This is a genomic window from Bradyrhizobium sp. CCGB01, assembly GCF_024199795.1.
Classification (GTDB): domain Bacteria; phylum Pseudomonadota; class Alphaproteobacteria; order Rhizobiales; family Xanthobacteraceae; genus Bradyrhizobium.
This window is the reverse complement of sequence record NZ_JANADK010000001.1, coordinates 2,843,056-3,304,428: the sequence shown is the minus strand read 5'-3', so window position 1 is coordinate 3,304,428 and position 461,373 is coordinate 2,843,056. Positions and strand designations below refer to the sequence as shown.

The following is a 461,373-nucleotide window of genomic DNA, read 5'->3' as shown; positions in this document are numbered from 1 at the left end:
GAGCTGCCGGCGAACGAGGCCGCGCTCTACGTGGTCGCGCAGATCGCCGGCGGCATCGCGGGAACGATGGCGGCGCATCTGATGTTCGGACTGCCCCTGCTCGAGCCCTCGACGAAGGTTCGAACCGGAGGGCCGCAATGGTTCGCCGAAGCCGTCGCCGCGTTCGGGCTGGTCGCCACGATCCTGGCCGGCATCCGGTTTCAGCGGCCCGCCGTGCCCTGGCTGGTCGGCCTTTACATCACGGCGGCCTACTGGTCCACGGCCTCGACCTCGTTTGCCAATCCGGCGGTGGCGATCGCAAGATCCCTGACGAACACGTTCGCGGGCATTCGCCCCGTTGACCTGCCCGGATTCATCCTTGCGGAGCTCTGCGGCGCGTTTGCCGGCATGCTGTTGATGAACTGGCTGCTCGGTCGCCCCGAAATGCGGGGTCCCATCCCAATCGCGGAGACAATACGATGACCGTCACGATCTATCACAACCCCGCTTGCGGCACCTCGCGCAACACGCTCGCGATGATCCGGCAGAGCGGCACCGAGCCTGTCGTCATCGAGTACCTGAAGACGCCGCCGTCGCGAGAAAGACTGGTCGAGCTCGTCAAGGCGATGGGCATCTCCGTTCGCGCGCTGCTGCGTGAGAAAGGCACGCCCTACCGCGACCTCGGCCTCGATGACCCGAAATGGTCCGACGAGGAGCTGATCGATCAGATGCTCGGCCACCCCATCCTGATCAACCGTCCGATCGTCGTGACGCCGAAGGGCACGCGATTGTGCCGGCCCTCCGAAGCCGTCATCGATCTGCTGGATGATCCCGTCGGCCGGTTCGTGAAGGAGGACGGCGAGGTGGTTGAAGCGCGATAGGGCTCATTGGGGATCAGATCTTCGGGATTTTGGCGCGCTCAACGACGCCCGTCCATTTGGTGATCTCCGTCTCGATCAGCTTCTTCATCTCCTCTGGCGAGCTGCCGCGGACCTCGCCGCCGACGGCGGTCTCCAGGCGTTGCTTGAGGTCGGGGTCCCTGAGCACGTCGAGCGTCGCGGCATTGAGTGCGGCCATGATGGCGGGCGGCGTTCCCTTCGGGGCCAACAGGCCGGCCCAGGTGCGCACGTCATATCCCTTGATGCCGGCTTCCTGAACCGTCGGGACGTCGGGCAGCAATGCGGTGCGCGTCGGCGAGGTCACTGCCAGGCCGCGGATCGCGCCACTCTGGATCTGCGGGGCGAGCAGCACCGGAGTGCCGACGATGACCGGAACCTCGCCGCCGAGCAGTGCAGTGACGGACTGGGAATCGCCGCGATACGGCACGTGCACGATCTCGACGCCGGCGGTTGCGTTGAGCAGCTCGCCGGCAAGGTGATGCGTGCTGCCGAAACCGACCGATCCGAAGCTGAGCGCACCGGGCTTCTCTTTGGCCATGGCAATGAGCTCGGCCAGCGACTTCGCCGGATAATCGCTACGCACTGCAATGACGAGCGCGTAATAGACCAGTGTCGAGATCATCTCGAAGCTCTCGGCCGGCTGGTAGGCGAGGCTCTTGTAGGTGGCCGCGGAAATCGCGTGAGCACCGGTGACGAGCCCGATCGTGTAGCCGTCAGGCGCCGCTTTCGCGACCGCATCCGCCGCGATGTTGCCGCCGGCGCCCGGCTTGGCCTCGACGATGATCGGCTGCCCGAGCTTCTTCGAGAGCCCGTCGGCGATGATGCGGGACAGCGTATCGGCGGCGCCGCCGGCGGCAAATCCGTGCAGCAGCCGGATCGGGCGCGACGGGTAAGTGTCCGCCGACGCCGAGCCGTTTCCGAGAAAAACGCCAAGAAAACCGCCAAGCAGAAAAATGGCCGCAGCAATCCGCTTCATCCAGAGCATGGATGATCCTCCCTTTGATTGTCATGTCGTTGGCCGCAACGGGTGCGGCGGTCTTCAAGTCGTGACGCGCTGGCTAGCGGGCGAACTCCGTGCATTCCGGTGACGGCGCCATGCCCCAGACGTCGCGCGGCAGGCCGACCCAGACTTTTGGCCGCTGCGGTCGATCGCGATGCCAGGGACGCGGCTCGAAATAGCCGAGCTCTTCATCCGTCATGCGGTCGAGATCGTGGAACAGCTCGACCAGATGCCCGTCGGGATTGCGATGATAGATCGCGGTGTTGTGCCCGGGGCCGTGACGCACCGGTCCCCAGAGAACGGGGAGCTTGTGCCGCGCGAGATGGTCGCAGGCCTGGTGCATGTGGGCGGGGCCACGCAGCTCGAAAGCAAAGTGATGCAGGCCGCGATCGGGGGCGCGGGCGAAGTTCAGCGTGTGATGCTCGAAGCCGCTGCGCATGAAGACGAAGCGATCCTCGATCCAGTCGGAGACGCGCAGGCCCATGACATTGGCGTAGAACTCCGAGGCCGCACGCGGATCGGGCGTGCGAAGGGCGACATGGCCGAGCTTGACGACGGCGAGCGCGCCGATCCGCTCCTGCGCGGGCGTCGGCGTCCAGCCCTGGACCAGCTCGAAGCGTGTGCCTTCGGGATCGCTGAACGACAGCAGGCGGGGCACGCCAGGCAGGGCATCGCTCCGAAGCTCCGGCCGCAGATCCGCCTGCTTCAGCGCAGCGCCCAGCGCCTCGAGCTGGACGTCGGGGGATATTTCGAAGCCGATGCTCGTCAGCGCCGCCGCGCCGGGCTCGATCACGAGCGAAAGCTGCTCGCAATCGCTGGCGAGAAAGATGCGGTCTCCGTCGCGGCCGACGAGGCCGAGACCGATCACGCCGCGGTAATAGTCGAGCAGCCGCTCGGGATCGGGCGAGGCGAAGGTCGCGTGCCGCAGCCGGGTGAACCTTGCAATGGGTGCCTGTGTCGTCATCGTGCAGTCCATCCCCTCATGGCGTCATGATGATCTTGCCGAGCGCCGAGCCCTGCTCGAGCAGCGTGTGGGCCTGCCGGACCTCGTCGAGCTTCAGAACCGCCGAAATGGCCGGCTTGATCGCATTACGGCTCAACGCATCGATCACGCTCCGCATCAGGGCCCGGCGGCCGTCGCGGTCATGGTCGTAAATGTGGAAGGAGAAGCAGCGCACGGCCGGACAGATGTCGAGATGGTCGCGCATCGCCGCCATCAGATTTTCTTCTGGCAATCCGGCGAAAGCGTTGTACGACAGCAGCGTTCCCCATTTGCCGAGCGCGCCGAGATAGCCCGTGAACTCCGGCCCGCAGACATGATCGAGCACGAGGCCGAGGCCCTCGCCATCCGTCAGCTCGCGGGTCCGCGCCACGACGTCCTCGCGGCGGTAGAAGATGACGTGATCGGCGCCGTTCGCCTTCGCGAACTCCGCCTTCTCGTCGGTGGAGACCGTACCAATGACCTTCATCTGCGCGAGCTTTGCCAGCTGCACCAGCGCGGTGCCGACGCCGCCGGCAGCTCCAATCACCAGCACGCTCGCAGGCGCGCGCGGATGGCGGCACTCGTGCAGCAGAGCGTAAGCGACCTGATAGTTCGAGAGGCACACGGCGGCTTGCAGATCGACATTATCCGGCAGCGCGTGCACGGCATCCGCGGGCGCGACCACATAGTCGGCGTAACAGCCGCCGCGCTGCGACAGGTCGCGCGCGCTCAGCAGCACCTTCTGGCCAGCGGCAAAGCCCTCGACGCCGGGCCCGAGCGCGGTAATGCGTCCGGCGACGTCATTGCCGGGATTGGCCGGCAGCGGCGGCATCCATTTGTAGACGCCGCGCCGGATCAGCACGTCGGGCTGCCCCACCCCGAATGCCTCGGCCCGGATTTGCACCTGGCCGGGTCCGGGCACAGGCATCGGAAGCTCGACCAGTTCGAGCGCCTCCGGCCCACCCGGCTGACGCACCAACACCGCCCTCATGATTTCACTTGCCTCCCAACCCATATTTTCGAAAATCATATCCATTACGAAAATTATTGCAAGATGGTCGTTGGCGCGGCATCTTGAGGCATCGATTCAATGGCAGAAACCATGACCGACGGCGCCATTCGCCCCCGCAAGGAATTCGGCAAGACCATTGCCGCCGACATCACGCATCGGCTGCGCGAGGAGATCATTGCCTGCGGTCTGGTACCCGGCGAGCCCCTGCGGTTCGACGTGTTGCGCGAACGGTTCGGCGCAAGCTTCACGACGCTCCGCGAGGCACTGACGGCACTCGCCGCCGAAGGGCTGGTCGATGCGCAGGAGCAGCGCGGATTTCGTGTGGCGCCGGTCAGCCGCCAGGATCTGGCGGAAGTCACCGATGCCCGCGTCCTCATCGAAGTGGAATTGATCCGGCGCGCGATCGAGCGGGGCGACGACGACTGGGAAATCGCGGTCATCTCGACGCTGCACAGATTGAAGCGGATCGAGCAGCGCGATCCCGAACATCCGCTGCGCGATCCCGAGTGGAAGATCGCCCACCGCCAATTCCACCAGGCGCTGGTGTCCGCCTGTGGCTCGGCGACGCTTCTCGCCATTCGCGCCGAGCTGTTCGATCGCGCCGAGCGCTATCGGCACCTGTCGGCCAATTTCCGGCCGCGCCCGCGCGACAAGGCCGGCGAGCATCAGGCGATCATGCAGGCCGCCATCTCGCGCAATGCTGATCTCGCGGTGCAACTGATCGAGACGCATATCCGCTCGACCGCCGACAACGTGGCGAATTACGCCGGGCATTTGCTCGACGCCGAATAGGCCGATCCGGCTTTTTCGCGCGGCGGGCTTGCGTTCGCCGCTATTTTCGAAAATAATATACAAGATCGAAAATACGAACCCTTGGGGCGAAACCATGAAGCTGCTGTCGTTCTTGGACGGAAATCGGGAAAGCTGGGGCGCCGTTGTCGAAAACGGGGTTGTCGACCTGAGCCGCGCCCTGCCCCGGTATCCGACGCTCGCGGACTTCCTCGGCAGCGATGACTACGCCCGCCGCGAGTCCATCGTCGCCGGGCACAAGCCCGCTCTGGCGCTCAGCGACGTCAAATATCTGCCGGTGATCCCGCGCCCGGAAAAGATCGTCTGCGCCGTGCGCAATTATCTCGACCACCACAACGAGGCGGTGGCGTTCGGCATGAAGCGCGAGATCACGGAGTTTCCGCCGATCTTCCTCCGGGTCTGGCGCTCCCAGGTCGCGCACAACGCGCCGGTGGTCCGGCCGAAGGTCTCGGACAATTTCGATTGGGAGGGCGAGCTCGCCGTCGTCATCGGCAAGGGCGGCCGTCACATCAGCCAGGCCGACGCCTGGGATCACGTGGCGGGTTACTCGATCTACAACGACGTCAGCGTGCGCGACTGGCAGCGCCACGCCCAGCAGATCGCTTCCGGCAAGAACTTCGTCGGCACCGGCCCGTTCGGGCCCTGGCTGGTGACGCCGGACGAGATCGGCGATCCCACCAGGCTCAAGCTCGAGACGCGCGTCAACGGGGTGGTGGAGCAGTCCTCGGACACATCGATGCTGATCTTCTCGATCCCGCGGCTGATCGAATATTGCTCGACCATTTTCGACCTCGTCCCCGGCGATGTCATCGCCACCGGCACCCCGGCCGGCGTCGGCTTCACCCGCAAGCCGCCGGTCTTCCTCAAGCCCGGCGACGTGGTCGAGGTCGAGATCGAGAACATCGGCGTGCTGCGCAATCCCGTCATCGACGAAGCATAGAGCCGCGGATGTCATACGAGATCCGGAAGACTGCGCTCGGCGTCGAGACCATCTGGCACGAGCGCGGCCCCCGCCTGGAGAAGCCGCTTCTCGTTGGAACGGCTGTTGCGGTGGTCCGCAATCCCTTCGCGGGCCGCTTTGAACCCGACCTGATGCCGTTTCAGGCGTCCTTGCGTGAGCTTGGACGCGAGCTCGCAACGCGGCTGATCGCGCAGCTTGGGGGCGCATCGCACGTCGAAGCCTACGGCAAGGGCATCATCGTCGGCGAAGACGGCGAGCTCGAGCACGGCGCCGCCTGGCATGAAGCCGGCGGTCAGGGCATGCGCGAAGTCCTCGGTCAACCAAAGGCGATCGTCCCGGCGGCGAAGACCATCGGCGGGCCCGGCACGCGCCTGATGGTACCGCTCGGCCATATCCACGCCGCCTATGTCCGCAGCCATTTCGGCACCGCGGAGATGACGCTGTGGGATTCGCCACGGCGTGACGAGATCGCCTTCGGCCTCGTGATGGCGACCGGCGGCCGGCCGCACGCGCGCATCGGGGGCCTCAAGGCGTCCGAGATCTCCGTGCATGACGGGCAGCGTTGACGGACTGACAGGGGTGGCGCGTCAATGCGCGCCACACCGGCAGTTCTCGTAATCAACGGGATCGTGGCTGTTGACGATCGTCACGCGGTCGCCGTGGTTCAGCTTCAGCGCGCGCAGCCGCGCCTGGTTGGCGATGCGCTGGCTTCGGTCCATGTCGCCCTTGCGCTGAAAATAGCCGAGCATCAGCGGCATGCGCGGCGATGCTTCGAGCTGCGCATGATGGAAATAGCTGTCGCCGGCATGCAGCAGCCATTTGCCGCCTGACCGCACCGCGATGCCGCAATGGCCAAGCGTGTGACCGGCGAGCGGAATCATCAGGATGTCCCCTTCCCTGTCGCCGAGGGCGCGCACGCCCTTGAAGCCGAACCAGTCCTCGCCGGCTTCGCCATAAAACGTCCAGCTCGGGCCATGGCTCCACTGCCCGCCGACATAGCGCCCCGCGGGCGGCGCCGGCTTGCGCAGCACCGCCATGTCGTATTCGGCGCGATGGACGTGGATCGCGGCATGCGGGAAATCAGGCACGCCGCCGGCGTGATCGCGGTCGAGATGGGTCAGTAGCACGTGACGGACGTCGGCGGGTGAATAGCCGAGCGCCTTCACCTGCTCGACCGCCGTCTCCGCCGGATCGAGCCTTGGCGCGGTCTGCCGCAGCCATCGCCGGCCGAGCCGGCCAGGCGTGGCGATATCGCCAAGGCCGATGCCGGTGTCGACAAGAGCGAGCCCGTCATTCGTCTCCACCAGCAGGCAATGGCAGACCAGGCGTGCGCGCTGGAACAGGCTGCCGGTGCCGTTCACCAGCCGGCGCCCCATGGGGCACATCGTGCCGGTGTTGAGATGGTGGATCTTCATCGCGCGTCCCTGTCTGTTGTGAGCAGGGCGTTCTTGTCATCCCGCGATCCATAGGTAAAATATTAGATACCAATAGTATCTCTAGGTACATCCTATGGACATCCGCGAGCTTCGCTATTTCGCCGCCGTCTACCGCGCGCGCAATCTGACCGCCGCGGCGCGCGCCTGCTTCGTGTCGCAGCCGTCGATCTCGACCGCGATCACCAATCTGGAGGCCGAGCTCGGCACCACGCTGTTCATCAGGCACAAGAAGGGCGTCGCGCCCACCGCCTCGGCCGAGCAGTTTCACACCCTCGCCCGCCGCATCATCGACGAAGCCGATGCCGCGCGCAGCCTGTTCAGGAAGCCGAATACCAAGACCAATGTGACGCTCGGCCTGATGCGCACGCTCGACGTGCCCCGGACCATCGCGCTCTTGAAGCCGCTGACGGCACGCGCCGACATCGCGCTTCGCCTCGTCGGCAGCGACGAGCGCGCCGATGCGCGGATCATCTCGAAGACGATGGTGCGCAATGACGAGCATTTCGTCGCGCTGTGGAGCGAGCGTTATGTCGCCGCGCTGCCACCGTCGCATCCGCTGACGCTGAAGGAGAAGCTCCGCACCACCGACCTCGCCGGCGTGCCCCTGATCGACCGCTGCCATTGCGAGCAAAGCGAATTCTTCGGCCGCGCCGCGCAGCGACGCCAGACCGCGGCGATCGCGCAATCGGAGGACTGGGCGATGGCGCTGGTCGCCGCCGGCGTCGGCATCGCCATCGTCCCGGAAGGCGTGGCGCGCGGCAATCCTGATGTCGCGGTGCGCGAGATCGAGGTCAAGGTGAAGCGCGAGGTCGGCCTCGCCTATCGCGCATCAGTGCCGCTGGCGGATGCGCTGAAGGATTTTGTCGGGAAGCTGCAGAAGCAGCGGCGCAAGCCCGGGCCGACCAAGCGATCGCCCCGCGCGAAAACCTAGCCCTTCGAGATCACCGCGCGGCCGTAGGGCGGCTGCGCCTGGACCGGCGGATTGGCGGTCTGGGCGGCGAGCTCGCCGATCAGGCGGTCGGCATCGGCGGCCATGCCGTCGGGCGCCTGGATCACCAGACGTTCAAGCGCCCAGCGATAGGACGAGATGCGCTGCTCGAGGCATTGCTGCACCCACTGGATGATCAGCGAGTTCTCCTGCATGCGCGCGACCGCATCGTCCCTCTCCCTCGGCGAGAGCTCGGAGACGCGCGCCATGGTGGCATTGCGCTTCCTGTCGAGATCGATGACGCGGATTGCGGAGGCGAAGAATGGCTCGAAGCGCGTGGTGTCGTTGCGCACGTCCTCGATCAGCTGCGCATAGCGCGAGGAATGCGAGCGATGCGGCTCGTCGATCAGCGTGCGTCCATACATGGTGCGGTCGAACACGACCTTCTGCTGCCAGGGTGACGGCAGCGCCTTGTAGTCGCCGAACACGCTCTTCCATGCCGGCCGCGACAGCGGCGGCTCGATCATGGGATAGGCGAGGTCGCGAAGCTGGCGCTCCGCGTCGGTGAGCTGGAATTGGGATGCCCTCAGGCCGACACTGCCGGTGGCCTCGGCCCCGAGCCAGCGATGCATGTCGTCGCTGCGCATGCTCTCGCGGGTGCGGCCGAAATCGCCGCCGCTGCAGCCGGCGAGCATCGCGCCAGTGAGTGCAAGCACGACGGCCGTCACGACGGTGCGGATCTGGCGGATGGCTTCCGGCATTGCAAAAGCCGGATGCTAGCGGCGGCGACGACGGCGCCCCGGCGCTGTGCCCTGCTCCGGCCCGCGATCGCCGCTGGTTTCGTCCGTCTCGCGCTCGATGCGAATCACGGGGAGGATCAGAATCGTTCCCGTTTCCGTGCGCGGCGTGGCATCCCCCGGCGAGCCTGCCCGGCGACCGGCCGGAAATTCGATGATGGTCCCCATATCAGCTCTCTATCAATTGCCGCGCGACCCGGCGCGCTCGTGCAACATGCATTCATTAAGATCAGTTCATGGTTAACGGGATGTAAACGCACTTTCCGGACCGTAGCCGCACGGGCCCTGGCCATGTCCTGGCGCGGCGTCCCGTTGCGGCACGATCACCCTCAAATCGAGGGATCGGCTTCACGGCTCGTTTTCCTTAACGAGCCTTTAAAGGAACCTGAGATAGGCTCGGGCTGAGTATCTTTTCCAGGTCGCGTATCCCTCCATGACCAAGTCGCTGTTTCCCGGATTCGACGGCCTGATGAGCCTCTCCCGTCGCGAAGGCGTCGATGTTCGACCGACGCTGCTGCGCGTGCTGACGGACCTCTATGTCCAGGCGCCCACCCACAGCGACGACGAGCAACGCCAGTTCATCGAGCTCGCAACGCGGCTGATCGACCAGGTCGATGATGCGACGCGCGCCTCCGTCAAGGCGAAGCTTGCGATCTATCCGCAGACACCCGTCCCGGTCCTGCAGAAGCTCGGGCTGGTCGCCGCGCAGGAGGGCCGCAGGGTTCCGCTCGCGCGCGAAATTCCCGCTCCCGCGCACGCCCCGTCGCCTGCCCGCACGCCGACCGACGCCGAGCAGCGCATGGCCGCGAACATGGCGATGCAGCCGAAGGAAGCGGCCGAGATCCACGACATGTTCTTCAACGCCGGTGCGCCCCAGCGCGCGCTGATCTTGCACAATCTGGCGCAGACGCCGCTGAAGGCCGCGCCGCGGATTCCGACCGTGCGCGCCAGGCGCGCGATCCAGATCCTGGAGATGGCGGCGATCGCCAATGACGTCGAGAATTTCACCTATGAACTCGGCGACAGCCTGATCCTGCCCTCGCGCGTCGCAGCGCAGATCGTCGACGATGCCGGTGGCGAAGCGCTCGCGGTCGCCGCGCGCGCGCTCGACATGCCGAGCCCGAACTTCCAGCGCATCCTGTTGTTCTTCAAGCCGGAGATCGGCAATTCGGTCGATGCGGTGTACCGCCTGTCGCGGCTCTACGACCGGCTCGGCGACCGCTCCGCGCTGGTGATGCTGGCAGCCTGGCGCGGCTCGACGCTCGCGGTCACGCGTGCAAAATACCAGTCCTCGCTGCATGACAGCGAACGCCAGCGCGCGCGTGCGGGCGCAAGCCAGTCGCGGCCGGGCGTGCAGCCCGGCTCGAGCCAGGCTGTGCGGACGGGTACTGGCGGATCGTCGGATCGCTGATTTGCTCGGGCGCTGCCGCTGAGACGCGCGACGCGCCCCAGGCTCGTCATTGCGAGGAGCCCTTGCGACGAAGCAATCCAGAACCCCTCCGCGGAAAGATTCTGGATTGCTTCGCTGCGCTCGCAATGACGGTGAGGCAGCCGTTACATCTTCGCCAGCTCCAGAAAATGCCGCCCGGTGCGGTCCTCAGTCTCGACGATCCAGGCATCCGGATCGAAGCGGATTTCCTTGCTCAGCCGTTCCTCGATGGTGTGTTCCGGCAAGGGCTGCGCCGCGACCGGCACGAAAAAGCGATCGACGGGGCGGCCATCATCATAGACGGTCTGCGGCGCGGGCGCATACAGCATCGCGTTGCCGTCGAGCAGTGACACCTTCACGAACACCGCCCCTGCTTCCTCCGCGCCGCGACGACGCACGGCCCCGAACACGCCCTCGGTCTGGCACCGGCGCAAATAGGCTGAGACCCAGATATTTGATTTCAAACGCATGACGCGCACGATAGGCCAGTGATGCAATCAGCACCAGCCTCCGCATGCCGATGACGACTATTCGACGGGATGGCCGATCGCGGCGCCGAGTTCGCGGAGCAGGCGGTCGGACACCTGGCCGGTGACCTGCATCTTGTGTTCGCGCTCGAATTTCTGGATCGCCGACTGCGTCTCCGCACCCATCGTGCCCGTGATCTTCAAATTGCCGTAGCCATATTCGGACAGCGCGCGCTGCACACCGGCGATACGCCGCGCGGCCGGGCTCTGCTGTACGGGAATCGGCGCCGGCGGACGCGCGACGGCGACGGAAGGAGGTGCCGACGTGGTTTGCTTGACCAGATTGGTCATGGGATCGCCCGAGCGCGGCGTCGATGCGGTCGCCTCGACCGGCTTCTCCGGGGCCTTCTCGGCGGCGCGCTCGGCAGGTCTGGGCTCGGCGCGGAACTCCGTCGCTCTCGGCTCGAGCGGCGAGGTGTCGGCGCCGACGGGGCGCGGACGCGGCAAGGGGTTCGACAACGGCACGGACGACGGCGCGGGAAGATTGATCACGGTGCCGAACATCGGCGCCGGATGCCGTCCGATCTGAAGGAACAGCGCGTTGGCAACGATCGCGCCGACGGCGGCGACGGCGACGAAACCTGCCAGCGTATCCTTGGGGCTGTGCAGCAGCACGCGCATCACGAGGTTGCGCTCGGTCTCGACATCGATGACCGCGGCCTTGGCGCCGCGGCGGCGCGGTGCGGCTTCGTCCTTGGCAGACTTCTTAGGCACTTTTCTTCACCAGAGCGGGTTGGTCGTGAAGTTGGTCGTGAATTTGGTCGTGAATTTCCTGGCGCAGCACCGGCGTCAGCGTCGCGATCTTGCTCTCGGCCGGCATTCTATCGGAAGGCCTGGCCTGCGGCGGTGTGTAGACGAGCGGCAGCTTGACGGTGACGGCGGTGCCCTCGCCCAGCCTGCTTTGTACCGTCAATTCGCCGAGATGCAACGCCACGAGACTCTTCACGATCGAAAGGCCGAGGCCCGTGCCTTCGTGGCGGCGCTGATAGGTCTTGCCGGCCTGGAAGAACGGCGCGCCGATGCGCTTGAGATCGTCCGCCGCAATGCCGACACCGGTGTCGCTGATGCGCAGCGTGAGCTGCGAGCCCGTCACCGCGGCTGATACGGAGACCTGACCGCCGCGCTCGGTGAACTTGATGGCGTTGGCGACGAGATTGAGCACGATCTGCTTGAAGGCGCGCGGATCGCCGGTCATGACCGGCAGGTCCTGCGGCGCATCGGTGATGAGATCGATGCCGTTCTCCCGCGCCTTCAGCGCCAGCAGATTGCAGCAATGCAGCAGCGAGGCGCGCGGCGCGAACGGCTCCGACGCGATCTCGAAATTGCCCGATTCCATCTTCGACATGTCGAGGATGCCGTTGACGACCGACAGCAGATGCTGGCCGGAATCGTTGATGAGCTGGGCGTATTCCTTGCGCTGGGCCGCGCCCAGCATCAGGGTCTGCTCCTGCGCGATCATCTCGGAGAAGCCGATGATGGCGTTGAGCGGCGTGCGCAGCTCGTGGCTCATGGTGGCGAGGAAGCGCGTCTTGGCGGCATCGGCCGCCTCAGCGGCGCTGCAGGCCTGATCGAGCGCCTGCTCGGAAAGCTTGCGATCGGTGACGTCGCGCATCACGCCAACGACTTCCGCGTCGCGCATGGCATCGAGGTCGAGATTCTGGCGGCCCGTATCCTGGTCGAGCGGCCGGCAGCGCATCTCGACCCAGATGAAATCCTGACCGCGTTCCGATCCGGTCGGCTCCCGCCGCAGCCGGAACTCGACGCTGCGCACGTCGCCGCGGGCGGCATCCGACAAAGCGGTGAGATAGGCCGGACGATCGGCGACATGGACGCGGTCGAACAGGCCGTGGCCGAGCAGCTGCGCCACGGGCATGCCGAGCATGACTTCCGCCGCCGGCGAGATGAACTGTACCGCGCCGTTGCGCTGATGCCGCGAGATGACGTCACTCATGTTGCGCGCGAGCAGGCGATAGCGCTCTTCCTCGCGCGACAGCAGCGTCACGCTGGCGCGCGCGAGCGACTCCGCACCGAAGGCGAGGCCCGCGGCATAGAGTGTCGCCGAGACGACGCCGAACGCCATCAGCACACCGCGTTCCGCGGCACTGGTGTCACCAGCCGGCAGCCAGCCGAGCTGGCTGACAAGGATCAGGACGCCGGCGCAGGACAGCGCAAGCAGGGAGGCGAAGGCCGCGACGCGGCGCGAGGCCGACAGTGCGGCTTCCAAGGGAACCACGACCAGCCAGATCGCGGCGAATGATTCGATGCCGCCGGTGGTGCCGGCGATCGCCATGACCAGGCCGGCGAGCGCCAGCGACGACAGCACATGGGCGCCCTCATAGCGGCCGGTGCGCGACAGGAACCATGACAGCAGAATGGGCGCTATCAGCCAGGCGAAGGCGGCGACCTCGATCGCGCTCGGCGCGCCGCGCATGGCGAGATAGATCGGGAATGCGGCAAATGCCGCCAGGCTGCCGAGCAGCCGCGGCGCCATGAAGGCACGATGGCGCGCTCGCGTCAGCGCGTCGTAACGCGCGGAGGGATGCAGCAGCGCATCGAGACAATCGCGGATGATACTCAAAACTGTCACGGGTCTCGCGCTTCGGCTCACTCGTCTTAGAAGACGCGCCGGAACGCCTCCTTATCGTTGAGCCACCGTGTCAGAGCGACCTTAAACGAGTGCTAAGGCAATGCGGCCTGCCGCCGGACACCGTGTCATCGCAGAGATTTTTAGGCGATTTGACGATGTCATCATCGCGGATGGTGAACACAGGGTTTCACCGTGCCCCGCATGGTTTCGAATTGGTGGATATGCAAAGGCGGCCGAATTGCGGCTCCGCCGTCAATCGAAAATTTACGACACCGGGCCTTGCAAAGATTCCGGCGTAAATTTTCCGCGAATTAAGCGGAAGGCAATCACTTGCGATTTATCGAGAGTTGCTAGGTCCGACGCCTCGCGGAGATCGCCGCGGCGGGATCTAACATACAGGTCGATAAGATGCGCTTTCTGCTCCGCATCACATTCTGGCTCGGGCTGGTGCTGGTGCTCCTGCCGCGGGACAAGACTCCCGAATCGGAGAAGCTGCCGCAGATCGGCGCTGCCGATGCGGTTCAGGCTGCGACCGCGGCCGTCTCCGACGTGACCCAGTTCTGCAAGCGCCAGCCGGCGGCCTGCGAGGTCGGCGGACAGGCCGCGACCATCATCGGCCAGCGCGCTCAGGACGGCGCGCGCAAGATCTACCAGATCATCAACGACAAGAAAGAGCAGCTCGAGAAGACCGACAAGAACGACAAGAAGGCGCCCGATCACACCGGCTCGATCGCGCTGGCCGGCGAAGGCGACGCTGTTGCGAGCGAGGCGCCGCGCGACACCCTGAGCCAGGACGACCTCGCGCTGGAATGGCGCGGCCCCCAGGCGGCGAATTAGCCCCCAAACCCTATCGATTTCACGTCCTCGCGTCCCTATATTGGCCTGAACGGGAACACGGGCCAGCATGACGACGATCGACGAAATCAGGGACAATTTCGAGCTTCTGGACGAGTGGGACGACCGCTACCGGTACGTCATCGAGCTCGGCCGCACCCTGGAACCGATGCCCGAGGCCGAGCATTCGGCCGCGAACAAGGTGAACGGCTGTGTCAGCCAGGTCTGGCTCCAGAAGCTGGTCGACCGCAGCAATGGTGCGCCGATCCTGAAGTATCGCGGCGACAGCGACGCCCACATCGTGCGCGGGCTGGTCGCGATCGTGCTCTCGCTTTACTCCGGCCGCACGCCGCAGGAGATCCTCGCCACCGATGCGATCGCGGTGTTCAACGAATTCGGCTTTCGCGATCATTTGACGCCGCAGCGCTCCAACGGCCTGCGCTCGATGGTCGAGCGGATCAAGACCGACGCGAAAGAGGCGCTCGCGGACGCGTCGTGATGCCGTAGGGTGGGCAAAGCGGAGCGTGCCCACCATTCTTATCGCGATTGAAGAATGCTGGTGGACACAGCGCAAGGGTGCCTTTGCCTACCCTAAGACATCTCGCCCGCGGCCATCCTTCGAGACGCCCGCTTTGCGGGCTCCTCAGGATGAGGGCGGAGTGTGTTGCAAGCTACAGCAGCTCTACTTCCGCTTCCGCTGCTGCTGTCCGAGGCCCATCTGCTTTGCCAGTTGCGAGCGCGCGACGGCGTAATTCGGCGCGACCATGGGATAGTCGGCCGGCAGGCCCCATTTCTCGCGATATTGCTCCGGGGTCATGTTGTACTGGGTGCGCAGATGGCGCTTCAGCGACTTGAAGCGCTTGCCGTCTTCCAGACAGACCAGATAGTCCGGCGCGATCGATTTCTTCAGCGACACTGCAGGCTTTGCCGGCTCGAGCGGCGCGCTCTCGGCGCGGCCCGACGAGACCCGCACCAAGGCGCCATGCACCTGGCTGATCAGGTTCGGGATCTCGGCCGCCGGCGTCGGATTATTACCGACATAGGCGGACACGATGCTCGCCGTCAGCTCAATGAAATTCTTAGCCCCGGCATCCGACATGGGCTCGACCTTTCTCTCGCCTTGCGTCTCGCGGGATTGACGACGTCAGAGTATTCCGTGTCAACAATACGTTCGGCTGAAATAAGACGACTGACGAATATTGAGCCGGTTACTGACGAAGTGACAGCAACGATGCCGCTCTACTTGGACGCAGCCGGTCTCAGCCGCGCTGATCGAGATGGGCGCGCAGTTCGTCGATCGAGGCGAAGCGCATCATGCCTTCGGGCATCTGCGCTTCGATCGAGCCGTCGGAATAGAGCGAATAGGCCATGCCGTCGACGATCCCCGATTTGAGCACGGTCACGGGCGCCTGGTCAGCCGCCGGCGCGGGTTCGGGTGCAGGCGGCGGCGGGGGCTCATCAAAGGCGGACGGCGAGCGCGGCGGCGGGCGGCGCGCGGCCGGCGGTTCCGGCGGCCGCATACGGTCCGGCCTCGGCCAGGCATCGTCGAAGCTCGCAGGCGGACCATCCGGCGCGGCGGGCTCCGCGGGCTCGTCACGAGGCTGCGGCGGCAAACCCTCGGTCGCCTTCGCCTCCGCACGCTCGCGCTCCTTGCGGGAGGTCGAGGCGAACAGCAGGTTGCGACGGCGCGGCGTTTCCTGAACCGCAGGCGGCGTTGGGGCTTCCGGTTCCGGCGGCGGCTCGACGCGCGGACGCTCGCGCGCGGCGGCTTCACCCTGCCATGGCGGCGGACCTGCGGCCGGTGGCGGCGGTGGCTCGATTTTCATCGCCGGTGCCGGGAACGGTTCGGATACCGGCGCACTGGGCATCGCGAGGCCCGGCAGCACGGGCCTGACCCGAACCTCCGGCGCGGCGGATGCGGCCAGCCGACGGGCGATGCCCTTCAGTTCCAGGACCACGACGTGGAGGCCGGCCAGTAACATTCCGGAGCAGACGCCAATGGTTCCGGCGATTATCAGGGTGCTGCCGAGGCTGAACTCCCTGACGGTGAAGCCGAACACGATCGCAAGGAGGCCCGCCAGGACGGCGAAAATCCCCGCAATCAACAATGCCAACGTCATCGCACTCACCCCCGGCCGCGTACCGACACGCGGCACCCGTCACGCCACGATACCGTCATACGGTGTTCCACGCCAACGGCGAATTAAAGCCCGCGTTCCTAAAGGGAAGGAAATCAGGGACTTATTCACATTCCCTTCAGCTACGGCCCGCTACTTCTACCTGCTCTCAAGTTTCTGGATTTGCTGCGTCGCATCAGGAATTTAGCCATAATGCCCAATTACTTGGTAATGGAACTGCGCTATAGGGATTCCGGGGAAGTGGCCCGCGGGCACCAGCAGGGCCAAGAGGGGATTCCGGGTCACCAATAGCCATGACATCCATCACGACTTCGGCGATCGACACGCCTCTGCGGCGCTCGGTTGAACGGACTTGCGACGATCTCGCCATGCTGGTGCTGGCTGCGGTCGCCGTCACTGCAGGCTTGACCTTCCGCGATTACGGGCTCGGCTGGGACGATTACACCCACGCTGAATATGCCGACCTCCTGCTGCGCATGTTCGGTTCCGGCTTCAGGGACACCGCGGCGCTCTCCTTCGCGAATCTCTACATGTATGGCGGCGGCTTCGACATGGTCGCGGCCCTCCTGCACAAGGTCATTCCGCTCGAGCTGTTCGAGACGCGGCGTCTGCTCGGCGCCATCGTCGGCGTGATCGGGCTTGCGGTGACGTGGCGGGTCGGCCGCCGCATCGGCGGGCCGCTTGCCGGCCTTGCCTCGCTCCTGCTGCTCGCGCTCTGCCCGATCTTCTACGGCCACATGTTCATGAACCCGAAGGACGCGCCCTTCGCGGTGGCCATGATCATCCTGATGCTCGGCCTCGTCCGGCTTGCCGAGGAATATCCGCAGCCCTCGCCGCGCACGATCCTGATCGTCGGCCTGGGTGCGGGCCTCTCGCTGGGCTGTCGCGTCCTCGGCGGCCTTGCGCTCGTCTATGCCTTGATCGGCTTCCTGCCGCTCTTGCTGGAGGAACTGCGCAACGAGGGCCTGCGCGAGGCTATCAGGCGTTTCGCCCATGTCGTCTACGTGCTGCTGCCCGGCCTCGTGTTCGGCTACCTCGTGATGGGCCTGATCTGGCCGTGGTCGATCATGGAGCCCGGCAATCCGTTCGAGGCGCTGACCTACTTCTCGCATTTCTTCGAGAAGCCCTGGAAGGAGATGTTCGACGGCGCGATCGTGTCCGTGCCCGACATGCCCTGGTCCTATCTGCCGACGCTGTTCGCGCTGCAACTGCCCGAAGTGATGCTCGTGCTGATGGGCGGAGCCGTGGTCAGCACCTTCGCCATGCTGCCGCGGCGCGAGGTTCCGGCGCGCCGCAAGACCATCCTGTTGATGCTGACGCTGGCGGCGACCCTGCCGCTCGCGATCGCGATGGTGAAGCGGCCGGCGCTGTACAACGGCATCCGCCACTTCGTCTTCGTGATCCCGCCGATGGCGGTGCTCGGCGGCGTCGCCTTTGCCTGGGCGATGGAGCGCCTGCGCACCAACCACCGCACCTGGCAGCCGGTCGTGCTCGCGACCTTCTGCTTCGGCCTCGCGCTCTCGCTGGCCGAGATGATCCGGCTGCATCCCTACCAGTACACGCATTTCAACCACATCGCCGGCACCGTGCGCGCCGCCGACGACCGCTTCATGCTGGACTATTGGGGCCTCGCGCTGAAGCAGGCCTCGGACGAGCTGCGCGAGCAGATCGTCGAGCGGCAGGAAGTGCCGCCGGGCAACCGCAAATGGAAGGTCGCGGTGTGCGGTCCGCAGCGCCCGGCCCAGGTGGCGCTCGGGCCCGACTTCACCATCGGCTGGGATTCCAACGCGGCCGATTTCGCGATGACGCTCGGCGAGTTCTACTGCAAGGGCCTCACCGCGCCCGTGATGGTCGAGATCAAGCGCGACGACGTCGTGTTCGCCCGCGTCTACGACATCCGCGGCCGCAGCATTTCCAGCCTGCTGTCGATCCCGGCGCCGTAAGGATTTTCTCCGCGTAGCCCGGATGAGCGAAAGCGACATCCGGGGCTACCTTCGCTTCCGCCTTCGCTCTCCGAGCTACGGCGGACAAGCATGCGGGCGACGCTTGACTGCCGCGCTCTTGACGCGCCTTGCTGCCAGACCCGACCGAGACTAGGCTCCCTCCCCGCAACAACGATGTTCGGAGAGATAGCCATGTCGCCAGCGGAAGCGCGCCTGAAGGAAGTGCCGTCGAACATGACGGAGGCGGAGTGGCAGCAACGGGTCAATCTCGCCGCCTGCTACCGCCTCGTCTCGCTCTACGGCTGGGACGATCTGGTCGACACCCACATCTCCGCGCGCGTGCCCGGCCCCGACCATCACTTCCTCATCAACCCCTACGGACTGATGTTCGACGAGATCACGGCCTCGAGCCTCGTCAAGGTCGACCTGCACGGCAACCAGCTCTCCGAGAGCGAGTACAGCATCAACCCGGCCGGCTTCACCATCCATTCGGCGATCCACGAGGTGCGCGAGGACGCAATCTGCGTGCTGCATCTCCACACGCTCGACGGCACCGCGGTGTCGAGCAGCGCGGAAGGGCTGTTGCCGCTCAACCAGACCGCCCAGCTCGTCACCCACGACCTCGCCTATCACGACTATGAAGGCATCGCGCTCGATCACGACGAGCGGCCGCGGCTTCAGAAGGACCTCGGCGACCACAATCACATGCTGCTGCGCAATCACGGCACGCTGACGGTCGGCCGCTCGGTGGCCTCCGCTTTCGAGCGCATGTACCATCTCGAGCGCGCCTGCTCGATGCAGGTGCGCACGCGCGCGCTGGGCACGCCGGTCTATCCGGTCGACGACGTCGCGATCGACAAGAACACCGAGCTGCTCGCCAACCGCGACCGCGCCGAGCTGCGCGCCACCAACCTGGTATGGCCGCCGCTGCTGCGCAAGCTCGACCGCGAGTTGCCGGGTTACCGGTCTTGAGATTTTCGCAAATCTGAGGTAGTGTCTCTGTCGAACTACCTCTGCACGTTCTGGAATGAAACGCCGTCCAATCCCGGGCGGCGTTTTTATTTGGGGGCGTAGGGTGGATTAGCGAAGCGTAATCCACCATGCTTCAGCGAATGCGGGACGAAGTTGGTGGATTACGCCTCCGGCTAATCCACCCTACGGCACCGTGCCTATTTCACTTCGGCGAGCGCCGCGAGAATCCGCGCCCAGGAGCGGATACCCTTCTGGAAGCTACGGAGGTCGTACTTCTCGTTCGGCGAGTGGATGTTGTCGTCATCCAATCCAAACCCGACCAGCAGCGAGTCCAGCCCAAGTGTCCGCTTGAAGTCGGCGACGATCGGGATCGAGGCGCCGGAGCCCATCAGCACGGTCTCCTTGCCCCACTCCTCTGTCAGCGCCTTGCTGGCGGCGGCGAGCGGTTTCATGTTCCAGTCGAGCGCGACCGCGGGCGCTGCCGAGTGGTCGCCGAACTCGACCTTGCAGTCGCCGGGAATGCGCGCCGTCACGTAGTCGCGAAACGCCTTGCGGATCTTTTGCGGGTCCTGCCCCTCGACCAGGCGGAACGAGACCTTGGCTGAAGCGTGCGACGGGATCACCGTCTTGGAGCCTTCGCCGATATAGCCGCCCCAGATGCCGTTGACGTCGCAGGTCGGACGCGAGGAGGCCTGCTCGATCAACAGCCGGCCCTTCTCACCGGCGGGGATCGACAGGCCGATCGGCCTCAGGAACATCTCGGGCGTGAGGTTGAGCTTCTTCCACTGCTCCAGGATGTCGGGCGGCAGGTCCTTCACGCCGTCATAGAAGCCGGGGATGGTGATGCGGTTGTCGTCGTCGAACAGGCTGCCGAGAATTTTCGTCAGCACCCGGATCGGGTTCATCGCGCTGCCGCCGAACACGCCGGAATGCAGATCGCGGTTGGCCGCGGTGATCTTCAGCTCTTCATAGAGCAAGCCGCGCAGCGACGTCGTGATCGCCGGCGTGTTGCGGTCCCACATGCCGGTGTCGCAGACCAGCACGTAGTCCGCCTCGAACTCGTCCTTGTTGGCCTCGATGAAGGGCACGAAGTTCTTCGAGCCGACCTCCTCCTCGCCTTCGATCAGGAAGGTGATGTCGATCGGCAGCGATCCCGTCACCTTCTTCCAGGCGCGGCAGGCCTCCACGAAGGTCATCACCTGGCCCTTGTCGTCCTCGGCGCCGCGCGCGACGATGATCTTGCGGCCGTCGGCATGGTCGGTGACCACGGGCTCGAACGGCGGACGATGCCAGAGATCGAGCGGATCGACCGGCTGCACGTCGTAATGACCGTAGAAGATCACATGCGGCCGTCCGCCTGCACTGGTCTTGCCGACGATGGCGGGATGGCCGGCGGTCGGTCTCACTTCAGTGGCGACGCCGAGGCTTGCGATGTCCTTGGCGAGATGCTCGGCCGCCGCGTTGCAATCCGCGGCAAAGGCCGGATCGGCGGAGATCGACTTGATCCGCAACAGCGAGAACAGACGCTCCAGGCTGTTGTCAAACTCCTTGTCGATGTGGTCGAGCACGGATTGAAGCTGCGCATTGGCCATTGTCGTATTCCCTGCTTTGGGTCTCGAGAAATCGGGGGCTCAAGATGTCCTCTCAAGATGTCTTGGCTTTTAGCCCTGTCGTGGCCTCGGGGCCAGCCACAACCGGTGGATGCCGGATGTGCCATGCGAGGCTACCAGCGAGAATGGCCGTGGCGACCAGGTTGTTGCCCCAGGCCTGGATGACATTGGGAAACCAAGGCAACGACAGCAGCATGAGGATGCCGGCGGCGCCTAACGCGAGCCAGGTTCCCAGCCGCACATTCGCCCGCGCGTCGAAGGCGGCACGATGCATCAGCACCGTCATCGGGAAGAACAACCACATGAAGTAGTATTGCCGCGCCAAGGGCGATGCCACCGTCATCAGACAGAACAGGATGGCGAGCTCCTCGGCATCCGAGCGCGCCGTTCGCCGCGCTTGCCGTGGCATCACCGCGAGGAAGCCGAGCCCGAGCAGCGCCGACAGCGCCAGCACGATCCAGTTCGCCGTCTTGTAGTCGACGTCGATGATATTCATCGTGCGCGGCGGCTTGTTGGCATCCTCCTGATTGTAGTTGATCGGCCGGACCAGACGATGCGTCACGGCAATGAGGGACTGGTTGACCCACGACCAATTCTGCTCGTCGCGCTGGCCAAAGCCCTTTTCCGAGCTCGAGCCGACCATGCCCTGATACCAAGTCTTGAGTTCGGCCGCGTTGCGTTCGAAACCGCGGATCGGCGCCGGCACGACGTAAAGCAGGATGCCGGTGAAGGCGACCGTAGCGACGACGGCCGCCCATTTCCGCCGCCACACCAGATAGGGCAGCACCGCGATCGGAAACACCTTGATGGCGGTGGCGAGCGCGAACATGAAGCCCGCGAGCCAGGACCGCTGATGCTGCAAGGACCAGAAGCCGTAGAGCATCATCGCCAGCAGCACGAGGTTCGGCTGGCCGAGATCGAACATGTCGAATACGAAAGTCACGGTGACGAAGGCCGGCAGCGCTTCCAGCCAGGGGCCGGGCGTGCGGCCCGATCCCGTCATGACATTGGAGAATGTTCCCGTGTACCACCACGCCACCACGTTCAGGACCGACAGCATGGTGTAAAGCGCGAGCTTGCCGAACCAGCTCGGGATCGCAAGCAGGATCGCCGGCAGCGGCGGGTAGATGAACTCGAAATATGCGTGAATGTCGCTGGGATAGAGTGCTCCACCGTGCAGCACCTGCTGCCCGGCCCAGTACCAAAGCGCGTAGTCCTTGGTCTTGCCGTTGCCGAAGATCTCGGGACCGAGGACGTCGGCCGTCAGAATGAAGCAGCAGAGCAGGAAGAGCAGGTCGAGCGGCGCGCGTAGCGACGGCCACCTCGGCGCATCAGGTTTTGGTAACGGGTCGGTTGATGTCACATTATGTCCAGTCGGCAACAAACAGCACGTAGCAGACCGGCGCGGGCTTGGAGAGCCCCCTTCACCTGAATTTGTGGTGGGTGTGATGGGCAGTTTCCAGCGGCCATCCTTCGAGACGCCCGCCTTTGGCGGGCTCTCAGGATGAGGCCGAGTTTCGCGGCGAGGTCTTTGACCCTCATGGTGAGGAGCCCGCAAAGCGGGCGTCTCGAACCACGCAGACTGAGGTCGCGAATGGCCCCGAACAGGGCTTTCCTGCCTATCTCCGCAGCAGCCCGCCGAGCGCGCCGCGGACCAGCGTGCGGCCGATCGAGCCACCGACCTGACCGGCGACCGACTTGCCGATATTGGCTGCCATCCCCCCGATCACCTGGTTGGTGACCGATCGCGTCACGTCGCGCGCGATGACCTGGCCCGTCGACAGGCGGCCGCGCTTGACGTTGGTGCCGAAGATGGTGCCGACGATCGAGCCGATCTGGCCGAGGATACCGCCGCCACCTCCTGCCGCGCCGGCATCGGCCGTCGCAGCCGTGCCGGCAATGCGCTTCTGGATCATCTCGTAGGCAGACTCTGCATCGACGGCGGTGTCGTATTTGCCCTTTACAGGGCTCGCATCCATGATGGCCTTGCGTTCTTCCGGCGTGATCGGTCCGATGCGGGCCGACGGCGGCCGGATCATGACACGCTCGACCATCGCAGGCGTGCCGTTGCCTTCGAGGAAGGACACCAGCGCCTCGCCCTTGCCGAGCTCCATGATCACCTTGGCAGTGTCGAGCTTCGGGTTGGGCCGGAAGGTCTGGGCTGCGGCCGCGACCGCCTTCTGGTCGCGCGGGGTGAAGGCACGCAGCGCATGCTGGACACGGTTGCCCAATTGCCCGAGCACGCGGTCAGGCACGTCGATCGGGTTTTGCGTCACGAAATAGACGCCGACGCCCTTGGATCGGATCAAACGCACCACCTGCTCGATCTTGTCCATCAACGCCTTCGGCGCGTCGTTGAACAACAGATGCGCCTCGTCGAAGAAGAACACCAGTTTCGGCTTCGGCAGATCGCCGGCCTCGGGCAGCTCCTCGAACAATTCTGACAGCATCCACAGCAGGAATGTCGCGTAAAGCCGTGGACTCTGCAGCAGCTTGTCGGCAACAAGGATGTTGACCATGCCGCGGCCGTCGCGGTCGGTCTTCATGAAGTCCTTCAGCGTCAGCGCCGGCTCGCCGAAGAATTTGGTGGCGCCCTGGTTCTCCAGCACCAGAAGCTGGCGCTGGATGGTACCGACCGTCGCCTTGGTGACGTTGCCGAAGCCTTGCGCCTCCTTCTTGATGTCGGCGAGCGGACTTTCCCCTGCATCCGCGGCCTTCTTGCCGGCATCCGGCACGATGGCATCGAGCAGCGCGCGCAGATCCTTCATGTCGATGAGGGTCAGACCGTTGTCGTCGGCGACGCGAAAGGCGACGTTGAGGACGCCTTCCTGCACATCGTTCAGATCAAGCATGCGCGCGAGCAGAAGCGGCCCCATCTCCGTGACGGTCGCCCGCACCGGATGGCCCTGTTCGCCGAACACGTCCCAGAACACCGTCGAGAACTGGTCGGGCTGGAATTTCAGCCCCATCTCGGTGGCGCGCTTGACGATGAAATCCTTGGCCTCGCCGACCTCGGAGATGCCGGAGAGGTCGCCCTTGATGTCTGCCGCGAAGACCGGAACACCGGCGCGCGCAAATCCTTCCGCCATGACCTGCAGCGTCACCGTCTTGCCGGTTCCGGTCGCGCCCGTGACGAGGCCGTGGCGATTGGCGAGCGCCAGCGTCAGCCATGCCTGCTCGTCTCCCTTGCCGACGAAGATCTTGTCGTCGGTGTCGCCGAGCTTGCTGTCCTGTGCCGTCATTATTCTCTCTGATCTCTCTGCCGTGTTTCGCGTATTGAAACTCAAAAGCACCTGTTCCGCAGTTTAACGCATGTCGCGTGCCGATTAAAACCGTTCAAGGCGTCCGAAGCATGCGACAATGTCGGAAACATACCGGCGGCATCAGCCGAAAGTAGGAACGACGCGTTCGCACCGCGGCAATTTCTCGCCAAATCCGTCTCCGCTCTTGCATCGCTGCAACACTTTTCGCGCCTTCGGGACTGAATCGGAACGTTGCGTGCGTTCATCGCTTGTATTTCAGATCACACCGGCTCAAGATCATTTCGAAAGAAATACTCCGGCGTGCAAACCGGCTGAGGGGCGGGCATTATGGACGAGCTGATCGGGCGGCTGGCGACAAACGCCAGCATAGATAGCGCTGTGGCTGAAAAGACCGTCGGCATTATCCTGGGCTTCCTCCGCAGCGAAGGTCCTTCCGAAAACGTCGAAGCCTTGATCAATCAGATTCCCGGTGCGGAAGCGGCGATCGAGGCGTCCAGGAGCGGCGGCGGACTGTCGCGGCTGATGGGCGGCGGCCTGATGGCCGTCGGCACGCGCCTGATGGGCCTGGGCCTTGGCATGTCCGAGATTCAGAACGTTGCCCGTGAACTTTTCCGCTACGGCCGAGACAAAATCGGAGCTGATCAGATGGGCAAGATCATCGCGGGGACGCCGGGCCTCAGCCAGTTCGCCTGAGCGACGCTTTTCATATCGAGCATCATGACATATCCGATCTCAGAGATTGAGGGCCTGCCAGCCTTTGCCGCCAACAAGTTGAAGGCGCAAGGTATCCGCACGACCGACGCGCTGCTCGAGGCCGCCTCGACCGTGAAGGGCCGCAAGGCGCTCGCCGCCAGGACCGGCATCAGCGAGCAGCAGTTGCTGGAGTGGGCCAACGTCTCCGACTACATGCGCATCCCCGGCATGGGCCGCGCCAAGGTCGGCCTCGTCCGTGCCGCCGGCGTCACCACCGTGCGCGAGCTCGCCTATCGGAATCCGGCAAGGCTCGCCCAGAGCATGCGGGAAGCCAACGAGAAGAAAAAGCTCGTCCGCATCCTGCCTTCCGAGAAGTCCGTCGGCGACATCATCGCCAAGGCCAAGAAGCTGCCGCCGAAGATTACGTATTAGGCGGGCGTCTCTGCGGCATACGACCTGCAGCATCAGCCCTAGGTGTCATACCCCGCGAAGGCGGGGTATCCAGTACGCCGCGGCGTCTCTGTATCACCGCGCGGCCTGGGAGCACTGGATTGCCCGCTTTCGCGGGCAATGACAGCGAGGGGAGTTGGCCTTGAACTCCCCCTCCCCGACCGCTAAAGCCACCCGCATGAATGCCTCGCCCTCCCCTTCCGTCCCGCCGGCCGGCTCGGCCGGGCCTGACGTGCTGCGGACGCTGCTGGAACGGCCTCTCCCGGCAGTGATGGGCGTGCTCAACATCACCCCGGATTCCTTCTCCGACGGCGGCGAGTTCATCACGCCCGAGCAGGCGCTTGCGCGGGCGCGGGCGATGATCGCCGATGGTGTCGACATCATCGATATCGGCGCCGAGTCGACCCGGCCCTACACCGGCGCCAAGGCGGTCACGGCGGCGGACGAGCTGGCCCGGCTGAAGCCGGTGCTGTCAGGCGTGGCGGCGCTGGGCGTCCCCGTATCGATCGACAGCATGAAGGCGGAAGTGGTCGCCTATGCGCTCGACCAGGGCGCGGTCATCGCCAACGACGTCTGGGGCCTGCAGCGCGACGCCGCCATGGCGCCGCTGGTGGCAGCGAGAGGCGTCCCCGTCATCGTCATGCACAACCGCGACAGCGTCGATTCCGCCATCGACATCGTCGCCGACATGAAGGCGTTCTTCCTGCGCTCGCTCGATATCGCAGCCAAGGCCGGCATCGCGCGCGACAGGATCGTGCTCGATCCCGGGATCGGCTTCGGCAAGACAGCCGAGCAAAGCATGATCGCGCTGGCGCGGCTGCGCGAGCTCGACATGTTCGGCCTGCCGGTCCTGGTCGGCGCCTCGCGCAAGCGCTTCATTGCCTCGGTGTCGCCGTCGGAGCCGAAGGAGCGTCTCGCCGGCTCGATCGCCGCGCATCTGATCGCCACGCAGAAGGGCGCGAAAATCATCCGGACCCATGACGTCGCCGAGACCTTGCAGGCCCTGCGGGTCGCCAACGCAATCGAGAGCAAGCAATGACCGATACGATCTTCGTCACCGGCCTGTCGATCCACGCCCGCCACGGCGTGATGGATCACGAGACCGAAGTCGGCCAGCGTTTCGTCATCGATCTCGAACTCTACACCGACCTGTCGGAGCCCTCGCGCAGCGACCGGCTCTCCGACACCGTTTCCTACGCCGAGGTCGTGGCGACCACGACCGCGGCGTTCAAGAATACCAACTACAAGCTGCTGGAGCGCGCGGCCGGCGCGGTCGCCGATGCCATCCTGTCGCACTTCCCGCGCATCCGCGCCGTGAAGATCACCGTGCACAAGCCGCATGCGCCGATCGCCGCGATCTTCGACGACGTCGGCATCATGCTGACGCGCTCGCGGCACCCCTGAGATGGCAAGCGTGCTGATCGCACTCGGCGGCAATGTCGGCGATGTCCGCACGACATTCCGCAAGGCGATCGCCCATATTTGCGGCATGGCGCAGGCCGCGATGATCGCGCGCTCGTCGGACTATGCGACGCCGCCGTGGGGCGACGAGGACCAGGATCCCTTCATCAATGCCTGCGTCGAGATCGAGACCGACCTCGATCCGCACGCGCTGCTGTTCGTGATGCAAAAGGTCGAGCAGAAATTCGGCCGCACGCGGGAGAAGGACCGTCGTTGGGGCCCCCGCACGCTCGATCTCGACATGATCGCCTATGACGATGTCTCCTTGCAGAAGCCCGACCTGACTTTGCCGCATCCGCGCCTGTTCGAGCGCGCCTTCGTGCTGGTGCCGCTGGCCGAGATCGCGCCCGACCGCGTCATCGCAGGCATTCGTGTGCGTGACGGGCTTGCCAGCGTCTCGACGCAAGGCATTGAGCGGCTTCCGGATACCGGTTAACCAAAAACAACCGTTTGCAGGGACGGTCCGCCGTGGCAATTTCGCCTGCGAATAACAAGCCGTTTGGGAGCCTCTCGCCGCATGACCTCCGTGACTGACGACCTGCCGCTGGCGGCGGATTTCCCCAAGGCGACCGTCGACGACTGGCGCAAACTGGTCGACGGCGTGCTCAAGGGCGCGCCGTTGGAGAAGCTGGTCGGCAAGACCTATGACGGCATCAAGATCGATCCGCTCTACCCGCGCGCCAGGGGCGTTGCGCCCGTGGTGGGACGGCCGGCGGCCGCGCCCTGGCAGATCATGCAGCGGATCGACCATCCCGATGCGGCGCTCGCGAACGCGCAGGCCCTGACCGATCTCGAAAATGGCGCGACGGGGCTCACGCTGGTGTTCGCCGGCGCCAATGGCGCTCGCGGGTTCGGGCTGGAACCTTCGGCCGATGCGGTCGCAAAAGTGCTGAAGGACATTCATCTCGATGCCGGCATCGGCATCGAGCTCGAGATCGGACCGCAATCGCGGATGGCCGCGATCCATGTCGCGGAATATGTGAAGAGCAGCGGCCTCGATCCGGCCGCCTGCAATATCCGCTTCGGCCTCGATCCGCTCGCGGCGGGCGCGGTGTGGGGCCATAGCCCCTATACCTGGGACGAGATCGTTCCGGCCGTCACCGGCGCGATCAAGGGCCTCGCCGCGCTCGGTTTCAAGGGACCGTTTGCCTCCGCCGACGGACGCGTGATCCACGATGCCGGTGGCTCCGAGGTGCAGGAGCTCGCCTTCGTGCTCGCCTGCGGCGTCGCTTATCTACGCGCGATCGAAGGCGCCGGCGTTCCGCTGGAGCAGGCGCAGGGCATGGTCTATGCGCGTCTCGCCGCCGACGCCGACCAGTTTCTGACCATGGCAAAATTCCGCGCGCTGCGGCTCTTGTGGGCGCGCATCGAGACTGCGTGTGGGTTGACGCCGAAGCCGCTGTTCATCGCGGCCGATACGGCCTGGCGCATGCTGACGCAGCGCGACCCCTACGTGAACATGCTGCGCGCGACCATCGCGACATTCGCGGCGGGGCTTGCCGGCGCCAATGCGATCACCGTGCTGCCGCATACGCTGGCGCTCGGCCTGCCCGATCCGTTCGCGCGGCGCGTGGCGCGTAACACGCAACTCCTGTTGCTGGAGGAGAGCAACCTTGCGAAGGTCAGCGATCCCGCGGCCGGTGCAGGCGGCATCGAGACGTTGAGCGCGCAGCTTTGCGAGGCAGCCTGGGCGCTGTTCCAGGAGAGCGAGAAAGCCGGCGGCGCGTTTGCCGCGCTTCAGCAGGGCGTGTTCCAGAGCAAGGTCGCGGCCGCGCGAAAGGCGCGCGACGCCAACATCGCGAAACGCCGCGACGTGCTGACGGGCGCCAGCGAGTTTCCAAACCTGCATGAGAGCGAAACGGCGGTGCTGACAGCGACGCCCGTCGCGCTCGCGCCTTACGGCGAGCAGACATACAAATTCGACGCACTGACGCCGATCCGGCTCGCGGAACCGTTCGAGGCGCTGCGCGACAAATCCGATACGGCGCTGAAGGCGCGCGGCGCGCGGCCAAAGGTGTTTCTGGCCAATCTCGGCACGCCCGCCGATTTCACGGCGCGGGCGACCTTTGCCAAGAGCTTCTTCGAGGCCGGCGGCATCCAGGCCGTCGACAGCGAGGGCTTTGCCGACCCGGCCAAATTGGCTGCCGCCTTCACGGCCTCCGGCGCCGAGCTTGCGTGTCTTTGTTCCAGCGACAAGGTCTATGCGGAACACGCCGCAGCCGCGGCGAAGGCCCTGCAAACCGCCGGCAGAAAGCATATCTATCTGGCAGGCCGCCCGGCTGAGGCCGAGGCGGCACTCCGTGCGGCCGGTGTCACGGGTTTTGTCTTCGCCGGCGGCGATGCGCTTGCGACATTGCAAGACGCCTATCGACGGATGGAGCAGCCATGACCGACGCCAGCAAACCCGTCCTCACCGGCGGCTGCCAATGCGGCGCGGTGCGCTTTGCCGTGACGACGGCGCCGAACCGGATCTCGATCTGCCATTGCCGGATGTGCCAGAAGGCCAGCGGCGCGCCGTTCGCTTCCTTCGCCGACATCAACCGTACGGACTTCGCCTGGACCAAGGGGCAACCGTCGTTCTTCCGCTCCTCCTCGATCGCCGATCGCGGCTATTGCGCGGCCTGCGGCACGCCGCTGAGCTTCGGCCGCATCGACGGCGACCGGATCGAGATCATGACCGGCGCCTTCGACCGCCCGGACCACGTGGTGCCAACGCGGCAGTACGGAACGGAATCCCGCCTCGGCTGGGTGGTCGGCATCGCCAACCTGCCGAGCCAGACCACGCAGCAGAATTACGGGCCGGAGAAGATGGCGACGATCGTCAGCCATCAGCATCCGGATCACGATTGAGCGCCCAATGCGCGACCCTATGATATGGTTGAAACCATGAGCCGCATTCCGAACTTCGCAGACGTCGCCTTCCAGAGGGCCGCCAACGCAGTGCCTGCCGGCAGCGCCGAGCCGTGGCTGACGCCCGAGGGCATTCTGGTGAAGCCCACCTATGGCGAGGCTGATCTGGCCGGGCTCGATTTCCTCGAGACCTATCCCGGCATCGCGCCCTTCCTGCGCGGGCCCTACCCGACCATGTATGTCAACCAGCCCTGGACCGTCCGGCAATATGCCGGCTTCTCCACGGCGGAGGATTCCAACGCGTTCTACCGCCGCAACCTCGCAGCGGGCCAAAAGGGCCTCTCGGTCGCCTTCGACCTCGCCACCCACCGCGGCTATGACAGCGACCATCCGCGCGTCGGCGGCGACGTCGGCATGGCCGGTGTCGCGATCGATTCCATCTACGACATGCGCACGCTGTTCGCAGGGATTCCGCTCGACCAGATGAGCGTATCCATGACCATGAACGGCGCGGTGCTGCCGATCCTCGCGCTCTACGTCGCGGCCGCCGGCGAACAGGGCGTGGCGCCGGAGAAGCTCTCAGGGACGATTCAGAATGACATTCTGAAAGAGTTCATGGTGCGCAACACCTACATCTATCCGCCCGCGCCCTCGATGCGGATCATCTCGGACATCTTCGCCTACACCTCGCAGAAGATGCCGAAATACAATTCGATCTCGATCTCCGGCTATCACATGCAGGAGGCCGGCGCGACGCAGGACCTCGAGCTTGCCTACACGCTCGCCGACGGCGTCGAATATCTGCGCGCCGGCCTTGCCGCAGGCCTGGATGTCGACCGCTTCGCGCCGCGCCTGTCGTTCTTCTGGGCGATCGGCATGAACTTCTTCATGGAAGTCGCCAAGCTGCGTGCCGCGCGCCTGCTCTGGGCCAAGCTCCTGAAGCCCTTCAACCCGAAGGACCCGCGCTCGCTGTCGCTGCGCACGCATTCCCAGACATCGGGCTGGTCGCTCACCGCGCAGGACGTCTTCAACAATGTGATGCGCACGACGGTCGAGGCGATGGCGGCGACGCAAGGCCACACCCAATCGCTGCACACCAATGCGCTCGACGAGGCCTTGGCGTTGCCGACCGATTTCTCGGCGCGCATCGCCCGCAACACCCAGCTCTTCCTGCAGCAGGAGAGCGGCACCACCCGCATCATCGATCCCTGGGGCGGCTCGTATTACGTCGAGCGGCTCACGCGCGATCTCGCGGCCAAGGCCTGGGGCCACATCCAGGAGGTTGAGGAGCTTGGCGGCATGGCGAAGGCCATCGAGGCCGGCGTGCCGAAGCTGCGCATCGAGGAGGCCTCGGCCAAGACGCAAGCCCGCATCGATGCCGGCAAGCAGGCGGTGATCGGCGTCAACAAGTACAAGCCGAGCGACGAGGCCCCGATCGACATTCTCAAGGTCGACAACACCAATGTCCGCCGGCTCCAGATCGACAAGCTGACGCGGCTCAAATCCGAGCGCAATCAGAAGGACGTCGACGCGGCGCTTGCCGCGCTGACACGCTCGGCCGGCGAAGGCAACGGTAATCTGCTCGCGCTCGCGATCGACGCGGCGCGCGCCAAGGCAACCGTCGGCGAAATCTCTGACGCAATGGAGAAAGTGTTCGGCCGCCACCGCGCCGAAATCAAATCCATCACCGGCGTCTACAAGCGGGAGGCGTCCACGATGGGCAACCAGGTCGAGAAGGTTCAGGCGCTGATCGACGCCTTCGAGGAGGCCGAAGGCCGCCGCCCGCGCATCCTGGTCGCCAAGATCGGACAGGACGGCCACGACCGCGGCCAGAAGGTGATTGCCTCGGCCTTCGCCGATATCGGCTTCGACGTCGACATCGGGCCGCTGTTCGCCACGGCGGACGAAGCCGCGCGCCAGGCGGTCGAGAACGACGTCCACATCCTCGGCGTCTCCTCGCTCGCCGCCGCCCATCTCACCGCCGTGCCCGAGCTCAAGGCCGCGCTGAAGAAACAAGGCCGCGACGACATCATGATCATCATCGGCGGCGTCGTGCCGCCGCAGGATTACGACGCGCTCTATGCGGCCGGCGCCGAAGCGATCTTCCCGCCCGGCACCGTGATCGCGGAGGCCGCCGAGGAGCTGATCCGCAAGCTGAACGCCCGGCTCGGGCATAGCGAGGCGGCGGAGTAGCGGTCACCGCCGATCTTCCAACAAGAAGGATTTTCGCGTGATGTTTCTCGCGCCTACGATCTTGCGCGCGCTGGCTGCGGCCGCCGTTTGCAGCGCGCTGTTCGGCCCCGCGCATGCCGCCGACCCAAAGCCCTACGCCGTCATCAAGACCAAGAGCATCGACGCGCGCGTCTTCCTCGACGACAGGATCAAGGCCGATGCACCGCTGGCGGCGGACTGCCTCGCCGAAGGCAAAAAGTGGCTCGACAAGAATGCGGCCGAGGCTGCCGCCTCGCGCAAGGAGGACCCGCAGTTCTTCAAGGACGGTGGCTGGGATTTCGAGCGCAAATATTCGATCCGTTCGGTGGTGGCCGACCGCTATGTCAGTATCCTCCGCAACGACTACATGGACACCCATGGCGCGCATCCCAATTCGGACGTGAACACGATCCTGTGGGACAAGAGCCAGAACAAGCGCATCTCGATCCGTCCGTTCTTCACCGAGACCGCCGACAAGGGCCCGACCATGAAGGCGATGGCGAAAGCCGTGATCGCCTCGCTCAGAGCCGAGAAGAAAAAGCGCGATGCCAGCGAGACCGCGACCGACGAGTGGTTCAAGAGCGTGGAGCCGAGCCTGCTCAAGATCGGCGCGGTGACGCTCGCGCCCTCAACCGAAGCGGGCAAGAGCTCAGGGCTCACTTTCCATTACCCGCCTTATGCTGTCGGCCCCTACGCCGAGGGCGAATATGTCGCTTTCGTGCCGTGGGAAACGCTGAAGCCGTATCTCACGGCGGAAGGTACCGGCATCTTCGGTGGCGCGCGGCCAAAGGGCGACGCGGACGAGCCGCAGTGATGATGTTTTGAGCAGCGACACGTTGCTCACAGCACCGTGGTAGCGCTACCTTGCGGCGGCGCCGCAAAGCCGACTAGAATGCCTTCATTGACAAGAGCGCCCGATGTCACGGGCGCCGCTGGGAGGCATTGATGTCCAAGATTACGCGCCGCACCTTTGCGGCCTCTTCCGCTGCTGTGGCAGCATCCGCCGCATTCGGCCTCACACCTGCACGCGCGCAAGCCTATCCGGCGCGGCCCGTCACCGTGATCGTGCCCTGGGGCGCGGGCGGCGGCACCGATGCGACCGCGCGCATTGTCGCGGCGCTGCTGGAAAAGGATCTCGGCCAGCCCTTCAACGTGGTCAACCGCACCGGCGGCTCGGGCGTCGTCGGCCATACCGCGATCGCGACCGCGCAGCCGGACGGCTACACCATCGGCATGCTCACCGTCGAAATCTCGATGATGCACTGGCAGGGCCTCACCGAGCTGACGCCGAAGAGCTACACCCCGCTGGCGCTGATGAACGAGGATCCGCCGGGCATCCAGGTCTCCTCCTCCTCGCCCTACAAGACGGTGAAGGACCTCGCCGAAGCCATCAAGGCGGCGCCTCCCGGCAAGTTCAAGGCGTCGGGTACCGGCCAGGGCGGCATCTGGCATCTCGCTCTGGTCGGCTGGATGCAGGCGATGGGCCTGCCCGCCAACCAGGTCGCCTGGGTGCCGTCGAACGGAGCTGCACCCGCGATGCAGGACCTCGCCGCCGGCGGCCTCGACCTCACCACCTGCTCGGTGCCGGAAGCACGCGCCATCATCGAGGCGGGCAAGGCGAAGAGCCTCGCCATCATGGCGCCGGCGCGCAACCCGATCTTCCCCGACGTGCCGACGCTGAAGGAGGCGATGGGCATCGACTACGCGACCGGCGCCTGGCGCGGCATCGGCGCGCCGAAGAACCTGCCGCCGGAGCTCGCCGCAAAGCTCACCGCGGCCCTGAAGAAGGTCTACGACTCCGCCGAGTTCAAGGACTTCATGAGCAACCGCGGCTTCGGCACCGTGTGGGGCGATGCCGGCCAGTTCGCCAGCTTCATGGACAAGGGCGACGCCCAGATGGGTACCGCAATGAAGGCGGCTGGTTTGTCGAAGGCGTGATCTGCTGCTGCTCTCGCGTGAGATGAACGTGGTTGGAGTGATTGGATCGCGGACCTCCTCGCCTCTCCCCGCTTGCGGGGAGAGGTCGGATCGCATCGCAGATGCGATCCGGGTGAGGGGGAGTCTCCGCAAACCCAACTCTCACCTCGCCCGCGGAGAGCCCCCCTCACCCCGCCCCTCTCCCCGCAAGCGGGGCGAGGGAGAAAGACTCTCATAGGACTCCTCCCATGCGTCTTCCCGACTCCGTCACGGGATCGTTTCTCGTCGTTCTCGGCGTTGCCGCGGCCTATGGCGGCTGGATCCTGCCGCCGGTGCCGGGGCAACCGGTCGGCCCCAACGTATTTCCGCTCGTGATCGGCACCGGGCTCGCGCTGTGCGGGCTCGCGATCGTGTTCGGCATCGGCCATTCCTTCGAGGAGGAGGAAGAGCTGGTCCCGCTCGAGGACGGCCAGGTGGCGGCGGCGCCGCCGCCGCAGAGCAAGTTCTACGGCCTGCGCGCTTTGCTGCCGCCGGCGCTGTTGCTGTTCTACGTGGCCGCTGCCGACCGGCTCGGCTTCATCATCACCGCGGCGATCATGGTCTACGTCACCTCGACCGCGTTAGGGGCGAAGTGGAAGCTGGCGCTGCCGCTCGCGGCGCTGTCGCCTTTCGCCATCCACCTCATTTTCGGCAAGCTGCTGCGCGTGCCGCTTCCCGTCGGCCTGTTGCCGACGCCCTGGTGATCCCATGCTCAAGACCCTGATTGAAGCGTTCGCCCTGATCTCCACCTGGGAGGTCATCATCGCGATGTTCGCAGCCTCCGTGTACGGGCTCGTCATCGGTTCGCTGCCGGGTTTGTCGGCGACGATGGCGACCGCCCTGCTCGTCCCCGTCACCTTCTACCTCTCGCCGATCGCGGCGATCGCGACCATCGTCGCGGCCTCCTCGATGGCGATCTTCTCCGGCGACATCCCCGGCGCGCTGCTGCGCATTCCCGGCACGCCCGCTTCCGCCGCCTATGCCGACGAAGCCTATGCCATGACGCGCAAGGGCCAGGCGGAGCTTGCGCTGGGCGCCGGCGTCTGGTTCTCGGCCGTCGGCGGCATCGCCGGCGTGCTGTCGCTGATGATCCTGGCGCCGCCGCTCGCCGAGATCGCGCTGTCGTTCTCGACCTTCGAATATTTCTGGCTGGCGCTGCTCGGCTTGATGTGCGCCACCTTGGTCGCGCGCTCCTCGCCGGTGAAGGCGATCGCCGGCATGTTCCTCGGCCTGCTGGTGTCCTGCATCGGCATCGAGAATCCCGGCGGCGTGCCGCGCTTCACTTTCGGGATCACCGATCTGTTCGGCGGCATCGAGCCGATCCCGGCGCTGGTCGGCGTGTTCGCGGTGGCGCAGGTGATGCGCGCGATGCTGACGCCCGAGCCGCCGCCGCTGCCGCGGCGAAAATTCGGAAGCATCATGGCCGGCCAGTGGAGGCTCACCAAGAAGTATCACTGGCAGATGACGCGCGGGAACATCATCGGCATCATCATCGGCGTGCTGCCCGGGGCCGGCGCCGACATGGCCGCCTGGGTCTCCTACGCGATGTCGAAGCGCTTCTCCAAGGAGCCGGAGAAATTCGGCACCGGCCATGTCGAGGGCCTGGTCGAGGCCGGCGCCAGCAACAACGCCAGCATCGCCTCGGGCTGGGTGCCCTCGCTGCTGTTCGGCATCCCCGGCGACACCATCGCCGCGATCGCGATCGGCGTGCTCTACATGAAGGGGCTCAATCCGGGCCCGACGCTGTTCACCGAGAAGGCGTCGAGCATGTATGCGATCTATTTGATGTTCATCATCGCGAACATCCTGATGATCCCGCTCGGCATCGCCATGATCCGCGTCGCCGCCTACATCCTGCTGGCGCCGCGCTCGACCGTGATGCCGATCATCATGCTCTGCTGCGCGGTCGGCTCGTTCGCGATCGGCAACAACATGTTCGGCGTCGTCACCGTCGCCGCCTTCGGCGTGATCGGCTATGTGATGGAGGCCAACGGCTATCCGGTGGCCGCGATGGTGCTCGGCATCGTCATGGGCACCATGGTCGAGCAGGCGTTTGTGACGTCGCTGATCAAGTCCGACGGCAGCATCCTGCCGTTCTTCGAGCGGCCGGTCGCCGCCATCCTCGCCGCGATGGCGATCGGCGCGCTGCTCTGGCCGGTGATGGTGTGGGTGTGGCGCAAGGTGAAACCGGCGCAGACGGCCGCGGCAACGGGCAGGTGATATCGGGCGGGCGGCCCTCGCCTGCCTCCCCTCGGCGTTGTAAAGCAGGGCATGACTGAGAAGAAAGCGTCGCTCGACATCAAGACCCTTGCCCGTGACTTGCGCGCCGGCAGCCGCGCGGCGCTGGCGCGGGCCATTACGCTGGTGGAAAGCCGGCGCGGCGACCATCAGGCGCTGGCGCGCGAGTTGGTGCAGACGCTGCTGCCCGACACCGGCAAGGCGTTTCGGGTCGGCATCACGGGATCGCCAGGCGTCGGCAAATCCACCACAATCGATGTGCTCGGCAGCTATCTGATCGAGCAAGGCAACAAGGTCGCGGTGCTCGCGGTCGATCCGTCCTCGGCGCGCAGCGGCGGCTCGATCCTCGGCGACAAGACGCGGATGGCGCGGCTGTCGGCCTCGGACGATGCCTTCATCCGTCCCTCGCCGTCCTCGGGCACGCTCGGCGGCGTCGCGGCCAAGACACGCGAAGCGATGCTGCTGTGCGAGGCGGCCGGCTTCGACGTCGTGCTGGTCGAGACCGTCGGCATCGGCCAGTCCGAAACCGCGGTCTGCGACATGACCGACTTCTTCCTCGCCCTGATGCTGCCGGGCGGCGGCGACGAGCTGCAGGGCATCAAGAAGGGCCTGGTCGAGCTCGCCGACATGATCGCGATCAACAAGGCCGACGGCGACAATCTCAAGCGCGCCAACATCACCGCAGCCGACTATCGCGGCGCGCTGCACATTTTGGCGCCGCGGTCCGAGCATTGGCATCCGCCGGTCGAGACCTATTCGGCGCTGACGGGCGACGGCATTGCAAAGATCTGGCAGAAGATTGTCGATCACCGCAAGGCGATGAATGCATCCGGCGATTTTGCCGCGCGGCGCCGCGAGCAGCAGGTGAAATGGATGTGGTCGATGCTGGAGCAGCGCATGCTGGCGCGGCTGCGCAGCGAGGCATCGGTGCGCACGAAGGTCAGGAAGATCGAGGCTGAAGTCGCCGACGGCCATCTCACGCCGGCACTCGCCGCGGAGAAAATTCTGGAGTTGCTGGAATGAGCGAAAGGCTCCGCATTCTCCTCACCGGCTTCGGGTCGTTCCCCGGCGCGCCCTATAACCCGACCCAGCCCCTGGTCGCGCGGCTGGCGCAGCTGCGCCGACCGGCGCTCGACGATGTCGCGATCTCCAGCCACATCTTTCCGGTGACCTATGCTGCGGTCGACCGGCAATTACCTGAGGTGCTTGCGAAAGAGAAGCCGGATGCGCTGCTGATGTTCGGTCTCGCCTCCCGCACGCCTTACCTGCGCATCGAGACCCGCGCGCGCAATGCCGTCACCATGCTCTGGCCCGATGCCGCCAACACGCGTTCGAGCAAGCGCGGCATCGCAGGCCATGCGGACGCGATGATGTTCGGTCCGCACACGGCAAGGCTGCTGCGCGCCGCACGCCTCACCGGCATCGACGCGCGCGCCTCGCGCGATGCCGGCGCCTATCTCTGCAACTATCTGAGCTGGCGTGCGATCGAGAACGTGAGGGCCGGCGGACCGCAGCTTGCGGCGTTCATCCACATTCCACTGCTTGCACGCAGCGGCGCGGTACGGCGGAAGGGTGCGCCGCGGATCACGCTGGAGGAACTGGTGGATGCGGGGGAAGCGATGCTGATGGAGATCGTGGGTTTGGCAAGGAAGCGGCAGAATACGCCGGCTTCGTAGGGTGAGCAAAGGCGCACTTGCGCCGTGCCCACCATCTTGTTCCAATCTGCGATTACAATGGTGGGCACGCTTCGCTTTGCCCACCCTACGGCACCGTCTCTGCGGTAAACATTTAACCCTACCGCGAACAATCCCCGCGAGGCCTGCCGCCCTGCGCTACCTAGTCCCGGCGGACCCCCGCGTCCGCCGGAGGACGCGTCATGGACCTCAATCGCCGACACCTCATCGGAGCTTCGACCGCCGGTATCGCGGGTGCGCTCGCCATGCCCGCCGACGCCGCGCGCGCGGCGCCGCTCACGTCCCTGCTCGGCCGTGATGCCACCCAATATGGCGTGCGGCCCGGCGCCAGTGAGGATCAGACGCGCGTGCTCCAGCGCGCCATCGATGAGGCTGCGCGGGCCCAGGTGCCGCTGGCACTGCCGCCGGGCGTGTATCGCAGCGGATTGCTGCGGTTGCCGAATGGTGCACAGCTGATCGGCGTGCGCGGCGCGACGAAGTTCGTCTTCACCGGCGGCGCCGCGGCGATCCAGAGCGACGGCTCTGATACGATCGGCCTCACTGGCCTCACCTTCGACGGCGGCGGCATTCCGTTGCCGACGCGGCGCGGACTGATCCATGTCCTCGGCGGGCGTGACGTCCGCATCACCGATTGCGAGATCACCGGCTCCGGCGGCAGCGGCATCTGGCTCGAGCAGGTGTCCGGCGACATCTCCGGCAACATCTTCACGAATATCGCAGTGACGGCGGTCGTCTCGTTCGACGCCAGAGGCCTCAGCGTTTCCCGCAACACCATCATCGGCACCAACGACAACGGCATCGAGATCCTGCGCACCGCGATCGGTGACGACGGCACGCTGGTCACCGACAACCGCATCGAGGACATCAAGGCCGGTCCCGGCGGCTCCGGCCAGTACGGCAACGCCATCAACGCCTTCCGCGCCGGCAACGTGATCGTGCACGGCAACCGCATCAGGAACTGCGACTACTCCGCGGTGCGCGGCAATTCGGCCTCGAACATCCACATATCAGGCAACAGCGTCAGCGATGTGCGCGAGGTCGCGCTCTATTCCGAGTTTGCGTTCGAGGCTGCGGTGATCGCCAACAACACGGTGGACGGCGCCGCCGTCGGCGTCTCCGTCTGCAATTTCAACGAGGGCGGCCGCATCGCGGTGGTCCAGGGCAACATCATCCGCAATTTGATCCCGAAGCGCCCCATAGGCACCGCCCCCGACGACGATGCCGGCGTCGGCATCTACATCGAAGCTGACACATCGGTGACCGGTAACGTGATCGAGAACGCGCCGTCCTACGGCATCGTCGCCGGCTGGGGCAAATATCTGCGCGACGTCGCGATCACCGGCAACGTGATCCGCAAGGCACTCGCCGGCGTCGGCGTCTCCGTGGTTTCCGGCGCGGGCACCGCGCTCGTCAACAACAACATGATCTCGGAAACCCCGCGCGGCGCCGTGGTCGGGCTCGATCACGCCCGGGCGGTGACGTCGGATCTGTCGGCGGAGGGGGCCCAGCGCTTTGCGCAAGTGGTGATCGGCGGGAACGCGGTGCGGCGGTAGGTGGGCCATCTGCGCGGGACCAGCCGCGTCGCCTGACCGAGAGATTCCGCGCTCCTGGCGTTCGCCAGGACGACAGCGAATGTTGGGCGCGAGCCCTGCCCCGGAGAGCTAGAACGCGTTCCGCAGCAACGGGTACTTCGCTTCCAGGCCGTCGAGGCTGAAGGTGAATTCGACGACGCGTTCGGGGGCCGCGACGATTTCGGCGGCCGGCGGGACGAACTGCGGCAGGAGCGTAGCGATTGCAGGCGCGCTGAGCGGAGGCCTCACAGCAGGCGCGGTGCGCGGTGCCATTGCCGCAGGTACGGCGAGCGGAGGCCTGACGACCGGCGCGGCGGCCGGCGGTCTCACAGCGGGAGCCTTGAGCGGCGCGACGTCGGCGGGCGCCGTGAACAATGCCACCGCAGCAGGCGTCGGGATCGGTGCGACCGGGGCCAGCGGCACGAGCGGGGCTTCGGTGATTTCGGCAAGGATGCCCGGCTTGGGCTCGAGCCTGACCGGCACGGCGGTCTCGGGGGAGATATGGACAGCCTTCGGCTGCACGGTCTGCGCCTCCCGCGGAAAGACGCGGGGCATGGTCGCGGGCGACCAGCCGAAGGCGGGCGAGACGCTCGCGGCCGCCGCGGCAACGTCCCCGCCGGTTGCGAGCGCGCGCCAGGTCTGGACGGCGCGCTTGGCTTCCTGGATGTTCTCGAGAAATGCGATCTCGGAGTGATAGCGGCGCCAGCGTCCGGTCTCGAACATTTCGGAGAGATGTTCCAGCCTCTGCTCGGCGAGAGCGCACCATCGTGCAGCAATCGCGCGGCCCCCGGCCGCGGCGCGAACGGCCTCTTGGCGATGTGTCATAAATCAGCCCGTCAGGAGAAAATACGGACGCGACGCAACGCACACGAATCAATTTAGACGCGACATGAATATTTTGTGGAAAAGTTTTGACTTGTCCAGCAACGACACGGCGGTCGTCATCAAAGTCCGTAGTCGTGCGGATATTTGCTGTGTTTTCGAGTCAAGCTTCGCACAAGCATAACCGGCTTGCGGGGCGTCCCGCCGGCGCTGCCCATGGGCGCAGCCACGATCGCTCAACCGGAAGCTGATCGTGCGCAGCGGTTCGAGAAATCAGAGCCCCAAAAGAAAAGACCCGTCCGGGGGGACAACCGGACGGGTCGAGCCATATGGGCGCTTGGGGTGGATGGGCGCTCGCGCCTGATATGACTTATGGGGAGGGATGACCGCTCCCACATATTTTGGTCGTGGCAGCGCGCTGAACGTTCAATTGCGGCGTTTGATTTTTTGAGCTTCGGCCTGCGTGCATCTTTGTCGCAGCCGCTATCGGTTCGCTGGCCTATCCGCCTGAGAAACCGTGGATTTATCGTCGGCGCTCGACAGCGAAGGTTGCTCGATTGCGCGAATGGCGGGCTCTTCGCGACGCTTCTCGGCATCTTCACGTTTTGTTGTACCGGACGCCGCGGCAACCGGCGTCGCGCCGTCGGCGGGAACGGCCGTGACTGCGGCAAACGCATCGGCCTGGCCGTCACCGAAGAGATCATCACGACCGGGTGAACCGAGGTCGCGCGCGGTCTTCGCCAGCGTCATGCGCAGCGCTTCCGGCTTCAGCGCGTAGTTGCGCTCGAGCAGCAGCGCGGCGACGCCGGAGACATAGGCGGCCGAGAACGAGGTTCCCGAGGTCATCTGGTATTTGCCGTCAGGCGCCGGCAGGAAGATGTCGACCCCCGGCGCTGCCAGCGCGACATAATTGCCGCGGTTGGACGCGGCGAACAGCCTGTCCTGCTGGTCGGTCGCGCTGACCGCGATCACGTTGGGATTGGCGGCCGGATAGAGCGGCGGCGATTTCGCGCCGGCGTTGCCGGCGGCCGCGATCAGCACCAGCCCGCGCGCGGCGGTCGCCGCGATGGCGCGCTCGATCACGGCGTCCTTTGGACCGGCAAAGCTCATATTGACGATCTGCGCGCCGTGCTCGGCGGCGTAATTCAGCGAGCGCAGGATGATGTAGGACGAGCTCTGGGCTCCGCCCGTCGTGCCGCCAAAGGCGCGGATGGCGATGATGCGCGCCTCGGGCGCGCTGCCCATCAGCTTGGCATGCGCCACGATGACGCCGGCAATGCCGGTGCCATGAACATGCGGGCCCTCGGTGCTGCCGAGCGCATCAAAATTGTCGGCGATGGAATGGGCGAGCTCGGGATGATGGGCGTCGATGCCGGAGTCGATCACGGCAACCGTCACGTTGGCGCCGTGCGCCAGCGTATGCGCCTGCGGCAGGCGAAGTTTCGTCAGTGCGTATTGAGCAGGATCGCCCTCGGTTGGCACGGACGATTTCTGGTCCTGAAGCACGTAGCGGTAGTTCGGCTGGAGCGAGCGCACGCTGCCATCGGCGGCGAACTCGCGCCGCACCGTCTCGGAGGGCCGGCCGTCGGTGATGCGGAACAGGCCGAACGTCGCCCCGATCAAGGGGAAATTCTCGGAGGCCACGCGCGTGAGGCCGTGGCGACGCGCAAGTTCGTCGGCTTCAGCCACCGACAGCGCGCCGTCGATCTCGGCCACGAATTCATTGGCGAAGCTCCGCAAGGCGACGGCGGCAGGCGTGCTGTTGCCCTTCCCCTTCCCTGCGCTCTTCCGGCCAGATTTGCCCGCGCCGTCGCCGCCGGCGTTCGGCTGCGCCAGGCATTCGCCGTCCGCGTCGCGATACGCCGCGGTGCAGGCCGGGTAGAGGTTCGGCGAATAGCGTGCGTAGGGCAGGACCGGCATCGGTGCCCTCCGCGCCGTGATCGTGTGCGGGATCGCAGGAATGGCTCGCGGGCCAGGGGCGACAGCGGCCGCCCGCGCTCCGACGCCAGGGCTGACGCGCGCGGCGATGCTGGGGGAGATGGTGGGCGTGCGCGTGGGGACACTGATGGTCGGCGTGCGCATGATCGCCTGGGCCTGCGCAACCTCGACGCCGAGGCCGGCGGCGAGCAGGAGCGCAACGCCAAGCGACGAAGCGTAGATCCTCCCGCTTAGCGCACTCTCGGACTTGCGCGTCATCGGTGCAGCGGCGCGTTTAAGGCGCCGCGACGGCGAGGTTCACGAACTTCTCGCGCTGCATCCTGCCGAGCAGCGAGGCGAGCTCGTCCTGGCTCATCGCCTTGTCGAACTGGAGACGGAACATGCCGCCCTTGGCATCGCCGATGATCGACGCCTGGTAGCTGTCGAGCAGCGCGGTGATGTCGGCGACGCGTGCTTCGGGCGTGAAGCGCACCAGCGCGCGCGCAGGTGCAGCGGTGGCTCCAAGCTCGCGCGTGATCGGCGCGCCGACGGACAGCGAAGCGGTCTCGTAGGTCGCGGTCTGGGTCTTCATCAGCACGGCGCCGATGATGCCGGCCTGCAGCAGCAGCGCGATGGCGCCCAGGCTCGCCGACCAGGCCAGCGTGCGCGGTGACAGGCTCGAGAAGAACGTCGCGATGCGCGCCGACAGCGGCAGCGACGTGGCCGCCCGCGCCGGCTCGGCGTCGATCGCGGCGAACAGCTTCTGCATCGCGCGCGCCGACGGAGCACCCAGGGTCTCGTTCAGATGGATGGTCTCTTCGTACTCGCCGCGGATTGCGGCATACTGCTTTGCGAGCTCCGGATCACGCGCCAGCGCCTCCTCGACACGGCGTGCATCGCGCGCGCTCAGCGTGCCGGCGGCGTGCCAGGGCAGCAGGAGTTCAATTTCACTGGGCTCTTGCTCCAGCATCTTCTTGCTCAATGCCATCATGGCCAGCCTCGCTCAACGCCGGCTGCCTTCAGCAGTTCGGCCAGTTTCTTGCGCGCATAGAACAGGCGCGTCTTCACAGTGTTCTCTGGAATGCCGACGATCTCAGCCACCTCTTCCACAGACTTCTCGTGGTAGTAGACGAGATCGACGATTTCCCGGTGTTCCGGCGAGAGGCCCGTCAGACACTCCCGCAACGCTTCACTGGTATCCTTCTTCTGCACCACCGTTTCCGGATTGTCGGACGTATCCTCAATCGCGTTCGCGGCGTCTTCGTCCAACTCAAAATCCTTCCTGCGCCGGAGCGCAGACAGGGCCTTGAATCGGGTGATTGCCAGCAGCCAGGTGGAAACGGCGGATCGGCCCTCGAACTTGCCGGCTTGACGCCAGACGTCGAGAAACACCTCGCTGATGAGGTCTTCCGCCGCCTGCTCGTCCCGCACGAGCCTCAGACCGAACCTGTAAACCCTGACGTGGTGCCGCCCGTACAGCACCTGCATGGCGAGTCGGTCACCTTGGGCGATCCTGGCGATCAGGACCTCGTCCGAAGCCGCCTGTGTCACGCTCAATGCCCGTCTCGCAAAGTTGGTCGGGTCGACGCGGCAGAGGGTTCGACGGGAGGGACGAAATTCTTCAACTTACCGCAGTCCCACGGGGGCCTCTGTGATCTACCCCACATACGTGAATTTTCCTTTTGCCACCCGCGGCGGTTGGCCGCCTCGCTCAAGAACGGTAACATAGTAATGGTGCACTTTCCTGCGCAACGCCGTCCGGCGCCGACGGCCCGACCTGGTGGAACCTTAGCAGCCCTGCACGACGTATGTCTCACCAAGCCGTGCTTTGGCTCGACGGCGTCGCCAACAATGCCTAATCGCCGGCAAATTCTCCCCCCGGCCGCTATCCACCCTGTTTCGCGCTGCACCGTTTGGATTCGGTTTCGAAGGATACCAAACCTAAAGGCTTGCCACGTAGATTTTTGGGCTGACATCCACCATTGGCGGGACAATGAGCACGGCCGCGACGACCTTACCGGAAAGGAATGCCGCTGAGGTCGCGGATGTCGTTCTCATGCCCGACGCGGCTGCGCCCGAAGTGCGGGCGCGCCGGGCCCGGCAACGCCGGCAGATGTATATCGGCCAGGTCGCAAGCTACTCGCTCGGCGCCTTCGTGCTGCTGCTCTATGCCCATGACGGCGCCGTCGGGATGAACGTTCCGTCGCTGTTCTGGATCGGCGGCCTGACGATCATCGGCATCTTCGTCGTGATGTCGGAAGCCGGCGTCGGCGACGGCCACAGCGACCACTATCTCACCGTCTTCCAGATCTCGGCGCACATGGCGCTGCAGTTCATCTTCCTGGTGTCGGTGCCGACCATCGGCGTCGCCTTCATCAGCGTGCTGTTCCTGATCTTCGCCTTCGGCTCGCTGCGCATGACCTCGGCGCAGGCGATGTTCACCTGGGCGATCGCGACGACCTGCCTTGCTGCCGTCTTCCTCGCCTCCGACCTGCCGATCGGCATGCCGGTCGCCACGAAGCTGCAGCGGACCGCCTCGATGCTTTGCTTCGTGCTGGTGATCGGCCAGTGCGCCTTCCTCGGCCTGTTCGGTGCAACACTGCGCAAGGTGCTGTATCGGCGCAGCATCGAATTGCAGGATGCCTATCGGCGCATCGAGGAGCTCGCCGAGCTCGACGAGCTCACCGGCTCCTACAACCGCCGCTGCATCATGCGGCTGCTCGACGCAGAAATCGAAAAGTCGCGGCAGGCGTCCGCACCTTGCGCCATCGCGCTGATCGACCTCGACTGGTTCAAGCGCATCAATGACGCCCACGGCCACCCCGTCGGCGACGAGGTGCTGCGCACCTTCGCCATCACCGTTTTTGCGAATATCCGCCCGGCCGACTGTTTCGGCCGCTATGGCGGCGAGGAATTTTTACTGCTGCTGCCGGGCACCGACGGCGGCGCGGCGGCACGCATGCTCGATCGGCTGCGCGGCATCGTCGCCGATCTCGACTGGAGCGCATTTTCCCCCGGCATGCGGGTAACGATTTCCGCGGGCGTCGTGACGCTCCATGACGCTGATACTGCCGACACATTTCTCGCACGCGCCGACAGCGCGCTTTATTCCGCCAAGGCGCAAGGGCGCAACCGAATTGCATCGAACTGACCAATCCATTTCCTCCGGCGCGTGAGAATTCACCGCCGGGCCAAACGCTCCAGGACAGGGCAATGAGATCCAGATCCGAAAAACCATCCGAGAATCTGCTGGAGGAATTGCAGGCCGCGCTCTCGCACGGCACCGTCGCGCGCCGGGTCGAGACCCTGCGCCGCGTCACCGATCTCTTCATCAACAACGCGGTGGATTATTCCGACGAGCACACCAGGGTGTTCGACGACGTGTTCCAGTGCCTGATCGAGCAGATCGAGACCTCGGCCCGGGCGCTGCTTGCCGACCGGCTCGCCCCGATCGCCGCTGCGCCGCCCAAAATCATCCGCACGCTCGCGCTCGACGAGGTGATCGAGGTCTCCGGCCCCGTGCTCTCGAAATCGGAGCGGCTGGACGAGGCGACCCTGATCGAGATCGCGCGCACCAGGAGCCAGGCGCATCTCAAGGCGATCTCGCTGCGGCGGGTGCTGTCGGAAGCGCTGACCGACGTGCTGGTGACGCGCGGCAACGAGGACGTGGTGCAATCGACCGTCAGCAATCCGGGCGCGCAGCTCTCCGAGGGAAGTCTCGCCGATCTCGTCACGCGCGCCGAACGCGACGATGACCTCGCCACCTGCATCGGCCTGCGGCCCAACCTGCCGCGCCATCACTACCTGAAGCTGGTCGCAAAGGCGTCCCTGAGCGTCCGCAGGAAGCTCGAGGCCGCCCATCCCGGGCTCGCGGACGAAGTGTCCAGCGTGGTCCAGGAAGCGGCCCAGCGGGTCCGCGCCGCCGCCATGACCAGGCAGACCGAAATGGCGCGCGCGCTGGTGCGGTCGCTGCACGAGGACGGCCGGCTCAACGAGTCCCAGGTCACCGCTTTCGCCGAGCAGGGCAAGTTCGACGAGACCAATGCGGGACTTGCGGCGCTCGCGGGCGTCGCGGTCGAGACCGCCGAGAACATGATGATCGAGAGCCGCACCGAGGGCGTGATGATCCTCGCCAAGGTCGCGGGCATGCAATGGCCGACCGTGCGCGCGATCATCGCCATGCGCGAGAAGCTCGCAGGCGGCTCGCAGACCGACATGCTGACGCTGCGCGATACCTATGAGGCCCTGCGCAGCTCGACCGCCCAGCAGGTGCTGCGCTTCCACAGAATGCAGAGCGCGACGCCGGCGGCGTGATCTCAGGCGTCAGGCATGTGCTCCAGCAGCTTGTCGAGCGTGATCGGATAGTCGCGCACCCGTATGCCGGTCGCGTTGTAGATGGCGTTGGCCAACGCCGCAGCGACGCCGCATATCCCGAGCTCGGCGATACCCTTGGCCTTCATTGGCGAGGACATCGGATCCGTCTCATCCAGGAAGATCGTGTCCTGATGCGGAATGTCGGCATGAACCGGGACTTCGTAGCCGGCCAGATCGTGATTGACGAAAAAGCCGGCGCGCTTGTCCACGACGAGCTCTTCCATGAGCGCGGCACCGACCCCCATGGTCATGGCGCCGATGACTTGGCTGCGCGCCGTCTTGGGATTGAGAATGCGACCTGCGGCACAGACGGCAAGCATGCGACGAACTCTGATCTCCGCCGTTGCGACGTCGACGCCGAGCTCGACGAAATGTGCGCCGAACGTCGATTGCTGATGGGTCTTGGCGAGATCGCCGTACTCGATTGAATCCTCGGCCTTCAGCTCACCGTCGGATGCGGCCTGCCCCAAGGGAACGCTGCGGTTGCCCGACGACACCTGGCCATCCGCGAATGCGACGTCCGCGGAATTGAAGCCGAGCTTCTGCGCCACGGCCTCGCGCAGCTTGACGCAGGCGGCATAGACGCCCGAGGTCGAATTGTTCGCGCCGAACTGTCCGCCGGAGCCGGCAGATACCGGGAAGCTGGAGTCGCCGAGACGCACGACGACCTTCTCCAGCGGCACCCCCATCATCTCCGCAGCGGTCTGGGCGATGATGGTATAGCTGCCGGTTCCGATATCGGTCATGTCGGTCTCGACGGTCACCAATCCCTGACCGTCGAGGCGAACGCGTGCGCCTGATTTCATCAGAAGGTTGTTGCGGAACGCGGCGGCCATGCCCATCCCCACCAGCCAGCGACCGTCGCGCTGTTTGCGGGGCTCGGCATGTCGCTTGTTCCAGCCGAACCGCTCCGCGCCGATCCGCATGCATTCGACGAGCTGCCGCTGCGAGAAGGGACGCTTCGGATGCTCGGGATCGACCTGGGTGTCGTTGCGCGCGCGGAATTCAATGGGATCGAGCCCCAGCCGTTCCGCCATCTCGTCCATGGCGATCTCCAGCGCCATCATGCCCGGTGCCTCGCCGGGCGCGCGCATGGCGTTGCCCTCGGGCAGATCCAGCATGGCGAGACGCATCGCCGTCATCCGGTTCTCGCCGGCATAGAGCAGACGGGTTTGCTGAACCGCCGTTTCCGGCCTGCCCTCCGGCAAATTGCCCGACCAGCTCTCATGTCCGATCGCTGTGATCTTGCCGTCCCTGCCAGCACCGATGCGAATGCGCTGGATCGTCGCCGGACGATGCGTCGTGTTGTTGAACATCAACGGACGCTGCAATGCCACCTTGACCGGTCGGTTGGCCGCACGCGCGCCGAGCGCCGCGAGCACTGCATCCGATCGGAGGAACAGCTTTCCGCCAAAACCTCCACCTATGAACGGCGAGATCAGCCGAACGTTTTCCTTGGGCAGGCCGAGTGTCTTGGCGACGTCGCCGGTGGTCCAGGCAATCATCTGGTTGGAGGTCCAGAGCGTGAGCTTGTCGCCATCCCACGCCGCCATCGAGGCATGCGGCTCCATCATCGCATGGGCCTGGTCCGGCGTGGTGTAGCTCGCATCGATTTGCACCGGCGCCGCGGCGAAGGCGCCGGCAAAATCGCCAACCGCCGTGTCGGGCGGCGCTTCACCGCGACTGGAAGGCTTGGCAGCGCCATCCCGTCCAGCTGACAGATCGAAGGCGCCCTTCGCCGCGCTGTAATTGACCTGGACCAATTGGGCCGCGGCGCGGGCCTGTTCGAAGGTTTCGGCAACGACGACCGCGACGGCCTGGTGATAATGGTCGATCTCGGGCCCGCCGAGCAGCTTGGCCGTGTTGTAATTACCCTTGCCGAGCTTGCCGACATTTTCGGCCGTGACGATCGCGAGGACGCCGGGCGCGGCCTTGGCGCGCGACAGATCCATCGACGCGATCCGCCCCTTCGCAATGGCCGCCCCGACGATGTAGCCGTAGGCGGGCTTCGCGACACTATCGTGCCACTCATAGGCATAGGTCGCCCGTCCCGTGGTCTTCAGCGGGCCGTCGATCCGGCTGGTGGCATGACCGATGATCTTGAGCTGATCGATCGGGTTGGTGGTCGCAGGCGTGTCGAACTTCATGGCTCAGCCTTTCACTTCGGTCAGGACCGCGCCGAGGGTTCGCTCCACCAGCGAAAGCTTGAATGCGTTCTCCTTCGTCGGCCTCGCGCCTTCGAGCAGGCGCGAGGCGACGGCCTTGGCGCCATGCGGCATTTCGGCTTCGGCCGCCTCGACCCGCCACGGCTTGTGCGCGACACCGCCGACGGCAACGCGGCCAGTCCCGTCGCGCTGGACGATGGCTCCCACCGAAACCAGCGCGAACGCGTAAGAGGCGCGATCGCGGACCTTGCGGTAGATGTGCGTTCCGCCGACCGGCTTCGGCAGCGTCACGGATGTGATCAACTCACCTGAGGTCAGATTGGTCTCGATGTGCGGGGTATCGCCCGGCAGCCGGTGGAGATCGGCGATCGGGATATCCCTGACCGAACCGTCCGGACGCACCGTCTGAACGGTCGCATCGAGCGCGCGCATGGCGATCGCCATGTCGCTCGGATGCGTCGCGATGCAGGCCTCGCTCGCGCCGATGACCGCATGCTGGCGGGTCACGCTGCCGATGGCGGCGCAGCCGCTACCGGGGCTGCGCTTGTTGCAGGGCTGGTTGGTGTCATAGAAATAGGGACAACGCGTCCGTTGCAGCAGATTGCCGGCGGTGGTCGCCTTGTTGCGCAATTGCCCGGAGGCGCCGGCCAGCAGCGCGCGCGACAGCACGCCGTAGTCGCGCCGGACATGCGCATCGGCGGCCAGCGCCGTGTTGCGCACGAGCGCGCCGATGCGAAGTCCGCCGTCGGGCGTCGGCTCGATCTTGTCGAATCCCAGACCATTGACGTCGATCAGATGGGACGGCGTCTCGATTTCGAGCTTCATCAGATCGAGCAGATTGGTGCCGCCGGCAATGAATTTGGCATTGCCGTTGCCCGCCGCCGCAGATGCGGCAGCCGCGGGCGAATTCGCCTTCTCATAGGTAAACGACTTCATGCGGGCCTCCCGGCAACCTCGGTGACCGCCTCGGCAATGTTGGAATAGGCGCCACAGCGGCAGATGTTGCCGCTCATGCGCTCGCGCAGCTCGGCGTTGGTCAATTCCGGAGCCACATTGAGATCGCCGGTGACGTGGCTGGGAATTCCGGCCTTGATCTCCTGGATCACGGATACCGCCGAGCAGATCTGCCCCGGCGTGCAATAGCCGCACTGAAAGCCGTCGTGCTTGACAAAGGCCGCCTGCATCGGATGCATCTGCTCCGGCGTGCCAAGCCCCTCGATCGTCGTGACAGTGTCGCCCTCATGCATCACGGCCAATGTCAGGCATGAATTGATGCGCTGCCCGCCGACGATCACGGTACAGGCGCCGCACTGGCCGTGATCGCAGCCCTTCTTCGTGCCGGTGAGATGGAGATGTTCGCGCAGGGCATCGAGCAGCGTGGTTCTGGTATCCAGCTTCAACGCCCGGGCCTCGCCGTTGACGTTGAAGGAAACCGTCGCCATCGCGGGGGCTTCGTTGGTCGGCAACGGAAGTCCGGCAGCGGAATTCTGAGCGCCGGCCGCTCGCGCGCCTGCTCCGATCGCGACCGTCGTAGCGGTTCCAATCAGGAGGTTCCGCCGCGACATTTCGAATGCGCTGGGTTTTCGCATGGTTGGGCACATCCCTCGCTACAGCAGCGTCCATCGACGCTCTGGATAGAAGTCGTCCAACCAAAGTTAGTTTCTCAACGCGACCGGGATTAGCCGTTCACGAGCGCATGAACCTATTAGCGTCGTTCATGAATGCAGACGCGATGGACCGAGCCCGGCTCGTCGCGGATATTTGACGTCAATTTACGCGGAGCGTCTTCAATACCGGAGGACTCTTGACCCCACAGCAGCGCCGATCGCGGTCACGAGCGCCGTCGCAAGCGTGTACCAGGTCGCGACGAACAGCGGCGAATCGTCGGTGCAGTGCGAGGCGTAGAGCGTCGCGGCGATGCCGGCCGACAGCAGGCCGGCGAGCGCACCGGCGAGCGCGGGATGCGACGGCGCGCCGTGGCGCAGGCCGAACAGCGCGCCCGCAAGCAGCGGCAGCGACATCGCGGGGATCGCGAGCAGGCACACCCTGGAGTTCTTGCCGACCATCCGCATCGTCATCGGCATCGCCGGGGCCATCATCGCCTCGCCGCCGATCGCAACAGCGAGCAGGCCGACGGGAAGCAGCAGCAGCCAGCCCCAGCCGCGCATCAGGGCTTCGGGCCGCGACAGATGCAGGCTGACGATGATCGCCGGGATCGCGAGCGAGAGCGTGACAGCGAACTTCATGTCGAAGAACGGATTGTGCATCGCGCTCATCACGTCGGCGCGCACGCCGAGGAACGTCGCGAAGATCAAAATCGACAGGGGCGCGGCCACCAGCAGCGCCATCGTCAGCACGGCGCCGACGCGCGGCGCGCGATGGGCGTTGTCGGCCGCGAGCGAGCGAATGAGTTGATCGGTATCCATGACTAGCGGTCCCGCAGTTTGGCAGTCAGCGCCGCAAGTCCGCGATGCAGCGCGACCCGCACCGCGCCTTCGCTCATCGCGTATTTTGACGCCGTGTCCTTGATCGAAGCGCTGTCGACGGCGATCGACTGCAACACGTCGCGCTGGCGCTGCGGCAGCGTGCCGAGTTGCGTTGCGACCTCGGCCGCCGAGGCCGTCTCCTCCGGCGCCTCGCCCGGCAGCGTCTCGGCGAAATCGTCGATGTTGACGAAGATCCGCCTGCCCCGCCGACGCAGCGTGTCGATCAGCTTGTTGCGGGCGATCGCAAACAGCCACGGGGCGAAGGGGGCTTCGCTGTCCCAGGTGTGCCGCTTCAGATGCACCGCCAACAGAATCTCCTGCACGATATCCTCGGCCTGGTCGGGAGGCTGCCCGGCCCGCGCCAGGCCCCGCCTCGCGGCGGCGCGCAGCACAGGCGTGACCGCCTTCAACAGGCGATGATACGCCGCATCATCGCCCGCCATGGCCGACCGCATCAGGCCGGTCCACTCGTCCTCACGTCCGCGCACGCGCGCCCTCACCATGCAATTCGGCCGCTCTTTCAATTTGTTACGCCGGCGCCAGAAAAATCACGAATTCGTGATCACCCCCTCGCCACGCCACGCGATGCGGCCGCAAAACCCGCGACGGCTCATAACACCGATCGGCCCCGTCCGCACCCGGCGGCCGATCGCGGGGGCGCGGTTTGCCCCGCTTTTGCCCGGTGTAACCCGAAGATTCCCACTTTTTGCCCCGCTGTCGTCACGGCCCGGGGTCTCTGTTCGGTCCGGGACGGGCCGAATTGGGGAGATCGTCAACATGATGAAAGCCAGCGGACACGCGGCATTGATCCTTCTTGCCGGACTTTTCTTGCTGTCCGGAGGCGCTGCACAGGCGGCGCCGAGTTCAGCCAGCGATGCGGACAGCGCGACCAAGCAAGCCGACACGGTCAAGCCGGGCAAGCAGCGGCGCCATGCGCCGCGCCACCGCGACAGCGGCAAGGCGGCGCAGAAATCCCAAGAACAATCCCAGGACAAGGCCGACAAGAAGGACGGCGCGGCAAAGGCCGACGTGGCGAAAGCCGAAAACGACGTGCCGGCCTCGAGCCAGATGCCGCCGCAAGTCGCCAACGCCAACGCGCAGATCGCCGCAGCCGATACGCCGACGGCTGCCGCCGCCTCCGCGATGACCGGCCGCGCCAACAGCAACGTTCAGGCAGCAGCCGATAATACCGCCGCCCCGAATGAGGAAACTCAGGTGGTGGCGCCCGATCAGCTCAACGACCTCGACCGCGCCCTGCAGCCGGACAATCCGCCGGCACAGAAGGCGGTGATCGCCGCAACCGACGCGCAGCCGCGGCCGGCACCGGTGATGGCGAGCAGCCAGAGCTCGGCCTGGGACCAGAGCTCCCTGATCGGCAAGATCTTCATCGGTTTCGGCGCCCTGCTGACGCTGGCCTCTGCCGCACGCATGTTCATGGCCTGATTCCTGGTCTGATTCCCGGCCCGATTCTTGGCCCGATTCTTGGCCTGAGCGACCTCCTCCGGAACGCGCGTTTCGCCGCGCGTTCCGGACGGCCTCGTTCCGACGGCTTCTAGGCCCCCTTGAAGCCCACCGCGCCAGCGGGCACATTGCCCGCCCAATCAAACGCGTGGGTGGAGCATGAGCACGTTCGAACACATCATCGTCGAGAGCAAAGGCGCGGTCGGCATCGTCAAGCTGAACCGGCCGAAGATGCTCAACGCGCTCTCCTTCGGCGTCTTCCGCGAGATCGCCGCGGCCGTCGACGACCTCGAGGCCGATGACGCCATCGGCTGCATCGTCGTGACCGGCAGCGAGAAGGCCTTTGCCGCCGGCGCCGACATCAAGGAGATGCAGCCGAAGGGCTTCATCGACATGTTCTCCGAGGACTTTGCCGCGATCGGCGGCGACCGCATCGCGCGCTGCCGCAAGCCGACCATCGCCGCGGTCGCGGGCTATGCGCTCGGCGGCGGCTGCGAGCTCGCCATGATGTGCGACTTCATCATTGCTGCCGATACCGCGAAATTCGGCCAGCCCGAAATCACGCTCGGCACCATTCCCGGCATCGGCGGCACCCAGCGCCTGACCCGCGCGATCGGCAAGTCGAAGGCGATGGACCTCTGCCTCACCGGCCGCATGATGGATGCAGCGGAAGCCGAGCGCAGCGGCCTCGTCAGCCGCATCGTGCCGGCTGACAAGCTCATGGACGAGGTGATGGCGGCAGCCGAGAAGATCGCTTCGATGTCGCGCCCCGCCGTCGCCATGGCCAAGGAAGCGGTCAACCGCGCCTTCGAGACCACGCTTGCCGAAGGCATGAGCGTCGAGCGCAACCTGTTCCACGCGACCTTCGCGCTGGAAGACCGCTCCGAGGGCATGGCGGCGTTCATCGAGAAGCGCAAGCCGGTGAACAAAAACCGCTAACGCCAGCGGATGGTCAGGCTGGTGTAAGGCTCCGCCGCCCTCCTGCGGAAACGCTGTGACGGACCTGCAACAAGCACGGAATAGATGGGGGTTTTCCCCGCGGCAGTTTGCCTGCGGGACCTCGGCTGGTTAAACAGTTAAGAGGGCCACCGTCGGCGGGGGCGGACAGCCGGGATTTAGCGGGATTACATGATTGGGCGTGGCGCCAGAGCTGGTCGCGTGACGACGCGGCATCGATCGGGCGTAGGTTCTGTGCTTGCGACATGGACCACGCTGGCGCTCTGTTGCGCCCTGCCCTCCGCTGCACGGGCGGAAGCCCTGCCGGAGGCGCTTGCAAAAGCCTACCAGACCAATCCGCAGCTCAATGCCGAACGTGCGCGGCAACGTGCCACGGACGAGAATGTGCCGCAGGCGCTCGCAGGCTACCGCCCCCAGATCGTGGCGAGCCTCAGCGCCGGCCTGCAATCGGTGCGCAATCTGCTGCCCGACAACACCATCCAGACCGCCAATCTGAAACCGTGGGTCATCGGCGTCACCGTGACGCAGACCCTGTTCAACGGGTTCCGCACAGCCAACAGCGTACGCGCCGCGGAACTTCAGGTGCAGTCCGGCCGCGAGGCGCTGCGCAATGTCGGCCAGGGCGTGCTGCTCGACGCGGTCACCGCCTACACCAATGTGCTGGCCAACCAGTCGCTGGTCGAGGCGCAACGTTCCAACGTCGCCTTCCTGCGCGAGACGCTCGCCGTCACCCAGCGCCGCCTCAACGTAGGCGACGTCACGCCGACCGACAGTGCCCAGGCCGAGGCGCGACTCAATCGCGGCCTTGCCGATCTCAACGCCGCAGAGGTCGCGCTGGCGGTGAGTCAGGCAGTCTACGCGCAGGTGATCGGCAATGCGCCGTCGCAGCTGCGGGCCGCCGAAGTCGTCGACCGCTATCTGCCGAAGAGCCGCGAGGATGCGCTGACGATGGCGATCCGCCAGCATCCGGCGGTGATGGCGGCGGGCTACGACGTCGATGTCGCCTCCACCAATATCCGGATCGCCGAAGGCGCGCTGCTGCCGAGCGCCAGCCTCCAGGGCAGCGCCAGCAAGAGCCGCAGCAACGACCCGACGCTGAGCACCCTCGCCGAAGACCAGGCCTCGATCGTCGCCAACGTCACCGCGCCGATCTACGACGGCGGACAGGCCGCCGCGCAGACCCGGCAGGCCAAGGAGATCACGGCGCAGAGCCGGCTCGTGCTCGACCAGGTGCGCAACCAGGCGCGCACGGCGGCGACCAGCGCCTGGGTTGCCAATGAAGGCGCCAAGATCACGGTCTCCGCTTCCGAGTCGGAGGTGAAGGCGGCAACCGTTGCGCTCCAGGGCGTGCAGCGCGAGGCCGCCGGCGGGCAGCGCACGACGGTGGATGTGCTGAACTCGCAGGCCGATCTGATCCAGGCCAAGGCCCGCCTGATCGGCGCGCTGCGCGACCGCGTGATCGCCTCCTACACGCTGCTCAGCGCGGTCGGCCATCTCGACGTCAAGACGCTGAGCCTCAACACGCCGGACTATCTGCCCGAGGTACACTACCAGCAGGTCCGCGACGCCTGGCACGGCCTGCGCACCCCGTCGGGGCAGTAGAGGTCCGCGCCCCATATCCGCATCCGGGCTTTCGCAACCGCCTACCTTGGTGCGATCGAGCCCGGCGCCATCGGCGCGCCGACAACCGCCCCGTCAGGAGAGGAATTCGCGAAGCACGCCAGCAGCCTCCGTCGGCGGGAGGCTCGTGATCTCGCGATACAACGCTATTGCGACGTCGCAGTAGCGCACGTAGTCCGCGGCACCGACCGATTTACCATTCAGCAATTCGAGGTCTTTGTCCGTATATCCCCTTAGATTAAGGCCTGCCCGGATCTTCTCCCAAGATCGATCGTTGGTGACAGGATCAGGGCGCTTTTGCGCCGACATGATAATTCGTGCGTTCAACTCCACTTCGCGCTCGGCCAAGCGCGCCGGAATCAGTTTGATGAGATTTTGATCCGGTTGGCCCGACGCATATCTATAGCAGGCTGCGCCGTCCTGCGCCTGAACTGCGCTGTACTGGTCGATGACAAGCTTTCCAAAATCGATCAAAACGGAATCGTCCGCCAAGGGTAGCAGCTTCCCTATGATCTCGGTCACCTTGGCGCGAGCTTGCCCGGTCAGCTCGGCTCGTGCAATTCCTTTCGACGTGCCCTGCGTGACGATATCCAGTATCTCGTCGTACGTCTGCGGATAAGCCTGCTTCAACGCCCTGTACATTGACGCAGAGTTCTGAAGCACCTTGTCCCAATCGTCTCGCGTGAACCTTCCGCCCGTTCCGCCAAACGCATATTCGTCACCACTTGATATTCTGGTCACGACGCGGGCCGACAGCAACTCCGCTTCTGACGGGCTCCACATGTCCGCATTCCGCGTCACCAAAGCGGGCTCTATGAAGGAACTGCTTATTCCGGCTGCCTTGTAGATCGAACGCTCGGCGCTATCGTCCAACCCGTCATCTCCGGCAAAGGCTGCCCGATGAAAACCCAGTTGGGCGCCCTTCTTCAGGACTCTTTGACGGCCGGCAACGAATGCCAGGGTGCAGGCGGACATACAATTGGCCTCGACATAAGTGTCCAAGCCCCTGCTCTTGATGATGGCGCTCAGCCTCTCGCCCTCGCCAATTCGGCCGCCGATGCTGTCCAGGTGAACTGCCCCCACGCCGGGTGACGCGTTCAGAATCTTCTCAAAATCGGTCGAGAGGCCAAACTTGATACCGCCGGAAATTTCAATTTCTGATCCGTTGTTCAGGAGCCTGATCGAGTAGGACGGTATCCGCGGGTCATCCATAAACGCGATACTCGTCGCTTCTGCGATCTGCGGAATCGCCGTTCTGACAAACACAACGACGGCATTCAAGACTCCGAGGCAGATCATGAATTGCGCGGTCCAGGCCCACACCGCGCGCTTTCCCATCGCTGCACGTTCACCCTTGCGACGTTGAGCGGATCGCCAAGTACCAACGAATTGCCAGATGCAGAGACAGGCGATGGACGACCAAAGCAAGACATAGAACACGAAGATGCGGGTTGGATTGTGTGACCCTCGCGTGAAGGCACCCAACAGACCGATGACGACCCCGGCAAGAATGTTGCTGCCTAAGCCGACGACCCAGTACGAAATGCCAAGCGGAAATTCGCCTTTCCAGTGTTTCGCCACGATATTTCGACTTACTGGTGACTGCGGGGCTTCGTCGGCGCGTTCCAATTTGGCCGCCCCGAGCGAGCCGGTGCCGACTACGGCCAAGGCCTCTGCAATCGTCTTCCAACCAACCAAGCCATCCCGCCAAACCCTGATCAGGTCTGGATTGGAATGGCGCTGAATGCGATCGCCGACCTCGCTCCAGTCCATTGGGCCATTGTTTTCGCTCCCATCCCAAAGATACCAATCGCCCATCTTCGCCCCCAGGACTGGAGTATATTTGACGCGGCCACTAAATTGCAACTTGTCCGAGCAGTCCCTATCTCGATCGCGAGGTAGCGCAGTTTCGGGCGACTGACATGGGGTGACTTCGCGATCGATATGTTGTTGTCTCCGATCTCAAATGAACCAAACAGGGGGAGAAACCATCTCAACCGACGTAGCGTCCTGCTTGCCTCCCTACCGCCGGAGTCCCCATGACCAGCAAAGCCCTCGCGCGGGCGTCGCAGCCCGCGACGCCGGTTAATTTCGACGTTCCGCTGCACGCCTGCGACTGCCACACCCACATCCATGGCGACGTCGAAAAGTTTCCGTTCTTCGCGGGGCGCGTCTATACGCCGGGACCGGCGAGCCCTGAAGAGATGGCGGCGCTGCACAAGGCGCTGCATATCGAACGCGTGGTGATCGTGACGCCGAGCGTCTATGGCGCCGACAATTCCTCCAGCCTGTTCGGCATCAGGGCGCGCGGCGCCACCGCGCGCGGGGTGGCCGTGATCGACGACAAGACCACGGAAGCCGCGCTTGATGCGATGCAGGCTGACGGCTTCCGCGGCATCCGCATCAATCTCGCCACCGACGGCGTCAACGATCCCGATGTCGGCCGGACCCGCTTCACCGCGGCGATCGAACGCATGAAGGCGCGCGGCTGGCATGTGCAGCTCTATACGACGCTGCCGATGATCTCGGCGATCAAGGACCTCGTGCTGGCCGCACCGGTGCCCGCCGTGTTCGACCACTTTGGCGGGCTCGAGGCTTCGCTCGGACTGGAGCAGCCGGGATTTTCCGACCTGGTCGCGCTCGTCAAATCCGGCAAGGCCTATGTGAAGATTTCGGGAGCCTATCGCTCGTCAAGGCTCGCGCCCGACTATCAGGACATGGTTCCCTATGCCCGCGCGCTGATCGCGGCCAATGCCGACCGCATCGTCTGGGGCACCGACTGGCCGCATCCGGATTCAAGCCATGTCGAGGGACGCAAAGCCACCGACATCGCGCCGTTCTACCAGATCGATGACGGCCGCCTGCTCAACCAGCTTCCGGTGTGGGCGCCGGATGCGGATGTGCGCAAGAAGATCCTGGTCGACAATCCGGCACGGCTCTACGGTTTTTGAATCGCAGCGGCGCCCGCGCTCAGCGCGCGCGCCGCGAGAAGAACGAGATCAGGACCGGCAGGGTCACCAGGATCACGACCGGCGCGAGCATCATGCCGGTGACGACGACGACGGCGAGCGGCTTCTGCACCTGCGAGCCGATGCCTTCCGACAGCGCCGCCGGCAGCAGGCCGACGCCGGCGACGACGCACGTCATCAGCACCGGCCGGAGCTGCAATTCGCCGGTGCGTATCACCGCGCTCACGCGGTCCATGCCTTCTTCGATGAGCTGGTTGAACTGCGACAGGATGATGATGCCGTCCATCACGGCGATGCCGAACAGCGCGATGAAGCCGATCGCGGCGGAGACGCTGAAGGCGGTGCCGGTAATCAGGAGACCGAGCACGCCGCCGAAGATCGCCATCGGAATCACGCTCATGGCGAGCAGCGTGTCGGTCATCGAGCCGAAATTGAACCAGAGCAGCACGCCGATCAGCGCGAGCGAGATCGGCACCACGATCGACAGCCGCCGGATCGCGTCCTGGAGGTTGCCGAACTCGCCGACCCATTCCATGTGCGAGCCGGGCGGCAGCTGCACCTGATCGGCGATCTTCTGCTGCGCTTCGCGGATCGCGCTGCCGAGGTCGCGCTCGCGCACCGAGAACTTGATCGGCAGATAGCGCTCCTGCTGCTCGCGGTAGATATAGGCGGCGCCGGAGACGAGGCTGATCGTGGCGACCTCGCTCAAGGGAATCTGCGTGACGGTACCATTCGGCCCGGGCGCACCGATACGCAAATTCTGGATCGCTTCCGCGCTCCGGCGATATTCCGGCGCGAGGCGGACGATGATCGGGAAGTGACGGTCGGAGCCCGGCTCGTAGAGATCGCCCGCGGTATCGCCGCCGATCGCGACCTTGATGGTGGCGTTGATATCGCCGGGCGCGAGCCCGTAGCGCGCGGCCTTGGCGCGGTCGATGTCGATCTGGACGGTCGGCTGTCCCAGCGAGGTGAAGACCGCAAGGTCGGTCACGCCCTGCACGGTCGCCAGCACCGACTTGATCTTGTTGGCGGTGTCGGTGAGCGCCTGCAGATCGCTGCCGAACAGCTTGATCGAGTTCTCGCCCTTCACGCCGGAGACGGCCTCGGAGACGTTGTCCTGGAGATATTGCGAGAAGTTGAACTCGACTCCGGGGAAACGGTCGTCGAGCTGCTTGAGCAGTTGCGCGGTCAGCTCTTCCTTGTCACGCGTGCCGGGCCATTGGCTGGCGGGCTTCAGCGGCGCGAAGAATTCGGCGTTGAAGAAACCGGCGGCGTCGGTGCCGTCGTCGGGGCGGCCGTGCTGCGACACCACGGATTCGACCTCGGGCCGGGCACGGATCACCTTGCGCATCTCGTTGACGTAGGAATTGCCTTCCTGGAGCGAGATGGTCGGCGGCAGCGTGGCGCGGATCCAGAGATTGCCCTCTTCGAGTTTGGGCAGGAATTCCAGGCCGAGCAGCCGGCTGAGCGCCACCGTCATCAGCACGAGACCGACGGCGCCGCCGAGCATGATGCCGCGATTGGCGACGGCCCAATTCAGCACCGGCATGTAGATCCGGTGCAGGATCAGCATGACCTTGGTCTCGGTCTCCTCGACATGCGCGGGCAGGATGATCGCCGATAGCGCGGGCGTCACCGTGAAGGTGGCGAGCAAACCGCCGGCAAGCGCGTAGGCATAGGTGCGCGCCATCGGCCCGAAGATGTTGCCCTCGACGCCTGACAGCGTGAACAGCGGCAGGAAGGCCGCAATGATGATCGCGGCGGCAAAGAAGATCGAGCGCGAGACGTCCGCCGCGGCGCTGAGGATGGCATGGCTCTTCATGCCGAACAGCGTCTCCGGCGACATCTGCTCGGATTCCGACGTCGGCGTCGTCTGCGTCAGGCGCCGGAAGATCGCCTCCACCATGATGACGGTGGCGTCGACGATCAGGCCGAAGTCGATCGCGCCAACCGACAGCAAATTCGCCGATTCCCCGCGCAGCACCAGGATGATCACGGCGAAGAACAGCGCGAACGGAATGGTGGCGCCGACGATCAGCGCACTGCGCAGATCGCCGAGGAACATCCACTGCAACAGCACGATCAGCAGAATGCCGACCACCATGTTGTGCAGCACGGTGTGGGTAGTGAGCTCGATCAGGTCGCCGCGGTCGTAGATGCGCTCGATGCGCACGCCGGGCGGCAGGATGCTGGAGTTGTTGATGGTTTGAACGAGCTGGTGGACGCGCTTGATGGTCGGCGAGCTCTGCTCGCCGCGGCGCATCAGGACGATGCCCTGCACGATGTCGTCGGAATCGTCGAGGCCGGCGATGCCGAGACGCGGCTTCTGGCCGACGGTGACGGTGGCGACGTCCTTGACCAGCACCGGATTGCCGTTGGTCTGCGAGACCATGGTGTTGGCGAGGTCGTCGATCGAGCGGATCAGGCCGACGCCGCGCACCACGGCCGATTGCTGGCCGATATTGACGGTGTTGCCGCCGACATTGACGTTCGCATTGCCGACCGCCTGGAGCAGTTGCGGCAGCGTCAGGCCGTTGGCGACGAGCTTGTTGAAATCGACCTGGAGCTCGTAGGTTTTGCTCTTGCCGCCCCAGCCGGTGACGTCGATCACGCCGGGCACGGCTCGGAAGCGGCGCTGGAGGATCCAGTCCTGGATGGTCTTGAGGTCGAGCACGCTGTAGTTCGGCGGGCCGACGAGGCGATAGCGGAAGATTTCGCCGATCGGGCTCAGAGGCGAGATCTGCGGCTGCACATTGCCCGGCAGCGGGGCAAGCTGTGCCAGGCGGTTCAGCACCTGCTGCAACGCCTCGTCATAGGTATAGGCGAAGGAGAACTGGAGTTTGACGTCGGACAGGCCGTACAGCGAGATGGTGCGGATGGTCGTGAGGTTCTTCAAACCTGCGACCTGGGTCTCGATCGGAATCGTGATGTAGCGCTCGATCTCTTCCGCCGACAGGCCGGGGCTCTGCGTCACGATGTCGACCATCGGCGGGGTCGGGTCGGGATAGGCCTCGATGTTGAGCTGGTTGAACGCGATCAGGCCGCCGATGATCACGGCGACGAACATGCCCACCATCAGGAAGCGCCGGTTGACGGCAAGGGCGACGAGACGATCCATTCAGGTCTTCAATTTTCTTGGGTCGTCGATCAGCTACCGGACGCCGCGCGGTCGATGAAGAGGCTGCCCTTCACGACGATCTGCTCGCCGGGCTTCAAATTGCTGGTGACCTCGACGAGGTTGCCGTTGATGAGGCCGATCTTGATCTGGCGCAGCTCGACCGACTTGTCCTCGCGCGCAACCCAGATGCGGACCTGGTCGCCTTCGTAGATCAGCGACTGCTTCGGCACCGCGGGCGCGGCACGGTCGCCGGCCGAATAGATCGTGACGTTGGCGAACATCTCGGGCTTGAGCAGCCCGTCCTTGTTGTCGATGGTGGCGCGGACCAGCAGGCGGCGCGTGGTCGGATCAATCGCGGCGGCGACATAGTTGATCTTCGCGGTGAGCGGACGGCCCGGGAGCGCCATGACGTTGACGGTGATGTCCTGCCCGATGCACACCGCGGCCGCATCACTCTCGCGCACGAAGGCGGTGAGCCAGACCGTGGAGAGATCGCCGACCACGAACACCGGATCGCTGGCGCCGGAATTGACGTACTGGCCCGGGCCGATCTTGCGCTGCACGACGGTGCCGGAGATCGGCGAATAGATCGTGAGCTCCGGATTGATCGTGCCCTTCTCCAGGAATGCCTTGATGGTCTCGTCGGTGAAGCCGAGGATGCGCAGCTTGTTGCGCGCGGCCTCCAGCGCCGTCCCCGAGGAGCGCATGTCGTTCTGCGCCTGGACCTGGGTCGCTTCCGCCTGCTGATAGTCCTTCAGCGGAATGGCGCGGCCCTCGTAGAGATCCTTGGCGCGCTTGAACTGGAGGTCGGAAAGCTCGAGCGCCGACTTCGCCTTGTTCTGCGCGGTCATCGCCGCGATGAAATCGTTCTGGGCCTGCACGGTGTCGGCGGCCTCGATTGTGAACAGCGGTTGACCTTGCTTCAGCATCTCGCCCGGCTTGGCGAGCAGCTTGGTCACTCGGCCCGCATAGGGCGAGAACACCGGCGTCGAGCGGTCCTCGTCGACCGCGACCTTGCCCTCGGTGACATATTCGGCCCGGAAGGTCTTGGCCTTGACCGGCTCGATCGTCAGCGTCGCCCACTCGGACGGCGTCGGCGTGAAGTTCTGCGCATTCCTGCGCGACTGACTGGAAAGCTCGGAGTGCTTCTTTTCCTTGGCCCCCGCATAGACGAAGCCATAGGCACCGGCGCCGGCGAGTGCCAGTAAAACTACGGATGAAATCACCCGTCGTTTTGTAAACACCTGCAATCGCTTGGTATTTTCAACTACCATGGGGCCCGGTCGTGTCTGCGACGATCTCGGCAGACGACTGCCTTATCGGTCGCGCTAATAGTGCCGAATTGGGATTTCAAACAACCTAAAAAACGAGGAACGCCTTTCCGTTTGCGTTAAAATATTGCGATGCGTCAGCTTCACGTCAGCTTTGCTCCGGCCATCGTGCCGGATGACTGCCGAGCGGCGTCGCCGGACGGCTCCACCCTGCCGGCGTTGTCGACAGCAGCGCCGCATGGCGCACCGCCTTCAACGTGCCGAAGCCAGATGGCATGGTCTCGATGAACGCAGCATGTACGGCCTCGCCCGTAAGATCCGGGGTGTTCAGACCGCCGTCGAGCCGGCCCAGATTCCACAGCCAGCGCCCGGTCTGCGCCAGCGACACGCGCACGTGCCAGCTGCCGCCTTCGCGGGCCTGGCGCGCCCTGGCCATCATCGCGCCGAACGCCATCAGATAGCCGGTAGCATGGTCGAGCATCTGCGCCGGCAACTCCTTCGGACCGTCGATGCCGGCGGCCTGGCCCTCGGCGTGATTGAAGCCGGTCGCGGTCTGCACCAGTGAATCGAAACCGCGCCGCTCGGCCCATGGACCGGAGTGACCATAGGCCGACAGCGTGACATAGACGATGCCGGGATTGATCTCCGCCGCATCCTCCGGTGAAAGGCCGAGGGCTGCAAGCGCGCGCGGACGATAGCCTTGCGAGAAGATGTCGGCGCCCTTCAGCAGCTCGCGCATCTGCGCCCTGCCCGCCTCGCTCTTCAGTTCGATGAAAGTCGTGAGCTTGCCGCGGCCGGTGTCGATGGTGAGCCAGGGAATGGCCGGCAGCTCGGGCCCCGAGACCAGCAGCACGTCGGCGCCATGCGCGGCGAGCGTGCGGCCGGCAACGGGGCCCGCGATGACGCGGGAGAGATCGAGCACACGCAGGCCCGCGAGCGGACGATCGCCTTTTGGCCACGACTTGGGCGAGGCTTCGCCGATTTTCTCGATCGAGATCAGCGGCAGTTCGGCGAGCGCGCGCGCCTGTGGCAGCGCAGACCATTCGTCGTGAGATCGCATCAACGCAACGACGCCGCCCGCAGCATAAGCCGCAGTTTCAAAATCTTCGCCCTTCCACTGCATCAGTGCGGCCTGCACTTTTTCGCGCTCGGGCTCGCAGCCCAGCACCTTGCAGACGGCATCGCGATGATGCGGAAAATTGGTGTGGCAGCGGACGAAGCGGTTGTCGCCGGTCCTGTACACGCCGGCGATCGCGTCCCAGGCCGGCGGCGGCGGCTTGTCGTCGAGGCGCAGATAACGCTCGGAACGGCATTCGGCGACGGCATGGCGCATGTCGACGGAGACATTTTGCGCCTCTCCGCTGCGCAGCCGCCAGATTTCGGCTGCAGCGAGCCCCGCAGCAGCGATCGTCGTCTGTCCGGCGACGGCGACGCGAAACGAAGACGGAATTTGCGGTTCTTCACCGGTCAGCCGCACACGTTCGAGCGCGGCGCCGTCGCCACCGACGGAGGTCCAAATGTCGCTGAGAATGCCGGCGGGGCTTTGCATGACCGCTTCTCTCCCTTACTTTTTTACGACCCTCCATTAGCACATAAAGGAATGCAATGGCCGCCATCGATCCCCTCACCGCGGGCGCCGTGTTCATCGCAACGGCGGCCACCGACGCGGTCTATGTCATGTTCACCTCGGCCGTGATCGCGCGCAAGCGCATGTCGGCCGCGAACTGGAGCGCGGTCTGGTACATGCTCTCCTCCTACGCCGTGATCAGCTACACCGAAAACGCGGTCTATGTCGCTTTCGCGGCGATCGGCTCCTGGGCCGGCGCCTACGCCTCGCTGACCTTCCTGCACCGCCCGCCCGGCGGCCCGCCGGTGGGGGCCGCGCCGGAATGAGGGGGCGTGCTCTTGGCCATCTCGTACGGTGTCATCATCCGCGAAAGCGGATGATCCAGTATTCCAGAGACGCTGGAGATAGAGCCAAGACGTCACAGCGTACTGGATACCCCGCCTGCGCGGGGTATGACACCGCGAACGAATTCGACATCCTCGCCTAAATAACTAAGCTCCGCACGACCAACAACAAGGAAAACCAAACAATGGATCTCGGTCTCAAAGGAAAAAACGCCATCGTGCTCGGTGGAACGCGCGGCATCGGGCGGGCGATTGCGGCGACGCTGGCCGGTGAAGGCGCCAATGTCGCGGTGTGCGCGCGCAACGCGGATCAGGTGGCGGCGACCGTCGCCGAGTTGAAAGCGAGCGGCATCCGCGCCACTGGCGGTCCGGTCGATGTCACTGACGGCGCGGCGCTGAAATCCTGGATCGAGAGCGCTGCAAAGGAGCTTGGCGGCGTCGACCTGCTGTTCGCCAATGCCGGCGCGATGGCGCAGGGCCACGACGCGGCGTCGTGGGAGCAGAACTTCCGGCTCGACGTGCTCGGCGCCGTGCATGCGTTCGACGGCGCGCGGCCGTTCCTCGAAGCCAGCGGCGAGAAAAGCGGCGATGCCGCCTTCGTCATCATCTCCTCGATCTCGGCGGCGCAGGCCGATCTCGCCAGCTCCTACGGCCCGATCAAGGCCGCGCTGATCCACATGGCCAAAGGATTGGCGCGGCAATACGCCAAGAAGAAAATCCGCGTCAACGTGGTCTCGCCCGGCACCGTCTACTTCAAGGGCGGCGTCTGGAACATGATCGAGCAGAACATGCCCGAGCGTTACAACGACGCGATGAAGCGCAATCCGACCGGCCGCATGGCAACGCCGCAGGAGATCGCAAGCGCGGCGGTGTTTCTGGCAAGCCCGGTGTCGGGGTTCACCACGGGCTCCAATCTCGTCGTGGACGGCGCGATCTCGAACCGGGTGAATTTTTAGGGAAACGCGGCCTCATCGCAGACTTCGTAGGGTGGGCAAAGCGAAGCGTGCCCACCACTTTCCCGACAAACCTCAGGAAGGTAGGCACGGCGCTTACGCGCCTTTGCCCACCCTACGGCAGTTTTGCCGGAGGCGCATAACCCTCAATGAAAATCCCGCGACGGCGGCAGGATGCGGACGTTGCGGGGGTGGCGGATTTTTTGTGCCGGCATATCCGCATGGGCGCGGGGGTCATCGTTGAGGGGCTCGACCACCGTGGCTCCTGGCGGCACCGGATGCTTGCGGCTCAGGGCATCGTTGGCAAGACCGACCAGATCGTGCGAACGGTCGATCATGCGCTGCGCGATCAGATGCGTCACCTTCTCCGGGCTGCTCTGAATGTAGCCCTGCACCTCGATCAGGCGCGCGCCCATCACCTCTTTCCGATACTGCTCCATGATTTTGGGCCACACCACGACATTGGCGATGCCGGTTTCGTCCTCCAGCGTCATGAACACGACGCCGCTGGCGCTGCCCGGCCGCTGCCGCACCAGCACCACGCCAGCACAGCGGACGCGGCGCCGCTCGTTTTCGTGACTGATCTCCTTGCAGGCGACGACACGCTCGCGCGAAAACATCTCACGCAAAAATTCCATCGGATGGCCCTTCAGCGATAGGCGGATAGTCTGGTAGTCCGCGACCACCTGCTCGGCGCGCGGCATCACCGGCAGCGGCTTTGCGTGCTCGTCCGGTTGCTCGCGTGCGGTCGCCGCTTCGAATAGCGGCAGCGGCACGTCGTCAGGCAACCGCCGCACCTGCCACAGCGCCTCGCGGCGATCGAGCCCGAGCGAGCGGAACGCATCGGCATCCGCGAGCAGGATCAGCGCGCGCTTGGGCAGGCCGGTGTCGCGGGCAAAGTCTTCGAGCGAAGTAAAGGGGTGGCGGGTGCGCGCCTTGATGATGCGGTCGGCCCAGTCTTCCTGGGTGACATAGACCTTGCCTTGCCGCTCCGCCTGCTGCCTCTTGAGTTCCTCCTCATCCGGATCGAGCCAATGAAAACCGTCGACCTGGCGGAAGCCGAGGCGCACGGCGCAATATTTTTTATCGGTATTCTCCGGCGTGCTCTGCGCAAAGCTGTAGGAGACATCAATGTCGCGCACCTCGACGCCGTTCTTGCGGGCGTCGCCGACGATCTGCGCCGGCGCGTAAAATCCCATCGGCTGCGAGTTCAGCAGGCCGCAGCAGAACGCATCGGGGTGATGGTACTTCAGCCATGACGAGATGTAGACGAGCTGCGCAAAGCTTGCCGCGTGGCTCTCGGGAAAACCGTAGGAGCCAAAGCCCTTGATCTGGTCGAAACAGCTTCTGGCGAAGTTGGCATCGTAGCCGCGCGCGACCATGTTGCCGATCAGCTTCTCCTCGTATTGGCCGATGGTGCCGACATTGCGGAAGGTCGCCATCGAGCGGCGCAGGCCGTTGGCCTCCTCGGAGGTGAATCTTGCCGCCTCGATCGCGATGCGCATCGCCTGTTCCTGGAACAAAGGCACGCCCTTCGTCTTGTGCAGCACCTTGTAGAGCTCGTCTGCAGGACCATGCTCGGGCGATGGCGAGGGGTAGGTCACTTTCTCCTGACCGTTCCGCCGCCGCAAATACGGATGCACCATATCGCCCTGGATCGGCCCGGGCCGCACGATCGCAACCTCGATGACGAGATCGTAGAACGTCCGCGGCTTCAGGCGCGGAAGCATGTTCATCTGCGCGCGGCTCTCGACCTGGAACACGCCGAGCGACTCGCCCCGCTGCAGCATCTGATAGACTTCGTCGTCATCCTCCCCCTTGATATCCGCAAGCTCGTAACGCGTCCCCTTGTGGTCCGCGATCAGATCAAAACATTTCCGGATACAGGTCAGCATGCCCAGCGCGAGCACGTCGACCTTCATCATGTTGAGCGCGTCGACGTCGTCCTTGTCCCATTCAATGAAGGTGCGGTCGTCCATCGCGGCGTTGCCGATCGGAACATAGGTGTCGAGCCGGTCCTGGGTCAGCACGTAGCCGCCGACATGCTGGGAAAGGTGACGCGGGAATTCGATCAGCTCGGTCGCAAGCTCGACCGCGAGGTTGATCATGGGATTGTTGGGATCGAGCCCGGCCTGCCTGACCTGCATGTCGTTGAGGCCCTTGCCCCAGCTGCCCCAGACGGTGTCGGCGAGTGCGGCGGTGACGTCCTCGGTCAGGCCCAGCGCCTTGCCGACATCGCGGATGGCGCTGCGCGGACGGTAATGGATGATTGTGGCGATGATCGCAGCGCGGTGGCGGCCGTAGCGGCGATAGACATATTGCATCACCTCCTCGCGCCGCGAATGCTCGAAATCGACATCGATGTCGGGCGGCTCGAGGCGCTCCTTGGAGATGAAACGCTCGAACAGCAGATCCACCTTGGTCGGGTCGACCGAGGTGATACCGAGCACGTAGCAGACGGCCGAGTTCGCCGCCGATCCCCGCCCCTGGCACAGGATGTTCTGGCTGCGCGCATAGTGCACGATGTCATGCACGGTGAGGAAATAATGCGCGTATTTCAGCTCGGCGATCAGCGCGAGCTCTTTCTTGAGGGTGGCGCGCAGCTTTGCGTCAATGTTGTCGATACCGCCGAAGTATTTGTCGACACCCGCCCAGGTCAGATCCTCCAGATGCCCCTGCGCGGTCTTGCCCGGCGGCACCGGCTCGTCCGGATATTGGTATTTGAGCTGGTCGAGCGTGAAGTCGATCCTGTCCGCAAAGCGCATGGTCTCCGCGATCGCCTCGGGAAAATCGCGGAACAGCCGCACCATTTCGCGGGGCGTCTTCAGGAAGCGCTCGGCATTGGCTTCGAGCTTTCGTCCGACAGCTTCAATGGTGGTCTTTTCCCGGATGCAGGTCAGCACGTCCTGAAGCGGACGGCGGCCGGGATCGTGATAGAGCACCTCGTTGGTCGCGAGCAGCGGCACGTTTGCCTTGGCGGCGAGATCGTCGAGCCGCGCCAGGCGGCGGCGGTCGTCGCCGCGATAGATCAGGCTCGCCGCCAACCACACGCCTTCGGCGCGGCTCGCCCTGAGTTTGGCGAGAACATCCAGCGCCCGCTCGGCCTCGAAGCGATGCGGCAGCGTCAGGACCAGGAGCTGGCCTTCCGAAAATTCCAGGAGATCGGCGAAGGTGAGACGGCATTCCCCCTTCTCGATCCGCGTGATGTCGTCGCCGCGCTTGCCTCGGGTGAGGAGCTGGCACAGCCGGCCATAGGCGGCGCGGTCGCGCGGGTAGACGAAAATGTCGGGCGTGCCGTCGATGAAGACGATGCGCGCACCGATCAAGAGCTTGGGCTTGTGCAGCACCTTGTCATTGTCGAGCTCACTCCAGGCGCGCACCACGCCGGCCAGCGTGTTGTGATCGGCAATGCCGATCACGGGAATGCCGAGCTTGCTGGCCTGATGTACGTAAGCGCGCGGATCCGAGCCGCCGCGCAGGAAGGAGAAATTGGTGGTGATGCCGATCTCGGCATAAGCGGGCGTGGTCATGCGAAGAGACCGTGCACATACCAGCCGGGAGACGCGGGCTCGCCGTCGCCGTCGAACACCTCCCCCTCATAAAGACCGTCGCGAAAGATCCAGAAACGCAGGCCTTCGGCATCCTCGATGCGGAAATAATCCCGCGTCAGCTGCTTGCCGTCCTGCCGCCACCATTCCATCGCGATGCGCTCGGGCCCTTCCACCCGCACCACGGCATGCAGCGCGCGGCGCCAGGTGAATTGATGCGGCGGACCGTCGGGCACGGTCGCGAACGGCACCTTGATCGGCTCCGGCTTGTCGAACAGCCTGAGCGGGCGCAGCGGCGGCTCGCTCTCGGCCCGCGCCGGCCATTCGGCCTGCATGGCGGCGGCGAGATGGTGCTGGGCAGGCGCCGCCAGCACCGCACATTCGGGGATATGGGTGTCCTGCGGCAGGTGGACGACGACGCGCCTTCCGCCGATGCGCGCGGCGATGCGGTCGATCAACGCGGCGAGCTCGTCATTGTCGTGAACATGGGCGTCGAGATCGCGCTGCTCCTGCACCACGATCTCGGTGCGGCTTGCCGACAGCCGCACCATGTCGAAGCCGAAACCGGGATCGAGGGGATCGGCGAGCGCATCGAGGCGTTCGCGAAACAGCCGGTCGATCACGGCGCTTCGCGTCACCGGGCGCCCGGTCTCGACCATGATCGCGCGCACCACGCCGTCGGTGCGGAAGAACGCGGCTTCCAGGCGCCGCGCGCCCTTGCCCTGCTTCTCCATGGAGGCGATCAGCGTGTCCGCGAGCCGGGACAGCGTCATCGCGATCATGGCGTCGGTCGCGATCGGCTCGGCGAAACGTTTCTCGACGATGTAATCGGGCAGCGGCTTTCGCGGGTTGATCGGCGCATCGCCCTGCCCCAGCGCATGCGCGAGCAGTGTGGAGAACCGTGCGCCGAACCGCGCCGTGATCTCGGAGGCGCTGCGCGATGCGACATCGCCGATGGTCTTCAGCCCGGCGCGGCGCAGGCCGGTGGTGATGGCCTCGCCCGCGCCGAGTGCTGATACCGGAAACCGGTCGATCGCCGCCGCCTCCCCGCCATCGGCGACGATGGTGCCGGAGGCCTGCCGCGTCAGCGTACGCGCGCAGACCGAGGTGCCGGCGATCGCCGCGCTGACGGCAAAGCCCTGGCGAGCGAGGGCACGGACCAGCGTCTGCAACAGCGCGGCCTCGCCGCCGAACAGATGCGCGCAGCCGGTGATGTCGAGAAACAGCCCGTGCGGCGCATCGAGCGCCACCAGCGGCGTGAAGCGGTCGCACCAATCGGCGATGTCGCTGAGCGTCTTCGCATCGGCCACGACATCGGCATCGAACACTTTCAAGTCCGGGCACATCGCCCGCGCATTCGCCAGCGGCTGACCGATGTGCAGGCCGAGGCGCTCGGCGGCCTCGTCGAGCGCATGGATCACCAGCGCATTGTTGTCCTTGATAACGACAATGCTGGGATCATTCGTCTTACCCAGCCCGGCGCTGTTGAAGAAACGCTGGATCCGGTCGATTGGCAGGCGCGGCAGCCACAGGCTGAGGATACGCCGACGGTTCACTGAACTGGCACTCATCACATTTCCATTCCATGATCCAACGGCCGCACGGGCCATGACGATTGCGCAACAGCTCGGCATCGAAGCGCGGCGCGCCCCAGGCGCTCCATGCTGCGCCTGGCGGCGAATGTGCCGCGCGCAGCATCCATCTGGTTTCCGCAGTCGACGGCAAAGGCTGCGCGGCCATGCGCAGCAGCAGCCCGGTGACACCGGAGCCTTGCGCGGCCAGCGTCAGCTTGCGGCTCGCCACCAGATCGAACTGCCTGGTCTCGCCCCAGAGCTCGAGCACGACGGCACCGAGCGCATCGCAGGCGAGCGCGTCGGCCGAGGTGCGCAGCGCGCTCTCGACATCGGCCGCGCGCACCATCACCACGCGGCGCGGATCGAGGCCGAGCTCGGCGAGCCCGCTCATCGACAGCGCGCCGGTCTCGAGTTCCGAAAAATCCTGCCGCACCCACAATAGCGGCCGCTGTGCCGAGACGCGCCCCGCGAGGCCCATAACAAAACCCGTCGCGGCCGTCCCCTGTCGGCCCTCGCAAAACACTTCGTGGATCACCGCGCGCGCGAGCCCGCCCTTCAGCGCGCTGTCGGCCTCGCTGTGGCCGAGTGCGACGCGATCCTGCTGATGCACGACCTCCGCCGTCTCGATGCGCTCGATCTGGCCGCGCAAGGTCGCAAGCGCGCTCATACGTGCGCCGCTCATATACGCCGCTCCTTCAGAGGTGATTGCCGATGGCTCTCGAAAAGAGAACCAACGGCTGGCTCATTTGTTCATGATATGTTCTAATATAAAGCTAACGGGACGCCCTGAGTCAATCGAATTGGTGCCCTGTCGGATTCATGAGCGGAATCAAAGGGATTCAAGAATGGACGTGCAACGCAAGCTGGAGATTTTGGCAGACGCCGCCAAGTACGACGCGTCCTGTGCCTCCAGCGGCACCGAGAAGCGGGATTCCAGCGACGGCAAGGGCATGGGCTCGACCGCGCCGGGCATGGGCATCTGCCATTCCTACGCGCCGGACGGCCGCTGCATCTCGCTGCTCAAGGTGCTGCTGACCAACGCCTGCAATTACGACTGCCTCTATTGCGTCAACCGCGCTTCCTCGAACGTGCCGCGCGCCCGCTTCACTATCGACGAAGTAGTCAAGCTCACGCTCGACTTCTACCGGCGCAACTACATCGAAGGGCTATTCCTCTCCTCCGGCATCATCCGCAGCCCCGACTACACCATGGAGCAGGTGGTCAGCGTCGCGCGCAAACTGCGCGAGGAGCATCACTTCCGCGGCTACATCCATCTCAAGACCATTCCGGAGGCCGACGACGCGCTGATCGCGGAAGCCGGCAAATATGCCGATCGTCTCTCCATCAACATCGAGATGCCTGAGGAGACGAGCCTGCAGCAATTCGCGCCGGAGAAGGACGTGCGTGCGATCCGCCGCACCATGGGCCGGCTGCGGCTGAAGCTCGACGAGGCCGAGGAAGGCCGCAGCGCGAAGACGAAGGCCAGGCCGCAGCGCTTCGCGCCGGCCGGACAAAGCACGCAGATGATCGTCGGCGCCGACAGTGCAAATGATCACACCATTCTGCACACCAGCGCCAATCTCTACGGCTCCTACCGGCTGAGGCGCGTCTACTACTCCGCCTTCAGCCCGATCCCCGATGCCAGCCGCGCGCTGCCTCTGCGCGCCCCGCCGCTGCTGCGCGAGCATCGGCTCTACCAGGCCGACTGGCTGATGCGGTTTTATGGATTCGACGTTGCGGAGATCGTCGACGACAGCGCGATGCTGCCGCTCGACATCGATCCAAAACTCGCCTGGGCGCTGCGCCATCGCGACCGCTTTCCGCTCGACGTCAATCGCGCCAGCCGCGAGGAGCTGCTGCGTGTGCCCGGCTTCGGCACCAAGGCGGTCGAACGCATCATCGCGACGCGGCGCACCACCACCATTCGCGTGGCCGATCTGGCGCGGCTGCACGTCCCCCGCAACAAGGCACTGCCGTTCATCGTGCTCAGCGATCACCGGCCCGCCCCGCATCGCCTCGATGCTGCCGGGCTCATCGAACGGTTCAAACCAAAGGCAACACAACTGGGGTTTGGCTTCTGATGCAGTACATCACCCTCGACAATCAAACCGATTTCGATGGCTGGCGCAAAGCCGCACGCAGCCTCGTGCTTCATCATGTGCAGCCCACCGATGTCACCTGGACCGTGCAAGGCGGTGAAGCGGATTTGTTCGCGCCGCCCTCGCCATCTCCGATACTCGAGGTGAACGACGGCACCTTCAACGTCTCGGCAAAATTCGTCGATCTCGCCAAGGCTGCGATCCTGCATCGTGATCCCGAGCGATTTGCGATCCTCTATCGCCTGCTCTGGCGATTGAAAGACAATCACGATCTCATCGAGGTCGCGACCGATGCCGACGTCGCGCAGGTCATTGCGATGGCAAGAGCGGTTCATCGCGACGAGCACAAGATGCATGCCTTCGTGCGCTTCCGCGAGATCGGCCGGGAACGCGCAGCGCATTACGTCGCATGGTTCGAGCCGGAGCATCACATCGTCGAGCTCGCTGCGCCGTTCTTCGCAAAACGCTTTGCCGACATGCCCTGGTCGATCCTGACGCCTGATCTCTGCGCGCATTGGGACGGCCATGCGCTCTCGTTCACGCCGGGCGTGAGCAAGAACGAAGCACCGGGCGAAGACCGGCTGGAGGAAACCTGGCGGCGCTACTACGCCAGCATCTTCAATCCGGCCCGGCTCAAGGTGAAAGCGATGCAGACCGAGATGCCGAAGAAATACTGGAGGAACCTGCCCGAGGCTTCGATCATTAAACCCCTGATCGAGGACGCCGAACGCATGACCGGCGCCATGATCGCCAATGCCGCAACCGATCCGCATAAGCCTCAGAAGCGGCCGGAGGCTCCGATGACACGCAAGCTTGCTGCCGACGATCTCGAAGCGCTCCGCGAGGAGGCCGCGCATTGTCGCGCCTGCCCGCTCTACAAGGACGCGACGCAGACCGTGTTCGGCGAAGGCCCGAAAGACGCGACCATCATGCTGGTCGGCGAGCAGCCCGGCGACAAGGAAGACCTCGCCGGCCATCCCTTCGTCGGCCCGGCCGGCCAGATGCTCGACCGCGCGCTTGCGGAAGCCGGCGTCGACCGCAAGAAGGTCTATGTCACCAACGCGGTGAAGCACTTCAAATTCGTGCCGCGCGGAAAGATCCGCCTGCACCAGAAGCCGGCAACGCCGGAGATCAAAGCGTGTCGACAATGGTACGAGCGGGAAGTTTCGGCAATCGGGCCGGAGCTCATCGTGGCGATGGGCGCCACCGCCGCGCAAAGCGTGTTCGGCAAGATCACCCCTGTCGGCAAGACCCGCGGCCGGCTCATCGATCTGCCCGACGGGCGCAAGGCGCTCGTGACGGTGCACCCGTCCTATCTGCTGCGGCTGCCTGATCCCGAGGCCAAAGTGCTGGAATATCAGCGTTTTGTCGAAGACCTGAAGATCGCCGCCGGCTTGCAGAAGAAGGCTCCGCGCGCGGCCTAAATACAGGTGGGAAAGCGACTTTTGGACGCAGTTGTCATCCAGCCTTCAAATCCATCGCGGACAATAGCCCTTCAAATTAGTTAAGGGGCGTCCAAAAATGACAGATGTTGCATTCGACCGTGCGGTAGGCGATCCGACGCCTGTCCAGCCGGCTTCCAGGCCAAATCTCGACAAAGGCTTCAATCCTCTGACGATGATCCTGTTCTTCGGCATCCTCGCCGCGGGCCTGCTGTTCGTTGCTTACAGCATCTATGCCGACATCGACGCGACCGGCACCAAGGTCACGACCTTCCTGCCCTACATCCTCCTGTTCGTCGCGCTGCTGATTGCGCTCGGGTTCGAATTCGTCAACGGCTTCCACGACACCGCCAACGCGGTGGCGACCGTGATCTACACCCACTCGCTGCCCGCCGAATTCGCGGTGATGTGGTCGGGCTTCTTCAACTTCCTCGGCGTGCTGCTGTCTTCCGGCGCCGTCGCTTTCGGCATCGTCTCGCTGCTGCCGGTCGAGCTGATCCTCCAGGTCGGCTCGAGCGCCGGCTTCGCGATGGTGTTCGCGCTGCTGATCGCCGCGATCCTGTGGAATCTCGGCACCTGGTATTTCGGCCTGCCCGCCTCCTCGTCGCACACCCTGATCGGCTCGATCATCGGCGTCGGCATCGCCAACGCCGTCATGCGCGGCCGCGACGGCACCTCGGGCGTGGACTGGAGCAAGGCCACCGAGATCGGCTACGCGCTGCTGCTCTCGCCGCTGTTCGGCTTCATCTGCGCCGCCGTACTGCTGCTGCTGCTCAAGTTCATCGTGCGTAACCCTGCCCTGTACGCGGCACCCGAAGGCAACAAGGCCCCGCCGCTCTGGATCCGCGGTCTCCTGATCGCGACCTGTACCGGCGTCAGCTTCGCCCACGGCTCCAACGACGGCCAGAAGGGCATGGGCCTGATCATGCTGATCCTGATCGGCACCGTGCCGACCGCTTACGCGCTCAACCGCGCGCTGCCGGAATCGCAGGTCGCCCAGTTCCAGAAGACCTCGGAGGCCGCCTCCAAGGTGATTGCGGCGAAGGGCGCCGGCCACAACATCATCGGCGATCCTCGCCCGGCGGTGACGCAGTACATCGCGCTGCATAAGCTCAACGAGGGCACCTATCCCTCGCTGGCCGTGCTGGTGAAGGACGTTGGCGACCAGGTCGCCAAATACGGCTCGCTGAACAAGGTGCCGGCGGAAGCCGTCGGCAACACCCGCAACGACATGTACCTGACCTCGGAGGCGATCCGCTTCCTGATGAAGGACAAGGAGAACGATCTCAGCAAGGACGAGGTCGCGGTGCTCAACACCTACAAGGGCTCGCTCGACGCCGCCACCAAGTTCATCCCGAACTGGGTGAAGATCGCGGTCGCCATCGCGCTCGGGCTCGGCACCATGATCGGCTGGAAGCGCATCGTCATCACGGTCGGCGAGAAGATAGGCAAGACCCATCTCACCTATGCGCAAGGAGCGTCCGCCGAGCTCGTCGCCGCCGCCACGATTGGTGCTGCCGACGTGTTCGGCCTGCCGGTCTCGACCACCCACGTGCTGTCGTCAGGCGTCGCCGGCACCATGGCCGCGAACGGTTCGGGCCTGCAAATGGCGACCATCCGCAACCTGTTGATGGCCTGGGTGCTGACGCTGCCCTGCGCGATCGCGCTGTCGGCCACGCTCTACGTGATCTTCTCGCGGATTTTCTGAGCGATCGCATCACTCAAACACAAAGGGCCCGTGCGATGCACGGGCCCTTTTCATTTCTGCTTCGAGCTCAGCCTCACGACGCCGCGAGCGATTCCTCGACCAGCTTGACCCAGTAGGACGTACCGTAAACGATCGCCTCGTCGTTGAAATTGTAGGCGGGGTGATGCAGGCCGGCGCTGTCGCCGTTGCCGCAGAAGATGAAGGCGCCGGGGCGGGCTTCGAGCATGTAGGCGAAATCCTCGCCGCCCATCAGCGGCGGCATCTCGTGCACATTGGCTTCGCCGGCAACGCTTTTGGCGATGCGCCGCGCCACCTCGGTTTCCGCGGCGTGGTTGTTCACGACCGGGTAGTTGCGCTTGTAGCGCAGATCAATCTTGGCGCCGGTGATCTGCGCCACGCCCGCCACCACCTCGTGCACGCGCTTCTCGACCAGCTTGCGCACCTCAGGCGACAACGTGCGGATGGTGCCCCTCAACGTCGCGGTCTGCGGAATGACGTTGCGGGCATTGCCGGCGTGGAATTCGCAGATCGAGATCACGGCCGATTCCAGGGGATCGACGCTGCGGGCGACGATCGACTGCAACGCGGTGATGACCTGGGCGCCGACCAGCACGGAATCGACGCATTTGTGCGGACGCGCGGCGTGGCCGCCGAGGCCCTCGATGTTGATGTCGACCTCGTCGGTCGCCGCCATGATCGGACCCGGCCGGATCGCGAACGAGCCGATCGGAATGCCCGGGCCGTTGTGCATGCCGTAGACCTGCTCGATGCCGAAGCGCTCCATCAGGCCGTCCTTGACCATGGCCGCGCCGCCGGCGCCGCCCTCCTCGGCGGGCTGGAAGATCACCACCGCATCGCCGGCGAAGTTGCGGGTCTCGGCGAGATAGCGGGCCGCGCCGAGCAGCATCGCGGTGTGGCCGTCATGGCCGCAGGCGTGCATCTTGCCGGGGTTCTTGGAGGCGTAAGGCAGATTGGTCTGCTCCTCGACAGGCAGCGCGTCCATGTCCGCGCGCAGGCCGATGGTCTTGAGCCCCTCGCCGGCCGGCTTGCTGCCCTTGATCACGCCGACCACGCCGGTCTGGCCGAGGCCGGTCACGACCTCGTCGCAGCCGAACTCGCGCAGCCGGTCCGCAACGAATGCTGCGGTGCGGTGGACGTCGTACAGCAGCTCCGGATGCTGGTGGATGTCCCGGCGCCAGGCCTGAATATCGGGTTGAAGGTCGGCGACGCGGTTGACGATGGGCATGGAGGGACTCAAGCTTTGTTGAAAATACAGGACTGTCTACCATGCAAGCGCCAGTCCACCCAACTGCCGCGGATCGGGCCTAGCCCTGACGAACAGGCATGGCCGGGCTTGTCCCGATCCGCGGCGTCTGCCTATTAGGACGGAACGCTAGGTGACCATCCGGGTGGAAGCAGAATGCCAAGACGGCTCGAAGGTGAGTTTGACTATATCGTTGTCGGAGCCGGCACGGCCGGCTGCATCCTCGCCAACCGGCTCTCGGCCGTACCGGGTAACCGTGTCCTCATCCTCGAAGCCGGCGGCGATGACAACTGGATCTGGTTCCACATTCCGGTCGGCTATCTCTTCGCGATCGGCAATCCGCGTTCGGACTGGATGTTCAAGACCGAGGTCGAGCCAGGCCTGAACGGCCGCGCGCTCGCCTATCCCCGCGGCAAGGTGATCGGCGGCTCTTCGGCGATCAACGCCATGATCTCGATGCGCGGACAGGCGGCCGATTACGATCATTGGCGCCAGCTCGGCATGACTGGCTGGGGTTATGACGACGTGCTGCCGCTGTTCAAGCGGCTGGAAGATCACTTCCTCGGCGCGAGCGAGCATCACGGCACCGGCGGCGGCTGGCGCATCGAGGCGCCGCGGCTGTCCTGGGACGTTCTCGATGCCGTCGGCGACGCCGCCGAGGAGATGGGCATCAAGCGCATCCCGGATTTCAACACCGGCGACAACGAAGGCACCAGCTATTTCCACGTCAACCAGAAGCGCGGCCGGCGCTGGTCGTCAGCACGCGGCTTCCTCAAGCCGGCGCTGAACCGGGCGAACCTGCGGCTCGAAAAGAACGTGCTGGTCGATCGTCTCGTAATCGAGCAGGGCCGTGCCGTCGGCGTACGCTTCATCCAGAACGGCGAAATCATCGAGGCGCGCGCCAAACGCGAGGTGGTCCTCTCGGCCGGCTCGATCGGCTCGGTGCAGGTGCTGCATCGCTCCGGCATCGGTCCCGCCGACTGGCTGTCGCCGCTCGGCATCGACATCGTGATGGACAAGCCCGGCGTCGGCCGCAACCTGCAGGACCATCTTCAGCAGCGTGCGATCTACAAGGTCGAGGGCGTGCGCACGCTGAACGAGACCTACTACAATCTGTTCCGCCGCGGCCTGATGGGGCTCGACTACGCCTTCCGCCGCCGCGGGCCGCTGACCATGGCGCCGTCGCAGCTCGGCATCTTCACCCGCTCCGATGCGACGCGCGCGCGGGCGAACATCCAGTTCCACGTGCAGCCCCTGTCGCTCGACAAGTTCGGCGATCCCCTGCACCGCTTCCCCGCGATCACGGTGAGCGCCTGCAATCTCCAGCCGACCTCGCGCGGCACGGTGCGGCTGCGCTCGGCCACGCCTGACGAGAAGCCGATCATCGCGCCGAACTATCTGTCGACCGACGACGACCGCCAGGTCGGCGCCGACGCCATCCGCACCACCCGCCGCCTGATGCAGCAGAAGGCGCTGGCAAAGTATCGCCCGAGCGAATATCTGCCCGGCCCCTCCGTCGGCGACGACGATGCCTCGCTCGCCAAAGCCGCCGGCGACATCGGCACCACGATCTTCCACCCCGTCGGCACCGCGAAGATGGGCGCAGCGAACGACCCGATGGCCGTGGTCGACGAGCGCCTGCGTTTCTACGGCCTCACAGGCCTGCGCATCGTCGACGCCTCGATCATGCCGACCATCACCTCGGGCAACACCAACACGCCGACAGCGATGATCGCCGAGAAAGGTGCGACGATGATCTTGGAGGATGCGAAGTAGCATCCGGTCTCCATGATCAACCCGCACCGCTTTTCAATCGGTTCCGCCGACGCACAGATCGCCATGCTGCGATGGGGCGAGAGCGGCAAGCCGCCTGCCCTGCTCGTGCACGGCACCGGTTTCGTCGCCGACGTCTGGGATGAGGTCGCACGCGAACTTGCATCGACCTACACAGTCTATGCGCTCGACCGCCGCGGCCATGGCGCGAGCCACAAACCCGGCGCCTATCATTTCCTCGATTATGCCGACGACATCTGCCGGGTGATCGATGCGCTCAGGCTGCGCGACGTCTATGGGATCGGCCACAGCGCAGGCGCGACCGACCTGCTGCTCGCGGCAAAACTCTTGCCCGGTCGTTTCACGCGCCTGTTCGTGATGGAGCCGACCGTGATGGACCCTCGCGCGGCGCGCACCGGAGGACTAAACGACGAATCCATCGCCCGCGTGCAGAGCACGCTGCGCCGGCGCGCCGAGTTCGATAGTGCCGACGCCGTATTCGAACGCTACCGCGCAGCGCCCGCGTTTACGGATTGGACCGAGACGTCGCTCCGGGCGTATGTCCGTCACGGCTTTGTGCCGCTCGACGATGGCCGCGTCCGGCTCTGCTGCACGCCCGAGATCGAGTCGGCGATCCTGCGTCCGATCTACGAGGCGATGGAACAGGTTTACGTTGGCGATGCCCGCGGCAATCCGTTTACCGGGCTCACCGAGATCAATTGTCCGGTGCGCGTCACGACCGCCGCGAAGTCGGAACCGATCTACAAGGAGATGGCGCGACGTGCCGTGTCGCTGATCCCGCGCGTCAGTACGATGGTCTTTAATGGCGCCGGGCACTGCGTGGCGCAGGAAGTGCCGGAGCAAGTGGTGGAAGCCGTGCGGGAGTTCGCGAAATCCTGCCCGTAGCCCGGATGGAGCGAAGCGGAAACCGGGGATAGCCCCGCGCACTGGCCCCGCATTCCGCTTCGCTCGATGCGAACTACTGTCACCTCACGAAATCGTCATCACCTCCCGCGAATAAACCCCCCGCTCCTCCAATCACCTCCCCGAAGCCCAATTTCGGGCGAGAGGAGATCTGCGATGAGCGGACACGATCACGGGGACGACGGCGTCAGCCGCCGCAAGGTGCTGGAATGCATGACCTGGGCCGGCACCGGGGTGCTCTGGACCATCACGGGCGGCGTGCCGCGCTCGCTCGGCATCATCGATTCCGCGCAGGCCGCAACCGCGGCCACGCCGGGAATGACCTTTCTCCAGATCAGCGACAGCCATGTCGGCTTCGACAAGCCGGCCAATCCCAATGCGCTCGGCACGCTGGAGGAAGCGGTGGGCAAGATCAACGCGATGCCGGCCAAGCCGTCGTTCATGATCCACACCGGCGACATCACCCATCTGTCGAAGGCCGCCGAGTTCGACAATGCCGACCGCATCATCTCGCAAAGCAAGCTCGACGTGCACTATGTGCCCGGCGAGCATGACTTCCTCGACGAGGAGGTGAAGTTCTATCGCGAGCGCTACGGCCGCGGCACGAAGGGCGCGGGCTGGTATTCGTTCGATGCCGGCGGCGTGCACTTCGTCGGCCTCGTCAACGTCGTCGACCTTAAGGCCGGCGGCCTCGGCAATCTCGGCGCCGAGCAGCTCGCCTGGCTCGAGGACGATCTGCGCGGCAAGTCGAAATCGACACCGATCGTGCTGTTCGCCCACATCCCGCTCTGGACCGTCTATCCAGAATGGGGCTGGGGCACCGAGGATGGCGGCCGCGCGCTCGAATACGTCAAGGGCTTCGGCTCGGTCACGGTGCTGAACGGCCACATCCACCAGGTGATGCAGAAGGTCGAGGGCAACGTCACGTTCCACACCGCGCGCTCCACCGCCTTTCCGCAGCCGGCGCCGGGGGCCGCTCCTTCGCCAGGACCGATGAAAGTCGAGGATGCAAGGCTCCGCTCCATGCTCGGCGTCGCCAGCATCAACTTCAAGCAGAACGAGCATCGGCTCGCGATCATCGACACGCCGCTTCAGGGTTGAACGGAATCTGACAATGAAAACACTCAATCGCCGCGACTTCGGCGTCGACCTTGGTCTCGCTTTGGCCGCGGCCATCCTGTTGCCCGCAACAACCGCCCGCGCCGACGACATGGACGTTCACATCGACAATTTCGTTTTCCAGCCGGCCGAGCTCAAGATCAAGGTCGGCACCACCGTGACCTGGACCAACCGGGACGACATCCCACACACGATCGTTTCGGCAGGCAAATTCAGGTCAAAGACCCTGGACACCGACGACAAGTTCTCGTTCACCTTCACCAATGCGGGCGACTACAAGTATTTTTGTTCGCTGCACCCGCACATGACGGGGATGATCAAGGTTGAGTAACAGCTCGAACCAAGGCATCAACGTCTTGCCCGGCCGGTGGTCCCACGCAGGCCGGGCTCGTGTGCCTTCGGTCACACACGCCGACGAAACGAACAGGGACGAAACAACGCGCCGCGCAGAACAAGAGGCAAAGCGAGGAGCGATGCCCGCCAACGACGATATGCAGAAGGCGCAGCGCTTCCGCGAGGCGACGCTGCCCTATCTCGACGACGTCTACACGCTCGCGCGCTATCTGCTGCGCGACGCTTCCGACGCCGAGGATGCGGTGCAGGAGTGCTATCTGCGCGCGCTGAAGCATTTCGACAGCTATCGCGGGCCGGCGATGAAGCCCTGGCTGTTCGCGATCCTGCGCAACGTCTGCAATGCCGAATATGCGCGGCGCGCGCACAGGCCCGGCGCGATCGAGGATACACCCGGCGCCGCCGAGCAGACGCCGATCTGGCAGGAGAGCGAGGCGACCCCGGAGACCGAAGTGCTGCGCAGCCGCGATGCCGGCGCCATCCGCAAGCTGATCGACGCACTCGCCGAACCATTCAAGGAAACATTCGTGCTGCGGGAGATCAACAACCTGTCCTACCGTGAGATCGCCGAGACCGTCGGCGCCCCCGTCGGCACCGTGATGTCCCGCCTCGCCCGCGCCCGCGCCATGCTGCGCGCGGCCTGGACGGCGGAAGAGGAGCACTCAAGATGACCTGCGACGAAGCAAGGGTCCTGCTTCACGCGCTGCTCGACAACGAGCTCGATGCCGGCCACGCGCGCGAGGTCGAGGCCCATATCGCCAGCTGCCCGGCCTGCGCCGCCGAATTTGCCGCCCAGCGCGAGATGCAGCGTGTGCTCACTGATACCAATCTGCGCTACACCGCGCCCGCAAACCTGCGCGCCCGGATCGAAGCCTCGCTGCCGCAGCCGCAAGCGCAACGCCAACAACCGAGCCGCCGCTCCGTGCTGCGTGGCTTTGCCATGGGCTCGGCGGTCTCCGCGCTCGCGGCCTCCGGCGTGGTCGCCGTGGTGCTGCGCCAGGACGACCAGCAGCGCATCCTGTCGGAGGTCGTCTCCGCGCATCTGCGCTCACTGCAGGCCGGCCACCTCATCGACGTGGTCTCGAGCGACCAGCACACGGTGAAGCCGTGGTTCAACGGCAAGCTCGACGTCGCCCCGCCCGTGATCGATCTCACCGCGCAAGGTTTTACGCTGGTCGGCGGCCGGCTCGACTATATCGACGCACGCGCCATCGGCGCGGTCGTCTACAAGCGTCGGCAGCACGTGGTCAATCTGTTCGTGTCGCAGACCTCGAACACGGAATATCGCGCGCCGAAGACCGAGACCATGCAGGGCTTCAACTGCCGCCGCTGGGGCAATCGCGGCCTGAACTTCTGGGCGGTCAGCGATCTCGGCGCCGACGAGCTCGCCGAGTTCGTCGACAAGTTCGAGGCGGCGATGAAGGCGAATGTGGAGGGGTGAAAAGCCTCGCCGTCATTGCGAGGAGCGAAGCGACGAAGCAATCCAGGCTACCTCCGCGGAGACAGTCTGGATTGCTTCGCTTCGCTCGCAATGACGACTGCCGAGATGCCTCGGCAGGAAATCAGGCCGACCGCCGCACCGCGTTGTCCACCAGCGTCTTGCCGAGCGACCAGATCGCGCCGGGGACCTTGTGGCTGCCGGCGATGACGTCGTCGAAGGCGCGCTCGATCCAGGTGCAGTCTTCTTCCGTGATGGTCAGCGGCGGCAGCAGCTTGATGGTGTGGCTGCCGTGGCCGGCGACCTGGGTCAGGATCTTGTGATCCTTGAACAGCGGCACGGTGATGAGCTGGCAGAACAGGCCCTTGTTGGCGGTCTCGAGCACGTTCCACGACGCGCGCAGCCGCAGTGACTTCGGCGGACCGAACTCCACGCCGATCATCAGGCCCTTGCCGCGCACTTCCTTCATCAGCTCGTAGCCGGGCACCATGCGCGTCAGCGCGAGGCGCAGCTCGGCGCCGCGTTTGGCGGCGGACTCGATCAGCTTCTCCGATTCCATGACGTCGAGCGTCGCGATGCCCGCTGCCATGGCGAGGTCGTTCTTGGAGAAGGTCGAGCCGTGCACCACCGCACGATCCATCTGGTTGAAGATCTTGTCGAAGATGGCCTTGCGCGTCAGCACCGCGCCGACCGGCACGTGGCCGCCGGACAGCGACTTCGACAGCAGCACCATGTCGGGCTCGACGTTCCAGTGCTCGACCGCGAGGAAGCGGCCGGTGCGGCCCATGCCGGTCTGGATCTCGTCGGCAACGAACAGCGTGCCGTATTTCTTGCAGAGCGCGGCCGCACCCGGCAGGAACTCGTCGGTGGGCATGTTGACGCCCTTGCCCTGGATCGGCTCAACGACGAACGCTGCCACTTCGCGCGAGGCCAGCGCCTTTTCGAGCGCGGCAAGGTCGTTGAACGGGATCGAGGTGCAGCCCGGCAGCAGCGGCTCGAAGCCGGTGCGGAAGTTCGAATCACCGGTCAGCGACAGCGCGCCATAGGTCAGGCCGTGATAGCCGTGGGCGCAATAGACGATACCGGGGCGCCCGGTGGCGCCGCGCGCGAACTTGATCGCGGCCTCGACGCATTCGGCGCCGGAATTGGCGAAGAACGCCTTGTCCAGATAGGGGACATATTTCAGCAGCCGCTCGGCGAGCACGCCGGCGAGCACCGAGACGTCGAACTGGACGAGATTGGGCAGGTCGGCATCGAGCACGCTCTTGAGCGCCTCGCGCATCACCGGGTGATTGCGCCCAATCGCAAACACGCCAAAGCCGGACAACAGGTCAAGGTAGCGCGCGCCCTCGCGATCGTAGAGGTACTGCCCCTGCCCCTTCTGGAAGCCGACATCGTAGCCGATGGTCTTGAGAACCCGAACGAACTGCTCGTTCAGATGCCGATTATGCAGGGTGCTGCGCTGGGCCTGACGGTCCGCGAATAGCTGAGACATGTCTGGATTTGGGCTGTGCATCCGCTACATACTTCGGTTGAGGGCCGTCTCGTCAACTGAAAACGGACCGTTACTGAAAACGGTCTGTGCGGCCTTTTGCCCTTTTTCGGACCATCTTCGCAAGCACAGCTTTAGACCATGTTGCACTGCCAAGGAACTATCATGCGTTTAGCCCTTTACACCGGACTAATACTGGCTGGCGGTTACAGCTGCCTGACACCCGCGCTTGCCGCCGATCCCACCGGCGACTGGCGAGTCGCCGACGGCGTCGCCAACATTCGTGTTGCCCAATGCAATGGCAGCATGTGGGGCGCGGTTTCCTGGGAAAAACAGCCCGGCGGCCGCGATGAATACAATCCGGATGCCTCGAAGAAGACCAGGCCCACACTCGGCATGGCAACCCTGATCGACATGAAGAAAAAGCCCGGCGTCGAGCAGTGGGAAGGACAGGTCTACAACGCCAAGGACGGCCAGCTCTACAGCGCGACCATCACTCCGGCAGGGACCGACCAGCTCGAAATCAAGGGCTGCGTGATGGGCTTCCTCTGCGGCGGCGAGACCTGGACGCGGGTCGGCCCGACGATCCCGTTGAGCACCGCCAACGCCATGGCCAAGGGCGCGCCGAAGTCCGGCGCGGCGCCGAAAGCCCAAGGTACGGCGCCTCAAGGCACAGCGCCACAAGGCACGACCGGTGCCACCGCGCCTGCGCCTGCAGCCCCGAAGGCCGCCGGCGCAGCCAAGCCCGGTCAGAAGAGTGCCGCCGACCCCGTCGGCGACATCTGCCTACTCCCTGAGATTGCGGGGTTTGCCCATTAGGGCCGGCTGGAACAGCAGCACTGCGGCAAGCGTCGTTACCAGCGAGAGTGCGAGCAGCTTGCCCATGCTGGACGTTCCGGGGTGGCTCGACAGCCACAGGCTGCCGAACGCGGTCGCCGTCGTCAGCGCGCTGAAAAAGATTGCGCGCGTCAGGCTGGTCTGGAGAAGGTTTGTCCTGCCCGAGCGCCAGGCCACGACATAATAGATCTTGAACGCGACGCCGACGCCGAGCAGCAGCGGGAACGCGACGATGTTCGCGAAGTTGAGCGGCAGGCCGATCAACACGCAGATCTCGAGCGTGACCGCGCCGGCCACCAGCAGCGGCACCAGCGTCATCAGCACGTCGACGAACCGCCGCAGCGTGATCCACAGCAGCAGGCCGATCACCAGCAGCGCGTAGATGCCGGCGTGGATGAACGCCTTCACCACGGTGTCGCCGGATTTCAGGATCGAGACCGGCCCGCCGATCGCGGTCGGCTCCGCAGCGAGCACGGCTGCTGCGAATTTGCGCAGCGTGTCGTTGTCGTTGGGATCGCCCTTGGGCAACGCCTCGACGCGAATGATGCCGTCCTTGCTCTTCCAGGCACTGACGAGATCGGGAGGCAATGACTTCAGGGTGACAGTCTCGGCCTGCATCGCGTTCCGGAGCTGGTCGAACACGATCTTCATCGGCGTGATGAACACGTCCTGCGCCTTGTTCCGCGTAGCCTCGTCGCCATTGGCGAGCTTGTCGAGCGCATCGGCAAGCCGGCGCGAGGCGACCGCACCCGGGCCCTTCGCGTCACCCGCCGTCCGGCGCAGATTGTCGACCGAGGATTTCAGCGAAACGACGTTCTCCTTGTCGGTCGGCGCCGCGTCGACCTGGTCCGGATTGAGTGCGGGATTCAGCACCTTGGCGCCCTGCGCGAGCAGCTTCAGCTTCGGCGGCTGGTCCTGCGGAACGAAGCTGTCGAGCGACATCACCCGCAGCACCTCCGGCACCTTCTCCAGCTTCGCCTCGACCTGCCTCGCCTGCTCCTCCGACGTGGTCATCACGTTGATGGCGTTGGCGCCGGTGTTGGGATCCTTGCGCAGGTCGAGGAAGGTTGCGATCGACTCGGCATGCGGGTTGCGCAGGTTCATCGGGTTGAAGTCGAACTTCATGAAGTAGAGCAGCGGCAGGCCGGCGACCGCCAGCAGCAGCGTGCCGCCGACGACCAGCACACGATGCTTCTCCAGGAAGTGATCGAGCGGGGCCAGGAAGGCGTAGCCGACCGGCTCCATCTCGCCGGGCGGGTTCAGAAGCTTGAGCAGCGCCGGCAGCACGGTGATCGAGGAGAGGAACGCAACCAGCATGCCGACACCCGCGATCTGGCCGAGTTCGGCGATGCCCTTGTAGTCGGTCGGCATGAAGCAGAGGAAGCCGGCCGCAGTCGCCATCGCCGCGAGCGACAGCGGCACCGCCGAGCGTTTCGCAGCCCGCACCAGCGCGGCCGAGAGATCATTGTGCTTGAAGCGCTCGGAGCGGTAGCGGACGCTGTACTGGATGCCGAAATCGACGCCGAGGCCTACGAACAGCACCGCGAACGCGATCGAAAGCAGATTGAACGAGCCGACCATCATCAGACCGGCCGCGGTCGTCAGCGCAAGGCCCACGAAGAGATTGACGAACACCGCGAAGATGATCTTGGCCGAATGCAGCGCCAGCCACAGGATGAGCAGCACGACGAGAACCGTGCCGACGCCGTTGACGACGGCGCCTTCCTGAACGGTAGCGTATTCCTCGTTGGCGATCGGCACCGGACCGGTCAGCCGCACCCGAGCCTGGTACTTGTTGGGAAAATCGAGATCGGCCGCGGCCTTGCGGATCGCGTCGGTGGCATCCTTGCCAGGCTCCAACGCGTTGTAGTCGAGGATTGGCTTGAACTCGATGAAAGCGCGCTTGTCCGAATCCTTCAGCGGCTCGTCGCTGACGAGCTCGCGCCACGAGAAGCTGGCATTGCCCTTGTTGAGCACGGTCTCGACCGTCTGCGCGATCAGGTTGAAGGGCCGCTCGGTGCTGTCGAGCTTGACCTGGCCGCGCTTGACGCCGGCAAGTCCCGTCTCCAGCGCGCCGGTCAGGCCACGGATCGAGGGATCGCCCGCCATGATCTCGATCAGGGGCGCTGCGGATTCGAACTGGCTGGTGATCTTGCCGACTTCTTCTGTCGGCAGGAACAACAGTCCGTTCCTCTCGAAGAACTCGCCGCTTCCGAGTTGCTGCAGCGACTGGAAGTTGGTCTTGTCGTCCTTCAGCCTGGCATAGAGCGCATCTGCCGCCGCGCTCGCCATCTCCGGCGTCCGGGCCTCGACCACAGCAAGAATCGTTTCGTTTTGATCGAACGCCTTGTCGAATTGCTGGTCACGCTTGCGCCAGTCGAGATTTTGAGAAATCAGCGAATTGATGTCGGTGTTGATGGCGAAATGGCGCGCAGCGTAATAGCTCGCCCCCACGGACAGCAGGAGCCCGAGAACGACGACAAGGGGGGCAAACCGGGTGCAGGCCTTGACGATGGCAACGACTACGCTTTGCAGCACATCTTTTCTTTCTAGTGTTAACAGCTTGCCGGAAACGCCCGCTCTTTATCGGAGTTCCCGGGCGAAACCTATTGCTGTTTTGAGTGGCTCTCGCCGCACGAAGGTTCGAGGTAAACGGCGAAAGACCGTGGCAAAATCATGCGGGGCGGTCGGTATAGCCGGGGAGTTGAGGCGGGAAAGTGACGAAGAGGTGAGCACAAATGTCGCCATTTTGCTCACAGCAATTACTGTATTATAATACCATGAAATCGGACCGGCGCGGAACCCGGGTTTCACCCGGCCTTTCCTTTTTGCCGATTTTTTGACACAAAGTGCTGTGCCTCCATGCGCCGTGGCCCAGTTTGGGTGGTCAGTTACCGCGTGTGCGAAACCAATGGTGCGGTTATTGCAACTCATTGGGCAGTATCGAGGTGCCGCCGGGGACTTGAGAAGCGGATTGATGCAACTTGCGTGATGGGCGTCCTATGGAAGTTTATCTAGCGCAGCCGCGCGGCTTTTGCGCGGGCGTGGTGCGTGCGATCGAAATCGTGGAACGGGCGCTGGAGAAGTACGGCCCGCCCGTCTACGTGCGCCATGAGATCGTGCACAACAAATACGTGGTCGAGAGCCTGAAGAACAAAGGCGCGATCTTCGTCGAGGAACTGTCCGAGGTGCCGCCGAAGGCGGTGACCGTTTTCAGCGCCCATGGCGTCGCCCGCAGCGTCGAGGAAGAGGCCGCCGCGCGCGACCTTCCGGTGCTCAATGCCACCTGTCCGCTGGTCACGAAAGTTCACAATCAGGGGAAGCGCTACATCACCAAGGGGCGCACTTTGATCCTGATCGGCCATGCCGGCCACCCCGAGGTCGAGGGCACGATGGGCCAGGTTCCCGCCCCGGTGCATCTTGTCCAGAGCGTTCAAGAGGTTAAGGCCCTGACGCTGCCCGCAGATACGCCAGTGGCCTACATCACCCAGACCACCCTGTCGGTCGACGACACCAAGGACATCATTGCGGCCCTCCAGGCCCGCTTTACAGATATTCAAGGTCCGGATATCCGGGATATCTGCTATGCGACACAGAACCGCCAATCTGCGGTAAGGGACTTGAGCAAGCTGGTCGACGTGATCTTGGTGGTGGGCGCCGCCAATAGCTCGAACTCGAACCGGCTCCGCGAAATCGGCACTGAGGCCGGCGTCGCGAGTTATTTGATTGCCGACGGCAGCGCACTCAATCCGGAGTGGTTGAAAGATGCCAGGACCGTTGGCGTCACGGCTGGCGCCTCGGCGCCCGAGGTACTCGTGGATGACGTGATCGAAGCGATGCGGCGGATCGGACCGGTCAAGGTCTCGGTGCTGCCGGGCCGCGAGGAAAACATCGAATTCCGGCTTCCGGCCGAACTGGCTGCGAGCTGACCCACCCGAAATATCAAGCCCAGAAAGAAACTCGTAATGGCTATCCCCTTCTTCAAGGAAATGCGTATCGGCGGCTATTTGCTCAAGCAAAAGATGCTTGGCCGCAAACGCTATCCGCTCGTCCTGATGCTGGAGCCGCTGTTTCGCTGCAACCTCGCCTGCGTCGGCTGCGGCAAGATCGACTATCCGGATGCGATCCTCAACCGCCGCATGACCGCACAGGAGTGCTGGGACGCGGCCGACGAGTGCGGCGCGCCGATGGTCGCGATTCCCGGCGGCGAACCGCTGATCCACAAGGAGATCGGCGAGATCGTGCGCGGCCTCGTCGAGCGCAAGAAGTTTGTCTCGCTCTGCACCAACGCGCTGCTGCTGGAGAAGAAGCTCGACCTGTTCACGCCCTCCCCGTACCTGTTCTTCTCGGTGCATCTCGACGGCCTGAAGGACCATCACGACAAGGCCGTGTCGCAGAAGGGCGTGTTCGACCGCGCCGTCTCCGCGATCAAGGCAGCCAAGGCGCGCGGCTTCACCGTCAACGTCAACGCCACCATCTTCGACGGCCATCCGGCCGAGGAGATCGCGAAGTTCCTCGACCTCACCGTCGAGCTCGGTGTCGGCGTCTCGATGTCGCCGGGCTACGCCTATGAGCGCGCGCCGGACCAGGAGCACTTCCTCAACCGCACCAAGACCAAGAAGCTGTTCCGCGACGTCTTCGCGATGGGCAAGGGCAAGAAGTGGAATTTCATGCACTCCGGCCTGTTCCTCGACTTCCTCGCCGGCAACCAGGAATACGAGTGCACGCCGTGGGGCATGCCCGCGCGCAACATCTTCGGCTGGCAGAAGCCCTGCTACCTGCTCGGTGAAGGCTACGCAAAGACCTTCAAGGAGCTGATGGACACCACCGACTGGGAAACCTACGGCACCGGCAAGTACGAGAAGTGCGCCGACTGTATGGCCCATTGCGGCTACGAGCCGACGGCGGCGACCGCAGCGCTCAACAACCCGCTGAAGGCGATGTGGGTGTCGCTGCGCGGCATCAAGACCTCGGGCCCGATGGCGCCGGAGATCGACATGTCGAAGCAGCGCCCGGCGCAGTACATCTTCTCGGAGCAGGTCCAGAAGAAGCTTTCCGAGATCCGCAAGGACGAGGCTGCGGCTGCGCAGGAGAAGGCTGCTCGCAAGGCTTCGACCGCCGCGTAAAGCGGGACGGCCTGTCGCCCGGATGGAGCGCAAGCGAAATCCGGGACAGTCTCTCCGTGTTGCCAAGCCCCGGATTGCGCTTCGCTCCATCCGGGCTACGGACCCCAAAAAAGAAAAGGCCAGGTCGCCCCGCGACCGGGCCTTTTTGTTTATTCAACTCGAGCCGCAGCGGAAAGAGCAGAGCAATGCTGGCCCCATTCGAAAGTGGCGCCGGCTCATCGCCTTATTCGAAACGCGAAGTCCCTGTTGTCCCGAAATCCAATGGACGAGCGATGCTAACATCATGCTGAGCCAGATACTTCGCGACTACGAAGCAGGCAGGCTTCGGTAACACAGTCGGCGCGCCCATCACTGCAATTATCGCGTCTCACTTCAGGGTGCAGTCCACCCTCATTTTCAGGCATTCGTTGCCTTGAGCCGCACCCCGGTTCATCAGGCGGACATCCCCGGCTTCTCCAGCGATTCAGCGAAGCAAACTGACGGATGCGAACGAAAAAAGCCCGACCGCTTGTCGCGGCCGGGCCCAGTTTCGACTGGAACAGGTACGTCAGAAGATCAGTAGCGCGCGACGACCGGGCCGCCGAACTTGTAGTTCACGCCGATCTTGGCGATCGACAGCTTGTTCTTGATGTCGACGTTCGCAATCGTCGTGGCACCCGCCAGCGGTGACAAATCCCAGACGGCGGTCTTCTTGTCGAACTCGATGTAGTTGTATTCGATGAAGGCGCTCCAATTGTGGTCGAAGGCATATTCGGCGCCGAGGCCGAGCACCCAGCCGAGCGGCGTCGAACTCGAGCGCGACTCGAACACGCCCGGGACGCCGATCGAATCGTTGGTGTGCATCCAGGCTGCGCCGCCCTTCGCGTAAACCAGCGTGCGATCAGCCACCACACCACCGATGCGGCCCGTGACGGTCGCCAGCCAATCGCTCTTCGTGGTGCAGGTCACAAAGCCGACGCACGTCGTCGAGCCCTTCACGTCCAATCCGGAGATGTCACCCTGGACGCCGAACACGACCCAGCCGCTCTGCCAGTTGTAACCGAGCTGACCGCCGCCCAGGAAACCGCTGCGGCTGTTCTGTGAGAGAGCAGTGCCGACGGGGACCGCGCCGAGGGCGCCATTGACCGAAGCCAGAGTGGATTCCGTGGTGCCCCAGCCGGCGCCGACATTGCCGCCGAGATAGAATCCGGTCCACGACCACACGGCGGCGGGGGCGTACGGGGCCTTGGTGGCCAGATCGGCCGCGAAGCTCAGGCTCGTTGATGCAAGAAGAAGAGCGGCGGCTGCAAGTTTCGTTTTCATGACTTCCTCGGACTTCCAAAATTCCGGCCAATGGCCATTCACCCAGTGGTAGTACGGGTCATGGAACCCCCGCGCCTAGTGCACTCGCGCAACACTGCTGTCGTTTCGAAACAGGCGAACAGAAATTCGCGCGCAACGCTTCTCAACGCGCGCACGCGACTTCACTGACGGCAGCCGTGCAGTGAACAGGCTGACGATAACGAACGAATCGACACGGCCTCAGCTGCAGCGTTTCTGAGTGAAGGCGCTCGTATTCGTGCGCGTGTTGAGACACTCGCGCATGCGCGAAGCATGCGTTGCCTTCGCGCCTTGCTTGGACGAATGGGCGGACGAGCATTGCCTGCAGCGACGACGCGCTGCTTGAGCCGACGCCGATCAAGCGGAGGACATCATAGCGATATCCAGTGCGCTGCGCCTTCTGCCTAGCTGCCGTCTTGCATGTCCCTGGTCGCGAAATGGCATCCGAACGCAATCATGGCCAGCGTGAACGTCGCGCCAAACAGAATGCGCAGAGCCAGTCCCATGTCCTCGCTCGAATTACGGTGACAGCACGTAGGATGGGTTGAGCTCTTGCGAAACCCATCGTGCTTGTTCGGTGGTAACATCCCGTCATGACCGCGTACCGTCGCAACTTCGTTCCGGGCGGATGCTTCTTCTTCACGTCAATCTGGCGGAGCGGAAGCTATCGTTTGCTGACAGATCACGTCGAGCTGTTGCGCGCGGCGTTTCGCGAGACGCACCAGCGTCACCCGTTCACGATCGATGCCATCGTGGTGTTACCTGATCACCTTCACACCGTATGGACGTTACCCGAAGGTGACGCCGATTTTGCAATGCGCTGGCAGTTGATCAAGTCTACCTTTTCTCGCCGTCTGGCGCGAAACGAAAGGATATCCCAAAGCCGTTCAGCCAGAGGTGAACGGGGCATCTGGCAACGCAGATATTGGGAGCATACGATTCGCGACGAAGTCGATTTCGCCCGGCATGTCGACTATGTTCATATCAATCCGGTCAAGCACAGGCTCGTAGACCGGGTACGCGACTGGGCGCCGTCCTCGTTTCATCGTCACGTGGAGCTTGGCAACTATCCAGCCGATTGGGCGGGCGATCAGTCAGATGATGGCCGCGATTACGGAGAGCGATGATCGGGAAGAGATGGGTTTCGCAAGGGCTCAACCCATCCTACGAAGTGACGCTTCAGAGCCAAAAGGCCCGGTCGCTATCGGCGACCGGGCCTTTTCTTTGTCAGCTCGACGAACCCGCTCAGGCCGCCTTGGAGACCAGGGCCTCGCTCTCGACGAGCTCGGTGCCGATCAGATAGTCGCGGCAGCCGCGCAAGCTACGCAGCGCGCGGTTGAAGTCGATGCCGGTCGAGACCAGTGCATGCAGCGTCGTTGGATTGCGCACGATGCCGCGCAGCACGGCGGCGAGATCGATCTGGCCGTTCGGCTTGATCGCGGCGCGGGCGAGCGCCGGCAGCGCGCGATGGGCCGGATCGCTGATGACGCGGACCGCGGCAAAGGGCAGCCCCGCCTCGGCGGCGTAGGCAGCCGCGATGTGGCTTTCCATGTCGACGGCAGCCGCTCCCGTCTCCGAATGCAGCGCCGCCTTGCAGGAGCGCCCCGTGACCACTTCCTCGGCACCGGCCAGGCTGCCGCGCACCACGCGGCGGCGGCCCGAGGTCAGGCGGTCGATCAGGTCGTCGCCGAGCGACAGGCCGGCGGCCCAGCGGGTATCGCCGGAGAGCACCTCGGTCGCCAGCACGACGTCGCCGGAGCGCAGCGTCGGGTCGAGCCCGCCGGCCACGCCGAACGAGATCACGCCGCGAATCGTATTGGGATCCACCACCGTCAGCAGCGCCCGTAACTGGGTCGGGCTGCTCGACGAACAAATGACCGCCATCCCCGGCCCGGCCGCGATGCGGGCCTCCTGGACCAGTCCGGTCACGATCAGTATCGGCCGCGGGTCGATGGCATTACCCACGGTAATATAGTCCCCCGTCCCCAAAGTCACATTCCGACCCCTACCACCCTGCTGTTGGTGCTCCGCAAGTTCCGATACCGAGCCAGTGCCCACAGCGGAAAGAACTTCGGGTAACCATGATATCGTAGATAGAATACACGGGGAAAGCCCGTGGCGGTGTACCGCTGCTCGTCCCAGAGTCCTTTTTTGTTCTGTGTTGCAATCAGGTACTCCACCCCGCGGGCGACGGCCGGGTGATCAACCTCGCCAGCTGCCATCAGGGCAAGCAAGGCCCATGCCGTTTGCGAGGCGGTCGAGGGGGCGGCCTCCCAGCCCTTGTAATCCAGCCGGTAGCTGACGGCGTCCTCGCCCCAGCCGCCGTCGTCGTTCTGGATGGACGACAGCCAGTCGGCGGCTTTGCGAATCATGGGGTCGCTGTGGCTGACCCCGGCCATGTTCAGGGAACACAGCACCGACCAGGTTCCATAGATGAAGTTCATGCCCCAGCGGCCGTACCAGGACCCTTCCGGGTGCTGGGTCTTCCTGAGGTAGGCGACCCCGTCGGCGACATGCTTGCTGGTCTTCTCGGTCTCGCCGAGCTGGGCCAGCATGGAGATGCAGCGCGCGGTGACGTCCTCGGTCGGCGGATCGAGCAGCGCGCCATGGTCAGAGAACGGAATGTTGTTCAGGTAATATTCGAGGTTGTTCACGTCGAAGGCAGCCCAGCCGCCGTCGTCGCTCTGCATGCCCTCGATCCACTCCCGGCCGCGGTCGATCGCGGCATCATAGCCGGTCGCTCCGTGCTCCCGTCGCATGCGGTCCATCGACATCACCACCACCGCGGTGTCGTCGAGATCGGGATAATGGGCATTGTTGTACTGGAAGGCCCAGCCGCCCGGGCGCACGTCGGGCCGCTTCACCGCCCAGTCGCCCTTCACCTCGAGCTCCTGCTTCGGGATCAGCCAGTCGAGGCCCTGCTTGGCCGCCGGCACCGCCGTGTCGCCGCCGGCCTCCAGCAGCGCGTGGGCCGTCAGCGTCGTATCCCACACCGGAGAGACGCAGGGCTGGCAGTAGGCTTCGTCGTCGCCAATCACGAGCAGCTTGTCGATGCCCCGGCGCGTGATCGCGCGCGGCGGGAAGTTCTCGTCCTTGCCGAGCGCGTCGTACATCATGACGATGTTGGCCATGGGCGGATAGATCGCGCCCATGCCGTCCTCGCCGTTGAGCCGCTCCTCGGTGAAGGCGAGCGCCGCATCGATCGCGCGCTTGCGCAGGCTCTTCGGAAACATCGGCTCGATCACGCGCAAGATGCCGTCGAGCGCGCGGAACAGCACGAACCACGCCATGCTCTGGTGCGGCGCTTTCGCGGTCATGCCGATCGAGCGCGGATCCTGGAGAAACAGCTCGTCGATCCCGACGCCCTTCGGATTCTTCGCGCGCGGCTTCAGCGCGGCCAGCACCATCAGCGGCACCATGGTGGTGCGCGCCCAGTAGGAGATCTTGTTGAGGTGGAACGGCGACCAGAACGGCAGCAGCACAATCTCGATCGGCAGCACCGGCACCGCGCGCCAGGTCACCACGCCGAACATCGCCAGAAGGAAGCGCGTGAAGACGTTGCTGTTGATCGCGCCGCCACGGGCATGGATCGCCTCGCGCGCACGCACCATGTGCGGCGCGTCGACGGAGTCGCCGATCATCTTCAGCGCGAAGTAAGCCTTCACGCTGGCGCTCATGTCGAACTCGCCGTCATGCACCAGCGGCCAGCCGCCGTGGGCGCCCTGGACGCGGCGCAGATAGTTGCCGATCTTGGCCTCGAGCACGGTGTCGACCGGCTCGGCGAGATAATGGCGCAGCAGGATGTATTCGGCCGGAATCGTGCAGTCGGCTTCGAGCTCGAACACCCAATGGCCGTCGGATTGCTGGAAGCCGAGGACGCCTTGTGTGGCCGACGCAATGCTCGATTCCAGGGCCTCGCGGCTGGTCGCGTTCACGGAATCCATGTCGCTCGATTGCTCCGATAGTCGATTGAAATTTGACCGGGACGATGCCCGTCAGGGCCGCTTTGCGGCCAAAACCAGATCAGCGGCACGATCACCCGACCGGACCGATCCCTCGATGGTTGCAGGCAATCCCGTAGCAGTCCAATCGCCGGCAAGGAACAGGTTTTTCAGCGCGGTGACCGGCCCCGGACGCAGGGCATTTTGCGCTGGCGTTGCCGCAAATGTGGCACGGCGCTCGCGCACGATCTGCCAGGGGGGCAACTCGCCGGATACGCCGCCCGCCTCGCAGACGTCGTTCCAGATCGCCTGCGCGAGTTCCTCGCGCGGCATGTCGACCAGACGGTCGCCGTTGCTGATGGTGACGGAGAGCCGGTTCGGGAACGCGAACAGCCACTCCACGACGCCGCCGATCACGCCGAGGATCGGCGCCGAGCCCGGCGGCGGCTCAAACCGGAAATGCGCGTTCACGATGGCACGGAACTCGGTCGGCGTCTTCAAGCCGGGCAGCAGGCTAGCTGCGGCGCGCGGCGGCACCGCCATCACGACGACATCGCCCTCACCGAGCTGGATCACATCCTCGCCGCCGAAATTCAGTGCGCCGACCTTGCCGTCGCTGCTCGCAAACGAACGCAGCTCATGGCCGAGCTGAACGGTGTGACCGCGCTCAGTCAAGAATTTCACGGCGGGCTCGATCAGCACGGCGCTGAGACCGTCGCGTGCGATCAGCGGACGGCAGGCCTGTCCGCCGGCCAGCAGCGTCTCGCGCACGATGGCGCCGGCAAGTCCGGCCGAGCCCTCGGGCGGATCGACGTTGAGCGCCGCAAGCAGCAGCGGCTGCACCAGGCGCTGATAGAGAACGCCTTCGGTAGGAATGGACTTGCCGACCAGCGTCTCCTCCGACGCCCAGATCAGCGGCGCCAGCTTGAGATAATCGGTGAGGCCGGTGTCGGGAACGCGGCGGCCCTCGTCGAGCACCCAGGTCGGCAGCCGGCCATCGCCGAGATCGATCTGCCAGCGCTGCCCGGTCTTGATATCGACGAACGGAAACTGCGCGCGTTCGGGGCCGACGAGGCCCGCCTCGGTGCCGATCGAGCGGGCATAGGCACGCGCATGGCTGTTGCCCGACAGCAGCAGATGATTGCCGTTGTCGATGGTGAGGTTGGTGGCGCCGTCGAAATAGGAACGGCAGCGGCCGCCGGCCTGGTGCGTCGCCTCGTGCACGGCGACCTTGTAGCCGGCATTGGCGAGCCGCACGGCGGCGGAGAGGCCGGAAATTCCGGCGCCGATGATATGAGCTGTCTTTTGCATCAGATGAAAGCGTAACGGAGCAGGATCAGGATGCGCGTGACCTTCGACACGCGCACCGGTTCACGCGGCGCGTTGAAGCCGCGCGCGATCAGAAGGTCCAGAATGGAATGATAGTATTTCGACATGATCCGCGGCGCGCGTACGGCGCGGCGCCTGTTGCGGTTCATGATCTCGTCCGACTTCTCGAAATGCGCCTTCGCACGCTGCGTCAGCGGCAGACAGACCTTCGGCAGCGCCCGCTCGGCGATCACCCGGTTCGGATCGTTGGAGGTGATGCCGGCATGCAGCAGCGCCTCGCGCGGCAGATAGAGCCGGCCGAGGCCGGCGTCCTCGTCGATGTCGCGCAGGATGTTGGTGAGCTGAAGCGCGCGGCCGAGATGGTAGGCGAGCTGGATGCCGTCTTCCTCCGGCAAGCCGAACACCCGCACGGACAGCCGTCCCACGGCGCTGGCGACACGATCGCAGTAGAGATCCAGCGTCGCCATGTCCGGCGCACGGATGTCCTGCGGCACGTCCATTTCCATGCCGTCGACGATCGCAAGGAAATCTTCCCGCTTGAGGCCGAAGGTCTTCACCGAGGCGACGTAGTCCTTCAGCCGCGGCGGCGGATTGCCCTGATAGAGCGCGTCGATGTCGTTGCGCCACTCTTGGAGCGCGGCGAGCCGCTCGTCGCGCGGGCCGTCGGAATCGGCGATGTCGTCGACCTGGCGGCAGAAGCTGTAGATCTGGAACATCGCTTCGCGCTGGTCATGCGGCAGGATCCGCATCGCAGCGTAGAAGGAGCTGTTCGATGCGGTCGAGCCGTAATTGGCGCCGGGCGAGGCCGCCTCAAGCGTCATGTGCAGTCCCCGGTCTGGAAATGGCCTTGCGTCCGATCGCGCGGCGGCCGACTTCGCCGATCATTCCGGCGAGGCTGAAGGTGAGAAGCTCGAACTTGTTCAGATGCACGCGCTCGCGCAGGGGATCGCGCACCTTCAACAGGCGCACGATGCGGTCGGCATAGGCCTGGATCACCGAGACGTCGACGCCCAGGCGAAAGTCCCGGATCTCCGCGCTCAGCGACCTGCCCTCGTTGAGCAGGGCTTCGTTGCGAACGGCGAGCGCCTGAAGGCAGGCCAGCATCGCCGGCGGCGACTGCGTCAGCCCGAGCTGCTCGACCGAGGCGCCGCTTGCAGCCAGCGCGTCGCGCGGCAGATAGACGCGATTGAGCTCGCGAAAATCCTTGCCGCAATCCTGGAGATGGTTGTTGATCTGGAGCGCCGCGCAGAGCGCGTCCGAGGCCGCCCAGGTCGAGGTGCTCTCGCCGTGGACGTCGAGCATGAAGCGGCCGACCGGCATCGCCGAGTAGCGGCAATAGTGGATGACCTCGTCCCAGTTCTCGTAGCGCAGCTTGGTCACGTCCATGCGGAACGCGATGAGCACGTCGAGCGCGTGGCGCGGCGCCATGCCGCGCTCGGCCAGCGCGCGGCGCAAGATCACGGCTTCGGCCTGGGTGTCGCCCTTGCCGAGCAGTTCCGCCTCGAGCAGGTCGAGATAGCCAAGCTTCTCGTCGGGCGGCAGGGTCGCGTGATCGGCGATGTCGTCGGCGGTGCGGACGAAATTGTAGTACGCGAGGATCAGCGCGCGATGACGGGGATGAATGATCCAGGACGCGACGGGAAAATTCTCGTCGCGGTCACCTTTGCCGGATCGCAATTCGCTCGCAGAGGTCATCGAGGGCTGGTTTACAATCGTTTGGACAGGAAGGGCTTTTCGCTCGCGCGGGCTCGTGCCGGCGATGCCGCCGCGGCCCCCATATAGGGGAATACGGCCGCAAAACCAATCCTGTCTCTCGATGGCTGCCCTTCCGGATCCGGCCCGAAAAGGCGGCCGCCAGGGCCGCCCTTGTGGGCCAGTGGCCGAGCTTACTGGTTGTGGTTCTTCAGGACCTGGTCGCAGGCCTGCGAGATCTTGGCCCGGTTTTCCTTGAGGCAGGCCAGGATGGTGAAATCGCCCTGGTCGATGACCGGACGGCAGAACTTCTGCACATCGCGCGTGCAGGCCTTCTGTTCGGCGTCCGTGCCGCGTCCTGCCTGGGCGAATGCCGCCGTCGAAAGGGATGCCGACAGCAGGGTGAGAGCGACGAGAAGCTTACGCATTGTATTCCTTCATTCTGACGGCAGAACCGCACCGATCCCGGACAGCACAGGGCGGACGACCGGAACGGATTGTTCTGATGGCAAGTCGCCGCGGAAAGTGCGGCCTCGGAGAAGCCACAAGCACTGGCAAATGCGGCCAAATTGGCGCCACACCCACCAAATCAGGTCTTCCCACGCTCTTCATTGGCAGATGTAAGGGTTTGATACTACGTCATAATTCTGGCACACCGCGTTTTGATGCACACCTGTTGCAGAGCTGCATCTCTCCGCCCTGCCTTTCCCGCCAGAAACACAGCGAAACAGAGGGAATCGCGAGGTCCGAGCCCGGCGCGAGGGCGTCGTGAACCGCTATCCCTGGCTGCCAGGCTTTGAACCTGACACAGCCTCGGAACACTAAACCTTCGATGTGGCGAGACGTTCTTGATTGTAAGCGAACGTCATTCGAAAACGGGATATTCAAAATGCAATTCTTTGGACGATCTGGACAGGCAATCAAGGCGGCCGGCATCGCGGCTGCGCTGCTCTTATCAGTTTCGGCAAGCCATGCTCAGTCGTCCGGACCGTTCGCCGGTTTCGACGGTGCGTGGGCCGGCACCGGCACGGTGTCGCTGTCCGACGGCACCACCGAGCGCATCCGCTGCAAGGCCGACTACAAGGTCGCCGGCACCGGCCTCAGCCTCAAGCAGGCTCTGCACTGCGCGTCCGACAGCTACAAGTTCGACCTCACCAGCGACGTGACGAGCCAGGGCGAGCGAATCTCCGGCAACTGGAGCGAGACCAACCGCAACATCTTCGGCAACCTCCAGGGCACTGCCGGCGGCGGCCAGATCGAGGTGTTCGTCGAGGCCAACGGCTTCGCCGCCAATTTGTCGCTGCGCACCAACGGCACCAAGCAGACGGTGCAGATCTCCTCCAAGGGTGAGATCCGCGGCGTCAACATCACGATGACAAAGGGCTGAGACCTCCCTCGGCTGAGAGAAACACGGCCCCCGGTTCTCGCGAACCGGGGGCTTTTTGCTGACATGAGTGTGCACGGACGGATTCACCGAGATGGACCCAATTCGCAGACATCTGCTCAAGGCCGCCGGGCTCTTCGTGGCCACGCGCGCCTTCGCCAATGATCAGCAGGCAACCAACATGCAGCCTTCATCCGTGAAGCCCCGTCACGTGCTCTGCTTTCTCGGCAAGAACGAAAGCCTGCTGCAACCGCCGAAGGCGGTGGCCAAGACGATTGCCGATTTCGGCTTCGAGATCGACCGCACCTATTCACAAGCCAAACCCGATCCGCGCATGGAGCGGTCATTCGGCGTGTGCTGGGACCGGGCCTTCCCGAAAGCATGGTCCGCGTCCGACGAGGCCGCTGTGGTCAACCACAAATCGGTGCTCTACGTGCGGAGCCCGCCGATAGATCAGCAGAAGAAGGCGCCTGCCTGTTCGGCGGCGGCCTTGGTGATCGTGGACGAGATGTTCGACGCGGGTGCCGTTGCTGCGAAAGGCGAAAGCGCCGGCGTCGCCCACGGCGTCGCGCGATGGCGCAGTCTCGCCGACCAGGCACGCAAAGGTTCGATGACCAGCCAGGGCCTCGCCATGACCGCCGCCGTCACCAAGGCATGTCGTCTTGCGTTCGCCAAGCGTCCGCTCGCCGGCGATCGCTATTTCGAAACCGTCGGTCATCACCTCGTCGGCTTGCCGGAAGTCTATGTCGCGAAATCGCGCGGCAGCGACCGGGACGCGGTGAAGCTGATGGACGAAATTGCCGACGCGATGGCCGAGCGCGGCATCGAGGCGACGCTGCAGGACCGCAAGCTCACGCTGTCGCGGGAGCAGGACTACGCCGAGACCGATTTCAAGTTCAATCCGTACGGCGTCATCCGCATCGAGGCGTGAGCGCGCGGGACGGCTCTCGCCGCCCAGGCGCTTTAGATCGCCGGCTTGTCGGGGCCCTGCAGCCTGGCGTGCAAATTGATCAGCCACATCGCCGTCGGCCGCAGGATGAAGAGGTCGGCGACGAGGGCCATGACCATCGAGAAGGCGCTGAGCCAGCCGAACAGCCGCAGCGACGGCAGGTCGGAGAACACGGTGACGACGAGGCCGCAGGCCAGCACCACCGTGGTCAGGATCAGCGCTGGTCCGACCAGCACGGTCGCCCGCTCCACCGCAAGCGCCGAGCCGACGCCCGGCTTGCTTTCGAGCCTGAGGCGGTTGAGGAAGTGGATGGTGGCGCTGAGCCCCAAGCCGAACGAGACGGTGAGCGCGACGACGCTGGCGAACTGCAGCCCCTCGCCCATCGCCCACAGCACCGTTCCCGACATCACCACCGGGAAGATGCCCGGCAGGATGCAGGCGAACATCACGACCCAGGAGCGGAACGCAAGGCCGATGAAGATCGCGACCAGCGCAAACTCGACGGTGAGGCCGCGGTTCAGCTTCTCGATCATGCTCGCCGAATTGCGCGCTGCGATCGCGGCAAGGCCCGTCACCGCGATCTCGTAGCCGGGATGCTTCTTGCGAACAGCGTCGAGCTCGGAATCGAGCTTGTCGACGATCGGCAGCAGCTGGCTGGAATCCTTGTCCGGCACGCGGCCCGCGACCACGACGGCATCCTGCTCGGCGTCGATGAACCGCCGCACCAGATGCTCGGGAATGACGCTCACATATTCCTTCAGCGTCGCGACGTCTGCGTTGCCGGCCTTTTCCGCAAGCCAGCGGCGCAGGGTCTCGAGCGACCAGACGTTGCCTACACCGGCCGCCTTCTCGACGGTCGCATGCACGTCCGCGATGGTCTGGAGCGTCTCCGGCGAATAGAGCGTCTCACCCTTCGGAAACTGGACCAGCACGTTGACCGGATTGGCGCCGGTGAGCTTGGCGTCGAGCCGGTCGCTGGCGGCGACGGCCTGGCGCTTGTCCGGCACCTGGTCGGCGAGGCGGTAGCGCGGCTCAAGGTTGGCGTAGATGACGCCGAGACCGCCGACGAACAGCACGGCGATCAGGCTGAACAGGCCGGGACGGCCGACCATGCGCACCGCGATCCAGTAGCAGAAATTGCGCAGCGCCTGGACGCCGGCATCCGCGCTCTGGAACTTGACCGCGAACGTCTTCTCGTTGCGCACCAGCAGCACGCCGAACACCGGCACCAGCGACAGCACCGCGACCAGCGCGATGATGGTGGCGGCGAGGCCCGCCTCGCCGAACTTGCGGATCAGGTCGGAGTCCGAGAATTGCAACGCAATGAAGGAAATGCCGGCAGTGCCGTGCGTCAGCACGCACGCCGGTCCCACCACCAGCACGGCGTTCTTGAACGCGGTGAACTTGTCCTGGCCCGCGATCAGCCGGTCGCGCGCGGCAAAGGTCAGCTGCATCGAGTCCGAGAAGCTGATGACCATGATGAGCGGCGTCATCACGTTCAGGAACATGTTGAGATTGAAATTGGCCCAGCCGAGCGCACCGAGCGCCAGCAGGATCGCGATCATCGGCGGGAACGCCGCCGCCACCATGAACGAGATCTTGCGGAAGAAGATGATGGCGATGATGCAGCCGGCGAGAATGCCGAGGATGTTGTAGGTGAGCCCGTCGCGCTCGACCGCGTTGCGGATCTCGAGTTGCATCACCGGCACGCCGGAGAGCTGCACGTTGAGCCCGGTGTCGCCGAGGTCTTCCTTCATCAGCGCACGGATGTCGGCGACGGTCTTGGTCAGCTTGCTGGAGGCGACCACCTGGGGATCGAGCGACAGCACGATCAGCGCCAGCGTGCCGTCCTCCGACAACAGCTTGCCGCGGATGATCTCGTTGTTCTTGACGGTCTCGATGAACTTGTCATAGGCCGCGCCCTCGGGCAGTTCGGGCGGGAACAGCGCCGCCGGCAGCTTGCCCGGTGCGGGCGCCTGCCGCGCGGAGAACAGCGAGACCAGGCCGCGCGTGCCTTCGACCAGCTGCATGTCGGTGACGAAGTCGCGCAGCTTCTCGAGGTTGTTGCGCGCCAGCAGGTTCTTGCCTTCGACCACGACGAGAACGTCGAATTCCTCGGCCGGGAACTTCTTGGTCACCTCTTCGTACTGCTTGAATTCGCGGGTGTCGGAGCGGAACAGCTGCGACAGCGAATCGTCGATCTTGATCCGGTGGATGCCGAATACCGCACCGACGATCAGCGCCAGCAGGACGATGCAGGAGAGGATCGGCGCCCGGACGGCGATCAGTCCGATGCGCTCCAGCCCGAAGGCGATCGAGGACGTCGGTCCCTGCTCGACCTTGTCGACATGAACCTCATTCTCGCGGTGCTTTTCGAGCATGCCTTGTCCAGTTCCTAAATCGGCTCGGTCTATGAGCTTGTTGCGCCCCGCGAACGGCTTGAAAATGCCATACCAATGGGAGGCTTGCCCGTTGAAAATGCGCGGAAAATCGCCGCGGGGGGTTTAGCAGGTCAAGAGGCCATCTCGCAAGCAGGCGAAGTGTGGCCAAATCGATCAAGATGTGGGGATTTTGCCGGAATGCCCGTCATTCGGGCAGGGTCGTGCCGATTCGACGCGGTGCGCGGTCCGCGCTCTCATCCTTGAGCGCCACGCCGGTGACCTCCCGGGCCAGCCCCTCGCGGATCAGCCAGGCGATCTTGAAGGCGGCCTCGTCATAGCTCAACCCGGCCTTGTGGATGTTCGAGACGCAATTGCGCTCGGCGTCGGTGCGGCCGGGCTTCGGCGCGAAGGTCAGATAGGCGCCGAGGCTGTCGGGCGCCGACAGGCCGGGCCGCTCGCCGATCAGCGTCACCACCATGCGCGCGCCGAGAATCGCGCCGATCTCGTCGCCGAGCGCGACGCGCGCGCCTGAAGCGACAACGACGCGTCCGATCGCGACATCGTCCCCCTGCGCGAGCTGGGGCAGCAGGTGAGACACCAGCGCCACCGCATGGGCGTGGACCGCCGCCGCCGACAGGCCGTCGCCGATCACGACCGCGAGCTGGCACGGCTCCGAGGCCCCTCGTCCGAGAAGCTCCGCCGATTCGGCAGCGAGCTGTCGTCCCAGATCCGGCCGCCGCAAATAATCGCTGCGGTCGACCGCCCGGCTCCGCGCCTCGGTGACGACGAGACCGAGCGCGCCGAGATCGGCGGCCAGTTGCGGCGCGTCGAAGACGGCATGCACGGCATCGCGGGCGCGGGCATGGTCCAGCGTGAAATCGAGCAAGGCCCTCGTCGGCACGCTCGCGCCGCTGCGGCCGAGCGCGACCCGCGCGGGCGTGAGCGAGCGCAGATCGAGGGTCGGGCGGCGCGGAACGGCCGGATCAGACATGCGGCGTCATTCGGCGGGAACGGAGGCCTCGCGCAGCCGCAGCGAATAGTTCGAGGCGTTCTGCTTGCCGCTGGAGGCCGCGCGCGCAAAGGTGATGAGATGGTGCGCGATCAGGGTGCAGCCGATCAGCCCTTCGAGATCGCCGCGCTTGATGCGCCCGAACGCGAACTTCCAGAACACGCGCCTGTAGTCGCCGAGCACGCCGACCTTCCAGAAGATGTTGCGCAGCATGACGAGGCCGCGCCTGATGTTGGGCCAGGTCTTCATCTCGTCCGGCGTCGGCATCTTGAGGCGATGCACGTAGACATGGTCGCATTGATACTGGAAGCGCGCGTAGACCTTCTCGGGCTCGTAGGCGACGCCCATGGCGTGCTTCCAGGATGCGACGACGTCGTCATAGGGAAGCAGGAAGTCGACGTTGGAATCGCGGCCGTCGTCCTCGATCAGGCGCCCCTCGCGCTCCAGACGGTCCCACAGCGGCGTCTTCGGCAGCGCCTGAAGCAGGTTGATAGTGAGCAGCGGAATCCGGGATTCCTCAACAAAGGAAAGCAGCGCTTCGGAGGTGTTCGGCTTGTCGGTGTCGAGCCCCATGATGATGCCGGACACGACCTCCATGCCGTAGGAGTTGATGGTGCGCACGCCCTCGAGGATCGGGACCATCATGTTATGGTCCTTGTGCATCGCCTTCAGCGCGTCGGGATCGGGCGTCTCGATGCCGCAGAAGATGGTGATGAAATAGGCCTCGCGCATCTTCTCGAGAATCTCGGGCCGCTTGGCGATATTGAGCGTCGCCTCGCAGGCGAGCCGCACCACGTAGCCGGTCTTCTTCTGCCATTCGATCAGATGCGGCAGCAGATCCATCGCCGCCTTGCGATTGCCGATGAAATTGTCGTCGACGAAATAGACCGTGTCGGTCATGCCGCATTCGCGCAGCCGGTCGAGCTCGGCGATGATCTGCTCCGGCGTCTTGATGCGAGGGTTGCGCCCGTAGAGGCCGGGGATGTCGCAGAACTCGCACTGATAGGGACAGCCGCTGGAATACTGGATGCTGCCGAGGAAGTATTTCTTCACGTCGGCGAGTTCATAGGCCGGGATCGGAAACTCCGTCATCGGCACGCGGTCCTTGGTGGTCAGCACCACCTGCGCCTCGGGGCGCGCCGTGTCGCGCGCCAAAATCTCGATCAGTTGATTGGTGGCGTCGCCGAGTTCGCCGACATGGAGATAGTCGAACGACGGATAATAGTCCGGGCAGGCGCTGACCGAGGGACCGCCGAGCGCGACCGGCAGATCGAATTCATGGGCGCGGCGGCAGATGTCGTTCATCTGCTGGCGCTGGATGTGCATGCCGCTGACGAAGACCGCCTCCGCCCACGCGAATTCCTCCTTCGTGGTGCGGCGGAGGTTCTCGTCGACGAACTTGACCTGCCACTGCTCGGGCAAATAGGCCGCGAGCAGCAAAAGCCCCTGCGGCGGCATGAAGGCGCAGACGCCGTCAGTCAGCGGATAGGAATGCTCGAACGTCCCGAACGACGAGGTGTATCGCGGAAACACGCAGAGAATCCGCCGGGCCGTACCGTTACTTTCAGCTCGCATCAAAACTCCCCCAGCCACGTCGACAGGTGCGGAAATTGCCAGCCAGACACATAACGTAACGCTGTCGCCGGAATTTCTCAATATTGTGGCATGAGCATAATTCCGCAGGGCACCATTGGTTTCGTCAGGAGCCCCCTCCCGTCACGCGATCAGCCGCGAGGCAAAATCGGGCAGCAGGCTTGCGTCGCCGGCAATACGGAAATCGGCGCCCGCGATGCCCGCCTGCACCAGCCAGTCGTCGAATTCCGGCGCGCGGCGCAGGCCGAAGACGTCGCGGACATAGAGCGCGTCGTGAAAAGACGTCGACTGGTAGTTCAGCATGACGTCGTCGGCGCCGGGGACCCCCATGATGAAGGTGACGCCGGCAGCGGCGAGCAGGGTCAGGAGATTGTCCATGTCGTCCTGGTCCGCCTCGGCGTGGTTGGTGTAGCAGATGTCGATCCCGAGCGGCAGGCCGAGCAGCTTGCCGCAAAAATGATCCTCCAGCCCGGCGCGGATGATTTCCTTGCCGTCGTAGAGATATTCGGGGCCGATGAAGCCGACCACGCTGTTGACCAGCAAGGGCGCAAAGGCACGGGCGACCGCATAGGCGCGCGCCTCGCAGGTCTGCTGGTCGACGCCGTGATGGGCGCCCGCCGACAGCGCCGAACCCTGCCCGGTCTCGAAATACATCACGTTCTCGCCAACCGTGCCGCGCTGCTGCGACAGCCCCGCCTCCTGCCCTTCCTTCAGCAGCGAAAGGTCGATGCCAAAACTGCGGTTGGCGGCCTCGGTGCCGGCGACCGACTGGAAGACGAGATCGACCGGCACGCCCTGCCCGATCAGCGACAGCGTCGTCGTGACATGGGTCAGCACGCAGGCTTGCGTCGGGATCTGCAGCCGCCCGATGATCTCGTCGAGCAGCCGCAACAATTGCGCGATGACCGCCGGATCGTCGCTCGCCGGGTTGATGCCGATGCAGGCATCGCCGGCGCCAAGCAGGATGCCGTCGAGGATCGAGGCGGTGATGCCCCTGGCATCGTCGAACGGATGGTTGGGCTGGAGCCGCGTGCTCATCCGCCCCTTCAGGCCGATGGTGTTGCGGAAGGCGGTGGTGACCTCGCATTTCCGCGCCGCCAGGATCAGATCCTGGTTGCGCATCAGCTTCGAGACCGCGGCCGCCATCTCGGGGGTGATGCCGGGTGCCAGCTTGCGCAGGATCTCTGGCGTCGCGGCCTCCGACAGCAGCCAGTCGCGGAAGCCGCCGACGGTCAGCGAAGCCACCGGCGCGAACGCCCTGGCATCGTGGCTGTCGATGACGAGGCGGGTGACCTCGTCGGCTTCATAGGGGATGACCGCTTCCTGCAGGAACTGCCCGAGCGGGACGTCGGCCAGCGCCATCCGCGCCGCGATCATCTGCTCGGCGCTGGCAGCGGCAATGCCGGCCAGCCGGTCGCCGGAGCGCGGCGGCGTCGCCTTGGCGAGCAGGTCGCGCAAATCGGGGAATGTGTAGGTCGTGGCGTCGATGGTGTGGCGGTAGACCAAGGGCCTCTCCGGGGTTCGTCGGCCAATGACCGACTCCAGCGCGATCTCAAGACTATACCTTCAGATCAAGACGCTGAAATATCTTACCTTTCCTTCGACTAAGGACGAAGGGGCGAGGCTGCGGCGTTAACGCCGCATCCATCTTCGTTCTGCATAGTTTTGCATCAATTTTGCACGACCGTTCTCACCGGCCGCTTCAGGCCATCCGGGCCCCTGAATCCATGACAACCGACCGATCCGGGAATGCCGCCGTCACGGCAGGCCGTTTCACGCTTGCGACCAGGCTCTACGCGATCTTCGCGCTGTTCGCGCTGCTCACGGCGGCGATCGCGCTGCTGTCCGACTACAACAGCCGCCGCAGCGCCGAACTGACCAGCGCGATCGAGACGGCGAACGCCGCCGCGCTCAACGTCGAGCGGGTCAACTCGCTGGTCTACGCGGTCGTGATGGAATCGCGCGGCGTCTACATGTCGACCGAACCCGCCGTCGTGAAGAAATACGGCGAAGGCCTGCTCAAGTTCAACGCGCAGATCCTCGACGTCGTGAAGCGTTGGGAGACCATCGTCAGGGCAGACGATGCCGAGCAGTTCGCCACCTTCAAGAAGCGCATCGAGCAATTCGTCGAGTTCCGCAAGGAGCTGGTGCGCCGCGGCGTCGAGATCAATGCGGCCGCGGGCCGCGAATGGGGCGACAACGACGCCAACCGCGCCGTGCGCTCGGCGCTGAACAAGGATCTCGAGGCGCTGTCCAAGGTCTATGCCGAACGCGCCAGGCAGATCGCGCGCGAGACCGAGACCAACCGCACCCTCTCCTTCGTGCTGACCTGCCTCGGCGGCGTGGCGCTGGCCCTCGTCGTGATCGGCATCGTCATCATCGCCCGCTCGATCGCCCGCCCCCTCTCCGCCATCACCGCGACGATCAAGCAGGTCGCGGACGGCGCCGAGAATGTCGTGGTGCCGCACTCTGGCCGTGCCGACGAGATCGGCGCGCTGGCACGCGCCATCCAGATCTTCCAGGACGCGATGGGCCGCAACCGCAACCTCGCCTCGCAGGTCTCGCAGGACTCCGCCGCGCGCGAACAGCGCGCCCGCCATATCGAACAATCCGTCGAGGCGTTTCGCGAGGCGATCGGCGCGATCATGCGCGGCCTCAGCGACAACGCCTCCGTCATGCGCGAGACCGCGCAGACCATCACCCGCGTCACTGCCGACGCAAGCAGCCGCGCCGGCACGGCCGCCAACGCCACCGAGCAGGCCTCGCACAACGTCACGGCAGTGGCAGGCGCAGCCGAGGAACTGTCCGCATCGGTGGTGGAGATCGGCCGACAGGTGCGGCAATCCGCGGGCGCGGTCGAGCAGACCGGCCAGCGCACCGAGAAATCGATCGCCGAGATCGAAAGCCTCGCGGCCGCCACGCAGCGCATCGACGGCGTGCTCAATCTGATCCAGGCGATCGCCGAGCAGACCAATCTGCTCGCGCTCAACGCCACCATCGAGGCCGCGCGCGCCGGCGATGCCGGCCGCGGCTTTGCCGTCGTCGCGCACGAAGTGAAGGCGCTGGCGGGCCAGACCGCGAAGGCGACCGCCGAGATCGGCGAGAACGTCTCGATGATCCAGGCGTCCACCCGCAACGCGGTCGATGCCGTGCGCGAGATCGGCGGCGCGGTGCGCGAGATCAACGATGTCACCTCGGCGATCGCCGGCGCCATCGGCCAGCAGGACGCCGCCACGCGCGAGATCTCGTCCAACGCGCAAAGCGCCGCGCAGGGCAACGAGACCCTGGTCGCCAACATCACCTCGCTGCGCGATGCCATCGGCGAGACCGATACGGCGGCATCCTCGGTGCTGACGGCGGCGAGCAGCCTGACGGAGACGGCGGACACGCTGTCGCGCGAGGTCGAAAAGTTCTTCCAGAACCTGCGGTCCGGGGGCGGCGGAGAGCCGCATCGCCAAGACCGGATGATCAAGGCTGGATGATTGCCGCATCGCCGCCGCGGAGCCGGCGGGGGACCTGCCAAAACAAAAACTGAAAAAACAACCCCATGCACAGTAGCCGGGGCCAACGATATCAACGGCTTAAATGCGCGGCACAAGGACTGCTGATTTTACGAAATCGCTTTGACTCGTCGGGCAAAACACTGGCATGATGTCATCATGGCCGCGGTCGCCGTCTTGAGGCCTGTCGACGAAAACGCCTTCGCTCGACCGACCGGCCACGAAGCCGATCAGCCGGCGAAACCACCTCCTGTCAGGCCCGCCTGACGGAGTTCCTAAACGCCCGCTTCCACTAGCTTGTGCGCATCATCGCGTAGAACGCGCCGATCGCGGTTCGAGGCACGGTTCGCGCACCACTCTCTCACCGCAGCGTTTGCCGCGCTCCGGAAATTGGAACCCCCTATGGTGTTACCCATACGCATTTTGCAATTGTGCCGCGTAGCGCTTGAACCTAAGTCCTCAATGATGGCGCGAGACAAAACTTCGCCTCGCGGTCGCGTGTGTTCGGAGTTTTGTTTTTGAGATTGAGAGCTTCCGCAGCTGAATTGGATTTCAGAGCGCGAAGCGTAGGCGGATTCAAACAAAGTTCGAGTTTGCCGTCCTATGCCGCTCGAAATGCGATGCGGCGGATGGTTCGCGGTGGGCTACGGTGACGCTTCCCAGCGGAATTGGTAACCGACTGCTCGCAGCACTACCGGTGGCGGATCTCGGTCTGCTGGCACCCGAGTTGGAGATGGTCGCGCTCGATCGGGACGCGGTCGTCTCGCGGGCGGGTGACCAGACCGAGCACGTCCTCTTCCCTCATAGTGGCGCCATTTCGGTGATGATCGACATGGCGAACGGGGAGACGGTCGCCAGCGCCGTGATAGGGCGCGAGGGAGCAGTAGGCACTCTTTCCGTGCTGGGGCCGTCCCCTGCGGCCGTTACCGCCATCGTTCGTGCCGCCGGCACCGCCTCGCGGATCCCTGCATCGCGATTCCACGCCGCTTTTAGCCGGAGCCCCGCGATCCGCCACGCTATCCAGCTTCACTTCAAGGCGATGCTGATACAGCTACAAATCGGCGGAGCCTGCAATGCTCTGCATCCGGTCCAAGCCCGCATGGCACGCTGGCTGCTCCATCTTCGCGACCGCGTCGACCACGACGTCCTCCCGCTCACCCAGGAGACGCTTTCGCAAATACTGGGTGTGCGACGACCGACGGTGACGCTCCTGATGCGCAATCTGCGCGCTTCCGGAGCGATCAGATCTGAACGGCGAGGCGAAATCGAGATCGACCCATCGCGGCTCGCAGCGGTGGCGTGCGAATGCCGCGACACCATGCGTCTCGAAGTCGAGGGGATCTTTATGAATACAGCTCAATCTCGCGTTTTGGTTCTGCCGACGCGTTAAATGAAGCGGGCGATGCGACCCATTTCGGCGTGGCGCGGTTCGACGTATGCTCGGCGGTCTACGGAACGGCCTTTCGATCGGCGAAACGACGAGGACTAGGCTCCGTGTGGGCGTTCACATCACGCTCCGCACAGGTCCGCTTCGGGCCCAACTGCGGACGAATTACTGGGCTCCGGCGCGGAGACGGGTTGGCCAGCCGACACGGACCAACGTTTCATCCGGATCAGACATGGCAAATTCGTACATCCCCCACGGCTTGTCTTCGGGTGATTGCTGAAATTCGCGCGCCGCAGCGTCGACACTCTCAAGGTAAAGATAAAGCCCGAAAGGGTTTCTGCCGGGTGTCAGCCATCCCTCGACCGCGTCCGTCAAATGCAGATATCCGCCTTTTGAGTTCGACAGCATGCGATAGGTGTCGGGTTCTCCCGGAGCAGGCCTTTGGCCGTCCGGGCGCGCGAAGCCCAATCGATTGTAGAAGCGCTCCGACGCATCAAGGTCATTGCACGGCAGGATCGCGATCAAAGATCCGGAAGGGCTCATTCATGCACTCCGATTTAATGCAACAATTCTCGTCCAATCTTTTCAAGGTCCGAAATTTGTCACCTTCAAGGTTGGATGTTGGCGACCCGCATCTTCGCTGATGGGCCACAAGCGGACGCATGCGCAAGACCCTATGCTCTGGCGGTTCGCAGAAGGGTGCCGCCGCGCCAACGCTCACCGAGCCAAGTGACTAGCAGGAGCAGGGCAGCATTGAGGATCTGCAGCCACACAACCAACGTATCGCTGATCACCCCTCTGACGGAAAGCATGAGCGGCCCCGCCAGTGTGGCGTGCAAAACGACGCCCCAGACGATGAGGAAGGCCATGGCCCTGTAGCTCAGGCCGTGGCGACCGAAGCATGTGTAAGCGACCCATGCCGATAGGGGCAAGAATAGCACGACCGCCGTCAACAAACCGGGGTTGTAAGGCTGGCCGGTCAGAAGAACAGCGAGAACGTGAACGAGTCCGTTCGTGAAAATGATGCTGTACAACGCAAGGCCGACGAGCGGGTGACGGCGACTAAGCAGGGCCGCTATCGGTCCGACCACCCAGAACAGCGGGATATTGACCGCGAGAAAGAACGACGGAAGAACCGGGCAGTCGGAGAGCGTAGGAAACCCCAAGTTACCACATAGCGCGGCAGGAAATGCGTGCGACTGACCTAGGAGGTCGATGCCGTACTCTTCCACATTGTGCACGAGATAGACAGCCACGGCCATCCACGAAAGCCACACGAGGTCCCGCCAGCGGGACGAGGTCGGGTCGCCGCGAAGCAACTCAGAACCGAACAACAAGGCCAGGATGACCAGTGCCCCTGCAAGCCCGATCCAGGGAAACGCAAGGTCAAACCAAGTAAATCTCATCAAGACACTCCTGTTAGATGTCGGTTCGAACATGCACCGTCGCGGCAGGTCCCGTCCATGTCCGCCGCGGTCAGCCCATCAGTCGGGCGACGTCCGGCCTGCCCCAGACAGCAGACATGGCAATGGCTCTCGTGATGTTCTGCTCAGGGCCACGAGCAGACTCAAGCGCCGCAGCGAACGGAGGCGGTCTATGAAAGTCGAAAGCGGCCCCGAGGTTGCAGCGTCGTAGAGGCAGGATAGCTTCACAATCCATGTTGCGGTGCTTCTAACCCTTATTCATTCTGGCAGACGAGGCGACCCGGCATTAACATCAGGGCCGTGCAGTCGAGCTGGATGTCGCCAATGAATGAAGCGAGCGCGACATTTGCATGGGAGAACGTGTCTGAGGACTTCGCTCTGTTCAGAACGCTCAGTTCGGAACAGCGGACGACGGCTCTGAACGCGATGGTTCGCCTCGATCTGGTGCGGGGAGAAAGGCTCGTTGCCCAAGGGGGCCCCTCGGACTCATTGTTTTTGGTGCTGCACGGTGCGCTAGCTGTGTGCCGAAATAGCGAGCTCGAACCTGTCGCCGAGCTCCGTGCCGGCGAATTGGTCGGCGAAATCGGCTTCTTTGCAAATGTCCCGCGCACTGCCAATGTCATTGCCATCCGCGACACCAGCGTGCTCGTGCTGACACGTGCAGCCTACCAGAAGCTTGCCAGGGACGCCCCCGCCATCGTTGAGGCAGTACTTGCGGCGCTCGCGCTCCGTTTTGGCAAGGAGACGGCGCGCCTCGCGCCGCTTCGCTCGTCGCCAAGGGCCAGGACGGTGGCCCTCATCGAAGGTGGACGCGAGCTGTTGCCTGGCGCCTTTGATCGTCGAATGCGCGATGCGCTCGCTGCCACCGATGCGGAGATCGTCGATGTCGCCCGCGTCACTTCCAAGTTTCCCGGGCGAGCCCCGGATGCGCCCGATGTCGCTGAATGGCTCAACAGACTAGAACACGCCGCGCCGCTGGTCGTTTACCTCGGAGATCACGATGCCAATGCCTGGACACGCAAGGCTATCCGCCAGGCCGACATGGTTGTGTTCGGGTGCCGCGGCGATGCGCCGGCGGGACCCTTGACGGATGTCGAGGCTTTTGCCTGTGAGGTTCACCCAAGGTCGGCGCGACGCCTCGTTCGCGTACATGATCGACGGAGCAGTCACGTCAGTGGAACCGCGGCCTGGCTTGCTCGGCTGCCCTCCTTCATGCATCACCATGTCGCGCTGGGGGATCAAGTTGATTTCGACAGTCTAGCCCGATTCCTGTCGGGTCGCGCGATTGGATACGTCGCCGGCGGCGGCGGAAGCTTTGGATCGGCGCATGTGGGGGTCTACAAGGCCTTCTGCGAGCTTGGCGTGACATTCGATATCTTTGTCGGCACCAGTGTCGGCTCTGCCATGGCGGCCGGATTCGCAAAGAACCTCGAAGCAGAGGATCTTGAGCGCGGCACGCACGATATTTTCGTCAAGAATCGCAGCTTCCGGCGGCCAACCTGGCCGCGTTACGCCTTGCTGGATCATAAGGCGTTCGATCGGGCGCTCGCCCGTCAATTCGGCCACGACTGCCGGATCGAGGATTGCTGGCGACCTTTCGCGGCAGTCGCAACCAATCTTTCAACCCATAATCTGGAATTGATCCGCTCGGGATCGCTGTGGCAGGCGGTGCGTGCCTCAAGCGCAATTCCTGGATTATTGCCGCCGTTCTACACGCCAGAAGGTGCGATGCTTGTCGATGGATGCCTGATCGATAATGTGCCGCTGGCACCGATGCATCAACTAAAGAGTGGCCCCAATCTGGTCGTGCATTTCGGCGAGCCGGCGGTTGAGCTGTTTGATGTCGCGTATGATGCGTTGCCCGGACGGCTCGAGCTGGTCGCGGCAATGCTGATGCCGTTTCGCAAGAAGCTGCTTCCCGCCGCACCGAGTGCCGTCAACGTGCTGTGGCGAAGCCTCGTGGCGCATCAGCGCTACGATACGTTGCCGGCGGGACCACTCGATCTGGTAATACGCCCGCCCTTTCCGCCAGGGATCGATGTGACGGACTTCGACCGCCATACGGAGATTTTTCAGGCGTCTTACCTTTGGGCCCGACAAGCTGTCGTGGCGCTGGAAGCAGAGGGTAACCCGGCAATGGCCGCCATCCTCGCTGCCGGAAAGCCAGCAACAATGCGAGGTGCCGTCGTCGAGCTCGCCAGTAATGCTCTATCCAGCTGAGCTGCGGGTGCGTCTCGCCGTCCGCAGCGGTCGTGGTTAAGCGGTTCGAAGCGTCTGGGAAGGCTGCTTCCCACCCTAAACTCCCCTGCGATCCTGGCTACCAATCACGCAGCGCCATGCCGCCAGGCGCTCTGCAGGATGCTGGTTCATCCACTCGGCGAGCTGTGGCGCGCCCATCAGGCAGGACTGCATCGAGATGTCGGCGAAGTCCGAGGTGGTGACGATCTGTTCGCGGCAATCTGTCGGAGAAGAGAGACTGCAGAGCACGGCGATGACCTTGATCACGACAGGGGCCCCCCGTCGCTGCGATGGGCTTTGGTGCCGCTGACCGTATGACTTATCGATGCCTTGTCATGCTGCTCCCTGACCGGATCAGCAGCCGGGAAGATGCTGTCATATATCGCGAGGGCTTCCCGAACCAAGCGGGCATGCTCGCGCTCGGACTTTGAGACAAATCGAATAACCTCGCCCATATTGAATGCTCCTGCTGCTATCAAGAGGGACCATTCCCTTAGGCGAAGAATAGGCGCGGCCTTGCTATTCAATCTGTGATGCGTCTCACCATCCGCAGCGTGCGGGCGGTTTCTCAATCTGTGACAGAAATCACGTGCGCCCCAGCAGTGCGCAGCTGGACCCAGTCCCTATCGCCCGTTTCCCTGCTCCATAAAGTGGCCCCACTCCTCCCTAATGACCGAGCGATATATGCCGGGAGGTAGCGCTTCCTCTAGGACTTCCCCATTCGAAAACGCGTTTGGGTCTAAGAAAACTCCGAACAAGGGCACACACGCCTTCATCGCGTAGTTCGCGGCGGCGCCGGGTGTCCGAACCCCTGCGGCTTTCGCATCGGGAATGTGCGACCGAATACATGCTCGGAAGCGAGAAACCGATGGCTGTTCTCCCGGATGCATCTGAGCAGACACCTGAGGCGACCATGTCAGAGCCAAGATCAAAACTGCTACCCTCAACGAACGCCTCCAAAATTGGAAGGAGCATCATCGCAGACCAGTTGATCCAGCTTCGCTTCGACGATCTGAACGCGCTTCAGGTCCATGCTGGTTATCACCTCGAAGACGTTGGCAGTGCAATCAAAGTGAAGCTCGACCAACGCGTCTCCATCGATGATGTAAGCAGCTGCGTAATGTGCAGGCATTTTGCTTAAATCAATCGCGAATTTGATGCCATCGTCGGCGCTCATCACCTGCCAATTGTTTGCGCCGCATCCTTTAGTGGTATCGTGCTTTCGCTGCAACACTCGACGACAAACAGAATGCGCGAGCCGCTACCGGGCAAAGCACCAATTGTTGGAACCCCTTTGCGAACGTATCGTCACAAATAGGATTTCGCAGAGTTCGGCTGGGGGCCGGTGATGCGGAGACGCGGGTTTGCTACATCAATGCCAAGCTCGTGTTGCCGCGCGACTCCGGGGCGGCGCCCGCACTGACTCGTCAGGCCGCTGGGTCCGCGGCGTCGTGGCAGCCGTCACAGTGGCGCTGGGAATGTTCGCGTTTGCAGGTCCGGCATTTTCTCAGGCCGCAATTCCCGTCATCACGAAAGCGTTCGGGACCTCGTCGATTCCCTTGAACGGGACGACGACCATGACTTTTACCGTCACAAACACTGATCCAGCGGATTTCGCCCAGAACGTAACATTCACCGACACCATGCCGGCCGGCCTCGTCATTGCGACACCGAACGGCCTGTCGCAGTCCTGCACCAACGCAGGGCCCACAACGGTAACCGCGACGGCCGGCAGCGGTAACATTATTTTCTTGAATCCTCTCCTGAGCGTAGGCGGATCCTGCACCCTTACGGTCAACGTGACCGGAACGACCAACGGCTTGAAGACCAACTCGGTTGTCGTGAGTTCCTTTGGCGGCGCCGGCAACATGGCGACCGCAAACATCTTCGTCGGTTCGCTCACGGCGCCGACGGTGACGCAGGCGTTCGGTGCGTCCACTCTGGCGATTGGCGGGACGACGTCCCTCACCGTCAACATCACCAATCCCAACTCGATTGCGCTGAGCGGTCTCGCCTTCACCGACGGTCTCCCGGCCGGTCTCGTGGTAGCAACGCCGAACGCATTGACCAACACCTGCAACGGTGCCGCGAGCGCTGCGGCCGGCGGCAGCAGCCTGTCGCTGTCCGGCGGGACGCTGGCTGCGAACGGGAGCTGCTCGATCACCATCAACGTCACCGCGACAACCGCCGGCACCAAGACCAACACCATCGCGAACGTGACTTCGAATGAGGCTCCGCCCGGCACAGCCGCCAGCGCCAGCCTTTCGGTCAACACGCCCGGAACCAGCACGACGCTGACCTCTTCCCTCAATCCGAGCAGTTTCGGTCAAGCGGTGACCTTCACCGCAACGGTCACCGGCGGCGGCACACCGACCGGCACCGTCACGTTCCTCGATGCCGGTAGCGCGATCGGCACCGGAGCCCTGACAGGTGGGGTCGCGACCTTCACGACCACCACGCTCTCGGTCGGATCGCATTCGATCACGGCGAGCTTCCCCGGAGGCGGCGGCTTCACGGGCAGCGTTTCGGCGGCGCTCACCCAGGTGGTCGGCATCCCCACGGACAGCACGCGGCTGCGCGCGCTGCAACTCGCCGTCACCAGGCTCGAGGCGCATGCCTCGTCAGCGGCGTTCCAGAGCGCCGTCGATGGTGCGATTTCGGATGGCTTTTCCGACAGCGGCGGTTCCCTGCTCTCATCGACCGGCAGTGGCATGCGCATCAACTTCGGGGCGGAGCCGCAAGCCGAACTGCGCGGCCCTGCGAACAACACGGATGCGACCGCGGTCGCGCGCGCGAGCGGGCTTTTGACCGGTCCGAGCTATCCCGGGCAGCCCTCTGCCAACACCGTGACTGGCAATTATCGCGTCAACGACGCTTTCGGGGCGCTTGCCTATGCCGACAACCCGATGGTCACCAAGGCATCAACTCTGCCAGTGCGTGCGCCCCGGGAATGGCAGCTCTGGGCCGACGTCCGCGGCACCGGCTGGAATACGGACATCGCTGCGGGAGACATCGTGGGCGGCCAAGTGAACGCGCTGCTCGGCCTGACGCGACGATTGACGCCGGACTTCCTGATCGGCGTTACCGGCGGCTACGAGGCGTTCAGCTACTCGTCGACGTTGCTGAATGGCCGGCTGAAGGGTGACGGCTGGACCGTGGGTGGGTACCTCGGCTGGAGGATCTGGCCCGGTATCCGATTCGACGCGGCACTGGCACGCTCGGGCGTGAGCTATGACGGCGTCTCCGGGACCGCTTCGGCAACCTTCCCCGGCAGCCGATGGATCGGCTCAGCGGGACTGACCGGGACATACAGGATGGCGTCCCTGGAGATCGAGCCCTCGGTCAAGGTCTATGCCCTGTGGGAGCATGACGATCAGTATCTCGACAGCCTCGGCACATTGCAGACCGCTTACGACTTCTCGAGTGGTCGGGCGAGCGGGGGTGCCAAGTTCACTTCTCCGTTGAGTATCGGCACGGCCGTCGCGGTCGCACCCTATGTCGGAGCGTATGCAGACTATTATTTCGATAACGGCGGCACGGTGCCGCTGCTCCCGACGCAATTCGTGCAGGGCTGGTCGGCGCGCATGATCGGAGGTCTCAACTTCGACGGGGCAAACGGCGTTCGGGGCAGCGTTGGGGGCGAGCTTGGCGGGATCGGCAACAACTTCCTCACATGGTCCGCGCGTGGGCGCGTCAGCTTTCCGCTCTCGTTCTGATCACACTCCCAATTCGACCCTCACCTTGCGTCGCCGACGAAGCTGGTGTCCGCCTCGGGTCACAAGCTGAAGGTCGGCAGGCTGAGCGCCAAGGTCAGCGATGGGCCACAGGGACATTGAGCCGTTTCCTACAATCTTAGCTGCTGCTATAATTCCCGCCGGCCAGGAAGTCCCCGGCAAGCGTGGGGTCGTCAATGCAGCCAGACACCCGGTACGCCAAGAGCGGCGACGTTCATATCGCTTATCAAGTGTTCGGCGAGGGTCCAATCAATGTTGTCTTCGCTCCGCCGGCCTTTACGAATGTCGAGCACTGGTGGGACCAACCGGAGGTGAGTCGTTGGCTAATGCACCTGGCGCGCTACGCCCGGGTGGTGATGTTCGACAAGCGCGGCACGGGCCTGTCGGATCGGGTCTCTGACTTGCCGGGCCTTGACCAGCGCATGGATGACCTGCGTGCGGTCATGGATGCTGCCGGCATGGAACAGGCAGCGCTTCTCGGCATTTCAGAAGGTGGCACGATGTCGGCGCTGTTCGCGGCGACGTATCCCAGTCGTTGCTGCGCGCTGGTGCTCTGCAACGCCTATCCGGCCTCGAAATTTACTCTGAGGACGCTGGAGCAAGTTCTCGATTATATCGAACGTGACTGGGGCAGCGGCGACAGCGTGGCAAGGTTTGCACCCTCCCGCGTGAACGACTCGGCGTTCAAACGCTGGTGGGGCAAGAACGAGCGCGTGTCCAATAGCCCAGCTGGAGCCGCAGCGTACGCGCGCATGAACCGTTTGAATGATATCAGCGGCATTGTCTCAACGATTCGGGTCCCGACCCTCGTCATCCACCGGACGGGCGACAGGAACGTCAGCATCGAGGGCGGCCGGTTTCTCGCAAAGCATATTCCAGGCTCTCGTTATCTCGAGCTCCCGGGGATCGACCACCTCCCCTTCGTCGGCGACAATGCCGATGATATCGCCGACGCTATCGAGGAATTTCTGACCGGCTCGCGTGCGCCCGTCGCGGTCGACCGCGTACTTGCCACGGTGCTCTTCACCGACATCGTCAGCTCGACCGAGAAGGCCGCCGCGCTCGGTGACCATCGCTGGCGCGACCTCCTTGACATTCATCATACGGCGATACGGCGCACCCTCTCACGCTTCCGTGGCCATGAAATCAAGAGCACCGGCGACGGCGTTCTTGCTACTTTCGACGGTCCTGCGCGTGGCGTGCGCTGCGCCTGTGCCATTGCAGACGAAATCAGGTCGCTGGGCATTGAAGTCCGCGCCGGGCTTCATACCGGCGAGTGCGAATTGATCGGCGATGATATCGGTGGCATTGCCGTTCACATCGGAGCGCGTGTTGCCGCGCTCGCCGGCGCGAACGAGGTGTTAGTGTCGAGCACGGTCAAGGACCTGGTGGCGGGATCCGGCTTGCGTTTTGGTGACCGCGGCAACCATGCGCTTAAAGGTGTCCCCGGAGATTGGCGCATCTTTGCAGTCGAACGGTGAATGCGCCGCTTTAACCAATTCGAGTTGACGCTCTTCCGATCGCTTCGCTCGCATTTCGAGGTCAAGCAAAGCCAAATGCCATTGCTACGGTTTACTGTGCCTTGTTCCTGGTCTCCTGGACCTTTTGCTGGAGCTGCCTTTCTTCCGCAGCCTTCAGGGGGACAAGCTTGACCGTCAACTTGTCGATCTTGCCGGTGAAGCGGAATGGCGGCTGGTAATCGTTGTCGTCGACGCCCGTGCGAGTATCTACGCCAACATCAAAGGTCTCGTAGATCGTCTCGACAAACGGAATGGTGTGCGGGATCGTCCGCCTGACGACTTCCTTTCCGTCCACCGAGAGGACGCCCGTGCCACCCTTGCCGAAGCCGCGGCCATCGTATTTGAAATCAAACACGATGGTGTGCTTGCCGACAGCGAGCGCCTCCGGACCTTCCCAACGGAATCGTTGCACGTCGAAGAAGTTATAGACAAAGACCGGCTTGCCTTTGAGCAAGTAGAGTCCGTGGCCGCCGCCACGACCGCCGAGCGTGTTGATCATGCCTTCGGCACCCGACGGAATATTGACCTCGGCCCTGATCGAATAGGACTTGCCAGCGATGTCGGGGGCGCTGCTGTAGGGAAGACCGGACGATTCACCCGAATAGGTAAACTCGGTCCGGCCCGCGGTCGAGCTTGGCCGTGGCGTGGCTGCGCGCGCCGTGAAGCTGTTGTCCAGCGGGAACACGTTGTATTTCGTCGCCTCGACCATGAAGAGCTCTTTCATGTCGCGCAGCTTGTCCGGCATCTTGGCGGCAAGGTCGTTGCTCTCCGAATAGTCCTCGGCGAGATTGTAGAGTTCCCAAGTGTAGCCGTTGACGACATCCGGAAACTTGCCGAAGCCGAGGTCCCAGGGCGGCGAAGGCGGCGTGGTCGCCGCGAGCCAGCCGTCGTGATAGATCGCACGGTTGCCGACCATCTCGAAATATTGCGTCCGTCGGGCCGACGGGGCGTTCGCGTTGGCCTTGTCGAAGGTGTACGCCATGCTGACGCCTTCGATCGGCTTCTGAGCAACGCCGTTGACCATCACCGGCGCTTGAATGCCGGTGGCTTCGAGGATCGTCGGCACCACATCAATCATGTGATGAAATTGCGTGCGGATACCGCCCACGTCGTTGATTTGGCCGGGCCACGAAATGGCCATGCCTTGCCGGGTGCCGCCGAAATGCGACGCGACCTGCTTGGTCCATTTGAAGGGTGTGTCAAAGGCCCAGGTCCAGGCCACGGCCATGTGCGGCGTGGTCTTGTCGGAACCCCAAACGTCGTAAAACTTCAACTGCTCCGCGACCGGAATGTTGACGCCCTGGATCGCGGCCATTTCGTTCGGAGTGCCGAGGATCGAGCCTTCAGCGCTGTTGCCGTTGTCGCCGCTGATATAGATGATGAGTGTGTTGTCGAGCTTGCCCGCGTCTTCGACGGCCTGAATGACCCTGCCGATTTCGTGGTCGGTGTAGGCGGTATAGGCCGCAAAAACGTCCGCCTGACGAATGAAAAGCTTCTTCTCGTCGGGGCTGAGCGTGTCCCATTTCTGAAGCTTCGCTCCACCGTATTCGGGCTGGCCATCCGGCCACGGCGTGAGCTGGGTATTCGCCGGAATGACACCAAGCCGCTTCTGATTGGCGAAGATTGTCTCGCGCAGCTTTTCCCAGCCCTGATCGAACAGGTGCATGTCGCTGATCTTCTTGATCCACTCTGGCGTAGGCTGGTGCGGCGCGTGCGAGCCGCCGGGCACGTAATAGATGAAGAACGGCTTGTCGGGCGCGGCGTCGTTCAGCCCCTTCAAGTAGTTGATGGCATCGTCCGCCATGTCAGTGGTGAGGTTGTAGCCGGGGCGTCCGACCCATGGGAAGACTTGTGTCTGGTCACGGAAGAGAAATGGCGTCCACTGGTCGGTTTCGCCGCCCATGAAGCCATAGAAGTGATCGAACCCCATTCCGTTTGGCCATTGATCAAAGGGCCCGGCCGAACTCAGCTGATAGCTCGGCGTGTTGTGGTTCTTGCCGATCCACGCCGTCGCAAAACCATTCGCTCTCAGGATCGTGCCGACGGTGGCACTCTCCGGTCCGATGACGGAGTCATATCCCGGGTATCCCGTGGACATTTCGGTGATGACGCCGAAGCCCACCGAGTGATGGTTGCGGCCCGTGATCAGCGCTGCCCGTGTCGGAGAGCAGAGAGCGGTAGAGTGAAACTGCGTGTAACGCAGTCCGGCGTTTGCGATGCGATCCATAGCGGGCGTCGGGATGACGCCCCCGAAGGTCCCGGATACTCCATAGCCCTGATCGTCGGTCATGATCAGCAGCACATTGGGCGCCCCCTTGGGCGGCACCACTTGGGCAGGCCAATACGGCTTCGACTGACTGGCCTGAAGATTGATTTCGCCGCCGAATTTCGGCGGCGGAGGCGGAAGATATTTTCCGTCGATCGTCGTCGTGGCGCCGGGCGAGCCCGGCGCGCCGGTGGTCTGCTGTGCCGACGTCGGCGCCATGGTGAATATCGTCAGTGTCGCGGCAGAGAGCAACAGCGCGGAAGTTTTCACGATCCCTCTCCTCCGGTGCAGCACCTGTATGGCTTGCGGCAGACAAGGCATTGAACGCAGGTTTTGGGCCGCGAGCACTTGTGCGGGCCTGCATGTGAGACAGGACGACTTGCCAAGGATTGATCTAGATCAAGCCGTCCGCTTCGGGGCTCACAGCAACAGCCGCCCAACGACGTTGATTTATGTCAAGGGGCCTGCCGCCTCGTTCAAGCGAGGATGGAAACCGTGCGAACCAAGGGTAGCGCGGGCCCCGATATCTGCCGCGGTCGTTACCAAAAACAAACGGGTGGCCGCGCCCGACAGTGCAGCTTCCCTCAGTGCGCATCGGTAAGGGAGACTTGAAATGCATCGTGTCTTGCTGAAACAGACTTTGCCTTTTTGCATCGCCACCCTGATTGCATCGGGGGCGCTCGCGCAAAGTGCCGCGCCTGCACTCACCGAGCAGGAGGCTCACGCGATCGCGGTGGATGCCTATGTCTATTTCTACCCGATCCTGTCAATGGACGTCACGCGCAAGCAATCGACCAACGCCGCGAACGAGTTCAAGGGCCCGGCGAATACTTTCGTCAATATTCCCGAATATCCTCCGGCGAATTTCAAGGGCGTCGTCCGCCCCAACTTCGACACCCTCTACTCCGTCTCCTGGCTGGATCTGACCAAGGAGCCGGTGGTCGTTTCGGTGCCGGATACCGATGGACGCTACTACCTGATGCCGATGCTCGACATGTGGACCGACGTGTTCGCGTCTCCGGGCTGGCGCACGACCGGCACGCGGGCCGGAACGTTCCTGGTCGCACCTCAGGGCTGGCGGCCCGACCTGCGCGACAGGTTCGCCGAGGAATTCAAGCTGCCCAAGGACACCCAGCGCATCGACGCACCGACGCCTTATGTCTGGGTCGTCGGCCGCACCAAGACGGACGGTCCGGACGACTACGCCGCGGTCCACAAGATCCAGTCCGGCTACAAGGTCGTTGCGCTGTCCGAGTATGGCAAGACGCCGAAGCCGGTGGAATTCAAGCCGGATCCGAGCATCGACATGAAGACGCCGCCCAAGGTGCAGGTCGACACCATGGCGGCCGGTGCGTATTTCGCCTATGCGGCCGAATTGCTCAAGCTGCACCCGCCGCACGTCACCGACGAGCCGATCATCGCGCAAATGAAGCGGATCGGCATCGAGCCCGGCAAGAGCTTCGACATCGCCAAGCTCGATCCGGCCGTGCAACGGGGCTTGCAAACCGCACCCGAAGTTGCGCAGAAACTCATGGCATGGAAGATCCCGACGCTGGCGCGTGTCGCCAACGGCTGGTCGATGAATACCGACACCATGGGCGTGTACGGCAACTACTATTTGAAGCGCGCCATCGTCGCGCAAGTCGGGCTCGGCGCCAACCTGCCGGAAGACGCGATCTATCCGCTCAACGTCGGCGACGAATCCGGCAGGCCGCTCGATGGTGCGAACAAATACACGATCACGTTCGAGAAGGGCGCAGCTCCGCCGGTCAACGCCTTCTGGTCGATCACGCTCTACGATCCGGACGGGTTCCAGGTCGGCAACGCGCTGAACCGGTTTGCGGTCAGCAGCTGGATGCCGTTCAAATACAATGCCGACGGCTCGCTGGACCTCTATTTCCAGAATGAGAGCCCGGGCAAGGACAAGGAGGCCAACTGGCTGCCCGCGCCGAAGGGACCGTTCAATTTGACCATGCGGCTCTACGGCCCGAAGTCGGAGGCGCTGACCGGAAAATGGAATCCGCCGCCCGTCGCAAAGGCATCGACAACCGTCGGTCTGTCCCCCCAGTAGGATCGCGATCAGCGCCGGCGCTCAGCCGGCGCTGCCGACCCCATCACCCCGTCGCGCCTGATCGGCTCCTTACCCCGTACTGAGGGTTGGGAGCCGACTTGCCTTATCTGCATCTCATGCCTCCTTGCTGCGGTTGTTCCAATGTGGGGGCACGCTCGCTTCCGACAGACGTTCCCCGACCACGCTGCGTCACCGAGCCGGGCTCGCCGAGACACACGCCGTGCATTGCGGGTCGGCTTTCGCCTTGCGGCGAAACGCACCAACCAGAATGACGGTCGATGACAGAGCGAGGATGACGGCGCTGAACAGGAAGGTGGCGCGATAGCCGCTGCTGTCGAACAGCACGCCGCCGCCCGCGGCACCCGCGGTGATCGCGAGTTGAACGACCGCCACCATCAGGCCGCCGCCTGCTTCCGCATCGTCGGGCAACGCCTCGCTGAGCCACGTCCACCACCCTACGGGCGCCGCCGTGCCGATGAAACCCCAGAGCAGCATCAGGGTCGCCGTGGCGCCAAGCGAGGCGCCATACACCGTCAGCGCGACCGCCATCAGCGCCATGGCGAACGGCATTAAGACGAGAGACGCATAAAGGCTCTGGCGGATCACAAATCCGATCAGCGACGTGCCGATGAGGCCGGCAACGCCCATGACGAGCAGGAGCGCCGAAATGGTCGTGACGTCGACACGCGTCACGGTCTCGAAGAAGGGCCGCAAATAGGTGAAGAGCGAGAACTGTCCGAGGAAGAACAGCGCCGCTGCGAGCATGCCGTAGGGCACGTTGGGACGGCGCAGGACTTTGAAGGCCGCTGCCGCGCTCGCGCGCTCCCGGCTCGGCATCCTCGGCAGCGTAAAAAACTGCCAAAGCAGGGTCAGCGCTGCAATCGGCACGACGCAGAAGAACGCGCCACGCCAGCCGATGTACTGGCCGAGGAAGCTGCCGAGTGGCGCGGCAATCGTCGTTGCGAGAGCGTTGCCGCCATTGAGAAGCGCAAGTGCGCGCGGCACGTCCTTGGTCGGCACGATGCGGATCATCGTCGCGGCCGACATCGACCAGAAACCGCCGACAGCCATGCCGACGAGGGCGCGCCCGATCATGAAGACCGGGTAATTGGGCGCGAAGGCCACGACGACACCGGAGACCAGCGTGACGCCGGTCAGCCACAACAAGACGGATCGCCGGTCGATGCCGCGCGTTGCAGCCGAGATGAAGAGAGAGGTGAGGATGGCGAAGAGGCCCGACACGGAGATCGCTTGCCCGGCCTGCCCTTCCGTCAGGCGGAGGCTGTCCGCGATCGGCGTGAGCAGGCTCACGGGCATCCACTCGGATGCAACGAGCATCGAGGCGCAAAGAGCCACCGCGAAAACCGCACTCCATGCGGCCACTGCCGGCCTCGTTTCTTGATCGGCTGTGACGTCCATCGGCAATCCCATGTCGCAAAGCGCCCAGGCTGGCGCTGTTCACGGCGACACATAGAGCCCGGGGCGGCGTTCGATTAGCCGCTATAATTTGCTTGCATTAATCGACGCTGGCCATGAATAGTGACGGCCATGGCAGCTCAGGACTTCAACGATCTGCTGGCCTTCGTGGCCGTCGCCCGCGAGCGCAGCTTCACCAAGGCCGCTGCGAAACTGGGCGTCGTGCAGTCGACGCTCAGCCATACGATCAAGCGCCTCGAATCGCAGATGGGCCTGCGGCTCCTCACGCGCACGACGCGAAGCGTCGGCCTGACCGAGGCTGGCGAACGGCTTCAGCAATCGGTTGCGCCCCGCATCGAGGAGATCGAGCGCGATATCGCGGCATTGATGTCCCTGCGCGACAAGCCGTCGGGCACCATCCGGATGACGCTCTCGGATCATGCGCTCGAAAAAGCGGTCTGGCCGAAGCTGGCGCCAGTCCTGAAGAAATATCCCGACATCAAGGTCGAGTTCAGCCTCGACACGGCATTTCGCAACATCGTCGAAGACGGTTTCGATGCCGGCATCCGCCTCGGCGAGAGCGTCGAGAAGGACATGATCGCGGTGCGCATCGGCCCGGACTGGCGGCTGGTCGCGGTCGCCTCGCCTGCCTACCTGAAAGAGCATCCGAGACCGAAGCACCCCCAGGATCTCCTGAAGCACGTCTGCATCAAGCGGCGCGCGGCGGCCGGCGGACATTATGTCTGGGAGTTCGCCAGGAACGGTCCCGACCTCAGGGTGCGCGTCGAGGGGCAGCTGACCTTCAACGACTCCCGTGCGATGATCGACGCCGCCGTGAAAGGCTTCGGCATTGCCTATCTCCCTGAAGACATGGTGGCACGGCAGGTCCGGTCCGGCGAGCTCGTCATCGTGCTCGACGACTGGTCGCCGGAGTTCGACGGCTACTACATCTATTATCCGACCTCGCGGCAGAACTCCGCGGCGTTCAAGGTGATCGTCGATGCGCTCCGCCATCACGAAACGCGAAGAAGACGCAGCTAGGATCCCGATTGATCGACGAAGATGCGAACACGCCCGACGTCTTCGACTTCGCGATAACGGCTTAGTTCCTTCTGAAGCTCGGGATCGGAATTGGCCCAGGCCAGCCAGTCGAACGGGAACGAGCTCAGCAGACTGGTATCGACGAGAATGACATTCGGGCGGCCACCTTGCAGGTCCGCCAGCAATTGCCGCCGCTCGAAATTGATGATGCCGTCCAGTCTTGCCCGCTCGGCTTCAGTCGGTTGCGAGTTGTTCAGGCGCAGGATTGCGCCTGCCGAGAGGAGTTGCGCACAGGAGCTGCCCACCCAGATGCCGTCGATTTGACGGACGAGCGGATGCCCGAGGCCGATGTGGTCGGTGATCGTGAGCAGCCGCGGGTGCTTCACGTGGGCATCGACGCGCGCCTGCAGCGGCGGAAATCCCGGGGCGGGCGACGACAGATAGAGCCCGATGGCAACGACGGTTACAAGGCCGCCGATGACGATGGGCGCCCGCAACGTCTTTGTGCAACACTGCAGCAGCGGCCCCGCAATCGCAAACAGACACAGCGCGAGAGCCGTATACGGCCACCCCTTGCCTTGAAGCAGGAAGCTCGCGGCGCCGCCCACCGATGCGGCCAGCCAGGGAATGGCGTTGCTCCCCATTCTGAGATTTTGCGGACCGAGCAGGCGCAGGAATCCAAGCGAAGCGCCGATCACGGCGATCGGGACGGGAAGCAGGCTGCCGAGCTCCCTCCTGATCGGCAGATAGGCCTCGGCGACCATCGGAGCATAGGTGGAGAAATAAGCGGGAAAGAAGGCCGCGACCGCTGCCCCGTAACCGATGACGACAGCCGCGGCCGTCCATGCCTCAGGGGGGAACAGAGGCCTGAAAGAGCGCTGGCGGACGGCCCCGAGAATGATCGGGAGAGCTGCCACCAGGGCAAAGAAGGGCTTGATGCTCATGGCCAACCCGGCGCCCACCCCGGCGAGGATCGCGAGCCGGCCGGGATCGAGCCCGCGCCAGCGCAGTGCGGTGACGGCGATAAAGGGGGTCAGCGCGATGACGGCGATGTGCTCACGTTGTCCGAAGATCGCGCCCGGAAGGATTGCGAGCAGGAACGCAAAGGACCAGGTCGAAAAACTCCTCTCCCGAGCGCCCAGCCTTGCCACCGCGGCGGTGCGATCGATCACGAAAAGCGCGCCGGCGATCTCGACGATCACCAGGACGATCACGATGAATTCGGGTGCAATGCCGGTCATTCGTGCGAGCAGCGCCCCGGGCATGTACATGTAGACCGACAGCGGCGGATTGGACTCGAAGAGGTCGATCCCGAGCTTGCGGCCGTCCAGGATCTTCTCGTTGACGGTGAGAAGCCAGCCCAGATCCGCATTGAGAATGACGGGTATCTGGACGAGCAAGGCCGTCAGGAGGATCGCGGCCACGACCAGCCAGCGTTGACGCGTGCTGAAGTCGTCTCCCGGCAGGGCAAGGGCGCCTTGCTTGAGCGCAGGCGATCTATTCTCATTCACCTGCGTGAACCTGACAAAGCGTGATCGGCGCCACTCTCAATCAGGAGTAGTTACTATTGTGCTACAATGATCCGAAACAATCCCGCAACGGCCTGAAACGATGCTGTTCAGGGCCAATCGGGCAAGAATTGCTGTCGCGGGCGCGGAACTCCTACCCCGCCATCACCCCGCCGCGCTTGATCAGCTCCTTGCCGACGGCGGCGAGATGCACCTGGTCCGGCCCGTCGCCGATACGGATGAAGCGGGCGTAGACATAGGCGCGGGCGAGGAACGTGTCCTGCGAGACGCCGGCGGCGCCGTGGATCTGGATGGCGCGGTCGATGACACGGGCGGCCATGCTGGGCACCACGATCTTGGCCGCGGCGATCAGGTCGCGCGCGGCCTTGTTGCCCTCGCGGTCCATCCTGTCGGCGGCCTGCAGCGTCAGCAGCCGCGCCTGCGCGATCTCGCAGAAGGAGTGCGCGATGTCCTCCTTCACCGAGCCCTGCTCGGCGAGCGGCTTGCCGAAGGCGACGCGGGAGACCGCGCGCTGGCACATCAGCTCCAGCGCGCGCTGGGCGCAGCCGATCAGCCGCATGCAATGATGGATGCGGCCGGGGCCGAGCCTGCCTTGCGCGATCTCGAAGCCGCGGCCCTCGCCGAGCAAAATGTTCTCCGCGGGCACGCGGACATTCTCATAGACGATTTCGGGATGGCCGACCGGCGCATCGTCGTAGCCGTAGGTCAGCATGTCGCGGACGATGCGCACGCCCGGCGTCGCCTTCGGCACCAGGATCATGGACTGCTGGCGATGGCGGTCGGGATCGTCCGGCGCGGTCTTGCCCATCACGATCAGGATCTCGCAATCCTCGTTCATCGCGCCTGAGGTGAACCATTTCCGGCCGTTGATGACGTAGTCGGCGCCGTCGCGCCTGATCTCGCACTGGATGTTGGTGGCGTCGCTGGAGGCGACCTGCGGCTCCGTCATCGAGAAGCCGGAGCGGATGCGTCCGTCGAGCAGCGGCTTCAGCCAGCGCTCCTGCTGCGCCTTCGTGCCGTAGTTCGCCAGCACCTCCATGTTGCCGACGTCGGGCGCCGAGCAGTTGAAGATCTCGGGCGCCCAGAGGATGCGGCCCATGATCTCCTTCACGGGCGCGTATTCGAGATTGGTCAGGCCCGGTCCATGCTCGCCGGAGAGAAACAGGTTCCAGAGCCCCTGCTCCCGCGCCAGCCGCTTCAGGTCCTGGAGCACAGGCGGCGTCTTGTAGCGCGTGGCCTCAGGCTTGACCTGCTCGTAATAGAGCTCCTCGACGGGCTCGACATGCACCCGCATGAACTGGCGGACGCGCTCCTGGAGCTCCAGCGAACGGGCGGAGTGTTGAAAGTCCATCGTGGTCTCCTGTTCGCTTCGCCGCGCGTCAGTATCGTAGGGTGGGCAAAGCGAAGCGTGCCCACGCATTTTTTGCGACCGAGAGAGGTGGTGGGCACGGCGCATGGGCGCCTTTGCCCACCCTACGATTGCGAACTCGCGGAGAGAGCCTGTCGGTCGCCCCTCACGTCCCGCGCAGCAGCTCGCTCGCCACGATCCAGTCATTGCCGTCGAACTGCAGCATATAACCGTCCTTGATGGGGCGGAAATCCTGCGGGGTGGTGTTGAGCGTGATGCCGGGCATCAGCAGCGACAGCGGCACGTTCTTCAGGTTGGACGCCTGCGCCATGATGTTCTCGCGCGTCAGATTGTCCTTGCACTGCTTGAGCAGGACGACGAGCGCCTCGGCGACGGTGTAACCATAGAGGCCGGCGACGTTGTTGATGTCGGCATTGGGCAGGCGCTTCTTCATGAACTCGATATAGGCCGTCATCGCCGGATCGTCCTTCGGCGCCTCGACGAACGGCTTGAGCGAGCCGAGCGAGAGCACGCCCTTGCCGGCATCGAGACCGGCGGGGACCATCACGGTTGCCTTGTTGGCGCAGCCGGAGGCGAGGAATCGCGTCGGCTGCCAGCCGACCTCGTGCGCCTTGCGGATCGCCTGCGCGCAGGCGCGCGGCGTCACCGAATAAATCATGAAGACGTCGGCCTTGGTGCTCGCGAGCGTCAGCACCTGGGAATCGACGGTGGGATCGGCGACCTCGAAGCTCGAGGCCATCGCGATCGCCTTGTCTGCGTCGGCACCGAGCGCTTCCTTGACGCCGCGCAGATACTCCTTGCCGGCGTCGTCGTTCTGGTAGAGCACCGCAAAGCGCGCATTCGGGTTCTTGGCGCGGGCATAGGCGACGTCGATCGCGGCCTCGCTGGTGTAGTTCGGCGCCCACGGCAGCGCCATCGACCACGGCATGTTGGCGGGATCGTTCCACTTCGAGGCCGAACTGATCAGGAACAGCTGCGGCACCTTGTTGCTGTTGAGATATTTCGCGATCGCCGAGCTCGGTGCCGTGCCCATGGTCGCGAAGATGAAGGCGACACCATCGCCCTCGACGAGGCGCCGCGCGGCTTCCATGGTCTTCGGCGGCGAGAAGGCGTCGTCGAGCGACAACAGGTTGAGCTTGCGACCGTTGACGCCGCCCTTCTCGTTGACCTCGTCGAAATAGGCCGAAATGACCCTGCCGGTGATGCCGAGCGGCGATGCGGGGCCGCTATAGGGCATGGTGTTGCCGATCTTAATCTCGGTGTCGCTGACGCCGGGACCGTAGGACTTTTGCGCGGAGACTGGTGTGGACAGGCAGGCGGCAGCCAGCGCTGCGGCCAGGGCCAAAGCAGCTTTCATGGTTTCTCCCCAGTGATGATCGTCCGCGCGACCCGAGCGCGCAGCGTGCTGCTTTTCTGTCAGCGCATCAGCTCAGCGGAGTTCCGCAAGACGGTCTTGCGTCGAGTTGCTGGTAGCTAGCGGCGCCGCCGCAGGCTGAAGCCCAGGCTGACCCAGCCGGCGCCCGCCATGATCAGGTCGATGCCGAGGAACAGGCCGAGGATATAGACGCTGTTCACCGGCCAGCGCGCCACGATGAGCAGTCCGAGCAGCAGCGTGATGGCGCCCGACAGCGCCACCCACACCCACGGGCTTTCGCGCTTCATGCTGAAGGCGAGAAACAGCCGGACCGCGCCCGAGGCGATCAGCGACGCGCCCAGGAACAGCGTCAGCAGCACTGCCGCGAACAGCGGGTTCTCGAAGGTCAGGAAGCCCGCGATGACATAGAGCACGCCGAGCAAGGCCCAGATCAAGAACTTGCCCCAGCTTTTCATCTGGAACGCGCCGATGATCTCCGCCGCGCCGGCGACGATCATCATGGCACCGACCACGATCACGCTCGCCACCGTCGCCATCACCACGCTGCCGAGCGCGACGAAGCCGGCGATGAGGTAGACGACACCGAGCGCGACGATCCAGCCCCATTTGGCATGTAACGCCGCGATGCCCGAGCCAAGACCAAGATGTTGGGAAGTATCCGAAGCAGTTGTCATGACGCCACTCCTGCAAGCGAAGCCCGGAGGCACACGCCAGGATAGCACGAGCCGCTCCGGGTCGACAGCCAGCAGAGCAGCCGCCGGCGGCAGCAACATTGACCTAAATCAAGATCGAATGCGGCGTTTTCAGCCGCGGGAGCGCTCCATCTCGAGCTCGGCCTTGAGGTTGTCGAGATCGCGATAGATTGAAGCGACCGCCAGCACGCGCCCGCCCTTGCGGTACTTCAGCAGGCAGTCCTTCCCGTCGATGCTGCCGTCGATCGCAATGTCGTCAAAGCTCTCGGCATGTCCGACATAGTTGATCGGAACGTCGTAGTGCTGCGACCAGAAGAACGGCACGGCATCGAAACGTTCGCGCCTGCCGAGCATGTTGCGCGCCGCGGCCTGGCCCTGCCGCTCCGCCACCACCCAGTGCTCGACGCGGATGGTTTGCCGCGAATGCGGATCGGGCCAGCGGGCGATGTCGCCAGCCGCGAAGATGCCGGCGATGCTGGTCTCGAGATATTCGCTCACGCTGACGCCGCGGTCGGCCGCAAGGCCCGCCTGTTCGGCCAGCGCGAGGCGCGGCCTGACGCCGATCCCGACCACGACGAGATCGGCCTCGATCACGCCGCCGCTCTTCAGCGTCGCGCGTCTGCCGTCGAGCTTTTCGACGGTGTCCCCGAGGTGGAAGTTCACGCCGTTCTCTTCATGCAGCGCGCGAACGAAATCGCCCATCTCGGGACCGAGCACCTTCTGCATCGGCCGCTCCTCGGGCGCGACCACATGCACCTCGAGCTTGCGCGCCCGCAAGGAGGCCGCGACTTCGAGGCCGATGAAGCTGGCGCCGATCACCAGCGCGCGCCTGGCACCGCCGGCCGCCTTGATGATGGCGCGGCTGTCGGCAACGGAGCGCAAGGTGTGCACATGCGGCTGGTCCGCGCCCGGAATCTGCAATCTGACCGGCTCGGCGCCGGTCGCGAGCAGCAGCCGGTCGAACGGCAGCTTGTCGCCATTGCCCAGCGTCACGCTGCGCGCCTTCGGCTCGATCGCTGCAACGCTCGTCTTGAGCCTGAGATCGATGCCCGCGTCCTGATAATAATCCTCGCCCCGCAGCGGCAGCCAGTCCTCCGGTGCGTTGCCGGCGAGATAGTCCTTGGAGAGGTTGGGACGGTCGACCGGCATCGCGCCGTCGTCGCTGAGCATGGTGATGGCGCCGGCAAAGCCCTCGCGCCGGAGCGTCTCGGCTGCCGCAAAACCGGCCGCGCCGCCGCCGACAATGACGAATTTTTCCGGCGTCGGCGCGCTGCGATGAGCTGCCGACGGCTTCGCTGCCTCGCGCTTGCGCTGAACGATGATCCTGTCGCGATCGCGCGAGACCTCCCACACCGCCAGCGCGTTCAGCGCCGGCGGACGGGTGGCCTCGCCGGTGCGCAGGGAAAAGCAGGCGTGATGCCAGGGACAGCGAATGGTGTCGCCGACCACCAATCCCTCGGCGAGCGGGCCGTGGTAGTGGCTGCAAGCCGGCTCGATCGCAAAGATCTCGCTGCCGGCCTGCACCAGAAGAACATCCTCCTCGCCGACATGGCCGAGCAGCTTGCCGTCCTTGAACTCCGTCAGCGACACGCCCTTGGTCAGGTCGGGTCCACTCGGCTTGTTGTCCTCGGTCATGGCGTCGTCTCCTTGCGGATCAGTCGTCCGAATTGGCCAGCCCCAACAGCTCCTGTCGCGTCAGCGCATTGTCGCGGAACACGCCCAGCATGCGGCTGGTGACGAGATCGGTCCCGGGTTTGTGCGCGCCGCGCGTTGTCATACAGTGATGCGTCGCCTTGATGATGACGCCGACGCCTTCAGGCCTCAGCACGTCGTTGATCGTGTTGGCGATCTGCGCCGTCATCTTCTCCTGGATCTGGAGGCGTTTTGCATAGACGTCGACCACGCGCGCAAGCTTGCTGATGCCGACCACGCGCCCCTGCGGAATATAGGCGACCCAGGCGCGGCCCACGATCGGCGCCATGTGGTGCTCGCAATGGCTCTCGAACCGAACCCCGCGCAGCACGATCATCTCGTCATAGCCTTCGATCTCCTCGAAGGTCTTTTGCAGGATTTCCGTGGGATCCTGCGCATAGCCGGAAAAATACTCCTCGAAGGCGCGTGCGACCCGATCCGGCGTGTCGCGCAGACCGTCGCGCGCGGGATCGTCGCCGGCCCAGCGGATCATGGTCCGGACCGCCTGCTCGACCTCCGCCCTGTCAGGCCGATCGCTCGGCGCCTGCGCGACCGCGACACGTTCCAGCTTGCGCACTTGCGACGTCATCCAAAACCTCCCCTGCAACGAGCCGCAACCGGACGCGGCCCCACAGCTTGGACGGCTGCGATTGGAAAAGGTTCCCGAGATCAGGAAAAATCGGAAGGTTGGCGGGTGGCCGATCGGTGGGACGCGCCTTGAGACCCTCATGGTGAGGAGCGCCGAAGGCGTGTCTCGAACCATGCAGGCCCGGCTGCGGCAGCCGGGCCTTCATCCTTCGAACCCGCTCCGCGGGCTCCTCAGGATGAGGATTTTGCTGCTTGCCTGACGTCGAGCACGGCCTGCGCCCATTCGGCGGGCCGCTCCTGCGGGAGGTTGTGGCCGGCTCCGGCGAACACGCGCCGCTCGAGATAACCCTCGAACTTGCGCGCATGATGGGCGGTGCCGGGATTGACGCCGTCGCTGTCGCCGTCGATCGCGATGGTGGGGACGCGGACCTGGGGCTGCGCGGCGAGCTTTGCCTCGATCGCGGCATAGGCTGGATCGCCTTCGACCAGCGCGTAGCGATGGCGGTAGGAGTGGATCACGACATCGACGAAATCAGGATTGTCGAACGACGCCGCGCTCGTCTTGAACGTCGCGTCGTCGAAGGCCCATTGCGGCGACCACATCGACCAGAGCTGGCGGGCGAAGCCGGCCCGGTTGCGCTCCAGCGCACGGCGGCCGCGTTCGTTGTGGAAGAGATATTGATACCAGAGCGCCGCCTCCTCCGGCGGTGACGCCGGCTCCATGGACTTCGCGATGTTCTGGATGTTGTAGGAATTGCCGGAGACCAGCGCGATCACGCGCTCGGGATGCAGCACCGAGACGACGCAGGCCGCGCGGCCGCCCCAATCGTAACCGCCAACGACCGCGCGTTCGATGCGCAGCGCATCCATGAAGGCCAGGAGATCGGCGCCGAGCGCGGCCTGCTCGCCGGAGCGCAGCGTCTCGGCGGAGCGGAAACGGGTCGGCCCGTAGCCGCGCAACCAGGGCACAAGCACCCGCGCGCCCGCTTCCGCGATCAGAGGCGCGGTCTCGGCATAGGCGTTCACATCATAGGGAAAGCCGTGGCCCATGATGCAGGGCCAGCCATTCGGCGCGCCGTATTCGAGATAGGCGATGTCGAGGACGTCCGTGGAGATGGTTTTTTGTTGCATGATTTGCTCACGGATTGCGAGAGACCGTCGCCCGGATGAGCGCAGCGACATCCGGGATGCAGCGCCACCGGCTCCGGATATCGCTTCGCTCATCCGGGCTACGGCACCGCGACGGCCGCCTATTTCTGCGGCCCCGACAGCGAGATGTCGCGCTCGGCGCGGAACACGTTGCTGTAGAGGTTGGCGATCCACTGCCGGCCGATCTCGGTCTTGTTGAGATAGCCGATCTCGGTCTGGATGTGCGGTGCGACGCTATTCCAATAGAACTGTGGATAGCGGTTCACGATGTCGGCGGGCGAGTCGTAGCCGAGCTGGCGGTTCATGCCGACCTCTTCGAACTCGTAATAGAGCGCGTTGGCCTTGCGCAGATAATTGGGATCGCCGAGCTGGCCGATGAAGTCGGCGGCCCGCAGGATCGAGGCTTCGTCGTCATACTCCTGGCCTTCACGGGCCGGGAAGCGGGTGCCCTCGATGGCGCGGGCGACGCGTTCACTGTCGATACCGCGGATCGGTGGCAGCCGCCGTCGCACGAAAAGCTTCGAACGATCAACGTGATACATCATCAGACTGGCATCCGACGCGCCGCGCGGCAGCGACACCTTGGTGCCGGCCTCGTCGACCACGAAACCGTCTTCGTCGTCCTCCGGAAACAGGCCGCGGACATAGCCGATGTCGTGCGCAAGGCAGGCGATCAGAATATGGATGTAGTCCTCGGCATCGAGGTGCGTGTGCAGATTGCGGCCAAGCATGATCGCCTGGGCTGCCAGCGTCACCAGCATCGTATGCTCGATGTTGTGATAGAGCGCGTCGCTATTGCCGATGCATTCCATCGCGGTGCGCGTCGAGGCCTCCACCACCCTGGCATAGGAATCGTCGTACCTGCGACGCATGAACGAGCCCAGCAACTTCTCCAGGGATTCAGCCGCCAGCCTCGGTAACGTCATCATGGATGCAGCCCCGCTTGTCGGTGGTGTCCCACGTCAGCTCCCGACGTCTCATTCGTGTCCTCGACGCGACAGCCAGCATAGCCCATCTTGGGCCAAGTGACCAAACCCCGGGACGAAATTACGGAAATATGTTGCTGTTGTGCTCTGCGCCATCACGGTTGTGGTTGGCACATGACACACCCTGGAGCAGAAGACGCCAGGCCGGCAAAACCCGCCGTCATTCCACCAGCAGCACGTCCACGGCGACGCCGAGCTTCTGCTTCGGCGAGCCGACGATGATGCCGTCGACCGGCGAGACGTCGGAGAAGTCGCGACCGACCGCGAGCACGATGTGGTCGTTCGCCACGAGCAAATCATTGGTCGGATCGAAATCGACCCAGCCAAGCTCGGCCCCGCACCACAGCGACACCCAGGCATGGGTGGCATCGGCGCCCTGCAAGCGCGGCTGACCCGGCGGTGGAACGGTGCGGAGATAGCCGCTGACATAGGCCGCCGGCAGACCGAGCCCGCGCAGCCCTGCGATCATCACATGGGCAAAGTCCTGGCAAACGCCGTGCCGCTTGTCGAAGACCTCGCCGAGCGGCGTCGAGATCACCGTCGCCTTCGGATCGTAGCGGAATTCGGTGCGGATGCGATGCATGAGATCGGCCGCGGCGGCAAGGATGCCCGCGCCGGGCGCAAAGCTCGTCGCCGCATAGGCGCTGACGGGGCGCAGCACCGGCACCAGCGGGCTTGCGAAGACATAGCCCACCGGCGAGCACGGCCCGAGGCTGGTCGCTTCAAACGCGATGTCGCGGATGCTCTCCCAGGACGGACTGGCGGCATCGCGCGCGGGCGGCCGTCGCGAGACGGAGACGCGCGAGCGCGAGTCGATCCGCAGATTGCGATGCGCGGTTTCGATCACGACGCTCTCGGTCAGGGTGCCGAAAAAGTCGCGCCGCACGTTGCGCTCGGAGGGGCGCGGACGGATCTCGACGTGGTGCGAGATCAACTCCTGACCATTGCCGCTCCTCGGCTCAAGCCGCAGCGTGCAGCGGGCGAAGCTGACCGGACTTTCGTATTCATATGTCGTGACGTGCCTGATGTCGTAGATCACGCAAGCCCCGTCAGCTTTTCGGGCCGGCTGGCATTGGGGCCGTGCGGGAAGTAGTGCAGCCCGATCGCCTCGGCGAGGCTGAGCAGGTCCTGCTCCAGCGCGAACAGGGCCTTGACCTCGAGCTTCTCGGCCTCGGCGGTCGCGAGCATCGCCTGCACCGCGACCGCGAGCCGCTGCGGCTGCTCGATCAGGCCGTGCTCCTTCAGGCTCGGGAGCGAAGCGATGTGCTCGTTCAGCATCGTCACCTGGAACGCGACCGAACGCGGATTGTAACTGTCGAGCACCGCGAGATCGCGCACCGGCGCCAGGATCGGCGCCAGCAGATAGCGCGAGCGGTAGGTGATCTGGGAATCCACCAGCGTCAGCAGGATATCGAGATCCTCGTCGCCGGCCTCGTCATAGGCGAACTGGCGCGCAAAGCGCGTGGTGTTGATGGCGCGCTCGGTGCGGCGGCCGATATCCAGGAAGCGCCAGCCGGCGGCGCGGTTCATGTTCTCCTGCGCCAGCCCTGCAAAGCTCGCAAGCTCCTGCAAGGTCAGCTCGGCCGCGCTCACCACGCTGTCGTCATCCTCGACCTCCCAGGCCAGCCGGTCGGTCATCTCGGTGATGACCTGCCAGGCATCGGGCGACAGCCGCTCGCGCAGCGAGGTTGCCGTGCGCTGCGCCGCGCGTACCAGTGACAGCGCCGAGCCGAAACGCTCCTCGCTCTGCAGCGCTTCGGCGACGATGCGCCCCGGTGCCGTGCGCGAGGCCTGCGAGATCGCGCCCCAGGCCACCAGCAGGCGCTGGATGCGCTCGGCCGATTGCAGCGAGGCCGCGGTTCCCTTGTTGGGCCCGCTCGGCGAGCCCAGCGCGCGCACCAGACGCAGCGTTGCTTCGGCACGTTCGAGATAGCGGCCGAGCCAGAACAGATTGTCGGCGGCACGGCTCGGCAGCACGCCGGCGATGCGGCGGATGCGGACCTTGTCGGTCGCCGGCAGCAGCGTCGCGGTCGAGACCTTCTTCTCAGAGACCACCCAGACGTCGGCGGCGCGGGCGCCGTCGCCCATCGACACCGCGCGCGCATCAGCCTGCTCGGCGATCCGGCAGAAGCCGCCGGGCATGATGGCCCAGCCGTCGGGCGTCGCGGCCGCGAACACGCGCAGCACGAAGGGACGCGGCGTGAGCTGTCCCTGCTCCCACACCGGCATGGTCGAGAGCCGCACCACCTCCTGGCCGACATAGTCCATGCCGCGCGCGGTGATGGCGTCGATCAGGCGCTGGCGCCCGGCGGCATCGAGCTCACTCGCCAGCACCGGACCGTTGCTCTCGAAGCCGGGAACGCCGCGCCGGTAGGCGCCCTCGATCGCGACCTCGTCGAGCCGCGACAGCACCTCGTCGCGCGCGATGCGCTGGCCGCACCACCAGGTCGCGATGTGCGGCATCTTCAGCTCTTCGCCGAGCAGGCGGCGGCTGAGCGCCGGCAGGAAGCCGAGCATCGCACGCGCCTCCAGCACGCCCGAGCCCGGCATGTTGGCGACGACTACGCCATCCTTGCGCAGCACGTCGATCAGGCCGGGGACACCGAGCCGCGAGGAGGCATCGAGCTCGAGCGGATCGAGCGAGTTGGAATCGACCCGGCGCAGCAGCACGTCGAGCCGCTTCAGCCCGGCGACGGTGCGGATGTGGATACGGTTGTCGGCGACGGCGAGATCGTCGCCCTCGACCAGCAGGAAGCCGAGATAGCGCGCCAGCGTCGCGTGCTCGAAATAGGTTTCGCTGAAGCTACCGGGGGAGAGCACGCCGATGCGTGGCTCGTCGCGGTCCGCCCGCGCGCGAAGACTGTCGCGGAACGCCTCGAAGAACGGCGCGACGCGCGGGACGTTCATCGACTTGTAGAGATCGGAGAAGGCGCGCGAGAGCACCAGGCGGTTTTCCAGCGCATAGCCCGCCCCCGACGGCGCCTGCGTGCGGTCGCCGAGCACCCACCAGCGCCCGTCGGGCCCGCGGCCGACATCGGCCGCATAGAGCGAGAGGTAGCGCCCGCCCGGCGGCGGCACGCCGCAGACGGCGCGGAGATATTCGGGGCTGCCGGCGATCGCCGCGGCCGGAAGTGCGCCTTCGGCGACCAGCTTCCCTTCGCCATAGACGTCGCGCAGCACGAGCTCGAGCAGCTCGGCGCGCTGGGTGATGCCGGCGGACAGCTGCTTCCAGTCGGCCTCGTCGATCAGCAGCGGCAGATGACTGATCGACCACGGCCGGTCGGCGCTGTCTCCGGGCGCGCGGTAGGTGACGCCGGCCTCGCGCAAATGGCGGTCGGCCATGCCGAACCGCCGCTCGATCTCATCCGGCGCGAGCGCGCCGAAGGCATCGAAGAAGCGGCTCCAGACCGCGCGGGGGGCGCCGTCCGGCCCCAGAAACTCGTCGGGAATGCCGGGCAGACGGCGATAGTCGCGGACCCATTGCGCAAGGCGGCGCTGGGCTTGTGCCCTGCCTGTCTGGTCGTTTTCCTCGGCTGCGCCCTCGCCCATGCGCCTCTCCCTGCCCCACCATCATACTCATTGCAGGAGCGGGGTCCGCAAGTCGAGGGTCAGGGGAAACTCATTTGTGCGTTCCTCGGGCGGCGGCTGCATCGGACCCGGCGTGTGGCCGTGGTCCTGGAAGCGCGCCAGCCGCCGCGCCTCGGCCTCGTAGGTGTTGACCGGCTTGGTGTCGTAGCTGCGCCCCCCGGGATGGGCGACGTGGTAGACACAGCCGCCGAGCGAGCGGCCGTTCCAGCTGTCGATCAGGTCGAAGGTCAGGGGCGCGTGGACGGGGATGGTCGGGTGCAGGCCGGAGGCCGGCTGCCAGGCCTTGAAGCGGACGCCGGCCACGGCTTCCCCCGAACGGCCGGTCGAGGTCATCGGCAGGCGGCGGCCGTTGCAGGTCACGATGTGACGGCCTTCGACAAAACCCTCGGCTTTTACTTGAAGTCGTTCGACCGAACTGTCGACATAGCGCACCGTGCCGCCAGCCGAGCCCTCCTCGCCCAGCACATGCCAGGGCTCCAGCGCCTGCCGCAATTCCAGCGTCACGCCGCCATGATGGACGCGGCCAAAGGCGGGGAAGCGGAATTCGAGCTGGGCCAGATACCATTCCGGCTCAAAGGGATAGCCGGACTGCTTCAACTCAGAAAGCACTTCAAGAAAATCCTGCCAGATGAAGTGAGGCAGCATGAAGCGATCATGCAGCGACGTGCCCCAGCGCACGAACTTGCCTTGTTGTGGCTCGCGCCAGAACTTTGCGATCAGCGCGCGGATCAGGAGCTGCTGTGCCAGCGACATGCGCGGATCGGGCGGCATTTCGAGCGCGCGGAATTCGACGAGGCCGAGCCGCCCCGTGGGGCCGTCAGGCGAATAGAGCTTGTCGATGCAGATCTCGGCGCGGTGGGTGTTGCCGGTGATGTCGACGAGCAGATGCCGGAACAGGCGATCGACCAGCCATAGCGGGGTCTGGTAGCCCGGCGGCGGCACGTGCGAGAGCGCGATCTCGAGTTCGTAGATGCTGTCGTGGCGCGCTTCGTCGATGCGCGGCGCCTGGCTGGTCGGGCCGATGAAGAGCCCTGAGAAGAAATAGGACAGCGAGGGATGCCGCTGCCAGTGCAGCACCAGGCTCTTGAGCAGATCGGGCCGGCGCAGGAACGGCGAGTCCTGCGGAGAGGAGCCGCCGACCACGACGTGATTGCCGCCGCCGGTGCCGGTGTGGCGGCCGTCGACCAGAAAGCGGTTGGCGCCGAGGCGCACCTTGCCCGCATCCTCATAGAGGCCGGAGGTGATGTCGACCGCGTCGCGCCAGCTCTTCGCCGGCTGGATGTTGATCTCGATCACACCGGGATCGGGCGTCACCTTGATCACCTCGACGCGCGGATCGAACGGCGGCGGATAGCCCTCGACATGGACCTGGAGCTGCATCTCCTCGGCAGTGGCTTCGAGGGCCGCGACCAGTTCGAGATAATCCTCGATACGCTCGACCGGCGGCATGAAGGCGCAGAGCACGCCGTCGCGGACTTCGACCGACATCGCGGTGCGGACCGGGACCGACGTGTTGAGCTGCTCGGGCGCGCCCCGCGGCGGCGCTTCCGGACGCGCGGCGAGCGTGAACACCGGCAGCTTGTCCCGTGGGTCCAACGGATCCTGCTCGACGATGTAGGGATATTGGTTGGGCGGGACGTAGCCGAGCGAGCCGATCGGCAAGCGCAAGCCGAGAGGTGAATCGCCCGGTGTCAGGAACAGATGATTGCGCCGGAGTTGCCAGCGCTCGCTGCGCCAGCGCGGCGGCGCGTTCCAGCGCTGCACCGGCAGCACGAAACCGCGCGGCGTGTTGAGGCCATGCTCGAAGACGCGCGCCATGCGCGCGCGGGCTTCCGGATCGGACAATTTGGCATCGGAGGGATCGACGTTGACGGGAAGCTCGGCTTCCTTCTGGAGCCAATAGGCCGTGTCCTCATAGGCCGGCATGATGTAACCGGGGTCGAGCCCGAGCCGCGCCGCCGTGCCTTCCATGAAGGTCTCGGCGTCCTTCACCTGCGCCGGCCGCGGATTTTCGATGCTGGCGATGAGGTCGGCGTTCTTCCAGATCGGCACGCCGTCCTTGCGCCAGTACAGGCCGAAGGCCCAGCGCGGCAGGCTCTCGCCGGGATACCATTTGCCCTGGCCGTAATGCAGCAGCCCGCCCGCCCCGAAGCGCGTGCGCAGGCGGCGGATCAGATCGTCGGCGAGTGCGCGCTTGGTCGGGCCCACGGCCTCGGTGTTCCATTCCGCCGCCTCGAGATCGTCGACCGAGACGAAAGTCGGCTCGCCGCCCATGGTGAGGCGCACGTCCTGTGCGGCGAGATCGCCATCGACCTGCTCGCCGAGATCGTTGAGCCGCGCCCAGGATTCGTCGGAGAACGGTTTTGTGATGCGCGGCGCCTCGCGGATGCGCTTCACGCTCATGTCGAATTCGAATTCGACCTCGGCGAAGCCGGCACCGCCGGAGATCGGCGCAGCGGAGCGATAGTGCGGCGTGGCGGCAACCGGGATGTGCCCCTCGCCCGCGAGCATGCCGGAGGTCGCATCGAACCCGATCCAGCCCGCGCCCGGCAGATAGACCTCGGCCCAGGCGTGCAGGTCCGTAAAATCGTTCTCGACTTCCGGCGGGCCCTCGATCGGATCGATGTCGGGACGGATCTGGACGAGATAGCCGGAGACGAAGCGGGCGGCGAGACCGAGATGGCGGAAGGTCTGGATCAGAAGCCAGGCGGAGTCGCGGCATGATCCGGCGCAGGACGACAGCGTCTCCTCCGGCGTCTGCACGCCCGGCTTCATCCGGATGATGTAGCGGATCTTCTTCTGGAGCTCCCTGTTGAGATCGACCAGGAAGTTGACGGTGTTCGGGGCCTCGTGCGGGATCGTGTCGAGATATTTCGCGAACAGCCGATCGGGCTTGATGGTCTCGAGATAAGGCGCGAGCTCCGTCTTCAGGTCCTTCGGATAGTCGAACGGGAAGCTGTCGGCATAAGGCTCGACGAAGAAATCGAACGGGTTGACCACGGTCATCTGCGCCGTGAAATCGACCTCGAATTTCAGCTCGGTCGTCTTTTCAGGAAAGACGTAGCGCGCGAGCCAGTTGCCCTGCGGATCCTGCTGCCAGTTCACGAAATGATTTGATGGCGTGACCTTGAGCGAATAGCTCAGGATCGGCGTGCGCGTATGCGGCGCCGGCCGCAGCCGGATGGTCTGCGGGCCGAGATCGATCGGACGGTCGTATTTGTAGTGCGTGACGTGGTGTAATGCGACGTAGATCGACACGGGGTGCGGTGCTCCAGCAGCATTTTTGAGCAGAACACCGCCGGTGACCTCGATCAAGCACTAACAACGGGCAATCCGTGCCTACGGCACGGGCGAATAGTGAGTGGCGAATGGCGAATGGGTGTTCGAGCAGGCAATTCGCCGCTCCCTATTCACCATTCACCCCCTCTCACATCGTCGCGCCGAGCACCCAGGGCGCGAACTCGGCGCCGCCGAAATCGAAGCTCTCGCTCTTGGTCGGCTGGCCCGAGGCAGTCTTCAGGATGAGCTCGAAGATGCGCTGGCCGCACTCCTGGACGCTCTCCTCGCCTTCCAGGATGGTGCCGCAATTGACGTCCATGTCCTCTTCCATGCGCTTGTACATGGGCGTGTTGGTGGCGAGCTTGATCGAGGGCGCGGGCTTGCAGCCGAACACGCTGCCACGGCCGGTGGTGAAGCAGACCAGATTGGCACCGCCGGCGACCTGGCCGGTGGCCGCGACCGGATCGTAGCCGGGCGTGTCCATGAACACGAAGCCGCGCTTGGTCACCGGCTCGGCGTAGCGCAGCACGTCGACGAGATTGGTAGTGCCGGCCTTGGCCATCGCGCCGAGCGATTTTTCCAGGATGGTGGTGAGGCCGCCGGCCTTGTTGCCGGGGCTCGGATTGGCGTTCATCTCGGCGCCTTCGCGCTCGGTGTATTCGTCCCACCAGCGCATCAGATCGACGAGCTTCTCGCCGACCTCGCGGCTGACCGCACGGCGCGTCAAGAGATGCTCGGCGCCGTAGGTCTCCGGCGTCTCCGACAGGATCACGGTGCCGCCGTGACGGACGATGAGATCGCTGGCAGCGCCCAGCGCCGGATTGGCGGATACGCCGGAATAGCCGTCCGAGCCGCCGCATTGCAGGGCCACGGTGAGTTCGCTCACCGGTACGGACTCACGCGTGACCTTGTTGGAGTCAGCGAGCGCCTCGCGCACGAAGGCAATGCCCGCCTCCACCGTCTTGCGGGTGCCGCCGACCTCCTGGATGTCCATCGCGCGCAGGCGGCCGGCGAGCTTCTGCTCTTCCATGAGGCCGCCGATCTGGTTCACCTCGCAGCCGAGGCCGAGCACGATGACGTGGGAGAAATTGACGTGCCGCGCATAGCCGCCGAGCGTGCGGCGGAGCAGCGCCAGCGGCTCGTTCTGCGTCATGCCGCAGCCGGTCTTGTGGGTCAGCGCGACCACGCCGTCGACATTCGGAAAGTCGGCGAGCGGATTGTCGCCGGTGAACGGATTCTTCTTGAAGACGTCGGCGACGAGGCTCGCGACATGCGCGCTGCAATTCACCGAGGTGAGGATGCCGATATAGTTGCGCGTGGCGACGCGGCCGTCCGGACGGCGGATGCCCTCGAAGGTCGCCGGCAGGTCGAAGTTCGGCGTCGGCTTGACGTCGGCGCAGTAGGCATAGTCCTTGGAGAAATCGCCCATGCCGCAGTTCTGCACGTGCACGTGCTGGCCCGGCGCGATCGGAATGGTCGCAAAGCCGATGATCTGGCCGTAGCGGATCACAGGCTCGCCCACGGCGATCGGCTTGATCGCGACCTTGTGGCCGGAGGGAATGCGCTCGACCGTGGTCACGCCGTCGGCGACCACCGTCCCCGGCGGCAGGCTCGCGCGCGCGATCAGCACGCCGTCAGCGGGATGCAGGCGGATGACGGGGCTGATGGTCATGGCGAATCTCCTTCGGACGCGAATAGCGGGTAGTAAGTAGCGAATGGAAAAAGGGGAGCAGCACTATTCGCCACCCCCCATTCGCCATTCCCGAGTTTCTCAGGCCTTGCCGGCCGAATCCTTGCGGGTCGCGTTGACCTGCATCTTGGCGTAGGTCGTCATCAGGCCGACCTCGTTCGAGAGCGTCACCAGCTTGAAGCCCATGTTGATCGCGCGCGCCGCGCCTTCGGCGCCGCTGCAATGGATGCCCGGGTTGAGGCCGCGCTTGCCGCATTCCTTGATGATCTTCTCGTAGATCGCGAGGATCTCGGGCTCGCTGCGGTCGAGCTTCGGCTCGAGGCCGTAGGAGAAGCCGAGATCGGACGGGCCGATATAGACGCCGTCGATGCCCTCGACGTCGAGGATCGCTTCCATGTTCTCGACCGCGGTCTTGGTCTCCATCATCGGCAGGAGGATGGTGTCGGCGTTCGCGGTCTTCTGGTAGGAGCCCGCGGTGCCGTACATGCCGGCGCGGATCGGGCCGTTGGAGCGGACGCCCTGCGGCGGATATTTGGAATAGGAGACGAGGTTTTTGGCTTCCTGCGCCGTGTTGACCATCGGGCAGATCACGCCATAGGCGCCGCCGTCGAGCACCTTGCCGATGATGCCGGGCTCGTTCCAGGGCACGCGAACCATCGGGGTCACCGGATGCTTGTCCATGGCCTGGAAGCACTGCACCATCGACAGATAGTCCTGCACGCCATGCTGCATGTCGACGGTGACGCTGTCGAAGCCGCATTGCGCGATCATCTCGGCCGAGAAGCCTGAGGGGATCGCGAGCCACGCGTTGACCACGGCCTTGCCCGACTTCCAGATTTCCTTGACCTTGTTCGCCACGTTGCCTTCCTTCTTTGTTGTTTGGACCGTGTTGTCTGGACCATCGTCACCACGCCGAGCGCCGCGACCGCACGACCCCGCTGTTACCGCGAACCGGGGCGCCGCGCTACGCTCGCAATGACGCAAGACCTATGCGGTCGCGCTCTGGATGCTGACTTCGCTGACGCCGACCTCGCGGGCGGTGTTCACTATTGCCGCCCAGGTGTCATCCGGCAAGGGGATGCCGTTTTGGTTGCGCTCAGCCCTCGTTTTCCGCTCGGGATCGCCGGGAATCAGCACCTGATCGACCCCCGCCACCGGCTTGGTGGCACGGATGAAGTCCGCATAGCGCGACACCTCTGCGTCGAACACATGGGAGGTATCGACCACCTTCGGATCGATATAGAACGCCAGCATGCCGTTGGCAAAGCGCCGTCCGCCCGAGGTGGCCCCGGTTCCGGTCAGCGCGCCGCCGAGCAGCTCGCACATGAAGGCGAGGCCCGATCCCTTGTGCTCGCCGAAGGCGCGGATGGCGCCGGTGCCCTTGGTGTGATCGCGCGGCCCGTCCGGCGTGAAGGGCCCGTAAAGGACAACCGGATCTTCGCTCAAGGTGCCGTCGGCATCGACCAGCGCGCCCTTCGGCAGCTTCTTGCCGCCGCGGCTTGCGACCAGCACCTTGCCCTCGGCCACGACCGAGGTTGCAAAATCCAGCACGATCGGATCCTGGCCCTCGCGCGGGATACCGACGCAATAAGGCGCAGTGGAGAGCCGCTTCTCGACGCCGCCGAACGGCGCCACCAGCAGCGAGCCCGCGGCATTGACGAAATGCACCGAGACCAGCCCTTCGGCGGCGGCCATCTCGGCCCAGTCGCCGACCCGGCCGATATGGCCGGCGTTGCGCAATGCGATGGCGGCGAGCCCCGCCTTCCTGCATTTCTCGATACCGATCCGGACCGCCTGCGGCGTCACGGTCTGGCCATAGCCGAACTTGCCGTCGACCACCGCGAGCGACGGCGTATCGAGCACGATCTCGGCGTTCTGGTTCGGGACGACGAAGCCGGTCTTCTGCCAGCGGATATAGACCGGCACGCGGATCACGCCGTGGCTGTCGTGGCCGGTCAGGTTCGCCGTGGTCAGGTAGGTGGCGATGCGCCTGGCTTCTTCGGGGGACGATTGCGCGTGCGCAAAGACTTCAGTGACGAAGTCGATCAGCCTCTGGACCTGTATGGTGACCATGACGGCCTGCTTGCCTCTACCCCGCGCCGATTTTGAAGCGATCGGCTTGAGAAGCATTTTGAGCGAAAAAATGCCGCCATGTCCATGGCCGTTGCCGCACGCTCGCGCATATCTGCTTTCACTCCTCGGCACTTGCCTCCTCGCCGGTGCCGAGCCCTGCAAGACTCTGTTCGAGCTCGCCGAGCATCTCCTGCAACTCGGCGAGCTTGCGCGCGCCGAAGCGCTGGGTGATCTCCGCATAGATCGCTTCCGAGGACGGCGCGACGGAGGCCATCAGCTTCACGCCCTCTTTCGAGATCGAGACCATGCTGCGGCGCTGGTCGGTCTTCGCCGTCTTGCGCTCGATCAGATTGCGCGCCTCGAGATCGCGCAGGATGCGCGACAGGCTCGGACCGAGGAGAAACGCGGTGCGCGCGAGTTCCGTGACCTCCGCGGCCTCGATCGCCGCGAGTGCGCGGAGGATGCGCCATTGCTGCTCAGTCAAGCCGTGCTCGCGCAGCTTGGGGCGAAATTGCCGCATCACGGCCTCGCGCGCCCTGAGCAGCGACATCGGAAGCGAGCGCGAGAAGTCGCGCATCGGCACCTGCCGTGCGGCAGGCTCACTTCCGTTCGCGGGATCAGCCGGTCTTTTCGCCATGATGCCCTTTCAAGCCGCAAAATGTTTGCAGTGCAGCAAGCCCGAATTGTGTTTGACGCATTCACTTAACATGTTAAGTATCTCCGGGCACCAGGATTTCGAAGATCACAGATGGCGCTTTCCAACGACGATATCCAAGCTTGCGCGAGGCGTCTGCACCAGGCGGAGAAGACCCGCACGCAGATCCGGCAGCTTTCACAGGATTTCCCCGGCATCAGCATCGCTGATGCCTACGCGATTCAGAAGGCCTGGGTCGACGTCAAGATTGCCGAGGGGCGCATCGTCAAAGGCCACAAAATCGGCCTGACCTCGAAGGCGATGCAGAGTTCGCTCAACATCGACGAGCCGGATTCCGGCGTGCTGCTCGACGACATGTTCTTCGCCGATGGCGGCCTTGTCCCGACCGAGCGCTTCATCGCCACCCGCGTCGAGGCCGAACTCGCCTTCGTCATGAGCAAGCGGCTCGCAGGCCCCGACTGCACGCTGTTCGACGTGCTCAACGCCACCGATTTCGTCGTGCCGGCGCTGGAAATTCTGGACACCCGCATCGAGCGCGTCGATCCCAAGACGAAAGCGACGCGCAAGATCTTTGATACCATCGCCGACAATGCGGCGAATGCCGGCATCGTGCTCGGCGGTCGCCCGATCCGTCCGTTGGACGCCGATCTGCGCTGGATCGGCGCGCTGTGCTTCAAGAACGGACAGCTCGAGGAAACGGGTCTCGCCGCCGGTGTGCTCAATCATCCCGCCACCGCGGTGGCCTGGCTCGCCAACAAGATCGCGCCGCTCGGCCTTGCGCTGGAGCCCGGTCAGGTCGTGCTCGCGGGCTCCTTCATCCGTCCGATCGAGACCCGCAAGGGCGACACAATTCAGGCCGATTATGGCACCTACGGCTCGGTGAGCTGCTACTTCGCGTAAAGCAACAAGACGACACCAGGGAGTGAAACCGCGATGCCGCATTTCACGATCGAATATTCTGCCAATCTCGACAGCCGCCTCGACATGGCGCAGGTGTGCGAGGTCGTGCGCAAGGCGGCGGTCGAGACCGGCATCTTCCCGCTCGGCGGCATCCGCGTCCGCGCCATCAGGTGCGAGCATTATGCGATCGCCGATGCGCGGAACGACTACGGCTTTCTCGACATGGTGCTGCGTATCGGCGAGGGCCGCGATCTCCCCACGCGCCAGAAGGCCGGCGAGCATGTCTTCCAGGCGCTCTCGAAACATCTCGATCCCGTCTTCGCCGCCAGCAAGTTCGCTCTGTCGTTCGACATGCAGATCAACGACAAGGACACGAGCTGGAAGCGCAACAACATCCACGACGCCCTGAAAGTGGAGGCTGCCCATGGATAAGTCCACGCCGAAAGCCGATGTGTTCCAGGCCAATCGCGACCGCGCCGCGCCGCTGCTGAAAACGCTGCGCGCCGACGGCGTCGGCCACATGATCGACGGCAAGATCGTGCCCGCGATCTCCGGCGAAACCTTTGAGACGAAATCGCCGATCGATGGCGCAACGCTCGCGAGCGTTGCGCGCGGCAACGCCGAGGACATCGACGCCGCGGCCACTGCCGCCGCCCTCGCCTTCAAGTCCTGGCGCGACATGGGGCCTGCGATGCGGCGCAAGCTGCTGCATCGCGTCGCCGATGCGATCGAGGACAATGCCGACGACATCGCGGTGCTCGAATGCATCGACACCGGGCAGGCCTATCGCTTCATGGCCAAGGCCGCGATCCGCGCCGCCGAGAATTTCCGCTTCTTCGCCGACAAATGCGCCGAGGCGCGCGATGGCCAGAACACGCCGAGCGACGAGCACTGGAACGTCTCGACCCGCGTGCCGATCGGCCCCGTCGGCGTGATCACGCCGTGGAATACGCCGTTCATGCTCTCGACCTGGAAGATTGCCCCTGCGCTGGCCGCCGGCTGCACCGTCGTGCACAAGCCGGCCGAGTGGTCGCCGGTGACGGCGAGCATTCTGGCAAGGCTGGTCAAGGAAGCCGGCGTACCCGACGGCGTGCTCAACACCGTCCACGGTTTTGGTGAGGAAGCCGGCAAGGCCCTGACCGAGCATCCCGCGATCAAGGCGATCGGCTTCGTCGGCGAGAGCGCGACGGGCTCGGCGATCATGGTTCAGGGCGCCCCGACCCTGAAGCGCGTGCATTTCGAGCTCGGCGGCAAGAACCCGGTCATCGTGTTCGACGATGCCGATCTCGACCGCGCCCTCGATGCCGTCGTGTTCATGATCTACTCGCTCAACGGCGAGCGCTGCACGTCGTCGAGCCGGCTGCTGATCCAGCAAAGCATCGCGGAGAAATTCGTGGAGAAGCTGACCGCGCGCGTGAAGGCGCTGAAGGTCGGCCATCCCCTCGATCCCGCCACCGAGATCGGGCCGCTGATCCATGAACGGCACCTTGCGAAAGTCTGCTCCTATTTCGACGTCGCGCGCCAGGACGGCGCGACCATCGCGGTCGGCGGCAAGGCCTATGACGGCCCCGGCGGCGGACATTACGTCGAGCCGACGCTGGTGACCGGCGCACACGGCAAGATGCGCGTGGCGCAGGAAGAGGTGTTCGGCCCGTTCCTCACCGTGCTGCCGTTCAGGGACGAGGCGGACGCGATCGAAATCGCCAACGACATCCGCTATGGCTTAACCGGCTATGTCTGGACCAACGACGTCGGCCGCGCGCTGCGTGTCGCCGACGCGCTGGAGGCCGGCATGATCTGGCTGAACTCGGAGAACGTCCGCCATCTGCCGACGCCGTTCGGCGGCATGAAGGCGAGCGGCATCGGCCGCGACGGCGGCGATTACTCGTTCGACTTCTACATGGAAACCAAGCACGTCTCGCTGGCGCGGGGCACGCACAAGATTCAGAAATTGGGACTCTGACGCTCGTCGTTCCGAGGGGAAACGCCAATGCCCGTACCGCAACATATCTTCGAGCCGCCGTTCAACATCATCCGCTCCAGCCACGTCGTGCTCGACGTGACCGACCTGAAGCTGAGCCGCGAATTCTACGAGACCACCGTCGGCATGCATGTCGAGGATGCCGACGACAAATTCGTTTACCTGCGCGCCGCCGAGGAGCATCAGCATCATTCGCTGGTGCTGCGCAAGGCGGCGGTGCCTGCCTGCAATCGATTGGGCTTCAAGGTCGGCAACGACGGGGATCTCGACAAGGCTGCCGCCTTTCTCTCCGAGAACGGCCTTTCTTACGCCTTCGTCGACCAGCCGTTCCAAGGCCGCACGCTGCAATTCACCGATCCCTTCGGCTTCCAGATCGAACTCTACGCATCGATGGACCGCCGGCCGCACCTGCTTCGCCGCTACGATCTCTACAGGGGATGCCACCCGCAGCGGCTCGACCATTTCAACGTGTTCGCCGCCGAGGTGCAGGACACCGTCGAGTTCTACGCACGGCTCGGCTTCCGTCTCACCGAATACGCCGAGGAGGACGGACCGAACGGCCGCATCGCCGCGGCCTGGATGCATCGCAAGGGCAATGTCCATGACTTCGCCATCACCAATGGCAAGGGCCCTCGCCTGCACCATTTCGCGTACTGGACGCCGACGGCGATGAACATCATCCATCTCTGCGACGTCATGGCCTCGCAAGGCTTTGTGAAGAACATCGAGCGCGGTCCGGGACGCCACGGCATCTCGAATGCGTTCTTCCTCTATGTGCGCGACCCCGATGGACACCGCCTCGAGCTCTACACCAGCGATTACTTTACCGGCGATCACGACCACGAGCCGCTGCGCTGGTCGCTGCGCGATCCGCGCCGCCAGACGCTGTGGGGCGCGCCGGCGCCACGCTCCTGGTTCGAGCAGGGCTCGCCTTTCTCAGGGCAAGCCGTGCGCGAGCCGAAGTTCGTGGCCGACGTGCTGGTGGCGGATTGATGCCGGTGACAAGCAAAACAACTCTTCCCGTCGTCCCTGCGAAAGCAGGGACCCATAACCACAGGGAGGAGTTTGGCGAAGGTTGGTCGTTCGGGATTGTCGTCGCACTCCATCGATAGATCACGCGGCATGGGTCCCTGCTTTCGCAGGGACGACAAGAGAGATTGATTACCTATGAAGCTCCCTCGCCTCGCCACCTATTCCGTCAAGGGTGATATCAGCTACGGCGCCGTCCTGGAGGGCGGCATCGTCGATCTCTCTTCGCGCCACGCAAAGGACTATCCGACGCTGCGCGAGGTGATCGCGGCCGGAAAGCTCGTGAGCTTCGCCGAAGAAGCCGCCGGCCGCACGCCGGATCACGCGCTCGCCGACATCACCTGGCTGCCGCCGGTGCCCGCACCGGAAAAGATCATCTGCATCGGCGTCAACTATCCCGACCGCAACGCCGAGTACAAGGACGGCCAGGACGCGCCGAAATATCCGAGCATGTTCATGCGCTCACCCCGCTCCTTCGTCGGTCACGACACGCCGCTGGTGCGCCCGCGCGCGTCAGCGCAGCTCGATTACGAGGGCGAGATCGTGCTGGTGATCGGCAAGCAAGGCCGGCACATTGCCGAAAGTGCCGCGCTCGATCACATCGCCGCGCTCACGCTGTGCAACGAAGGCTCGGTGCGCGACTGGCTGCGCCACGCCAAGTTCAACGTCACGCAGGGCAAGAATTTCGATTCCAGCGGTAGCTTCGGCCCGTGGCTCGTGCCCTACACGAAGGAATCCCAGATCGCGGACATCAGGCTCACCACGCATGTCAACGGCGAGCTGCGGCAGGACGATCGCACCAGCCGGCTGATGTTCCCGTTCCGCTATCTCATCAGCTATATCTCGACCTTCGCAACGCTGGTCCCCGGCGACATCATCGTCACGGGCACGCCGACCGGCGCCGGTGCGCGGTTCGATCGCCGCGTTACCTGAAGCCGGGCGATGTCATCGAGGTCGAGGCGGAAGGCATCGGCCAATTGCGCAACGGTGTCGTCGACGAAGCCTGAACAACAATCGAAGTGGAATAGTGCAATGACGACCCTCACTGGCGGCGAAGCGATCGTAAGCGGCCTTGTTGCCCACGGCGTCGACACTGTGTTCGGCCTGCCCGGCGCGCAGGTCTACGGCCTGTTCGATGCCTTCCACCAGGCCCAGCTCAAGGTGATCGGGGCGCGGCACGAGCAGGCCTGCGGCTACATGGCGTTCGGCTATGCGCGCTCCAGCGGCAGGCCCGGCGTGTTCAGCGTGGTGCCCGGCCCCGGCGTGCTCAACGCCAGCGCGGCACTGCTGACCGCCTTCGGCTGCAACGAGCCGGTGCTGTGCGTGACAGGCCAGGTACCGACACAGTTTCTGGGCAAGGGCCGCGGCCATCTGCACGAAATGCCGGACCAGCTGGCGACCCTGCGGACCTATGTGAAGTGGGCCGACCGCATCGAATATCCCGGCAACGCGCCGACGGTCGTCGCGCGTGCCTTCCAGGAGATGACGTCCGGGCGCCGTGGCCCTGCCTCGGTCGAAATGCCCTGGGATATTTTCACCCAGCGCGCCGGCACGGCGGCAGCACAGGTGCTGGAGCCGCTGCCCGCACCGCTGCCTGACCCCGATATGATCAAGCAGGCCGCCGCGCTGATCAGGAACAGCAAGGCGCCGATGATCTTCGTCGGCAGTGGCGCGATCGAGGCCAGCGAGGAAATCCTCGAGCTCGCCGAGATGATCGATGCCCCCGTCGTCGCGTTTCGCAGCGGCCGCGGCATCGTCTCCAACGCGCACGAGCTCGGGCTCACCATGGCCGCTGCTTACAAGCTTTGGCCGACGACCGATCTGATGATCGCGATCGGCACCCGCGCGGAACTGCCCGCGTCGGGCTTCCGCTGGCCGTTTCAGCCGAAGGGACTGAAGTCCATTCGGATCGACATCGATCCGGCCGAAATGCGCCGCCTCGCCTCCGATACCGCTATTGTCGCCGACGCGAAGGCCGGGACGGCCGATCTCGTCGCGGCCGTGAAGAAGGCCGGCTATGCGAGGACGAGCGGCCGGCGCGGTGAAATCCGCGAGGCCACCGCATCAGCCCAAGCCGAGATCCAGCGCATCCAGCCCCAGATGGCGTACCTCAACATCCTGCGCGAGGTGCTGCCGGCGAACGCGATCGTCACAGATGAGTTGTCGCAGTTCGGCTTCGCTTCCTGGTACGGCTTTCCGGTCTACGAGCCGCGCACCTTCATCACCTCGGGCTATCAGGGCACGCTCGGCTCGGGCTTTCCGACCGCGCTCGGGGCCAAGGTCGCCAATCCCGACAAGCCGGTGGTGGCGATCACCGGCGACGGCGGTTTCATGTTCGGCGTGCAGGAGCTTGCCACTGCCGTGCAGTTCAACATCGGCGTGGTGACGCTGGTGTTCAACAACAACGCCTATGGCAATGTCCGCCGCGACCAGCGCGAACGCTTCGACGGCCGCGTGGTGGCGTCGGATCTCGTCAATCCGGATTTCGTCAAGCTCGCGGAGTCCTTTGGTGTGGCCGCCGCGCGCGTGACGGCGCCGGATCAGTTCAAGGCGGCGATGGAGAAGGCGCTCGCGCATGGCGGGCCGTATCTGATTTCGGTCGAGGTGACGCGGGACTCGGAAGTCAGCCCCTGGGCGTTCATTCACCCGCCGAAGCCGTAGTGATCCTCATGGTGAGGAGGCGCGAAGCGCCGTCTCGAACCATCGAGGCCCGGCTGCGACATCTCGGCCTTCATCCTTCGAGACGCGCGCCGAGTGGCGCGCTCCTCAGGATGAGGGGATAGATCACCGCGTCCGTCGAAACGTCAGATTGATCCGCTTCCGGCCGAGCAGCGCATGCTCGCCATCGGCGAGCGGCGCGACGCCGTGATAGGCGAGCCGTGACGGTCCGCCCCAGACGACCACGTCGCCATGGACGAGCCGGAAGCGGCGTGGCTTGTCGCTGCGCGCCAGGCCGCCGAACAGGAAGGTCGCGGGCAGCCCGAGCGAGACCGAGACGATCGGCGCCGAATAGTCCAGCTCGTCCTTGTCCTGGTGCAGCGAGAGCCGCGTGCCGGGCTCATAGCGATTAACGAGGCAGGCATCGGGCGCAAAGCCGGTGAAACCTCCCTGCTCTGCCGCGCGGCGGGCGAGGTCGCGGAGCACGGGCGGCATGGCGGGCCAGGGCGCGCCGGTTCGCGGATCAATGGGATCATAGCGATAACCGGTGTGATCGGTGATCCAGCCGCGCTCGCCGCAATTGGTCATCGCCACCGACATCAGGTGGCCGCCGGGCGTGGTCATGCGGCGGAACGGCGACTGCTCCACGATGGCGCGCGCGGCATCGATCAGCTCGCTCTCGATCGGCCTGACGAAGCCGCGCAACAGCACGGCGCCATCGGCGATGTCTTCGCGCGATGGCTGCGCTTCAGCGACAGTATCGAACAGGTCACCCGTCAATCGCAGCGCTCATTTGGCATCGTGGAAGATCACACCCACCGTGTGGCGCTGGCCGGTGCGAAGCCGGCTGACGCCGTGGCGCAGATTAACGCGGTAGGTGCCGCGTGTCCCCTGCACCGGGCGATGATGCACGGCAAAGGCGACGGCGTCGCCCTGCGCCAGCGGCACGACCTCGGCGCGCGACTGCATGCGCGGGCGCTGCTCGGTCAGCACGAACTCGCCGCCGGTAAAGTCGCGGCCCGGCTCGGACAAGAGGATCGCGACCTGGAGCGGGAACACGTGCTCGCCATAGAGGTCCTGGTGCAGGCAATTGTAGTCGCCGGCCTCGTATTGCAGCAACAGCGGCGTCGGACGGCTCTGGCCGGCTTCGTGGCAGCGCTTGAGGAACGCCGGATGTGCAGCCGGATAGCGGATGTCGATTCCCATCGCCTCGTTCCAGCGATTGGCGACGCCTTGCAGATGCGCATAGAGCGCCGGGCGCAGCTGCGCGATGAGGTCCGGCAGCGGATAGGAGAAATATTTGTACTCGCCGCGGCCAAAACCGTGGCGGCCCATGACGATGCGGCTGCGGAAGTTAGTGTCATGGGGATAGAGCGCAGCGACGGTGCGACACTGGTCCGGCGTCAGCAGGCCCTTCAGGACGGCGCAGCCCTGGGTGTCGAGCTCGGCGGTGATTTGCGGCCAATCGAGGGCATCGACGTGGGTGGTGAGGTCGGCGGACGAAGGCGGGGATTTGCGTGCTGTTGCTGTCATGGCCATGACTTTCGCAATGCGCCCCCCTCTGGCGCCACCCGATTTCCGACGACTTCCCCGTCATTGCGAGCGAAGCGAAGCAATCCAGAATCCCTCCGCGGAACCAGCCTGGATTGCTTCGTCGCAAGCGCTCCTCGCAATGACAGAGGAGAGATCTCGTAGGGTGGGCAAAGGCGCGAAGCGACGTGCCCACCATCACGAAATGGTGGGCACGCTTCGCTTTGCCCACCCTACAGGACTGTTGCTTGTGGAGCTAGCCCAGCACCGGCAGCGTCACCACGTCGTAGCCGTGCTTGATCGTCCGCTTCAGCACGGGATCCTCGAGCTCGAACTCGAAGCGATCCGCCGGCCGGATGCCACCCTTGGCCGCAAAAGTGCCGCCGAACATGGCACAGCTGTCGGGCAGCTTCCCGCCCGGAAAACCCCGCGCGATGAGATCGGCGACCGGCAGCATCGCGTCCAGCGTGCCCTCCTGGTAGAGCACGCGCTCGCCCTTGATCGTGGCCCAGGAGCGCAGGATCATCTTGTCCCAATGACCGATGACATCCTCCAGCTCCCACAGCGTGGACGCGATCGGCTTGTCGCACATCTGCTTCGACACCGTGACGTTGTAGGCCTCGACCTTGCGGTCGGTGTGGTCGGAGCCACAGCCGACGAAGATGCGGCCTTGCCAGCCGATCAGCACGAACTCGACCTCGCCCGAGGAATCGCCGCCGGTGCATTCGATGCTGTCTTCCTGGGTCAGCCGCCGTGCCGCGCCGCGATAGTAGATCGGCGTCGAGGCCGGCGGGGCGATGCCCATCTCTTGCAGCTCGGCGATATGCTTGTCGCGTGCGACCGGGTCGCGGCCGGTCCAGCCGGCGATGACCATCTGGTCGATCGCTAGCGTCAGCGGCGTTGTGGTGTCCTGGGCGTCGACGGTGAAAGTCAGGTCAAACACGAATTACGGCCTCCATGCCGGCAGCAAGCTCGAAAATACGGCGGTCCGATCCGCCCGCGCCCGCCAGCATCAGGCCGACGGGAACGTCGCCCTCGCGATGTGCGGGCAGCGAGATGGCGCAGCCGTCGATCATGTTGATGAGGGTGCAATTGCGCAGCGCCCGCAGGTTTTCCCTGGTGAACGCCTTGTCGTCGGCGAGATCGGAAATCTTCGGCGGCGTGTTGGCGGTGGTGGGCAGCACCAGCGCGTCATAGGGCGCGAGGCGCGCATTGACGCGGGCGATCAGCGAGCGGCGCTCGTTGAGGAGATCGATGTAATCGGCCGCGCTCTGCGCCTCGCCGCGCATGATGCGCACGAAGACCCTGGGGTCGTAGACGTCGCCCTTGGCGGTGATGAGATAGCGGTGCCAGGCGAAGCTCTCGGCCGCGGCAAAGCCGCCCTTGGCGTTCATCGGGCCGATGTCGTGGAATTCCGCCATCTCGATGCGTTCGATGATCGCACCGTGATCGGCAAGGGTCTTCAGCGTCCGCTCGAAGGTCTCGGAGACCTCAGCATCGAGGTCGTCCAGCGCGACGGTGGTCGGCACGGCGAGCCGCATGCCCTTCACGGGGCGCGGCTTCAGCGGGACGACCGGCTCGTTCGCCAGCACGGCATCGAGAATGGCACAGCAGCTGACCGATCGCGCCAACGGCCCGATGCTGTCGAGCGAGAACGACAGCGGCACTGCGCCGTCGAGCGGCACGCGCCGCTGCGTCGGCTTGTAGCCGACGATGCCGTTGAAGGCCGCCGGAATCCGGCAGGAGCCGCCGGTGTCGGTGCCGAGCGCGCCATGCGCCATGCCGTCGAGCACGGAGACCGCGGCGCCCGAGGACGAGCCGCCGGGCACATGGCCCACGGCCCGGTTCCAGCCCCCTTCGGCGTGCCGTAATGCGGATTGATGCCGATGCCGGAATAGGCGAACTCGGTCATGTTGGTGCGGCCGATCAGCACGAAGCCGGCCTTGCGCAGGCGCGCCACCGTTGCCGCATCGTGCTCCGCCGGATCGGAATCGTCGAGCGCACGGGAGCCGGCGCGCGTCGTCTGTCCCTTGATATCGAAGAGATCCTTGATCGAGATCGGGATACCGGCATAGCGCGACGGCGCAGCCTCGACCTTGCGCAGGGTATCCATCGCGTCAGCCGTTGCGAGCGCGGCGTCCTTGTCGACGTGGATGAAGGTGCGCTGGCCCTCGCCAGCCGGGTCGGCGATCCTGGCGATGCACGCCTCGACCAGCTTGCGGGAGGTCGTGCGGCCGCTTTCGAGGTCTTCGGCGAGCTTCGCCAGAGTCGGAAAATCGGGCATGTCTGTCTCACGGAATATTGCGCGCGCAATCTATAGCGCCGGCTCAGCTCGACACAAGCATTGTGCGCATGATGGCATGCATGCGCATTGCTGGACCGTTGACGCGCCATGGTCGATTGTCGCATCAAGATCGAAACAGGCGGGCGTGAAGCCTGTGCCTTGGGAGGACCATCTGAATGGCCGAACCGCAGCGCGCGCGACCGAAACCGACGCCGGAAACCCAGCATTTCTGGGACGGCACGAAAGCGGGCGAACTGCGCCTGCAGCGCTGCGACGCCTGCGCGCATGTCTATTTCCCACCACGCCCGTTCTGCCCGTCCTGCGCCTCGCGCAAGGTCAGCATCTTCAAGGCGAGCGGCAAGGGTTTCCTCTACAGCTACGTGATCAACCACCGCCCCGCCGCGCCAGGCTTTACCCCGCCTTACGCCATCGCCGTGGTCGAGCTGGCCGAAGGGCCGCGGATGATGAGCAACATCATCGACTGTCCGCAGACGCCGGAAGCGCTGGAGCTCGACATGAAGCTCGAGGTCGCCTTCCAGGAGCTCGACGACAAGATCACCCTTCCCGTCTTCCGTCCGGCGAAGGGGTAGACGATGCGCAGGAACCAGGTTGCCGTCGTCGGCGCGGCCGAGACCACCGAGCTCGGCGTCGTCCCCACCATGTCGCAGCTCCAGCTCCACGCGGATGCGGCACTCAATGCCATCGCGGATGCCGGGCTGAAGCTGTCCGACATCGACGGGTTTGCCACCGCGGTCGAGACGCCGCAGCAGGTCTGCCACTATCTCGGCATCAAGCCGACCTGGGTGGACGGCACCTCGGTCGGCGGCTGCTCCTTCATGCTGCACGTCCGCCATGCGGCGGCGGCGATCGAGGCCGGCCTGTGCAAGACGGTGCTGATCACCCATGCCGAGAGCGGCAAGTCGATGATCGGCAAGCTGCCGCGCTCGACGCCGGCCGACAGCCTCAACGGCCAGTTCGAGGCGCCCTACGGCGTGTACGGTCCGCCCAGCATGTTCCCGATCCCCGTGCTGCGCTTCATGAAGACCTATGGCATCACCCATGAGCAACTCGCCGCGGTGGCGGTCGTGCAGCGGGAATGGGCGGCGAAGAATCCGCGGGCGATGATGAAGGACCCGATCACGGTTGCCGACGTCCTCAACTCGCGCATGATCGCTTATCCGTTCCGTCTGCTGCAGTGCTGCCTCGTCACCGACGGCGGCGGCGCGCTGATCCTGACCTCGGCCGACCGCGCCAGGGATTTTCCGCGCAAGCCCGTCTACATCATGGGCACCGGCGAGAGCGTGGAAACGCCGATGGTCAGCCAGATGGAGACCTTTAATTCCTCGCGCGCGTTCAAGACCGCGGGCCCCCTCGCCTTCAAGGAAGCCGGCATCGCACACAAGGACGTCGATCATCTCATGATTTACGACGCCTTTGCGCATCTGCCGCTGTTCGGCCTCGGCGACCTCGGCTTCATGCCGCACGAAGAGACCGGCAAATTCATCGCCGACGGCAACACGAGGCCGGGCGGCAAACTTCCGCTCAACACCAATGGCGGCGGATTGAGCTACATGCATTCGGGCATGTACGGCATGTACGCGCTCCAGGAGAGCGTACGCCAGATGCGCGGCATCGCACCGGCGCAGGTCGCGGGCGCGAAGATTTCGGTGTGCCACGGCGTCGGCGGCATGTTCGCGGCATCAGGCACGATCGTGTTTACGAACGAAAGGTAATCCACATGAGCAAATCACTGCAAGACAAGGTCATCATCGTCACCGGCGCGGGCCGCGGCATCGGGCGCGAAATCGCGCTGCTCTGCGCGGCCGAAGGCGCCAAGGTCGTGGTCAACGATCCCGGTGGCGCCTCCGACGGCGCCGGCACGAGCGCCACGCCTGCGGAAGAAGTGGTCGAGGAAATCAAGAAGCGCGGCGGCACCGCCGTTGCCAATTTCGAAAGCGTCGCGGAAGCAATCCCCGCCAGCAAGATCGTGAAGACCGCGACCGATCATTTCGGCCGGCTCGACGGCGTCGTCAACAATGCCGGCATCTTGCGCGACATGATCTTCCACAAGATGAGCGTGGAAGCGTTCGAGGCCGTCATCAAGGTGCATCTGATGGGCTCGTTCTACGTCTCGCACGCCGCCGCGCGGATCTTCCGCGAGCAGGAGAGCGGCTCCTTCGTGCACTTCACCTCGACCTCGGGCCTGATCGGCAATTTCGGCCAGGCCAACTACGCCGCGGCCAAGCTCGGCATCATCGGGCTATCCAAGTCCATTGCGCTCGACATGGGCCGGTTCAACGTCCGCTCGAACTGCGTCTCGCCGTTCGCCTGGACCCGCATGATCGGCACCATCCCGACCGAGACCGAGGCCGAAAAGGCGCGCGTCGAGAAGATCAAGCAGATGGGCCCGGAGAAGATCGCGCCGATCTGCGCCTATTTGCTCTCCGATGCCGCCAAGGAGGTCTCCGGGCAGATCTTTGGCGCGCGCATGAACGAGTTGTTCCTGTTCAGCCAGAACCGTCCGCTGCGCTCGGTGCACCGGAGCGAAGGCTGGACGCCGCAATCGATCGCGGAACATGGCATGCCGGCGCTGAAGGGCTCGTTCTACAAGCTCGACCGTTCCGCCGACATCTTCCCCTGGGATCCCGTCTAGCGCTTTCCCAGCTATTGTTGCGCTGCGATCTCCGGTTGTCCGGCCGGAGATCGCCCGCATTACGCCCGATTGCGGGCGAATGGTTTCCTTCCAACAAAAAATGGGAGGCGACTATGACAAAACCACTGACCATTTCTGTCGGTACCAATGACCATTGCCTCGGGCGCCGCGCTCTCCTGAAAGGCGCGGCGGCTGCAGTAGCCGCGACGGGCGTCACCATGAACGCAGCCATGGCGGCTTCCGTCACGCCGTTCGGCCAGACCGCCACTCCGACGAGGTCGACGGCGCCATTGCCCTTGGGACCTCTCCCCGGCAGCCGCTATCCGGACTCCCGTCTGGAATCCGCCAAGAAGGGGCCACCAACGTTCGGGCCTGCGGACTTCCCGGCCTTCGCCGGCACCATGGCGGTCGAGCGGGTTGCAACCGGCTTCAGATGGGCCGAGGGTCCCGTGTATTTCGCAGCCGGGCGATACCTGTTGTTCAGCGACATTCCCAACAACCGCATCATGCGTTTCTCGGAGGATGACGGTCACGTCAGCGTCTACCGTCAGCCCTCGATGAACTCGAACGGCAACACCATCGATCGCGAAGGACGCCTGATCACATGCGAGCATAGCGGCCGGCGCGTGACGCGAACCGAACTCGACGGCTCGATCACCATCATTGCCGACAAATTCAATGGCAAGCGACTGAACTCGCCGAACGATGCGGTCGTTACCGCCGATGGCGCGATCTGGTTCACCGACCCCGCCTACGGCATCGGCGGCTTCTATGAAGGGATCAAGGCCGAGCCCGAGCAGGAGAAGAAGAACGTCTACCGGGTCGATCCGAAGTCCGGAGACGTCAAGGTCGTCATCGACGATTTCGTGGAGCCCAACGGGATCACCATCTCGCCCGACGAGAAGAAGCTCTACATCTGCGAGACCGGATTCACGGACGGACCGGACAATCCATCGCATATCCGCGTGTTCGACCTCGACGTGGCTGCGGGGAAGGTGTCGAACAGCAAGGTCTTCGCCGAGATGCCAAAGCCAAGCATCACCGACGGCGTCCGCTGTGACACCGAAGGACGAGTCTGGTGTTCGGTGGGCTGGGGCGATCCCAACGAAGACGGCGTGCGCTGTTATACGCCATCGGGCAATCTGCTCGGCAAGATTCATATTCCGGAAACAGTGGCGAATCTGAGCTTCGGCGGTCAGCAGAGAAACAGGCTGTATATCTGTGGCTCGACATCGCTTTATGCCGTCTACACCAGCGTGCAGGGCGCACTAAAGCCGTGAGCATCAACGAATAGCGAGTGGGGAGTAGCGAATAGTTGGCGGCGCCCCGCCCATCTGTTCGCTATTCGCCTCTCAACCCGTATTCCGCAAGCCCGCCGAGATCCCGTTGATCGTCAGCTGAATCCCGCGCAGCACCTGCTCGTCCGGATTTTGCGCGCGATGCTCCTTGAGCAGCTCGACTTGAACGTGGTTGAGCGGATCGAGATAGGGAAAGCGATGGCGCACCGAGCGCTCCAGCAGCGGATTGCCTTGCAGCAGCCGGTCCTGGCCCATGATGTCCAAGAGCGTCTCGATGCAGGAGTGCCATTCGCGGCGGATGCGGCCGAAGATTTTTTCGCGCAAGTCTTCGTCCGGCACGAGCTCGGCATAGCGCGAGGCGATCGCGATCGAGCTTTTCGCGAGCACCATGTCCATGTTCGACAGCAGCATGCGGAAGAACGGCCATTCCTTGTAGAGTTCTTTGAGGAACGGCATGCCCTTGTCGGGATGCTCGGCGATCCACTGCTCCACCGCGCTGCCAAAACCGTACCAGCCGGGCAGCATCAGGCGGCACTGCGCCCATGAGAACACCCAGGGGATCGCGCGAAGATCCTCGATCGCGCGGGTCTTCTTGCGCGAGGCCGGACGGCTGCCGATGTTCAGCGTCGCGATCTCGTTGATGACGGTGGACGCCCAGAAATAATCGACGAAGCCCTCGGTCTCGTAGACGAGGCCGCGATAGGCCTTGAAGGCGAGGTTCGACAGCTCGTCCATGGCGGTCAGATATTCGCGGCGCGGCGCGCTCTGGCGCGGATGCAGCAGGCTCGCCTCCAGCGTGGCCGCGGCCAGGATCTCCAGATTGTTGCGGCCGACTTCGGCGTTGGAATATTTCGACGAGATGATCTCGCCCTGCTCGGTGATGCGGATCTGGCCGTTCACCGCGCCGCCGGGCTGCGCGATGATGGCGTCATAGCTCGGCCCGCCGCCGCGGCCGACCGAGCCGCCGCGGCCGTGGAACAGGCGCAGCCGGACGCCGTGGCGCTCGAACACGTCCACGAGGCCGATCTCGGCCTTGTAGAGCTCCCAGCCCGAGGTGACGAAGCCGCCATCCTTGTTGCTGTCGGAATAGCCGAGCATGACCTCCTGCACGCTGCCGCGGCTGTCGACGAGGCGGCGGTAGTCGTGCAGCGAGAGCATGCGATCCATGATGCCGCTGGAGGCCTGCAAGTCCTCGATGGTCTCGAACAGCGGCACGATGTTGATGGCGCTACGCCCGGAGGGATGGACGAGGCCGACCTCCTTGAGCAGCACCGCGACCTCGAGCATGTCGGACATGCCCTTGCACATCGAGATGATGCATTGGGGAATGGCGTCCGAGCCGAACTTCGCATGCGCCTCCGCGGCGGCATGGAAGACGTTGAGCTCGCCCATCGTCTCGTCGCTGTATTTGACGAATGGCGACACCAGCGAGCGCGTGCTGCGCAATTCGTTGGTGAGCAGCGAAATGCGCGCCTCCTCGCCGAGCGCGAGATAGGACATGCCGGGGTTCGCGGCATCCATCAGCTCGGCGATGGTACGTTCGTGCACGGCCGAATTCTGGCGGATGTCGAGCCGCGCCAGATGGAAGCCGAAGCAATCCACCGCGCGCCGCAGCAGCCGCAGCCGGCCGCGGGCGATGACGCGAGCGTTGTTCGAGATCAGCGAGCGGTGCAGCACGTCGAGATCGGCCTGCAGCTCCCGGACGGTCTCGTAGGGCCTGCCCTTGCCGACCGGACGGCGCGTGATCTCGACCTCGAGCTTTTCGGCCGTCGCCGTCAGGCGCGCATAGATGCCGGAGACCGCGAGACGATAAGGCTCGCCGCTCCGGTGCGGCGAGGTGTCGGGCGAGCGTTCCGCCAGTGTCCGCAGCTCTTCGGAAACGTCGGCGAGATGCGCCGCGATCGACAGCTCCGAGCCGAGCACATGCAGCTCGTTCAGATAGAACTGCATCACCCGGCTCGACTGCAGCCGCAGCGTGCCGCGCATCACGTCTGCGGTGACGAAGGGATTGCCGTCGCGGTCGCCGCCGATCCAGCTGCCCATGCGCAGGAACGAGGCGAGCTCGCTTGCCGCCGCCTCGCCGCCTGCCTCCAGCCGGTCTTCCAGCACGTTGACCAGCCGCGGCACCTCGCGCAGGAAGGTATAGTCGTAGAAGGACAGGCCGTTGGCGACCTCGTCGAGCACGGTCAGCTTGGTGCGGCGGAGCAGATTGGTCTGCCACAGCGTCAGCACCTCGCGGCGGAGCTGCTCATCGCTGGCGGCGGCCTCGTCCGCGGTCAGCGCAACGCGCTCGCGGCGGTCGAGCAGGCTTGCGACCTCCATCTCGCGGTCCATGGTGCTCTTGCGGCGGACCTCGGTCGGGTGCGCGGTGAGGACCGGGCTGACCAGCGCGGTCTTGAAGAAGTTGCGGAGCACGTCGGGGCCGATCCCGGCGTCCCTGGCATGGGCCAGCGTCTCCGCCAGCACCCCGGCCTCGCCGCCCTTGGCAGCGCTGCGCGCCCGCATCTGGCGGATATTGTTGTGGTCCTCGGCGATATTGGCGAGATGGGAGAAATAGCTGAAGGCGCGGACGATCCGCACGGTCTCGGAGGTCGACATGCTGTCGAGGATCTGTTCGAGCTCGCGGCGGGCGAGCCGGTCCTCGTCGCGATGGAACCGGATCGAGGTCTGCCGGATGCGCTCGACCAGGTCGAACAATTCGGCACCCTCCTGGTCGCGCACGGTGTCGCCCAGGATGCGTCCGAGCAGGCGGATGTCGTCACGCAGCCGTGCATCTGCCTCCAGCGCCTGAACGTCCTCAGGGCGGTTGGGGCGCTGATCGGTGGCGTCGGATGGTACGGTCTGGAGGGACATGGCTCGCTCCCCTTGTAGAGCTCCCTGCGGCTCCCCGGTCCGGGGGAGTGTGCGATATTTTTCTGCCGCAGTGCAAGATGAACTTGGGGGCGGCGCGGCAACATCGCCGATCAAGGTTGGACAAGGTTGGGATTGCGCCTCGCAGCGCGCACACATGCCTTCGGTCTCGCGGTGGCGGGCCGCTCCACCACCACAAGCCTTGCCGCGCGTGACTCAGAGTTGAGTGCAAGCTGGAAGCCCCCAATTGGTCGATGCCCGCGAGGAGCTTTTCAGCTACCCAACCAGCCACCTGGCCGCTCCGCTGAAGCGAGCACTACAATCCGGGTGATCTCGCCGCCCAAGCCTTGGTGGCCTGGCAGCTTTCCATCGCTCGGGCATAGGCAGGGCGTGCGGTCGTGCGGGCGAGATAGTCCCGCTCGGTCGAACCGGGGACGTAGTTGCCAGTTCGCAGGCCGAGCAGGAGGGCGTAGCTCACCGAGATATCGGCTGCAGTGAATCGGTCGCCGGCGAGATAGGGGCATTCCGCGAGGCGGCGGATAACCAAACCAAGCCGGCTCTCGAAGGTCTCGAGTGCCCAACGTGTAACCCGAGCATTTCGCTCGGCTTCGGGCGCCAGTCCACGACCGACCAAGACGGCGTTCATCGGCCCGGCGAGCCCGGCCTCGCCCAAGTGCAGAAATTGCAGATAGGACGCGAAGGCGGGATCGTCGGGGGCGACGGCGAGCGAAGCTGAGCCGTGGCGGGCGAGCAGGTACTCAAGAATCGCGATCGATTCGACCATGATCATCTCGCCGTCCTGCAGTGCGGGAATGAAGCCGGCAGGGTTGATAGCGAGGAAATCGTGATCCTTCTCGGCTGCGAGCAGATCGACCGGACGCAGCCGATAAGCCAATCCTAATTCTTCGAGCAGCCAAACAACGCGAAAGCCACGACCTTCGCCATAGACGGTGAGCATAGTTAAGCGTTCCTGGATTGGGCCAGATGTACAAATTCGCAGAGGTGATCCAGTCGCGCAATGGATTATCGATAGCGCATCGTGCGCTCAAGGGTTGGCGCATACTCGCCTACAATGCGGACCCTTCCCACTTTACAGGTTCACGACCACGGCCGGAGACAAGCGACGCGACGGGCCACAGCCGGACTCTCAAACCGCTACCGCGAGCCAATCAATCACCTCGTCAACGAGCCCCAACAAGCAAGGTGTCGTATTTTCGCTGTCTCAGGGCTGCAGGAGTGATAGGAGCCTCTGACGGTCTTGATCGCGTAGGCGCTGGCATTCACGCAGCCATTCTAGCTCCTTTTCAGCGCTTGCAGTATTTTGACCTTCCCGTTTCAAGTCGAGAACCAGCCGCTCCTGTTCTGCAAGCTGGCGCTCTCCTGCGACCACTTCACGCTCAACGCGGCCCAACTCGTCATAGATCGAGGTTCTGTCCATCGAAGCGCTCCACGCGCTCGATCAACCCGATCCACGTTTCACCGTTCCCTCTCTTTTTGCTGTTTTTTCCCAACCGCTTTTGCGATGCCGGGAGGTGTGGAGTCATCCGTGAGCTCTCGGTGTCCCAGGCGAAAGTCAGGAACGGACCCAAAGCCGACTTCAGCGACTTCCTTCGGCAGATCAAAGGTAACAGAGCTCGCTTACAATTTCCTCACTGGCAGCTTATTCTCGGGGTTTCAGAGGGTGGCCCGCGCGAGGAATGCAGCTTGCGTTTTCTTTTTGAGGATTACGCATTGGATACCGACAGGCGCGAACTGCAGCGCGCAACGGACGTGATTGTTGTCACCCCCCAAGTGTTCGATCTGCTTGAATACCTGATCCGAAACAGAGAGCGCGTCGTCAGCAAGGACGACCTCATCAACGCCGTTTGGAAGGGACGCATCGTCTCGGATGCTGCGCTGACGACTCGCCTGAATGCCGCCCGGAGCGCAATCGGCGACACGGGCGAGAAACAGCATTTAATCAAAACATTGCCGCGCAAAGGTTTCCGCTTCGTGGGGGCAGTGCAGGAAGCCCGGGGACCCGCAAATGAGACGGTGGGCCCCGTCGAGCGAACCGACGACACGGCGCCACGCCTGTCCATCGTCGTGCTTCCCTTCGCGAACCTGAGCGATGATCGCGAACGGGACTATTTCGTGGATGGTATAACCGAGAGTTTGACCACGGACTTGTCGCGCATCAATGGTTCATTTGTAATCGCACGGAACAGCGCTGCCTCATACAAGGGCAAAGCAGTCGATGTACGGCAAGTCGGCCGCGAATTAAACGTTCGCTACGTGCTCGAAGGCTCAGTGCAGCGCAGCGGCAAGCGGCTTCGGATGAACGTGCAGTTGATCGATGCCAAGAGCGGCCAGCATCTTTGGGCCGATCGCTTCGAGAAGCCTGTCGTCGATTTGTTCGACATGCAGGACGAAATCGTATCGAGGCTCGCCAATACGTTAGGTGCCCAGCTCATCGAGGCTGAGGCGCGACGCGCCGAGCGTACGCTGCATCCCGATGCGATGGATTTGTACTTCCAGGGCCGGGCCTGGTTGATGAAGGGGTTTAGCCTTGAATGCGTGACGCAAGCGCGGAGCTTCTTCGAACGCTCTCTGGAGTTCGACCCCGGCAACGTCGAAGCAATGATCGGCCTGGCAAGTGTTGATACGACAATTGCAGCCAGCTTTACGACGGATGATGGGCCTGCGCGGCTTGCAGCGGCCGAGGCGATGGTGAATCAGGCATTGTCGATCAGGCCGAACTATACTTCAGCCCACTCGGCTCGGGGTTGGGTTCAGATCTTTACGAACCGGGCCGCCCAAGGCATCCGTGAATTCGAGCATGCGTTGGCGCTGGATTCGAATAGGGCCAACGCTCATGCTGCCCTTGGTTTTGCCAAATTCTATATGGGGCGCGGTGCCGAGACCGAAGGCCATGTACTCGAGGCTCTACGTCTTTCCCCTCGCGACGTTGAAGCCTACCAGTGGACGTGTTATGTGGGCGTGGCCAAGTTGCAGCTTGGTTCGGACGTCGAAGCCGTCAGTTGGCTACGACGAAGCACTGAGGCGAACCGCAACTTTCCTCTCGCTCATGTGTTGCTCGCTGCTGCGTTGGGCTTGACCGGCACGCTCGATGAGGCGCGAGCTGCTGCAAGAACGGGACTTGCGCTCAACTCAGGTTTCACCATCCGTCGCTTGTTCGTTGCTCAACGAAGCGACAACCCGATTTTCCTTGCTGGGCTCGAGCGCGTCTGTGAAGGCCTGCGCCTCGCTGGCGTGCCGGAAGGGTGATGGGCGCTTCGGGTCAGAAGCCGGTTTCAGCGCGTTCCCGCCCTACGTCGTCTTTGGGTCACAAGCCGCCAATGAGGATCAGGCACGGCAAACGTCCGCTTCATCTCCAAAAGCTGAAGCCTGCGAGCCGAGAGCTCTAGACCGGCACGATCACTTTGCCGATCGGCCAGAGCGCGATCCCGGCGAGCTTCAGATGGGCCCAGGCGAACGGGATGCCGATGATGGTGACCGCGAGGACCAGAGCGGTCAGGAGATGGCCGAGTGCCAGCCACCAGCCGGCGAGCACGAACCAGATGATGTTGCCGATCACCCCGAGCGGACCGGTGCCGATATCGCTCTCGCCGGTGACCTCGTAGCGGCTGACCGCCCTCGAGCCGAACGGCAGCAGCGTGTAGACCGCGATGTTGAACGCCGCCCGCGCCCACGGCAGGCCAATGATGGTGACGGCCATGATGACCGCGGCGACCAGCCAGCCGAACGCCATCCAGGCGCCGCCGATGAGGATCCAGAGCAGGTTGAGCAGGATGGAAACGGGAGCCATGGGATGATCCGCGAGACAGTGACGCCACCTATATAGGGACGAAATCTGTCCCTGCTAGGACGGCGTAGCCCGGACCGCACGACGACGCCTACCGCCCTTCGAACTTCGGCTCGCGCTTCTCCATGAAGGCCTTCATGCCCTCGGCCATGTCCTGAGTCTTGAACAGCGGCAGGAGCTGGAGATAGACGTGGTGGACATGATCGGAGAAGTTCTCGTTCATCCCCATCCGCATCATGCGCTTGGAGGCCTGCACCGCGAGCGGCGCGTTGGCGGCGATCTCGCGGGCAATGGCGTGGACGCGGTTCATCAGGTCGGCGTCCGGCACGACCTCGTTGGCGAGGCCCCACTCCAGGCACTCGCGCGCGCTGAGCGTGCGGCCGGTAAAGATCAGCTCGGAGGCCTTGGCCCAGCCGAGCATCCGCGGCAGCAGCCAGGTGCCGCCGGATTCCGGCACGACGCCGCGCTTGACGAAGGCGGCGGCAAGCTTTGAGGACTCCGCCATGATGCGGATATCGCAACCGAGCGCGGTGTCCATGCCGTAGCCGGCGGCGCCGCCATTGACGGCGCAGATGGTCGGCTTGTCCATCGCCTGCAAGACCGTCGGCGGCGTGTTGCGGAGGTTGATCGTGGTCGGCGACGAGGCGGCGCTGAGGCCGTTGCCGTCGCGCTCCTTGCGGAGGTCGAGGCCCGCGCAGAACGCCCTGCCCTTGCCGGTGAGGATCACGACACGGACGTTCTTGTCCTCGTTGGCCTCGGTCAGCAGCCGCGCCAGATCGTTCAGCATCGGGCCGGAGATCGTGTTCATGCGCTCCGGCGCGTTCAGCGTGATGGTCGCGATGTGATCGGCGACCTCATAGAGGACTTCCTTGGTCGTATCCGCACCTGCGTCGCTCATGGGAGTCCCCCTCTTTTGTAGCCCGGATGAGCGTAGCGACATCCGGGATTTTAGCTCTCACCGTCCCGGGTATCGCTTCGCTCACCCGGGCTACGGGCTACGAACTGTCAAATCTTCCGTCCCGCGCGCTCCCAATAGGGGTCGCGGAGGCGGCGCTTGAAGATCTTTCCGGAGTCTTCGCGCGGCAAGCCGCTGCGGATCTCGATGTGCTTGGGCACCTTGTAGTCCGCGAGGGAGGTCTTCAGGCGCGCACGGACATCGGCGGCATCGAGCGTGATGCCGGACTGCGGCTCGACCACGGCCATCAGCGCCTCGCCGAACTCGGTATCGGGGATGCCGAACACCGCGCAATCATGCACGCCGGGCACCGCGTGCAGCACGGATTCGATCTCCGCTGGATAGATATTGACGCCGCCCGAGATCACCATGTCGCGCTTGCGGTCGCAGATGAAGACATAGCCGTCCTCATCGAGGTAACCGACGTCGCCGGAGGTGATGAAACCGTCGCGGTCGATCTCGGCGCGCTTTTCCGCCTTGTTGTGGTAGGTGAAATCGGCCATCTCCGCCATGCGGGAATAGATCTCACCGATCTCGCCCACCGGCAGCTCCCTTCCGTCGTCACCGATGAAGCGCAGTTCGGCGCCTGGCGAGATCCTGCCGACCGTTCCAGGCTTCTTCAGCGCATCCTCGGAGGTCGCGAAGGTGACGGCGCCGGATTCGGTCGAGCCGTAGAATTCGTAGATCACCGGCCCCCACCATTCGATCATCGCGCGCTTGACTTCGGCCGGACAGGGAGCTGCGGCATGAATGATGTGGCGCAGCGAGGAGACGTCGTATTTCCTGCGAACTTTCTCCGGCAATTTCATCAGGCGGATGAACATGGTCGGCACCATGAAGATGGTGTCGATCTTGTACCGCTCGATCAACTGGAGGAATTCTTCCGCCTCGAAGCGCGGCATCAGCACCAGCGCGCCGCCGAGCTTGCCGGCGCGGATGCCGAACGAGTTCGGCGCGGAATGATAGAGCGGGCCCGGCAGGATCGTGCGGGCGCCGGGCTTGAGGCCATAGATCATCGCACGCATGCGCTCCGCGGCCGCCGCCTGTTCCGGCGTGGGCGCATTGCGCCGGACGCCCTTGGGATGGCCTGTCGTCCCCGAGGTGTAGATCATGTTCATGGGCTGCGGCACGACCGGCCCGTCGTAGGGCGGGTGTTGCGCGAGCCAGGATTCGAAATCGATCGCGAAGGCCGGCGTCTTCAGGTGATCGGGATCGATCTTGTAGCTGAACAAAATCTCCGGCGGCGTCGGCACGCTGAGCACGGTGACGCCCTTCGGAATCGCATCGCGCAAGGCGTGCAGCATGTCGGCATGTCCGATCAGGACTGACGTTCCGGTATCCCCGAGGATGTAGTTGATCTCCTCCGGCTTGAAGTGCCAGTTGATCGGCACGCCATAGGCACCGAGCCGCATTGCGGCGTAGGCGGCTTCGAGGAAGGCAATGTCGTTGCGCATCAGCATGCAGACGCAATCGCCCTGCTTGACGCCGATTTTGGCAAGGCCGGAGGCGATGCGATCGGCGCGGCTGGCTACCTCCGCATGATTGCGGCGGCGGTCGCCGGAGACGATGCCGAGGAACTTTGACGCTTCGCTCATTTTTGTTTTTCTTTGTTGTTGTGTTCGTCATTCCGGGGCGATGCGCAGCATCGAACCCGAAATCTCGAGGTTCCGGGTCTGGTCCTTCGGACCATCCCGGAACGACGGAAAGCTAGTCCGCATACTTCGCCGCGCGCTTCTCCAGATTGGAGCGCACCGCCTCGGTCTGGTTGGCGCTGCCGATCAGCTTCTGCTGCTCGACGGACTCCGCGAGCAGCGCGGGACCCGGATCGACCGAGAGATTGTTCAGCAGACGCTTCGCCGCACGGATCGCATCCGGGCTCTTGCCGGCGATCTCGCGCGCGACTTCGAGTGCCGTGGCGCGCGGGTCGTCGCAGATGCGCGTCGCGAGACCGTAGGTCATCGCCTCCTGCGCGGAGAAGATGCGGCCAGTATAGGTGAGATCGCGCAAAATGTCGTCGCGCACGAGACTTGCGAGGATCGGCGTTCCCGCCATGTCCGGAACGAGGCCCCATTTGATCTCCATCACCGACATCCGCGCATCGGGCGAGAGGAAGCGCATGTCGGCGCCGAGCGAGAGCTGGAAGCCGCCGCCGAAAGCGACGCCGTGCACGGCTGCGATGACGGGAACCGGAAGCTGGCGCCATCCCCATACCGCCTGCTGCGGAAAGTTTGCTTGCCCATGCGTCCGCTTGGTGAGATCGCGATTTTCGCCACCCGGAATTCCGTTGCCGCCCTTCTCCTTCATGGCGGCAAAACGCCCCATGTCGAGACCGGCGCAGAAGGCGCGGCCTTCGCCCGAGAGCACGACGACACGCACGCCCTTTTCCTTCGAAAGCCGCTCGGTTGCCGCGACAAGGGCCTCGAACATGGCCTGATCGAGCGCATTCATCTTGTCCGCACGCACCAGACGCACGTCGGCGACGCCTTCCGAGATCGAGATCGAGACGCGCTCTTCCATGGATGAATTCTCCCCTGTTCTTGTTCGGTGCCGCTTTACAGGAAGACGGCGGCCGGATTTAGTCAATCGACCAATTAACTGACAATCCGTACGGGAGAAACAGCCATGTTCAAGGAAAATCTTCTGGCTGGACGCCGCATTCTCGTGACCGGCGGCGGGACCGGGCTCGGCAAGTCGATGGCGGCGCGCTTCCTTCAGCTCGGCGCCGAGGTGCATATCTGCGGCCGGCGCAAGATCGTCTGCGACGAGACCGCGACCGAGCTGATGGATCAGTATGGCGGCCGCGTCACCAGCCACGGCGTCGACATCCGCAACGCGCTCGCGGTCGAGGAGATGGTCGAGACCATCTTTCGCGAGGCGCCCCTCACCGACCTCATCAACAACGCCGCCGGCAATTTCATCTCGCGCAGCGAAGAGCTCTCGCCGCGCGGCTTCGATGCCGTCGCCAACATCGTCATGCACGGCACGTTCTATGTCACGCATGCGGTCGGCAAGCGCTGGATCGCGCTGAAACAGCCCGGCAATGTCGTGTCAATCACCGTGACCTGGGTGCGCAACGGCTCGCCTTACGTCGTGCCGTCGGCGATGAGCAAGTCGGCGATCCACGCCATGACGATGTCGCTCGCGACCGAATGGGGCCGGTACGGCATCCGCCTCAACACGATCGCGCCGGGCGAGATCCCGACCGAGGGCATGAGCAAGCGCATCAAGCCGGGCGACGAAGCCGGCGCGCGCACCAGGGCGATGAATCCGATGGGCCGCGTCGGCACCATGGAGGAGTTGCAGAACCTCGCGGTGTTCCTGATCTCCGGTGGCTGCGACTGGATCACCGGCGAGACCATCGCCATGGACGGCGCACAGGCGCTCGCCATGGGCGGCAATTTCTACCAGCTCCGCGACTGGAGCGACGACGACTGGAAGACCGCGCGCGAGAGCATCATGGCGCAGAACGAGAAGGACCGGGCGAAACGAGGGTGATCTTCCTCTCCCGTATTGTCTTTGCCCCCGGATGACGCCACACTCCGCGGTATAAAAACAAAACGCCACGGGAGAGACATGTCCACCACACAGCCATTGGCGAACCTCGCCGACATGGTGCGCGAGCGCGCGAAGAGCCGCGGCGATGCGATCGCCTATGAGTTCGAGGGCCGCCTCACCAGCTTTGCCGAATTCGACGTCAGGACCAACAAGGTCGCCAACGCGCTGATCGCGATGGGCGTGAAGAAGGGCGACCGGATCGCCTATCTCGGCAAGAACAGCGACCTCTATTTCGAACTACTGATGGGCGCGATGAAGGCCGGTGTGGTGATGGCGCCGGTGAACTGGCGGCTCGCCGGGCCCGAGGTTGCCTTCATCGTCGCCGACTGCAAGGCCCCGGTGCTGTTCGTCGGGCCGGAATTCATCGCGCAAGTCCATCAGATCAGGGACAAGCTGCCCGGCGTCCGTACCATCATCACGACCGAGGGCGGCGCGCCGGAATGGCAGGATTTTGCGGGCTGGCGGGATGCACAGAGCAGCGATGATCCGAGGGTCCCGATCACCCCACAGGATATCGCGATGCAGCTCTACACCTCCGGCACCACGGGCAAGCCGAAGGGCGCGATGCTGACGCATTCGAACTTCAACAGCCTGCTGCAGGCCGGGAGCGGCGCGGACACGCCGGAATGGAACAGGTGGTCGACCGACGACGTCTCGCTGGTCGCGATGCCGATCTTTCATATCGGCGGCTCCGGCTGGGGCGTTGTGGGACTCGGCCACGGTGCGCGCAGCGTGATCGCACGCGAGTTCGATCCGACCAAGGTGCTCGACTTCTTCGAGCAATTCGGCATCACGAAGCTGTTCATGGTGCCGGCGGCGATGCAATTCGTGGTGCGGCAACCGCGCGCGAAGACCATGGATTTCTCGCGGCTGAAATACATGCTCTATGGCGCCTCGCCTATTCCGGCGGCACTGCTGAAGGAATGCATCGAAATCTTCAAATGCGGGTTCGTGCAACTCTACGGCATGACGGAGACGACCGGGACCATCGTCGCATTGCCGCCGGAGGATCACGTCGAGGGCCTCGAGCGGATGCGCTCGGCTGGAAAGGCGCTGGCGGGCGTGGAGCTCGCGATCCTAGATCCCGACGGCAAGCCGCTGCCGCCGCGGCAGGTCGGTGAAATCGCAACGCGCTCGGACCACAACATGGCCGGCTACTGGAATTTGCCTGAGGCGACCGCCGCGACGCTGCGCGCCGACGGCTGGCTGCGCACCGGCGATGCCGGCTACATGGACGAGGACGGCTATCTCTACATCCACGACCGCATCAAGGACATGATCATCTCGGGCGGCGAGAACATCTATCCGGCCGAGGTCGAGAGCGCGCTGTGCGATCATCCCGACGTCGCCGAAGCCGCCGTGATCGGTGTGCCCGATGACAAATGGGGCGAAGCCGTGAAGGCGGTCGTGGTGATGAAGCCGGGCAAGCAGGCGACCGCCACCGACATCATCAACTTCACCCGCGAGCGCATCGCCGGCTTCAAGACGCCGAAGAGCGTAGAGTTTCTGCCGGCCCTGCCGCGCAATCCCTCGGGCAAGATCCTGCGGCGGCAATTGCGCGAGCCGTATTGGACGGGGAAGGACCGGCGGGTGAATTAGCCCCGCCGTCGTCCCGGGGCGCGCGCAGCGCGAGCCCGGGACCCATAACCACAGGATCGAGTTTTGCGAGGGCTCGGAGTGACCGGCTCGCCCCGAACTTCTCCCTGTGGTTATGGGTCCCCGCGTTCGCGGGGACGACGTCGGGGAGAAATAAGCAGCAACGCCGGCAGTACCGTAGGGTGGGAAAAAGGCGCAAAGCGCCGTGCCCACCATTCTTCGATTACGAGAGAGCTGGTGGGCACGCTCGCGCTTTGCCCACCCTACGATGCCGGTGCAAGCCTCAATGCTTCCCCGGCCCCATATACCCGAACAAAAATCCCGCCACCTTGCGCATCTGGATCTCCTCGCTGCCCTCGGTGATGCGGTAGCGGCGATGGTGGCGGTAGATGTGCTCGAACGGCTTGTGGCGTGAGTAGCCCATGCCGCCGTGGACCTGCATGGCGCGGTCGGCGGATTCGCAGCAGAGGCGGTTTGCCCAGTAGTTGCACATCGAGACGCGGTCGGAGAGCGTGCGCTCGATCTGCTCCTCGGTGAGCTGGTCCATCTCCCAGGCGGTCTTGCGGATCAACAGGCGCAGCATCTCGGCTTGCGTGGCAAGCTCGACCAGCGGGAACTGGATCGCCTGGTTCTCCGCGAGCGCCCGGCCGAACGGCTTTCGCTCACGCGCGTATTTGACGCTCTCGTTGATGCAGTAGACCGCCGCGCCGAGCGAGCTCGCCGCCTGGCGGATCCGGTTCTGGTGGACGAAACACTGCGCCAGCGACAGGCCGCGGCCGACCTCGCCGAACAACGCATCCTCCGGAACGAACACGTCCGTAAAACTGACGCGGGGATGGTCGGTCGGCATGTTGAAGGTCCACATGTACTCCTCGATCCTGACGCCATGGCTCTTGGCCGGCACCAGGAAACAGGTGATGCCGCGGGCATCGCCGTCATTGCCGGACGTGCGCGCGAACAGCGCACAATGCGTGGCGACGTGCATGCCGGTCGTCCACATCTTCTCGCCGTTGATGATCCAGCCCTTGACGTTGTCGCGGGTCGCCGGCACCGCGCGCGTCTCCATGTGGGTCGCATCCGAGCCGTGATGCGGCTCGGTCAATCCAAAGGTGATGCGGTACTTGCCCTTGATCGAGCCGTCGATCATCGCCTTCTGGTCGTCGCGGCCGTAGCGGTCGAGCATGGTGACGACGGGAAAATTGCCGACGATCGAGTGCTCGTTCTGGAGGTCGTTGTGCAGGCCAAGGCCCTTCGCCGCAAAATGCTCGCGGATCACGGCCATCCAGAGGTTGGAGCCGTCCTTGCCGCCATACTGCTTCGACACCGGAAAGCGCAGATGGCCGGCGGCGTCTGCGAGATCCTTTGCCTTGCGCAGCAGCGCCTCCCACTCATGGCGCGGCAGGCCGCCATTCTCGAAATCGGTGCGCGCCCATTCGCGGCGATGATCGAAGAAGCGGATGTTGTCGTCGGCTTGCTCGAGCGGCTTGATCTCGCGTTCGATGAAACGGTCGAGCTCTCCGAGATAGGCGACGAGATCGGCAGGCAATGAGAAATCCACAGGTTCTCTCCCGGATTGATTTTATCGTTTTGCGTTAAGGCGCTAGGCGCGTTTTGCTTCGCACGATTAAGGTGAGAAGAGCGCGCGCAAGTCAAGCAAAGCGAGGCGTGTGACAGGCGCAAGGCGCGCCCGCGCATTTCGATGGTGCTCTCGTGCTGGCGCGCGGTAGTATGACGCCAATATTCCTTCACGAGAAAATGCGGGAGCGCGCGATGGAGCTGAAATTCTCAAAGGTGGAACGCAAGGGGCCGGTCACGATCGTCACGCTGTCGCGGCCCGAGGTTTACAACGCGCTCCACACCGATGCACATTTCGAGCTTCAGAAGGTGTTCGACGATTTCGCTGCCGACCCCGAGCAATGGGTCGCGATCGTCACCGGCGCCGGCGAGAAGGCGTTCTGCGCCGGCAACGATCTGAAGTGGCAGGCCGCCGGCGGCAAGCGCGGCTGGGACAAGGGCGGCTTTGCCGGCCTCACTGCGCGTTTCGACTGCGACAAGCCGATCATCGCCGCGGTCAACGGCGTTGCCATGGGTGGCGGCTTCGAGATCGCGCTCGCCTGCGACCTGATCATCGCTTCCGAGAACGCGACCTTCGCCCTGCCCGAGCCGCGCGTCGGTCTTGCAGCGCTTGCCGGCGGCCTGCACCGGTTGCCGCGCCAGATCGGGCTGAAGCGCGCCATGGGCATGATCCTCACCGCGCGCCATGTCAGCGCCAAGGAAGGGCATGAGCTCGGCTTCGTCAACGAGGTCGTGCCACAGGGCGAGGCGCTGTCGGGCGCGCTGCGCTGGGCGGAGATGATCACCAAGAACTCGCCGATGTCGATCCGCGCCTCGAAGCAGGCGATCCAGAAGGGTCTCGCGGTCTCGCTGGAGCAGGCGATCGAGGAGCAGCGCGAATATCCGGCGGTGAAGGCAATGGTGGCCTCGCAGGATTACGTCGAAGGCCCCAAGGCGTTCTCGGAGAAGCGTCCGCCGAAATGGGTGGGGAAGTAGGAGGCCTTTCGCCGCCACAACGAGACGCCCCCACATCAGCGGTGTCATGCCCCGGCTTGACCGGGGCATCCAGTACGCCGCAGCCCATCGATCAAATCACAACTGTCTCGGAGTACTGGATCACCCGCCCCGGTGCGCAAGTGCGCACAAGGCGGGCGATGACAGCGAGTATGGCGCGCGACTTCCTACTCGCCCCGCCCCAGCTCCCGCTTGTACGACGCATAATTCGGTTGATCGACCGCCAGCTTGTCCATCGTGGTCGCCCACAGATGCTCGACAAGGCCCGGCGTTGCGAGGCCCGCTTCGCCCTTGGCGATGCGCTCGGCGAGCGCGCGGTTGAGGTCGGTGACCGAGCCGTCCATGCCGAGCAGCGCGCGCAGGCGCTCCACCTCCGCGGCGTCGCTCCCCTCCTCCCGCGTCAATTGCCGCGTGACGAGGTCGAGGATGTTGACGGCGACGCGCAGCTTGAAGGCCTGGTGGCCGGAGATCAGCGGCGTGATGTCGTTACGGAGGAAATCGGCAACCGCCTTGGTCAGCTCGATCGGTGTCGGTTCGTCTTGCATGCTTAGCTCCCGCGCGGCGCGAGCAGCCGCAACAGATCGATCTCGGTCTCGCTGGCGCGGCGGCCGATCATGGCGCGCTCCATCGAATGGTCCGGTCCCTCGCGGAACCGCTGCATCATGCCGCCGCACATGATGCCCCAGCGCAGCGTGCCCATCACTTCCCAGAATTTGACGCGCTCGGGATCGCATTTGCGGCCGGCTGCCTCATAGCCGGCGAACAGCTCCTCGCGCGAGCCGAAGCCGCCGACCGGCTTGTCGATCTCGCCGAAGCGCCAGGAGTTGACGCAAACCCAGCCGAGATCCTCCATGGGATCGCCGAGATGGGCAAGCTCCCAGTCGAGCACGGCCCGGACGCCGTCGGCACCGATGATGAGATTGCCGTTGCGGAAATCGCCATGCACCAGCGTGGTCTCGACCGACGGGCCGGGATCGTGGTCGCGCAGCCAGCGCAGTGCCAGCTCGAACACGGGCTTTGGCCAGTTCAGGCTGCGATAGTCGCGCTCGAACTCGGAGATCTCCTGGGTCGCGTTGCGGCTGCGAAGCTCGGGCAGCTTGTCCTGCGGCAGCCTGTGCAGGCCCGCAAGCACGCCGCCGATCTGCCGCGCGAGCCGCGGCCGTGCCGCAGCAAATTCCTCATCGCGCAGAATCTTGCGGGCGATGGTCTCGCCCTCGACCCGCTGCATGATGAAGCCGGTGCCGAGATCTTCATCCGGCGTCAGTACATGCATCACACGCGGCGACGGCACGCCCGCCTCGAAGGCGAGCTGCATCAGCTGCGCTTCGGCGGCGAGGCCCGCCGCGCGCGTTGGGGCTGCGCCATAGCCCTTCGGCGAGCGGCGCAGGATTGCGCCGATCGCCCCGTCGGGATGCACGATGTCGAAGCGCCAGGTTTCCTGACTGGCGCCGCCCGACAGCTTTGCTGCGCCGGTGACGCCGGTTGCGCCCTTGCACCAGCGCTGGACGCTGCGAAAAAGCTCCGCCTCGATCATTTGCCTTTGAACTGCGCCGGGCGCTTCTCCAGGAAGGCGCCGACGCCTTCGCGGAAATCATCGGTATCGCCGGCGCGGAGCTGGCACTGGAATTCGAGGTTGAGCTGGTCCTCGAAGGAATTTTCCGGGCTGTCCCAATAGAGCTTGCGGATCAACGACAGCGCGACCGTCGGCCCGCTCGCGAGGTCGCGCGCAAGCTTCATCGCCTCCTCCATCAGCACGCCGTCGTCGTAGACGCGGTTGACGAGGCCCCATTCCAGCGCCTTCTCGGCCGGCAGGCGCTCGCCCATCAGCGACAATTCGATCGAGCGCGCCCGGCCGACGAGGCGCGGCAGCAGCCAGGTCGAGCCGCAATCCGGCACCAGGCCGATGCGGCGGAACGCCTGCAGGAAGTAGGATGAGCGCGCGCACAGGATCATGTCGCCGAGCAGTGCGAAGCTCATGCCGGCGCCGGCGGCCGGGCCGTTGACCGCGGTCACGATTGGGCAATGCAGATTGCGGATGCGGCGCAGGAAGGGATGAAAACCGGTCTCGAGCGTCAGGCCGGCCTTGGTCTTCTTCGACTGGTTGTTGCGGCCCTGAAGATTGGCGCCCGTGCAGAACGCCCGCCCCGCGCCGGTCAGCACGACGCAGCGCACCTCCTCCTTCTTCTCCTCGATCGCGTCGAGCGCGTCGGCGAGGCCGCCCAGCATGTCCATGGAGACCGCGTTCATCACCTCCTGATGGTCGAGCCTGAGGATCGCGACCGAACCATCGAAATCGAGCGTGACGTGTTTGAACTGCATGGTTTCCTCGTGCGTTGCGGCCTGTGTCAGTTTCGCAGACCGGAATTACTTTTGCCGGGGCGCATATTTGATTTTTGTCGCGGCCTTGTCCATGGTGGTCAGAGCATAGCAAGCAATCTTGCGCGCAGCGGCTGATGCGCCTCATGCCAAAAACAGGAAACGCGCCATGAACCTTTTCGACCTCACCGGCCGCGTCGCCGTGATCACCGGCGGCAATGGCGGTATCGGGCTCGGCATCGCGCAGGCGCTTGCCGGCCAGGGCTGCAACGTCTCGATCTGGGGGCGTAATCCTGACAAGAACAAGGCCGCTGCCGCGAGCATGGCGGGGCTATCAGGCAAGGTCGACAGCCGCGTCTGCGACGTCACCGATCCGGCCTCGGTCGATGCCGCGATGAAGGCGACGCTCGACATTTTCGGCCGGGTCGACGGCTGCTTCGCCAATGCCGGCATCGGCGGCGGCGGCCGGCGTTCCTTCATCGAGCGCACCGAGGAGGAATGGCGCACGATGTTCGCGACCAACCTCGACGGCGTGTTCCACGCGTTCCAGGCCGCCGCCAGGCATATGACCGATCGCGCCAATGCCGGAGACCCCTTCGGCCGGCTGGTCGCGACCTCGAGCCTCGCTTCGATCTTCGGCACCGCGCGCAACGAGCATTATGCGGCGACCAAGGCCGCCATCAACGCGCTGGTGCGTGCGCTCGGCGTCGAGCTGGCGCGGCACGGCGTCACCGCGAACGCGATCCTGCCCGGCTGGATCAAGAGCGACATGACCGCGGGCATCATGGCCAACGACAAGTTCGTCGCCAACGTGATGCCGCGCATTCCGGTGCGGCGCTTCGGCGAGGCCAGCGATTTCGGCGGCATCGCGGTGTATCTGATGAGCAAAGCGTCGTCGTATCACACCGCGGATACGTTCGTGATCGACGGCGGCTATACCGCATTTTGAGATCTCGCAGGGTGGGCAAAGGCGCTCTTGCGCCGTGCCCACCAATATCATTTTCGAATGTTGTGGTGGGCACGCTGCGCTTTGCCCACCCTACGGTTTCTGAGTTTGTAAGCGCAGAGGGGAACGGGCAAAATGTTTTCACACATCATGATCGGCACCAACGACCTCGACAAGGCCAAGACGTTCTACGACCAACTGCTGAACACGCTCGAGGTGCGGCCGGCCAGGGTCGACGGCCACCGCATCTTCTACATCACCAAGACCGGCGTGTTCTCGGTGTCGAAGCCGATCAACGGCGAGCCGGCCACGTGCGCGAACGGCGGCACCATCGGCTTTGCCTGCAATTCGCCGGAGCAGGTCGATGCGTGGCACGCAGCCGGCCTCGCAGCCGGCGGCGCCCCGATCGAGGATCCGCCCGGCGTGCGCCAGGGTCCGGGCGGCAAGCTCTATCTCGCCTATTTGCGCGACCTCGACGGCAACAAGATCTGCGCGATGCATCGGCTGCCGAACTGAGCCGGCCACCTCCATCGCTGTCATGCCCCGGCTTGACCGGGGCATCCAGTACGCCGCGGCCTTTCGGTTCAATCATTGCAGTCTCTGGAATACTGGATCGCCCGATTAAATCGGGCGATGACAGCGGAGATTGGCGCACAGGCTCACCGAAACTCCGACTCCATTCAAACAACATTTCAAACGCCCTGCGAAAATTCCATCGCATGGCATGGCTCGCGTGAGAAAATACGCGCTCGCGCTTTGGCGGCGCTGCGACTATTGTCCCGGCCAACACGGTCTCAGCGAAACGGGAGGAACAATGACAAAGCACACCTACATACCCCGCACCACCAACTACACCCTCAATCCCGGCGACGAGCTGAATGACCTCCGCATGTCGGACCAGGTCCGGCCGCTCTACGATCACGTCAGGAAATTCATCCGCGACACCGTCGAGCCGATGTCGATCGAATTCGCCAAGGCCGGCGAAGGCAAGCAAGACCGCTGGAGCTTTACGCCGAAGCAGCTCGAGGTGCTCGAGGTCGCCAAGAACAAGGCCAAGAAGGAAGGCCTCTGGAACTTCTTCCTGCCCGACGACGAGACCGGCCAGGGCCTGAAGAATCTCGACTACGCCTATATCGCCTCCGAACTCGGCAAGAGCCCGCTGGCCTCCGAGACCATGAACTGCTCGGCCCCCGACACCGGCAACATGGAGGTGCTGGAGCGTGTCGGTACCAAGGAGCAGAAGGAGAAGTGGCTGAAGCCGCTGATGAACGGCGAGATCCGCTCGGCCTATGTCATGACCGAGCCGAACGTCGCCTCCTCCGACGCCAAGAACATCTCGACGACCGCCAAGCTCGTCGGCGACGAATGGGTCATCAACGGCGAGAAGTACTACATCTCCGGCGTCGGCGATCCCCGCTGCAAGATCCTGATCGTGATGGTGAAGACCAATCCGGATGCGGCGCCGAGCAAGCAGCAGTCGCAGATCCTGGTGCCGCGCGACACGCCCGGCGTCGAAGTGCTGGGTCCCATGTACGTGTTCGGACAGGACCACGCACCGCGCGGCCACATGCACATGCGCTTCAACAACGTCCGGGTCCCTAAGGAGAACATGCTGCTCGGCGAAGGCCGCGGCTTCGAGATATCGCAGCTCCGCCTCGGACCCGGCCGCATCCATCACTGCATGCGCACCATCGGCAAGGCCGAGAAGGCGCTCGACTTGATGGTGCAGCGTGGCCTCACCCGCGAAGCCTTCGGCAAGAAGATCGCCCATCTCGGCGGCAACATGCAGATCATCGCGCAGGCACGCTGCGAGATCGAGGCGATGCGGCTGATGGTGCTGAAGGCCGCCAAGGCCATGGACGTACTCGGCAACAAGGAAGCCCGCGTCTGGGTCTCCATGGTCAAGGCCATGGTGCCGGAGCGCGCCTGCAAGATCATCGACCAGTCGATCCAGATGCACGGCGCCACCGGCATCTCGCACTGGACCCCGCTCGCCGAGATGTACCAGGACGTCCGCCATCTGCGCTTTGCCGATGGTCCGGACGAGGTGCACTGGATGGTGGTCGGCCGGCACGAGCTGAGCATGGCGTGATCCACACTCTCTCTTTCCCCTCTCCCCGCTTGCGGGGAGAGGGTCAGGATGAGGGGGAGCCTCCGCGAGGACGGTGACAATCGGACTCGCGGAGACTCCCCCTCACCCGAATTCGATCTGCAATCGAATTCGACCTCTCCCCGCAAGCGGGGCGAGGTGAAGAAAGCAAGCTCTCTCCCTCCAGGAGCCACCATGGACTACGCCGCCAGCGAGCTGACGCCACGCGAGCGCTACAAGGTGCTGACGTCCTTCATCCTGCCGCGGCCGATCGCATGGGTGACCTCGGTCGGGCCGACCGGAATCGTCAACGCCGCCCCCTTCAGCTTCTTCAACGCCTTCTGCGAGGATCCGCCGCTGTGTATGTTCGCGGCGAACCGCAAGCCGAACGGACAGGACAAGGACACGTTCCTCAACATCCAGCGCACCGGCGAGTTCGTGGTCAACCTCGCCGACGAGCCGCTGGCGAAGGCCATGCACGAGAGCAGCGGCGATTTCCCGCCTGACATCGGCGAACCCGACTATCTCGGGCTGAAGCTCGCGCCATCAACCAGGATTGCCGTGCCGCGACTGGCCGACACGCCCTGGGCAATGGAGTGCAAACTCTGGAAGATGATCGACGTCAACGACGACCGCCGCCTGATCATGGGCGAAGGCATCCACTTCCATATCCGCGACGAGCTGTGGGATGGCGACAAGATGCGGGTGCACATGGACCGCTATCATCCGATCGGCCGCATGTTCGCCGATCGCTACTGCCGCACGGATGACCGCGTGGTGTTTCCGGCGGCGGAGGGTGCGAAGAAGCCGTAGGGCGGATTAGCGAAGCGTAATCCGCCGAATTTTGACCGCGAAATGGCGGATTACGCCTTCGGCTAATCCGCCCTACACACCTACGACGCGGGTGCGAGCTTGTCCTGCGTCTTGGTCTCGAAGTCAGACGCATCATGCCGCTCGTGGAGCTGGCTGGCGGGATCGCCGGAGACGCGGTTGACCATGCGGCCGCGCTTCACGGCGGGACGCTTCGCGATCTGGTCGGTCCAGCGCTGCACGTTCTTGTAGTCCTGCACCGACAAGAATTCGCCGGCGCCGTAGACCAGCCCCTTGGCAAGTGCGCCGTACCACGGCCACACCGCCATATCGGCGATCGTGTACTCCTTGCCCGCGAGGTACTCGTTGTCGGCGAGGCGCCGGTCGAGCACGTCGAGCTGGCGCTTGACCTCCATCGCGAAGCGATCGATGGCGTATTCGATCTTGAACGGCGCGTAGGCGTAGAAATGGCCGAAGCCGCCGCCGAGATACGGCGCGCTGCCCATCTGCCAGAACAGCCAGGACATGGCGTCGGTGCGGGCCTTGATCTCCTTCGGCAGGAAGGCACCGCCGAACTTCTCGGCAAGGTAGAACAGGATCGAGCCGGATTCGAACACCCGGATCGGCTCCGGACCGGCGCGATCCATCAGCGCCGGGATTTTTGAGTTCGGGTTGATGTCGACAAAGCCGCTGCCGAACTGGTCGCCGTTGCCGATCTTGATCAGCCAGGCGTCATACTCGGCACCCTTGTGGCCGAGCGCCAGCAGTTCCTCCAGCATCACGGTGACCTTGACCCCGTTCGGCGTCGCCAGCGAATAGAGCTGGAGAGGATGCTTGCCGACCGGCAGCTCCTTGTCGTGGGTCGCGCCGGCAATCGGCCGGTTGATGCTGGCGAACTGGCCGCCGTTCTCCTTGTTCCAGGTCCAGACTTTTGGCGGCACGTAGGCGGGGGCGTCGGTCATGCGGGGGGCTCCGGCGGAAAGATGCGCCTGCATTAATTAGCCCGCGAATGGCCGATGACAAGCCCTGCCGGCTCTGCGTCCGGCGCGGGCCTCAGGCCGGCGTCATGCAACCTCGCCTGCTTCCAGCCTGCGCGGCCGGGCTGCGGCCTCCATCACGAAGCCCTCGTACCCCTTCGCCGCAACCTCGTCGCAGATCCGGCGGTAAACGCCGACGCCGCCGATATAGGGCATGAAGATGCGCGGCTTGCCCGGGACATTGGCGCCCATGTACCAGGAATTGGCCTGCGGATAGAGCGTGCCGTGGGCGACCTCGTTGACATGCGCCACCCATTTCTCCTCGGCCTCCCCGCCCGCCTCAATGGTGGCAACGCCCCGCCGGCGCATGTGGACGAGGCAATCGGCGATCCAGTCGACATGCTGCTCGATCGACACGATCATGTTCGACAGCACCGATGGGCTGCCTGGGCCGGTGATGATGAAAAGGTTCGGAAAGCCCGCGCTCATCAGGCCGAGATAGGTCTTCGGGCCTTCCGCCCATTTCTGGTTCAGCGTCTGCCCGCCCGGGCCGCGAATGTCGATCTTCGCGACCGAGCCCGTCATGGCGTCGAAGCCGGTCGCCATCACCAGCGCGTCGACCGCGTGGTCTACGCCCGCAACGCGCACGGCATTCGCCGTGATCTCTTCGATCGGATTGGTCTTGATGTCGACCAGCGACACATTCGGCCGGTTGAAGGTCGCGAAATAATCGGTGTCGATGCAGATGCGCTTGGTGCCGATCGGATGGCTGTTGGGCTGAAGCAATTTTGCCGTTGCGGGATCCTTGACGATCTCGGTGATCTTGCCGCGCACGAAATCCGCCGCGGTGTCGTTCGCGGACCGATCGAGGCCGAGATTGTTGTAGACATACATGAAGGTGAGTCCGCCGCGCTCCCATCGCGCCGCGTACTTGCCGTTCCTGGTCTCGTCGCTATCGTCAAGCGCACCGCGATCGGGCTGCTCGGCATAGATCCCGTTGCGCGCGACCTCGCGCGCGAACTGGCGGACCTCGGGATATTTCCTGCGGAACGTGTCACGCTCCGCATCGGTCAGGGCGGCATTGCGGGCGGGAATCGAGAAGTTTGCGGTGCGCTGAAATACCGTGAGATGCCTTGCCTGCTCGGCGATGACGGGCGCCGACTGGATGCCCGATGAACCAGTCCCGATGAGACCGACGCGCAGGCCCGTGAAGTCGACGTCTTCGTGCGGCCAGTTGCCGGTGTGGTAGACGGGACCTTTGAAGTTTTCGAGGCCCTTGATGTCGGGCTTGCGCGCGTTCGAGAGGCAACCGGTGGCCAGGACAATAAAGCTCGCCTGAACCGTCTTGTCGCCGGAGATCGTCACCGACCAGCGCTTGGTGCGCGCGTCCAACGCGGCGCGCTCGACGCGGGTGTCGAACTGGATGTCGCGGCGAAGATCAAAACGATCGGCAACGTGATTGGCGTATTTCAGGATCTCCGGCTGCGGCGCATAGCGCTCGCTCCAGTCCCATTCCTGCTGAAGCTCCTCGGAGAAGGAATATGAGTACTGCATGCTTTCGACGTCGCAGCGTGCACCGGGATAGCGATTCCAGTACCAGGTGCCGCCGACGCCACCGCCCTGCTCGTAGACCCGTGCCGAGAAACCAAGCTCGCGCAGGCGATGCAGCATGTACATGCCGGCGAAGCCCGCGCCGACGACCACTACGTCGTAGGCTTCCACGGTTTGGGCCGGACTCGCTTGCGCTGGCGACATCGGTTGGCGCTCCCTAGTTGTTTTCTCTTTGTTTGAGCCAGCATTCTCTCGCCCTCACGAAAGCGCAAGAGGCAAATCGGCGGACACTGGCCTGCTTATTTTGTGCAGCGGAATGGCTCATCGCTGCGTGGCGCCTGCACGCAAGATGTGTGGCCAAATCCGGCTTGGCATCGCAGGTAACGATGGGTTAGCGTCGAAACGCCTTCGCTCAAGCAAAGCAACAACAGCAACGAAGGCGACCGCCGGGAGAGAGCCATGAAATCGCCGATCTGCGACATGCTGGGCATCGAGTTCCCGCTGCTCGCCTTCAGCCATTGCCGCGACGTCGTTGCTGCCGTCAGCCGCGCCGGCGGCTTCGGCGTGCTGGGTGCCACCGTGCACACGCCTGATACGCTCGAGCGCGAGCTGAAATGGATCGACGAGCATGTCGACGGCAAGCCCTACGGCATCGACGTGCTGATCCCGGAAAACATCTCGACTGCGGGCGAGAAGGACGTCACCTGGAAGAGCCTGGAAGCGCGCGTGCCGCAGGAGCACCGCGATTACACACGCGCTCTCCTGAAGAAGTACGACATCGAGTTGACCACAACCAGCGTTGCCGACAACCAGCCGCAGCCGTTCGATGCGAAGACGGCGCTGGCGCTGCTTGACGTCTCCTTCAATCATCCGATCCGCCTGATCGCCAACGCGCTCGGCGTGCCGCCGAAGGCCATGATCGAGATGGGCAAGAAGCATGGCGTGCCTGTTGCCGCCCTCGTTGGCGCCAAGGAGCATGCGCTGCGTCAGGTTGCGGCCGGCGTCGACATCCTCGTTGTGCAGGGCACCGAGGCCGGCGGCCATTGCGGCGAAGTCTCGACCATGGTGCTGGTGCCGGAGGTGATCAAGGCCATCAAGCCGATCCGCGACGTGCCCGTGCTGGCGGCCGGCGGCATCATGACGGGACGGCAGATGGCGGCCTGCATGGCCATGGGCGCAGCCGGTGCCTGGACCGGCTCGGTGTGGCTTGCCACCGTCGAGGCCGAGACCACGGAGATCTTCCGCGAGAAGATGATCGCGGCTTCTTCCCGTGACGCGATCCGCTCGAAGGGCCGCACGGGAAAGCCGGCGCGACAACTCCGCTCGGTCTGGACCGATGCCTGGGACCGCGCGCCGGAAAGCCCGGGTGCACTGCCGATGCCGCTGCAAAGCATCGTCAGCCGCGACGCCTTCAACTCGATCGACCGCGCGGCGGCGAGCGGCAACGCGAAGGCGCGCGATCTCGTCAGCTATTTCGTCGGCCAGGGCGTCGGCCTGATCGACAGCGTGAAGTCGGCTGGCGCCGTGGTGCAGGAGTTCAAGGAAGATTTTGCCGAAACCGTCGAGCATATGAATGCGCTGGTGGCGGAGTAGCATGGTGTAGCCCCTCATGGTGAGGACGCGCGCAAGCGCCGTCTCGAACCATGAGGGCCCGCGGCCCATCCTTCGAGACGCCTGCCTTGCGGGCTCCTCAGGATGAGGTCGGTGATTTCTGAGAGAGCGAAGAAGCAAGAACAATGACAACCGTTTCCCCTGACCGCATCCCTGTCATCGTCGGCATCGGCGAGATCGTCGACCGCCCCAAGGAGATCACCGCAGGCCTCGAGCCGCTCGATCTGCTCGAACAGGCGCTGCGGCGCGCCGAGGCGGATGCCGGCGCAAAACTGCTTGGCGAGGTGCAGTCGCTCGATGTCGTCAACTTCCTGAGCTGGCGCTATCGCGATCCGGAAAAGCTTCTGGCGCAGCGGCTCGGGATCGCGCCCGCGCATTGCTATTACGGCCCGGTCGGTGGCGAGAGCCCGATCCGCTACATTCACGAGGCGGCAAAGCGCATCGCGCGCGGTGAATGCACGGTAGCGGCAATCTGCGGCGCGGAGGCGCAGTCGACCGCGACAAAGGCGGAGCGCGCCGGCGCAAAACTGCCGTGGACGCCGTTCGCCCATGATGTCGAGGAGCCCAAGCGCGGTGCGGCGTTCCAGAAGCCGCTTGCCGTGAAGCTCGGCGTGTTCCGCCCTGTGACCGTTTATCCCTTCTACGAGGCCGCCTCCTCCGCGCATTGGGGCCAGACGCCACGCGAAGCGATGGCGGAGTCAGGCACGCTGTGGTCGCGCTATTCGCAAGCCGCCGCCCAAAATCCCAACGCCTGGCTGAGCCGGCGCTATGCGCCGGACGAGATCACGACGCCGACCGCGGACAACCGGCTGATCGCGTGGCCCTACAACAAGCTCATGGTCGCCAATCCCAGCGTCAACATGGGCGGCGCGCTGCTGCTGACCAGCCTCGCCAAGGCGCGCGCGCTCGGCATCGCGGAGGACAAGCTGGTTTATCTGCTCGGCGGCGCCTCGGCGGAGGAGCCGCGCGACTATCTCCTGCGCGACCAGTTTTACGAGAGCCACCCGCAGAACGCGGTGCTGAAAGCGGTGATGGACCTCGCCGGCGGCGACGGCAGGAAGTTCGACGCGATCGAGCTCTACAGCTGCTTCCCCTGCGTGCCCAAGATGGCACGGCGCACGCTGGGCCTTTCCGCCGACGTGCAGCCGACCGTCACCGGCGGCCTCACCTTCTTCGGCGCGCCGCTCAACACCTACATGACGCATGCGGCCTGCGCGATGGTGCGGCGCCTGCGTGAGGGCGCGAAGCTCGGCCTGCTTTACGGCCAGGGCGGCTTCGTCACCAAGCACCACGCGCTGGTGGTGTCGACGACGCCGCCGCGCGAGGCCCTGACGCAGGAGACGAGCGTGCAGGCGGAAGCCGACCGCAACAAGCGCGCGGTGCCGGAGTTCGTCACGGAGCCGAGCGGCAAGGCCAAGGTCGAGAGCTTTACCGTGCTCTATGGCCGTGGCGGCGATGTCGAGCACGGCGTGGTGATGCTGCGCACGGAAGATGACCGGCGCACGCTGGCGCGGATTGCCGCGAGCGACACGGCGACGCTGGCGCATCTGCTGAATATGGACAAGACGCCGGTGGGCTCGCTCGGCGAGGTCAAGATGGCCGCGGATGGCGTGCCGGAGTGGCGGGTAGCGTAAGTATCGTAGGGTGGGCAAAGCGAAGCGTGCCCACCATCCAACCACGATCACGAAAGTGATGGTGGGCACGGCGCAAGAGCGCCTTTGCCCACCCTACAAGACCGCCTAGCTCTTCGGCGCCTGCTTCTCCGACGCCGTCGCTGGCTTGCCCTTGGCGCCGACGACGCGGACGGCATCGCCGTCGGAGAGGCCGTCCGGTGGGGCGGTGATGACGCGGTCGTCCGCGGCAATCCCCGAGGCGAGCTCGATCTCGCGGCCGAGGTCGCGGGCGATGGTCACCGGCTTGAACAGCACCTTGTCGTCCACGCCGACCGTTGCGACGCGCAGGCCGCTGCCGTTGAAAATGAGAGCGCTGGCGGGAATGCTGAGCGGCGCGGAGTCGCGCTGCAGGCTGAGCTTAACGCTGGCATAGCCGCCGGGCATCAGCTCGCCCGAGGTGTTGTCCAGCCCGAGCTGCATGCGCGTGGTTCCCGAGGCGACGTCAACGGCCTGCGACGAGGCCTCCACCGTCGCCTGGAACGTCCGGTTCGGATATTCCGGCAGCGCGATGATGGCCTTGGCGCCCATCTTGATCGCCGGAACGTAGTTCTGGGGAACGTTGATGTAGACGCGGAGCTTGGTGATATCCGAGACCACGAACATCGCCGGGCCCGAGCCACCGCCGGAATTGATCAGCGCACCGACGTCGGTGTCGCGCGCCGTGACCACGCCGTCGAATGGCGCGGTGATCTTCTTGTAGCCGGCCAGCGCTTCCAGGCGCTCGACATTGGCCTGGCCCGAGCGAACCGCCGCGTTCTTGTTGGAGAGATCGGCGGTGCGCTCGTCGATTTCCTGCGCCGAGACGAAGTTGGAGGCGACCAGCGTCTTGCGGCGGTTGAGGGTCGCTTCCGACAGCCTTGCGCTGGCCTGCTGGCTGGCGAGATCAGCGCGGGCCTGCAAGAGCTGCTGATCGAGGTCGGGCGCCTCGATCTCGGCGATCACCTGCCCGGCCTTGACGCGCGCGCCGATGTCGGCGCTCCAGCTCTTCAGGTAACCGGGGACGCGGGCGAAGATCGGCGCGCGGTAATAGGCTTCGAGGCGGCCCGGCAGGTCGATGGTCGAATTGAGAGCCTTGGCGTTGGGCAAGGTCACCGCGACACTCGGAACGGCCTGATCGTCGGTCCATTCCTTCAGCTTGGAGCCCTGCTCCTCACGGGCGCGAATGCCGGTGCCCACGACAAGGCCTGCCGCAATCAGCGCCACCACGCCGAAGATGCCCAGTTTCCGGTGCGACACCGGGGAGCGGGGTTCAGTGGGCGACATGCGTGGTCTCCAATGGGGCGGCGGCTTTGGCGCCTTGTTTCTTGTGTACCATACTGAACACCACGGGAACAAACATCAGCGTGGCGAAAGTTGCGAAAATCAGGCCGCCGATCACGGCGCGGCCAAGTGGCGCATTCTGCTCGCCGCCCTCGCCCAATCCCAGGGCCATCGGCGCCATGCCGATGATCATGGCGAGCGCGGTCATCAGGACGGGGCGGAACCGGACGAAGCCGGCTTCGAGCGCGGCTGCGATGGGATCGCCGAGCTCCTCGTAGCGCTCGCGGGCGAAGGAGATCACGAGCACGCTGTTGGCGGTGGCAACGCCCATGCACATGATGGCGCCGGTCAGCGCCGGCACCGACAGCGTCGTCTCGGTCATGAACAGCATCCAGACGATGCCGGCGAGCGCGGCCGGCAGCGCCGTGATGATCACGAACGGATCGGACCAGGACTGGAAGTTCACGACGATCAGGAAGTAGATCAGCACGACCGCCCCGAGCAGGCCGAACAGCAGGCCGGTGAAGGCGCTGTTCATGGTCTGCACCTGGCCGAGCAGCACCACGGAGGAGCCCTTCGGCACCTCCTTGGCGGTGTCGGCGATCACCTGGCGGATGTCGGCGGCGACCGCGCCGAGGTCGCGGCCCGAGGTCGTGGCAAAGATCTGCACCATCGACTGGATGTCGTATTGCGACACCACCGCGCTCGAGGTCGAGCGCTTGATGTCGGCGATGCCGCCGAGGATCGGCGACTGCGCATTGCCGGCGGCCGTGATCGGCAGCGTCTGGAGCGCGCTGAGCGAGTCGATCTGGTATTGCGGCGTCTGCATCACGATCGAGTAGGACACGCCGTTGTCAGGATTGAGATAGTAGGTCGGCGCCACCTGCGAGGAGCCGGCGAGATTGACCACAAGGCTGTTGGTGACATCGCGCTCGGTCAGGCCGACATATTGCGCGCGGGTGCGGTCGACGTCGATGTTGAAGGTCGGGTTGTTCGGCGACTGCTGGATGCGCGCATCGGCAACGCCCGGAATCTTGCGGACCTTTGCCAGCAGGTTGTTGGCGTAAGCGAAGTTGGCGCTGAGATTGGCGCCGCGGATCTGCAGGTCGATCGGGGCCGGCGCGCCGAAGTTCAGGATCTGGCTGACGATGTCGGCCGGCAGGAACGCGAAGCTGACGCCGGGGAACAGCCGCGGCAGCTGCTCACGCAGCACGCGCACGTGCTCTTCCGTAGGCTTGTGGCCTTCCTTCAGCTTGATCTGGATGTCGCCGTCCTGCGGGCCGATCACGCCGGTGTTGTTGTAGGTCATGTTGATGCCAGAGATCGGCATGCCGATGTTGTCGGTCATGGTCTCGATCTCGCCCGGGATCAGCTTGCGGACCGCCTTCTGCACATCCGCGAGCTGGTTGGCGGTCTCCTCGACCCGCGTGCCGACCTGGGTGCGGACATGCATCAGGATGTTGCCGGCATCGACGGCCGGAAAGAAGTTGCGCCCCAGGAACGGCACCAGCGCGAAGGACGCGCCGACCACGCAGAGGAAGCCGATCACGAACACCGCCCGGTGCGCGAGCGCGAGCCCCAGCAAATTGTGGTAGCCGCCGCGGATGCGCTCGAACCGCTTCTCGAAGCCGCGTTGGAACCAGACCAGCGGATTGCGCGATTTCGGCGGCGGGCCCTCGTGATGGACATGCGGTTTCAGCAGGTAATTCGCCATGGTCGGCACCAGCGTGCGCGACAGGATGAACGACCAGATCATCGCGAACATCACCGCTTCGGCCATCGGCACGAACAGGAAGCGCGCGACGCCGGTGAGGAAGAACATCGGCACAAACACGATGCAGATGCAGAGCAGCGAGACGAAGGCCGGCGTCACGATCTGGTTGGCGCCGTCGAGGATCGACTGCTCGACCGGCTTGCCCTGCTCCAGATGGTAGTTGATGTTCTCGATGGTGACGGTGGCGTCGTCGACGAGGATGCCGACTGCGAGCGCGAGGCCGCCGAGCGTCATGATGTTCAGCGTCTCGCCGATCGCCGACAGCATGATGATGGCGCCGAGCACCGACAGCGGAATCGAGACGGCGATGATGATGGTCGAGCGCCAGCTGCCGAGGAACAGCAGGATCATGACGCTGGTGAGCAGCGCCGCGATCACGCCTTCGAAGGCGACGCCCTCGATGGCGCCGCGGACGAATACCGACTGGTCGCCGATGAAGCCGATCTTCAGCGCGTCCGGCAGCTGGTCCTTGACGTCGATCACCTTCTGCTTGATGCCGGCGATGATGTCGAGCGTCGAGGTCGCGCCCGCCTTCAGCACCATCATCAGCACCGAGCGGTTGCCGTCGACATGCACGATGTTGGTCTGCGGCGGATTGCCGTCGCGCACGGTCGCGACGTCGCGCACATAGACCATCGCGCCGTTGACGGTCCTGATCGGCAGATTGCCGAGCTCGTCGATCCGAAGCGGCGAGTTGTTGAGCTGGATGTTGTACTCGAAGGTGCCGATCTTCTGGGTGCCGACCGGCGTGATCAGGTTCTGCGCGGCGAGCGCATTGGCGACGTCCTGGCCGGACAGGCCGCGGGCCTGGAGCGCCGTCGGATCGAGGTCGATCTGGACCTGGCGCTGCTTGCCGCCGAACGGATAGGGGATCGCCGCGCCGGGCACGGTGACCAGCGGCGTACGGAGCTGGTTGATGCCGATGTCGGCGAGGTTCTGCTCGGTCAGGCCGTCGCCCGACAGCGCGACCTGGATGATCGGCACGGTCGAGGCGGAGTAGTTCAGGATCAGAGGCGGCGTTGCGCCCGGCGGCATCTGCTTGAGCAGCGTCTGCGAGATCGCGGTGACCTGGGCATTGGCGGTGCGGATGTCGACGTTCGGCTGGAAGAAGATCTTGATGATGCCAAAGCCGTTATAGGAGTTGGCGGTGATGTGCTCGATGTCGTTGACCGTCGTCGTCAGCGCGCGCTGGAACGGCGTGGTGATGCGGCCGGACATCTGGTCCGGCGGCAGCCCGGTGTACTGCCAGACCACCCCGATCACGGGGATGCGGATGTCCGGGAAGATGTCGGTCGGCGTCCGCAGCGCGGCCAGCGGTCCGATGATCAGGAGCAGCAGCGCGAGCACGACAAACGTGTAGGGCCGGCTCAGGGCAATACGGACCAGAGCAATCATTCGTCAGGCAATTCCAAAATCGGGGGACAGGGAACACGCCCCACGGGTTCCTGAGGCTGATTTACCCGAACCCTGCTGAAATGGCCAACGGCGGCGCCGTCACACCCGGTCACTTCCCTGCTATCGCACCGCGAAAATCGCATTCCAGATATGCAGCCTCTGCCCGGAGATTACAGCAATGGCTTACACCCACGTAAAAAAGCGGCGCCCGGAGGCGCCGCTTTCCAAACTGCGATCCGTTTTCCAGTTTACGCCGCGCGGACGTTGGTCAGGAACTTGCTGACCTCGGTCTTGAGCCGGCTCGAGTCGTTGGACAGCATCTGCGCTGCCGAGAGCACCTGCGAGGAGGCCGTGCCCGTCTCGGTCGCACCGCGTTGCACATCGGTGATGTTGGACGAGACCTGCTGGGTGCCCTGCGCGGCCTGCTGCACGTTGCGGGCGATCTCCTGGGTCGCTGCGCCCTGCTCTTCCACCGCGGCGGCAATCGCCGACGAGATCTCGGAGAGACGCTCGATGGTCGAGGAGATCTCCTTGATGGCGCCGACCGAGTCGTTGGTCGCCGCCTGGATGCCGGAGATCTGCTGGCCGATCTCGCCGGTCGCCTTGGCGGTCTGCTCGGCGAGCGCCTTCACCTCGGAGGCGACCACCGCGAAGCCGCGGCCGGCTTCACCGGCACGCGCCGCCTCGATGGTGGCGTTCAGCGCCAGCAGGTTGGTCTGGCCGGCGATGGTGTTGATCAGCTCGACGACGTCGCCGATGCGGGAAGCCGCCTTGGACAGCTCGCTGACGCGCTCGGTGGTGGCACGAGCCTGGCCGACGGCATCGCCTGCCATACGGGCCGATTCCTGCACCTGGCGGCTGATCTCGCCCACCGACGAAGCCATCTCCTCGGTGGCCGAGGCCACCGACTGCACGTTGGTCGAGGCCTCCTCCGAAGCACCGGCAACCGTGGTCGCCAGCCGCTGGGAACGGTCGGCGGTCGACGTCAGCGTCGAGGCGGAGGCCTCTAACTGGGTCGAGGCCGAGGACACGGTCTGGACGATCTCGCCGATCATCGTTTCGAAATCGCGGGTGATGCTGTCGACGCGGCGGCCGCGCTCGATCTTGGCCTCGGCATCGGCCGCGGCAGCCTCGTCGGCGGCCTTCTTGGCGATCAGCGCCTCCTTGAAGATCTGGAGCACGTCCGCCATGGCGCCGATCTCGGTCTTCTCGCCGCGATGCGGGACTTCGGCGGAGAGGTCGCCCTTGCCGAGCGCCTGCATCGGCTCGATGATCGAGTTGATGCCGCTGGACACGTCGTGGACGAGGTAGAAGCCGACGCCGATCCCGATGATGACCGCGGCGCCGAGAATGAGCGAGACCAGCATGAAGGCATAGTAGTAGCTGTCCGCAGCGTCCTGCGCCGCCTGATCGCCACCCCTGGTGTTGAGCTCGATGTCCTTCATCAGGACCTCATCCGACGCAAGGCCGATCTTGTTGACCGTCTTGGTGTTCAGCTCCTGGGCGTCATGCGGGACCTTGCCGGCCTCCTTGCGAGACAGCGCAAAGACCTCTTCGGTCCCCTTCTTGTAGTCGTCCCAGAGCTTGGCCCATTCGCCATAAAGCCTCCGCTCCTCGGGCGAGGTGATCATCGGCTCGTAAGCCTTGCGGGCCTTGGCGAGAGCCTCCAGCACGGTGCCGGCGGTCTTTTCGTTGGTGAGCTTCTCCTCGAGGGTCTCGGCCAGCATGTGCTGGCGCACCACGTTGCGATAGGTGATCACACTGGCGCGGAGCTCGCCGAGCACGCGGACGCTGGGCATCCAGCTCGTGGTGATGTCTGTCGTATTGGCATTCATCGACCGCATTTTCATGACGGCGAACAGGCCCATGCCGGCCATCGCGACCAGCAGGAACGCCACAACACTGATGATCTTGGCGCGAATGGAGATGGTGGCGAGCATAAGTTGTCTCTTTGCGTTGGCGCGATGGCGCGTCCGGAAATGGTGGATCAACCAAAAGGAGCGGCGCCGACATCCAACAACAAAGCAACTGAGCAGTTGTTAACTACGACTCCGTACGAGTACGGAACCTTAAAGAAGTGAATGAGGGACTAAAAACGCCCTGCGCTCAGCGCATGAGCCCAAGCGCGTCCGAGAAAAACTCCGGCCCGCCGAAATTTCCGGACTTCAGCGCGAGCAACATGTCGCCTGCTTGAGCGCCGACGGCACGCAGCACCGGAACGCCGGCCGCGATCTCCGCGCCGACCAGGAAGCCGGGAATCCCGAGGCGATCGACGACGGCGCCGGAGGTCTCGCCGCCAGCCACGACCAGCCGCCGAACACCTGATTTCACTAGGTTTTCCGCAATGTCGGCCATCGCCTGCTCGATGGCGTGACCGGCCGCATCGCGGCCGTGGCGCGCCTGCAAGGCGGCGACCTGATCCGGTGTGGCGCTCGACGCGATCAGGACCGGACCGTCAGCCATTCGCGGCCCGGCCCAGGCGATCGCACGCTGCACTTCGTCCCCTCCCGTAAGAATACGGTCCTGATCGAGATGGAGCACCGCCATGGCGCGCTCGGCATTGGCGATCTGCTGAAGCGTCGCCTGTGAGCAACTTCCGGCGAGACAGGCCGCCGGTCCGCCGACGGCTGCGTCCGACCCGGCGCTGCCAGCGGCCGACTTGACCTTGCCCGTCGAGACCAGCGCGCGCGCCAGCCCGAGACCGATGCCGGAGGCGCCGACCGACAGCCGATGTTCGGCCGCAACGAGACCGATGGTCTCGAGGTCGCGGTCGAACACGGCATCGATGATGGCGGCACCGACGCCCTTGCCCGATAGTTCGGCAAGCTTGGCGCGCACGGCCTCCGCGCCGCGAGCGACGGTCGCAAGATCGACCAGGCCCACTTGCGTCCTGCTCTGGCGTGCCAGCACGCGCACCAGGTCGGAATCGCGCATCGGATTGAGCGGATGGTCCTTGAGCGGGCTCTCGTTCAGCGGCACGGCGCCGACGAACAAATTGCCCTGGTAGACGGTGCGGCCGGTCTCCGGGAAGGCCGGCGTCACCAGCACGGTGCCCTCGCCGCCATCGGCGCGCAGCGCGTCCATCACCGGGCCGATATTGCCGGCGTCGGTGGAATCGAAGGTCGAGCAGATCTTGAACAGCACGTGGCCCGCGCCGCGGCCGCGCAGCCAAGTCTCCGCCGCGCGCGAGCGCGACACGGCAAGGCCGGCCTCGATCGAGCGGCTCTTCAGCGACACCACGACGGCGTCCACCTCGGGCAGCGCGAGATTGTCCGCGGGCACGCCGATGGTCTGCACGGTGCGCAGGCCCGCGCGTGTCAGCGTGTTGGCGAGATCAGAGGCGCCGGTATAGTCGTCGGCGATGCAACCCAGCGCAAGCGTCACGGCTTCACTCCCGCATAAGGCTTGAACCAGGCGAGCCCATCGGTGGTCTTGCCGCGCGGATTGTATTCGCAGCCGACGAAGCCGGTATAGCCGAGCCGGTCGAGTTCGGCGAACAGGAACGGATAGTTCAGCTCTTCGCCGTCCGGCTCGTTGCGCGAGGGGATGCTGGCAATCTGGATGTGGCCGATGATCGGCATCATCTCGCGCAGGCGCATGGTGACGTCGCCGTGGATGATCCCGCAGTGATAGATGTCGAACTGGAGCTTCAGGTTCGCCAGCCTCAGTTCCTGGATCAGGTCGCGCGCGAAGCCGAAATCGTTGAGGAAATAGCCGGGCACGTTGCGCGCATTGATCGGCTCGAGCACGATGTCGATGCCGTGGGGTGCGAAGAATTCCGCGGCCCATGCCACCGACTTGTAGAACGCCTCGATCGCAACGCGCTCGCCGCGGTTGGCGATGCCCGCCATCAAGTGCAGGCGTTTGACGCCGGTCGCCTTGGCGTAAGGCAACGCCGTCTCAAGGCTCGCCTTGAGGTCGGAGAACCGCGAGGGGAGCGCCGCAAAGCCCTTCTCGCCGGCATTCCAATCGCCCGGCGGCAGATTGAACAGCGCCTGCGTCAGCCCGTTGCGCTTGAGGCGCTCGCCGACCACCTCGGCCGGGTGCTCATAGGGAAAGAGAAACTCGACCGCAGTGAAGCCTGCTTGCGCGGCGGCATCGAAGCGGTCGAGGAACGGCACCTCGGTGAACATCATCGAGAGGTTGGCGGCAAAACGGGGCATCGGATTCCTCTTGTCTACTTGTCGCCAGGCAGCTTCACGCCGGTGACCTGCGCATACATCCGCGCCACCGAAGCGTCGTCGTCACGGCCCATGCCGGCGGCGGCCGTCATCAGAAACATCTGGAGCGCTGCGGCGGAGACCGGCACCGGGAATCTGGCGCTGCGCGCCATGTCCTGGATGATGCCGAGATCCTTGACGAAGATCTCGACCGCGCTGCGCGGCGTGTAATCGCCGTCGAGCACGTGCGGCATGCGGTTCTCGAACATCCAGGAATTGCCGGCGGAGGCCGTGATCACCTCATAGACCTTGCGGATGTCGAGGCCCTGCTTGGCGGCAAACGCCATCGCTTCGCTGGCGGCGGCGATATGCACGCCGGCGAGCAACTGGTTGATCATCTTGAAGGCTGCGCCCTGCCCTGCGGCATCACCGAGCTCGTAGAGTTTTGCCGCCATGGCATCGAGCGCCGGGCGCGCCTTTGCGAAGGCCGCCGCGCTGCCGGAAGCAAGAATTGTCAGCTCACCCTGCGCGGCACGCTGCGCGCCGCCGGAGATCGGCGCATCCAGATAATGACGGCCGGTCGCCTCCAACTGTTTTGCGAGGCGACGGGCCACGTCCGGGTCCATGGTGGCGGAGGACAGGAAGACGCTGTCCTTCGGCAGGGTCTCGGCGACGCCGTCCTTGCCGAACAGGATGGTCTCGGTCTGCGCGGCATTGACGACGACGCTGACGACGATGTCGGCGCCCTTGGCCGCTTCCGCCGGCGTCCTGGCGCCAACGCCGCCGTCCTTCACGAAGCGCGCCACCGCGTCAGCCGAGACGTCGCAGCCGGTCACGGCATGGCCGGCGCGCTTCAGCGAGGTCGCCATGCCGTACCCCATCGAGCCAAGCCCGATGACGGCGATGCGCTGATTTTGTGACGTGGAGGCGGACATGCAACTAACCCTTGCGAACGTTTCCCGGACGGCCGCCCTTTTGCGGCGGTTCGTCATCTCGAATAACACGGCTTGGCCGCGCTGCCAAAGCGTGAGACAAGCGGGCATGACGGCCATGACAACTGAAATGAGCAACGAGACGCGGCTGCGCGAGGATATTTGCCGGTTCGGACGGTCCCTGTTCGAGCGCGGGCTGACGCCGGGTTCTTCAGGCAACATCAGCGTCCGCCTGGATGGTGGCGGCTGGCTGGTGACGCCGACCAACGCCTCGCTCGGCTTTCTCGATCCGGCAAAGCTGTCGCGGCTGGACGAACAGGGCCGGCTGGTTTCGGGCGACGCACCGACCAAGGAAGTTCCGCTGCACACCGCGCTCTACGACACGCGCGGAAGTGCGCGCGCGATCGTGCATCTTCACTCCACCCATTCGGTCGCGCTCTCGATGCTGCCCGAGATCGACCCGCGCGCCGCGCTGCCGCCGATGACGGCGTATTATTTGATGAAATGCGGCGCCACAGCGCTCGTGCCCTACTACCGCCCCGGCGATCCCGCGGTCGCGGACGCGATCAAGGGGCTCGCGGGCAAATATTCGTCCGTGCTGCTCGCCAATCACGGTCCTGTTGTCGCCGGCGACACGCTGGAAGCGGCGGTGTTTGCGACCGAGGAGCTGGAGGAGACGGCGAAGCTCTACCTGCTGCTGCGCGGGATGAACCCGCGGTATTTGTCACCGGAGCAGGTGAAGGATCTGGTGAAGGTGTTCGGGGTGACGCTGCCGGAGCATGGGCATGAGCACACACATGCGCCAGCAGGACGCCCCACCGACGCGGAGGTCGAAGCCGCGGCCCGGGTTCTCGATAGGGCCGGACACCATCATCATTGGTGGGACAAGTCGATGAAAACGTACGAGGAGTTCGTCAAGACCGATCCAATCGCCAAGAGCGAGTTCGAGGGGATCGTAGAGCAGATGCTGATCGCTGCGGCGAAAGAGCGAACGCGATAGTGCCGTAGGGTGGGTAAAGCGAAGCGTGCCCACCACCTTTAGCGATCGGGAGGGATCGTGGGCACGGCGCAAGTGCGCCTTTGCCCACCCTACGAAATCCCCCTGAGACTAGAGCCCCAGATACGCCTTGCGCACGTCGGGATTGCCCTTGATCTCCGCCGCCGGGCCGTGCATCAGCACGCGGCCGGTCTGCAGGATGTAGGCGCGGTCGGCGATCTCCAGGCACTCGGCCATGCGCTGCTCGACGATCAGCACGGTCATGCCGGAATCGCGGATGAGCTTCACCGCCTGAAAGATCTCGTCGACCAGCTTCGGCATGATGCCCTGCGACGGCTCGTCCAGCATCAGCAGCCGCGGGCGCGTCATCAGCGCGCGGCCGATGGCGAGCATCTGCTGCTCGCCGCCGGAGAGCGTTTCGGCGCGCTGGTCGAGGCGTTCGGACAGGCGCGGAAACAGCTTGAAGACGAGATCGAGCGGCTCTTCGCGGTTCGCTTCGCCGCGGTAGAGGTAGCTGCCGAGACGAAGATTGTCGCGCACCGACAGGCGCGGGAAAAGACGGCGGTTCTCCGGCACATAGGCGATACCGGCCGCGGTGATGTGGTGCTGCGCCATGCCGTTGAGCCGCTTGCCGTCGAAGGTCACGGTGCCCGAGCGCGGACGCTCGGCGCCGGCGATCGATTTGAGCAGCGTCGACTTGCCCGCGCCGTTGGCGCCGGCGACGCAGACGATCTCGCCCTTGGTGACTTCGATGCTGACCGCGGAGATCGCGACCAGGCCCTGATAGGCTGTCGTGACTTCATGCACCGACAGCATGACGATCTCCCAGATATGCCTTGATCACCTTCGGATCGCGGACGACGTCGGCGGGTTTGCCCTCGACCAGAACCTTGCCGAGGTCGAGCACGATCGCACGGTCGACCAGCGGCATCACGATCTCCATGACATGCTCGACCATCAAGACGGTGATGCCGGCATCGCGCACCTTGCGCACCAGCGCCACGCCGGTCTGTGCCTCGGTCGGCGTCAGGCCGGTGAGGACTTCATCGAGCAGCAACAACTTCGGCTCGGTCGCGAGCGCACGCGCGACTTCGAGACGGCGCTTTTCGGCCGGCACCAGGTCGCTTGCGAGCACGTCGGCGCGCGCGGCCAAACCAGTGAACTCCAGCACCTCATGCGCCTTGCGGCGCGCCTCACGCATCACGGTGTTGCGCACGAGTGCGCCGACGATGACGTTGTCGATGACAGTCATCGTCTCGAAACTCTTCACCACCTGAAAGGTGCGGCCGACGCCACGCTGGCAGCGCTCTGCCGCCCGCATGCGGGTGACATCCTCGCCGTCGAACCAGATCGAGCCCTGGGTCGGCGGCAATACGCCGGCGATGAGATTGAACAGCGTCGACTTGCCGGCGCCGTTGGGACCGATCAGACCGACGATCTCGCCGCGACCGACCGAGATCGAGACGTCGCTGTTGGCGACGAGGCCGCCGAACCGCTGCCAGACGCCGCGGGTCTCAAGGAGTGCGGTCATTGCGTGGCTCCCGTCTTCTTCGGGCGTGAAAACAGGCTCAACAGCCCTCGCGGCAACGCCAGCGAGATCAGGACGATCAGCGTGCCGTAGACAATGAGGTCGACACCGCGCCCCGAGCCGCCGAACTTGAAGCGCGTCAGCTCAGTCAGCGGGATCAGAATCGCGGCACCAAGCACCGGCCCCCACAGGGTGCCTATACCGCCGAGCACGGCGGGCAGCGCCATCAGCAACGAAAACTGAAAGCCCATGACGCTTTCGGGATCGATGTAGGAGACGAACTGGGCGTAAAAGCTGCCGCCGACGGCAACCAGGAAGGCGGAGACCGCGGCCGCGCCCATCTTGGAATTGAACACGTCGACGCCGAGGCTCTCGGCTGCGTCCGGATTGTCCTTGACCGCACGCCACCAGAAGCCCCATTTGGAATCTTCCAGCCACCAGGTGACGAACCAGGCAATGCAGCACAGCGCCAGCGCGAAATAGAAGTATGGCAGCTTGGTGCGCAGGAACTGGAATTTCAGCCAGCTGTCGCCGCGGATTGGAATGGTGATGCCCATCGCGGCGCCGGCCCATTCCCAGTTATGGAACAGAAGCAACCCAATCTCGGCGATGACGATGGTCGCGATCACGAAGTAATGGCCACGCAGGCGGAAGAAGGGATAGCCGAGCCCCATCGCGATCAGCGCCGACACCACGCCGCCCGCCAACATGCCGAACCAGGGCAGCACGCCGAACTTCGTGAAGAGCAGCTCGGTGGTGTAGGCCCCGAGACCGAAATAGAGCGCGTGCCCGAGCGAGATCTGCCCGCAATAGCCGGACAGGATGTTCCAGCTCTGTGACAACCCCGCATACATCAGCGTCAGGATCAGGATGTTCTGCACGACCACGTCCTTCACGAACAATGGCGTCAGCGCGGCAATCGCGGCGAGCATCGCGGCGATGATGAGGTCGCGGCGGCGCCGCGCGGCAAATTCCTTGTCCATCACATCGATCCGAACAGGCCGCGTGGCCGAATGAAGACGACGAGGAGATAGACGGCGTAGATGCCGACCGACTTCAGCGACGGCGGCAGCACCAGGGCCGTCGTGGCCTCGACGAGACCGACGATGATGCCGCCGGCGAAGGCGCCGAACACGCTGCCGAAGCCGCCGAGCGCCACCGTGACATAGGCGATCAAGGCGAAGGACGCGCCGACGTCGGGATAGATGTAGAAGAACACCGCCATGATCGCGCCGGCGAGACCGACCAGCGCGGCGCCGAGGCCCCAGCCGAACGCGAACACGCGGTTCTTGTCGATGCCGACGAGCGCGACCGCGCCGGGATCTTCACGGGTGGCTTCCAGCGCGCGGCCGAAATCGGTGCGGTGGATGAAGAAATAGAGACCGGCGAAGGCGAGAATCGAAACCAGTGCGCCGATCAGCTGCGGCTCCGGCAGGAAGATGCCGCCGATCGAAATGGTTTTGCCGCCGAGCCATGACTGCGGAATGCTGCGGTAGTCCGGCGTGAAGAAGAACTGCGCGAGGCCCCGCATCACGATGGCCAAGCCAAAGGTGGTGAAGATCTGCACCATGCCGGCATTGGCCTTGGCCCGCATGGCGAAGCGTACAAGCAGCAGATAGACCACCGCTCCGAAGATGAAGAGCGCCGCAGCGACCAGCGGCGCGGACAGCAAGGGGTCGATGGCGAAGAACGCGAACAGGAAGAAGGACAGGTACATCGCGATCATCAGGAACTCGCCATGAGCGAAGTTCGTGACGTCCATCAGGCCGAAGATCAGCGCGAGGCCGACGGCGATCAGTCCGTAGAGCAGGCCCATGAGCAGGCCGCTCGCGAGACTCTGGATAATGGCTTGGGCTGTCAACTCTGGTCCCCCGTGCGAAACGTCATCGTTTGCTCCGTCATTGCGAGCGAAGCGAAGCAATCCAGAATCTCACCGCGGAGACGTTCTGGATTGCTTCGTCGCTTCGCTCCTCGCAATGACGAGGCTCGTGCGACGATCTCGATTTGCTCTGCTGCCCCCGCAGCGCTTACTTCATCGGCCAGGTCGCTTCGGCGATCGCGGCCTGCGGCGGGAAGATGGTGACGAACTTGCCGCCGATATATTGCAGCAGCACTGGGTCGGCATCGTTGTTCTGGCCGGCCTCGTCGAACTTGACGCGCTTCCAGGGCATGATGGTCTGCTCGCCCGGAATGTCGGTCGCAGCCAGTGCATCGCGGATCTTCTCGCCGTCGGCCGACTTGGCGCGGTTGATGGCGTCGGCCAGGATGATCAGGCCCATGAACTGGCGCGAGGTGAGGTCGTTGAAGTCCTTGCCCGACCGCGCCTTGAACATCTCGTTGATCTTGCCGACCATGGGGCGCTTCTGCGCGAGATCGAGCGAGAAGGTGCCGCGCGAGATCACGCCTTCGAGCTTGTCGCCGACGGCATCGTAGAGCGCCTTCTCCGAGAAGCCGGCATCCTGCGCCACGATCGCGTTCGGCTTGTAGCCGAGCTCGGCCATGGTCTTGACCAGGAGGATGCCGTCCGTGGTGTAGCTCGAGGGCATCAGCACGTCGGCATTCGCGGTCTTGAGCTGCTGCACTTCGGCCGAGAGCGAGGGCGAGTTGGCGCGGTACTTGATGTCGGTGACGATCTTGTAGCCGCGCTCGCCGGCGATCTTGGCCTGGGCGTTGCCGGAATCGGTGCCGAAGATGGTGTCCTCGTGAAACAGCGACAGCGTCTCGATCTTGGTGCCCTTCTTCTTCATGGCGTCGAAGAAGTCGAACATCGCGGCCGAGTACATTTCGTCATGTGGAGAAGCGCGGAAGTAATATTTGAGGCCGCGGCGATGCAGGCTCGGCGAGGAGTTGTCCGCCGAGACGAACGGGATCTGGTAGCGTTCGCAGATCTGGCTGACGGTGACGGCGACCGCGCTCTGGTAGGTGCCGATGATGGCGGAGACCTTCTCCTGCGTGATCAGGCGCTCGGCTTCGGCGCGGCCCTTCTGCGGATCGGCCTGGTGGTCGGCGAACACGAGACGCACCTTGGCGCCGCCGAGGCCGGGCAGGCCCTCGCCCTTCGCCAGCGGCAGGTCGAAATCGGTGTCCTTGTTGATGACCTCGAGCGCGGTCTCATAGGCCTTCTGCGCGTCGACGCCCTGCTGCGCGCTGCCGCCGGAGAACGGATAGATGACGCCGATCACGACTTCCGAGGTCTGGGCGCGTGCAGCGAGCGGCACCAGCGCGGCAGCGGCGGTGGCTCCAAGCAGCACATCGCGGCGAGAGATCGTCATGGCAAAGTCCCCTGTTACTGAATTTCGGCTGATCGAATGAAGCGATTGATGGATGCGGTAAAGCCCGAAGAAGCAGCAAACGCTGCCTACTAAATCACGGCCATGGTTCTGTTCTTCAGATCCGTCACCAGCATCAGGCCGGGCGAATGCGTGATCGCGAACGGCAGCCTGGCGGCGTTGATCACCGATTGCGGCGTCACGCCGCAGGCCCAGAACACGGGGATCTCGTCATCGGCGACGGGCACGGGATCGCCGTAGTCCGGCTTGGCGAGATCCTTGATGCCGATCAGGTGCGGATGGCCGAGATGCACGGGTGCACCGTGCACGGCGGGATAACGCGAGGTGATCTGCACCGCGCGAATTGCATCCGCCGGCTTGAACGGGCGCATCGACACCACCATGGGACCGGCGAACGGACCGGCCTCGCCGCAGGCGATGTTGGTGCGGTACATCGGCACGCGTACGTTCTGCTCGATGTGACGGATCGGCATGCCCTCGTCGAGCAACGCCTCCTCGAACGAGAACGAGCAGCCGAGCACGAAGGTGACGAGATCGTCGCGCCAATGCCCGGTCACGTCGGTCGGCTCGTCGACCACCTCGCCGTCGCGCCAGACGCGGTAGCGCGGCACGTCGGTGCGGATGTCGAGATCAGCGCCGAGTGCAGGGATGTACGGGCTGCCGACATCGGACATGCCGATGATCGGGCACGGCTTCGGATTGAGCTGGCAGAAGCGGTGAAAGGCACTGGCATATTCGGCCGGCAGGATAGCCAGATTGCCCTGGACGAAGCCGGGAGCGACGCCGGCGGTGGATCCGACCTGACCGGCGCGATAGGCGAGCCGTGCCTGACGGCTCGGGAGGGTGTCGGACGTCTCGGTTTGCTGCGCTGCCACCAAAATAGTCATTTGATCGACCTGCCTATGAACTCGACAAGCACAGCCAACATCAAGCATACTATAAAGTCTAATCGTCCTTTCTAATCGATATCGATAAACCTGTTTTATCGATCGGGAAAGTCCCTTCCAATGCTGGACTTCAGGTCGATCGAAACCTTCCTTTGGGTTGTGAAGCTTGGCAGCTTTCGCGGCGCCGCAGCACGGCTCAACACCACCCAGCCGGCGATCTCCCAGCGCATCGCCCAGCTCGAGCGCGAGATGGGCGTGAAGCTCCTGAACCGGGATCATCGCGTCGCTTCGCCGACGCCGAGCGGCCGGCAGATGATGGTCTATGCCGAGAAGCTGATCGGCCTGCGCGCTGCGATGATGGCGGAGATCGGCGACCGCTCCGCCATGCGCGGCGTGATGCGTCTCGGCGTCGCAGAAACCATCGTGCACACCTGGCTGCCACGGCTGGTGAAGAGCATGAACGAGGTCTATCCGAACCTGTCGCTGGAGATCGAGGTCGACATCACACCGAACCTCACCGCGCGCCTGCTCGCGCAGGAGATCGAGCTTGCCTTCGTGGTGGGACCGCTGTCGGCCTCGGGCGTGCACAATCGCGTCCTCGCGGATTATCCGATCGGCTTTCTCGCAAGCCCCTCGCTCGGGCTCGGCAAGGGCCCGGTGACGCCGGCGGAGCTCGCGCGGTTTCCGATCATCACCTTCCCGCGCAAGACCAAGCCTTACGAGGTCGTGCGCGAGGTGTTTGACCGGCCGGAGCTGCCGCCGATCCGGCTGCATGCGTCCGCATCGCTTGCGACCGTCATCCACATGGCGGTCGAGGGGCTCGGCATCGCCGTGATCCCCGACGCCATCGTCGAGAACGAACTTGCCGACGGGCGACTGCAATTGCTCGACACCGACCTCGCGATCGCCCCCCTCACCTTCACTGCAAGCTGGCTCGCCTCGCCAGATGTCGTGGCGATCGAGCGCGTCGCCGAGCTTGCAAGGCAGATTGCGCAGAGCAGCCTCGCGGTTGACGAGGCCGCGCCGGCGCGTCATTGAAAAAGGCGCCGGACAAAAGAGAGAACGACCGCATGAGCCGAGCCGCCACGAACCTGCAAATCGATTCCGCCCGCCTCTGGGGCTCCATCCACGAGACCGCGCAGTTCGGCGGGACAGCCAAGGGCGGCGTGCGGCGGCTGACGCTCAGCAGCGAAGACAAGCAGGTGCGCGACTGGTTCCGCAAGGCGTGCGAGGATGCCGGCCTCGAGGTGCACACCGATGCGCTCGGCTCACAGTTCGGCCTGCGCAAGGGCCGCGACATGTCGAAGCTCCCCGTCGGCATCGGCTCGCATCTCGACACCCAGCCGACCGGCGGCAAGTATGACGGCATTCTGGGCACGCTCGGCGCGCTCGAAGTGATCCGCACGCTGAACGACGCCGGCATCGAGACGGACGCGCCGATCTGCGTCGTCAACTGGACCAACGAGGAAGGTTCGCGTTTCGCGCCGGCGATGATGGCCTCCGCCGCCTACGTCGGCGATTTCACCACCGACGACATCCTTTCGCGCAAGGACGTCGAGGGCACGTCCGTCGGCCAGGCATTGGACAGCATCGGCTATCGCGGCGACAAGCCGGTCGGCTTTCAGAAGCTTGGCTGCTTCGTCGAGCTGCACATCGAGCAGGGCCCAATTCTCGAAGCCGAAGGTAAGACCATCGGCGTGGTCGATTCCGGCCAGGGCGTGCTCTGGTACGACGGCAAGATTTCCGGCTTCGAGAGCCATGCGGGATCGACGCCGATGCCGCTGCGGCGCGATGCCCTCGCGACGCTCTCGGAAATCGTGCTGGCGATGGAGGCCATTGCGAAGAAGCACGGGCCGAAGGCGGTCGGCACCATCGGCGAGGCCGTGATCGCCAATCCCTCCCGCAACGTCATTCCCGGCGAGATCGCCTTCACTATGGATTGCCGTAGCGCGGACGGCGCCATCATGGACGCGCTCGATCGCGATCTGCGCGCCGCCATTGCCGAGATCGCCACGCGCCGCAAGGTCGACGTGAAGATCGACCTCGTCTGGCGCAAGCCGCCGACGCATTTCGATCCCAAGCTCATTGCAGCCGTTGAGAACGCGGCCAAGACGCTTGGCTATTCCTCTCGCCGCATCACCTCCGGCGCCGGACACGACGCCTGCAACCTCAACACAATCATGCCGGCGGCGATGGTGTTCGTGCCGTGCAAGGACGGCATCAGCCACAACGAGCTGGAGGATGCCACGCAGCCCGACTGCGCGGCGGGCACCAACGTGCTGATGCATACCGTGCTGGCGATCGCCGGCGTCGCATCCTGACCGGAGAGAACCATGCGCGGAGTTTTCGTCGACGCCAACGAAGCCCTCGCCGTGATCATGGAGCGGCTGGAAAAGCCTGATGATCCCAAGGTGCGGATCCACCGGGATCCCGATATCAAGCCCGAGCAATATCCTGAGATCCTCGACGGCGCCGAGATCGCGATCGTCGACCACACGGCACTGCCGACCGAGGTCGCGAAGAAGTGCACCGGCCTCAAGCATGTGGTGTTCCTCGGCACGGGCGCGCGCAGCTACATGAATCCGGAAGAGCTGGCCGAGCTCGGCATCTCCGTGCATCTGATCAAGGGTTATGGCGACACCGCCGTCGCTGAATCCGCGATCGCGTTGATGTGGGCCTCGGCCCGCGTCATCGCCATGATGGACCGCGAGATGCGCGCCGGCAGCTGGCTGCGCGAGGACGGCATGCAGCTCACGGGCAAGACGCTCGGCCTGATCGGCTTCGGCGGCATCGCCGCGGAAGTCGCTCGCATTGCAATTGGCTCAGGCATGAAGGTGATTGCCTGGAACCGCTCGCCGAAGACTCACCCCGGCGTCGAGTTCACCGATCTCGACACGTTGCTGGCGAGAAGCGACGTCGTGTCGCTGCACCTGCTGCTCAATGACGAGACGCGGGGCATGATCACGCGCGAGAAGATTTTTGCGATGAAACCGGGTGTCATCCTGATCAACACCGCGCGCGCCGCGGTTGTCGACGAGCAGGCGATGATCGATGCGCTGAAGTCGGGCCACATCCGCCATGCCGGCCTCGACGTCTTCAACATCGAGCCGCTGCCGGCGGATCATCCGCTGACGAAGATTCCGAACGTGACGCTGTCGGCGCATTCGGCATTCCGTACGCCGGAGGCCAGCGAGAACCTGATTGAAGCGGCGTGGGTCCACTGCCGCCGGATCGTGAAAGGATAAGAGCAACACCAATGGCCGACTATCGTACCATCAAGGCAGAGCCGCTCACCAACGCCATCCGCGCCATCGTCAAGGCGGGCGGCTCCTCGGACCGCGAAGCCGAACTCGTCTCCACCAATCTCGTCGAGGCCAATCTCAAGGGGCATGACTCCCACGGCGTCGGCATGATCCCGCGCTATGTCCAGAGCGTCACCAATGGCGGCCTCGCCGTGAACGCGCACGTCAAGATCGTGCTCGACACCGGCCCGCTTCTCACCCTCGACGGCGTCACCGGCTACGGCCAGGTGATCGGCCATGAAGCGATGGAACTGGCGGCAGAGCGCGCCAAGCGCAACGGCGTGTGCCTCGTCGGCCTTTCCAACTCGCACCATATCGGCCGCATCGGCCACTGGGCCGAGCAGTGCATCGACCACGGGCTGGTCTCGATCCACTTCGTCAACGTGATCTCGCGCCCGATCGTTGCGCCCTGGGGCGGCAGCGATGCGCGCCACGGCACCAACCCGTTCTGCGTCGGCATCCCGCGCAGGGGCAAGGATCCCATCGTGCTCGACTTCGCCACCAGCAGGATCGCGCAGGGCAAGACCCGCGTCGCCCACAACAAGGGCGTCGAACTCGAGCCCGGCACCATCATCGACAACGAAGGCAAGCCCACCGTCAATCCGCGCTACACCGTGATCCCGCCGCACGGCGCCATCCTGCCGTTCGGCGAGCACAAGGGTTCGGGGCTCGCGCTGGTGTGCGAAATCCTCGGCGGCGCGCTCTCGGGCGGGCAGGTGGTCAAGGGGCCGTCCGACGGCAAGTACAACGTGCTCAACGGCATGCTCTCGATCGTCATCGATCCGAACAAGCTCGGCACCGGCGAGAACCTCGCGAGCGAAGTCGAGAGCTTCGTCGCCTGGCACACCGGCTCGCCTCCCGGCCCCGGCGTGGAGAAGGTGAAGATCGCCGGCGAGCCCGAGCGCGAGACCAAGAAGAAGCGCCTCGCCGAAGGCATTCCTGTCGATCCGACCACCTGGCAGGAGATTCTCGAGGCCGGGAAGAAGTTCGGGCTGGATCAGGCCGCGATCGAGAAGATCGTCGGCTGATCGGGCGCGAAGCCCATCGGTCGGGTTAGTCCCCGGCCGAATGAACAATTGCGCACTGGCGTCTGGACCAAGGCGAAGCATCGCCGCACTCGTCGAGCGGATTTGAACCGGCCCGCGTTGTCTTACGACAACGCGGAGATCCCGGCTCACATCTGCCCCCGAGGTTTACATGCTCTCCCGTTTTACAAAATTCATGACCGGCTCAAACAGTCCGTCACCTGATCTCTACCGGCAACGGCTCGCCATCTATGAAAACGAGCTGGACGAGCCCGAATACAGCTTCACGGACAGCGCCGAGCGGCGCATCGACATCCACGCCTTCGGCCGCGATTTCGTGCCGGTGTGCCAGGAGGGCTCTGACGAAGGCTATGTGCTTCTGACCAACGGCATGAGCGAACAGCGGATGCCGGGAGTGCGTGGTGACGCGAAGCCGCGCGCCGAACTGATGTGGTACGTCCGCGAGCCGACGCCGGAGATCTGCGACAATCTGCGCTGGCTCGCCAATCTGCCGTTCATCGACTCCACCTGGTTCGGCTTCGGCCACCGGGTGGCGTTGCCGAGACCGCCGGTTGCAGGAACGGAGTTCCAGACATTCCTGTTTCTCACGCCGATCATCGGCCCGGACAAGCAGATCGCCGAGGCGCTCGAGATTGCCGGTGATCCAGTGGAGGTCCTAACCGTGAACCTGATCTCACGCCAGGAACTTGGGCTGATCAAAACCAGAGGACTCGATCCGTTCCTCGATCTGCTTGACGAGAACGATTATCCGCCGATCTTCGATCCGGCGCGGAAGTCATACGTGTAAAGCCCGCCAAAACGCGGCTGTCGTCCCGGACAAGCGAAGCGCCGATCCGGGACCCATAACCACAGGGAGCAGTTTGGCGAAGACTCGGAGTTGCCAGCTCGCTCCATAACTCCTCGACGGGGTTATGGGTCCCTGCTTTCGCAGGGACGACGGGAGAGTTTGTTGCAACGCCGGAGTTAGCCTCGCTAACGCCCCGCCTCAGTCCACCATATCCGCGACCGCCTTGCCGCACGCTGTGGTATCGGCGTTGCCACCGAGGTCCTTGGTGCGCAGCGTGCGCTCTGCCAGCGTGCGCTCGATCGCGTCGACGATCGATTTGCCGGCGACCTTCTCGCCGAGATGCTCGAGCATCATCGCGCCCGACCAGATCGCGCCGATCGGATTCGCAATGCCCTGCCCCGCGATGTCGGGCGCCGAGCCGTGCACGGGCTCGAACACCGAGGGGAAATCGCCCTCGGGATTGATGTTGCCTGACGGCGCGATGCCGATGGTGCCGGTGCAGGCCGGGCCGAGATCGGACAGGATGTCGCCGAACAGATTGGAGCCGACCACGACGTCGAACCAGTCCGGATGCAGCACGAAGTTCGCCGTGAGAATGTCGATGTGGTACTTGTCCCACTTCACGCCGGGAAATTTCTTGGCCATCGCCTCCACCCGCTCGTCCCAATAGGGCATGGTGATGGAGATGCCGTTGGATTTCGTCGCCGAGGTCAGGTGCTTCTTCGGCCGCGACTGCGCGAGCTCGAAGGCGAACTTCAGGATGCGGTCGACGCCGGTGCGGGTCATCACCGTCTGCTGGGTGACGAACTCGCGGTCGGTGTCCGGAAACATGCGGCCGCCGACGGAGGAATATTCGCCTTCCGTATTCTCGCGCACCACCCAGAAATCGATATCGCCGGGCTTGCGGTTCGCCAGTGGCGACGGCACGCCGGGCATCAGCCGCACCGGACGCAGGTTCACATATTGGTCGAACTCGCGGCGGAATTTGATGAGCGAGCCCCACAGCGAGACGTGGTCCGGAATCTTGGCCGGCCAGCCGACCGCGCCGAAATAGATCGCGTCGTGCTTGCCGATCTTTTCCTTCCAGTCATCCGGCATCATCTGGCCGTGCTTCTCGTAATAGTCCCAGGACGAGAAGTCGAAATGGTCGAAATGCAGGGACACGCCATGCTTCTTCGCCGCCGCCTCCAAAACGCGCAGGCCTTCCGGCATCACTTCCTTGCCGATGCCATCGCCGGGAATGACCGCGATCCGGTATTGCTTCTTGCTCATCGATAACGTCCTTGGTTGGTCCGGCAGCCGCCGCCTTTTTGACCGCACTGCAATGAACCAAACTCGGCGGCAGTGCAACGCTGCACTGCAATGTTGACCATGGCGCGGCCATGCGCCTACTGGTTTGATCCTTCCTTGTTCCTCTCCTGCGAGTACCCCTCATGGATCTGCATCTGCGTGGCAAGCGCGTCCTGATCACGGGCGCGTCCAAGGGCATTGGCGCAGCCGCCGCCGAAGCGTTCGCCGAAGAAGGCGCAAACCTCCTGCTCGCCGCCCGCAGCGGCGACCAGCTCAAGGCGCTGGCCGATCGCTTGCGCTCGGCGCACCAGATCGATGCCGCGACGACCATCGTGGATCTGCGGAAGGCAGAGGACGTGGCGCGGCTTGCGAGGGAAGCCGCCGATATCGACGTGCTCGTCAACAACGCCGGCGACATCCCCGGCGGCTCCATCGACAAGATCGACGAGGCGACCTGGCGGCACGCCTGGGAATTGAAAGTGTTCGGCTACATCAACCTGACGCGGCAGATCTACGCGCAGATGAAGGCGAAGGGCGGCGGCGTCATCATCAACGACATCGGTGCGGCCGGCGAGAAATTCGACGCCAACTACATCTGCGGCAGCGCCGGCAATGCCGCCTTGATGGCATTCACCCGCGCGCTCGGCGGCAAGAGCCTCGCCGACAACATCCGCGTGGTCGGCATCAACCCCGGCCCTGTCGGCACCGATCGCCACGTCACCCTGCTCAAGACGCGGGCCAAGCACCAGTTCGGCGACGAGAGCCGCTACAAGGAATTCCAGAAGAGCCTGCCGCTCGGCCGGCCTGCGCATGCGCGCGAGATCGGCGATCTCATGGCGTTCCTGGCATCGGATCGCGCCGGCTATACGTCGGGCGTCATCTATACCGTGGATGGCGGCATCAGCGCGGGATGGGGTTAGTTCTTCCGTCATTGCGAGCGAAGCGAAGCAATCCAGGAATGTCTCCGCGGTGACGGACTGGATTGCTTCGCTTCGCTCGCAATGACGACACAGCATAGGAGTAAAATAGTTGTCTCAAGACCTGATCAGCGAAACCGCGTGCGCCGTCGTCGACAAGCTGCGCTCCGGCGACGTCTCGCCGCTCGAACTTCTGGATGCGGTGGAGAAGCGCATCAGCGAGGTCGACGGCAAGGTCAACGCGCTGCCGACACTGTGCTTCGATCGTGCGCGGACCAATGCAAAGGCGCTGATGCAGAAGCCCGCCGGCGCGCGCGGTCTGCTTGCCGGCCTGCCGGTGCCGATCAAGGATCTGACCGATGTCGCCGGCGTGCTGAACACCCAGGGCTCGCCGATCTTCAGGGACAACATCCCCTCGACGTCCGACCTCATGGTCGAGAACCTCGAAGGCAATGGCGCCGTCGTCTACGCCAAGTCGAACACGCCGGAATTCGGCGCCGGCGCCAACACCTTCAACGAAGTGTTCGGCGCGACCCTCAACCCCTGGGATACTTCGAAATCGGCCGCCGGCTCCTCCGGCGGCGCGGCGGTAGCGCTTGCCACCGGCATGGCCTGGCTTGCGCAGGGATCGGACATGGGCGGCAGCTTGCGCAGCCCCGCAGCCTTCTGCGGCGTCGTCGGCATGCGGCCGAGCATCGGCCGCGTCGCGCATACCCCCAAATCCGCCATCGATCGCAATCTCGGCGTCGTCGGCCCGATGGCGCGCAACGTCGAGGATCTCGCGCTGCTGCTGGATGCCATGAGCGGCGACTATGCCGCCGATCCGCTGTCGCTGCCTGCACCTGCGACCTCGTTCCTGTCGGCGGCACAGTCGGGCAAGAAGCCGAAGCGCATCGCCTATTCGCCTGATCTCGGCATCACGCCTGTTGATCCCGAAGTGAAGGCGATCACGCGCAAGGCGGCGGAACGCTTCGCGGAAGCCGGCGCCATCGTGGAAGAGGCGCATCCGGACTGGCGCGAGGCGCATGAGTGCTTCCACGTCCTGCGCGCGTTCGATTTCGCGATCACCAAGGCCAATCTGCTCCGCACCAAGCGCGATTTGCTCAAGCCCGAGGTGATCTGGAACATCGAGGAGGGCCTCAAGCTCACCGTCGAGCAGCTTGCGCGCGCCGAAGCCCAGCGCGTCGGCATGACCGCACGCGCCGTCGCGTTCTTCGAGACATACGATCTGCTGCTGACGCCGACGACGATCGTGCCGCCCTTCCCGATCGAGCATCGCTATGTCGCCGAATGCGCCGGCAAGACGTTCGAGAACTACGTCGAATGGCTCGGCATCGTCTACGCGATCACGCTCGCCTGCTGCCCGTCGCTGTCGCTGCCCTGCGGCTTCACGGCCTCGGGCCTGCCGGTCGGCGTGCAGGTCGTCGGCGCGCCGCGCGGGGACGCGCAGGTGCTCGCGGGCGCGAAGGTGCTGGAGGATATTCTGGGCCTGCGCGGAACGACGCCGATCGATCCGAAGGTAAAGGCTTAATGCGGGCCGCGCCGGGGGACCTGGATTGTCCCCCAGTGCCAGCAACCTCGCGCCCTAGTCGTTCACCTTCGGGCCACCGTGATACTGGTGCGCGTCGTAGCCCGAATCCTCCGTCATCGCGGCGTGGGCCATGAAGCCCGGATGGGGCTGTGACATCCGGACGGTGGCTTCCGAAGCCATGGCTGGATGATGCACGACGCCGCGGGCGTCGGCAGCAGAGCAAAGCGCGACCAGAACGGCCGCCGCGGCGAGAACAGATTTCATCATGATTTGACGTGCCTCGTGTTGAAGCCCACCAGCAAATAAGAGGTGGGCTTCGCAACGTAGGATTCCCAGTCTGAATCCGGGCTCCTGCTATAGGCGCGGAATAAACTTTCCGTAGGCCCGGATTACCTCACGGCGGAGTGAGCCTCGAGGCTCCGGCTGTAGCGCGACATCGCGAAGCAGAACATGAAATAGATCGCGGCGACGAAGATGTAGACTTCGACGGAGAACTGCTGCCAGGCGGGATCGATGATCGCCGTCTTCGCCGTTGTCAGCAGGTCGAAGATGCCGATGATCAGGACGAGGCTGGTGTCCTTGAAGAAGGCGATGAACGTGTTGACCAGCGGCGGGATCACGTGGCGGATCGCCTGCGGCAGGACGATCAGGCGGTGCTTGCGCCAGTAGGACAGTCCCAGCGCATCGGCGGCCTCATATTGCCCGCGCGGCACGGCCTGGAGGCCGCCGCGAATGACTTCGGCAAGATAGGCGCCGGCGAACAGGATGATGGCGATCTGCGCGCGCAGCAGCTTGTCGATGTTGAATCCGCTTGGCATGAACAGCGGAAACATCACGCTCGCCATGAACAGCAGGCTGACCAGCGGCACGCCGCGGATCAGCTCGACATAGAGCACGCTGAGCGAGCGGATCGCCGGCAGTTTTGACCGCCGGCCGAGCGCGACGAGAATGCCGAGCGGGAAGCCGAAGGCCAGGCCGAACGTCGCCAGGATCAACGTCACCGGCAGGCCGCCCCAGCGGTCCTGCGAGACGAAGGAGAGCCCGAACACACCGCCCCACATCAGCACGCTGATCAGCGCCAGCGCGCCGATCCAGAGATAGGCCAGTTCGCGCCGCCACAGGGCGCGGCGGGTGGAGAAATAGAACAGCGCAATGAACAGCACCACCGACAGCGCCGGCCGCCACTGCTCGTCGAACGGATAGGTGCCGAACAGGATGAAGCGGTATTTTTCCGGGATGATCGCCCAGCAGGCGCCGATGCCGCGCACCGCACGGCAAGCGCTGGAATCGCTTGCCGGCGTGAGCCAGACCGCGTTCGCAATGCCCCACTGCACGAAACTGAGGATGCCCTTGGCGAGCACCGCAAGGAGCACGACCGAGAGAATGCCGTTCGGGATCGACGAGAACAGGTTGGTGCGCAGCCAGCGCAGCACCGGATTGCCGACTTGCGGTCGGCGGGCGGCGCGCGGTGCGTCCGGGATGTCGGTGATCGCGGTCATGCTCAGCGCTCCACCAGCGCGATGCGCGCATTGTACCAGTTCATGAAGAAGCTGATGCCGAGGCTGATGGTCAGGAACACCGCCATGATCAGCGCGATGGCCTCGATCGCCTGCCCGGTCTGGTTCAGCGTGGTGTTGGCGATCGAGACCACGTCCTGGTAGCCGATCGCGACCGCGAGCGAGGAGTTCTTGGTCAGATTGAGATACTGGCTCGTCATCGGCGGCACGATGACGCGCAACGCCTGCGGCAGGATGATCTGCCGCAGCAGGAAGCTGCGGCGAAGGCCGAGCGCGTTGGCGGCATCCCACTGCCCCCGCGGCACGGACTGGATGCCGCTGCGCACGATCTCGGCGATGAAGGCGGAGGTATAGGTCACGAGCGCGATCAGCAGCGCGAAATATTCCGGGGCGAGCGTCAGCCCGCCGACGAAATTGAAGCCGCGCAGCTGCGGCCATTCGATGGTCCAGGACACCCCGAGCACCACGGATACCGTCGCGGGCAGCGCGAGGATGAGCCCGACCGCAAAGGGCCAAGCGGCCCGCGGTCTGCCGTCGCGCATCTGCTGCGCGATCAGCCATCGCCTGATCAGATAGAACACGGCAAGGCCGAGTACCGCCGTGCCGATCACCCAGAGCTGCGGCGAGCCGACCGGAATCGCCGGCAGGATCAGGCCGCGATTGGACAGGAAGACGCCCTCGACCGGCCGCCATGCCGCGCGCGCGGCCGGCAGCGCCTGCATCAGGACGTACCAGAACAGGAGCTGGAGCAGCAGCGGGATGTCGCGGAGCGTTTCGACATAGACGGCCGCGAGTCGCGACAGCAGCCAGTTGGCGGACAATCGCGAGATTCCGATCAGCGTACCCAGGATGGTCGCGAGCACGATGCCGATCACGGCGACACGCAAGGTGTTGGCGATGCCGACGACGAAGGCCCACAGGTACGTGTCTCTCGGATTATAGGCGAGCAGGCTGTCGGCGATCGGCATGCCCGCTTCACGGCCGAGAAAGGCAAAGCCGGTCGTGATGCGCCGCGCCGTGAGATTGGTGACGGTGTTTGACCAGAGGAAAACGACAACCCCAAGCACGATCCCGACGACGAGCACCTGCCAGAACAGGCCTTGCAGCTCTCTGCGACCCCATGCGCCGAAGAAGCGACGGCGGGGCGGCGGTCTCGGACTGTCTGAAGTCACAGCACAAAAATCCTTTTCACGAGCAACGATTTCCGGCAGCGCACGTCAACTGTTGCACCAATCTCAAAAGCGTGCAACAAATGTTTCATGGCCGAGCCCGCGAAATCCTCGCCCTTGAGCGAACTGCGCATTGCGTTGCCATCGCTCCCCCTGCGCCTGCAGGAGGTCGGCCGCTTCGTCGCCGCCAATGACTACGACGCCACCACCCGATCGATGCGCGATCTCGCCGCCGAGGCCGGCGCCGACCCCGCCGCATTCACCCGGCTTGCCAAGGCGATCGGCTATTCGGGCTGGGACGAACTCCGCGCAGCTCTGACCGAGGCGCGGCGGCCGTCGCAGACCTCGCCCTTCTCCGGCCGCGCCCGGAGCCGCCGTCACGGCCCCAACGCGGATGCCGCGTTCGTCACCGACAAGCTCGAGGCCGAGGCCGCCGGCCTTCCGCGTATTCCGGCACAGCCAATCGCGGACGCGGCCCGCGCGCTGCACGAGGCCAAGCGGATCTGGATTGCCGGCTATCGCAGCTGCCGCAGCGTCGCGGAGCTGCTGAACTACGAACTGCGGCTGTTTCGCCCCGAGCAGGTGCAACTCGTCGGCGTGTCCGGCCCCGACGATCTCGATCTCGGCGCGTTCCGGCCCGGCGAGGCCGTCATCGTCATCGGGTTCCTGCCCTATACGCATGCGAGCGTCCGCGTCGCGCAAGCCGGCCATCGCGGCGGCGCAACGCTGATCGCGATCGCGGACAGCCTGTCGGCGCCGATGGCCGAAGGCGCCGACCACGTGCTGCTGTTCGAGGCGGCCTCTTCCCCCGGCTTCTTCCCCAGCCTGACCGGCGCCATCGCGATCGCACAATCGCTCGCCGCGGTGACGTTCTCGCTCGGCGGCGTGGCCGCGAAGAAGCGCCTGGAAACTACCGAGGCGCGGCTCGCCGCCGCCTCCACCTACGTCTCAGAGAAAGGTTGACCCATGGCCGCTCGCACCAGCCGCGTGCTGCACCGCTCATTGCGCGAAACGCCGCCCAAGGCGATCGGCGGCGAAGGCGTCTATCTCTTCGCCGAGGACGGCCGGCGTGTGATCGACGCCTCCGGCGGCGCTGCCGTCTCCTGCCTCGGCCATCAGCATCCGCGCGTGATCGCGGCGATGGCGAAGCAGGCCTCGACGCTGGCCTATGCGCACACCGCCTTCTTCTCCTCCGAGCCGGCCGAGGCGCTGGCCGAGACGCTGGTCGGCCACGAACCCGGCGGTCTCGCCTATGCCTATTTCGTCAGCGGCGGGTCGGAGGCGATCGAGGCCAGCATCAAGCTGGCGCGGCAATATTTCATCGAGCGCGGCGAGCCCCAGCGGCAGCACTTCATCGCGCGGCGGCAGAGCTATCACGGCAACACGCTCGGCGCGCTCGCCGCCGGCGGCAATGCCTGGCGGCGCGCCCCCTATGCGCCGCTGCTCTCCGGCGCTTTCAGCCATGTGACGCCGGCCTTCGCCTATCACGAGAAGCACGACAGCGAGTCTGACGCGCAATTCGTGGCGCGGCTCGCCGCCGAGCTCGAAGCCGAGTTCCAGCGGCTTGGCCCGGATACCGTCGCGGCGTTCCTGGCCGAACCCGTGGTCGGCGCCACCGCTGGCGCCGTGACGGCACCGGACGGCTACTTCAAGGCCGTGCGCGAAATCTGCGACCGGCACGGCGCGCTGCTCATCCTCGATGAGGTGATGTCCGGCATGGGCCGCACCGGCACAACGCATGCCTGGGAGCAGGAAGGCGTGGCCCCGGACATCCAGGCGATCGCAAAGGGGCTCGGCGGCGGCTACCAGCCGATCGGCGCGATGCTCGCAAGCGGCAAGATCGTCGACACCATCCGCGCCGGATCGGGCGCGTTCCAGCACGGCCACACTTATCTCGCACATCCCCTCGCCTGCGCGGCGGCGCTCGCGGTGCAGGACGTGATCCGCGAGGACGGCCTGCTCGGCCGCGTGAAGGAGCGCGGCAAGCAGCTCGAGCAACGGCTGATCGAGCGCTTCGGCAATCATCGGCATGTCGGCGACATCAGGGGCCGCGGCCTGTTCTGGGCGATCGAGCTCGTCGCCGATCGTGCCAGCCGCACCTCGTTCGATCCCGCGCTCAAGCTGAACCAGAAGATCAAGGCGGAAGCGTTCGCCAACGGGCTCGGCTGCTATCCCGGCGGCGGCACCGCGGACGGCGTCCGCGGCGACCATGTGCTGCTGGCGCCGCCCTACATCACCTCTGCGGAGGAAATCGACCAGATCGTCGACAAGCTCGGCACGACCGTCGACAACGTGTTGCGTAGTGTCAATCACTGAGGGGAGAGTAAAATGAGGAAAGTGGTTATCGCAGCGGGCTTGCTCGCGGCATCGACGGTCGTCGCGTCGGCGGCGACGCTCGACACGGTGAAGAGCCGCGGCACGCTGGTGTGCGGCGTCAGCGCCGGCTTTGCCGGCTTCTCCGCACCGGACTCGCAAGGCAATTACAAGGGCCTCGACGTCGATTATTGCCGCGCGCTCGCCGCTGGCGTGCTCGGCGATGCCAACAAGGTGCGTTACGTCTCGCTGACCGCGCAGAACCGTTTCACTGCGCTGCAATCGGGCGAGATCGACGTGCTCTACCGCAACTCGACCCAGACGTACTTGCGGGGTGTCACGCTGGGCCTGCGGCAAGGGCCGATCAATTTCTACGACGGCCAGGGTTTTGTGGTGAAGAAGGACCTCGGCGTGAAGGAGCTGAAGGACCTCAAGGGCGCCACCGTCTGCGTCGCGCAAGGCACCACTCATGAGGTCACGCTCGGCGATTACGGCCGCGCCAACGGCATCGACTGGAAGCCGCTGGTGTTCGACCGCGTCGATACGATGTACCAGACCTTCTTCGGCGGCCGCTGCGATGCCATGACCCAGGACGCTTCCGCGCTCGCCGGCGCCGTCACGACTGCGGCGCCGAACCCGGCCGACTACGTCGTGCTGCCGCAGACCATCAGCAAGGAGCCGCTCGGCCCCTTCACCCGCAACGGCGACGAGGTCTGGAGCGACATCGTCACCTGGCTGCACTACGGCCTGATCGAGGCCGAGGAGCTCGGCGTCACGCAGGCCAATGTCGATGAGATGACGAAGTCGCAGACACCCGCGATCCAGCGGCTGTTGGGGGCCTCTGGCGATCTCGGCTCCCGGCTGGGACTCGACAACAAATGGCTGGTGACAGTGATCAAGGCCGGCGGCAATTACGGCGAGATCTATGAACGCAATGTCGGCAAGGCGAGCCCGCTCAAGCTCGACCGCGGCCTCAACGGCCTCTGGAGCAAGGGCGGCCTGATGTACGCGGTGCCGTTCAAGTAAGGAGTTCACCTCTCCCCGCCTGCGAGGAGAGGTCGGATTGCCCCGGCGATGCGAGGCATCGTCCGGCGCAATCCGGGTGAGGAGGACTCTCCGCGAGTCCAACCTTCACTTTTTGCGCCGCTAGAGCCCCTCACCCCACCCCTCTCCCCGCAAGAACGGGCAGAGGGAGAAGAAGCACCGAGCCCATGCGCATCGCCCTGATCCACGCACTCAAGCATTCCATCGCCCCGATCGAGGCGGCGTTCGCAAACGCGTGGCCCGAAGCGCGGCTGATGAACCTGCTCGACGACAGCCTGTCGGCGGATCTGGCGCGCGACGGCGCGCTCAACGATGCCATGACCGAGCGCTTCCTCGCGCTCGGGGACTATGCGGCAGCGACCGGAGCCGATGGAATCCTGTTCACCTGCTCGGCCTTCGGTCCCTGCATCGAGGCCGTCGCGCGCACACATGCGCCGATGCCGGTGCTCAAGCCGAACGAGGCCATGATCGAGCGCGCGGTGACGATGGGCAAGAGGATCGGCCTGCTCTCGACCTTCCCGCCGACGCTGGTCTCGATGCCGCCGGAGTTTCCCGCCTCCGTCCAGATCGTACCGAAGCTTGCCGAAGGCGCGCTGGCCGCGCTCGACCGCGGCGATCGCGCCACGCACGACCGGCTGATTGTCGAAGCTTCGCGCGATCTGCGTGATTGCGACGTCATCGCGCTCGCCCAGTTCAGCATCGCGGCAACGGCGCCGCTGGTCGCGGAGGCCACCGGCCGTCCCGTCGTGACCACACCTGACAGTGCTGTCGACAAGCTGATCAGGCTGCTGAAGGCGAAGCCTTAAGCGCCGGCCTTCTTTCGACGCCGTGCGTCCTTGATCGCGACCGCAAGCGCAGCCTTCGTTTCGTTCACAAAATCCTCGACCAGCTCTTCGCGCGTGGCATGCGCCGCCTCGCCGGTGAACAGCCCCTGCTCCGCCAGCATCACGACGCCATGCAGCGCCGCCCAGATCTTGAGTGCTTGCCGTTCGCGCAAATAGCCAACTGCCGGCGCCTCCAGCGCCTCGATCACGAGCCCAAAGGTCTCGCGCGTCGCCTCATGCAGCTCGCTGCCCTTGGTCGCGCACGATACGGTGCGCGACGCGAACATCAGGCGATAGATGCCGTTACGGCGCAGACCGAAATCCAGCGTTGCCTGCGCCAGCCGCGACAGTTTCGATTGCTTCGACGGCTTCGCCATCGCCTCGCGCAGAAGTGCACTGAGCTGCCGGAACGCCTCCGCCGTCACTGCCGTTAGCAGCGCATCACGGTCGGCAAAATGCCGATACGGCGCCGGCTGCGAGACGCCGAGCTGTTTTGCCAGCGCCTTGATGCTGATCGCCTCGGCGCCGCCCTGCTCGGCCTCGCGCAACGCGGCCTTGATCAGGGCGTCGCGGAGGTCGCCGTGGTGGTAGGTGTTCCCGGGCTTGCGAGCGAGTTGTGAACGCATGTCGCGGCGAAGCCTATAAGTTTGCGCTTGACAGGGGAAGCCTGTCGCGAATGTAATAGCATATAACTTAGAACGAGCGGCAAGTGCCGCGAATAAATTGACACGAGGAACGCGCGCCGCCCTTCGGGCCCCCCGCGCATACACGACCGAGGAAGCCGCCATGACAGAGCGTCTGAGGGTTCACGTCGATCCCGACAAGTGCCAGGGCCACGCGCGCTGCAAGGCGCTGGCGCCTGAACTGTTCGAACTCGACGAATACGGCAACGCCCATGAAGCGGGGGACGGCACTGTGCCGCCCGGCCTCGAAGACAAGGCCTGGCTTGCCAAATCCAACTGCCCGGAAATTGCGATCGATGTGATCGAGGAGTAGCGCGGGCTCAACGCGCCCCGCGTGCTTTTCAGCGAACACGAGCCCGAGGAATCCGAGATGTCCGACGTCAGCCAGCCCGCCGCCCATCCGCCCGTGACCGACTGGGTGCATGATTTCGACCACACCGATCCGCAATGGACGGACGATCCCTTCCCGATCTGGGAGGAGCTGCGCGCCGCGAGCCCGGTCGTGCATACCGAGCGTTTTCTCGGCTGCTACATGCCGACCACCTACGAGGCCGTGCGCGAGATCGCCAACGACACCGAGCATTTCTCCTCGCGCCGTATCATCGTCCGTGACGTCCGGCCCGAGGTCGCCAGGAACGCGGCGCCGCCGATCACCTCGGATCCGCCCGTGCACAAGCCGGCCAAGCAATTGCTGCTGCCGCCGTTCACGCCAGACGCGATGAAGAAGCTCGAGCCGCGGGTCCGCGCCATCTGCAACGAGCTGATCGACGACTTCATCGCCGAAGGCCGGGTCGACGCAGCCGCGCGTTATACCAAGCACATTCCGGTGCGCGCGATCGCCCATATGCTCGGCATCCCCGAGAGCGACAGCGACCTGTTCATCAACTGGATCCACATGATCCTGGAGCTCGGCATCAAGGACGAGAATATGCTGCTCCAGGCCGTCCACGAGATGAGCGACTATTTCAGGACGCATATCGAGGCGCGCAGGTCGAAGCCGACCGACGATCTCATCTCCTACCTGATGAATGCCAAGGACCGGGAAGGCCAGCCGCTGGAAGAGTCCCACGTGCTGGGTTCGCTGCGGCTGCTCCTGATCGCGGGCATCGACACCACATGGAGCGCGATTGGCTCCTCGCTCTGGCATCTCGCCAGGACGCCGGCCGACCGCGAGCGCCTGATCGCCGAGCCCGGGCTGATCCCGACCGCGGTGGAAGAGCTGCTGCGGGCCTACTCGCCGGTGACGATGGCCCGCGAGGTGGTCAAGGAGACCACGATCTCGGGCTGCCCGGTCAAGGCCGGGAACATGGTGCTCTTGTCCTTCCCGGCCGCCAACCGTGATCCAAAAATGTTTCCGGACGCTGACAAAGTCGTGATCGATCGCCGCGAGAACCGCCACGCCGCCTTCGGCCTTGGCATCCACCGCTGCGTCGGTTCCAACCTTGCGCGCATGGAGATGCAGGTTGCGCTGGAGGAATGGCTGAAGCGAATTCCGGACTTCGCCCTCGATCCAGCAGGCACGGTGACCTGGTCACAGGGCACCGTGAGAGGTCCCCGACAGTTGCCATTTCTGCTCGGAAAGGCGATGTAGGCCTTTCCAAACAGCGGAGAGGCCGGACGTGACAGTGCAAGCAACCCAACCGGCCTCCGACCACATTGACATCGCCGACGCCGAACGGCGGATCAAGGCGATCTTGATCGGCTCGATCGGCAATCTCGTCGAATGGTACGATTTCTACGCCTATACGGCGTTCGCGCTTTATTTCGCTCCCGCCTTCTTTCCCGGCAACGACCCTGTCGTGCAGCAATTGAACGTCGCGGTCGTGTTCGCGGCGACCTTTCTGATGCGGCCCCTGGGCGGTTGGTTTTTCGGCTATCTCGCCGATCATTTCGGCCGCCGCATCTCGCTCACGCTGTCGGTGGTCTTCATGTGCTTCGGCTCGCTGATCATCGCCCTGACGCCGACCTATGCAACCATCGGCTTTGCGGCCCCCGTGATCCTCGCGCTGGCCCGCGTGATCGAGGGCCTGAGCCTCGGCGGCGAATACGGCGCCAGCGCCACCTATCTGAGCGAGGTCGCCGATCCCAAGCATCGTGGCTTCTATTCGAGCTTCCAGTACGTCACGCTGATCGGCGGCCAGCTCACCGCCATCATCGTGCTCCTGCTGCTGCAAAAGGTCTTCCTCACGCCGGAGGAGCTGAAAGCCTGGGGCTGGCGCATCCCGTTCGCGATCGGCGCGGCACTCGCGATCTTTGCCGCAGTCATGCGGCGCAATCTGCACGAAACCGAGGCTTTCGAGGAAGCCAAGAAGGTGGTGAAGCCGACCGGCTCGATCACCAACCTCTTGCGCTATCCCCGCGAGCTGCTCCTCGTGGTCGGCCTCACTGCCGGCGGCACCGCGGCTTTCTACACCTTCACCACCTACATGCAGACCTTCGTCAAGCTCTCGGTCGGGCTGACCGAGGACCAGACCACCTTCGTGATCTTCGGCACGCTGATCTTCGCAACCATCCTGCAGCCGATCTACGGCGCCATCTCCGACAGGATCGGTCGCAAGCCGCTCTTGATCTTCTTCGGCGTCGCCGGCACGCTCGCAACCGTGCCGCTGCTGATGACGCTGAAGGAGACCAAGTCGCCCTTCATCGCGTTCATCCTGATCTGCGCCGCCTGGCTCTTCGTGGCCGGCTACACCTCGATCAACGCGGTGGTGAAGGCCGAGCTGTTCCCGACCAATGTCCGCGCCCTCGGCGTCGGCCTGCCCTATGCCATCACCGTCTCGATCTTCGGCGGCACGGCACCCGCGATTGCGCTCTATTTCAAGAGCATTGGGCATGAGGAGTGGTTCTACTACTATCTCGCCGGCGTCATTTTCCTGTCGCTGATCATCTATTCCACCATGCGCGACACCAAGCACGCCTCCGCGATGCATCGCCACGAGTAGCTCATGGCCGACGACAACGAGCCGCCCGACAGCAAGCTGACGCGCACCAAGGAGAAATGGGCGCGCGAGGGCCGCTTCCTCACCGGCAAGATCACGCGTCCGGAAGACCAACGCCTGCCGCCCGGCCAGCATCTGACAAAAGACTGGCCGGTGCTCGATCTCGGCGTCGTGCCCCCGGTGTCGCGCGAGCGCTGGCGGCTCGACGTCTATGGTGCGATCGAGAATCCCGTGTTCTGGACCTTCGCGGAGTTCACTGCACGGAAGCAGGACCGATTCACCTCCGACATCCACTGCGTGACGACCTGGTCGCGCTACGACAATGAGTGGGAAGGGCTTGCGACGCGCGAGTTGCTCGCAGCTTGCCAGCCGCGAGCCGATGCGCGCTTCGTCGTCCTGCACTCCTATGACGGCTACACCACCAACCTCGCGCTCGAGGACTTTGCCGCCGAGGACGCGCTGCTCGCCCACAGTTGGTCGGGTCAGCCGTTGTCGGACGAACACGGCGGCCCGGTTCGGCTGGTCGTGCCGCATCTGTATTTCTGGAAGAGCGCAAAGTGGCTCCAGGCGATCGAATTCCTGACCGAGGATGCGCCGGGTTTCTGGGAAGTCCGCGGCTATCATAATCGCGGCGATCCCTGGGCCGAGCAGCGCTATTCGGGCGATTAGAGTTTAGAAACGGGGGAAAGCCCATGCCGACGCAACGCTTTCAATTCACCGGCGAAGGCGGTCATCAACTTTCGGCCGCGCTGGAGCTGCCGGATGGCGAGCCCGCAGCCTTCGCGCTGTTCGCCCACTGCTTCACCTGCGGCAAGGACACTCTGGCAGCCAAGCGTATCTCGGTCGCGCTCGCGGCCAAGGGCATCGCGGTGCTGCGCTTCGACTTCACCGGGCTCGGCTCCAGTGAGGGGGACTTTGCCAATTCGACGTTTTCCTCCAACGTCGCCGATCTCGTGCACGCTGCCGATCATCTGCGCAAGGTCCGCAAGGCGCCGTCGATCCTGATTGGCCACAGCCTCGGCGGCGCCGCAATCCTCGCCGCTGCCGGAAAGATTGCGGAAGCCAGGGCTGTCGTGACCATCGCAGCGCCATCCGATCCCGCTCACGTCACCGGCCTGTTCAGGGAGCATCTCGACAACATCCGCGCACAGGGCGAAGTCGAGGTTTCGCTGGCGGGGCGCCCATTCCGGATCAAGCGCGAATTCCTCGACGACATCGCCGAGCACGAGCTGATGAAGGACGTCACCGGCCTGCACAAGGCCCTGCTGGTGATGCAGTCACCCGTCGACGACACCGTGGGCATCGACAATGCGACGAAGATCTTCGTTGCGGCCAGGCACCCGAAGAGCTTCGTCTCGCTCGACCATGCCGATCATCTCCTCACCAAGCCGGCCGACGCCCTCTACGCGGCCGACGTGATCGCGGCCTGGGCCAGCCGGTACATCGAGGCTGCAAAGCCCGCGACAACGATGGATCTCGCCGAGGAGCCGCGCAAGGTCGTGGTGCAGGAAACTCGCAAGAGCAAGTTCAACCAGATCGTCACCGTCGGGCCGCATCATCTGGTGGCCGACGAGCCGGTCGCCGCTGGTGGCGAGGATGCCGGTCCCGGCCCTTACGACTTCCTGCTGGCCGGCCTTGGTGCTTGCACCTCCATGACCATGCGCCTTTATGCCGATCGCAAGTCGCTGCCGCTCGATCGCGTCACGGTCACGCTGAAGCATTCGAAAATCTATGCCAAGGACTGCGCGGAGTGCGAGACGCGCGAAGGCATGCTCGACCAGATCGAGCGCGACATCGCGATCGACGGCGCACTCGATGCCGAGCAGCGCAAGAAGCTGATGGAAATCGCCGACAAGTGTCCGGTGCACCGGACGCTCACCTCGGAGATCCGCATCGTGACGAAGGCCGTGGACTAGCGCGCCTGCATCAGAAGCACGACGCCATCGTCCGCAACGCCGCGCTGATCTCGTTCTCGCGCCAGGCCGCGAAGCCGAGCAGCAGGCCGTGATCGCGCGGACGGCCGAGCGCCAGACTGGACAAGGCCCGTGTTTCAACGCCCGCCTCGACCAGCCGCTTGACCGCGGCCTGATCGGCCCGGCCGCGCTTGAGCCGCGCCACGAGCTGGATGCCGCCCGAGGGGATCTCGACCGAGAGCACGTCGCCGAGATGGCGCTCCAGTCCCTCCACGAGGTGATCGCGGCGGGCGTGGTAGAGCCGGCGCATCCGGCGCAGATGCGCAAGGAAATGCCCATCGGCAACGAATTCGGCCAGCGCTTCCTGGACGTGGCTGGCAGCGATCAGCCCAATATGCCGCTGTGCGATCTCCAGGGTGCCGACCAGCGCCGGCGGCACGACGAGATAACCAAGCCGGATATCCGACGTCATCGCCTTCGAGAACGTACCGACATAGAACACGCGGCCGTGGGCGTCCACCCCCTGCAGGGCCGGCACCGGCCGGCTGTCGTAGTGAAACTCGCCGTCGTAATCGTCCTCGACGATCCAGGTCTTGCCGGGCCTGCTTGACCTGAGAAACTCGGTGCGGCGCGCCAGTGACATCAGCCGCCCGGTCGGATGCTGGTGCGATGGCGTCATGAAGATAAGCTTCGGCGGAGCCATTCCGGGCGTCCGCTGCATGCCCTGCTCGTCCAGCCGCATGCCCGTCACGCGCGCACCAGACGCGCGGAAGGCAGCTGCGGCGCCGGGATAGCCGGGGTCCTCGACCCAGACATCGTCACGGGGCGAGATGAGCACCGCCGCGATCAGGGTCAGCGCGGCTTGCGCGCTCGGCAGGATCAAGATCTGCTCGGCTGTCGCGCGCACTCCCCTGCTGGTCGCGAGATAGTGCGCCAACGCCTCACGCAGGCGCATCCGGTTCACCGGTCCGAGCTCGCGCCTGGCCGCACGCATAGCACTACGGCGCAGGCAACGTGCCCAGATCTCGTTCGGAAACTCCCGGAAATCACCGTGCCCGGGCCGCAAGGGTTTGAGTGGCGCCTGATAGGACATCGGCCAGTCGGTCTGCTTGAGCTTCGAGGCCCAAGGCGAGAGCTGCGGCCTGGCAGAGCGGGCGCTCGACGCGACGGCGCCCGTCCCGTCGCCGCGCTCACCACCGTCGACCGTCACCACGGGACGGCGGCCGTGCGAGGCCTCGAGATATCCCTCCGCCGCAAGCTGCTCGAACGCATAGGTGACGGTGTTGCGCGAGACGCCGAGATCGCTCGCAAGCCGACGGCTCGATGGCAGCGCGAGGCCTTTGCCGAGGCGGCCGGTTGCGATCAAGGCTCTGAGCTGGCCCGTCAGCTGGGCCACCAGCCCCTCCTCATCGACCCTCCTCAGGGCGATCAGCGCGGAGATCATGGCTTCCGAGACTGGCACCTTATTCCTTTCCTATCTGGCACTTTTTCGGGTGCCAGCCAGGATGCTATCTCGCGTACCGCACTGCTTCAAGGATTCTGCAATGAACTCCCTCTCCCCGCGCGCGGCCATCGGCCTGTTCCTGATCGTCGTGCTGGCCTGGGGCGTGAACTGGTCGGTGACGAAGCAGCTTGTCCAGTTCCTCCCCCCGCTGTGGACGTCAGCGATCCGGAGCTGGATCGCGCTGGCTGCATTGTTCGTGATCCTCGGATCGAGCAAAAATCTGGTGATCCCGGAGCGGCGCGACATTCCGGTCATCCTCAGCGTCGCGCTGCTGCACATGACGATTTTCTCGGTCCTGGTCGCTGCCGGTGTGCGCTTCCTGCCCGCGAGCAAGGCCATCGTGCTCGGCTACACCACGCCGCTCTGGGTCGCGCTTGCCGCCCCCCTCCTTGGCAAGGACACACTGACCGCGCCAAAACTCGCCGGCGCGCTGCTCGGGCTGATCGGCCTTGCCGTGATCCTGAACCCCACCTCGATCGACTGGACCAACAACAACGTCATGCTCGGCGCCGGCATGGTCATCCTGGCCGCGATCTCCTGGGCCGCGAACATCATCTATATCCGCGCGCACCGCTGGATCGCCTCGCCGCTCCAGCTTCTGATCTGGCAGGTACTCGCGGCGACGATCGTGCTGTCGGTCAGCGCGCTCGTGGTCGAGGGCCTGCCGCACGCAGAGTGGTCGTGGCGGCTCGTGCTGCTGTTCCTGTATTCGGGCCTGATCGGAACAGCACTGGCCTATTGGGCGATGTCGATGGTCAACAAGAGTATCTCGGCCTTGACGACGGCACTCGGCACCACCGGAACGCCGCTGGTTGGCATCGCCAGCGCGGCGATCCTGCTGGGCGAGCCGATCGACATGAGTCTTGCGATCGCTGCCGCACTGATCGTCACCGGCATTGGCCTTGCGACACTGGGCGACCGGCTGCTGCGCAGTCAGGCTACTGCGAGCGGCTGAACCCGCAGTGCGCCGCGCAAGCCCGCCGCCGTGCCGAGCAGGATGCCGGCGACCGCGACGAACGAGCCCAGAGCGAGCGTCGACACGCCGGTGAGCCCCTGCCCGATCGAGCAGCCAAATGCCATCACGCCGCCGATCCCCATCAGCGCGGCGCCACCGGCCGAGCGCAGCATGTGGCGCGGCGACGAATAAGCTTCGAGGTGGAAGCGGCCTGTGGCGAGCGCCGTCGCCAGACTGCCCGCAAAGACGCCGGCGACCGTCGCGATGCCGAAATTGAGCGTCAGCCCGGTCGAGAGCATGGCGTATTGCAGCGCGTCCGCGATCGGCGCGACGAAGGTGAGCGACGTCACCGGCACAGGGTTGAAATCATCCGCACCGACATAGCCGGTGACGAACCACCCGCTGGCCACCAGCAGGCCGACAACGATACCGGCTGCAATCTGGCCGGGCGAACGCCGGAACGTCGGGTGCGCGAAAGCAAACAGGATCAGCGCAACGACAATTATGGCAGCGGCCAATATGCGCGCGACCGCTTCACCGGGACCGAGCGTCGCCAACAGTGACGGCAGCGAATTCGCGTTGACGGTCGTCTGAGAGGCCTGAACCAGCGCAATGCGCGCCGGCGCGATCAGGCCCTTGAGCGTCATCTGCGCGGCGATCGCGAGCACGATCACCACCACGAAGGAACGGAGATTGCCGCGGCCGAGCAGCACCAACGCACGCGAGCCACAGCCGTTCGACAGCACCATGCCGTAGCCGAACAGCAGGCCGCCGAGGAACAGCACCGGCACCGAGAAGGTCTGTTGCAGGTAGATCGACTTGCCGAGATCGATCATGCCGTTGCCAGTGAGGAACTGGCTCGCGGCGATCGCGACGGCGATCGCCAGCGCATAGGTCCGCACCAGCCGCCCGTCTCCCTCGGCCAGCCAGCCGCGCATGCTGCTCATCAGGCAGAACCCGCTGAGCAGGCCGACGGTGCCATAGACGAGGCCAATGACCAGGCCGGCCAGGATGACGAGTTGGGTGGACTCCATGGTCACGGTTTCAGGATCACCCGATCGCGCGACGAACCGGCGACGGCGACGTAAGCCTCCTTGGCGCGCTCCAGCGGATAGACGGCATTGGCATTGATCGGGAATGGCTTCAGGTGCCCGCTCGCGAAGCCGGGACCGAGGTCGCGCAGCACCGCGCCGGTTGCAGCCGAGGACAGCCCAAGCGTGTCGATGCCGACATAGGTGTGCTGCCCCCGGTAGAATTCGAGGATGTTGAACTGCACGATGCGATCGATCGCGGCGATCAGGATCTGGCGGCCGCGCAGTGCGAGCGACTTGTGCGCGGCCTGGAAATAGGGATCCCCGACCGTGTTGAACACGATGTCGGCGCCCTTGCCGCCGGTCAATTCGCGCACGCGGGTGGCCACATCGGTTGCGGAGGCGTCGATGACCTCGATGGCCGCGTTGGCATGGCCCTCATAGGCTTCCGCCTTGCGCACCACGCCGATGACGCGCGCGCCCTGCCAGGTCGCGATCTGCACCGCGGCCTGACCGACCTTGCCATTGACGCCGAACACCAGCACGGTTTCACCGGGCTTTGGAATGCCGGCGCGGCGAAAGCCTTCCATCGCGGTGACGAAGGGCACGCCGATGCCGGCGGCCTCCTCCCAGGACACCGTCTTCGGCTTCTCCACCACGGCGTCGGCCTCGACGACGAGATGACTGGCGTGGGTGCCGTCGCGGCGGATTCCGAGATCGCCGGAGGAGCCGAACACTTCGCGCCCCATTGTGCCGGCCGGCCCGTCAATCACCACGCCGGCGTAGTCGCGGCCCGGCGTGCGCGGGAACACGGCATAGGGCATCAGTCCGGTCGCGGCCTTCACGTCGGACGGATTGACAGCCGCCGCCTTCACCTCGATCAACAGATCGTTCGGACCGCGCGCGAGCGCATGGCGTTCGATCACCGGCGCAACCGCGGCAGCGTTCTCGGCCTTGGCATTGAGGCGCACGCATCGCGCTTCGGCGGTTTTGCTATCGGCTGACGACATCGAAAGACCCACGATTTCTCGCGGGCCTTGTCGCCTTTGGGGGCGGCCAAGTCAATCCTTCGGCCGCTTGTCGTAGAGGCGCTTGGCCTTGCCGAGCGAGCGCTCCAGCGTGGCCGGCGCGACCACTTGCACCCTGGAGCTGATGCCGATGGTGTTCTTGATGTGGGTCGAAATCCGATCGGCGTGGTCGACCAGCCCCCGACCGTCCCAGCTTTCGGGCCGCGCCTCGGCGATGATGGTGAGCTCGTCCATGCGGCCTTCGCGGGTCAGCTCCAGGACGAAGTGGCCGCCGCACCAGTCGGTCGCGAGCAGCACCTCCTCGATCTGGGTCGGGAACAGGTTGACCCCGCGCAGGATGATCATGTCGTCCGAACGGCCCGTCACCTTCTCCATCCGCCGCATGCCCGGCCGCGCCGTGCCCGGCAGCAGCCGCGTCAGGTCGCGGGTGCGATAGCGGATCACCGGAAACGCTTCCTTGGTGAGCGAGGTGAAGACCAGTTCGCCCTTCTCCCCATCGGGCAACACCGCGCCGGTCTCGGGGGCGATCACCTCTGGATAAAAATGGTCCTCCCAGATGTGCAGGCCGTCCTTGGTCTCGATGCACTCCTGCGCGACGCCGGGGCCGATCACTTCGGAGAGGCCATAGATGTCGGTCGCGTCCATGTCGAAGGCGTCCTCGATCTCGCCCCGCATCGCATTGGTCCAGGGCTCGGCGCCGAAGATGCCGATCTTGAGCGAGCACTGGCGTGGGTCGAGCTTCTGGCGCTTGAACTCGTCGAGGATCGCCAGCATGTAGCTCGGCGTCACCGTGATGATGTCGGGCCTGAAGTCGTTGATGAGCTGCACCTGACGCTCGGTCATGCCGCCGGAGATCGGCACCACCGTGCAGCCGAGCTTTTCGGCGCCGTAGTGCACCCCAAGCCCGCCGGTGAACAGACCATATCCATAGGCGTTGTGGATGATCATGCCGGTGCGGCCGCCGGCGGCGCGGATCGAGCGCGCCATCACGTCCGACCAGGTGTCGATGTCGCGTTGCGTATAGCCGACCACGATCGGCTTGCCCGTCGTGCCGGAGGACGCATGCACGCGCACAAGTTTTTCGCGCGGCACGGCGAACATGTTGAACGGATAATTGTCGCGGAGGTCCGTCTTCACCGTGAACGGGAATTTCGCGAGATCGGAGAGTTCGCGAAAATCCGACGGATGCACGCCGGCCTTGTCGAAGGCCTTGCGATAATGCGCGACGTTGTCGTAGGCGTGCTTCAGCGACCAGGCCAGCCGCTGGGTCTGCAACGCCATGATCTCGTCGCGCGACGCGCGCTCATGCGCGTCCATCTCGGCGCTATAGGTGCTGCCACCTTCCTTGAGCCTCGTCAGAGCCATCCTCGTTTCCCCACATCATTGGTTTGTTCTTCTTGCTGGTTTTATTGCTGTTCTTCCGCCGGCAGCCACGTGCCGGGAATGACACGTGAATGCCCGCGGAATTCGGCGATGACCGTGTCGCCCACTGTCACGCGCACGTCGTAGATGCCGGAGCGTCCGCCACGGCTGACCTCGCGCGCTTTTGCAACGAGGCGGTCACCGAGCTTGCCCGGCTTGATGAAGGTGATCTGGCCCTGCGCCGCCACGACACGTTCATTGTGCGAATTGCAGGCAAAGGCGAAGGCGGAATCGGCGAGCGTGAAGATGAAGCCGCCATGGGCGATGCGCTGGCCGTTGACCATGTCGGGCCGCACATTCATCGCCAGCGTCGCAAAGCCCGGGCCGATCTCGACGATCTCCATGCCGAGCCCTTTGGAAGCATCGTCCTCCGCCCACATGGCGTCGGCACAGGCGCGGGCAACATCTTCGGGCGACAGGCTGGCTTTGACGTTCACGCGCTTCTCCCGGCCACATGCTTACCCATCATCGTCTGCTGCCTGGCCATGACTGTCAAACGTGATCGTAATCGACCACGACCCGCTCCGACGATGGCTTTGCCTGGCAGGTCAGGACGAAGCCGGCCTTCAACTCCCACGGCTCCAGCGAATAGTTGAGGTCCATCGGCGCCTCCCCCTCGACCAGCTTGGCGCGGCAGGTCGAGCACATGCCGCCCTTGCAGGCGAAGGGCAGATCGACGCCGGCGCGTAGCGCAGCGTCGAGGATCGCCTCGTCCTCGGCAACCGGCACGTCGCGGCGCTTGCCGTCGATGATCAGCGAGGCCATCGCCTTCGGCGGCGCGTCGGGCGCAACGATCTTCTTCGGTCGCGGCTTGCCGCCGAATTCGGAGACAAAGCGCTCCACATGGATGCGCTCCTCCACGATACCGAGATCGCGGCAGGTCGCCTCGATGTCCTCGCTCATTCCTGATGGACCGCAGATGAAGACATGATCGACGCTTCCCGCCGGCACCAGCGAGCGCAGCAGCACCCTCACCTTGTCGCCGTCGAGCCGGCCATGCAGAATCGGGATGTCCTGTTCCTCACCGGAGATGACATGGAAGATCGAAAGGCGGTCGATGAAGCGATCCTTGAGCTCCTCGAGAGCCTCCAGGAACATGATGTTGTCGGTCGCGCGGTTGCCGTAGAACAGGAAGAAGCGGCTGTCCGGCTCGCGCGCGAGGATGCCCTTCACGATCGACAGGATCGGCGTGATGCCGGAGCCTGCGGCAAAGCCGACATGGATGCGTCCGCTGTCCGCCGGCGGGACCGCGCCGAAACGTCCGGTCGGCGTCATGACGTCGAGTTCGTCGCCGCATTTGAGTTCATCCGCGGCCCAGTTCGAAAATGCGCCGCCGTCGATCTTCTTCACGGCAATGCGGATCTCGCCATCGTCGGGGCCGGAGCAGATCGAGTAGGAGCGGCGGACCTCCTCGCCATCCAGCATGGTGCGGAGCGTGAGATACTGGCCGGGCGTGAAACTGTAGTCGCCAGCGAGTTCGCCGGGGACCGCAAAGGTCATCGAGACGGCGTCCGACGCCTCGCGGCGGAGGTCGTTGACGGTCAGGCGGTGGAAGCGCGGTGCGGCTGCTGACATGATCAATGACACTTGAAATAATCGAAGGGTTCGCGGCAGGCCTTGCAGCGCCAGAGCGCCTTGCAGGAGGTCGAGCCGAATTCAGACAGGAGCTCGGTATTGCCGGAGCCGCATTGCGGGCACGCGACGGCCTGGTCGCCGAACAGCGCGCGGCGCGAGTTCGAGGCTTGCGGCGGTGCGATGCCGTAGGCGCTCAGCTTGCGGCGGCCCTCCTCGCTCATCCACTCCGTCGTCCAGGCCGGCGACAGCACGGTTCGGACCTTGGGACGGCGGAAGCCGGCGCGTTCCAACGCAACCTCGATTTCGAACGCGATCATGTTCATGGCCGGGCAGCCCGAATAGGTCGGCGTGATCGCGACCTCGACCTGATCGCCGTCGACAACGACATCGCGGAGCACGCCGAGATCGGCAATGGTCAGCACCGGGATTTCCGGATCGACCACGCTCGCCGCGGCATCCCACGCGCGCCGGCGCAGCTCGTTGTCGCGTTCGAGCACCGTCACCATGTCAGCCCCGGGAAGGTGCGTTGCATCGATTGCAGCTCGGACAGGAGGTGGCCGAGATGCTCGCTGTGGCGGCCTGCACGGCCGCCCTGCTGCATCCAGTCGTTCTGTGGCAGCGTGAGTGTTGCTTCACCGGCCACATCGGAGAGCGTCGTCAGCCAGCGGCCACGCAAGGTGCCGGGATCGATGGCGATACCTGCGTGGATCAGGGCGCGCTCGCCGTCGTCGACGGCAAACATCTCGCCGGTGAAGGCCCAGAGGTGATCGATCGCGACTTGCGCACGGGCGTGACTCTCGTCCGTGCCGTCGCCGAGCCGGATGATCCATTCCGAGGCATGACGCAGATGATAGGCGCTCTCCTTCTCCGACTTGGCGGCAATCGCCGCAAGCGTCGGATCATGCGAGGCCGTCATCGGCCGCCAATACAGGTCGGCGAAGGCGGAATAGAAGAACTGCCGCACCAGGGTCCGGGCGAAGTCGCCGTTGGGCTGCTCGACCAGCAGCAGATTGCGGTACTGCCGGACGTCCCGCAGGTAAGCGAGCTTGTCCTCGTCGTTATCCTTGCCTTCAGCCTTGGCGGCATAGCTGTAGAGCTCGCGGGCCTGGCCGATGAGGTCGAGCGCGATGTTGGACAGCGCCATGTCCTCTTCCATCATCGGCGCATGTCCGCACCATTCCGACAGCCGATGGCCGAGGATCAGCGCATCGTCGGCGCGGCGCAGCGCGTAGAGCACCAGCGGCGTTTCGGCGACCTCAATGTTGGCGACGGGCATCTGTCCTATCCATCTTGCCACTTGTTCCGACCTCATCCTGAGGAGGCGCGAAGCGCCGTCTCGAAGGATGGCCGCAGGTTTACCGCCCTTCATGGTTCGAGACGCCGCTTCGCGGCTCCTCACCATGAGGGGAGAGAGCGTTACATATGCCCCACTTCCTCGGGCACCTCATAGAAGGTCGGATGCCGGTAGATCTTCGATTCCGCCGGCTCGAACATCATGCCCTTCTCAGCGGGATCGCTCGCGGTGATCGCGGTGGACGGCACGACCCAGATCGAGAGGCCCTCACCGCGGCGAGTGTAGATGTCGCGGGCGGCCTGCAGGGCCATGGTGGCGTCGCTCGCATGCAGCGAGCCGACATGCTTGTGCGCGAGCCCGTTGCGGCTGCGAATGAAGACTTCCCACAGCGGCGTGTTCGGCGTGGCCATCATGATCTCCCTATTCCGCGGCCTGTGCGGTCTGGCGCTGCGCGCGCTTCGCGGCATAGCTGGCTGCCGCCTCGCGCACCCAGGCGCCCTCGTCATGCGCCTTGCGGCGCGCGGCGAGCCGATCGCGGTTACACGGACCGTTGCCGGCGAGCACTTGCTTGAACTCGGTCCAGTCGATCTCGCTGTAGCGCCAGTGTCCGTCCGCATCCTGGGTCATGCCAGGATCGGGAATGGTGAGGCCGAGATATTGCGCCTGCGGCACGGTCGCATCGACGAATTTCTGGCGCAGCTCGTCGTTGGAGAAGCGCTTGATCTTCCACTTCGTCGAGGTGTCGCTGTGCTGGCTCGTCGCATCCGGCGGGCCGAACATCATCAGCACCGGCCACCACCAGCGGTTCAGCGCGTCCTGCGCCATCGCCTTCTGCTCATCGGAGCCGCGACACAGCGTCAGCATGATCTCGTAGCCCTGGCGCTGATGGAAGGACTCCTCCTTGCAGACGCGGATCATCGCGCGCGCATACGGGCCGTAGGAACAACGGCACAGCGGAATCTGGTTCATGATCGCGGCGCCGTCGACCAGCCAGCCGATGGTGCCGATGTCCGCCCAGGTCAGCGTCGGGTAGTTGAAGATCGAGGAATATTTGGCTTTGCCGGCGAGCATGGCGTCGACCAGCTCTTCACGCGAGGTACCGAGCGTCTCGGCGGCGGCATAGAGATAGAGCCCGTGGCCGCACTCGTCCTGCACCTTGGCGAGCAGCGCGGCCTTGCGGCGCAGCGTCGGCGCGCGCGTGATCCAGTTGCCTTCGGGCAGCATGCCGACGATTTCGGAATGGGCGTGCTGGGAGATCTGGCGGGTGAGCGTCTTGCGATAGGCCGCCGGCATCCAGTCGTTCGGCTCGATGCGCTCCTCGGCATCGATGCGCGCCTGGAACTGCGCGGCCCTGGTCGCGTCCTCAAGGCCGCGGTCATCGGTCTCGGCCGTGTTCAGCGCCTGGGTGTACATGCGCGTCCTCCCGTTTTATTGGGAGGCAATATATAACAAAAATTACGTCATGCAAGATATTTCTGTAACATATAGATCAGGCCTCAAATCTCCTTTCCAGAAGCTTCCGGGCCGGCGGCAGCGCGCCTTTCTCATTGGTTCCATGGCTATCAAGCCATTGTTCGGATGGGGCAAGCAGCGCGCGATAGATCTCGCCGCAGAGCTCGCGAGCCGCCCTGCCCGGCCAGTCCGCGGGCAGCAGGCCTTCGGGCAGCAGTGGATCGCGCAGGACGACGCGACGATAATGGTGGATCAGGAGAATGCGCGCGGTGAAGGCGTCGGCGTCGGACAGATCCGTACCGCGGTCGATTGCGGCGCGAAGCGGCTCGAAGGTCTTCATGAATTTCAGATAGGCATCCGCAGTGCGCTTCAGCGGCCAGCTCGCGCTGAGCAGGCGGCGACCACTGTCATCCTCGGCCGAGACTTCGAGACGGATGGCAGCTGCGGCCTCGTCCGGCACCGGCACGCCTGATGGCGCGACCCAGACGCCCGGCAGCGGACTGCCGAAGCCAGCATTGCGGAGCGCCTCGCGCGCGGCGTCGCGATCTTCACCATTGCCGATCAGGAGCAGTTCGAAGCGCCCGGTCCAATCGGATGGCGGCGGATCGTAGATGTGCCGCGTGGCAGCTTCAAATGTCTGGCTACCCTTGTCGGCCAGCCGATAGAAACTGTTGCGGCCGACCTTTTCGCGTGTCAGCCAGCCATCGGCGGCGAGCCGCGACATCGCGGTACGCACCACGCCGCTGTCGATGTCCAGGCTATCGAAGAATTCCAGCAGCGTGCCGAGCCACACCGAGCCGCCACGCGGCACGATGGCATCGCCGAACACGGTGATGACGATGGAGCCGGTGCGGGACGGCTCGCGCTTGAGCTGATCGATGATGCGGGAGAGCGGGTGCGCCATGCCCGAGGCATAGCGCGTTTGGTGCGGGCGCGACAATGGACGGGAGCGACAATGCCTTTCCTCCTTCTCCCCGCTTGCGGGGAGAAGGTCGGGATGAGGGGGGAGTCTCCGCAAGGTCGGTGAGAATTGGACTCGCGGAGAGTCCCCCTCACCCGAATTTGCTATCGCAGATTTCGGCCTCTCCCCGCACGCGGGGAGAGGCGAAGAAACTACCTGTGCGGATCGGGATAGACCATGCTGCGCCAGCCGCTGCGGTCGAACGGCCGCCACTGGCCTTCCTTCTGCGCGAGGCGGTCGGCGACCGCATAGACCGCTGCGGGATGATGACCCATGCCGCAATGGCTGCTCTCGATTTCGATGCTCTCGGTCTCGGCGCCCGACTTCTCCATACAGCCCTGCCAGGCGCAAACGCCATCCGTGCGGCTGAAGATGGCGGTGGTCGGCACCGGCGGCGCGACCGCAAGTTCGCCTCCGAACTCGGGATCGACCTCGTCGGACTTCCGCCCGCTCGCCCACTCATACACGCGCCAGGCATTGGTCGAACGGGGATCGCCCGCGAAGGGGCTGCCGAGCGTGATCACCTGGCGCACGCGCTCGGGCATCATCTTGGCGAGCTGGCGCGCATAAAGGCCGCCGAGGCTCCAGCCGACCAGGCTGATCTTGCGGCCATGCGTGTCGCTGAGCTCATGGACCAGGTCGACCATCGCATGCTGGACGCCGTCGCGCAGGCCGTAGTTGCGGCCCTGGCGCCAGCCGCTCACCGCGTAGCCCTTGCTGGTCAGAAACGTGCGCAGCGCGCGGGTGGACGCGTCGGAGGCCACGAGGCCCGGCAACACCAGCACCGGATGCCCGTCGCCACGCGGCGCGAGGCTCAGCAGCGGCAGCGCGCCGAGGAATGCGCCGAACTCGTGGATCGCGCGCCCTTCCAGGAACATCAGAGTACGGGACGGCGGACGCAGCGTCTGGGCAGTAGCGGTCATCAATGGGTCCCCTGGAGAAGGCGCCGGCAGCGATGCCGGCAGATGGGCATGAATTCCAATACGCCGGCTTCTTGAATGTTCCGCAGCGCAACATGAATCAGCGAGGCGGCCGGTTCCCGACATTCAAGCGGGCGAAACGCGAGGCGACAATAGGCCCGCGGGTGAATGCCAGCGTCCGTGACGCAAAAGTCACAACAATCGAAGCAGGAATTCTACGGAGTAGAGCGCGAGACCTGCGAGCCCGCCGATCAGCGAACCGTTGAAGCGGATGTATTGCAAGTCACGGCCGATGTTGATTTCGATCAGCGAAATCAGCTGCGCCATGTCCCACGCCTTGACCTGGTCGGAGATGAAAGTAGAGACGCCGCTCTTCTGGTCCGCGACGAAGCTGCGCAGCACCGCCACCAGGCCCTTGTTGATCTCGCCGCGCAATTCGGCATCGCCGGCGAGCGCTTCTCCCGCGGCGACGAACATGCCGGCGAGATGATGCTGAAGCACCTGCGTCTCGCCGCTCGCGCTACGCTCGATGAAGGAGCGCGTGTTGGCCCAGACCGTGCGGGCGAGATCGGCGAGCTCGGGCCGGGCGAGCAGATCGCGCTTCAATCCGTCGATACGGTCGATATAGGCCTGGTCGGTACCGAGCCGGTCGACGAAACTCAGCACCATGCGGTCGAACTCGCCGCGGAACGGATGTTTGGGATCGCTGCGCACTTCATTGAAGAAGGCGGTGGCGGACGACACGATCTTGTTCACCAGAAACTTGTCGGCGCGATAGAGCCTGAGCAGGGTCGGCAACTCCGCGCGCACCTTCTCGCGGATCATCGCCATCGTCTCCTTCTGGTTCAGCGTCTCGTGCATCACGCGCAGGAGATCGTCGAACAGGATCTGGTGCCGCCCCTCCGCCACGAAGCCGCGCAGCGTGCCGGCGGCGAGCGGAGCAAGGTCGATCGCCTGAAGCTGCGAGGACATGCGGCGAATGATGAAGGTCATCAGACCCGAGCTTTCCGTCGCGGAGACGGCCTCCGGCAGAAGGCGCAGCGCAAAGCGCGCCAGATCATCGCTGCGCTTGCGGTCGCGCAGCCAGTCGGCGACGAAAGAGCCGAAATCGATCTCCTTCAGCTTGGCCTCCACCGGGCCGGCCTCGAGGAAATGCACCTGGATGAACTCGCCGAGCTTGTCGGCGATGCGGGCCTGATTGCTCTGGATGATCGCGGTGTGCGGGATCGGCAGGCCGAGCGGCCGCTTGAACAGCGCGACCACCGCGTACCAGTCGGCCAGCCCTCCGATGGTCGCAGCTTCCGCGAAGGCCGCGACGAAGCCGAACACGGGATGCACGGGCACAAGCCATTTCGCCACGACGAACAGGACAAGCGTCGCGACCAGCACCAGCGTCGCCAGCGCCTTGACGCGGCGCAGCTCAGCCGCGCGTTCGGTATCGCCGGGAGTGTCGACGGAGAAGGTGGCGGGGGGAGTCATCACTCGATCACAGTACCCGTCATTGCGAGCGAAGCGAAGCAATCCAGTCTGTCTCCGCGGAAAGACTCTGGATTGTTTCGCGGAGCCTGTCATCGGGCCGCGCTTCGCGCGGACCCGGTGGCTCGCAATGACGGCAGTGCAAAAACAAAGGCCCGCCGAAGCGGGCCTCAAATTTCAGTTTGTCGTCGCAGGACGCCAGATCAGGCGGTCTTGTTGTAGACCTTGGCGAAGTTGTCCTGAGCGGACTTCGCGCCGTTGGCGGCGAGCTTGCCGAAATAGTCGGCGGTCGCCTTGGCGCGCGAGACGAACACTTCACCGCGGGCGCGGAGCAGGCTCGACTGGATCTCGACGGCTTCGCTGACCGACTTGGCGGAGGCAAGCTTGTCGATGCCCGAGAAGAACGCCTCGGCGTCCTCGTAGATCGCCTGCTGGATGTTGCGGCTGATCTTGCCGGCCTCGGTGACGGACTCGGTCACCGCGTTCTCGACGGCGGCGGTCACGCGCTCGGAGCCAGCGAACACCTCGGCAGCACGGTCCTTGGCGGTGTTGGCAGACTTCTTGACGAACTCGCGGGCGGCCTCGGGAACTTCCAGGTTCTGGATGTTCTTGAAAGCGTCCTTGAAGCCCTCGAAAGCGGTGTTGGTTTCAGTGGTCATGGGGTTCTCTCCATCCTCATTGGTTTGAGCTATGGGCTCACCCCGTCCTCATTGGCCCGGGGCACGGCTTATATGGCATAGTTAATTGTGCGATGCAATATTCGTATTGCACTGCGATATCACGAAATCGTGAACAGCCTTAACCGAAGGCAACATGGTGCCTCCCTGGTCAGGAAGGGTCCTGGCCGCAGCTCGGGGCGGCGGCTCTAGTGCTGGGTGGCGCTTTCTAGTGCTGGACGGCGCCTGGCAAGCCGTAAGCCTCCATCTGCGCCTGGACCTGCGCGACGTTGTGGCCGAGCACGACGATGTCGTGGGTCTTGCCGTCGACATCCCGGACATGGTCCCGCAGCAGCGCCTCGGCCTTGAAGCCGAGGCTCTCGAACAGGGCAATCGCCGCCTGCTGATCCACCGTCATCTGGACCGAGAGCTTTTCCAGGCCGGCACCAAGCGCGAGCGCGAAGGTCTCCTGAGACAGCGCCCGCCCTACCCCCTTTCCGCGCACGTCGACCGAGACCACCATGCGGATCTCGCCGACATGGGGCGACCAGGAATGCGGATCGCGCACCAGCGTGCCGCAGCCGACGACCGTGCCGCCTCTGACCGCGAGCAGGCTCGTGATCGCGCCACGCTCGATCTCCTTGACCCAGGCCGACAGCACCTTCGGCTCGCTGATATTGCGCGGCAGGAACAACAGATCGTGGGTCGGCAGGCCCTTGCCGAAGGCAAGCACCGCGGCTTCGTCCGCGGGCGACATCAGGCGGATCTCAATATCGCCGGCATCGGTCTTGACGTGACGCGGATAGGAACGCTGCTCGCTCATGTCGATCTCTTCCCCAGCCAGGAGTCCAGTTTCGGCCACAGCCGTTTCACAGCGTTGGCACCGGCGACGAGCGAGACGTGACCGCCCTTCAGCATCACCTCTTCCTTGTCGTCGGATCCGATCTTCGCGATCAGATATTTCGCGGCGTCATACGGCACGATGTGATCGTGCTCGGCGACCGCATGCAGGATAGGCACCTTGATGTTTTCGAGCTTCGCCGCGCGGCCACCCACCGACATGTTGTCGTTGAACAGCTTGTTGTCCCACATCAGGTCCTTGGTGATGGCGCGGAAATACTCGCCCGCAAGGGGCAGCGTGTCAGTCGCCCAGCGGTCAAACATGCGGTACGACTTCACGAACTCGTCGTTCCAGATGTTTTCCCAAAGCTGGATCTGGCTCACCGTGCGCGAAGCCGGGCGAAGCATCTCGAACGACGACAAGATCATCTCCGGCGGCACGTTGCCGACGCTGTCGACGAGACGGTCGACGTCGAAATAGCGGCGGTCGGAGAAATTCGAGAACAGCTTCATCTCGCGGAAGTCGATCGGCGTGGTGAAGCAGATCAAATTCTTCATCGGCCCGTCCTTGAAGATCGAGCCGTAGAGCAACGACAGGACGCCCCCGAAGCAATAGCCGATCACGGAGACGTCCTGCTCGCCGGAATCCTGCTGTACGCGTCGGACGCAGTCCGGGATGAAGTCGAGGACATAGTCCTCCATGCGCAGGCTCTTCTCCTCCGGCCGCGGCGCGCTCCAGTCCAGCATGTAGACGTCGTAACCGCGCTTGAGCAGGAATTCGATGAAGCTCTGGCCAGGCACGAGATCGAGGATGTAGCCGCGATTGGTGGTCGCCATCACGATCAAGACCGGCACGCGGTAGATCTCGTCCGACATCGGCCGGTAGTGATAAAGGCTCATGGTGCCGCGCGAATGCAGCACATCCTTCGGCGTCGAGCCGAGCGAAGGGCCCGACGTCGAGAAATATTCGACGCCCTTGATGCTGCGCTGGATGGCGCGCTGCACCTCGGACTGGATGCGATCCGGGATCGATGCGAAATCTAGTGCGGGGGCAGCATTCATGTCTGCTCTCCCTCGGACGGCGGGCGCTTGGTGCGCGGCGGTCGCAATGCCGTATCGAAGCCCTGAGATACGCCGGAACCTGCCGCCATCTGGCTCAGCATCCACTTGATCTCACCGATCTGGCCTTCGATGGCTTGCAACCGCTCGGCAAGGCCGGTGACCTGCTCGCGGCTCGGCAGGTTCATGGAGACCAGATATTTTTCCATGAGCTCACCGAGCTGCTTCTGAGCACCTGCAGCAACGCCGCCGGCCCGATTCATGGCCTGTGAAAACTCGGGTGACGACATGGCCTGATTGGCGAAGGAGTTGAACCCCTTTTCCATCTCGCCAACCATCTTCTGCCACATGGCGACGGGGTCGTTGATCTTGTCGGTCATCGGCTTCCTCCTGGTATCGAGAGCTGCGATGCCCTTCTTTTTTTGCCATACCACACCGTTGCAAGGTGCCGGTCAACCGGCAAGCGGCGGCTCGATGTCGCGCACACGACTTTCATTGCGGCGGGAAACCGTGCGATACAGCATTGACCAGCAGAGAGGGAACGCATCCGTGACCGCCCATCAGCCGCCCCAGACCATCCGCGCCAATGGCATCGACATCTGCTACGAGATCTTCGGCAACGACAATGCAGAGCCGCTGCTGCTGATCATGGGGCTCGGGGCGCAGATGATCCATTGGGACGATGCGTTCTGCGAGCAGCTCGCCGTGCACGGTTTTCGCGTGATCCGCTTCGACAATCGCGACATCGGCAAGTCGAGCCATCTGACGGGCGGCAAGCGGCTGACGCCGCTCGAGCTCTTGAAGCTGCGCTTCCTCAAAATTCCCGTGGCCGCAACCTACAAGCTGATCGACATGGCAAAGGACACGGTCGGCCTGATGGATGCGCTTGGCATCAAGTCGGCGCATCTGGTGGGGGCTTCCATGGGCGGCATGATCGCGCAGGAGGTGACGCTGTCGTTTCCCGAGCGCGTGCGCTCGCTCACCTCGATCATGTCGACGACAGGCAATCCGCGCGTGCCGCCGCCGACACGCGAGGCCTCTGCCATGCTGATGGCGCCGCCGCCGCAGAGCAAGGAGGAGTTCATGGTCCGCTTCGGCCAGACCTGGAAGGTGCTGCGCGCCGGCTCCTTTCCGGAAGAGGAAGCGCTCGATCCTGATCGTGCCGAGCGCGTGTTCGCGCGCGGGCTCAATCCGGCCGGCGTCGGCCGACAGCTCCGCGCCGTGCTCGCCTCCGGCAGCCGCAAGGAACGGCTGCGCGGCGTGAGGACGCCGACGCTGGTGATCCACGGCACCGTCGATCCCCTGGTCCGTCCCGAGGGCGGCAAGGACACGGCAGACTCAATTCCGGGCGCGAAGCTGTTGATGATCGACGGCATGGGCCATGCCCTGCCGATGCGCTTCTGGCCGGAGATCATCGGCGCCATCGACAAGCACGCGCATGGCGCGGCGGCGCAGGCGGCGTAAGCCGGCGCGTCCGGTCTCCCGACGGTAACCATGTGAGCTGCCGGTTACTCTCTTAACGCAAGCCGGCACGAAAGCTATACAGGCCTCCCTCAATCGCAAGACAGGGGCTACGGCCTCTCGGAGCTCACATGCATCTCATCGTCCGCTCGGCCGCAATGGTCGTCGCTTCAGCTCTCATGCTGTCCCTCGCAAGCGCCGCCGCGATTGCCGCCAGCGCGCAAGAAGAAGCCAATCGCAAAACCGTGCTTGCCTTCTACGAGAAGGGGCTCAATCAGAAGGACGCCGATGCGGCCCTCGCCTATGTCGGCGACCGCTACGTCCAGCACAATCCCAATGCGGCCGACGGTCCGGAAGGCTTCCGGAAGTTCATCGGCTTCCTGCGCGAGAAGTTTCCGAACTCGCACAGCGACATCAAGCGCAGCTTCGTGGATGGCGACTACGTCATCCTGCACGTTCACGCGGTTCGCGAGCCCGGCACGAGAGGCAACGCGATCGTCGACATCTTCAAGCTGGAGAACGGCAAGATCGTCGAGCACTGGGACGCCGTTCAGCCCATCCCCGAAAATCCCGCGAACAACAACACGATGTTCTGACGGATAGAACCGGCGGTGCAAGCGGCCTAGTTCTTCCTCGCCATCCAGATCACATGGCGCGCGCCACCGCCTCTTCCGGTGGCGCGAACGTTGACTTCGTTGACATCGAAGCCGGCGCTGCCGAGGCGCTTGGTGAAGGCGGGGTTGGGTCCGGACGACCAGACCGCGAGCACGCCGCCCGGACGCAGCGCCACCTTCGCGGACTTCAATCCGCTCGCATTGTAGAGTGCGTCATTGCCCTTCCGGGTCAGCCCCTCCGGCCCGTTGTCGACGTCGAGGAGAATGGCGTCGAAGGCCGACCGTTGCGTCCGGATGATTTCGCCAACATCGGTCTCCCGGATGCTCACCCTGGGATCGTCGAGGCTGTCGCCGAAGACCTCCGCCATCGGGCCGCGCGCCCAGCTGACCACCGCCGGCACGAGCTCGGAGACCACGATCTTCGCCTTGCTCCCGAGCACCGCGAGCGCCGCACGCAACGTAAAGCCCATGCCGAGGCCGCCGATGAGAACGACGGGCTTTGCGACCTTCTCGATCTGCTTGGCCGCGAGCGTCGCGAGTGCGGCCTCGGAGCCCGACAGGCGGTTGTTCATCAGCTCGTTGGTGCCGAGCTTGATGGAGAACTCCTTGCCTCGCCGCATCAGGCGGAGTTCCTCGTCGGAGCCGGGGATCTTGGCGGTATCGATCTTTTCCCAGGGAATCATGCGTGACGTTTAGCACGATCGCAATTCGTAGGGTGGGTTAGCCGAAGGCCTAACCCACCTCTTTACTTTCCGCGTGGACACAAGTGGTGGGTTACGCTTCGCTAGCTAACCCACCCTACCATCTCGCTTTATCCACCCGCCCAGACGTCCAGCACATAGCGGTTGTTCGTGCCCATCTCCTCGATCCAGCGCGCAGCTGTGGCTGCATCGCTGCCGCTCTTCTCGCGATGGATCGCGACGAGCGCGGCCTTCACGTCGGGCTCCATCTTGCCGCCGTCGCCGCAGACATAGATGATCGCGCCCTGCTCGATCAGCTGCCAGACCCTGTCCTTCTGCGCGGCAAGCAGGTGCTGCACATAGGTTTTCGGTCCGTCCGCACGCGAGAACGCGGTGAAAAGCTCGGTGATGCCGCTCGCCGCCAGCCCCTTCAGCTCGTCGGCGTAGAGAAAATCCTGGTCGGGATGGCGGCAGCCGAAGAACAACATGGCCGGACCGAGAGCGGCGCCCTTCGCCTTGCGCGCGGCGCGCTCCTGGAGGAAGCCGCGGAATGGTGCAAGTCCGGTGCCCGGGCCGATCATGATGATCGGCACGGAGGACTCATCCGGGAGCCGGAAGCCGGCCTTGGTCTCGCGCACGGTGGCGTAGATCGCATCGCCCGCGCGCCGGTTGGCGAGATAGTTAGAGCAGATGCCCTTGTAGGTGCCGCGGCCGGAAGCGGCCGGCCCCTCGACCACGCCGACGGTGACGCTGCAACGCGCCGGATCGACCGACGGCGAGGATGAGATCGAATAATAACGCGGCGCCAGCAGCGAGAGCATCTCCAGATAGACGTGGAACGGCAATTCGCAGGCCGGGTGTTCGAGCAGCATGTCGAACACCGATTTTCGCCTGGCCAGGATCTCGGTGCGGTAACGCTCGAGCGGCTCGGCCTCCTCGCCGACGAAAGCGAGCAGCTTCGGTTTGGTGACGGGGCAGCGGGTGTGCTCGGCCATGATCTGGATCTGCTTGCGCGTCGCCACTTGCTGCAGCTCGACGAATTCGCTCAGCAGGCGGCCGACCGACACGGCGGCGCCGACCGGCAATTGCGCGCGGCGGCCCTCGGTGACCTGAAGCTTGATCTGGTCGGCCGGCAGGAAGCCGAAACGGCGGGCAACCGAATCCACCAGCGTCGGGTCGTTGCGCGGGACCACACTCAGATGATCGCCAACGCGGTACGTGATGTTGGACGGCAGCTGCACCTCGATGTGACGCGTCGAACGCTCCGACGGATTGGAACCGGTCTTGTTCTGGAGTTCGTCGTTCACCAGAACCTTCATCGCGACAGCGCCGCCCTGGGCGACGATGGTGTTGACGGCGGTTACCGCCACCGGCTCGATCGCGTAGAGCGGGTCGTCCTCAGCCGTGCGGGTGAAATTCCAGTCGATGCCGAATTCCTTGGTCGCGACCTGGGCGGCCGCCGGGAACCACTTCTGGAACTGGCCGTCGAGATCGCTGCGCGCATCGCCCTCCCCGCGCGGAAAAACCGCGCGTGCACCATGCGCCGACAATTGCTCGTCGATGAAGCGCGGCACCGATTGATAGGTCGCGGCCCAGTCGCTGTTGCCGCAGCCGAACACGGCGTAGCGCACATTGGCAAAGGCATTCTTCGGCAAGTCGTCGCCGAGCCATTTGACGAACTGCGTCGCATTGTCGGGCGGCGCCCCGTTATAGGAGGCGCAGATGATCAGCACGCCACCCTCCTGCGGCAGCTTGCCGACGTAATCGTCGAGCGGCCCGAGATGCACGGCAAAGCCGTTGATCTCGGCGAGATCGGCCATGCGCGTCGCGAGCTCCTCGGCGGTGCCGAGATTGGAGCCGTAGAGCACCAGCATCGGCGTGTTGTGGCCGGGCCGCGCCGTCGGCTGGCGCGGTGCCCTTGGTGCCGAAACCGCGGCCGCGATGGGTCCGCCATAGGCCCCGCGCTCGCGATCGGCGCGCGGACGCACCTTGATCTTGAAGCCTTCCGGCTTCATCGTCAGCGTTTCCTTCAGATGCATCTGGTAGCGCTGGTGGTCGATCAGCTTGAACCGCTGCAGGATCATGCCGAGCGCGAGCGCAGCCTCGTGCATGGCGAAACCGCGGCCGATGCAGGCGCGCTGGCCGTTGCCGAACGGCTTCCAGGCATTGATCGGCCGTTTTGCCTCAGCCTCGCGGCTGAAATTCTCGGGATCGAAGGCATCCGGATTCGGCCCCCAGACCGAGGGATCGCGATGCAGCGCGGTCACGAGGATGGTGGTGAAGGTGCCCCTCCGGAGCCTGTACTTGCCGCCGCCGATGGTCTCGTCGTTCAGCGGCGAGATGCCGTAGGCGGGTGCCGGCGGCCACAGCCGCAGCGCCTCTTTCAGGATCTGCGTGATGTAGGTGAGCTGCGTGACCTGCTGGTAGGTCGGCTTTGCGTTGACGTCAGGGCCGAAGACGCGGTCGACCTCGTCATAGGCCTTCTTGAGAATGTCCGGGTGCTTGAGCAACGCATAGAGCGTGTAGGACAGCAGGCCGCTGGTGGTCTCGTGGCCCGCGATCAGGAAGGTGTTGATCTGGTAGCGGATGTTGACATCGTCGAGCTGCTCGCCGGTCGAGCGGTCGACGCCGGTCATCATCGCGGCGAGCATGTCCTTCTTGTCGTCGATCCCTTCCGCGCTCTTGCGGCGCTCGGCGATGATCTCGTCGACCATCTTGTTCATGAAGGCGACGTCTTCGGCCAGCGTCTTGCGCCGCTTCTGCATCCAAAACTGCTCGAGCGGCAGACCGCGCGTCATCATGATGGTTTCGAGCGAGCGCACCAGCGACTCGACGAAGGGATGGTAGTCGCGCCGGTAGAAGGAATTGAAGCGGTACTCGAAGCCGCACAGGCCGATCGTGTCCAGCGTCAAGGCCGTCATGTCGTGGACGACGTCGATCTCGTCGTCGGCGTTGAGCCGCTCCCATTTGTTGACGAGCTGCTCGGCGATATCGACCATGCTCGGGTGATAGGACTGCATGGCGCGGTTGCCGAACGGCTGGAGCAGGATGTTGTGCGCCTTGCTCCAGTTCGGCTCCCTGGTGTCCGCCGTGAACAGCCCGTCGCCGCCGACCGCGCGCACGCGCCGCAACGCGCCGCGCACCGTCTTGTCGAAACGCTTCTCGTCGGAGAGCTCGTCGACCAGATCGTGGCCGGAGACGACGACGATCGGCGAGCCCATCATGTCGAGCCAGAAGATCGGGCCCAGCTCCTTGGCAAGCCGCGTCAGGTGCTGCACCGGCGCGGCCGAGTCCAGCGACAGCATGTTGCCGACCACCGGCTTGGTCGGCGGATGCGGGATCGGGTCCAGTCGGTTCTTGGATGACATTGACGTGCGTTTCCCCCTGACCGCGTCATTCCGGGGCAATGCGCAGCATTGAACCCGGAATCTCGAGATTCCGGGCTCGCCCTTCGGGCGCCCCGGAATGACGTCTCATTTACATCGACGACTGCGTCGTCACCCAAACCGCTTTCTACGCCATTCGATCAGCTTGGCGCTGACCTCTTCCGGCTTCTCCTGCTGCGTCCAATGGCCGCTGTCGCGGACCAGATATTTTTCGAGATCTGGAATCAGCTTGTCCATGCCATCGGCGGAAGAAGGCGGCAACACCGCGTCGTTCTCGGCCATGATCATCAGCGACGGCACGCGTACCGTATGATCGAGTCCTTCGGCGCGCGTCCAGTTGCGCGACATGTTGCGATACCAGTTGATGCCGCCGGTAAAGCCGGTCCGGGTGAAGTTGTCGACGAACACCTTCTTCTCTTCCGGCGACAGGATCGGCGTGCGCGGATCGTGCTTCGCGTCATAGGCCGCGATCATTTGCGGAAACGCCAGATTGACCCGCGGCGACGCGCCGACGCCGGCAACCACTTCCTCTGCCGGCGCGTCGGGCGGGCGCGGCGCCGGCTTGCGCATGAAGGCATCGAAGGTTTGCTCGACACGATCGCCAAATATCCTGTCGGGCTCGCGCGCGGGATCCTGGAATTGCACGATGTACATCTTGTCCCCGAAACGCGTGCGCAGGAGCTCGATCGGATCGGCCCAGGCCCGGTTGGTATGAGGCGTGTTGATGCCGACCACCCCCGCGACCCGCTCGAGGTGCCGCAACGGCATCTGCCAGACGATGAAACCGCCCCAGTCGTGACCGACGAAGATCGCCTTGTCGATATTCAGATGATCGAGGAGCCCGACGAGGTCGCCGGTCAGGTGCTCGATGTCGTAGGCCTCGACCGGCTCGGGCCGGTCGGTTGCACCGTAGCCACGCTGGTCCGGCGCGATCACCCGGATGCCGGCCTCGCTCAGCGCCTTGATCTGGTGACGCCAGGAGAAGGCGAGCTCGGGCCAGCCGTGGCACAGCACCACCGGCGGCTTGTCGCTGACCGGGCCCGCCTCGTAGTAGCCCATGCGGATTCCGTTCGTCTGCACGAACTTGAGCGGTGGCATTTCAATCATCGCAATATTCCTACTCTGCGGCGCCCTTGATGTCGGCCGCCGGCGGCGCGTAGGCCGCTTCGAGCGCGGCAAACTCCTCCGGCAGCATGTCGCACATCACCTGCACGTGCGGAATGATGTTGGCGCCGACGATGAAGCCGAAATCGAGCTGGTCGCGATAGCTCTGCACGGTGATGTTGAGCGCCTGCCCGTGCGTCGAGATCGATACCGGGAAGATGTGCAGCAGCTCGGCACCGGCGGCATAGAGCGTCTGCCGCGGCCCCGGCACGTTGGACACCGTGATGTTGGCCGCCGGCGGCAACACATCCGACAGGTTCGAGCGACTGTAGAGCAACGCCAGAACCTGCACCATCATCGGCGCGCCCAGCATCGAGATGTTGGAAATCTGCGGCATCAGGGCCCGCAACGGATGCGACATCTCCTTGGACTTGGTCGACTGCGCGATGATCGCCTCCAGCCGCGCCTTGGGATCGTCGACATTGGTCGCGATCGAGCAGATCATGCCGAACACCTGGTTGTTGGCCTCGGTGTTGCCTTCCTCGCGCAACGAGATCGGCACGGCGGCGGTCAGCGATTTCGCCGGCAGCGTGCCATATTGCTGGAGGTAACGCCGGACCACGCCGGAGGCGAGCGCCAGCACCACGTCGTTGAGCTTGCCGCCGGCCTGCTTGGCGAGCGCCTTCGAACGCGACAGCGAGATCGAGACGCCGGCAAAGCTGCGTTCCGAGGAGATCGTCTTGTTCAGCATGGTCGGCGGCGACACCATGCTGGCGAGGCTTTCCCGGGATTTCGGATCGGAAATCTTGCCGAGCACGTCGGAGACGCTCTTGACCATGGTCGGAATGTTGCCGGCGAAACGCACGGCGCTTTCGATCTGGTACATCGCATTGTCGAACAGGATCGAGCCGATGTCGCTCTTGCCGGTGCGCGGCAGTTGTAGGTTCTTCGCGGCCGCCGAGGCGTCGAGCGGCTGGGTGAAGAGCTGCTGATAGGAATCGACCAGGTTCGCGGCGATGTCGCGCGGCTCCTGTCCGGGCTTGGCTCCCCTCGTCGGCGGATCGACCTTCCGGGGGATCGGCGAGATGTCGTAGATCATGTTGGTCAGGGCTGCGCCCGCGCCGCCGTCGATGGCGGCGTGGTGCATCTTGGAATAGAGCCCGACCTCGTTGTCCTTCATGCCCTCGAAGACGTAGAACTCCCAGAGCGGCCGGGCGCGGTTCAGGAGCTTGGCGTGCATCCAGCCGACGATGCGCTCGAGCGTGGCGCGGTCGCGCGGCTGCGGCAGGCTGGCGCGGAAGATGTGGCGATCGATGTCGAACTGGTCGTCCTCGACCCAGGACGGATGATCGATATCGAGCGGCGCCTTCTCGAGCCGCGCCTTCAGGATCGGCGCGATGTGCAGGCGCGAGACGATCATCGCCTTGAAGTCTTCGAAGAAGTCGCCCTTGTAGTCCTCAGGCAGGCGAAAGATCGCCATGCTGCCGACATGCATCGGCATTTCCGGCGTTTCCAGATAAAGAAATGATGCGTCCAGCGACGACAGTTTCTTACCGTCAGCCATAGTTCCCTCCGCTAATTTTGACGGGCGCCTTTGCCGGCGCTTCTCGTCAGGCCGATACTGCCTGTTCCGGCGGGGCATATGCAATGGCAAACGGCCCTGTCCGGTCAAAAGGCCAGAATTCGCCCTCCGGCTGCGCCAGACGGTCCGCCACGGCCCACAGGGCCGCGGGGTTCACCCCGAGCCCGATATGGCTCGCCAGGTGCACCTCGATATTCTCGGAGCGATCGGAGGGACGGAGCAGACAGGTTCGCCAGTTCACGACACCGTCGGCACGCGAATAGATCGACGTCGCCGGCACCGGCAGGTCGCCGGCGATCGCCTCGCGCGCTTCCGCAAAATCCTCGACACGCTCGCCGGACAACGCTTCGTAGAGCCGCGTGGCATTGGTCGCCCGCACATCGTTGGCAAACGGGCTGCCGAGCGTAACGACGTAGCGGACCATCTCGGGCGCCTGGAGCGCAAGATCGCGGGCATAGACGCCGCCGAGACTCCATCCGACCAGGCTGACCTTGCGTCCGCTCGTGGCGTGAATTTCGGCAAGGCGTGCGCGCAAGGCTTCCCTCATCCGCCCCAGCCCACCGAGATTGCGGCCCATCCGCCAGGCATGCGCCTCATAGCCGAGCTCGCTGAGATAGCGCCGCATCGGCATCATGGAGAGATCGCTGGCGAGAAAGCCCGGCAGAGCCAGCACCGGATGGCCGTCGCCCCTGGGCGCGCGCATCAGGAGCGGCGACAGCATCACGCTGGCATTGAATTCGAACAGGCCGCGAGCCTCGGCAAGCAACAGACCGAGGCTCGGCGGACGAAGCCGGCTTGACGCCTTCGGCCCGTCCGGCCCGGGCGACATTACTTCTTCTTGTCGCCGCTGCGCGGGCTGCCGAGACCGGCCATGGTGACGAACATGTCCTGAAACCGCTCCGCGATCTTCGGATCGAAGGTGAACCAGCTCTGGATCAGCGATTCCGGCGAGACCTTCTCGATGTTGGACATCATCTGCTGCTGCAACTTGTCCATCACGGCGGTCTGCATCGGCATCACGTCGGGCAGGCCGAAGAACTGGCGGGCTTCAAGGGGGGTGCAGTCGATTTCGATGTTAACTTTCATGTCCCCTCCAGATGAGATTTGAGCGGCCTGCCGCAGTATCGCCGCGAGACGGTGTGCAACGCAAGCGACCTGAGGCGGGCGGCCAGGCACCGGCTTCCGCGATCGGCAGATATGGTCAATCAAAATCCGCCCCGCGCCCCCGGATTGTCGGTCAGCATTGCTGCACAGCGGCGCAACTTGGCGCGTTCCTTGCTGGAATGCCGCTTGCACGGGTCGAGAACTCTGGGCAACATGGATTGGATCGCCCGCCGAACAATCAAAAATCACGGCGCGGCAGAGTGGAGAGGGGTCAAGAATGTCAGTCGGTCGTCGTCTGTTTGCGGCAACGTTTGCCAGTGTCCTTGCGTTGACGGTGTCACCGGCATGGAGCCAGACGCTGCGCTATGCCAACCAGGGTGACCTGAAGTCGCTCGATCCCTATACCCTCAACGAGAGCACCACTCACGCCCATCTCGGTCACGTCTATCAAGGCCTCACCGCGCGCGACAAGGACCTCAAGATCATCCCGGCGCTGGCGGAGAGCTGGGAAACTCCGGAGCCGACCCGCTGGCGCTTCCACTTGCGCAAGGGCGTGAAGTTCCACAACGGCGACCCCTTCACCGCCGACGACGTGGTGTTCTCCGCCGATCGCGTCCGCAAGAAGGGGTCCAATATGCAGACCCGCCTTGCGCCCGACGTCAAGGTCGTCAAGGTCGACGACTACACCGTCGATTTCGTCCTGCCCTCGCCCAATCCCATCCTGCATAATGCGTGGGACGTCTGGTACATCATGGACAAGAAATGGGCCGAGGAGAACAACGTCGTCGATCCGACGCCGGTGGCGGCGACCACGCCGAGCTATGCCTCGCTCCACGAGAACGGCACCGGTCCCTTCACCATCGAAAGCCATCAGCCCGGCGTGAAGACGGTGTTCAAGGCCAATCCCAATTACTGGGGCAAGGTCGAAGGTAACCTGAAGGAGATCATCTTCACCCCGATCGCCTCCGATGCCACCCGCGTCGCCGCGCTGCTGTCGGGCGAAGTCGATGTCATCGAGCCGGTGCCGATCCAGGACATCTCCCGCGTCGATTCCAGCCCGAATGCCCAGGTGCTGAAGGGGCCGGAGCTGCGCACCATCTTCATCGGTTTCGATCAGATGCGCGATGAGTTGCTCTACTCCAACATCAAGGGCAAGAACCCGTTCAAGGACGTTCGTGTCCGCGAGGCCTTCTACAAGGCGATTGACATCGAGCTGATCAAGACGCGCGTCATGCGCGGGCTGTCGACGCCGTCGGCGCTGATGATCGCTCCGGAACTTTTCCTGCTGTCCAAGGAATTTAAGCGGCCGAAATTCGACCCTGATGGCGCCAAGAAGCTGCTGACCGAGGCCGGCTACCCCGATGGCTTCGAGGTCACCATGGATTGCCCGAACGATCGTTACGTCAACGACGCCGCGATCTGCCAGGCCGTCGTCGGAATGCTCGCCCGCATCGGCGTCAAGATCAATCTGCTGGCGCAACCGAAGGCGCAATACTTCGCCAAGGTGTTGAAGCAAGGCGGCTACCAGACCTCGTTCTATCTACTGGGCTGGACGCCGAGCACGATGGACTCCCATAACGTGCTCTATGACATCATGGGCTGCCGCGACGATGCAAAATCCTCGCGGGGCGAGGCCAATCTCGGCGGCTACTGCAACAAGGAGTTCGACGCCATCACCGACAAGGTGCTGGTCGAAACCGACACCGGCAAGCGCAACCAGCTGATCAAGCAGGCCTACGAAATCGGCAACAAGGACTGGTCCTACATCCCGCTGCACCAGCAGGCGCTGGCCTGGGGCGTATCGAAAAAGGTCAACCTGCCGCAGCGCGCCGACAATCTGGTCATGTTCCACTGGGCGACCAAGAAGGAATAGCGTCGATTGAACACGAGGTCCCGGCAGCGCAGGCTTCCGGGACCTCTCCTTTTCCGGCTGACAAAGACGTCAACCAAACGCATACCCAAGGATAGTGGAAGGCATGCTCGCTTTCACTCTTCGCCGCGCCGTCCAGGCCATCGGCGTCATGTTCGCCGTCGGCATCATCGCGTTCTCGATGTTCCGCTTCGCCGGCGACCCCGTCAACCAGATCGTCTCGATCGATACGTCCGCGGCCGAACGCGAAGTCGTGCGCAAATCGCTCGGCCTCGATGATCCCGTGCCGCTGCAATTCGTGCGCTATTTCGGCAATGCCGCGCAGTTCAAATTCGGCGTCTCATATCAATTCCGCCAGCCGGTCTCGACGCTCTTGATGGAGCGCATGCCCGCGACACTGGAACTTGCGATCTGCGCGACCGTATTTGCAATGGTGTTCGGCATCCTGATGGGCGTCTATTCGGCGCTCAAGCGCGACACCGTGCTCGCCAAATTATTCCAGGCGGTTTCGCTGATCGGCATCTCGTTGCCGACTTTCCTGATCGGCATTCTCCTGATCTACCTGTTCGCGGTGACATTGGGCTGGTTGCCCTCGTTCGGCCGCGGCGAGGTGGTCAAGCTCGGCTGGTGGACGACGGGGCTGCTGACGCTGTCGGGCCTGAAGGCGCTGATCATGCCCTCAATCACACTCGGCCTGTTCCAGATGACCCTGATCATGCGGCTGGTGCGCGCGGAGATGCTGGAAGTGCTGCGGACCGACTATATTCGCTTCGCTCGCGCCCGCGGCCTGACCACCCGCGCCATCCATTTCGGCCACGCGCTGAAGAACACGCTCATTCCCGTGATCACGGTGGCCGGGCTGCAATTTGGCTCGGTTATTGCATTTTCGATCATCACCGAAACCGTGTTCCAATGGCCGGGCATGGGACTTCTGTTCGTGCAGGCCGTGCAAAACGTCGATATCCCGATCATGGCCGCCTACCTGCTGATGGTCTCCCTGATTTTCGTCACCATCAATCTGGTGGTGGACATCCTCTACACCGTGGTCGATCCGCGCCTGCGCTCGACCATCGGTCGCGCCGCATAAGGCAGCCTCCATGTCCGACGCAGTCGCCTCCAATTCCGACAAGCAGAGCGCGTTGCAGAAGCATGCTGCCCGCAGCTGGCTCAGCCGCGCGTTCGACAGCGACGTCTTCTATTCGTTCCGCCGCTCCAAGCTGACCATGGTGGCGGCGGCCATTACCGTGCTGTTCTTCCTGCTCGCGATCTTTGCATCCGTGCTCGCGGTGCAGAACCCGTTCGATCCGGCGCAGCTGCAATTGATGAACTCGCGGATCTCACCGTTGTGGACCGCTGACGGCCAGAGCCCGTTCCTGCTCGGCACCGACGAGCAGGGCCGCGACGTGTTCTCCGCCATCCTGTATGGCTTGCGCATCTCGCTCGCCGTCGGCGTGGCCGGCGTGATCTTCGCCGGCGCCCTCGGAATCGCGCTCGGCCTGATCGCCGGCTATTTCGGGGGCGCGGTCGACGGCGTGATCATGCGGATCGCCGACGTGCAGCTCACCTTCCCCGCCATCCTGATCGCCCTGCTGGTCAATGGCATCGCGAAATCGATCCTCGGTAACCGGCTGGATGCCAACAGCATGCTGGTGGTTCTCGTGATCTCGATCGGCCTGAGTTTCTGGGTGGGATATGCCCGGACGGTGCGCGGTTCCGTGATGGTCGAGAAGAACAAGGATTACGTGGCCGCAGCGCAGCTGATCGGCCTGCCCGCACCCAAGATCATGATGCGGCACGTGCTGCCGAACACGATGGGACCGATCCTGGTCATCGCCACCATCAACCTCGCGCTCGCCATCATCACCGAGGCGACGCTGTCCTTCCTCGGCGTCGGCCTGCCCGACACGATGCCGTCGCTCGGTACGCTGATCCGCATCGGTAACAATTATCTGTTCGCGGGCGAATGGTGGATCGTCGCCTTCCCCGGCCTCGCGCTCGCCGCACTGATCCTGTCGATCAACCTGCTCGGCGACTGGCTGCGCGACGCGCTCAACCCGAAACTCCGATGAGCAAGACTTCGATGAGTATGCGTCACCCATGACCGAACCCGTCCTCTCCGTGCGCAATCTTCGGGTCGAGTTCGCCTCCCGCCGCGGCACGCTGCGCGCGATCGACGACGTCTCTTTCGACATCGCCAAGGGCGAGGTGCTCGGCGTGGTCGGCGAATCCGGCGCCGGCAAATCCGTCACCGGCCTCGCGGTGATCGGCCTGATCGATCCCCCCGGCCGCATCGCCGGTGGCGAGATTCGTCTCGCAGGAATGCGGATCGACAACCTGCCGCCCGAGGAGATGCGCCGTGTCCGCGGCAAGCGGATCGGCATGATCTTCCAGGATCCCCTCACCTCGCTCAATCCGTTGTACAAGGTCGGCGACCAGATCGTGGAGACGATCCGGACCCACCTCAATCTCTCCGAGACGGCCGCTCGCCGCCGCGCCATCGACCTGCTCGCCGAAGTCGGCATTCCCGCTCCGGAAAAGCGCATCGACGGCTATCCCCACGAATTCTCCGGCGGCATGCGCCAGCGCGTGGTGATTGCACTGGCGATCTGCGCCGAGCCCGAGCTGATCATCGCGGACGAGCCGACCACCGCGCTCGACGTCTCCGTGCAGGCGCAGATCATCTCGCTGATCAAGCGGCTCGGGCGCGACCACGGCACCGCCGTGATGCTGGTGACCCACGACATGGGCGTGATCGCGGAAACCTCCGACCGGGTCGCGGTGATGTATGCCGGCCGCGTCGCCGAGATCGGCCCGGTGCAGGACATCGTCAGGAATCCGCTGCATCCTTACGCCAAGGGCCTGATGGGCGCGATCCCGACGCTTGCCGGGGACGACAAGCGCCTGGTGCAGATCCCCGGCTCCATGCCGCGCCTGTCGGCGATCCCGCGCGGCTGCTCGTTCAATCCGCGCTGCGCCTTCGCGTTCGATCGCTGTCGGGTTGAGCGGCCGGAGCCGCTGCCGCGCGGCGCGCAATCGGTCGCCTGCCACCTCTACGACAACGTGCCGGCGGAGAGCGCGGCATGAGCGCTCCTTTCGTCCAGGCCACAAATCTGCGCCGCGTCTTCGACGTCTCCAAGCCCTGGCTCAACCGCGTGCTCGAGGGCGGTCATCTCGAATATCTCAAGGCCGTGGACGGCGTCACCTTCGACATCAGGAAGGGCGAGACCTTTGCGCTGGTCGGCGAGTCCGGTTCGGGCAAGACCACGGTGGCTCGGATGGTCGTCGGCCTGTTGCCGCCAAGCTCCGGCGACGTGCTGATCGACGGCGTCTCGATGACCGATCCGCGGCAGGCGCCGGCGCGCCGGAAGCTGCGCCGCCGCATCCAGATGATCTTCCAGGACCCCTATGCGAGCCTGAACCCGCGCTTCCGGGTCGATGCCATCATCTCCGAGCCGATCCGCGCTTTCGACCTGATCCAGGGCGAGCGCGACATCCAGGGGCGCGTCGGCGAGCTGCTCAGCCTCGTCGGCCTGCATCCCGACGACCGGCTGAAGTTTCCGCACGAATTCTCCGGCGGCCAGCGCCAGCGCATCGCGATCGCCCGGGCGCTCGCCTCCGATGCCGAGTTCATCGTCTGCGACGAGCCGACCTCGGCGCTCGACGTCTCCGTGCAGGCGCAGATCCTGAACCTGATGCGCGACCTCCAGGACAAGTTCGGCCTGACCTACATGTTCATCAGCCACAACCTCGCCGTGGTCCGCCACATGGCGAGCCGCGTCGGCGTGATGTATCTCGGCCGCATCGTCGAGATCGCGGAGGGCCGCGAACTGTTCGCCCGTCCGCGCATGCCCTACACCAGGATGCTGCTGGGCGCCGTGCCAGATCTCGCGATGTCAGGCCGCCAGCGCATTCCGGTGAAAGGCGAGATTCCGAACCCGATCAACCCGCCCTCCGGCTGCGCCTTCAATCCACGCTGCCCGCTGGCGTTCGATCTCTGTCGCAAGGAGACCCCGGAACTGATTGACGGCGTCGCCTGCCACGCCGTCAACACCGCGCCGGTGCCTGCGTGACGCGCGCGTGCCATGCTGTCAGCGCATTGGCGGCCCGGCATTCCCTGTGATCAATTGCGCGCGCCGCAACTGAGGTAATCCATGGCCAGCAATGTCAATCCCGATCCGTTCACGACGCGCCCCGAGATCGAGGGCACATTCGGCGTCGTCGCCACCACCCATTGGATCGCGACCGCCGTCGGCATGGCCATCCTCGAAAAGGGCGGCAACGCCTTCGACGCCGGCGTCGCCACCGCCTTCACGCTGCAGGTCGTCGAGCCGCACCTGAACGGCCCGGGCGGCGACGTACCCATCATCGTGCATGACGTCAAGCGCGCGCGCACGGAGGTGATCTGCGGCCAGGGCCCGGCGCCGGCGCGCGCCACCATCGCGCATTACAAGAGCGAGGGCCTCGACATGGTGCCCGGCACCGGCCTGCTCGCGGCCTGCGTCCCCGGTACCTTCGAATCCTGGATGATGCTGCTGCGCGACTACGGCACGATGCGCGTGCGCGACGTGCTGGAGCCCGCGATCTCCTATGCGCGCGACGGCTATCCGCTGGTCGAGCGCGCCTGCGCCACGATCCAGACCGTCGAGCAATTGTTCCGCAAGCATTGGCCGACCTCGGCCGCGGTCTATCTGCCCAACGGCGAGGTGCCGAAGCCCGGCACGCTCTTCACCAACAAGACGCTCGCCGCCACCTACACCCGGATCTTGAACGAAGCCGAGAGCGGTGGTGGAGGCCGCGACGCCGAGATCGAGCGCGCGCGAAAGGCGTGGTCACAAGGCTTCGTCGCGGAAGCCATCGACAAGTTCTGCCGCACCCAGGAAGTGATGGACGTCAGCGGCTCGCCGCATCGCGGCGTGCTCTCGGCCGACGACATGGCGCGCTGGCAGCCGACGGTCGAGGCGCCGCTCACCTACGACTACGGCCGCTACACCGTCTGCAAGGCAGGCGTCTGGAGCCAGGGTCCCGTGACGCTGCAACAGCTCGCGCTGCTGAAGGGCTTTGCGCTCGACGGTCTCGATCCGACCGGGCCGGAATTCATCCATCTCCAGATCGAATGCGCAAAGCTCGCCTTCGCGGACCGCGAAAAGTTCTACGGCGATCCAAAATTCAGCGAGATCCCGATCGCAACGCTGCTATCGGACGCCTATAATGACGAGCGCCGCAAGCTCGTCACCGACAAGGCTTCGCTCGATCTCCGGCCCGGCGCGGTCGAGGGCTTCGGCGGCGTGATCAAGCTGCGCCGCGCTGAAGGCCAACGCGAGGCCGTTGGCGCACTCGGCGCCGGTGAACCAACCGTGGGGCGCTTCGGCGAGGTGCGCGGCGACACCGTGCATTTCGACATCATCGACAAAGCTGGCAACATGGTGTCCTCGACGCCGTCGGGAGGCTGGCTGCAATCCTCGCCTATCATTCCCGAGCTGGGTTTCTGCCTCGGCAGCCGCGCACAGATGTTCGATCTGGAGGAGAACCAACCGAGCTCGCTCGCACCGGGCAAGCGGCCGCGTACGACGCTGTCACCCACCATGGCGCTGCGCGACGGCGAGCCGTATCTGGCCTGGGGCTCGCCCGGCGGCGACCAGCAGGACCAATGGATCACGCAATTCTTCCTGCGCCACGTCCATTGCAATCTCAATCTCCAGGAGTCTATCGACGCGCCGGCCTGGCACTCCGAGCATTTCCCGATCTCGTTTTGGCCGCGTACGGCGCGCCCGGGCGTGCTCGTGGTCGAGAACCGCGTTCCGGAGGCGACGATCAAGAACCTGCGCGAGCGCGGACATATCGTGGAGGTCGGCCCCGACTGGTCCGAAGGCCGCCTCACCGCGGCCTCGCGCGTCGGTGTGCGCCGCCGCGCCGCCGCCAACCCGCGCGGCATGCAGGGCTACGCCGCAGGACGCTGAAGGCAGCACATGACCTGGTCGATCATCGCGCGAGATCCTGCCACCGGCCAGTTCGGCATCGCCGTTGCGACCCGCTTCTTCGCCGTCGGCGCGCGGGTGCCCTACGTCGCCGCAGGGCTCGGAGCCATCGCAACGCAGGCCTTCGTCAATCCCTATTACGGGATCGACGGCGTCAAGCTGCTCGGTGAAGGCCTGAATGCACATGACGTTCTCGCCGCCCTGCTCGCGAGCGACGACGGCCGCGAAAGTCGCCAGGTCCACATCATGGACGCGAGCGGCGAGATCGCCGCGCATACCGGGCGCGACTGCATCGACTGGTGCGGACACGTCGCCGGCAGCGGCTTCTCCATTGCCGGCAACATGCTGGCAGGCGCCGACGTGCTCGACGAGACCGCGAAGACCTATATCGCCAATGACAGCCTGCCCTTCCCGCGCCGCCTGCTTGCCGCCATGCGCGCGGGCGAGGCCGCCGGCGGCGACAAGCGCGGCAGGCAATCCGCTGCGCTTTTGATCCACGGCGAGGAGGAATGGCCGGCGCTGGACATTCGCGCCGACGATCATCCCGACCCGCTCGGCGAACTCGAACGGCTCGAGCGCGTCAGCCAGGAGCTCTGGGTGCACTTCCGCGGCTCCATGCCGACCCGGCAGAACCCGGCCGGCAACACCGATCGCAGCGTCATCGACGCCAGCATCGCGGCAGCGCGCGCAAAGCGGTCATGAGCGCGAGCCCTCTCATCGAGATCAAGGATCTGCGCATCCGCTTCCACGGCGACGACGGCCGTATCACCCATGCGGTCGACAGCGTCGATCTCAGCGTCGCCAACGGTGCGACGCTCGGGCTTGTCGGCGAGTCCGGTTGCGGCAAGAGCGTGACGTCGCTGGCAATCATGGGCCTGCTGCCGAAGCAGAGCGCGGAGATCACTGGCGCGATCCGCTTCGACGGCCTGGATCTGCTCAAGACCCCGGACCAGACCTTGCGCGACCTGCGTGGCAACCGGCTGGCGATGATCTTCCAGGAGCCGATGACGTCGCTCAACCCGAGCTTCACGATCGGCGACCAGATCACCGAGGCGATCCTGCGCCACCGCGGCGGCTCACGCCGCAGCGCGCGCGAGCGGGCGATCGAGCTGTTGCGCCGCGTCCATATCCCCTCGCCCGAGCGGCGGATCGACGAATATCCGCACAAGCTCTCCGGCGGCATGCGTCAGCGCGTGATGATCGCGATGGCGCTCGCCTGCGACCCGCGGCTCCTGATCGCGGACGAGCCGACCACGGCGCTCGACGTCACCTTGCAGGCGCAGATTCTCGAACTGATGCGCGAATTGAAGGCGGCGAGCGGCGCGGCCATCATCCTGATCACCCACGATCTCGGCGTCGTCGCCGAAGTCTGCGACGAGGTTGCGGTGATGTATGCCGGCGAGATCGTCGAGCGCGCGCCGGTGGACGAATTGTTTTCGACGCCGCAACATCCCTACACCGTCGGCCTGCTCGGCTCGATCCCGCGGCTCGACCATCGCGCCGAGCAGCTCGCCACGATCGAGGGCATGGTGCCGAACATGATGCAGCCCCCCGCCGGCTGCCGTTTCGCCGCGCGCTGCCCCTTCGTGCTGGACGCCTGCACCGAGGCGCCGCCACCGCTGGTCGAAGTCAGCCCCGGCCACCTGTCGCGCTGCATCCGTGCGCCGCTCGAACGTCTGGTGTCGTGATGGCGCTGCTCGAGGTCGAAGGCCTGGTCAAGCATTTCGTCGCCGAGCGCTCGCTGTTCGGCCGGGCACTGGCGCATGTCAAAGCTGTCGACGGCGTCTCGTTCTCTCTTGAAGCCGGCAAGACGCTGGCCTTGGTTGGCGAATCCGGTTGCGGCAAATCCACCGTCAGCCGCCTCGTCCTGCGGCTGATCGAGCCGGATGCAGGCACGGTGCGTTTCGCCGGCCGCGACCTGCTCTCGCTGGACGCCGAGGCACTCCGCGCCTTCCGCCGCGAGGCGCAGATCATCTTCCAGGACCCTTACGCCTCGCTCAATCCGCGCATGACGGTCGGCCAGATCCTGACGGAGCCACTTGCACTGCACGATCTCGTGCCGGCGGCGCAACGGCGCGAGCGTGTCGCGGAGCTGCTGCGACTGGTCGGACTGGAGCCGCGGCTGGCACGGCGCTATCCGCACGAATTCTCTGGCGGCCAGCGCCAGCGCATCGCGATTGCCCGCGCACTCGCGGTCGAGCCGAAGCTGATCATCTGCGACGAGCCGGTCTCGGCGCTGGACGTCTCGATCCGCTCGCAGATTCTCAACCTCCTGCGCGAGCTCCAGGACCGGCTCGGCCTCGCCTACATTTTCGTTTCGCACGACCTCGCCGTCGTCAAGCACATCGCCGACCACGTGGCCGTGATGAATCTCGGCCAGATCGTCGAGACCGCGGAGGCGGACGCATTGTTCGCCGCGCCGCGGCATCCCTATAGCCGGGCGCTGCTGTCCGCGATCCCACTGCCACAGCCGAAGGCGAAGCGAACCACGGTCCTGCTGCAAGGCGAAATCCCGAGTGCGCTCAATCCGCCGGCCGGCTGCCGCTTCCACACCCGCTGCCCCTTCGTCGTCGACCGCTGCCACACCGAGGCGCCGGAACTGGTGGCCGACAGCGCAGGCCACGCCGCCGCCTGTCACCGCGTGAGCGAGCTGCCGTCTGCCGACGCCATCCTGCCGGCCGCCGGCGGATTTTCGCCCGCGCTTGCAAAATTGGTCGCCGCCTTCAGCCGAAAGACGGAAGGCGCCGGCCCCGCCGGGGTTGGTATACAAGGTGCGGCGCCGACCACGATTTAGCCGAAAAATGAGGACTGTCCGATGAAGATGTATCGCCTGGCCGCAACGGCCGCCGCCCTCCTGCTGTCGGTCGCAACGGCGCAAGCCCAGACCACGCTGCGCATCGGTCTTGCCGAGGACCCCGACATCCTCGATCCGACCATGGCGCGCACCTATGTCGGCCGCATCGTGTTCTCCGCATTCTGCGACAAGCTGTTCGACATCGACGAGAAGCTCAACATCGTGCCTCAGCTCGCGCTATCCAGCGAGACGGAAGACGACGGCAAGGCGCTCGTCATCAAGCTCCGCCCCGGCGTGAAATTCCACGACGGCGAACCGTTCGACGCGGAAGCCGCCAAATTCTCGCTGGAGCGTCACCTGACGTTCCCCGGCTCGTTCCGCAAGCCGGAGCTTGCCTCGGTCGACCATATCGAGGTCATCGATCCCCTCACCGTCCGCCTGGTGCTGAAGTCGCCGTTCTCGCCGCTGCTCGCCCAGCTCACCGACCGCGCCGGCATGATGATGTCGCCGAAGGCGGCAAAGGAATCCAGCGACAAGTTCGGCCTGCGTCCGGTCTGTGCCGGTCCCTACAAGTTCGTCGAGCGCGTGCAGCAGGATCGCATCGTATTCGAGAAATTCGCCGACTACTGGAACAAGGACAACGTCTTCATCGACCGTATCGTGTTCCAGCCAATCGTCGACGCCACCGTGCGGCTGGCAAACCTGAAATCCGGCGGCCTCGATCTGATCGAGCGCGTGCTCGCCACCGACCTGAAGGAGGTGCGTACGGATTCACGGCTGAAGGTCGCGACCGCGATCGAGCTCGGCTATCAGGGCATCACGCTCAACATCGGCAAGGACAAGGCCAAGGGACCGCTCAGCCAGTCCGCCAAGGTGCGGCAGGCACTCGACCTTGCGATCGACCGCGAGGCGATCAACCAGGTCGTATTCAACGGCGAATTCCAGCCCGGCAATCAATGGGTCAATCCCGACCATCCCTACTATCAAAAATCCCTCCCGGTCCGTCCCCGCAACGTGGAGAAGGCCAAGGCTCTGCTGAAGGAGGCCGGCGTGACCCCGCCGGTCAGCGTCGATTTCCTGGTGCCGAAGGGCGCGGAGACCGAGACGCCGGCGCAGGTGATCCAGTCGATGGCGGCGGAAGCCGGGTTCGACATGAAGCTCCGCGTCACCGAATTCGCGACAGGGCTCAAGCAGGCCGAAGCCGGCGATTACCAGGCCTTCATGCTCGCCTGGAGCGGCCGCGTCGATCCCGACGGCAACACCTTCGTCTTCCTGCACAACGGCGCTCCGCAGAATTACGGCGCGTGGAACAATGCGCAGGCCGACAAGGCGCTGGAAGACGCGCGATTGGTGACCGACCCCGTCAAGCGCAAAGCCAGTTATGAGGCCCTGGCCAAGCTGGTCCAGGACGAGGAGCCGCTGCTGTACCTCTACCACCGCCGCATCATCATCGCGCACACGACCAAGCTCGAAGGCTACAGGCAGATGCCTGACGGCCTCGTGCGCGTGATCGGCCTCAAGCTGAAGTGACACACCAGGGATGCTGAACTTCCTCGCCCGCCGCCTGCTGCAGATCGTACCGACGCTGTTCTTCGTCTCGGTGCTGATCTTCTCGCTGCAGCAATTGCTGCCGGGCGATCCGGCCCTGGTGATGGCGGGCGAAGAGCGCGATCCTGCCGTGATCGAGCAGATCCGGCACCAGTACCGGCTCGATCAGCCCGTCCCCGTGCAGTATGCCTACTGGATCAAGGGTGTGCTGTCGGGCGATTTCGGCGAATCGCTGCGCAACAAGATGCCGGTGCGCGAGCTGATTGCACAGAAGCTGCCGGTGACGCTGCAGCTCGGCTCCATGGCGATCATCATCGCGTTCCTGATCGGCATCCCCGCCGGCATCGTCGCGGCCGTGAAGAAAGGCTCGGCCTGGGATTACGGCGCCAATTTCTTCGCGCTATGGGGTATCTCGACGCCGAATTTCTGGCTCGGGATCATGCTGATCTTCCTGTTCTCCATCGAGCTCGGCTGGCTCCCCGCCTCCGGCTATGTGCCGCTCACCGAGAACTGGCGGGCGAGCCTGGCTGCCACCATCATGCCCGCCTTCGTGCTCGGCAACGCGATTTCCGCGATCCTGATGCGGCATACCCGCAGTGCCATGCTCCAGGTGCTGGAGAGCGACTATGTCCGCACCGCGCGCGCCAAGGGACTCTCCGAGCGCTCGGTGATCCTCAAGCACGCCATGCGCAACGCGCTGACGCCCATCATCACGCTCGGCGCACTCGAGCTCGGCACGCTGTTGTCGGGCGCGGTGCTCACCGAACAGATCTTCTCCATTCCCGGATTCGGCAAGCTGATCGTGGACGCCGTGTTCAACCGCGACTACGCCGTGGTGCAGGGCGTGGTGCTGGTGACGGCCACGGTCTACATCACGCTCAACCTCGTTGCCGACATTGCCTATATCCTCGTCAATCCGCGGCTGCGGGGCTAGATCCATGACCGACGCCGCGCTGCCTGGTCCCGTTACGCAAGCCTACGAATTGGATAGTCCGGCACGGCGCGCGCGCCGGCGGCTGTTCAAGCGCAAGGCGGCGGTGTTCGGCCTGGTCGTGATCATGATGTTCATCGCGCTTGCAGTCCTCGCCCCGCTGATCGTGCCCTACGACCCCATTGCGACGAGCTGGAGCCTGGTGCGCAAGCCGCCCACGGCCGCGCACTGGCTCGGCACCGACGAGCTCGGTCGCGACATCCTCAGCCGCGTCGTCTACGGCGCGCGTGCGTCGCTGCTCGCAGGCCTCATCTCGGTTGCGATCGCGCTCGGCATCGGCGTGCCGCTCGGCCTGCTCGCCGGCTATCGCGGCGGTTTCACCGATACCCTGATCAGCCGGATCACCGATGCGATGTTGGCCTGCCCGTTCCTGATCCTGGCGATCGCGCTGGCGGCGTTCCTCGGGCCCAGCCTCGGCAACGCCATGATCGCGATCGGCATCTCGGCAACGCCGATCTTCATTCGACTGACGCGCGGGCAGGTGTTGAGCGTCAAGGCCGAAGACTATGTCGAGGCCGCGCGCGCGCTCGGCAATCCGCCGTGGCGGATCGCGTTCTCGCACATCCTGCCGAACATTTTGCCGGCGTTGCTGGTGCAGGCCACGCTGTCGATCGCCGCCGCCATCATTGCCGAAGCGGCGCTGTCCTTTCTCGGCCTCGGTCAGCAACCACCCGCGCCGTCCTGGGGCAGCATGCTCAACGCGGCGCAACGCTTCCTGACCCAGGCGCCGTGGATGGCGATCTGGCCGGGGCTTGCGATCTTTCTCGTGGTGCTGTCGCTGAACCTGCTCGGCGACGGCCTGCGCGACGCGCTCGATCCGCGCCAACGCTAGACATTCCTCATGGTGAGGAGCGCGTCCTCACGCCCGTCTCCGGACGATGCTTCGCATCGCCGGGAGAACCACGAAGGCCCGGATCTCGCCCGCGGCCATCCTTCGAGACGCGGCCTGACGGCCGCTCCTCAGGATGAGGACTTCAGATCACGGTCTCGCGCATCACGCGACGGCAATCCATTTCGTATTCGAGATCGACCACGGGCGGGCGGGCGAAATGCCAGGTCAGGCCGGACCGCAACGCGCCACGGCGAACAAGCTCGTCGACCAGCGCGTGGTGGAAATCGTGCACGGAATAGGCCTGCACGCCGGTCGTGTCCTTCCAGCCGAAGCCGAACGCCGTCATCCGGCTTTCCATCTGCGACGTGGTGGTGAAGCGCACCTTCTCGCGAAGGCCCTCCGGACTGAGGTCGCGGTAGCGCACGGTGCGCTCGACATAGGTCCCGCTGCCCTCGCGCGCCTCGGCGCCGCCGGCGATCACGAAGCTTGGCGCCTTCGACGTCGACGGACGCGTGAAGGAGAAGGCATAGAACGACGGCTCGGACGGCGGGTCGATCTCCGGACAGACATTGCTGCGCGCCACCGGATTGGTGGTGCCGTCGAAGATGCCCCATTCGGACAGCGTCTTCACGTAATGCAGGTTGAACGCGCGAAAGCCTTCCTCGCTGAAGGCTGCCGGTGAGCGCAGCTCGCAGGCGCAGAAGGCTGTCAACGGCCGGCCTGCTTCCTGGATGTATTTCGCGGCCAGCGCAAACCCTTCGGCGAGCGGCACCAGGCGGTCGAACCGAACGCGCTCGATCTCATAGCCGTCGTCCGCGGCAGCGCCGGCCGAATACTGGAACACGGACGGAATGAAACGATAATTGCCGGCGGAGAAGTCACTGACCATGTCGAACCCCTATTCCAGTTGCATGCGGATACCCTTGGCGCCGTTGAGCAGGCGCTTCAGGTGAAAGCTGGCGAGCGAATCGTCGGCGTGCATCCCGACCAGCGCGGCAAAGGCGGGCATGGCCGCGACGTCGCCGGCTTCCATCTTGGCAAAAGCCTCGGAATACAGCGCCGTTTCCGGCGCTTCGAATCTGGCCTGCGGCAGCGGCTCGAACGCGCGCAGCGGCTCGCTGCGTCCGCGCAGCATGAGATCGCCCACGGGGCGGCCCTGAAAATGTTCAGCCGCCTTGGCGACGCTGGCACTGACGCAGATGCGCGTTCCCAGATGCTTGTTGGCGGCTTCAAGCCGCGCCGCGATGTTGATGGAGTCGCCATACGCGGTGTAGTCGAAGAAGCGGTTGCCGCCGAAATTGCCGACCAGCGCCGGCCCGGCATGAATACCGATGCGGGTGGCGCCGAAATTCACGCCCTTGGCCAGCTGGCGCGCGCGAAAGTCCTGCGCCCAGGCATCGAGATCATGGGCGCAGGCGACGGCGCGCGTCGCGTAATCAGGCTGATCGCCGGGCGCGTTGAACAGCACCTGGATCGCATCGCCGATGATCTTGGCGACCGTCCCCTCATGCGCGAAGACGACCTCGGTCATCCCGCCGACATATTCGTTGAGCAGCTCGCCCAGCGTCTCGGGCGGCGCGCTCTCGACCAGCGAGGTGAAGCCGGTGATGTCGGTAAAGATGGTGGCGACATCGCGCCACTGCACCTCGATCCCCTCTCGCTCACCGCTTGCCGCCAGACGCTTGGCGAGCTCGGGCGAGAAATGACGCGACAGCGCGGCATGGGCCCGCTCCGCCTCCATCTGACGCCGCCGCACTTCGCGCAGCATCTCGATGTGGCGGATGGTCTTCTGGATCGTGGCCTCCAGATCGGCGAAGTCGATCGGCTTGGTGAGGAAGTCGAACGCGCCGCGGTTCATGGCGGTGCGGATGTTGCTCATGTCGCCATAGGCCGAGACGATGATGGTCGACTTCTTGTCCTCGGCCTCCTGGAGCTTCGCGAGCAGCGACAGCCCATCCATGCGCGGCATGTTGATGTCGGAGACCACCATGTCGACATGCGGATTCTGCTCGAGGGACTGCAGCGCCTCGAGGCCGTCGCGCGCGAACATGATGTCGATGAGCCCGTCGCGGATCTGCCTGCGGAACTTCTGCAGGATCAGCGCCTCGAGGTCCGGCTCGTCGTCGACGAAGAGGATGGTCGAAGTCATGCGGCCTGCTCGAGCCTCGTGTCGATCTCCTGCCGCAGCAGCGCAAAATCGATCGGCTTGGTGAGGAGCCCGATGGCGCCGCGCTCGATCGCCTTCCGGCGCGTCTCGGCATCGCCATAGGCCGTGATCATGATGACCGGAACGTCCGGATGCTCGGCGCGCACCTTGGGCAGCATGTCGAGCCCGCTCATGCCGGGCATGTTGATGTCGGACAGGATCAGGATCAACGAGGGATCGCGCACCTCGGAGGCAAGTTTGAGCGCATCGGGCGCCGACGCCGCAAATTCCATCTGGAAGCGGCCGGCGCGCAAATCGCGCCGGAACTGCTGCCGGAACAGCGCCTCGACGTCGGGCTCGTCATCGACGACCAGGATGTAAACGTTCAACTCTTGCCTCCGGGAGTACTGCCTGCCGCCATCACGCGCGGCAGGGTGATGATGAACTCGGTGAATACACCGGGTGTGCTGTTCACGTCGATCGTGCCGCCATGCTGCTTCACGACGATGTCATGGCTCATGGAAAGCCCGAGGCCGGTACCCTCGCCGGCCGGCTTGGTGGTGAAGAAGGGATTGAACATCTTCTCCTTCACGTCTGGCGGAATTCCGGTGCCATTATCGCGGATCCGGATCTCGATCTGGCCGCCGAGATCTTTCGTTGCCGCTCGCAAGGTCGGCTCGAACCCGCCCGCAGCGCTCTCCTTGCGCTTGCCCGATGCATAGAAGCCGTTCGAGATCAGGTTGAGGAGGACGCGCGTGATCTCTTGCGGATAGATGTCGACCATGCCCGCGGCGGGGTCGAAGTCGCGCTCGAGCGTGACGTTGAAGGCGGGCCGTTCGGCACGCGCGCCGTGATAGGCGAGATTGAGGCTCTCCTCGACGATCGCGTTGATGTCGCTGGGGCGGTGCTCGCCGGAGCCCTCGCGCGAATGCAGCAGCATGTTCCTGACGATGGAGTCGGCGCGCTTGCCATGCTGCACGACTTTCTCCAGATTGCCCTTGAGCATGCCGGTCAGCTCGTCGACCGCCTCCCTCGTCTTGCCGTCGAGCGATGCCGATTGCAGAGCCTCGTTGAGCTCGTCGATCAGCTCCGTCGACACCGAGGAGAAATTGTTGACGAAGTTGAGCGGGTTCTTGATCTCGTGCGCGATGCCCGCCGTGAGCTGGCCGAGCGAAGCGAGCTTCTCGGTCTGGATCAGGCGGCCCTGGGCGGCGCGCAAATCGTCGAGGGATTGAGAAAGCTCGCTGGTGCGTTCGCGAAGCTGCTTGAGCAGTCGCGCGTTCTCAATGGCAATGACCGCCTGGTTGGCAAAATTCTCTACAAGCGCGATTTGCTTGTCGGTGAATGCGCGAACCTCCCGACGGAAGATGGTTATCACGCCGACCAGCTCGTCGTCCCGCAATAGCGGGACCATGAGCGTCGTGCGGGCGCCTCCAACGTCGGCAAGCAAGACCGCCATCTCGGCTCCGGCACGATAGGCGGCGGCTTCACGGACATCGAGAACGTGGGCAACCTGATGCGTTCTGGCGACCTCGGCAAGGCCGCTTTCGGGATGCGGAGCAAGCATCCCGCCATGTTGCTGTCGCGTAGCCGCAAATTGCGGGGGCAGATTGTAGTCCGATACCAGAGCGTATCGCGCTCCATCCCAGAGATCCATGACGCCGAAGCTCGCGCCGCAGACCCGCGTTGCATTCTCCAACATCTTGTTGAAGACCGGCTGTAGTTCGCCCGCGGACGAGCTGATGGTCTCCAGGACCTCCGAGGTCGCCGTCTGCTGTTGCAAAGACTCGCTCAATTCCGCCGTACGCTGCTCGACCTTCTTTTCCAAATCGGCATAGGATTCCTGCAGCCGCGCGCCCATGTCGTTGAACTGATCGGCGAGCCCTTCGAGCTCGTCGCCGGTTTTGATCGAAATGCGCTGGGAGAGGTCGCCGCCGCCGATCCGCTCGGCGCCGCTGCGCAGCGCCTGTATGGGGCCGACCATGCGGCGCGCGAGAAACATGCCGGCGAGTACCGCGAAGATGGAAGCGGCAAGCAGCACGACTGCAAGCCGCTCCAACGACGCATAGAGCGCCGCATAGGCCTCCTCAACCGGCAGCTCAACGAACATGGTCCAGCCGAGCGGCGCGATCGGAGCGGATGCCGTCAGAACCTTCTTGCCCTGGATATTGGTCGCCTCCTGCAAGGAGTCCGGCATGGTGCCACCAGCGAGCGCGGCACGCACCTGCGCGAGGCCGGACATGTCGGTGTTGCGCAGGACCAAGCTGATGTCGGGATGCGCGATCAGCCGCCCCTCCGGACCGACCACGTAAGCGTGTCCGTGCTGCCCGACCTTGATCTGGGACACGACGTCCCAGATCAGCTTGAGATTGACCTCCGCGATGCTGACACCGGCATCCTTGCGCGCGCCGGCCTGCGCCAGCGTCATGTAGGGCTCGGACTCCCTGCGGAAATAGACCGGCCCATAATAGACCTTGTGCGCGACCGCCTCGGTGAACTTCGGATCGTCCGACAGGTCGATCCCGCTGTCGATCGCGTCCATCGCCAGCCGTGAGACCCGCAGGCGCTCCTTGCCGGTCGCATCGACCTGGGCGAGCTCGGTAATCGCGGGCACCTGGCGCAGCAGCCGCAGCGCGTCGAACCGGCGCTGCTCGATCGAGCCCGCCGACCAGGGCAGCTGCGTGGTCCAGCCGAGCTGGCTCTCGATCTCCTTGACGAACTGGCCGATCTTGTCCGCCGCCGCCTCGGCCTGCTCGTGCTGGACCCGGATCAGCGCGGCCTTGTGCTCGCGATAATAAAAGAAGACCTCGAACAGGCCGTTGGCCAGCAGCGCGATGGCGACGACGGCCACGAACAGCGCGACATATTTGGTGAAAAGCCGGATCCGGATCCCCCGCCCCGCCGCCTCACCGGGCACAGCGCCAGCCGCGGCCGCGCTCGGCAGCGTCCTGGCTTGCGGGGTGTCTGGGTGGAGGGAGATGCTCATCCCGCCAAACCTAGCAAGAAGGCCGGACCTTGTCTCTTCTCAGCGCGGGAAAGCCTCGCCCTGGGCTTAACGGCGCCCGTGGGTGCCCGGGCAAATAACCGGGCAAATAAAAAGGGCGGCAACGGATTGGCCGCTGCCGCCCTTCTTGTCCGATTGTTTCCGCCTCAGGTCGGTCGCAGCGCCTTGGAATTGAGGTCGAGATCGTTGACCTCCTTGTTCCGCTCGGAATCGGCCGCCGCGCGATGGTCGGTCGCCAGCACCACATAGACTGCCGGCAGCACGAACAGCGTGAACAGCGTGCCGATCGACATGCCGGCGACGACCACGAGGCCGATCGAGAAACGGCTGGCAGCGCCTGCGCCGGTCGCGGTCAGCAGCGGGATCAGGCCCGTCACCATCGCGGCCGTGGTCATCAGGATCGGCCGCAGACGAATACGGGCCGACATTTCGATGGCCGAGCGACGGTCGAGCCGTTCGTTGATCTGGAGTTCGTTGGCGAACTCCACCATCAGGATGCCGTGCTTGGTGATCAGCCCGACCAGCGTCAGCAGGCCGACCTGGGTGTAGATGTTCATGGTCGCCACGCCGAAGAACAGCGGGATCAGAGCGCCGACGATCGCCATCGGCACCGAGATCATGATCACCAGCGGGTCGCGCAAGCTCTCGAACTGCGCGGCCAGAACCAGGAAGATGATGATCAGCGCAAAGCCGAAAGTGATCGCAAGTTGGTTGCCTTCCTGCACGTACTGCCGGCTATCCGCCAGATAGTCGTGGGTGAAGCCCTGCGGCAGCTTCTTGGCCTCGCCTTCGAGGAAGTCCACCGCCGCACCGACAGTCACGCCGGGCATCGGCACCGCCGAGAACGTCGCCGAGTTCAGCTGATTATAGTGGGTCAGCGAATTCGGATCGGTCCTGGTTTCGACCGACACCACTGTCGACAGCGGAAGCTGCTGACCGGTGTTGGTCGTCACATAGTAGCCGCCGAGCGATTCCGGTGAGAGCCTCTGGCCACGCGGCACCTGCGGGATCACCTGGTAGGAACGCCCCTCCAGATTGAAGCGGTTGATGTAGTTGCCGCCGAGCAGCACTGCCAACGCGCTGCCGACGTTCTGCATATTCACGCCGAGGTCCTGGGCCTTGGTGCGATCGATCTTCACCGTGACAGTGGGCTGGTTGTAGGCGAGGTCACTGTCGGACACGATGAACATGCCGCTCTTGCGCGCGGCGTCCTTCAGCTTCTCCATCTGCTCGTAGACAGCCTGGAAGCCCGCGGTCGAGTTGATCACCATCTGCACCGGCAGGCCGCCCGGCCCACCCGGCAGCGGCGGCAGATTGAACGCAAAGGCCTGAACACCCTCGATCTTGGAAAGCTCGGCCTGGACCAGCGGCTTCAGCGCGATCGAAGAACGCTTCCGTTCGTCCCACGGCTTCAGCAGCATACCGGCGATACCGCCCTGCGGCCCGTTAATGCCGTTCAGCACGAAACGCAGGTCAGTTTCAGCGAATTTCTGGAATTCCTTGTCGAGCTTGTCACCGTAGAAATCGACGTAGTCGATGTTGGCGTATTTCGGCGCCTTGGTCACCGCGAACACGATGCCCTGATCTTCCTCAGGCGCCAGTTCCTTCGACGTATGCATGTACAGGAAGCCGACGAGCCCGAGGATCGTCACCGCGAACAGGCCGGTGATCGCCTTGTAGTCGAGCGAGCGGTCGAGCCTGCGGCCGTACCAGCGCGTCATGGCGCCGAATACCCTGTTCACCAGCTTTGCGAACCGGCCCTCCTCCGTATTCTTCAGCAGCACCGAGCACATCATCGGCGACAGCGTCAGCGCGATGACGCCGGACACGATCACGGAGCCCGCAAGGGTGAAAGCGAATTCGCGGAACAGCGAGCCGGTGAGACCGCCGAGGAAGCCGATCGGAGCATACACGGCGGCGAGCGTGATCGTCATCGAGATGACGGGACCGACGATTTCGCGCGCGCCTTCCAGCGACGCCTGCACCGGTGTCTTGCCCTCCTCCAGATGGCGGTGAATGTTCTCCACCACAACGATCGCGTCGTCGACCACAAGTCCGATCGCGAGCACCATGGCCAGCAGCGTCAGCAGGTTGAAGCTGAATCCCAGCATCAGCATCAGCGTGCAGACCCCGATCATCGACAACGGAATCGTGACAACCGGAATGATGACGGAGCGGAACGAGGCCAGGAACAGGAAAATCACCACGATGACGATGATGATGGCTTCGCCCAGCGTCTTCTCGACCTCATCGATCGAGGATTGGATGAACTTGGTCGAATCGTAGGCGACCTTCATCTTCATTGACGGCGGCAGGTTGCGCTCGAGCTCCGGGAACAGCGCGCGCACGCCCTTCACCAGAGTCAGCGGGTTGCCTTGCGGGGTCGCCTGCACGCCGATGAAGATCGCGTGCTCGCCGTTGAAGGCCACACTCGCATCCGTGGTCTGCGCGGCCAGCTCGACCGACGCGATGTCCTCCATCCGGACGAAGCCGCCGTCCTTGGCCTTGACGATCATCTTCTTGAACTGGTTGACGTCGGTCAGGCCCGTGTTCGTCGCGATGTTCGAGACGATCAGATAGCCCTTGGTCTGGCCTGCCGCGGACTGGAAGTTGTTGGCGGCGATCGCCGCGGCGACATCGGCCGGCGACACATTGCGGCCGGCCATCTTCACCGGATCGAGCCACAGCCTCATCGCAAAATTCTGGGCGCCGAGGATGTCGGCGGAGGCGACACCATCAACAGTCGACAGCACCGGCTGCACCACACGCGTCAGGTAGTCCGAGATCGCCGAGCCCGACAATTCGTCAGACGAAAAACCGAGATACATTACGGCCGTGGTCTGGCCGGTGGTTTTCGTGACGATCGGATCGTTCGATTCCTTCGGGATGAGATATTTGACCGAATTCGTCTTGGCGAGCACCTCGGTGAGCGCCTGGTTCGGATCGAAATTCAGTTTGATGTAGACTTGGATCGTCGAGGTGCCGAGCACCGAGGACGAGGTCATGTAATCGACGCCCTCAGCGGAGGCGACCGCCTGCTCGATCGGCGTCGTGATGAAGCCCTGAATCAGGTCGGCGGACGCGCCGGGATAGACGGTCGTGATGTTGATGACCGTGTTCGACAGTTTTGGATATTGCCGGATCGGCAGCGTCGTCGCCGCGCGCAGGCCGATCAGAAGGATCAGCAGGCTGACGACGACCGACAAGACCGGTCGTTTGATGAAAATATCAGTAAAGCGCATCGCGGCGATCTCGATTTCGTTGACTTGCAAAGCGCATGACCCGGCCGTGCCGGATCATGCTGCGACGTGTGCGGCGTCAGTATCGCGGCGGTTGCGCCGGAATCGGCGGCGCCGGGTCGGTCGAAATCGACACCGCCGAGCCCGATTGCAGCTTGAGCTGGCCGACGGCGACGACCTTGTCGCCCGCCTTCAGGCCCTTGACGATTTCGGCACGACCGTCGATCCGGTTGCCGGTCTGCACGAAGGTGCGCACCGCGCTCAGGCTGGTCTTGCCGTCCTCTTCCTTCTTCTCGGTGATCACGAACACGGAGTCGCCGTACAGCGTGTAGTCGACCGCTGTCTCGGGCACGGTGATCACCGCCGGCTTGTCCGGCAGCACCACCGTCGTGGTCACGAACATACCGGGCTTCAGGATCTTTTCCGGATTAGCGACCGTCGCCTGCACGCGGATGTTGCGGGTATCGGTGGCGATCTGCGGCTCGATCGTGGTGATCTTGCCCTCGAAGACGCGGCCCGGATAGGCGTCGACCTTCAGCCGGACGACCTGACCGACCTTGAGGTTGCCCGAGTCCTTTTCCGTCACGGTGAAGTTGGCCCACAGCTCCGACAGATCAGTCAGCGACACGATCGCCGTGCCGGCCGTCAGATACTGGCCGACCTCGACCTTGCGGACGCCGAGATCGCCGGAGAACGGCGCGCGCACCAGCTTCTGCGAGATCAGCGCCTCGGTCTTGGCGATGCCGGCCAGCGCCTGGTCGTAGGCGGCCTGCGCGGTGTCGACGGTCGCCTGCGGACCGAACTGGCGCGATGCCAGTTGCTTGGCGCGATCGAGCGAAAGCTGCGCGACAGTTGACTGCGCCTTGTAGTTGGCGAGGTCGCCCTGCTCCGGCATGTCGAACAGCTGCACCAGCGGCGTACCCGCCTCGACATGCGTACCCGGCTCGAACTTGATCTCGGTGACGCGGCCATTGACGTCGGCGCTGACGTCGACCTGATGCACGGCGAAGAGCCCGCCGACCGCGGTGAGCAGGTTCGGCACCACCTCGGACTTCGCCTCGGCCGCGCTGACCAAGGTCGGCGGCGGCTTGTTGTTCGCGAAGAACTGCTTGATCATCTGGCCACGGAAATAATTGAACCAGACGAGCCCACCGACGAGCACGCCCAAAAGCGTGCCGACGATGATGAACCACAGCACCGGCCTGACCGGACGCTTGGGAGCCTTGTTGTCGATCGGTTCGCCCGAAATCTTGTGTTCGGCTACGATGTTCATGTCATGCACTTTCTGCAATCGCCGTCTTGCCCGCATCCGCGGCCTGATCGCGGCCCAAATGCGAAGCAATTGCGGCGTCGTTAAGTCCGATACCCCTCAGGAGAAACTCACACAGCTGCCGCTCCAGGTCGCTCGCCTTGCCGTAAGCGAGACAAGGCGTGGCCGGCAGCCTGGTCAGCGCAGCCGTCATCACGGTGTGATGCGCAAACCAGAACAGGTTGAGTGGATCGCCGCTGAATGGCCGCGCGTCCCCGGCGGCCACCGCACGCTCGAGCGAGGCGAGGAAGACCGCCCCGATCAGCTTCTCGATCTTGGCATATAGCAAACGAGCGAATTCACCATCATCCAAATGGCTCGTGGCCATCAGTCGCAGGCGCTGGGCCTCTTCCTGATCGGGACCGTCGGCGATCTCGAGGAAATGCTCGACCATGCCGCGGATCAACTCGACCAGCGTGGCCGTCGAGGGCTCCCGCTCGAGCAGGTCCGTCAGTGCCGGATCGGCTTCGCATTCGTCGCTGAGGATCTCCGCGTACAGCGCCGCCTTGGACGGGAAATGCTTGAACAGCAGCGCCTCGGAAATGGCAGCGGCGGCCGCCACGCTCTTGGTCGTGGTGCCGGTATAGCCGTGTCGGGCGAAGCAGCGTTTCGCGGCACCGAGGATCAACTGACGCCTCAGGTCGCTCGTCATACGCAATGAGCTCATGTTAGTGAGTAAGCACTCACCCACGCAAAAGTCAAGCAATATGCTGCATCGCAACCTAAGTGGGTTGTAATTTCAGTGGAAATTGGCTCCGCTACACGGTCCGCGAGCAGGGTGAGACGTCAGGGAATCGTTGACCTAGATGGGTTGGAAGCCGAGGTCGCCGCGGATCCGGTTGACGATGTAAGTTCCGTCCCGGGTGGGCAGGATCCGCTCCAGATTGGCGCTGTCGATCTTCACATTGGCAAAACGCGGCCCGGCCGAGACGTCGTGGACGGTTTTGGCGAAGGCCTCCACCTCGGCCATGGTCGAGATCGACTGGCTGTCCTGGATGCCGCAGGCCCTGGCGACGCCGACGAGGTCGGCCGCCGCGGAGGTGTGGCTGGTCTGGCCACCGGTCTCGCCATAGGCCTCGTTGTCGAGCACCACGATCGAGAGGTTGGACGGCTTCTGCAGGCCGATGGTGGCAAGGCTGCCCATGCCCATCAGCATCTCGCCGTCGCCGGTGATGACCAGCACCGGCAGCTTTGGCTGCGCCAGCGCCAGGCCAAGCCCGATCATCGCCGCCCCGCCCATGCCGCCCCAGAGGTAGAAGTTGCGGGCGTGATCGCCGGCGGCGCACATGTCGTTGGTGGAGGCCCCGAGGCCGCCGATCGCGACGACGTCCTTGCGGTTCGCAAGCAGGGTGGACACCACCTGGCGGCGGTCGAGGAGATTGGCCTTGCTCATTTGGTGAAAACCTTGGCGCCGATCAGGCGCTGCGACAGCAGGACGGCGGTGGGCGTGAGCGCGTTGTAGGCCTGGGCTGCGGCCGCCTCCAGCACGGCCGGCACCTCGGCCGCGTTGGACGCGCGCAGCACCTGGACGCCCGAGAGCTCGAACACGCCCTGCGTGGTCGACCCCATCGGCACCTGCCATGGATTGAACTCGCCCCACTCGCCCCGCATGGTCACGAGCGTGAGGAACGGAAAGCGCAGGATCGGGATCAGCGACAGCATGTTGATGCAATTGCCGACGCCGCTCGATTGCATCAGCAAGACGCCGCGCTGGCCGCCGATCCAGGCCCCGGCCAGAAGCGCCACGCCCTCCTCCTCCGTCGTCAGCGGAATGCCGCGCATCGTAGAGGAGCCCAGCACGCGCTGGATCAGCTTCGAATGGCCGGCGTCGGGCACGTAAGGCACCTGCCGAACGTCGAAGCGTTGCAATGTCGCGAAAATATCGTCGGGCCAATTCGGGGCCGTGTCGGCAGCGTCAGCGCGGGCGTGCATTTTCCTGTCCGGTCGGCTTGCAAATCACGGCACGACTGTAGACGGTGATCCAAGCTGCTCGAAAGAGCGAAAACAGCATATCGGTTTCAACCGGCGAGTATGGCGGCATGAACGCAGATGCGAAAAAACTGGCGGCCGATTTCGATCTGGAGAAGCTGACGCGCGAATTCTACTACGATCCCTACCCGACTTATCGTGCACTGCGGGAGAACGAGCCGGTCAAGCGCCTGCCGAACGGCACCGTGTTCCTGACCCGCTATGACGATCTCGTCACGACCTACAAGAACACGAAGTCCTTCAGCTCGGACAAGAAGCGCGAGTTCGCGCCGAAATACGGCGATACCCCGCTCTACGAGCACCACACCACGAGCCTCGTCTTCAACGACCCGCCGGCCCACACCCGCGTGCGCCGCCTGATCATGGGTGCGCTGTCGCCACGCGCGATCGCGGGGATGGAGCCTGATATCGTCAAGCTGGTCGACGGCCTGCTCGACGCCATCGCCGCCAAGGGCCATTGCGAGCTGATCGACGACTTCGCCGCATCGATCCCCATCGAGGTGATCGGCAATCTGCTCGACGTGCCCCATGACGAGCGTGAGCCGCTGCGCGACTGGTCACTGGCGATCCTCGGTGCGCTCGAGCCCGTGGTGTCACCCGACGTGGCTGCGCGCGGCAACAAGGCTGTGACGGACTTCCTCGCCTATCTCTCGACGCTCGTCGCGCGCCGGCGCGAGAAGCCGGGCAATCCCGAGCGCGACGTGCTGACGCGCCTGATCCAGGGTGAGGAGAATGGCGAGCGGCTGACCGAGAAGGAGCTGCTGCACAACTGCATCTTTCTGCTTAATGCCGGCCACGAGACCACGACGAACCTGATCGGCAACGGCCTCGTCGCGCTGCACCGGAACCCGGACCAGAAGCAGCGGCTGATCGACAACCCCGACATGATCAAGACCGCCGTCGAGGAGATGCTGCGCTACGAGAGCTCGAACCAGCTCGGCAATCGCATGACCACCGAGCGCGTCGAGCTCGGCGGCGTCATGCTCGAGGCCGGCACGTCGGTGACGCTGTGCATCGGTGCGGCCAACCGCGATCCCGCGCAGTTTCCGGACCCTGAAAGCTTCGACGTCGCACGCACGCCAAACCGGCATCTCGCCTTCGCCACCGGCGCGCATCAATGCGCCGGCATGGCGCTGGCGCGGCTCGAAGGCGCCATTGCGATCTCGCGCTTTCTGGCGCGCTTCCCGAACTATGCAGTCACCGGCCAGCCGGTGCGCGGCGGACGGGTGCGGTTCCGCGGCTTTTTGAGCGTGCCCTGCGCGATCGGATGAGGCCTCGAAACAAAAATGTCGAAAACAACCCCATGCACAGTAGAGGGCGGATTGGCGAATGATGCCCTCTGGTTCCGCAGAACCATCTGACATCCAGAGCAAATCGGGCGATCGGGCGCATGAAGGCTTCCAAGGGGGCAGACTGATACCCAGATCAATCCAAGCGCGGCCAATGTAGTCGACTGACACCGGCGCGCACAGCACGGGAGTGGCGAAGATGAGCTCCTCGGTCATTGATTTCCTCGCAACAGAAGCACGCCTGGGCACCAAAAATTACGAGCCGATCGGGGTCGTCCTGTCGCGCGGCGAAGGTGTCTGGGTCTGGGATACCGAAGGCAACCGTTATCTCGATTGCCTCTCCGCCTATTCGGCGGTCAGCCAGGGCCACTGCCACCCCAAGATCCTGGCGGCGATGGTGGAACAAGCGCACAGGCTGACGCTCACCTCGCGCGCCTTCCACAACGACCAGCTCGCCCAGTTCTACGAAGAGATCGCGGCGCTGACCGGCTCCCACAAGGTGCTGCCGATGAACAGCGGCGCCGAGGCGGTCGAAAGCGCGATCAAGTCGGTACGCAAATGGGGCTATGAGGTGAAGGGCGTGCCGGACGGCCAGGCCGAGATCATCGTCTGCGCCAACAATTTCCATGGACGCACGCTGGGCATCGTCGGCTTTTCAACCGACCCTGAGACACGCACGCACTTCGGACCGTTCGCGCCGGGCTTCAAGATCATCCCGTTCGGCGACGTTGCGGCGCTGGAAGAGGCGATCACGCCGAACACCGTCGCCTTCCTTGTCGAGCCGATCCAGGGCGAAGCCGGTGTCATCATTCCTCCATCCGGTTATTTCCCGAAGGTGCGGGAGCTCTGCACCGCCAACAACGTGATGCTGGTGCTCGACGAGATCCAGACCGGGCTCGGCCGCACCGGCAAGCTGCTTGCCGAACAGCACGAGGGAATCGAGGCGGACGTGACGCTGCTTGGCAAGGCCTTGTCCGGCGGCTTCTATCCCGTGTCGGCCGTGCTCTCGAACAACGAAGTGCTCGGGACATTGAGACCCGGGCAGCATGGCTCGACCTTCGGCGGCAACCCGCTCGCCTGCGCGGTGGCGCGCGCCGCGATGCGTGTGCTGGTCGAGGAAGGCATGATCGAGAATGCAGCCATGCAGGGCGCACGCTTCCTGCAAGGCTTGAAAGACATCCGCGCCAACACCATCCGCGAAGTGCGCGGGCGGGGCTTGATGCTGGCGGTCGAACTGCATCCCGAGGCCGGCCGCGCCCGCCGCTACTGCGAGGCGCTCCAGGGCAAGGGCATCCTCGCCAAGGATACTCATGAGCACACGATCCGCATCGCTCCGCCGCTGGTGATCACCAGCGACCAGGTCGACTGGGCGCTGGAGCAGTTCGCCACGACCCTGACGCAGGACCTGTCTTGAGGCTACCTGCGTCGGAAGATCGCAATGCCAGCCGCTGCCCACAACGAACCATTGCGCGACCCGTGCGTTGAAAAATCGTGGGCGATTACGAGCTGGGAGCTAGGATCATGCTTCCGCGTGGCGTTTGCCTGACGGCTGTTTTGGTTGGTGTCTCGATGCTGGGAGCGAGCGTCGGCACGTTCGCCCAGGGACCGCCAGGACACGGAAGGGGTGGACCACCAGGGCCAGCGCCGGCAGCGCGGCCTGCAGCACCACCTGCTATGGCCCGCCCGGCGGCGCCGCCAGCCATGGCGCGGCCCGCCGCGCCGGCATTCCATCCACCTGCCATGTCGCAGCGACCGGCCATGGCGCCACATCCGGCGCCCCGCATGGCCTCACCGCCGCCGCGTCCGGCCCCCCATATCGCTGCGCCGCCACCGCGGGCTGCCCCGCACGTTGCGGCACCGCGGCCTGAAATTCATCGGGCGCCGGCAGCGCCGCAACGTCCGGCCATGGCCCCGCGGCCGACGCCGCATATCGCCGCCCCCGCGCGCCCCAGCGCACCGCCCACCGCAAGCGTGGGGCCGGAACGGCCACGCGAGACGCTTTCGCGCCAATCCGCGGAACGCCAAGGCCGCATCGACCGCTTGCAGCAGCGCGTACAGCAATTGCAGTCGCAAAAGCCAGAGGGCGCAAGGGCGCAACACCAGCAGCAGCGATTGCTGCAGTCGCAGAGCCACCTGCTTGAGCGGGAGCAGCGTGTCCAACAGCGCGAGCAGCACGTCGACCAGCGCCGGCAGATGGTGCAGCAGCGGCAGCGCGAGATGCTGTCCCGCCAGACGACGGAGCGCCAGACCCGCATCGATCGCCTGCAGCAGCGCGTGCAGCAACTGCAGTCGCAAAAGGTGGAAGGCGCGCGGGCGCAACGCGAGCAGCAACGGATGCTCCAGACGCAGAACCGCTTGCTTGGTCGCGAGCAGCGCGCCCAGCAACTTGACCTGGCTCGCCAGCAGCGGCTCGGACTCCAGGCTCCGGCCGAGCGCGCCTCGACCATCGCGGCCGCCGCGCAGGCTGCCGAGCGCGGGCGGTTCGCGGCACGCTTCCGAGAGCAGGCCAATTCGCAAACCCAGGCGGCCCTCGTCGCCCGCCAGAGCGGCTGGTCTCCCCGCCAGGCCTGGCGTCACCGCCATCGTGCGGCTTTCGTGGCTTGGCTTGGGCCCGTGTTCTGGCCTTACGCCTACTCCGACATCTTCAACTACACGTTCTGGTCCTATGCTTACGAGCCCGGCTATTGGGCGTACGCCTATGACGATTTCGTCGACACCGTGTTCTGGGGTGGTGACAGCCCCTATGCGGCCTATGCCAGCACCAACTCCTATGACTATCCGCAAGCCGGCGGCAGCTACCGCGCGCGCCAACGTGCCAGCGTGAGCCCGCAGACGCTCCAGCAATTGTGCAGCACACCGGACAAGGGCGTGACCGCCTGGCCGCTTGCCGATATCACGCTAGCAGTGCGGCCGACGCCAGAGCAACGTACCCTGCTCGACGAGCTGAAGACCGCGGCGGCCAATGCTGCCGGTGTGTTCAAGGACTCCTGCGCCGAGACTTATGCACTGACTCCGCCCGGCCGCTTGCGCGCGATGATGAACCGCGTCAGCGCGACGCTGGAAGCCGTCAAGATCGTGCGACCGGCACTGGAGAGTTTCTACAACTCGCTCAATGACGAGCAACAGGCCCGCTTCAACGCGCTCGGCCCCAATGTCGGCGACCGCTCGCCGCAGCCGCAGGAAGTCAGCGCCGAGGGCTGCGGCGATCCGAAGTCCAGCCTGACCCAGTTGCCGATCCAGAGGATCGAGACTGTGCTGCATCCCGCAGGCAAGCAGAAGGAAGCGCTCGATCGCCTCGGCGAAGCGACGGCGAAGGGCGTTGGAGACCTGCAGGCCGCCTGTCCGAATGATGTGCCGCTGACGCCGGTGGGACGGCTGGAGGCGATGCAGCACCGGCTCGAGGCGATGCTGACCGCCGCCAAGCTGGTCGAACCCGCCCTGGACGAGTTCTATGCCACGCTGAGCAGCGAACAGAAGGCTCGCTTCAACACGCTGCAACAGATCGCAAGCCCGTAAGGGCAGCGCGCGTGGGAGCTACACCACCGTCCTGTGCCGCGTGCTCCAGGGCAAGGGCATCCTCGCCAAGGATACCCATGAGCGCACGATCCGCATCGCCCCGCCGCTGGTGATCACCAGCGACCAGGTCGACTGGGCGCTGGAGCAGTTCGCCACGACCCTGACGCAGGATTTCTCTTGAGGTTGCCTCCGCCGGAGGATCGCAATGCCGGCCGCGGCCAACAACGAACCAGTCCGCCACCTGACGAGGCCATACCTGCTGGACCGGCTATCGTGAGATGCCGGCATGGAGTAGAATTCATCGACAACGACGCCAGGCGCAAGTGCACACACCATTGAGCGCCGTCACAGGGTGACGGACGCCTCAAGCAGGAGGGGTGGCAGATGGCAGATGAAGTTGCTCGCGGACCGGGCGATTCACCGGAGTGGCATCCCAGCAAATATGCGCTCTGGAGCGAGCGCTGGGGCGACGCGGACAACACACCGACCTCTATCTTGCTGCGTCATCCAACGGCTCCGTTTCTCGTTACCGTCCCCGCAATTGATGATTCCAATATGCAGCGCGTGGGAAATGAATACCTCGAAGCGGTAGCGAGCAACGACGATATCGATCCGCCAATCGATCTGCCGGCAGTGTTCACAACCGACTCGAGGGAGTTCTTCAAGCGCGGTTCGGGCTTCATCCGGTGGCTGCCACTTGGCTGGCCTCCTGCGGATCCGGACGGCGACGATGCCGGCAACCCGTTCGTGTCGTTCCGAGTTGAGCCCAAGTCGCACGCAGGCGCTCTTGTCGATCAGACCGTGATTCTGGTGGCTTCCGAGTGGATTCCCGACCTCGACCCCGCCCCCGATGCCGACCCCGACAGTCCACCACGCGGCCATTTCCTGGGCTCCGGGTTCGGCATCCGCGTGGTTGCGCATGCGCGGCCGGTAAACGGAGAATACGAAATACGCATCACCGGAATGACCGCGTCACTTCCGTTCGGCCCTTACAGCACCGTCAAAGTATTCAATTTGGTAAAGAAAAACGAGTTCGCACCGATCTTCAGAACGGCCTCGCTTTCTCGGGTCAAGGCCGAGATGTCCGAGCAGCTTGGCTTGAAAAATCAATCCGTCTCCATTCGAGGCGTCCGGATCGCCACCGCATCCGACGGAACACCGGACGGAACACCGAGTGTCCAGTGGCAAGCCGCGAGCAAGCCCGAGACGGATGGCGGCCGAACCAAGGCTACGCCGTATTCGTTCGTGTTCTTCGGGACGCCGAAAGAAGCTGGGGCTCTTGTCAGCAAGGTTGAGCTCGTCGCCGACGCGGTGACGCCTGGACACGCGTGGGTGTTTCCGCTTGATCCTGCGTCGCAGGAGCCGCCGACTGATCTTCGCAAACGGCGTCCGACACGCAGCGAAGAAGCACTCGAGCACTATCGCGACTATGAGGAAATCACCGCGCATCAGGCGGATCCGTTGATCTACCCGCCGACGACCCTTCCACTACCACCAGGATTCATCGAAGATGAAAGGGTGGTGGTTTGCCCCGGATTTGTTCTTGCCGACGGTCCTCCCCCTCCCCCTAGCCCGGGAGATCCGAAGACGGTCGATCTGCCCGGCACGTCCGCGCCTCTCGTTCGATCGAACGACTTCGCGGCAATCAGCGCCTACAACAATGTCAGGCAATTCTTCCAGCGGCTCGATGCGTATGGAATTGATGCGCTTTCGTACTTTCGGATCGCCAGCCTGCCGCTCAAGGTCTTTTATCGCTCCGGGGTGAGGCCAGGCCCCGGCAAGGACGGCCAGACAGTCAATGCACGTGTTCTTCCGGAGGGCTGGCCGGTCGACTACGTCGGACCGACCCCGCTCGGCGATCGTCCGATCCTGCAACTGCATTTGGCGCTGGCCAACCTTTCGACCCGGGCGCGCAAGCCATGGGACGGAACCAACCGCTCGCAAGCGGAGCCGCTTGGCATCGCGGCCGACGCGCGCTGGATCTGGCACGAGATCGGGCATGTGCTTTTGATGTGCTCGGTCGGTGAGCTGGAATTCCGCTTCGCCCACAGCGCCGGAGACGCGCTCGCAGCGATCGTCTCGGACCCGCAATCGCAATTGGCGGGAGACGGCAATTGGCGCGGCGCGACATTCCCGTGGGTGTTTGCGCCGCGTCGCCACGACCGATGCGTGTCGCATGGATGGAGCTGGGGCGGCTCGTTGCACTATGCGATGTCCCAGGTGCCCGATTCAACGCCGCCCCGCCGCAAGGGTTACTGGACCGAGCAGATCCTCTCGTCGTCGCTGTTCCGGCTGTACCGCGCTATCGGCGGCGACACGAAGGCGGTGGGAACGCAAAACCAGCCTGACCAATCCGCCCGCGAGTCGGCTTCGCTCTATTCCGTCTACCTCATCATGAGGGGGATTCAGATTCTGCCGACATCGATCACCGTGTTGGCCAACGAGCCGGATCAGCTCGTCTCCGCGCTGATCGACGCCGACATCAGCCCCATTCCCTGGGACGTCAACATTACGGTGACCTTTCCTCCACCTCCGTACACCGCCAGCAACACCAAATCGTTCTCGTTCCACAGGGTTGGCGGCTGTGTGCACAAGGTCATTCGCTGGGCGTTCGAAGTCCAGGGCCTGTATGCCATTGCCGGAACGATCACCAACGCGCCAGGCCTTCCACCGCCGGTCGACGTCTACATTCTGGACCGGCGGCCACTTTCGGAAGCCTCGCCCTACGGCGATATCGCGTATGGGCCGGGCAGCTACAATCCGGTCTCGCTCGATTGGGATCCCAACCAGTCCGGTTCAGGTGCTCCGCCCTTGTGGCAAGCCGACCAAAGCGCGATCGTCGTGTCGGGCGGCAATATTACCGTGAGGGTCGGAAACCGCGGCGGTCAACAGGCAACGAATGTTGAAGTCAGCGTTTGGTGGCACGCATGGCCCAGTGGCAGTCCGCCGAAATGGAATGATACTTCACCAGGGTCAACGCCGTGGACACCGTGCACCCCGTCACCAAGCCCCGGCCAAACCATTGCCCCCGGTGCGCCGCCTGTCGAATTTGATTTCACGTTCAACCCACCGTCATCCGGCACCCGCTATCTGGTGCTGGCTATCGCAACCTGCGGCGACGACGCTGCCAACACTGATCCAACGACGTCATTCCCGTGCAGCCAACTGCCCACGGACCTCATTGACCTCGTACCCAATGACAACAATCTCGGTCTCATCGTCGTTGGCGGCCCCTAGCGGCAGCCCGATGCTATGGCGTGCGTTTCGTTGTTCAGGTCGGCCGAGCAAAAGGGACAAGGCCCGGTCAGGGCCACTTGGTCGGCCACTCGGCGGTTGCGTGGGCGAGCACCGAGCGGAGCGTTGGACAATGAATGCGGCTCGGCGTGCTGTCGTGCAGCAGCGCTCGCCAAATACCGGCTGCGATGTGACGACTTCCAGCCGAGTCGGAAGCATAGTGGACGCCGAGACGTTCGCGGTTCTTGGCGATACGCCCGGCAAGCCAAAGCAGCGGCGATGTGAGTTCGCCGCGCCCCATCAAAGGGTTTGCCAAGGGTAGCAAGGCCGCCACAGCCGGCCCCGCAGGCCCGGTGTTGATCGGGACGCCGCCGCGCACAGCGCCAATTTCGAAGCTATTGGCGGTCAAGCCGGGGGCCAATACGTAATAGGTTGTTCCGACGACGAGCGGCGCGGGAAGCGGCTGGCCGCCGGGAAGAGGCTCAAAATTGATCGGATCGTCGGGGCTCAGACCGTGCGCCGTCAACGCGCTCAAGGTGACGACAGCGGGGTTGGCGAGGGATATCGTCACGGCCGGATAGCGGTCGACCACCTTGCCCAGCTTTCCGTCGTATGGAGCGGCGAACATGCCGTAGCGCTGGCGAAGCGCCGGTATTTCCAGGAGCAGAAGCGCGATGAAATGACCGATGAAGGAATGCCCGCTGATAAACGACGGATGGGCGGGCGGACCGAACGGAGGCGCCAGCCCCGGGCATAACGTCGATGGGCGAACGCGCCTGAATTGCTGCTTGTAATAAAAATATGCGACGTTACCTATCGCGTACCCGCAATTGATGAGCTCCATTGTCCACGGGCGCCGTGATTCACTCGTATCGATGAAGGCGGTAATGTAGCCGGCGCTGCCATCCGCCTGCTCGATGATTTCGGCCATATAGCGATCGCGATCGTCCTGCATCAACATTTGCAGTTGTTCGATTTCGCCAAGGATCGAGCTAAAGGCCGCAGCCTTCGCCGCAATCCACCCGGGACCTGTGGCAGTGCCGTACGGGTTGGGATCCAGAGGATTCGACCGGGGATCGGGTTGCCACGCCAAATCGAGGCCCTCGAGCCAGCTCATCGCCAGCAGCTCAGCCCGACCGAATTGCCATTGATCTCTCTGGCCGCCGAATTCCCGCGCCACCATGATTGACGGTCGAGAGGGATCGACTGCCGTCAGCCATTGCGTGAGATAACGGTCGTATGGAAGCGTCCAGAACCGCAATGCCGGGTCCCAATCATCGGTCGTCCATTCGAGGAACGCATCCTGCCCGGTTGCGGCGTCGACCTGATAGGGATTTACGACTTCCGCCCACGGATACGGCGGATTCCCAGCGTCATCTGGAGTGAAGTCGAGTGCCCAAGGTCGAAAGCCCAGGTCCCACGGGGTTGCGTAAAAACTGCGTCCCGTGCCCGGCCCCGCTTCGGCACTGTACGCCGCACCGGCTCCCGCGCCTGCACCGGCTCCTGCACCCGCTCCGGCTCCTGCACCTGCACCCGCTCCAGCACCTGCACCCGCTCCGGCACCTGCGCCCGCTCCGGCACCTGCGCCCGCTCCAGCACCTGCCCCCGCTCCGGCACCTGCGCCCGCTCCGGCACCTGCGCCCGCTCCAGCACCTGCGCCCGCTCCAGCACCTGCCCCCGCTCCAGCACCAGCTCCCATGGCAAGCCTCCCTGACGCTTGAAATTTATATGCGGCTATTCCGGTAACCCCGCGGCGCGCAATCCCTTCGCCAAACGATCCAGATCATCCTTCCGCAGCGGATACCAGGAAACGAAAGTTGAGACTCTAAACGAAGGTTCAATTTCGAGAAGCTGTCGAGCCGCCAATTCAGCTCCAGCTTCGTCACCCGAAAGGGCAAGCGCGGCGGCCAGAGTTCGTATGCAGGGACGGAAAAGTAGATTCGCCCGCCGTGACCTGTTCAGGTAAACGATCGCTTCATCGTACCGCCCAGCGACGAACTCGGCAATTCCCGCCACGATCCAAAAATAGAAGTTCAAGGGATCAAAGGGATTAAGACGCCATACGTTCTGCAATCGCTCCAGCGCTTCGTCGGGCCGCCCCAAATAGGCGAGCGTCAAGGCGCTCAAACCCCATGCGAACGCCAAGTTCTCGTTGAGGGCCAGCGCCCGCCCAAAAAGCTCCATCGCTTCTCCCGGTGATTTTCCCATGAAGGAGAGGATGTGCCCGGCCACAGCCAGCGCAAACGGATCGTCGGGGTCGAGTTCGATGGCGCGCCGCGACACGATGAGGGCGCGCGCCCGGTCGCGGTCCGGGTCCAGCGACCAACCTTCGCCAAACTGGAAGTTCAGCCACCACGCAAGGTAGGCATGGGCCTGAGCATAGGACGGATCGAGCACGATCGCCCGTTCCAGGAGTTGACCCGCTTCCCGGTGGCTTTCTTCGGTGAGGAGATACAGAAGCGACATCGCGCGGAGGACGCAGTGGAATGCATCCAAACTCTCGGTCGGGCGGTCAGCGACGCGAGCCATCTCGACTGCACGAACGCGCGGCTCGATCGAGGACAGTATGCTTGAGGCAATGCGATCCTGAAATTCAAACAGGTCGTCGGTGGACCCCTCGTACCGTTGGGCCCAGATCGAGACATTCCCCAAAATGTCGGTCAGCTCCGTGTTGATCCTCAATCGCGTGCCCTGGCGTTGCACGCTGCCGTCGAGCAGGTAACGAACATCGAGCTCACTGGCGATCTGTCGCAGGTCTTTTCCGCCGGCGCTATAACGAAGGGTAGAATTGCGCGCGATGACGTAAAGCGACCGATTTCTGGAGAGTCCGGTAATGATCGAGTCCGTGATCCCCTCACCATAATAGCTGTCGTCGTCTGTACCGCCGATCGTCCGGAACGGCAGCACGGCGAGCGTCGGCCTCGACGCCCATTGCAGGTATGGCTGCGCGATCTGGCGGTCTCCGTCTCCCTCGGTCCACTCGACGGAATAGACATGAACGGTTCGCATGATATTTTTCATCACAGGCGCGCCGAGGTGATGAAATGTCAGTGGCAGTCGATTGATGACGTAGTCGCGGACTGCCGCCGTGACGACTATCTGGCCGGGCTGCGCGGCCTGGTGGATGCGAGACGCAACGTTGACGCCGTCACCCTGCAATATTCCATCTTCGTCAATGATGTCGTCGACGTTGATGCCAATGCGAAGATGCAGCGCGAATGGATCCTTGTCGCCGACAATGCGCTCCTGAACACGCTGAACGTCGGTCGCCCAACGCACCGCATTCACGACGCTCGGGAATTCGACCAGCACGGCGTCGCCCGCAATCTCGGCGATCCGTCCACCGTGGCGAGCCATGTGAGGCTCCATAATCTCGGTCCGCAACGCCTTCCAGCGCATGACGGTATCAACGTCCTTCAGACCCATGAGCCGGGAAAAGCCGGCGACATCGGCAAAGGCGATGGCAGCAAGCCGCCTCGTAATCATCGACGGTGCGATGGACGGCGCCTCTGTCGCTTGCTCAGCCTGATTCATGCGCACCTTGTCATGCTAAGGGACCAAGTACCCGGACACCTTCCGAGCAGTGACGCGCGATCGTTGAACCTTACAACATTTGGTTGACCCGCGCGACCATCATTGAGCAGATGGCTTGCGTCCCGTTGTCCGCCAGTATCTTGCGACACGGAGCGCCGAACCACGAGGTGGTCCTCAAACCAGACTTGACGTCCCTCCGCGTCCCAAAAGCCGGCGTCACCCGACAGAAATGCCAACGTCCGCCTCGGGTCATTCGGGATCAGGTCGAGCCGGCAGCAAGTCCGACCAAGTCCATTCTGCTGCCGAAAGCGGGGGTAGAGCATCAGGCCCATCACAACCGCCGAGTTGGCCGAACCTGGACGAGTTCTATGCCACGCCAAGGAGCGAGCAGAAGGCGCGCTTCGACACGCCGAAACAATTCGCAAGCCCGTGAGGCAACGCGCGTGGGAGCTACACCACCGTCCTGTGCCGCTCGATGCAGGTGCGCAGCACCTCATCCATCGGCTTGCCCCACCAGTCATTCGAGAAGATCTCGATCTCGGAATAGCCGGCAAAGCCCTCCGCCTCGACGGCTGCGCGCGCGGATTTGATGTCGATGACGCCGTCGCCCATCATGCCGCGGTCGTTGAGGATGTCCCTGGTCGGCACCAGCCAGTCGCAGACGTGGAACGCGAGCAGGCGATCCTTGCCGGCCCGCGTGATCTGGCCCATCAGCTCCGGATCCCACCAGATGTGATAGACGTCGAGCGCGACGCCCAGCATGCCGCTGCGATCAGGATCGAGCCGGTCGCAGATGTCGAGCGCCTGCTTTGTGGTGTTCACGCAGGCGCGGTCGGCCGCATAGGCCGGATGCAGCGGCTCGATCGCCAGCGGCAGCTTTGCCTGCCTGGCGTAATCGAGCATGTCGGCGAGAGCTTCCTCGACCTGCCCGCGCGCCGCCACGATATCCTTCGACGCCGCGCTGCCCGGCCGCGAATATTGCGGCAGGCCGCCGACGACGAGAACGATGCAGGGTGCGCCCAGCGCCTTGGCTTCATCGACGCAGCGGCGATTGTCATCGCGCACTTCGGTGCGGCGCGACGCGTCCGAGGTGAACATGCCGCCACGGCAATAGCCTGAGAGATCGAGGCCGGCATCGCGCACCGCACGCGCCGCGCGATCGAGACCGACGGAAGCGACCTGATCCCGCCAGGGATCGATGGCGCGGATGCCGTGCTTCGCGCAGGCATCGATGATCTCTACCAGGTCCCCCTGCTTGCGGACCGTCGCCGTGTTCAGCGACAGCCAGCGATGGTCGGACGAAAAATCGCGCATCAGGATTCGATACCGTGGGTGGCGAGCACGGTCTTCATCCGCTGCGTCGCGAGTTCAGGGTTGGCAAGCAGGCCGGCCTTGTCGGCCAGACGGAACAGCTCGGCCAGATGCAGCGTGGAGCGCGTGCTTTCCTGACCGCCGACCATGGTGAAATGATCCTGATGGCCGTTGAGATACGCCATGAACACGACGCCGGTCTTGTAGAACCGCGTCGGCGCCTTGAAGATGTGCCGCGACAGCGGCACCGTCGGCCCCAGCACGTCGTGGAAGCCAGCCTCGTCGCCGGCCGCCAGCCGCGACAGCGCGTAGGACGCCGCAGGCGCAATGGCATCGAAGATGCCGAGCAGCGCATGCGAAAAGCCTTCGCTGTCACCGGCAATCAACTCCGCATAATTGAAATCGTCACCGGTATACATCTTGATGCGCTTGTCGAGGCGGCGGCGCATGTCGATCTCGCGCTGCTTGTCGAGCAGCGAGACCTTGACGCCGTCGACCTTGGCAGCGTTGCCGTTGATGATGGCCACCGCGGTATCCATCGCCTTGTCGAGGTCTTTCGTGCCCCAATATCCCGTCAGCGCCGGGTCGAACATGTCGCCGAGCCAGTGGATGATCACGGGCTCGCGGACCTGCGACAGCACACGGTCATAAACCTTCGCGTAGTCGTCGGCATTGCGGCCGAGTTTTGCGAGCGCGCGCGACGCCATCAGGATGATGCGGCCGCCGACCTTCTCGACCGCCGAGATCTGCTCCTCATAGGCGCGGATCACGTCGTCGAGGCTCTTCGCATCCTCGACCGCGAGATGGTCGGTACCGGCACCGGAGAACACCAGCGCGTTGCGGCGCTTGGCGGCGCCGACCGAACGCGTGATCAGCTCCAGCGAGGTCGGCCAGTCCAGCCCCATGCCGCGCTGGGCGGTGTCCATGGCTTCGGCAACGCCGAGGCCGAGATCCCAGACGTGCTCGCGAAAGGCGATGGTCTTGTCCCAGTCGACGGCAGCCGACAGCCAGGGATCGTTGTCCGCGAAGGGATCGACCACCGTGTGCACGGCCGAGAAGGCGATGCGGTTCAGCGGCCCCTCGAGCTTTGCGGGGAACGTGCGCGAGGCCGCGAGCCGGTAGGTCTCGATCGACCGGTCGGCCTTCGGCAGCTTGAGCGACAACGACGACATCGGCTGGACGGGCTTGTTCATGGGTCCCTCCTCAGGCCTTGATCGGGGCGACGTCGATCCAGCGCCGTTCCTTCCAGCTCTTCAGCGCGCATTCGGCGAGCTGAACGCCCTTGGCGCCTTCGAGCAGCGTGAACTTGTAGGGCGCATCCTCGTAGACGTGGCGGATGAACATCTCCCACTGCTCCTTGAAGCCGTTGTCGTAGCTGACATTGTCAGGCAGCTTCTGCCAGTCGCCGTAGAAATCGTGCAGCCGCTTCTCGTCGGGATTCCAGACCGGACGGGGCGTAGCCTGCCGCGCCTGGATCATGCAGTCGGTGAGGCCCGCGACGGCCGAGCCATGCGTGCCGTCGACCTGGAAAGTGACGAGGTCGTCGCGATAGACGCGCGTCACCCAGGACATGTTGATGTGCGCGATGACGCCGCCCTCGAGCTGGAAGGTCGCGTAGGCGGAATCATCCGCGGTCGCCTTGTACTTCTTGCCCTGTTCGTCGAAGCGCTCGGGGATGTCGGTGTTGCCGATGCAGACCACGCTCTGGACGTTGCCGAAGAGGTTGTCGAGCACGTAGCGCCAGTGGCAGACCATGTCGAGGATGATGCCACCGCCGTCCTCGTCGCGGTAGTTCCAGGACGGGCGCTGCGCCTCCTGCCAGCCGCCTTCGAACACCCAATAGCCGAACTCGCCGCGCACCGAGAGGATGCGGCCGAAGAAGCCGGAATCGCGCAGGAAGGCGATCTTCTTCAGGCCGGGCAGGAACAGTTTGTCCTGCACCGTACCATGCTTGACGCCCTTGGCATTGGCGAGCTTGACGACTTCGAGGGCCTCCTCGAAGTTCGTCGCGATCGGCTTCTCGCAATAGACGTGCTTTCCGGCGTTGATGGCCTGGGTCAGCAGACCGGGCCGCGCCTGCGTGGTCGCGGCGTCGAAGAACATGGTGTCGTTCTTGTCGGCGAGCGCCGCATCGAGGTCGGTGGTCCAGCGCGTGATGTTGTAGCGCTTGGCGAGCGCCTCCACCTTGTCGGCGCTGCGGCCGACCAGGATCGGATCGGGCATGATGCGGTCGCCGTTCTTCAAGCGGACGCCGCCCTGCTCGCGGATCGCGACGATCGAGCGGATCAGATGCTGGTTGAGCCCCATGCGGCCGGTGACGCCGTTCATGATGAGGCCGAGGCGTTGGGTGGTCATGCCAATTGCTCCTGAAGTGATTTTGGCTGTTCGAGCGGGGAGAGCGCCGACCAGTCCGGATGGACCGACGTCGCAAAGCCCGTTGCGTTGAGCGACCCCGTCAGGAGATCGCCGTCGTGAATGGAGAGCCGGATGCCCTGCCCGGCATCGGCATAGAGATCGGGATGCGCGGCCGCGAAGGCCTGCGCTTCAGCGGCCGGCGTGTCGCCGAAGCCGTCGACGTAGTGATGGCCGTTGCGCTCGGCGTGGGTGACGCCGATGAAGGCACCGAGCGCGAGATCCTGCTGCACGGCAAGGCCGGCCTGACACGTGAGGTCCTCGCCGGTCACGAAAAAGGTTTCGGCACCGGAGGTCCATTGAGCTGCGCGGACCGCGTTAATGATCGATTTGTAGAGACCCTTGCAGGACTTTGAGGAGATGCCGCGATAGCCGAGCGGCCTCATCGCCAGAAATGCATCATAGGAATCATCGGCCTCGTCGATGATGAAGTCGCGTGTAGCGAGCGGACCGAGCGCGGTCTCCCGAGTGATGTCGCGCGGCATCGGCTGTTCGATATAGAGCAGCCTGGCCGCGATCGGCCGCAGCGCCGCGTCGTGATCAAGGCGATCGATCAGCACGCGCAACGCGGCGAGGTCAGCGTATTGTTCGTTGGCGTCGAGCGAGACCCTGTAGTCATGGTCGAGCGTATCGAACTCCTTGCCAATACGTACCAGGCGCGCTGCATCTCCCTCCGGATTGCCGGACAGCTTGAGCTTGAAATAGCGCGCGCCGGCGTTTTCGCGCACGTCTGCCACGCCACCCTCGCCCTCTATCTCGTCATCGAGGCCGACCGTGTGGCGGATGGCGACGCGAGGCAAGGGCGTTCGTTCCTTCAGAAACCCCGTGATGTCAGCGCCAGTCAGATCGAGCGTCATGCGCCCATCGATCCCCGCGATGTTATCCGCCATTCCGTTGAAAAAATTCGTGTCGACCGCGCGCAGGAGCGCATCGAGGATCGCCTTGTCGATTTCCGCCGAACCGTAGCCCGCGGCAAGCGGCGGAATACTTTGCTCAGCGCACGCTTTGATCTGGGCGCCGATGCACGACGCATGCAATCCAAACGCGGGGCGAAAACCGGTCTGCGCGAGATACAGCCCGCGCGCGATCTGAAGCGATCGTCGCAGGCCATCGACCGTCTGCGCCGGCGACAGCTCCGGCCGCTTGTCGAACCATTTGGGTACCAGCAGCTCGGCGCTGGCGCCGACCGCAACGCCCCTGCCCTCGACCTCGATCTCGACCCGCACGAACAGCTGCGGCGTCGCGTTGATCGTGATCGCGCCGAAGCGAAACGGCCGCGCGAACTGCGTCGGTCGTTCGAAGAATGCGATGTCTCGCAGCTTCAGGCGCGGCGCCATGATTTCAGTCCAATGCACCTTGCGAGAAGAAATGCTTGCGGATGCGTTGCACGAGCTCGGTGAAGACAGGGTCGGCCATCACGTCGAGCGAGCGCGGGCGCGGCAGCGGCACGTCGTAGATCGCCGCAATCGCACCGGGCCGCTCGGTCATGACCAGCACACGGTCGGCGAGGAACACGGCTTCCGGAATCGAATGCGTGATCAGCAGAACCGTCTTCCTGGTCTCGCGCTGGATCCGCATCAGCTCGACATTCATGCGCTCGCGCGTCAACGCATCGAGTGCGCCGAACGGCTCGTCCATCAGCATGATCCTGGGATCGTGCACCAGGGCGCGGCAGATCGAGGCGCGCTGCTGCATGCCGCCGGAGAGCTGCCAGGGCAGCTTCTTCTCGAACCCTTCGAGCCCGACCAACCTCAAGAGCGCCTTGGCGCGATCGAGATATTCCTGCCGCGGCAGACGCTTCATGTCGATCGGCAACATCACATTGGAAAGGATGTTCCGCCATGGCAGCAGCAGCGCGTTCTGGAAGACGATGCCGACATTGCCATGCGGCTTCGTCACCTTCTCGCCCTCGACCAGCACCTCGCCCGTGGTCGGCGGCAGCAATCCCGAGATCAGCTTGAGCAGCGTGGACTTGCCGCAGCCGGACGGGCCAACGACGACGAAGAACTCGCCATCGTTGATGTGGAAGTCGAGCGGACGCAGCGACGGCACGTCGCCGTCGCGCGTCCGGTAGGTCTTCGATACGCCGGACAGTTTTATGCCCGACGCATCGCCCGCCGCCCGGTCGCTCACCAGTCTCAGATGCGCGGCCGGCTGCACGGTGTCACTCACGATCGCCGCTGGTTTCACGAGCCACTCTTCGGGAGGTAGTCGTTGGTATAGAAGGCTTTCGGGTTCTCCTTGGCCTTGGCGTCGAGGCCGCCATATTCGACCATCAGATTGACCGAGTCGGTCATGTTCTGGTCGGTGACCTGGAACGGCCGCTTGGTCTTGGTCTCCGCGGTCCGGTAGAGCGGAATGGTCAGCTCAAAGCCCTGCGTCAGCGTATCGATCTTGCCGCCCTTGGGGTTGGCATCGAGGATTGACTGCGCCGCCGCCTTCGGCTCCTTCTCGGCGGCCTCGACCGCCTTGGTCGTCGCTGACATGAAGCGGCGGACGAGGTCGGCATTGGCCTTCACATAGTCGGAGTTGGCGATGATGCCCGAGGAGACCATGTTGATGCCGTAGTCGGCGAACTTGATCGGGAACACGTCCTTGCCGGTCGCGTCCTTGATCTTCATCGACTGGTCCATGACGTAGCCGAGCAGCAGGTCAGCCTGGCCGTTGATGACCGCGTTGAGCTTGGTCTGGCCGTCGCCGGCAACAGTCTGGAAGTCGCTCTCCTTCAGGCCGGTCTTCTTCAGGAACAGCGGCCAGATCTGGGTCATGGAATCCGCCGGCGTGATCGCCACCGTCTTGCCCTTGATGTCTTCGGGCTTCTTGATGTTCTTGTCGGCAAAACCCATCGCGGACATCGGGCTGGTCTGGAGCAGCACGCCGGTCGCAACCACGGGCGCGCCCTTGATCGCGGCGCGCATCATGGTGGGAACGTCGACATAGCCGAAGTCCGCGGTCTTGGCGGCGACAGCCTGCGTGGTCGCAGCCGAGCCGCGGCCTTCCTGGATCTCGAGATCGATGCCCTCGGCGGCATAGATGCCCTTGGCCTTGCCATAATAGAACGGCGCGTGCTCGCCATAGACGTACCAGTTCAGCATCAGCACGACCTTGTCGGCTGCCTGCGCCGGCATGGCCGCGAACACCATCAACGCCGTCGAGACAGCCCCTATCCACCGCTTCATCGTCACTCTCCCTTTGTCGTTATGTTTCGGCCGTTGATGGCCGTTGCTTAAGTTAAGAGGCAAAAATCACGTCTTCGCGCTGGCTGACATGCCAGGGAATGATCAGCTTCTCGATCCGGTCGACGATCCAGAACAGGATCACGCCGAGCAGCGCGAGGATGACGAGCGCTGCGAACATCGTCGGCAGGTCGAACGTGCCGATCGAACGCTGCATCACGTAGCCGATGCCGGAATTGGAGCCGACGAACTCGCCGACGACGGCGCCGACCACGGCGAGCGTCACGGACACTTTGAGGCCAGAGAAGATCGCCGGCAGCGCATGCGGCAGGTTCACCGCGCGAAACACCTGGAAGCGGCTGCCCTGCATGGCGCGGGCGAGATCGACCATGTCAGGGTCGACGGACTTGAAGCCCTGCACGGCGGACACGACGACGGGAAAGAAGCCGAGCAGGAACGCCGAAATCACCTTTGGGATGATGCCGAAGCCGAACCAGACCACGAACAGCGGCGCGATCGCGATCTTCGGCACGGACTGCGAGAACACCAGCAGCGGATAGACGTAGCTCTCCACCGTCTTCGACCCCGCGATCAGCATCGCGACGGGAATGCCGAACAGCGCCGACAGCAGGAAGCCGCAGACGGTCGCATAAGTGGTCGGCCAGGACTGGCGCAGCAGCTCGGGCCATTCGGTGCGCAGCACGGCGAGAACATCGCCCGGCGACGGAATCTGATAGGCGGGAATTTTGAACAGGCGGATCGCGAGATCCCAGGCAACGACGATGAACACCAGGAACAGAAACGGCCGCACCCAGGCCGCGTTCAGTATCTTGGACACCGCACTTTGCGGCTTCAATTCAGCCACGTCTCACTCCCGGCATTCTTCTTCGTTCGGAGGAGAAATTAACTCGTTGGATAAATACTGTCCAGAGCTTTCCCTGTGACGTTTTGTGCCGGTTCCGGGGCTCAATGGAGGATTGTGATGGAATGCACACCCGTCCCACACAATCGGTGTCGTCCTGGCGAACGCCAGGACCCACTACCCCAGGGAGGGGTTTGGCGAAGGCTGGTCGTCCGGGATTAGCACCGCGGCCAAATCGATAGATCACGCGGTATGGGTCCTGGCGTTCGCCAGGACGACGATGGGGAGATAGCGCGCGCTAAACCGTCTGCGCCACCGCAGTGCGCGACTTCGGGGTCTTCGCAATCTCGAACAGCGCCACCGACTGCCCCGTCAGCGCGGCCAGCACGAGGCCGACCATGTGCGCCAGCCGCTCGTCCTTGGCGTCCCTGGCGAGCAGATCGCGACCGAAGATCACGCTCAACGTGGCCGAATTGGAGAGATAGAAGAAGCAGAGCCCCGCGATCGAGATGTAGAGCTGCACCGGATCGACGGCGACCTGGAAGTCGCCGCTGTCGACGCCGCGCCGCACCACGGTGCGGATCATCTCGACGAAGGGCGAGTGCATCGACTTGACCTTGGTCGATTTCTTCAAATGCTTGGCGCGCGCGAGGTTCTCGGTCTGGAGCAGCGACAGGAATTCGGGATTGCGCAGGAAGTAGCTCCAGGTGAACTCGATCAGCCGGCGGATCGCCTCGGGCGGATCGAGATGTTCGAGGTCGAGCCCCCGCTCCTCGCTGCGGATCTTGTCATAGGCACCTTCGAGCACCGCGAGATAAAGCTCGTCCTTGTTGCCCACGTGGTAGTAGAGCATGCGCTTGTTGGCGCCGGCCTTGGCCGCGATGCGGTCGACACGCGCGCCGGCGAGGCCATGGGCCGAGAACTCCTGCTTGGCGGCTTCGAGAATGCGCAGCCGCATCCCTTCGGGGTCGCGCTGCCATTTCAGAGTTCGCTTTGCCTTCGCCAAACCGGTTGCTCGCTGGGTGCTCACGGTATGCCATGTACCACGCTCCCGCCGTCATTGCGAGGAGCGAAGCGACGAAGCAATCCAGACTGCCGGCGCGGAGACAGTTTCGTAGGGTGGGCAAAGCGAAGCGTGCCCACGTGTTGGAGACTTGTTAGAAGACGTGGGCACGGCGCAAGCGCGCCTTTGCCCACCCTACAGGGGTCTTCTAGAGGGAAGAACGGCGCTCTTAATCCACCGGCTTCGGCGAGCGCTCCAGCAGCACGGTCTGGATGCCGCAGGTGCCGTTCCGCACCGTCATGATCCGCGTGCCCGGCTTGCGGCCGTTGCGCACCTCGGTGACGTCGAGGCCGCCGGCGATCAGGCGGGCGCGCGTGGCGTCGATGTCGGCCACCCGCCAGCTCAGGCCCCAGAGCCGGTCATGCATGATGTCGCCGCCAGCCACGGGGCGGCGCACCACTTCGACGATGAGGTCGCCGCAGCGGAAGAACATCAGCTGGCCCCAATCCTGGTGCGAACGGTCGAGCGCGAGATCAAGCCCGAGCCGGGCGCCATAGAGCGCGGCGGCACGGTCGGAATCCTCGGTCGTCACCACGACGTGGTCGAGCCCGTCGATCGGCGCGATGTCGGTCGCAGCCGACAGCGGCCGCTCCTCGGCGAGCTCGAGGAAGAACATCCGCACGCCACGCGTCAGTTCGGTCGCGGCACGGGTGCGCCGCCAGTGCAGGACCGCGCCGCTCCCGGCGTCGCTGCTTTCGACCTCGGCAATGGGATCCGGCTTCAAGGCGACCCGCTCCAGCCGCCGGTGCATCTTGCCCATGTCTGCGACACGAAAGCACAGGCTGGCGAGCACGCCCTCGCGGTCGTCGAGCAGCGCGCGGATCCGGTCCGCGGCAACATTGAAGCCGCTCGGCGCCATCAGCTCGATCGTCATGTTCTGGAGCGTGAACAGCACGCGGTCGGCGCCCTCGCCGGAATTCTGCCAGGCGGGCGCGCGGGCGAGCAGTGTCTGATACGCTGCCTTGGCCGCATCGATATCGCTCACCAGAACGACGATGTGATCGAGGCCGGTGATCATCATTTCCCCTTCTGATCGGCCCGGAACCATATTCCGAGAGACGGCGTTTGTCCGGGCTTGGCATGGGCCGGTGATGGTCGTATTCCGGCCCCCTGCCGACCTCAAGCGCTCTGGCGGCAGTTTTGCGAATAATTTCAGCGTCCCCAGAGCGGAACCGGTGTTAGAGTAAATCCCGCCGGCCGGGACCACCCAGCGCATCACGGACAACCAATGCAGGCCCTCTTTATCGGACAGACCTATATCGACGTCGTCTTCATCACCGACCACATGCCGACCGGCGACGAGAAACACGTGGCGACGAACTACGCGGTCTCCTTCGGCGGCAACGCGGTGACGGCCGCGTTCTGCTGCGCCAAGCTCGGCATCGTGCCCGATCTGATCGCCACGGCGGCCAATGACTGGCTGGGGCGGATGTTCCAGGACATGTGCGCGAAATACGCGATCTCGCTGCACGGGCGGAAGGTGAACCAGTCCTCGCTGTCCTTCATCATGCCCAAGGACGGCAAGCGCGCCATCGTCCGCTGCCGCGACGACGAGCACATCCATCCGTTCCCGATGCTCAACCTCGGCGGCTGCCGCGCGCTGCACATCGACGGCCACCAGCCCGATGCCGCGATCCACTATGCCAAGGTCTGCCGCGAGGCCGGCATTTTGACCTCGCTCGACGGCGGCGGCCTGCGCACCAACACGCATGAGCTGCTCGCATTCATCGACGTCGCCATCGTCGCCGAACGGTTGTGCGAGCAGATGGACCTGACGCCGGAGAAGATGCTCGATTACCTCAAGAGCCGCGGCTGCAAGATCGGCGGCGTCACCATGGGTGAGAAGGGTCTGCTCTGGTACAACGAGACAGGTACGGTCGAGACCATGCCGGCGATGCCGATCCCGCGCGAGCGCGTGATCGACACCAACGGCGCCGGCGACGTCTTCCACGGCGCCTATGTCTATTCCTACCTCGCCCATCCCGGCAAAAGCTGGCGCGAGCACTTTGATTTCGCCCGCGCCGCCTCGACCTTCAAGATCCAGCGGCTCGGCAACGAGGCCGGCCTGCCGACCCTTGTGGACATCGCCAAAGTCAGGCACGAGTTCGAAGTCAGGGTCTAGGATTTTGTAAGGTCATATCATGGGGCGCGTGTACATCGCCGGCAGCATCAACATGGATGTGGTGGCGACCGCCGATCGCCATCCAAGGGTCGGCGAGACCGTCGCGGGCAAGCAGGTGCTGTATTTTCCGGGCGGCAAGGGCGCGAACCAGGCGGTCGCGTCGTCCAGGCTCGGCGTGAAGACCACGCTGATCGGCCGGCTGGGCAAGGATTCGTTCGGGGCCGAGTTGCGGACGTTCCTCGGCGCCCAGGGCATCGACCTCGGCTCCGTTCGCGACGCCGACACGCACAGCGGCACAGCCATCATCACGGTCGCGGCCTCCGACAACACCATCGTCGTCATCCCCGGCAGCAACGCGCTGGTCAGCGCCGACGACGTCGCGGACGTCCCGCTGGCGAAGGGCGACGTCGCCGTCAGCCAGTTCGAGATCCCGCTGCCGACCATTGCCGCGTTCTTCCAGCGCGCCCGTAGCACCGGCGCAACGACGCTCCTGAACCCGGCGCCGGCGCAAAAGATGTCCGGCGAGCTGCTCGCGCTCGTCGACATCCTCGTGCTGAACGAGACCGAGCTCGGCTTCCTCGCAGGCGTGGAGCTCTCGGACAGCGACAAGGCCGCAACAATCATCGCCGTCGCGCGAAAACTTCAGGCGCGCGCGGACCAGACCATCTGCATCACGCTCGGCAAGCGGGGCGTGCTCGCGCTCGCCGGCCGCGAGGAATTCGCAGTGCCCGGGCGCGCGGTGAAGGCGGTCGACACCACAGGCGCCGGCGATTGCTTCGTCGGCGCGCTCGCCTCGCAGCTGGCCGAGGGTGTGCAATTGCGCACGGCCCTCGCCTTCGCCAACGCCGCCGCATCGATCAGCGTGCAGCGCATGGGCGCCGGGCCGTCGATGCCGACGGCCGCGGAAGTCGCCGCGGTCGTCAAGGCCAGTTGATCACGCCAGCGCGCTCTTCAGGTCGAAGCCTTCATCCGCCGCCTGCTCCGGCGTGATCGAGCGTTCCATGCCGAACAGGCGGCGGCCGAACATGTGGTCGCCGGCACGGTTGACCGACTCGATGCCGAGCAGCCTGTCGCCCTTGTAGCAGAACGCCGAGAACGCTTTCTTCGCGGGATCGCCGCGCAGCACGACGCGGTCGTAGCCGGTGGTCAGCCCCGCCATCTGGAGCTTGTCGTCGCCCTGGTCGCTCCAGAACCAGGGATGGCTGTCGTAGGCCTTGCGGTCGCCGGTCAGCCGCGCCGCGAGGCAGCGGGCGTGATCGGTGGCGTTCTGCACCGATTCCAGCCGCTGCGATCCGCCGAAGCGCGGACTGGCGAACAGCGCGCAGTCACCGATCGCAGAGATGTCAGGATCGGACGTCGAGAGATATTCGTCGACGATGATGCCGGCGGCGACCGGAAGCCCCGCCTCCGCCGCCAGCTCGATGTTCGGCAACACGCCGACACCGACCACGACGAGGTCGGCCGGCAGATGCCTTCCATCGCTCAAGGAGACGCCGGTGACCTTGCTGCCCTCGGCCTCGATCGAGGTTGCCTGCACACCGAGATGAATGCGGATGCCGGCCTCGCGATGCCGCGCCTGAAAATACTCCGAGACCTCCGCCGTCACCGCGCGCGCCATCACGCGCGGGGCGAGTTCGAGCACGTCGACCTCGAGCCCCTTGATCCGCGCGGTGGCCGCGAATTCGAGACCGATGAAGCCGGCACCGATCACCACGACGCGCGTCTTCGAGGCTATGATCTTTCGCAAAGCCTCGCTGTCGTCGAGGATGCGCAGATATTTCACATCCGGCAGATTGGCGTTGGGCAGATCGAGCAACCGATTCCGCGCACCCGTTGCCAGCACGAGGTGGCCGTAGGGCAGCGTCTCGCCAGATGCGAGATGCACCTTGCGCCCGGCGCGGTCGATCGACACCACGCGGCCCGCGATCAGCTCGATTGTCTGGTCCTGGTAGAATTTCTCCGGCCGGAACATCAGGCTATCCGGCCCGGCCGAGCCCTTGATATAGCCCTTGGACAGCGGCGGCCGCTGATAGGGCAGATGCGCCTCGTCGTTGATCAGGCAGATGCGATCGGAAAAGCCCGCCTGGCGCAGGGATGCCGCGACCTGGTAGCCGCCATGGCCGGCCCCGACAATGATCACCGGACCGTCCGTCATTGGAACAGCCCATTTCCGGAGACACGAGCGTAACCCATGTCGTCTCCTCTCTCGCTGATTTTGGCTTTGCTGGCCTAGGAGGAGCCGGCGCTCGTGTCCGTCCCTAAACAAAGGCAGCCCCATTTGAGCCTATCGTTTCGGCTTGCGCAAGAGCGGCATGCGGGGCACTGGCCGCCGGGGATTGTCACCCCTGCCCATCTGCGATTTAGTTGCGGAAACGACCTCATGCCGGGGATTTCCAGAATGCCAGCTCCCGTCTCCAAACCCGATGATCCCGCGTTGCTGCGGATCGACGGCCCGATCGCAACCATCACGCTCAACCGCCCCGCCGCGTTCAACTCGATCAACCTTGGGATCGCGCAGAAGCTCGAACAGCTCGCGGCCTATATCGAGGGCGCCGACGACATCAGGGTCGTGGTGCTCGAAGGTGAAGGCCGCGCCTTCTCGGCCGGCGGCGATCTGCAGACGATTGGCGCTGCGGCCGAAGCCAACACGGTGACGCCGGTCGTCGGCGAGCTGCTGAAGCACTATCACGCCTTCATCGAGATCATCCGGCGCATGCCGAAGATTTCGCTGTCCAGCGTGCACGGCTCGGCGGCCGGCGCCGGCATGGGCCTCGCCTTCGTCACCGATCTCTGCATCGCTGCCGACGATGCCAAATTCACGCCGGCCTATGCCAAGATCGGGGTGTCGCCGGACGGCGGCTCGACGGTCGGGATCGTCGGCACGGTCGGATCGCGACGTGCGCTCCAGATCTTCCTGTCCGAGGATAATTTTACCGCGCAGCAGGCCTATGAATGGGGCCTCGTCGCCAAGACCGTTCCGGCCGCCGAGTTGAAGGCGGCCACGCGAAAACTCGCCGAGCGCCTGGCGCAGAACCCGCCGGCGGCGATCGCCGGCACCAAGTCGCTGGTCTATCAGGCTGCCACCACGCCGGTGAAGCAGCAGCTCGATGCCGAGGAGCACAAGATCATCATGGCGATGAACACGGAGGATTTCCGCGTCGCCGTGAAGAAATTCACGAGCAAGGGCAAGTGAGCGCGCCGGCGCCGTCGCGCTCGTTCTGCGGCCTGCGTCACGGTGCGACCGACTGGAATCGCGAAGGGCGCTTCCAGGGGCGCACGGACAACCCGCTGAACGAGGACGGTCTGCGGCAAGCGCAGGAGGCCGCGAACATGCTGCGCGGTGCTGGTATCAGCCGCATCGTCGCAAGCCCGCTGGTGCGCGCGGCGCGAACGGCCGAGATCATCGCGGACGCGATCTCGGTGCCGCTCACGATCGACGACGGCATCATCGAGTTCGATTTCGGAAGCTTCGAGGGCCTTCCCGTCCGCGACCTCATGATCAAGCACGGCGTCAATTCGGCGACGGGCCTCGTCTCGATCCTGCCCGCCGACGGCGAGAACTGGGACGCCATGACCGAACGTTCCCTGCGCTGCGTCTCATCGTGGCTCGACCGGCATCCCGGCGACCGCTTCCTGTTCGTCTGCCACGACGCGGTGATGCAGGGTATCGCGAAGGCGCTCAGCGGCAGCTACTTCAAGAACAGCCACGGCACGCCGTTTCGCTATGTCCGCGAAGCAGCGCATTGGCGCGTGGAGCAACTCGTCACTTAGGACCGTCATTTGGGACGGTCACTTGGGCATTCACTTGGGACAGATGTAACCTGTCCCCGCCGGCGACTTGAAGCACCCGACCGATTCCGGCAGCACTTTCTGCGGCAGCCACAGCACCACGCTCGGGAAGTAGATCGCGAACGCGATCGTGGCCAGGAACACCACATAGATCGGCAATGCGGCGCGCAGGGCCTTGGCAAAACTGATCCCGACGAACTTCGAGGCCATCAGCAGCACGAGACCGTAAGGCGGCGTGATCAGACCGAAGGCGAGCGTGGCGATCAGCACCACGCCCATATGCACGGCGTTGATGTCGCCGGCCTCCGTCAGCGCGTTGACCAGCGGCATGAAGATGATGATGGTCGGCACCGGCTCGATGAAGTCACCGACCACGGTGAACAGCAGCACCATCAGCAGCATGATCAGATGCGGATCGTTGCCGGCGATCGAGGTGATCCACTCGGCGATATAGGTCGCGCCGCGCAGATAAGCGAGCATCCAGCCGAAGGCGTTGGCGGCGCCGATGGTGATCAGCGGCAGCGAGAAGATTAGGCCGGCGAGACAGAAATCGTAGGGGATCTTTTTGATGTGCCCGCGATTGAGCGCGGGGATGACCACGAGGATGATCCAGACCACGGCAACGACGCCGGCTTCCGTCGGCGTGAACCAGCCGGTGAGGATGCCGCCGAGCAGGATCACCGGGATCATCAACGGCAGGGCGGCATCGCCCGCGGCGAACGCCACCTGCCGCAGCGGCGCGCGCGGCTTGCGCAGGCCGGAGGGGCCGAAGAAGTAGCAGTAGATCATCAGGCCGAAGCCGATCATCAGGCCCGGCACGACACCCGCCATGAACAGGCCGGCGATCGAGACGTTGCCGACCGCGCCGTAGACCACCGCCGTGATGCTCGGCGGCACCAGCGCCGCAATGGTCGAGGCCGATGCGATGATCGCCGCGATGAAGGCGGGCTCATAGCCCTCGCGCTTCATCGGGCCGCCCAGCGCGCGGCTCATCACGGCGACGTCGGCGGTGGTCGAGCCCGACATTTCCGAGAAGAACATGCTGAAGACGACGACGACCTGCGACAGCCCGCCCCTGATGTGCCCGACCAGCGACACCGACAGGTTCGCGATCCGCACCACCACATTGGCCGAGCTCATGAGCTCGCCGACCAGCAGGAAGAACGGAATCGCCAGCAGCGCTTCGGAGTCCACGCCGTCGAAGATCTTCTGGATGATCGCGGCCAGCGACACGTCGGACAGGAGCGCACCGATGAAGACGCCGGCCATCAGCGAGAACGGCACGGGCACGCCGAGATAGCCGAACGACAGGAAGCAGATCGACATCAACGCCAGGACAATCGGTGCGCTCACGGCTGCGCCCTCATCTGTGCCTCGGTGATGACGGGCGCCCCGTCCTCCTCGGGCGGCTCGGGATGGTCAAAGCCGTTGCGCAAGCCGTTGACGAGCTGCTCGATGGTGAACAGGCCGATCAGCACGCCCGACAGCGGGATGATCGCGTAGAGCGAGGCGATCGGGGTGCCCGACGGCAGGCGGAAACTGCCGAAGCCGCGGAGATAGTTCTGATAGCCGTACCAGACCAGGCCGAAGGCGACGCCGAGCACGACGAGGCGAATGATCACCTCGACGATCAGGCGCGGCGTGCCGTGCATCGCCTCGGAGATCGCCGTGAGGTAAAGATGATCGTTGCGCCGGGTCGCGGCCGCGGTCCCGACGAAGATCGCATAGATGAACAGCGTCGAGGTGACTTCCTGAAGCCACAGCCAGGGATGGCCGATGGTGCGGGTGACGATGTCGGCGGTCACCGACAGCGAGAAGCCGAAGCAGAGCACGCCGCAGAGGATCATCAGCGCAAGCTCGAGCCAGTCGAGCCAGCGCCATTTGAGGTGGCGCTGACGCTGAACGAGCAGTTTATCGGCGATGGCCATCAACTCCCCCCGTCGTCCCGGAGCTATCGGATGTGACAGCTGGAAGCTGCCGATCGTGCTCGGCCTGCATGGTTCGAGACGCCCGCCTTGGCGGGCTCCTCACCATGAGGGTCTAAGATCTCGCCGCAACACGCGACCTCATCCTGAGGGCCCGCCGGAGGCGGGCGTCTCGAAGGATGGCCGCAAGCCCCCTAGTTGACCGACCGGATCAAATTCTTGATCTTCTCGGCATGCGGGCCGAGCTCCTTGGCGAGCTTGTCGAGATAGGGATCGGCGACCGCCGTGAAGCTCTTCTTGTCGACGTTATCGACGACCTTGACGCCCATCTTCTTCAGCTTCTCGGCCGCCGTGCGCTCGAGGTCGAACGCCTTCGCGGGCTCCTTCGTGCTGACCTCGTTGGCCGCGGTCTGCACCCACTGCTTCTGCTCGGCCGACAGGCTCTGCCAGAGCTTGTCGGAGACGAACACCAACGCGTTGTTGGCCTCGTGCTCGGTGATGTTGAGGACCGGCGCGACCTCGTAGTGCTTGTTGACGAGGTAGACGTTGATGCTGTTCTCGGCGACGTCGACCACGCCGGTTTGCAAGCTCGTGTAGACGCTGCCGAACGGCATATGCACGGTCTGGGCGCCGTAGGCCGGGAACATGGTGTCCTCGGTCGCGGTCGCCTGGACGCGGATCTTCAGCCCCTTGATGTCGCCGACATTGTGGATCTCCTTCTTGGAGTACATGTGGCGCACGCCCTGCGAACCCGTCGCGATGACGTGCAGGCCCTGCGTTGTCTCGTCGATCATGGTCTTGAGCGCTTCGAACACGCGGGGATCGGCCAGCCCCTTGATCACGTGGTTCTCGTCGCGGAACAGATAGTGCAGCGACATCACGCCGGCCTGCGGCGAGATCGTCGCGGTGTTGGCCGAGGAGATGATCGCGAATTCGATGTCGCCGGCCTTCACGAGCTGGAGCACCTGCGGCTCCTGACCGAGCTGCGCGCCCGGATACTGGTCGATGATCATGGTGCCTTTGCTCAATTCCTTGAGCTTGTCGGCAAAGAGGTCGCCCGCGATCGAGTAGCCGGTGTTGCGTGGCTGGTCATAGGCGAAGCGATAATGCTTCACCTCCTGCGCCCCGGCCCCAGTGACGAAAAGCATGGCGGCCGCAGCCGCCAACCCACGCATGGATCGTGCAATCATCGTCTCCCCCTGTTTTATCGCCCGCCGCTTTAGCGGTCTGAGCGCTCGATCGAGTGGTCGATCAACCCTTCCCAGTCGTCTTGCCAGTCCTCTGCATGAAATCGAAGTCGCAGCCCTCGTCGGCCTGCATGATGGTCTCGTTGAACAGCCAGGCGTAGCCGCGCCGCGCCTCCTCCGGCGCAGCGGCCGGCTTCAATGCGGCGCGCCGACGCTCCAGCTCGGCAGCATCGACCAGCAGCTCGATGCTGCGCCTGGCAACGTCCAGGCTGATCATGTCGCCGTTCTTCACCAGCGCCAGCGGCCCGCCGACGGCGGATTCCGGGGTGATGTGAAGCACGATGGTGCCGAACGCGGTGCCGCTCATGCGCGCATCGGAAATGCGCACCATGTCCTTGGTGCCGCCGCGCGCGAGCTTCTTCGGGATCGGCAGATAGCCCGCCTCGGGCATGCCGGGCGCGCCCTTGGGGCCGGCATTGCGCAGCACCAGCACGTCGTCGGAGTTCACGTCGAGCTCGGGATCATCGACCCGCAGGGTCATGTCCTCGACGGACTCGAACACCACCGCGCGCCCGGTGTGCTTCAACAGCTTCGGGCTCGCCGCCGACTGCTTGATGACGGCACCGCGCGGCGCGAGGTTGCCGTGCAGGACCGCAAGGCCGCCTTCCTTCTTGATCGGATTGTCGCGCGGACGGATCGCGTCCTGGCCCGGCACGTCCTCCGCGTTCGCGACGACATCGCGCAGCGTCTGGCCGCTGATGGTCCTGGCGTCGAGATCGACGAGATCGCCGAGCTGCGCCAGCAATTTGGGCACGCCGCCCGCGTGATGGAAGTGCTCCATATAGTGTTCGCCGGAAGGCTTGAGATCGACCAGCACCGGCACCTCGCGGCCGATCTGGTCGAACACTTCGAGATCGAGCCGGTGCGGCGAGCGATGCGCCATCGCGGTCAGATGGATCAGGCCGTTGGTCGAGCCGCCGATCGCCTGGAGCACGACCTGCGCGTTCTTGAACGAGGCCGGCGTCAGGAGATCGCTCGGCTTCGGTCCCTTGGTCTTGGCCATCTCGGCGGCAACCCGGCCGCTGGCTTCGGCCAGGCGAAAGCGTTCGGCATGCGGCGCCGGGATGGTGGCGCTCATCGGCAGCGACAGGCCCATGGCTTCGATCATGCAGGCCATGGTCGAGGCCGTGCCCATCACCATGCAGGTGCCGACCGACGGCGCGAGACGGCCGTTGACCGCCTCGATCTCGGCATCATCCATTTCGCCGGCGCGGTACTTGCCCCAGAGACGGCGGCAATCGGTGCAGGCCCCCAGCACCTCGCCCTTGTGATGGCCGACCACCATGGGGCCGACGGGAATGACCACGGTCGGCAGGTCGGCGCTGATCGCGGCCATCACCTGCGCCGGCAGCGTCTTGTCGCAGCCGCCGATCACGATCACCGAATCCATCGGCTGGGCCCGGATCATCTCCTCGGTGTCCATCGCCATCAGATTGCGCAGGTACATCGAGGTCGGATGCGCAAAGCTCTCGGCGATCGAGATGGTCGGAAACACGAACGGCATCGCGCCCGACAGCATCACGCCGCGCTTTGCGGCCTCGATGATCTGCGGGACGTTGCCGTGGCAGGGATTGTAGTCGCTATAGGTGTTGGTGATGCCGACGATCGGCCGCTCCAGCGCGTCGTCGGAATAGCCCATGGCCTTGATGAACGCCTTGCGCAGGAACAGCGAGAAGCCGGCATCGCCATAGCTCGTGAGGCCCTTGCGCAAACCACTCGTCATCATGCCACTCCTTACGTTGCCATTGTGGTACAGGCTGCCCCTCGATTGTCAATAAGATTGGTCCATATTGTCGCGCTTTCTGGCCTGAGGGGCCTGTTGCGACACGAATTATTGACAATCTGTCCCTTCCCTGCTCCACAGGGCTGACCGGCCGAAGCCGGAGGCTGAGGGCATGTCCGATATTCGCACCGCTGAGGCAATGCCGGTCCGGCGCGACGACCCGGACGACGTCGTCGCGCGGCTGGAGGAGGACATCATCTTCGGCCGCCTGCCGCCGGGCGCGCGCCTGACCGAGGACGCGCTGATGTCGCGCTACGGCACCTCGCGCCACTTCGTACGCCAGGCCCTGGTGGACGCGGAGCGTCGCGGCATCGTCCGCCGCGAGAAGAACGTCGGCGCCACCGTGCGGTTCTACTCGGCCGAAGAGGTCCGGCAGATCTACGAGGTGCGGGAGATGCTGACCCGGCAGGCCGCGCTGATGATCCCCTTGCCCGCACCGCAAGGCCTGATCGACGAATTGACTGCGCTACAACGAGACTATTGCGCGAAGGCCGACATCCGCGACCTGCGCGGCATTCACGAGGCCAACGACGCCTTCCACGTCGCCTTGTTCGCAGCCTGCGGCAATCCCTATCTGGTGCGCTCGCTCCAGGACTACATGAACCTGACGCTGCCGATGCGCGCGAAAAATCTCGCCGACCGCGAGGGCCTCGCGCAGTCGCGGCGCCAGCACGAACTGATGATCGAGCTGCTCAAGGGCCGCGACAGCTGGGCGCTGGCGCAGCTGTGCGTGGATCACATGCAGTTCAGCAAGTCGGATTATCTGGCGCGGATTGGTGGCGAGGCGAGCTAGCTCGGCCTTCCTGCCTGTCCCCGGCGCGGCGCGGCGCGAGCCGACGATCGGGCCAGTCGGCAAACTCCTGATGCAGGCATCATCACGGAACGCCGCTGCCCCGGGCGCGTTGGAAGGCCAAGCTTCAGCCTCGGTCTTGAGGGTCTGCGGAGCGATGCGGGCCGGTTTGTTCATCGCACTGATTGCAGCGGCCTTGCTCGGCGGGCAGGTCCAGGATTCCCTTGCACAAAAGCGGCCGCCTGCTTCTCCGAGCGAATCCACGAAGACGTCTCCGAGGAAGGAAGTCACCCCCAGGAAGGAAACGGGACGATCTGCGGACCCCTATACGGTGGGTTTCGTAACCGGCACGCCGCAATGCACTGAATTCGCGATCGCTCAGGACATCGCGACCACGCTCGCCAGCGGCCAAGAGACCGGCCCTCGTGGCGAGGTTGCCTTGCGGATCCTGCCCATCGTGGGAAACGGCGGTATCCGCAACGTCCTTGATGTGCTGACCCTGGCGGGTGCTGACGTGGCGATCGCGCCTGTCGTGCTGGTCGATCGCCTGCGGGAGACAAGGACCTTCGGAGATATCTCTGGAAGGCTGACCTACATTGCCCCGCTTCATGTCGAAGAGTTCCATCTTCTCGCGCGGCCGGAGATCCGAAGTCTGTCGGAGCTGTCGGGAAAGAGGGTCAATCTCGGGGAGGACGGCAGCGCCGGCGCCATCCTCGGCCGCGAAGTGTTGAACCGTCTGGGCGTCAAGATCAGCGAGTCGAACTTGGGACCGGAGGCTGCGCTGGATGGTTTGAGGAAGGGAGATCTCTCCGCCGCTCTGTTGGTCTCAGGAAAGCCGGTCAGCTTCCTGACGCAGGTCTCGCAGCTCGATGATATTCACCTCCTGCCCATCCCCTACTCCAGCGAGCTGCTGCAAGAAGCTTATCTGCCATCGACGCTTCGCCATCAGGACTACCCGAATATCATCGCAGCCGAAGCAAGCGTCGACACGATCGCGATCCAATCCGCTCTCTTCGCCTACAACTGGCCGAGCGGAAACGAGCGGTTTCGGTTGCTGGAATTCTTCGTTCAGACATTGTTCTCGCGCTTTCCGGAATTTCTGGGCGACGCACATCACCCCAAATGGCGCGAGGTGAACCTGGCCGCGCAGCTCCCCGGATGGCGACGATTCCGACCGGCAGAGCGGTGGCTCCAGCAGCAATCCAGTGGCGAGGCCGCGCTTCGCAAGGCGTTCGGCCGCTTCATCGAGGAAAAGCCAACCGCCAATCCGCCAGACCGCGAAGAGTTGTTCAGAGACTTCTTGCGCTGGAGAGAGCGCAATCCGGCCAAGTGATCAAACCTTGGCAAGCAACCTCGGGAGGTGTCGATGCGCAAAGCGCTGGTGAGCGCAGCCCTGGTTGCGCTGCTCGCCCTGATCGCCGACGTGAGGCGTCCCGCCGCCCAATTTGCTCCCTTCTGGCCAACAGCGCCGCAGCAGCTCCCACCGGCCGCCGCGCCACCGGCCGACAATGTCGAGCAAACCAGGACAGCTCCGCACCGAAGCAGCAACGTGCCCAGGAAGCACAAAGTCGTTCGTCCGCCTCCAAATCAGCTGAAGCTCGCGACGAAAAACGGATACGAGCGGGTCAGCGATCTCGTGAACTTCCCGAAGTTCTTTCCGGGCCTTGGCATCATCTTGGTCAAACCCGACACTTTGCCGCTGGGCCCATTCCTGTGCTTCGATCGCAGGGACCGCCTGATCGCGACCGTGTACATGGTCCCGAACAAGGACATCGACGATCACAAGTCATTGGAGGGGGCGGGGTCAGCGCGGCCAGTTGACCACGTCAGCATCTACTTCAACCCCGGCCACCCCGGCGTGGATGTGCCGCATTACCATCTGGTGCTCTGGCACGTGACCAGGAAACAGGAAGCGCGCGTTGCAAAATGAGGTCGGGCCCTTCTTGATGGATCCGACTGCAGAGAAAAAGTGCGATGGGGTTCGCTTCGCTCTACCCATCCTACGACGGGCGTTTAGTATCGTCTCAGCAGGCCGCGGTCCACGCTGGTATCGCCATAGTCGGCGCAGGCCCCTTTCGGGTCCTTGATCAAGTCTGCCCGGACGCGCCTGAACGTTTTGCCCGCCGTCTCGGACACCTCGGGGCGGAATTTACCGGGATCGTAGCTCTCGCCATCGCGGGCCTTGATGGCCGCAGCATAGGCGTCGATCATGGCCATCGCCGCATCGGGGCTGCCGAGAAGCCGGGCGCCGAGTTGAACGCCGCCGGCACCGTCGACCTCGTAGCCGACGCATCGTTGCTCCAGCACCGCGGATGCGGTGACGAGCTGATCGAGGAACGTCGCTTCGGCATTGCTGAGTGCTGTAGCACGCGCTGGTCCTGATGCGATTCCCGACACGATCATCCCGAGCACCGCAACGACTGGGAGGGCGACTTTCAAGCGCGGCTCTGGCGTCCGACGACGAGCCCGTACACAAAGAGAAGGATGATCGCTCCTACCACGCTCCCGATGAACCCGGCCCCCTCCCCGAACCGATACCATCCCACGGCCTGACCAAGCCAGGTCGCAACGAACGCACCGACTATTCCGAGAACCGTCGTCAAAATGAACCCGCTTGGCTCGGATTTGTCGCCGGGCATGATGAACTTCGCGACCACTCCAACGATAAATCCGATGATGATCGTCCAAAGGATACCCATTTTCATCGCTCCATTCGGCCAATTCGTGCATCAGCGTCTGACGGAACGCGTGATCGTTTGAAGAGCCAGACCATCCCAGAGGCAACGTTGATCTAGATCAAGCAGCTGCCCGGCGCCGGCTGGCTGGATTACGATCCGACCAACAGCTTGAGTGCCGGCTTCGATCTCATTCCGGTGGCCATCGCGCGGCATCCGGGCCAGGCCGTGCCGCTGGCCGGCTCGTGGTTCGGCGATCCCGACGACTATCTCGGCATGTCGATCAATGTCGCCGTCAACAAGATCGGCGAGATGCTCGATCCTTCGGAGGGCTAGGCTGCCGGGAGATGGTTTATCGCAACAACACAAAGGGACATGGGCTGGCCGACGCCATCTCCGTGCCATTCGAGGTCCTGAAGGGCAGGATCCGGCAGCTTTATGAAGGCGACACTTTCGGCTGCATCAGATTCCGATACGCCTTGCTCGTGCTCGATATCGTCACGGTTCTGTTCATCATCGCGACCTCGTTCCTGCCGCGCAACAGGGCCATCGAGACGCTCGATGTCGTGTTCGGTGTCTTGATCCTTGCGGACTTCGCCGCACGAATGATCATCAGCCGTCAACCGCTGCACGAGCTCGCGCGGCTTTCGACCTGGACCGACATCGTCGTCATCATTTCGTTCCTTGCGCCGCTCGCCGGAGAAGCCGGCGGCTTCCTGCGCGCATTTCGAACATTGCGGCTGCTGCGCGACTATCAGATGGTGGCGCGGCTCCGGATCGACAGTCACTTCTTCCGGCGGAACGAGGAGGTCGTCTTTGCCGTCGCGAACCTCGGCGTATTCATTTTCGTGATGACGGGAATTGTCTACGAGACCCAGAGGTCACACAACCACCAGATCGCCAACTATGCCGACGCGCTCTACTTCACGGTCACCGCACTGACCACGACCGGCTTCGGCGACATCACCTTGCCAGGCACCGTCGGACGCCTGATCACCGTCGTCATCATGATCTTCGGCGTGACTCTTTTTCTGAATCTCGCCAAGGCATTGCTCGCGCCCTCCAAGGTCCGCTTCCCCTGCCCGGTCTGCGCTCTGCAGCGCCATGATGTCGACGCGGTGCATTGCAAGGCCTGCGGGACCGTACTGAACATTCCCGACGAAGGCCTCGACTAGGCTCCCGGCGCGAGTGCCGGCGGGCCCTCCTCACCCCGCACGCGGGGCGAGGAAGCGCATGGCGGCCTACCGCTTCTTCCAGTCGATGATCCGGCTCGGGTCGGCGTCGAACTCCATGCTGCAGAACGCGCCGCCCTGGAAGTAATCGCCGACCGGATCCGGCTTCAGCTTGGCCTGCTCGGCCATCGCGTGCTCGCGGAAATCCTCGGCGCGGCCGGTCGGGCGATAGCCGAATTCGTAGGCGCGGTGGTTGTCCCACCAGGCGCGCTCGTTCAGCGATGCGCCGTAGAACACCTCGAACTGGATGTCGGGATGTTCGAGCCCGATGCGGCAGAGCTGCACGAGGTCGTCGGGCTTGAGCCAGATCGAGAGCCGGCGCTGGTCGAGCGGCATGTCGCCGAAATTGCCGATGCGCAGGCAGGTCACCTTCAGCCCGTGCTTGTCGGCGTAAAGCGCGCCGACCGCCTCGCCGAACACCTTGCTGACGCCGTAGCGGCCGTCCGGGCGCGGGGTGACGTCGGTACCGATCTTGTGGTGGCGCGGATAGAAGCCGACGGCGTGGTTCGAGGAGGCGAACACCACGCGCTTGACGCCCTTGCGGTAGGCGGCTTCGAACAGATTGTAGCCGCCGATGATGTTGGCCTGGAGGATCTGGTCCCAGGTGCCTTCGACCGAATAACCGCCGAAATGGATGATGCCGTCGACACCCTCGCAGATTGCTTCGCACTGCGCGAGATCGGCGAGGTCCGCCGCCTTGAATTGCTCGTTCGCGGCGAGATCGGCCGGCGGCTTGATGTCGGAGAGCAGGAGATCAGGATAGATCGGCGGCAGCAGTTTTCGCAGGCTCGTGCCAATTCCGCCCGAAGCTCCCGTCATCAAAATACGCGGCATGTTGTCCCTCACCGTTGGTGTCCGATTTGCCGTCACGTGTCTCTAATGATAGCAGGATTGTCCAGAGGGAACGAAACGAGAGAACCGACATGAATGAGGCATCGTCCCAGGAGCGGCCAGGCTGGCGGCCGGCGACCTGTTACCCCGATCCGGCCATTCATGCGCTCGATCCCCGCTTCGAAAAATACTGGCTGAAGCTTTCGGCGGTGGAGCGGCTGGCGACCGGCCTGCGCTGGGCCGAGGGCCCAGTGTGGTTCGGCGACGGGCGCTATCTCTTGTGCAGCGACATCCCGAACCAGCGCATCATCAAATGGGAGGAGGAGACCGGCACGGTCAGCGTGTTCCGGAAACCCTCCAATTTCGCCAACGGCAACACGCGCGACCGCCAGGGCCGGCTCGTCACCTGCGAGCACGGCGGGCGCCGCGTGGTGCGCACCGAGTATGACGGCAGCATCACCGTGCTGATGGATTCCTTCGGCGGCAAGCGGCTGAATTCGCCGAACGACGTCGTGGTGAAGTCCGACGGCTCGATCTGGTTCACCGACCCGACGTTCGGCCTGCTCGGCAATTACGAGGGCTACAAGGCCGAGCCCGAGATCGAGCCGAACGTCTATCGGCTCGATCCCGTGACGCGCGAGGCGACCATCGTCGCCGAAGGCGTGCTAGGTCCGAACGGGCTGTGCTTCTCGCCCGACGAGAAGATCCTCTACGTCGTGGAATCGCGCGGGGTGCCGAACCGGAAAATCCTCGCCTATGACGTCTCGCCTGACGGCACCACGATCTCCAACAAGCGTGTCCATATCGATGCAGGTCCGGGCACGCCGGACGGCATGCGCTGCGACATCGACGGCAATCTCTGGTGCGGCTGGGGCATGGGCGATCCCGAGCTCGACGGCGTCGTCGTGTTCGCGCCTGACGGCGTCATGATCGGGCGTATCGCATTGCCCGAACGGTGCGCGAATGTCTGCTTCGGCGGCGTCAAGCGCAACCGCCTGTTCATGGCAGCGAGCCAGTCGATCTACGCGCTGTATGTGAATACGCAGGGCGCCTTGGGGGGATAGGCGCCGCCACGTTGACAACGCCGTAGGGTGGGCAAAGGAACGCAAGCGACGTGCCCACCATCGCGCCGTCGCGGGCGAAGACGTGGGCACGCTTCGCTTTGCCCACCCTACGGCATCTCACGTTGTCGAGACATTTGAACAAAAGCAAAAACGCCGGAGCGGTTCACGCTCCGGCGTTTTGTTTGTTCGCGTAAGAAGCCTTACGCCGCGTTGAAGCCGGCAACGGCCTTCACTTCGAGGAAGTCCTCGAGGCCATACTTGCCCCACTCGCGGCCGTTGCCCGACTGCTTGTAGCCGCCGAACGGCGCGGTGCGGTCGTTGGGCACGCCCTGGAGGTTGACGTTACCGGCGCGGATCTGCCGACCGACGCGCTTGGCGTCCTCGACCGAAGCGCCCGTGACGTAACCCGCGAGGCCATACGGTGTGTCGTTGGCGATCTGCACCGCATCGGCTTCGTCCTTGGCGCCGATGATGGTCAGCACCGGTCCGAAAATCTCTTCACGGGCGATCGTCATGTCGGGCGTGACGTCGGCGAAGATGGTCGGACGGACATAGAAGCCCTTGTTGACGCCCTCGGGCAGGCCCGGGCCGCCGGAGACGAGCGTTGCGCCCTCGTCGATACCCTTCTTGATCAGACCCTGGATCTTGTCCCACTGGCCACGGTTGACGACCGGGCCGATGGTGGTGCCTTCGGCGCGCGGATCGCCCGCCTTGGTCTTGTCGGCGACGGCCTTCGCGATCGCGGCGACTTCCTTCATCTTCGACAGCGGCACGATCATGCGCGAGGGCGCGTTGCAGGACTGGCCGGAGTTGTTGAACATGTGCATCACGCCGCCGGTCACCGCCTTCGTGAGGTCGGCGCCTTCGAGGATCACGTTCGGCGACTTGCCGCCGAGCTCCTGGCTGACGCGCTTCACGGTCGGCGCCGCGCGCTTGGCAACGTCGATGCCGGCGCGGGTCGAGCCGGTGAACGAGATCATGTCGATGTCGGGGTGCTCGCTCATGGCGGCGCCGACCTCGGGGCCGAGGCCGTTGACGAGGTTGAACACGCCCTTGGGCACGCCAGCTTCATGGAGGATTTGCGCGAAGATCAGCGCCGAGGTCGGGGTGAACTCCGACGGCTTCAGGATCATAGTGCAGCCGGCGGCCAGCGCGGGCGCGACCTTGCAGGCGATCTGGTTGAGCGGCCAGTTCCAGGGCGTGATCATGCCGACCACGCCGATCGGCTCGCGCAGCACCATGGCGGTGCCGACCGGTTCTTCGAAGTGGTAGTTCTTGAGCACGTCGAGCGTGGTCATGAGATGGCCGAGGCCGGCGCCGGCCTGGAGCTTCTCCGCCATCGGCAGCGGCGCGCCCATCTCGTCGGAGACGGCGGCGCCGATCTCCTTGAGGCGGCCCTTGTAGATCTCGATGACTTTCGTGAGCAGCGCGACGCGCTCCTCGCGGCTGGTCTGGGAGAAGGTTGCAAAGGCGCGCTTGGCAGCAGAGACGGCCTTGTCAACGTCAGCCTTGGAGCCCAGCGCAACCTCGTACATCGCCTCTTCCGTCGCGGGATTGACCACGGCGGTGGACTTCTTGACGGCGGGATCGACCCAGGCGCCGTCGATGTAGAATTGCATGCGATTGACCATCGTTAACCTCTTCTTGGGGGCTTGGTGGGGGCGTTTCGGCAGGCATCCTTGCACGAAAGCGCCGGCAATTGAACCCGCCATATGCGGGGCCAGCGTTGCGGCGGACGGAGGTTATATGAGCCGATGGCGGGAACGTGGCAAGGTCGCACAACATCGACATTCCGGGACGCGGCAAAGCCGCGAGCCCGGAATGACAGGGTAGTTACCCCGACTACACCGCCATCTTGCGATGGGCGATCGGCGCGCCCGCGGTGAGGCTTTCCGCCGCATCGATGATGGCGTTGGCGTCGAGGCCATAGTGGCGGTAGAGGTCGGCGATCGTGCCGGTCTGGCCGAACTGCTCGACGCCGAGCGCCTCGACGCGATGACCGCGGACACTGCCGAGCCAGCCGAGCGCCGACGGATGCCCGTCGATCACGGTCACGATGCCGCAGTCACGCGCCAGCGGCGCCAACAGCTTCTCGATGTGGCTGAGGTGCTGCACGCCGCGCCGGTCACGGCGCAACTTTCGCGCGGCGGTCCAGCCCGCATGGAGACGATCCGCGGAGGTGATCGCGAGCAGCCCGATGTCGCGCCGGCTTTCGCCGATGAAGCCGGTCGCCTCGATCGCTTCGGGCGCGACCGCGCCGGTATAGGCGATCACGAGCTCGGCATTCGGGCCCGGCTTGCGCAGCCAATAAGCGCCGTCGGTGACGCCCTGCGCAAGCTCGGGTGTCATGATCCGCTGCGCCTGCTCGATGCTGCGCGTCGAAAGCCGCAAATAGATCGATCCGCCCTCGCCCGGATCGCGCTGCATGTGCTCGAAGCCCCAAGCCATGATCACGGCGAGCTCGTCGACGAAAGCCGGCTCGAACGAGGCGAGCCCATCCTGCGCCATGCCGATCAGCGGCGTTGCGATCGACTGATGCGCGCCGCCTTCGGGCGCGAGCGTGATGCCCGATGGCGTTGCCGCCACCATGAAGCGCGCGTCCTGGTAACAGGCATAGTTCAGCGCATCGAGGCCGCGCTCGATGAAGGGATCGTAGAGCGTGCCGACCGGCAGCAGCCGCTCGCCGTTGATCTGGTGCGACAGGCCGAGCGCCGAGAGCATGATGAACAGGTTCATCTCGGCGATGCCGAGCTCGAGATGCTGTCCCTTGGGCGAGAAGTCCCAATTGAACGTGGACGGAATTTTCTCGCTGCGGAATAAGTCCGCCTTCTCGCCGCGCGCAAACAGCCCGCGCCGGTTCACCCACGGACCGAGATTGGTCGAGACGGTGACGTCGGGCGAGGTCGTGACGATGCGCCTCGCCAACTCGCTGTCGCTGCGCGCGATCTCGTTCAGCACGAGGCCAAAGCCCTGCTGGGTCGACATCTGCGCCGACGGCTTGAACGCGAGTTGCTGCGGCACCTCGATGACAGGCGCGGTTAGCCGGCGGCCGTCCTGGTTGAACGGCACGCGCGCGAGGAAGGCGTCGAGCTCGGCCGCGGATTGCGCGAGGCCCTCGTATCTGTCCCATTCGTGCCCAGGCCGGATGGCCTGGCTGTCGCGAAACTTCTCCATCTGCGCGACCGTCATCAGGCCGGCGTGATTGTCCTTGTGGCCCTGGAACGGCAGGCCGACGCCCTTGATCGTGTAGGCGATGAAGCAGACCGGGCGATCGTGGTCGATGGATTCGAACGCTTCCACCATGCTCGCCATGTCGTGGCCGCCGAGGTTCGACATCAGCGCCAGCAGCTCCTCGTCGCTGCGCTTGTCGATCAGCTTGGTGATCGGGCCCTGATCGCCGATCTCATCGTGTAGATGCTTGCGGAAGGCGCCGCCGCCCTGGAAGCACAGAGCCGCATAGAGCGCGTTCGGGCAATTGTCGATCCAGCGCTTCAGCGCCTCGCCGCCGGGCTCGGCAAAGGCCTCGCGCATCAGGCGGCCATATTTCACGATCACCACGTCCCAGCCGAAATTGCGGAACATGGTCTCGAACTTTTCCCAGAGCCCTTCGCGCACGACGGCGTCGAGCGACTGACGGTTATAGTCGACCACCCACCAGGTGTTGCGCAGGCCATGCTTCCAGCCTTCTGCAAGGGCTTCGAAAATATTGCCCTCGTCCATCTCGGCATCGCCGACGAGGGCAATCATCCGCCCCTCGCGGCGATCCTTCATCCAGCCGTGTGCCTTGACGTAGTCCTGCACCAGCGAGGAGAACAGCGTCTGCGCGACGCCAAGGCCGACCGAGCCGGTCGAGAAATCGACGTCGTCGACATCCTTGGTGCGCGAGGGATAGGACTGCGCGCCCTTGAAGCCGCGAAAATTCTCCAGCTTCTCGCGGCTCTGCCGGCCGAACAGATACTGGATGGCGTGGAACACCGGGCTCGCATGCGGCTTCACCGCGACGCGATCCTCCGGCCGCAGCACATGGAAGTACAGCGCCGACATGATGGTCGCGAGCGAGGCGGACGAGGCCTGGTGGCCGCCGACCTTGAGGCCATCCGTGTTCGGGCGGACGTGGTTGGCGTGGTGGATGGTCCATGACGACAGCCACAGCGCCTTGCGGGCCAGCGCGGTCAAGGTGTCGAGACGGGCGGAATCAACGGGCATGGCAATGCTCCCGGAAACAGGTACCCGATAATACGCCTGCGGACGGCGCCAAACTTCTCAATTTTTCGCGCCATACCCTCGAATATTGGGATATTTTACCAGGATGACCCGGCAGAATACAGGTTCCATCCCAATGCCCGAGCTCGACGCCATCGACCGAAAAATCCTCGCTTTGCTCCAGAACGACAGCCGGCTGACCATGCAGGAACTGGCCGACAAGGTCGGGCTCTCGGTCTCGCCCTGCCACCGCCGGGTCAAGCTGCTGGAGGAGCGCGGGGTCATCTCGCGCTATATCGCGACCGTCGACCAGAAGGCGCTGGGGCTGCATGTCAGCGTCTTCATCTCGATCAAGCTGGCCCGGCAGAAGGAGGAGGACCTCAACCGTTTCGCGCGCGCGATCTCGAAATGGGACGAGGTGCTGGAGTGCTATCTGATGACCGGCAACCGCGACTATCTGCTGCGCGTGGTGGCCGCCGACCTCGCCTCCTACGAGACCTTCCTGAAGACCAAGCTGACCCGGCTCGACGGCATCGCCTCGATCGAGTCGAGCTTTGCGCTGAGCCAGGTCAAATACTCGATCGCGCTGCCGGTGTGACGGCGATGGTGTCACATGGATGAAACAAACGCCGGGGATGGTCATTTGACGATTGTCCCGTAGCGAGAGCCGTAGCCATGACCGACGCCAGCCGCACCTCCGAAACCGCCAAGCGCGAGCGCATCCTTCAGGAGATGGCCGACGACCTCGACGAAGAGCTTGAAATGGAGCTCGACGACGCCCGTCTCGACGAGCTGCTGGATGAGACCGATGCGCCGGGACCGACGGTCGATCGCAAGCTCTATTTCCGGGAATTGCTGCGGCTCCAGGGCGAGCTGGTCAAGCTCCAGGACTGGGTGCAGAGCGAGAAGAAGAAGGTCGTGGTGCTGTTCGAGGGCCGCGACTCCGCCGGCAAGGGCGGCGTCATCAAGCGCATCACCCAGCGGCTCAATCCCCGCATCTGCCGCGTCGCGGCGCTCCCCGCCCCGAGCGAGCGCGAGCGCACGCAATGGTATTTCCAGCGCTACGTGTCGCACCTGCCGGCAGGCGGCGAGATCGTGCTGTTCGACCGCAGCTGGTACAACCGCGCCGGCGTCGAGCGCGTGATGGGCTTCTGCTCCGAGGAGGAGTACCAGGAGTTCTTCAAGTCGGTGCCGGAGTTCGAGCGAATGCTGATCCGCTCCGGCATCATCCTGATCAAATACTGGTTCTCGATCACCGACGACGAGCAGCAGTTCCGCTTCACCATGCGCATCAAGGACCCCTTGAAGCAGTGGAAGCTGAGCCCGATGGACGTCGAGGCCCGCAGCCGCTGGGAGGCGTACACCAAGGCCAAGGAGACGATGCTGGAGCACACCCACCTGCCCGACTCGCCCTGGTGGATCGTCGATGCCGTGGACAAGAAGCGCGCCCGCCTCAACTGCATCTCGCATCTGCTCAGCCAGATGCCGTACCAGGAGGTCGCGCGCGTGCCGGTGGTGCTGCCGCCGCGCGTGCGAAATCCCGACTATCACCGCGGACCGATTCCGGCGGAGATGCACGTGCCGTCGAAATATTGAGGGAGGTCTCGTAGGGTGGGCAAAGGCGCGTAGCGCCGTGCCCACCATGCCTCCGCGTTCGTGGTGAGAATGGTGGGCACGCTACGCTTTGCCACCCTACGAGACCGTCATCTCCACGGCTGCACGATGATCTTCGTATGCGCCTCGGGATTGGCGAGGTCGGCAAACGCTTTGGCGACGCCATCGATGCCGACCTCGGCGGTGACCATCGCGGCGGCATCGACCTGCCCTTCCGCGATCAGCCGCAGCGAGGCCGCGAACTCATCCGGCGTGTAACCCAGCACGTACTGGACGTTGAGCTCCTTCATGATGCCGAGCATGGGCTCGCTCCGGTCGGTCTCCATGCAGACGCCGACCACGACGATGCGGGCATCGCGCGGCGCACCCTCGAACACCTGCTGCAACAGGCCGGGCACGCCGACGCATTCGAAGATGATCGCGGGCTTGAGCGCCGGCAGCATGGCCTGGAGCGGCGGCCGCGCCGCCTTCTCGGCGTCCGACATCTGCGCGTGCTCGGCCCAGGTCGCATAGGGCTGCGACACCCGGGGATCGACCACGATGTCGGCACCGAGTTTTGCCGCGAGCGCACGACGCGTCGGCGAATAGTCGGCGGCGACGATCGGATGCAGCCCCTTGATCCTGAGCGCGGCGATCACCGCGAGCCCGACCGGTCCGCAGCCGATCACGAGCGGCACCTCGCCGCCGCTAATGTTGGCCTTCGCCACGGCGTGGACGCCGACGGCGAGCGGCTCGGTCAGCGCGGCATGCTCCGGCGCAAGCCCGTTGGGCACTTCGAGCAGCAGCGGCTCGCTGAGCAGCATCGCCTCGGCATAGCCGCCGATATTGTCGTTGGAATAGCCGATACCCTCGATGCCCTGCGGCGTCACCAGGGCCGGCAGCGAGCAGACGCGCGTGCCCGGCTTGAGCTTGCGCGCAGTGCCCGGGCCGTAATCGACGATCTCGCAGCAAAACTCATGGCCGAACACGACGTCGCGGGTGAGGTCCATCGGCTTGCGCCCGGTCTTCTTCGCCATCTCCACCATGCGGTGGGCGTGCTGGCGCGCGTGAAGATCGGAGCCGCAGATGCCGCAGGCGAGCGTCTTGACCAGCACCTGGCCGTTGCCGGGCGTCGGCTCGGCCATGCGGTCGACGACAATCTCACCGTTCCTGAAAATCGCAGCGCGCATCCGGCTCCTCCCGTGTTGTTGGAGCCGTTGATAGCACGAAGCGGGACGCGCGGACTTGCGTCAGGGGTTCGGGGAACGCTCTTCCAGCACCAGGAGCTGGGCGCGGCGGATGCGCTCGCGATGGGCGATGTAGAGGCCGCTGGCAACGATGAAGGCCGCGCCGGTGACGGTCCAGATATCTGGCACTTCGCCGAACAGGAAAAAGCCCAGAATGCTGACCCACAGCAATTGCGTGTAGGAGAACGGCGCCAGCACCGAGGCATCGCCATAGCGATAGGCCAGCACGATGATCCACTGGCCGACGGTGGAGGCAACGCCGATCACGATGCCGAGCCCGATCGCGGTCCAGCTCGGCGTCACCCAGACGAACGGCACCATCAGGCTGAGGATCGCAACGCCCGTGAGCGCGGAATACGCCATGGTGGTGAGGACGGCTTCACGTCCGCTCATCATGCGCGTCAGGATCAGCGCAGCGGCCCAGCAGAAGGCCGAGACGATCGGAAAGAACGCGGCAGCATGAAACGCGCTTGAGCCCGGCCGCAGGATGATCATCACGCCCGTCAGGCCAATCGCGGTAGCGATCCATCGGCGCATGCCGACCTTCTCGCTCAGGAAGATGATCGAGAGCGCGGTGACGAACAGCGGCGAGACGAAGCCGGTAGCGGAGGCTTCCGCGATCGGGAGGAAGCGCAGGCCGGTGATGAAGAACAGCGACGAGCCGAGCAGCGCTGCGCCGCGCATCAGCTGCAGGCCGAGGCGATCGGTGCGCATCGCATGCAGCGGCGAGCCGGGCAGCATCACCGGCGTGAACATCAGCGCGAACGTGACGAAGCGAATCCAGGTGATCTCGATCGACGGCAGGCTGGTCGACAGATACTTTGCGGTGACGTCGGAGCAGCCGAGGAAGATCGTCGACAGTAGCACCAGCGCGATGCCCTTGAAGGGATGATCGACGCGCGCAGGCGCACGGCGAGCCTCCTGCTTCTTCTCCGGCACGGGCATGGGAATACTGTCGAGCCTTGCGGCTACGGCGGGCGGCGGTGTCACGGCTGGAACCTGGGAAATACGATTCGGGAACGAGCGTAAAAAACGACAAAAGCGCCGCTTTCACAACTTCCGAAAACAGGATGCCGATATGCGCTCAGGTCCTCGCGCGTCAATACTCCATTAATAATAGGCCTTTGTGCACTACAGCATGGGCAGACTGCGCGGCTTCGGACCGCGCGGAAACGCCGCATCGAGCGCCGAAATCTCCTCTTTCGTCAGCACGAGACCGCCCGCGGCCGCATTCTCGCCGGCATGTTCCGCGGACGACGCCTTCGGAATCGCGAACACCGTAGTCGCACGGGTGAGAAAGCTCAGCGCGACCTGACGCGGTGTCGCACGACGCGCCTCCGCGATGCGCGCGAGCACGGCACCACCCTTGCTGCGCGCATCCGGAAAATCATCGTGCCCGAACGGCGAATACGCGACTACCGCAACGCCGTGCTTCTCGCACCACGGGATCACCGCATGCTCGATCGCGCGCTCCTTCAGATGATAGAGCACCTGATTGCAGGCGATGCGGCCTTCACCGGAGACCGCGAGGATTTCGTCGAGATCGTCGGCGTCGAAGTTGGAAACGCCCCAGGATTTGATCTTGCCGGCCTTCACCAGCTCCTCGAACGCGGCAACGGTGTCCTCGAGCGGATAGGACCCGCGCCAGTGCAGCAGATAGCAATCGAGACGATGGGTCTTCAGCCGCTTCAGCGAGCGTTCGCAGGCCGTGATGGTGCCGCCCCGCGAGGCGTTGCTCGGCAGCACTTTCGAGACGAGGAACACCTCGTCGCGGCGGCCTGCGATTGCATCGGCGATGACGAGCTCCGCATCGCCATACATCTCGGCGGTGTCGATGTGGGTCATGCCGAGCTCGAGCCCGCGCTGAAGCGCCGCGATCGCGCGCTTGCGGTCGCCATGGTCGAGATACCAGGTGCCCTGACCGATGACGGAAACGCTGGTGCTCGTCTTGCCGAAGGGTTTCGTGTTCATGGTCGTCTCCGCTCTCGCTCTTTCGCCCAGGCAACCACCATCGAGCTCAAGAGTTCAATCCGCTGACGTCGGCGACCAGCACGCTGCCGGTCGCGGACTCCGTGATATAGAGCCGATCTTTGCTTGCGCCGCCGATCGCAACATTGGTGCAATTCGGCCCTGCGCACGATTTGACCCGCGCGACCAATTCGCCGTTCGGTGCGAATACGAAGACGTGGCCGAGCGAGGCGTGGCCGACGAACAGGCGGCCGGCCGCATCCATCGTCATGCCGTCGGGGCCGCTGGTGCCGAACAGCGAGCAGAAGCGGCCGACCTTCGACACGCTGCCGTCCTTCATGAACGGCAGCCGCCACACCGCGTTGTCGCGCGTCATCGCGACGAACAGCACGGTTTCACCGGGATCGAGCACCAGGCCGTTCGGGCTGATGCCGGTGTCAACAAGGCAATCGAGCCGGCCGCTCGGCGTCAGGCGATAAACACGCCCGCTGGGATCGTGCAGGCCGGTCTGGCCCTGATCGGTGAAGAAGATGTCGCCGTTGGAGGCAAGATGCAGGTCGTTGCAGCCACGGAAGGATTCCGAATTGCGCGCGGTCAGGATCGGCTTGATGCGTCCTGCCCCGGCGTCGAGCTCCATGATGCCGTGCATGTAGTCGGCGACGAGGATGCGGCCGTCGGCGGCGATCTTCAATCCGTTCGGCCAGCCCTCATATTCGATCACCAGCGACCACTCGCCATCCGGCGCGATGCGGAAGATGCGGCCGAAGGGAATGTCGACGATGTAGAGATGGCCGTCCTTGTCGAACGACGGCCCTTCGATGAAGCTATCGGTCGGCACACCCGGCCGGTTGGCATCGGCCCAATCGGTCCGCACGCCCTTGCGGCGGAACTTGTCGGGCATGGCGGAGAAGACCGTGGTCTCGATCAGGCGCGGCGGCGTTTCCAGGTACATCATTTTTGTTATGGGTGTTGATGGGGGGAGCGCGGCAGCATAGGGCACAATCGCGGGAACGTCGATTGGTGCGGAGGGCATGGCGCCCCACCCTCAATGTCATTCCCCGCGAAAGCGGGGAATCCAGTACGCCGCGGCCTCACCGCCTAATCACAGGTGTCTCGGCGTACTGGATCGCCCGGTCAAGCCGGGCGATGACGGAGGAGTATACGGGCGACGACCGAGAACGTCGCGCCTACCCCGCCGCGCCCGCCAGCTTGGCCTGCTTCACTGGCGCCACCTCTGTCGTCGCGATCAGGCGCTTCAGCTCGGGGATGCAGGAGCCGCAATTGGTGCCGGCCTTGAGCTTGGCGCCGATCTCGGCCGCCGTGCGCGCGCCGGCTGCGATTGTGTCGCAGATGGTGCCGCGGCCGACGCCGAAGCAGGCGCAGACGATGGGGCCGGTCGAGGCCGCGCCCTCCGTCGACTTGCCCGACAGCAGCATGCGGCGCTGCTCGTCGGTGACATGATCGGCCACGAACAGGCTCTTCACGACCTCCCAGTCGCCGGCATCATGCGCGGGGCCGACGAACAGGCAGGTCTCGATACGGTCGCCTGCGAACGATGCCGCGCGATAAACGCCGCCGCCGAAGTCACGATAGTCGGCGACATCCTCACCGGCGACGCCGCCGAGCCAGGCCGGCCAGCGCGACAGATCGGCATTGTCGGCGAAGAGATAGCCGAAGCCGCCAGCGACCGTGACGCGGGTCCACAGCAGGTTCGGCGGCAGATCGAGCTGTTTGCGCGACAGCGCAAAGCCGCGGAACACGTACTCATAGGGCGCGATCGCCGCCGGCGTGGCTTTCGATTCCGGCTGGCCAGAGAACGGGTCGGTGAAGGACTGCACGAGCGCCCCGACGCGGCCGTGCGAGGCGTTCATCGCGCTCCAGTGGATCGGAACGAACAGCGTGCCGCGCTGCTGGCGGTCGCTGACAACGACCTTCAAGATGCATTGGCCGTAATCGGTGGTGATGCGGGCGTAGGCGTCATGAACGATGCCGTATTTGCTGGCGTCGTCAGGATGGATCTCGACGAACGGTTCCGGCAGATGCGCACCCAGCCGCTGGCTGAGGCCCGTGCGCGTCATGGTGTGCCACTGGTCGCGGATGCGTCCGGTGTTGAGCCGCAGGGGGCGCGAGGCGCCGGTCTCACTGCGCAGCGACGGCACCTCCGGCGCGACGAAGCGGCCCTTGCCGTCATTGGTGAAGAAGCCGCCGTTCGCGAAGAAGCGTTCACCAGACGCCGCGCCCTCTCGCGTCGGCCACTGCACCGGCTTCAAGGCATCGAAGGCCTCGTCCGAGAGCGCGGTCAGTGCGCCGATGTCGAAGTCACGGCTGCCGTCATTCTCGAAAGCAGAAAGCGCGGCATGCTCGCGGAAAATGTCGGCGGCGGATTTGTAGTTGAAGCTGTCGCCGAAGCCGAGCCGCTTTGCGGTCTCGCTGAGAATCCACCAGTCCGGCCGCGCCTCGCCCGGCGCCGGCAGGAACGAGCGCTGGCGGGAGATGCGGCGTTCGGAGTTAGTCACCGTGCCCGACTTTTCGCCCCAGGCCAGCGCGGGCAGCAGCACATGCGGCCCCGCCTCGACGGTATCGTTGGAGAGCACGTTCTCGGAAACAACGAACAGCTCGAGCTTCTTCAGCGCCTCGCGGACAAAATCCGCATCGGGCAGCGACACCGCCGGGTTGGTGCCCATCACCCACAGCGCCTTGACCTCTCCGCGGTTGATCGCCTCGAACAGCTGCACCGCCTTCAACCCTTCATGGGTGGCGATGCGCGGCGCCTTCCAGAACCGCCTGACACGGTCGATATCCGGCGGCGTGAAGTTCATATGCGCGGCGAGCTGGTTGGCAAGGCCGCCGACCTCGCGGCCGCCCATCGCGTTGGGCTGACCGGTCAGCGAGAACGGCGAAGCGCCGGGCTTGCCGATGCGCCCCGTGGCGAGATGGCAGTTCAGGATCGCGTTGACCTTGTCGGTGCCCTGCGCCGACTGGTTGACGCCCTGCGAATAAAGCGTGACGACACGAGGCGTCTCGCGGAACATCTTGAAGAAGGTGGCAACGTCCTGCTCAGAGAGGCCTGTGGCGAGCGCGGTCGCGGTGACGCTGCCGGCGATGCTGCGTGCGCGCGCCAGTGCGTCATCGAAGCCCGACGTGTTGTTCGCGATGTAGTCCTGATCCAGCGCGCCATTGTCGGCGAGATGGACGAACAGGCCGGAGAACAGCGCCGTGTCGGCGCCGGGTTTCAGGCCGAGGAACAGATCGACGTCGCTCGCGGTGTCGGTACGGCGCGGATCGATCACGATCATCCGCGCGCCGCGTTCCCCACGGTTCTTCAGCATGCGCTGGAACAGCACCGGATGGCACCAAGCCGCGTTCGAGCCGACGAACACCAGCAGATCGGCCTGGTCGAGATCCTCGTAGCAGCCGGGCACGGTGTCCGCGCCGAAGGCGCGGCGATGACCGGCGACCGAGGACGACATGCAGAGCCGCGAATTGGTGTCGACGTTGGCCGTGCCGACAAAACCCTTCATCAGCTTGTTGGCGACGTAATAGTCCTCGGTCAGGAGCTGGCCCGACAGATAGAACGCGACCGCGTCGGCGCCGTCGCGCGCCACGATGTGCTGCATGCGATGGGCCACATGGTCGAGCGCATCGCTCCAGGCGACGCGTTCCAGCACGCCCTTGCAGCGGATCATCGGATAGAGCAGCCGGCTCTCCAGCCCGACGGTCTCGCCGAGCGCGGAGCCCTTCGAGCACAGCCGGCCGAAATTGGCGGGATGATCGGGGTCGCCCGCGATCGCCGCAGCGCCCTTGCCGTCCGGCGTTGCGAGCACGCCGCAGCCGACGCCGCAATAGGGGCAGGTCGTCCTGGTGGCGCGGAGCTTCGGGTCGATCGCCGTCATATCAGGCCGCCTTCATCAAGCCGCTTTGGAGGGACGCGCCAGCGCGCGGCCGAACATCATGTCGGTGCGGATCGCCGCCACCTTGTCGCGATTGCGGATCAGCTCGAGATACCAGAGCGCATCGACCGTATCGCCGATCAGCACCGCGCCGGTGAGCCGGCCGTCGGCGATGACGAGCTTCTTGTAGGTGCCGCGCCTGCGGTCCGTGAGCACGAGGCTCTCGCTGCCCTCCCCGCCCAGGAAGTCGCCGGCGGAGAACACGCTGACGCCCGAGACCTTCAGATTGGTCGAGACCACGCTGCCCTGATAGGCGGCGGGACGGCCGGCGAGATGCCGCGCCAGCACGCGCGCCTGCTCATAGGCCGGCTCGACCAGGCCATAGCAGGTGCCGCGATGCTCGGCGCATTCGCCGAGCGCGTAGATGTCGGGCGAGGCCGTCTGCATCTCATCATTGACGACGATGCCGCGGTTGACCGCGATGCCGGCGTCCTTGGCCAGCGCCACGTTCGGCCTGATACCGGCGGCGAAGATCACGGCGTCCGCCTCGATGCGGCTGCCGTCGGCAAGCTCGACGGCTTCGACATGGCCCTCGCCATGAATGCGCGCGGTCGACGCATTGAGCAGGATGCGGATGCCCTTGCGCTCGACCAGCGTCTTCAGCAGTTCGGCCGCCGGCAGATCGAGCTGGCGCTCCATCAGCCGGTCCATCAGATGCAGCAGCGTCACCGGCGCGCCGGCTTTCGCAAGGCCATAGGCCGCTTCAAGCCCGAGCAGGCCGCCGCCGACCACGACGACGCGCTTCTTCGCCGCCGCGAGCGTCAGCAGCAGGTCGACGTCGCGCGTGTCGCGGAAGGTGTGAACGCCGGCGAGATCGGCGCCCGGCACGTTGAGCCGCAGCGGCGTCGAGCCGGTGGCGAGCACGAGCTTGGAATATTCCATGCTCTCTTCGCCTTCGATCTTCAGCTCGCGGCGGCCGGTGTCGATCTCGGTGACGCGATAGCCGTAGCGCACCGTGACGCCGCGATGGCGCCACCAGTCGGCCGGCCTCAGCTCGATCTCGTGCGAGCCGGTCTCGCCGGCCAGCACCGAGGAGAGTAGCACGCGGTTGTAAGCGAGCCGCGGCTCTTCGCCGATCACGGCGACCGCGTAGCGGCCGAGCGCGGTCTTGGCGAGCTCGTCGACCAGACGCGCGGCCGCCATACCGTTACCGACGATGACGAGCGGTTCACTCACAAGGCATCTCCTATTCGGCGGCCTGCGCCTGCGCGCCATAGGCCTCGGAAATCATGTAGCCGGACAGCACGCCATAGGCGTCGGTCCAGGCCGTGGCGAGTTCGGGCGTCCAGGCCTCGCCGAGGCCCTTCTCGAGGGTCCAGAGCAAGGTCGCGCCGACCACCGGATAGTGCTCGGCCTTCGCACCGTAGGCGACATGGCGTTTGGCGAGCGCGGAGGCCGCAGGAAGAATCGAGTCCAGTTTCGACAGGCCGCCGACGACGGCGGCGAGCATGCCCATCAGCTTCTTGCGCTGCTCGGTCATGTCCTCGGGAAACATCGCACGCACGGACGGCGCAACCTCGAACAGGCGATCGTAGAATAGCACCGCGGCCGCCTCTGAAATCGGCGCGACCTTGGAAAAGCTCTGCTGAACGAGAGTGATCTGTTCGGGCGTCATGGTGTTTTCCTGTCTGTTTCGGTCTGCCTTTGTCCGCGCCGTTGCGGAAAAAGTTCATGGATCAAACGTCATCAGAGAGAGCTCCTCCCCGCGTACGGGGAGAAGCGAGTTTCATACCAAGTGTCACACACGCGCTTCGGCGAGGCTTCCTGCGCCCTCGCCCTGCGGGCTGCGACGCAGATAGAACCACCAGGTCAAAGCGAGGCAGGACGCGTAGAAGCCGAGATAGATCGCGAGCGCGAGCTGCGGACCGCCGGTCATGGCGATCGACTTGCCGAAACCGGTCGGGATCAGATAGCCCCCGACCGCGCCGATCGCGCCGATGAAGCCGACCGCCGCACCGCTCTCGATGCTCGCCGTCTTCAGCGCGAGCGCGCGCGCCGCGTCGCCCTTGCCGCGCACCTTGAACAGGTTCTGCTCGCGGAAGATCGAGGGGATCATGCGATAGGTCGAGCCGTTGCCGATGCCCGTCGTCACGAACAGCACCAGGAACATCGACAGGAAGCCGATGAAATCCTTTTGCCCGACGAAGTAGAGCACGCCGACCGTGGCGCCCGCCATCACGATGAAATTCCAGAAGGTGATGATCGAGCCGCCGATTTTGTCGGCGAGCCAGCCGCCGAGCGGACGCGACAGCGAGCCGACCAGCGGCCCCAGGAACGCGATCGCGATCGTCACCGTCGGAAACTGCGTCTTGATCAGCAGCGGAAACGCCGCGGAGTAGCCGATGAAGGATCCGAACGTGCCGATATAGAGATACGCCATGATCCAGGTGTGCTTGCGCTTGACGACGGCAAGCTGGTTGCCGATCGACGACTTGGCCGTGGTCAGGTTGTTCATGAAGAACACCGCGCCGAACACCGCGATCGCGATCGGCAGCACCCACATCAGGCCGGCATTCTGGAGGAAGATGCCGTCGACGGGGCTTGCCTGGAACAGGTTGATGACGGCGAGCGTCATCAGGATCGGGGTCAGGAGCTGGACGCTGGAGACACCGATATTGCCGCCGGCGGCGTTCAGGCCGAGTGCCCATCCCTTCATCCGGTCGGGGAAGAAGAAGGAGATGTTGGTCATGCTGGAGGCGAAGTTGCCGCCGCCGAGGCCCGCGGTCGAGGCAACCAGCAGCATCAGCCAGAACGGCGTGTCGGGATGGCTGACGAACCAGGCGAGTGACAGCGTCGGAATGAACAGGATTGCCGCGCTGAAGATGGTCCAGTTGCGGCCACCGAACGTCGTCACCGCGAATGTGTAGGGAAAGCGCATCAAGGCGCCGATGAGCCCAGGCACCGCGACGAGCTGGAACAGCTGGTCGGTGGTGTAGTGGAAGCCCGCCTGCGGCAGCTTGGTGGTGACGATGCTCCAGATCAGCCAGACCGAGAAGCCGATATGCTCGGCCACGATCGACCAGATCAGGTTGCGTCGCGCGATAGTCTTGCCAGTCGCATTCCAGAACGCCTCATCTTCGGGGCGCCAGTCTGAAATCCACGTCGGATTCCGTGTCGGATTCGTCGTCATTGATAATCCCTTCTAGGCTCACCGCTGCGTCGTTGCAGGCTCTGCCTCCGCATGGAGGCGCGCGCCGAGGCCAAGCCCCGGTGGCGAGTTCACGATGCTGATTGATGATGTTGAGGGACGTCGTCGTTGGCGTCGCAAATTGACATTTCAATTTCCGTGCCAATTCCGCGCGTTCGGGAAATACAGGGAATTCAGGAGCTTATTCGCATTGCCCGAAGTTCCGGCAGGTGTATTTCGCTCGCAAATCTTGCGATTCGCTCAATCCTTGTGCGGCGCACAAGGATTGAGCGAGGTGTCGATTATTTGGGCGCGCCCATCTTGCGCGTTAAACCTTCGTTTACGCGGCCTCGACGAAGCGATGCCGCTCATAGAGGAATTCGAGCACGCGGTGGCGGCACTTCAAATAGGTGGCGTTGGTCGCGAGATCGAGCCGCTTGCGGGGACGTGCGAGCGGCACCTCCAGCACCTCGCCGATGCGCGCGCTCGGCCCGTTCGTCATCATCACGATGCGGTCAGACAGCAGCACCGCCTCGTCGACGTCGTGGGTGATCATCAAGATGGTGTTGCCGAGCTTCTGATGCAGCGCCATCACCGAGTCCTGCAAATGCGCGCGGGTCAGCGCGTCGAGCGCGCCGAAGGGCTCATCGAGCAGCAGTACTTTCGGCTCCATCGCCAGCGCACGGGCGATGCCGACGCGCTGCTTCATGCCGCCGGAGATTTCGGAAGGACGCTTATCCCTGGCGTGAGCCATCTGCACCAGGTTGAGATTGTGCATGACCCAGGCGTCGCGTTCGGCGCGGGATTTGGTCCTGGCAAAGACCTTGTCGACGCCGAGCTTGACGTTCTCGTAGACAGTCAGCCACGGCAACAGGCTGTGGTTCTGGAACACCACCGCGCGATCGGGACCCGGCGAGTTGACCTCGCGGTTCTCGAGCAGCACGCCTCCGGTCGAGGCGCCGGTCAGGCCTGCGATGATGTTGAGCAAAGTCGACTTGCCGCAACCGGAATGGCCGATGATCGAGACGTATTCGCCCTTCTCGATCGAGAGGTTGATGTCCTTGAGCACTTCGGTCGTCGCAGCGCCGCGGGTGAAGATCTTGTCGATGTGGTCGAGCTTCAGATAGGTGGTCATGCGCTCTTCTCCCTCAATTCTGCGCCGTGCCGCGGGTGACGATCTTGCCGAGGCCCGCGATCAGGCGATCGAGCACAAAGCCGACGATGCCGACATAGAACAGCGCCAGGATGATCTCACTGATGTGCGAGGAGTTCCAGGCGTCCCAGATGAAGAAGCCGATGCCGACGCCGCCGATCAGCATTTCGGCCGCGATGATGGCGAGCCAGGACAGGCCGATGCCGATGCGCAAGCCAGTGAAGATGTAGGGCGCCGCCGCCGGAATCATGATCTTGCCGAAGAACTCGAGCGGGTTGAGCTGCACGACGGCCGCGACATTGCGGTAGTCCTGCGGGATGTTGCGGATGCCGACCGCGGTGTTGATGATGATCGGCCAGATCGAGGTGATGAAGATGACGAAGATCGCCGAAGGCTGGCCGTCACGGAACGCCGCAAGCGAGAGCGGCAGCCAGGCGAGCGGCGGAATGGTGCGCAGCACCTGGAACAGCGGATCGAGCCCGCGCATCGCCCAGACCGATTGACCGACCAGCACGCCGAGCGCGATGCCGGCGATCGCGGACAGTGAATAGCCGAGCGCGACGCGCTGAAGGCTTGCGGAGAGATGCCAGAACAGGCCCTTGTCGATGCCGCCATGGTCGAAGAACGGATCAAGGATCAATTCCTGGGTGTCCTTGAATACCTTTGACGGCGGCGGCAGGGCCGAGCCGGCGCGGCGGCAGACCAGCTCCCACACCAGCGTCAGCAGCGCGATCACGACCAGCGGCGGAATCACGCGCACAGCGGTCTCCCGCGCCATCCGTGCGTAGGTCTCAGCGCGCGGCGGACGCTTTGGCGTCATCGCGACGACGGGTGCGGCAACGACCGCGGGCATCGCGGTCTCAACCTCGATTTTCGTGGCAGGCATGTTCATCGCAATATCTCTCCGGCTTTCCAAGGACGATGCGGCCGCCCGACGGCGGCCGCGGGCTCCATCAGACTTCGACGCGCTTGATCGCGAGCGATTTCAGATAGGCCGCCGGATTTTCGGGATCGAACACCTTGCCGTCGAAGAAGGTCTCCTTGCCGCGCGAGGTCGAGGTCGGGATGTCGGAGGCGGCGACGCCGAGCGTCTTGGCCGCATCCTTCCAGAGGTCCTCGCGGTTGACCTTGGCGATCAGCGCCTTGGTGTCGAAATTCGCCTCGTATTTGCCCCAGCGGATGTCCTCGGTGAGGAACCAGAGGTCGTGGCTCTGGAACGGATAGGAGGCCTGGTCCTTCCAGAAGCGCATCTGCTGCGGCGAGTTGTCGACGACGCGGCCGGTGCCGTAGTCGAACTTGCCCTTCATGCGGTCGGTGATGTCTTCGACGGGACAGTTGATCCACTGGCGCTTGGCGCAGATCACCGCGGCCTCCTCGCGGTTTTCGGCCTTCTCGGCCCATTGCTGGGCTTCCATCACCGCCATCAGCAGTGCCTTCGCCGCCTTCGGATATTTATCGACCCAGGCCGCGCGCATGCCGAACGACTTTTCCGGATGCTTGTCCCAGAGCTCGCCGGTGGTGATCGCGGTGTAGCCGATCTCCTGATGGATGAGCTGGAGATTCCAGGGCTCGCAGACGCAGAAGCAGTCCATGGTGCCAACCTTCATGTTGGCGACCATCTGCGGCGGCGGCACCACGATGGTTTCGATGTCCTTGTCCGGATCGATGCCGCCGGCGGCGAGCCAGTAGCGGATCCAGAGATCATGCGTGCCGCCCGGGAAGGTCATCGCCGCCTTCACAGCCTTGCCGCCGGCCTTCTTCTTCTCCAGCGCCGTCTTGAAGGGCGCGGTGTCGATGCCGACCTTGAGGTCGGCATATTCCTTGGCGACCGAGATGCACTGACCGTTGAGGTTCAGGCGCGCCAGGATGTACATCGGCGTCGGCTGGTTGTTCTGCGTCACCTTGCCGGCCGAGATCAAATACGGCATCGGGGTGAGGATGTGCGCGCCGTCGATGCCATTGCCCTCGGAGCCGAGCACGAGGTTGTCGCGCGTGGTGCCCCAGGAGGCCTGCTTCTGCACTTCGACGTCGGGCATGCCGTATTTGGCGAAGATGCCCTTCTCCTTGGCGACGAAGAGCGGGGTCGCATCGGTCAGCGCGATGAAGCCGAGCTTGGCGCCCTTGACCTCGGGGCCTGCCTCCTGCGCGAAGGCGCCGGCGGGGAAATTCAGTTTTGCTGCGGCGAGAAGTGCGGCGGTGGAGCCGGCGGCCTTCAACAATTGACGGCGGCTCAGGCCCGAGGGCCGGCGGATGCGCGTGGTCATAGGCGGTGTCGTCCTTTGCATCGTTGCAGAATTGTTGGCGTCAGTGCTCGCGAGCAGCCCGTCCGTCCGTGACGCCGGCTTTGGCGCATGCGAACGCAACGACGGGGAACCCCCCGTCTGGTGGCGTCAGCAAATCGGATGAGAAGTCTCGCGGGACGGCTTCAATGGCGTCGGCCTGGAACTATTCAAGCTTCGTGCCAAGCTTCGCACGCCGAAAAACGCTGGATAATGAGTGGGTTACGGCGCCCGCGCCAGACTGCCGCAGGGGTGTTCCGCATCGGAAATTTGCGGCCTGCACAATCCTTGTGCGACGCACAAAGACTGTGCAACAGCTCAGGCAAGAGGCCCGGCGTCGCGTCCGAGCAAGGTCGGGCGCCAACGCATCACATTGATTTCGCTACATCTTTCTGACGTCTACAGTCGGCACGCAACTTGCTTATCCTTTGCTGTCAACGAAGACTGCGGCTTGCCGCATTGTTGCAGCCTCTGGCGGCTGCATTCCGGAAGCTCAACTGCTTCGCGGCCTTTCCCGGCTCAGTCGTCGTGACGCGATTCCCAAGGCTTCCAGACTTTCCATAGCTCGCGTGCGGCAGGCCAGCCCGCACGTCCCATGACGTTCAGCCGCGCTCCCGGGCGTGTCGCTCTCACTTACGAAGCAAAAGGAACCATTGATGTCGTATCTCGCGCCCTCGGAATTCGTCACCAAGATGGTGGATGCAGGCGAGTCCAAGATCTTCATGTCCACCCGGGATACCATCATCCGCGCCTATATGGCCGGCGCCATCCTCGCGCTGGCGGCCTGGTTTGCCGTCACCATCAACGTCAACACCGGCCAGCCGCTGGTCGGCGCGTTGCTGTTTCCGGTCGGCTTCGTCATGCTCTATCTGCTGGGCTTCGACCTCTTGACCGGCGTGTTCGTGCTCTCGCCGCTCGCCCTGATCGACAAGCGTCCCGGCGTCACCATGGGCGGCGTGTTGCGCAACTGGGGCCTGGTCTTCGTCGGCAACTTCGCCGGCGCCTTCACCGTCGCCTTCATGATGGCCTTCGTCACGACGTTCGGCTTCACGCAGGCCCCCGACAAGATCGGCGCGGCCATCGGCAACATCGGCGAGGGCCGCACGCTGGGCTACGCGGCCCACGGCGCAGCCGGCATGGCGACGCTGTTCTTGCGCGGCATGCTTTGCAACTGGATGGTCTCGACCGGCGTCGTCGGCGCCATGATCTCGACCTCGGTCCCCGGCAAGGTCATCGCGATGTGGATGCCGATCCTGGTGTTCTTCTACATGGTGTTCGAGCATTCCGTGGTGAACATGTTCCTGTTCCCCTCGGGCCTGATGCTGCACGCAAAATTCTCGATTATGGATTACCTGATCTGGAACGAGATCCCGACCGTGCTGGGCAACCTCGTCGGTGGCCTCGCCTTCACCGGCATGACCCTCTACACCACGCACGTTATGACCAAGCCGAAGCGTCAGGCCGGCACGACTGCGCCGACCCGCGTCGCGGCCTGATCGAATACGTCTCGACAGGGAGCCTCGCCCGAGCAGGGTGAGGCTCCCCTCTTCCGGTGGCGACGATGACCCGCGGACTCCAGATCTCGGTCGGCCAGCACTCCGACAAGGGTCGCAAGCCCATCAACCAGGATTTTCACGGCGTCCTCATCCCCGAGGAGCCACTGCTCAGCCTGAAGGGGATCTCGGCCGTTCTGGCCGACGGTATCTCCAGCAGCACGGTGAGCCAGATCGCCAGCGAGTCGGCGGTCAAGAGCTTCCTGATGGACTATTACTGCACGTCGGAATCCTGGACGGTGAAGACCTCCGCCCGCCGCGTGCTGGACGCGACCAATTCCTGGCTGCACGCGCAGACGCGCAAGAGCCAATATGCCTATGACCGCGACAAGGGCTATGTCTGCACCCTCAGCGCCATGGTTATCAAGGCGACCACCGCGCACATCTTCCATGTCGGCGACTGCCGCGTCTATCGCGTCGCCGGCAAGGCGCTCGAGCAGCTGACCGACGATCACCGGATCATCGTCTCGTCGGAGCAGACCTATCTCGGTCGCGCACTCGGCATCAATCCGCAACTCGAGATCGACTACCAGGCGTTCGAGATCGAGGCCGGCGATACCTTCATCCTCGCGACCGACGGCGCCTATGAATTCGTCGATCAGCGCTTTATGACAAGCGCGCTCGGCGAGCACGCAGCCGAGCTCGACAGCGCGGCAAAGGCGATCGTCGAGGAAGCCTACCGGCGCGGTAGCGACGACAACATCACCGTCCAGATCCTGCGCATAGACGCCGTGCCGCAGCGCGAGCCGGCCGGCATCTTCAATCAGACATCGCAATTGCCGCTGCCTCCGCTGCCGGAGCCGCGGGCGATCTTCGACGGCTACAGGATCGTCCGCGAAATCCACGGCAGCAGCCGCAGTCACATCTACCTCGCGGTCGACGCCGAGACCGAGGAGCCGGTCGCGCTCAAGCTGCCGTCGATCGATTTGCGCGACAACCCCGCCTATCTCAAGCGCTTCCTGATGGAGGAATGGATCGCGCGCCGGATCGACAGCCCGCACGTGCTAAAACCGCTGTCGCAGTCGCGCCGGCGCAGCTACCTCTACGTCGCGACCGAATTCGTCGAAGGGCAGACGTTGAAGCAGTGGATGACCGACAATCCGCGCCCCGATCTGGAAACCGTGCGCGGACTGGTCGAGCAGATCGCCGCCGGCCTGCGCGCCTTCCACCGCATGGAAATGCTGCATCAGGATCTCAGGCCCGACAACATCCTGATCGACAAGACCGGCACCGCGAAGATCATCGACTTCGGATCGGTCAGGGTCGCTGGCGTCGCGGAGGCCGCGCCGCGAGAGGAGGCGGACGAAATCCTGGGGACGGTCCAGTACACGGCGCCCGAGTATTTTCTTGGGCAGGGCGGCTCGCCGCGCTCCGACATGTTCTCGCTGGCCGTGATCTGCTACCAGCTGCTCACGGGAAAGCTCCCCTATGGCACCCAGGTCGCCAGGATCCGGCGCAAGGCGGACGTGCGGAGACTTCAGTATCGCCCGGCCGACGACGACCGCAACGTGCCGGCCTGGGTCGACGGGGCGCTCAGGCGCGCGCTCCATCCCGATCCCTACAAGCGGCACGAGGACCTGTCCGAATTCGTCTTCGAGCTTCGCACGCCAAATCCGGCCTACCTCAACACGCGGATCACGCCCCTGCTGGAGCGCAGCCCGCTGATGTTCTGGAAGCTGACCTCGGCAGCGCTCGCCTGCGCCGTCGTCGTCCTTCTGGCGCTGCTGCACGCACGTTAGAGGGAATAAGGGCACAGACGTCGCGATCTTGCCGAGCGGACTCGGTTGAACGTCAGCATCACTCTTCCGACGCGCGCATGCAGGAGAGGTCAGCCCAGTTCAAGATTGAACCAACAAGACCGCAGTGCTACTCTTCAAACTGCATCATTCCTCGTTAGGTCTGATGGGCGGGCGACCAGGCTTGCGGACTGCCGCCCGTCATTGGAATGGGAATACTTGAGCCATTAGCGCCCCGCCCCCGGACGCATTTTAAAGTCGGCCGGCGATGTTTCGTTGATGCATCACCCTCCGCTCTTCCCATTGACTCGGAGGCGGGCTTTTTCAAGTGCTACGACCGAATGGATATTCGACATGTCTGTTCTGGCGAACCGAGCCGGTTGCGGCTCGAAGACTCCGCGTGCCGGCCGATACTTCATCCTTTCGGTGTTTTGCGCTGCTTGCCTGGTCCTTCAATTCGCAAACAGCGCCTGGGCTCAGTGCACGGCTCGCGACGTTTTGCAGAACCAGTTGAAAGCCAACAAGGCGCGCCCGGTCGACGTGCCTCAAAAGCTCATCACGTCAGCCCGCGACGTCCCGACATGGAAGAGGATTACGATTGGCAACTTTGCCGACCGGATCGCGCTGCGTCGTGCTCTTGATGCCGCAGGCTGCAATGTTGGCGGGGCGGCTGGCGAAATTCTTGCCCGACCGGCTTTCACCATCGGCTCCAAGGCAATCGACGTGGAGCTCGTGGCCGTGTCAGCGGCCGAGCTCGGCTTCAAGACCGATACCGTGACATTGGCCTCCATTTACGCCCGCGCCCGGAAGCTCGGCTTCGCGCTTGCCGCGGCCGAGGTCGGTCCTCAATTGCGCATTCAATATTTCGACCAGCCCGCGGGTGAATTTCTCATCATTGGCATGGAGCCAATAAGAACCTGGAGCGGCGAGCCGATCATTCTGAACGTCGCCAATGGAGGCGCCGGATTGATCCTGATTGGCCAAGATGGCAGGGGCGACGCGGAAATAGCCCTGAGATCCCGGATTGTTTTCGCGCGGTCGCATGAACTCGAATCCAGCGACGGACTCCAGAAGGCAGCAGCACTTCTGCCGCTCTGAACGGCAAACGCGAGCGGTTTCAGAGCTCAAGGACTGAAGCGGCCTGGATTTATTATCCCACTCCGTTGGAGGCGACGATGGCGCTTTCCCGGAACGGCGCAGAGGCAGGCTGCGGCGCCTCCAATTCCTGGCAATACATTCGATCAATGTTTTGCTGCATCAGCGCATAGCAATCGCATGCGACCCTCTCGAGCCGCGCCCGATCGATCTCTACGAACCCGCGCCGGTCGGACGGGACGGCGCCGGCTTCGCGCAGCTTGTTCATCGTCAGGGTCACTGTCGTCCGTCGCACACCAAGCAATTGCGCAAGCGCCTCCTGCGTCACCGGAAGCCGGTCATCGGGAACGCGGTCGTGAAGCTGCAGGAGCCAGCGTGCCATGCGGCTATCCACCCGGTGCAGCGCGTTGCAAGCGGCTACATGCTGGAGCTGCAGCATCACCGCGCGGACGTGGACCTGCACGACATTCCTGATGGCTGCGCTTTGCCCATAGGCAGCCCGAAATCTGCTGGCGGAAATCAGCGATGCCGTGCCGGCCATGCGTGCAACCGCGGTCACGGATGAAAGCGACGGGCCGAGCACGGAGAACGAGGCCAGAGCGCCTTCCCGTCCCATCAACGCGGTTGCGACCGTTTGCCCGTCCGGCATGTCGAGCATGAAGGCGATTGCGCCGCTATGGGGAAAACAAACCGGGTCGAGCTCGTCGCCCGAGCGCACCAGGACGGCACCGGGTTCGAACGAGACCTTCTGGAAGTAGGGCGTGAGCAAGCCGAGATCCGCTGGCGGCAACGCCGCCAGCAACCGATTCCCGGTGCCCGTGCGGTGGACAGTCACGATGCCTTCTTGCGAGCGAGCCCCCGATGAACGACGGTATCCGTTTAATTCATCTACCATGATTATCCGAAATACGAATTGCCGAACAGCAACTATCCAAACAGAGCCATTGGTCGAGATCAAGCACGGACATTTGCGGAGACTTGATGGGCGCCCTCGCCGCGCAACCACGATCTTGCATACATCATACTATTCGCGATCTTTGCCGCTCGGCGGAATGCCCCACGATGTGATCGACCAGTCATTGCAGCAACGCGCGAGCCTGCCGTTGGCGCAGCTCGAAGCAGAGCGGACGACCTGGGCCAAGACTGCCGCGTTTCCGGCGGGCGGTCACGCCGGCTCCGCCGCCTTCGTCCCGAGCGGTTTCGGCGCCATGCCGCCGCCCGGCTTGAGGTGGAATTCGTAGGTCATCAGGTGCCACTGCCCGCTCGCCTTGGTCCCGTCAGGCATCGCCGGATCGTTGCGCGGCTCGACCTTGGCGACGAGGTCGTCCTTGACCCCGAACACCACGTCGGAATCGAGATATTTGTCGCCGTCCATGAAGACATGCGTGATCAGCGGCTCGTAGCCCTTCGCGTTGACCAGGAAGTGCACATGGGCCGGGCGCATCGGATGGCGCCTGGTCTGCACGATCATCTCGCCGACGGGGCCATCGGTCGGGATCGGGTAGCTGCACGGCAAGATGGTGCGGAAGAAGAAGCGGCCGTCGGCGTCGGTGATGAACCGCGCCCGCGCCGAGGCGCCGACCTCGTCATAATTGGCCTTCTGTGAATCGTAGAAGCCGTCATCGTCCGCATGCCAGACGTCGACGGGGACATTGGCGAGCGGCTTGCCGTTGAGATCGGTGACGCGGCTCTGCACGAACATCCGTTCGCCGGTCTGGTTGTTCGGCGAGATGTCGGTGCCGTGCGCGGTGACCTTGTGCTCGCCGACATAGAACGGGCCGAGCACGGTGGTCTCGGTGGCCCCTTCGCGGTCGCGGTGGTTGACGGCATCGACCAGCATGGAGACGCCAAGCACGTCGGACAGCAGGATGAACTCCTGGCGGGTATCGGTGCATTTCTGGCCGGTGCGGGTCAGGAAATCGATCGCGTATTCCCACTCGGGGAAGGTGAGACCGGTCTTGCTCACGTAATCGTGCAGCGACTTCACCAGTTCCTGAAGCAGGAATTTCGCGCGCGCATCGGGCGTGTTGTCGAAGCTTTTGACGACGGCTTCGGTGAGTTCGGTCTCGTTGAACTGGGTCATGGCAATTGGGCTTCCCGTTTTCGATCTTCTTGTTGGTCCCCGAGGGGTTCTAGGGTGAGCCTACACCAGCCAGGGGGCCCGCGTTAAGCGCGGACCGGCTTGGAATGGGGGCACGATTTCGCTATCACCTCTGAACAAAACCGTCCGGAGGAACTGATGCTTGCCCCTACCCCCGCCTCGCCCGAATCCGTCGGCATGTCCAAGGCCGCCCTCGACCGCGTCGATGCGCATCTGAAAAGCCGATACATCGATGCCGGCCGCTTCCCGGGCACGCAGCTGCTGGTCTATCGCCGCGGCAAGATCGCCCACAGCTCGGTGCAGGGCTTTGCAGATGTCGAGCGCAAGGTTCCGGTCAAGGACGACACCATCTACCGCATCTATTCCATGACCAAGCCGCTCACCAGCGTCGCCTTCATGATGCTGGTCGAGGAAGGCCTCGTCGCGATCGACGAGCCCGTCGCCAAGTACATTCCGGAATGGAAGGATCTCGGCGTGTTCGTCGCCGGCACCGCGCCGGCCTTCCTGACCCGGCCGCCGTCCCGGCCGATGCTGATCGTCGACCTCCTGCGCCACACGGCCGGCCTCACCTACGGCTTCCAGCAGCGCTCCAACGTCGATGCCGCCTATCGCACCGAAAAGATCGGCGAGGTCGAGAAAGCCGGCACGCTCCAGACCATGATCGAGGCCCTCGCAAAGATCCCGCTGGAGTTCTCGCCCGGCGAGTCCTGGAACTACTCCGTCGCGACCGACGTGCTCGGCTATCTCATCGGCAGGATCTCCGGAATCCCCTTCGAACAGTTCCTGAAGCAACGCATCCTCGATCCGCTCGGCATGACCGACACTGATTTTCACGTGCCGGCCGCCAAGGCGCATCGTTTCGCAGCCTGCTATTCCGCCGATCCGGGCGGCGGCATGACCTTCCATGCCGGGCAGCGCCGCGAGGGCCTGACGCTCCAGGACGATCCGACCCAGAGCTCGTTCCTGTCCCCGCCCTCGTTCATCTCGGGCGGCGGCGGGCTGTGCTCGACGATCGCCGACTATCTCACCTTCTGCCGCGCGCTGCTCAATGGCGGCGAGCTGGGCGGCGTCCGGCTGATCGGGCCGAAGACACTGGCGCTGATGACGAGCAATCACATTCCGGGCGATCGCGCGCTGCCGGAAGTCTCCCGCTCCCTGTTCTCGGAGGCGAGCTATAACGGCATCGGCTTCGGCCTCGGCTTCGCCGTGACCATGCGCCCGGCGGAGACGCTGATCGCCGGCAGCCCGGGCGAGTATAGTTGGGGCGGTGCGGCCACGACCTCGTTCTGGATCGACCCGGCCGAGGAGCTGATCACCATCTTCATGACGCAGGTGCTGCCGTCGAGCGCCTATCCGCTCCGCCGCGAGCTGCGCAGCATGGTCTATGCCGCGATCACCGACAGCAATCTCTGAGCAATCGAACCGGTCCCGCGGCCGCAGGGCCGCGGGATCGAGCCCTGCTCATTTCAACATCTCCGGTACGATCAGGCGCGGCAGGAACAGCGACACGCTGGGCCAGATGATGACGGCCGCCAGCACGAGCAGCATTGGCACCAGCATGATCACGGTGTCCTTCAAGGCGTAGCGCAGCCGCACGCCGGCGATCGAACAGGCGATCATCAGGCACAAGCCATAGGGCGGCGTCACCAGTCCGAACGCCAGCGAGACGATGGAAATGATCGCGAACTGGACCGGATGGAGATCGACGGACTTGGCCAGCGGCTCCAGCACGGTGCCGACGATGATGATCGCCGGGATGGCGTCGAGGAAGCAGCCCACCACCAGAAAGCAGAACGAGATGAAGAAGCCGGCGGCGACGACGCCCATCCCCCATGTCGAGACGTTCGCCAACAGCGCTTGCGGGATCTTGTAGTAGGCGAGCAGCCAGCCGAACGCACTTGCGGTGCCGACACAAAACAGCGCCACGCCGGCAAGACGCCCGGTGTCGAGCAGCGCCTTGTACAATTCGCGTGGACCCGTCTCGCGGTAGAAGAACGCCGACAGCACGACGGAATAGAGCACCGCAACGCAGGCGGACTCGGTCGCGGTGAACCACCCGAGCAGAATGCCGCCGACGATGATGAACGGCGTCATCAGCGCCGGTAGCGACTGCCAGATGGCGCATCGCATCTCGACCCAGGTCGCCTTCGGATAGGTCGGATAGCCGCGGCGCACCGCATAGATGTGCACCGTCGCCATCTGCGCGCCCGCGATCAGCAGGCCCGGCACGATGCCGGCCAGATACATCGCCGCAATCGAGGTCGAGATCAATCCGCCCCACACGATCATCAGGATCGACGGCGGGATGATGACCGCAAGCACCGCAGAAACCGCAGTGATGGCGATGGAGAACGAGAGATCGTAGCCCTCCTTCGTCTGCGCATCGATGAAGATCTTGGACTGGCTCGCCGCATCGGCGGTGGAAGAGCCCGAGATGCCCGCAAAGAACACCGACAGCACGACGTTGATCTGCGCCAGCGACCCCGGCCAGTGCCCGACCATCGAGCGCGACAGCGCCACCAGGCGGTCGGTGATGCCGCCGATGCTCATCAGGTTCGCCGTCAGCAGGAAGAACGGCACCGCCAGCAGGATGAATGAATTGTAGGCATTGAATGTTTCCTGCGCGAGCGTCATCAGCGACAGATGCGGCTCGATCAGCAGGATCGGCACGCAGGCGAGGCCGAGCGCAAACGCGACCGGCACGCGCACGATGAGCAGGCCGATGAAGACCCCGAACAGCACCATCGCAGCCTGTCCGGCGGAGAGTACATTGCCGCTCATCGCCCTGCCCCGACAAGAATGCGCATTTCATCGATGATCTGTTCGCCCGCAAAGACGATCCACGTCGCGCCGGTCACGGGCCAGGCGACGTGGATCAGCCAGAGCGGCAGATCGGCCAGCTCCGAAGTCCTGTTCCAGGCAAAGCGGGTGAACTCGAGGCCGGCGGATACGAACACCAGCGCCAGCGCGAGCACGCCGAGCCGCGCGAGGATCCGCACCGCGGCCTCCGACCGCCGCGACAGGTCGGGCCACACGTCGACCTCGAAATGCTGCGCTTCCCGCACACCGACCATGGCGCCGATCATGATCGTCCAGACGAACAGGAACCGGGCCATTTCCTCCGTCCAGATGTAGGACGGAATGAAGGGCGTGTAGCGCGAGATGATCTGCAGCGTGACCGGAATGATCAGGACGCCGACGCAGGCGGCCAGCAGGAATTCCAGCAGTTTCGCATAGGCGGCCGTGACGCGACGCCACAGCGACGGTGTGGACGGGACGGGCATTTCAGACATCGGGGCTCCGTGCGGCAGCTCATCAGCCACGTCCAGGCAGGAAGCGGGGCCTGCCCGGAATGTCGTGGGCGAACGCAACGATCTCAGGCAACGTTGATCTTCTCGAAGATAGCTTCTGCACCAATGTCCTTGGCGTAAGTGGCCATCACGGGGTCGGCGAGCTTCTTCATGGCGTCGCGCTCCTCGAAGGGAACGCGCTTGAGCTTGCCGGCCTTCTCGAGCGTGTCGAGCTTGACGACCTCCTCGCTCGACTCGAGCTGACGGCCGTAGTCGCCGGCCTCCTTGCCGGCCTTCCTGATCGCGTCCTGCAGGTCCTTCGGCAAGGTCTTCAGCGTCTTCACCGAGAAGCAGATCGGCCGGATCGATACGGCGTGCTGGGTCAGGCTGAGATGCGGGGCCACTTCGTAGAACTTCATCGCCTCGACGCCGGCCGCCTCGTTTTCGCCGGCCGATATCACACCGTTCTGGATCGCGTTGTAGATTTCGTTGTAGGCGATCACAGTGGGGCTCATTCCGACTGCCGCAAAGGTCTTCGACCAGATCGGCGCGCCCTGCACGCGAACCTTGAGGCCCTTGAGATCGGCGAGATTTTTGAGCGGCTTGTTGGCGAAGATGTTGCGGATGCCGCCACCGGAATAACCGATCAGAACAACCTCGGCTTTCGCCTCGACCTCATCGGCGATCGGCGCCAGGATATTGGCTTCGACGACCTTGTTCATGTGCTCGATCCCCTTGAACACGAAGGGCGCGTCGATGAACGGGGCCGCCTTGGCGAAGGTCGACATGTGGGCCGGCGAGACGATGCCGTAATCGACCGCCTTGCCCTGCGACATGTACTCGAAATACTGCTTCTCGAGGCCGAGCGAGGAGTTCTTGTGCAGCGTGAAGTTGACCGGCTTGCCGTAGTACTGCTTCACCAGCTCTTCGAACCGGATCAGTGCCCGGTTGAAGGCATGGTCGTCATTGAACTGGACCGCGCCGTTCAGCGTGATCGGTGCTTGCGCCCTGAGGATCGACGGCATGCCAATCGCAGCCGCCGCAGTGGTCGCACCGAGACCAGCGAGAAATGACCTTCGCTTCATCGTCTCCCCTCCCTTGATGCTCCGGCCCTGTAGCCGGGCCGTGAGCGCAGCCGGTATGCGGCGTGCGAGAGGCAAGCGTATGAAAAACGTCGGCAGGACGGAAGTGATTTCGCGTGCGCCGGAGGTACTCTTCGTCGCAGGGCTGTTTCCGCGCGACCTATTGCACTGCAACTCGCGTCTACTCCGGCGAGCGCGTGATGCTGGTGGACCCCGGCTCGCGCACGGTCGTGCAGGAAATCGATTGATCGAGGCGCGATGGGCGGTCGCCTTGAAGGCGGCGGCCCTCCTGGAGTTCACCGCATGACATCGCATCGAGAGGCCCGGATCGCCGGGCTCAGCCTGGCGGCTGTCTACGCCATGTGTCTGCTGCTGACCGCCATCAGCATGAGCTGAAGCGCCGGCGTCCCGGACTGCGCTGCAACATCGCGTCTCCGGGCTGCTCGCCGCTGCGAAAATCGTGGCGCGGGGCAAGTCCCGCCCGTATGGTCTCCCCAAAATCATAATCCGGCGCCCCTGCGCTGGAACCGGGACGTCCGCGTTTGTCAAAGCTCACCCTGCCGGTTCGGCTCGCTCTCCTGGTCACGGGAACGATGTTGCCGCTGATCGTCTTCGCGGTCGGTATTGTCGTCTACAATTACAAGCAGGACCGCAACGACGCGACCCGCCGCGTGCTGGAGAACGTACGCAGCATGCGCCTCGTGCTGGACTCCGAGGTGCAGCGGATGACCGGCGGCCTGCAGGTGCTTGCGCTGACGAATTCGCTGCGCAACGACGACTTCCAGAACTTCCGCCGCATCGCGCTCGGTTTCGTCGAGCAATATGGCAAGGGCGGCCTTGTGCTGATCTCCGACCGCAAGGGCCGGCTGGTGTTCTCCTCGACGACGGAGGACACTGCGAGCCTGCCGCCGCGCGGCAATCTCGAGACCATCGAAAAGGTGTTTGCGACCAGGTCGCCGCAATATTCCGACCTGTTCACGGGCGCCATCAATGGCCGGCAGGTGCTCACCGTCGAGGTCCCGGTGTTTCGCAACGGCGAGGTGATCTACGACCTCTGCTTCAGCCCGCCGGTCAGCATCTTTCAGGAGCTGGTGGAGAAGCAGCGGCCCGACCGGTTTTGGACGGTGTCTCTGCTCGACACCAAGGGCATTGTATTCGCAAGGACGCCGAACCCCAGTGAGACATTCGGCAAGCGCGCGTCCCCTTCGCTTTATGACGAGATGTTCCGCAGCAGCGAGGCATCGCTCCCGACGGTGTCGCTCGACGGCGTCGCGCTGGCCGCAGCCTACACGCGATCGCAACTGACGGGCTGGACGGTCGCCGCCGGTGTCGCCGAGAGCTCGCTGATCGCCCCGCTCTGGCGCAACATCGCGATCACCAGTCTGATCGGCGGCATCCTGCTGCTGACCGGCCTGACCTTCGCGGTCAGGATGGCGACCACGATCGCGCGCGGCGAGATGCTGCACAATCTGCTGATCGACGAGCTCAACCATCGCGTCAAGAACACGCTGGCCCTGATGCAGGCGATCGCGGTGCAGACCTTCCGAAGTTCGAGCCGCGAGGAGCGGACCAAGTTCGAGGGCCGGCTCGGCGCGCTCGCCGAGGCGCATAATCTCCTCAGCCAGGAGAAATGGGCGGGCTCGGAGCTCAGGGACGTGATCTTGCGCGTGCTCCAGCCGTTCCTGCTGAGCAATCCCGATCGCATCCGCATGGCCGGCCCCGCCGTGCCGCTGTCGCCGCGGCTCGCCGTGGTGCTGTCGATGATCGTGCACGAGATCGCCACCAACGCCGCGAAATACGGCGCGCTGTCGAACGAGGCCGGCCGGGTGACGCTGGAATGGGAGGTCATCGCCGACACGCCGAAGCCGCGGCTGCGGCTGATCTGGAGCGAGATCGGCGGACCGCCGGTGACGGCGCCGGTGCAGCGCGGTTTCGGCTCGCGCCTGATCGAGCGCAGCGCGCGCGACCAGCTCGGCGGCGAGGCAACCGTCGACTTCCTGCCGCGCGGCGTGGTCTGCACGGTGACATGCGTGCTGGACGAGGCGCGGTAAACGGACTGAAGGAACATCGGCGATGAAGATCACCAAGGTGCGCACGCACATCCTCGAAGCAAAGCTCTCGCAGCCCTTCGCCTATTCGCGCGCCTGGTACGACACGCGCACCGCGATGCTGGTCGAGATCGAGACCGATGATGGCCTGACCGGCTGGGGCGAATGCTACGGCCCGGCGCGGATGACGGCGGCGGTGGTGCAGAGCATCGCGCCCTGGCTGGTCGGCGAGGATCCGCTGCGCACCGACGTGCTGTGGCAGACGATCTACGCACGCTTGCGCGATCACGGCCAGAAGGGTGTCGTGATCCAGGGGCTGAGCGGCATCGACATCGCGTTGTGGGACGTCAAGGGCAAGCATTTTAGCGTGCCCGCGCATCAGCTTCTTGGCGGCGCCGCCCGCAAGGAGGTTGCCACCTATGCGACCGGCCTCTACCGGCGCAGATCGGGAGATCCGCTCGCATATCTGCCGGAGGAAGCGGCCGGCTATGCCGCGGAAGGTTTTCGTGCCGTGAAGCTGAAGGTCGGCTTCGGCATCCAGGAGGATGCCGCGGTCACGCGCGCCGTGCGGGAGGCGATCGGCGGCGATGTCGCGCTGATGGTCGATGCGAACCACGCCTACGACGCGGTCGCGGCGATCCGGCTCGGCCGCCTGATCGAGCGCGACGACATCGGCTGGTTCGAGGAGCCGGTGCCGCCGGAGGACGTCGCCGGCTATCGCGCCGTGCGGTCCGCGCTGACGATTCCGATCGCCGGCGGCGAGTGCGAATTCACGCGCTTCGGCTTCCGCGACCTGTTCACCTCGCATGCGCTCGACATCGCCCAACCCGACACCTGCGCGGCCGGAGGCCTGTCCGAATGCAAGAAGATCGCCGACATGAGCGAGGCCTTCGGCATCCGCTACAATCCGCATGTCTGGGGCACCGGCATCGCGATCGCGGCCTCGCTCCAGCTTCTCGCCGTGCTGCCGTCACACACGCCGACCTCGCTTGCACCGCTCGAGCCGATGCTCGAATTCGACCGCACCGAGCATCCGATCCGTCAGGCGATCCTGAAAGATCCGATCGAGCACGAGAAAGGCGTGGTGCGGGTGCCCGATGGCCCCGGTCTCGGCATCGAGATCGACCGCGCCGCGCTGGCGCGGTTCGCGGTCAGCTCGTCGGAATAGCCAAGGATCACGTCAGCCGGGGGGCACCTTTGGAGCCGGGCCTGATCGCGGCCTGCACGGCGTAGACGCCCGGTCCGTAATAAGCGACGAGCGCAAGGCCACCCAGCAGGCCGAGATTTTTCAGGAAGTTGATGGTCTGCATCACCACCTGCGCTTCGGGCGCGGCCCAGAAATTGTGAAACATCAGCGTGGCCGCGATGGTGAACGGGATCAGCACCGCTGCCGCCGGACGCGCGAACAGGCCGAGCAACAGGGCCGTGCCACCTCCGAGTTCAACCGCAATCGCGCCGGCTGCGAGAACGACGCCCAGCCCGTCTGCTCCTCCCGGAAGCCTGCTCGCGGTCGCGGCAAATGCCAGCACCTTGCCGACGCCGCTGTAGAGAAACAGCGGTGCGATCGCGATGCGTGCGAACAGAAGCACCCAGTCATCGAGCGGGCCTGCGGTCGCGGCGGAACGGGTGGATGTCGGCATTTCGGATCTCCTCTGGTGAAGCCTGGCAGTCAAGGCACGGCCGGTGATTGTCGATCGGACCCGCGCCTCATCACTCCGCGGGTGCGATGTCGGCGCGTGGCAGACGCGTTGCCGCGGCGAGACCAAGCGATCCGATCGCCAGCGCGCCGACGATGGATGCGCCGCCGATGGCCCAGAACACGGCGTCGGGTCCACCGGTCACCTGCTGCAGCAGACCGATGACATAGGGGCCAAGGATCGCTCCTACCCGGCCGACGCCCAATTCCATCCCGACGCCGCTGGCGCGGAAACAGGTCTCGTATGAGCCGGCGGTGAAATTGTTGAGCACGTGCTGCGCGCCGATGATGCAGAAACCCGCAACGGCCACGATGGCGAGATTGACGCCATGACCGCTGACGAAGACGAGCGCCAGCACGGCAATGCCGCCGGTCAACCACCAGGTCGCGAGGTAACGGGGCGTCAGCGAGAAATTGCGGTCGGCCAGCATGGCGAGCGTGAGGCCGCCGATGAACGACATCGCCTGCATCAGGGCGCCGAAGCCGAATGACGCCGCAAAGGTCTCGCCGCGCTTGAGCATCACCGTCGGAATCCAGCCCGTCAGTCCGAAGATCGCGAACAGGCTGAGGAAGGCGGTGATCCAGATGGTCAGCGAAACGCTGCGGTAGCGCGGGCTCAGCAAAGCTCCGATCGTGTGCTGCGGCCGCGGATCGTCATGCGATGCGAACGTGGCATTCTGGTAGACGGCCGCCCGCTCGGGCCGCAGCCGCGCCAGCAGGGCACGCAATTCCGGGACCCGCGACCTTGCCGCCAGGAATTGCGGGCTTTCCGGCAGGATCGCGTGCGCCACGAAGGTCAGCGGGATCGACAGCGCGCCAATATAATAGAGGATCTGCCAGCCGTGCTGCGGCGTCAGGAACACGCCGACGAGACCGGCGCAGACGCCCCCGAGCGACCAGCCCAGCGTCACGCCCCACAGCGAGAACGTATTGCTGACTCGCTTGGGCGCGAGCTCGTTGATGAACGTCGTTCCCAACGGCAGCAGCACCCCGAGGCCGAGCCCGGTGACGAAACGCAAAGCGCAATAGCTCCAGAAATCGTTCGCCAGCAACGCCGTCAGTAATGTGAAGACGTTGACGATCCACAAGCCAGCGAGCAGCGTGCCGCGGCGGCCGAAGCGATCCGCCACGCTGCCATGACCGATCGCGCCGAACAGGAATCCGACGAGACCCGAACTCACCAGAAACCCGGCCTGGCTTGGTGCGAGTCCCCAGGGCTGCATGACGTAGTGGATGACATAGGCCGGATTGAAGGTGTCATAGCCGTCGAACAGGGTGATGAGCGTGATCAGGATACCAAGCAGCTTGTGGAACGGCCCGATCGCGGCTCCGGATAGTTCTTCATGCACGTCGATTTCGGACGAGATGCTCACGGGGTTCCTCCATTGATAGCGATTGCGCCTTCTGCTCTGTGGCAGATTGGGTCATTGTGTTTCCAAGCCCGAACAGGGCGCGGGCGTTGTCACGACCGATCTTGATGCGGTCGCCTTCGGAGATCGTCGCGTTGTCGAACCAGTCGGCGGCGTGGTCGATGTTCTCGAACGGCCAGTCGGCGGAAAAGAGAATGCGGTCGGCGCCGATCTCGAGCATCGCGTCGATCAGCGTCTGGGTGCGAAAATTGCCCGACGTTGTGATGTAGAAATTTTCGCGGAAATAGTCGGCGATCTTGCGCCGCGCGGGATAGGCATTCTGAGTCCGCATCCACTTGTTGTGATTGTCGACCCGCCACATCGAGTACGGCAGCCCCTCCCCCATGTGGCCGAGGATGACCTGAAGCCGCGGATGCTGGTCGAACAGTCCAGACCCCATCAGGCGCAGGGCATGGACCGCGGTCTCCTGCCCGAAAGCCCAGGTCGGTCCCAGCAGCCAGCGGTGCCCCTCGTAGATCGCCGCGTCCTTCGCAAGCGGATTGCGCGGGTGCAGGTAGAAGGGAACGCCGAGGCGCTCGACTTCCGACCAGAACGGCCAGAACTCCTTGCGGTCGTAATAGATCGCATGATCGGTGCCGGCGAGTTCGCTGAAGCCATTGACCAGCGCTCCGCGAAATCCAAGCGTGCCCACGCTGCGATCGAGCTCGCGCGCGGCCGCGTCGGGATCCTGCATCGGCAGCGCTGCGAGGCCCTGGAAGCGATCCGGCCGCTTGGCGACCTGCTCGGCGAGGAAGTCATTGGCGCGGCGTGACAGCTCGAGCGCACGGCTGCGGTCCGGAATAGCCTGGACGGCCGGCGCATTCAGCGACAGCAGCATCATCTCGATGCCGTGCGCGTCCATCTCCGCAAGCCGCCGGTCGTGAATGTCGAGCAGCCGCGCCTCGAGCTCACGCCAGTCGTCGGCCGGCGCGAAGCCCGCGCTGTCCTGAACGGTCCCCGGAAGCGCGAAGTGCTCCTCGAGCGCAATCTTTCCCTGCATGGCGTCGTTCCTTCGGCTCTGCTTTCGGCGTTGACAAAGCAAAGCACCTGATCCAAATACTTGTCAATGAGAAAGTTGTAAATGCAAATGATTGATATGCAAATATTGCTAATGCGAAGATTGACGCTTATTCCGGGCGGAGTTCTCCCGCCAGGATCCAAGTCCATGTATCGATTTTCGAATTCGCTGCCCTATCTGCTCGCCCGGCTCGGCGTTCGCATGGGCGACCTCTTCGCGCGCGTGATCCGTCACGAGAAGTTGACGCTTCCGATGTACCGCGTGCTAGCCGCACTGTCGGAGCAGGGCCATCCGTTGCGGCTCGGAGAGATCGCCGAGCTGACGTCCGCCGACGTCTCCACCTTGTCGCGCATCGTCGCGGAGATGAGTCGCGCGGGCCTCCTGACACGCGACCGGCCCGAGAACGACCAGCGCAGCCTCCAGGTCGTGCTAACGCCCAAAGGCGCCGAGCTGGCGGGGCGGCTGATGCCGCTCGCCGCCTATTATGAGGAAGTCGCAACCGGCAGCATGTCCGCCAAGGAAGCAGCGGAGCTCAAGCGCGTGCTGGTCGAGCTCTACAAGAACATCGATCGGCTCGAGCAGGAAGTCGAAGCCGGATTGATCAAGGTGCCCCCGTCGGCGCGGCCCAAGGACGTCCGTGACGAGCAACCGGAGGCACGCGCCAGGGCGAGGCAGCCCCGCGCCAAGACATCAAGAAAATAGGGAAACCACCGAGGAGAGGACATGCGACAGGATCCCATCATCATTGCCGGCGGCGGCATCGGCGGACTTGCAGCCGCAATCGCACTGGCACAGAAGGGTTTTCAGGTCATCGTCCTGGAACGCGCACCGCGCTATCAGGAGATCGGCGCCGGCATCCAGCTTGGTCCCAACGCATTCCACGCCTTTGATCGCCTGGCACTCGGCGATGCCGTGCGCTCGATCGCGGTCTTCATCGATCAGCTCCGGCTGATGGACGCGATCTCGGCGGAAGAAATCACCAGCATCGATCTGACCAGCTATTTCCGCAAGCGCTTCGGCAATCCCTACGCCGTGGTTCACCGCGGCGATCTTCACGGCATCCTCGTCCGCGTCTGCGAGGCGCACCCGTCCGTCACGCTGCGCTCCGATTGCGACGTCGTCGGCTACGAGCAGAACGGCAGTTCGGCAACGGCGCTGCTCAAATCCGGCGAGCGCGTCGCCGGGTCCTTCTTGATTGCCGCGGACGGGCTCCGGTCCCGCATTCGCCAGCAGATGGTCGCCGACGGCGCGCCACGGGTCGCGGGCCACACCACCTATCGTTCGGTCATCCCGACCGAGCAGATGCCGGAATATCTGCGCTGGAACGCCGCGACGTTGTGGGCCGGCGCCAAGTGCCATCTCGTGCATTACCCGCTCTCGGGCTGGAAAGTGTTCAATCTCGCGATCACCTGCCACAACGATCCCGCCGAGGCGTTCGCGGCGAAGCCCGTGACCCACGAGGAGGTGCTCGAAGGTTTCCGGGACGTGCACCCGCGCGCCAAGGCGATCATTCATCATGGGAGGGACTGGAAGGCGTGGGTGACCTGCGATCGCGATCCGACCGATCGCTGGATCGACGGGCGCGTCGTTCTCCTCGGCGACGCCGCGCATCCGATGCTGCAATATTTCGCGCAAGGGGCCTGCATGGCGCTGGAAGACGCCGTCTGCCTCGCGGACGAGCTCGACGCGACGGAAGGCGATGTCGCCCACGCGCTGGAGCGATACCGCAATGCCCGGATGCTGCGTACCGCGCGCGTCCAGCTTCAGGCCCGGGAGCTCGGCGACCACGTCTATCATCCGGCCGGCGTCCACGCGCTGCTGCGCAATCAGCTCATGCGCGAGACGAGCCTGGAGCGCTTCTGCGATAATCTCGCCTGGCTCTACCAGTCGCCATTTTCGGAAAGGACGCCGGATGCGGCAAGGCGGGTCGCGTAGCGCTGAGCCGGTGCGCTTCGCCCTACGGGACCCAAGAGTGCCCGCCCCCATCAATTCGGCGGCACGTCGATCGGCACAAGAAACGCAAAGCCATATTTAGCGTCTTCGCCGCGCACCTCATCGAGGCCGCGTCCAAGTTCCACCGCGGCGATCTCCGCGGGAAGTGCGAGTCTGACATGCCGGACATCATCCGGGCGCAGCAGAGGCTTCCCGGCCGAACGCATACTCTCCAACTCCTCGACGAACCAGGCCTCCTGCACCCGCGTTCGGGCGGAGTGCAGCGACCTCGCCGAGAACGCCAGAACGGGCCGCTGATTGATCTCCAGCACGAAGCAAGGTTGTCGCGCCGCCTCTGCGGCGCGATTGCTCTTGCGTGCTGCCGACCTGCCCTCGGCCCGGCTGCCTGTACGCGTCATCAGAAGTTGGCCGTTGCTGACAATCTGAACACACGCGGAGACCCCGGCGTGATGTTGTTATTCCCGTCGGCCGTCGAATAGTATTTCCGGTCGAGGAGATTTTCGATGTTGAGCTGGGCACGCCAGGTCTTGTCGAGCCTGAAGTAGACCGCGGCATCCACCCGCGTGAACTCCGGGATCAGTACGGTATCGTCGGATGATGCAAAGAAGTTCGAGTAGTGGATCACACCGAGGCCCGCGGCCCACTGCTCCGTGAACTGGTACTTGTTCCACAGAGAGAACGTATTGTACGGGACAAGCCCCACGCGGTTGCCGGCAAGAATAGTCGCCGAATTGTTGCTGGTGATCCGCGCGTCCGTATAGGCGTAGCCGCCCATGACCTGCCAGGCATCCGTCACGTAGCCTGTCAACGACGCCTCGAAGCCACGGGTTTTGGTAGCGCCGCTCAAGATGAAGAACCCCGCGTTGTTGGGATCGGCGAAGCGCTGATTGGTGCGGTTCAGATCATATATCGCGGTGGCGAATTGCAGGCGCGGCAAGATGTCGTATTTGAGCCCGACCTCCCCGTTCACGAACTTCTCGGGCGCTGCGATGACGAGGCCCGGCGTCAGCACGCTGAACTGGTCGCCGGCACTCGGCAGATACGAGATGCTGTAGCTGCCGTAGATCGACAAATTCTCGAGCGGCTTGAACACGACACCGGCACGCGGCGATACCAGATCATCGACCCGATTGAGCGCGACGAGTGTGCGGCGGTCCTGCGAGGTCAGGTCGAAATGGTCGAATCGCAGCCCGCCGATCAGCTCCAGATAACGCGTGATCTCGACCTGGTCCTGCACGTAGACGGCACCAAGATTGAGCTTGTAGGTATTGTTGGCATCCGTGCCGCCGTTATTCGCGAACGTGACAGGGACATACGATGTCGGATTCCTCGGATCGATCGCGATGGTCGAGGCGACGCCGTTGAAGAGCCCGCTTTGCCGGTAGTTCAGGCCGTCCTGCCGCCCGACCTCGGCGCCGAACACGACGGTGTGGCGGATCGGGCCGGTGCCGAACTTGTAGGTGAGGTCGGTCTGGTTGAAGTAATTGGTCCGGTCAGTTTCGTTGTTGTAGGCCGACAGATTGCTGGACGTGCCGGCGGCATTCACCGCACCCGCATTGGCGCCGCCGCCCGGATAGATGTTCTGGTAGAACTTGTCGTAATTGGCGATCTGGGACGAATTCTTGATCGCCCACCCGTTCTCGAAATCGTGCTCGACGACGGCGGTTCCGATATCGACGTCGGCGAGCGCGTAGTTGAGGTTGGGATTACCAAAGAACGCGGACGACGGGGTGTCGTAGGGATAGCGCGGGAAGGCGTTTCCCGCGCGGATTTGCGAGGGGATGCCGCGATCGACCGTACGCCGGTCGTGCAAATGTTCGTAGCTCAGCTTCACCGTCGTGGTGTCGTTCGGCGCGAAGGTCACCGTGGGATTGATGCCCCAGCGCTCGAGGTTGACGAAATCGCGGTAGCTCTGCGTGTTCTCGTACATCGCGTTGAGGCGGAAGGCCCAGTTCTCGTTGATGGCCTGACCGACGTCGGTGGTCACGCGCCCGCCGGGATAGGAATTGCCGCCGACCGTCACCTCGCGAGCGGTGGTGCCGTCGGCCTCCTTCAGCACGCGATTGACGACACCGCCACCGCCGCCGCGGCCGAAGATCATCGCGTTCGGCCCCTTCAGCACTTCGAGGCGCTGGAGGTTGTAGAAATCGCGGAAATACTGGACGTCGTCGCGAATACCGTTGGTGTAGAAATCCGCGTTGCTGCGCTGGCCGCGTATGACCAGATCGTCGCGATGGGATTCGCCCTGATGATAGATCACGCCCGGCACGTAGCGGGTCGCCTCACCGATCGAGGTGAACGCCTGGTCTCTGATGAACTCCCTGGTCAGCACCGTCACCGATTGCGGCACGTCGATGAGCGGCGTATTGGTCTTCGTTGCGCTGGTGACGCTCCGCGTGAGGTAGCCTTGCTGGCCCGTGCGTGCGTCCTGATTGTTGACGCTCGGCGGCTTCTTTTCGGTTGGAGCCACTACGGCGGTGCGGCGGGTCGATCGCGCGGCGCGCGATGTGGTCGCTGTCTGAGCCCGACGGGCGCGCTGCTGCGGAGGGGAAACGCTGACCGGCGGCACGGTATTCGCTGCCTGCCCCTGCTGCGCAGAAGCTGAGCCGATCTGCATCGTCAGCCCGACACCAAACGACACTGCCGCACTCGTCGACAGCAAGATAGCACGCAAGGCCTTGCGGCCACTCCAACAACCCATATTCATCTGCAACGCCCCAAAATGTCGCGTGCCGTTCTGGAAAGACGGCTTCGCGGTCCCAAACCGAGGCGCATCTGCAATGCGAAGAATTAGATGAGGATTAGATCGGGTTTAGAATAGGTCGAGGCTCCCGGAATCCCGCACAGCAGTTTTTAGAAGTTCTAAATTTGTGCGCTGGCGGTTGACCATTTGGCCCTGGCGTCGAATGTGGCTAGATGATCAGGCCGCGGCTGACGACCGCGCCACGCAACGGCTCCCCTCCCGACAACGCGATTTTCCCAAACCAATGCGCCTTCTGCTGATCGAAGACGATCCGATGTTCGGCAAAGCGCTCGTCCGCGGATTGAAGCGAAACGGAATGACCGTGGACTGGACTCGCGACGGACACGACGGCCACGCCGCCCTGCAACGCGCCGAACACGCGATCGCCCTGCTCGATATCGGGCTGCCGGGAATGACAGGCTTCGAAATTCTCAAGGCGGCACGATCGAGGAAGGCCCCGCCCGTCCTGGTGATCACGGCTCGGGACCGGGTCGAGGACATGGTGACGGGGCTCGATCTCGGCGCCGACGACTACATCGTCAAGCCGTTCGAACTGCGCGCCCTGCTCGCCCGCATCCGCGCGATCATACGCAGGGTCAACGACCGCTCCAATTCGCTGATGAGCAGCAAGGAGATCACGCTCGATCCCTCGACTTACGTCGCGACCTTCCGCGGCATCCAGTCGACGCTGTCCGCGCGCGAATTCTCCGTGATGTACGCCCTGATGGAACGCCCCGGAACCATCCTGTCGCGCGGCCAGATCGAAAGCCGGATCTATGGCTGGAGCGACGAGGTGCAGAGCAACGCCGTCGACGTCGTCATCCACGGTTTGCGCAAGCGATACGGCAAGGACATCATCCACAACATCCGCGGCGCCGGATGGATGGTCACCAGGTCCGGGGCATGAGCTCGCTCCGCAGGACGATCACCACGCGCGCGATGTTGTTGCTGGCGGCCATCGGCCTCCTGGCAACGGCGACGTCGTTCGGCCTCGTGACCTATGAAATGAACAAGTTCCTCGACGCGCAGTTGCAAGAGATCGCGGTCAATGTCGGACCGGGCGACCGCAAGGATGCGGGCCCGCTGCTCGAAAGCGAGGACGAGGATCAGCTGGTCGTCCGCATCTGGGATCGTTCGGGCGAACTGGTGCATCGCGCGGGGCCTGCGATTGATATCCCGTGGCAGCCGGTGCCGGGACTGTCCAATGTCACCGCCGGCGGACAGGATTGGCGTATCTATCGCTGGAGCCACGCGCAGCACGACGTTCAGATCGCGCAGACCTGGAGTGCGAGACACGAGATCGCGTTGCATGCTGCGACAGGCGCGGCACTTCCCCTGTTACTTGCCATCCCGCTGGTCGGGGCTGTTCTTGGTTGGTCGATCAAGCGCACCATGGGCGGCCTGCAACGCCTGTCTGCCGAAATCGGACGGCGCAGCGTCGACGCGCAAGAGCCTCTCCGTCCGGTCGGCGTGCCGGCGGAAGTCGCTCCGCTGATCGTCGCCATCGACAAGCTCGTCGACCGTCATCGCTCGGCGCTGGAGGCCCAGCGACGGTTCGTTGCCGACGCGGCGCACGAGCTACGAACCCCGCTCGCCGCCCTCCAGATCCAGACCGAAAACCTCATCGCGGCGGATTTGCCCGGACAGACACGCGAGCTCGCGGACGAGCTTCGCGACGGCGTGAGGCGTGCGTCATATCTTGCAAGCCAATTGCTTGAAATGGCGAGGACGGAAGGCGCATCGCTCCAGAAGCGCGATGACGTCGATCTCGCCGCGCTCGCAACGTCGTTGCTCGCCGACTTCCATCCATTGGCCGAGGCACGCAACATCCAGCTCGCGATGACGGCGGATGCGCCTTGCACGATCCAGGGTGATCGCGACGCAATCGGCAAGCTGATCGGCATCCTCCTCGACAACGCCATCCGCTATTCGGAAGCAGGTGGCTCCGTGGAGCTCGGGATCGTCGATGACGGCAAGACCTGCGCACTGGAAATCGTCGACGACGGGCCGGGCATCTCCGAAGAATCGATGCCGTTCATCTACGACCGTTTCTTCAGGGCGGTGCCGCAAAGCGTCGAGGGAACCGGGCTTGGTCTTGCGATCGCCAAGTCGGCCGCCGACCGGCAGGGCTTCACACTGACGCATCGTAACCGAAACGGCGCGACCGGCATCATTGCCCGTATCGGATTTGGCAACACCGTCGCACCGACGCCGTGATCTACCCGATCGTCTGCAGCGCCGGGAACGTCTCCAGCAGCCAGATGCTCACATTCGAGACCGCGCCGGTGAGGAAGCCGATGCCGGTGATCACCATCAAGACGCCCATGGCGCGCTCGACATTGACGAGCTGACCCTTCATGCGCGCGAACAGTTTCGAGAACTGCTCGATCATCAGGGCGGCGATCAGGAAGGGAATGCCGAGGCCCGCGGAATAGACCGCGAGCAGGCCGGCCCCCTTCGTGACCGTGGCCTCCGCCGCGGCAATCGAGAGGATCGCGGCGAGGATCGGACCGATGCATGGCGTCCAGCCGAACGCGAAGGCGAGCCCCATCACATAGGCGCCCCAGAGGCCGACTGGCCTCGGTGCGGTCAGGCGCCCCTCGCGCATCAACAGGCCGATCCGCGTCAGTCCCAGGAAGTGGAGCCCCATGATGATGATGACGATGCCGGCGAGGATCGACAGCTCGGCCGACCAGGCGCGGATCAGCCCGCCAATCAGCGAGGCGCTGGCGCCGAGCGCCACGAAGACGGTGGAGAAACCGAGCACGAACAGCAGCGCCGCCATCATGATCGCGCGCTTGGAAGCCGAGGCCGGTTCCTCGCTCTCGACATGCTCGATCGTGGCCCCCGTGAGATAGATCAGATACGGCGGAACCAGGGGCAGGACGCAGGGGGAGAGGAAGCTGACGAGGCCGGCAATCAGCGCCGCCGGGATCGAAACATTTTGCATGATGTAGTCGGAGCCATCTCATGCTCGGGGCCGCGCGCGAAAATGCCCGCCGGACCAGAGCAGAACCGGCTCTGGTGTAACCCATGCCGGAGAATGCGCAACTGAGGCGCCATCAAACCAGGCTCCTCCCGATGCCGTCTGCGATCACAGATACGGCATCGGGACGCGCACAAATCTCGCCAAAAAGCGAGACTCGGCGGCGCGGCTACTTCACCACGCGGAGCAGCGGACGCCGGGGCTGGTCCTGCGTCTGCTTGGAAGGAGGCTGCGGTTCGCTTCCAGCGCTCCGCAGCATTTCGTCGCACAGCGCCTTGAGATCGGCACTGTCAATTCCTTTGAGCTTCATCCGCACATCGAGGATGACGATGGACAGCAGCTCGGCCGACTCGCGACTGTTCATCTCGTTGAGGGCCTTGCGGCACTCCTCAAGCGTTTCCAGCACCGACTGCAACTGTTCGTCTGAATGCGACACGGGCGTTCTTTCCGTTAATTCGGCCTGCGAGACGTGCTTGTGATGATCCCCTCGGCCCCCATGGGATACCGAGAATAACACGAGCCGTCCGCGCCTTCGAATATGATTTCCGTGTGTTTCTGCCTGGAAACCGTGGTTCCAGCGAACATCGCCCCGCTGAGCGAGAGGCCATTTTCGTGCCGGCCGGGAGTAAAACGCGTGGCGCTGGATGATTGATCCATTCCGCAAAGCGGCAGCTCCCGCGCATGGACGTCCAATACGGACAGCGCCGACAATCCCGCAGCCATTTCAGGGCTCGCAACGGAACTCACGCCACACCCCTCATCCGGACGATAATCCTCCGTCCGATTCCCAGCCCCTGGCAGCACTTGGATACCACCCATGCGGCGGTAAGGATGGCGTTCAAAACTCGCCAGCCCCCAACCCGCAGTGGTTGTGGTTTGCGCCAGATTCTGCCAGTTTAGCGACCCGAAGGGACTTGTATGCACTCCTTGGCGGAAAGGGGCGTTCCACTGGAGGAACGCCCAAAGATCAACATCAGCGGCCTCTCCGATTGGGATGCGGCCCGCATATTCTTGGAAGTCGTTCGATGCGGCAGCTTTCGCTCGGCGTCTGAACGCCTGTCGCTGTCGATCAACGCCGTCCGCCGCCGGATTGATGATTTCGAGCGCCAGACCGGCACCACCCTGTTCACCCGCGACGTCCACGGCACGCATCTGACCGATGAAGGCGCACTGGTCGTCTCCGCTGTCGAGCGCATGGAGGCGGCTGCCTTCGACGTGCTGCGCACCAGCGATTCGACGGCCAACGCCCTGTCCGGCGAGGTTCGGGTGGCCGTCACCGAGGGTCTCGGGACGTTCTGGCTCGCCCCGCGGCTGGTCGAATTCCAGCAGGCCTATCCGAAGATCCTGGTCGACCTGCATTGCGCGATGCGCTCGGCCGACGTCTCCCGCCACGAGGCCGACGTCGCCATCCATTTGTCGCGTCCCTCGGCGCTCGACGTCAAGCTGGTGCGGCTCGGCCGCATGCACCTGATGTTCTGGGCTTCGGAAAAATACCTCGAGAAATACGGCACGCCGCGCTCGGCCGTCGAATTGATCAAGCACCGTCTGGTGCTGCAATTCGCCGACCAGCTCGCCGCCAAGGAAACCTTCGAGAGCTTCTTCCCGGGCGTTCCGGAACGTGACCTTCTGGTCATGAAGACCAACGTCTCAAGCGCCAACTATTGGGCGGTCGCGAATGGCGCCGGAATCGGCGTCTTCCCGAGCTACGCCATTGCGCTTGGCGGGAAGTTGATTCCACTGGAGGTCGAACTGAACCGACCGCTGGATATCTGGTTGTCCTACCACCCCGGTAGCGGCAGGATTCCACGCGTGCGGCACATGATCGACTGGCTGATCGAAGCTTTCAGCCCGGCTCGCTTCCCGTGGTTTAAGGAAGAGTTCGTGCATCCTCACGAATTCAAGGACTCGTATATGGGCGAACCCCTGACCCAGCTCTTCGGGGGATTTTCAACCGAAGAACAACGGTGAGAAACGAATATGAAAACAGCGGCGAAAAGAATGAAGCAGCGCAGTGCCGGCAAGCCGGACATTGAGCTGGGCAAGCGGATCCGTCTGCGGCGCGTCGAGATGAAGATCTCGCAGGCCGAGCTCGGCGAGAAGCTCGGCGTGAGCTTTCAGCAGGTCCAGAAATACGAGAAGGGCGTCAATCGCGTCGGCGCGGCTCGGCTTCAGCAGATCGCCACCGCCCTCGATGTGCCCGTGACCTTCTTCTATGACGGCGACAACAAGGCGCGTGAAGTCGAAAGCCTGCTCTTCCTCGATTCGGCCTTCAGCCTCCGCCTGCTGCGCGCCTACAGCAAGATCAAGGACCAGACGGTGCAGCGTCAGCTCGTCTCGCTGATGGAATCGATCGCAGCGAACGAAGGCTGAGCGGATCGACGCTCTGGCCTCTGCGGCCGATGTTCAATCCGCCGCGTCGCGGGGGTGCGGCCGGATTGAACGAGACCCAGTCCGCGCGCTTGCGCGCGGCTCTCTTTTCGGGGCGGCCAAGCCGCCCCTTTTTCTTGCCGGTTTCTTGGCAATTTGCCCGCCTTTGCGCGCGGATTTCGCGAACCCATCCCGCCCCTGCCGCGACCCAATCGAGAAGCCCCGCATTGGACGCGCGGGGCTTTCGACTGCCGAGCGCCCGTCCGGGCCTCGTCCTCATGGGGAAGATGGGACACATGTCGAAACGCCATGCGATGATCGTTGCCGTCGGCGTGCTCGCGAGCGCTTCCGCACTGGCGCAAACCGAAACCACGGGACAGGCAGGCCCCAGGCCGGCAACGGCGGCCGGTACGGTGCCGGCAGCGGCGAACCCGGCCCATGCAGCCGCGCCGAAGGCTGCAGCGCCCGCTTCGACGGCGGAGAGCCGCTCCGCCGCGGCGCTCGCGCTGACGCACGAGCCAACCTATGACGAAGGCTCGGCCCAACGCATCAGGGATGCCGCACTCAGCTATTCCGACCTTGCCGTACGCGGCGGCTGGCCGGCCATCCCCGCGGATGCCAGGTTCGCCCTCGGCGTCCAGGGCACCAGCGACGAGCTGCTGCGCAAGCGGCTGATCGTCTCCGGCGATCTTTCCGCCGACAAGGCGAGCGGCGCCTTCGACCAGGAGCTTGCCGACGCGGTCAAGCGCTTCCAGGCCCGTCATGGACTGGCGCCGACCGGGACCATGACGCCGCGCACGATCGCGGCGATGAACGTCTCCGTCCAGAAGCGCATCCGGCAGCTGGAGGCTTCGCTCCAGCGGCTCGAGAACATGAATTTCGGCTTCGGCCAGCGCTATGTCGTGGTCAACATCCCCGCCGCCTTCGCCGAAGCGGTCGAGAACGATGTGGTGGTGCGGCGCTATCGCGTGATCGTCGGCAAGACCGAAAAGCCTTCGCCGACGCTGACGGCCCAGATCACCAGCGTCGTGCTCAATCCGACCTGGACGGTGCCCTCCTCGATCGCGAAGACCGAGATCTCCGCGCATATGCGCAAGGATCCGACCTATTTGTCGCGCATGCACATGGAGGTGCTCGACGCCCACGACAATCCGATCGATCCGCATTCGGTCGACTGGTCGGGTACGCACACGCCGAACTTCACCGTGCGCCAGCACAACGGCACCTTCAACGCGCTCGGCGCGGTCAAGATCGACATGCCGAACTCCTATTCGGTCTACATGCACGATACCAACCAGCGCAACCTGTTCAACGACGACTACCGCTTCGATTCCCACGGCTGCTCGCGTGTCGACAATGTGCGCGATCTCGCCGCGTGGCTGCTGAAGGACCAGCCGAAATGGACCCGCGCCGCGATCGACGCGGAGATTGCGAGCGGCCAGCACCTCGACGTCGCCATGGCGAAGAAGGTGCCGGTTGCCTGGATCTATCTCACGGCCTGGATGACCAAGGACCAGACCGTCCAGTTCCGCAACGACGTCTATAACCAGGACGAGCAGCTCCTGGAGGCGACCGCCGAGGAGGCGGCGTTCTTCAGCAATGCCGGCAATCACCCGCTCACCGCGCACATGACGCGCTAGAGCAATGCAATCGCGGTACAGGCGGATGCAAAGCCGCCTCCCTTGCCGCGGTTGACCCCGGCCGCCCCTCGGCCACACATTGCGCCTTACCAACGACCAGTGAGCGCGCGATGCCCGACATGTCCAGCACCACCGAAACGCCTTACGCCGACGGCAAGATCCTCAAGCACGCAACCAGCGGCGTCGGCGTGATCACCTTCAACAATCCCGACAAGCGCAATGCGATGTCGCTGGAGATGTGGGAGGGATTTGGCGAGGCGCTGACGAGCCTGCGCGACGACGACACGGTGCGCGTCGTCATCCTGCGCGGCGCAGGCGGCAAGGCATTCGTCTCCGGCGCCGACATCAGCCAGTTCGAGAAGACCCGCCACAACGCGGCGGCGTCCGAGGAATATGCCAAGCGCAGCGCCGCTCAGCGCGCGCTGCTCGCCGATTATCCCAAGCCGACGGTTGCCTGTATCCAGGGCTTTTGCCTCGGCGGCGGCATGCAGGTCGCGATGCTCGCCGACATCCGCATTGCGGCACATGGCAGCCAGTTCGGCATTCCCGCGGCAAAACTCGGCATCGCCTATGGCTATGACGGCTTGAAGCATCTGGTGTCGCTGGTCGGCCCGTCCTGGGCGCGGCTTCTGATGTACACGGGCATGCGCATCGATGCGGCGGAGGCGCTGCGCATTGGCCTCGTCGAGCGCCTGTTTCCGGACGATCAGCTCTGGGGCGAGACCATGGCGATTGCCGCAACGATCTCGCAGAACGCGCCACTCGCAATCAAGGCCGCCAAGCTCACCATCGCGCAAGTGCTGAAGGACGAAAGCGGACGCGACATGGACGCGATCAAGGCGATCGGCAATGCCTGCATGGACAGCGCGGATTTCCGCGAGGGCCGCCAGGCCTTCATGGAAAAGCGCAAGCCGCAGTTTTGGGGGAAATAACCTCGGCGTCCGGTCACGTCAAACCAAGCAGCGCCAATGCAATGACTGACCCTGCCGATTGACGAGCAATACGGCCGGGGCAGATCAGTGTCAGCCTCACTGACCAGCCTCTGAAAAATCAAAAAATCATCGGAGTGGTCGATCGGAGGAAAACGGTCTACGTTCCCAGCGCTCGGTCGAACTGCGATGCTGACCTGGAGCCACCTCATGATCAAGACTCCAGTCGTTAATGTTGCCAGAACTGCGGCGGGATTTCGTTCGCGCACTCTCATCGGGGCCATCGGCTCCGCACCCAACTTCAATACGTCCCAACCGTCTATGTCATTCGGCGCGAACCGCCAACGGACTGCCGAGAAGCACGTGATCAAACTTGGCAACGGGAGAAACGCCTATGGGTAGCAATCTGAAAAGCGCATGTGACGGGATTCTGCAAAAAGTCGTGACTGGAAAGGACCGCGTTCCCGGCGTGGTAGCGATGATCACGGATCGCTCGGCCAACGTCTATGAAGGCTCGGCCGGCGAGCGTAGCCTTGGCGGACGCCAGGCAATGACGACCGATACCGTGTTCGCGATCTTCTCGACCACGAAGGCCATCACCGGCACGGCGGTCCTGCAATGCGTCGAGGACGGCAAGCTCGACCTGGATGGCCCCGCCAAGAACTACGTGCCCGATATCGGCAAGCTCGAGGTACTCACCGGGTTCGATGCCAAGGGCAATCCGAAGCTGCGAGCTCCGAAGCGCGACATCACGACCCGCATGCTAATGCTGCACACCGCCGGCCTTGGCTACGATTTCTTCAATGCCAATTACCTTCGCTTGGCGCAGGAGCGCGGCCAACCGAGCGTGGTGACCTGCTCGAAGGCATCACTGAACACGCCGCTGCTGTTCGATCCTGGCGACAAATGGGAATATGGCAGCAACATCGACTGGGCCGGCCAGGTCGTCGAAAGCATCCGCGGCAAGCGCCTCGGCGAGGTGATGAGGGAGCGAATCTTTGCGCCGCTCGGCATGGAGGACATCGGCTTTTCGCTGACCCCTTCGATGCGTTCGCGCCTCGCCACGATCCACCAACGCGAAGCCGACGGATCGCTGACTCCACTCCCCGATATGCAACTGCCGCCTGAGCCCGAGGTCCACATGGGCGGCCACGGTCTCTATGGCTCGATCGGCGAGTACATGAAATTCGTTCGCATGTGGCTGAACGACGGAGCCGGATCGGAGGGTCGTGTGCTCAAGAAAGAAACGGTCGAGGCCGCCGTCCGGAACGGCCTGCAGGCACATCAGACCGTCACGATGCTACCCGGCATCATTCCGAGCCTGTCGAACGATGCCGAGTTCTTTCCCGGCCTGAAGAAGTCCTGGTGCTTGACTTTCATGGTGAACGACGAGGACGCGCCGACCGGCCGCCCGGCCGGAGCGATCGGTTGGGCTGGACTCGCCAACACGTTCTACTGGATCGATCGCAAGAACGGGTTCGGCGGGTACTGGGCGACGCAAATCCTGCCGTTCGGCGACCCGACTTCCTTCGGCGGCTACATGGACTTCGAAACTGCCGCCTACGCGACCGGTGAGGCGCGCGCCGCGGCGTAGTGCCGTGCGAGCGCCTACCTGCACCCACGGCGCCTCCGCTTTCCACTCGATGGAGCGAGCGCGCCGTGGCGCGGGCTCTCCGATGGCGCCGAGCTTTTGTTCTTCTCCCGCAGGCCGGCTCCTGCACAAGGCGAAGAACACTGAACACGAATGCAGGGAGAATTCTCACAACGCGAGGTAGGTCATGACAAATATTGAATCCGCGCAACGGGCTGGCGCGAGAGCCGACTTCGATGCGATCATCATCGGCGCCGGGTTCTCCGGCATGTATATGCTACATTCGCTGCGCGACAAGCTTGACTTGAACGTTACGGTGTTCGAGGCCGGCGACGGTGTCGGCGGCACCTGGTACTGGAATCGTTATCCCGGCGCGCGCTGCGACTCCGACAGCTACATTTACTGTTACACTTTCGACAAGAACCTGTTGCAGGAGTGGAACTGGTCCGAGCGCTATCCGGAGCAGGACGAGATCCTGCGCTACCTCGAGCACTGCGCCGATCGCTTCGACCTGAAGCCCGACATCCAGTTCGGCAAGCGCGTCGTCGAAGTCCTCTTCGATGAGGACACGGAGCTGTGGACCGTACGCACCGACAAAGGCGACGCCGTGACGGCACGCTACGTCATCCCAGCCGTCGGGGCTCTGTCGACCGCGAACGTACCATCGATCGAGGGGCTGAGCTCGTTCAAGGGCAAGTGCTACCACACGAGCCAGTGGCCGCACGATGGTGTCGACTTCACCGCGAAGCGTGTAGGCGTCATCGGCACGGGCGCCACCGCGGTGCAGGCGATTCCAGAGATTGCGCAGCAGGCCAAGCACTTGACCGTATTCCAGCGCACGCCGAACTTCTGCGTACCGGCCCGCAACGGCCGTGTCGATCCCGAGGTTACCAGGGCGCGCAAGGCCGATTACGACGGAATCCGGCAGCGCATCAAGGATTCCTTCTTCGGGTTCGAGCTGAATTTCATACCGCAGTCGGTGCTCGAGACAACGCCCGAGGAACGCGAGAAGCAGTTCGACAAGATGTGGGATGCGGGCGGCTTCGCCTTCTGGCTGGCGAACTATCAGGACATGTTTTTTTCCAAGGAGGCGAACGACGTCATCGCCGACTACCTCAAGCGAAAGATCCACTCGGTCGTCAACGACCCGGCGATCGCCGAGAAGTTGACGCCGAAGTCTTATCCCTACGGCACCAAGCGCCAACCGTTGGACACCAACTATTTTGAGACCTTCAATAAGAAGAACGTAACGCTGGTGGATGCGAGCACCGACGGTTCTATCGAGAAGATCACGCCGAATGGCATTCAAGCGGGCGGCAAGGAGTATCCGCTCGACATCATCGTCATCGCCACCGGCTTCGACGCAATGACCGGCCCGCTGAAGAACCTTGGTATCAAGGGTCGCGGCGGCCGGACGCTGGCGCAAGAATGGGCGGATGGCCCACAGACCTATCTTGGCCTGGCGATCGCCGGCTATCCCAACCTGTTCACGATCACCGGTCCGCAGAGCCCCTCGGTGCTGTCGAACATGCCGGTCTCGATAGAGCAACATGTCGAATGGATCACCGAATGCATCGCCCACATGCGAAGAAACAAACTAACGACGATTGAGGCGAGCCCGCAGGCGCAGGACGCATGGGGCGCCCACGTCGCCGAAATCGTGAACTCGACCCTCATGCCCGGTGCCAATTCCTGGTACATGGGCGCCAACATAGAAGGCAAGCCGCGTCGATTCATGCCCTATCTCGGTCCGGAGGGCGTGGGCGGATACCGCAGAAAGTGCGCCGAGGTCGCAGAAAAGGGCTACGAGGGCTTCGTATTCAAAAGCACTGGCCAAAGCGGGACCGTGCACACGATTGCGGCCGAGTAAACTCAACGAGCCGTGACCGGGCGCTGCGTTCAATGTCGCGGCTCCCGTCACGGCGCGCTGATGATATCCGTTCAGGGCGCTAAAGCGGACGTAGTCGGGACATCGTCCGGCTTACTCATGGTCTCCCGGCCTTCTTGCTGCGCGGGGGCCTACAGCGCCCCGAGCACAGCCTTCGTGATATCGGCCGTGCCGTTGCTGCCGCCGAACTCCATCGGCTTGATGCCGCCGGCATAGATCTTGTCCACCGCGCGCTCGATCGTCTCGCCGGCTTCCGCCGCGCTCTCGACGCCGTGCTTGTCGGCCAGCCAGTCCAGCATCATCGCCGCCGACAGGATCATGCCGGTGGGATTGGCCTTGCCCTGCCCCATGATATCAGGCGCGGTGCCGTGGCACGGCTGGAACACGGCATATTTGTCGCCGATGTCGGCCGACGGCGCCATGCCGAGGCCGCCGATCAGGCTCGCGGTGATGTCGGAGACGATGTCGCCGAACATGTTCTCCATCACCATCACGTCGAAATCCCAGGGCCGCTTGACCAGCATCGCCGAGCAGGCATCGACATAGAGCCGATCGGTCTTCACGCCGGGATGCTTCTTCTCGATCTCGTCGAAAATGCCGCGGAAGAACGCAAAGGCCTTGAACACGTTCGCCTTGTCGACGCAGGTCAATGCGCCCGGCTTGCCGCGCGCCTTGCGCCGCTCGGCGAGCCGAAACGAGAACTCGAACAGGCGCTCGGAGGTCCTGCGCGTGATCACCATGGTCTCGCGCGCGTCCTCGTGGGTGACGACGCCCTTGCCCATCGAGGCGAACAGGCCTTCGGTCGATTCGCGGATCACGACGAGATCGATGCCGCGCTGGTCGGCGCCGACGATCGGGCTCGGCACGCCCGGAATGAGACGCGCCGGACGCACGCCAGCATAGAGATCGAAGATGAAGCGCAGCTCGATCTGCGGCGCGATCTCGGTGTTATCAGGGTAGCGCACCGCCGGCAGGCCGCAGGCGCCGAGCAGGATCGCATCGGCCTCCTCGCAGAGCTTGATGGTGCTGTCAGGCATCGACTTGCCGGTCGCAAGATAATTGGTGGCGCCCGCCGGCGCCTCGGTGAAGCGGAAGCGCAGATCCGACTTCGCCTCGATCTTACGCAGGACTTCGATGGCCGGCGCCATGACTTCGGGACCGATGCCGTCACCGGCGAGCACGGCAATGTGGAAGGCGTTGTTTGCAGACATGAGGGCTTCCTGGGGAAGAGGCGTCATCCCGGGGCGGCTCGAAGAGCCGAATCCGGGGTCTCGAGATTCCGGGTTCGGTCCTTCGGACCGCCCCGGAACGACGGGAGAGCTACGGCGTCAGCACCGTGCGCCCGACCACCGCGCCCTGTTGCAATTGCACCAGCGCGTCGTTGGCCTTGTTGAGCGGCGCCTTCGTCACTGGGATCGGCGCCACGTTCTTGGCACGCACGAGATCGAGCAGCTCCTGCGTCTCGCGCAGATTGCCGACATAACTGCCCTGGATCGTCACCGCCTTGATCGGGATCAGCGGCAGCGCCCAGGTCGCGCCGCCACCAAACAGGCCGACGATGACGAGCTTGCCGCCCTTGGTCAGGCAATCGAAGCCGAGCTGCGTGGTCGCGGCATTGCCGACGAGATCGATGACCGCGCGGATCGGTCCGCCCGCTTTCTTCGCAAGCTGCTCCAGCGCATCCGGCGCCTTGGGATCGACGGTCGCGAGCGCGCCGGCCTTCTCGGCCGCCTCGCGCTTTCTGGCGTCGATGTCCACCATGATCGCGCCCTTGCCGCCCATCGCCTTCAGCAGCGACAGCGCCATCAGGCCGAGACCGCCGGCGCCGAACATCACGATCGGCGTGTCGAAATGCTGCTCGACCTTCTTCAGCGCGCTGTAGGTGGTGACGCCCGAGCAGGCGTAGGGCGCGGTCGTCGCGGGATCGAGGCCCTTCAGATTGAGCAGATACCGCGGATGCGGCACCAGCATGTGGTCGGAATAGCCGCCGTCGCAATAGACGCCGAGCGAGCGCGGCGTCAGGCACATGTTCTCGTCACCGGCCAGGCACGTGGCGCACTTGCCGCAGCCGATCCAGGGATAGACGAGGCCGACATCGCCGAGCTTGAGGTCGCCCTGGTCGGTCGGCTTCACGTCGGGGCCGAAGGCTGCGATTTCGCCGACCGTCTCATGACCCATGGTCAGCGGCAGGTTGATGCCGCGGTCCTTCAGCGACAGCGGCTTGCGGCCATGGCCGAGATCGTAGCCGCCTTCCCAGATGTGGAGATCACTGTGGCAGACGCCGGCCGCCTTCACCTTGATCAGCACCTGCGTGCCTGACGGCTGCGGCGTGGCCTCGTCGAACTCCTGCAGCGGCGCCTTGAAATCGGCGACCTTGAAACTCTTCATCGGCGTCCTCCCGCATGCTTCTCGTTGTCGCGCCACCATGCCACGGGCGGCGGGACGAGACAAACCTGGCAGCGGTCTTAGTTCAGGCCAGCGGATGGTGGCAAGCCGCGAACTGGCCGGGTGCGACCTCGCGCAACTCCGGTATCTCCGCGCTGCATCGCTGATCGGCCCGGGGGCAGCGCGTGCGGAAGCGGCACCCGGACGGCGGTGCAATCGGCGATGGCGGCTCGCCGGTCGCCACACTCTCGGCGGGACGCACGTCCGGGTCCGGCACCGGGATCGCCTGCAGCAGCAGGCTGGTATAGGGATGCGCGGGTTTTGCGAACAATTGCTCCGATGGCCCGACCTCGCAGAGCCGGCCGAGATACATCACCGCGACGCGGTCGCTGACCGCTTTGACCACCGCGAGGTCATGCGCGATGAACAGCAGCGTCAGGCCGAAGCGCGCCTTCATCTCCTCCAGCAGGTTGAGGATCTGCGCGCGGATGGAGACATCCAGCGCCGAGACCGGCTCGTCGCAGACGATGAATTCAGGGTTGAGCACCAGCGACCGCGCGATGCAGATGCGCTGGCACTGGCCGCCGGAGAATTCATGCGGCAGGCGTCCCGCCACGAGATCAGGATCGAGCCCGACCGCGGAGAGCACCTCGTGAACCCTCCGCTTGCGCTCCGCGGCGTCCTTGACGCCGGCGATGATCAGCGGCTCGGCCACGATGTCGCCGATGCGCCGGCGCGGATTGAGCGAGGCGATCGGATCCTGGAAAATGAGCTGCACGCGGCGGCGCATCTTGCGCAGCGCATCGCCCTCCATCGCGGTCAGGTCCTCGCCGTCGAACAGCACGCGGCCGGATCTGGCGCGGCGGAGTTGCAGCACCGCGCGCCCCAGCGTCGACTTGCCGCAGCCGGATTCGCCGACCAGCCCCAGCGTCTCGCCGCGCGCGACCTGGAGGCTGACGCCGGAGACGGCATGCACCGTCTTGTTGCCGAGACCATATTCGACGACGAGATTGTCGACGTCCAGGAGCGGCTCGTCGCGCACGGCAAGCTGCATCATGCGCCAATTCCCTCCGTCATCTGGATCGGATGGAAGCAGGCGTAGACATGTCCCGGCATCTCCGCGCTCTTCAATTCGGGCTTGGCCTCGTGACAGCGCCCGGTTGCATAACGGCAGCGCGGGGCGAAGGAGCAACCCTTCAGCGGCCGGGTCGGATCGGGCGGACGGCCGGAGATGGCCGGCAACGGCGTATGCGGGGCGGTTTCCAGCTTCGGGATCGCCGCCAGCAGCGCCTCGGTGTAGGGCATATGCATGCGCTTGAACAACGCCTGGGTCGGCGCGCGCTCGACCACCCTGCCCGCGTACATCACCGCGACCTCGTCGGCACGGCCGGCGACGACGCCGAGATCATGGGTGATGATGATCATCGCCATGTGGCGGCGGCGCTGCTCGCGCGCGAGCAGGTCGAGGATCTGCGCCTGGATGGTAACATCGAGCGCCGTGGTCGGCTCGTCCGCAATCAGGAGCTTCGGTTCGCAGGACAGCGCGATCGCGATCGCGATGCGCTGGCGCATGCCGCCGGAACATTGATGCGGATATTGCGCGAGCCGCTGCTCCGGCGCCGGAATGCCGACGGCGGCGAGCAGCTCGATGCTGCGCTTCTTCGCGGCGGGCGCATCGAGTTCGAGATGCTCCTGGATCGTCTCCATCAGCTGGGTGCCGATGGTAAGCACCGGATTGAGCGAGGTCATCGGGTCCTGGAATACGACCGCGAGATCGCGGCCGCGCAGCTGCCGCAGGCGCTCTGCATCGAGCCGCACCAGATCCTGGCCGTCGAACATCACCCGGCCCGTCAGCTTCGCCTTCTTCGGCAGCAGCTGAAGCACCGCGCGCGACAGCATGGTCTTGCCGCAGCCGGATTCGCCGACGATGCCGAGCGTGCGGCCGGCCTCCAGCGACAGATCGACATGATCCACGGCGCGCAAGTTTCCGCGCGGGGTCGGCAGCTCGACCGCGACGTCCTCGATGGTCAGCAGCGGCGTGCTCACAGCGCCCCCTGACGCGGGTCGGTCAGGGCCCGCAAGGTATCGCCGACCAGGTTGAAGGCCAGCACGGTCAAGAACAACCCCGCCGCCGGCAGGAAGGCCAGCCGCGGCGCGACGTCGAGACTGTCGCGGCCCTCGCCGATCATGCTGCCCCAGCTCGCCATCGGCGGCGGCACGCCGAGACCGAGGAAGGACAGCGCGCCCTCGACCACGATGGTGACGGCGACGCCGAGCAGGAAGAAAGCCAGCAGCGGCAGGATCACGTTCGGCAGCAGCTCGCGCAGCAGGATGCGCGCATGGCTGGCGCCGAGCGCTTCGGCCGCGATCACGAATTCGCGCCGCGCCAGCGTCAGCGTCGCCGCACGCGCCACGCGCATGAAGGCGGGAATGCCGAGCACTCCGAGGATGATTGTAAGGTTGGGAATGGACTGGCCGAGATAGGCAGTCACCGCGAGCGCGAAGATCAGCGGCGGAAAGGCCAGCAGCACGTCCATGCTGCCGACCACCAGCGTCTCGAACCGGCCGCGGAAATAGCCGGCGAGGAGACCGAGCGCCCCCCCGATTCCAAGACCGATCAGCGGCGCGATCAGCCCCACCGTCAGCGACACGCGCGCGCCAAAGATCAGGCGGGCGAGCTCGTCGCGGCCGAGCCCGTCGGTACCGAGCCAGTGCTCGGTGGAGAACGCGGCGCGGCGCTCCAGCATGTCCATGTCTACAGGATTCTGCAGCGGCAGCACCGGCGCGAGGATCGCGAGCGACAGGATGATCGCGAGCCAGGCGCTCGCGAGCCAGAACAACAGGCCGAGCTTGCGCCTGCGGCGCACGGGCGCGGACACCTCGTCCTGGATCGAAAGCTCAAGCGTGGCCATGGCGGATCCTCGGATCGAGCACGGCGTAGAGCATGTCGACGATGAAATTGACGAGGACGAAGCCGCAGGCGACCAGCAGAACCACGCCCTGGAGGATGACGAGGTCGCGGGTGTAGATCGCGCCAACCAGCAGCCGGCCGATGCCCGGCAGCGCGAAGATCGATTCCACGATCAGCGTGCCGCCGAGCAGGCGGCCGATATTGATGCCTGTCACCGTCACCAGGGTCAGCGATGATGGTTTGAGCGCATGCACGAACAGGATGCGCGCGGGCTTGAGGCCTTTTGCTTTCGCGAGCGCGATATAGTCCTCCTGCAAGGTCGCGATCATGTCGGAGCGCAGCACCCGCATGATGCCGGGCCATTCGGCGAGGGCCAGCGTCAAAGCCGGCAGCACGAAGAAGCGCAGGTTCGACAGCGGCGCCTCGCTGAACGGCACATAGCCGGTCGCCGGCAGCCAGTGCAGCTCGACCGCGAACAGGTAGATCAGGAGAATGGCGGTCAGGAACGACGGCATCGACAGCATGGCGAAGGCGCTGCCGGTCATGAAGCGATCGAACGCGCCGCCGGCCCGCGCGGCGCAGGCAATCGCCACGGGAACGCCGATCAGGAGCCCGATGAACTCGGCCATCAGCATCAGCTCGAGCGAGACCGGAATGCGTTCGGCGACCGCCTGCAGCACCGTCTGCCCGGTGCGGAACGAGCGGCCGAGATCGCCTTGCAGGACGTGACCAAGCCAGCTCAGGTAGCGCCACCACAGCGGCTGGTCGAGCCCCATGTCACGGCGCAGCGCCGCGACATTCTCCGGCGTCGCCTGATCACCGAGGATGACGTAGGCGAGATCGCCCGGCAGCAGCGAGGCGATCAGGAAGGTGAGCAGCGAGACCGCAAGCAGCACCGGCAGGATGGCAAGCAGCCGCCGCACGACGAAGTTCAGCATCGCGCGGTCATTCCAGCCAGGTGGAGGAGACGTCGATCACGCCGTTGTAGATTTTTGGAAAGCCCTTCAGCTTGGCGCTCGACAGCGCATAATAGGTGTTCTGGAAGGTCCAGAACCAGATCGCCTCCTTGTTGATCAGGCGGCTGATCGCGCAATAGTCCTCGATACGCGCCGCGGTATCGGCGGTGGTGCGCGAATGATCGAGCAGCCGGTCCAGCTCCGGATCGGCAAAGTTGGAGAGCGCCAGCGGACTGCCGCTACGGAAGTTCGCATACATCTGCGGATCGGGATCGGCGAGATCGACGATGCGCCACGGCACGAGCTGGAACTGACGCATGAAGGCGCGCGGCGGGATGGTGGCCTGGTCGACCTGCTCGATCTCCATATTGGCGCCGGCGCGCTTCCAGAACTGCTGGAGCACCTGGCCGATCATGCGGCCGCGCGGCGTCGCGGTCACCAGCATCTTGAACTCGACCGGCTTGCCGTAGTCCTTGAGCAGGGCCTTGGCCTTCTCGACGTCGAACGGCAACGCGCCGTCGTCCTTGCATTTGACCCAGGAGCCGTCGCCGTAAGGGTTGGACGCGGGCCGGCTCAGGCCGTTGCTGATCGCCTGCGACATTTTTGGACGGTCGATCGACATCACCAGCGCCTGGCGCACGCGGACGTCGTCGAACGGCGCCTGCTTGGTGTTGAAGGCATAGACCTGCGCGCCCGAGCCCTTGTAGGTGTGCACGGTGAGCTTGGAGTCCTTCTGCGCCTTCATGATGTTGTCGGCGTCGTTCTCGTCATCCCAGATGATGTCGGCCTCGCCCGATTGCAGCGAGGCGAAACGCGACTGCGCGTCGGGCAGCGGCTTGAGGATGATGCGGTCGAGATAGGGCCGGCCCTTGTCCCAGTAGTTGGGGTTCTTCTCCAGCACCATGCGGTCGCCGGCGGACCATGATTTCAGGATGTAGGGGCCGGTGCCGACGGGATTGCGGTTGTAGTCGTCGCCCTTGGTCTTCCAGGCCGTCGGCGAATGCACGACGTTGTTCTGGCTCTGGATGGTGTTGGTTGCCGGCAAATTCACGGCTGGATCAGTGAGGTTATAGATGACGGTGTATTCGTCGGGCGCCAGCACCTCCTTGACGTTGGTGATGTAGAAGGCGCAGCGGCACTTGTTGGCGGGGTCCTTCTGCCGGTCGAAATTCTCCTTGAAGGCCTGCGCGTTGAACGGCGTGCCGTCGTGGAATTTCACGCCCTGGCGCAGCTTGAAGGTCCAGCTCTTGTAATCGTCGGAATGGGTCCAGGACACCGCCAGCTTTGGCGCGGCCTCGCCCTTCTCATCGAGCGTGGTCAGCGTGTCGAAGATCGCGGCCGCCGCGGTGAAGGTCGAGGTGTCGTAGACGCCGACCTTGAGCGGATCGAAGCCCGTAATCTCCAGCTCCTGGCCGACGGTGATGCTGCCGCCCGATTTTTGCGCTTGCGCTGGTGGGACAAGCGCAAATGCCGCAACAAGGAAAATCGGCGCATGCTTGCGCACCGCGGCAGCAATGTTCGTCATGGTTCCTCCCGGGATCCTCGTCCGATGTTTCGGATCGTTGAATGACTCGGAGGCGAGATTGGCGACAAATGCACGCGACGGCAAGAGGAACGCACGAGAGATCAAATGCCGCACGCGCGCGGCGCAATGCGCTCAGCGCGGCGCGGCTGTTTTGCCTGTCGGAATTGGCGCCTCACTGGCGAGGCCGATCTCGTCGCGCAGTGCATCCGTGTGCTCGCCGAGCACGGCCATCGTCTTGGCGGGCGTGGTGTCGGCGCCCGACATCCGGAACGGCAGATTGAGCACCTGGAACGAGCCGCCCTCGTCCTCCACGGACGAGAGCGCCTGCCGGTGCGCGAGCTGCGGATCGGCCAGCGCCTCGGACACGGTGCGATAGGCCGAGGCCGGCACGCCGGCCGCGCCAAGCGCGACAAGGCACGCGTCGGTCGTGAGCGGCCGCGACCAGGCTTCGACGCCATCCATCATGTCGGCCCAGTTCTCGCGGCGCGGGGCATAGCTGGAGAAGCGCGCGTCGGTGATCCATTCGAGCCGGCCGATCACCCCCATCAGGCCCTGAAACGTCTTCTCGCTGGCGACCGTGATCATGACGTAGCCATTCGCCGTCTCGGTCGGGCCGAACATAGGGCGCGGCGGCGGCTTCACGGCGAATTGCGAGCTCTGCAACTCGATCACCGTCAAGCTCAGCATCGATTCCAGCATGGAGACGTCGACGTGCTGGCCGAGCCCGGTCACGGTGCGCTGATAGAGCGCAGATGCAATCGCGCCGAAACCGTAGGTGCCGGTGACGACGTCGGCGTGATAGATGCCGCAATAATCCGGGCGGTTGCGGCCGGGCTGGTAGGCGAGATGCGCCATGTCGTAGCCGGAGGCCGCATGGATCACCGGGGCGTAGGCCGGCAGCTCGGCCGAGGGGCCGCTCTGGCCATAGCCCGAGATCGAGCAATAGATCAGCTTGGGGTTGACCGGCCGCAGATTGTCGTAGTCGAGCCGCAGGCGGCGCATTACGCCGGGGCGAAAATTCTCGACCAGGATGTCGGCGGTCGCGGCCAGCCGCCGCACCGCCTCCTTGCCGTCCTCGGACTTGAGGTCGAGCACGACGCTTTTCTTGCCGACATTGAGCTGGCCGAACACGGTGCTGCAGCCTTTGCGCAGCGGCGGCCGGGTCCGCATCGTCTCGCCGCCGTCGGTCTCGATCTTGATGACCTCGGCGCCCATGTCGGCAAGCATCCGGGCACAATGGGGACCGGCGATGGTGGTCGAAAAATCCAGGACCCTCAGGCCCGCGAAGGCCTTTGTCGTCGTCCCCTCATGCTTATCTGCTAACTGCATGCCCGCCTGCGCCCCCTCGGCCGCTTAGGAACTATCGAAGTTCTCTCTTGTTGATGCGCCGACCCTAGAGGGCGGCGGCTGGGTAGGAAAGTCTTTACCGAACGGACGCGTTCTGCGGGCGGGCTTGGGAATTCCAGGACAACTGGACCCGTTCTTGCATAGCAGCAAGAGGGATCGGAAGAGGGCAGCTGTTCTTGAGGGTCTTGTTCGTCACAACCGAGATGGACGACTTCGTCCGCGTTGGCGGACTCGGCGCCGTTTCGGCCGCCCTTCCCCGAGCCTTGCGTGCCTTCGCCGACATTCGGGTCATGTTGCCCGGCTATCGCGACATCATCGAACAACTCACGCATATTCAGATCGTTGGCCGCTGTCCGCCGTTCGCGGAGATGCCGGCCTGCTCGCTCGGCCGGGCCGCGACCAAGGACGGCCTGCCGGTCTATGTGCTGTTGTGCTCACAACTCTACGACCGGCCCGGCAATCCCTATGGCGACGAGTCCGGGCGCGACTGGCCCGACAACGACATCCGCTTTGCGCGCTTTGCCTCGGCAGCCGCTGAGCTGGCCATGGGCAAGCTGGACAAGAATTGGGCAGCAGACCTGATTCATGCCAATGACTGGCAGGCCTCGCTCGTGCCGGCCTATCTCGCCTGGCGCGGGGCCAGGCTGCCGTCGATCCTGACCATCCACAACCTCGCCTATCAGGGTCTCTTCCCAAAAGAGTCGCTGCGGCGGATCGGCGTCCCCGAAAGCTCCTTCCACATCGACGGCGTCGAGTTCTACGACCAGCTCTCCTTCCTCAAGGCCGGGCTGGTCTACGCCTCGCATCTCACCACCGTCAGCGGCACTTACGCACGCGAGATCACGACGGAGGAATTCGGCTGCGGCCTCGAAGGCCTGCTGCGCGTCCGCTCCGACGCGGCCGAGCTCACCGGCATCCTCAACGGCATCGACGAGAGCTGGGACCCCCGCTCCTGCGCCCAGCTCGCCCAGCAATTCGGCGCCGGCGACTGGGTCGGCAAGAAGGCCAATGCCGACTATGTGCGCAAGCAGTTCGGGCTCGCGGTGTCACGCGGACCGATGTTCGCGATCGTCGCACGCCTCGTGCACCAGAAGGGCATCGACCTCGTGCTGTCGGCCGCCGACGAGATCATCGATGCCGGCGGGCAGATCGTGGTCACCGGCTCCGGAGAGCCCGCGCTCGAGCAGGCGCTGATCGACGCCCATCGCCGCCGCCCCGACGCGATCGGGGTTACGATCGGCTTCAACGAGGCCCAGGCCCGCCGCATCTTCGCCGGCAGCGACTTCACATTGATGCCGTCGCGCTTCGAGCCCTGCGGGCTCAGCCAGATGTACGCCCAGCGTTTCGGCTCGCTGCCGATCGGTCATCAGACCGGCGGCCTTGCCGAGACCATCACCGACGGCGAAACCGGCTTTTTGTTCTCGCAGCCCTCGCGAGCATCCTTCCTCGGCGGCGTCCGCCGCGCCTTCTCGACCTTCATGGCGCACGACCAGCTCGACTCCATGCGCCGCAGCGCGATGGGACGATCGTTCTCCTGGAGCATCTCGGCAGGGAGCTATAGCGCGCTATACCGGAAGCTGGCGTCGGCGTGAGAGAGCGCCCGAGGCGTTTCCACGTCATTGCGAGCGTAGCGAAGCAATCCAGAATCCCTCCGCGGCAGCAGTCTGGATTGCTTCGCTACGCTGGCAATGACGGAGTTTGTGGTGCCGGCGGAGAGCCTCACCCCTTCCCGCGCACGTCCATCTGCGGCCGGCCGATCCAGGCCCGGTTGAGGCAGCGGGTCATCCAGTCGGGCCCGGTCTCGCCATTCAGCCGCGCCAGCGCTTCCTGATAGGGACCGACATAGCGCAGCCGGTCAGGCAGTTTCGGATAGACGCGCCTGATCCATCTCAGCGCGTTGTCCGCCGATCTCGCGTCACGCTCGCTTAACTCAAACCCAAAACCCGCACGTATCGGCTCTGGCAACATCCGCGCCGTGAGCGCGCGATACCATCGCGGTGGCCGCAGCCACGGGCGCGCGCCGCCAAAGATCTGCGCGGCGATCTCGCGTGCGGCCGGGCTGACGGTCAGCGTCTCCGACTGTGCCATCGCCGCCGCGTAGGCAGCAAAGCCGGCCCAATCCGCCGGCAGATCATCGCCCGTCAATCCGAACAACGCGCCATACGTCCGGCTCTCGGTCCAGTAGCGCTCGCGCTCCTCGGCCGAGAGCGGCGGCAGCACCAGATCGTGCGCCATCAGCGCAGTCTCGACCAGCGTCGCGTGAACCCAGCGCAGCGACGGGATGTCGTTGGCGCAGTAACGCGAGCCGGCCGCGAACGGACCGACCGTCTCGGGCATCTCGCCGACGATCATGCTGTGACGCCGGTGCAGTTGCCGGGACGACAGCTGCGCCCGGTCGAGCGAGCCGAACACCATGGCAAAGACGATGTCGAAGGTGCGATGGAAGCGGCCGATCGGATCGGCAAGGGTCCGCGAATGCTCGGCGATGGCGGCCGCGACCCAGGGATGCGCGAGTTGAAGGAGCAGCGCGCGGCCGGCACCGAGAAAGATGACGGCCTCCCGGTCGATCCGCCACGTCACCGTGTCAGGACCGAACACGCCGGCCACCGGCCCCGCCGCGTTGGCGCGGACGAGCTCTAGCGTCGACTCCAAATCCCTCTCATCGACCAATTGCAAGCCTCGCGATGAAGACGCGGCAACAATAACCCGGACAGCACCCGCATGAAATCGTCATCGCGCGACACAATCAGCGACAAGGCCCTCACTCCGCCGCAATCGGCATCTCGTCCATATGCTCGTGCAGCACCACGCCGGCCAGCGGGTCGAATTCGCCGATCCACGGTTTTCGCGCGAGCACCGACTTCGTGTGAGCATAACCGGCATGCCAGCGCCGCGTGATCCCGGACGGACTGAAGTCGATGTCCTTGGTATGGGTCTCACGATCGAGCTGTGGCGCGAGCAACCGAACCACGTGCATGCGGGTCGGACAGCCGTAGCTCATCAACTCCATCACGGCGGGATCGCTACGCTCGGTCTCCGGCAGCCGCGCTGCAAGCTGGTTGATGACGTGTCGCAAGCGATGGGTTTGCTGCTGGCGCGTGATCTGGCTGGCGATGCGGCTGGAGTACATCACGTCCTTGTGCCGGTTCAAGACCTCCGCCATCGTCGCAGGCTCGGCGCCGACAGGATTCCACAAATGCACCGAGAAGATCAGCGAATTCCTGCGTGGATTGTCGTCGAACACCGCTTCCGTCGGCGTGTTCGACAGGATGCCGCCGTCCCAATAGAGCTCGCCGTCGATACGTACAGCCGGGAAAGCCGGCGGCAGCGCGCCCGAGGCCATGATGTGCTTCACCGTCAATTCGCCGTCGCGGCTGTCGAAATAGCGCATTTCGCTGGTGCCGACATGAGCCGCACCGACCGTCAGGCGCGGCGCGCAGCGATTGGCCAGATCAAAGTCGACGAGCTCGCGCAGCGTCGCCTCGAGCGGTGCGGTCGAATAGTAGCCGGCGTGATCGGCGCCGAGCGGATAGGAATCCCCGGCATGCGCCAGCGGATTGGGGCGGAAAAAGCCGGGAATGCCGTGGGTCACGGTCGACCAATAGGCCAGCTTCTCGTTGAAGCCGGGAAATGCGGCGCGCCAGTCCCAGGCCGGCTTCTGCTCCATCCGTTTCCAGAACTCTCTCAGCCGCGCGAGCCGGTTTTCCGGCGCGTTGCCCGCGATAAGGCTCGCGTTGATGGCACCGATCGAGGTGCCGATGATCCAGTCGGGCTCGATGCCCGCCTCGTGCAGGGCCTGGTAGACACCAACCTGATAGGAACCAAGCGCACCGCCGCCTTGCAGCACCAGCACGACTTGCCCCGGGATTTCCATACCTTTGCCCTTCGCGCCGCTCATGGTTCGCTCCTGATAAGCCCGCCCCCGGCCGAATATTCGTCGGACGCGGCGGTCTTGTTACGCACTACCGTTTTAGAAGATCGCAGGATCTTTTGGAATGCCGCTTGGCTTTCGAATCCATGCCCGCGCGCTATCGCAAGCGGGATGTCATTCCCCGCCCCGATCGGCTAGATTTCCGACCGATCCTGCTGGGGAGCCGATCCATGGAAATGCACCAGGTCCGCTATTTCCTCGCGGTGGCGCAGCTATTGAACTTCACGCGCGCCGCCGAGGAGTGCAACGTGACGCAGCCCTCGCTGACGCGCGCGATCAAGCAGCTCGAGGCCGAGTTGGGCGGCGACCTGTTCCGTCGCGAACGGCCGGCGGCGCAGCTGACCGAGCTCGGCCAGCGCATGCATCCGCTGCTCAAGCAGTGCTATGACGCCGCCGCCGGCGCGCGCTCGCTCGCTTCCTCGTTCAAGAGTGGAGAGATCGGTGCGCTGCGCATCGCGCTGACGCATTCGATCGATCTTGCGCTGCTCATCCCGCATCTCAACGAGATCAAGCGGCAGTTCAACCGGCTCGAATTCCGCTTCTTGCGCGGCTCGAGCCGCGAGGTCGCCGAGTTCCTGAAGAAAGGCGAGGCCGAGCTTGGCATCGCCGCCGAGATCGACGAATCCTGGGAGCGGCTCGACGTCTGGCCCCTGTTCACCGAAAACTTCGAGCTCGTCGTCAGCGACGGACATCGGCTGGCCGGCCGCAGCGCGATCGACCTGGACGACCTGCGCGCAGAGCAGATTCTGAGCCGGACATTCTGCGAGCATTTCGGCCGGATCTCCGCGAGCCTGCGCGAATGCGGCATCGACGTCGAACATGGCCACGAGATCTCGAACGAGCGCGATTTGATCGAGCTGGTCGAGGCCGACATCGGCGTCGCCATGCTGCCGCACACCTCACCCGTACCGGAAAAGCTGACGCGCGCCACGGTCACGGGGCTCGACGCCCGCCGCACCGTCAGCCTCTACGGAGTTGCCGGCCGGCAGCGCACGGCGGTCGCCAACGCCGTGATGCGGATGCTGCGCGGCGCGGACTGGCGAGCGATCGCGGGGTAGAGCCTGCCGCTTACCCTCTCCCCTTGTGGGAGAGGGTGGATCGCCGCGTAGCGGCGAGACGGGTGAGGGGTTCTCTCTGCGCACGATTCTCTCACTTGAGAATACGCCGCGACACCCCCTCATCCGGCGCTTCGCGCCACCTTCTCCCGCAAGGGCAGAAGGCAAGAGAAACTCAATTCTCCTTGCTCGCACTCTCCAGCGCCGCGAGCAGATCGTCGATCTCCATGCGCTTGCGGAAATCCGGATCGACGAAGCGGGCTTTCACGAGGCCGTCGCGGCCGATCACGAACACGGCCGGGATCGGCAGCATCCAGCCATCATTGCCGTGAAATTTTGCCATGTCCTGATAGGACAACAAGCTCTGGATCTCGCTGCCGAGCCAGATCGCGAGATTGAGTGACAGCGCATAGCCATTATCGAGATCGGTCAGGATCGGAAATGGGGCACCGGCGTCCGCCTTGAGTTGGCTTGTATATTCCTGCGTCTCCGGCATGATCGCGACGATCCGCGCACCCATAGCCTCGATGCGGTCCAGCGCCTGGACCACCGCACGAACATTGAGCCGGCAATAAGGGCACCAATGACCGCGGAAGAACATCACCGCGACCGGGCCACGCTCCAGCAGCGCAGTCAGCGCGACGAGCCGTCCGCTTTCATCCGGCAGCATGAATGGGGGCATCGTATCGCCCGGGCGCGGCGCGGTCTCGCCGCCGCCGTTCCCGCCTAGTCTCACCACAAGGCGATCGACCGCCTCGCCATAGGCTGGGAAGACCTCGCGGCTGGCATCGGCATAGGCGCGGAGCTGCTCGTTCAACGTGCCATCCATGTCGCGGCAGCGCTGAAAAGCGACCTTGAGCCGTTCGGCGTCGGCTGGCGAAAGAGACGTCATCTTCTGCTCCGGCGTTCTGGGGGCGAATAATAGTTGCCCGGTTCGGCCGCCCGCAAGGGGCGGCCGCGACGGCGGGGCGGCTCAGTTCACGTAGAAATTGCCGGTCGGATCGAGCCGCCCCGAGGTGGAGTAGAGCGATCCGTTGTCCATGAAGAAGACGGTGTTGTCGGGCACCTTCTTCGCATGCTTCATCATCGCCTCGTGGTTCTTCTCGGCCGGGGCCATGGCCATCGCCGACATCTTGCCGGGTCCGCCATACATATAGGCCATGCCGGCCTTGAAATCCCACGTCGCCTCAGAGAAGGCCGATGTGGCGATCACCGCAAACATGGCCGTGGCGATCATGGTCTTGGACAATTTCGTCATGAAGTGCTCCTCCGGATCGACGTAGACGCCCGCCAATCGGGCGCACGGCCATCGGACGCCGGAAGCCCGGGAAACGGAAATGCCGATCCCCAATCGGTTCGATAGCGCGCGCCTATCAACATAGCGCGGCGCTATCGCATCGAGAGCCAACCGGCATTTCAAGCCGGACGCCGTCTCGACGAAGCTCCCGACATCGCCGGCGACCATCGCGGTTGCGGCCAACACAGGAGAATTCCATGTCCAGGCATCACACATTGTCACGCGCGGTCTGGCCGGGCCTCGCGATCTTCGGTGCACTGACGCTCTCGGCGCAACCAGTGCTCGCCGGCGACTGCCCGGCTGACAAGATCAAGCCGAACGCGCAACAGATGGTCGACCACAAGCCGGTCGGCGTCACCGACGTCACGCTCGGCGCGATCGACCTCGGCAAGCAACCGGCACATATTGAAGGCCGCGAGCTGCGCTTCCGCAAGCTGACCATCGAGCCCGGCGGCATCGTGCCGTGGCATAGCCATGACGACCGCCCCGCTTTGATCTTCGTGCAGCAGGGCGAGATCGTCGAATACGCCTCCAACTGTGCCGATCCGATCGTGCACAAGGCCGGCGACCTCCGCCCCGAAACGTTCGGCACCTCGCATTGGTGGAAGAACCTCGGCAAGGAGACGGTCATTCTCTATGTCGGCGACGTCCGCAAAGACCCGCACGACCACAACATGTAACGCGCGCGCCCCGCCCCAGCGCACCCGTTACCGGATGCGGCGCCCGGGATCCCCCACGCCACCAGCCCCGCCGGGCGCCGCATCCATCACAGGAGAAGCCGCATCATGGTCGACCTTTCCGCACGCATCAGGACCGACCCGATCGCCATGGATGTGCATGGCGAGGGAGTTTTGCTCCGCTCGCTCGTCATCGGCTTGACCGCCTTCCTGACCGTCGTCGATCTCTTCGCGACACAGGCGATCCTGCCCTCGCTGACGCGCCACTACGGCGCGACGCCTGCGGCGATGGGCTTTGCCGTCAATGCCAGCACGTTCGGCATGGCGGTCGCAGGCCTCGTCGTCGGCTTTCTCAGTCCCCATATCGATCGCCGCGGAGGAATTCTCCTGAGCCTGACGCTTCTCGCAATCCCGACCAGCCTGCTTGCGGTCGCGCCGAATCTCGCCGTCTTTACCGCCCTGCGGATAGCCCAAGGCCTCTGCATGGCGTCCGCCTTCGCGTTGACGCTGGCCCACCTCGGCGAGCAATGCAGCGCCATGGACGCGGGCGGCGCTTTTGCCGCCTACATCACCGGCAATGTCGCCAGCAATCTCGTCGGTCGGCTGATCTCGGCCGCCGTCGCCGACGGTCTCGGCCTGCAATGGAATTTCTATGTCTTCGCCGCCCTCAATCTCACCGGCGCCGTGCTGGTCTACTTCACGATCAAGCGCGTACAGCCTATGCCGGCGACGGCACCGGCGGCCTCGCCGCTGGCGGCCATGGTCGCGCACTGGCGCAATCCGCAGCTTCGCGCGGCCTTCGGCATCGGCTTCTGCATCCTGTTCGCCTTCATCGGTACCTTCACCTTCGTCAATTTCGTTCTGGTCCGACCGCCGCTGTCACTCGGCATGATGGATCTTGGCCTCGTCTATTTCGTCTTCCTGCCGTCGGTCGTCACGACGTTGCTGGCCGGCAAGGTGGCCGCGCGCATCGGCACGCGGCCGACGATCTGGGGTTCACTGGCCGTCGCGGGACTGGGCCTGCCGCTGATGCTGACGCCGCATCTGGCCGAGGTCCTCACCGGCATGGTTCTGGTCGGCGTCGGAACCTTTTTCGCGCAGGCCGCCGCGACAGGCTTGGTCGGACAGGCGGCGACCGACAATCGCGGTGTCGCCAGCGGCACCTATCTCGCCTGCTATTTCTGCGGTGGGCTCGTCGGTACGGCCGTGCTCGGACGTCTGTTCGACGCCTTCGGCTGGCATGCGTGCGTTGCCGGAGTCGGCGTGGCGCTCGCGGCCGCCGCCCTGCTCACCTTCGCCTTGAAGCGCTAACGCTTGACCGGAGCCTCCTGCGGTGGCTCGTCGTCGGCAATCGCGCGCCAGGCCGCGCCGTCGAGATCGTCGTACTGGCCACTGCGGAGCGACCAGAGGAAGGCGACGAGACCGGCGCCTCCAAGCATCAGCGCCAGCGGCACCAGGATGACCAGGATCTCCATCACACGATCTCCCGCGAGGCGTTGCGCGCGCGAAGCGAATTCAGCATCACCAGGATCGACGATCCGCTCATGGCGGCCGCCGCAATCAGGGGCGTCACGACGCCGCTGATCGCGACCGGCACGGCGAGGACATTATAGAGGATCGCCAGCCAGAGGTTCTGCCGCATCAAATGCAGCGCCTTGCGCGCGGAATCGATCGCTGCGACGACAGGCGCCAGCGGCCGGCCGAGAAAGACGAGATCGGCGGTGGCCTGGCTGAGATGCGCAGCCGAGATCGGCGACATCGAGACATGGGCCGCTGCCAGCGACGGCGCATCGTTCATGCCGTCGCCGACCATCAGCGCCTTGGCGCCGCGTCGCTTCAATTCCTCGATCCGCGCGATCTTGTCGGCGGGCGTGACGCCGGCGCGCCATTCGGCGATGCCGAGCGCATGGGCCGCTGCGATCACCGCCGGCTCGCGGTCCCCGGAGAGGATCTCGATGCCGATATTGCGCGCCTTCAGCGCCGCGATCACGGCCTGGGCGTCCGGCCGCAGGCCCTGCCGAACCGAGAGGACGAACTTCTCTCTGCCCTTGCTGAACGCCACGATGGAGGCTTCGGGGTCGAGCCTCACGCCGCCGACCAATGCCTCGGCGCCGCAGAAGGAGAGACGACCGAGGCGAATCTCGACACCGTCGACGGTCGCACGCACGCCCTGCCCGACCTCCTCGACCGCACCGACAACAGGCGATCTCGCGCCGGCGGCCTGCGCCACCGCGGCGGCGACCGGATGATGGCTCGACAGCGCCAGCCGGCCGGCGAGCTCAAAAACGTCGGCGGGAATGTCGGCCACATTCGTCACTTCGAGATCGGGCAGCGTCAGCGTGCCGGTCTTGTCGAAGATGACACGATCGGCCTCCGCCAGCCGCTCGATGGCATCGCCCGAATTGAGCAGCACGCCCGCCTTGAACATCGCACCCGAAGCCACCGTCTGCACGGTCGGGATCGCCAGTCCGAGCGCGCAAGGACAGGTGATGATCAGCACGGCCACTCCGGTCACGATCGCATCATGCCAGCTCGCACCGAAAAGCACCCAGCCCAAAATGGTGATCAGCGCGGTCGCATGCACCACCGGCGCGTAGAGCCGCGAGGCGCGGTCGGCGAGCCGCATGTAGCGCGAGCGCGCCTGCAGCGCGTTGTCGAGCAACCGCGTGATCTCGGCCAGCAACGTCGCCTCCGACGCCGCCGAGACCCGCACCCGCAGCGTGCCTGAGATGTTCATCGAGCCGGCATAGACTGGCGTGCCCTGCTCTGCGGTGACATAGAGCGTCTCGCCTGTGATCAGGCTCTGGTCGATCTCGGACCGCCCCTCGATCACGGTGCCATCGACGGCGCAGCGCTCGCCGGGCCGCAGCAGCACGATATCGCCGGGATGGATCGCCGCGACCGGCACCTGCGAGATCTCGTCATGCCCGACGAATTTGGCCGCCGTCTCCGCCTTCAGCGCGGCGAGATTGCCGGCCACCGCGCGGGTCCGCCGCCGCATGTTCTGGTCGAGGAAACGGCCGACCAGCAGGAAGGTCAGCAGCATGATCGCCGCGTCGAAATAAGCGTGCTCGGCGTGATGGAGGGTCTCGACCACGGACATGCCGAGCGCGAGACACACGCCGATCGAGATCGGCACGTCCATATTGGTGGTCTTGTTCGACAGCGCACGCCAGGCCGAGCGGAAGAACGGCTGGCCGGCATAGGCCGCTGCCGGCAGCGCGATCAGCGCCGACAGCCAGTGGAAGAAGTCGCGCTGCTCAGGCAGCATGTCCGAGACGTTGCCCGACCACACCGGGATCGACAGCATCATCACGTTCATGGTGGCGAACGCGGCGACGCCGAGGCAGCGAAGCAGGAAGCGGGATTCGGCAACTTCCGTCGCTTCAGCGCTCTCGGTCTCGTAAGGGTAAGCCTTGTAGCCGAGCTCTTCGAGCCGGTCGATAAACCGGGCGGGATCGAGCGTGCCCTGCTTCCATTCCAGCGCGACACGGCGATCGGTGAGGTTCACGCGCGCCAGCGTGACGTCGGGGATGGCCGACAGGCCGCGCTCGATCTTGGCCATGCAGCCGGCGCAGTGAACGCCCTCGACGGCGAGATCGATATGCTGCACACCCGCGCCCGCGGCCCGGACGTAATGCGAAAAATCCCGCGTGACCTGCATGACAAAATCCTTCAGTTCAGGATCACGCGATTGCGCGACATGAACACGCGCTGTCCCCGCGCCTCGCCCTCGATCACGAGATCCCACTGGCCCGGCGCAACGGCAGCGGCATTGCCGCGATAGATGCCGATGCCGGCCTCGGAGAGCTCGACCTGGAGATCGGCGCGCTTGTCGGTCGGCCGTTCCAGGCGTCCGCCGAATTTCAGGCCGCTCATCGGCTGGCCCTTCGCGTCGCGGGCATCGACCTGGAGCGTCGCGGCCCCATCGGCGCGGCGCTCGATGTGCGCGTTGACCTGCCATTTGCGCGCGGCCTGGTCCTGCGCCGCGGAAATCTCGCGGTCATAGGTCAGGCCCGCGGCATAGGGGCTGTCGACGTCGGTGCCGGGCAGCGTCGCGATCGCGAGCTTCATCATGGTCACGTTGACGCCGATCACGAGCCCGAAGAAGGCGACCAGCATCAGGAACACCTTCGTTCCGGTCAGCGGCTTGGCGGCCATGGCAGTCTCCTGAACTTACGGCGCGACGAAATTGTCGGTGGCGGTGGCGACCTCGCCAAGGCCGATGTCGGTGACGTGGAAGCGCACGGGAATGGACTTCTCCGGATTGCTCTCCGCCGGCGCGGTGACGAGCAGGCGCAGCTCGCTGGTGGAGTCGCGCGGGATCACGATCATCGGCCTGTCCGGCGTCACGGAATCGATGCCGACGACGTGCGTGGTCAGATTGGCCGGACCGTTCGCGTCGATGGCGACGACGCGGTCATAGCCGCTCTTGTTCAGCAGCCGCACCGTATAGGCGTTGCGGATCGAGCCGTCGCTGAGCCTGACCGCGACCGGGTTGCGGTCGTGCAGCACGTTGACGTCGAGCAGGCTGCGGGTCGCCAGCGTATAGATCATGATGCCGCCGACCGCCGCGATGATCGCGCTGTAGGCAACGGTTCGGGCCCGGACGATACGATAGACCGGCGCCTTGCCTTCCTGGCGGCGCTGGATGTTGATGTCGTTGTCGTAGCCGATCAGCCGCTTCGGCCGGCCGATCTTGGTCATGACGTTGTCGCAGGCGTCGATGCAGAGCCCGCACTGGATGCATTCGAGCTGCGGCCCGTTGCGGATGTCGATGCCGGTCGGGCAGACCGCGACGCATTGATAGCAGTCGACGCAATCGCCGACCTGCTCGCCGAGCGCACGCAGCTCGGCGGCCTTCTTGACCGAGGTGCGCTTCTCGCCGCGGTCGTAGCGGTAGGTGACGTTGAGCGCCCATTCGTCGGTGAGCGCGGCCTGGATGCGCGGCCACGGGCACATATAGGTGCAGACCTGCTCGCGCATGAAGCCGGCGAGCAGATAGGTCGTCGCGGTGAGGATGGCGATCCAGATATAGGCGATCATCGGCGCCTGGAAGGTGACGAGCTCCTTCACCAGCGTCGGCGCGTCGTTGAAATAGAGCACCCAGGCGCCGCCGGTCCACCAGGCGATCAGCAGCCAGATCGAATGCTTGAGCACGATCTCGGAGATGCGCTCGAGCTTCATCGGGTCGGACGACTTGTCTTTCCTCATCCGCTCGCGGCGGTCGCCCTCGACCAGACGCTCGACGGCGTAGAACAGATCGGTCCACACCGTCTGCGGGCAGAGATAGCCGCACCAGATACGGCCGCCGATCGAATTCATCAGGAACAGCGCTACCGCGGCGACGATCAACAGGCCGGTGAAGTAGTAGACCTCCTGCGGCCACAGCTCGATGAAGAAGAAATAGAAGCGGCTGTTGGGAAGATCGATCAGCACCGCCTGGCTAGGGGCGCCGAGGCCGCGATTCCAGCGCACGAAGGGCAGGAAGTAGTAGACGCCGAGGCAGAACGCCATCAGGCCCCATTTGATCCGGCGGAAGGTGCCGGAGATGCTTTGGGGATAGACTTTCTTCTGGGCCACATAGAGCGGCCCGTTGTCGTCGTCCGATGTGAGCTCGTTCGGGTTCACGGTCTTGTTCATCGCGAAAATGGTCTCGAGAAGGTGCGATTAAACCTAGACCCGACGCCGCCGCGTCGATTGATCCAGCTCAAGCGGGGGCACTTTTGTTCGCCCCCGCCTGTCCCGCGCAGGTTATTTTCCACCGCCCAGCGAGTGGACGTAGACCGCCATCGCCTTGATGGTGGCCGGATCGAGCCGCCCTTCCCAGGCCGGCATCACGCCGGCGCGGCCGAGGCTGATGGTCTCGATCAGGCTCGCCTCGTCCGAGCCGTAGAGCCAGATCTTGTCGGTCAGGTTCGGTGCGCCCATCTCCGGGTTGCCCTTGCCGCCGTCGCCGTGGCAGGCGACGCAATTCTCCGCAAAAATCTTCTCGCCCTTGGCGGCATCGAAGCCCTTGCGGGTCGAGAGGCCCGACAGCGACCGCACATAGTTGGCGACCGTGACGATCTCGTCGCCCTTCAAAACGCCGTCCTTGCCGAAGGCGAGCATCTGGCCCTCATGCGCCTTGGCGTGGCCCGAACGCGCGCCGAACTGGATGGTCTGCATGATCTGATCGAGCGTGCCGCCCCACAGCCAGTCGTCGTCGTTGAGATTCGGGAAGCCCTTTGCGCCGGCGCCGCCCGAGCCGTGACACGGCGCGCAATTGTCGCCGAACACGGTCTTGCCCTTGGCGCGCGCGAGCGCCAGCAACGCCGGGTCCTTCTCGATGTCGGCGAGCGAGGCCGCGCCCAGCACCGCCATCTTGTCACCCCGGATCTTCTCGAGATTGGCGAGCTCGACCGCGACGTCGGCACGCGACGAATAGCCGAACAGGCCGGTCGTGTTGCTGGAGATCAGCGGCCAGGCCGGATAGACGATCCAGTAGCCGATCGCCCAGACGATGGTGAGGTAGAAGGAGATCACCCACCAGCGCGGCAGCGGCGTGTTGAGCTCCTTGATGCCGTCCCACTCGTGTCCGGTCGTGGACTTGCCGGTGACGGAATCGATGTCGCTATGATGATCGGTCATGATCCCTTACTCCTCCCGCAACGGCAGGTGAGCCGCTTCGTCGAAAGCGGCCTTGTTGCGGGGCCAAAGTGCGTAGGCGATGATCGCGAGAAAGATCGCGACGAACACCGGCGTCCAGATCGTGGTGACGAGACCGGACGCGAGATTGTCGAGTGTCAGGATGGCTTTCATCGTTGATGCCTTCTCAGCGAAGATTGGCTTTCTCGTTGTAGAGCTTGAAGTCGACCAGCGTGCCGAGCATCTGGAGGTACGCGATCAGCGCGTCCATCTCGGTCGGCGTGCCGGCCTTGCCGTCGAAGTTGCGCACGACGGCCCTGGCGTAGCGCTTGCTGAAGGCGTCGGAGCCGGCATTGTCAGGGTCGGCCTGGGCTTTCAGGTCGGCGCCCGCGTTGGCGATCTGGTCATCGGTATAGGGCGTGCCGACGGCCTTCAGCGTCTTCATGTGGTCGGCGATCGTATCGGGATCGACCTCGGTCTGGCTCAGGAACGGATAGCCCGGCATCACCGACTGCGGCACGATCGCGCGCGGGTTGGTCAGATGGGTCACATGCCAGTCGTCGGAATATTTGGCGCCGACGCGGGCCAGATCGGGACCGGTACGCTTCGAGCCCCACTGGAACGGATGGTCGTACATGCTTTCAGCGGCGAGCGAGAAGTGGCCGTAGCGCTCGACCTCGTCACGCAGCGGGCGGATCATCTGCGAATGGCAGAGATAGCAGCCTTCGCGGACGTAGACGTTGCGGCCTGCGAGCTCCAGCGGCGTGTAGGGCCGCACCCCGTCGACCGCCTCGATCGTGCTCTTGAGATAGAACAGCGGGGTGATCTCGACGAGACCGCCGATCGCGATCACCAGCAGGATGCCGACGATCAGGACGATCGAGTTCTTTTCGAAGATTTGGTGGCGTGTCCAGAACGACATGGAAAGCTCCTCATTCCGCCGGCTGGAGCGCGACGGGCATCTGGACTTCCTGTTCGCCAACGCGAACGGTCATCCAGAGATTGTAGGCCATGATCAGCGCGCCGATCAGGAACAGGCCGCCGCCGGCGGCGCGGATGATGTAGAAGGGATGCATCGCCTCGACGCTCTCGATGAAGGAATATTCGAGGAAGCCGAGCGAAGTGTAGGCGCGCCACATCAGGCCCTGGAGGATGCCGGACACCCACATCGCCGAGATGTAGAGCACGATGCCCAGCGTCGCGATCCAGAAGTGCCAGTTGACGAGCTTGAGGCTGTAGAGGCCCTTGCGATTCCACACCCACGGCACCAGGCAGTACAGCGCGCCGAAGGAGACGAAGCCGACCCAGCCGAGCGCGCCGGAATGCACGTGGCCGATGGTCCAGTCGGTGTAGTGGCTGAGCGAGTTCACCACCTTGATCGACATCATCGGGCCTTCGAAGGTCGACATGCCGTAGAAGGCGACGGAGACCACGAGCATGCGCAGCACAGGATCGGTGCGCAGCTTGTCCCAGGCGCCTGACAGCGTCATCAGGCCGTTGATCATGCCGCCCCAGGACGGCATCCACAGCATGATCGAGAAGGTCATGCCGAGCGTCTGCGTCCAGTCCGGCAGCGCCGTGTAGTGCAGATGGTGGGGACCGGCCCAGATGTAGAGGAAGATCAGCGCCCAGAAGTGGATGATCGAGAGGCGATAGGAATAGATCGGCCGCTCGGCGCGCTTCGGAATGAAGTAGTACATGATGGCGAGGAAGCCGGCGGTCAGGAAGAAGCCGACCGCGTTATGGCCGTACCACCACTGGAACATGGCGTCCTGGATGCCGCCCCAGGCGATGTAGGATTTCGAGCCGAACACCGAGACCGGGAGCGCGGGATTGTTGCCGAGATGCAGGACCGCGATCGTCACGATGAAGGCGAGATAGAACCAGTTCGCGACGAAGATATGCGGCTCCTTGCGCTTGATGATGGTGGCAAGGAAGACCAGGAGATAGACGACCCAGACGATGGTGAGCCAGAGGTCGGCATACCATTCCGGCTCGGCATATTCCTTGGACTGGGTGACGCCGAGCAGATAGCCGGTGCCGGCGACCAGGATGAAGAAGTTGTAACCGATCACGACGAACCAGGGCGCGAGGTCGCCGGCAAGGCGCACGCGGCAGGACTTCTGCACCACATAGAGCGACGTGCCGATCAGCACGTTGCCGCCGAAGGCGAAGATCACCGCCGAGGTGTGCAGCGGACGCAGCCGGCCGAAGCTGGTCCAGGGCAGATCGAAATTCAGCGCGGGCCAGGCCAGCTGCGAGGCGATGATGAGGCCGACGAGGAAGCCGGCAATGCCCCAGAACATCGCCATGACAGCGGTGAACTTGATCGGACCCATATTGTAGTTGGGGCGGCCGTCGATCTCCGCCGGCGGCAGCGCCGGCGGACGATCGAAGTAGCGGTTGATGATACCAAAGACCACAGCGAGGCTCGCCGCCGCGCTGAGCGCGGCGTGGAAGGCGAAAGGCGCATCGAGCGCCTTGGCCGAGGCGATCACGCAGAGGAAGGCGGTGACTGCGAACCCTATAGCCAGGCCGCTTTCACCGATGGACATGGATTTCGAGATGGAGGGCTGGCTCATCGCGGATTCTCTTTCGAAAGAACACCGGGCCAGAAACCACATTCACCCTCGCGGGGAATTGATTGAAATCAAGACATGGATTTGAGTTGCAGGTCCCGGGCGGACATTTTTCGTGCTCGTCCCCGTATTTCTGCGGCTCCCTTGTGGGAGAGGCAGCGAGGACGGTCTCTGTCCGCGAGTCCAGAATCGTAGGGTGGGCAAAGGCGCACTTGCGCCGTGCCCACCTTCTATCCAACACCTCGACAGAAATGGTGGGCACGCTTCGCTTTGCCCACCCTACGGCACCGCCTTAGTCCATCGCCGTCGCCTTGAGCGCCGCGATGACGTCTTCGCGGGCGATGATTCCGGCCAGCTTTTGCGCGGCGTCGAGCACGATGATGCTCCGGATGCGGTGTTCGACCATGATCTGGAGCACGCGCGTCAGCCGCGTGTCGGGGCTGACATAGATGAACTCGGGCGTCATGACGTCGCCGATCTTGCGGCTCATCAGCTCGTGATAGCGCGGCAGCATCTGGCTCGGCGTGAAGGCGAAGCACTTCAGGATGTCGAATTTGGTGACGATGCCGACCACCTGTCCGTCGTCCTCGACCGGGTAGGAGTTGAAATCGTCGTTTTCGAACATCTCGCTGAGCGCGAGTAGGTCGTGGTCGCGCCGCACCGCCTTGACGTTGCGCGTCATGTAGCCGTCGACGGTCTCTTCAAGAAATTTGTACACGGCGCGTCCTCCTCGGATAGCTTTTTGGCTGGCCGTCAGTGCGACAGCAGCACGCTGCGCGCGGATTGCGTGACCAGATATTCGGTGACGCCGCCGAGGATCAGCTCGCGGAAGCGGGAATGACCGTAGGCGCCGGCGACAATCAGGCCGGCACCGACGTCGCCGGCGATCTTCTCCAATTGAGCAGCGGCGGCGTCGTTTCGCACGGCCTCCGAGACCCGCGCCGTCGCGGTGATGCCGTGACGAGCGAGCCAGGCGGCAACGTCGGTGACGCCGGCCATCATGGCCGAACGATCGTCGCCGGGCTCCGGAATTTCAACGATGGTCACATCCCGCGCCTTGTGCAGCATCGGCAGCGCGTCGGCCACCGCGCGCCGCGACTCCGGCGAGTCCTTCCACGCCACCAGCACGCTGCGCAGATCGAGCCAGTTGGCCTTGTCGGGAACGACCAGCAGCGGGCGGCCGGCCTGCATCACCAGATCCTTCGGGCTTGCAAGCGCGAACGCGTCGGAGAAGGCCGGGCTCTGCCCGCCGCTGACGAGGAGGTCGGCGCAGCGCGCCTGCGCCGACACGAATCGCGCCGGAAAATCCATGGCGCTGCGCCACTCCACGCGCCCGCCGCGATTCTTCGTGGCGGCGCGGAATTGGACCTCCAGATCGGCAAGGCGCTTCCTGATGGAGGCTTCCTCCCGGTCGATCAGGCTCTGGGCCTCCGCACCGTCGGTGAAATAGAGGGGCGAAGCGAACCGTGCCGCCGCGACCCCGACGAGATCGGCCTCGAATCGCTCGGCGAGCTCGCCCGCGACCTGAAGCCGCGCCTCGTTGGACTGATCGAGCGCCAGGCTGACCATCACGGTCGCGAATGTCATCGGGGGTCTCCGAACAGCAATGCACTGGGACGAAATCTAGCCTCGCCGGCGCGGGGCAGGATGAGATAGATCAAAGCGCCGGGGCCGGGCCTGCGGGAAATCCGCCAATGGAATCAGACATCCGAACTTGCCTCCGACCCGCCCATGGGCGAAATTGCGATCATGTTCGCGGCACCACGCTAGCCGCAGAAAGGGAGCCATCGCTTGTCGCCGACCCGCGTAACGCATCCGCCCGACGACGGTCGCGGCGAGCATTTCCGGGTTCGGATCGAAGGATTCGGCGTCGGCACCTGGGATCTCGACCTCACGACGCAAGAACTGGAGTGGTCGGAAACCGCGCGGATGCTGCTCGGTGTCGAGCGTGGCGAGCCGGCGAGCTACGAGCTCTTCCTGTCGCGTCTCGAGCCCGAGGACCGCGCGCGCGTCGAGACAGCGATCAGGCAGGTCACCGAGCATGGCGGCGGCTTCGACGTCTCCTTCAGGATTTCCGGCAACTCCGGCCGCGGCAAATGGATCAGGGCCCGCGCCGGCCTGATCAGGGACGATTCCGGTGTCGCCCGCCATCTCAGCGGCATCCTCCTCGACATCGACAAGGAGAAGCAGGTCGAGGAAGCCCTGCGCACGCGCGAGACCCATCTCCGCTCGATCCTTCACACCATTCCCGACGCCATGATCGTGATCGACGGCCGCGGCATCATGCAGCTGTTCAGCACCGCGGCCGAGCGCCTGTTCGGCTGGTCCGAGCAGGAGGCGATCGGCCAGAACGTCAGCATCCTGATGCCGGAACCGGACCGCACCCGCCACGACAGCTATATCGCGCGCTATCGCAGCACGAACGATCCGCACATCATCGGCATCGGCCGCATCGTGACCGGAAAGCGCCGCGACGGCACGACATTCCCGATGCATCTGTCGATCGGCGAGATGCAGTCCGGCGGCGAGCCCTATTTCACCGGCTTCGTCCGCGACCTCACCGAGCACCAGCAGACCCAGGCGCGGCTCCAGGAATTGCAGTCAGAGCTCGTCCATGTCTCGCGGCTGACCGCGATGGGTGAGATGGCCTCGGCGCTCGCTCATGAGATCAACCAGCCGCTGGCCGCAATCAGCAATTACATGAAGGGTTCCCGGCGGCTGCTGGCCGGCAGCACCGACGCCAACACGCCAAAGATCGAAAACGCGCTCGATCGCGCCGCGGAGCAGGCCTTGCGCGCCGGCCAGATTATCCGCCGCCTGCGCGACTTCGTCTCCCGCGGCGAGTCGGAGAAGCGGGTCGAGAGCCTGTCCAAGCTGATCGAGGAAGCCGGCGCGCTCGGGCTTGCCGGCGCGCGCGAGCAGAACGTGCAGCTCCGCTTCAGCCTCGATCCGGACGCCGATCTCGTGCTCGCCGACCGCGTGCAGATCCAGCAGGTGCTGGTCAATCTGTTCCGCAACGCGCTGGAGGCGATGGCGCAGTCGCCACGGCGCGAGCTCGTACTCGCCAACAAGCGCATCAGTGACGACATGATCGAGGTCGAGGTCTCCGACACCGGCTCCGGTTTCCAGGACGACGTCATTCCAAATCTGTTCCAGACCTTCTTCACCACCAAAGACACCGGCATGGGCGTAGGACTGTCCATCAGCCGCTCGATCATCGAGGCTCACGGCGGCCGCATGTGGGCCGAGGGCAACGCATCGGGCGGTGCGACATTCCGTTTCACCTTGCCGGCAGCCGACGAGAACTGATCAATGACCAAGGGACATGTCTACGTCATCGACGACGACGAGGCGATGCGGGACTCGCTGAACTTCCTGCTGGATTCCTCCGGCTTCGGCGTCACGCTGTTCGACAATGCGCAGAGCTTCATCGATGCCCTCCCCGGCCTCGCCTTCGGCTGCGTCGTCTCCGACGTGCGCATGCCAGGCCTCGATGGCATCGAGCTTCTGAAGTGGATGAAGGCTCAGCACAGCGCGTTCCCGATCCTGATCATGACCGGCCATGGCGACGTGCCGCTCGCGGTCGAGGCGATGAAGCTCGGAGCGATCGACTTTCTCGAGAAGCCGTTCGAGGACGACCGCCTCACCACCATGATCGAAACGGCGATCCGCCAGGCCGAGCCGGCGGCCAGGAACGAGGCCATCTCGCAGGACGTCGCCGCGCGCGTCGCCTCCTTGAGTCCCAGGGAACGCCAGGTCATGGAGGGACTGATTGCCGGTCTCTCCAACAAGCTGATCGCCCGCGAATACGACATCAGCCCGCGCACCATCGAGGTCTACCGGGCCAACGTCATGACCAAGATGCAGGCGGGCAGCCTGTCGGAACTGGTGCGGCTGGCGATGCGCGCCGGCATGCTGAAGGATTGAGGCAGGTCAAAATCATTCTCCCGAGCCGTGCTAGCCAAATGGGATGATCGAGATCGGCTCGCACCATCAGCGGCTCCCAGTGACGTCATCCGCAAAGCCCACCGTCTACGTGGTCGACGACGATGCCGCCGTGCTGGGATCGCTCCGCTTCCTGCTGGAAACCGACGGCTTCGACGTGCGGACCTTCAGGAATGCGACGGCCCTGCTCAATGCCAGTGGTGCCCCCGGCGCGGACTGCTACGTGATCGACTACAAGATGCCCGATATCAACGGGATCGAGCTTGCCGGCCGCCTGCGTCAGTCCGACGAGGGCACGCCCGTGATCCTGATCACCGGCTATCCCGACGGGAACATCTCGGCCCGCGCGGCGGCCGCAGGCGTCAAAGACGTGATCCTGAAGCCGCTTCTCGACGAAAACCTGGTCAAGTCCATCCGCCACGCCATCCAGGACGGACGCGGCAACTGACCTACGGGATTCTACGTAGGCTCCGTAGCCCGGATGGAGCTCCATGACCTACGGGACTCTACGTAAGGCAACCTCCTTAAGATATCTCGCGAAATTTTCGAGGCACCCGATACCGCGTACCAAAGCGTCATCACAACGGAGATGGCGCAGATGCTGACCCAGACGCTCAACACCCAGGCGATCAACACGCAAATTCGTGGCAAGATCGCTCCTGCCCATCCCGTCTCCGACCAGTTCGGCGCGATCGCCGGCCATGTCGGCCTCGTCGCCACGGAGTTCTCCTACCGCAAGGACGAGGAGATCTACGGCGAGGACGAGCCGGCCGAATATGTCTACCAGGTCATCACTGGCGCGGTGCGCAGCTACAAGCTGCTCTCCGACGGCCGCCGCCAGATCGGCTCCTTCCATCTTCCCGGTGATGTGTTCGGCCTTGAATCCGGCCCCAGCCACCGCCTCGCCGCCGAAGCCATCATCGACACGACCGTGCGCCTGGTGAAGCGCGCCAGCCTGGAGAAGGCCGCCGGCACCGACGTGCAGGTCGCCCGCCAGCTCTGGGCCATGACCGCCGGCGAACTGCGTCATGCCGAAGACCACATGCTGCTGCTGGGACGCAAGACCGCGATGGAGCGCGTCGCGACCTTCCTGCTCGAGATGGACCGCCGCCTCGCGGTTGCCGGCATGATGGCGCTGCCGATGTGCCGCCGCGACATCGGCGACTATCTCGGCCTCACGCTGGAAACCGTGTCGCGCGCGCTGTCGCAGCTTCACACCCAGGGCATTCTCGGCTTCTCCGGCGCCCGCCAGATCGTGCTGCGCAACCGGGCACGCCTGCACAATCTCGACGCCTGACCTTTTCTTCCTCCCCACCCACTTGGCCGGCCGTTCAGCCGGCCATTTCTTTTGGCGCGATCATGCCGGTGCGCCGGGTTTCCGGCATCACGAAGAGGATCAGCAAAAGCCCGGTCGCGGCGACGCCGGACAGCCCGATGAAGGCGGTGGCATTGCCGAACTTGTCGCTGACATAGCCGCCGAGCGCCGTGCTCAGCGATGCACCAATGCCCGTCGCCGTGCCGACGATACCTTGCGCCAGATTGAAGTGCCCGCTGCCGAAGGCGACGTCGGCGACGATCAGCGGAATCATCACCGCGAACACCGCCGCGGTGAGGCCGTCGAACACCTGCACCAGCACCAGCAGATAGGGATCGCGCACCGTCGCGAACAAAAGGCCCCGGATCGTCAGCGCACCGAACCCGATCAGCAGCAGCGGCCGGCGGCCCCAAAGCTGCGCCTTGCGCCCGACCGTCGGCGACAGCAGCGCCACGATCGCCTGCGGGACGACGATGCAGAAGGCGACGAGCACCGTCGCCCACTGGCTCGACCGCGCCGTCACCGCGCTTGCCATCAGCGGCATCATCGCGGCGTTCGCCAATTGCAGCAGCAGCACGCTCAGCGCGAAGACGATCAGGGGACGTTGCCGGATCAGATGCCAGATATTGGTATCGCCGGGAACCGGAGCCTCGCGCGGCATCTCGCCGTGACAGCGGGCGATGTCGACTTCCTCCTCGCGGATGCGCGACAGCGCGATCAAGGTCGGAATCGCGAGCAGGAAGGTGACGAGGAACACCGAGCGGCTCGACAGGAGATAGCCGGCCGTGCCCATCACGGCGGCGGCGACGCCGTTGCCGAGGGACGCAAAGCGCGCGTTGCGGCCGAGCCGCTCGCCGATCGCAAGCGGACCGACGAGGCCGAGGCTGATGGCCGCGATCGCCGGCCCCAGCACGCAGCTCGCTGCCGCATGCAGCGTTGCGGCCGCCACCACGACGGGGAAGATCGGCATCGCCGCATAGGCGAGCGCGCAGAAGCCGATGGTCGCGATGGCAAGGGCTGCTACCAGCCGCTCGGACTTCGCGGCATCGATGATCGCGCCGCCCGGCATCTGCCCGATCAGCGCGACGATGCCGCCGATCGAGAGCACGAGGCCGATCTCGACCTGGGTCCATTTCTGCGTCGTGAGGTAGACCGCGATGAAGGGGCCAAACCCGGTCTGGACGTCGGCGAGGAAGAAGATGAACCAGTCGAGGCCGCGCAGGCTCTGGCGCGACGGCGCCGGGATGCTCGCAGGCGGCGGCGCGGAGACGTGGTCCCGTTCAACGCGGCTCTCGCGATCTGCGTGGTTCGGCTTCCTCGACAACAGCACCGGCCGCCATCCCTCCTCTCGCCTCACTGAATCGCTTGCAGCGGCTGCAGGCTGCCGGACGCGCCGAGCACGACCATCGGCGTGTCTTCCTTGTATTCCGGCGCGGCTGCGACCTGCGCCTTGGTCAGTTCCAGCGTGATGCTGTCCTTCTTGTTGGCAATCTTGCCGAACCGCATCGCGTTCCAGTCCACCACGATCTTGCGGCTGCCGACGCCGAGGAAGCCGCCGAAGTCGATCACGGCGGCGCGCACATGGCCGGTGCGGTCGACGATGATGTCGACAATGCGGCCCATGGCCTCGTCCGCGGCGCTGCGCACGTCACGGCCGAGCACGCCATGGGCGTCGCTCGCACCGATGATGGTCACGGACGGCGGCGGCGCGGCGTCCTTCGGCGTCACCGGCACGGTGGAAGCCGGCGGCTGCACCGTCGCCGGCGCATTCGCTTCGCTTGGGGGCGTCGTTGGGGACACCGCAGGCGGCTCCTCCGCGGCGCGGGATACGGCGACCGTCAACCCTGCGACGATCGCCACGCTCAAGACCAACCATCCGGCGGTACGCATGAACCCTCCTCGCAGGCGCCGCTAGCGCGCCAGCACGATCGAGACCTGGATCTGGCCGCGCGTGCGCAACACCTCCAGCGCCACGTCGTCGCCGTGGCGGCTGACCCGCAGATCCACGCTGGAATCGCCGAGGCGCAGATCGTGCAGGATCACCTCGTTCAGGAACGCCGGCAGATGCGGATTGCGCAGGCGAATCTCGCCGCGCACGACATCGAACTCGATGCCGAGCGCCGCCTCCAGCAGCGTGAACGGCGTCGCGCTGGCCCAGGCCTGCGGCGCGCAGGCGACCGGATAGAGCGTCGGGCCGCGCCGCTTCTCGCGCCGGAAGCCACAGAACAATTCGGGCAGCCGCCGCAGGTCCATGTAGGTCGCCGCGTCGAACAGTCCCTTGAAGACATGCGCCACCGAATGCTTGAGCCCGTAGCGCGCGAGCCCGAGCGCGATCAGCGCATTGTCGTGCGGCCAGATCGACCCGTCATGATAGGACATCGGATTGTAGCGCACCTCGCCGACGGCGACGGTGCGGATGCCCCAACCCGAGAAGAAATGCGGCGCCATCAGGTCCGCAGCGACGAGACGCGCGCGGTCCTCGCGGATCATGCCGCTGAACAGCACCTGCCCGGCATTCGACGTCCGCACCTTGCATTGCCGCTTCTTGCCGTCGAGCGCGAGCGCGTAGGTGCCGAGCTCCTCGCACCAGAACGCCTTCTCGAAACGCTCGGCCAGCGCCTTGGCTTCGGTCTCGAGCTTTTTAGCGAGCTCCGGCTTGCCGAGCCGCAGCGCGCAACGCGCGGCGAGCTGCTTGGCGGCAAACACGTAACCCTGCACCTCGGCAAGGGCGAGATTGCCTTCCGCAAGCTGGCCATCGGCATGGAAGATCGCGTCATAGGAGTCCTTCCAGCCCTGGTTGGCGAGACCCTTTTCGGTGGCGCGCTGATATTCGACGAAGCCGTCCTTGTCGGGGTCGCCGGGCCCGTCGATCCAGGCCAGCCCCGCCTCGATCGCCGGCCACAGCTCGACCAAGGTCTTCTCATCGCCGGTGCGTTCGAAATAGCGCCCCGCAAGCAACACGAACAGAGCGGTCGAATCCACGCTGCCGTAATATTGCGCGAACGGCACCTCGCGCAGCGCCGCCATCTCGCCGCCGCGCATCTCGTGCAGGATCTTTCCAGGCGCCGCATCGTTCAGCGGATCGACCGCCTCGGCCTGGAAATGCGCGAGCCGCCGCAGCACGCCCTTGGCGACTCGCGGATCGACCCACAGCATCTGCAGCGCAGTGATCAGGCCATCGCGGCCGAACGTCGTCGAGTACCATGGGATGCCGGCATAGGGGTAACGCCCCTGCGGCGTCTCCGTCATCAGCATGTTGAGGTCGGCCATGGCCTGGCACAGCACCTCGTTGAAGATGTTGTTCGACGTCTCGATGCTGGCCGCGCCCATCGTCGACTGGCGCATCTCGCGGCGATGGGCGAGCAGGCCCCTGAAGAAGCGCGCAGGCTTCTCCGCGACCGGCCGGTTGCAGGACACCGCCACGAACAGCGATTTCGAATGATGCGGGTCCAGATCGAGCTGCCAGATCGCGGCATTCACCGACAACCGCGTCGGGCGCGGGTCGAAATGCAGGCCGGTGGTTCGCTCGGCATCGTCGAGGCCGCGATATTCGAACAGCACGTCGGTCGGCCCGAGCAACTTGCTGGTGCCGGTGCCGCGGCGCGGGCGCCGCTCACCGCGCACCTCGAACAGATCGGCAAAATCGTTGTCGAACAGCAGCGTCAGCTCGAAGCTGGCGCGACGGTCGCCATGGTTCTGCACGCCGATGCGCTGATAGGCCGTGCCGCGCCACAGAAAGATCGTGCGCACGATGTGCAATAGATCCTTCTGGAGCGCGATGCGGCCCTGGCGATAGATGTCGGGATTGGTGAGATCGACGGTCAGGGCCGAATTGTCGTCGCGCAAATTCGAGCCGAGCAGCAGCGGCTGGAGGTCGTCGAGCACGAGCTCCAGCCGCGCCAGATAGCGCGTGTCGTAGTTGAACAGGCCGTCCGGCCCGCCCGCGGAGGCGCCGATGTCGCCATGGCTGTCCAGCACGATGAAGGTGTCGTCGTGCTTGAGCGAGCGACGGGGCCGCGCGGCCGGCCCCGTCATCGGAATGTAGAACGCCTGCTCCGCGACGGCCTCGACCGTGCGCGATACCGAGACGATCTGGGTTACGGCTTCGGCTGCCATGAGCTGCTCCCCTGCGGCCTGTTTTTTCGAACGCGACCAACGCAAACGCAAACTGTTGGACTTACGCGGCGAACTTCGAGAGCCGGCTCATCTCCTGGGTCACCAGCTCACGGTAGGGACCGTGGCCCTGCATCAGGCGGTCGGGCGCGCCGTCCTCGATGATCTTGCCATTCTTCAGCACCAGAACGCGATCGAAATTGCGCAGCGTCGCCAGCCGGTGCGCGATCGCGATCACGGTGCGGCCGCGCATCAGGCGCGACAGCGCCTCGCGGATCGCCTCCTCGGATTCGCTGTCGAGCGCGGCGGTCGCCTCGTCCAGCAGCAGGATCGGCGCGTCCTTCAGGAAGGCGCGCGCGATCGCGATGCGCTGGCGCTGGCCGCCGGACATTTTCACGCCGCGGTCGCCGACCATGGTGTCGAGACCTTCCGGCAGGCTGTCGATGAAATCGCAGCGCGCCGCAATCGCCGCGCGCAGCACTTCGTCGTCAGTCGCGTTCGGACGGCCGTAGCGGATGTTCTCGCGGATCGAGCGGTGGAACAGCGAGATATCCTGCGGCACGACCGAGATGGCCTCGCGCAGGCTCAGCTGGGTCACCTTGGAAATATCCTGGCCGTCGATGGTCACGCTGCCATCGTCGACATCGTAGAACCGCTGCAGCAGCGTGAACAGGGTCGATTTCCCTCCGCCCGACTGGCCGACCAGGCCGACGCGCTGGCCGGGCTGAAGCCGCAGGCTGAACCGATCGAAGATCTTCTCGCCGCCGGGATAGCCGAAGGTGACGTTGTTGTAGGCGATCGCGGCGCCGTGCTTCATCAGCGGCTCGGCCTCGGGATGATCGCGCAATTCATGCGGCACGAGCAAGGTCGCGATCGCCTCGGTCAGGCGCGCGACGTGCTGGGTGACGTCAACCAGCGCCACCGCGAGGTCGCGCGTCGCATTGAGGATGGACAGGCCGAGCGTACAGACCAGCACGACATCGCCGGTGGTCGCCTCACCCTGCTGCCAGAGCATGATGGCCCAGGCCATCAGCGCCACCGTCAGGACGACCGTCACGCCGGCATGCGTGAGCCGCAGCTTTTCCAGGTAACGCAGGCTACGGCCGCGCGCGGTCAGTTCCCGGTTCACCGTCGCGTCGAACCGCTCGTGCTCGTGGCCGATGCCGCAGAAGGCGCGGACCAGCGGCATGTTGCTGATGACATCGATCATCTCGCCGTCGACGACAGCGGCCTTGTCGGCGAAGTCATCATGCAGCGGCTTGCCGGCTGCGGCCAGATGGAACATCGCGACTACCATGCCACCGGCGATCACGATCAGGCCGAGTGCCATATAAGGGCTTACGGTTCCAATCAGCATGATTGCCGCAATTGTGGCGATGCACGGCGGCAACACATTCCAGACGAACATGTTCTCGACCGTGAACACCGCGTTCGATGTCGCGGTGATACGGCTCGTCAGCATGCCCGGCATGCGATCCGAGAAGTAGCTCGGTGCGTGGCCGGTGAGATGACGAAATATGTCACGGCGTAAATCGCCCGTGACACGGACGAAGGTGAAGCTCGCGGTCCAGCTCGCGATCCGCCACAGGAAATTGTCGGCGGCGATCAGCGACATGAGTAAAATGAATGCCAGCCATACGCTGCCACCGTGCGATGTTCCCGCGGACAGGCTGTCGACCAGGGATTTGACGCCGTACTGCGTGCCCACGGAGCAGGCAACCGCTGCAACGACGGCGGTCAGGATCACGAGATGCGACGTCAGCCGTCGTCGCAAATAGCGCAAGACAAAGGCAAATGGCCTGCGCGCGTATCCAGAGAGATGATCCATATGACTGCAACCCCGTCGTGATGATTCAAGTTTCTATTAGCCGATTGAACATCGACCGCTTCGCCTCGGTTCCCGGGCCGGGCCATCACGACATGCGGATGCGGACGATGTGAGAAGAGGAGATGGCAGCATCGCGGCCACGCAGAAGTGTGTCCAAGAAGTAACGTTCGTTGAAGGAACTTCGCAATTGCGAGAACGTTCCCTCGACTGGCATGCCGGTGCCCAGTCACGGCGGGGGTTAGTTTCCATGATCGCACAAAGGAGATGGTGAGATGCGCATCGCGCAGGTAGCTCCGTTGACGGAGGCTGTTCCACCCAAGCTGTATGGCGGCACCGAGCGGGTGGTGCATTGGTTGACGGAAGAGTTGGTTGCCTTGGGCCACGACGTCACGCTGTTCGCCAGCGGTGACTCGCAGACCTCGGCGAAACTGGATGCATTATGGCCGCGGGCGCTTCGCCTCGACGGTTCCGTGCGCGATCCCAACGCGCTTCACATGGTGCTCCTGGAGCGCGTGCGGCAGAAATGTGACGACGAGGAGTTCGACTTCCTCCACTTCCATCTCGATTACTATCCGTGGTCCCTGTTCCACCGGCAGCCGACCCCGTTCGTGACCACGCTGCACGGCCGGCTCGACCTGCCGGAGCATCAGCCGGTATTCAACACCTTCACCAAGATGCCGGTGATCTCGATCTCGAATGCGCAGCGCAGGCCGGTGCCGCAGGCAAACTGGGTCACGACGATCCATCACGGCCTGCCGGAAGACCTGCTCACGCCGAAGCCGGCGAAACAGGAATACCTCGCCGTGCTCGGCCGCATCGCCCCCGAGAAGGGCGTCGACCGCGCCATCAAGATCGCGATGCATTGCGGCATCCCGCTGAAGATCGCGGCCAAGGTCGATCGCGCCGACCAGGACTATTATGACGAGCTGATCAAGCCGATGATCGTGAACAACCCGCTGGTCGAATTCATCGGCGAGATCAGCGATCACGAGAAATCGGACTTCCTGAGCGGTGCGCTCGCACTGCTGCTGCCGATCGACTGGCCGGAGCCGTTCGGCCTCGTGATGATCGAAGCCATGGCCTGCGGGACGCCGGTGGTCGCCTTCAACCGCGGCTCGGTGCCCGAGATCATCGACGAAGGCCTCACCGGCTTCGTGGTCGAGGACATCATCAGCGCTGCCGGCGTCGTCAATCGCCTCGCGAAACTGGATCGCGCGGCCATCCGCAAGCAGTTCGAGAAGCGCTTCACGGCGCGGCGGATGGCGCTGGACTATCTCGCGGCCTATCGCAGCCTGACCGAGGCCCAGGCGCCGCGGATCAAGCTGGTGAGCAGCGCGGAGTAGCCGGCGTAATCACAACTGTCGTCCCGGACAAGCGAAGCGCAGATCCGGGACCCATAGCCACAGGACGTTGTTGGGCGAAGACTCGGAGTGACCAGTCTCGCCCGGCGACTTCTGCCTTGGGTTATGGGTCCCTGCGTTCGCAGGGACGACAGCGCAGTGTGACGCGCCCTCAGCGCGTCAACAACAGCCCGCCCTACGCCACCACCGCGCGCTTCGGCTCGACGATCTCGAACATGCGCGGGAATTCGTCCATCAGGCCCATCAGCTCGGCAAGCTTCATCGGATTACCCGATAGCTTGACCTTGCCGGCAGCGACGGCTTCCGGAAAGCTGGTCAGCTTGGCGATGACTTCATCGAGCGTTGCGCGCGCGAGTGTGAAGCTGGCGTCCGCGTCTTCCGCCTGCACGCCTCCGGTATAGGTCAGCGCAGAGTTTTCCAGGTTGAGCACGAACGTCTCGCCGGTATCGGAAAAGCTCCAGTTCAGCACGATATGCTTGCCTTCCGCCTTCGGGCCGTTGAGGCGAATGCCGAGCACGTCCCAGAGCTGTGAGGTGCGCAGCGCCGCCAACGTCTCGCGCGGCATCGGCGGGCGCGGCGGGGTCTTCGGCATGCCCTGGCGCAATTCCTGTGCGCCGAACAGATAGGCGTTGCGCCAGGTCGAGCTTTCGGCGGCATAACCGAGCTGCTCGAGCGTATCCGCCAGCAGTGCGCGTGCCGCGGCATTATCAGGCTCGGCGAAGACGAGATGGCCGAGCGCCTGCGCCACGAAGCGGAATTCACCCTTGTCGAAGTCCTTGCGGGCGCGCGCGAGGATGGCGTCGGCGCCGCCCATGTACTCGACATATTTCTTGCCGGACTCGACCGGCGGCAGCGGATCGAGATTGACCGGGTTGGCATCGTACCAGCCGAGATATTTCTGGTAGATCGCCTTCACGTTATGCCGGATATGACCGTAATAGCCGCGGCCGTGCCAGGCGCCCTCCAAGCTCTTCGGCAACTGGATCGTCTCGGCGATCTCGGCTGCCGTGAGGCCGTGGTTCATCAGGCGGATGGTCTGGTCATGCGCGAATTTGTAGAGATCGCGCTGCTGCCGGATCATCGTGCCGATCCGATCGGCTCCCCACACCGGCCAGTGATGCTGGCCGCACATCGCTTCCGCCTTGCCGTCCCAGAGCTGCAGGGCCTCGCCCAGATACTTCGACCAGGCCAGCGCATCGCGCACGTCGGCGCCGCGGAACGGCAGCAGATTGTGGAAATTGTGCGTGCAGTTCTCGGCAAGGTTCAGCAGCTTGTAGCGCGGGATGAAGAAGTGCATCTCCGCCGGCGCTTCGCTGTTCGGCGCCATCTGGAATTCGAACTCGACGCCGTCGATCATGCGCTTGTCGCCGGTCGCCATGATCAGGTCGGTCGGCCGAAGCAGCGCGACCGATCCCGCGGCCATCGACTTGCCGAGCCCGCAATCGACCTGCCCTCGTGCCCCCTTGGCGAGGAACGGGCCGAACTGATACTGCGCCCGGCGCAGCATCGCCGGTCCCGCGATGATGTTCTCGGAGACCGCGTGCTCCATGAAAAGGTTCGGCGCGATGATCGGCACACGGGAGGTCGCCAGCGCATCCTCCTCCAGCACGCCGCGCGCACCGCCCCAGTGATCAGTGTGGGTGTGCGTGAAGATGACGGCCGCGACGGGCCGCTGGCCGCGATGCTTGTAATAAAGATCGAGCGCAGCACGCGCGCCCTCGATCGAGGTCAGCGTATCCACAACGATGACGCCATTGTCGCCCTCGATCAGCGTCATGTTCGCGATGTCGAGCCCGCGCACCTGATAGACGCCGGGCACGACCTCGAACAGCCCGTGCTGCATGTTGAGCCGCGACTGCCGCCACAGGCTCGGATTGACCGTCGGCGGCGCCTGCTCGGATGACAGGAAGCCGTAGGGCTCGAGGCTCCAGACCGTCCTGCCTTGCGGGTTTGTAATCTTCGCGTTCTCGATCGTGCCGAGGAAGCCGCGCGCGGCATCGTCGAAATCCCGCGTGTCGGAAAACGGCAGCGCATTTTGCATCGCCGCCTGCTGCGCGATGACGGACGCCGTTGCGTCCTTCGGCTCTTTGCTGGGGTCTGTCATGCTTGTCTCCTCCCGGCTCGTTGCGCGCATCTAACCGCATCTCGCGGTCGATTGCCATCGCTGGCGGAGGCTAAAGCAGCGAGGCAAGGACAGTGCACTCTTCCTTCTCCCCTTGTGGGAGAAGGTGGCGCGAAGCGCCGGATGAGGGGTTCTTTCCCATTCGCAATGGTTGTTCGTGAGGAGAGAAACCCCTCACCCGCCTCGCCGCTATGCGGCGGGCCACCCTCTCCCACAGGGGGAGAGGGTGTCACCGCATTCGCCGCTGCCTAGCAAACACGACTACATCCCCAACAGTCTCGGCAGCCACAACGACAGGCCCGGCCAATAGGTCACGACCACGAGGAAGGCCAGCATCGTCAACAGCCAGGGCCACACCGCGACCGTGAGCTCGGTAATGCCCATCTTGGCGATGCCTGATGCGACGTAGAGGTTGAGCCCGACCGGCGGATGGCACAGGCCGACCTCCATGTTGACCGTCATCAGGATGCCGAAATGAATGGGGTCGATGCCGAGCTTGACCGCGACCGGAAACAGGATCGGCGCCATGATCAGAATGATCGAAGACGGCTCCATCACGTTGCCCGCCAGCAGCAGCAGCAGGTTGACGACCAGCAGGAAGCCGATCCACCCCAAGCCCTGGTCGATCATCCATTGCGCCAGCGCCTGCGGCACGTTCTCGTAGGTCATCAGGAACGAGAACAGCACGGCGTTGGTGATGATGTAGAGCAGCATCGCCGAAAGATTCGCCGACGACAGCAACACCCGCGGCACGTCCCGCAGCTTCAAATCCTTGTAGATGAACACCGCAACGATGAAGGCGTAGACCGCGCTGACGGCCGCGGCTTCCGTCGGCGTGAACAAGCCGGTGTAGATGCCGCCGATCACGATCACGATCAGCAGGATGCCCCAGATCGACTTGCGGAACGCATCGAAGCGCTCCATGAACGTGGCCTTCGGCATCCGCGGATAGTCGTTACGCCAGGCGCGATAGAAGGTCGTCGCACCGAGCAGGAATGCGAGCACCATTCCCGGCACGATGCCGGCGATGAAGAGCTTGCCGACCGAGGTGTTGGTGGAGACCGCGTAGAGAACCATCGGGATCGACGGCGGAATGAGAATGCCGAGCGAGCCGGAGGTCGTGATCACGCCCGCACCGAACCGTCTCGGGAATCCCTGCGCGATCATGGCGGGCAGGATCACCGAGCCGATCGCCACCACGGTCGCCGGCGACGAGCCGGAGATCGCGGCAAACAGCGCGCAGGCGACCACGCCCGACAGGGCGAGACCGCCGTACCAATGGCCGACCAGCGCGGTCGCGAAATTGATCATGCGGCGCGCGACGCCGCCATGGGTCAGGAAGTTGCCGGCGAGGATGAAGAACGGGATCGCCATGATCTCGAAATTCTCGATGCCGGTGAACAGCTTCAGCGCCACCGATTCCGTTCGCACGTCGGTCAGCGTGAACATGAAGCTGAGCACGGTGAGACCCAGCGCGATCGAGATCGGCATTCCCGTGAGCATCAACGAAAGCAGAAGCGCGAACACGATGAAGACGCGCACGCCCTGCGGCAGCGTGATGAGGTGGCCCGCATGCGCAAAGCATACGGCGACGATCAGCATGGGCAGCAGTATCAGGACCCAGCCGAGCGGGCTGCGCTCGTCGCGGACGACCTGACTGCGGGTGACCGGCGCCGGATGCACCGGGTCCGCCTCGACGCCCTCGACGCCCGCCATGTCGTGATGCGGCAGCTCGCCGGTGCGGTAGAACGACCACGCGACCTGCAGGAAACGGAAGCACATCAGGCCGGAACCGAGCGGGATCGTGAGATACACCATCCACATCGGCGCTTCGAGGTCGTTGGATTGCTGGCCGGTCTGCCACATCTGGCCGACGAACGCGGCCCCGAAATAGGCCACGATGGCGGTGAAAAGCGCGCCGCACAAAAGACCGAAGGTGATGACGCGGCGGCGCGAGCCGCCGGGGAGGATGTTGACGAGCACGTCGACGCCGACATGGATGCCCGTGCGCACGCCATAGGCCGCGCCGAACTTCGCCATCCAGATGAACATGTAGATGCAAAGCTCTTGCGCCCAGGACAGGTCGAGCGCGGCAAGCCAGACAAACGCCGCGCGTGCGGGGACGGCAATGAAGCTCAGACTGCGCGCCTCCGCCCATTTGGCGATGTCGATCGAGAGCCCGGCGCCGTAGCGATGCAGCACGGCGACGAAGATGAGCGACGTTGCGGCCGCGATCATCGTCGCGATCAGCCACTCCTCGAGATGATCGAGGAAACGATTCAGCACACGCAGCAACTTGGCCCCCCAGAAATAGCCCGTCATTCAAGAGCGAAACGGCCGGGAGTGCGATACCCCCGACCGTTCATGTTGTTCTTATGCGAACGCGGCCGTCAGTTCATCTTGACGTCGAGTTCCTTGGCGACGAGATCGAGCACCTCCTGCCCGACCCGTCCCTTTGCCCATTTATAAGTCGGCTGCATCGCTTCCTGCCACGCCTTGCGGTCGGCGTCAGTCAAATAATGCAGCGTGGTCTTGCCGGTCTTCTTGATCTCGGCCAGCGCATCGTCGTTCTCCTGATGCGCGATCTGGTTGGTGTATTCAGTCGCCTCCGCCATCGCCTTGTCGAGCTGGGTGCGGATGTCGGGCGGCAGCCCGTTCCAGAATTTCGAGTTGACGATGACGGCATATTGCAGATGCGCGTGATAGGACACGGTGATGTCCTTCTGCACCTCGTAGAATTTCTGCGTCAGATAGTTGGACGCGGTGTTCTCGCAGCCGTCGACCACGCCGGTCTGCAGCGCCTGGTAGACTTCCGAGAACGCCATGATCTGCGGGATCGAGCCGAGGATGCGGAAATACTGGTCGGCGACCTTCGAGCCCGAAATGCGGAATTTCAATCCCTGGAAATCGGTCGGCTTCACCAAGGCGCGGTTGGCGGACAGCATGTGGAAGCCATTGTCCCAATAGGCGAGCCCGGTGATGCCCTTGGCCTCGAGCTTCTGGAACAGCCACTTGCCGACCGTGCCCTTCATCGCGTTGGAATAGGTCGCGTCGTCCTTGAACAGCCAGGGCAGGTCGAGCGCCTCGAATTCCTTGATGCCTAGAGGTGCGAATTTCGCGGTGGAAGGCGCGAGCATCTGCACCGAGCCGAGCTGGAGCGCCTCGATCTCCTCCTTGTCCTTGTAGAGCGTGGAGTTCGGGTAGATCTCGACCTTGACCTTGCCGTCGGTGTACTTCTCGGCGAGTTCCTTGAACTTCAGCGCGCCCTTCCCCTTCGGGGTGTCGTTGGCGACGACGTGGCTGAACTTGATGACGATTGGACTTTGAGCCTGGGCAACGGCAGGGGCCGCGAGAATAGCTGCGGCGGCGATCGCAAGAAGCAGCTTGCGCATGAAGTAACCTCCCAACAACCTCTAAAACCGGGTCTTTTTTGTTTTGCAGCCCGGTTTGCAGTCCAGTAGTGGCAGCAATCGGCCACCCGAACAACTAGACCTAAGCCCAATTTGCCGCAGGCAAACTATCTTGATGGTTGTTGTCCACGCAACCCGGCAACCGCTCCCACTCCTGGGAACGAGCGGTTATGTCGCATTGCGGCAGTGCAATCAGCTTTTGCGCTGTGCGACCATGAACAGACGCCGGAACGGGAACAGCGTCTGTCCCGCGGCATTCTTCGGATAGGCTTTTGCGACACGTTCGCCATAGGCTGCCTCGAACGCAGCCTTCTCGTCGCCTTGCAAGATATCGAGATAGCGCGTCAGCCAGGTCCCCTTGGTCCATTCCTTCACGGGGTTGTCGCCTTCGAGCACTTGCAGATATTCGGTCTCCCAGATGTCGATATTGGCCGACATCGGAGCAAGAAGATCGTGATAGTAGGCTGGCCCTTGCACCGGCGGCGGCGTGACGAGATGCTCGACCTTTGAACGCCACGGACCGTTCAGCGCCGTCTCGCCAATCAGCACATGCGATGGCGCGAGGAAGTTGCGCGGCATCTGCACCGCAAGCATGCCCCCACGCGCCACCTTCTCCATGACCGACGGAAACAGTGCCGCATGATTGGGCAGCCAGTGCAGTGCGGCATTGGAATAGACGACGTCATACTGCTTCGCGGGACGCCAATGGCCGAGGTCTTCGTGCGACCATTCCACATCCGGCGCCGCCTTCCGCCCCGCGGCAACCATCTCGGCCGAACCCTCGACACCGGTCACGCTCGCATTCGGCCAGCGTTCCTTGATGAGTTTTGTCACGTTGCCGGCGCCGGCGCCGAGATCGGCGATGGTGCGCGGGCCGACATCCGGAATCCGCATCAACAGGTCGACGGCGGGCCGGAGCCGGTGACCGGAGAATTTCAGATATTGCTGCGGATCCCAGACCATCGTTCGGCGCCTTTTCTTTTTCGTGTTTCCTTCGCGATGGCTGTTGGTTACCACTGCTCGTCCCGGTCGGGCAAATCACCTGACAGGGACAGGGCAGGAAACGAACAGCAATACGCAAAAAACAAACAAGAGAGCGTGTGACCATGGACCTCGGGCTCAAATCGAAAACCGCAGTCGTCACCGGAGCGAGCATCGGCATCGGCCGCGCCATCGCCAGGGGCCTCGCTGCAGAAGGCGTCCGCGTCGTCGGCGTGGCGCGGCGCACCGATCTGCTTGCCGAGCTTGTGAACGAAGTCGGCGGCGGCCTGATCACGCCGTTCGAGCAGGACGTGATGGCCAAGGACGCGGCGGAGAAGATCGCAGCCTTCGCCGTGGGCGAGCTCGGCCATGTCGACATCCTCATCAACAATGCCGGCGGCAGCCGCCCGCTGCCGGTCGATGCGCCCGACAGCAAATGGGACGAGGCGATCGCGCTGAATTTCACCAGCTACCGCCGCATCGCACATGCACTTCTGCCGCAGATGATCGAACGCAAATGGGGCCGCATCGTCAACATCACCGGCAAGTCCGAGCCGGAAGGCCTCAACGCCGCCTTCGCCGCCAAGGCCGCCGTGCACGCCTGGGCCAAGGGCCTGTCGCGCGAGATCGGCGGGCACGGCATCACCATCAATTGCATCCCGCCCGGCCGCATCATGAGCGAACAGATCCGCCGCAACTATCCGCCGGATTATCGCGAGCGCTTTGCGGAAGAAGAGATCCCGGTCGGCTATTGGGGCGAGCCCGAGGACCTCGCGGCGCTCGCGGTGTTTCTGGCATCACCGGTGGCGCGATACATCACGGGGACGGTGATCCCGGTGGATGGGGGGCTGAGGCGGTACCAGTTCTAGGGGCTGAGCCGATCGGTGCCGTAGGGTGGGCAAAGGCGCACTCTTTGCGCGCCGTGCCCACCATTTTATCCTCACTGCGAATGGTGGGCACGCTTCGCTTTGCCCACCCTACATACCGAACGTTTCGCGATCACTGCCACGATAGCATCCTGCCCGTGTTTTGCCCGACGGGTCAACGTGATCACGACTGCGAATGTCGTCGCGACGCGGTTCGAAAAACCCTTATCAATCAAGGGGCGTTCTACTGTGCATGGGGTTGTTTTTCGACATTTTGTTTTGAGGCCCAGGAAAAAAGGCGCGAGAGTCCATCACTCCGCCTGCAAGATCTCCGCAATCGCAGCCCCCGCTGCGATCGTGCCGAGCTTGCCGCCGACGTCGCGCGTCGCCCTGCCCTCGCGAAGCGCCTTCGCCACCGCCGCCTCCATCGCACGTGCCGCCTCCTCGTAGCGCACGGCGCCGGTCTTCTCGCCATGCCAGGCGAGCAGCAGCGCGGTCGAGAGGATCAGCGAGACCGGATTGGCGACGTCCTGCCCGGCGATGTCGGGCGCCGAGCCGTGCGCGGCCTGCGCCATGGCGTAACGGTCGCCGACATTGAGCGAGCCGCCGAGGCCGAGGCTGCCTGAAAGCTCCGCAGTGAGATCGGACAAGATGTCGCCGAACATGTTGGTGGCGACGATCACGTCGAAGCGATCGGGGTTGCGCACGACATGCGCCATCATGGCATCGACCAGGATGTCGTCGACTGCGAGGCCGGGATAGGCCTTCGCCGCCGCGCGGCAGATGTCCAGAAACATGCCGTCGCCGATCTTGAGCACATTGGCCTTGTGCACGATGGTGAGATGCTTGCGCCGCTTCATCGCCAGACGGCAGGCGGCGTGCGCGATGCGCTCGCAGCACGCCCGCGTGATCCGGCGCAGCGAGATCGCGACATCAGGCGTGACCAGCATCTCGCCATTGCCCTGCTCCATGTTGCGGTCGGCGTAGAAGCCTTCGGTGTTCTCGCGCACCACGACGAGGTCGAACTCGCCGAACCGGCCGGGCCGCCCTGCATAGGTGCGCGCGGGCCTGACATTGGCGTAGAGGTCGAGGTTCTTGCGAAAATGCCTGGACGGATTGATCTCGCCATGCGCCTCGTCCTTGAAGTCGAAGGTCGCGGTCGGGCCCAGGATCAGGCCGTCCGCGGCGCGGGCGATGTCGAGCAGCTCGGGGCGCACGGTGGTGCCTGATAGCTTGAGGCTCGCATGCCCGACCGCGTGCTCCTCCAGCCGCAGATTGAGCTGGAAGCGTTCGGAGGCCGCGCGCAGCACACCCGATGTCGCGGTCGTGATCTCCGGTCCGATGCCGTCACCGGGCAGAACGACGATTTGCATGGCGATCCCCTGAAATTGCAGCAGCTGGCGCGATCATACGCCAGCGCGAGGCGTCATCGCCTGACCTTCGCGCATACACAGCATGCAAGCATATGCCTGTGGCAGGCGGCCTCGGCGTAGTACATGCCAAAAGCCCCCTCAGCCACGCCGCCGGAGCAACGCGCGAACGCAATGACAATCACGTTACCTGCCGCCGCGCGCGAGCCTGACCAGCCCATTGCCGACGGCCTGCCGGCCGCGCAGCGGCGCTGGGCGATCGCCGCGATCTTCACCGCGCTGGCGATGGCCTCGCTCGACACCGCGATCGCCAACATCGCGCTGCCGGCCATTGCCGCCGATCTGCATGTCACGCCGGAGCAGTCGGTCTGGGTGGTCAACGTCTACCAGATCGCGCTGGTGGCGACGCTGCTGCCGCTCGGCGCGCTCGGCGAGATCGTCGGCCACCAGCGCATCTATCTCGGCGGCCTCGTCCTGTTCACCATCGCCTCGCTGCTCTGCGCGGTGGCGTGGTCGCTGGACAGCCTGCTGGTCGCGCGCACGCTGCAAGGCCTGGGCGCAAGCGGCATCATGAGCGTCAACACGGCGCTGGTGCGCTTCGTCTATCCCGGGAGGATGCTCGGCCGCGGTTTCGGCCACAACGCGCTGGTGGTCGCGACCGCCTTCACCTTCGGCCCTTCGGTCGCCTCCGCCATTCTCGCGGTCGGCCCATGGCCCTGGCTGTTTGCCGTCAACATCCCGTTCGGCCTCGTCGCGATCGGGATCGGCTTTGCGATGCTGCCGAAGACGCCGCGGGCCGATCACGGCTTTGACTTCCTCGGCGCGATCCTGGCATCTGCCTGCCTCGGCCTGTTCATCACGGGCATCGGCAGCGCCGCGCACAATCTGTCGCCGGTGGTCGTGGGCATCGAGCTGGTCGCGGCCCTCGCGCTCGGCTTCATCCTGACGCGCCGCCATGCCGACCATCCGGCGCCGATGCTGCCGATCGATTTGTTCGCCCGGCCGATGTTCGCGCTGTCGGCTGCGACGGCCGTGTGCTCCTTCGCCGTACAGGGCCTCGCCTTCGTCTCGCTGCCGTTCTATTTCGAGGACGTGCTGGGCCGCTCGCAGGTCGAGACCGGCTTCTTCATGACGCCGTGGCCGCTGGTGGTCGGCATCATGGCGCCGATTGCCGGCCGCCTCTCCGATCGACACGCCGTCGGCCTGCTCGGCGGCGTCGGCCTCGTGCTGCTCGGCCTCGGCATGGCGTTGCTTGCGATGCTCCCGTCCAATCCTGCCATCCCCGACATCATCTGGCGGATGGTGATCTGCGGCATGGGTTTTGGCTTCTTCCAGGCGCCGAACATGAAAGCGGTGATGTCGAGCGCGCCGCCCCACCGCAGCGGCAGCGCCTCCGGCATCGTCGCGACCGCGCGGCTGACGGGACAGACGACCGGCGCCGCGCTCGCGGCGGCCTGCTTTGCTCTCGCGGGCCACGAAGGCGCCACGGTCGCTCTGGCGCTCGGGGCCGGCTTTGCCGCCCTCGGCAGCGTGATGAGCTTCCTGCGGCTTGCGGTGAAGTAGCCCCTCAGGCCAGATGCCGGGCCGCCGTCGCGTCGATCGTCGCGGCCGCCGGGACGACAGCCTCGTCGTCGAGCGCCGCAAGGCGCCCGTCGATCGCCTCGATCACCTTGCGCGAGAACGGCCCGAGATGCGCATAGGCCGCGATCATCTGCACCGCGATCCGCGCCGATGATGTGTCGCGCTTGGCGCAGTTCATGAACGTCTGCCAGAGCGGTCCGCGCGCCTCGGGAAGCGCAGTGACCACACGGTGCACGGTCTCCATCGCTCCGATCCTGGCGCGAATGTCGCCCTCGGCCAGCTCGGAGCGCTGTCTGGACCGGTCGAGCAGCGTCATCAACTTGTCGATGCGGCCCGCATAGGCCGCCGGACTGTAGACCCGCTCCAGCACCGACTTGTAGTCCGTCAGGATGTCGCGCAACGGGCGCACCGGATCGAAGTTGATCCCGCTCGTGCATTGATCGGCGCCGAGGGTCGGCGCGAGATCGTGGCCCGGGTGCAGCCGGCCTTCGCGCTCCAGGCGGCGCGTGAGCTGCGTGTTCGGCAAGGCGTAGAGCAAGCCGACCATGGCGACTGGAATCGCGGCCTCCTCGATGAAGTCGACCATCGCATCCGCCATCGAGAGCTTCTCGTTGTCGAAGCCGACGATGAAGCCCGCGGTGACGAGCATGCCCGCGGCGTAGATCTTGTGGATGCTCTCGGCGATGTTGCGCCGCGTGTTCTGCTTCTTCCGCATCGCGACCAGCGTCGCCGGATCCGGACTTTCGATGCCGACGAAGATGCCGAAGAAATTGGCCGCGCCCATCAAGTCGAGCAATTCAGCGTCGTCGGCCAGATTGACCGAGGCCTCGGTGGACAATTCGAAGGGATAGCCATGCGCGCGCTGCCATTCGGCGAGTTTGGGCAGGAACTGCCGCAGCGACTTCTTGTTACCGATGAAATTGTCGTCGACGAAGTCGAGATGGCCCCGATATCCCATCTGGTAAAGCGTCTCGAGCTCGACGAACATCTGCTCGATCGTCTTGGTGCGCGGCACGCGTCCGTAGAGCTCGATGATGTCGCAGAACTCGCAGGTGAACGGACAGCCGCGCGAGTACTGCACACCCAGATAGAGATAGTCCTCGAACTTGAGCAGGTCGAAACGCGGCACCGGCGTTTTGGTGACGTCGGCCTGGAATTTCGGCGCCGTGAAGACGCCGGAGCGAGCGCCGCTGTCCCAAGCCGCGATGAAGTCGTCGATGACGCTCTCGGCCTCGCCGAGCACCCGGAAGTCGGCCCTCTCATAGATGTGAGGGCTCGAGGTCGGATCGGGACCGCCGACGACCACGGGCTTGCCTGCGGCACGGCACGTTTCGATCAGGCGCAGCGTGTCGGCCTGCTGCGGCATCATTCCGCCGGTGAACACGACGTCGGCCCAGGAAAGATCCTCCTCGCCGAAGGACGTGGTGTTGCAATCGATCAGCCGGACCGTCCAGTTCTCGGGCAACATCGCGGCGACGGTGATCAGGCCCAAAGGAGCGGCAGGGCGCTTCACGCCCAACACTTTGCAGGATTCACCAAAGGTCCAGAAGGACTCTGCCGAGAACAGCGGATAGAGCATCAGCACGTTGCAGGGGGTCGTCACGTTCATGGAACTCCTTCTGACTCGGGTGCAGTGTAGCAAAGCGTTGCCGTCTTGCACCCCGGCAAAAGGGACAAACTGTGGCCTGTTCCGACGCCGGGAACGCGCCCGAACGTCGCATCAGGCCATAGACCGGCGTTCATAGCCAGGGGGCGCTCAGGCTGCGTTCCGACGGCGCCCGAGCGGGAGGTCGCAACACCGCCCGGTCCGCTATCTTCCCGCACCCATGAGAATTTTCGATGGCCCCCCTCGGACTATTGATTTGAACAGTTCCAATTTGCCGGACACATTGTTCCCTGAGTCCAATCGGTGGATTGGGCCAATCAGGGGACTTGCGATGGCAAACCTAACAATCAACGGAAAAACCTTCACGCTCGACGTCGAGCCGGATACGCCGCTGCTGTGGGCGATCCGCGAGAATGCCGGCCTGACCGGCACCAAATATGGCTGCGGCATTGCGCAATGCGGCGCCTGCACCGTCCACATGGACGGCGTCGCCATCCGCTCCTGCGGCGTTTCGGTCAGCGAGGCCGAAGGCAAGAAGATCACCACGATCGAGGGGCTCGCCTCCGGCGACACGCTGCACAAGGTGCAGAAGGCCTGGATCGCCCAGGACGTTCCGCAATGCGGCTATTGTCAGAGCGGCATGATCATGGCCGTGGCCGCGCTGCTGAGCGAGAAGCCGAAGCCGACCGACGCCGATATCGACGAGGCCATCACCAATATCTGCCGCTGCGGCACCTTCCAGCAGGTGCGCGAAGCGATCCACACGATCGCCAGCGCGTAAGGAGCCGCCCATGAACAAGCATGTTTCTCCCCGGATGAACCGCCGCGCCTTCGTCATCGGCACCGCCGCCGTGGGCACCGGCCTCGCCATCGGCTTCGACCTGCCCTTCGGCGGCCCCGCCGTGGTCCGCGCAGCCGACGGCTCGCCCGAGGTCAACGCCTGGGTCGTGGTCAGGCCCGACGACACCGTGGTGATCCGCATCGCCCGCTCCGAAATGGGCCAGGGCTCGCTCACCGGCCTCGCCCAGCTCGTCGCCGAGGAGCTGGAATGCGACTGGACCAAGGTCACGACCGAATATCCGACCCCCGGCCAGAGCGTCGCCCGCAAGCGCGTCTGGGGCGATTTCTCGACCGGCGGCAGCCGCGGCATCCGCTCCTCGCAGGATTATGTCCGCAAGGGCGGCGCTACCGCACGCGTGATGCTGATCCAGGCCGCGGCCGACGAATGGAAAGTGCCGGCCTCGGAATGCACCGTTGCCAAGGGCGTCATCACCCACAAGGCGTCGGGCAAGACGACGACTTACGGCAAGGTCGCAGAAGCCGCGGCAAAGCTGACGCCGCCAGCCGAGGTCAAGCTGAAGGACCCCAAGGACTGGACCATCGCGGGCAAGGGCCTGCTGCGGCTCGACACCGCCGACAAGACCACCGGCACGATGATCTACGGCGTCGACGTCAAGCTGCCGGGAATGCTGAATGCCGCGATCAAGGACTGTCCGGTGTTCGGCGGCAAGCTGAAGAGCTATGACGAGGCCAAGGTCGCCGGCATGAAAGGTGTCAAGAAGGTCGTCAAGGTCGGCGATACCGCGGTCGCGGTCGTTGCCGACACCTGGTGGCGCGCCAAGACCGCGCTGGAAGCACTGCCAATCGTCTGGGACGAGGGCGAGAACGCCAAGGTCTCGAGCGAGTCGATTGCGAAGTGGCTGGCCGAGGGCCTCGACGACGCGCAACCGGCCTATGTCGGCAACAAGAACGGTGACGCCAAGGCGGCGATTGCCGGCGCCGCCAAGAAGGTCGAAGCCGTCTACAGCTATCCCTACCAGAACCACGCCACCATGGAGCCGATGAACGCCACCGCGGTCTACACGGCCGACAAGTGCGAGGTCTGGTGCGGCACGCAGAACGGCGAAGCAGCCTTCGCGGCTGTGCTGGAGGCGTCCGGCCTGCCGGCGGAGAAGTGCGACGTGCACAAGGTGATGCCGGGCGGCGGCTTCGGCCGGCGCGGTCAGACCGACTATGTCCGCCAGGCGGTGATGATCGCCAAGCAGATGCCGGGCACACCGATCAAGCTGTTGTGGTCGCGCGAAGAGGACATGGCGCACGGCAGGTATCACCCGATCACCCAGTGCAAGATGACCGGCGCGTTCGATGCCAACAACAATCTGGTCGCGCTGCACTACCGCCTGTCCGGGCAGTCGATCCTGTTCTCGCTGCGCCCCGAAGCGCTGCAGAACGGCATGGATCCGGCCGCATTCCAGGGCGTCGCGCAATCAGGCGAGGCCGCGTTCGGCTACTCGGTACCGAACCTGCTGGTCGAGCATGCGATGCGCAACCCGCACGTCCCGCCCGGCTTCTGGCGCGGCGTGAACGTCAATCACAACGCCATCTACATGGAGTGCTTCATGGACGAGCTGGCCCAGGCCGCAGGCCAGGACCCGCTCGAATTCCGCCGCAAGCTGATGGGCAATCATCCCAAGCATCTGGCGGTGCTCAATGCCGTGGCCGAGAAGATCGGCTGGGACAAGCCGGCGCCGAAGGGCGTCTATCGCGGCATTGCGCAGGTCATGGGCTATGGCAGCTATGTCGCCGGCGCCGCCGAAATCTCGGTGACCGACGGCAACAAGATCAAGGTGCATCGCATCGTCGCCTCCACCGATCCCGGCTACGTCGTCAATCCGGCGCAGGTGGAACGGCAGATCGCGGGCTCCTTCGTCTACGGCCTCTCCGCGCTGTTCTACGGCGGCTGCACCGTCAAGGACGGCAAGATCGAGCAAACCAACTTCGACACCTACAACTCAATGCGCATCAACGAGATGCCGAAGGTGGAATCGGTGATGGTGCCGAGCGGCGGGTTCTGGGGCGGCGTCGGCGAGCCGACCATCGGCGTTGCGGCGCCGGCGGTGCTCAACGCCTATTTCGCGGCGACGGGCAAACGCATCCGCTCGGTGCCGCTGCGCGACCAGAACATCACCTTCGCCTAAAAGAGCGCCGCGGCGGCCACTATGGCCGCCGCGGCAATTTTCCGGACAAGACACATGAATGTGCCGGTGACGCGGCGGAATGCCGTCCTCGGCATCACCGTCGCGGCCACATCCCTCGCCATCCCTTCGATCCTGCGCGCGCAATCGGCGGGCCGCGTCGTCGTGGTCGGCGGCGGCTTTGGCGGCGCGGCCTGCGCCCGCGCACTCAAGCGCACGCAGGGAGACTTGCAAGTCATCCTGATCGAACCCAATGCGGTCTACACCTCTTGCCCGTTCAGCAACGAGGTCATTGCGAGCCTGCGCGACATCGAGGCGCAGCAATTCGGCTATGACAAGCTCGCCGCCGAGGGCGTCACCGTGATCAGCCAGACTGTCACCACAATCGAGCCGCAGCTGCGCAGCGTCATGACGGCCGATGGCGTTGCGCTGCCTTTCGACCGCCTCGTGCTGTCGCCCGGCATCGACTTTCATTTCGAGGGCCTGCCCGGCTACGAGGAGGCCGCATCGGAGAAGATGCCGCACGCCTGGAAGGCCGGCGCGCAGACAATGTTGCTGCGACGACAATTGGAAGCAATGGCGGACGGCGGCACGGTCGCCGTTGCCATCCCTGCCAATCCCTCGCGCTGTCCGCCGGCGCCTTACGAGCGGGCCAGCCTGATCGCGCATTACCTGAAGACGAAGAAGCCGCGCTCGAAGGTGCTGATCCTCGATGCCAAGGACAATTTCTCGCAGCAGCGATTGTTCGAGAAGGCGTGGAAGGAACTCTACGGCGACATGATCGAGCGCGTGGCGCTCTCGCAAGGCGGCCGCGTCACTTCGGTCGATCCCGCGACCAGGACCATCGTCACAGAGTTCGGCAACTACACGCCTGATGTCGCCAACGTCATCCCGCCGCAACGCGCCGGGCGCATTGCCGAGATCGCGGGCGCTACGGATGCGACCGGCTGGTGCCCGATCGATCCCGTGACCTTCGAGTCGAGGTTGGTCAAGAACCTCCACGTCATCGGCGACGCCTGCCTCGGTGGCGGCATCCCCAAATCGGCATCGGCCGCGAGCGCGCAGGGCAAGGCTTGCGCCGCCGCCATCGTCGACCTGTTCGCGGGCCGCGCACCGGAGGCGCCGCGGCTGACCGGCGTCTGCTACAATACCGTCGCGCCCGGTTACGGCTTCTCGCTCGCCGGCAACTACCAACCCAGGGGCGACATCTTTGCCGAGGTCGAGGGCGGCGCGACGAGCCCGGTCGACGCGCCGCGCGAACTGCGCGCCCGCGAGGCCGCCGAGGCGGAACGCTGGTTTCAAACCATTGCGGCGGACACCTTTGGCTAGGGCATCCCTCCATATTGCGGCGCTGATCGCCGCCAGCCTTGCCTGCGCTGCGAGCGCGGACGAGCTTGTGCCCTACAAGGTCACCGGCGATGGCATTGCCGAGTCGCTCACCGCTGCGCCCGGCGATGCGGCGCGCGGCCGCGCGCTGGTGCTCGCGCGCGCGACCACGTGCATCCTCTGCCATTCCGGCCCCTTCCCGGAAACGCGGTTCCAGGGCGACCTCGCGCCCGATCTCGCCGGCGCCGGGAACCGCTGGACGGCGAGCCAGTTGCGGCTCCGGCTGGTCGATGCGTCGCGCTTCAACCCGGAGACCATCATGCCGTCCTATTATCGCAACGACGGCCTCGTGCGCGTCGGGCGCAATTTCGCCGGCAAGCCGATATTGTCGGCCTCGGAGATCGAGGACATCGTGGCCTTTCTTGCAACGCTTCGGGACTAGGTGCATGCCAACCACGCGACGACAATTCCTGAGCCTTGCCGGAGGCGTCACGGCCGCCGGGACGATCCCGATCGTCACGCTGCGGCCGCTCGAGGCAACGCCGGCGATGCTCACCACGGCGATCCGCAACGTCGTCGGCGAAGCGCCCATACGCAACGGCAAGGTGAAGCTCGACATTCCGCCGCTGGTCGAGAACGGCAACACGGTGCCGATGACGGTGAGCGTCGCAAGCCCGATGACGGCGGACGACTACGTCAAGAGCATCCACGTCTTCAACGAGAAGAACCCGCAGCCGAACATCGGCAATTTCCATCTCACTTCGTCCTCCGGCCGCGCCCAGGTCTCGACCCGGATCCGGCTCGCCGACACCCAGAAGGTGGTGGCAATCGCGCGCCTGTCCGACGACACGTTCTGGCAGGTCGCCGCCGATGTCGTCGTGACGCTCGCCGCCTGCACCGAGGAGATGAACTGATGGCCGCGCTCATCAACGTTCCGTCCAAGGCCAAGCGCGGCGACATCATCGAGATCCGCACGCTGACCTCGCACATCATGGAGACCGGCTTTCGCCACACCGCGGACGGCGCATTGGTGCCGCGCGACATCATCACGAGCTTTACGTGCCGCTACAACGGCACCGAGATCTTTCGCGCCGATCTGTTTCCGGCGATTGCGGCCAACCCGTATTTGTCTTTCTTCACGGTCGCGAAGGAGAGTGGCAAGCTGGAGTTTGAATGGATCGGTGACAACGGCTATTCGTCGACCGCTTCCGCATCGATCACGGTCGAATGACCATTTGGCGCGCGATAGCGGCAGCAACACTGCTCGCCACGGCCCCTGTCCTGCTCGCCGGTGAAATCCCGCCCGATGCGCGCCGGTCCGGCTATTCCTTCATGGGCCCTGATACCCGCGCCATGCAGGATGACGACACGTCCAATCCCGGCATGCTGTTCGTGCTCGACGGCGAGGCGCTCTGGACGAAGAAGGCCGGCAGTGCCGGCAAGGCCTGCGCGGATTGCCATGGCGATGCACGCAGCAGCATGAAGGGCGTCGCGGCACGCTATCCAGCCTTCGACAAGGGACTGGCGCGTCCCGTCACGCTCGACCAGCGCATCAATTCTTGCCGCGTAAATCATCAGCAGGCGACGGCCCTCCCCTACGAAAGCCGCGACCTCCTGGCGCTGTCCGCCTTCGTCGCCCACCAGTCCCGCGGCGTCGCGATCACCGCCGGCGATGATCCGCAGCTAAAACCCTTTGTCGAACAGGGCCGCGACCTCTTCATGCAGCGCGAGGGCCAGCTCAACCTCGCCTGCACCAATTGCCACGACGACAATTTCGACAAGCGTCTTGCGGGCGCGCCGATCACGCAGGGGCAGCCGACCGGCTATCCGCTCTACCGCCTTGAGTGGCAGACGCTGGGGTCGATCGAGCGCCGGTTGCGCAGTTGCATGACCGGCGTCCGCGCCCAAGCCTATGACTACGGCTCGCCCGAGCTGGTCGCGCTCGAACTTTTCCTGATGTCGCGGGCGCACGGCCTGCCGATGGAAGCGCCGGCCGTGCGTCCCTGAGTCCTCAAGATTAGGACTAGGCAGGCGTGGCGCGGCCGCTAGTATCGCTCCCAAAGAAAATGACTCTAAGGGAGGGACTTGAAGTGGCCAACCACAACATCTCGCGCCGTACGCTATTGACAGGCACCGCCGCGGCCGGCGCGCTCAGCCTGACCGGATTGCCGGCGCGCGCCGAGGTCAACTGGAAGAAATATGCCGGGACCAAGCTGGAGGTGATCCTCGCCAAGGGTCCGCGCGGCGACAACCTGCAAAAGAACATCAAGGAGTTCACCGAGCTCACCGGCATCCAGGTCGAATCCGAACAGATCCCGGAGCAGCAGCAGCGCCAGAAAGTGGTGATCGAGCTGACCTCGGGCCGGCCGAGCTTCGACGTCGTCCATCTCAGCTATCACGTGCAAAAGCGGCAGTTCGAGAAAGCCGGTTGGCTCGCCGACATGACGCCCTTCATGAAGGATCCGGCGCTGACCGCGCCCGATCTCGTCGAGAGCGATTTCTCGGCGGCCGGCCTGCAATACGCCAAGAACGACAAGGGCCAGATGCTGTCGCTGCCCTGGTCGGTCGACTATTTCATCCTCTATTACAACAAGGAGCTGTTCCAGAAGAAGGGCGTCGCCGTCCCCAAGACCCTCGACGAGATGGTCGTGGCCGCCGAAAAACTCACCGACACCAAGGAAGGCACCTACGGCTTCGTCGGGCGCGGCCTGCGCAACGCCAACATGACGTTGTGGACCAACTTCTTCCTCAACTATGGCGGCGAATTCCTCGACGCCAAGGGCAACATCCTCACCGACGGCCCGGAGGCGGTCGCGGCGACAAAGCTCTATCAGACGCTGCTGACCAAGGTCGCTCCGCCCGGCGTCGCCGGCTTCAACTGGATGGAGTCGATGGCCTCGTTCACGCAAGGCCGCTCCGCGATGTGGATCGACGGCGTCGGCTGGGCGCCGCCGCTGGAGGATCCGGCCGCTTCGCGTGTCGTCGGCAAGGTCGGCTACACAGTGGTCCCTGCCGGACCGAAGGGCCAGTACTCGGCCACCTATGGCGACGGCATCGGCATTGCCGCCGCGAGCAAGAACAAGGAAGCCGCCTATCTGCTCTGCCAGTGGGTGGTCTCAAAGAAACAGGGCGCCCGGCTGCTGCAGGCCGGCGGCGGCGTGCCCTTCCGCAACTCGATCCTGAACGACACCGAAGTCCAGAGCGGCGTGAAGATGCCCAAGGAGTGGCTGCAGTCAGTGATCGACTCCGCCAAGATCAGCAAGCTTGGCCTCCCCGTGATCATCCCGGTCGCCGAATTCCGCGATCTTGTCGGCGCTGCAGTCACCTCGACACTCGCAGGCACCGACCCTGCTACGGAGTTGAAGAAGGCCCACGACCAGTTTCGGCCGATCCTGGAGCGTAGCGAAAAAGCGTGAGTGCGTTGACACAGTCGACTCCGGCCGCGGCACAATCGGGTGCCGCGCCGGAGAAGGAGTTGCGGCCGCCGTCCTACTGGCCGTTCGTGGTGCCGGCGCTGGTCGTCGTACTCGCGATCATCATCTTCCCGTGGGTCTTCACCATCTGGATGAGCCTGAACGAATGGAAGGTCGGCTCGCCGACCACCTTCGTCGGGTTCTCAAACTATCTGCGGCTGACCAGCGATCCCCGTTTTCTCGAGGCGGTCGGCCATACGCTGGTCTACACGGTGCTGTCGGTGGTGCTGCCGCTGGTCCTCGGCACGCTCTCGGCGGTGGTGTTTCACCAGAAATTCGCCGGCCGCGGCTTTCTGCGCGGTGTCTTCATCATGCCGATGATGGCAACGCCCGTGGCGATCGCGCTGGTCTGGACCATGATGTTCCACCCGCAGCTCGGCGTGCTGAACTATCTGCTGTCGCTGGTCGGGATTCCCGCGCAGCTCTGGGTCTTCCACCCCGCAACCGTCATTCCCTCACTGGTACTGGTCGAGACCTGGCAATGGACGCCGCTGGTGATGCTGATCGTGCTCGGCGGCCTCGCCGCGATCCCGACCGAGCCGTATGAAAGCGCGCAGATCGACGGCGCCAGCTTCTGGCAGGTATTCCGCTTCATCACGCTGCCGCTGATCATGCCGTTCCTGTTCATCGCCGGCATGATCCGCATGATCGATGCGGTGAAGAGTTTCGACATCATCTTCGCGATCACGCAAGGAGGACCGGGCTCGGCATCGGAGACGATCAACATCTACCTCTACAGCGTCGCCTTCACCTACTACGACCTCGGCTACGGCTCGGCGATCGCCGTGGTGTTCTTCCTCCTTATCGTCGCCCTCGCGGCGGTGATGCTCTATGCCCGCCAGCGCATGTTGTGGACCGAGATCGCGAGGGGCGCATGAGCCAAATCAACCTGCGTCAGATCATCGGCAGGATCGGCCTGTGGCTTTCGGTGTTCGTCATCGTGTCGCCGGCGATCCTGTTCTTTCTCTGGATGGCCTCGCTGTCGCTCAAGTTCGAGGTCGACAATGCCGCTTACCCGCCGGTGTTCATCCCCGAGCGTTTCGCCTGGAAGAACTATGCCGACGTGCTCGCCTCCAACCGCTTCCTGACCTATTTCATCAACAGCCTGATCGTGACGGGCAGCGCGACGTTTCTGGCGCTGATTGTCGGCGTACCCGCCGGCTACGGCATCGCGCGCATGGCCGCGCACAAATCCGCGATCGTGATCCTGATCGCCCGCATCACACCCGGCCTGTCCTATTTGATCCCGCTGTTCCTGCTGTTCCAGTGGCTCGGCTTGCTCGGCACGCTGGTGCCGCAGATCATCATCCATCTCGTGGTGACGGTGCCGATCGTGATCTGGATCATGATCGGCTATTTCGAGACGACGCCGATGGAGCTCGAAGAAGCCGCCCTCATCGACGGCGCGGGGCGCTGGCAGGTCTTTCGTCACGTCGCGCTTCCGATCGCCAAGCCCGGCATCGCGGTCGCCTTCATCCTCGCCGTGATCTTCTCCTGGAACAACTTTGTGTTCGGCATCGTGCTGGCGGGGCGCGAGACGCGCACCTTGCCCGTCGCCGTCTACAACATGATCTCGTTCGACCAGTTGAGCTGGGGCCCGCTGGCGGCGGCGGCACTGATCGTCACCTTCCCGGTGCTGCTGCTGACGGTGCTGGCCCAGCGGCAGATCGTCGCCGGGCTCACGGCGGGAGCGGTCAAGGGCGGGTAAATTCCGCGCCGGAGGTCTCCCCCGACAAGTGCGCCTGCGCCCCATCTCGGAAGTAGCCCTAGTCCAGCAGCGTCCTCATATGCTTTGATGCGTGGGGCAGGAACTGAGACACATGGGTGCCCTGATGTACATGTTCGTTCGAAAGTACACCAAGGTTCGTTCGGTTGCGGATGTAGCTCGCCGTGCCAAGAGCGGCATCGGTCACATCCTAAGGGAATCGCCCGGCTTCAGATCTTATTATGTGCTGGATGGAGGCGAAGGCGTCGGCGTCGCTGTGATGATATTCGAGGATCGCGAAAGCGCCAATGCGGCGAACGACAAAGTGCTGGATTTCGTTAAAGCAAGCCTGCACGACCTCGACCTTGGAGCCCCCGAGATCATAGCCGGGGAGGTTTTGGTGAGTATGGAATCCAACGCGTAATTATTGGCGGAGGCAGAATGCGGACGGGCGACGCGACACCGCCCGTCCGCAGACTTCTGTTGACCCGGCCTACTCCGCCGGTGCGGCGTGCATCTCCGGATGCGCGGCGTATGGCTCGCCGGCGCCGAGCTTGCTCGCTGCGAACAAGCCGGCCGCCACCACGGCGTAAGCGAGCGCCACCGCAGGCGTGACACCGAAGCCGCCGCCGATGCCCACCGCTTCGCCGTGCATGAAGCCGAAATAGGTCAGCACGGCACCGACCAGGGCGAAGGCGGATGCCTTCTCGAAGTCGCGTTCGATGATGAAGACACCGATCGCACCCAGGATGAGGCCGCCGAGGATCGAGCCGCCGCCCATCACCTCCAACCCGTGATAGAACACGCCCTGCTGCGGAAGTGCGGCGATCGCAGCGGCCTTGACTGCGTCTGCCTTGTCGGCAGCGAGACCACCGATCGATGTTGCCGCCATCATGGTCGAGCCCAGCATGGTGTCGATCTGCAGCTTCGCCCAGGCCGCCAGATGCGGCGTCAGTGCCAGCACGATCGCGGGCGCGTGCTTGACCGGCGTGGTCTGGAACGCCTGCGCACCGATGAGCATGCCGATGTAGAGCAGGATCGGCGAGATCGCGACGACGGGCACGAGCGCCAGCAGCACCGAGATGATGCCGAACCAGGCCAGCACCACCACCATGATGCCGGTCGCGGCCGAATAGCCGATGCGGCCGCCCATCGCCTTCCAGCCGGGATGGCCGATATAGACGGCGTTGATGAAGGGATTACCCATCAGGCAGCCGATCAGGCTGACGACGCCGTCGGCGGTGAGCACGCGCGTGGTCGGATATTCGTCGCCGGCCGCCTCCGCGCTCTCGACATTGTCCATGGCCTCGACGAGGTCATAGATGCCGAACGGAATGGCGGTGACCAGGATGATGCCGAGGAATTCGAAGCCGGAGAAGACATAGCCCACCGCCGGGATCGGTACCGAGAAGCCGAAATTGGCGAAGGCTGCGCCCACGCCCGCGATGCTCAATCCGCCGAGGCCGAGCCCGAACAGGTTGGAGCCCCACGCGATGATCATGCCGACCGCGATGGCGACGAGGCCCGCCGGAATGCCGCGCCAATATTTCACGCCGCCGAACCAGCTCAGCAGAATGATGGCGAAGCAGACGAGGCCGATCTGCGGCGTCATGTACATTTCCAGCGCCGGCCGCATCGAGATGAAGGTGACGGAGACGCCGGCGAGCGTGCCGAGCAGCGCCGCGCGCGGCGTGATCCTGCGGATGAACGGCGCGATGAAGCCGCCGATCATCAGGATAAAACTCTGGAAGAACACCCAGACCAGGCCCGCGGACCAGCCCTTGAGCGGGTCACCGGTCTTGATCGTGATCGGCAGCATGATCACGAAGGTGACGATGAACATGTGCGGCACGCTGACGCCTGATGGAAGCGCGCAGACATCGTTGCGGCCGGTCTTCTGCGCGAGGCGATAGGCGAGATAGGCGTAGTAGAAGGTGGAGAGGCACATCATCAGCCCGAGCGCGGGCAGGATGCGGCCGAACACGAGACTATCGGGCATCTTCAGGACGAAGCGCAGCAGGCCCGTGAGCACCAGCATGTTGACGAGGATGTTGGTGCCGAAGCCGAAGAACGCGTTCCAGTCGCCCGATGTCCATAGTGCCGGCTTGAACTCGGATTTGCCGGCCATCCCCGTCAATGTGCTCATGATGTTACCCCTGTGTGGTCGAAACCTGCATTGCCTCCAAGACAGCGGCTGAGCTCGCGACCCAGCCGAAGATGCCGCCCTGGGCCTTGATCATCTTCAGGCCCATCTCGTGAAACTCGGGGAAGTAGGATGCGCAGCCGTCCGAGATGACGACGCAGCGATAGCCGCGGTCATTGGCCTCGCGCACGGTGGTATTGACGCACACTTCGGTGGTGACGCCGCACACCAGCAAGTTCTCGATGCCGTATTTCTCCAGCACATCCGTGAGCTCGGTGGCGTAGAACGCACCCTTGCCGGGCTTGTCGATCACGACTTCGCTGTCGAGCGGATAAAGCTCGGGAATGATGTCGTGGCCGGCCTCGCCGCGAATGAGGATGCGCCCCATCGGGCCGGGATCGCCGATGCGCAAGGATGGCGCGCCGCGCTCGACCTTTGCCGGCGGCGCGTCGGAGAGATCGGGCAGATGCCCCTCGCGGGTGTGGATCACCAGCATGCCGGTGTCGCGCGCCGCCTTCAGCACCGCGCCGATCGGTTTCACCGCGCGCGCGAGCTGGCTGACGTCGTTGCCGAGCGTCTCGCCGAAGCCGCCGGGCTCCATGAAGTCGCGCTGCATGTCGATGATGAGAAGCGCGGTCGACGACCAGTCGAGCCTGATCGGCTCGGGCTCGGCGCTGATGACGCCCAGTGTCGGCTTGCTTGAGTTCAACATGACGCCCGCCCCTCGCGAGAACTCGCTTTACGAGGAGTTCTGCAAGCGCCGTGCCATTGTGTACAATTGCGGTGGGGCGCAGGTAGCGCGGGAATTCGTTGCGTAGTCAGAAGGTTACGTCGGCGATCGACGTCTGCTTATTCCCTGTGCGACGGCTTTGCGACGTGCATTTGCTTAAAGGATGAGCGGCAGTAAAGCTCGCTTCTTAGCGGCCAGTATCTCCATACAGCTGGCGATACTCTTCCTCATACCGCGCGTACGACTCCTTCAGCGTCGCCATGTTGAGCAGCATGGTCGCGACCACCCTGCCCGTCTTGTCGAACACGCGCGTCCTCATCCAGGCGCTTTCAGTGCGGCGGCTGCCGGAGAGCGCGACAACCTCACGCTCGACGTCGTACGCCTCATCGACAAAGAGCGGCCCCTTGATCAGCCTGATCTCCTGGTCGGCGAACAGGCCGACCGCCGGACCCTTCGTGGGCAGCGGCTCGTCCTTGGAGCGGTACTGGAACAGCACGCTCAGCATCTCCATCGGGATGACGGCTCTGCCCCACGGATTGTCGGCACCTGAATAATACGGCGAGTTCTCGGTGATGACGGCGAGCTTCTGCCTGAGCGAGAACGGATAGAGGTCGCCCATGTTCTGGTCGAACGCCATCCGCACCGTCTGCCGCTTGCTCGTCTGCGCCACCTTGACGTCGCGGAGGATCACGGGATCGGCGAGCGGCTTGAGCTCGCCGAGGCGCGCCTCGAGCGCGGTTGCGGCCTGCGGTTCGCCGACCGAGGCCGTGCCCCGCAGCACCTCGGTGCCGTCGCGCTTGACCATCTGGATCTGGCACTGGCTCGTGCCGGGCAGCGGCTTCGACAGGATCGCCTGCACCTCCTCGCCTTCGTAACAGACGCTGCGGTAATGCGCGGAGAGGCATCCGCTCTCGAACCAGGCCTGTCCCCACAGCCGCGCACCGAGCGGGGCGAACTGGCTGAAATGTGTCGGACCCTCGATGGTGCCGCCCTTGAAGCCGAGCTTCTGCGCGGTGGTGTCATCGTGGATCGACGCATGCGCATCGTAAGTTTGCGCTTGCAGCATCTGGCGCGGCTGGCGCCACGGCCCGATCAGCGCCTCGGCGGTCTCGGTGATCTCGGTGTCGAATGCGTGTGCGGCCATGATGCTCTCCACTGGAAGCCATGACTAGCAGGAGCGCCACGGATGCGGCCAGCGATATTGACTTCGCCCGTGCATGCTTTTGACTGTCACAATTCGCGTCGCGCCGCCGCTATCCCTCCCGCAGCGCAAACCCCACGCCGAGCAAGAGACGAGGACTCCTGAAATGACGCTGATGCAGGTCGAGCTGGACGACAAATACCGGCTCGAATCGAAGCGGATCTTCCTGTCCGGCACGCAGGCTTTGGTCCGCCTGCCCATGTTGCAGCGCGAACGCGACCGGCTCCAGGGGCTCAACACCGGCGGCTTCATCTCGGGCTATCGCGGTTCCCCGCTCGGCATGTACGACCACGCGCTGTGGCGCGCGAAGGCGCACCTCCAGCAGCACGACATCGCCTTTGTTCCCGGACTGAACGAGGATCTGGCGGCAACCGCGGTCTGGGGCAGCCAACAGGTCGGCCTGTTTCCCGGCGCCAAGGTCGATGGCGTGTTCGGCATTTGGTACGGCAAGGGCCCCGGCGTCGACCGCTCGGTCGATGCGCTCAAGCATGCCAACGCGGCCGGCACCTCGCTCAATGGCGGCGTACTGGCGCTGGCCGGCGACGACCACGGCTGCCAGTCCTCGACCCTGGCGCATCAGAGCGAGCAGGTGTTCGCGGCGGCGCTGATCCCGGTGATCAACCCGGCAACGCTCCAGGACTATCTCGATCTCGGCCTCTACGGCTTTGCGCTGTCGCGCTTCTCCGGCTGCTGGGTCGGCTTCAAGGCGATCAGCGAGACCGTCGAGAGCTCGGCCTCGATTGACAGCGATCCCGAGCGCATCAAGATCCTGCTCCCCGACGATTTCGAGATGCCGCCCGGCGGCCTCAACATCCGCTGGCCCGATCCGCCACTGGAGGCGGAGAAGCGCCTGTTCGGCCCGAAGATGGCCGCGGTGCAGGCCTTCGCCCGCGCCAACAAGCTCGACCGCATCGTGCTCGATTCAAAACCGGCCCGGCTCGGCATCGTCGCGACCGGCAAGGCCTATCTCGATCTGCGCCAGGCGCTGGCAGACCTCGGCATTACCGACAAGGACGCGCAGGACCTCGGCCTTCGCATCTACAAGGTCGCGATGACCTGGCCGCTGGAGGAAAGCGGCGCGAAGCGCTTTGCAGAAGGCCTTCAGGACGTGCTGGTGGTCGAGGAGAAGCGCGGCTTCATCGAAGACCAGCTGATGCGCATCCTCTACAACATCGATGCGTCCAAGCGTCCGACCGTCACCGGCAAGCGGGACGAGCGCGGCGCGCCGCTGCTGCCGAGCGAGGGCGAGCTGACGCCGACCATTGTTGCGGGCGCGCTGGTGGCGCGACTGCGCAAGCTCGGCCATCACAGCCCGGTGCTGGAGCAGCGCCTTGCCCGGCTCGAGGCCTTTGACGCTCCCGTCACCACGAGCACGCAGATCAAGCTCGCGCGCACGCCGTTCTTTTGCTCGGGCTGCCCACACAATTCCTCGACGCGGGTGCCCGAAGGCAGCCGCGCCATGGCCGGCATCGGCTGCCACGGCATGGCCCTGAGCATGCCGACCCGCCGCACCGATCTGATCTCGCACATGGGCGCCGAGGGCGTGAACTGGATCGGACAGTCGCCCTTCACTACCGAGCAGCACATTTTCCAAAATCTCGGCGACGGCACCTACACCCATTCCGGGCTTCTTGCCCTTCGCGCGGCATCGGCCGCCGGCATCAACATCACCTACAAGATCCTCTACAACGACGCCGTCGCCATGACCGGCGGCCAGCCGGCCGAGGGCGCCTTCAACGTCGCGCAGATCGCGCATCAGGTCTGGGCCGAAGGCGTCAAGCGGCTCGCGATCGTCTCCGACGATCCGGGCAAATACCCGCAAGGCAATTACTTCCCGCAAGGCGCCACCATCCATCACCGCCGCGAGCTCGATGCCGTGCAGCGCGAGCTGCGCGACATCAAGGGCCTCACGGTCGTGATCTACGACCAGACCTGCGCCGCGGAAAAGCGCCGCCGCCGCAAGCGCGGGCTCTATCCCGATCCTGCCAAGCGCGCCTTCATCAACGAGCTGGTCTGCGAAGGCTGCGGCGACTGCTCGCAGGCCTCCAACTGCGTCTCGGTGCAGCCGCTGGAAACCGAGTTCGGCCGCAAGCGCCAGATCGACCAATCGAACTGCAACAAGGACTTTTCCTGCGTCGAGGGCTTCTGCCCGAGCTTCGTCACCGTGCATGGCGGCACGCTCAAGCGCATGAAGACCTCGGCGGTCGATTCCGGGCAATTGTTCGCCGATCTGCCGCTGCCACCTGCCCGCGAGCTGGAAGCGCCGTACAACATCCTCGTCACCGGCATCGGCGGCACCGGCGTCATCACCATCGGCGCGCTGCTCGGCATGGCGGCCCATGTCGACGGCCGCGGCTGCTCGGCGCTGGATTTCACCGGCCTGTCGCAGAAGAACGGTGCGGTGATGAGCCATGTCCGCATCGCAGCGAAGCCCGAGGACATTTCCGCGGTGCGCATCACCACTGGCGGCGCCGACGTCATCCTCGGCTGTGACATGATCGTCTCGGCCGGCCCGACCGCGCTCAGCCGCGCCGAGCGCGGCGTGACCAAGGCCTATATCAACGCCGACCTGCAGCCGACCGCCAGCTTCGTGCAGAATCCCGACCTCGACTTCGAGATGGGCACGATGCAGACCGTGCTGCGCGACGCCGTCGGCGACAAGAACCTCGACATCATCGACGCCACCGGCATCGCCTCGGCGCTGATGGGCGACAGCATCGCGACCAATCCCTTCATGCTCGGCTTCGCCTTCCAGAAGGGCGCGATCCCGCTGTCGCTGGAGGCGCTGCTGCGCGCCATCGAGATCAACGGCGCCGCGATCGAGATGAACAAGCTCGCCTTCACCTGGGGCCGCCTCGCCGCCCACGACATGTCGCGGGTCCGCAGCGTGCTCCAGTTCAAGAGCCGGGCCTCCGCACCGACGAAGTCGCTCGACGAAATCATCGCCACGCGCGCCGAATTCCTGACCGGCTATCAGGACAAGGCCTATGCCGACCGTTATCTCGCGGCGGTTGCCAAGGTGCGCAAGGCGGAGAATGCCGCCTCGCCCGCGTCCACGGAGCTGACCGAGGCAGTCGCGAAAAACCTGTTCAAGCTGATGTCCTACAAGGACGAGTACGAGGTCGCTCGACTCTACACGGACGGGAGCTTCGCGAAAAAGGTGTCGGAGAAGTTCGACGGCGACTTCACGCTGAAGTATCACCTCGCCCCGCCGATCTTCGCCCAGCGCGACAAGACGACGGGACATCTCCAGAAGAAGGAGTACGGCGGCTGGATGCTCCATGCCTTCCGCGTGCTCGCCAAGCTGAAGTTCCTCCGCGGCGGCGCGTTCGACCCGTTCGGCCGCACCGAGGAGCGGCGGACCGAGCGGAAGCTGGTCGCGGATTATCTGGCGATGATCGATCAGCGGATGGCCGGGCTGAAGGCGGAGCAGATCCCGATGCTGGCGCGGCTTGCGCGGGTGCCCGAGACGATCCGCGGCTTCGGCCACGTCAAGGAAGCCAACATCAAGCTGGCGGCAGCCGAGAAGGCGCGGCTGGAAGCGGAATTGGAGAACAGCCGGTTTGCGGCGGCGGCGGAGTAGCGGTTAGACGCTCGCTCTCTCCACCCGTCATTGCGAGGAGCCCTTGCGACGAAGCAATCCAGACTGCCGCCTCGGCGGGATTTCTGGATTGCTTGGCTGCGCTCGCAATGACGAGGTTGTGGGACGGCCGGGCCACACACCCGGTGTCATCGCCCGGCTTGACCGGGCGATCCAGTACTCCGAGACAGTTGTGGTTCAATCGATAGGCCGCGGCGTACTGGATGCCCCGCTTTCGCGGGGCATGACAGCGGTGGGGATAATTAGACCGAGGCTGCGGCCATACCGGTAGCGACTGTCGCCCCCTCCGCCAGATGCCTCCCCGCAATATACCCGAACGTCAGCGCCGGCCCGAGCGTGATCCCCGGGCCGGGATAGTTGCCGTTCATGATCGAGCCCATGTCGTTGCCGCAGGCATAGAGGCCGACAATCGGCGTGCCGTCCTCGCGCAGCACGCGTCCTTGCGCATCCACCTTCATGCCGATCGCGGTGCCGAGATCGGCCGGATAGATGCGCATCGCGAAGAACGGTGCACCGAGGATCGGCGCGACGCAGGGATTGGGCTTGTGAGCGGCGTCGCCGAGATGACGCTGATAGATGGTGCTGCCGCGGCCGAATTCGGGATCACGCCCCTCTTTCGCATCGACGTTGTAGCTCGCAATCGTCGCGGTAAGCACGGATGGCTTAATGCTGATCTTCGCTGCAAGCTGCGCGATGTCAGGCGCCTCGATCAACTCACCGCTCGCCACATAGCGCCGCACGCCACGCGTGAATGGCCTGATGCGGCCAAGGCCGTAGCTCCACAGGAACAGGCGGTCGCAGATCAGATAGAATGGCCGGTCCGGCTCGCCATTGCCGTCGCGCAGCATGGCGAGCACGAACTCGTGGTACGACAGCGCTTCGTTGACGAAGCGCCGGCCCGCAGCATTGACGGCGATCACGCCGGGCTTGGCGCGATCGGTGACCGTATGCGGGAACACGCCACGGCTTCCGTCAGCACGGCTGAACAGCGAGGCGGGCACCCAATAGGCCGGGCTCGTCGCCTCCGTGTTGAGCACGGCACCGGCCGTGGCCGCAAGCCGAAGCCCGTCGCCTGTACCCGACGTGCTTGTCGCCGAGACGAAACCAGCCGCAGGCGGGAAGAAGCGTTTGCGCAAGGTCGCGTCGTGCGAGAAGCCGCCGGTTGCGACCACCACACCGCGTCGCGCGGCGATCGGGCGATCGCGCGAGCCATGGCGAATGACGACACCGCTGACGCGATCGCCCTGCATCGACAAGTCGTCGACGTCCGCGCTGAAGAGGATTTCGACCTGCCGCGCCAGCAGCGACGCATAGAGCCGCGCGGCGAGCGCATTGCCGAGATGCAGCGTCGTCCCGCGCGGGCTGCGCAGCCGCTGCCAGGCGTATTCCGAGACGAGCCGCGCCGCGCGCAGGGTCGATTGCAGCGACTTTCCGACCCGGCGCAGATGCGGAATGTCGAGACGATTGACCATCATCCCGCCGAACAGCGTGAACTCCGGCAGCGGCGCGCGCAGCCGCGCGAAATGCGCGCCCAGCCGCCGACCGTCGAACGCGACCGGCTCCAGCACGCGTCCGCCTGATGTCGCGCCCAGCCGCTCCGGATAATAATCCGGATAGGTTTTCACCGGCTGGAGGCGCAGCTCCGTGTTGGCTTCGAGCCAGGTGACCGCCTCTGGCCCCCGCGCAAGGAAGGCGGCGCGCAAGCCGGCATTGGCGGGCTCGGGTACCGTGCCTGAGAGATAGCGGACGGCGTCCGTGATGCTGTCGGAGAGCCCCGCCTCCTTCATCTTGGGATTGGCGGGGATCCAGACCATGCCGCCGGACCAGGCCGTGGTGCCGCCGACGAACGCGGTCTTCTCGATCACCAGGACGCGCAGGCCTTCAGCAGCCGCAACGGCCGCAGCCGTCATGCCGCCGGCGCCCGCGCCGATGACAATGACGTCGTAGGTCTCGTGTGCCGGAATCATGCGGCAAGGGTCCGGAGGCGAGGCATGACACCGTCATACCCCGCCTCGCCTGCCCAATGCTAGCGGGCCGGCTTGCGCTCGATCGGGTCGATGTCGATCGCGCGCAGGCGGCCGAGCCGCAGCACGTCCATGGCGAGCCGCCGGCCGATCCGGTCGCGGTCGAGCACGCGGATCAGATCGTCGACGCCGTTGATCTCGACGCCGTCCAGCTTGATGACGACGTCGCCGGGTAGCAAGCCCGCCTTCGCCGCCGGACCATCGGGCTCGATCTGCATCAGCAGCGCGCCCATCTTGTTCTCGACGCCGGCCAGCACCGCATGCCGCCGCGGGACCGGCGCGGTCTGTCCGGCCACGCCGACATAGGCGCGGCGGACATAGCCGTGGCGGATGATCTCCGACAGCACGAACTGCGCGGTGTTGCTGGCGACCGCGAAGCAGATGCCCTGCGCGCCATTGATGATGGCGGTGTTGATGCCGATCACCTCGGCATTCGACGACACCAGCGGCCCGCCGGAATTGCCGGGATTGAGCGCGGCATCGGTCTGGATCACGTCCTCGATGGTGCGCCCGCTCACCGAGCGGATGGAGCGCCCCAGCGCCGAGACCACGCCGGCGGTCACGGTCGATTCGAAACCGAGGGGATTGCCGATCGCGATCACCAGCTGGCCGCGGCGCAGGGTCTTGGAGTTGCCGAGCGCGGCATAGGGCAAGTCGCGCACGCCGTTGGCGCGCAGCAGCGCAAGATCGGTGTCGGGATCGACCCCGAGCACCCGGGCGTCGCCGACATGGCCCTCGACGTCGCGCAGCCGGATCTCCTTGGAGGCGCCGACCACATGGCTGTTGGTGAGCACGAGCCCGTCCGGCGAGATCACGATGCCCGAGCCGAGCCCACCGCGCTCGCGGCCGTTCGGCACTTTCGGCCCGGTCTCGACGCGCACGACCGCAGGGCCGACGCGGTCGGTGACGTCGATCACGGCATTGGAATAGGCGTCCAGCAAGGCCCGGTCATCGACCGGGGCAGCAGCTGTCGTTCGCGATGACACGGTGTCATCGGCGATATCTGATGTGAAATCCAGCATGGCAATAGTCCTTGAGGCTCACACAGATGGTGGCCTGTTCCCTCCCGCGCAAGGGACCCGCCTGGGGCGCAAGGCTGGACTGCCCAGGTGGCTAGGGCGCCCGCCGCAGCGTGCCGGCCCTCTCCCTGACCGGGTCGAGCAGCGACCAGTCGCCATCCGGGAGCACATAGCCTTGGGGGAACGGCGCGCGCAACTCGAGCCCGAGCGAACGCAGCACGCGGTCGTCGCGGTAGTAGCATTGCAGCACCACGCGAACGAGCGTCGCGGCCGCCGCGCCGCCGTGCTTGCGAAACTCCTGCGCCACAGCATCGCGCCTCGCGGCATCGAGCTCAGCGAGCGGCTGACCTGCGAGCCGCGCCAGATGGTCCAGCGCCGCCGTCACCAATTTGGCGTCGCGGCCGAGCGTTGCAAGGATATCGGCCTGGATCGCGGGATCGTCGGCGCCGGGCACCTTGTACTCGTCGCTGGCGGGCACGATCATTGCTGCGACGGTGCGGAGGTCGTCGCGTTGAGTACGCGTGAGTTGATGACTTTCGGACATGACGGCCTCAATCGAACAAATTGGCGAGACGCTGCTTCATCTGGTCGGCGATGTAGAGCGCGAGGGCCTGGATGGTCGAGGTCGGGTTGACGCCGCCCGAGGTGACGAAGATGCTGCCGTCGACGATGAAGAGGTTCTTCACGTCATGCGTGCGGCCCCATTCGTTGACGACGGAGCGTTCGGGATCGGTGCCCATCCGCGCGGTGCCGAGCAGATGCCAGCCGCCCCACGGGATCGGCGAGTTGACGCAGATGTCGGTCGCCCCCGCCGTCTCGAGAATCTCCCGCCCGCGCGCCAGCGCATGCTCCATCATCTTCCGGCTGTTCTCGCTGATGGTGTAGTTGATCTTCGGCGCGGGAATGCCGTGGCTGTCCTTCAGCACCGGATCGAGCGTGACCTGATTGTGCTCCTCCGGCAGATCCTCGCAGATCGCCGAGAAACCCAGCCGGTGGCCATTGAGCTTGCGGAAGACGCGGTGGTGATCCTCGCCCCAGGGCAGGATGCCCTTCTGCTCGCTGACGACAGCCTCGAACACCGGCCCGGCGCCGCGCACGAACTGGACGCCATAGCCGCGCACGAATCCGCGCGACAGGTCGGTGTCATACCACTCCTTGCTCCACAGGCAGGTCGGCGGGGCGCGGTTGCTATCGGTCGGCTCCTTCACGTAGCCGTAGATCTGCGCATAGGGGTGGAACATCAGATTCTTGCCGACGAGGCCCGACGAATTGGCAAGGCCGTTCGGGAAACGATCAGATTTCGAGTTGAGCAGCAGGCGTGGCGTGCCGACGCCGTTGCAGGCGATGATCACGACATGCGCCGGCTGGAATTGCTCGACGCCATCCTTGTCGTAATAGACGACGCCAGAGGCCATGCCGTTCTCGTCGGTGGTGATCTCGCGCACCCGGCAATGCGTGCGCAGCTCGACGCCGGCGCGGACCGCATGCGGCCAATAAGTGATGTCGGTCGATGATTTCGCACCCTGCGCGCAGGCGGGGGTGCAATGGCCGAGATTGATGCAGCGTGCGCGGCCCTCATAATCCATCGTCGCGACGGTCGTGTCCGACGGCCACCAGTGCCAGCCGAGCGTGTTCATGGCCTTGCCGATGATCGCGCCCGTCAATCCCATCGGCTGCTGCGGCATCGGCGGATGCGTCAGGGGCGACAGCGGATCGCCCGATAGTCCCGACGTACCCATGATGCGGTCGTTCTCTTCGAAGAAGGGGGTCAGCGCGTCGTAGTCGATCGGCCAGTCGTCAGCGACGCCGTCGAGCGTCTTCACCTTGAAATCGGAGGGATGCAGCCGCGGCCAGTGCGCGGTGTACATCACCGTCGAGCCGCCGACCGCGTTGTAGTTGACGACCTTGATCGGCGAACTGTCGTCGTTGATCGGATAGTCCTCGGGACGGCCGCGGACATTCGGGCTCGACGACCACTCGCCGTAGAACTTGGCCTCCCAGTCGCGGCCCGTGCTGGGGTATTCCGCCGGGTTCATCCAGCCGCCCTGCTCCAGGCAGAGGATGTGCATCTTGGTTTCGGCCAGCGACCACGCCACCGCCGCGCCTGAAGCGCCGGCGCCGATGATCAGGACGTCCACGGGCTCTTTCATCGAAGCTTCTTCCTCCCGCCCTCGCCGCTTCAAGGGCGATTCGGCCTGCGCAGGCTTGTTTATCGTGCCGAACGATAGGGGCAGACCGGCCGGTGAGTAAAGGCTGGCGCGGGAATGTCGCACTTCGCAGGGCGCAGACCATTGGTATCGCGACGTCCGGATGCTAGGAACGAGGCGCCTGAGCCATCGATAGCGAGAAATTATGTCCTTTAGGAATTCATTTGCCGCCGCCCGCGCTTTCGCGCTTGTTTCGTTTCTCGCTCTGTCCGGGTTTCTGGCTTCTTCCGGACCTGCCTCCGCGCTGACGGCGGCTGCGACCGTCCGGGACGCCAATTCGATCCAACTCGGCGACGTCACCTATCGCCTCGACGGCGTCGACGCACCCGAGCTGGACCAGGTCTGCATCGACGATCACGCCGATCCCTGGACCTGCGGCGTCGAGGCCCGCGACCAGCTGGCGAAGCTGATCAACAAACGCACCGTGCGCTGTGACGATGTCGGTCCGGAAAAGAGTTTTGGCAAACGCCATCGTGCGATCTGCACGGCCGAGGGCGACAAGGTCACGTTGAACGAGCAGCTGGTCAAGCTCGGCTATGCCATCGCCCGCGAACCGATCAAGGCGAACGTCAAGCCCGCCGCGACCGAAGCCAAAACCGCCTCAGCCGGCATTTGGAAGGGCTGCTTTGTTGCACCGCAAGAGTTCCGCACGGGCAAGAAGGACGGCGCGCTGCTGGGCGCCGCCTGCCGCGCCGACCGCGACAAGGAAATCCGCGCGGTGCTGTTTCCGGACGAGCTGACGATGCCGCCGAGCTGCAGCATCAAGGGCAAGCTCGCCGTGCGCGCACGCGTCACCGGCAATATCGGCATCTATCATCTCAGGGGCTGCCCGAGCTATCCCGCGACCACCAAGCCCGACCGCTGGTTCTGCTCGGAGGACGACGCGCAGGCCGCCGGCTTCCGCAAGGCCTACAATTGCCGCCGGCCGAAATGAGGAAGCCCGTCACGGTGATGTGACCGGTAGCCGGAGACAGTATTGATCCGGAATTGAACTCTATCCGGAGTTGCTACACCTATATGTGTACGCAAGCGCTTTGCGCGAGCGTTCCTTGGCAGCAATCCGGCTTTGGCCGATTGCCTTGCTCGGGCGTTTCCTCCCTAGACTTGGGCCGCTTGTCACAACAAGCGGCTCTTCTTTTTGGGACCCGCGCCCTAGCGGCGCATCTGCATGATGTGGTCCATCGGCGGCATGTTCGCGTTCAGATGCCCCATGATCCAGACTGTCCCGCCGACCACCAGGAACACGACCAGAAGGCCAAAGGCGAGCGCCAGCACGTTGTTGGTGTTGTCGGGGCCCGTCGTGATGTGCAGGAAGAACACCAGATGCACGCCCATCTGCGCGATCGCCAGCACGATCAGCGCAACGGGGATGGAGGGCTGCCAGACCAGATCGGTCCCGGCGATGAAGAACGACGTCGCCGTGAGCAACAGCGCGAGGACAAGCCCGACCACGTAACCGAGGATGCGCGCGCCGACGCTGTGTTGCTCCTCATCGCCCGGTGCGAGGTCGTGGCCGGCCGGTACATGCGCCTGATCGCTCATACGGCACTCCCGAGCAGGTAAACGACGGAGAAGACTCCGACCCAGATGATATCGAGCGCATGCCAGAACAGCGCAAAGCACATCATCCGGCGCAGGACATCGGCACGGAATCCCTTGGCGAACACTTGGGCCATCATGGTGAGCAGCCACAGAACGCCGGCCGACACATGCAACCCGTGGCATCCGACCAGCGAGAAGAACGACGACAGGAACGCGCTACGCGTCGGGCCATAGCCGCGCGCGATGAGGTCGGCGAACTCGCGGAACTCGATCACGAGGAAGATAATTCCCAGCACGCAGGTCACGGCCATGCCGAGGTAGAACCAGAACCGGTTGCGGACATCGGCTGCGATGCTGGCCATGCCGCAGGTGAAGCTCGACAGCAGCAGGCAGACCGTCTCGATCGCGACGTTCCGCTGCTCGAAAATCTCCGCGCCGCTCGGGCCGCCGGCGGTTTGGCCGTGCAGCACCGCATAGGCCGCAAAGAAGCAGGAGAACATCACGATGTCGGAGAGCAGGAACACCCAGAAGCCGTAGGCGGTCACGATCCGCTTCGACGCCGGTCCCGGATGCTCGACGACGACGCCGATGTGATGGGGATCGGCATGCGCGCGGCCGGCAGTTGCGGTCATCGACATCAGATCGCTCCCGCCATGCTGACGAGGCTGCGCCGCTCCTCGATATTGACGCGGTCGATGCGAGCGACCTCTTCGGCCGGAATGACGTATTCGTCATGGTCGCGCCAGGCGAACACGACGAAGGTCGCGAACGCGCCGATTCCGCCCAGGATCACCATCCACCAGATGTGCCAGATCAGCGCAAAGCCCATGATGGTGGCGAAGAACGCGCAGATGAAACCGGTCGGGGAGTTCCGGGGCATCTCGATGTCATGATATTCGGGCTTCTCATGCCCCAGCGATTGCTGTTGGGCGCGGGCCTTCATGTCCCAGTAGGCATCCTCGCCACGCACGTCGGGATGGAAAGCGAAGTTGAAAACCGGCGGCGGCGACGAGGTCGCCCATTCCAGCGAGCGGCCGTCCCAGGGATCGCCGGTGCGGTCGCGGAGCGCCTCGCGGTTACGGATGCTGACCACGAGCTGGATGATCTGGCAGATCACGCCGATCGTCAGCACGGCCATGCCGAACGCTGCCACGATCATCCATGGCCGCCACGCCGCAACGTCGTAATGCTGCAGGCGCCGCGTCATGCCCAGCATGCCGGCAATGTAGAGCGGCATGAAAGTGACGTAGAAGCCGAGAAAGGTGAACCAGAACGCCAACTTGCCCCAGCGCTCGTCGAGACGAAAACCGAACGCCTTCGGGAACCAGTACTCGAAGCCGGCGAAGGCGCCGAACAGCACGCCGCCGATGATGACGTTATGGAAGTGCGCGACCAGGAACATGCTGTTATGGAGCATGAAGTCGGCCGGTGGCACCGCGACCAGCACGCCCGTCAACCCGCCGATGATGAAGGTGACCATGAAGCCGACCGACCACAGCATCGGCGTCGCGAAGCGGATGCGGCCGCCATACATCGTGAACAGCCAGTTGTAGATCTTCACCCCCGTCGGGATCGCGATGATCATGCTGGCGATGCCGAAGATGGCGTTGACGTCGGGGCCGGCGCCCATCGTGAAGAAATGGTGCAGCCAGACCATGAAGGAGATGACGCAGATCGCCATGGTCGCGAGCACCATCGAGCGATAGCCGAACAGCGCCTTGCCTGAGAAGGTCGACACCACCTCGGAGAAGATGCCGAAGGCCGGCAATACCAGGATGTAGACTTCCGGATGTCCCCAGGCCCAGATCAGGTTCATGAACATCATGACGTTGCCGCCGGCCTCGTTAGTGAAGAAATGAAAGCCGAGGTAGCGGTCGAGCAGCAGCATCGCGAGCGTGGCGGTGAGGATCGGGAAGGCCGCCACGATCAGGAGGTTGGAGGCAAGCGTGGTCCAGCAGAACATCGGCATGCGCAGATAGTTCATGCCCTTGGTGCGCAGCTTCAGCACCGTTGTGACGAGGTTGATGCCGGCGACCAGCGTGCCGACACCGGAGATCTGGAGCGACCAGGCGTAGTAGTCGACGCCGACGCCGGGCGAATAGGACAGCCCCGAGAGCGGCGGAAAGGCGAGCCAGCCGGTGCGGGCGAACTCGCCGATCACGAGCGAGAGATTGACCAGCAGCGCACCGGTCGCGGTCAGCCAGAAGCCGACGGAATTGAGGGTCGGGAATGCGACGTCGCGCACGCCGAGCTGCAGCGGCACGACCAGATTCATCAGCCCGATCACGAACGGCATCGCCACGAAGAAGATCATGATGGTGCCGTGGGCCGAGAAGATCTGGTTGTAATGCTCCGGCGGCAGATACCCTTGCGACTGGTAGGCGATCGCCTGCTGGATCCGCATCATGATGGCGTCGCTGCCGCCGCGCAGCAGCATCACCGAAGCCAGCAAGATGTACATCACGCCGATGCGCTTGTGATCGACGCTGGTGATCCATTCGTGCCAGAGATACGGCAAATGCCCTTTCACGACGACCCAGATCAGCACGCCGAGGATCGCGACCAGCACCACGGCACCCGCGACGAGGGGTATCGGCTGGTCGAACGGGATCGCCGACCAATCGAGCTTACCGAGCATCGTGGCCTCCACTGTGCGGCCTGCCGGCATCGGAGATCAGCTCCGGGCCGGGCCCTGGCGGAATGTGCTGGGTCGCGATCAGGTCGAACAGCCGGGGATCGTCGAGCCGGTAGGTCGGCCTGCCCTTCTCGATGCCCTGCTGCATCAGCTTCTTGTAGCTCTCCTCGTTCAGCACGGCATCGGTCTTCGCCGTGGTCGCAACCCAGTCCGGGAAAGCGAGTGGCGAGATCACGTTGACGTCGAACATCATGTCGGGAAAGCCGTCGCCGGAGAAATGCGCCGAAAGGCCTTGCAACTTGCCCTCGTTGTCGGCGCGCAGGTTCAGCTTCGTCACCATGCCGTTCATGGTGTAGATCATGCTGCCGAGCTGCGGGATGAAGAACGTGTTCATCACGCTCGACGACGTCAGCTGGAAGTTCAGCTCGGCGCCGGCCGGCACCGTCAGCGTGTTGACGGTGGCAATGCGCTGATCCGGATAGATGAAGAGCCATTTCCAGTCGAGCGAGACGGCCTGGATGCGGACCGGACTGCCGGTGCCCGGCACGGGCGCGGCGGGATCGAGCTGGTGCGAGCCGATCCAGGCGACGCCGCCGAGCAGGATCACGGTGAGCGCGGGAATCGCCCACACCACCATTTCGACGCGGCCGGAATAGACGAAGTCAGGCTGGTAATGCGCCTTCGGATTCGAGGCGCGAAACCAGAACGCAAACGCCAGGATCGCGAAAATGGTCGGCACCACGATCACGAGCATGATGAAGACGGAATCGACCAGGATGGTGCTGTTGGCGACAGCCACCGGCCCTTGTGGATCGAGCAGATTCATCGATACACCGCTGGCGATTGGGAAGCCCCGACGGAAAGCGTAACGCGAAAATCTCCCCGCAACAAACGCAGTTGTATGGCGACGGTTCCGGAAGCCGTCTTCCAGAACCGCCCGATCCCGCGCGGCGGCATGCAATTCCGTGCGATGTCAATGACATCTGCGCGGGACGGCCGGCCTTCTCACCCCTGCCCCCCCGTTGCTATCGTCACCAAAAAACAGCGGGATGAAACGACATGCAGGGCCCTGAGGACGATGCCGGCCTCGCCGGCAAGGTCGCCTTGATCAGCGGCGGCGGCGCCGCGGGCGACGGCATCGGCAACGGCCGCGCTGCAGCAATTTTGCTCGCCCGCGCCGGCGCAAACGTGCTGGTGGCCGATCGCGACCTCAAGCTCGCCGAGCGCACCGTCGGGATGATCGCGGCCGAAGGCGGCACGGCAGCAGCGCATGGCGGCGACGTCACCAGCGAAGCGGATTGCAGGACACTGGTCGAGGCCGCGCTCGACCGCTGGGGCCGGCTCGATTTCCTCGACAACAATGTCGGCATCGGCAGCCGCGGCAGCGTGGTCGACGAGACCCCCGAGCAGTATCGTCGCGTCATGCAGGTCAATGTCGAGACCATGTTCCTGCTGTCGAAGCATGCGATTCCCGCCATGATCAAGACCGCCAGGGGCGGCGCGATCGTCAACATCTCATCGATCTCGGCGCTCAGGCCGCGCGGGCTCACGACCTACACGACCTCGAAGGCCGCCATCATCGGTCTCACGCGCGCGATGGCGGTCGATCACGGCCGCGACAACATCCGCGTCAACTGCATCTGCCCCGGGCCGATGTACACGCCGATGGTCTATGCCCGCGGCATGAGCGAGCAGGCTCGCGCGCAGCGGGCCAGGGCCTCAGTGCTCAAGACGGAAGGCACCGGCTGGGACGTCGGCCACGCCGTCAAATTCCTGCTCAGCAACTTTGCCCGCTACATCACCGGCCAGGTGCTGGTCGTCGACGGCGGCGTCACGCTGCAAGCCCCCGAACGCGAGTCACAAGAACACTAGAGGAAACCAGCAATGGCCCGCCTGCCCTATCTCGAGGCCGACCAGGTCGCGCCCGAATATCGCGACATGCTCAAGCGCAACACCAATCTGCACAAGCTGCTGGTCAACTCGCCGGAGATGGCGCGCGCCTTCAACGGCATCGGCGGCTATATCCGCTTCAGGAGCAAGCTCGACCCGCGCCTGCGCGAGCTCGCGATTCTCCAGGTCGGCTGGATGGAGAAATCGGAATACGAATTCACCCATCATGTGAAGATCGGCAAGGAGTTCGGCGTCACCGACGAGGACATCGCCGGCCTGATGGCGGAGACCGAGGGCAAGCCGTCGAAGCTCGAGCCACTGGCCAGGGCGATCCTGAAAGGCGCCCGAGAGATGGTGCGCGAGCTCGCCATGTCGGACGCGACCTTCGCCGAGATCAAGCAGCACCTCTCCGACGAGCACATGGTCGATCTCGTCCTGACCATTGCCTTCTATTGCGGCGTGGTGCGCGTGCTCGCGACCATGAAGATCGACAACGAACCATATTACAAAGAGGTACTCCAGCAGTACCCGATCCCGGGAGTGAAGTGAGATGCGCTTGAAGGACAAGGTTGCGATCGTCGTCGGCGCCGGCCAGAGCCCCGGCGAAGGCATGGGCAATGGCCGCGCCACGGCGCTCACCTTCGCGCGCGAAGGCGCCAAGGTGCTGTGCGTCGACCATCATCTGGAGTCGGCGCAGGAAACGGTCGACCTGATCGCGGCGACGCACGGCACCGCCGCGGCCTTCAAGGCCGACGTGACCAAATCCGCCGACATCAAGGCGATGGTGGCGGACGCGCAGGCGCGCTGGGCCCGGATCGACGTGCTGCACAACAATGTCGGTGTCAGCCTGTCCGGGGGCGATGCCGAGCTGCTTCAAATTACCGAGGAGGCGTTCGACCGTGTCGTCGCCATCAATCTGAAGAGCTGCATTCTGGCGGCGAAGGAAGTCATCCCGATCATGCGCGCGCAAAGAAGCGGCGCGATCATCAACATCTCCTCGATGGCGGCGATCACGACCTATCCTTACGTCGCTTACAAGGCGACGAAATCGGCGATGATCGCCTTCACCGAACAGCTCGCCTACCAGAATGCCGAATACGGCATCCGCGCCAACGTCATCCTGCCGGGCCTGATGAACACGCCGATGGCCGTCGACACCCGCGCCCGTGAATGGTCCAAGACCCGCGCCGAAGTCGAAGCCGAGCGCGACAGCAAGGTGCCGCTGCGCAAGAAGATGGGCACCGGATGGGACGTCGCGAACGCCGCGCTGTTTTTGGCCTCAGATGAGGCGAACTTCATCACCGGCGTGACGCTGCCGGTGGATGGCGGCGCGAGCGTGAGGCGGGGGTAGGTCCTTCCTTCCCCCCTCCCCGCTTGCGGGGAGAGGGGAAGAAAACCCGTCATCGCGGCGCGCTTGTCACCCGCCAGATCGTGCCGTTGCCGTCCTCCGACACCAGCAGCGATCCATCCTTCGCCACGGCAACGCCGACCGGCCTTCCCCAGACCTCCGTGTCATTCACGACGAACCCCGTGACGAAATCCTCGTACTCGCCGGTCGGCTTGCCGTCCTTCATCTTGATGCGGATCACCTTGTAGCCGGTGCGCTTGGACCTGTTCCAGGAGCCGTGCTCGGCCGCGAAGGCGTCGCCCTGATACTCGGATGGAAACTGCGTGCCCTGATAGAAGGTCATGCCCAGCGAGGCCGAGTGCGGCTGGATCAGCACATCAGGCACCGTCACCTTGTCCTTGAGGTCCGGCCGCGCATTTTCATGGCGCGGGTCTTCGTTGCCGCCGATATAGAACCAGGGCCAGCCGTAGAACGCGCCTTCCTTCACGCTCGTCACATAGTCCGGCACGAGATCGTCGCCGAGGCCGTCGCGCTCGTTGGTCGAGCACCAGGGCAACCCGGTCTGCGGCTGGACCGCAAGGCCGACGCAGTTGCGGATGCCGGTGGCGTAGATCTTCCGCTCCTTGCCATCGGGAGTGAAGGCCAGAACGGTGGCGCGCTCGGTCTCGCTGGCCCAGGCCGCGCCAAGCGGCTGCGCCTTCGACCAAGCATCCAACCCGCCCGGTGGATTGCCCATGCCCTCGGCGACGTTACTGAGCGAGCCGACGGAAACCAGCATGCGCTTGTTGTCCGGCGAAAAGACGATGTCGCGGGTGGAATGGCTGCCGTCGCGCGGCAGGCTTGCCACAATCGTCTCCGCCTTGCCGCGCGCCTTGAGATCGCCGGCCTGATAAGGAAAACGGACGACGCTGTCGGTGTTGGCAATATAGACCCATTGCGGATTGTCTCCGTTCGGGAAGAAGGCGATGCCGAACGGCCGCCTGAGGCCACTGGCAAACATCTCGTTGGTCGCGACCTTGCCGCCCTCGCCGGCGCGCAGCACGCGGATGTTGCCGGCACGCGTCTCCGCGACGAAGACATCACCGTTCGGCGCAACCCTCACGATGCGTGGAGCGCGCAGGCCTTCGGCGAACAGCTCGATCCTGAAGCCTGCCGGCACCTGGAGCGCGGCCTCCGGCGGACGCGGCACCACAGACGACGTACTCGCAACCGACCGGGTGGCGCCGGGCCGAACCAGATCCTGCGGCCGGATCAACCTGACCGTGCCGGGCTTGTCGGCCCGCCAATCGCCGTAGGCGTCATTGCCCTGGAGAACCGGCTCGGCCTGCGCGCCAGCCGCAATCGCGACCAGCAATCCCGCAGACATCACCGCAGTCGAGATCCTGTTTTTCACGTCGTCTTCCTCCCGGCCTGCCTATCGCAAGCGTCAATGCTTATCGACACAACGTTCTGCCGCAGGTCGAACGCCTGCCGAATCCCACGTCAGCTCATGCCCGCACGATGTGCATCAGCCGCAGCCCATCGTACTGGAAAATGCGGCAGATCGGTGCGACACATTGTAAGGGCGTGGCCGCCGGTTGCGGTCATCAAAGCTGCGGCATCCGGGTCGCACCCGATGGGGTAATCATGTGGGGATCCATCATATCGGAATGGGCGAGCCTGTTGCTCCGCTGGCTGCACGTGGTGGCGGCGATCGCCTGGATCGGCAGTTCCTTCTACTTCATCGCCCTCGATCTCAGCCTGAAGCCGAAGACCGACCTGCCGGACGGCGTGCAGGGCGAGGCCTGGCAGGTCCATGGCGGCGGCTTCTACCGGATCATGAAGTATCTGGTTGCGCCCAGCCAGATGCCGGACGAACTCACCTGGTTCAAATGGGAGGCCTACACCACCTGGCTGTCCGGCTTCGCACTGATGGTGGTGGTGTATTATCTCGAGGCCGACCTGTTCCTGGTCGACAAGTCGATCCTCGACCTCACGCCATTCCAGGCGGGGCTGTTCAGCTTCTGCAGTCTCGCGCTGGCATGGCTGCTCTATGAGGCCGCCTGCCGCAGCGGGCTTGCGCAGCGCGAGCTACCCTTTGCCATCGGCGGCTATTTGTTCCTGGTCGCGTTGACCTACGCCTTTACCCATGTGCTCAGCGGCCGCGGCGCCTTCAACCAGATCGGCGCGATCATCGGCACCATCATGGTCGCCAACGTCTTCGCGCTGATCATCCCGAACCAGAAGAAGATCGTAGCCGCCCTGATCGCGGGCCAGGCGCCCGACCCCAAGCTCGGCAAAGCCAGCAAGGAGCGCTCGGTTCACAACAACTACCTGACGCTCCCCGTCGTCGTGCTGATGATCAGCAATCACTATCCCCTGCTCTACGCCACGCGCTTCAACTGGATCATCGTCGCGATCATCCTGGCCCTCGGCCCCGTGATCCGCCACTTCTTCAACGAGCGGCATGCCGGGCGCAGATCGCCGTGGTGGGTGTGGGGCGTGGCGGCAGCCGGCGTGATCGCGATCCTCTTCCTCTCCGCCGCTGGACCGCGCGACGTCAAGACAAGCGCGCTGCCGGCGCAGCCGACGCTCGCCAATGTCGAGGAGATCGTGATGTCCCGCTGCAGCATGTGCCACGCGGCCGAGCCGGTCTGGGCCGGCGTCGTGACCGCGCCCAAAGGCATTTTGCTCGATGCGCCCGAGCACATCCATCGCAACATCCGCCTGATCGGCCGCGTGGCGGCATGGTCCAGTGCGATGCCGCCGGGCAACATCACCGAGATGACCAGCGAGGAGCGCGCCATCCTCGCCGCCTATATCGAGCAGGCGCGCTGACGCCAACGCGCGTCGACCGCGCATTTCGCGGAATGAAATTCCGCATTTCCCGTCGATTTGAAAATGACTTGACCGCCCATCCGGCGTAGACAAGGCCAGCGGGCCGCCTATGCGGACGCAAAGTCAGTTTGCAATTGTCGCGGGGAAAGAACAGTGGCCCTCAAGAACGTCATCGGTATCGACCACGCGGTGGTCATGGTTCAGGACCTCGACAAGGCCGCCGAGAATTACCGGCAACTCGGCTTCACCGTCTCGCCGCGCGGCACCCACAGTGCCCATATGGGCACCGGCAACTACACCATCATGTTCGACCCCGACTATATGGAGCTGCTCGGCGTGCTGGCTGCGACCGAGCACAACGCGCCCGCGCGCGCCTTCCTCGACAAGCGCGGCGAAGGCATCGAGCGCATCGCCTTCACCGCGGTCGATTCCGCAGCCGGCGCGGAGGAGATCCGCGCACGCGGCCTCACGCCGATCGGCCCGACCGATTTCGAACGGCCGGTGACGCTGCCGAACGGTACGGTGTCGGCAGCAAAATTCCGTACCTTCATGTGGCCGACCGCGGAAGCGCCCGGCGGCGTGCGCATCTTCGCCTGCCAGCACAAGACCCGCGAAACCGTGTGGATCCCTGAACTGATGAAGCATGCCAATGCAACAAGGCGGATCAAGCAGACGCTGATCGCAACGTCGGAGCCCGCGAAGGAGGCCGCGCATCTCGGACGGCTGATCGACCGCGAACCGAAGGCCGAGGCGGACGGCGCGGTCACCGTGCCCTCCGGCGGCGATCGTGCCGACTTCGTCTATTTGACCTTGGACCAGCTCGGCAAACGCTATCCCGGCGTGCCGCTCACGGGTCTCTCCGAGCGCGGCGGCGCGGCGCTGGTGCTCGTCAGCGGCGATCTCGCGGCGACCGAGAAGGCGCTGGGCTCAGTGGCCGTGCGCAGCGGAGCTGCGATCTGCGTACCGCCGGCCAGGGCCAACGGCACCCTGCTCGCCTTCGTTGCCGGCTGATTTGAACTAATTCTTTAACAAGCGTTTACCGGGCAGGCCGTAAGGTTTTCAGGCATTTCACACTGCCTGAGACCAAGCGCATGTTCAAAGAGGGATCGCCGATCGCCTATGACGCGCCGGCCGAGTTGAAGAAGTGGCCGTCGCTGAAGGGCGAGAGACAGAAGGACAGAGGTCCGCCCTATCTGGTCTACAACGGCACGCTCGCCGACTGCGTTCGCGAGCTCATGGGAAAGCCCATCAAGGGTATCTCGCTCTACGACATCATGACGAGGCCGCAAGCCGCGTTCGACCAGACCGTGCTGTCGCCTGGCGACGCCGCAGAGATCGCGATGCGTAAGGACTTCCCGAAAGACTAGGGCGTGTACTCATAAACGTCGGCTTGCGAATGCAAAGCGGAAGTCTGCCACATTGAGCGTGATCGGCGGCTTGTGACCCAAAGCGGCCTATCCAGCATTTAGCCAAGGGGTGGGTGCAGTTTAAGCCATTTTGCGCGAGCGGTTTGCTCTGATCCGCCGCGCCGGACTTCATCTTCTCTAAAATCTGTCCAATACCGGTAGGTGCAATATAGCCCGCACAACCAAAGGAAAATCAGAAGCAGAACAAGCGGACGAATGAAGCTTTTCACGAACTCGGTTGGATCGAAAATCTTCAGCAAGAAAATCAGGGCGAGACATACAACTCCAGCAACCGCAAAGCCTCGCACTCGAAACCGCCAAACTCGGACTTCCTCTGAAACAGTCATCCCTGTTCCTCCAGGGTACGAACGCTCTGGCGCCTAACTGGCTCTGCGGCTTTCGTCTTCGAATGGCGGACGACTGAGATGTCTCGTGAGACGCCCCTCATTGCCCCATCCGTAGCTCTTAGCGAATGGAACGTATACAAGGCAGGCTAGGCCCAACGCTATCAGTACCACGACGAGGCTGAGGCCGAGGAACATGTAGGCGCTTGACGTGCCCCCGACGACGAGGACGAGCATAAGGGTGGAGCGAATGCTGAAGGGTGACATGCCCGCTAAAGTAGCACGAGGACCCTCTTAGCTGGCAGCTCTCTGACGACTAGGGTTTGCAGACCGTTAAGTCAGCTTCTGGCCCTTAGCGGGCTAGCTAGGGCGAACTGGCGATGTCCGGTCTTGAAGACTAAACGGACACGAGCCCTACCTCCGCGTGGGCTGATCGGGTTTATGAGTACACGCCCTAGTTCGCGGCGCGCCTGGCGGCAGGCTTCCCTTGCTTCGATGACGAATCCGTGGGCGCATCGAGGAAAACGACCGGCGTGCCGCGCTTGAGGTTGTCGCCGAGCGTGCGCACGTCCCAATTCGTCAACCTGATGCAGCCATGCGACGCGGACTTGCTGACCTTGTCGGGCTCCGCCGTGCCGTGGATACCATACCCCTGCGCCGACAGGCCGATCCAGTACGCCCCGACCGGATTGTTCGGGCCCGGCTTGACGTCGAACGGCTTCTTGGACTTGACGCTGTGAAACTTGTAGTCGGGATTGTAGCGGTAGGTCGGCTTCTCGCTGGTGCTGGTGACCTTGAGCGTGCCGCTCGGCGTCGGGCGATCCGGGCTGCCGATTGATGCCGGATAGAACGCGAGCAGACGATCGGACCCGTCGAACGCCTTCAATGTCCCATTCTTCTTGTCGACTTCGACCCGCACAATGCGTGGCAGCTCTCGCCGTGCCGAAACGTTTGCAACGATGATCGTCTCGCCGGCCTTGTCGAAGGACTTGCCTGGATTGAGCGATCGAAGCAAATCCTCGCTCATGTGGAATTTCTCGGCGAGCCCCTCGAGCGGGCTGGTGTAGCTCAGCGCCTGCAGCGACTTCATGTCCTCCAGCTTGCCCGGCAACACCTTCAGGAACGGTCCCTTCACATCGGTGTCGGCGATCTTGTACTCGACGACAACGGGACCTTCACTCGCCGCGCTCAATCTCTCCCAGAGCTCCGGCGCTATTGTCTTGTCGGATGCGATACCGTTCTGCTCGGCAAATGCTCTCAGCGCCTTTTGCGCGTTCTCGCCGAGCTTGCCGTCGATCTCGCCGGGCGAGAATTGCGCACGGTCCAGCATGACCTGAAGCTTCACAACGGATGCGTTGACCTTGTCGGTCGCAGGCTGTTTTGCCGGACGCGCGGCGTCGTTCACTGCGGTGGCATCGAGATTGTTCGCGAGTGCCGGACAGGTCACCCACAGCGCAATCACCGCACCAAGCATCCACCGCGTCATGTCGCTCGTCCCAATTCACCAACGCTCCGCAAAAACCGCGGAGAGTTTCACTTCGGGAACACCGTAGTAACACCGACGGAACCGGCGAGACCGCAGCTTTGCCGCAATCGGACGGTTAAGAACTCCTTATTGCCGGCGCATCGCTGGCCGTTCACCCACAGTTCGAGGTTGCCCCAGCAATGCGATTTGTCGTCGCGGCTTGCGCCGCGTTTCTGATTCTGATGTGCGACCTCGATCCGTCGCCGTCCCGGCAGACATCAACTTTCGACCGCGTTGTTCTTCAAAACACTCAAGCCTCGCCACTTGTTCCAGTTGTCGAGCTCTTCCTCGCGAGCGTGCAAGCCATCGAGCTGACCAACGCGCGCGCGGCCTATGAAGAGACACCCGAGCCGCCGCGCGCAGTCGAAGCTGTCGTGCAGGCGCCTGCTTCGCCGACCGAACGATTCTGCCACGCACTTCGCCAGGCCGCCGAAACGAGCGGCATTCCGGTGCCGTTCTTCGCCCGCCTGATCTGGCAGGAGAGCCGCTTCAAATCGAACGAGGTCAGCCAGGCCGGCGCACAGGGCGTTGCGCAGTTCATGCCGGAGACTGCCGCCGAAGTCGGGCTTGACGATCCCTTCGATGCGATGAAGGCGCTGCCGGCATCAGCCAGATTCCTGCGCAAGCTCCGCGACGATTTCGGCAATCTCGGCCTTGCCGCGGCCGCGTATAACGCCGGCCCCGGCCGCATCCAGAAGTGGCTTGCCAGGGAAAGCGAGCTGCCGCGCGAGACGCGCGACTATGTCCGCATCATCACCGGCACCAGGGCCGAGGACTGGACCGAGCGCGCGGACGCCCTCGCGATCCGGATCGACCTGCCGCGCGAAGCGCCATGCGAAGGCGTCGGCAGCCTGTCCAAGACGAAGGACGTCGCCTGGGTTCCGGTGAACCTGACACCCTCCGCTGCCGCCATCATTCGCAAGGCCGAGCAAATGGCGGCGCGATCGACCGCCAACCGTGCACGCAAGCGTCTTGCCTCCGTGATCCGGAAGAGCACCCACGGCAAGGCGCGCATCATCATTGCGGTGCGCGCGGCCGGAAAAAGCGCGAAGGCCCGCGCCGTCCGTTTCGCATCGAGCGATCGCTGACCGCTCACACCGGCTTGTCGTCGTCGGTCACCGGCGACGTCACCACCAGGAACACGAGATCCGTCAGACCGGAATTCGAGATCGCGTGCTCGACGCCGGGCGGCAGGAAGATCACGTCGTGCTTGCGCACGACATGGTTCTTGCCCGCGATCTCCATCAGCCCCTCGCCTTCGAGCACGTGATAGACCTGCTCCTGCACCTTGTGGTGATGGCGTGCGACATGGGCCATCGGCTGGTACATGGAGATGCGATAATCGATGTGGCGCGAGCCCGCGGTCTCCGGCATCACCAGCGGCTTCGACAGCGCGCCGCCGAAGTGATTTGGGAATTCGCGCCAGGGCACCTCGGCGATGTTGCGGATGAAGGCGGCATTGCTTTGCTCGGCCATGATCGTGCTCCCTAGTTCACCAGCGCGCCGCCGTCGACATAGACGATCGAGCCCGTGGCAAAGCCGTTCGCCATGAAGCTCAATATCTGCCAGGCGATGTCCTCGGCCGCACCGACGCGGCCGACCGGCAGCGCGGCGGCCGTCTTCGCCAGCATCTCCTTCCGCACAGCTTCCGGCATCGCCGCCCGGATCGGCGTGTCGATCACGCCGGGCGACACCGCATTCACCCGCACCGGCGCAAGCTCGAGCGCGAGCGCGCGGGTCAGCGATTCCAGCGCGCCGTTCGCGGCGCTGATGATCGCCGAGTTCGGCCGCGGCCCGACGCTGAGAAAGCCGGTGACCAGCGTCAGCGAGCCGCCCGGACGGATCTCGGCCTCGCGCGCAACGCGCCAGGCGCCCCAGAACTTGCCTTCCATGGTGGCGCGCACGTCGTCCATCGCAACCGTCCTGAACGGGCCAGTGCGCAATTGCGCGGCCGTGAGCACGACATGATCGACGGCGCCGATGCGGCGGAACAGGTCAGCGACGCTCTGGTCGCTGGTGACGTCGGCAGCGATAGCCGTCACCTTCAGCCGCTCGGCGACGGGATCAAGCTTTGCGGCGCTGCGCGAGGCGATGATGACGTCCGCGCCTTGACTCTTGGCAAGCTCTGCCGTGGCCAGCCCGATTCCAGAGGAGCCGCCGACCACGACGACCTTTTTGCCTGCGAGCGTCATTCCGATCTCCCGACATTCCTGTTTGATTGTTGAGCCCGCGCGATCAGCCCGGCTGGAAGCGCGTACCGATGCCGGCCTTGCTTTGGCCCAGGCCCGGCAATTCCCAGACGCCGGCGCCAGACGGATTGACGTCGGCGGCGATGTCGACGTCAATCAGATAAGGCCTGTTCGCGGCGATGCCCTTGCGAATCGCTTCGCCAAGATCGCCGGGCCGGTCGACCCGCACGCCCTCGACGCCGCAAGAGCGCGCCATCGCCGCAAAGTCCGGATTGTAACGCTCGCCCGTCTCGGGATGCCTGAAGTCGGTCGCAAGCTCGCGTCCGCCGAGGTAGCCGCGCTGAAGTCCACGGATCGAGGCATAGGCGTAATTGTTCCAGACCACCCAGACCACGGGCAGATTGTACTCGACCGCCGTGCCCAGCACGTTCGCGTGCATGAAGAAGGCGCCGTCCCCGCACACCGATACGCAGGGGCGATCGGGCGCCGCGAATTTCGCGCCCATCACGCCGGCAACGCCAAAGCCCATCGGACCAAAGCCCATCGAGCCAATCAGCGAATCCGGCCGCTTCGGCTTGCAGAAGCCGAGCAGCCAGTTGTGATGCACGCCGATGTCCGACACGAGGATCGCGTCTTCCGGCAGCGCCTTGTCGATCTCGGCCGCCGCGCGCTGCGGATTGATCGGGGTGGTGTCGTCGGAGAAGCCGGGCGCGACGAACTTGTCCCACTCCTTGCGATAGCCATCGATCTGCGCCAGCCATTTCTTGCGCGCATCGGACTTTTTGAAGAGGTTGTCGCGGCGATCGAGCTCGGCGTGGACCTGGCGCAGGAACGTGCGCACGTCGGCCATCAGCCCGAGCGCAACGGGATAGTTGCGGCCGATCTCCTCGGGGTCGATGTCGACGTGGATCAGCCGCGTCGGCGGGATGGTGAAGGAATAGCCGGGAATCCACGAGCTCGAGGTTCGATCGTCGAAGCGGACGCCGAGCGCGAGCAGCACGTCGGCCTGGCGCGCGGCGTGGTTGGCCTGATAGTGGCCGGCGCGTGCGACGAGGCCGAGCGCCAGCGGATGATTGACGTCGAGCGCGCCTAGCCCGCTCGCTGATGCCGCCACCGGAATCTGAAGCCGCTCGGCGAGCTTGCGCAGCTCGTCGGCCGCGCCGCCATAGCGTACGCCCTGCCCGACCAGCATCACCGGCCGTTCCGCCGCGAGCAGCATGTCGACCGCCTTCTCGACACCTTCAGGATCGGCGCCGCAGCGGCTGGAGATGTTGGCGCTCCACTCGATCGCCTTCGGCGCCTCTTCGGCCGCCGATTCCATGAAGACGTCGAAGGGCACATCGACCACCACGGGCCCCGGTCGCCCCGTGACCATCGTCTTCCAGGCCTGCCGCACCGCCAGCGGCACCATCTCGCCGCGCGTCGGTTGAAACACCTTCTTGCACATCGTGCGCACGGTCGAGGGGAAGTCGGCCTGATAGTGCCGATACATCTCCTGGAACGCGCCGCGATTGAACTGGCTGGTCGGCACATTGCCGGTGATCGCCATGAACGGCACGGAGTCGAGGAAGGCGTTGGCGAGCGAGATCGGCAAATTGGCGGAGCCCGGCCCGCACGAAGTAAAGGTCGCCGTCGGCCTGCCCGAGACGCGGTAGTAGACGTCGGCCATGAAGCCGGCGACGCTCTCGTGATGCACGGAGATCGTCTTGATCTCCTGGGAGCGTTCGTACAGCGCATCGATGAACTGGATGTTGCCGTGGCCGCATAGCCCGAACACCTGCGGCACCTTCTCCTGGATCAGATAATCGACAATGACCTGGGCGCCATTGAGCATGTTCTTCGACATCAACCCGTCTCCTGCCGACCCACGACTTCTTATGGACCGATGCAGAGAATGGGACGGTCGTCGCTGAGCCGCGGGCACCCTATTTCTCATAATGCTGTACGTCAATTTATATTGTGATAGTCTGTTGACCTGAGGAAACGCGGGCTCGGCTCCGACGGCTGCGTGGTTGCGTGCTACTGTCGCAGCATCGAGTCACGACGGATTTGAAAGAAGGGGCCTTGTCCTTGAGATCGCGCACCAAGCCGACGACCGGCGAGAAGCCCGCAAGCCCGCGCAAGGCCGCGATTGCGAAACTGGTCCCCAGCCCCACACCCGAAAGCGACGATGACGCCGAGGACAAGCAGCGCGGCGGCGGCGTTCAGTCGCTCGGCCGCGCCTTCTCGATCCTCGAGGAGGTGGCGCGCCATCGCGAGGGGATTGGGCTTGCGGAACTCAGCAAGCTCGTCGGCCTGCACAACTCGACCACGTTTCATCTGGCAAAGACGCTGGTCTCGCTCGGCTATCTTCGCCAGGAGAAGGACAACAAGCGCTACCGCATCGGACGCCCTTTGTTTGCGCTCGCGGCATCCGCGCTCGACGAGATCGAGATGGTCAATGTCGCAACGCCCGTGCTGGAGGAGCTGTCGCTCCAGACCAGCGAAAGCAGCCATTTCGCCGTGCGGATGGGCGATGCGGTGGTCGTGATCGCGCGCACCAGCGGTCCCGGCGCGTTTCAATTGACCGATCGTGTCGGCGTGGTGCGGCCGGCTCATTGCACCGCGCTCGGCAAGATCATTCTGGCCTCGCTCCGTCCCGAGCAGCTCAAGAGGTTCATCGATCGCGTGGAACTCAAACCCTCGACGCCCAAATCCATCAGCAATCCCGCCGCGCTGATGCGCGAGATTGCCGAGGTGCAGCGCACCGGCGTTGCCTTCGACGACGGCGAGTTCAATCCGGAAGTGCGCTGCGTCGCCGTGCCCGTCACCGATTTCACCGGACAGGTGATCGGTGCGCTCGGCATTTCCGGCCCGATCTGGCGGCTCTCCAACCAGGCGCTGCACGCCAGCGCGCAGGTCGTGCAGGCCGCTGCCGACCGGCTGTCGGCCGAATTCGGCGCCAAGGGCTCGGCGCAAAAGGCGCTCACGCAAAAAGCCTGAGCCGCAACCCGAGCGGCGATTTTGCCGGTTGACACCGGCAATGGCGTTCGGGATTATCCTCCAGCATTAAAAGAACGTCTCTCACAATACCGGATATCCGGTTTTGAAAGGGAGGCACACGATGCACCCCGGGGAGGAGACAGACATGATCCGCACCAGCCGACGGACGTTGTTACGCACGGGCGCAGCCTTCGCTGGCGTGTCCGCACTTGGGTTTCCATCCATCGTCAGGGCACAGGCCGAGAAGATCCGGATCGGGCACCTGACGCCGCTGACCGGCTTTCTCGGCGTGATCGGCAGCTACGCGCAGCTGGGCGTGAGGCTCGCGGCCGAAGAGATCAATGCGTCCGGCGGCATCATGGGCAAGCAGATCGACCTGCTCTCGGAAGACTCGATCAATCCCGCGACCGCCGCCACGAAAGCCCAGCGCATGCTGGAGCAGGACGGCGCAGCGGTGCTGCTCGGCGAGATCTCCTCGGCCTCCTCGCTCACCATCATGCAGGTCGCCGAGCGCAACAAGAAGGTGTTCTTCTCGACCGGCGCACGCTCGGACGCGCTGCGCGGCAAGAACTGCAACAAGTACTCGTTCCACTGCGACATCCCGAACACCGTGATGGTCAACGCGGTCGGCACCGCGCTGTCGCAGAAGGGCATGGTGAAGGGCAAGAAGTTCTTCACGCTCACGGCCGACTACATCTTCGGCCACGACCTGCTGAAAGCCGCAAAATCGTTCTTTGGCGCGCATGAGGCGAACCTGATCGGCGACGAGCTGATCGCCACCGACGTCACCGATTTCAGCCCGTATCTCCTCAAGGTACGGCAGGCCAAGCCCGACGTGGTCTGCTGCAATCTCGCCGGCAACCAGGTCACCAATCTCGTCAAGCAATATGCCGAGTTCGGCTTCCCCTATCCGCTGGTCGGCTTCAATCTCAACACCGGCGATGCCTGGGCCGCGGGCGCGGGCAATCTCAGCGGTACCTGGCCGACGGTCTGGTATCACACGCTGAACAATCCGACGTCGCAGGCCTTCGTCGCGGCCTTCACCAAAAAATATGGCAAGCCGCCGGAGAACCACGCCTGGATCGAATATGTGACGCTGAAGCTGCTGGCGGAGGCGATCAACACGACGAAGTCGACCGACAGCAACGAGCTGATCGCCTACTTCGAGAAGCAGGCGCAGTTCGACATTGGCAAGGCGCGAAAAGCCTATTTCCGCAGCTGGGATCACCAGCTCGTGCAGGAGGCCTATCCGTTCACCGTCAAGCCGAAGGACCAGATGAAGGACCAGTGGGACATGCTGGTGCTCGGCGATGTGGTGCCGGCGGCGAACGATCCGCTGGAGACGATCTATCCGACCCGGGAACAGAATCCCTGCGAGATGAAGGCCTGACGCGCGCACGCGCGGCAAGGACGCAACATGCAGTTCGAGTTCCTGCTGGAACAGGTGGTGAATGGCCTCGTGCTCGGAGGCTATTACCTGCTCATCGCGCTCGGGCTGTCGCTGATCTTCTCCGTCGGCGGCATCGTCAATCTTGCGCATGGCGCCTTCTATGCGCTCGGCGCCTATGTCTGCGTCGAGCTGACGAAGCGCCTCGGCTTCGGCGCTTCCGTGGTGATCTCCCCGTTCGCGGTCGCCCTGCTCGGCATCCTCTTTGAACGCGTCATCCTGCGCCGCTTCTACACGGCCGATCCGATCTTGAGCCTGCTCGTCACCTTTGGCCTCGCGATGGTCGCAGAACAGGCGATCCGCATGATCTGGGGCGCTGCACCCGTGTCGACCGAGATCCCGCAGAGTTTTCGCGGCTCGGTCATCGTCGGCGACTTCCTGTTTTCCCGGTATCGTCTCCTGATCCTTGCCGTCGTTGCCGCGATATTGCTCGGCATCTGGCTGCTGCTGCAAAAGACCTCGTTCGGCCGCGTCGTGCGGGCCGGCATCCAGCGGCCGGACATGGTCGCCGCGCTCGGCATCCGCCTGCAGCCCTACATGACAGGGATCGTGATGCTCGGCGTCGGCATGGCCGCGCTCGGCGGCGCCTTCTTCGCGCCGATCACCACCGTGCATCCGGCGATGGGCGCGGAGATCATGACGGTGGCCTTCGTCGTTGTCGTGATCGGTGGGCTCGGCAGTTTCTGGGGCGTCGTCATCTCCGCCCTGCTCGTCGGCGTGGTGCGCGGCATTGCCATTCACTTTGAACCAGCCGCCGGCGAGGCCTCGATCTACATCCTGATGTTCCTGGTGCTGCTGGTGCGCCCGCGCGG

The 461,373-nt window shown here is 64.6% G+C and carries 394 protein-coding genes and 8 pseudogenes (2 of these 402 cut by a window edge); 176 read left to right on the top strand and 226 right to left on the bottom strand.

The annotated features are described in order from the left end of the window. Both NLM25_RS15095 and arsC read left to right on the top strand, forming a co-directional pair. Positions 1-462: the 3' portion of an MIP/aquaporin family protein gene (locus tag NLM25_RS15095; RefSeq protein ID WP_254141185.1), read on the top strand. The gene continues 240 nt to the left of window position 1, outside the view; the window shows 462 of its 702 coding nt (coding positions 241-702); its start codon lies off the left edge, out of view; the stop codon is at positions 460-462. Further along, positions 459-860 carry an arsenate reductase (glutaredoxin) gene (gene arsC / locus NLM25_RS15090; protein ID WP_254137458.1) on the top strand — a complete coding sequence of 134 codons (402 nt, stop codon included), beginning with the start codon at positions 459-461 and terminating at the stop codon, positions 858-860. The genes NLM25_RS15095 and arsC overlap by 4 nt, the downstream gene beginning before the upstream one ends. 13 nt (positions 861-873) lie before the next feature. Here arsC and NLM25_RS15085 read toward each other — a convergent pair whose 3' ends face one another. From NLM25_RS15085 to NLM25_RS15075, 3 genes are all read right to left on the bottom strand, one after another. Next, positions 874-1,863 (bottom strand): tripartite tricarboxylate transporter substrate binding protein, encoded by a 990-nt coding sequence (locus tag NLM25_RS15085; protein WP_254117702.1) that lies wholly within the window; start codon positions 1,861-1,863, stop codon positions 874-876. A 73-nt stretch (positions 1,864-1,936) separates the two neighbouring features. Beyond that, positions 1,937-2,842 carry a VOC family protein gene (locus NLM25_RS15080; protein ID WP_254117701.1) on the bottom strand — a complete coding sequence of 302 codons (906 nt, stop codon included), beginning with the start codon at positions 2,840-2,842 and terminating at the stop codon, positions 1,937-1,939. A gap of 16 nt (positions 2,843-2,858) precedes the next feature. Beyond that, positions 2,859-3,851 carry a zinc-dependent alcohol dehydrogenase family protein gene (locus NLM25_RS15075; RefSeq protein ID WP_254137457.1) on the bottom strand — a complete coding sequence of 331 codons (993 nt, stop codon included), beginning with the start codon at positions 3,849-3,851 and terminating at the stop codon, positions 2,859-2,861. 111 nt (positions 3,852-3,962) lie between these two features. Between NLM25_RS15075 and NLM25_RS15070 the strand changes: the two genes are divergently transcribed. From NLM25_RS15070 to NLM25_RS15060, 3 genes are all read left to right on the top strand, one after another. Beyond that, a complete protein-coding gene (locus tag NLM25_RS15070) occupies positions 3,963-4,664 on the top strand; it encodes an FCD domain-containing protein (RefSeq protein WP_254141184.1) in 702 nt (233 codons plus the stop codon). 94 nt (positions 4,665-4,758) lie between these two features. Next, complete coding sequence (locus tag NLM25_RS15065) at positions 4,759-5,622, top strand: fumarylacetoacetate hydrolase family protein (RefSeq protein WP_254141183.1); 864 nt, start codon at positions 4,759-4,761, stop codon at positions 5,620-5,622. Positions 5,623-5,630: 8 nt separating this feature from the next. After that, a complete protein-coding gene (locus tag NLM25_RS15060) occupies positions 5,631-6,209 on the top strand; it encodes an amino acid synthesis family protein (RefSeq protein WP_254137456.1) in 579 nt (192 codons plus the stop codon). 21 nt (positions 6,210-6,230) lie between these two features. Here NLM25_RS15060 and NLM25_RS15055 read toward each other — a convergent pair whose 3' ends face one another. After that, positions 6,231-7,058 (bottom strand): MBL fold metallo-hydrolase, encoded by an 828-nt coding sequence (locus NLM25_RS15055; protein WP_254137455.1) that lies wholly within the window; start codon positions 7,056-7,058, stop codon positions 6,231-6,233. Between the two features lie 94 nt (positions 7,059-7,152). On the opposite strand from NLM25_RS15055, the gene NLM25_RS15050 reads away from it, so the two are divergent. Beyond that, positions 7,153-8,010, top strand: a complete 858-nt coding sequence (locus tag NLM25_RS15050; RefSeq protein ID WP_254137454.1) for a LysR family transcriptional regulator — start codon at positions 7,153-7,155, stop codon at positions 8,008-8,010. Here NLM25_RS15050 and NLM25_RS15045 read toward each other — a convergent pair. Continuing rightward, positions 8,007-8,768 carry a hypothetical protein gene (locus NLM25_RS15045; protein ID WP_254137453.1) on the bottom strand — a complete coding sequence of 254 codons (762 nt, stop codon included), beginning with the start codon at positions 8,766-8,768 and terminating at the stop codon, positions 8,007-8,009. The genes NLM25_RS15050 and NLM25_RS15045 overlap by 4 nt on opposite strands. A 15-nt stretch (positions 8,769-8,783) precedes the next feature. Continuing rightward, the gene (locus tag NLM25_RS15040; protein WP_254117693.1) at positions 8,784-8,972 is read right to left on the bottom strand and encodes a hypothetical protein; all 189 of its coding nucleotides are present in this window, start codon (positions 8,970-8,972) and stop codon (positions 8,784-8,786) included. Positions 8,973-9,237: 265 nt separating this feature from the next. Between NLM25_RS15040 and NLM25_RS15035 the strand changes: the two genes are divergently transcribed. Next, positions 9,238-10,215 carry a DUF2336 domain-containing protein gene (locus NLM25_RS15035; RefSeq protein ID WP_254137452.1) on the top strand — a complete coding sequence of 326 codons (978 nt, stop codon included), beginning with the start codon at positions 9,238-9,240 and terminating at the stop codon, positions 10,213-10,215. A 143-nt stretch (positions 10,216-10,358) separates the two neighbouring features. On the opposite strand, the gene NLM25_RS15030 is transcribed toward NLM25_RS15035, so the two are convergent. Genes NLM25_RS15030 through NLM25_RS15020 form a run of 3 tightly spaced genes read right to left on the bottom strand, consistent with a single transcriptional unit; the run spans position 10,359 to position 13,347 of the window. Further along, positions 10,359-10,703, bottom strand: coding sequence for a DUF1491 family protein (locus tag NLM25_RS15030; RefSeq protein ID WP_254141182.1), 345 nt, complete (start codon positions 10,701-10,703; stop codon positions 10,359-10,361). A 57-nt stretch (positions 10,704-10,760) separates the two neighbouring features. Beyond that, positions 10,761-11,474 (bottom strand): peptidoglycan-binding protein, encoded by a 714-nt coding sequence (locus tag NLM25_RS15025; protein WP_254137451.1) that lies wholly within the window; start codon positions 11,472-11,474, stop codon positions 10,761-10,763. Continuing rightward, positions 11,467-13,347, bottom strand: coding sequence for a PAS domain-containing sensor histidine kinase (locus NLM25_RS15020; RefSeq protein ID WP_254137450.1), 1,881 nt, complete (start codon positions 13,345-13,347; stop codon positions 11,467-11,469). The genes NLM25_RS15025 and NLM25_RS15020 overlap by 8 nt, the downstream gene beginning before the upstream one ends. Before the next feature lie 408 nt (positions 13,348-13,755). Between NLM25_RS15020 and NLM25_RS15015 the strand changes: the two genes are divergently transcribed. Then, complete coding sequence (locus tag NLM25_RS15015) at positions 13,756-14,184, top strand: DUF5330 domain-containing protein (protein WP_254117688.1); 429 nt, start codon at positions 13,756-13,758, stop codon at positions 14,182-14,184. 67 nt (positions 14,185-14,251) lie between these two features. Beyond that, complete coding sequence (locus NLM25_RS15010; protein ID WP_254117687.1) at positions 14,252-14,680, top strand: SufE family protein; 429 nt, start codon at positions 14,252-14,254, stop codon at positions 14,678-14,680. A 183-nt stretch (positions 14,681-14,863) separates the two neighbouring features. Here the strand turns inward: NLM25_RS15010 and NLM25_RS15005 are convergent, their stop codons facing one another. Next, a complete protein-coding gene (locus tag NLM25_RS15005) occupies positions 14,864-15,280 on the bottom strand; it encodes a MucR family transcriptional regulator (RefSeq protein WP_254117686.1) in 417 nt (138 codons plus the stop codon). A gap of 160 nt (positions 15,281-15,440) precedes the next feature. Further along, on the bottom strand, positions 15,441-16,301 hold the full coding sequence (locus tag NLM25_RS15000) for a DUF308 domain-containing protein (protein ID WP_254117685.1): 861 nt from the start codon (positions 16,299-16,301) through the stop codon (positions 15,441-15,443). Between the two features lie 311 nt (positions 16,302-16,612). On the opposite strand from NLM25_RS15000, the gene NLM25_RS14995 reads away from it, so the two are divergent. Together NLM25_RS14995 and NLM25_RS14990 are read left to right on the top strand one after the other, a co-directional pair. Beyond that, complete coding sequence (locus tag NLM25_RS14995) at positions 16,613-18,262, top strand: glycosyltransferase family 39 protein (RefSeq protein WP_254137449.1); 1,650 nt, start codon at positions 16,613-16,615, stop codon at positions 18,260-18,262. Between the two features lie 192 nt (positions 18,263-18,454). Next, positions 18,455-19,234: a class II aldolase/adducin family protein gene (locus NLM25_RS14990; RefSeq protein WP_247496511.1), complete on the top strand. Its 780-nt coding sequence runs from the start codon at positions 18,455-18,457 to the stop codon at positions 19,232-19,234. Between the two features lie 197 nt (positions 19,235-19,431). Here the strand turns inward: NLM25_RS14990 and NLM25_RS14985 are convergent, their stop codons facing one another. From NLM25_RS14985 to NLM25_RS14975, 3 genes are all read right to left on the bottom strand, one after another. Then, the gene (locus tag NLM25_RS14985; protein ID WP_254137448.1) at positions 19,432-20,826 is read right to left on the bottom strand and encodes a M20/M25/M40 family metallo-hydrolase; all 1,395 of its coding nucleotides are present in this window, start codon (positions 20,824-20,826) and stop codon (positions 19,432-19,434) included. A 52-nt stretch (positions 20,827-20,878) separates the two neighbouring features. Beyond that, positions 20,879-22,207: a glycosyltransferase 87 family protein gene (locus NLM25_RS14980; RefSeq protein WP_254137447.1), complete on the bottom strand. Its 1,329-nt coding sequence runs from the start codon at positions 22,205-22,207 to the stop codon at positions 20,879-20,881. Positions 22,208-22,463: 256 nt separating this feature from the next. Further along, positions 22,464-24,086: a helicase HerA-like domain-containing protein gene (locus tag NLM25_RS14975; RefSeq protein WP_254137446.1), complete on the bottom strand. Its 1,623-nt coding sequence runs from the start codon at positions 24,084-24,086 to the stop codon at positions 22,464-22,466. Between the two features lie 348 nt (positions 24,087-24,434). Between NLM25_RS14975 and NLM25_RS14970 the strand changes: the two genes are divergently transcribed. From NLM25_RS14970 to NLM25_RS14900, 15 genes are all read left to right on the top strand, one after another. Then, positions 24,435-24,800 carry a DUF2267 domain-containing protein gene (locus tag NLM25_RS14970; protein ID WP_254137445.1) on the top strand — a complete coding sequence of 122 codons (366 nt, stop codon included), beginning with the start codon at positions 24,435-24,437 and terminating at the stop codon, positions 24,798-24,800. A gap of 24 nt (positions 24,801-24,824) precedes the next feature. Beyond that, complete coding sequence (locus NLM25_RS14965; RefSeq protein ID WP_254117678.1) at positions 24,825-25,232, top strand: DUF4332 domain-containing protein; 408 nt, start codon at positions 24,825-24,827, stop codon at positions 25,230-25,232. 196 nt (positions 25,233-25,428) lie between these two features. After that, a complete protein-coding gene (gene folP, locus NLM25_RS14960; RefSeq protein WP_254141181.1) occupies positions 25,429-26,289 on the top strand; it encodes a dihydropteroate synthase in 861 nt (286 codons plus the stop codon). After that, on the top strand, positions 26,286-26,654 hold the full coding sequence (folB, locus tag NLM25_RS14955) for a dihydroneopterin aldolase (protein WP_212482863.1): 369 nt from the start codon (positions 26,286-26,288) through the stop codon (positions 26,652-26,654). The genes folP and folB overlap by 4 nt, the downstream gene beginning before the upstream one ends. A gap of 1 nt (position 26,655) precedes the next feature. After that, entirely contained in the window at positions 26,656-27,147 is a 492-nt protein-coding gene (gene folK, locus NLM25_RS14950) for a 2-amino-4-hydroxy-6-hydroxymethyldihydropteridine diphosphokinase (RefSeq protein WP_254137444.1), read from the top strand. Positions 27,148-27,228: 81 nt separating this feature from the next. Next, positions 27,229-29,100 carry a methylmalonyl-CoA mutase subunit beta gene (locus NLM25_RS14945; RefSeq protein WP_254137443.1) on the top strand — a complete coding sequence of 624 codons (1,872 nt, stop codon included), beginning with the start codon at positions 27,229-27,231 and terminating at the stop codon, positions 29,098-29,100. Further along, the gene (locus NLM25_RS14940) at positions 29,097-29,561 is read left to right on the top strand and encodes a GFA family protein (protein ID WP_254137442.1); all 465 of its coding nucleotides are present in this window, start codon (positions 29,097-29,099) and stop codon (positions 29,559-29,561) included. Before NLM25_RS14945 ends, NLM25_RS14940 begins: the two co-directional genes overlap by 4 nt. 36 nt (positions 29,562-29,597) lie before the next feature. Continuing rightward, the gene (scpA, locus tag NLM25_RS14935; protein ID WP_254137441.1) at positions 29,598-31,754 is read left to right on the top strand and encodes a methylmalonyl-CoA mutase; all 2,157 of its coding nucleotides are present in this window, start codon (positions 29,598-29,600) and stop codon (positions 31,752-31,754) included. A gap of 40 nt (positions 31,755-31,794) precedes the next feature. Continuing rightward, a complete protein-coding gene (locus NLM25_RS14930; RefSeq protein ID WP_254137440.1) occupies positions 31,795-32,586 on the top strand; it encodes an RsiV family protein in 792 nt (263 codons plus the stop codon). Positions 32,587-32,717: 131 nt separating this feature from the next. Beyond that, entirely contained in the window at positions 32,718-33,710 is a 993-nt protein-coding gene (locus tag NLM25_RS14925) for a tripartite tricarboxylate transporter substrate binding protein (protein WP_254137439.1), read from the top strand. A 227-nt stretch (positions 33,711-33,937) separates the two neighbouring features. Further along, positions 33,938-34,432, top strand: a complete 495-nt coding sequence (locus NLM25_RS14920) for a tripartite tricarboxylate transporter TctB family protein (protein ID WP_254117665.1) — start codon at positions 33,938-33,940, stop codon at positions 34,430-34,432. Positions 34,433-34,436: 4 nt separating this feature from the next. Next, a complete protein-coding gene (locus NLM25_RS14915) occupies positions 34,437-35,948 on the top strand; it encodes a tripartite tricarboxylate transporter permease (protein ID WP_254117663.1) in 1,512 nt (503 codons plus the stop codon). Positions 35,949-35,999: 51 nt separating this feature from the next. Then, positions 36,000-36,989, top strand: coding sequence for a methylmalonyl Co-A mutase-associated GTPase MeaB (gene meaB, locus NLM25_RS14910; RefSeq protein WP_254137438.1), 990 nt, complete (start codon positions 36,000-36,002; stop codon positions 36,987-36,989). Further along, complete coding sequence (locus tag NLM25_RS14905) at positions 36,986-37,642, top strand: pyroglutamyl-peptidase I (RefSeq protein WP_254137437.1); 657 nt, start codon at positions 36,986-36,988, stop codon at positions 37,640-37,642. Before meaB ends, NLM25_RS14905 begins: the two co-directional genes overlap by 4 nt. A gap of 200 nt (positions 37,643-37,842) precedes the next feature. After that, on the top strand, positions 37,843-39,213 hold the full coding sequence (locus tag NLM25_RS14900; protein WP_254137436.1) for a TIGR03808 family TAT-translocated repetitive protein: 1,371 nt from the start codon (positions 37,843-37,845) through the stop codon (positions 39,211-39,213). A gap of 108 nt (positions 39,214-39,321) precedes the next feature. On the opposite strand, the gene NLM25_RS14895 is transcribed toward NLM25_RS14900, so the two are convergent. The 4 genes from NLM25_RS14895 to NLM25_RS14880 all read right to left on the bottom strand — a co-directional run bounded on the left by NLM25_RS14895 (position 39,322) and on the right by NLM25_RS14880 (position 43,527). Continuing rightward, positions 39,322-40,056 carry a TIGR03809 family protein gene (locus NLM25_RS14895; protein ID WP_254137435.1) on the bottom strand — a complete coding sequence of 245 codons (735 nt, stop codon included), beginning with the start codon at positions 40,054-40,056 and terminating at the stop codon, positions 39,322-39,324. Positions 40,057-40,536: 480 nt separating this feature from the next. Continuing rightward, a complete protein-coding gene (locus NLM25_RS14890; RefSeq protein ID WP_254137434.1) occupies positions 40,537-42,249 on the bottom strand; it encodes a S8 family serine peptidase in 1,713 nt (570 codons plus the stop codon). A gap of 16 nt (positions 42,250-42,265) precedes the next feature. After that, the gene (locus NLM25_RS14885) at positions 42,266-42,961 is read right to left on the bottom strand and encodes a hypothetical protein (protein ID WP_254137433.1); all 696 of its coding nucleotides are present in this window, start codon (positions 42,959-42,961) and stop codon (positions 42,266-42,268) included. Then, positions 42,958-43,527, bottom strand: coding sequence for a sigma-70 family RNA polymerase sigma factor (locus NLM25_RS14880; RefSeq protein WP_211417675.1), 570 nt, complete (start codon positions 43,525-43,527; stop codon positions 42,958-42,960). Before NLM25_RS14880 ends, NLM25_RS14885 begins: the two co-directional genes overlap by 4 nt. 436 nt (positions 43,528-43,963) lie before the next feature. Here NLM25_RS14880 and NLM25_RS14875 point away from each other — a divergent pair, with 436 nt between their 5' ends. Next, the gene (locus NLM25_RS14875) at positions 43,964-45,121 is read left to right on the top strand and encodes a GGDEF domain-containing protein (RefSeq protein ID WP_254137432.1); all 1,158 of its coding nucleotides are present in this window, start codon (positions 43,964-43,966) and stop codon (positions 45,119-45,121) included. 62 nt (positions 45,122-45,183) lie between these two features. Then, positions 45,184-46,284 (top strand): DUF2336 domain-containing protein, encoded by a 1,101-nt coding sequence (locus NLM25_RS14870; RefSeq protein WP_254117648.1) that lies wholly within the window; start codon positions 45,184-45,186, stop codon positions 46,282-46,284. Between the two features lie 2 nt (positions 46,285-46,286). Here NLM25_RS14870 and paoC read toward each other — a convergent pair whose 3' ends face one another. The 5 genes from paoC to NLM25_RS14845 all read right to left on the bottom strand — a co-directional run bounded on the left by paoC (position 46,287) and on the right by NLM25_RS14845 (position 51,483). Further along, entirely contained in the window at positions 46,287-48,491 is a 2,205-nt protein-coding gene (gene paoC / locus NLM25_RS14865) for an aldehyde oxidoreductase molybdenum-binding subunit PaoC (RefSeq protein WP_254137431.1), read from the bottom strand. Positions 48,492-48,494: 3 nt separating this feature from the next. After that, entirely contained in the window at positions 48,495-49,445 is a 951-nt protein-coding gene (locus tag NLM25_RS14860; protein ID WP_254137430.1) for a xanthine dehydrogenase family protein subunit M, read from the bottom strand. Continuing rightward, on the bottom strand, positions 49,442-50,098 hold the full coding sequence (gene paoA, locus NLM25_RS14855) for an aldehyde dehydrogenase iron-sulfur subunit PaoA (protein ID WP_254137429.1): 657 nt from the start codon (positions 50,096-50,098) through the stop codon (positions 49,442-49,444). The genes NLM25_RS14860 and paoA overlap by 4 nt, the downstream gene beginning before the upstream one ends. Positions 50,099-50,296: 198 nt before the next feature. Next, a complete protein-coding gene (locus NLM25_RS14850) occupies positions 50,297-50,935 on the bottom strand; it encodes an NrsF family protein (RefSeq protein ID WP_254117641.1) in 639 nt (212 codons plus the stop codon). A 2-nt stretch (positions 50,936-50,937) separates the two neighbouring features. Next, positions 50,938-51,483: a sigma-70 family RNA polymerase sigma factor gene (locus tag NLM25_RS14845; protein WP_254117640.1), complete on the bottom strand. Its 546-nt coding sequence runs from the start codon at positions 51,481-51,483 to the stop codon at positions 50,938-50,940. 289 nt (positions 51,484-51,772) lie between these two features. On the opposite strand from NLM25_RS14845, the gene NLM25_RS14840 reads away from it, so the two are divergent. From NLM25_RS14840 to NLM25_RS14830, 3 genes are all read left to right on the top strand, one after another. After that, the gene (locus NLM25_RS14840) at positions 51,773-52,438 is read left to right on the top strand and encodes a hypothetical protein (protein WP_254141180.1); all 666 of its coding nucleotides are present in this window, start codon (positions 51,773-51,775) and stop codon (positions 52,436-52,438) included. Between the two features lie 177 nt (positions 52,439-52,615). Beyond that, positions 52,616-53,395 carry an enoyl-CoA hydratase gene (locus NLM25_RS14835; RefSeq protein WP_254117638.1) on the top strand — a complete coding sequence of 260 codons (780 nt, stop codon included), beginning with the start codon at positions 52,616-52,618 and terminating at the stop codon, positions 53,393-53,395. A gap of 189 nt (positions 53,396-53,584) precedes the next feature. After that, a complete protein-coding gene (locus tag NLM25_RS14830) occupies positions 53,585-55,015 on the top strand; it encodes a TolC family outer membrane protein (protein WP_254137428.1) in 1,431 nt (476 codons plus the stop codon). Between the two features lie 93 nt (positions 55,016-55,108). On the opposite strand, the gene NLM25_RS14825 is transcribed toward NLM25_RS14830, so the two are convergent. Beyond that, positions 55,109-56,851, bottom strand: a complete 1,743-nt coding sequence (locus tag NLM25_RS14825) for a hypothetical protein (RefSeq protein WP_254137427.1) — start codon at positions 56,849-56,851, stop codon at positions 55,109-55,111. Between the two features lie 126 nt (positions 56,852-56,977). Here NLM25_RS14825 and NLM25_RS14820 point away from each other — a divergent pair. Further along, positions 56,978-57,984 (top strand): annotated as a pseudogene (locus NLM25_RS14820) (amidohydrolase family protein). Between the two features lie 19 nt (positions 57,985-58,003). On the opposite strand, the gene NLM25_RS14815 reads toward NLM25_RS14820, so the two are convergent. The 3 genes from NLM25_RS14815 to NLM25_RS14805 form a co-directional block, all read right to left on the bottom strand. Further along, positions 58,004-61,120, bottom strand: a complete 3,117-nt coding sequence (locus tag NLM25_RS14815; RefSeq protein WP_254117631.1) for an efflux RND transporter permease subunit — start codon at positions 61,118-61,120, stop codon at positions 58,004-58,006. A 29-nt stretch (positions 61,121-61,149) separates the two neighbouring features. After that, complete coding sequence (locus tag NLM25_RS14810) at positions 61,150-62,394, bottom strand: efflux RND transporter periplasmic adaptor subunit (RefSeq protein ID WP_254117630.1); 1,245 nt, start codon at positions 62,392-62,394, stop codon at positions 61,150-61,152. Positions 62,395-62,539: 145 nt separating this feature from the next. After that, positions 62,540-63,940: a CoA transferase gene (locus NLM25_RS14805; RefSeq protein WP_254137426.1), complete on the bottom strand. Its 1,401-nt coding sequence runs from the start codon at positions 63,938-63,940 to the stop codon at positions 62,540-62,542. A gap of 56 nt (positions 63,941-63,996) precedes the next feature. On the opposite strand from NLM25_RS14805, the gene NLM25_RS14800 reads away from it, so the two are divergent. Both NLM25_RS14800 and NLM25_RS14795 read left to right on the top strand, forming a co-directional pair. Further along, entirely contained in the window at positions 63,997-64,284 is a 288-nt protein-coding gene (locus NLM25_RS14800) for a hypothetical protein (protein WP_254137425.1), read from the top strand. A gap of 203 nt (positions 64,285-64,487) precedes the next feature. Continuing rightward, positions 64,488-65,258, top strand: a complete 771-nt coding sequence (locus NLM25_RS14795) for an SDR family NAD(P)-dependent oxidoreductase (RefSeq protein ID WP_254117628.1) — start codon at positions 64,488-64,490, stop codon at positions 65,256-65,258. Between the two features lie 143 nt (positions 65,259-65,401). Here the strand turns inward: NLM25_RS14795 and NLM25_RS14790 are convergent, their stop codons facing one another. The 3 genes from NLM25_RS14790 to NLM25_RS14780 are packed head-to-tail and all read right to left on the bottom strand — an operon-like array spanning position 65,402 to position 71,059. Continuing rightward, entirely contained in the window at positions 65,402-68,785 is a 3,384-nt protein-coding gene (locus NLM25_RS14790; protein WP_254137424.1) for an error-prone DNA polymerase, read from the bottom strand. Next, on the bottom strand, positions 68,782-70,374 hold the full coding sequence (locus NLM25_RS14785; protein WP_254137423.1) for a DNA polymerase Y family protein: 1,593 nt from the start codon (positions 70,372-70,374) through the stop codon (positions 68,782-68,784). Before NLM25_RS14785 ends, NLM25_RS14790 begins: the two co-directional genes overlap by 4 nt. After that, the gene (locus NLM25_RS14780) at positions 70,271-71,059 is read right to left on the bottom strand and encodes an ImuA family protein (RefSeq protein WP_254137422.1); all 789 of its coding nucleotides are present in this window, start codon (positions 71,057-71,059) and stop codon (positions 70,271-70,273) included. The genes NLM25_RS14785 and NLM25_RS14780 overlap by 104 nt, the downstream gene beginning before the upstream one ends. A gap of 163 nt (positions 71,060-71,222) precedes the next feature. Between NLM25_RS14780 and NLM25_RS14775 the strand changes: the two genes are divergently transcribed. From NLM25_RS14775 to NLM25_RS14765, 3 genes are all read left to right on the top strand, one after another. Beyond that, a complete protein-coding gene (locus NLM25_RS14775; RefSeq protein WP_254137421.1) occupies positions 71,223-72,458 on the top strand; it encodes a putative DNA modification/repair radical SAM protein in 1,236 nt (411 codons plus the stop codon). Beyond that, on the top strand, positions 72,458-73,900 hold the full coding sequence (locus tag NLM25_RS14770; protein WP_254137420.1) for a UdgX family uracil-DNA binding protein: 1,443 nt from the start codon (positions 72,458-72,460) through the stop codon (positions 73,898-73,900). Before NLM25_RS14775 ends, NLM25_RS14770 begins: the two co-directional genes overlap by 1 nt. Positions 73,901-73,997: 97 nt before the next feature. Beyond that, complete coding sequence (locus NLM25_RS14765; protein WP_254137419.1) at positions 73,998-75,626, top strand: inorganic phosphate transporter; 1,629 nt, start codon at positions 73,998-74,000, stop codon at positions 75,624-75,626. A 73-nt stretch (positions 75,627-75,699) separates the two neighbouring features. Here the strand turns inward: NLM25_RS14765 and NLM25_RS14760 are convergent, their stop codons facing one another. Then, positions 75,700-76,872 (bottom strand): M20 aminoacylase family protein, encoded by a 1,173-nt coding sequence (locus NLM25_RS14760; protein WP_254137418.1) that lies wholly within the window; start codon positions 76,870-76,872, stop codon positions 75,700-75,702. Positions 76,873-77,046: 174 nt separating this feature from the next. On the opposite strand from NLM25_RS14760, the gene NLM25_RS14755 reads away from it, so the two are divergent. The 6 genes from NLM25_RS14755 to NLM25_RS14730 all read left to right on the top strand — a co-directional run bounded on the left by NLM25_RS14755 (position 77,047) and on the right by NLM25_RS14730 (position 82,498). Then, complete coding sequence (locus NLM25_RS14755) at positions 77,047-78,666, top strand: GMC family oxidoreductase (protein WP_254137417.1); 1,620 nt, start codon at positions 77,047-77,049, stop codon at positions 78,664-78,666. Positions 78,667-78,678: 12 nt separating this feature from the next. Further along, on the top strand, positions 78,679-79,569 hold the full coding sequence (locus tag NLM25_RS14750) for an alpha/beta fold hydrolase (protein WP_254137416.1): 891 nt from the start codon (positions 78,679-78,681) through the stop codon (positions 79,567-79,569). A gap of 174 nt (positions 79,570-79,743) precedes the next feature. After that, entirely contained in the window at positions 79,744-80,688 is a 945-nt protein-coding gene (locus tag NLM25_RS14745) for a metallophosphoesterase (protein WP_254137415.1), read from the top strand. A gap of 13 nt (positions 80,689-80,701) precedes the next feature. Continuing rightward, entirely contained in the window at positions 80,702-81,037 is a 336-nt protein-coding gene (locus NLM25_RS14740) for a cupredoxin family copper-binding protein (protein ID WP_254117613.1), read from the top strand. A gap of 142 nt (positions 81,038-81,179) precedes the next feature. Further along, positions 81,180-81,728, top strand: a complete 549-nt coding sequence (locus tag NLM25_RS14735; RefSeq protein WP_254137414.1) for a sigma-70 family RNA polymerase sigma factor — start codon at positions 81,180-81,182, stop codon at positions 81,726-81,728. Beyond that, the gene (locus NLM25_RS14730) at positions 81,725-82,498 is read left to right on the top strand and encodes an anti-sigma factor (RefSeq protein WP_254137413.1); all 774 of its coding nucleotides are present in this window, start codon (positions 81,725-81,727) and stop codon (positions 82,496-82,498) included. The genes NLM25_RS14735 and NLM25_RS14730 overlap by 4 nt, the downstream gene beginning before the upstream one ends. A 121-nt stretch (positions 82,499-82,619) precedes the next feature. On the opposite strand, the gene hpnO is transcribed toward NLM25_RS14730, so the two are convergent. Continuing rightward, entirely contained in the window at positions 82,620-84,011 is a 1,392-nt protein-coding gene (gene hpnO, locus NLM25_RS14725) for an aminobacteriohopanetriol synthase HpnO (protein WP_254117610.1), read from the bottom strand. A gap of 141 nt (positions 84,012-84,152) precedes the next feature. Here hpnO and NLM25_RS14720 point away from each other — a divergent pair, with 141 nt between their 5' ends. Continuing rightward, positions 84,153-84,806, top strand: coding sequence for a DUF2147 domain-containing protein (locus tag NLM25_RS14720; protein WP_254137412.1), 654 nt, complete (start codon positions 84,153-84,155; stop codon positions 84,804-84,806). On the opposite strand, the gene NLM25_RS14715 is transcribed toward NLM25_RS14720, so the two are convergent. After that, a complete protein-coding gene (locus NLM25_RS14715; protein ID WP_254137411.1) occupies positions 84,774-87,362 on the bottom strand; it encodes an MMPL family transporter in 2,589 nt (862 codons plus the stop codon). The genes NLM25_RS14720 and NLM25_RS14715 overlap by 33 nt on opposite strands. A 464-nt stretch (positions 87,363-87,826) precedes the next feature. Between NLM25_RS14715 and ispH the strand changes: the two genes are divergently transcribed. Both ispH and hpnH read left to right on the top strand, forming a co-directional pair. Next, positions 87,827-88,753 (top strand): 4-hydroxy-3-methylbut-2-enyl diphosphate reductase, encoded by a 927-nt coding sequence (ispH, locus tag NLM25_RS14710; protein WP_254117605.1) that lies wholly within the window; start codon positions 87,827-87,829, stop codon positions 88,751-88,753. A gap of 36 nt (positions 88,754-88,789) precedes the next feature. Beyond that, entirely contained in the window at positions 88,790-89,950 is a 1,161-nt protein-coding gene (gene hpnH, locus NLM25_RS14705) for an adenosyl-hopene transferase HpnH (RefSeq protein ID WP_254137410.1), read from the top strand. A gap of 555 nt (positions 89,951-90,505) precedes the next feature. Here hpnH and NLM25_RS14700 read toward each other — a convergent pair. Then, the gene (locus NLM25_RS14700; protein WP_254137409.1) at positions 90,506-91,252 is read right to left on the bottom strand and encodes an outer membrane protein; all 747 of its coding nucleotides are present in this window, start codon (positions 91,250-91,252) and stop codon (positions 90,506-90,508) included. A 611-nt stretch (positions 91,253-91,863) separates the two neighbouring features. On the opposite strand from NLM25_RS14700, the gene NLM25_RS14695 reads away from it, so the two are divergent. Further along, complete coding sequence (locus NLM25_RS14695) at positions 91,864-92,397, top strand: transposase (RefSeq protein ID WP_254137408.1); 534 nt, start codon at positions 91,864-91,866, stop codon at positions 92,395-92,397. A gap of 118 nt (positions 92,398-92,515) precedes the next feature. Here NLM25_RS14695 and NLM25_RS14690 read toward each other — a convergent pair whose 3' ends face one another. The 6 genes from NLM25_RS14690 to NLM25_RS14665 form a co-directional block, all read right to left on the bottom strand. After that, the gene (locus NLM25_RS14690) at positions 92,516-93,265 is read right to left on the bottom strand and encodes a phosphorylase (protein ID WP_254137407.1); all 750 of its coding nucleotides are present in this window, start codon (positions 93,263-93,265) and stop codon (positions 92,516-92,518) included. Then, positions 93,262-95,214 carry a squalene--hopene cyclase gene (gene shc, locus NLM25_RS14685; RefSeq protein ID WP_254137406.1) on the bottom strand — a complete coding sequence of 651 codons (1,953 nt, stop codon included), beginning with the start codon at positions 95,212-95,214 and terminating at the stop codon, positions 93,262-93,264. The genes NLM25_RS14690 and shc overlap by 4 nt, the downstream gene beginning before the upstream one ends. Positions 95,215-95,265: 51 nt before the next feature. Continuing rightward, a complete protein-coding gene (hpnE, locus tag NLM25_RS14680) occupies positions 95,266-96,522 on the bottom strand; it encodes a hydroxysqualene dehydroxylase HpnE (protein WP_254137405.1) in 1,257 nt (418 codons plus the stop codon). Continuing rightward, the gene (hpnD, locus tag NLM25_RS14675) at positions 96,522-97,361 is read right to left on the bottom strand and encodes a presqualene diphosphate synthase HpnD (RefSeq protein ID WP_254137404.1); all 840 of its coding nucleotides are present in this window, start codon (positions 97,359-97,361) and stop codon (positions 96,522-96,524) included. Before hpnD ends, hpnE begins: the two co-directional genes overlap by 1 nt. Beyond that, positions 97,351-98,235: a squalene synthase HpnC gene (gene hpnC, locus NLM25_RS14670; RefSeq protein ID WP_254137403.1), complete on the bottom strand. Its 885-nt coding sequence runs from the start codon at positions 98,233-98,235 to the stop codon at positions 97,351-97,353. Before hpnC ends, hpnD begins: the two co-directional genes overlap by 11 nt. A 191-nt stretch (positions 98,236-98,426) precedes the next feature. Continuing rightward, on the bottom strand, positions 98,427-98,660 hold the full coding sequence (locus tag NLM25_RS14665; RefSeq protein ID WP_014496823.1) for a hypothetical protein: 234 nt from the start codon (positions 98,658-98,660) through the stop codon (positions 98,427-98,429). Between the two features lie 461 nt (positions 98,661-99,121). Between NLM25_RS14665 and NLM25_RS14660 the strand changes: the two genes are divergently transcribed. Next, positions 99,122-99,619: a hypothetical protein gene (locus tag NLM25_RS14660; RefSeq protein ID WP_254137402.1), complete on the top strand. Its 498-nt coding sequence runs from the start codon at positions 99,122-99,124 to the stop codon at positions 99,617-99,619. 91 nt (positions 99,620-99,710) lie between these two features. Then, entirely contained in the window at positions 99,711-100,547 is an 837-nt protein-coding gene (locus tag NLM25_RS14655; protein ID WP_254137401.1) for a hypothetical protein, read from the top strand. Between the two features lie 32 nt (positions 100,548-100,579). Here NLM25_RS14655 and NLM25_RS14650 read toward each other — a convergent pair whose 3' ends face one another. The 4 genes from NLM25_RS14650 to NLM25_RS14635 form a co-directional block, all read right to left on the bottom strand. Beyond that, positions 100,580-102,946, bottom strand: coding sequence for an RND family transporter (locus NLM25_RS14650; RefSeq protein ID WP_254117586.1), 2,367 nt, complete (start codon positions 102,944-102,946; stop codon positions 100,580-100,582). A gap of 205 nt (positions 102,947-103,151) precedes the next feature. Beyond that, on the bottom strand, positions 103,152-103,937 hold the full coding sequence (eutC, locus tag NLM25_RS14645; RefSeq protein WP_254137400.1) for an ethanolamine ammonia-lyase subunit EutC: 786 nt from the start codon (positions 103,935-103,937) through the stop codon (positions 103,152-103,154). A gap of 6 nt (positions 103,938-103,943) precedes the next feature. Then, positions 103,944-105,530 (bottom strand): B12-binding domain-containing radical SAM protein, encoded by a 1,587-nt coding sequence (locus NLM25_RS14640; protein ID WP_254117584.1) that lies wholly within the window; start codon positions 105,528-105,530, stop codon positions 103,944-103,946. Between the two features lie 141 nt (positions 105,531-105,671). Then, positions 105,672-107,054, bottom strand: coding sequence for an ethanolamine ammonia-lyase subunit EutB (locus NLM25_RS14635; protein WP_254137399.1), 1,383 nt, complete (start codon positions 107,052-107,054; stop codon positions 105,672-105,674). A gap of 221 nt (positions 107,055-107,275) precedes the next feature. On the opposite strand from NLM25_RS14635, the pseudogene NLM25_RS14630 reads away from it, so the two are divergent. After that, a pseudogene (locus tag NLM25_RS14630) lies at positions 107,276-109,016 on the top strand (methyl-accepting chemotaxis protein). A gap of 681 nt (positions 109,017-109,697) precedes the next feature. Then, the gene (locus NLM25_RS14625) at positions 109,698-110,438 is read left to right on the top strand and encodes a Crp/Fnr family transcriptional regulator (protein WP_254137397.1); all 741 of its coding nucleotides are present in this window, start codon (positions 109,698-109,700) and stop codon (positions 110,436-110,438) included. Positions 110,439-110,600: 162 nt separating this feature from the next. Here the strand turns inward: NLM25_RS14625 and NLM25_RS14620 are convergent, their stop codons facing one another. Continuing rightward, positions 110,601-110,978, bottom strand: a complete 378-nt coding sequence (locus NLM25_RS14620; protein ID WP_254137396.1) for a VOC family protein — start codon at positions 110,976-110,978, stop codon at positions 110,601-110,603. Positions 110,979-111,109: 131 nt separating this feature from the next. Then, positions 111,110-111,841 (bottom strand): HXXEE domain-containing protein, encoded by a 732-nt coding sequence (locus tag NLM25_RS14615; protein WP_254137395.1) that lies wholly within the window; start codon positions 111,839-111,841, stop codon positions 111,110-111,112. A gap of 342 nt (positions 111,842-112,183) precedes the next feature. Between NLM25_RS14615 and NLM25_RS14610 the strand changes: the two genes are divergently transcribed. Next, positions 112,184-114,079: a patatin-like phospholipase family protein gene (locus NLM25_RS14610; RefSeq protein ID WP_254137394.1), complete on the top strand. Its 1,896-nt coding sequence runs from the start codon at positions 112,184-112,186 to the stop codon at positions 114,077-114,079. A 75-nt stretch (positions 114,080-114,154) separates the two neighbouring features. On the opposite strand, the gene NLM25_RS14605 is transcribed toward NLM25_RS14610, so the two are convergent. From NLM25_RS14605 to NLM25_RS14595, 3 genes are all read right to left on the bottom strand, one after another. Then, on the bottom strand, positions 114,155-114,364 hold the full coding sequence (locus tag NLM25_RS14605) for a hypothetical protein (RefSeq protein WP_254117573.1): 210 nt from the start codon (positions 114,362-114,364) through the stop codon (positions 114,155-114,157). Next, positions 114,361-114,552 carry a hypothetical protein gene (locus NLM25_RS14600; RefSeq protein WP_254137393.1) on the bottom strand — a complete coding sequence of 64 codons (192 nt, stop codon included), beginning with the start codon at positions 114,550-114,552 and terminating at the stop codon, positions 114,361-114,363. The genes NLM25_RS14605 and NLM25_RS14600 overlap by 4 nt, the downstream gene beginning before the upstream one ends. A gap of 488 nt (positions 114,553-115,040) precedes the next feature. Then, positions 115,041-115,274: a hypothetical protein gene (locus NLM25_RS14595; protein ID WP_254137392.1), complete on the bottom strand. Its 234-nt coding sequence runs from the start codon at positions 115,272-115,274 to the stop codon at positions 115,041-115,043. 301 nt (positions 115,275-115,575) lie between these two features. On the opposite strand from NLM25_RS14595, the pseudogene NLM25_RS44435 reads away from it, so the two are divergent. The 3 genes and pseudogenes from NLM25_RS44435 to NLM25_RS14580 all read left to right on the top strand — a co-directional run. Then, a pseudogene (locus tag NLM25_RS44435) lies at positions 115,576-115,887 on the top strand (hypothetical protein); the annotation flags it as partial. A 78-nt stretch (positions 115,888-115,965) separates the two neighbouring features. After that, entirely contained in the window at positions 115,966-117,813 is a 1,848-nt protein-coding gene (locus tag NLM25_RS14585) for an Ig-like domain repeat protein (RefSeq protein WP_254137390.1), read from the top strand. 194 nt (positions 117,814-118,007) lie between these two features. Then, complete coding sequence (locus NLM25_RS14580) at positions 118,008-119,312, top strand: adenylate/guanylate cyclase domain-containing protein (protein ID WP_254117567.1); 1,305 nt, start codon at positions 118,008-118,010, stop codon at positions 119,310-119,312. A 91-nt stretch (positions 119,313-119,403) separates the two neighbouring features. On the opposite strand, the gene NLM25_RS14575 is transcribed toward NLM25_RS14580, so the two are convergent. Further along, on the bottom strand, positions 119,404-121,836 hold the full coding sequence (locus NLM25_RS14575; RefSeq protein ID WP_254141179.1) for an arylsulfatase: 2,433 nt from the start codon (positions 121,834-121,836) through the stop codon (positions 119,404-119,406). A gap of 394 nt (positions 121,837-122,230) precedes the next feature. Between NLM25_RS14575 and NLM25_RS14570 the strand changes: the two genes are divergently transcribed. Beyond that, the gene (locus NLM25_RS14570; RefSeq protein WP_254137389.1) at positions 122,231-123,688 is read left to right on the top strand and encodes a DUF1254 domain-containing protein; all 1,458 of its coding nucleotides are present in this window, start codon (positions 122,231-122,233) and stop codon (positions 123,686-123,688) included. Positions 123,689-123,877: 189 nt separating this feature from the next. Here the strand turns inward: NLM25_RS14570 and NLM25_RS14565 are convergent, their stop codons facing one another. Continuing rightward, positions 123,878-125,107, bottom strand: a complete 1,230-nt coding sequence (locus NLM25_RS14565; RefSeq protein ID WP_254137388.1) for an MFS transporter — start codon at positions 125,105-125,107, stop codon at positions 123,878-123,880. A 129-nt stretch (positions 125,108-125,236) separates the two neighbouring features. Here NLM25_RS14565 and NLM25_RS14560 point away from each other — a divergent pair, with 129 nt between their 5' ends. Then, complete coding sequence (locus NLM25_RS14560; protein WP_254137387.1) at positions 125,237-126,145, top strand: LysR family transcriptional regulator; 909 nt, start codon at positions 125,237-125,239, stop codon at positions 126,143-126,145. Here the strand turns inward: NLM25_RS14560 and NLM25_RS14555 are convergent. The 15 genes from NLM25_RS14555 to hpaR form a co-directional block, all read right to left on the bottom strand. Continuing rightward, on the bottom strand, positions 126,142-127,569 hold the full coding sequence (locus NLM25_RS14555; RefSeq protein WP_254137386.1) for a hypothetical protein: 1,428 nt from the start codon (positions 127,567-127,569) through the stop codon (positions 126,142-126,144). The genes NLM25_RS14560 and NLM25_RS14555 overlap by 4 nt on opposite strands. Before the next feature lie 238 nt (positions 127,570-127,807). Further along, positions 127,808-129,025: an acyl-CoA dehydrogenase family protein gene (locus NLM25_RS14550; RefSeq protein WP_254117557.1), complete on the bottom strand. Its 1,218-nt coding sequence runs from the start codon at positions 129,023-129,025 to the stop codon at positions 127,808-127,810. 163 nt (positions 129,026-129,188) lie between these two features. After that, positions 129,189-130,400, bottom strand: coding sequence for an ABC transporter substrate-binding protein (locus NLM25_RS14545; RefSeq protein ID WP_254117555.1), 1,212 nt, complete (start codon positions 130,398-130,400; stop codon positions 129,189-129,191). A 116-nt stretch (positions 130,401-130,516) separates the two neighbouring features. Then, positions 130,517-131,092 carry an HdeD family acid-resistance protein gene (locus NLM25_RS14540; RefSeq protein ID WP_254137385.1) on the bottom strand — a complete coding sequence of 192 codons (576 nt, stop codon included), beginning with the start codon at positions 131,090-131,092 and terminating at the stop codon, positions 130,517-130,519. 129 nt (positions 131,093-131,221) lie between these two features. Continuing rightward, complete coding sequence (locus tag NLM25_RS14535; RefSeq protein WP_254137384.1) at positions 131,222-132,745, bottom strand: FAD-dependent oxidoreductase; 1,524 nt, start codon at positions 132,743-132,745, stop codon at positions 131,222-131,224. A 19-nt stretch (positions 132,746-132,764) separates the two neighbouring features. After that, the gene (folE, locus tag NLM25_RS14530; protein WP_254117550.1) at positions 132,765-133,391 is read right to left on the bottom strand and encodes a GTP cyclohydrolase I FolE; all 627 of its coding nucleotides are present in this window, start codon (positions 133,389-133,391) and stop codon (positions 132,765-132,767) included. A gap of 230 nt (positions 133,392-133,621) precedes the next feature. Further along, positions 133,622-134,521, bottom strand: coding sequence for an alpha/beta fold hydrolase (locus tag NLM25_RS14525; protein ID WP_254137383.1), 900 nt, complete (start codon positions 134,519-134,521; stop codon positions 133,622-133,624). 119 nt (positions 134,522-134,640) lie between these two features. Beyond that, complete coding sequence (locus NLM25_RS14520) at positions 134,641-135,468, bottom strand: HD domain-containing protein (protein ID WP_254117548.1); 828 nt, start codon at positions 135,466-135,468, stop codon at positions 134,641-134,643. 217 nt (positions 135,469-135,685) lie between these two features. After that, on the bottom strand, positions 135,686-136,564 hold the full coding sequence (locus tag NLM25_RS14515) for a transglutaminase family protein (protein WP_254137382.1): 879 nt from the start codon (positions 136,562-136,564) through the stop codon (positions 135,686-135,688). Further along, positions 136,561-139,074, bottom strand: coding sequence for a circularly permuted type 2 ATP-grasp protein (locus tag NLM25_RS14510; protein WP_254137381.1), 2,514 nt, complete (start codon positions 139,072-139,074; stop codon positions 136,561-136,563). Before NLM25_RS14510 ends, NLM25_RS14515 begins: the two co-directional genes overlap by 4 nt. A 27-nt stretch (positions 139,075-139,101) precedes the next feature. After that, complete coding sequence (locus tag NLM25_RS14505; protein ID WP_254137380.1) at positions 139,102-142,371, bottom strand: DUF2126 domain-containing protein; 3,270 nt, start codon at positions 142,369-142,371, stop codon at positions 139,102-139,104. A 169-nt stretch (positions 142,372-142,540) separates the two neighbouring features. Continuing rightward, positions 142,541-144,064 (bottom strand): UxaA family hydrolase, encoded by a 1,524-nt coding sequence (locus NLM25_RS14500; protein ID WP_254137379.1) that lies wholly within the window; start codon positions 144,062-144,064, stop codon positions 142,541-142,543. A 99-nt stretch (positions 144,065-144,163) separates the two neighbouring features. Next, a complete protein-coding gene (locus NLM25_RS14495) occupies positions 144,164-144,940 on the bottom strand; it encodes an HpcH/HpaI aldolase/citrate lyase family protein (protein ID WP_063691099.1) in 777 nt (258 codons plus the stop codon). Between the two features lie 129 nt (positions 144,941-145,069). Next, positions 145,070-146,155: a malate/lactate/ureidoglycolate dehydrogenase gene (locus tag NLM25_RS14490; protein ID WP_254137378.1), complete on the bottom strand. Its 1,086-nt coding sequence runs from the start codon at positions 146,153-146,155 to the stop codon at positions 145,070-145,072. A gap of 118 nt (positions 146,156-146,273) precedes the next feature. After that, positions 146,274-146,792, bottom strand: a complete 519-nt coding sequence (hpaR, locus tag NLM25_RS14485) for a homoprotocatechuate degradation operon regulator HpaR (protein ID WP_254137377.1) — start codon at positions 146,790-146,792, stop codon at positions 146,274-146,276. Positions 146,793-146,903: 111 nt separating this feature from the next. On the opposite strand from hpaR, the gene hpaH reads away from it, so the two are divergent. The 6 genes and pseudogenes from hpaH (at position 146,904) to NLM25_RS14455 (ending at position 153,381) form a co-directional block, all read left to right on the top strand. Next, positions 146,904-147,710, top strand: coding sequence for a 2-oxo-hept-4-ene-1,7-dioate hydratase (gene hpaH, locus NLM25_RS14480; protein ID WP_254137376.1), 807 nt, complete (start codon positions 146,904-146,906; stop codon positions 147,708-147,710). Between the two features lie 33 nt (positions 147,711-147,743). Further along, entirely contained in the window at positions 147,744-148,142 is a 399-nt protein-coding gene (locus tag NLM25_RS14475; RefSeq protein ID WP_254137375.1) for a 5-carboxymethyl-2-hydroxymuconate Delta-isomerase, read from the top strand. Beyond that, positions 148,135-149,673 (top strand): 5-carboxymethyl-2-hydroxymuconate semialdehyde dehydrogenase, encoded by a 1,539-nt coding sequence (gene hpaE / locus NLM25_RS14470; RefSeq protein WP_254137374.1) that lies wholly within the window; start codon positions 148,135-148,137, stop codon positions 149,671-149,673. The genes NLM25_RS14475 and hpaE overlap by 8 nt, the downstream gene beginning before the upstream one ends. 27 nt (positions 149,674-149,700) lie before the next feature. Further along, the gene (gene hpaD / locus NLM25_RS14465) at positions 149,701-150,684 is read left to right on the top strand and encodes a 3,4-dihydroxyphenylacetate 2,3-dioxygenase (RefSeq protein WP_254117534.1); all 984 of its coding nucleotides are present in this window, start codon (positions 149,701-149,703) and stop codon (positions 150,682-150,684) included. Positions 150,685-150,858: 174 nt separating this feature from the next. After that, positions 150,859-151,727 (top strand): annotated as a pseudogene (locus tag NLM25_RS14460) (fumarylacetoacetate hydrolase family protein). 25 nt (positions 151,728-151,752) lie between these two features. Continuing rightward, entirely contained in the window at positions 151,753-153,381 is a 1,629-nt protein-coding gene (locus NLM25_RS14455) for a thiamine pyrophosphate-dependent enzyme (RefSeq protein ID WP_254137373.1), read from the top strand. A 123-nt stretch (positions 153,382-153,504) separates the two neighbouring features. Here NLM25_RS14455 and alkB read toward each other — a convergent pair whose 3' ends face one another. The 4 genes and pseudogenes from alkB to NLM25_RS14435 form a co-directional block, all read right to left on the bottom strand. After that, entirely contained in the window at positions 153,505-154,158 is a 654-nt protein-coding gene (alkB, locus tag NLM25_RS14450; RefSeq protein ID WP_254137372.1) for a DNA oxidative demethylase AlkB, read from the bottom strand. Positions 154,159-154,167: 9 nt separating this feature from the next. After that, on the bottom strand, positions 154,168-154,911 hold the full coding sequence (locus NLM25_RS14445) for a 2OG-Fe(II) oxygenase (RefSeq protein ID WP_254137371.1): 744 nt from the start codon (positions 154,909-154,911) through the stop codon (positions 154,168-154,170). Between the two features lie 253 nt (positions 154,912-155,164). Further along, positions 155,165-155,851: a DUF2848 domain-containing protein gene (locus tag NLM25_RS14440; RefSeq protein ID WP_254117524.1), complete on the bottom strand. Its 687-nt coding sequence runs from the start codon at positions 155,849-155,851 to the stop codon at positions 155,165-155,167. After that, positions 155,844-157,192, bottom strand: a pseudogene (locus NLM25_RS14435) (amidase). The gene NLM25_RS14440 and the pseudogene NLM25_RS14435 overlap by 8 nt, the downstream one beginning before the upstream one ends. Before the next feature lie 176 nt (positions 157,193-157,368). Between NLM25_RS14435 and NLM25_RS14430 the strand changes: the two are divergent. The 4 genes from NLM25_RS14430 to NLM25_RS14415 all read left to right on the top strand — a co-directional run bounded on the left by NLM25_RS14430 (position 157,369) and on the right by NLM25_RS14415 (position 161,125). Next, on the top strand, positions 157,369-157,782 hold the full coding sequence (locus NLM25_RS14430) for a Zn-ribbon domain-containing OB-fold protein (protein WP_028172362.1): 414 nt from the start codon (positions 157,369-157,371) through the stop codon (positions 157,780-157,782). A 3-nt stretch (positions 157,783-157,785) separates the two neighbouring features. Next, positions 157,786-158,925, top strand: coding sequence for a thiolase (locus tag NLM25_RS14425; RefSeq protein ID WP_254137370.1), 1,140 nt, complete (start codon positions 157,786-157,788; stop codon positions 158,923-158,925). A gap of 5 nt (positions 158,926-158,930) precedes the next feature. Further along, a complete protein-coding gene (locus tag NLM25_RS14420) occupies positions 158,931-159,845 on the top strand; it encodes an SDR family oxidoreductase (protein WP_254117521.1) in 915 nt (304 codons plus the stop codon). A gap of 113 nt (positions 159,846-159,958) precedes the next feature. Continuing rightward, positions 159,959-161,125, top strand: a complete 1,167-nt coding sequence (locus tag NLM25_RS14415; protein WP_254124231.1) for an SMP-30/gluconolactonase/LRE family protein — start codon at positions 159,959-159,961, stop codon at positions 161,123-161,125. A 72-nt stretch (positions 161,126-161,197) separates the two neighbouring features. On the opposite strand, the gene ppc is transcribed toward NLM25_RS14415, so the two are convergent. The 3 genes from ppc to NLM25_RS14400 all read right to left on the bottom strand — a co-directional run bounded on the left by ppc (position 161,198) and on the right by NLM25_RS14400 (position 165,431). Further along, entirely contained in the window at positions 161,198-163,996 is a 2,799-nt protein-coding gene (gene ppc, locus NLM25_RS14410) for a phosphoenolpyruvate carboxylase (protein WP_254137369.1), read from the bottom strand. A gap of 313 nt (positions 163,997-164,309) precedes the next feature. Further along, positions 164,310-164,951 (bottom strand): glutathione S-transferase family protein, encoded by a 642-nt coding sequence (locus NLM25_RS14405; protein WP_254117517.1) that lies wholly within the window; start codon positions 164,949-164,951, stop codon positions 164,310-164,312. 264 nt (positions 164,952-165,215) lie between these two features. Continuing rightward, positions 165,216-165,431, bottom strand: coding sequence for a hypothetical protein (locus tag NLM25_RS14400; RefSeq protein ID WP_254117515.1), 216 nt, complete (start codon positions 165,429-165,431; stop codon positions 165,216-165,218). Positions 165,432-165,697: 266 nt separating this feature from the next. Between NLM25_RS14400 and NLM25_RS14395 the strand changes: the two genes are divergently transcribed. Then, positions 165,698-167,260, top strand: a complete 1,563-nt coding sequence (locus tag NLM25_RS14395) for a winged helix-turn-helix domain-containing protein (protein WP_254141178.1) — start codon at positions 165,698-165,700, stop codon at positions 167,258-167,260. 136 nt (positions 167,261-167,396) lie between these two features. Here NLM25_RS14395 and NLM25_RS14390 read toward each other — a convergent pair whose 3' ends face one another. From NLM25_RS14390 to NLM25_RS14375, 4 genes are all read right to left on the bottom strand, one after another. Continuing rightward, positions 167,397-167,801 carry a YccF domain-containing protein gene (locus tag NLM25_RS14390; RefSeq protein WP_254137368.1) on the bottom strand — a complete coding sequence of 135 codons (405 nt, stop codon included), beginning with the start codon at positions 167,799-167,801 and terminating at the stop codon, positions 167,397-167,399. A gap of 88 nt (positions 167,802-167,889) precedes the next feature. After that, positions 167,890-168,696 (bottom strand): enoyl-CoA hydratase/isomerase family protein, encoded by an 807-nt coding sequence (locus NLM25_RS14385; RefSeq protein WP_254137367.1) that lies wholly within the window; start codon positions 168,694-168,696, stop codon positions 167,890-167,892. A 107-nt stretch (positions 168,697-168,803) separates the two neighbouring features. Continuing rightward, positions 168,804-170,348 carry an acyl-CoA synthetase gene (locus NLM25_RS14380; protein ID WP_254137366.1) on the bottom strand — a complete coding sequence of 515 codons (1,545 nt, stop codon included), beginning with the start codon at positions 170,346-170,348 and terminating at the stop codon, positions 168,804-168,806. Positions 170,349-170,460: 112 nt separating this feature from the next. Next, positions 170,461-171,270 (bottom strand): crotonase/enoyl-CoA hydratase family protein, encoded by an 810-nt coding sequence (locus NLM25_RS14375; RefSeq protein WP_254117504.1) that lies wholly within the window; start codon positions 171,268-171,270, stop codon positions 170,461-170,463. A 105-nt stretch (positions 171,271-171,375) separates the two neighbouring features. On the opposite strand from NLM25_RS14375, the gene NLM25_RS14370 reads away from it, so the two are divergent. Together NLM25_RS14370 and NLM25_RS14365 are read left to right on the top strand one after the other, a co-directional pair. Next, the gene (locus tag NLM25_RS14370) at positions 171,376-172,248 is read left to right on the top strand and encodes an SDR family oxidoreductase (RefSeq protein ID WP_254137365.1); all 873 of its coding nucleotides are present in this window, start codon (positions 171,376-171,378) and stop codon (positions 172,246-172,248) included. A 78-nt stretch (positions 172,249-172,326) separates the two neighbouring features. Then, entirely contained in the window at positions 172,327-173,907 is a 1,581-nt protein-coding gene (locus NLM25_RS14365) for a fatty acid--CoA ligase (RefSeq protein ID WP_254137364.1), read from the top strand. A gap of 280 nt (positions 173,908-174,187) precedes the next feature. Here the strand turns inward: NLM25_RS14365 and NLM25_RS14360 are convergent, their stop codons facing one another. Beyond that, positions 174,188-175,462, bottom strand: coding sequence for an acyl-CoA dehydrogenase family protein (locus NLM25_RS14360; RefSeq protein ID WP_254137363.1), 1,275 nt, complete (start codon positions 175,460-175,462; stop codon positions 174,188-174,190). A 212-nt stretch (positions 175,463-175,674) separates the two neighbouring features. Between NLM25_RS14360 and NLM25_RS14355 the strand changes: the two genes are divergently transcribed. After that, positions 175,675-176,454: an enoyl-CoA hydratase-related protein gene (locus NLM25_RS14355; protein ID WP_254137362.1), complete on the top strand. Its 780-nt coding sequence runs from the start codon at positions 175,675-175,677 to the stop codon at positions 176,452-176,454. Positions 176,455-176,639: 185 nt separating this feature from the next. Here NLM25_RS14355 and NLM25_RS14350 read toward each other — a convergent pair whose 3' ends face one another. Genes NLM25_RS14350 through NLM25_RS14340 form a run of 3 tightly spaced genes read right to left on the bottom strand, consistent with a single transcriptional unit; the run spans position 176,640 to position 178,791 of the window. Beyond that, positions 176,640-177,017 (bottom strand): DUF6285 domain-containing protein, encoded by a 378-nt coding sequence (locus tag NLM25_RS14350; RefSeq protein WP_254137361.1) that lies wholly within the window; start codon positions 177,015-177,017, stop codon positions 176,640-176,642. A 2-nt stretch (positions 177,018-177,019) separates the two neighbouring features. Then, on the bottom strand, positions 177,020-178,006 hold the full coding sequence (locus tag NLM25_RS14345; protein ID WP_254137360.1) for a phosphotransferase family protein: 987 nt from the start codon (positions 178,004-178,006) through the stop codon (positions 177,020-177,022). Beyond that, positions 178,003-178,791 carry an enoyl-CoA hydratase/isomerase gene (locus NLM25_RS14340; protein WP_254117493.1) on the bottom strand — a complete coding sequence of 263 codons (789 nt, stop codon included), beginning with the start codon at positions 178,789-178,791 and terminating at the stop codon, positions 178,003-178,005. Before NLM25_RS14340 ends, NLM25_RS14345 begins: the two co-directional genes overlap by 4 nt. A 166-nt stretch (positions 178,792-178,957) precedes the next feature. Between NLM25_RS14340 and NLM25_RS14335 the strand changes: the two genes are divergently transcribed. From NLM25_RS14335 to NLM25_RS14320, 4 genes are all read left to right on the top strand, one after another. After that, complete coding sequence (locus NLM25_RS14335) at positions 178,958-179,737, top strand: SDR family NAD(P)-dependent oxidoreductase (protein ID WP_254137359.1); 780 nt, start codon at positions 178,958-178,960, stop codon at positions 179,735-179,737. 132 nt (positions 179,738-179,869) lie between these two features. Beyond that, positions 179,870-180,250 (top strand): VOC family protein, encoded by a 381-nt coding sequence (locus NLM25_RS14330; RefSeq protein WP_254117490.1) that lies wholly within the window; start codon positions 179,870-179,872, stop codon positions 180,248-180,250. A 298-nt stretch (positions 180,251-180,548) separates the two neighbouring features. Continuing rightward, complete coding sequence (locus tag NLM25_RS14325) at positions 180,549-181,826, top strand: acyl-CoA dehydrogenase family protein (protein WP_212482965.1); 1,278 nt, start codon at positions 180,549-180,551, stop codon at positions 181,824-181,826. A gap of 192 nt (positions 181,827-182,018) precedes the next feature. Next, positions 182,019-182,636: a flavin reductase family protein gene (locus NLM25_RS14320; RefSeq protein WP_254137358.1), complete on the top strand. Its 618-nt coding sequence runs from the start codon at positions 182,019-182,021 to the stop codon at positions 182,634-182,636. Between the two features lie 80 nt (positions 182,637-182,716). Here the strand turns inward: NLM25_RS14320 and yghU are convergent, their stop codons facing one another. After that, positions 182,717-183,595: a glutathione-dependent disulfide-bond oxidoreductase gene (yghU, locus tag NLM25_RS14315; RefSeq protein WP_254137357.1), complete on the bottom strand. Its 879-nt coding sequence runs from the start codon at positions 183,593-183,595 to the stop codon at positions 182,717-182,719. Positions 183,596-183,697: 102 nt separating this feature from the next. After that, positions 183,698-185,365 (bottom strand): NAD(P)/FAD-dependent oxidoreductase, encoded by a 1,668-nt coding sequence (locus NLM25_RS14310; protein ID WP_254137356.1) that lies wholly within the window; start codon positions 185,363-185,365, stop codon positions 183,698-183,700. 255 nt (positions 185,366-185,620) lie between these two features. On the opposite strand from NLM25_RS14310, the gene NLM25_RS14305 reads away from it, so the two are divergent. Further along, a complete protein-coding gene (locus NLM25_RS14305; RefSeq protein ID WP_254137355.1) occupies positions 185,621-186,754 on the top strand; it encodes a nitronate monooxygenase in 1,134 nt (377 codons plus the stop codon). A gap of 143 nt (positions 186,755-186,897) precedes the next feature. Continuing rightward, positions 186,898-188,406 carry an acetyl-CoA acetyltransferase gene (locus NLM25_RS14300; RefSeq protein WP_254137354.1) on the top strand — a complete coding sequence of 503 codons (1,509 nt, stop codon included), beginning with the start codon at positions 186,898-186,900 and terminating at the stop codon, positions 188,404-188,406. Positions 188,407-188,511: 105 nt separating this feature from the next. On the opposite strand, the gene NLM25_RS14295 is transcribed toward NLM25_RS14300, so the two are convergent. From NLM25_RS14295 to ltnD, 6 genes are all read right to left on the bottom strand, one after another. Further along, entirely contained in the window at positions 188,512-189,708 is a 1,197-nt protein-coding gene (locus NLM25_RS14295) for an efflux RND transporter periplasmic adaptor subunit (RefSeq protein WP_254117481.1), read from the bottom strand. Continuing rightward, positions 189,695-192,874 carry an efflux RND transporter permease subunit gene (locus tag NLM25_RS14290; RefSeq protein WP_254137353.1) on the bottom strand — a complete coding sequence of 1,060 codons (3,180 nt, stop codon included), beginning with the start codon at positions 192,872-192,874 and terminating at the stop codon, positions 189,695-189,697. The genes NLM25_RS14295 and NLM25_RS14290 overlap by 14 nt, the downstream gene beginning before the upstream one ends. 248 nt (positions 192,875-193,122) lie before the next feature. Beyond that, the gene (locus NLM25_RS14285) at positions 193,123-194,814 is read right to left on the bottom strand and encodes a methyl-accepting chemotaxis protein (RefSeq protein WP_254137352.1); all 1,692 of its coding nucleotides are present in this window, start codon (positions 194,812-194,814) and stop codon (positions 193,123-193,125) included. Between the two features lie 166 nt (positions 194,815-194,980). Beyond that, positions 194,981-196,258, bottom strand: a complete 1,278-nt coding sequence (gene otnK, locus NLM25_RS14280; protein WP_254137351.1) for a 3-oxo-tetronate kinase — start codon at positions 196,256-196,258, stop codon at positions 194,981-194,983. Next, entirely contained in the window at positions 196,255-197,037 is a 783-nt protein-coding gene (otnI, locus tag NLM25_RS14275) for a 2-oxo-tetronate isomerase (RefSeq protein WP_254137350.1), read from the bottom strand. Before otnI ends, otnK begins: the two co-directional genes overlap by 4 nt. Before the next feature lie 14 nt (positions 197,038-197,051). Beyond that, positions 197,052-197,969, bottom strand: coding sequence for an L-threonate dehydrogenase (gene ltnD, locus NLM25_RS14270; RefSeq protein ID WP_254137349.1), 918 nt, complete (start codon positions 197,967-197,969; stop codon positions 197,052-197,054). 127 nt (positions 197,970-198,096) lie between these two features. Here ltnD and NLM25_RS14265 point away from each other — a divergent pair. Continuing rightward, a pseudogene (locus NLM25_RS14265) lies at positions 198,097-198,759 on the top strand (aldolase); the annotation flags it as partial. 315 nt (positions 198,760-199,074) lie between these two features. Here NLM25_RS14265 and NLM25_RS14260 read toward each other — a convergent pair. The 6 genes from NLM25_RS14260 to NLM25_RS14235 form a co-directional block, all read right to left on the bottom strand. Next, the gene (locus NLM25_RS14260) at positions 199,075-199,779 is read right to left on the bottom strand and encodes an ABC transporter ATP-binding protein (protein ID WP_254137348.1); all 705 of its coding nucleotides are present in this window, start codon (positions 199,777-199,779) and stop codon (positions 199,075-199,077) included. After that, positions 199,763-200,494: an ABC transporter ATP-binding protein gene (locus NLM25_RS14255; protein WP_254137347.1), complete on the bottom strand. Its 732-nt coding sequence runs from the start codon at positions 200,492-200,494 to the stop codon at positions 199,763-199,765. Before NLM25_RS14255 ends, NLM25_RS14260 begins: the two co-directional genes overlap by 17 nt. Further along, positions 200,491-201,474 carry a branched-chain amino acid ABC transporter permease gene (locus NLM25_RS14250; protein WP_254137346.1) on the bottom strand — a complete coding sequence of 328 codons (984 nt, stop codon included), beginning with the start codon at positions 201,472-201,474 and terminating at the stop codon, positions 200,491-200,493. Before NLM25_RS14250 ends, NLM25_RS14255 begins: the two co-directional genes overlap by 4 nt. Further along, complete coding sequence (locus NLM25_RS14245) at positions 201,474-202,352, bottom strand: branched-chain amino acid ABC transporter permease (RefSeq protein WP_256565433.1); 879 nt, start codon at positions 202,350-202,352, stop codon at positions 201,474-201,476. The genes NLM25_RS14250 and NLM25_RS14245 overlap by 1 nt, the downstream gene beginning before the upstream one ends. A gap of 166 nt (positions 202,353-202,518) precedes the next feature. Continuing rightward, complete coding sequence (locus NLM25_RS14240; RefSeq protein ID WP_254117462.1) at positions 202,519-203,763, bottom strand: ABC transporter substrate-binding protein; 1,245 nt, start codon at positions 203,761-203,763, stop codon at positions 202,519-202,521. Between the two features lie 89 nt (positions 203,764-203,852). Further along, positions 203,853-204,668, bottom strand: coding sequence for a putative hydro-lyase (locus tag NLM25_RS14235; RefSeq protein WP_254137345.1), 816 nt, complete (start codon positions 204,666-204,668; stop codon positions 203,853-203,855). A 120-nt stretch (positions 204,669-204,788) separates the two neighbouring features. On the opposite strand from NLM25_RS14235, the gene NLM25_RS14230 reads away from it, so the two are divergent. From NLM25_RS14230 to NLM25_RS14210, 5 genes are all read left to right on the top strand, one after another. Next, positions 204,789-205,706 (top strand): LysR family transcriptional regulator, encoded by a 918-nt coding sequence (locus tag NLM25_RS14230; protein WP_254117459.1) that lies wholly within the window; start codon positions 204,789-204,791, stop codon positions 205,704-205,706. A gap of 32 nt (positions 205,707-205,738) precedes the next feature. Further along, positions 205,739-206,989 carry a Zn-dependent hydrolase gene (locus NLM25_RS14225; protein WP_254117457.1) on the top strand — a complete coding sequence of 417 codons (1,251 nt, stop codon included), beginning with the start codon at positions 205,739-205,741 and terminating at the stop codon, positions 206,987-206,989. A 12-nt stretch (positions 206,990-207,001) separates the two neighbouring features. Continuing rightward, entirely contained in the window at positions 207,002-207,913 is a 912-nt protein-coding gene (locus NLM25_RS14220) for an NAD(P)-dependent oxidoreductase (protein ID WP_254137344.1), read from the top strand. Between the two features lie 11 nt (positions 207,914-207,924). Then, entirely contained in the window at positions 207,925-208,998 is a 1,074-nt protein-coding gene (locus NLM25_RS14215) for a malate/lactate/ureidoglycolate dehydrogenase (RefSeq protein ID WP_254137343.1), read from the top strand. Between the two features lie 169 nt (positions 208,999-209,167). Beyond that, entirely contained in the window at positions 209,168-209,803 is a 636-nt protein-coding gene (locus NLM25_RS14210; RefSeq protein ID WP_254137342.1) for a suppressor of fused domain protein, read from the top strand. A 198-nt stretch (positions 209,804-210,001) separates the two neighbouring features. Here the strand turns inward: NLM25_RS14210 and NLM25_RS14205 are convergent, their stop codons facing one another. Then, positions 210,002-211,075 carry a tartrate dehydrogenase gene (locus tag NLM25_RS14205; protein WP_014496906.1) on the bottom strand — a complete coding sequence of 358 codons (1,074 nt, stop codon included), beginning with the start codon at positions 211,073-211,075 and terminating at the stop codon, positions 210,002-210,004. 161 nt (positions 211,076-211,236) lie between these two features. Here NLM25_RS14205 and NLM25_RS14200 point away from each other — a divergent pair, with 161 nt between their 5' ends. After that, on the top strand, positions 211,237-212,013 hold the full coding sequence (locus tag NLM25_RS14200) for an SDR family oxidoreductase (RefSeq protein WP_254137341.1): 777 nt from the start codon (positions 211,237-211,239) through the stop codon (positions 212,011-212,013). Between the two features lie 109 nt (positions 212,014-212,122). Then, positions 212,123-213,541, top strand: coding sequence for an amidase (locus NLM25_RS14195; RefSeq protein WP_254137340.1), 1,419 nt, complete (start codon positions 212,123-212,125; stop codon positions 213,539-213,541). 54 nt (positions 213,542-213,595) lie between these two features. On the opposite strand, the gene NLM25_RS14190 is transcribed toward NLM25_RS14195, so the two are convergent. From NLM25_RS14190 to NLM25_RS14180, 3 genes are all read right to left on the bottom strand, one after another. Next, a complete protein-coding gene (locus NLM25_RS14190) occupies positions 213,596-213,808 on the bottom strand; it encodes a hypothetical protein (protein ID WP_254137339.1) in 213 nt (70 codons plus the stop codon). A gap of 122 nt (positions 213,809-213,930) precedes the next feature. Then, a complete protein-coding gene (locus tag NLM25_RS14185) occupies positions 213,931-215,040 on the bottom strand; it encodes an amino acid ABC transporter permease (protein WP_254137338.1) in 1,110 nt (369 codons plus the stop codon). Positions 215,041-215,042: 2 nt separating this feature from the next. Next, positions 215,043-216,230 (bottom strand): amino acid ABC transporter permease, encoded by a 1,188-nt coding sequence (locus NLM25_RS14180; protein ID WP_254137337.1) that lies wholly within the window; start codon positions 216,228-216,230, stop codon positions 215,043-215,045. 87 nt (positions 216,231-216,317) lie between these two features. Here NLM25_RS14180 and NLM25_RS14175 point away from each other — a divergent pair, with 87 nt between their 5' ends. The 4 genes from NLM25_RS14175 (at position 216,318) to NLM25_RS14160 (ending at position 220,390) form a co-directional block, all read left to right on the top strand. After that, complete coding sequence (locus NLM25_RS14175; RefSeq protein ID WP_254137336.1) at positions 216,318-217,190, top strand: MurR/RpiR family transcriptional regulator; 873 nt, start codon at positions 216,318-216,320, stop codon at positions 217,188-217,190. A 3-nt stretch (positions 217,191-217,193) separates the two neighbouring features. Then, positions 217,194-218,543, top strand: a complete 1,350-nt coding sequence (locus NLM25_RS14170) for an aspartate aminotransferase family protein (protein ID WP_254137335.1) — start codon at positions 217,194-217,196, stop codon at positions 218,541-218,543. 12 nt (positions 218,544-218,555) lie between these two features. Then, positions 218,556-219,566 (top strand): amino acid ABC transporter substrate-binding protein, encoded by a 1,011-nt coding sequence (locus tag NLM25_RS14165; protein ID WP_254137334.1) that lies wholly within the window; start codon positions 218,556-218,558, stop codon positions 219,564-219,566. A 185-nt stretch (positions 219,567-219,751) separates the two neighbouring features. Continuing rightward, the gene (locus NLM25_RS14160; RefSeq protein WP_254137333.1) at positions 219,752-220,390 is read left to right on the top strand and encodes an aspartate/glutamate racemase family protein; all 639 of its coding nucleotides are present in this window, start codon (positions 219,752-219,754) and stop codon (positions 220,388-220,390) included. Here the strand turns inward: NLM25_RS14160 and NLM25_RS14155 are convergent. Further along, a complete protein-coding gene (locus tag NLM25_RS14155; protein ID WP_254137332.1) occupies positions 220,387-221,034 on the bottom strand; it encodes a TetR/AcrR family transcriptional regulator in 648 nt (215 codons plus the stop codon). The two genes, NLM25_RS14160 and NLM25_RS14155, sit on opposite strands and share 4 nt — an antisense overlap. A 160-nt stretch (positions 221,035-221,194) precedes the next feature. Between NLM25_RS14155 and NLM25_RS14150 the strand changes: the two genes are divergently transcribed. The 5 genes from NLM25_RS14150 to NLM25_RS14130 are packed head-to-tail and all read left to right on the top strand — an operon-like array spanning position 221,195 to position 225,946. Continuing rightward, positions 221,195-221,404, top strand: a complete 210-nt coding sequence (locus NLM25_RS14150) for a ferredoxin (RefSeq protein ID WP_007607931.1) — start codon at positions 221,195-221,197, stop codon at positions 221,402-221,404. 57 nt (positions 221,405-221,461) lie between these two features. Next, the gene (locus NLM25_RS14145; protein ID WP_254117431.1) at positions 221,462-222,682 is read left to right on the top strand and encodes a cytochrome P450; all 1,221 of its coding nucleotides are present in this window, start codon (positions 221,462-221,464) and stop codon (positions 222,680-222,682) included. A gap of 28 nt (positions 222,683-222,710) precedes the next feature. Then, positions 222,711-224,033, top strand: coding sequence for an MFS transporter (locus NLM25_RS14140; RefSeq protein WP_254117430.1), 1,323 nt, complete (start codon positions 222,711-222,713; stop codon positions 224,031-224,033). Between the two features lie 3 nt (positions 224,034-224,036). Beyond that, positions 224,037-224,699, top strand: a complete 663-nt coding sequence (locus tag NLM25_RS14135; RefSeq protein ID WP_254137331.1) for a sulfite oxidase-like oxidoreductase — start codon at positions 224,037-224,039, stop codon at positions 224,697-224,699. Between the two features lie 23 nt (positions 224,700-224,722). Continuing rightward, the gene (locus tag NLM25_RS14130; protein ID WP_254137330.1) at positions 224,723-225,946 is read left to right on the top strand and encodes a bifunctional alpha/beta hydrolase/OsmC family protein; all 1,224 of its coding nucleotides are present in this window, start codon (positions 224,723-224,725) and stop codon (positions 225,944-225,946) included. Between the two features lie 10 nt (positions 225,947-225,956). On the opposite strand, the gene NLM25_RS14125 is transcribed toward NLM25_RS14130, so the two are convergent. After that, positions 225,957-227,387: a PLP-dependent aminotransferase family protein gene (locus tag NLM25_RS14125; protein WP_254141177.1), complete on the bottom strand. Its 1,431-nt coding sequence runs from the start codon at positions 227,385-227,387 to the stop codon at positions 225,957-225,959. Positions 227,388-227,487: 100 nt separating this feature from the next. Here NLM25_RS14125 and NLM25_RS14120 point away from each other — a divergent pair, with 100 nt between their 5' ends. Continuing rightward, positions 227,488-228,402 (top strand): DMT family transporter, encoded by a 915-nt coding sequence (locus tag NLM25_RS14120; protein ID WP_254137329.1) that lies wholly within the window; start codon positions 227,488-227,490, stop codon positions 228,400-228,402. On the opposite strand, the gene NLM25_RS14115 is transcribed toward NLM25_RS14120, so the two are convergent. The 16 genes from NLM25_RS14115 to NLM25_RS14040 form a co-directional block, all read right to left on the bottom strand. After that, on the bottom strand, positions 228,381-229,436 hold the full coding sequence (locus NLM25_RS14115; RefSeq protein WP_254137328.1) for a YeeE/YedE family protein: 1,056 nt from the start codon (positions 229,434-229,436) through the stop codon (positions 228,381-228,383). The genes NLM25_RS14120 and NLM25_RS14115 overlap by 22 nt on opposite strands. A gap of 2 nt (positions 229,437-229,438) precedes the next feature. Continuing rightward, the gene (locus NLM25_RS14110) at positions 229,439-230,443 is read right to left on the bottom strand and encodes a zinc-binding alcohol dehydrogenase family protein (protein ID WP_254137327.1); all 1,005 of its coding nucleotides are present in this window, start codon (positions 230,441-230,443) and stop codon (positions 229,439-229,441) included. 51 nt (positions 230,444-230,494) lie between these two features. After that, positions 230,495-231,826: a phenylacetate--CoA ligase PaaK gene (gene paaK, locus NLM25_RS14105; RefSeq protein WP_254137326.1), complete on the bottom strand. Its 1,332-nt coding sequence runs from the start codon at positions 231,824-231,826 to the stop codon at positions 230,495-230,497. Positions 231,827-231,867: 41 nt separating this feature from the next. Next, the gene (gene paaI, locus NLM25_RS14100; RefSeq protein WP_254137325.1) at positions 231,868-232,320 is read right to left on the bottom strand and encodes a hydroxyphenylacetyl-CoA thioesterase PaaI; all 453 of its coding nucleotides are present in this window, start codon (positions 232,318-232,320) and stop codon (positions 231,868-231,870) included. Between the two features lie 55 nt (positions 232,321-232,375). Continuing rightward, positions 232,376-233,458, bottom strand: coding sequence for a 1,2-phenylacetyl-CoA epoxidase subunit PaaE (gene paaE, locus NLM25_RS14095; RefSeq protein ID WP_254117421.1), 1,083 nt, complete (start codon positions 233,456-233,458; stop codon positions 232,376-232,378). 2 nt (positions 233,459-233,460) lie between these two features. Then, a complete protein-coding gene (gene paaD / locus NLM25_RS14090) occupies positions 233,461-233,964 on the bottom strand; it encodes a 1,2-phenylacetyl-CoA epoxidase subunit PaaD (protein WP_254137324.1) in 504 nt (167 codons plus the stop codon). After that, positions 233,958-234,734: a 1,2-phenylacetyl-CoA epoxidase subunit PaaC gene (gene paaC / locus NLM25_RS14085; RefSeq protein WP_254137323.1), complete on the bottom strand. Its 777-nt coding sequence runs from the start codon at positions 234,732-234,734 to the stop codon at positions 233,958-233,960. The genes paaD and paaC overlap by 7 nt, the downstream gene beginning before the upstream one ends. Before the next feature lie 140 nt (positions 234,735-234,874). Then, complete coding sequence (gene paaB / locus NLM25_RS14080) at positions 234,875-235,162, bottom strand: 1,2-phenylacetyl-CoA epoxidase subunit PaaB (protein ID WP_008136594.1); 288 nt, start codon at positions 235,160-235,162, stop codon at positions 234,875-234,877. Between the two features lie 10 nt (positions 235,163-235,172). Beyond that, positions 235,173-236,165, bottom strand: a complete 993-nt coding sequence (gene paaA / locus NLM25_RS14075) for a 1,2-phenylacetyl-CoA epoxidase subunit PaaA (protein ID WP_254137322.1) — start codon at positions 236,163-236,165, stop codon at positions 235,173-235,175. Positions 236,166-236,241: 76 nt separating this feature from the next. After that, positions 236,242-237,108: a phenylacetic acid degradation operon negative regulatory protein PaaX gene (gene paaX / locus NLM25_RS14070; RefSeq protein WP_254137321.1), complete on the bottom strand. Its 867-nt coding sequence runs from the start codon at positions 237,106-237,108 to the stop codon at positions 236,242-236,244. 209 nt (positions 237,109-237,317) lie between these two features. Beyond that, positions 237,318-238,088 carry an alpha/beta fold hydrolase gene (locus tag NLM25_RS14065; protein WP_254117414.1) on the bottom strand — a complete coding sequence of 257 codons (771 nt, stop codon included), beginning with the start codon at positions 238,086-238,088 and terminating at the stop codon, positions 237,318-237,320. Positions 238,089-238,277: 189 nt separating this feature from the next. After that, positions 238,278-239,564: a DUF445 domain-containing protein gene (locus NLM25_RS14060; protein WP_254137320.1), complete on the bottom strand. Its 1,287-nt coding sequence runs from the start codon at positions 239,562-239,564 to the stop codon at positions 238,278-238,280. 200 nt (positions 239,565-239,764) lie between these two features. Next, positions 239,765-240,220 (bottom strand): phasin, encoded by a 456-nt coding sequence (locus NLM25_RS14055; RefSeq protein WP_254117412.1) that lies wholly within the window; start codon positions 240,218-240,220, stop codon positions 239,765-239,767. A gap of 226 nt (positions 240,221-240,446) precedes the next feature. Further along, on the bottom strand, positions 240,447-241,040 hold the full coding sequence (locus tag NLM25_RS14050; protein ID WP_254117411.1) for a GNAT family N-acetyltransferase: 594 nt from the start codon (positions 241,038-241,040) through the stop codon (positions 240,447-240,449). Then, positions 241,037-242,119 (bottom strand): alpha/beta fold hydrolase, encoded by a 1,083-nt coding sequence (locus NLM25_RS14045; RefSeq protein WP_254137319.1) that lies wholly within the window; start codon positions 242,117-242,119, stop codon positions 241,037-241,039. The genes NLM25_RS14050 and NLM25_RS14045 overlap by 4 nt, the downstream gene beginning before the upstream one ends. Next, positions 242,116-242,496: a hypothetical protein gene (locus NLM25_RS14040; protein WP_254137318.1), complete on the bottom strand. Its 381-nt coding sequence runs from the start codon at positions 242,494-242,496 to the stop codon at positions 242,116-242,118. The genes NLM25_RS14045 and NLM25_RS14040 overlap by 4 nt, the downstream gene beginning before the upstream one ends. Positions 242,497-242,665: 169 nt before the next feature. Between NLM25_RS14040 and NLM25_RS14035 the strand changes: the two genes are divergently transcribed. Together NLM25_RS14035 and NLM25_RS14030 are read left to right on the top strand one after the other, a co-directional pair. Next, complete coding sequence (locus tag NLM25_RS14035) at positions 242,666-243,580, top strand: alpha/beta fold hydrolase (RefSeq protein ID WP_254117405.1); 915 nt, start codon at positions 242,666-242,668, stop codon at positions 243,578-243,580. 128 nt (positions 243,581-243,708) lie between these two features. After that, a complete protein-coding gene (locus tag NLM25_RS14030; RefSeq protein ID WP_254137317.1) occupies positions 243,709-244,173 on the top strand; it encodes a nuclear transport factor 2 family protein in 465 nt (154 codons plus the stop codon). Positions 244,174-244,199: 26 nt separating this feature from the next. Here the strand turns inward: NLM25_RS14030 and NLM25_RS14025 are convergent, their stop codons facing one another. The 6 genes from NLM25_RS14025 to NLM25_RS14000 form a co-directional block, all read right to left on the bottom strand. After that, on the bottom strand, positions 244,200-244,874 hold the full coding sequence (locus NLM25_RS14025) for a spermidine synthase (protein ID WP_254137316.1): 675 nt from the start codon (positions 244,872-244,874) through the stop codon (positions 244,200-244,202). A 128-nt stretch (positions 244,875-245,002) separates the two neighbouring features. After that, complete coding sequence (locus NLM25_RS14020) at positions 245,003-248,239, bottom strand: bifunctional cytochrome P450/NADPH--P450 reductase (protein ID WP_254137315.1); 3,237 nt, start codon at positions 248,237-248,239, stop codon at positions 245,003-245,005. 129 nt (positions 248,240-248,368) lie between these two features. After that, positions 248,369-249,364, bottom strand: coding sequence for an alpha/beta fold hydrolase (locus NLM25_RS14015; RefSeq protein WP_254137314.1), 996 nt, complete (start codon positions 249,362-249,364; stop codon positions 248,369-248,371). 10 nt (positions 249,365-249,374) lie between these two features. Continuing rightward, positions 249,375-250,925 (bottom strand): wax ester/triacylglycerol synthase family O-acyltransferase, encoded by a 1,551-nt coding sequence (locus NLM25_RS14010; RefSeq protein ID WP_254137313.1) that lies wholly within the window; start codon positions 250,923-250,925, stop codon positions 249,375-249,377. 46 nt (positions 250,926-250,971) lie between these two features. Next, the gene (locus NLM25_RS14005) at positions 250,972-251,772 is read right to left on the bottom strand and encodes a triacylglycerol lipase (RefSeq protein ID WP_254137312.1); all 801 of its coding nucleotides are present in this window, start codon (positions 251,770-251,772) and stop codon (positions 250,972-250,974) included. Then, the gene (locus NLM25_RS14000) at positions 251,772-252,029 is read right to left on the bottom strand and encodes a DUF6489 family protein (protein WP_008139320.1); all 258 of its coding nucleotides are present in this window, start codon (positions 252,027-252,029) and stop codon (positions 251,772-251,774) included. Before NLM25_RS14000 ends, NLM25_RS14005 begins: the two co-directional genes overlap by 1 nt. Positions 252,030-252,324: 295 nt before the next feature. Between NLM25_RS14000 and NLM25_RS13995 the strand changes: the two genes are divergently transcribed. From NLM25_RS13995 to NLM25_RS13940, 12 genes are all read left to right on the top strand, one after another. After that, a complete protein-coding gene (locus NLM25_RS13995) occupies positions 252,325-253,920 on the top strand; it encodes an ABC transporter substrate-binding protein (RefSeq protein WP_254117392.1) in 1,596 nt (531 codons plus the stop codon). Positions 253,921-254,023: 103 nt separating this feature from the next. Then, a complete protein-coding gene (locus tag NLM25_RS13990; protein WP_254117390.1) occupies positions 254,024-255,004 on the top strand; it encodes an ABC transporter permease in 981 nt (326 codons plus the stop codon). Positions 255,005-255,014: 10 nt separating this feature from the next. Then, a complete protein-coding gene (locus NLM25_RS13985; RefSeq protein WP_254137311.1) occupies positions 255,015-255,986 on the top strand; it encodes an ABC transporter permease in 972 nt (323 codons plus the stop codon). A 28-nt stretch (positions 255,987-256,014) separates the two neighbouring features. Further along, positions 256,015-257,001 carry an ABC transporter ATP-binding protein gene (locus NLM25_RS13980; protein WP_254137310.1) on the top strand — a complete coding sequence of 329 codons (987 nt, stop codon included), beginning with the start codon at positions 256,015-256,017 and terminating at the stop codon, positions 256,999-257,001. After that, on the top strand, positions 256,998-257,987 hold the full coding sequence (locus NLM25_RS13975; RefSeq protein WP_254117387.1) for an ABC transporter ATP-binding protein: 990 nt from the start codon (positions 256,998-257,000) through the stop codon (positions 257,985-257,987). Before NLM25_RS13980 ends, NLM25_RS13975 begins: the two co-directional genes overlap by 4 nt. 81 nt (positions 257,988-258,068) lie before the next feature. Next, positions 258,069-259,874: a gamma-glutamyltransferase family protein gene (locus tag NLM25_RS13970; protein ID WP_254137309.1), complete on the top strand. Its 1,806-nt coding sequence runs from the start codon at positions 258,069-258,071 to the stop codon at positions 259,872-259,874. A 9-nt stretch (positions 259,875-259,883) separates the two neighbouring features. Beyond that, the gene (locus tag NLM25_RS13965) at positions 259,884-260,594 is read left to right on the top strand and encodes a DUF1028 domain-containing protein (protein ID WP_254137308.1); all 711 of its coding nucleotides are present in this window, start codon (positions 259,884-259,886) and stop codon (positions 260,592-260,594) included. Continuing rightward, positions 260,591-261,580, top strand: a complete 990-nt coding sequence (locus NLM25_RS13960; RefSeq protein WP_254137307.1) for an ABC transporter ATP-binding protein — start codon at positions 260,591-260,593, stop codon at positions 261,578-261,580. The genes NLM25_RS13965 and NLM25_RS13960 overlap by 4 nt, the downstream gene beginning before the upstream one ends. Next, positions 261,580-262,686 carry an ABC transporter ATP-binding protein gene (locus tag NLM25_RS13955; RefSeq protein WP_254137306.1) on the top strand — a complete coding sequence of 369 codons (1,107 nt, stop codon included), beginning with the start codon at positions 261,580-261,582 and terminating at the stop codon, positions 262,684-262,686. Before NLM25_RS13960 ends, NLM25_RS13955 begins: the two co-directional genes overlap by 1 nt. A gap of 21 nt (positions 262,687-262,707) precedes the next feature. Beyond that, entirely contained in the window at positions 262,708-264,216 is a 1,509-nt protein-coding gene (locus tag NLM25_RS13950; protein WP_254137305.1) for an ABC transporter substrate-binding protein, read from the top strand. A gap of 10 nt (positions 264,217-264,226) precedes the next feature. Next, positions 264,227-265,168: an ABC transporter permease gene (locus tag NLM25_RS13945; RefSeq protein WP_254117379.1), complete on the top strand. Its 942-nt coding sequence runs from the start codon at positions 264,227-264,229 to the stop codon at positions 265,166-265,168. A 4-nt stretch (positions 265,169-265,172) separates the two neighbouring features. Beyond that, complete coding sequence (locus NLM25_RS13940; protein ID WP_254137304.1) at positions 265,173-266,057, top strand: ABC transporter permease; 885 nt, start codon at positions 265,173-265,175, stop codon at positions 266,055-266,057. 142 nt (positions 266,058-266,199) lie between these two features. Here the strand turns inward: NLM25_RS13940 and NLM25_RS13935 are convergent, their stop codons facing one another. From NLM25_RS13935 to NLM25_RS13895, 9 genes are all read right to left on the bottom strand, one after another. After that, positions 266,200-266,946 carry a hypothetical protein gene (locus tag NLM25_RS13935; RefSeq protein ID WP_254137303.1) on the bottom strand — a complete coding sequence of 249 codons (747 nt, stop codon included), beginning with the start codon at positions 266,944-266,946 and terminating at the stop codon, positions 266,200-266,202. 9 nt (positions 266,947-266,955) lie between these two features. Continuing rightward, the gene (locus NLM25_RS13930; protein ID WP_254137302.1) at positions 266,956-268,206 is read right to left on the bottom strand and encodes an adenylate/guanylate cyclase domain-containing protein; all 1,251 of its coding nucleotides are present in this window, start codon (positions 268,204-268,206) and stop codon (positions 266,956-266,958) included. After that, the gene (locus tag NLM25_RS13925) at positions 268,203-268,592 is read right to left on the bottom strand and encodes a response regulator (protein WP_254117373.1); all 390 of its coding nucleotides are present in this window, start codon (positions 268,590-268,592) and stop codon (positions 268,203-268,205) included. The genes NLM25_RS13930 and NLM25_RS13925 overlap by 4 nt, the downstream gene beginning before the upstream one ends. Next, positions 268,589-271,189 (bottom strand): ATP-binding protein, encoded by a 2,601-nt coding sequence (locus NLM25_RS13920; protein ID WP_254137301.1) that lies wholly within the window; start codon positions 271,187-271,189, stop codon positions 268,589-268,591. Before NLM25_RS13920 ends, NLM25_RS13925 begins: the two co-directional genes overlap by 4 nt. A 164-nt stretch (positions 271,190-271,353) precedes the next feature. Then, positions 271,354-274,449 carry a MexW/MexI family multidrug efflux RND transporter permease subunit gene (locus tag NLM25_RS13915; RefSeq protein ID WP_254141176.1) on the bottom strand — a complete coding sequence of 1,032 codons (3,096 nt, stop codon included), beginning with the start codon at positions 274,447-274,449 and terminating at the stop codon, positions 271,354-271,356. A gap of 76 nt (positions 274,450-274,525) precedes the next feature. Further along, positions 274,526-275,719, bottom strand: coding sequence for an efflux RND transporter periplasmic adaptor subunit (locus NLM25_RS13910; protein ID WP_254117371.1), 1,194 nt, complete (start codon positions 275,717-275,719; stop codon positions 274,526-274,528). A 1-nt stretch (position 275,720) separates the two neighbouring features. Beyond that, the gene (locus NLM25_RS13905; RefSeq protein WP_254141175.1) at positions 275,721-276,422 is read right to left on the bottom strand and encodes a TetR/AcrR family transcriptional regulator; all 702 of its coding nucleotides are present in this window, start codon (positions 276,420-276,422) and stop codon (positions 275,721-275,723) included. A gap of 135 nt (positions 276,423-276,557) precedes the next feature. Next, a complete protein-coding gene (locus tag NLM25_RS13900) occupies positions 276,558-277,148 on the bottom strand; it encodes a thiamine pyrophosphate-dependent enzyme (protein ID WP_254137300.1) in 591 nt (196 codons plus the stop codon). Beyond that, entirely contained in the window at positions 277,145-277,687 is a 543-nt protein-coding gene (locus tag NLM25_RS13895) for a phosphonopyruvate decarboxylase (RefSeq protein WP_254137299.1), read from the bottom strand. The genes NLM25_RS13900 and NLM25_RS13895 overlap by 4 nt, the downstream gene beginning before the upstream one ends. Before the next feature lie 107 nt (positions 277,688-277,794). On the opposite strand from NLM25_RS13895, the gene NLM25_RS13890 reads away from it, so the two are divergent. The 5 genes and pseudogenes from NLM25_RS13890 to NLM25_RS13870 all read left to right on the top strand — a co-directional run bounded on the left by NLM25_RS13890 (position 277,795) and on the right by NLM25_RS13870 (position 285,786). Continuing rightward, on the top strand, positions 277,795-279,015 hold the full coding sequence (locus tag NLM25_RS13890) for a cytochrome P450 (RefSeq protein ID WP_254137298.1): 1,221 nt from the start codon (positions 277,795-277,797) through the stop codon (positions 279,013-279,015). A 217-nt stretch (positions 279,016-279,232) separates the two neighbouring features. Continuing rightward, complete coding sequence (rocD, locus tag NLM25_RS13885) at positions 279,233-280,447, top strand: ornithine--oxo-acid transaminase (RefSeq protein WP_254137297.1); 1,215 nt, start codon at positions 279,233-279,235, stop codon at positions 280,445-280,447. A gap of 368 nt (positions 280,448-280,815) precedes the next feature. Beyond that, complete coding sequence (locus NLM25_RS13880; RefSeq protein WP_254137296.1) at positions 280,816-282,549, top strand: Spy/CpxP family protein refolding chaperone; 1,734 nt, start codon at positions 280,816-280,818, stop codon at positions 282,547-282,549. Positions 282,550-282,583: 34 nt separating this feature from the next. Further along, a pseudogene (gene rocD, locus NLM25_RS13875) lies at positions 282,584-282,730 on the top strand (ornithine--oxo-acid transaminase); the annotation flags it as partial. Positions 282,731-282,933: 203 nt separating this feature from the next. After that, entirely contained in the window at positions 282,934-285,786 is a 2,853-nt protein-coding gene (locus NLM25_RS13870) for a hypothetical protein (protein WP_254137295.1), read from the top strand. A gap of 67 nt (positions 285,787-285,853) precedes the next feature. Here NLM25_RS13870 and NLM25_RS13865 read toward each other — a convergent pair whose 3' ends face one another. The 12 genes from NLM25_RS13865 to NLM25_RS13810 form a co-directional block, all read right to left on the bottom strand. Then, positions 285,854-287,044 carry a hypothetical protein gene (locus tag NLM25_RS13865; RefSeq protein ID WP_254137294.1) on the bottom strand — a complete coding sequence of 397 codons (1,191 nt, stop codon included), beginning with the start codon at positions 287,042-287,044 and terminating at the stop codon, positions 285,854-285,856. Between the two features lie 74 nt (positions 287,045-287,118). After that, positions 287,119-287,487, bottom strand: a complete 369-nt coding sequence (locus NLM25_RS13860; protein ID WP_254137293.1) for a hypothetical protein — start codon at positions 287,485-287,487, stop codon at positions 287,119-287,121. Between the two features lie 30 nt (positions 287,488-287,517). Further along, on the bottom strand, positions 287,518-289,317 hold the full coding sequence (locus NLM25_RS13855) for an adenylate/guanylate cyclase domain-containing protein (protein WP_254137292.1): 1,800 nt from the start codon (positions 289,315-289,317) through the stop codon (positions 287,518-287,520). A 450-nt stretch (positions 289,318-289,767) separates the two neighbouring features. Then, the gene (locus tag NLM25_RS13850; RefSeq protein ID WP_254137291.1) at positions 289,768-290,631 is read right to left on the bottom strand and encodes a sugar phosphate isomerase/epimerase; all 864 of its coding nucleotides are present in this window, start codon (positions 290,629-290,631) and stop codon (positions 289,768-289,770) included. After that, complete coding sequence (locus tag NLM25_RS13845) at positions 290,631-291,821, bottom strand: dihydrodipicolinate synthase family protein (RefSeq protein ID WP_254137290.1); 1,191 nt, start codon at positions 291,819-291,821, stop codon at positions 290,631-290,633. The genes NLM25_RS13850 and NLM25_RS13845 overlap by 1 nt, the downstream gene beginning before the upstream one ends. Before the next feature lie 10 nt (positions 291,822-291,831). Continuing rightward, the gene (locus tag NLM25_RS13840; RefSeq protein WP_254117347.1) at positions 291,832-292,983 is read right to left on the bottom strand and encodes a Gfo/Idh/MocA family protein; all 1,152 of its coding nucleotides are present in this window, start codon (positions 292,981-292,983) and stop codon (positions 291,832-291,834) included. Further along, positions 292,980-294,377 carry a hypothetical protein gene (locus NLM25_RS13835; protein WP_254137289.1) on the bottom strand — a complete coding sequence of 466 codons (1,398 nt, stop codon included), beginning with the start codon at positions 294,375-294,377 and terminating at the stop codon, positions 292,980-292,982. Before NLM25_RS13835 ends, NLM25_RS13840 begins: the two co-directional genes overlap by 4 nt. Positions 294,378-294,381: 4 nt before the next feature. Beyond that, positions 294,382-295,230 carry an ABC transporter ATP-binding protein gene (locus NLM25_RS13830; RefSeq protein WP_254137288.1) on the bottom strand — a complete coding sequence of 283 codons (849 nt, stop codon included), beginning with the start codon at positions 295,228-295,230 and terminating at the stop codon, positions 294,382-294,384. Next, positions 295,227-296,219 (bottom strand): ABC transporter substrate-binding protein, encoded by a 993-nt coding sequence (locus NLM25_RS13825; RefSeq protein ID WP_254137287.1) that lies wholly within the window; start codon positions 296,217-296,219, stop codon positions 295,227-295,229. The genes NLM25_RS13830 and NLM25_RS13825 overlap by 4 nt, the downstream gene beginning before the upstream one ends. A 52-nt stretch (positions 296,220-296,271) precedes the next feature. Then, complete coding sequence (locus tag NLM25_RS13820; RefSeq protein ID WP_254117339.1) at positions 296,272-297,081, bottom strand: ABC transporter permease; 810 nt, start codon at positions 297,079-297,081, stop codon at positions 296,272-296,274. Between the two features lie 295 nt (positions 297,082-297,376). Then, positions 297,377-298,084, bottom strand: coding sequence for a TetR/AcrR family transcriptional regulator (locus NLM25_RS13815; RefSeq protein WP_254117337.1), 708 nt, complete (start codon positions 298,082-298,084; stop codon positions 297,377-297,379). 226 nt (positions 298,085-298,310) lie between these two features. Next, on the bottom strand, positions 298,311-299,159 hold the full coding sequence (locus tag NLM25_RS13810; protein ID WP_254141174.1) for a VOC family protein: 849 nt from the start codon (positions 299,157-299,159) through the stop codon (positions 298,311-298,313). Between the two features lie 210 nt (positions 299,160-299,369). Between NLM25_RS13810 and NLM25_RS13805 the strand changes: the two genes are divergently transcribed. Next, complete coding sequence (locus tag NLM25_RS13805; RefSeq protein ID WP_254117335.1) at positions 299,370-300,263, top strand: sugar kinase; 894 nt, start codon at positions 299,370-299,372, stop codon at positions 300,261-300,263. A 19-nt stretch (positions 300,264-300,282) separates the two neighbouring features. Continuing rightward, positions 300,283-301,197 carry a ribokinase gene (locus tag NLM25_RS13800; protein WP_254137286.1) on the top strand — a complete coding sequence of 305 codons (915 nt, stop codon included), beginning with the start codon at positions 300,283-300,285 and terminating at the stop codon, positions 301,195-301,197. Here the strand turns inward: NLM25_RS13800 and NLM25_RS13795 are convergent, their stop codons facing one another. Further along, the gene (locus tag NLM25_RS13795) at positions 301,198-302,418 is read right to left on the bottom strand and encodes an NAD(P)/FAD-dependent oxidoreductase (RefSeq protein ID WP_254137285.1); all 1,221 of its coding nucleotides are present in this window, start codon (positions 302,416-302,418) and stop codon (positions 301,198-301,200) included. A gap of 243 nt (positions 302,419-302,661) precedes the next feature. On the opposite strand from NLM25_RS13795, the gene NLM25_RS13790 reads away from it, so the two are divergent. Then, positions 302,662-303,456 carry an enoyl-CoA hydratase/isomerase family protein gene (locus NLM25_RS13790; RefSeq protein WP_254137284.1) on the top strand — a complete coding sequence of 265 codons (795 nt, stop codon included), beginning with the start codon at positions 302,662-302,664 and terminating at the stop codon, positions 303,454-303,456. Beyond that, the gene (locus NLM25_RS13785) at positions 303,453-304,034 is read left to right on the top strand and encodes a histidine phosphatase family protein (protein ID WP_254137283.1); all 582 of its coding nucleotides are present in this window, start codon (positions 303,453-303,455) and stop codon (positions 304,032-304,034) included. Before NLM25_RS13790 ends, NLM25_RS13785 begins: the two co-directional genes overlap by 4 nt. 30 nt (positions 304,035-304,064) lie before the next feature. Here the strand turns inward: NLM25_RS13785 and NLM25_RS13780 are convergent, their stop codons facing one another. From NLM25_RS13780 to NLM25_RS13765, 4 genes are all read right to left on the bottom strand, one after another. Then, positions 304,065-305,405, bottom strand: coding sequence for a TRAP transporter large permease (locus tag NLM25_RS13780; protein WP_254137282.1), 1,341 nt, complete (start codon positions 305,403-305,405; stop codon positions 304,065-304,067). Next, positions 305,402-305,980 (bottom strand): TRAP transporter small permease, encoded by a 579-nt coding sequence (locus NLM25_RS13775; protein ID WP_254117328.1) that lies wholly within the window; start codon positions 305,978-305,980, stop codon positions 305,402-305,404. The genes NLM25_RS13780 and NLM25_RS13775 overlap by 4 nt, the downstream gene beginning before the upstream one ends. 191 nt (positions 305,981-306,171) lie before the next feature. Next, a complete protein-coding gene (locus NLM25_RS13770) occupies positions 306,172-307,167 on the bottom strand; it encodes a TRAP transporter substrate-binding protein (RefSeq protein ID WP_254117327.1) in 996 nt (331 codons plus the stop codon). 61 nt (positions 307,168-307,228) lie between these two features. After that, positions 307,229-308,947: an IlvD/Edd family dehydratase gene (locus NLM25_RS13765; RefSeq protein ID WP_254137281.1), complete on the bottom strand. Its 1,719-nt coding sequence runs from the start codon at positions 308,945-308,947 to the stop codon at positions 307,229-307,231. Between the two features lie 172 nt (positions 308,948-309,119). Between NLM25_RS13765 and NLM25_RS13760 the strand changes: the two genes are divergently transcribed. The 3 genes from NLM25_RS13760 (at position 309,120) to NLM25_RS13750 (ending at position 311,727) form a co-directional block, all read left to right on the top strand. After that, the gene (locus tag NLM25_RS13760) at positions 309,120-309,800 is read left to right on the top strand and encodes a GntR family transcriptional regulator (RefSeq protein ID WP_254137280.1); all 681 of its coding nucleotides are present in this window, start codon (positions 309,120-309,122) and stop codon (positions 309,798-309,800) included. 70 nt (positions 309,801-309,870) lie between these two features. Then, the gene (locus NLM25_RS13755) at positions 309,871-311,130 is read left to right on the top strand and encodes a TAXI family TRAP transporter solute-binding subunit (protein WP_254137279.1); all 1,260 of its coding nucleotides are present in this window, start codon (positions 309,871-309,873) and stop codon (positions 311,128-311,130) included. A 33-nt stretch (positions 311,131-311,163) separates the two neighbouring features. Then, a complete protein-coding gene (locus tag NLM25_RS13750) occupies positions 311,164-311,727 on the top strand; it encodes a hypothetical protein (protein WP_254137278.1) in 564 nt (187 codons plus the stop codon). Positions 311,728-311,810: 83 nt separating this feature from the next. Here the strand turns inward: NLM25_RS13750 and NLM25_RS13745 are convergent, their stop codons facing one another. Together NLM25_RS13745 and NLM25_RS13740 are read right to left on the bottom strand one after the other, a co-directional pair. Continuing rightward, positions 311,811-312,200, bottom strand: a complete 390-nt coding sequence (locus tag NLM25_RS13745; protein WP_375167884.1) for a hypothetical protein — start codon at positions 312,198-312,200, stop codon at positions 311,811-311,813. A 32-nt stretch (positions 312,201-312,232) separates the two neighbouring features. Then, complete coding sequence (locus NLM25_RS13740) at positions 312,233-312,496, bottom strand: GlsB/YeaQ/YmgE family stress response membrane protein (protein ID WP_254117317.1); 264 nt, start codon at positions 312,494-312,496, stop codon at positions 312,233-312,235. A gap of 147 nt (positions 312,497-312,643) precedes the next feature. Between NLM25_RS13740 and NLM25_RS13735 the strand changes: the two genes are divergently transcribed. Then, a complete protein-coding gene (locus tag NLM25_RS13735) occupies positions 312,644-312,808 on the top strand; it encodes a hypothetical protein (RefSeq protein ID WP_254137276.1) in 165 nt (54 codons plus the stop codon). Positions 312,809-312,819: 11 nt separating this feature from the next. Next, positions 312,820-313,647 carry a potassium channel family protein gene (locus tag NLM25_RS13730; protein ID WP_254117315.1) on the top strand — a complete coding sequence of 276 codons (828 nt, stop codon included), beginning with the start codon at positions 312,820-312,822 and terminating at the stop codon, positions 313,645-313,647. A gap of 66 nt (positions 313,648-313,713) precedes the next feature. On the opposite strand, the gene NLM25_RS13725 is transcribed toward NLM25_RS13730, so the two are convergent. Next, a complete protein-coding gene (locus NLM25_RS13725) occupies positions 313,714-314,538 on the bottom strand; it encodes an NAD(P)-dependent oxidoreductase (protein WP_254137275.1) in 825 nt (274 codons plus the stop codon). Positions 314,539-314,627: 89 nt separating this feature from the next. On the opposite strand from NLM25_RS13725, the gene NLM25_RS13720 reads away from it, so the two are divergent. Beyond that, a complete protein-coding gene (locus tag NLM25_RS13720; protein ID WP_254137274.1) occupies positions 314,628-315,599 on the top strand; it encodes an SMP-30/gluconolactonase/LRE family protein in 972 nt (323 codons plus the stop codon). Between the two features lie 200 nt (positions 315,600-315,799). Here NLM25_RS13720 and NLM25_RS13715 read toward each other — a convergent pair whose 3' ends face one another. After that, positions 315,800-317,230, bottom strand: a complete 1,431-nt coding sequence (locus tag NLM25_RS13715; protein ID WP_254117309.1) for an aldehyde dehydrogenase family protein — start codon at positions 317,228-317,230, stop codon at positions 315,800-315,802. Between the two features lie 211 nt (positions 317,231-317,441). Next, positions 317,442-319,805 (bottom strand): transketolase, encoded by a 2,364-nt coding sequence (locus NLM25_RS13710; RefSeq protein WP_254137273.1) that lies wholly within the window; start codon positions 319,803-319,805, stop codon positions 317,442-317,444. Positions 319,806-319,938: 133 nt separating this feature from the next. On the opposite strand from NLM25_RS13710, the gene NLM25_RS13705 reads away from it, so the two are divergent. After that, positions 319,939-320,400 carry an Lrp/AsnC family transcriptional regulator gene (locus tag NLM25_RS13705; RefSeq protein WP_148737445.1) on the top strand — a complete coding sequence of 154 codons (462 nt, stop codon included), beginning with the start codon at positions 319,939-319,941 and terminating at the stop codon, positions 320,398-320,400. 77 nt (positions 320,401-320,477) lie between these two features. Next, on the top strand, positions 320,478-321,398 hold the full coding sequence (gene ppk2 / locus NLM25_RS13700) for a polyphosphate kinase 2 (protein WP_254137272.1): 921 nt from the start codon (positions 320,478-320,480) through the stop codon (positions 321,396-321,398). A gap of 107 nt (positions 321,399-321,505) precedes the next feature. On the opposite strand, the gene NLM25_RS13695 is transcribed toward ppk2, so the two are convergent. The 11 genes from NLM25_RS13695 to NLM25_RS13645 form a co-directional block, all read right to left on the bottom strand. Next, entirely contained in the window at positions 321,506-322,585 is a 1,080-nt protein-coding gene (locus NLM25_RS13695; RefSeq protein ID WP_254137271.1) for a zinc-binding dehydrogenase, read from the bottom strand. 60 nt (positions 322,586-322,645) lie between these two features. Further along, positions 322,646-323,587, bottom strand: a complete 942-nt coding sequence (locus NLM25_RS13690) for a DMT family transporter (protein WP_254124225.1) — start codon at positions 323,585-323,587, stop codon at positions 322,646-322,648. A gap of 186 nt (positions 323,588-323,773) precedes the next feature. Then, positions 323,774-324,613 carry an aldo/keto reductase gene (locus NLM25_RS13685; RefSeq protein ID WP_254137270.1) on the bottom strand — a complete coding sequence of 280 codons (840 nt, stop codon included), beginning with the start codon at positions 324,611-324,613 and terminating at the stop codon, positions 323,774-323,776. Positions 324,614-324,659: 46 nt separating this feature from the next. Then, complete coding sequence (locus NLM25_RS13680; protein ID WP_254141173.1) at positions 324,660-325,562, bottom strand: SMP-30/gluconolactonase/LRE family protein; 903 nt, start codon at positions 325,560-325,562, stop codon at positions 324,660-324,662. A 235-nt stretch (positions 325,563-325,797) separates the two neighbouring features. Then, positions 325,798-328,503 carry a nitrate reductase gene (locus NLM25_RS13675; protein ID WP_254137269.1) on the bottom strand — a complete coding sequence of 902 codons (2,706 nt, stop codon included), beginning with the start codon at positions 328,501-328,503 and terminating at the stop codon, positions 325,798-325,800. A 15-nt stretch (positions 328,504-328,518) separates the two neighbouring features. Beyond that, entirely contained in the window at positions 328,519-329,736 is a 1,218-nt protein-coding gene (locus NLM25_RS13670) for an FAD-dependent oxidoreductase (protein WP_254137268.1), read from the bottom strand. 10 nt (positions 329,737-329,746) lie between these two features. Then, entirely contained in the window at positions 329,747-330,175 is a 429-nt protein-coding gene (locus NLM25_RS13665) for a globin family protein (RefSeq protein ID WP_254137267.1), read from the bottom strand. Positions 330,176-330,298: 123 nt separating this feature from the next. Then, positions 330,299-331,690, bottom strand: a complete 1,392-nt coding sequence (locus NLM25_RS13660) for an MFS transporter (RefSeq protein WP_254137266.1) — start codon at positions 331,688-331,690, stop codon at positions 330,299-330,301. A gap of 337 nt (positions 331,691-332,027) precedes the next feature. Continuing rightward, positions 332,028-332,822, bottom strand: coding sequence for an ABC transporter ATP-binding protein (locus NLM25_RS13655; RefSeq protein ID WP_254117300.1), 795 nt, complete (start codon positions 332,820-332,822; stop codon positions 332,028-332,030). A 13-nt stretch (positions 332,823-332,835) separates the two neighbouring features. Next, positions 332,836-333,732 carry a nitrate ABC transporter permease gene (ntrB, locus tag NLM25_RS13650; RefSeq protein WP_254137265.1) on the bottom strand — a complete coding sequence of 299 codons (897 nt, stop codon included), beginning with the start codon at positions 333,730-333,732 and terminating at the stop codon, positions 332,836-332,838. Between the two features lie 61 nt (positions 333,733-333,793). After that, positions 333,794-335,104, bottom strand: a complete 1,311-nt coding sequence (locus NLM25_RS13645) for a CmpA/NrtA family ABC transporter substrate-binding protein (protein WP_254137264.1) — start codon at positions 335,102-335,104, stop codon at positions 333,794-333,796. A gap of 671 nt (positions 335,105-335,775) precedes the next feature. On the opposite strand from NLM25_RS13645, the gene NLM25_RS13640 reads away from it, so the two are divergent. The 3 genes from NLM25_RS13640 (at position 335,776) to NLM25_RS13630 (ending at position 339,506) form a co-directional block, all read left to right on the top strand. Then, a complete protein-coding gene (locus NLM25_RS13640; RefSeq protein WP_254117297.1) occupies positions 335,776-336,615 on the top strand; it encodes a formate/nitrite transporter family protein in 840 nt (279 codons plus the stop codon). 65 nt (positions 336,616-336,680) lie between these two features. Next, entirely contained in the window at positions 336,681-338,411 is a 1,731-nt protein-coding gene (locus tag NLM25_RS13635) for a bifunctional protein-serine/threonine kinase/phosphatase (RefSeq protein ID WP_254137263.1), read from the top strand. A 351-nt stretch (positions 338,412-338,762) separates the two neighbouring features. Next, entirely contained in the window at positions 338,763-339,506 is a 744-nt protein-coding gene (locus tag NLM25_RS13630; protein ID WP_254137262.1) for a hypothetical protein, read from the top strand. 52 nt (positions 339,507-339,558) lie between these two features. On the opposite strand, the gene NLM25_RS13625 is transcribed toward NLM25_RS13630, so the two are convergent. Both NLM25_RS13625 and NLM25_RS13620 read right to left on the bottom strand, forming a co-directional pair. After that, the gene (locus NLM25_RS13625; RefSeq protein WP_254137261.1) at positions 339,559-340,398 is read right to left on the bottom strand and encodes a Crp/Fnr family transcriptional regulator; all 840 of its coding nucleotides are present in this window, start codon (positions 340,396-340,398) and stop codon (positions 339,559-339,561) included. A gap of 270 nt (positions 340,399-340,668) precedes the next feature. Beyond that, positions 340,669-341,586 carry an intradiol ring-cleavage dioxygenase gene (locus tag NLM25_RS13620; RefSeq protein WP_254137260.1) on the bottom strand — a complete coding sequence of 306 codons (918 nt, stop codon included), beginning with the start codon at positions 341,584-341,586 and terminating at the stop codon, positions 340,669-340,671. 156 nt (positions 341,587-341,742) lie between these two features. On the opposite strand from NLM25_RS13620, the gene NLM25_RS13615 reads away from it, so the two are divergent. Next, positions 341,743-343,017 (top strand): serine hydrolase, encoded by a 1,275-nt coding sequence (locus tag NLM25_RS13615; RefSeq protein ID WP_254137259.1) that lies wholly within the window; start codon positions 341,743-341,745, stop codon positions 343,015-343,017. Positions 343,018-343,065: 48 nt separating this feature from the next. Here NLM25_RS13615 and NLM25_RS13610 read toward each other — a convergent pair whose 3' ends face one another. From NLM25_RS13610 to NLM25_RS13600, 3 genes are all read right to left on the bottom strand, one after another. Next, positions 343,066-344,385 carry a TRAP transporter large permease gene (locus NLM25_RS13610; protein ID WP_254117291.1) on the bottom strand — a complete coding sequence of 440 codons (1,320 nt, stop codon included), beginning with the start codon at positions 344,383-344,385 and terminating at the stop codon, positions 343,066-343,068. Further along, positions 344,382-344,897, bottom strand: coding sequence for a TRAP transporter small permease (locus tag NLM25_RS13605; protein WP_254137258.1), 516 nt, complete (start codon positions 344,895-344,897; stop codon positions 344,382-344,384). Before NLM25_RS13605 ends, NLM25_RS13610 begins: the two co-directional genes overlap by 4 nt. Positions 344,898-344,980: 83 nt before the next feature. Next, positions 344,981-345,979: a TRAP transporter substrate-binding protein gene (locus tag NLM25_RS13600; protein WP_254137257.1), complete on the bottom strand. Its 999-nt coding sequence runs from the start codon at positions 345,977-345,979 to the stop codon at positions 344,981-344,983. A 590-nt stretch (positions 345,980-346,569) separates the two neighbouring features. Here NLM25_RS13600 and NLM25_RS13595 point away from each other — a divergent pair. Both NLM25_RS13595 and NLM25_RS13590 read left to right on the top strand, forming a co-directional pair. Beyond that, a complete protein-coding gene (locus tag NLM25_RS13595; RefSeq protein WP_254141172.1) occupies positions 346,570-348,027 on the top strand; it encodes a sensor histidine kinase in 1,458 nt (485 codons plus the stop codon). Between the two features lie 22 nt (positions 348,028-348,049). Next, a complete protein-coding gene (locus NLM25_RS13590) occupies positions 348,050-349,192 on the top strand; it encodes a mandelate racemase/muconate lactonizing enzyme family protein (RefSeq protein ID WP_254137256.1) in 1,143 nt (380 codons plus the stop codon). Positions 349,193-349,199: 7 nt separating this feature from the next. Here the strand turns inward: NLM25_RS13590 and NLM25_RS13585 are convergent, their stop codons facing one another. The 3 genes from NLM25_RS13585 to NLM25_RS13575 all read right to left on the bottom strand — a co-directional run bounded on the left by NLM25_RS13585 (position 349,200) and on the right by NLM25_RS13575 (position 352,129). Continuing rightward, positions 349,200-349,664, bottom strand: coding sequence for a DoxX family protein (locus tag NLM25_RS13585; RefSeq protein ID WP_254137255.1), 465 nt, complete (start codon positions 349,662-349,664; stop codon positions 349,200-349,202). A 70-nt stretch (positions 349,665-349,734) separates the two neighbouring features. Continuing rightward, positions 349,735-351,093: an MFS transporter gene (locus NLM25_RS13580; RefSeq protein WP_254137254.1), complete on the bottom strand. Its 1,359-nt coding sequence runs from the start codon at positions 351,091-351,093 to the stop codon at positions 349,735-349,737. Further along, positions 351,062-352,129, bottom strand: coding sequence for an amidohydrolase family protein (locus tag NLM25_RS13575; RefSeq protein WP_254137253.1), 1,068 nt, complete (start codon positions 352,127-352,129; stop codon positions 351,062-351,064). Before NLM25_RS13575 ends, NLM25_RS13580 begins: the two co-directional genes overlap by 32 nt. Before the next feature lie 165 nt (positions 352,130-352,294). On the opposite strand from NLM25_RS13575, the gene NLM25_RS13570 reads away from it, so the two are divergent. Both NLM25_RS13570 and NLM25_RS13565 read left to right on the top strand, forming a co-directional pair. Then, positions 352,295-352,849 carry a MarR family winged helix-turn-helix transcriptional regulator gene (locus tag NLM25_RS13570; protein WP_254117282.1) on the top strand — a complete coding sequence of 185 codons (555 nt, stop codon included), beginning with the start codon at positions 352,295-352,297 and terminating at the stop codon, positions 352,847-352,849. A 21-nt stretch (positions 352,850-352,870) separates the two neighbouring features. Then, positions 352,871-354,082: a 3-hydroxybenzoate 6-monooxygenase gene (locus NLM25_RS13565; RefSeq protein ID WP_254137252.1), complete on the top strand. Its 1,212-nt coding sequence runs from the start codon at positions 352,871-352,873 to the stop codon at positions 354,080-354,082. A gap of 50 nt (positions 354,083-354,132) precedes the next feature. Here NLM25_RS13565 and NLM25_RS13560 read toward each other — a convergent pair whose 3' ends face one another. Both NLM25_RS13560 and NLM25_RS13555 read right to left on the bottom strand, forming a co-directional pair. Then, positions 354,133-354,498 (bottom strand): hypothetical protein, encoded by a 366-nt coding sequence (locus NLM25_RS13560; protein WP_254117280.1) that lies wholly within the window; start codon positions 354,496-354,498, stop codon positions 354,133-354,135. Then, the gene (locus NLM25_RS13555) at positions 354,498-356,741 is read right to left on the bottom strand and encodes a TonB-dependent siderophore receptor (RefSeq protein WP_309143597.1); all 2,244 of its coding nucleotides are present in this window, start codon (positions 356,739-356,741) and stop codon (positions 354,498-354,500) included. The genes NLM25_RS13560 and NLM25_RS13555 overlap by 1 nt, the downstream gene beginning before the upstream one ends. A 346-nt stretch (positions 356,742-357,087) precedes the next feature. Between NLM25_RS13555 and NLM25_RS13550 the strand changes: the two genes are divergently transcribed. After that, a complete protein-coding gene (locus NLM25_RS13550) occupies positions 357,088-357,750 on the top strand; it encodes a response regulator transcription factor (RefSeq protein ID WP_254137250.1) in 663 nt (220 codons plus the stop codon). Then, complete coding sequence (locus tag NLM25_RS13545; protein WP_254137249.1) at positions 357,747-359,060, top strand: ATP-binding protein; 1,314 nt, start codon at positions 357,747-357,749, stop codon at positions 359,058-359,060. The genes NLM25_RS13550 and NLM25_RS13545 overlap by 4 nt, the downstream gene beginning before the upstream one ends. Before the next feature lies 1 nt (position 359,061). Here NLM25_RS13545 and NLM25_RS13540 read toward each other — a convergent pair whose 3' ends face one another. After that, complete coding sequence (locus NLM25_RS13540; RefSeq protein ID WP_254117277.1) at positions 359,062-359,793, bottom strand: cytochrome c biogenesis CcdA family protein; 732 nt, start codon at positions 359,791-359,793, stop codon at positions 359,062-359,064. A 205-nt stretch (positions 359,794-359,998) separates the two neighbouring features. Continuing rightward, the gene (locus tag NLM25_RS13535; protein ID WP_254117276.1) at positions 359,999-360,265 is read right to left on the bottom strand and encodes a hypothetical protein; all 267 of its coding nucleotides are present in this window, start codon (positions 360,263-360,265) and stop codon (positions 359,999-360,001) included. 482 nt (positions 360,266-360,747) lie between these two features. Here NLM25_RS13535 and NLM25_RS13530 point away from each other — a divergent pair, with 482 nt between their 5' ends. The 6 genes from NLM25_RS13530 (at position 360,748) to NLM25_RS13505 (ending at position 368,226) form a co-directional block, all read left to right on the top strand. Continuing rightward, positions 360,748-361,797, top strand: a complete 1,050-nt coding sequence (locus tag NLM25_RS13530; protein WP_254117275.1) for a LysR family transcriptional regulator — start codon at positions 360,748-360,750, stop codon at positions 361,795-361,797. A 30-nt stretch (positions 361,798-361,827) separates the two neighbouring features. Next, entirely contained in the window at positions 361,828-362,199 is a 372-nt protein-coding gene (locus NLM25_RS13525; RefSeq protein WP_212483101.1) for a helix-turn-helix domain-containing protein, read from the top strand. A 293-nt stretch (positions 362,200-362,492) separates the two neighbouring features. After that, complete coding sequence (locus tag NLM25_RS13520; protein ID WP_254137248.1) at positions 362,493-363,836, top strand: murein L,D-transpeptidase; 1,344 nt, start codon at positions 362,493-362,495, stop codon at positions 363,834-363,836. Between the two features lie 110 nt (positions 363,837-363,946). Continuing rightward, the gene (locus NLM25_RS13515) at positions 363,947-364,768 is read left to right on the top strand and encodes an enoyl-CoA hydratase (RefSeq protein ID WP_254137247.1); all 822 of its coding nucleotides are present in this window, start codon (positions 363,947-363,949) and stop codon (positions 364,766-364,768) included. 391 nt (positions 364,769-365,159) lie between these two features. Continuing rightward, a complete protein-coding gene (locus NLM25_RS13510; protein WP_254137246.1) occupies positions 365,160-366,359 on the top strand; it encodes a serine hydrolase in 1,200 nt (399 codons plus the stop codon). A gap of 184 nt (positions 366,360-366,543) precedes the next feature. Continuing rightward, positions 366,544-368,226 carry an NAD(P)/FAD-dependent oxidoreductase gene (locus NLM25_RS13505; RefSeq protein ID WP_254137245.1) on the top strand — a complete coding sequence of 561 codons (1,683 nt, stop codon included), beginning with the start codon at positions 366,544-366,546 and terminating at the stop codon, positions 368,224-368,226. A 149-nt stretch (positions 368,227-368,375) separates the two neighbouring features. On the opposite strand, the gene NLM25_RS13500 is transcribed toward NLM25_RS13505, so the two are convergent. The 8 genes from NLM25_RS13500 to NLM25_RS13465 all read right to left on the bottom strand — a co-directional run bounded on the left by NLM25_RS13500 (position 368,376) and on the right by NLM25_RS13465 (position 377,350). Next, the gene (locus NLM25_RS13500) at positions 368,376-369,455 is read right to left on the bottom strand and encodes an isocitrate/isopropylmalate dehydrogenase family protein (RefSeq protein ID WP_254117270.1); all 1,080 of its coding nucleotides are present in this window, start codon (positions 369,453-369,455) and stop codon (positions 368,376-368,378) included. Positions 369,456-369,564: 109 nt separating this feature from the next. Beyond that, positions 369,565-370,632, bottom strand: a complete 1,068-nt coding sequence (locus NLM25_RS13495; RefSeq protein WP_254117269.1) for an alcohol dehydrogenase — start codon at positions 370,630-370,632, stop codon at positions 369,565-369,567. Positions 370,633-370,714: 82 nt separating this feature from the next. Continuing rightward, positions 370,715-371,686, bottom strand: a complete 972-nt coding sequence (locus tag NLM25_RS13490) for an ABC transporter ATP-binding protein (protein ID WP_254137244.1) — start codon at positions 371,684-371,686, stop codon at positions 370,715-370,717. Beyond that, on the bottom strand, positions 371,683-372,675 hold the full coding sequence (locus NLM25_RS13485; RefSeq protein ID WP_254117267.1) for an ABC transporter ATP-binding protein: 993 nt from the start codon (positions 372,673-372,675) through the stop codon (positions 371,683-371,685). The genes NLM25_RS13490 and NLM25_RS13485 overlap by 4 nt, the downstream gene beginning before the upstream one ends. Next, complete coding sequence (locus NLM25_RS13480; RefSeq protein WP_254137243.1) at positions 372,672-373,541, bottom strand: ABC transporter permease; 870 nt, start codon at positions 373,539-373,541, stop codon at positions 372,672-372,674. The genes NLM25_RS13485 and NLM25_RS13480 overlap by 4 nt, the downstream gene beginning before the upstream one ends. After that, on the bottom strand, positions 373,528-374,478 hold the full coding sequence (locus NLM25_RS13475) for an ABC transporter permease (protein ID WP_254137242.1): 951 nt from the start codon (positions 374,476-374,478) through the stop codon (positions 373,528-373,530). The genes NLM25_RS13480 and NLM25_RS13475 overlap by 14 nt, the downstream gene beginning before the upstream one ends. 7 nt (positions 374,479-374,485) lie before the next feature. After that, positions 374,486-376,021, bottom strand: coding sequence for an ABC transporter substrate-binding protein (locus tag NLM25_RS13470; protein ID WP_254137241.1), 1,536 nt, complete (start codon positions 376,019-376,021; stop codon positions 374,486-374,488). 132 nt (positions 376,022-376,153) lie between these two features. Continuing rightward, complete coding sequence (locus NLM25_RS13465) at positions 376,154-377,350, bottom strand: CaiB/BaiF CoA-transferase family protein (RefSeq protein ID WP_254137240.1); 1,197 nt, start codon at positions 377,348-377,350, stop codon at positions 376,154-376,156. A gap of 194 nt (positions 377,351-377,544) precedes the next feature. Between NLM25_RS13465 and glgA the strand changes: the two genes are divergently transcribed. After that, positions 377,545-378,960 (top strand): glycogen synthase GlgA, encoded by a 1,416-nt coding sequence (glgA, locus tag NLM25_RS13460; protein ID WP_254137239.1) that lies wholly within the window; start codon positions 377,545-377,547, stop codon positions 378,958-378,960. Between the two features lie 127 nt (positions 378,961-379,087). On the opposite strand, the gene NLM25_RS13455 is transcribed toward glgA, so the two are convergent. Continuing rightward, positions 379,088-380,038 carry an oxygenase MpaB family protein gene (locus NLM25_RS13455; protein ID WP_254137238.1) on the bottom strand — a complete coding sequence of 317 codons (951 nt, stop codon included), beginning with the start codon at positions 380,036-380,038 and terminating at the stop codon, positions 379,088-379,090. 91 nt (positions 380,039-380,129) lie between these two features. Next, positions 380,130-381,266, bottom strand: coding sequence for a patatin-like phospholipase family protein (locus NLM25_RS13450; protein WP_254137237.1), 1,137 nt, complete (start codon positions 381,264-381,266; stop codon positions 380,130-380,132). 203 nt (positions 381,267-381,469) lie between these two features. Between NLM25_RS13450 and NLM25_RS13445 the strand changes: the two genes are divergently transcribed. Further along, entirely contained in the window at positions 381,470-382,357 is an 888-nt protein-coding gene (locus NLM25_RS13445; protein WP_254137236.1) for a LysR family transcriptional regulator, read from the top strand. 172 nt (positions 382,358-382,529) lie between these two features. Here the strand turns inward: NLM25_RS13445 and NLM25_RS13440 are convergent, their stop codons facing one another. Both NLM25_RS13440 and NLM25_RS13435 read right to left on the bottom strand, forming a co-directional pair. Continuing rightward, positions 382,530-383,246, bottom strand: coding sequence for a peroxiredoxin-like family protein (locus tag NLM25_RS13440; RefSeq protein ID WP_254137235.1), 717 nt, complete (start codon positions 383,244-383,246; stop codon positions 382,530-382,532). An 81-nt stretch (positions 383,247-383,327) separates the two neighbouring features. Then, positions 383,328-383,612 (bottom strand): hypothetical protein, encoded by a 285-nt coding sequence (locus tag NLM25_RS13435; protein WP_254137234.1) that lies wholly within the window; start codon positions 383,610-383,612, stop codon positions 383,328-383,330. A 236-nt stretch (positions 383,613-383,848) separates the two neighbouring features. Here NLM25_RS13435 and NLM25_RS13430 point away from each other — a divergent pair, with 236 nt between their 5' ends. Together NLM25_RS13430 and NLM25_RS13425 are read left to right on the top strand one after the other, a co-directional pair. Continuing rightward, entirely contained in the window at positions 383,849-384,331 is a 483-nt protein-coding gene (locus tag NLM25_RS13430; RefSeq protein WP_254137233.1) for a cupin domain-containing protein, read from the top strand. Between the two features lie 105 nt (positions 384,332-384,436). Then, a complete protein-coding gene (locus NLM25_RS13425; RefSeq protein WP_254137232.1) occupies positions 384,437-385,639 on the top strand; it encodes an MFS transporter in 1,203 nt (400 codons plus the stop codon). Here NLM25_RS13425 and ccoS read toward each other — a convergent pair. The 10 genes from ccoS to NLM25_RS13375 form a co-directional block, all read right to left on the bottom strand. Continuing rightward, a complete protein-coding gene (gene ccoS / locus NLM25_RS13420; RefSeq protein ID WP_008138466.1) occupies positions 385,636-385,803 on the bottom strand; it encodes a cbb3-type cytochrome oxidase assembly protein CcoS in 168 nt (55 codons plus the stop codon). The genes NLM25_RS13425 and ccoS overlap by 4 nt on opposite strands. Next, a complete protein-coding gene (locus tag NLM25_RS13415; protein ID WP_254137231.1) occupies positions 385,803-387,992 on the bottom strand; it encodes a cation-translocating P-type ATPase in 2,190 nt (729 codons plus the stop codon). Before NLM25_RS13415 ends, ccoS begins: the two co-directional genes overlap by 1 nt. An 11-nt stretch (positions 387,993-388,003) precedes the next feature. Next, positions 388,004-388,489 carry a FixH family protein gene (locus NLM25_RS13410; RefSeq protein ID WP_254117252.1) on the bottom strand — a complete coding sequence of 162 codons (486 nt, stop codon included), beginning with the start codon at positions 388,487-388,489 and terminating at the stop codon, positions 388,004-388,006. Positions 388,490-388,504: 15 nt separating this feature from the next. Then, on the bottom strand, positions 388,505-389,971 hold the full coding sequence (gene ccoG, locus NLM25_RS13405) for a cytochrome c oxidase accessory protein CcoG (RefSeq protein ID WP_254137230.1): 1,467 nt from the start codon (positions 389,969-389,971) through the stop codon (positions 388,505-388,507). A 111-nt stretch (positions 389,972-390,082) separates the two neighbouring features. Then, entirely contained in the window at positions 390,083-390,958 is an 876-nt protein-coding gene (gene ccoP / locus NLM25_RS13400) for a cytochrome-c oxidase, cbb3-type subunit III (RefSeq protein WP_254137229.1), read from the bottom strand. A gap of 6 nt (positions 390,959-390,964) precedes the next feature. Beyond that, positions 390,965-391,129, bottom strand: coding sequence for a CcoQ/FixQ family Cbb3-type cytochrome c oxidase assembly chaperone (locus tag NLM25_RS13395; RefSeq protein WP_018457132.1), 165 nt, complete (start codon positions 391,127-391,129; stop codon positions 390,965-390,967). Positions 391,130-391,142: 13 nt separating this feature from the next. Further along, complete coding sequence (gene ccoO / locus NLM25_RS13390) at positions 391,143-391,877, bottom strand: cytochrome-c oxidase, cbb3-type subunit II (protein ID WP_254117249.1); 735 nt, start codon at positions 391,875-391,877, stop codon at positions 391,143-391,145. A 10-nt stretch (positions 391,878-391,887) separates the two neighbouring features. Next, positions 391,888-393,537 (bottom strand): cytochrome-c oxidase, cbb3-type subunit I, encoded by a 1,650-nt coding sequence (gene ccoN / locus NLM25_RS13385; RefSeq protein WP_254137228.1) that lies wholly within the window; start codon positions 393,535-393,537, stop codon positions 391,888-391,890. A 289-nt stretch (positions 393,538-393,826) separates the two neighbouring features. Continuing rightward, a complete protein-coding gene (locus NLM25_RS13380; RefSeq protein WP_254137227.1) occupies positions 393,827-394,252 on the bottom strand; it encodes an HPP family protein in 426 nt (141 codons plus the stop codon). 35 nt (positions 394,253-394,287) lie between these two features. Continuing rightward, entirely contained in the window at positions 394,288-395,121 is an 834-nt protein-coding gene (locus NLM25_RS13375; RefSeq protein ID WP_254137226.1) for a universal stress protein, read from the bottom strand. A 204-nt stretch (positions 395,122-395,325) separates the two neighbouring features. Here NLM25_RS13375 and fixL point away from each other — a divergent pair, with 204 nt between their 5' ends. From fixL to NLM25_RS13355, 4 genes are all read left to right on the top strand, one after another. After that, positions 395,326-396,843 (top strand): sensor protein FixL, encoded by a 1,518-nt coding sequence (gene fixL / locus NLM25_RS13370; RefSeq protein WP_254137225.1) that lies wholly within the window; start codon positions 395,326-395,328, stop codon positions 396,841-396,843. A 3-nt stretch (positions 396,844-396,846) separates the two neighbouring features. Then, entirely contained in the window at positions 396,847-397,461 is a 615-nt protein-coding gene (fixJ, locus tag NLM25_RS13365; RefSeq protein WP_254117244.1) for a response regulator FixJ, read from the top strand. Positions 397,462-397,504: 43 nt separating this feature from the next. Beyond that, positions 397,505-397,927, top strand: coding sequence for a response regulator (locus NLM25_RS13360; protein ID WP_254137224.1), 423 nt, complete (start codon positions 397,505-397,507; stop codon positions 397,925-397,927). Between the two features lie 150 nt (positions 397,928-398,077). After that, complete coding sequence (locus NLM25_RS13355; RefSeq protein ID WP_254137223.1) at positions 398,078-398,776, top strand: helix-turn-helix domain-containing protein; 699 nt, start codon at positions 398,078-398,080, stop codon at positions 398,774-398,776. Positions 398,777-398,810: 34 nt separating this feature from the next. Here the strand turns inward: NLM25_RS13355 and NLM25_RS13350 are convergent, their stop codons facing one another. The 4 genes from NLM25_RS13350 to NLM25_RS13335 form a co-directional block, all read right to left on the bottom strand. Next, positions 398,811-400,124, bottom strand: a complete 1,314-nt coding sequence (locus NLM25_RS13350; protein ID WP_254137222.1) for an MFS transporter — start codon at positions 400,122-400,124, stop codon at positions 398,811-398,813. A gap of 23 nt (positions 400,125-400,147) precedes the next feature. Beyond that, complete coding sequence (locus tag NLM25_RS13345; RefSeq protein ID WP_254137221.1) at positions 400,148-400,684, bottom strand: PRC-barrel domain-containing protein; 537 nt, start codon at positions 400,682-400,684, stop codon at positions 400,148-400,150. Between the two features lie 21 nt (positions 400,685-400,705). Beyond that, on the bottom strand, positions 400,706-402,910 hold the full coding sequence (locus NLM25_RS13340; protein WP_254137220.1) for an amylo-alpha-1,6-glucosidase: 2,205 nt from the start codon (positions 402,908-402,910) through the stop codon (positions 400,706-400,708). A 61-nt stretch (positions 402,911-402,971) separates the two neighbouring features. After that, positions 402,972-404,735: an ABC transporter ATP-binding protein gene (locus tag NLM25_RS13335; protein WP_254117238.1), complete on the bottom strand. Its 1,764-nt coding sequence runs from the start codon at positions 404,733-404,735 to the stop codon at positions 402,972-402,974. A gap of 272 nt (positions 404,736-405,007) precedes the next feature. Here NLM25_RS13335 and NLM25_RS13330 point away from each other — a divergent pair, with 272 nt between their 5' ends. Further along, the gene (locus NLM25_RS13330; protein ID WP_254117237.1) at positions 405,008-406,078 is read left to right on the top strand and encodes a glycosyltransferase family 4 protein; all 1,071 of its coding nucleotides are present in this window, start codon (positions 405,008-405,010) and stop codon (positions 406,076-406,078) included. Between the two features lie 193 nt (positions 406,079-406,271). On the opposite strand, the gene NLM25_RS13325 is transcribed toward NLM25_RS13330, so the two are convergent. The 5 genes and pseudogenes from NLM25_RS13325 to NLM25_RS13305 all read right to left on the bottom strand — a co-directional run bounded on the left by NLM25_RS13325 (position 406,272) and on the right by NLM25_RS13305 (position 412,591). Continuing rightward, on the bottom strand, positions 406,272-408,200 hold the full coding sequence (locus NLM25_RS13325; RefSeq protein WP_254137219.1) for an alkyl/aryl-sulfatase: 1,929 nt from the start codon (positions 408,198-408,200) through the stop codon (positions 406,272-406,274). A gap of 279 nt (positions 408,201-408,479) precedes the next feature. Further along, positions 408,480-409,760 carry a TRAP transporter large permease gene (locus NLM25_RS44135; RefSeq protein ID WP_254141171.1) on the bottom strand — a complete coding sequence of 427 codons (1,281 nt, stop codon included), beginning with the start codon at positions 409,758-409,760 and terminating at the stop codon, positions 408,480-408,482. 219 nt (positions 409,761-409,979) lie between these two features. Further along, positions 409,980-410,456, bottom strand: a pseudogene (locus tag NLM25_RS44130) (TRAP transporter small permease); the annotation flags it as partial. A gap of 152 nt (positions 410,457-410,608) precedes the next feature. After that, positions 410,609-411,610, bottom strand: coding sequence for a DctP family TRAP transporter solute-binding subunit (locus tag NLM25_RS13310; protein WP_254137218.1), 1,002 nt, complete (start codon positions 411,608-411,610; stop codon positions 410,609-410,611). Between the two features lie 210 nt (positions 411,611-411,820). After that, positions 411,821-412,591, bottom strand: a complete 771-nt coding sequence (locus NLM25_RS13305) for a methyltransferase domain-containing protein (protein ID WP_254137217.1) — start codon at positions 412,589-412,591, stop codon at positions 411,821-411,823. Positions 412,592-412,734: 143 nt separating this feature from the next. Here NLM25_RS13305 and NLM25_RS13300 point away from each other — a divergent pair, with 143 nt between their 5' ends. Next, on the top strand, positions 412,735-413,478 hold the full coding sequence (locus tag NLM25_RS13300) for an SDR family NAD(P)-dependent oxidoreductase (protein WP_254141170.1): 744 nt from the start codon (positions 412,735-412,737) through the stop codon (positions 413,476-413,478). Positions 413,479-413,786: 308 nt separating this feature from the next. Here the strand turns inward: NLM25_RS13300 and NLM25_RS13295 are convergent, their stop codons facing one another. After that, positions 413,787-414,848: an isocitrate/isopropylmalate dehydrogenase family protein gene (locus NLM25_RS13295; protein WP_254137216.1), complete on the bottom strand. Its 1,062-nt coding sequence runs from the start codon at positions 414,846-414,848 to the stop codon at positions 413,787-413,789. Positions 414,849-415,019: 171 nt separating this feature from the next. Between NLM25_RS13295 and NLM25_RS13290 the strand changes: the two genes are divergently transcribed. Then, entirely contained in the window at positions 415,020-416,408 is a 1,389-nt protein-coding gene (locus NLM25_RS13290; RefSeq protein WP_254137215.1) for an MFS transporter, read from the top strand. 4 nt (positions 416,409-416,412) lie between these two features. Here NLM25_RS13290 and NLM25_RS13285 read toward each other — a convergent pair whose 3' ends face one another. Next, on the bottom strand, positions 416,413-418,035 hold the full coding sequence (locus NLM25_RS13285; protein WP_254117231.1) for a B12-binding domain-containing radical SAM protein: 1,623 nt from the start codon (positions 418,033-418,035) through the stop codon (positions 416,413-416,415). A 328-nt stretch (positions 418,036-418,363) separates the two neighbouring features. Between NLM25_RS13285 and NLM25_RS13280 the strand changes: the two genes are divergently transcribed. The 11 genes from NLM25_RS13280 to NLM25_RS13230 all read left to right on the top strand — a co-directional run bounded on the left by NLM25_RS13280 (position 418,364) and on the right by NLM25_RS13230 (position 427,935). Beyond that, a complete protein-coding gene (locus NLM25_RS13280; protein WP_254117230.1) occupies positions 418,364-418,813 on the top strand; it encodes a (2Fe-2S)-binding protein in 450 nt (149 codons plus the stop codon). 10 nt (positions 418,814-418,823) lie between these two features. Then, a complete protein-coding gene (locus NLM25_RS13275; protein WP_254137214.1) occupies positions 418,824-421,010 on the top strand; it encodes a molybdopterin cofactor-binding domain-containing protein in 2,187 nt (728 codons plus the stop codon). Positions 421,011-421,064: 54 nt separating this feature from the next. Then, positions 421,065-422,336, top strand: coding sequence for an NAD(P)/FAD-dependent oxidoreductase (locus NLM25_RS13270; RefSeq protein ID WP_254137213.1), 1,272 nt, complete (start codon positions 421,065-421,067; stop codon positions 422,334-422,336). Next, positions 422,329-422,775 (top strand): sulfur oxidation c-type cytochrome SoxX, encoded by a 447-nt coding sequence (soxX, locus tag NLM25_RS13265; protein ID WP_254117227.1) that lies wholly within the window; start codon positions 422,329-422,331, stop codon positions 422,773-422,775. Before NLM25_RS13270 ends, soxX begins: the two co-directional genes overlap by 8 nt. Positions 422,776-422,779: 4 nt before the next feature. Next, complete coding sequence (locus NLM25_RS13260; protein ID WP_254137212.1) at positions 422,780-423,247, top strand: SoxY-related AACIE arm protein; 468 nt, start codon at positions 422,780-422,782, stop codon at positions 423,245-423,247. Continuing rightward, positions 423,247-423,564 (top strand): thiosulfate oxidation carrier complex protein SoxZ, encoded by a 318-nt coding sequence (soxZ, locus tag NLM25_RS13255; protein WP_254137211.1) that lies wholly within the window; start codon positions 423,247-423,249, stop codon positions 423,562-423,564. Before NLM25_RS13260 ends, soxZ begins: the two co-directional genes overlap by 1 nt. Further along, on the top strand, positions 423,561-424,340 hold the full coding sequence (gene soxA, locus NLM25_RS13250) for a sulfur oxidation c-type cytochrome SoxA (RefSeq protein ID WP_254137210.1): 780 nt from the start codon (positions 423,561-423,563) through the stop codon (positions 424,338-424,340). The genes soxZ and soxA overlap by 4 nt, the downstream gene beginning before the upstream one ends. Positions 424,341-424,399: 59 nt before the next feature. After that, a complete protein-coding gene (locus NLM25_RS13245) occupies positions 424,400-425,749 on the top strand; it encodes an ABC transporter substrate-binding protein (protein WP_254137209.1) in 1,350 nt (449 codons plus the stop codon). Next, positions 425,746-426,684, top strand: a complete 939-nt coding sequence (locus tag NLM25_RS13240) for a carbohydrate ABC transporter permease (protein WP_254137208.1) — start codon at positions 425,746-425,748, stop codon at positions 426,682-426,684. The genes NLM25_RS13245 and NLM25_RS13240 overlap by 4 nt, the downstream gene beginning before the upstream one ends. After that, complete coding sequence (locus NLM25_RS13235) at positions 426,681-427,514, top strand: carbohydrate ABC transporter permease (RefSeq protein WP_256570692.1); 834 nt, start codon at positions 426,681-426,683, stop codon at positions 427,512-427,514. The genes NLM25_RS13240 and NLM25_RS13235 overlap by 4 nt, the downstream gene beginning before the upstream one ends. A gap of 124 nt (positions 427,515-427,638) precedes the next feature. Further along, complete coding sequence (locus tag NLM25_RS13230; RefSeq protein WP_254141168.1) at positions 427,639-427,935, top strand: hypothetical protein; 297 nt, start codon at positions 427,639-427,641, stop codon at positions 427,933-427,935. A gap of 69 nt (positions 427,936-428,004) precedes the next feature. Here the strand turns inward: NLM25_RS13230 and NLM25_RS13225 are convergent, their stop codons facing one another. From NLM25_RS13225 to NLM25_RS13215, 3 genes are all read right to left on the bottom strand, one after another. Continuing rightward, entirely contained in the window at positions 428,005-429,657 is a 1,653-nt protein-coding gene (locus NLM25_RS13225) for a regulator (RefSeq protein WP_254137207.1), read from the bottom strand. Positions 429,658-429,661: 4 nt separating this feature from the next. Further along, entirely contained in the window at positions 429,662-430,366 is a 705-nt protein-coding gene (locus tag NLM25_RS13220) for a cysteine hydrolase family protein (protein ID WP_254117220.1), read from the bottom strand. 205 nt (positions 430,367-430,571) lie between these two features. Continuing rightward, a complete protein-coding gene (locus NLM25_RS13215) occupies positions 430,572-431,528 on the bottom strand; it encodes a hypothetical protein (RefSeq protein ID WP_254137206.1) in 957 nt (318 codons plus the stop codon). Positions 431,529-431,691: 163 nt separating this feature from the next. Between NLM25_RS13215 and NLM25_RS13210 the strand changes: the two genes are divergently transcribed. Next, complete coding sequence (locus NLM25_RS13210) at positions 431,692-435,168, top strand: indolepyruvate ferredoxin oxidoreductase family protein (protein ID WP_254137205.1); 3,477 nt, start codon at positions 431,692-431,694, stop codon at positions 435,166-435,168. Positions 435,169-435,428: 260 nt separating this feature from the next. Here the strand turns inward: NLM25_RS13210 and NLM25_RS13205 are convergent, their stop codons facing one another. The 4 genes from NLM25_RS13205 to NLM25_RS13190 form a co-directional block, all read right to left on the bottom strand. Continuing rightward, complete coding sequence (locus NLM25_RS13205) at positions 435,429-437,153, bottom strand: FAD-dependent oxidoreductase (protein ID WP_254137204.1); 1,725 nt, start codon at positions 437,151-437,153, stop codon at positions 435,429-435,431. Between the two features lie 59 nt (positions 437,154-437,212). Beyond that, positions 437,213-438,232: a S1C family serine protease gene (locus NLM25_RS13200; RefSeq protein WP_254137203.1), complete on the bottom strand. Its 1,020-nt coding sequence runs from the start codon at positions 438,230-438,232 to the stop codon at positions 437,213-437,215. A 91-nt stretch (positions 438,233-438,323) separates the two neighbouring features. After that, entirely contained in the window at positions 438,324-438,773 is a 450-nt protein-coding gene (locus NLM25_RS13195; RefSeq protein WP_254137202.1) for a hypothetical protein, read from the bottom strand. A 7-nt stretch (positions 438,774-438,780) separates the two neighbouring features. Beyond that, positions 438,781-440,379 (bottom strand): GMC family oxidoreductase, encoded by a 1,599-nt coding sequence (locus tag NLM25_RS13190; protein ID WP_254137201.1) that lies wholly within the window; start codon positions 440,377-440,379, stop codon positions 438,781-438,783. A gap of 202 nt (positions 440,380-440,581) precedes the next feature. On the opposite strand from NLM25_RS13190, the gene NLM25_RS13185 reads away from it, so the two are divergent. Continuing rightward, the gene (locus tag NLM25_RS13185) at positions 440,582-441,370 is read left to right on the top strand and encodes a thermonuclease family protein (RefSeq protein ID WP_254137200.1); all 789 of its coding nucleotides are present in this window, start codon (positions 440,582-440,584) and stop codon (positions 441,368-441,370) included. Positions 441,371-441,588: 218 nt separating this feature from the next. Here NLM25_RS13185 and cyoD read toward each other — a convergent pair whose 3' ends face one another. From cyoD to NLM25_RS13165, 4 genes are read right to left on the bottom strand one after another with little or no spacing between them, the layout of a single operon-like run. Continuing rightward, the gene (gene cyoD, locus NLM25_RS13180; RefSeq protein WP_254117213.1) at positions 441,589-441,978 is read right to left on the bottom strand and encodes a cytochrome o ubiquinol oxidase subunit IV; all 390 of its coding nucleotides are present in this window, start codon (positions 441,976-441,978) and stop codon (positions 441,589-441,591) included. Further along, a complete protein-coding gene (locus NLM25_RS13175) occupies positions 441,975-442,616 on the bottom strand; it encodes a cytochrome (ubi)quinol oxidase subunit III (RefSeq protein WP_254137199.1) in 642 nt (213 codons plus the stop codon). The genes cyoD and NLM25_RS13175 overlap by 4 nt, the downstream gene beginning before the upstream one ends. Beyond that, positions 442,616-444,616: a cytochrome o ubiquinol oxidase subunit I gene (gene cyoB / locus NLM25_RS13170; RefSeq protein WP_254117211.1), complete on the bottom strand. Its 2,001-nt coding sequence runs from the start codon at positions 444,614-444,616 to the stop codon at positions 442,616-442,618. Before cyoB ends, NLM25_RS13175 begins: the two co-directional genes overlap by 1 nt. Then, on the bottom strand, positions 444,606-445,439 hold the full coding sequence (locus tag NLM25_RS13165) for a cytochrome ubiquinol oxidase subunit II (RefSeq protein ID WP_254117210.1): 834 nt from the start codon (positions 445,437-445,439) through the stop codon (positions 444,606-444,608). Before NLM25_RS13165 ends, cyoB begins: the two co-directional genes overlap by 11 nt. 233 nt (positions 445,440-445,672) lie before the next feature. Between NLM25_RS13165 and NLM25_RS13160 the strand changes: the two genes are divergently transcribed. From NLM25_RS13160 to NLM25_RS13150, 3 genes are read left to right on the top strand one after another with little or no spacing between them, the layout of a single operon-like run. Further along, positions 445,673-446,485: an SDR family NAD(P)-dependent oxidoreductase gene (locus NLM25_RS13160; RefSeq protein WP_254137198.1), complete on the top strand. Its 813-nt coding sequence runs from the start codon at positions 445,673-445,675 to the stop codon at positions 446,483-446,485. A gap of 12 nt (positions 446,486-446,497) precedes the next feature. Beyond that, positions 446,498-447,052, top strand: coding sequence for a carboxymuconolactone decarboxylase family protein (locus tag NLM25_RS13155; protein WP_254117208.1), 555 nt, complete (start codon positions 446,498-446,500; stop codon positions 447,050-447,052). A 1-nt stretch (position 447,053) separates the two neighbouring features. Next, positions 447,054-447,854 (top strand): SDR family NAD(P)-dependent oxidoreductase, encoded by an 801-nt coding sequence (locus tag NLM25_RS13150; RefSeq protein ID WP_254137197.1) that lies wholly within the window; start codon positions 447,054-447,056, stop codon positions 447,852-447,854. Between the two features lie 49 nt (positions 447,855-447,903). Here the strand turns inward: NLM25_RS13150 and NLM25_RS13145 are convergent, their stop codons facing one another. Continuing rightward, positions 447,904-449,244: a PQQ-dependent sugar dehydrogenase gene (locus NLM25_RS13145; protein WP_254137196.1), complete on the bottom strand. Its 1,341-nt coding sequence runs from the start codon at positions 449,242-449,244 to the stop codon at positions 447,904-447,906. A gap of 233 nt (positions 449,245-449,477) precedes the next feature. Here NLM25_RS13145 and NLM25_RS13140 point away from each other — a divergent pair, with 233 nt between their 5' ends. From NLM25_RS13140 to NLM25_RS13130, 3 genes are all read left to right on the top strand, one after another. Beyond that, positions 449,478-450,668: a urate hydroxylase PuuD gene (locus tag NLM25_RS13140; RefSeq protein WP_254137195.1), complete on the top strand. Its 1,191-nt coding sequence runs from the start codon at positions 449,478-449,480 to the stop codon at positions 450,666-450,668. Positions 450,669-450,821: 153 nt separating this feature from the next. Beyond that, a complete protein-coding gene (locus NLM25_RS13135) occupies positions 450,822-451,679 on the top strand; it encodes a VOC family protein (RefSeq protein WP_254137194.1) in 858 nt (285 codons plus the stop codon). Positions 451,680-451,759: 80 nt separating this feature from the next. Beyond that, positions 451,760-452,035, top strand: a complete 276-nt coding sequence (locus NLM25_RS13130; RefSeq protein WP_254117203.1) for a hypothetical protein — start codon at positions 451,760-451,762, stop codon at positions 452,033-452,035. Between the two features lie 837 nt (positions 452,036-452,872). Here NLM25_RS13130 and NLM25_RS13125 read toward each other — a convergent pair. After that, positions 452,873-453,904 carry a L,D-transpeptidase family protein gene (locus NLM25_RS13125; RefSeq protein WP_254137193.1) on the bottom strand — a complete coding sequence of 344 codons (1,032 nt, stop codon included), beginning with the start codon at positions 453,902-453,904 and terminating at the stop codon, positions 452,873-452,875. Positions 453,905-454,083: 179 nt separating this feature from the next. On the opposite strand from NLM25_RS13125, the gene NLM25_RS13120 reads away from it, so the two are divergent. Then, positions 454,084-455,031 carry a lytic transglycosylase domain-containing protein gene (locus NLM25_RS13120; protein ID WP_254137192.1) on the top strand — a complete coding sequence of 316 codons (948 nt, stop codon included), beginning with the start codon at positions 454,084-454,086 and terminating at the stop codon, positions 455,029-455,031. 4 nt (positions 455,032-455,035) lie between these two features. On the opposite strand, the gene NLM25_RS13115 is transcribed toward NLM25_RS13120, so the two are convergent. Genes NLM25_RS13115 through NLM25_RS13105 form a run of 3 tightly spaced genes read right to left on the bottom strand, consistent with a single transcriptional unit; the run spans position 455,036 to position 457,978 of the window. Continuing rightward, the gene (locus tag NLM25_RS13115; RefSeq protein WP_254137191.1) at positions 455,036-455,419 is read right to left on the bottom strand and encodes a cupin domain-containing protein; all 384 of its coding nucleotides are present in this window, start codon (positions 455,417-455,419) and stop codon (positions 455,036-455,038) included. A gap of 11 nt (positions 455,420-455,430) precedes the next feature. Beyond that, positions 455,431-456,135, bottom strand: a complete 705-nt coding sequence (locus NLM25_RS13110) for an SDR family oxidoreductase (protein WP_254137190.1) — start codon at positions 456,133-456,135, stop codon at positions 455,431-455,433. Positions 456,136-456,178: 43 nt separating this feature from the next. Further along, complete coding sequence (locus NLM25_RS13105; RefSeq protein WP_254117197.1) at positions 456,179-457,978, bottom strand: thiamine pyrophosphate-binding protein; 1,800 nt, start codon at positions 457,976-457,978, stop codon at positions 456,179-456,181. Positions 457,979-458,196: 218 nt separating this feature from the next. On the opposite strand from NLM25_RS13105, the gene NLM25_RS13100 reads away from it, so the two are divergent. The 3 genes from NLM25_RS13100 to NLM25_RS13090 form a co-directional block, all read left to right on the top strand. Then, positions 458,197-459,114, top strand: a complete 918-nt coding sequence (locus NLM25_RS13100; protein ID WP_254137189.1) for an IclR family transcriptional regulator — start codon at positions 458,197-458,199, stop codon at positions 459,112-459,114. 145 nt (positions 459,115-459,259) lie between these two features. Next, entirely contained in the window at positions 459,260-460,504 is a 1,245-nt protein-coding gene (locus NLM25_RS13095) for an ABC transporter substrate-binding protein (protein ID WP_254137188.1), read from the top strand. Positions 460,505-460,531: 27 nt separating this feature from the next. Next, positions 460,532-461,373, top strand: partial view of a branched-chain amino acid ABC transporter permease gene (locus NLM25_RS13090; protein WP_254137187.1) — the 5' portion only. The gene runs 34 nt beyond the window's last position; 842 of the gene's 876 nt are visible here — the first part of the coding sequence; its start codon is at positions 460,532-460,534; the stop codon falls past the right edge of the window.

Coding starts and splice junctions, on each gene's coding strand:
- arsC (WP_254137458.1), top strand. CDS start 459: ATGACCGTCACGATCTATCACAACCCCGCTTGCGGCACCTCGCGCAAC.
- NLM25_RS15085 (WP_254117702.1), bottom strand. CDS start 1,863: ATGCTCTGGATGAAGCGGATTGCTGCGGCCATTTTTCTGCTTGGCGGT.
- NLM25_RS15080 (WP_254117701.1), bottom strand. CDS start 2,842: ATGACGACACAGGCACCCATTGCAAGGTTCACCCGGCTGCGGCACGCG.
- NLM25_RS15075 (WP_254137457.1), bottom strand. CDS start 3,851: ATGAGGGCGGTGTTGGTGCGTCAGCCGGGTGGGCCGGAGGCGCTCGAA.
- NLM25_RS15070 (WP_254141184.1), top strand. CDS start 3,963: ATGACCGACGGCGCCATTCGCCCCCGCAAGGAATTCGGCAAGACCATT.
- NLM25_RS15065 (WP_254141183.1), top strand. CDS start 4,759: ATGAAGCTGCTGTCGTTCTTGGACGGAAATCGGGAAAGCTGGGGCGCC.
- NLM25_RS15060 (WP_254137456.1), top strand. CDS start 5,631: ATGTCATACGAGATCCGGAAGACTGCGCTCGGCGTCGAGACCATCTGG.
- NLM25_RS15055 (WP_254137455.1), bottom strand. CDS start 7,058: ATGAAGATCCACCATCTCAACACCGGCACGATGTGCCCCATGGGGCGC.
- NLM25_RS15050 (WP_254137454.1), top strand. CDS start 7,153: ATGGACATCCGCGAGCTTCGCTATTTCGCCGCCGTCTACCGCGCGCGC.
- NLM25_RS15045 (WP_254137453.1), bottom strand. CDS start 8,768: ATGCCGGAAGCCATCCGCCAGATCCGCACCGTCGTGACGGCCGTCGTG.
- NLM25_RS15040 (WP_254117693.1), bottom strand. CDS start 8,972: ATGGGGACCATCATCGAATTTCCGGCCGGTCGCCGGGCAGGCTCGCCG.
- NLM25_RS15035 (WP_254137452.1), top strand. CDS start 9,238: ATGACCAAGTCGCTGTTTCCCGGATTCGACGGCCTGATGAGCCTCTCC.
- NLM25_RS15030 (WP_254141182.1), bottom strand. CDS start 10,703: ATGCGTTTGAAATCAAATATCTGGGTCTCAGCCTATTTGCGCCGGTGC.
- NLM25_RS15015 (WP_254117688.1), top strand. CDS start 13,756: ATGCGCTTTCTGCTCCGCATCACATTCTGGCTCGGGCTGGTGCTGGTG.
- NLM25_RS15010 (WP_254117687.1), top strand. CDS start 14,252: ATGACGACGATCGACGAAATCAGGGACAATTTCGAGCTTCTGGACGAG.
- NLM25_RS15005 (WP_254117686.1), bottom strand. CDS start 15,280: ATGTCGGATGCCGGGGCTAAGAATTTCATTGAGCTGACGGCGAGCATC.
- NLM25_RS15000 (WP_254117685.1), bottom strand. CDS start 16,301: ATGACGTTGGCATTGTTGATTGCGGGGATTTTCGCCGTCCTGGCGGGC.
- NLM25_RS14995 (WP_254137449.1), top strand. CDS start 16,613: ATGACATCCATCACGACTTCGGCGATCGACACGCCTCTGCGGCGCTCG.
- NLM25_RS14990 (WP_247496511.1), top strand. CDS start 18,455: ATGTCGCCAGCGGAAGCGCGCCTGAAGGAAGTGCCGTCGAACATGACG.
- NLM25_RS14985 (WP_254137448.1), bottom strand. CDS start 20,826: ATGGCCAATGCGCAGCTTCAATCCGTGCTCGACCACATCGACAAGGAG.
- NLM25_RS14975 (WP_254137446.1), bottom strand. CDS start 24,086: ATGACGGCACAGGACAGCAAGCTCGGCGACACCGACGACAAGATCTTC.
- NLM25_RS14970 (WP_254137445.1), top strand. CDS start 24,435: ATGGACGAGCTGATCGGGCGGCTGGCGACAAACGCCAGCATAGATAGC.
- NLM25_RS14965 (WP_254117678.1), top strand. CDS start 24,825: ATGACATATCCGATCTCAGAGATTGAGGGCCTGCCAGCCTTTGCCGCC.
- folP (WP_254141181.1), top strand. CDS start 25,429: ATGAATGCCTCGCCCTCCCCTTCCGTCCCGCCGGCCGGCTCGGCCGGG.
- folB (WP_212482863.1), top strand. CDS start 26,286: ATGACCGATACGATCTTCGTCACCGGCCTGTCGATCCACGCCCGCCAC.
- folK (WP_254137444.1), top strand. CDS start 26,656: ATGGCAAGCGTGCTGATCGCACTCGGCGGCAATGTCGGCGATGTCCGC.
- NLM25_RS14945 (WP_254137443.1), top strand. CDS start 27,229: ATGACCTCCGTGACTGACGACCTGCCGCTGGCGGCGGATTTCCCCAAG.
- NLM25_RS14940 (WP_254137442.1), top strand. CDS start 29,097: ATGACCGACGCCAGCAAACCCGTCCTCACCGGCGGCTGCCAATGCGGC.
- scpA (WP_254137441.1), top strand. CDS start 29,598: ATGAGCCGCATTCCGAACTTCGCAGACGTCGCCTTCCAGAGGGCCGCC.
- NLM25_RS14930 (WP_254137440.1), top strand. CDS start 31,795: ATGTTTCTCGCGCCTACGATCTTGCGCGCGCTGGCTGCGGCCGCCGTT.
- NLM25_RS14925 (WP_254137439.1), top strand. CDS start 32,718: ATGTCCAAGATTACGCGCCGCACCTTTGCGGCCTCTTCCGCTGCTGTG.
- NLM25_RS14920 (WP_254117665.1), top strand. CDS start 33,938: ATGCGTCTTCCCGACTCCGTCACGGGATCGTTTCTCGTCGTTCTCGGC.
- NLM25_RS14915 (WP_254117663.1), top strand. CDS start 34,437: ATGCTCAAGACCCTGATTGAAGCGTTCGCCCTGATCTCCACCTGGGAG.
- meaB (WP_254137438.1), top strand. CDS start 36,000: ATGACTGAGAAGAAAGCGTCGCTCGACATCAAGACCCTTGCCCGTGAC.
- NLM25_RS14905 (WP_254137437.1), top strand. CDS start 36,986: ATGAGCGAAAGGCTCCGCATTCTCCTCACCGGCTTCGGGTCGTTCCCC.
- NLM25_RS14900 (WP_254137436.1), top strand. CDS start 37,843: ATGGACCTCAATCGCCGACACCTCATCGGAGCTTCGACCGCCGGTATC.
- NLM25_RS14895 (WP_254137435.1), bottom strand. CDS start 40,056: ATGACACATCGCCAAGAGGCCGTTCGCGCCGCGGCCGGGGGCCGCGCG.
- NLM25_RS14890 (WP_254137434.1), bottom strand. CDS start 42,249: ATGACGCGCAAGTCCGAGAGTGCGCTAAGCGGGAGGATCTACGCTTCG.
- NLM25_RS14885 (WP_254137433.1), bottom strand. CDS start 42,961: ATGATGGCATTGAGCAAGAAGATGCTGGAGCAAGAGCCCAGTGAAATT.
- NLM25_RS14875 (WP_254137432.1), top strand. CDS start 43,964: ATGAGCACGGCCGCGACGACCTTACCGGAAAGGAATGCCGCTGAGGTC.
- NLM25_RS14870 (WP_254117648.1), top strand. CDS start 45,184: ATGAGATCCAGATCCGAAAAACCATCCGAGAATCTGCTGGAGGAATTG.
- paoC (WP_254137431.1), bottom strand. CDS start 48,491: ATGAAGTTCGACACGCCTGCGACCACCAACCCGATCGATCAGCTCAAG.
- NLM25_RS14860 (WP_254137430.1), bottom strand. CDS start 49,445: ATGAAGTCGTTTACCTATGAGAAGGCGAATTCGCCCGCGGCTGCCGCA.
- paoA (WP_254137429.1), bottom strand. CDS start 50,098: ATGCGAAAACCCAGCGCATTCGAAATGTCGCGGCGGAACCTCCTGATT.
- NLM25_RS14850 (WP_254117641.1), bottom strand. CDS start 50,935: ATGGATACCGATCAACTCATTCGCTCGCTCGCGGCCGACAACGCCCAT.
- NLM25_RS14840 (WP_254141180.1), top strand. CDS start 51,773: ATGATGAAAGCCAGCGGACACGCGGCATTGATCCTTCTTGCCGGACTT.
- NLM25_RS14835 (WP_254117638.1), top strand. CDS start 52,616: ATGAGCACGTTCGAACACATCATCGTCGAGAGCAAAGGCGCGGTCGGC.
- NLM25_RS14830 (WP_254137428.1), top strand. CDS start 53,585: ATGATTGGGCGTGGCGCCAGAGCTGGTCGCGTGACGACGCGGCATCGA.
- NLM25_RS14825 (WP_254137427.1), bottom strand. CDS start 56,851: ATGGGCGATTGGTATCTTTGGGATGGGAGCGAAAACAATGGCCCAATG.
- NLM25_RS14815 (WP_254117631.1), bottom strand. CDS start 61,120: ATGGATCGTCTCGTCGCCCTTGCCGTCAACCGGCGCTTCCTGATGGTG.
- NLM25_RS14810 (WP_254117630.1), bottom strand. CDS start 62,394: ATGGTAGTTGAAAATACCAAGCGATTGCAGGTGTTTACAAAACGACGG.
- NLM25_RS14805 (WP_254137426.1), bottom strand. CDS start 63,940: ATGCAAAGCCCCGCCGGCATTCTCAGCGACATTTGGACCTCCGTCGGT.
- NLM25_RS14800 (WP_254137425.1), top strand. CDS start 63,997: ATGGCCGCCATCGATCCCCTCACCGCGGGCGCCGTGTTCATCGCAACG.
- NLM25_RS14795 (WP_254117628.1), top strand. CDS start 64,488: ATGGATCTCGGTCTCAAAGGAAAAAACGCCATCGTGCTCGGTGGAACG.
- NLM25_RS14790 (WP_254137424.1), bottom strand. CDS start 68,785: ATGACCACGCCCGCTTATGCCGAGATCGGCATCACCACCAATTTCTCC.
- NLM25_RS14785 (WP_254137423.1), bottom strand. CDS start 70,374: ATGAGTGCCAGTTCAGTGAACCGTCGGCGTATCCTCAGCCTGTGGCTG.
- NLM25_RS14780 (WP_254137422.1), bottom strand. CDS start 71,059: ATGAGCGGCGCACGTATGAGCGCGCTTGCGACCTTGCGCGGCCAGATC.
- NLM25_RS14775 (WP_254137421.1), top strand. CDS start 71,223: ATGGACGTGCAACGCAAGCTGGAGATTTTGGCAGACGCCGCCAAGTAC.
- NLM25_RS14770 (WP_254137420.1), top strand. CDS start 72,458: ATGCAGTACATCACCCTCGACAATCAAACCGATTTCGATGGCTGGCGC.
- NLM25_RS14765 (WP_254137419.1), top strand. CDS start 73,998: ATGACAGATGTTGCATTCGACCGTGCGGTAGGCGATCCGACGCCTGTC.
- NLM25_RS14760 (WP_254137418.1), bottom strand. CDS start 76,872: ATGCCCATCGTCAACCGCGTCGCCGACCTTCAACCCGATATTCAGGCC.
- NLM25_RS14755 (WP_254137417.1), top strand. CDS start 77,047: ATGCCAAGACGGCTCGAAGGTGAGTTTGACTATATCGTTGTCGGAGCC.
- NLM25_RS14750 (WP_254137416.1), top strand. CDS start 78,679: ATGATCAACCCGCACCGCTTTTCAATCGGTTCCGCCGACGCACAGATC.
- NLM25_RS14745 (WP_254137415.1), top strand. CDS start 79,744: ATGAGCGGACACGATCACGGGGACGACGGCGTCAGCCGCCGCAAGGTG.
- NLM25_RS14740 (WP_254117613.1), top strand. CDS start 80,702: ATGAAAACACTCAATCGCCGCGACTTCGGCGTCGACCTTGGTCTCGCT.
- NLM25_RS14735 (WP_254137414.1), top strand. CDS start 81,180: ATGCCCGCCAACGACGATATGCAGAAGGCGCAGCGCTTCCGCGAGGCG.
- NLM25_RS14730 (WP_254137413.1), top strand. CDS start 81,725: ATGACCTGCGACGAAGCAAGGGTCCTGCTTCACGCGCTGCTCGACAAC.
- hpnO (WP_254117610.1), bottom strand. CDS start 84,011: ATGCACAGCCCAAATCCAGACATGTCTCAGCTATTCGCGGACCGTCAG.
- NLM25_RS14720 (WP_254137412.1), top strand. CDS start 84,153: ATGCGTTTAGCCCTTTACACCGGACTAATACTGGCTGGCGGTTACAGC.
- ispH (WP_254117605.1), top strand. CDS start 87,827: ATGGAAGTTTATCTAGCGCAGCCGCGCGGCTTTTGCGCGGGCGTGGTG.
- hpnH (WP_254137410.1), top strand. CDS start 88,790: ATGGCTATCCCCTTCTTCAAGGAAATGCGTATCGGCGGCTATTTGCTC.
- NLM25_RS14700 (WP_254137409.1), bottom strand. CDS start 91,252: ATGAAAACGAAACTTGCAGCCGCCGCTCTTCTTCTTGCATCAACGAGC.
- NLM25_RS14695 (WP_254137408.1), top strand. CDS start 91,864: ATGACCGCGTACCGTCGCAACTTCGTTCCGGGCGGATGCTTCTTCTTC.
- shc (WP_254137406.1), bottom strand. CDS start 95,214: ATGGATTCCGTGAACGCGACCAGCCGCGAGGCCCTGGAATCGAGCATT.
- hpnE (WP_254137405.1), bottom strand. CDS start 96,522: ATGCAAAAGACAGCTCATATCATCGGCGCCGGAATTTCCGGCCTCTCC.
- hpnD (WP_254137404.1), bottom strand. CDS start 97,361: ATGACGCTTGAGGCGGCCTCGCCCGGCGCCAATTACGGCTCGACCGCA.
- hpnC (WP_254137403.1), bottom strand. CDS start 98,235: ATGACCTCTGCGAGCGAATTGCGATCCGGCAAAGGTGACCGCGACGAG.
- NLM25_RS14665 (WP_014496823.1), bottom strand. CDS start 98,660: ATGCGTAAGCTTCTCGTCGCTCTCACCCTGCTGTCGGCATCCCTTTCG.
- NLM25_RS14660 (WP_254137402.1), top strand. CDS start 99,122: ATGCAATTCTTTGGACGATCTGGACAGGCAATCAAGGCGGCCGGCATC.
- NLM25_RS14655 (WP_254137401.1), top strand. CDS start 99,711: ATGGACCCAATTCGCAGACATCTGCTCAAGGCCGCCGGGCTCTTCGTG.
- NLM25_RS14650 (WP_254117586.1), bottom strand. CDS start 102,946: ATGCTCGAAAAGCACCGCGAGAATGAGGTTCATGTCGACAAGGTCGAG.
- eutC (WP_254137400.1), bottom strand. CDS start 103,937: ATGTCTGATCCGGCCGTTCCGCGCCGCCCGACCCTCGATCTGCGCTCG.
- NLM25_RS14640 (WP_254117584.1), bottom strand. CDS start 105,530: ATGCGAGCTGAAAGTAACGGTACGGCCCGGCGGATTCTCTGCGTGTTT.
- NLM25_RS14620 (WP_254137396.1), bottom strand. CDS start 110,978: ATGAGCCCTTCCGGATCTTTGATCGCGATCCTGCCGTGCAATGACCTT.
- NLM25_RS14615 (WP_254137395.1), bottom strand. CDS start 111,841: ATGAGATTTACTTGGTTTGACCTTGCGTTTCCCTGGATCGGGCTTGCA.
- NLM25_RS14610 (WP_254137394.1), top strand. CDS start 112,184: ATGAATGAAGCGAGCGCGACATTTGCATGGGAGAACGTGTCTGAGGAC.
- NLM25_RS14600 (WP_254137393.1), bottom strand. CDS start 114,552: ATGGGCGAGGTTATTCGATTTGTCTCAAAGTCCGAGCGCGAGCATGCC.
- NLM25_RS14595 (WP_254137392.1), bottom strand. CDS start 115,274: ATGAGCGCCGACGATGGCATCAAATTCGCGATTGATTTAAGCAAAATG.
- NLM25_RS14585 (WP_254137390.1), top strand. CDS start 115,966: ATGGCGACCGCAAACATCTTCGTCGGTTCGCTCACGGCGCCGACGGTG.
- NLM25_RS14580 (WP_254117567.1), top strand. CDS start 118,008: ATGCAGCCAGACACCCGGTACGCCAAGAGCGGCGACGTTCATATCGCT.
- NLM25_RS14575 (WP_254141179.1), bottom strand. CDS start 121,836: ATGGCGCCGACGTCGGCACAGCAGACCACCGGCGCGCCGGGCTCGCCC.
- NLM25_RS14570 (WP_254137389.1), top strand. CDS start 122,231: ATGCATCGTGTCTTGCTGAAACAGACTTTGCCTTTTTGCATCGCCACC.
- NLM25_RS14565 (WP_254137388.1), bottom strand. CDS start 125,107: ATGGACGTCACAGCCGATCAAGAAACGAGGCCGGCAGTGGCCGCATGG.
- NLM25_RS14560 (WP_254137387.1), top strand. CDS start 125,237: ATGGCAGCTCAGGACTTCAACGATCTGCTGGCCTTCGTGGCCGTCGCC.
- NLM25_RS14550 (WP_254117557.1), bottom strand. CDS start 129,025: ATGGACTTTCAACACTCCGCCCGTTCGCTGGAGCTCCAGGAGCGCGTC.
- NLM25_RS14545 (WP_254117555.1), bottom strand. CDS start 130,400: ATGAAAGCTGCTTTGGCCCTGGCCGCAGCGCTGGCTGCCGCCTGCCTG.
- NLM25_RS14540 (WP_254137385.1), bottom strand. CDS start 131,092: ATGACAACTGCTTCGGATACTTCCCAACATCTTGGTCTTGGCTCGGGC.
- NLM25_RS14535 (WP_254137384.1), bottom strand. CDS start 132,745: ATGACCGAGGACAACAAGCCGAGTGGACCCGACCTGACCAAGGGCGTG.
- folE (WP_254117550.1), bottom strand. CDS start 133,391: ATGACGTCGCAAGTGCGCAAGCTGGAACGTGTCGCGGTCGCGCAGGCG.
- NLM25_RS14525 (WP_254137383.1), bottom strand. CDS start 134,521: ATGCAACAAAAAACCATCTCCACGGACGTCCTCGACATCGCCTATCTC.
- NLM25_RS14520 (WP_254117548.1), bottom strand. CDS start 135,468: ATGATGACGTTACCGAGGCTGGCGGCTGAATCCCTGGAGAAGTTGCTG.
- NLM25_RS14510 (WP_254137381.1), bottom strand. CDS start 139,074: ATGGGCGAGGGCGCAGCCGAGGAAAACGACCAGACAGGCAGGGCACAA.
- NLM25_RS14500 (WP_254137379.1), bottom strand. CDS start 144,064: ATGACCATCAGCCCCGTCATCCGCCTGCATCCCGCTGACGGCGTGCTG.
- NLM25_RS14490 (WP_254137378.1), bottom strand. CDS start 146,155: ATGGTCACCATACAGGTCCAGAGGCTGATCGACTTCGTCACTGAAGTC.
- hpaR (WP_254137377.1), bottom strand. CDS start 146,792: ATGGCGAAAAGACCGGCTGATCCCGCGAACGGAAGTGAGCCTGCCGCA.
- hpaH (WP_254137376.1), top strand. CDS start 146,904: ATGGCGCTTTCCAACGACGATATCCAAGCTTGCGCGAGGCGTCTGCAC.
- NLM25_RS14475 (WP_254137375.1), top strand. CDS start 147,744: ATGCCGCATTTCACGATCGAATATTCTGCCAATCTCGACAGCCGCCTC.
- hpaE (WP_254137374.1), top strand. CDS start 148,135: ATGGATAAGTCCACGCCGAAAGCCGATGTGTTCCAGGCCAATCGCGAC.
- hpaD (WP_254117534.1), top strand. CDS start 149,701: ATGCCCGTACCGCAACATATCTTCGAGCCGCCGTTCAACATCATCCGC.
- NLM25_RS14455 (WP_254137373.1), top strand. CDS start 151,753: ATGACGACCCTCACTGGCGGCGAAGCGATCGTAAGCGGCCTTGTTGCC.
- NLM25_RS14445 (WP_254137371.1), bottom strand. CDS start 154,911: ATGACAGCAACAGCACGCAAATCCCCGCCTTCGTCCGCCGACCTCACC.
- NLM25_RS14430 (WP_028172362.1), top strand. CDS start 157,369: ATGGCCGAACCGCAGCGCGCGCGACCGAAACCGACGCCGGAAACCCAG.
- NLM25_RS14425 (WP_254137370.1), top strand. CDS start 157,786: ATGCGCAGGAACCAGGTTGCCGTCGTCGGCGCGGCCGAGACCACCGAG.
- NLM25_RS14420 (WP_254117521.1), top strand. CDS start 158,931: ATGAGCAAATCACTGCAAGACAAGGTCATCATCGTCACCGGCGCGGGC.
- NLM25_RS14415 (WP_254124231.1), top strand. CDS start 159,959: ATGACAAAACCACTGACCATTTCTGTCGGTACCAATGACCATTGCCTC.
- ppc (WP_254137369.1), bottom strand. CDS start 163,996: ATGTCCCTCCAGACCGTACCATCCGACGCCACCGATCAGCGCCCCAAC.
- NLM25_RS14405 (WP_254117517.1), bottom strand. CDS start 164,951: ATGCTCACCGTCTATGGCGAAGGTCGTGGCTTTCGCGTTGTTTGGCTG.
- NLM25_RS14400 (WP_254117515.1), bottom strand. CDS start 165,431: ATGGACAGAACCTCGATCTATGACGAGTTGGGCCGCGTTGAGCGTGAA.
- NLM25_RS14390 (WP_254137368.1), bottom strand. CDS start 167,801: ATGGCTCCCGTTTCCATCCTGCTCAACCTGCTCTGGATCCTCATCGGC.
- NLM25_RS14385 (WP_254137367.1), bottom strand. CDS start 168,696: ATGAGCGACGCAGGTGCGGATACGACCAAGGAAGTCCTCTATGAGGTC.
- NLM25_RS14380 (WP_254137366.1), bottom strand. CDS start 170,348: ATGAGCGAAGCGTCAAAGTTCCTCGGCATCGTCTCCGGCGACCGCCGC.
- NLM25_RS14375 (WP_254117504.1), bottom strand. CDS start 171,270: ATGGAAGAGCGCGTCTCGATCTCGATCTCGGAAGGCGTCGCCGACGTG.
- NLM25_RS14370 (WP_254137365.1), top strand. CDS start 171,376: ATGTTCAAGGAAAATCTTCTGGCTGGACGCCGCATTCTCGTGACCGGC.
- NLM25_RS14365 (WP_254137364.1), top strand. CDS start 172,327: ATGTCCACCACACAGCCATTGGCGAACCTCGCCGACATGGTGCGCGAG.
- NLM25_RS14355 (WP_254137362.1), top strand. CDS start 175,675: ATGGAGCTGAAATTCTCAAAGGTGGAACGCAAGGGGCCGGTCACGATC.
- NLM25_RS14350 (WP_254137361.1), bottom strand. CDS start 177,017: ATGCAAGACGAACCGACACCGATCGAGCTGACCAAGGCGGTTGCCGAT.
- NLM25_RS14345 (WP_254137360.1), bottom strand. CDS start 178,006: ATGATCGAGGCGGAGCTTTTTCGCAGCGTCCAGCGCTGGTGCAAGGGC.
- NLM25_RS14340 (WP_254117493.1), bottom strand. CDS start 178,791: ATGCAGTTCAAACACGTCACGCTCGATTTCGATGGTTCGGTCGCGATC.
- NLM25_RS14335 (WP_254137359.1), top strand. CDS start 178,958: ATGAACCTTTTCGACCTCACCGGCCGCGTCGCCGTGATCACCGGCGGC.
- NLM25_RS14330 (WP_254117490.1), top strand. CDS start 179,870: ATGTTTTCACACATCATGATCGGCACCAACGACCTCGACAAGGCCAAG.
- NLM25_RS14325 (WP_212482965.1), top strand. CDS start 180,549: ATGACAAAGCACACCTACATACCCCGCACCACCAACTACACCCTCAAT.
- NLM25_RS14320 (WP_254137358.1), top strand. CDS start 182,019: ATGGACTACGCCGCCAGCGAGCTGACGCCACGCGAGCGCTACAAGGTG.
- yghU (WP_254137357.1), bottom strand. CDS start 183,595: ATGACCGACGCCCCCGCCTACGTGCCGCCAAAAGTCTGGACCTGGAAC.
- NLM25_RS14310 (WP_254137356.1), bottom strand. CDS start 185,365: ATGTCGCCAGCGCAAGCGAGTCCGGCCCAAACCGTGGAAGCCTACGAC.
- NLM25_RS14305 (WP_254137355.1), top strand. CDS start 185,621: ATGAAATCGCCGATCTGCGACATGCTGGGCATCGAGTTCCCGCTGCTC.
- NLM25_RS14300 (WP_254137354.1), top strand. CDS start 186,898: ATGACAACCGTTTCCCCTGACCGCATCCCTGTCATCGTCGGCATCGGC.
- NLM25_RS14295 (WP_254117481.1), bottom strand. CDS start 189,708: ATGTCGCCCACTGAACCCCGCTCCCCGGTGTCGCACCGGAAACTGGGC.
- NLM25_RS14290 (WP_254137353.1), bottom strand. CDS start 192,874: ATGATTGCTCTGGTCCGTATTGCCCTGAGCCGGCCCTACACGTTTGTC.
- NLM25_RS14285 (WP_254137352.1), bottom strand. CDS start 194,814: ATGCTCGCCACCATCTCCATTCGCGCCAAGATCATCAGTGTTGTGGCG.
- otnI (WP_254137350.1), bottom strand. CDS start 197,037: ATGCCCCGTTTTGCCGCCAACCTCTCGATGATGTTCACCGAGGTGCCG.
- ltnD (WP_254137349.1), bottom strand. CDS start 197,969: ATGTCCGCCTCCACGTCACAAAATCAGCGCATCGCCGTCATCGGGCTT.
- NLM25_RS14260 (WP_254137348.1), bottom strand. CDS start 199,779: ATGCTGTCGGTGCATGAAGTCACGACAGCCTATCAGGGCCTGGTCGCG.
- NLM25_RS14255 (WP_254137347.1), bottom strand. CDS start 200,494: ATGACCGCACTCCTTGAGACCCGCGGCGTCTGGCAGCGGTTCGGCGGC.
- NLM25_RS14250 (WP_254137346.1), bottom strand. CDS start 201,474: ATGGACAAGGAATTTGCCGCGCGGCGCCGCCGCGACCTCATCATCGCC.
- NLM25_RS14240 (WP_254117462.1), bottom strand. CDS start 203,763: ATGACGATCTCTCGCCGCGATGTGCTGCTTGGAGCCACCGCCGCTGCC.
- NLM25_RS14235 (WP_254137345.1), bottom strand. CDS start 204,668: ATGACTATTTTGGTGGCAGCGCAGCAAACCGAGACGTCCGACACCCTC.
- NLM25_RS14230 (WP_254117459.1), top strand. CDS start 204,789: ATGCTGGACTTCAGGTCGATCGAAACCTTCCTTTGGGTTGTGAAGCTT.
- NLM25_RS14225 (WP_254117457.1), top strand. CDS start 205,739: ATGAGCCGAGCCGCCACGAACCTGCAAATCGATTCCGCCCGCCTCTGG.
- NLM25_RS14220 (WP_254137344.1), top strand. CDS start 207,002: ATGCGCGGAGTTTTCGTCGACGCCAACGAAGCCCTCGCCGTGATCATG.
- NLM25_RS14215 (WP_254137343.1), top strand. CDS start 207,925: ATGGCCGACTATCGTACCATCAAGGCAGAGCCGCTCACCAACGCCATC.
- NLM25_RS14210 (WP_254137342.1), top strand. CDS start 209,168: ATGCTCTCCCGTTTTACAAAATTCATGACCGGCTCAAACAGTCCGTCA.
- NLM25_RS14205 (WP_014496906.1), bottom strand. CDS start 211,075: ATGAGCAAGAAGCAATACCGGATCGCGGTCATTCCCGGCGATGGCATC.
- NLM25_RS14200 (WP_254137341.1), top strand. CDS start 211,237: ATGGATCTGCATCTGCGTGGCAAGCGCGTCCTGATCACGGGCGCGTCC.
- NLM25_RS14190 (WP_254137339.1), bottom strand. CDS start 213,808: ATGATGAAATCTGTTCTCGCCGCGGCGGCCGTTCTGGTCGCGCTTTGC.
- NLM25_RS14185 (WP_254137338.1), bottom strand. CDS start 215,040: ATGACCGCGATCACCGACATCCCGGACGCACCGCGCGCCGCCCGCCGA.
- NLM25_RS14175 (WP_254137336.1), top strand. CDS start 216,318: ATGGCCGAGCCCGCGAAATCCTCGCCCTTGAGCGAACTGCGCATTGCG.
- NLM25_RS14170 (WP_254137335.1), top strand. CDS start 217,194: ATGGCCGCTCGCACCAGCCGCGTGCTGCACCGCTCATTGCGCGAAACG.
- NLM25_RS14165 (WP_254137334.1), top strand. CDS start 218,556: ATGAGGAAAGTGGTTATCGCAGCGGGCTTGCTCGCGGCATCGACGGTC.
- NLM25_RS14160 (WP_254137333.1), top strand. CDS start 219,752: ATGCGCATCGCCCTGATCCACGCACTCAAGCATTCCATCGCCCCGATC.
- NLM25_RS14155 (WP_254137332.1), bottom strand. CDS start 221,034: ATGCGTTCACAACTCGCTCGCAAGCCCGGGAACACCTACCACCACGGC.
- NLM25_RS14150 (WP_007607931.1), top strand. CDS start 221,195: ATGACAGAGCGTCTGAGGGTTCACGTCGATCCCGACAAGTGCCAGGGC.
- NLM25_RS14145 (WP_254117431.1), top strand. CDS start 221,462: ATGTCCGACGTCAGCCAGCCCGCCGCCCATCCGCCCGTGACCGACTGG.
- NLM25_RS14135 (WP_254137331.1), top strand. CDS start 224,037: ATGGCCGACGACAACGAGCCGCCCGACAGCAAGCTGACGCGCACCAAG.
- NLM25_RS14130 (WP_254137330.1), top strand. CDS start 224,723: ATGCCGACGCAACGCTTTCAATTCACCGGCGAAGGCGGTCATCAACTT.
- NLM25_RS14125 (WP_254141177.1), bottom strand. CDS start 227,387: ATGATCTCCGCGCTGATCGCCCTGAGGAGGGTCGATGAGGAGGGGCTG.
- NLM25_RS14120 (WP_254137329.1), top strand. CDS start 227,488: ATGAACTCCCTCTCCCCGCGCGCGGCCATCGGCCTGTTCCTGATCGTC.
- NLM25_RS14115 (WP_254137328.1), bottom strand. CDS start 229,436: ATGGAGTCCACCCAACTCGTCATCCTGGCCGGCCTGGTCATTGGCCTC.
- NLM25_RS14110 (WP_254137327.1), bottom strand. CDS start 230,443: ATGTCGTCAGCCGATAGCAAAACCGCCGAAGCGCGATGCGTGCGCCTC.
- paaK (WP_254137326.1), bottom strand. CDS start 231,826: ATGGCTCTGACGAGGCTCAAGGAAGGTGGCAGCACCTATAGCGCCGAG.
- paaE (WP_254117421.1), bottom strand. CDS start 233,458: ATGTCAGCAGCCGCACCGCGCTTCCACCGCCTGACCGTCAACGACCTC.
- paaD (WP_254137324.1), bottom strand. CDS start 233,964: ATGGTGACGGTGCTCGAACGCGACAACGAGCTGCGCCGGCGCGCGTGG.
- paaC (WP_254137323.1), bottom strand. CDS start 234,734: ATGCCCGTCGCCAACATTGAGGTCGCCGAAACGCCGCTGGTGCTCTAC.
- paaB (WP_008136594.1), bottom strand. CDS start 235,162: ATGGCCACGCCGAACACGCCGCTGTGGGAAGTCTTCATTCGCAGCCGC.
- paaA (WP_254137322.1), bottom strand. CDS start 236,165: ATGTACACCCAGGCGCTGAACACGGCCGAGACCGATGACCGCGGCCTT.
- paaX (WP_254137321.1), bottom strand. CDS start 237,108: ATGGCGCACCCGCTCTCCCGCATCATCGATCAGCTCAAGCGCGAGCCG.
- NLM25_RS14065 (WP_254117414.1), bottom strand. CDS start 238,088: ATGACCGCTACTGCCCAGACGCTGCGTCCGCCGTCCCGTACTCTGATG.
- NLM25_RS14060 (WP_254137320.1), bottom strand. CDS start 239,564: ATGACTCCCCCCGCCACCTTCTCCGTCGACACTCCCGGCGATACCGAA.
- NLM25_RS14055 (WP_254117412.1), bottom strand. CDS start 240,220: ATGACCACTGAAACCAACACCGCTTTCGAGGGCTTCAAGGACGCTTTC.
- NLM25_RS14050 (WP_254117411.1), bottom strand. CDS start 241,040: ATGAGCGAGCAGCGTTCCTATCCGCGTCACGTCAAGACCGATGCCGGC.
- NLM25_RS14045 (WP_254137319.1), bottom strand. CDS start 242,119: ATGAATGCTGCCCCCGCACTAGATTTCGCATCGATCCCGGATCGCATC.
- NLM25_RS14040 (WP_254137318.1), bottom strand. CDS start 242,496: ATGACCGACAAGATCAACGACCCCGTCGCCATGTGGCAGAAGATGGTT.
- NLM25_RS14030 (WP_254137317.1), top strand. CDS start 243,709: ATGCATCTCATCGTCCGCTCGGCCGCAATGGTCGTCGCTTCAGCTCTC.
- NLM25_RS14025 (WP_254137316.1), bottom strand. CDS start 244,874: ATGATTCCCTGGGAAAAGATCGATACCGCCAAGATCCCCGGCTCCGAC.
- NLM25_RS14020 (WP_254137315.1), bottom strand. CDS start 248,239: ATGTCATCCAAGAACCGACTGGACCCGATCCCGCATCCGCCGACCAAG.
- NLM25_RS14015 (WP_254137314.1), bottom strand. CDS start 249,364: ATGATTGAAATGCCACCGCTCAAGTTCGTGCAGACGAACGGAATCCGC.
- NLM25_RS14010 (WP_254137313.1), bottom strand. CDS start 250,925: ATGGCTGACGGTAAGAAACTGTCGTCGCTGGACGCATCATTTCTTTAT.
- NLM25_RS14005 (WP_254137312.1), bottom strand. CDS start 251,772: ATGTCGCCCGGGCCGGACGGGCCGAAGGCGTCAAGCCGGCTTCGTCCG.
- NLM25_RS14000 (WP_008139320.1), bottom strand. CDS start 252,029: ATGAAAGTTAACATCGAAATCGACTGCACCCCCCTTGAAGCCCGCCAG.
- NLM25_RS13995 (WP_254117392.1), top strand. CDS start 252,325: ATGTCAGTCGGTCGTCGTCTGTTTGCGGCAACGTTTGCCAGTGTCCTT.
- NLM25_RS13990 (WP_254117390.1), top strand. CDS start 254,024: ATGCTCGCTTTCACTCTTCGCCGCGCCGTCCAGGCCATCGGCGTCATG.
- NLM25_RS13985 (WP_254137311.1), top strand. CDS start 255,015: ATGTCCGACGCAGTCGCCTCCAATTCCGACAAGCAGAGCGCGTTGCAG.
- NLM25_RS13980 (WP_254137310.1), top strand. CDS start 256,015: ATGACCGAACCCGTCCTCTCCGTGCGCAATCTTCGGGTCGAGTTCGCC.
- NLM25_RS13975 (WP_254117387.1), top strand. CDS start 256,998: ATGAGCGCTCCTTTCGTCCAGGCCACAAATCTGCGCCGCGTCTTCGAC.
- NLM25_RS13970 (WP_254137309.1), top strand. CDS start 258,069: ATGGCCAGCAATGTCAATCCCGATCCGTTCACGACGCGCCCCGAGATC.
- NLM25_RS13965 (WP_254137308.1), top strand. CDS start 259,884: ATGACCTGGTCGATCATCGCGCGAGATCCTGCCACCGGCCAGTTCGGC.
- NLM25_RS13960 (WP_254137307.1), top strand. CDS start 260,591: ATGAGCGCGAGCCCTCTCATCGAGATCAAGGATCTGCGCATCCGCTTC.
- NLM25_RS13955 (WP_254137306.1), top strand. CDS start 261,580: ATGGCGCTGCTCGAGGTCGAAGGCCTGGTCAAGCATTTCGTCGCCGAG.
- NLM25_RS13950 (WP_254137305.1), top strand. CDS start 262,708: ATGAAGATGTATCGCCTGGCCGCAACGGCCGCCGCCCTCCTGCTGTCG.
- NLM25_RS13945 (WP_254117379.1), top strand. CDS start 264,227: ATGCTGAACTTCCTCGCCCGCCGCCTGCTGCAGATCGTACCGACGCTG.
- NLM25_RS13940 (WP_254137304.1), top strand. CDS start 265,173: ATGACCGACGCCGCGCTGCCTGGTCCCGTTACGCAAGCCTACGAATTG.
- NLM25_RS13935 (WP_254137303.1), bottom strand. CDS start 266,946: ATGGTCAGTGACTTCTCCGCCGGCAATTATCGTTTCATTCCGTCCGTG.
- NLM25_RS13930 (WP_254137302.1), bottom strand. CDS start 268,206: ATGACTTCGACCATCCTCTTCGTCGACGACGAGCCGGACCTCGAGGCG.
- NLM25_RS13920 (WP_254137301.1), bottom strand. CDS start 271,189: ATGAGCATCTCCCTCCACCCAGACACCCCGCAAGCCAGGACGCTGCCG.
- NLM25_RS13915 (WP_254141176.1), bottom strand. CDS start 274,449: ATGCGCTTTACTGATATTTTCATCAAACGACCGGTCTTGTCGGTCGTC.
- NLM25_RS13910 (WP_254117371.1), bottom strand. CDS start 275,719: ATGAACATCGTAGCCGAACACAAGATTTCGGGCGAACCGATCGACAAC.
- NLM25_RS13905 (WP_254141175.1), bottom strand. CDS start 276,422: ATGAGCTCATTGCGTATGACGAGCGACCTGAGGCGTCAGTTGATCCTC.
- NLM25_RS13900 (WP_254137300.1), bottom strand. CDS start 277,148: ATGAGCAAGGCCAATCTCCTCGACCGCCGCCAGGTGGTGTCCACCCTG.
- NLM25_RS13895 (WP_254137299.1), bottom strand. CDS start 277,687: ATGCACGCCCGCGCTGACGCTGCCGACACGGCCCCGAATTGGCCCGAC.
- NLM25_RS13890 (WP_254137298.1), top strand. CDS start 277,795: ATGAACGCAGATGCGAAAAAACTGGCGGCCGATTTCGATCTGGAGAAG.
- rocD (WP_254137297.1), top strand. CDS start 279,233: ATGAGCTCCTCGGTCATTGATTTCCTCGCAACAGAAGCACGCCTGGGC.
- NLM25_RS13880 (WP_254137296.1), top strand. CDS start 280,816: ATGGCCTCACCGCCGCCGCGTCCGGCCCCCCATATCGCTGCGCCGCCA.
- NLM25_RS13870 (WP_254137295.1), top strand. CDS start 282,934: ATGGCAGATGAAGTTGCTCGCGGACCGGGCGATTCACCGGAGTGGCAT.
- NLM25_RS13855 (WP_254137292.1), bottom strand. CDS start 289,317: ATGAATCAGGCTGAGCAAGCGACAGAGGCGCCGTCCATCGCACCGTCG.
- NLM25_RS13850 (WP_254137291.1), bottom strand. CDS start 290,631: ATGCGCGATTTTTCGTCCGACCATCGCTGGCTGTCGCTGAACACGGCG.
- NLM25_RS13845 (WP_254137290.1), bottom strand. CDS start 291,821: ATGAACAAGCCCGTCCAGCCGATGTCGTCGTTGTCGCTCAAGCTGCCG.
- NLM25_RS13840 (WP_254117347.1), bottom strand. CDS start 292,983: ATGACCACCCAACGCCTCGGCCTCATCATGAACGGCGTCACCGGCCGC.
- NLM25_RS13835 (WP_254137289.1), bottom strand. CDS start 294,377: ATGGCGCCGCGCCTGAAGCTGCGAGACATCGCATTCTTCGAACGACCG.
- NLM25_RS13825 (WP_254137287.1), bottom strand. CDS start 296,219: ATGAAGCGGTGGATAGGGGCTGTCTCGACGGCGTTGATGGTGTTCGCG.
- NLM25_RS13810 (WP_254141174.1), bottom strand. CDS start 299,159: ATGATCACCGGCCTCGATCACATCGTCGTTCTGGTGAGCGATATCGAT.
- NLM25_RS13805 (WP_254117335.1), top strand. CDS start 299,370: ATGCAGGCCCTCTTTATCGGACAGACCTATATCGACGTCGTCTTCATC.
- NLM25_RS13800 (WP_254137286.1), top strand. CDS start 300,283: ATGGGGCGCGTGTACATCGCCGGCAGCATCAACATGGATGTGGTGGCG.
- NLM25_RS13795 (WP_254137285.1), bottom strand. CDS start 302,418: ATGACGGACGGTCCGGTGATCATTGTCGGGGCCGGCCATGGCGGCTAC.
- NLM25_RS13790 (WP_254137284.1), top strand. CDS start 302,662: ATGCCAGCTCCCGTCTCCAAACCCGATGATCCCGCGTTGCTGCGGATC.
- NLM25_RS13775 (WP_254117328.1), bottom strand. CDS start 305,980: ATGGCCATCGCCGATAAACTGCTCGTTCAGCGTCAGCGCCACCTCAAA.
- NLM25_RS13770 (WP_254117327.1), bottom strand. CDS start 307,167: ATGATTGCACGATCCATGCGTGGGTTGGCGGCTGCGGCCGCCATGCTT.
- NLM25_RS13765 (WP_254137281.1), bottom strand. CDS start 308,947: ATGACGAGTGGTTTGCGCAAGGGCCTCACGAGCTATGGCGATGCCGGC.
- NLM25_RS13760 (WP_254137280.1), top strand. CDS start 309,120: ATGTCCGATATTCGCACCGCTGAGGCAATGCCGGTCCGGCGCGACGAC.
- NLM25_RS13755 (WP_254137279.1), top strand. CDS start 309,871: ATGCAGGCATCATCACGGAACGCCGCTGCCCCGGGCGCGTTGGAAGGC.
- NLM25_RS13750 (WP_254137278.1), top strand. CDS start 311,164: ATGCGCAAAGCGCTGGTGAGCGCAGCCCTGGTTGCGCTGCTCGCCCTG.
- NLM25_RS13745 (WP_375167884.1), bottom strand. CDS start 312,200: ATGATCGTGTCGGGAATCGCATCAGGACCAGCGCGTGCTACAGCACTC.
- NLM25_RS13740 (WP_254117317.1), bottom strand. CDS start 312,496: ATGGGTATCCTTTGGACGATCATCATCGGATTTATCGTTGGAGTGGTC.
- NLM25_RS13730 (WP_254117315.1), top strand. CDS start 312,820: ATGGTTTATCGCAACAACACAAAGGGACATGGGCTGGCCGACGCCATC.
- NLM25_RS13725 (WP_254137275.1), bottom strand. CDS start 314,538: ATGCCGCGTATTTTGATGACGGGAGCTTCGGGCGGAATTGGCACGAGC.
- NLM25_RS13720 (WP_254137274.1), top strand. CDS start 314,628: ATGAATGAGGCATCGTCCCAGGAGCGGCCAGGCTGGCGGCCGGCGACC.
- NLM25_RS13715 (WP_254117309.1), bottom strand. CDS start 317,230: ATGGTCAATCGCATGCAATTCTACATCGACGGCGCCTGGGTCGATCCC.
- NLM25_RS13710 (WP_254137273.1), bottom strand. CDS start 319,805: ATGCCCGTTGATTCCGCCCGTCTCGACACCTTGACCGCGCTGGCCCGC.
- NLM25_RS13705 (WP_148737445.1), top strand. CDS start 319,939: ATGCCCGAGCTCGACGCCATCGACCGAAAAATCCTCGCTTTGCTCCAG.
- ppk2 (WP_254137272.1), top strand. CDS start 320,478: ATGACCGACGCCAGCCGCACCTCCGAAACCGCCAAGCGCGAGCGCATC.
- NLM25_RS13695 (WP_254137271.1), bottom strand. CDS start 322,585: ATGCGCGCTGCGATTTTCAGGAACGGTGAGATTGTCGTCGACCGCATG.
- NLM25_RS13690 (WP_254124225.1), bottom strand. CDS start 323,587: ATGCCCGTGCCGGAGAAGAAGCAGGAGGCTCGCCGTGCGCCTGCGCGC.
- NLM25_RS13685 (WP_254137270.1), bottom strand. CDS start 324,613: ATGAACACGAAACCCTTCGGCAAGACGAGCACCAGCGTTTCCGTCATC.
- NLM25_RS13680 (WP_254141173.1), bottom strand. CDS start 325,562: ATGTACCTGGAAACGCCGCCGCGCCTGATCGAGACCACGGTCTTCTCC.
- NLM25_RS13675 (WP_254137269.1), bottom strand. CDS start 328,503: ATGACGGCGATCGACCCGAAGCTCCGCGCCACCAGGACGACCTGCCCC.
- NLM25_RS13665 (WP_254137267.1), bottom strand. CDS start 330,175: ATGACGCCCGAACAGATCACTCTCGTTCAGCAGAGCTTTTCCAAGGTC.
- NLM25_RS13660 (WP_254137266.1), bottom strand. CDS start 331,690: ATGACGACGAATCCGACACGGAATCCGACGTGGATTTCAGACTGGCGC.
- NLM25_RS13655 (WP_254117300.1), bottom strand. CDS start 332,822: ATGACCACCTATCTGAAGCTCGACCACATCGACAAGATCTTCACCCGC.
- ntrB (WP_254137265.1), bottom strand. CDS start 333,732: ATGAACATGCCTGCCACGAAAATCGAGGTTGAGACCGCGATGCCCGCG.
- NLM25_RS13645 (WP_254137264.1), bottom strand. CDS start 335,104: ATGACCACGCGCATCCGCCGGCCCTCGGGCCTGAGCCGCCGTCAATTG.
- NLM25_RS13640 (WP_254117297.1), top strand. CDS start 335,776: ATGTCGTATCTCGCGCCCTCGGAATTCGTCACCAAGATGGTGGATGCA.
- NLM25_RS13635 (WP_254137263.1), top strand. CDS start 336,681: ATGACCCGCGGACTCCAGATCTCGGTCGGCCAGCACTCCGACAAGGGT.
- NLM25_RS13630 (WP_254137262.1), top strand. CDS start 338,763: ATGTCTGTTCTGGCGAACCGAGCCGGTTGCGGCTCGAAGACTCCGCGT.
- NLM25_RS13625 (WP_254137261.1), bottom strand. CDS start 340,398: ATGGTAGATGAATTAAACGGATACCGTCGTTCATCGGGGGCTCGCTCG.
- NLM25_RS13620 (WP_254137260.1), bottom strand. CDS start 341,586: ATGACCCAGTTCAACGAGACCGAACTCACCGAAGCCGTCGTCAAAAGC.
- NLM25_RS13615 (WP_254137259.1), top strand. CDS start 341,743: ATGCTTGCCCCTACCCCCGCCTCGCCCGAATCCGTCGGCATGTCCAAG.
- NLM25_RS13610 (WP_254117291.1), bottom strand. CDS start 344,385: ATGAGCGGCAATGTACTCTCCGCCGGACAGGCTGCGATGGTGCTGTTC.
- NLM25_RS13605 (WP_254137258.1), bottom strand. CDS start 344,897: ATGTCTGAAATGCCCGTCCCGTCCACACCGTCGCTGTGGCGTCGCGTC.
- NLM25_RS13600 (WP_254137257.1), bottom strand. CDS start 345,979: ATGAAGCGAAGGTCATTTCTCGCTGGTCTCGGTGCGACCACTGCGGCG.
- NLM25_RS13595 (WP_254141172.1), top strand. CDS start 346,570: ATGTTGCCGCTGATCGTCTTCGCGGTCGGTATTGTCGTCTACAATTAC.
- NLM25_RS13590 (WP_254137256.1), top strand. CDS start 348,050: ATGAAGATCACCAAGGTGCGCACGCACATCCTCGAAGCAAAGCTCTCG.
- NLM25_RS13585 (WP_254137255.1), bottom strand. CDS start 349,664: ATGCCGACATCCACCCGTTCCGCCGCGACCGCAGGCCCGCTCGATGAC.
- NLM25_RS13575 (WP_254137253.1), bottom strand. CDS start 352,129: ATGCAGGGAAAGATTGCGCTCGAGGAGCACTTCGCGCTTCCGGGGACC.
- NLM25_RS13570 (WP_254117282.1), top strand. CDS start 352,295: ATGTATCGATTTTCGAATTCGCTGCCCTATCTGCTCGCCCGGCTCGGC.
- NLM25_RS13565 (WP_254137252.1), top strand. CDS start 352,871: ATGCGACAGGATCCCATCATCATTGCCGGCGGCGGCATCGGCGGACTT.
- NLM25_RS13560 (WP_254117280.1), bottom strand. CDS start 354,498: ATGACGCGTACAGGCAGCCGGGCCGAGGGCAGGTCGGCAGCACGCAAG.
- NLM25_RS13550 (WP_254137250.1), top strand. CDS start 357,088: ATGCGCCTTCTGCTGATCGAAGACGATCCGATGTTCGGCAAAGCGCTC.
- NLM25_RS13545 (WP_254137249.1), top strand. CDS start 357,747: ATGAGCTCGCTCCGCAGGACGATCACCACGCGCGCGATGTTGTTGCTG.
- NLM25_RS13540 (WP_254117277.1), bottom strand. CDS start 359,793: ATGCAAAATGTTTCGATCCCGGCGGCGCTGATTGCCGGCCTCGTCAGC.
- NLM25_RS13530 (WP_254117275.1), top strand. CDS start 360,748: ATGCACTCCTTGGCGGAAAGGGGCGTTCCACTGGAGGAACGCCCAAAG.
- NLM25_RS13525 (WP_212483101.1), top strand. CDS start 361,828: ATGAAGCAGCGCAGTGCCGGCAAGCCGGACATTGAGCTGGGCAAGCGG.
- NLM25_RS13520 (WP_254137248.1), top strand. CDS start 362,493: ATGTCGAAACGCCATGCGATGATCGTTGCCGTCGGCGTGCTCGCGAGC.
- NLM25_RS13515 (WP_254137247.1), top strand. CDS start 363,947: ATGCCCGACATGTCCAGCACCACCGAAACGCCTTACGCCGACGGCAAG.
- NLM25_RS13510 (WP_254137246.1), top strand. CDS start 365,160: ATGGGTAGCAATCTGAAAAGCGCATGTGACGGGATTCTGCAAAAAGTC.
- NLM25_RS13505 (WP_254137245.1), top strand. CDS start 366,544: ATGACAAATATTGAATCCGCGCAACGGGCTGGCGCGAGAGCCGACTTC.
- NLM25_RS13500 (WP_254117270.1), bottom strand. CDS start 369,455: ATGTCTGCAAACAACGCCTTCCACATTGCCGTGCTCGCCGGTGACGGC.
- NLM25_RS13495 (WP_254117269.1), bottom strand. CDS start 370,632: ATGAAGAGTTTCAAGGTCGCCGATTTCAAGGCGCCGCTGCAGGAGTTC.
- NLM25_RS13490 (WP_254137244.1), bottom strand. CDS start 371,686: ATGATGCAGCTTGCCGTGCGCGACGAGCCGCTCCTGGACGTCGACAAT.
- NLM25_RS13480 (WP_254137243.1), bottom strand. CDS start 373,541: ATGGCCACGCTTGAGCTTTCGATCCAGGACGAGGTGTCCGCGCCCGTG.
- NLM25_RS13475 (WP_254137242.1), bottom strand. CDS start 374,478: ATGCTGAACTTCGTCGTGCGGCGGCTGCTTGCCATCCTGCCGGTGCTG.
- NLM25_RS13470 (WP_254137241.1), bottom strand. CDS start 376,021: ATGACGAACATTGCTGCCGCGGTGCGCAAGCATGCGCCGATTTTCCTT.
- NLM25_RS13465 (WP_254137240.1), bottom strand. CDS start 377,350: ATGCAGTTAGCAGATAAGCATGAGGGGACGACGACAAAGGCCTTCGCG.
- NLM25_RS13450 (WP_254137237.1), bottom strand. CDS start 381,266: ATGAGCGGCGCGAAGGGCAAAGGTATGGAAATCCCGGGGCAAGTCGTG.
- NLM25_RS13445 (WP_254137236.1), top strand. CDS start 381,470: ATGGAAATGCACCAGGTCCGCTATTTCCTCGCGGTGGCGCAGCTATTG.
- NLM25_RS13440 (WP_254137235.1), bottom strand. CDS start 383,246: ATGACGTCTCTTTCGCCAGCCGACGCCGAACGGCTCAAGGTCGCTTTT.
- NLM25_RS13435 (WP_254137234.1), bottom strand. CDS start 383,612: ATGACGAAATTGTCCAAGACCATGATCGCCACGGCCATGTTTGCGGTG.
- NLM25_RS13430 (WP_254137233.1), top strand. CDS start 383,849: ATGTCCAGGCATCACACATTGTCACGCGCGGTCTGGCCGGGCCTCGCG.
- NLM25_RS13425 (WP_254137232.1), top strand. CDS start 384,437: ATGGTCGACCTTTCCGCACGCATCAGGACCGACCCGATCGCCATGGAT.
- ccoS (WP_008138466.1), bottom strand. CDS start 385,803: ATGGAGATCCTGGTCATCCTGGTGCCGCTGGCGCTGATGCTTGGAGGC.
- NLM25_RS13415 (WP_254137231.1), bottom strand. CDS start 387,992: ATGCAGGTCACGCGGGATTTTTCGCATTACGTCCGGGCCGCGGGCGCG.
- NLM25_RS13410 (WP_254117252.1), bottom strand. CDS start 388,489: ATGGCCGCCAAGCCGCTGACCGGAACGAAGGTGTTCCTGATGCTGGTC.
- ccoG (WP_254137230.1), bottom strand. CDS start 389,971: ATGAACAAGACCGTGAACCCGAACGAGCTCACATCGGACGACGACAAC.
- ccoP (WP_254137229.1), bottom strand. CDS start 390,958: ATGACCGATCATCATAGCGACATCGATTCCGTCACCGGCAAGTCCACG.
- NLM25_RS13395 (WP_018457132.1), bottom strand. CDS start 391,129: ATGAAAGCCATCCTGACACTCGACAATCTCGCGTCCGGTCTCGTCACC.
- ccoO (WP_254117249.1), bottom strand. CDS start 391,877: ATGTCGTTCTGGACACGCCACCAAATCTTCGAAAAGAACTCGATCGTC.
- ccoN (WP_254137228.1), bottom strand. CDS start 393,537: ATGAGCCAGCCCTCCATCTCGAAATCCATGTCCATCGGTGAAAGCGGC.
- NLM25_RS13375 (WP_254137226.1), bottom strand. CDS start 395,121: ATGACATTCGCGACCGTGATGGTCAGCCTGGCGCTCGATCAGTCCAAC.
- fixJ (WP_254117244.1), top strand. CDS start 396,847: ATGACCAAGGGACATGTCTACGTCATCGACGACGACGAGGCGATGCGG.
- NLM25_RS13360 (WP_254137224.1), top strand. CDS start 397,505: ATGATCGAGATCGGCTCGCACCATCAGCGGCTCCCAGTGACGTCATCC.
- NLM25_RS13355 (WP_254137223.1), top strand. CDS start 398,078: ATGCTGACCCAGACGCTCAACACCCAGGCGATCAACACGCAAATTCGT.
- NLM25_RS13345 (WP_254137221.1), bottom strand. CDS start 400,684: ATGCGTACCGCCGGATGGTTGGTCTTGAGCGTGGCGATCGTCGCAGGG.
- NLM25_RS13340 (WP_254137220.1), bottom strand. CDS start 402,910: ATGGCAGCCGAAGCCGTAACCCAGATCGTCTCGGTATCGCGCACGGTC.
- NLM25_RS13335 (WP_254117238.1), bottom strand. CDS start 404,735: ATGGATCATCTCTCTGGATACGCGCGCAGGCCATTTGCCTTTGTCTTG.
- NLM25_RS13330 (WP_254117237.1), top strand. CDS start 405,008: ATGCGCATCGCGCAGGTAGCTCCGTTGACGGAGGCTGTTCCACCCAAG.
- NLM25_RS13325 (WP_254137219.1), bottom strand. CDS start 408,200: ATGACAGACCCCAGCAAAGAGCCGAAGGACGCAACGGCGTCCGTCATC.
- NLM25_RS13310 (WP_254137218.1), bottom strand. CDS start 411,610: ATGCGCAAGCTGCTTCTTGCGATCGCCGCCGCAGCTATTCTCGCGGCC.
- NLM25_RS13305 (WP_254137217.1), bottom strand. CDS start 412,591: ATGGTCTGGGATCCGCAGCAATATCTGAAATTCTCCGGTCACCGGCTC.
- NLM25_RS13300 (WP_254141170.1), top strand. CDS start 412,735: ATGGACCTCGGGCTCAAATCGAAAACCGCAGTCGTCACCGGAGCGAGC.
- NLM25_RS13295 (WP_254137216.1), bottom strand. CDS start 414,848: ATGCAAATCGTCGTTCTGCCCGGTGACGGCATCGGACCGGAGATCACG.
- NLM25_RS13290 (WP_254137215.1), top strand. CDS start 415,020: ATGACAATCACGTTACCTGCCGCCGCGCGCGAGCCTGACCAGCCCATT.
- NLM25_RS13285 (WP_254117231.1), bottom strand. CDS start 418,035: ATGAACGTGACGACCCCCTGCAACGTGCTGATGCTCTATCCGCTGTTC.
- NLM25_RS13280 (WP_254117230.1), top strand. CDS start 418,364: ATGGCAAACCTAACAATCAACGGAAAAACCTTCACGCTCGACGTCGAG.
- NLM25_RS13275 (WP_254137214.1), top strand. CDS start 418,824: ATGAACAAGCATGTTTCTCCCCGGATGAACCGCCGCGCCTTCGTCATC.
- NLM25_RS13270 (WP_254137213.1), top strand. CDS start 421,065: ATGAATGTGCCGGTGACGCGGCGGAATGCCGTCCTCGGCATCACCGTC.
- NLM25_RS13260 (WP_254137212.1), top strand. CDS start 422,780: ATGCCAACCACGCGACGACAATTCCTGAGCCTTGCCGGAGGCGTCACG.
- soxZ (WP_254137211.1), top strand. CDS start 423,247: ATGGCCGCGCTCATCAACGTTCCGTCCAAGGCCAAGCGCGGCGACATC.
- soxA (WP_254137210.1), top strand. CDS start 423,561: ATGACCATTTGGCGCGCGATAGCGGCAGCAACACTGCTCGCCACGGCC.
- NLM25_RS13245 (WP_254137209.1), top strand. CDS start 424,400: ATGACTCTAAGGGAGGGACTTGAAGTGGCCAACCACAACATCTCGCGC.
- NLM25_RS13235 (WP_256570692.1), top strand. CDS start 426,681: ATGAGCCAAATCAACCTGCGTCAGATCATCGGCAGGATCGGCCTGTGG.
- NLM25_RS13230 (WP_254141168.1), top strand. CDS start 427,639: ATGTACATGTTCGTTCGAAAGTACACCAAGGTTCGTTCGGTTGCGGAT.
- NLM25_RS13225 (WP_254137207.1), bottom strand. CDS start 429,657: ATGAGCACATTGACGGGGATGGCCGGCAAATCCGAGTTCAAGCCGGCA.
- NLM25_RS13220 (WP_254117220.1), bottom strand. CDS start 430,366: ATGTTGAACTCAAGCAAGCCGACACTGGGCGTCATCAGCGCCGAGCCC.
- NLM25_RS13215 (WP_254137206.1), bottom strand. CDS start 431,528: ATGGCCGCACACGCATTCGACACCGAGATCACCGAGACCGCCGAGGCG.
- NLM25_RS13210 (WP_254137205.1), top strand. CDS start 431,692: ATGACGCTGATGCAGGTCGAGCTGGACGACAAATACCGGCTCGAATCG.
- NLM25_RS13205 (WP_254137204.1), bottom strand. CDS start 437,153: ATGATTCCGGCACACGAGACCTACGACGTCATTGTCATCGGCGCGGGC.
- NLM25_RS13200 (WP_254137203.1), bottom strand. CDS start 438,232: ATGCTGGATTTCACATCAGATATCGCCGATGACACCGTGTCATCGCGA.
- NLM25_RS13195 (WP_254137202.1), bottom strand. CDS start 438,773: ATGTCCGAAAGTCATCAACTCACGCGTACTCAACGCGACGACCTCCGC.
- NLM25_RS13190 (WP_254137201.1), bottom strand. CDS start 440,379: ATGAAAGAGCCCGTGGACGTCCTGATCATCGGCGCCGGCGCTTCAGGC.
- NLM25_RS13185 (WP_254137200.1), top strand. CDS start 440,582: ATGTCCTTTAGGAATTCATTTGCCGCCGCCCGCGCTTTCGCGCTTGTT.
- cyoD (WP_254117213.1), bottom strand. CDS start 441,978: ATGAGCGATCAGGCGCATGTACCGGCCGGCCACGACCTCGCACCGGGC.
- NLM25_RS13175 (WP_254137199.1), bottom strand. CDS start 442,616: ATGTCGATGACCGCAACTGCCGGCCGCGCGCATGCCGATCCCCATCAC.
- cyoB (WP_254117211.1), bottom strand. CDS start 444,616: ATGCTCGGTAAGCTCGATTGGTCGGCGATCCCGTTCGACCAGCCGATA.
- NLM25_RS13165 (WP_254117210.1), bottom strand. CDS start 445,439: ATGAATCTGCTCGATCCACAAGGGCCGGTGGCTGTCGCCAACAGCACC.
- NLM25_RS13160 (WP_254137198.1), top strand. CDS start 445,673: ATGCAGGGCCCTGAGGACGATGCCGGCCTCGCCGGCAAGGTCGCCTTG.
- NLM25_RS13155 (WP_254117208.1), top strand. CDS start 446,498: ATGGCCCGCCTGCCCTATCTCGAGGCCGACCAGGTCGCGCCCGAATAT.
- NLM25_RS13150 (WP_254137197.1), top strand. CDS start 447,054: ATGCGCTTGAAGGACAAGGTTGCGATCGTCGTCGGCGCCGGCCAGAGC.
- NLM25_RS13140 (WP_254137195.1), top strand. CDS start 449,478: ATGTGGGGATCCATCATATCGGAATGGGCGAGCCTGTTGCTCCGCTGG.
- NLM25_RS13130 (WP_254117203.1), top strand. CDS start 451,760: ATGTTCAAAGAGGGATCGCCGATCGCCTATGACGCGCCGGCCGAGTTG.
- NLM25_RS13125 (WP_254137193.1), bottom strand. CDS start 453,904: ATGACGCGGTGGATGCTTGGTGCGGTGATTGCGCTGTGGGTGACCTGT.
- NLM25_RS13120 (WP_254137192.1), top strand. CDS start 454,084: ATGCGATTTGTCGTCGCGGCTTGCGCCGCGTTTCTGATTCTGATGTGC.
- NLM25_RS13115 (WP_254137191.1), bottom strand. CDS start 455,419: ATGGCCGAGCAAAGCAATGCCGCCTTCATCCGCAACATCGCCGAGGTG.
- NLM25_RS13110 (WP_254137190.1), bottom strand. CDS start 456,135: ATGACGCTCGCAGGCAAAAAGGTCGTCGTGGTCGGCGGCTCCTCTGGA.
- NLM25_RS13105 (WP_254117197.1), bottom strand. CDS start 457,978: ATGTCGAAGAACATGCTCAATGGCGCCCAGGTCATTGTCGATTATCTG.
- NLM25_RS13095 (WP_254137188.1), top strand. CDS start 459,260: ATGATCCGCACCAGCCGACGGACGTTGTTACGCACGGGCGCAGCCTTC.